This is a genomic window from Streptomyces sp. NPDC031064 (assembly GCF_055570965.1).
Genome location: NZ_JBVIGF010000003.1, coordinates 1 through 448,216, shown reverse-complemented (window position 1 = coordinate 448,216; position 448,216 = coordinate 1). Strand labels below are relative to the sequence as shown.

At 72.4% G+C, this 448,216-nt stretch carries 415 protein-coding genes, 6 tRNA genes, 1 other RNA gene and 2 pseudogenes (1 of these 424 cut by a window edge); 203 read left to right on the top strand and 221 right to left on the bottom strand.

Annotated elements, in window-relative coordinates; genetic code table 11:
- The 4 genes from ACZ46W_RS13090 to ACZ46W_RS13075 all read left to right on the top strand — a co-directional run.
- Positions 1-614, top strand: partial view of a bifunctional adenosylcobinamide kinase/adenosylcobinamide-phosphate guanylyltransferase gene (locus tag ACZ46W_RS13090; protein WP_468335846.1) — the 3' portion only. 586 nt of this gene lie to the left of the window's left edge; only the last 614 of its 1,200 coding nucleotides appear in the window; its start codon lies off the left edge, out of view; the stop codon is at positions 612-614.
- A 50-nt stretch (positions 615-664) separates the two neighbouring features.
- A complete protein-coding gene (cobT, locus tag ACZ46W_RS13085; RefSeq protein ID WP_468335844.1) occupies positions 665-1,723 on the top strand; it encodes a nicotinate-nucleotide--dimethylbenzimidazole phosphoribosyltransferase in 1,059 nt (352 codons plus the stop codon).
- Between the two features lie 90 nt (positions 1,724-1,813).
- Positions 1,814-3,589, top strand: coding sequence for a phosphatidylglycerol lysyltransferase domain-containing protein (locus tag ACZ46W_RS13080; protein WP_468335841.1), 1,776 nt, complete (start codon positions 1,814-1,816; stop codon positions 3,587-3,589).
- Positions 3,586-4,341, top strand: coding sequence for a hypothetical protein (locus ACZ46W_RS13075; RefSeq protein WP_468335839.1), 756 nt, complete (start codon positions 3,586-3,588; stop codon positions 4,339-4,341). The genes ACZ46W_RS13080 and ACZ46W_RS13075 overlap by 4 nt, the downstream gene beginning before the upstream one ends.
- On the opposite strand, the pseudogene ACZ46W_RS13070 reads toward ACZ46W_RS13075, so the two are convergent.
- Positions 4,278-5,045, bottom strand: a pseudogene (locus ACZ46W_RS13070) (hypothetical protein); the annotation flags it as partial. The gene ACZ46W_RS13075 and the pseudogene ACZ46W_RS13070 overlap by 64 nt on opposite strands.
- A 37-nt stretch (positions 5,046-5,082) precedes the next feature.
- Here ACZ46W_RS13070 and ACZ46W_RS13065 point away from each other — a divergent pair.
- Both ACZ46W_RS13065 and ACZ46W_RS13060 read left to right on the top strand, forming a co-directional pair.
- Positions 5,083-5,901, top strand: a complete 819-nt coding sequence (locus ACZ46W_RS13065) for an adenosylcobinamide-GDP ribazoletransferase (protein ID WP_468336982.1) — start codon at positions 5,083-5,085, stop codon at positions 5,899-5,901.
- Between the two features lie 63 nt (positions 5,902-5,964).
- Positions 5,965-6,168, top strand: coding sequence for a cold-shock protein (locus tag ACZ46W_RS13060; protein WP_468335836.1), 204 nt, complete (start codon positions 5,965-5,967; stop codon positions 6,166-6,168).
- Between the two features lie 7 nt (positions 6,169-6,175).
- On the opposite strand, the gene ACZ46W_RS13055 is transcribed toward ACZ46W_RS13060, so the two are convergent.
- Genes ACZ46W_RS13055 through ACZ46W_RS13035 form a run of 5 tightly spaced genes read right to left on the bottom strand, consistent with a single transcriptional unit; the run spans position 6,176 to position 12,724 of the window.
- Complete coding sequence (locus ACZ46W_RS13055) at positions 6,176-6,964, bottom strand: endo alpha-1,4 polygalactosaminidase (RefSeq protein ID WP_468335834.1); 789 nt, start codon at positions 6,962-6,964, stop codon at positions 6,176-6,178.
- Positions 6,961-7,569, bottom strand: a complete 609-nt coding sequence (locus ACZ46W_RS13050) for a spherulation-specific family 4 protein (protein WP_468335832.1) — start codon at positions 7,567-7,569, stop codon at positions 6,961-6,963. Before ACZ46W_RS13050 ends, ACZ46W_RS13055 begins: the two co-directional genes overlap by 4 nt.
- Before the next feature lie 34 nt (positions 7,570-7,603).
- On the bottom strand, positions 7,604-9,100 hold the full coding sequence (locus tag ACZ46W_RS13045) for a hypothetical protein (RefSeq protein WP_468335829.1): 1,497 nt from the start codon (positions 9,098-9,100) through the stop codon (positions 7,604-7,606).
- Positions 9,100-10,638: a GT4 family glycosyltransferase PelF gene (gene pelF, locus ACZ46W_RS13040; RefSeq protein WP_468335827.1), complete on the bottom strand. Its 1,539-nt coding sequence runs from the start codon at positions 10,636-10,638 to the stop codon at positions 9,100-9,102. Before pelF ends, ACZ46W_RS13045 begins: the two co-directional genes overlap by 1 nt.
- A 31-nt stretch (positions 10,639-10,669) precedes the next feature.
- The gene (locus tag ACZ46W_RS13035) at positions 10,670-12,724 is read right to left on the bottom strand and encodes a hypothetical protein (protein ID WP_468335824.1); all 2,055 of its coding nucleotides are present in this window, start codon (positions 12,722-12,724) and stop codon (positions 10,670-10,672) included.
- A gap of 305 nt (positions 12,725-13,029) precedes the next feature.
- On the opposite strand from ACZ46W_RS13035, the gene ACZ46W_RS13030 reads away from it, so the two are divergent.
- The 6 genes from ACZ46W_RS13030 (at position 13,030) to ACZ46W_RS13005 (ending at position 22,900) form a co-directional block, all read left to right on the top strand.
- Positions 13,030-14,550, top strand: a complete 1,521-nt coding sequence (locus ACZ46W_RS13030; RefSeq protein ID WP_468335822.1) for a leucyl aminopeptidase — start codon at positions 13,030-13,032, stop codon at positions 14,548-14,550.
- Between the two features lie 310 nt (positions 14,551-14,860).
- Complete coding sequence (lpdA, locus tag ACZ46W_RS13025) at positions 14,861-16,249, top strand: dihydrolipoyl dehydrogenase (RefSeq protein WP_366129209.1); 1,389 nt, start codon at positions 14,861-14,863, stop codon at positions 16,247-16,249.
- 59 nt (positions 16,250-16,308) lie between these two features.
- Positions 16,309-18,105: a 2-oxoglutarate dehydrogenase, E2 component, dihydrolipoamide succinyltransferase gene (gene sucB, locus ACZ46W_RS13020; RefSeq protein ID WP_468335819.1), complete on the top strand. Its 1,797-nt coding sequence runs from the start codon at positions 16,309-16,311 to the stop codon at positions 18,103-18,105.
- A 172-nt stretch (positions 18,106-18,277) separates the two neighbouring features.
- Positions 18,278-18,901, top strand: a complete 624-nt coding sequence (locus ACZ46W_RS13015) for a GntR family transcriptional regulator (protein ID WP_073752070.1) — start codon at positions 18,278-18,280, stop codon at positions 18,899-18,901.
- A gap of 277 nt (positions 18,902-19,178) precedes the next feature.
- Positions 19,179-21,869 (top strand): pyruvate dehydrogenase (acetyl-transferring), homodimeric type, encoded by a 2,691-nt coding sequence (aceE, locus tag ACZ46W_RS13010; RefSeq protein ID WP_468335817.1) that lies wholly within the window; start codon positions 19,179-19,181, stop codon positions 21,867-21,869.
- A gap of 65 nt (positions 21,870-21,934) precedes the next feature.
- Positions 21,935-22,900, top strand: coding sequence for a helix-turn-helix transcriptional regulator (locus ACZ46W_RS13005; RefSeq protein ID WP_468335814.1), 966 nt, complete (start codon positions 21,935-21,937; stop codon positions 22,898-22,900).
- On the opposite strand, the gene ACZ46W_RS13000 is transcribed toward ACZ46W_RS13005, so the two are convergent.
- Complete coding sequence (locus ACZ46W_RS13000) at positions 22,891-23,823, bottom strand: SDR family oxidoreductase (protein WP_468335811.1); 933 nt, start codon at positions 23,821-23,823, stop codon at positions 22,891-22,893. The two genes, ACZ46W_RS13005 and ACZ46W_RS13000, sit on opposite strands and share 10 nt — an antisense overlap.
- A 98-nt stretch (positions 23,824-23,921) precedes the next feature.
- Between ACZ46W_RS13000 and ACZ46W_RS12995 the strand changes: the two genes are divergently transcribed.
- Positions 23,922-24,440, top strand: coding sequence for a DUF4240 domain-containing protein (locus tag ACZ46W_RS12995; protein WP_366129584.1), 519 nt, complete (start codon positions 23,922-23,924; stop codon positions 24,438-24,440).
- Here ACZ46W_RS12995 and ACZ46W_RS12990 read toward each other — a convergent pair whose 3' ends face one another.
- Positions 24,441-24,938 (bottom strand): GNAT family N-acetyltransferase, encoded by a 498-nt coding sequence (locus ACZ46W_RS12990; RefSeq protein WP_468335808.1) that lies wholly within the window; start codon positions 24,936-24,938, stop codon positions 24,441-24,443.
- Between the two features lie 33 nt (positions 24,939-24,971).
- Here ACZ46W_RS12990 and ACZ46W_RS12985 point away from each other — a divergent pair, with 33 nt between their 5' ends.
- Positions 24,972-25,877, top strand: a complete 906-nt coding sequence (locus tag ACZ46W_RS12985) for a TIGR01777 family oxidoreductase (RefSeq protein WP_468335806.1) — start codon at positions 24,972-24,974, stop codon at positions 25,875-25,877.
- Between the two features lie 332 nt (positions 25,878-26,209).
- Positions 26,210-27,478: an NAD(P)/FAD-dependent oxidoreductase gene (locus tag ACZ46W_RS12980; protein WP_468335803.1), complete on the top strand. Its 1,269-nt coding sequence runs from the start codon at positions 26,210-26,212 to the stop codon at positions 27,476-27,478.
- A 7-nt stretch (positions 27,479-27,485) separates the two neighbouring features.
- Here ACZ46W_RS12980 and ACZ46W_RS12975 read toward each other — a convergent pair whose 3' ends face one another.
- The gene (locus tag ACZ46W_RS12975; protein WP_468335800.1) at positions 27,486-28,937 is read right to left on the bottom strand and encodes a regulator; all 1,452 of its coding nucleotides are present in this window, start codon (positions 28,935-28,937) and stop codon (positions 27,486-27,488) included.
- A 279-nt stretch (positions 28,938-29,216) separates the two neighbouring features.
- Here ACZ46W_RS12975 and lipB point away from each other — a divergent pair, with 279 nt between their 5' ends.
- The 4 genes from lipB (at position 29,217) to ACZ46W_RS12955 (ending at position 32,369) form a co-directional block, all read left to right on the top strand.
- The gene (gene lipB / locus ACZ46W_RS12970; RefSeq protein WP_468335798.1) at positions 29,217-30,047 is read left to right on the top strand and encodes a lipoyl(octanoyl) transferase LipB; all 831 of its coding nucleotides are present in this window, start codon (positions 29,217-29,219) and stop codon (positions 30,045-30,047) included.
- Between the two features lie 136 nt (positions 30,048-30,183).
- A complete protein-coding gene (gene lipA / locus ACZ46W_RS12965; protein WP_468335795.1) occupies positions 30,184-31,137 on the top strand; it encodes a lipoyl synthase in 954 nt (317 codons plus the stop codon).
- A gap of 247 nt (positions 31,138-31,384) precedes the next feature.
- Entirely contained in the window at positions 31,385-31,654 is a 270-nt protein-coding gene (locus ACZ46W_RS12960; protein WP_468335792.1) for an SCO2195 family GlnR-regulated protein, read from the top strand.
- Positions 31,655-31,664: 10 nt separating this feature from the next.
- Complete coding sequence (locus ACZ46W_RS12955; RefSeq protein WP_366129220.1) at positions 31,665-32,369, top strand: DUF4191 domain-containing protein; 705 nt, start codon at positions 31,665-31,667, stop codon at positions 32,367-32,369.
- Positions 32,370-32,433: 64 nt separating this feature from the next.
- Here the strand turns inward: ACZ46W_RS12955 and ACZ46W_RS12950 are convergent, their stop codons facing one another.
- Positions 32,434-32,901 carry an RDD family protein gene (locus ACZ46W_RS12950; RefSeq protein ID WP_468335789.1) on the bottom strand — a complete coding sequence of 156 codons (468 nt, stop codon included), beginning with the start codon at positions 32,899-32,901 and terminating at the stop codon, positions 32,434-32,436.
- A gap of 209 nt (positions 32,902-33,110) precedes the next feature.
- On the opposite strand from ACZ46W_RS12950, the gene glnA reads away from it, so the two are divergent.
- Positions 33,111-34,520, top strand: coding sequence for a type I glutamate--ammonia ligase (gene glnA, locus ACZ46W_RS12945; protein ID WP_468335786.1), 1,410 nt, complete (start codon positions 33,111-33,113; stop codon positions 34,518-34,520).
- A gap of 170 nt (positions 34,521-34,690) precedes the next feature.
- The gene (locus tag ACZ46W_RS12940; RefSeq protein ID WP_468335784.1) at positions 34,691-35,134 is read left to right on the top strand and encodes a hypothetical protein; all 444 of its coding nucleotides are present in this window, start codon (positions 34,691-34,693) and stop codon (positions 35,132-35,134) included.
- Positions 35,135-35,177: 43 nt separating this feature from the next.
- Here the strand turns inward: ACZ46W_RS12940 and ACZ46W_RS12935 are convergent, their stop codons facing one another.
- The gene (locus tag ACZ46W_RS12935) at positions 35,178-36,359 is read right to left on the bottom strand and encodes a winged helix DNA-binding domain-containing protein (RefSeq protein ID WP_468335782.1); all 1,182 of its coding nucleotides are present in this window, start codon (positions 36,357-36,359) and stop codon (positions 35,178-35,180) included.
- A gap of 16 nt (positions 36,360-36,375) precedes the next feature.
- On the opposite strand from ACZ46W_RS12935, the gene ACZ46W_RS12930 reads away from it, so the two are divergent.
- On the top strand, positions 36,376-38,004 hold the full coding sequence (locus ACZ46W_RS12930; protein ID WP_468335779.1) for an alpha/beta fold hydrolase: 1,629 nt from the start codon (positions 36,376-36,378) through the stop codon (positions 38,002-38,004).
- A gap of 68 nt (positions 38,005-38,072) precedes the next feature.
- Here the strand turns inward: ACZ46W_RS12930 and ACZ46W_RS12925 are convergent, their stop codons facing one another.
- Complete coding sequence (locus tag ACZ46W_RS12925; RefSeq protein WP_468335776.1) at positions 38,073-38,348, bottom strand: hypothetical protein; 276 nt, start codon at positions 38,346-38,348, stop codon at positions 38,073-38,075.
- A gap of 134 nt (positions 38,349-38,482) precedes the next feature.
- Between ACZ46W_RS12925 and ACZ46W_RS12920 the strand changes: the two genes are divergently transcribed.
- A complete protein-coding gene (locus tag ACZ46W_RS12920; protein ID WP_468335773.1) occupies positions 38,483-38,845 on the top strand; it encodes an arsenate reductase family protein in 363 nt (120 codons plus the stop codon).
- Between the two features lie 143 nt (positions 38,846-38,988).
- Positions 38,989-39,738: an RlpA-like double-psi beta-barrel domain-containing protein gene (locus tag ACZ46W_RS12915; protein WP_468335770.1), complete on the top strand. Its 750-nt coding sequence runs from the start codon at positions 38,989-38,991 to the stop codon at positions 39,736-39,738.
- 37 nt (positions 39,739-39,775) lie between these two features.
- Here the strand turns inward: ACZ46W_RS12915 and ACZ46W_RS12910 are convergent, their stop codons facing one another.
- Positions 39,776-40,711, bottom strand: coding sequence for a Gfo/Idh/MocA family protein (locus ACZ46W_RS12910; RefSeq protein ID WP_468335767.1), 936 nt, complete (start codon positions 40,709-40,711; stop codon positions 39,776-39,778).
- 216 nt (positions 40,712-40,927) lie between these two features.
- Between ACZ46W_RS12910 and glnII the strand changes: the two genes are divergently transcribed.
- On the top strand, positions 40,928-41,965 hold the full coding sequence (glnII, locus tag ACZ46W_RS12905; protein ID WP_468335764.1) for a glutamine synthetase: 1,038 nt from the start codon (positions 40,928-40,930) through the stop codon (positions 41,963-41,965).
- 290 nt (positions 41,966-42,255) lie between these two features.
- A complete protein-coding gene (locus ACZ46W_RS12900; RefSeq protein WP_468335761.1) occupies positions 42,256-42,783 on the top strand; it encodes a winged helix-turn-helix domain-containing protein in 528 nt (175 codons plus the stop codon).
- Positions 42,784-42,787: 4 nt separating this feature from the next.
- Here the strand turns inward: ACZ46W_RS12900 and ACZ46W_RS12895 are convergent, their stop codons facing one another.
- Both ACZ46W_RS12895 and ACZ46W_RS12890 read right to left on the bottom strand, forming a co-directional pair.
- Positions 42,788-44,230: a PepSY-associated TM helix domain-containing protein gene (locus tag ACZ46W_RS12895; protein WP_468335758.1), complete on the bottom strand. Its 1,443-nt coding sequence runs from the start codon at positions 44,228-44,230 to the stop codon at positions 42,788-42,790.
- A 54-nt stretch (positions 44,231-44,284) separates the two neighbouring features.
- Positions 44,285-44,803 (bottom strand): hypothetical protein, encoded by a 519-nt coding sequence (locus ACZ46W_RS12890; protein ID WP_468335755.1) that lies wholly within the window; start codon positions 44,801-44,803, stop codon positions 44,285-44,287.
- Positions 44,804-45,009: 206 nt separating this feature from the next.
- On the opposite strand from ACZ46W_RS12890, the gene ACZ46W_RS12885 reads away from it, so the two are divergent.
- Positions 45,010-45,996: an NAD-dependent epimerase/dehydratase family protein gene (locus ACZ46W_RS12885; protein WP_468335752.1), complete on the top strand. Its 987-nt coding sequence runs from the start codon at positions 45,010-45,012 to the stop codon at positions 45,994-45,996.
- Positions 45,997-46,195: 199 nt separating this feature from the next.
- Positions 46,196-47,755: a DUF1996 domain-containing protein gene (locus ACZ46W_RS12880; RefSeq protein ID WP_468335749.1), complete on the top strand. Its 1,560-nt coding sequence runs from the start codon at positions 46,196-46,198 to the stop codon at positions 47,753-47,755.
- Between the two features lie 71 nt (positions 47,756-47,826).
- Here ACZ46W_RS12880 and ACZ46W_RS12875 read toward each other — a convergent pair whose 3' ends face one another.
- A complete protein-coding gene (locus ACZ46W_RS12875) occupies positions 47,827-48,279 on the bottom strand; it encodes a hypothetical protein (RefSeq protein ID WP_468335746.1) in 453 nt (150 codons plus the stop codon).
- A gap of 122 nt (positions 48,280-48,401) precedes the next feature.
- Here ACZ46W_RS12875 and ACZ46W_RS12870 point away from each other — a divergent pair, with 122 nt between their 5' ends.
- From ACZ46W_RS12870 to ACZ46W_RS12855, 4 genes are all read left to right on the top strand, one after another.
- Entirely contained in the window at positions 48,402-51,509 is a 3,108-nt protein-coding gene (locus ACZ46W_RS12870; protein ID WP_468335743.1) for an alpha-N-acetylglucosaminidase, read from the top strand.
- Positions 51,510-51,539: 30 nt separating this feature from the next.
- Positions 51,540-53,462: a hypothetical protein gene (locus ACZ46W_RS12865; RefSeq protein ID WP_468335740.1), complete on the top strand. Its 1,923-nt coding sequence runs from the start codon at positions 51,540-51,542 to the stop codon at positions 53,460-53,462.
- A 69-nt stretch (positions 53,463-53,531) separates the two neighbouring features.
- The gene (locus ACZ46W_RS12860) at positions 53,532-54,416 is read left to right on the top strand and encodes a metal-dependent hydrolase (protein WP_468335738.1); all 885 of its coding nucleotides are present in this window, start codon (positions 53,532-53,534) and stop codon (positions 54,414-54,416) included.
- Positions 54,417-54,419: 3 nt separating this feature from the next.
- Complete coding sequence (locus tag ACZ46W_RS12855) at positions 54,420-55,469, top strand: PDR/VanB family oxidoreductase (RefSeq protein ID WP_468335735.1); 1,050 nt, start codon at positions 54,420-54,422, stop codon at positions 55,467-55,469.
- A gap of 13 nt (positions 55,470-55,482) precedes the next feature.
- Here ACZ46W_RS12855 and ACZ46W_RS12850 read toward each other — a convergent pair whose 3' ends face one another.
- Positions 55,483-55,776 (bottom strand): hypothetical protein, encoded by a 294-nt coding sequence (locus ACZ46W_RS12850; protein WP_366129241.1) that lies wholly within the window; start codon positions 55,774-55,776, stop codon positions 55,483-55,485.
- A gap of 73 nt (positions 55,777-55,849) precedes the next feature.
- Between ACZ46W_RS12850 and ACZ46W_RS12845 the strand changes: the two genes are divergently transcribed.
- Positions 55,850-56,572: a TetR/AcrR family transcriptional regulator gene (locus tag ACZ46W_RS12845; RefSeq protein ID WP_468335731.1), complete on the top strand. Its 723-nt coding sequence runs from the start codon at positions 55,850-55,852 to the stop codon at positions 56,570-56,572.
- On the opposite strand, the gene ACZ46W_RS12840 is transcribed toward ACZ46W_RS12845, so the two are convergent.
- The gene (locus tag ACZ46W_RS12840) at positions 56,557-57,141 is read right to left on the bottom strand and encodes a TetR/AcrR family transcriptional regulator (protein WP_468335729.1); all 585 of its coding nucleotides are present in this window, start codon (positions 57,139-57,141) and stop codon (positions 56,557-56,559) included. The two genes, ACZ46W_RS12845 and ACZ46W_RS12840, sit on opposite strands and share 16 nt — an antisense overlap.
- Before the next feature lie 69 nt (positions 57,142-57,210).
- Between ACZ46W_RS12840 and ACZ46W_RS12835 the strand changes: the two genes are divergently transcribed.
- Positions 57,211-58,320 carry an agmatine deiminase family protein gene (locus tag ACZ46W_RS12835; protein ID WP_468335727.1) on the top strand — a complete coding sequence of 370 codons (1,110 nt, stop codon included), beginning with the start codon at positions 57,211-57,213 and terminating at the stop codon, positions 58,318-58,320.
- Here ACZ46W_RS12835 and ACZ46W_RS12830 read toward each other — a convergent pair whose 3' ends face one another.
- From ACZ46W_RS12830 to ACZ46W_RS12795, 8 genes are all read right to left on the bottom strand, one after another.
- Positions 58,321-58,671 (bottom strand): 5-carboxymethyl-2-hydroxymuconate Delta-isomerase, encoded by a 351-nt coding sequence (locus ACZ46W_RS12830; protein ID WP_468335725.1) that lies wholly within the window; start codon positions 58,669-58,671, stop codon positions 58,321-58,323.
- 96 nt (positions 58,672-58,767) lie between these two features.
- Positions 58,768-64,146 (bottom strand): pullulanase-type alpha-1,6-glucosidase, encoded by a 5,379-nt coding sequence (gene pulA / locus ACZ46W_RS12825; protein WP_468335722.1) that lies wholly within the window; start codon positions 64,144-64,146, stop codon positions 58,768-58,770.
- Between the two features lie 91 nt (positions 64,147-64,237).
- Positions 64,238-65,932 carry a carbohydrate-binding module family 20 domain-containing protein gene (locus ACZ46W_RS12820; RefSeq protein WP_468335719.1) on the bottom strand — a complete coding sequence of 565 codons (1,695 nt, stop codon included), beginning with the start codon at positions 65,930-65,932 and terminating at the stop codon, positions 64,238-64,240.
- 466 nt (positions 65,933-66,398) lie between these two features.
- Positions 66,399-67,511 carry a LacI family DNA-binding transcriptional regulator gene (locus tag ACZ46W_RS12815; protein ID WP_468335716.1) on the bottom strand — a complete coding sequence of 371 codons (1,113 nt, stop codon included), beginning with the start codon at positions 67,509-67,511 and terminating at the stop codon, positions 66,399-66,401.
- The gene (locus ACZ46W_RS12810) at positions 67,499-69,160 is read right to left on the bottom strand and encodes a glycoside hydrolase family 13 protein (RefSeq protein WP_468335713.1); all 1,662 of its coding nucleotides are present in this window, start codon (positions 69,158-69,160) and stop codon (positions 67,499-67,501) included. The genes ACZ46W_RS12815 and ACZ46W_RS12810 overlap by 13 nt, the downstream gene beginning before the upstream one ends.
- A 94-nt stretch (positions 69,161-69,254) precedes the next feature.
- Positions 69,255-70,142 (bottom strand): sugar ABC transporter permease, encoded by an 888-nt coding sequence (locus ACZ46W_RS12805; RefSeq protein WP_468335711.1) that lies wholly within the window; start codon positions 70,140-70,142, stop codon positions 69,255-69,257.
- Positions 70,139-71,164 (bottom strand): carbohydrate ABC transporter permease, encoded by a 1,026-nt coding sequence (locus ACZ46W_RS12800; RefSeq protein WP_468335708.1) that lies wholly within the window; start codon positions 71,162-71,164, stop codon positions 70,139-70,141. Before ACZ46W_RS12800 ends, ACZ46W_RS12805 begins: the two co-directional genes overlap by 4 nt.
- Before the next feature lie 24 nt (positions 71,165-71,188).
- Complete coding sequence (locus ACZ46W_RS12795; RefSeq protein ID WP_468335705.1) at positions 71,189-72,463, bottom strand: extracellular solute-binding protein; 1,275 nt, start codon at positions 72,461-72,463, stop codon at positions 71,189-71,191.
- A gap of 348 nt (positions 72,464-72,811) precedes the next feature.
- Between ACZ46W_RS12795 and ACZ46W_RS12790 the strand changes: the two genes are divergently transcribed.
- From ACZ46W_RS12790 to ACZ46W_RS12780, 3 genes are read left to right on the top strand one after another with little or no spacing between them, the layout of a single operon-like run.
- Entirely contained in the window at positions 72,812-74,698 is a 1,887-nt protein-coding gene (locus ACZ46W_RS12790; RefSeq protein WP_468335702.1) for a glycoside hydrolase family 13 protein, read from the top strand.
- Positions 74,699-74,723: 25 nt separating this feature from the next.
- Entirely contained in the window at positions 74,724-75,839 is a 1,116-nt protein-coding gene (locus tag ACZ46W_RS12785) for a LacI family DNA-binding transcriptional regulator (protein WP_468335699.1), read from the top strand.
- A 36-nt stretch (positions 75,840-75,875) separates the two neighbouring features.
- Positions 75,876-76,793 carry a phosphatase PAP2 family protein gene (locus tag ACZ46W_RS12780; RefSeq protein WP_468335696.1) on the top strand — a complete coding sequence of 306 codons (918 nt, stop codon included), beginning with the start codon at positions 75,876-75,878 and terminating at the stop codon, positions 76,791-76,793.
- Here ACZ46W_RS12780 and ACZ46W_RS12775 read toward each other — a convergent pair.
- Entirely contained in the window at positions 76,781-79,765 is a 2,985-nt protein-coding gene (locus ACZ46W_RS12775) for a bifunctional [glutamine synthetase] adenylyltransferase/[glutamine synthetase]-adenylyl-L-tyrosine phosphorylase (protein ID WP_468335693.1), read from the bottom strand. The two genes, ACZ46W_RS12780 and ACZ46W_RS12775, sit on opposite strands and share 13 nt — an antisense overlap.
- A 327-nt stretch (positions 79,766-80,092) precedes the next feature.
- On the opposite strand from ACZ46W_RS12775, the gene ACZ46W_RS12770 reads away from it, so the two are divergent.
- Together ACZ46W_RS12770 and ACZ46W_RS12765 are read left to right on the top strand one after the other, a co-directional pair.
- Positions 80,093-82,102: a PIG-L family deacetylase gene (locus ACZ46W_RS12770; protein WP_468335690.1), complete on the top strand. Its 2,010-nt coding sequence runs from the start codon at positions 80,093-80,095 to the stop codon at positions 82,100-82,102.
- 59 nt (positions 82,103-82,161) lie between these two features.
- Positions 82,162-82,593, top strand: coding sequence for a VOC family protein (locus ACZ46W_RS12765; protein ID WP_468335687.1), 432 nt, complete (start codon positions 82,162-82,164; stop codon positions 82,591-82,593).
- A gap of 3 nt (positions 82,594-82,596) precedes the next feature.
- Here ACZ46W_RS12765 and ACZ46W_RS12760 read toward each other — a convergent pair whose 3' ends face one another.
- The 4 genes from ACZ46W_RS12760 to ACZ46W_RS12745 form a co-directional block, all read right to left on the bottom strand.
- Complete coding sequence (locus ACZ46W_RS12760; protein ID WP_468335684.1) at positions 82,597-83,109, bottom strand: DinB family protein; 513 nt, start codon at positions 83,107-83,109, stop codon at positions 82,597-82,599.
- Positions 83,093-84,610: an MFS transporter gene (locus ACZ46W_RS12755; RefSeq protein WP_468335681.1), complete on the bottom strand. Its 1,518-nt coding sequence runs from the start codon at positions 84,608-84,610 to the stop codon at positions 83,093-83,095. The genes ACZ46W_RS12760 and ACZ46W_RS12755 overlap by 17 nt, the downstream gene beginning before the upstream one ends.
- A gap of 128 nt (positions 84,611-84,738) precedes the next feature.
- On the bottom strand, positions 84,739-85,068 hold the full coding sequence (locus ACZ46W_RS12750; protein ID WP_468335678.1) for a 4a-hydroxytetrahydrobiopterin dehydratase: 330 nt from the start codon (positions 85,066-85,068) through the stop codon (positions 84,739-84,741).
- Position 85,069: 1 nt separating this feature from the next.
- Positions 85,070-86,314: a Twin-arginine translocation pathway signal gene (locus tag ACZ46W_RS12745; protein ID WP_468335675.1), complete on the bottom strand. Its 1,245-nt coding sequence runs from the start codon at positions 86,312-86,314 to the stop codon at positions 85,070-85,072.
- 327 nt (positions 86,315-86,641) lie between these two features.
- Here ACZ46W_RS12745 and ACZ46W_RS12740 point away from each other — a divergent pair, with 327 nt between their 5' ends.
- From ACZ46W_RS12740 to ACZ46W_RS12725, 4 genes are read left to right on the top strand one after another with little or no spacing between them, the layout of a single operon-like run.
- A complete protein-coding gene (locus ACZ46W_RS12740; RefSeq protein WP_468335672.1) occupies positions 86,642-86,818 on the top strand; it encodes a hypothetical protein in 177 nt (58 codons plus the stop codon).
- 39 nt (positions 86,819-86,857) lie between these two features.
- Positions 86,858-86,983 carry a hypothetical protein gene (locus tag ACZ46W_RS12735; protein WP_468335669.1) on the top strand — a complete coding sequence of 42 codons (126 nt, stop codon included), beginning with the start codon at positions 86,858-86,860 and terminating at the stop codon, positions 86,981-86,983.
- Between the two features lies 1 nt (position 86,984).
- Positions 86,985-88,139: a methyltransferase domain-containing protein gene (locus ACZ46W_RS12730; RefSeq protein WP_468335666.1), complete on the top strand. Its 1,155-nt coding sequence runs from the start codon at positions 86,985-86,987 to the stop codon at positions 88,137-88,139.
- Between the two features lie 20 nt (positions 88,140-88,159).
- Positions 88,160-88,561 carry a DUF4234 domain-containing protein gene (locus ACZ46W_RS12725; protein ID WP_468335663.1) on the top strand — a complete coding sequence of 134 codons (402 nt, stop codon included), beginning with the start codon at positions 88,160-88,162 and terminating at the stop codon, positions 88,559-88,561.
- Between the two features lie 13 nt (positions 88,562-88,574).
- On the opposite strand, the gene ACZ46W_RS12720 is transcribed toward ACZ46W_RS12725, so the two are convergent.
- From ACZ46W_RS12720 to ACZ46W_RS12710, 3 genes are all read right to left on the bottom strand, one after another.
- Positions 88,575-88,895, bottom strand: a complete 321-nt coding sequence (locus ACZ46W_RS12720; protein WP_468335660.1) for a hypothetical protein — start codon at positions 88,893-88,895, stop codon at positions 88,575-88,577.
- A gap of 49 nt (positions 88,896-88,944) precedes the next feature.
- Complete coding sequence (locus ACZ46W_RS12715) at positions 88,945-89,127, bottom strand: hypothetical protein (protein ID WP_468335657.1); 183 nt, start codon at positions 89,125-89,127, stop codon at positions 88,945-88,947.
- 153 nt (positions 89,128-89,280) lie between these two features.
- Complete coding sequence (locus ACZ46W_RS12710) at positions 89,281-90,642, bottom strand: glutamine synthetase family protein (protein WP_126883080.1); 1,362 nt, start codon at positions 90,640-90,642, stop codon at positions 89,281-89,283.
- A 119-nt stretch (positions 90,643-90,761) separates the two neighbouring features.
- Between ACZ46W_RS12710 and ACZ46W_RS12705 the strand changes: the two genes are divergently transcribed.
- The 5 genes from ACZ46W_RS12705 to ACZ46W_RS12685 all read left to right on the top strand — a co-directional run bounded on the left by ACZ46W_RS12705 (position 90,762) and on the right by ACZ46W_RS12685 (position 94,187).
- Positions 90,762-91,841 (top strand): PP2C family protein-serine/threonine phosphatase, encoded by a 1,080-nt coding sequence (locus tag ACZ46W_RS12705; protein ID WP_468335654.1) that lies wholly within the window; start codon positions 90,762-90,764, stop codon positions 91,839-91,841.
- Positions 91,842-91,907: 66 nt separating this feature from the next.
- Positions 91,908-92,255 carry a hypothetical protein gene (locus tag ACZ46W_RS12700; protein ID WP_468335651.1) on the top strand — a complete coding sequence of 116 codons (348 nt, stop codon included), beginning with the start codon at positions 91,908-91,910 and terminating at the stop codon, positions 92,253-92,255.
- A gap of 63 nt (positions 92,256-92,318) precedes the next feature.
- Entirely contained in the window at positions 92,319-92,969 is a 651-nt protein-coding gene (locus ACZ46W_RS12695; RefSeq protein WP_468335648.1) for a DUF3105 domain-containing protein, read from the top strand.
- On the top strand, positions 92,966-93,610 hold the full coding sequence (locus tag ACZ46W_RS12690) for a DUF305 domain-containing protein (RefSeq protein WP_468335645.1): 645 nt from the start codon (positions 92,966-92,968) through the stop codon (positions 93,608-93,610). The genes ACZ46W_RS12695 and ACZ46W_RS12690 overlap by 4 nt, the downstream gene beginning before the upstream one ends.
- 157 nt (positions 93,611-93,767) lie before the next feature.
- On the top strand, positions 93,768-94,187 hold the full coding sequence (locus ACZ46W_RS12685; protein ID WP_366129264.1) for a CBS domain-containing protein: 420 nt from the start codon (positions 93,768-93,770) through the stop codon (positions 94,185-94,187).
- 198 nt (positions 94,188-94,385) lie between these two features.
- Here ACZ46W_RS12685 and ACZ46W_RS12680 read toward each other — a convergent pair.
- Positions 94,386-95,204 (bottom strand): annotated as a pseudogene (locus tag ACZ46W_RS12680) (alpha/beta fold hydrolase); the annotation flags it as partial.
- Positions 95,205-95,322: 118 nt separating this feature from the next.
- On the opposite strand from ACZ46W_RS12680, the gene ACZ46W_RS12675 reads away from it, so the two are divergent.
- Positions 95,323-97,083 carry an NAD+ synthase gene (locus ACZ46W_RS12675; RefSeq protein WP_468335642.1) on the top strand — a complete coding sequence of 587 codons (1,761 nt, stop codon included), beginning with the start codon at positions 95,323-95,325 and terminating at the stop codon, positions 97,081-97,083.
- 70 nt (positions 97,084-97,153) lie between these two features.
- Here the strand turns inward: ACZ46W_RS12675 and ACZ46W_RS12670 are convergent, their stop codons facing one another.
- Positions 97,154-98,101: an endonuclease/exonuclease/phosphatase family protein gene (locus ACZ46W_RS12670; protein ID WP_468336978.1), complete on the bottom strand. Its 948-nt coding sequence runs from the start codon at positions 98,099-98,101 to the stop codon at positions 97,154-97,156.
- A gap of 371 nt (positions 98,102-98,472) precedes the next feature.
- Here ACZ46W_RS12670 and panB point away from each other — a divergent pair, with 371 nt between their 5' ends.
- From panB to ACZ46W_RS12650, 4 genes are all read left to right on the top strand, one after another.
- The gene (gene panB, locus ACZ46W_RS12665; protein ID WP_468335639.1) at positions 98,473-99,336 is read left to right on the top strand and encodes a 3-methyl-2-oxobutanoate hydroxymethyltransferase; all 864 of its coding nucleotides are present in this window, start codon (positions 98,473-98,475) and stop codon (positions 99,334-99,336) included.
- Between the two features lie 124 nt (positions 99,337-99,460).
- Positions 99,461-99,838, top strand: a complete 378-nt coding sequence (locus ACZ46W_RS12660) for a cupin domain-containing protein (protein ID WP_468335636.1) — start codon at positions 99,461-99,463, stop codon at positions 99,836-99,838.
- 116 nt (positions 99,839-99,954) lie between these two features.
- Entirely contained in the window at positions 99,955-100,953 is a 999-nt protein-coding gene (locus ACZ46W_RS12655) for an ATP-binding cassette domain-containing protein (RefSeq protein WP_468335633.1), read from the top strand.
- Positions 100,950-101,774, top strand: coding sequence for an ABC transporter permease (locus ACZ46W_RS12650; protein ID WP_468335630.1), 825 nt, complete (start codon positions 100,950-100,952; stop codon positions 101,772-101,774). Before ACZ46W_RS12655 ends, ACZ46W_RS12650 begins: the two co-directional genes overlap by 4 nt.
- Before the next feature lie 6 nt (positions 101,775-101,780).
- Here the strand turns inward: ACZ46W_RS12650 and ACZ46W_RS12645 are convergent, their stop codons facing one another.
- Positions 101,781-105,308 carry an AfsR/SARP family transcriptional regulator gene (locus ACZ46W_RS12645; RefSeq protein ID WP_468335628.1) on the bottom strand — a complete coding sequence of 1,176 codons (3,528 nt, stop codon included), beginning with the start codon at positions 105,306-105,308 and terminating at the stop codon, positions 101,781-101,783.
- Between the two features lie 92 nt (positions 105,309-105,400).
- Between ACZ46W_RS12645 and ACZ46W_RS12640 the strand changes: the two genes are divergently transcribed.
- Positions 105,401-106,207 carry a site-2 protease family protein gene (locus ACZ46W_RS12640; protein WP_468335625.1) on the top strand — a complete coding sequence of 269 codons (807 nt, stop codon included), beginning with the start codon at positions 105,401-105,403 and terminating at the stop codon, positions 106,205-106,207.
- On the opposite strand, the gene ACZ46W_RS12635 is transcribed toward ACZ46W_RS12640, so the two are convergent.
- Positions 106,197-106,367: a hypothetical protein gene (locus ACZ46W_RS12635; RefSeq protein ID WP_468335623.1), complete on the bottom strand. Its 171-nt coding sequence runs from the start codon at positions 106,365-106,367 to the stop codon at positions 106,197-106,199. The genes ACZ46W_RS12640 and ACZ46W_RS12635 overlap by 11 nt on opposite strands.
- Before the next feature lie 80 nt (positions 106,368-106,447).
- Positions 106,448-107,122 (bottom strand): NADPH-dependent F420 reductase, encoded by a 675-nt coding sequence (gene npdG / locus ACZ46W_RS12630; RefSeq protein ID WP_468335620.1) that lies wholly within the window; start codon positions 107,120-107,122, stop codon positions 106,448-106,450.
- Between the two features lie 90 nt (positions 107,123-107,212).
- Between npdG and ACZ46W_RS12625 the strand changes: the two genes are divergently transcribed.
- Positions 107,213-107,818, top strand: a complete 606-nt coding sequence (locus ACZ46W_RS12625) for a hypothetical protein (RefSeq protein WP_468335617.1) — start codon at positions 107,213-107,215, stop codon at positions 107,816-107,818.
- 93 nt (positions 107,819-107,911) lie between these two features.
- Here the strand turns inward: ACZ46W_RS12625 and ACZ46W_RS12620 are convergent, their stop codons facing one another.
- Complete coding sequence (locus tag ACZ46W_RS12620) at positions 107,912-108,142, bottom strand: hypothetical protein (protein ID WP_468335615.1); 231 nt, start codon at positions 108,140-108,142, stop codon at positions 107,912-107,914.
- A 57-nt stretch (positions 108,143-108,199) separates the two neighbouring features.
- On the opposite strand from ACZ46W_RS12620, the gene map reads away from it, so the two are divergent.
- Both map and ACZ46W_RS12610 read left to right on the top strand, forming a co-directional pair.
- Positions 108,200-109,057, top strand: coding sequence for a type I methionyl aminopeptidase (map, locus tag ACZ46W_RS12615; protein WP_468335612.1), 858 nt, complete (start codon positions 108,200-108,202; stop codon positions 109,055-109,057).
- 135 nt (positions 109,058-109,192) lie between these two features.
- Entirely contained in the window at positions 109,193-109,858 is a 666-nt protein-coding gene (locus ACZ46W_RS12610; protein ID WP_468335609.1) for a biliverdin-producing heme oxygenase, read from the top strand.
- Here the strand turns inward: ACZ46W_RS12610 and ACZ46W_RS12605 are convergent.
- From ACZ46W_RS12605 to ACZ46W_RS12595, 3 genes are read right to left on the bottom strand one after another with little or no spacing between them, the layout of a single operon-like run.
- Positions 109,848-110,498 carry a PhzF family phenazine biosynthesis protein gene (locus tag ACZ46W_RS12605; RefSeq protein ID WP_468335606.1) on the bottom strand — a complete coding sequence of 217 codons (651 nt, stop codon included), beginning with the start codon at positions 110,496-110,498 and terminating at the stop codon, positions 109,848-109,850. The genes ACZ46W_RS12610 and ACZ46W_RS12605 overlap by 11 nt on opposite strands.
- A 31-nt stretch (positions 110,499-110,529) precedes the next feature.
- Entirely contained in the window at positions 110,530-112,071 is a 1,542-nt protein-coding gene (locus ACZ46W_RS12600) for an HtaA domain-containing protein (protein WP_468335603.1), read from the bottom strand.
- Positions 112,072-112,108: 37 nt separating this feature from the next.
- Entirely contained in the window at positions 112,109-113,494 is a 1,386-nt protein-coding gene (locus tag ACZ46W_RS12595; protein WP_468335600.1) for an HtaA domain-containing protein, read from the bottom strand.
- 93 nt (positions 113,495-113,587) lie between these two features.
- On the opposite strand from ACZ46W_RS12595, the gene ACZ46W_RS12590 reads away from it, so the two are divergent.
- The 4 genes from ACZ46W_RS12590 to ACZ46W_RS12575 all read left to right on the top strand — a co-directional run bounded on the left by ACZ46W_RS12590 (position 113,588) and on the right by ACZ46W_RS12575 (position 117,578).
- Complete coding sequence (locus ACZ46W_RS12590) at positions 113,588-114,610, top strand: heme/hemin ABC transporter substrate-binding protein (RefSeq protein ID WP_468335597.1); 1,023 nt, start codon at positions 113,588-113,590, stop codon at positions 114,608-114,610.
- The gene (locus tag ACZ46W_RS12585) at positions 114,607-115,674 is read left to right on the top strand and encodes a FecCD family ABC transporter permease (protein WP_468335594.1); all 1,068 of its coding nucleotides are present in this window, start codon (positions 114,607-114,609) and stop codon (positions 115,672-115,674) included. Before ACZ46W_RS12590 ends, ACZ46W_RS12585 begins: the two co-directional genes overlap by 4 nt.
- Entirely contained in the window at positions 115,665-116,507 is an 843-nt protein-coding gene (locus ACZ46W_RS12580) for a heme ABC transporter ATP-binding protein (RefSeq protein WP_468335591.1), read from the top strand. Before ACZ46W_RS12585 ends, ACZ46W_RS12580 begins: the two co-directional genes overlap by 10 nt.
- A gap of 75 nt (positions 116,508-116,582) precedes the next feature.
- Complete coding sequence (locus tag ACZ46W_RS12575) at positions 116,583-117,578, top strand: SCO2278 family lipoprotein (protein ID WP_468335588.1); 996 nt, start codon at positions 116,583-116,585, stop codon at positions 117,576-117,578.
- A 60-nt stretch (positions 117,579-117,638) separates the two neighbouring features.
- Here the strand turns inward: ACZ46W_RS12575 and ACZ46W_RS12570 are convergent, their stop codons facing one another.
- Both ACZ46W_RS12570 and ACZ46W_RS12565 read right to left on the bottom strand, forming a co-directional pair.
- Positions 117,639-118,376, bottom strand: a complete 738-nt coding sequence (locus tag ACZ46W_RS12570) for a bifunctional DNA primase/polymerase (RefSeq protein WP_468335586.1) — start codon at positions 118,374-118,376, stop codon at positions 117,639-117,641.
- Positions 118,377-118,578: 202 nt separating this feature from the next.
- Positions 118,579-119,196 carry a TetR/AcrR family transcriptional regulator gene (locus ACZ46W_RS12565; protein ID WP_468335584.1) on the bottom strand — a complete coding sequence of 206 codons (618 nt, stop codon included), beginning with the start codon at positions 119,194-119,196 and terminating at the stop codon, positions 118,579-118,581.
- A gap of 121 nt (positions 119,197-119,317) precedes the next feature.
- On the opposite strand from ACZ46W_RS12565, the gene ACZ46W_RS12560 reads away from it, so the two are divergent.
- Positions 119,318-119,497: a DUF6243 family protein gene (locus ACZ46W_RS12560; RefSeq protein WP_366129289.1), complete on the top strand. Its 180-nt coding sequence runs from the start codon at positions 119,318-119,320 to the stop codon at positions 119,495-119,497.
- Positions 119,498-119,554: 57 nt separating this feature from the next.
- The gene (ddaH, locus tag ACZ46W_RS12555) at positions 119,555-120,418 is read left to right on the top strand and encodes a dimethylargininase (RefSeq protein ID WP_468335580.1); all 864 of its coding nucleotides are present in this window, start codon (positions 119,555-119,557) and stop codon (positions 120,416-120,418) included.
- 59 nt (positions 120,419-120,477) lie between these two features.
- Here the strand turns inward: ddaH and ACZ46W_RS12550 are convergent, their stop codons facing one another.
- The gene (locus tag ACZ46W_RS12550) at positions 120,478-121,014 is read right to left on the bottom strand and encodes a hypothetical protein (RefSeq protein WP_468335577.1); all 537 of its coding nucleotides are present in this window, start codon (positions 121,012-121,014) and stop codon (positions 120,478-120,480) included.
- A 112-nt stretch (positions 121,015-121,126) separates the two neighbouring features.
- Positions 121,127-122,116, bottom strand: a complete 990-nt coding sequence (locus ACZ46W_RS12545) for a small ribosomal subunit Rsm22 family protein (protein WP_468335574.1) — start codon at positions 122,114-122,116, stop codon at positions 121,127-121,129.
- Between the two features lie 131 nt (positions 122,117-122,247).
- Here ACZ46W_RS12545 and ACZ46W_RS12540 point away from each other — a divergent pair, with 131 nt between their 5' ends.
- Entirely contained in the window at positions 122,248-123,564 is a 1,317-nt protein-coding gene (locus ACZ46W_RS12540) for a hypothetical protein (protein WP_468335572.1), read from the top strand.
- Between the two features lie 241 nt (positions 123,565-123,805).
- On the opposite strand, the gene ACZ46W_RS12535 is transcribed toward ACZ46W_RS12540, so the two are convergent.
- Both ACZ46W_RS12535 and ACZ46W_RS12530 read right to left on the bottom strand, forming a co-directional pair.
- Positions 123,806-125,152: a multidrug effflux MFS transporter gene (locus ACZ46W_RS12535; protein WP_468335569.1), complete on the bottom strand. Its 1,347-nt coding sequence runs from the start codon at positions 125,150-125,152 to the stop codon at positions 123,806-123,808.
- Positions 125,153-125,219: 67 nt separating this feature from the next.
- Positions 125,220-126,869 carry an alkaline phosphatase D family protein gene (locus tag ACZ46W_RS12530; RefSeq protein WP_468335566.1) on the bottom strand — a complete coding sequence of 550 codons (1,650 nt, stop codon included), beginning with the start codon at positions 126,867-126,869 and terminating at the stop codon, positions 125,220-125,222.
- Positions 126,870-126,990: 121 nt separating this feature from the next.
- Here ACZ46W_RS12530 and ACZ46W_RS12525 point away from each other — a divergent pair, with 121 nt between their 5' ends.
- Positions 126,991-127,746: an SDR family oxidoreductase gene (locus tag ACZ46W_RS12525; protein WP_468335563.1), complete on the top strand. Its 756-nt coding sequence runs from the start codon at positions 126,991-126,993 to the stop codon at positions 127,744-127,746.
- Between the two features lie 23 nt (positions 127,747-127,769).
- On the opposite strand, the gene ACZ46W_RS12520 is transcribed toward ACZ46W_RS12525, so the two are convergent.
- Positions 127,770-128,093 carry a nuclear transport factor 2 family protein gene (locus tag ACZ46W_RS12520; RefSeq protein ID WP_468335560.1) on the bottom strand — a complete coding sequence of 108 codons (324 nt, stop codon included), beginning with the start codon at positions 128,091-128,093 and terminating at the stop codon, positions 127,770-127,772.
- 222 nt (positions 128,094-128,315) lie between these two features.
- On the opposite strand from ACZ46W_RS12520, the gene ACZ46W_RS12515 reads away from it, so the two are divergent.
- The gene (locus ACZ46W_RS12515; protein WP_468335557.1) at positions 128,316-128,693 is read left to right on the top strand and encodes a DUF1304 domain-containing protein; all 378 of its coding nucleotides are present in this window, start codon (positions 128,316-128,318) and stop codon (positions 128,691-128,693) included.
- Here the strand turns inward: ACZ46W_RS12515 and ACZ46W_RS12510 are convergent.
- Positions 128,690-129,172 carry an SRPBCC family protein gene (locus ACZ46W_RS12510; RefSeq protein WP_468335555.1) on the bottom strand — a complete coding sequence of 161 codons (483 nt, stop codon included), beginning with the start codon at positions 129,170-129,172 and terminating at the stop codon, positions 128,690-128,692. The two genes, ACZ46W_RS12515 and ACZ46W_RS12510, sit on opposite strands and share 4 nt — an antisense overlap.
- A 224-nt stretch (positions 129,173-129,396) precedes the next feature.
- Between ACZ46W_RS12510 and lanKC the strand changes: the two genes are divergently transcribed.
- From lanKC to ACZ46W_RS12490, 4 genes are read left to right on the top strand one after another with little or no spacing between them, the layout of a single operon-like run.
- Positions 129,397-132,174, top strand: coding sequence for a class III lanthionine synthetase LanKC (gene lanKC / locus ACZ46W_RS12505; protein WP_468336975.1), 2,778 nt, complete (start codon positions 129,397-129,399; stop codon positions 132,172-132,174).
- A gap of 26 nt (positions 132,175-132,200) precedes the next feature.
- Complete coding sequence (locus ACZ46W_RS12500) at positions 132,201-132,311, top strand: hypothetical protein (protein ID WP_468335552.1); 111 nt, start codon at positions 132,201-132,203, stop codon at positions 132,309-132,311.
- Between the two features lie 59 nt (positions 132,312-132,370).
- Complete coding sequence (locus tag ACZ46W_RS12495) at positions 132,371-134,119, top strand: ABC transporter ATP-binding protein (protein ID WP_468335549.1); 1,749 nt, start codon at positions 132,371-132,373, stop codon at positions 134,117-134,119.
- Entirely contained in the window at positions 134,116-135,984 is a 1,869-nt protein-coding gene (locus tag ACZ46W_RS12490) for an ATP-binding cassette domain-containing protein (protein WP_468335546.1), read from the top strand. Before ACZ46W_RS12495 ends, ACZ46W_RS12490 begins: the two co-directional genes overlap by 4 nt.
- On the opposite strand, the gene ACZ46W_RS12485 is transcribed toward ACZ46W_RS12490, so the two are convergent.
- Both ACZ46W_RS12485 and rnpB read right to left on the bottom strand, forming a co-directional pair.
- Positions 135,914-136,519, bottom strand: a complete 606-nt coding sequence (locus tag ACZ46W_RS12485) for a response regulator transcription factor (RefSeq protein WP_468335543.1) — start codon at positions 136,517-136,519, stop codon at positions 135,914-135,916. The genes ACZ46W_RS12490 and ACZ46W_RS12485 overlap by 71 nt on opposite strands.
- 106 nt (positions 136,520-136,625) lie before the next feature.
- An RNA gene (gene rnpB / locus ACZ46W_RS12480) (RNase P RNA component class A) lies at positions 136,626-137,025 on the bottom strand.
- A gap of 77 nt (positions 137,026-137,102) precedes the next feature.
- Here rnpB and ACZ46W_RS12475 point away from each other — a divergent pair.
- The gene (locus tag ACZ46W_RS12475; protein WP_468335540.1) at positions 137,103-137,882 is read left to right on the top strand and encodes a MerR family transcriptional regulator; all 780 of its coding nucleotides are present in this window, start codon (positions 137,103-137,105) and stop codon (positions 137,880-137,882) included.
- Positions 137,879-138,709 carry a hypothetical protein gene (locus ACZ46W_RS12470; protein WP_468335537.1) on the top strand — a complete coding sequence of 277 codons (831 nt, stop codon included), beginning with the start codon at positions 137,879-137,881 and terminating at the stop codon, positions 138,707-138,709. The genes ACZ46W_RS12475 and ACZ46W_RS12470 overlap by 4 nt, the downstream gene beginning before the upstream one ends.
- Here ACZ46W_RS12470 and ACZ46W_RS12465 read toward each other — a convergent pair.
- The gene (locus ACZ46W_RS12465) at positions 138,660-140,102 is read right to left on the bottom strand and encodes an RNB domain-containing ribonuclease (RefSeq protein ID WP_468335534.1); all 1,443 of its coding nucleotides are present in this window, start codon (positions 140,100-140,102) and stop codon (positions 138,660-138,662) included. The genes ACZ46W_RS12470 and ACZ46W_RS12465 overlap by 50 nt on opposite strands.
- 184 nt (positions 140,103-140,286) lie before the next feature.
- On the opposite strand from ACZ46W_RS12465, the gene yaaA reads away from it, so the two are divergent.
- Both yaaA and eda read left to right on the top strand, forming a co-directional pair.
- Positions 140,287-141,051 (top strand): peroxide stress protein YaaA, encoded by a 765-nt coding sequence (gene yaaA, locus ACZ46W_RS12460; RefSeq protein WP_468335531.1) that lies wholly within the window; start codon positions 140,287-140,289, stop codon positions 141,049-141,051.
- 57 nt (positions 141,052-141,108) lie between these two features.
- Positions 141,109-141,735: a bifunctional 4-hydroxy-2-oxoglutarate aldolase/2-dehydro-3-deoxy-phosphogluconate aldolase gene (eda, locus tag ACZ46W_RS12455; RefSeq protein ID WP_468335528.1), complete on the top strand. Its 627-nt coding sequence runs from the start codon at positions 141,109-141,111 to the stop codon at positions 141,733-141,735.
- A 7-nt stretch (positions 141,736-141,742) separates the two neighbouring features.
- Here the strand turns inward: eda and ACZ46W_RS12450 are convergent, their stop codons facing one another.
- From ACZ46W_RS12450 to ACZ46W_RS12425, 6 genes are all read right to left on the bottom strand, one after another.
- Positions 141,743-141,919: a hypothetical protein gene (locus ACZ46W_RS12450; RefSeq protein ID WP_468335525.1), complete on the bottom strand. Its 177-nt coding sequence runs from the start codon at positions 141,917-141,919 to the stop codon at positions 141,743-141,745.
- A gap of 1 nt (position 141,920) precedes the next feature.
- The gene (locus tag ACZ46W_RS12445) at positions 141,921-142,772 is read right to left on the bottom strand and encodes a GNAT family N-acetyltransferase (protein ID WP_468335522.1); all 852 of its coding nucleotides are present in this window, start codon (positions 142,770-142,772) and stop codon (positions 141,921-141,923) included.
- Positions 142,769-144,181 carry a bifunctional RNase H/acid phosphatase gene (locus tag ACZ46W_RS12440; RefSeq protein ID WP_468336972.1) on the bottom strand — a complete coding sequence of 471 codons (1,413 nt, stop codon included), beginning with the start codon at positions 144,179-144,181 and terminating at the stop codon, positions 142,769-142,771. The genes ACZ46W_RS12445 and ACZ46W_RS12440 overlap by 4 nt, the downstream gene beginning before the upstream one ends.
- Before the next feature lie 17 nt (positions 144,182-144,198).
- A complete protein-coding gene (locus tag ACZ46W_RS12435) occupies positions 144,199-144,942 on the bottom strand; it encodes a zinc ribbon domain-containing protein (RefSeq protein ID WP_468336969.1) in 744 nt (247 codons plus the stop codon).
- Positions 144,939-145,754 carry a Nif3-like dinuclear metal center hexameric protein gene (locus ACZ46W_RS12430; protein ID WP_366129310.1) on the bottom strand — a complete coding sequence of 272 codons (816 nt, stop codon included), beginning with the start codon at positions 145,752-145,754 and terminating at the stop codon, positions 144,939-144,941. The genes ACZ46W_RS12435 and ACZ46W_RS12430 overlap by 4 nt, the downstream gene beginning before the upstream one ends.
- A 370-nt stretch (positions 145,755-146,124) precedes the next feature.
- Complete coding sequence (locus ACZ46W_RS12425; RefSeq protein ID WP_468336966.1) at positions 146,125-147,159, bottom strand: ABC transporter substrate-binding protein; 1,035 nt, start codon at positions 147,157-147,159, stop codon at positions 146,125-146,127.
- 212 nt (positions 147,160-147,371) lie between these two features.
- On the opposite strand from ACZ46W_RS12425, the gene ACZ46W_RS12420 reads away from it, so the two are divergent.
- Positions 147,372-148,550 carry a hypothetical protein gene (locus ACZ46W_RS12420; protein WP_468335519.1) on the top strand — a complete coding sequence of 393 codons (1,179 nt, stop codon included), beginning with the start codon at positions 147,372-147,374 and terminating at the stop codon, positions 148,548-148,550.
- A 50-nt stretch (positions 148,551-148,600) separates the two neighbouring features.
- Positions 148,601-148,753 carry a hypothetical protein gene (locus ACZ46W_RS12415; RefSeq protein WP_366129312.1) on the top strand — a complete coding sequence of 51 codons (153 nt, stop codon included), beginning with the start codon at positions 148,601-148,603 and terminating at the stop codon, positions 148,751-148,753.
- Positions 148,754-148,823: 70 nt separating this feature from the next.
- Here ACZ46W_RS12415 and ACZ46W_RS12410 read toward each other — a convergent pair whose 3' ends face one another.
- From ACZ46W_RS12410 to ACZ46W_RS12390, 5 genes are all read right to left on the bottom strand, one after another.
- Positions 148,824-149,744: a 3-oxoacyl-ACP reductase gene (locus ACZ46W_RS12410; RefSeq protein WP_468335516.1), complete on the bottom strand. Its 921-nt coding sequence runs from the start codon at positions 149,742-149,744 to the stop codon at positions 148,824-148,826.
- A gap of 9 nt (positions 149,745-149,753) precedes the next feature.
- Positions 149,754-150,830 carry a Zn-dependent alcohol dehydrogenase gene (locus ACZ46W_RS12405; protein ID WP_468335514.1) on the bottom strand — a complete coding sequence of 359 codons (1,077 nt, stop codon included), beginning with the start codon at positions 150,828-150,830 and terminating at the stop codon, positions 149,754-149,756.
- Positions 150,831-150,887: 57 nt separating this feature from the next.
- Positions 150,888-151,748 (bottom strand): MaoC/PaaZ C-terminal domain-containing protein, encoded by an 861-nt coding sequence (locus tag ACZ46W_RS12400; RefSeq protein ID WP_468335511.1) that lies wholly within the window; start codon positions 151,746-151,748, stop codon positions 150,888-150,890.
- A gap of 197 nt (positions 151,749-151,945) precedes the next feature.
- Positions 151,946-152,167 carry a hypothetical protein gene (locus ACZ46W_RS12395; RefSeq protein WP_468335508.1) on the bottom strand — a complete coding sequence of 74 codons (222 nt, stop codon included), beginning with the start codon at positions 152,165-152,167 and terminating at the stop codon, positions 151,946-151,948.
- Positions 152,168-152,246: 79 nt separating this feature from the next.
- Positions 152,247-153,701, bottom strand: coding sequence for an MFS transporter (locus ACZ46W_RS12390; protein ID WP_468335505.1), 1,455 nt, complete (start codon positions 153,699-153,701; stop codon positions 152,247-152,249).
- Positions 153,702-153,818: 117 nt separating this feature from the next.
- Here ACZ46W_RS12390 and ACZ46W_RS12385 point away from each other — a divergent pair, with 117 nt between their 5' ends.
- The 5 genes from ACZ46W_RS12385 to ACZ46W_RS12365 all read left to right on the top strand — a co-directional run bounded on the left by ACZ46W_RS12385 (position 153,819) and on the right by ACZ46W_RS12365 (position 157,880).
- Complete coding sequence (locus tag ACZ46W_RS12385) at positions 153,819-154,475, top strand: class I SAM-dependent methyltransferase (RefSeq protein WP_468335503.1); 657 nt, start codon at positions 153,819-153,821, stop codon at positions 154,473-154,475.
- A 153-nt stretch (positions 154,476-154,628) separates the two neighbouring features.
- Positions 154,629-155,462, top strand: a complete 834-nt coding sequence (locus tag ACZ46W_RS12380; protein ID WP_468336963.1) for an N-acetylmuramoyl-L-alanine amidase — start codon at positions 154,629-154,631, stop codon at positions 155,460-155,462.
- Positions 155,463-155,591: 129 nt separating this feature from the next.
- Positions 155,592-156,446: a hypothetical protein gene (locus ACZ46W_RS12375; protein WP_468335500.1), complete on the top strand. Its 855-nt coding sequence runs from the start codon at positions 155,592-155,594 to the stop codon at positions 156,444-156,446.
- 100 nt (positions 156,447-156,546) lie between these two features.
- Positions 156,547-157,551 carry an LLM class F420-dependent oxidoreductase gene (locus ACZ46W_RS12370; protein WP_468335497.1) on the top strand — a complete coding sequence of 335 codons (1,005 nt, stop codon included), beginning with the start codon at positions 156,547-156,549 and terminating at the stop codon, positions 157,549-157,551.
- A gap of 35 nt (positions 157,552-157,586) precedes the next feature.
- Positions 157,587-157,880, top strand: a complete 294-nt coding sequence (locus ACZ46W_RS12365) for a hypothetical protein (protein WP_468335494.1) — start codon at positions 157,587-157,589, stop codon at positions 157,878-157,880.
- 71 nt (positions 157,881-157,951) lie between these two features.
- Here ACZ46W_RS12365 and ACZ46W_RS12360 read toward each other — a convergent pair whose 3' ends face one another.
- From ACZ46W_RS12360 to ACZ46W_RS12345, 4 genes are all read right to left on the bottom strand, one after another.
- A complete protein-coding gene (locus ACZ46W_RS12360; RefSeq protein ID WP_468335491.1) occupies positions 157,952-158,539 on the bottom strand; it encodes an AMIN-like domain-containing (lipo)protein in 588 nt (195 codons plus the stop codon).
- A 156-nt stretch (positions 158,540-158,695) separates the two neighbouring features.
- Positions 158,696-159,769, bottom strand: coding sequence for a prenyltransferase/squalene oxidase repeat-containing protein (locus tag ACZ46W_RS12355; protein ID WP_468335488.1), 1,074 nt, complete (start codon positions 159,767-159,769; stop codon positions 158,696-158,698).
- Positions 159,766-160,500 (bottom strand): class I SAM-dependent methyltransferase, encoded by a 735-nt coding sequence (locus ACZ46W_RS12350; RefSeq protein WP_366129324.1) that lies wholly within the window; start codon positions 160,498-160,500, stop codon positions 159,766-159,768. The genes ACZ46W_RS12355 and ACZ46W_RS12350 overlap by 4 nt, the downstream gene beginning before the upstream one ends.
- A 49-nt stretch (positions 160,501-160,549) precedes the next feature.
- Positions 160,550-161,878, bottom strand: coding sequence for a glycosyltransferase family 4 protein (locus ACZ46W_RS12345; protein WP_468335483.1), 1,329 nt, complete (start codon positions 161,876-161,878; stop codon positions 160,550-160,552).
- A 195-nt stretch (positions 161,879-162,073) separates the two neighbouring features.
- On the opposite strand from ACZ46W_RS12345, the gene ACZ46W_RS12340 reads away from it, so the two are divergent.
- Positions 162,074-162,718: a TetR family transcriptional regulator gene (locus ACZ46W_RS12340; RefSeq protein ID WP_468335480.1), complete on the top strand. Its 645-nt coding sequence runs from the start codon at positions 162,074-162,076 to the stop codon at positions 162,716-162,718.
- Positions 162,719-162,938: 220 nt separating this feature from the next.
- Here the strand turns inward: ACZ46W_RS12340 and ACZ46W_RS12335 are convergent, their stop codons facing one another.
- The 3 genes from ACZ46W_RS12335 to ACZ46W_RS12325 form a co-directional block, all read right to left on the bottom strand.
- On the bottom strand, positions 162,939-163,490 hold the full coding sequence (locus ACZ46W_RS12335; RefSeq protein ID WP_468335477.1) for a hypothetical protein: 552 nt from the start codon (positions 163,488-163,490) through the stop codon (positions 162,939-162,941).
- Positions 163,491-163,592: 102 nt separating this feature from the next.
- Complete coding sequence (locus ACZ46W_RS12330) at positions 163,593-163,829, bottom strand: ferredoxin (RefSeq protein WP_468335474.1); 237 nt, start codon at positions 163,827-163,829, stop codon at positions 163,593-163,595.
- Entirely contained in the window at positions 163,829-165,289 is a 1,461-nt protein-coding gene (locus ACZ46W_RS12325; RefSeq protein WP_468335471.1) for an aldehyde dehydrogenase, read from the bottom strand. The genes ACZ46W_RS12330 and ACZ46W_RS12325 overlap by 1 nt, the downstream gene beginning before the upstream one ends.
- Before the next feature lie 97 nt (positions 165,290-165,386).
- Here ACZ46W_RS12325 and ACZ46W_RS12320 point away from each other — a divergent pair, with 97 nt between their 5' ends.
- From ACZ46W_RS12320 to ACZ46W_RS12290, 7 genes are all read left to right on the top strand, one after another.
- Complete coding sequence (locus ACZ46W_RS12320; RefSeq protein ID WP_468335467.1) at positions 165,387-166,421, top strand: MBL fold metallo-hydrolase; 1,035 nt, start codon at positions 165,387-165,389, stop codon at positions 166,419-166,421.
- A gap of 258 nt (positions 166,422-166,679) precedes the next feature.
- Positions 166,680-167,963, top strand: a complete 1,284-nt coding sequence (locus ACZ46W_RS12315) for a prenyltransferase/squalene oxidase repeat-containing protein (protein ID WP_468335464.1) — start codon at positions 166,680-166,682, stop codon at positions 167,961-167,963.
- The gene (locus ACZ46W_RS12310; RefSeq protein WP_468335461.1) at positions 167,960-168,631 is read left to right on the top strand and encodes an SCO2322 family protein; all 672 of its coding nucleotides are present in this window, start codon (positions 167,960-167,962) and stop codon (positions 168,629-168,631) included. Before ACZ46W_RS12315 ends, ACZ46W_RS12310 begins: the two co-directional genes overlap by 4 nt.
- A complete protein-coding gene (locus ACZ46W_RS12305; protein ID WP_468335458.1) occupies positions 168,628-169,758 on the top strand; it encodes an energy-coupling factor transporter transmembrane component T in 1,131 nt (376 codons plus the stop codon). Before ACZ46W_RS12310 ends, ACZ46W_RS12305 begins: the two co-directional genes overlap by 4 nt.
- Positions 169,755-171,449, top strand: a complete 1,695-nt coding sequence (locus ACZ46W_RS12300) for an ABC transporter ATP-binding protein (protein ID WP_468335455.1) — start codon at positions 169,755-169,757, stop codon at positions 171,447-171,449. Before ACZ46W_RS12305 ends, ACZ46W_RS12300 begins: the two co-directional genes overlap by 4 nt.
- On the top strand, positions 171,446-172,300 hold the full coding sequence (locus ACZ46W_RS12295) for an ECF transporter S component (protein WP_468335452.1): 855 nt from the start codon (positions 171,446-171,448) through the stop codon (positions 172,298-172,300). The genes ACZ46W_RS12300 and ACZ46W_RS12295 overlap by 4 nt, the downstream gene beginning before the upstream one ends.
- Before the next feature lie 324 nt (positions 172,301-172,624).
- On the top strand, positions 172,625-173,026 hold the full coding sequence (locus ACZ46W_RS12290) for an aggregation-promoting factor C-terminal-like domain-containing protein (RefSeq protein ID WP_468335448.1): 402 nt from the start codon (positions 172,625-172,627) through the stop codon (positions 173,024-173,026).
- Between the two features lie 56 nt (positions 173,027-173,082).
- On the opposite strand, the gene ACZ46W_RS12285 is transcribed toward ACZ46W_RS12290, so the two are convergent.
- Positions 173,083-174,252, bottom strand: coding sequence for a steroid 3-ketoacyl-CoA thiolase (locus tag ACZ46W_RS12285; RefSeq protein ID WP_468335445.1), 1,170 nt, complete (start codon positions 174,250-174,252; stop codon positions 173,083-173,085).
- Positions 174,253-174,503: 251 nt separating this feature from the next.
- Here ACZ46W_RS12285 and ACZ46W_RS12280 point away from each other — a divergent pair, with 251 nt between their 5' ends.
- The 3 genes from ACZ46W_RS12280 (at position 174,504) to ACZ46W_RS12270 (ending at position 177,220) form a co-directional block, all read left to right on the top strand.
- Positions 174,504-175,769, top strand: coding sequence for a cytochrome P450 (locus tag ACZ46W_RS12280; RefSeq protein ID WP_468335442.1), 1,266 nt, complete (start codon positions 174,504-174,506; stop codon positions 175,767-175,769).
- Between the two features lie 64 nt (positions 175,770-175,833).
- Positions 175,834-176,511, top strand: a complete 678-nt coding sequence (locus ACZ46W_RS12275; RefSeq protein ID WP_468335439.1) for a pyridoxamine 5'-phosphate oxidase family protein — start codon at positions 175,834-175,836, stop codon at positions 176,509-176,511.
- Positions 176,512-176,551: 40 nt separating this feature from the next.
- Positions 176,552-177,220: an O-methyltransferase gene (locus ACZ46W_RS12270; RefSeq protein WP_468335436.1), complete on the top strand. Its 669-nt coding sequence runs from the start codon at positions 176,552-176,554 to the stop codon at positions 177,218-177,220.
- Positions 177,221-177,238: 18 nt separating this feature from the next.
- Here the strand turns inward: ACZ46W_RS12270 and ACZ46W_RS12265 are convergent, their stop codons facing one another.
- Both ACZ46W_RS12265 and ACZ46W_RS12260 read right to left on the bottom strand, forming a co-directional pair.
- On the bottom strand, positions 177,239-177,628 hold the full coding sequence (locus ACZ46W_RS12265; protein WP_468335433.1) for a hypothetical protein: 390 nt from the start codon (positions 177,626-177,628) through the stop codon (positions 177,239-177,241).
- A complete protein-coding gene (locus ACZ46W_RS12260) occupies positions 177,628-178,269 on the bottom strand; it encodes a hypothetical protein (RefSeq protein ID WP_468335429.1) in 642 nt (213 codons plus the stop codon). The genes ACZ46W_RS12265 and ACZ46W_RS12260 overlap by 1 nt, the downstream gene beginning before the upstream one ends.
- Before the next feature lie 109 nt (positions 178,270-178,378).
- Between ACZ46W_RS12260 and ACZ46W_RS12255 the strand changes: the two genes are divergently transcribed.
- Positions 178,379-178,891: a GNAT family N-acetyltransferase gene (locus ACZ46W_RS12255; RefSeq protein ID WP_468335427.1), complete on the top strand. Its 513-nt coding sequence runs from the start codon at positions 178,379-178,381 to the stop codon at positions 178,889-178,891.
- Here the strand turns inward: ACZ46W_RS12255 and ACZ46W_RS12250 are convergent.
- Complete coding sequence (locus ACZ46W_RS12250; RefSeq protein ID WP_468335424.1) at positions 178,888-180,936, bottom strand: MFS transporter; 2,049 nt, start codon at positions 180,934-180,936, stop codon at positions 178,888-178,890. The two genes, ACZ46W_RS12255 and ACZ46W_RS12250, sit on opposite strands and share 4 nt — an antisense overlap.
- Positions 180,937-181,250: 314 nt before the next feature.
- Between ACZ46W_RS12250 and ACZ46W_RS12245 the strand changes: the two genes are divergently transcribed.
- Positions 181,251-182,117 carry a peptidoglycan-binding domain-containing protein gene (locus ACZ46W_RS12245; RefSeq protein ID WP_468335421.1) on the top strand — a complete coding sequence of 289 codons (867 nt, stop codon included), beginning with the start codon at positions 181,251-181,253 and terminating at the stop codon, positions 182,115-182,117.
- 279 nt (positions 182,118-182,396) lie between these two features.
- Positions 182,397-183,014 carry an HAD-IA family hydrolase gene (locus ACZ46W_RS12240; protein WP_468336960.1) on the top strand — a complete coding sequence of 206 codons (618 nt, stop codon included), beginning with the start codon at positions 182,397-182,399 and terminating at the stop codon, positions 183,012-183,014.
- Between the two features lie 15 nt (positions 183,015-183,029).
- Here the strand turns inward: ACZ46W_RS12240 and ACZ46W_RS12235 are convergent, their stop codons facing one another.
- Both ACZ46W_RS12235 and ACZ46W_RS12230 read right to left on the bottom strand, forming a co-directional pair.
- On the bottom strand, positions 183,030-183,614 hold the full coding sequence (locus ACZ46W_RS12235; RefSeq protein ID WP_468335418.1) for a TMEM165/GDT1 family protein: 585 nt from the start codon (positions 183,612-183,614) through the stop codon (positions 183,030-183,032).
- Positions 183,615-184,103: 489 nt separating this feature from the next.
- On the bottom strand, positions 184,104-184,847 hold the full coding sequence (locus ACZ46W_RS12230; RefSeq protein ID WP_468335415.1) for an ABC transporter permease: 744 nt from the start codon (positions 184,845-184,847) through the stop codon (positions 184,104-184,106).
- A gap of 222 nt (positions 184,848-185,069) precedes the next feature.
- Here ACZ46W_RS12230 and ACZ46W_RS12225 point away from each other — a divergent pair, with 222 nt between their 5' ends.
- From ACZ46W_RS12225 to ACZ46W_RS12205, 5 genes are all read left to right on the top strand, one after another.
- A complete protein-coding gene (locus ACZ46W_RS12225) occupies positions 185,070-185,714 on the top strand; it encodes an HNH endonuclease family protein (RefSeq protein WP_468335412.1) in 645 nt (214 codons plus the stop codon).
- A 448-nt stretch (positions 185,715-186,162) separates the two neighbouring features.
- A complete protein-coding gene (locus tag ACZ46W_RS12220; RefSeq protein ID WP_468335408.1) occupies positions 186,163-187,830 on the top strand; it encodes an alkaline phosphatase D family protein in 1,668 nt (555 codons plus the stop codon).
- 333 nt (positions 187,831-188,163) lie between these two features.
- Positions 188,164-190,044: an FAD/NAD(P)-binding protein gene (locus tag ACZ46W_RS12215; protein WP_468335405.1), complete on the top strand. Its 1,881-nt coding sequence runs from the start codon at positions 188,164-188,166 to the stop codon at positions 190,042-190,044.
- A 52-nt stretch (positions 190,045-190,096) separates the two neighbouring features.
- Positions 190,097-190,543: a DoxX family protein gene (locus tag ACZ46W_RS12210; protein WP_468335402.1), complete on the top strand. Its 447-nt coding sequence runs from the start codon at positions 190,097-190,099 to the stop codon at positions 190,541-190,543.
- Between the two features lie 237 nt (positions 190,544-190,780).
- Positions 190,781-191,728 carry a DedA family protein gene (locus ACZ46W_RS12205; protein WP_468335399.1) on the top strand — a complete coding sequence of 316 codons (948 nt, stop codon included), beginning with the start codon at positions 190,781-190,783 and terminating at the stop codon, positions 191,726-191,728.
- Here ACZ46W_RS12205 and ACZ46W_RS12200 read toward each other — a convergent pair.
- Positions 191,649-191,945: a DUF2277 domain-containing protein gene (locus tag ACZ46W_RS12200; RefSeq protein WP_468335396.1), complete on the bottom strand. Its 297-nt coding sequence runs from the start codon at positions 191,943-191,945 to the stop codon at positions 191,649-191,651. The genes ACZ46W_RS12205 and ACZ46W_RS12200 overlap by 80 nt on opposite strands.
- A 38-nt stretch (positions 191,946-191,983) precedes the next feature.
- Positions 191,984-192,160 carry a hypothetical protein gene (locus ACZ46W_RS12195; protein WP_468335393.1) on the bottom strand — a complete coding sequence of 59 codons (177 nt, stop codon included), beginning with the start codon at positions 192,158-192,160 and terminating at the stop codon, positions 191,984-191,986.
- Positions 192,161-192,339: 179 nt separating this feature from the next.
- Between ACZ46W_RS12195 and ACZ46W_RS12190 the strand changes: the two genes are divergently transcribed.
- A complete protein-coding gene (locus tag ACZ46W_RS12190) occupies positions 192,340-192,414 on the top strand; it encodes a 50S ribosomal protein bL37 (protein ID WP_373297613.1) in 75 nt (24 codons plus the stop codon).
- Here the strand turns inward: ACZ46W_RS12190 and ACZ46W_RS12185 are convergent.
- Positions 192,404-193,099 carry a hypothetical protein gene (locus ACZ46W_RS12185; RefSeq protein ID WP_468335390.1) on the bottom strand — a complete coding sequence of 232 codons (696 nt, stop codon included), beginning with the start codon at positions 193,097-193,099 and terminating at the stop codon, positions 192,404-192,406. The two genes, ACZ46W_RS12190 and ACZ46W_RS12185, sit on opposite strands and share 11 nt — an antisense overlap.
- A 29-nt stretch (positions 193,100-193,128) precedes the next feature.
- The gene (locus ACZ46W_RS12180) at positions 193,129-194,283 is read right to left on the bottom strand and encodes an SUKH-4 family immunity protein (protein WP_468335387.1); all 1,155 of its coding nucleotides are present in this window, start codon (positions 194,281-194,283) and stop codon (positions 193,129-193,131) included.
- Positions 194,284-194,438: 155 nt separating this feature from the next.
- Here ACZ46W_RS12180 and ACZ46W_RS12175 point away from each other — a divergent pair, with 155 nt between their 5' ends.
- Positions 194,439-195,260, top strand: coding sequence for an SAM-dependent methyltransferase (locus tag ACZ46W_RS12175; RefSeq protein ID WP_468336956.1), 822 nt, complete (start codon positions 194,439-194,441; stop codon positions 195,258-195,260).
- On the opposite strand, the gene ACZ46W_RS12170 is transcribed toward ACZ46W_RS12175, so the two are convergent.
- Positions 195,261-195,821, bottom strand: coding sequence for a carboxymuconolactone decarboxylase family protein (locus ACZ46W_RS12170; RefSeq protein ID WP_468335384.1), 561 nt, complete (start codon positions 195,819-195,821; stop codon positions 195,261-195,263).
- A gap of 127 nt (positions 195,822-195,948) precedes the next feature.
- Here ACZ46W_RS12170 and ACZ46W_RS12165 point away from each other — a divergent pair, with 127 nt between their 5' ends.
- Positions 195,949-196,245 (top strand): winged helix-turn-helix transcriptional regulator, encoded by a 297-nt coding sequence (locus tag ACZ46W_RS12165; protein WP_468336953.1) that lies wholly within the window; start codon positions 195,949-195,951, stop codon positions 196,243-196,245.
- A 1,373-nt stretch (positions 196,246-197,618) separates the two neighbouring features.
- On the opposite strand, the gene ACZ46W_RS12160 is transcribed toward ACZ46W_RS12165, so the two are convergent.
- Positions 197,619-198,311 (bottom strand): DUF4145 domain-containing protein, encoded by a 693-nt coding sequence (locus tag ACZ46W_RS12160; RefSeq protein ID WP_468335381.1) that lies wholly within the window; start codon positions 198,309-198,311, stop codon positions 197,619-197,621.
- 1,110 nt (positions 198,312-199,421) lie between these two features.
- On the opposite strand from ACZ46W_RS12160, the gene ACZ46W_RS12155 reads away from it, so the two are divergent.
- Positions 199,422-200,276, top strand: coding sequence for a nuclease-related domain-containing protein (locus ACZ46W_RS12155; RefSeq protein WP_468335378.1), 855 nt, complete (start codon positions 199,422-199,424; stop codon positions 200,274-200,276).
- A gap of 39 nt (positions 200,277-200,315) precedes the next feature.
- Here the strand turns inward: ACZ46W_RS12155 and ACZ46W_RS12150 are convergent, their stop codons facing one another.
- The 3 genes from ACZ46W_RS12150 to ACZ46W_RS12140 form a co-directional block, all read right to left on the bottom strand.
- Positions 200,316-200,801, bottom strand: coding sequence for an NUDIX domain-containing protein (locus ACZ46W_RS12150; protein WP_468335375.1), 486 nt, complete (start codon positions 200,799-200,801; stop codon positions 200,316-200,318).
- A 19-nt stretch (positions 200,802-200,820) separates the two neighbouring features.
- Positions 200,821-202,035, bottom strand: a complete 1,215-nt coding sequence (locus tag ACZ46W_RS12145) for a helix-turn-helix domain-containing protein (RefSeq protein ID WP_468335373.1) — start codon at positions 202,033-202,035, stop codon at positions 200,821-200,823.
- A 234-nt stretch (positions 202,036-202,269) separates the two neighbouring features.
- Positions 202,270-202,638, bottom strand: coding sequence for a GntR family transcriptional regulator (locus ACZ46W_RS12140; protein ID WP_468335370.1), 369 nt, complete (start codon positions 202,636-202,638; stop codon positions 202,270-202,272).
- Between the two features lie 147 nt (positions 202,639-202,785).
- On the opposite strand from ACZ46W_RS12140, the gene ACZ46W_RS12135 reads away from it, so the two are divergent.
- The 11 genes from ACZ46W_RS12135 to ACZ46W_RS12085 all read left to right on the top strand — a co-directional run bounded on the left by ACZ46W_RS12135 (position 202,786) and on the right by ACZ46W_RS12085 (position 209,186).
- On the top strand, positions 202,786-203,142 hold the full coding sequence (locus ACZ46W_RS12135; RefSeq protein ID WP_468335367.1) for an SCO3933 family regulatory protein: 357 nt from the start codon (positions 202,786-202,788) through the stop codon (positions 203,140-203,142).
- 2 nt (positions 203,143-203,144) lie between these two features.
- A complete protein-coding gene (locus ACZ46W_RS12130; protein WP_468335364.1) occupies positions 203,145-204,500 on the top strand; it encodes an FtsK/SpoIIIE domain-containing protein in 1,356 nt (451 codons plus the stop codon).
- A gap of 81 nt (positions 204,501-204,581) precedes the next feature.
- Positions 204,582-204,782 (top strand): hypothetical protein, encoded by a 201-nt coding sequence (locus ACZ46W_RS12125; protein WP_468335361.1) that lies wholly within the window; start codon positions 204,582-204,584, stop codon positions 204,780-204,782.
- A 5-nt stretch (positions 204,783-204,787) separates the two neighbouring features.
- Positions 204,788-205,450, top strand: coding sequence for a DUF2637 domain-containing protein (locus ACZ46W_RS12120; protein ID WP_468335358.1), 663 nt, complete (start codon positions 204,788-204,790; stop codon positions 205,448-205,450).
- A 20-nt stretch (positions 205,451-205,470) separates the two neighbouring features.
- Entirely contained in the window at positions 205,471-205,662 is a 192-nt protein-coding gene (locus tag ACZ46W_RS12115) for a mobile element transfer protein (protein ID WP_344355376.1), read from the top strand.
- A gap of 11 nt (positions 205,663-205,673) precedes the next feature.
- On the top strand, positions 205,674-205,829 hold the full coding sequence (locus ACZ46W_RS12110) for a hypothetical protein (RefSeq protein ID WP_344355378.1): 156 nt from the start codon (positions 205,674-205,676) through the stop codon (positions 205,827-205,829).
- A 23-nt stretch (positions 205,830-205,852) separates the two neighbouring features.
- Positions 205,853-206,170, top strand: coding sequence for a SpdD-like protein (locus ACZ46W_RS12105; protein ID WP_468335355.1), 318 nt, complete (start codon positions 205,853-205,855; stop codon positions 206,168-206,170).
- Positions 206,171-206,261: 91 nt separating this feature from the next.
- A complete protein-coding gene (locus tag ACZ46W_RS12100; protein WP_468335353.1) occupies positions 206,262-206,450 on the top strand; it encodes a hypothetical protein in 189 nt (62 codons plus the stop codon).
- Positions 206,447-207,847, top strand: a complete 1,401-nt coding sequence (gene repSA / locus ACZ46W_RS12095) for a replication initiator protein RepSA (RefSeq protein WP_468335350.1) — start codon at positions 206,447-206,449, stop codon at positions 207,845-207,847. The genes ACZ46W_RS12100 and repSA overlap by 4 nt, the downstream gene beginning before the upstream one ends.
- Positions 207,844-208,032, top strand: coding sequence for a helix-turn-helix domain-containing protein (locus ACZ46W_RS12090; protein WP_468335347.1), 189 nt, complete (start codon positions 207,844-207,846; stop codon positions 208,030-208,032). The genes repSA and ACZ46W_RS12090 overlap by 4 nt, the downstream gene beginning before the upstream one ends.
- Entirely contained in the window at positions 208,032-209,186 is a 1,155-nt protein-coding gene (locus ACZ46W_RS12085) for a tyrosine-type recombinase/integrase (RefSeq protein WP_468335344.1), read from the top strand. Before ACZ46W_RS12090 ends, ACZ46W_RS12085 begins: the two co-directional genes overlap by 1 nt.
- 68 nt (positions 209,187-209,254) lie before the next feature.
- Here the strand turns inward: ACZ46W_RS12085 and ACZ46W_RS12080 are convergent.
- Positions 209,255-209,329, bottom strand: a tRNA-Val gene (locus tag ACZ46W_RS12080).
- Positions 209,330-209,591: 262 nt separating this feature from the next.
- Between ACZ46W_RS12080 and ACZ46W_RS12075 the strand changes: the two genes are divergently transcribed.
- The 4 genes from ACZ46W_RS12075 to ACZ46W_RS12060 all read left to right on the top strand — a co-directional run bounded on the left by ACZ46W_RS12075 (position 209,592) and on the right by ACZ46W_RS12060 (position 212,778).
- Positions 209,592-210,272: a DUF4097 family beta strand repeat-containing protein gene (locus ACZ46W_RS12075; RefSeq protein WP_468335341.1), complete on the top strand. Its 681-nt coding sequence runs from the start codon at positions 209,592-209,594 to the stop codon at positions 210,270-210,272.
- A 74-nt stretch (positions 210,273-210,346) separates the two neighbouring features.
- Positions 210,347-211,702, top strand: a complete 1,356-nt coding sequence (locus ACZ46W_RS12070; RefSeq protein ID WP_468335338.1) for a hypothetical protein — start codon at positions 210,347-210,349, stop codon at positions 211,700-211,702.
- 9 nt (positions 211,703-211,711) lie between these two features.
- Complete coding sequence (locus ACZ46W_RS12065) at positions 211,712-211,927, top strand: FmdB family zinc ribbon protein (protein WP_468335335.1); 216 nt, start codon at positions 211,712-211,714, stop codon at positions 211,925-211,927.
- Between the two features lie 239 nt (positions 211,928-212,166).
- Positions 212,167-212,778: a DedA family protein gene (locus tag ACZ46W_RS12060; RefSeq protein ID WP_468335332.1), complete on the top strand. Its 612-nt coding sequence runs from the start codon at positions 212,167-212,169 to the stop codon at positions 212,776-212,778.
- Here the strand turns inward: ACZ46W_RS12060 and ACZ46W_RS12055 are convergent.
- The 3 genes from ACZ46W_RS12055 to ACZ46W_RS12045 are packed head-to-tail and all read right to left on the bottom strand — an operon-like array spanning position 212,747 to position 217,349.
- Positions 212,747-213,574 (bottom strand): HAD family hydrolase, encoded by an 828-nt coding sequence (locus tag ACZ46W_RS12055; RefSeq protein ID WP_468335329.1) that lies wholly within the window; start codon positions 213,572-213,574, stop codon positions 212,747-212,749. The genes ACZ46W_RS12060 and ACZ46W_RS12055 overlap by 32 nt on opposite strands.
- Positions 213,571-216,180: a phosphoribosyltransferase gene (locus ACZ46W_RS12050; RefSeq protein ID WP_468335326.1), complete on the bottom strand. Its 2,610-nt coding sequence runs from the start codon at positions 216,178-216,180 to the stop codon at positions 213,571-213,573. Before ACZ46W_RS12050 ends, ACZ46W_RS12055 begins: the two co-directional genes overlap by 4 nt.
- 5 nt (positions 216,181-216,185) lie before the next feature.
- Positions 216,186-217,349 (bottom strand): HpcH/HpaI aldolase/citrate lyase family protein, encoded by a 1,164-nt coding sequence (locus ACZ46W_RS12045; RefSeq protein WP_468335323.1) that lies wholly within the window; start codon positions 217,347-217,349, stop codon positions 216,186-216,188.
- A gap of 175 nt (positions 217,350-217,524) precedes the next feature.
- On the opposite strand from ACZ46W_RS12045, the gene ACZ46W_RS12040 reads away from it, so the two are divergent.
- Positions 217,525-218,511: a TerD family protein gene (locus ACZ46W_RS12040; RefSeq protein ID WP_468335320.1), complete on the top strand. Its 987-nt coding sequence runs from the start codon at positions 217,525-217,527 to the stop codon at positions 218,509-218,511.
- A gap of 41 nt (positions 218,512-218,552) precedes the next feature.
- On the opposite strand, the gene ACZ46W_RS12035 is transcribed toward ACZ46W_RS12040, so the two are convergent.
- The 6 genes from ACZ46W_RS12035 to ACZ46W_RS12010 form a co-directional block, all read right to left on the bottom strand.
- The gene (locus tag ACZ46W_RS12035; protein ID WP_468335316.1) at positions 218,553-219,293 is read right to left on the bottom strand and encodes a TerD family protein; all 741 of its coding nucleotides are present in this window, start codon (positions 219,291-219,293) and stop codon (positions 218,553-218,555) included.
- A 137-nt stretch (positions 219,294-219,430) separates the two neighbouring features.
- Positions 219,431-220,555 (bottom strand): DUF475 domain-containing protein, encoded by a 1,125-nt coding sequence (locus ACZ46W_RS12030; protein WP_468335313.1) that lies wholly within the window; start codon positions 220,553-220,555, stop codon positions 219,431-219,433.
- 83 nt (positions 220,556-220,638) lie between these two features.
- Positions 220,639-221,214, bottom strand: a complete 576-nt coding sequence (locus ACZ46W_RS12025; protein ID WP_468335310.1) for a TerD family protein — start codon at positions 221,212-221,214, stop codon at positions 220,639-220,641.
- Between the two features lie 635 nt (positions 221,215-221,849).
- Positions 221,850-222,425, bottom strand: coding sequence for a TerD family protein (locus ACZ46W_RS12020; RefSeq protein ID WP_468335307.1), 576 nt, complete (start codon positions 222,423-222,425; stop codon positions 221,850-221,852).
- A 113-nt stretch (positions 222,426-222,538) separates the two neighbouring features.
- Positions 222,539-223,024, bottom strand: coding sequence for a peroxiredoxin (locus ACZ46W_RS12015; RefSeq protein ID WP_468335304.1), 486 nt, complete (start codon positions 223,022-223,024; stop codon positions 222,539-222,541).
- A 147-nt stretch (positions 223,025-223,171) separates the two neighbouring features.
- Positions 223,172-223,612, bottom strand: a complete 441-nt coding sequence (locus ACZ46W_RS12010; protein WP_468335301.1) for a DUF3052 domain-containing protein — start codon at positions 223,610-223,612, stop codon at positions 223,172-223,174.
- Positions 223,613-224,051: 439 nt separating this feature from the next.
- Between ACZ46W_RS12010 and aceE (ACZ46W_RS12005) the strand changes: the two genes are divergently transcribed.
- Complete coding sequence (gene aceE / locus ACZ46W_RS12005; protein ID WP_468335298.1) at positions 224,052-226,799, top strand: pyruvate dehydrogenase (acetyl-transferring), homodimeric type; 2,748 nt, start codon at positions 224,052-224,054, stop codon at positions 226,797-226,799.
- A 150-nt stretch (positions 226,800-226,949) separates the two neighbouring features.
- Positions 226,950-227,765, top strand: a complete 816-nt coding sequence (locus ACZ46W_RS12000) for a potassium channel family protein (protein WP_468335295.1) — start codon at positions 226,950-226,952, stop codon at positions 227,763-227,765.
- A gap of 119 nt (positions 227,766-227,884) precedes the next feature.
- Here the strand turns inward: ACZ46W_RS12000 and ACZ46W_RS11995 are convergent, their stop codons facing one another.
- From ACZ46W_RS11995 to ACZ46W_RS11985, 3 genes are all read right to left on the bottom strand, one after another.
- Positions 227,885-228,193 (bottom strand): small hydrophobic protein, encoded by a 309-nt coding sequence (locus tag ACZ46W_RS11995; protein ID WP_468335292.1) that lies wholly within the window; start codon positions 228,191-228,193, stop codon positions 227,885-227,887.
- Between the two features lie 19 nt (positions 228,194-228,212).
- Positions 228,213-228,566, bottom strand: a complete 354-nt coding sequence (locus ACZ46W_RS11990; RefSeq protein ID WP_468336950.1) for a peptidase inhibitor family I36 protein — start codon at positions 228,564-228,566, stop codon at positions 228,213-228,215.
- A gap of 383 nt (positions 228,567-228,949) precedes the next feature.
- Positions 228,950-230,560 (bottom strand): MFS transporter, encoded by a 1,611-nt coding sequence (locus ACZ46W_RS11985; protein WP_468335289.1) that lies wholly within the window; start codon positions 230,558-230,560, stop codon positions 228,950-228,952.
- Between the two features lie 115 nt (positions 230,561-230,675).
- Here ACZ46W_RS11985 and ACZ46W_RS11980 point away from each other — a divergent pair, with 115 nt between their 5' ends.
- The 7 genes from ACZ46W_RS11980 (at position 230,676) to ACZ46W_RS11950 (ending at position 238,286) form a co-directional block, all read left to right on the top strand.
- On the top strand, positions 230,676-231,350 hold the full coding sequence (locus ACZ46W_RS11980) for a TetR/AcrR family transcriptional regulator (protein WP_468335286.1): 675 nt from the start codon (positions 230,676-230,678) through the stop codon (positions 231,348-231,350).
- A 269-nt stretch (positions 231,351-231,619) separates the two neighbouring features.
- Positions 231,620-232,831 (top strand): alpha/beta hydrolase, encoded by a 1,212-nt coding sequence (locus ACZ46W_RS11975; RefSeq protein WP_468335283.1) that lies wholly within the window; start codon positions 231,620-231,622, stop codon positions 232,829-232,831.
- An 86-nt stretch (positions 232,832-232,917) separates the two neighbouring features.
- Positions 232,918-233,784, top strand: coding sequence for a DUF4429 domain-containing protein (locus tag ACZ46W_RS11970; protein WP_468335279.1), 867 nt, complete (start codon positions 232,918-232,920; stop codon positions 233,782-233,784).
- Positions 233,785-233,911: 127 nt separating this feature from the next.
- Positions 233,912-235,228: a sensor histidine kinase gene (locus ACZ46W_RS11965; RefSeq protein ID WP_468335276.1), complete on the top strand. Its 1,317-nt coding sequence runs from the start codon at positions 233,912-233,914 to the stop codon at positions 235,226-235,228.
- Positions 235,225-235,905 carry a response regulator gene (locus ACZ46W_RS11960; RefSeq protein ID WP_468335273.1) on the top strand — a complete coding sequence of 227 codons (681 nt, stop codon included), beginning with the start codon at positions 235,225-235,227 and terminating at the stop codon, positions 235,903-235,905. Before ACZ46W_RS11965 ends, ACZ46W_RS11960 begins: the two co-directional genes overlap by 4 nt.
- 129 nt (positions 235,906-236,034) lie before the next feature.
- Positions 236,035-237,105: an alpha/beta hydrolase gene (locus tag ACZ46W_RS11955; protein WP_468335270.1), complete on the top strand. Its 1,071-nt coding sequence runs from the start codon at positions 236,035-236,037 to the stop codon at positions 237,103-237,105.
- Complete coding sequence (locus tag ACZ46W_RS11950; RefSeq protein WP_468335267.1) at positions 237,102-238,286, top strand: acyltransferase family protein; 1,185 nt, start codon at positions 237,102-237,104, stop codon at positions 238,284-238,286. Before ACZ46W_RS11955 ends, ACZ46W_RS11950 begins: the two co-directional genes overlap by 4 nt.
- On the opposite strand, the gene ACZ46W_RS11945 is transcribed toward ACZ46W_RS11950, so the two are convergent.
- Together ACZ46W_RS11945 and ACZ46W_RS11940 are read right to left on the bottom strand one after the other, a co-directional pair.
- A complete protein-coding gene (locus tag ACZ46W_RS11945) occupies positions 238,271-239,308 on the bottom strand; it encodes an aldo/keto reductase (protein WP_468335264.1) in 1,038 nt (345 codons plus the stop codon). The two genes, ACZ46W_RS11950 and ACZ46W_RS11945, sit on opposite strands and share 16 nt — an antisense overlap.
- Positions 239,305-239,772 (bottom strand): MerR family transcriptional regulator, encoded by a 468-nt coding sequence (locus ACZ46W_RS11940; protein ID WP_468335261.1) that lies wholly within the window; start codon positions 239,770-239,772, stop codon positions 239,305-239,307. Before ACZ46W_RS11940 ends, ACZ46W_RS11945 begins: the two co-directional genes overlap by 4 nt.
- 87 nt (positions 239,773-239,859) lie before the next feature.
- Here ACZ46W_RS11940 and ACZ46W_RS11935 point away from each other — a divergent pair, with 87 nt between their 5' ends.
- The 6 genes from ACZ46W_RS11935 to ACZ46W_RS11910 all read left to right on the top strand — a co-directional run bounded on the left by ACZ46W_RS11935 (position 239,860) and on the right by ACZ46W_RS11910 (position 244,268).
- On the top strand, positions 239,860-240,681 hold the full coding sequence (locus ACZ46W_RS11935) for a serine hydrolase domain-containing protein (protein ID WP_468335258.1): 822 nt from the start codon (positions 239,860-239,862) through the stop codon (positions 240,679-240,681).
- 61 nt (positions 240,682-240,742) lie between these two features.
- Positions 240,743-241,069: a MerR family transcriptional regulator gene (locus ACZ46W_RS11930; protein ID WP_468335255.1), complete on the top strand. Its 327-nt coding sequence runs from the start codon at positions 240,743-240,745 to the stop codon at positions 241,067-241,069.
- A gap of 269 nt (positions 241,070-241,338) precedes the next feature.
- The gene (locus ACZ46W_RS11925; protein ID WP_064071132.1) at positions 241,339-241,542 is read left to right on the top strand and encodes a cold-shock protein; all 204 of its coding nucleotides are present in this window, start codon (positions 241,339-241,341) and stop codon (positions 241,540-241,542) included.
- Positions 241,543-241,888: 346 nt separating this feature from the next.
- Complete coding sequence (locus tag ACZ46W_RS11920) at positions 241,889-243,379, top strand: DEAD/DEAH box helicase (RefSeq protein WP_468335252.1); 1,491 nt, start codon at positions 241,889-241,891, stop codon at positions 243,377-243,379.
- Between the two features lie 28 nt (positions 243,380-243,407).
- Entirely contained in the window at positions 243,408-243,851 is a 444-nt protein-coding gene (locus ACZ46W_RS11915; protein WP_468335249.1) for a CBS domain-containing protein, read from the top strand.
- Between the two features lie 45 nt (positions 243,852-243,896).
- Positions 243,897-244,268 (top strand): hypothetical protein, encoded by a 372-nt coding sequence (locus ACZ46W_RS11910; protein ID WP_468335246.1) that lies wholly within the window; start codon positions 243,897-243,899, stop codon positions 244,266-244,268.
- A gap of 18 nt (positions 244,269-244,286) precedes the next feature.
- Here ACZ46W_RS11910 and ACZ46W_RS11905 read toward each other — a convergent pair whose 3' ends face one another.
- Positions 244,287-244,946 carry a pirin family protein gene (locus ACZ46W_RS11905; RefSeq protein WP_468336947.1) on the bottom strand — a complete coding sequence of 220 codons (660 nt, stop codon included), beginning with the start codon at positions 244,944-244,946 and terminating at the stop codon, positions 244,287-244,289.
- Positions 244,947-245,045: 99 nt separating this feature from the next.
- Here ACZ46W_RS11905 and ACZ46W_RS11900 point away from each other — a divergent pair, with 99 nt between their 5' ends.
- The 5 genes from ACZ46W_RS11900 (at position 245,046) to fabF (ending at position 249,940) form a co-directional block, all read left to right on the top strand.
- The gene (locus tag ACZ46W_RS11900) at positions 245,046-246,248 is read left to right on the top strand and encodes a PucR family transcriptional regulator (RefSeq protein WP_468335243.1); all 1,203 of its coding nucleotides are present in this window, start codon (positions 245,046-245,048) and stop codon (positions 246,246-246,248) included.
- Between the two features lie 90 nt (positions 246,249-246,338).
- The gene (locus tag ACZ46W_RS11895; protein WP_468335240.1) at positions 246,339-247,262 is read left to right on the top strand and encodes an ACP S-malonyltransferase; all 924 of its coding nucleotides are present in this window, start codon (positions 246,339-246,341) and stop codon (positions 247,260-247,262) included.
- Between the two features lie 16 nt (positions 247,263-247,278).
- Positions 247,279-248,280, top strand: a complete 1,002-nt coding sequence (locus ACZ46W_RS11890) for a ketoacyl-ACP synthase III (RefSeq protein ID WP_366129395.1) — start codon at positions 247,279-247,281, stop codon at positions 248,278-248,280.
- Positions 248,281-248,361: 81 nt separating this feature from the next.
- A complete protein-coding gene (locus ACZ46W_RS11885; RefSeq protein WP_018486956.1) occupies positions 248,362-248,610 on the top strand; it encodes an acyl carrier protein in 249 nt (82 codons plus the stop codon).
- A gap of 67 nt (positions 248,611-248,677) precedes the next feature.
- Entirely contained in the window at positions 248,678-249,940 is a 1,263-nt protein-coding gene (gene fabF, locus ACZ46W_RS11880) for a beta-ketoacyl-ACP synthase II (protein WP_468335237.1), read from the top strand.
- A 130-nt stretch (positions 249,941-250,070) separates the two neighbouring features.
- Here the strand turns inward: fabF and ACZ46W_RS11875 are convergent, their stop codons facing one another.
- The gene (locus ACZ46W_RS11875; RefSeq protein WP_366129397.1) at positions 250,071-250,565 is read right to left on the bottom strand and encodes a DUF3145 domain-containing protein; all 495 of its coding nucleotides are present in this window, start codon (positions 250,563-250,565) and stop codon (positions 250,071-250,073) included.
- Between the two features lie 249 nt (positions 250,566-250,814).
- On the opposite strand from ACZ46W_RS11875, the gene ACZ46W_RS11870 reads away from it, so the two are divergent.
- Both ACZ46W_RS11870 and ACZ46W_RS11865 read left to right on the top strand, forming a co-directional pair.
- Positions 250,815-251,720 (top strand): GDSL-type esterase/lipase family protein, encoded by a 906-nt coding sequence (locus tag ACZ46W_RS11870; RefSeq protein ID WP_468335235.1) that lies wholly within the window; start codon positions 250,815-250,817, stop codon positions 251,718-251,720.
- Entirely contained in the window at positions 251,717-252,652 is a 936-nt protein-coding gene (locus ACZ46W_RS11865; protein ID WP_468335232.1) for an aldose epimerase family protein, read from the top strand. Before ACZ46W_RS11870 ends, ACZ46W_RS11865 begins: the two co-directional genes overlap by 4 nt.
- Here the strand turns inward: ACZ46W_RS11865 and ACZ46W_RS11860 are convergent.
- A complete protein-coding gene (locus ACZ46W_RS11860) occupies positions 252,649-255,096 on the bottom strand; it encodes a beta-glucosidase (RefSeq protein ID WP_468335229.1) in 2,448 nt (815 codons plus the stop codon). The two genes, ACZ46W_RS11865 and ACZ46W_RS11860, sit on opposite strands and share 4 nt — an antisense overlap.
- Before the next feature lie 108 nt (positions 255,097-255,204).
- Here ACZ46W_RS11860 and ACZ46W_RS11855 point away from each other — a divergent pair, with 108 nt between their 5' ends.
- On the top strand, positions 255,205-255,774 hold the full coding sequence (locus ACZ46W_RS11855; RefSeq protein ID WP_468335226.1) for a TetR/AcrR family transcriptional regulator: 570 nt from the start codon (positions 255,205-255,207) through the stop codon (positions 255,772-255,774).
- Between the two features lie 65 nt (positions 255,775-255,839).
- Positions 255,840-257,021: a pyroglutamyl peptidase gene (locus tag ACZ46W_RS11850; RefSeq protein WP_468336944.1), complete on the top strand. Its 1,182-nt coding sequence runs from the start codon at positions 255,840-255,842 to the stop codon at positions 257,019-257,021.
- Position 257,022: 1 nt separating this feature from the next.
- Here ACZ46W_RS11850 and ACZ46W_RS11845 read toward each other — a convergent pair whose 3' ends face one another.
- The 7 genes from ACZ46W_RS11845 to ACZ46W_RS11815 form a co-directional block, all read right to left on the bottom strand.
- Positions 257,023-257,781, bottom strand: coding sequence for a class I SAM-dependent methyltransferase (locus ACZ46W_RS11845; protein ID WP_468335222.1), 759 nt, complete (start codon positions 257,779-257,781; stop codon positions 257,023-257,025).
- Positions 257,782-257,829: 48 nt separating this feature from the next.
- Positions 257,830-259,032, bottom strand: a complete 1,203-nt coding sequence (locus ACZ46W_RS11840; RefSeq protein ID WP_468335219.1) for an aminotransferase class V-fold PLP-dependent enzyme — start codon at positions 259,030-259,032, stop codon at positions 257,830-257,832.
- A 1-nt stretch (position 259,033) separates the two neighbouring features.
- The gene (locus tag ACZ46W_RS11835) at positions 259,034-260,353 is read right to left on the bottom strand and encodes a pyridoxal-phosphate dependent enzyme (protein WP_468335216.1); all 1,320 of its coding nucleotides are present in this window, start codon (positions 260,351-260,353) and stop codon (positions 259,034-259,036) included.
- The gene (locus ACZ46W_RS11830) at positions 260,350-261,834 is read right to left on the bottom strand and encodes a Y4yA family PLP-dependent enzyme (RefSeq protein WP_468335213.1); all 1,485 of its coding nucleotides are present in this window, start codon (positions 261,832-261,834) and stop codon (positions 260,350-260,352) included. The genes ACZ46W_RS11835 and ACZ46W_RS11830 overlap by 4 nt, the downstream gene beginning before the upstream one ends.
- Before the next feature lie 287 nt (positions 261,835-262,121).
- The gene (locus ACZ46W_RS11825) at positions 262,122-262,925 is read right to left on the bottom strand and encodes an EI24 domain-containing protein (protein ID WP_468335210.1); all 804 of its coding nucleotides are present in this window, start codon (positions 262,923-262,925) and stop codon (positions 262,122-262,124) included.
- Positions 262,926-263,045: 120 nt separating this feature from the next.
- Positions 263,046-263,471: an organic hydroperoxide resistance protein gene (locus tag ACZ46W_RS11820; RefSeq protein WP_366129408.1), complete on the bottom strand. Its 426-nt coding sequence runs from the start codon at positions 263,469-263,471 to the stop codon at positions 263,046-263,048.
- Positions 263,472-263,537: 66 nt separating this feature from the next.
- Positions 263,538-264,557 carry an NADP-dependent oxidoreductase gene (locus ACZ46W_RS11815; RefSeq protein ID WP_468335207.1) on the bottom strand — a complete coding sequence of 340 codons (1,020 nt, stop codon included), beginning with the start codon at positions 264,555-264,557 and terminating at the stop codon, positions 263,538-263,540.
- A 102-nt stretch (positions 264,558-264,659) separates the two neighbouring features.
- Here ACZ46W_RS11815 and ACZ46W_RS11810 point away from each other — a divergent pair, with 102 nt between their 5' ends.
- Entirely contained in the window at positions 264,660-265,100 is a 441-nt protein-coding gene (locus ACZ46W_RS11810; RefSeq protein ID WP_468335205.1) for a MarR family winged helix-turn-helix transcriptional regulator, read from the top strand.
- Between the two features lie 262 nt (positions 265,101-265,362).
- Here ACZ46W_RS11810 and ACZ46W_RS11805 read toward each other — a convergent pair whose 3' ends face one another.
- A complete protein-coding gene (locus ACZ46W_RS11805) occupies positions 265,363-266,181 on the bottom strand; it encodes an SCO2400 family protein (protein ID WP_468335202.1) in 819 nt (272 codons plus the stop codon).
- Between the two features lie 121 nt (positions 266,182-266,302).
- On the opposite strand from ACZ46W_RS11805, the gene ACZ46W_RS11800 reads away from it, so the two are divergent.
- From ACZ46W_RS11800 to ACZ46W_RS11780, 5 genes are all read left to right on the top strand, one after another.
- Positions 266,303-266,890, top strand: a complete 588-nt coding sequence (locus tag ACZ46W_RS11800) for a hypothetical protein (protein ID WP_468335199.1) — start codon at positions 266,303-266,305, stop codon at positions 266,888-266,890.
- A gap of 104 nt (positions 266,891-266,994) precedes the next feature.
- Complete coding sequence (mreB, locus tag ACZ46W_RS11795; RefSeq protein WP_468335196.1) at positions 266,995-268,038, top strand: rod shape-determining protein MreB; 1,044 nt, start codon at positions 266,995-266,997, stop codon at positions 268,036-268,038.
- Between the two features lie 56 nt (positions 268,039-268,094).
- A complete protein-coding gene (locus ACZ46W_RS11790) occupies positions 268,095-269,540 on the top strand; it encodes a sensor histidine kinase (protein WP_468335192.1) in 1,446 nt (481 codons plus the stop codon).
- 439 nt (positions 269,541-269,979) lie between these two features.
- Positions 269,980-271,428, top strand: coding sequence for an acyl-CoA synthetase (locus tag ACZ46W_RS11785; protein ID WP_468335189.1), 1,449 nt, complete (start codon positions 269,980-269,982; stop codon positions 271,426-271,428).
- A complete protein-coding gene (locus ACZ46W_RS11780) occupies positions 271,421-272,767 on the top strand; it encodes a carboxyl transferase domain-containing protein (protein WP_468335186.1) in 1,347 nt (448 codons plus the stop codon). Before ACZ46W_RS11785 ends, ACZ46W_RS11780 begins: the two co-directional genes overlap by 8 nt.
- A gap of 15 nt (positions 272,768-272,782) precedes the next feature.
- Here ACZ46W_RS11780 and ACZ46W_RS11775 read toward each other — a convergent pair whose 3' ends face one another.
- Positions 272,783-273,277, bottom strand: a complete 495-nt coding sequence (locus tag ACZ46W_RS11775) for a MarR family winged helix-turn-helix transcriptional regulator (RefSeq protein WP_468335183.1) — start codon at positions 273,275-273,277, stop codon at positions 272,783-272,785.
- Positions 273,278-273,381: 104 nt separating this feature from the next.
- Between ACZ46W_RS11775 and ACZ46W_RS11770 the strand changes: the two genes are divergently transcribed.
- A complete protein-coding gene (locus ACZ46W_RS11770; RefSeq protein WP_468335180.1) occupies positions 273,382-273,795 on the top strand; it encodes an organic hydroperoxide resistance protein in 414 nt (137 codons plus the stop codon).
- Here the strand turns inward: ACZ46W_RS11770 and istB are convergent.
- The gene (istB, locus tag ACZ46W_RS11765) at positions 273,785-274,978 is read right to left on the bottom strand and encodes an IS21-like element helper ATPase IstB (RefSeq protein ID WP_468335178.1); all 1,194 of its coding nucleotides are present in this window, start codon (positions 274,976-274,978) and stop codon (positions 273,785-273,787) included. The genes ACZ46W_RS11770 and istB overlap by 11 nt on opposite strands.
- A gap of 451 nt (positions 274,979-275,429) precedes the next feature.
- Between istB and ACZ46W_RS11760 the strand changes: the two genes are divergently transcribed.
- The 4 genes from ACZ46W_RS11760 (at position 275,430) to ACZ46W_RS11745 (ending at position 279,850) form a co-directional block, all read left to right on the top strand.
- Positions 275,430-277,061 carry a septum formation family protein gene (locus ACZ46W_RS11760; RefSeq protein WP_468335174.1) on the top strand — a complete coding sequence of 544 codons (1,632 nt, stop codon included), beginning with the start codon at positions 275,430-275,432 and terminating at the stop codon, positions 277,059-277,061.
- A 26-nt stretch (positions 277,062-277,087) separates the two neighbouring features.
- On the top strand, positions 277,088-278,713 hold the full coding sequence (locus ACZ46W_RS11755) for a hypothetical protein (protein ID WP_468335171.1): 1,626 nt from the start codon (positions 277,088-277,090) through the stop codon (positions 278,711-278,713).
- Complete coding sequence (locus tag ACZ46W_RS11750; protein WP_468335168.1) at positions 278,664-279,104, top strand: hypothetical protein; 441 nt, start codon at positions 278,664-278,666, stop codon at positions 279,102-279,104. The genes ACZ46W_RS11755 and ACZ46W_RS11750 overlap by 50 nt, the downstream gene beginning before the upstream one ends.
- A gap of 188 nt (positions 279,105-279,292) precedes the next feature.
- Complete coding sequence (locus ACZ46W_RS11745; RefSeq protein WP_468335165.1) at positions 279,293-279,850, top strand: VanZ family protein; 558 nt, start codon at positions 279,293-279,295, stop codon at positions 279,848-279,850.
- 254 nt (positions 279,851-280,104) lie between these two features.
- Here ACZ46W_RS11745 and ACZ46W_RS11740 read toward each other — a convergent pair.
- From ACZ46W_RS11740 to ACZ46W_RS11730, 3 genes are all read right to left on the bottom strand, one after another.
- A tRNA-Ile gene (locus ACZ46W_RS11740) sits at positions 280,105-280,181 on the bottom strand.
- Between the two features lie 187 nt (positions 280,182-280,368).
- A tRNA-Asn gene (locus ACZ46W_RS11735) sits at positions 280,369-280,441 on the bottom strand.
- Between the two features lie 5 nt (positions 280,442-280,446).
- Positions 280,447-280,519, bottom strand: a tRNA-Asn gene (locus ACZ46W_RS11730).
- Positions 280,520-280,690: 171 nt separating this feature from the next.
- On the opposite strand from ACZ46W_RS11730, the gene ACZ46W_RS11725 reads away from it, so the two are divergent.
- The 4 genes from ACZ46W_RS11725 to ACZ46W_RS11710 all read left to right on the top strand — a co-directional run bounded on the left by ACZ46W_RS11725 (position 280,691) and on the right by ACZ46W_RS11710 (position 286,197).
- Positions 280,691-280,993 (top strand): YtxH domain-containing protein, encoded by a 303-nt coding sequence (locus tag ACZ46W_RS11725; RefSeq protein WP_468335162.1) that lies wholly within the window; start codon positions 280,691-280,693, stop codon positions 280,991-280,993.
- Between the two features lie 21 nt (positions 280,994-281,014).
- Positions 281,015-282,457, top strand: a complete 1,443-nt coding sequence (locus tag ACZ46W_RS11720) for an FGGY family carbohydrate kinase (protein WP_468335159.1) — start codon at positions 281,015-281,017, stop codon at positions 282,455-282,457.
- A gap of 66 nt (positions 282,458-282,523) precedes the next feature.
- Complete coding sequence (locus ACZ46W_RS11715; RefSeq protein ID WP_468335156.1) at positions 282,524-284,257, top strand: ABC transporter ATP-binding protein; 1,734 nt, start codon at positions 282,524-282,526, stop codon at positions 284,255-284,257.
- The gene (locus ACZ46W_RS11710; RefSeq protein ID WP_468335153.1) at positions 284,257-286,197 is read left to right on the top strand and encodes an ABC transporter ATP-binding protein; all 1,941 of its coding nucleotides are present in this window, start codon (positions 284,257-284,259) and stop codon (positions 286,195-286,197) included. The genes ACZ46W_RS11715 and ACZ46W_RS11710 overlap by 1 nt, the downstream gene beginning before the upstream one ends.
- 9 nt (positions 286,198-286,206) lie before the next feature.
- Here ACZ46W_RS11710 and ACZ46W_RS11705 read toward each other — a convergent pair whose 3' ends face one another.
- From ACZ46W_RS11705 to ACZ46W_RS11680, 6 genes are all read right to left on the bottom strand, one after another.
- On the bottom strand, positions 286,207-287,400 hold the full coding sequence (locus ACZ46W_RS11705) for an RNA polymerase sigma factor (RefSeq protein ID WP_468335150.1): 1,194 nt from the start codon (positions 287,398-287,400) through the stop codon (positions 286,207-286,209).
- A gap of 187 nt (positions 287,401-287,587) precedes the next feature.
- Positions 287,588-289,486, bottom strand: a complete 1,899-nt coding sequence (gene dnaG, locus ACZ46W_RS11700; protein WP_468335147.1) for a DNA primase — start codon at positions 289,484-289,486, stop codon at positions 287,588-287,590.
- 9 nt (positions 289,487-289,495) lie between these two features.
- Positions 289,496-290,764: an NAD(P)/FAD-dependent oxidoreductase gene (locus ACZ46W_RS11695; RefSeq protein ID WP_468335144.1), complete on the bottom strand. Its 1,269-nt coding sequence runs from the start codon at positions 290,762-290,764 to the stop codon at positions 289,496-289,498.
- Positions 290,765-290,872: 108 nt separating this feature from the next.
- Complete coding sequence (locus ACZ46W_RS11690) at positions 290,873-292,195, bottom strand: deoxyguanosinetriphosphate triphosphohydrolase (RefSeq protein ID WP_468336941.1); 1,323 nt, start codon at positions 292,193-292,195, stop codon at positions 290,873-290,875.
- Positions 292,196-292,250: 55 nt separating this feature from the next.
- The gene (locus ACZ46W_RS11685; protein ID WP_468335140.1) at positions 292,251-293,189 is read right to left on the bottom strand and encodes a sirohydrochlorin chelatase; all 939 of its coding nucleotides are present in this window, start codon (positions 293,187-293,189) and stop codon (positions 292,251-292,253) included.
- Between the two features lie 80 nt (positions 293,190-293,269).
- Entirely contained in the window at positions 293,270-293,977 is a 708-nt protein-coding gene (locus ACZ46W_RS11680; RefSeq protein ID WP_468335137.1) for a hypothetical protein, read from the bottom strand.
- 105 nt (positions 293,978-294,082) lie between these two features.
- On the opposite strand from ACZ46W_RS11680, the gene ACZ46W_RS11675 reads away from it, so the two are divergent.
- The 3 genes from ACZ46W_RS11675 (at position 294,083) to ACZ46W_RS11665 (ending at position 297,831) form a co-directional block, all read left to right on the top strand.
- Positions 294,083-294,796 (top strand): aquaporin, encoded by a 714-nt coding sequence (locus ACZ46W_RS11675; RefSeq protein WP_468335134.1) that lies wholly within the window; start codon positions 294,083-294,085, stop codon positions 294,794-294,796.
- A gap of 145 nt (positions 294,797-294,941) precedes the next feature.
- On the top strand, positions 294,942-295,610 hold the full coding sequence (locus ACZ46W_RS11670) for a SanA/YdcF family protein (RefSeq protein ID WP_468336938.1): 669 nt from the start codon (positions 294,942-294,944) through the stop codon (positions 295,608-295,610).
- Positions 295,611-295,740: 130 nt separating this feature from the next.
- Positions 295,741-297,831 carry a molybdopterin oxidoreductase family protein gene (locus tag ACZ46W_RS11665; protein WP_468335131.1) on the top strand — a complete coding sequence of 697 codons (2,091 nt, stop codon included), beginning with the start codon at positions 295,741-295,743 and terminating at the stop codon, positions 297,829-297,831.
- Here the strand turns inward: ACZ46W_RS11665 and ACZ46W_RS11660 are convergent.
- The 5 genes from ACZ46W_RS11660 to ACZ46W_RS11640 are packed head-to-tail and all read right to left on the bottom strand — an operon-like array spanning position 297,776 to position 302,728.
- Entirely contained in the window at positions 297,776-298,204 is a 429-nt protein-coding gene (locus ACZ46W_RS11660; RefSeq protein WP_468335128.1) for a gamma-glutamylcyclotransferase family protein, read from the bottom strand. The genes ACZ46W_RS11665 and ACZ46W_RS11660 overlap by 56 nt on opposite strands.
- Entirely contained in the window at positions 298,201-298,524 is a 324-nt protein-coding gene (cutA, locus tag ACZ46W_RS11655; RefSeq protein WP_468335125.1) for a divalent-cation tolerance protein CutA, read from the bottom strand. The genes ACZ46W_RS11660 and cutA overlap by 4 nt, the downstream gene beginning before the upstream one ends.
- Positions 298,525-298,541: 17 nt before the next feature.
- On the bottom strand, positions 298,542-300,395 hold the full coding sequence (locus ACZ46W_RS11650) for an ABC transporter ATP-binding protein (RefSeq protein WP_468335122.1): 1,854 nt from the start codon (positions 300,393-300,395) through the stop codon (positions 298,542-298,544).
- The gene (locus ACZ46W_RS11645) at positions 300,392-302,125 is read right to left on the bottom strand and encodes an ABC transporter ATP-binding protein (protein WP_468335119.1); all 1,734 of its coding nucleotides are present in this window, start codon (positions 302,123-302,125) and stop codon (positions 300,392-300,394) included. Before ACZ46W_RS11645 ends, ACZ46W_RS11650 begins: the two co-directional genes overlap by 4 nt.
- Positions 302,126-302,128: 3 nt before the next feature.
- Positions 302,129-302,728, bottom strand: a complete 600-nt coding sequence (locus ACZ46W_RS11640) for an NADPH-dependent FMN reductase (RefSeq protein ID WP_468335116.1) — start codon at positions 302,726-302,728, stop codon at positions 302,129-302,131.
- 53 nt (positions 302,729-302,781) lie between these two features.
- Here ACZ46W_RS11640 and soxR point away from each other — a divergent pair, with 53 nt between their 5' ends.
- The 3 genes from soxR to ACZ46W_RS11625 all read left to right on the top strand — a co-directional run bounded on the left by soxR (position 302,782) and on the right by ACZ46W_RS11625 (position 304,961).
- Positions 302,782-303,237 (top strand): redox-sensitive transcriptional activator SoxR, encoded by a 456-nt coding sequence (gene soxR, locus ACZ46W_RS11635; RefSeq protein WP_468335113.1) that lies wholly within the window; start codon positions 302,782-302,784, stop codon positions 303,235-303,237.
- Between the two features lie 341 nt (positions 303,238-303,578).
- Positions 303,579-304,178, top strand: coding sequence for a hypothetical protein (locus ACZ46W_RS11630; protein ID WP_468335110.1), 600 nt, complete (start codon positions 303,579-303,581; stop codon positions 304,176-304,178).
- A gap of 102 nt (positions 304,179-304,280) precedes the next feature.
- Positions 304,281-304,961 carry a class F sortase gene (locus tag ACZ46W_RS11625; RefSeq protein ID WP_468335107.1) on the top strand — a complete coding sequence of 227 codons (681 nt, stop codon included), beginning with the start codon at positions 304,281-304,283 and terminating at the stop codon, positions 304,959-304,961.
- On the opposite strand, the gene ACZ46W_RS11620 is transcribed toward ACZ46W_RS11625, so the two are convergent.
- The 4 genes from ACZ46W_RS11620 to ACZ46W_RS11605 are packed head-to-tail and all read right to left on the bottom strand — an operon-like array spanning position 304,958 to position 308,052.
- Positions 304,958-305,734 (bottom strand): sulfite exporter TauE/SafE family protein, encoded by a 777-nt coding sequence (locus tag ACZ46W_RS11620; protein ID WP_468335104.1) that lies wholly within the window; start codon positions 305,732-305,734, stop codon positions 304,958-304,960. The genes ACZ46W_RS11625 and ACZ46W_RS11620 overlap by 4 nt on opposite strands.
- Positions 305,735-305,759: 25 nt before the next feature.
- Positions 305,760-306,410: a LuxR C-terminal-related transcriptional regulator gene (locus ACZ46W_RS11615; protein WP_468335101.1), complete on the bottom strand. Its 651-nt coding sequence runs from the start codon at positions 306,408-306,410 to the stop codon at positions 305,760-305,762.
- 13 nt (positions 306,411-306,423) lie between these two features.
- Complete coding sequence (locus ACZ46W_RS11610) at positions 306,424-307,617, bottom strand: sensor histidine kinase (RefSeq protein WP_468335098.1); 1,194 nt, start codon at positions 307,615-307,617, stop codon at positions 306,424-306,426.
- Positions 307,618-307,626: 9 nt separating this feature from the next.
- Positions 307,627-308,052, bottom strand: coding sequence for a hypothetical protein (locus ACZ46W_RS11605; RefSeq protein ID WP_468335094.1), 426 nt, complete (start codon positions 308,050-308,052; stop codon positions 307,627-307,629).
- 194 nt (positions 308,053-308,246) lie between these two features.
- On the opposite strand from ACZ46W_RS11605, the gene ACZ46W_RS11600 reads away from it, so the two are divergent.
- The 5 genes from ACZ46W_RS11600 (at position 308,247) to ACZ46W_RS11580 (ending at position 313,812) form a co-directional block, all read left to right on the top strand.
- Positions 308,247-309,428, top strand: a complete 1,182-nt coding sequence (locus ACZ46W_RS11600; protein ID WP_468335091.1) for an NAD(P)/FAD-dependent oxidoreductase — start codon at positions 308,247-308,249, stop codon at positions 309,426-309,428.
- Position 309,429: 1 nt separating this feature from the next.
- A complete protein-coding gene (gene nirB / locus ACZ46W_RS11595; protein WP_468335088.1) occupies positions 309,430-311,967 on the top strand; it encodes a nitrite reductase large subunit NirB in 2,538 nt (845 codons plus the stop codon).
- The gene (gene nirD / locus ACZ46W_RS11590) at positions 311,964-312,305 is read left to right on the top strand and encodes a nitrite reductase small subunit NirD (protein ID WP_468335085.1); all 342 of its coding nucleotides are present in this window, start codon (positions 311,964-311,966) and stop codon (positions 312,303-312,305) included. Before nirB ends, nirD begins: the two co-directional genes overlap by 4 nt.
- A 33-nt stretch (positions 312,306-312,338) precedes the next feature.
- Positions 312,339-312,923: a TetR/AcrR family transcriptional regulator gene (locus ACZ46W_RS11585; protein ID WP_468335082.1), complete on the top strand. Its 585-nt coding sequence runs from the start codon at positions 312,339-312,341 to the stop codon at positions 312,921-312,923.
- Positions 312,924-313,053: 130 nt separating this feature from the next.
- Positions 313,054-313,812 (top strand): SDR family NAD(P)-dependent oxidoreductase, encoded by a 759-nt coding sequence (locus tag ACZ46W_RS11580; protein WP_468335079.1) that lies wholly within the window; start codon positions 313,054-313,056, stop codon positions 313,810-313,812.
- A 19-nt stretch (positions 313,813-313,831) separates the two neighbouring features.
- Here the strand turns inward: ACZ46W_RS11580 and ACZ46W_RS11575 are convergent, their stop codons facing one another.
- A complete protein-coding gene (locus ACZ46W_RS11575) occupies positions 313,832-314,242 on the bottom strand; it encodes a VOC family protein (protein WP_468335076.1) in 411 nt (136 codons plus the stop codon).
- 187 nt (positions 314,243-314,429) lie between these two features.
- Between ACZ46W_RS11575 and ACZ46W_RS11570 the strand changes: the two genes are divergently transcribed.
- Both ACZ46W_RS11570 and ACZ46W_RS11565 read left to right on the top strand, forming a co-directional pair.
- Entirely contained in the window at positions 314,430-314,990 is a 561-nt protein-coding gene (locus tag ACZ46W_RS11570; protein WP_468335073.1) for a hypothetical protein, read from the top strand.
- A gap of 153 nt (positions 314,991-315,143) precedes the next feature.
- Positions 315,144-316,304 carry an alkaline phosphatase PhoX gene (locus ACZ46W_RS11565; protein ID WP_468335071.1) on the top strand — a complete coding sequence of 387 codons (1,161 nt, stop codon included), beginning with the start codon at positions 315,144-315,146 and terminating at the stop codon, positions 316,302-316,304.
- On the opposite strand, the gene ACZ46W_RS11560 is transcribed toward ACZ46W_RS11565, so the two are convergent.
- The 3 genes from ACZ46W_RS11560 to dusB form a co-directional block, all read right to left on the bottom strand.
- Positions 316,274-317,311: an ArsR/SmtB family transcription factor gene (locus ACZ46W_RS11560; RefSeq protein WP_468335068.1), complete on the bottom strand. Its 1,038-nt coding sequence runs from the start codon at positions 317,309-317,311 to the stop codon at positions 316,274-316,276. The two genes, ACZ46W_RS11565 and ACZ46W_RS11560, sit on opposite strands and share 31 nt — an antisense overlap.
- A 722-nt stretch (positions 317,312-318,033) precedes the next feature.
- Entirely contained in the window at positions 318,034-320,745 is a 2,712-nt protein-coding gene (gene ppdK, locus ACZ46W_RS11555; RefSeq protein WP_468335065.1) for a pyruvate, phosphate dikinase, read from the bottom strand.
- 444 nt (positions 320,746-321,189) lie between these two features.
- On the bottom strand, positions 321,190-322,326 hold the full coding sequence (gene dusB, locus ACZ46W_RS11550) for a tRNA dihydrouridine synthase DusB (protein ID WP_468335062.1): 1,137 nt from the start codon (positions 322,324-322,326) through the stop codon (positions 321,190-321,192).
- 57 nt (positions 322,327-322,383) lie between these two features.
- Here dusB and ACZ46W_RS11545 point away from each other — a divergent pair, with 57 nt between their 5' ends.
- The gene (locus tag ACZ46W_RS11545) at positions 322,384-323,799 is read left to right on the top strand and encodes an MFS transporter (protein ID WP_468335059.1); all 1,416 of its coding nucleotides are present in this window, start codon (positions 322,384-322,386) and stop codon (positions 323,797-323,799) included.
- Positions 323,800-323,965: 166 nt separating this feature from the next.
- Here the strand turns inward: ACZ46W_RS11545 and ACZ46W_RS11540 are convergent, their stop codons facing one another.
- The gene (locus tag ACZ46W_RS11540; RefSeq protein ID WP_366129475.1) at positions 323,966-324,175 is read right to left on the bottom strand and encodes a DUF6243 family protein; all 210 of its coding nucleotides are present in this window, start codon (positions 324,173-324,175) and stop codon (positions 323,966-323,968) included.
- Between the two features lie 236 nt (positions 324,176-324,411).
- Here ACZ46W_RS11540 and ACZ46W_RS11535 point away from each other — a divergent pair, with 236 nt between their 5' ends.
- A complete protein-coding gene (locus ACZ46W_RS11535) occupies positions 324,412-325,434 on the top strand; it encodes an aldo/keto reductase (RefSeq protein WP_468335055.1) in 1,023 nt (340 codons plus the stop codon).
- A gap of 32 nt (positions 325,435-325,466) precedes the next feature.
- Complete coding sequence (locus ACZ46W_RS11530; RefSeq protein WP_468335052.1) at positions 325,467-326,063, top strand: TetR/AcrR family transcriptional regulator; 597 nt, start codon at positions 325,467-325,469, stop codon at positions 326,061-326,063.
- Between the two features lie 186 nt (positions 326,064-326,249).
- Here the strand turns inward: ACZ46W_RS11530 and ACZ46W_RS11525 are convergent, their stop codons facing one another.
- A complete protein-coding gene (locus ACZ46W_RS11525; protein ID WP_366129478.1) occupies positions 326,250-327,632 on the bottom strand; it encodes a glycine--tRNA ligase in 1,383 nt (460 codons plus the stop codon).
- A 144-nt stretch (positions 327,633-327,776) separates the two neighbouring features.
- On the opposite strand from ACZ46W_RS11525, the gene ACZ46W_RS11520 reads away from it, so the two are divergent.
- The 4 genes from ACZ46W_RS11520 to ACZ46W_RS11505 all read left to right on the top strand — a co-directional run bounded on the left by ACZ46W_RS11520 (position 327,777) and on the right by ACZ46W_RS11505 (position 330,953).
- Complete coding sequence (locus tag ACZ46W_RS11520) at positions 327,777-328,763, top strand: metal ABC transporter substrate-binding protein (protein WP_468335048.1); 987 nt, start codon at positions 327,777-327,779, stop codon at positions 328,761-328,763.
- A gap of 23 nt (positions 328,764-328,786) precedes the next feature.
- Positions 328,787-329,569: a metal ABC transporter ATP-binding protein gene (locus tag ACZ46W_RS11515; protein ID WP_468335045.1), complete on the top strand. Its 783-nt coding sequence runs from the start codon at positions 328,787-328,789 to the stop codon at positions 329,567-329,569.
- A gap of 1 nt (position 329,570) precedes the next feature.
- Positions 329,571-330,467 (top strand): metal ABC transporter permease, encoded by an 897-nt coding sequence (locus ACZ46W_RS11510; protein ID WP_468335042.1) that lies wholly within the window; start codon positions 329,571-329,573, stop codon positions 330,465-330,467.
- Positions 330,468-330,545: 78 nt separating this feature from the next.
- Positions 330,546-330,953: a Fur family transcriptional regulator gene (locus tag ACZ46W_RS11505; protein WP_366129482.1), complete on the top strand. Its 408-nt coding sequence runs from the start codon at positions 330,546-330,548 to the stop codon at positions 330,951-330,953.
- A gap of 60 nt (positions 330,954-331,013) precedes the next feature.
- Here the strand turns inward: ACZ46W_RS11505 and ACZ46W_RS11500 are convergent, their stop codons facing one another.
- Genes ACZ46W_RS11500 through recO form a run of 3 tightly spaced genes read right to left on the bottom strand, consistent with a single transcriptional unit; the run spans position 331,014 to position 333,231 of the window.
- A complete protein-coding gene (locus ACZ46W_RS11500; RefSeq protein WP_468335039.1) occupies positions 331,014-331,559 on the bottom strand; it encodes a YcxB family protein in 546 nt (181 codons plus the stop codon).
- Positions 331,560-331,605: 46 nt separating this feature from the next.
- The gene (locus tag ACZ46W_RS11495; RefSeq protein WP_468335036.1) at positions 331,606-332,457 is read right to left on the bottom strand and encodes an isoprenyl transferase; all 852 of its coding nucleotides are present in this window, start codon (positions 332,455-332,457) and stop codon (positions 331,606-331,608) included.
- A 27-nt stretch (positions 332,458-332,484) separates the two neighbouring features.
- Positions 332,485-333,231 carry a DNA repair protein RecO gene (recO, locus tag ACZ46W_RS11490; protein WP_468335033.1) on the bottom strand — a complete coding sequence of 249 codons (747 nt, stop codon included), beginning with the start codon at positions 333,229-333,231 and terminating at the stop codon, positions 332,485-332,487.
- 291 nt (positions 333,232-333,522) lie between these two features.
- On the opposite strand from recO, the gene ACZ46W_RS11485 reads away from it, so the two are divergent.
- Positions 333,523-333,873 carry a hypothetical protein gene (locus tag ACZ46W_RS11485; RefSeq protein WP_468336935.1) on the top strand — a complete coding sequence of 117 codons (351 nt, stop codon included), beginning with the start codon at positions 333,523-333,525 and terminating at the stop codon, positions 333,871-333,873.
- 74 nt (positions 333,874-333,947) lie between these two features.
- Entirely contained in the window at positions 333,948-334,130 is a 183-nt protein-coding gene (locus ACZ46W_RS11480; RefSeq protein WP_468335030.1) for a hypothetical protein, read from the top strand.
- 2 nt (positions 334,131-334,132) lie between these two features.
- Here the strand turns inward: ACZ46W_RS11480 and ACZ46W_RS11475 are convergent, their stop codons facing one another.
- Positions 334,133-334,348, bottom strand: a complete 216-nt coding sequence (locus ACZ46W_RS11475; protein ID WP_468335027.1) for a hypothetical protein — start codon at positions 334,346-334,348, stop codon at positions 334,133-334,135.
- Positions 334,348-334,578 carry a hypothetical protein gene (locus tag ACZ46W_RS11470; RefSeq protein WP_468335024.1) on the bottom strand — a complete coding sequence of 77 codons (231 nt, stop codon included), beginning with the start codon at positions 334,576-334,578 and terminating at the stop codon, positions 334,348-334,350. Before ACZ46W_RS11470 ends, ACZ46W_RS11475 begins: the two co-directional genes overlap by 1 nt.
- Before the next feature lie 93 nt (positions 334,579-334,671).
- Between ACZ46W_RS11470 and ACZ46W_RS11465 the strand changes: the two genes are divergently transcribed.
- The 4 genes from ACZ46W_RS11465 (at position 334,672) to ACZ46W_RS11450 (ending at position 337,333) form a co-directional block, all read left to right on the top strand.
- The gene (locus tag ACZ46W_RS11465) at positions 334,672-335,511 is read left to right on the top strand and encodes a helix-turn-helix domain-containing protein (protein WP_468335021.1); all 840 of its coding nucleotides are present in this window, start codon (positions 334,672-334,674) and stop codon (positions 335,509-335,511) included.
- Positions 335,493-335,780 (top strand): DUF397 domain-containing protein, encoded by a 288-nt coding sequence (locus tag ACZ46W_RS11460; protein ID WP_468335018.1) that lies wholly within the window; start codon positions 335,493-335,495, stop codon positions 335,778-335,780. The genes ACZ46W_RS11465 and ACZ46W_RS11460 overlap by 19 nt, the downstream gene beginning before the upstream one ends.
- Positions 335,781-335,984: 204 nt before the next feature.
- The gene (locus tag ACZ46W_RS11455; protein WP_468335015.1) at positions 335,985-337,061 is read left to right on the top strand and encodes an outer membrane protein assembly factor BamB family protein; all 1,077 of its coding nucleotides are present in this window, start codon (positions 335,985-335,987) and stop codon (positions 337,059-337,061) included.
- Positions 336,998-337,333, top strand: a complete 336-nt coding sequence (locus tag ACZ46W_RS11450) for a hypothetical protein (RefSeq protein ID WP_468335011.1) — start codon at positions 336,998-337,000, stop codon at positions 337,331-337,333. The genes ACZ46W_RS11455 and ACZ46W_RS11450 overlap by 64 nt, the downstream gene beginning before the upstream one ends.
- 13 nt (positions 337,334-337,346) lie before the next feature.
- Here the strand turns inward: ACZ46W_RS11450 and ACZ46W_RS11445 are convergent, their stop codons facing one another.
- Positions 337,347-338,099: a hypothetical protein gene (locus ACZ46W_RS11445; protein WP_468335009.1), complete on the bottom strand. Its 753-nt coding sequence runs from the start codon at positions 338,097-338,099 to the stop codon at positions 337,347-337,349.
- 160 nt (positions 338,100-338,259) lie between these two features.
- Here ACZ46W_RS11445 and ACZ46W_RS11440 point away from each other — a divergent pair, with 160 nt between their 5' ends.
- A complete protein-coding gene (locus ACZ46W_RS11440) occupies positions 338,260-339,624 on the top strand; it encodes an FAD-dependent oxidoreductase (RefSeq protein WP_468335005.1) in 1,365 nt (454 codons plus the stop codon).
- Positions 339,625-339,676: 52 nt separating this feature from the next.
- Here the strand turns inward: ACZ46W_RS11440 and ACZ46W_RS11435 are convergent, their stop codons facing one another.
- The 4 genes from ACZ46W_RS11435 to leuA all read right to left on the bottom strand — a co-directional run bounded on the left by ACZ46W_RS11435 (position 339,677) and on the right by leuA (position 344,385).
- Positions 339,677-340,513 (bottom strand): nitroreductase/quinone reductase family protein, encoded by an 837-nt coding sequence (locus ACZ46W_RS11435; protein WP_468335002.1) that lies wholly within the window; start codon positions 340,511-340,513, stop codon positions 339,677-339,679.
- Positions 340,514-340,715: 202 nt separating this feature from the next.
- Entirely contained in the window at positions 340,716-341,705 is a 990-nt protein-coding gene (locus ACZ46W_RS11430; RefSeq protein WP_468334997.1) for an ornithine cyclodeaminase family protein, read from the bottom strand.
- A 68-nt stretch (positions 341,706-341,773) separates the two neighbouring features.
- On the bottom strand, positions 341,774-342,469 hold the full coding sequence (locus ACZ46W_RS11425; protein WP_366129498.1) for a TerB family tellurite resistance protein: 696 nt from the start codon (positions 342,467-342,469) through the stop codon (positions 341,774-341,776).
- 158 nt (positions 342,470-342,627) lie between these two features.
- The gene (gene leuA, locus ACZ46W_RS11420) at positions 342,628-344,385 is read right to left on the bottom strand and encodes a 2-isopropylmalate synthase (protein ID WP_468334994.1); all 1,758 of its coding nucleotides are present in this window, start codon (positions 344,383-344,385) and stop codon (positions 342,628-342,630) included.
- A 294-nt stretch (positions 344,386-344,679) separates the two neighbouring features.
- Between leuA and ACZ46W_RS11415 the strand changes: the two genes are divergently transcribed.
- Positions 344,680-345,744 carry a M4 family metallopeptidase gene (locus tag ACZ46W_RS11415; RefSeq protein WP_468334991.1) on the top strand — a complete coding sequence of 355 codons (1,065 nt, stop codon included), beginning with the start codon at positions 344,680-344,682 and terminating at the stop codon, positions 345,742-345,744.
- Positions 345,745-345,753: 9 nt separating this feature from the next.
- Complete coding sequence (locus tag ACZ46W_RS11410; protein WP_468334988.1) at positions 345,754-346,020, top strand: protealysin inhibitor emfourin; 267 nt, start codon at positions 345,754-345,756, stop codon at positions 346,018-346,020.
- Between the two features lie 107 nt (positions 346,021-346,127).
- On the opposite strand, the gene era is transcribed toward ACZ46W_RS11410, so the two are convergent.
- The 10 genes from era to ACZ46W_RS11360 all read right to left on the bottom strand — a co-directional run bounded on the left by era (position 346,128) and on the right by ACZ46W_RS11360 (position 354,278).
- The gene (era, locus tag ACZ46W_RS11405; RefSeq protein WP_468334984.1) at positions 346,128-347,078 is read right to left on the bottom strand and encodes a GTPase Era; all 951 of its coding nucleotides are present in this window, start codon (positions 347,076-347,078) and stop codon (positions 346,128-346,130) included.
- Positions 347,056-347,484 (bottom strand): hypothetical protein, encoded by a 429-nt coding sequence (locus ACZ46W_RS11400; RefSeq protein ID WP_468334981.1) that lies wholly within the window; start codon positions 347,482-347,484, stop codon positions 347,056-347,058. Before ACZ46W_RS11400 ends, era begins: the two co-directional genes overlap by 23 nt.
- On the bottom strand, positions 347,484-347,837 hold the full coding sequence (locus tag ACZ46W_RS11395; RefSeq protein WP_468334978.1) for a cytidine deaminase: 354 nt from the start codon (positions 347,835-347,837) through the stop codon (positions 347,484-347,486). The genes ACZ46W_RS11400 and ACZ46W_RS11395 overlap by 1 nt, the downstream gene beginning before the upstream one ends.
- A 27-nt stretch (positions 347,838-347,864) precedes the next feature.
- Complete coding sequence (locus ACZ46W_RS11390; RefSeq protein WP_468334975.1) at positions 347,865-348,578, bottom strand: hypothetical protein; 714 nt, start codon at positions 348,576-348,578, stop codon at positions 347,865-347,867.
- A 121-nt stretch (positions 348,579-348,699) separates the two neighbouring features.
- Positions 348,700-349,521, bottom strand: a complete 822-nt coding sequence (locus ACZ46W_RS11385) for a helix-turn-helix transcriptional regulator (RefSeq protein WP_468336931.1) — start codon at positions 349,519-349,521, stop codon at positions 348,700-348,702.
- 392 nt (positions 349,522-349,913) lie between these two features.
- Entirely contained in the window at positions 349,914-350,267 is a 354-nt protein-coding gene (locus ACZ46W_RS11380; RefSeq protein ID WP_366129507.1) for an MmcQ/YjbR family DNA-binding protein, read from the bottom strand.
- Positions 350,264-351,535, bottom strand: coding sequence for a hemolysin family protein (locus tag ACZ46W_RS11375; RefSeq protein ID WP_468334971.1), 1,272 nt, complete (start codon positions 351,533-351,535; stop codon positions 350,264-350,266). The genes ACZ46W_RS11380 and ACZ46W_RS11375 overlap by 4 nt, the downstream gene beginning before the upstream one ends.
- Positions 351,532-352,029: an rRNA maturation RNase YbeY gene (gene ybeY / locus ACZ46W_RS11370; RefSeq protein ID WP_468334968.1), complete on the bottom strand. Its 498-nt coding sequence runs from the start codon at positions 352,027-352,029 to the stop codon at positions 351,532-351,534. Before ybeY ends, ACZ46W_RS11375 begins: the two co-directional genes overlap by 4 nt.
- A gap of 12 nt (positions 352,030-352,041) precedes the next feature.
- Positions 352,042-353,037 carry a PhoH family protein gene (locus ACZ46W_RS11365; RefSeq protein ID WP_468334965.1) on the bottom strand — a complete coding sequence of 332 codons (996 nt, stop codon included), beginning with the start codon at positions 353,035-353,037 and terminating at the stop codon, positions 352,042-352,044.
- A gap of 122 nt (positions 353,038-353,159) precedes the next feature.
- A complete protein-coding gene (locus ACZ46W_RS11360) occupies positions 353,160-354,278 on the bottom strand; it encodes a carbohydrate kinase family protein (protein WP_468334962.1) in 1,119 nt (372 codons plus the stop codon).
- Positions 354,279-354,545: 267 nt separating this feature from the next.
- Between ACZ46W_RS11360 and ACZ46W_RS11355 the strand changes: the two genes are divergently transcribed.
- Entirely contained in the window at positions 354,546-355,871 is a 1,326-nt protein-coding gene (locus tag ACZ46W_RS11355) for an MFS transporter (protein ID WP_468334960.1), read from the top strand.
- A gap of 12 nt (positions 355,872-355,883) precedes the next feature.
- Here ACZ46W_RS11355 and ACZ46W_RS11350 read toward each other — a convergent pair whose 3' ends face one another.
- Genes ACZ46W_RS11350 through ACZ46W_RS11330 form a run of 5 tightly spaced genes read right to left on the bottom strand, consistent with a single transcriptional unit; the run spans position 355,884 to position 360,626 of the window.
- Complete coding sequence (locus tag ACZ46W_RS11350) at positions 355,884-356,888, bottom strand: adenosine deaminase (RefSeq protein WP_468334957.1); 1,005 nt, start codon at positions 356,886-356,888, stop codon at positions 355,884-355,886.
- Between the two features lie 30 nt (positions 356,889-356,918).
- Complete coding sequence (locus ACZ46W_RS11345; RefSeq protein WP_468334954.1) at positions 356,919-357,827, bottom strand: ribonuclease Z; 909 nt, start codon at positions 357,825-357,827, stop codon at positions 356,919-356,921.
- A gap of 9 nt (positions 357,828-357,836) precedes the next feature.
- A complete protein-coding gene (locus ACZ46W_RS11340; protein ID WP_468334951.1) occupies positions 357,837-358,196 on the bottom strand; it encodes a histidine triad nucleotide-binding protein in 360 nt (119 codons plus the stop codon).
- A 49-nt stretch (positions 358,197-358,245) separates the two neighbouring features.
- The gene (locus ACZ46W_RS11335; RefSeq protein WP_468334948.1) at positions 358,246-359,376 is read right to left on the bottom strand and encodes a tetratricopeptide repeat protein; all 1,131 of its coding nucleotides are present in this window, start codon (positions 359,374-359,376) and stop codon (positions 358,246-358,248) included.
- Positions 359,373-360,626, bottom strand: coding sequence for an ATP-binding protein (locus tag ACZ46W_RS11330; protein WP_468334945.1), 1,254 nt, complete (start codon positions 360,624-360,626; stop codon positions 359,373-359,375). The genes ACZ46W_RS11335 and ACZ46W_RS11330 overlap by 4 nt, the downstream gene beginning before the upstream one ends.
- Positions 360,627-360,685: 59 nt before the next feature.
- Between ACZ46W_RS11330 and ACZ46W_RS11325 the strand changes: the two genes are divergently transcribed.
- Positions 360,686-361,039, top strand: a complete 354-nt coding sequence (locus tag ACZ46W_RS11325) for a hypothetical protein (protein ID WP_468334942.1) — start codon at positions 360,686-360,688, stop codon at positions 361,037-361,039.
- A gap of 178 nt (positions 361,040-361,217) precedes the next feature.
- On the opposite strand, the gene ACZ46W_RS11320 is transcribed toward ACZ46W_RS11325, so the two are convergent.
- The 4 genes from ACZ46W_RS11320 to hrcA all read right to left on the bottom strand — a co-directional run bounded on the left by ACZ46W_RS11320 (position 361,218) and on the right by hrcA (position 365,266).
- The gene (locus ACZ46W_RS11320; protein ID WP_468334939.1) at positions 361,218-361,955 is read right to left on the bottom strand and encodes a 16S rRNA (uracil(1498)-N(3))-methyltransferase; all 738 of its coding nucleotides are present in this window, start codon (positions 361,953-361,955) and stop codon (positions 361,218-361,220) included.
- The gene (locus ACZ46W_RS11315) at positions 361,952-363,028 is read right to left on the bottom strand and encodes a nitronate monooxygenase (RefSeq protein WP_468334936.1); all 1,077 of its coding nucleotides are present in this window, start codon (positions 363,026-363,028) and stop codon (positions 361,952-361,954) included. The genes ACZ46W_RS11320 and ACZ46W_RS11315 overlap by 4 nt, the downstream gene beginning before the upstream one ends.
- An 81-nt stretch (positions 363,029-363,109) precedes the next feature.
- On the bottom strand, positions 363,110-364,249 hold the full coding sequence (dnaJ, locus tag ACZ46W_RS11310; protein WP_468334933.1) for a molecular chaperone DnaJ: 1,140 nt from the start codon (positions 364,247-364,249) through the stop codon (positions 363,110-363,112).
- Positions 364,250-365,266 carry a heat-inducible transcriptional repressor HrcA gene (hrcA, locus tag ACZ46W_RS11305; RefSeq protein WP_366129521.1) on the bottom strand — a complete coding sequence of 339 codons (1,017 nt, stop codon included), beginning with the start codon at positions 365,264-365,266 and terminating at the stop codon, positions 364,250-364,252.
- Between the two features lie 166 nt (positions 365,267-365,432).
- On the opposite strand from hrcA, the gene ACZ46W_RS11300 reads away from it, so the two are divergent.
- Together ACZ46W_RS11300 and ACZ46W_RS11295 are read left to right on the top strand one after the other, a co-directional pair.
- Positions 365,433-366,155, top strand: coding sequence for an MBL fold metallo-hydrolase (locus tag ACZ46W_RS11300; protein ID WP_468334930.1), 723 nt, complete (start codon positions 365,433-365,435; stop codon positions 366,153-366,155).
- Positions 366,156-366,165: 10 nt separating this feature from the next.
- Positions 366,166-366,963, top strand: coding sequence for a DUF3097 domain-containing protein (locus ACZ46W_RS11295; protein WP_468334927.1), 798 nt, complete (start codon positions 366,166-366,168; stop codon positions 366,961-366,963).
- Positions 366,964-366,994: 31 nt separating this feature from the next.
- Here ACZ46W_RS11295 and hemW read toward each other — a convergent pair whose 3' ends face one another.
- From hemW to lepA, 4 genes are all read right to left on the bottom strand, one after another.
- The gene (gene hemW, locus ACZ46W_RS11290) at positions 366,995-368,227 is read right to left on the bottom strand and encodes a radical SAM family heme chaperone HemW (protein ID WP_468334924.1); all 1,233 of its coding nucleotides are present in this window, start codon (positions 368,225-368,227) and stop codon (positions 366,995-366,997) included.
- A gap of 27 nt (positions 368,228-368,254) precedes the next feature.
- Positions 368,255-370,507, bottom strand: coding sequence for a SpoIIE family protein phosphatase (locus ACZ46W_RS11285; RefSeq protein ID WP_468334921.1), 2,253 nt, complete (start codon positions 370,505-370,507; stop codon positions 368,255-368,257).
- Between the two features lie 159 nt (positions 370,508-370,666).
- On the bottom strand, positions 370,667-372,556 hold the full coding sequence (locus ACZ46W_RS11280; protein WP_468334917.1) for an AMP-dependent synthetase/ligase: 1,890 nt from the start codon (positions 372,554-372,556) through the stop codon (positions 370,667-370,669).
- 424 nt (positions 372,557-372,980) lie between these two features.
- A complete protein-coding gene (lepA, locus tag ACZ46W_RS11275; RefSeq protein WP_468334914.1) occupies positions 372,981-374,852 on the bottom strand; it encodes a translation elongation factor 4 in 1,872 nt (623 codons plus the stop codon).
- A gap of 206 nt (positions 374,853-375,058) precedes the next feature.
- Between lepA and rpsT the strand changes: the two genes are divergently transcribed.
- Positions 375,059-375,325 (top strand): 30S ribosomal protein S20, encoded by a 267-nt coding sequence (rpsT, locus tag ACZ46W_RS11270; RefSeq protein WP_366129529.1) that lies wholly within the window; start codon positions 375,059-375,061, stop codon positions 375,323-375,325.
- A gap of 485 nt (positions 375,326-375,810) precedes the next feature.
- Here the strand turns inward: rpsT and holA are convergent, their stop codons facing one another.
- The 7 genes from holA to leuS all read right to left on the bottom strand — a co-directional run bounded on the left by holA (position 375,811) and on the right by leuS (position 385,731).
- The gene (gene holA, locus ACZ46W_RS11265; RefSeq protein WP_468334911.1) at positions 375,811-376,797 is read right to left on the bottom strand and encodes a DNA polymerase III subunit delta; all 987 of its coding nucleotides are present in this window, start codon (positions 376,795-376,797) and stop codon (positions 375,811-375,813) included.
- A gap of 79 nt (positions 376,798-376,876) precedes the next feature.
- The gene (locus tag ACZ46W_RS11260; protein ID WP_366129531.1) at positions 376,877-377,122 is read right to left on the bottom strand and encodes a hypothetical protein; all 246 of its coding nucleotides are present in this window, start codon (positions 377,120-377,122) and stop codon (positions 376,877-376,879) included.
- 23 nt (positions 377,123-377,145) lie between these two features.
- Complete coding sequence (locus ACZ46W_RS11255; protein WP_468334908.1) at positions 377,146-379,635, bottom strand: ComEC/Rec2 family competence protein; 2,490 nt, start codon at positions 379,633-379,635, stop codon at positions 377,146-377,148.
- The gene (locus tag ACZ46W_RS11250) at positions 379,632-380,627 is read right to left on the bottom strand and encodes a ComEA family DNA-binding protein (RefSeq protein ID WP_468334904.1); all 996 of its coding nucleotides are present in this window, start codon (positions 380,625-380,627) and stop codon (positions 379,632-379,634) included. The genes ACZ46W_RS11255 and ACZ46W_RS11250 overlap by 4 nt, the downstream gene beginning before the upstream one ends.
- 381 nt (positions 380,628-381,008) lie before the next feature.
- Complete coding sequence (locus ACZ46W_RS11245) at positions 381,009-381,854, bottom strand: DegV family protein (RefSeq protein WP_468334900.1); 846 nt, start codon at positions 381,852-381,854, stop codon at positions 381,009-381,011.
- Positions 381,855-381,920: 66 nt separating this feature from the next.
- Entirely contained in the window at positions 381,921-382,715 is a 795-nt protein-coding gene (locus ACZ46W_RS11240; RefSeq protein WP_468334897.1) for a hypothetical protein, read from the bottom strand.
- Positions 382,716-382,860: 145 nt separating this feature from the next.
- On the bottom strand, positions 382,861-385,731 hold the full coding sequence (gene leuS / locus ACZ46W_RS11235) for a leucine--tRNA ligase (RefSeq protein WP_468334894.1): 2,871 nt from the start codon (positions 385,729-385,731) through the stop codon (positions 382,861-382,863).
- Positions 385,732-386,181: 450 nt separating this feature from the next.
- Here leuS and ACZ46W_RS11230 point away from each other — a divergent pair, with 450 nt between their 5' ends.
- Together ACZ46W_RS11230 and ACZ46W_RS11225 are read left to right on the top strand one after the other, a co-directional pair.
- Positions 386,182-387,540 (top strand): hypothetical protein, encoded by a 1,359-nt coding sequence (locus tag ACZ46W_RS11230; RefSeq protein WP_468334891.1) that lies wholly within the window; start codon positions 386,182-386,184, stop codon positions 387,538-387,540.
- Positions 387,537-389,120 carry an NADH-ubiquinone oxidoreductase-F iron-sulfur binding region domain-containing protein gene (locus ACZ46W_RS11225; RefSeq protein WP_468334888.1) on the top strand — a complete coding sequence of 528 codons (1,584 nt, stop codon included), beginning with the start codon at positions 387,537-387,539 and terminating at the stop codon, positions 389,118-389,120. Before ACZ46W_RS11230 ends, ACZ46W_RS11225 begins: the two co-directional genes overlap by 4 nt.
- A 52-nt stretch (positions 389,121-389,172) precedes the next feature.
- Here ACZ46W_RS11225 and ACZ46W_RS11220 read toward each other — a convergent pair.
- A tRNA-Ala gene (locus tag ACZ46W_RS11220) sits at positions 389,173-389,245 on the bottom strand.
- Positions 389,246-389,429: 184 nt separating this feature from the next.
- Between ACZ46W_RS11220 and ACZ46W_RS11215 the strand changes: the two genes are divergently transcribed.
- Positions 389,430-390,629, top strand: coding sequence for a glycosyltransferase 87 family protein (locus ACZ46W_RS11215; protein ID WP_468336928.1), 1,200 nt, complete (start codon positions 389,430-389,432; stop codon positions 390,627-390,629).
- Here ACZ46W_RS11215 and ACZ46W_RS11210 read toward each other — a convergent pair.
- Positions 390,598-390,831 (bottom strand): hypothetical protein, encoded by a 234-nt coding sequence (locus tag ACZ46W_RS11210; protein ID WP_030494108.1) that lies wholly within the window; start codon positions 390,829-390,831, stop codon positions 390,598-390,600. The genes ACZ46W_RS11215 and ACZ46W_RS11210 overlap by 32 nt on opposite strands.
- A gap of 239 nt (positions 390,832-391,070) precedes the next feature.
- Complete coding sequence (locus ACZ46W_RS11205; RefSeq protein WP_468334885.1) at positions 391,071-392,507, bottom strand: MFS transporter; 1,437 nt, start codon at positions 392,505-392,507, stop codon at positions 391,071-391,073.
- 102 nt (positions 392,508-392,609) lie between these two features.
- Between ACZ46W_RS11205 and ACZ46W_RS11200 the strand changes: the two genes are divergently transcribed.
- Entirely contained in the window at positions 392,610-393,527 is a 918-nt protein-coding gene (locus tag ACZ46W_RS11200) for a helix-turn-helix transcriptional regulator (protein WP_468334882.1), read from the top strand.
- A gap of 206 nt (positions 393,528-393,733) precedes the next feature.
- Here the strand turns inward: ACZ46W_RS11200 and ACZ46W_RS11195 are convergent.
- From ACZ46W_RS11195 to ACZ46W_RS11165, 7 genes are all read right to left on the bottom strand, one after another.
- Positions 393,734-393,806 (bottom strand) — tRNA-Ala (locus ACZ46W_RS11195).
- A 73-nt stretch (positions 393,807-393,879) separates the two neighbouring features.
- Positions 393,880-394,533: a histidine phosphatase family protein gene (locus ACZ46W_RS11190; RefSeq protein ID WP_468336925.1), complete on the bottom strand. Its 654-nt coding sequence runs from the start codon at positions 394,531-394,533 to the stop codon at positions 393,880-393,882.
- On the bottom strand, positions 394,530-394,967 hold the full coding sequence (rsfS, locus tag ACZ46W_RS11185; RefSeq protein WP_366129541.1) for a ribosome silencing factor: 438 nt from the start codon (positions 394,965-394,967) through the stop codon (positions 394,530-394,532). Before rsfS ends, ACZ46W_RS11190 begins: the two co-directional genes overlap by 4 nt.
- A 143-nt stretch (positions 394,968-395,110) precedes the next feature.
- A complete protein-coding gene (locus ACZ46W_RS11180; RefSeq protein ID WP_468334879.1) occupies positions 395,111-396,826 on the bottom strand; it encodes an LCP family protein in 1,716 nt (571 codons plus the stop codon).
- Positions 396,827-396,845: 19 nt separating this feature from the next.
- Positions 396,846-397,466 carry a nicotinate-nucleotide adenylyltransferase gene (nadD, locus tag ACZ46W_RS11175; protein WP_084895025.1) on the bottom strand — a complete coding sequence of 207 codons (621 nt, stop codon included), beginning with the start codon at positions 397,464-397,466 and terminating at the stop codon, positions 396,846-396,848.
- 52 nt (positions 397,467-397,518) lie between these two features.
- On the bottom strand, positions 397,519-397,680 hold the full coding sequence (locus tag ACZ46W_RS11170) for a hypothetical protein (RefSeq protein ID WP_179166370.1): 162 nt from the start codon (positions 397,678-397,680) through the stop codon (positions 397,519-397,521).
- 83 nt (positions 397,681-397,763) lie between these two features.
- The gene (locus ACZ46W_RS11165; RefSeq protein WP_468334875.1) at positions 397,764-397,916 is read right to left on the bottom strand and encodes a hypothetical protein; all 153 of its coding nucleotides are present in this window, start codon (positions 397,914-397,916) and stop codon (positions 397,764-397,766) included.
- Between the two features lie 216 nt (positions 397,917-398,132).
- On the opposite strand from ACZ46W_RS11165, the gene ACZ46W_RS11160 reads away from it, so the two are divergent.
- The gene (locus ACZ46W_RS11160) at positions 398,133-399,206 is read left to right on the top strand and encodes a M48 family metallopeptidase (protein ID WP_468334872.1); all 1,074 of its coding nucleotides are present in this window, start codon (positions 398,133-398,135) and stop codon (positions 399,204-399,206) included.
- A gap of 55 nt (positions 399,207-399,261) precedes the next feature.
- Here ACZ46W_RS11160 and ACZ46W_RS11155 read toward each other — a convergent pair whose 3' ends face one another.
- The 13 genes from ACZ46W_RS11155 to rplU form a co-directional block, all read right to left on the bottom strand.
- Complete coding sequence (locus ACZ46W_RS11155; RefSeq protein WP_468334870.1) at positions 399,262-400,368, bottom strand: SCO2583 family membrane protein; 1,107 nt, start codon at positions 400,366-400,368, stop codon at positions 399,262-399,264.
- A gap of 64 nt (positions 400,369-400,432) precedes the next feature.
- The gene (locus tag ACZ46W_RS11150) at positions 400,433-401,020 is read right to left on the bottom strand and encodes an SCO2584 family spore wall biosynthesis protein (protein ID WP_468334868.1); all 588 of its coding nucleotides are present in this window, start codon (positions 401,018-401,020) and stop codon (positions 400,433-400,435) included.
- 69 nt (positions 401,021-401,089) lie between these two features.
- Positions 401,090-402,418, bottom strand: coding sequence for a glutamate-5-semialdehyde dehydrogenase (locus ACZ46W_RS11145; protein WP_468334865.1), 1,329 nt, complete (start codon positions 402,416-402,418; stop codon positions 401,090-401,092).
- Between the two features lie 85 nt (positions 402,419-402,503).
- Entirely contained in the window at positions 402,504-403,004 is a 501-nt protein-coding gene (locus tag ACZ46W_RS11140) for a hypothetical protein (protein ID WP_366129548.1), read from the bottom strand.
- Between the two features lie 142 nt (positions 403,005-403,146).
- The gene (gene proB, locus ACZ46W_RS11135; protein WP_468334861.1) at positions 403,147-404,274 is read right to left on the bottom strand and encodes a glutamate 5-kinase; all 1,128 of its coding nucleotides are present in this window, start codon (positions 404,272-404,274) and stop codon (positions 403,147-403,149) included.
- A 78-nt stretch (positions 404,275-404,352) separates the two neighbouring features.
- Complete coding sequence (locus ACZ46W_RS11130) at positions 404,353-405,537, bottom strand: glycosyltransferase family 2 protein (RefSeq protein ID WP_468334858.1); 1,185 nt, start codon at positions 405,535-405,537, stop codon at positions 404,353-404,355.
- Positions 405,538-405,821: 284 nt separating this feature from the next.
- A complete protein-coding gene (locus ACZ46W_RS11125) occupies positions 405,822-407,900 on the bottom strand; it encodes a hypothetical protein (protein ID WP_468334856.1) in 2,079 nt (692 codons plus the stop codon).
- A 263-nt stretch (positions 407,901-408,163) separates the two neighbouring features.
- On the bottom strand, positions 408,164-409,663 hold the full coding sequence (locus ACZ46W_RS11120; protein WP_468334853.1) for an SDR family NAD(P)-dependent oxidoreductase: 1,500 nt from the start codon (positions 409,661-409,663) through the stop codon (positions 408,164-408,166).
- Positions 409,664-409,828: 165 nt separating this feature from the next.
- Positions 409,829-411,859, bottom strand: coding sequence for a glycosyltransferase family 4 protein (locus tag ACZ46W_RS11115; protein ID WP_468334850.1), 2,031 nt, complete (start codon positions 411,857-411,859; stop codon positions 409,829-409,831).
- A 135-nt stretch (positions 411,860-411,994) separates the two neighbouring features.
- Positions 411,995-412,705, bottom strand: coding sequence for an NPCBM/NEW2 domain-containing protein (locus tag ACZ46W_RS11110; protein WP_468334847.1), 711 nt, complete (start codon positions 412,703-412,705; stop codon positions 411,995-411,997).
- A gap of 249 nt (positions 412,706-412,954) precedes the next feature.
- On the bottom strand, positions 412,955-414,391 hold the full coding sequence (gene obgE / locus ACZ46W_RS11105) for a GTPase ObgE (RefSeq protein WP_468334844.1): 1,437 nt from the start codon (positions 414,389-414,391) through the stop codon (positions 412,955-412,957).
- Between the two features lie 107 nt (positions 414,392-414,498).
- Positions 414,499-414,756, bottom strand: coding sequence for a 50S ribosomal protein L27 (gene rpmA, locus ACZ46W_RS11100; protein WP_156694431.1), 258 nt, complete (start codon positions 414,754-414,756; stop codon positions 414,499-414,501).
- A gap of 14 nt (positions 414,757-414,770) precedes the next feature.
- A complete protein-coding gene (rplU, locus tag ACZ46W_RS11095) occupies positions 414,771-415,091 on the bottom strand; it encodes a 50S ribosomal protein L21 (RefSeq protein ID WP_017944922.1) in 321 nt (106 codons plus the stop codon).
- A gap of 275 nt (positions 415,092-415,366) precedes the next feature.
- On the opposite strand from rplU, the gene ACZ46W_RS11090 reads away from it, so the two are divergent.
- A complete protein-coding gene (locus tag ACZ46W_RS11090; RefSeq protein ID WP_468334840.1) occupies positions 415,367-415,969 on the top strand; it encodes an acyltransferase in 603 nt (200 codons plus the stop codon).
- 84 nt (positions 415,970-416,053) lie between these two features.
- Here the strand turns inward: ACZ46W_RS11090 and ACZ46W_RS11085 are convergent, their stop codons facing one another.
- Positions 416,054-417,196 (bottom strand): PLL family lectin, encoded by a 1,143-nt coding sequence (locus ACZ46W_RS11085; protein ID WP_468334837.1) that lies wholly within the window; start codon positions 417,194-417,196, stop codon positions 416,054-416,056.
- Between the two features lie 142 nt (positions 417,197-417,338).
- Here ACZ46W_RS11085 and ACZ46W_RS11080 point away from each other — a divergent pair, with 142 nt between their 5' ends.
- The 4 genes from ACZ46W_RS11080 (at position 417,339) to ACZ46W_RS11065 (ending at position 422,660) form a co-directional block, all read left to right on the top strand.
- Positions 417,339-417,713: a PIN domain-containing protein gene (locus tag ACZ46W_RS11080; RefSeq protein WP_468334835.1), complete on the top strand. Its 375-nt coding sequence runs from the start codon at positions 417,339-417,341 to the stop codon at positions 417,711-417,713.
- Positions 417,714-417,938: 225 nt separating this feature from the next.
- A complete protein-coding gene (wecB, locus tag ACZ46W_RS11075) occupies positions 417,939-419,042 on the top strand; it encodes a non-hydrolyzing UDP-N-acetylglucosamine 2-epimerase (protein ID WP_468334832.1) in 1,104 nt (367 codons plus the stop codon).
- Positions 419,043-419,154: 112 nt separating this feature from the next.
- Positions 419,155-420,531, top strand: a complete 1,377-nt coding sequence (locus tag ACZ46W_RS11070) for a glycosyltransferase (protein WP_468336922.1) — start codon at positions 419,155-419,157, stop codon at positions 420,529-420,531.
- On the top strand, positions 420,528-422,660 hold the full coding sequence (locus ACZ46W_RS11065) for a glycosyltransferase family protein (RefSeq protein WP_468334829.1): 2,133 nt from the start codon (positions 420,528-420,530) through the stop codon (positions 422,658-422,660). The genes ACZ46W_RS11070 and ACZ46W_RS11065 overlap by 4 nt, the downstream gene beginning before the upstream one ends.
- Before the next feature lie 57 nt (positions 422,661-422,717).
- Here ACZ46W_RS11065 and galE read toward each other — a convergent pair whose 3' ends face one another.
- From galE to folC, 18 genes are all read right to left on the bottom strand, one after another.
- Entirely contained in the window at positions 422,718-423,686 is a 969-nt protein-coding gene (galE, locus tag ACZ46W_RS11060) for a UDP-glucose 4-epimerase GalE (RefSeq protein WP_468334826.1), read from the bottom strand.
- Positions 423,687-423,769: 83 nt separating this feature from the next.
- The gene (locus tag ACZ46W_RS11055) at positions 423,770-425,053 is read right to left on the bottom strand and encodes a nucleotide sugar dehydrogenase (protein WP_468334823.1); all 1,284 of its coding nucleotides are present in this window, start codon (positions 425,051-425,053) and stop codon (positions 423,770-423,772) included.
- Entirely contained in the window at positions 425,050-426,678 is a 1,629-nt protein-coding gene (locus ACZ46W_RS11050; protein WP_468334820.1) for a glycosyltransferase family 2 protein, read from the bottom strand. Before ACZ46W_RS11050 ends, ACZ46W_RS11055 begins: the two co-directional genes overlap by 4 nt.
- Positions 426,675-427,688, bottom strand: a complete 1,014-nt coding sequence (locus ACZ46W_RS11045; protein WP_468334817.1) for a Gfo/Idh/MocA family protein — start codon at positions 427,686-427,688, stop codon at positions 426,675-426,677. Before ACZ46W_RS11045 ends, ACZ46W_RS11050 begins: the two co-directional genes overlap by 4 nt.
- On the bottom strand, positions 427,685-428,812 hold the full coding sequence (locus ACZ46W_RS11040; protein ID WP_366129565.1) for a DegT/DnrJ/EryC1/StrS family aminotransferase: 1,128 nt from the start codon (positions 428,810-428,812) through the stop codon (positions 427,685-427,687). The genes ACZ46W_RS11045 and ACZ46W_RS11040 overlap by 4 nt, the downstream gene beginning before the upstream one ends.
- A gap of 392 nt (positions 428,813-429,204) precedes the next feature.
- Positions 429,205-433,329, bottom strand: coding sequence for an Rne/Rng family ribonuclease (locus tag ACZ46W_RS11035; protein ID WP_468334814.1), 4,125 nt, complete (start codon positions 433,327-433,329; stop codon positions 429,205-429,207).
- Between the two features lie 183 nt (positions 433,330-433,512).
- Positions 433,513-434,295: a TIGR03936 family radical SAM-associated protein gene (locus ACZ46W_RS11030; RefSeq protein ID WP_468334811.1), complete on the bottom strand. Its 783-nt coding sequence runs from the start codon at positions 434,293-434,295 to the stop codon at positions 433,513-433,515.
- Positions 434,296-434,419: 124 nt separating this feature from the next.
- Positions 434,420-435,478, bottom strand: a complete 1,059-nt coding sequence (locus ACZ46W_RS11025; protein ID WP_468334808.1) for a hypothetical protein — start codon at positions 435,476-435,478, stop codon at positions 434,420-434,422.
- Positions 435,479-435,559: 81 nt separating this feature from the next.
- Entirely contained in the window at positions 435,560-437,485 is a 1,926-nt protein-coding gene (locus ACZ46W_RS11020) for a TIGR03960 family B12-binding radical SAM protein (RefSeq protein WP_468334805.1), read from the bottom strand.
- Between the two features lie 59 nt (positions 437,486-437,544).
- Complete coding sequence (locus tag ACZ46W_RS11015; RefSeq protein WP_468334802.1) at positions 437,545-439,050, bottom strand: CYTH and CHAD domain-containing protein; 1,506 nt, start codon at positions 439,048-439,050, stop codon at positions 437,545-437,547.
- 32 nt (positions 439,051-439,082) lie between these two features.
- Positions 439,083-440,282: a rod shape-determining protein RodA gene (gene rodA / locus ACZ46W_RS11010; protein ID WP_468334799.1), complete on the bottom strand. Its 1,200-nt coding sequence runs from the start codon at positions 440,280-440,282 to the stop codon at positions 439,083-439,085.
- A gap of 6 nt (positions 440,283-440,288) precedes the next feature.
- Complete coding sequence (mrdA, locus tag ACZ46W_RS11005; RefSeq protein ID WP_468334796.1) at positions 440,289-442,478, bottom strand: penicillin-binding protein 2; 2,190 nt, start codon at positions 442,476-442,478, stop codon at positions 440,289-440,291.
- 19 nt (positions 442,479-442,497) lie between these two features.
- Positions 442,498-443,163, bottom strand: a complete 666-nt coding sequence (mreD, locus tag ACZ46W_RS11000; RefSeq protein ID WP_366129573.1) for a rod shape-determining protein MreD — start codon at positions 443,161-443,163, stop codon at positions 442,498-442,500.
- Between the two features lie 2 nt (positions 443,164-443,165).
- A complete protein-coding gene (mreC, locus tag ACZ46W_RS10995) occupies positions 443,166-444,116 on the bottom strand; it encodes a rod shape-determining protein MreC (protein WP_468334792.1) in 951 nt (316 codons plus the stop codon).
- A gap of 119 nt (positions 444,117-444,235) precedes the next feature.
- Complete coding sequence (locus ACZ46W_RS10990) at positions 444,236-445,255, bottom strand: rod shape-determining protein (RefSeq protein ID WP_073751217.1); 1,020 nt, start codon at positions 445,253-445,255, stop codon at positions 444,236-444,238.
- Positions 445,256-445,517: 262 nt separating this feature from the next.
- The gene (gene ndk / locus ACZ46W_RS10985) at positions 445,518-445,931 is read right to left on the bottom strand and encodes a nucleoside-diphosphate kinase (RefSeq protein WP_126884896.1); all 414 of its coding nucleotides are present in this window, start codon (positions 445,929-445,931) and stop codon (positions 445,518-445,520) included.
- A 253-nt stretch (positions 445,932-446,184) separates the two neighbouring features.
- Positions 446,185-446,517 carry a DUF4233 domain-containing protein gene (locus ACZ46W_RS10980; protein ID WP_468334787.1) on the bottom strand — a complete coding sequence of 111 codons (333 nt, stop codon included), beginning with the start codon at positions 446,515-446,517 and terminating at the stop codon, positions 446,185-446,187.
- Between the two features lie 9 nt (positions 446,518-446,526).
- The gene (gene folC, locus ACZ46W_RS10975; protein WP_468334784.1) at positions 446,527-448,044 is read right to left on the bottom strand and encodes a bifunctional tetrahydrofolate synthase/dihydrofolate synthase; all 1,518 of its coding nucleotides are present in this window, start codon (positions 448,042-448,044) and stop codon (positions 446,527-446,529) included.
- Positions 448,045-448,216: the final 172 nt, after the last annotated feature.

Sequence of the window (448,216 nt, the reverse complement as noted above, 5' to 3'; positions counted from 1 at the left end):
CGGCCGCCGGGGCGCGGGCCGTGCCGGACGGGTCGACGCTACTCGTGGGCGAGTACCACGAGGTGCCCGACGTCCCCCGGCGCACGCTGGTCACGGGCGGGGCGCGGTCGGGCAAGTCCCTGGAGGCCGAGCGGCGCCTGGAGGCGTTCCCCGACGTGGTGTACGTCGCGACGGGCGGCACGCGGGACGGCGACGCCGAGTGGGCGGCCCGGGTGACCGCCCACCGGGACCGGCGGCCCGGGTCGTGGCGTACGGAGGAGACGTGCGAGCTCGTGCCGCTGCTGAGGGAGGACGGGCCGCCGCTGCTGATCGACTGCCTGTCGCTGTGGCTGACCGACGCGATGGACCGGGTCGGCGCCTGGGACGACGACACCTGGGCCAAGACCGGTGAGCGCGAGCTGCGCGAGCGGGTGGCGGAGCTGGTCGCGGCGGTCCGGGCGACCACGCGGACGGTCGTCGCGGTGACGAACGAGGTGGGGGCGGGAATCGTGCCGGGCGACGCGGGCAGCAGGCGGTTCCGTGACGAGCTGGGGAGGCTGAACGCGGCGTTCGCCGACGAGTGCGAGCACGTGCTGTTGGTGGTCGCCGGACAGGCCCTCGTGCTGCGCGGGTGACGGCCCGGCACCCCGGCGAACACGGGGACGGCGCCTGTACTGTTCGTCGAATGAGCAGGCTGAATCTCGACGACTTCTCCGATCTGATCGAGCGCCCCGACAGCGGTACGCGGCGAGACGCCGAGGAACGCCGTGAGCGCCTCACCGTGCCGCCCGGGGCGCTGGGCCGTCTCGACGAGCTGGGCGAGTGGCTGGCGGCCGCCCAGGGGACCGTCCCGGTGCGGCCCATCGAGCAGCCGCGCGTGGTGCTGTTCGCCGGTGACCACGGGGTGGCCGGGCTGGACGTGTCGGGCCGGCCCGCCGGCGGCACGCACGAGCTGGTGCGTGCCGTGCTGGACGGGGCGAGCCCGGTCGCGGTGCTGGCGCGGCGGATGGGCGTTCCGGTCCGGGTCGTCGACGCCGGGGTGGACTGCGACCCGGAGCTGCTGCCCGCCGACGTGGTGCGCCACCGGGTGCGGCGCGGCAGCGGCCGTATCGACATCGAGGACGCCCTGACGGCGGAGGAGGCCGAGCAGGCGGTACGCCTGGGGATGGCCATCGCCGACGAGGAGGCCGACTCGGGCACCGACCTGGTCGTGCTCGGCGACCTGAGCGTGGGCGGCACCACGCCCGCCTCCGCGCTGATCGCCGCGCTGTGCGGCACGGACGCCTCGGTGGTGACCGGCAGGGGCGGCGCGGGCATCGACGACCTGGCGTGGATGCGCAAGTGCGCGGCGATCCGCGACGCGCTGCGCCGGGCCCGGCCGGTCCTGGGCGACCAACTGGAGCTGCTGGCGGCGGTCGGCGGGGCGGACCTGGCGGCGACGACCGGGTTCCTGTTGCAGAGCGCGGTGCGGCGCGTGCCGGTGATCCTGGACGGTGTGGTGTCGGCGGCGTGCGCGCTGGTGGCGCAGCGGGCCGCGTTCCGGGCGCCGGACTGGTGGCTGGCGGGTCAGGTGAGCGGCGAGCCGGCCCAGTCCAAGGCGCTGGACCGGATGGCGCTCAACCCGCTGCTCGACCACGGCGTCACCGTGGGGGAAGGAACCGGGGCATTGCTGGCGCTTCCCCTCGTACAGGCGGCCGCGGCGTTCGCGGCCGAGCTGCCGGAGAAGCAGCGGCAGGAGGGCTGAGGCGCGCCGGTACGGCCGCCGCCCCCGCCTGGCGGTGGCCGTACCCGCTGGACCGGCCATGTCATGCGATGCCCCATATGATCGCGTTTCATGGGAGATGTCCGGTTGTCCGCGTCCACCAAGAGCCCCGCCGAAACCGCCGCAGAAGCACCCGGAGGCACCACCCGCTCGCGGCGCGGCGCCGCGTTCGCCGTCTGGTACCTGCGGGCGGTCGCGTTCCTGAACTTCCTCGGTGCCGTGTGGGTCTCCTTCGGGCAGGACCTGCGGCGCCACAACACGGACGACTACTTCACGCCGTACCTGCTCACCGCCGGCTTCGCCTCCGGCGCGTTCGCGCTCTTCCTGGCGATCACCATGCGCCGCCGCAAGCGGGCCGCGTGGATCCTCAACCTCGTCCTGGCCGGGCTGTTCCTGCTGCTGTTCGCCGTCGCCATGGTCTTCCCCGAGATCCGGCAGCACGCGCAGAACTGGGTCTCCCTGTTCCTGACCGCCGGTTTCGTGCTGGCGCTGCTGCTCGGCCGCCGGGAGTTCTACGCGAAGGGCGACCGCTCCAACCCGGTGCTGGCCACGGCCGTGGCCGTCGGCGGGCTGCTGGTCACGTCACTGATCGCCGCCCTGCTCGTCACCGCGACCGACACCGCCCGCTCCACCTTCCCCGAGCGCTGGCGCTACGGCGTGCTGCGCCTGGTCACGCTCGCCACCGACACCTCCCCCCAGATCCGCACGCCCGGCTGGGTGGACGTCGTCATCAACATCATGTCGACGCTCCTGCTGATCGCCGTCCTGTACGCCGCGTTCCGCTCCCGCCGGGCCGTCGACCCGCTGAGCGAGCGGGACGAGGAGGAGCTGCGGGCGCTGCTGGACCGGCACGGTGATCGCGACTCGCTCGGCTACTTCGCGCTGCGCCGTGAGAAGAGCGTCGTCTGGTCGCCCAGCCGCAAGGCGGCGGTCGCCTACCGCGTCGTCGGCGGCGTCTCGCTCGCCTCCGGCGACCCGATCGGCGACCCCGAGGCGTGGCCGGGCGCGATCGAGCCGTGGCTGGCCCAGGCGCGCGAACACGGCTGGATCCCGGCCGTGATGGGCGCGAGCGAGGAGGCGGGCACCGTCTACGCCCGGCACGGCATGGACGCCCTGGAGCTGGGCGACGAGGCGATCGTGGACACCGGCGAGTTCACCCTCGACGGGCGGGCGATGCGCACCGTGCGCCAGGCGTACAACCGGGTCAAGCGCGCCGGGTACCAGGTGCGCATCCGCCGCCATGAGGACATTCCGCCCGACGAGATGGCCGAGCTGCTGCGGCTGGCCGACGACTGGCGCGACGGCGCCACCGAGCGGGGCTTCTCGATGGCGCTGGGGCGGCTGGGCGACCCGGCGGACGGGCGGTGCGTGATGCTGGAGTGCGCCGACGCCGACGGCGTACCACGCGCCCTGCTGTCGTTCGTGCCGTGGGGGCCCCGGGGCCTGTCGCTCGACCTGATGCGGCGCGACCGGAACTCCGAGAACGGCCTGGTGGAGTTCATGGTCATCGAGCTCCTCCAGCGCGCCGGAGAGATCGGGATCACTCAGGTCTCACTGAACTTCGCCATGTTCAGGTCGGTCTTCGAACGTGGCGCGAAGCTCGGGGCGGGTCCCGTGCTGCGACTGTGGCGCTCCCTGCTGAGCTTCTTCTCCCGCTGGTGGCAGATCGAGTCGCTGTACCGCGCCAACGCCAAGTACCGACCGATCTGGGAGCCGCGATTCATGCTCTTCGAGAAGAGTTCCGACCTGCTGCGCATCGGCCTGGCCGCGGGCCGCGCGGAAGGATTCCTGGAGGCGCCCGGCCTGCCCAAGTGGATGCACCGGCACCTGGAAGGCAGACGCCGTTGAGGCGGTTCGCGCGCCGCGAGTGGGGGACCCTGTACGCGGCGGTACGGACGGCTCTGGTGACCCGCAAGTGGCGTGCGATCGCCATGACGCTCGGCGCGGTATGCCTGACGGCGGTCTTCCAGGTCGTGCAGAACCAGCCCTGGGGGTACGGGCTGGTCCAGAGCATCGGCTCGGTGCGGGCCGAGGACCCACTGTGGCTGGCGCTGCTGCGCACGCCGCTGTCGCTGTTCGTCCCGGCGCTCGACCTGCCGGTGTGGGGCGCGCTGGCGCAGATCCTGCTGGTGTTCGGCATCGCGGAGATCTGCCTGGGCCGGCCGCTGACGCTGCTGGTCGCGTACGCGGCGACGCTGGCCGGGACCATGTACGCGCGGCTCGGCATCGCGCTCGGCCCGGACGCCCCCCTGGGGCTGGGGCTGCCCGCGTCCGACGCCCGGGTCGTGGACACCGGCCCGTCGGCGGCGGTCGTCGGGCTCGCGGTGTTCGTCTGCTGGCGCCACCGGGCGTGGGTGACGGGCGGTCTGGTGGTCGTGGCGATGGTGGTCGAGGTGCTGGTGAAGTGCAACCTCGCGGGCAAGGAGCACCTGGCGGCGATCGCTGCGGTGCTGGTGGTGTGCGCGGTGCTCTCGTGGCGTCAGCGCCGGTCGCCGGGCGGCCGGTCGTCGGGCGGCGGACGGTCATCGGGCGGGGAACGGTCCTCCGGTGGGTGGCGCAAGGGCAGTACGCGGTCGGGGGCGCCGGCGATGAAGTCCTGAAAGCGGCGCCTGACCCGGTCCCAGCGCCGGTCGTGGTGGAACGCCCGCAGCCCGGCCTTGGCGCGGGCCCTCGGCCGGTTGCGGTAGAAGCGGCGGGCCCACAGGGAGCCGGGCCGGGCCAGGCGCAGCGCCCCGACGAGCGCGACGGGCACCAGGAACAGGCCGAGGATCGCCATCCGGAACTTGCCCTTGAACAGCGCGATCAGCGCGACGACGAAGTTCACGGAGAGGCTGAGGATGAAACTGCCCCGGCCCTGCCGCTCCTCCGGGGTGACCTCGTCGACGCCGAGCGGCGAGAACCCGCCGAGGACCAGCAGGAGCAGCGCGGTGGTGAGGACCACGACCTCCACGCTCTTGCGGCCCTGCTCGGTCCAGTACACGTCGTCGAGGTGGAGGATCAGCGCGAACTCGTCGAGCACCAGCCCCGCGCCCATCCCGAGGAGCACCGCGCAGACGATGGCCCCGGTCTCGTGCCGTCCCACCGCGACCCCGCCGAAACCACCGATCAGGGTGAGGACGACGCCGGGCACCACATGGTGGATGTGCAGCCCGCCGGGCCGGACGTTGCGGAAGGGCCCCTTGCCCGCCCGGATCAGCCGGGTGACCGTGCGGGTGACCAGGAAGGTCAGCACGAAGGAGGCGAGGGCGACGAGCAGCGGGAGCTTCCCCGGCTCGACGATGTTGCGGTAGAACCAGTGCCCCATGCCACCCGCTCCAGGATCGTGCGTCCTACCGACTACCCTGCGCGCGGTGACCATTTCCCGCACCCGTACCGCCGCCCGTACGAGCGTCGACGGCATACGTTTCGCCTTCGGCACCCTCACCGTGCTGCCCGTGCGGGTGACCCGCTGGGACCGCGGGGCGGCCCGCGCCGGCATGCTCTCGGCGCCGCTCGCCGGCCTGGTGGTGGGCCTCGCCGCGGCGGCCGCCGGCGGCCTCGCCTGGCTGCTCGGCGCCGGGCCGCTGCTCGCCGCCGTGGCCTCGGCCGCCGTGCCCGCCGTACTGACCCGGGGCCTGCACCTGGACGGCCTCGCGGACACCGCGGACGGGCTGGGCAGCGGCAAGCCCGCCGAGGACGCGCTGCGGATCATGAAGCAGTCGGACATCGGACCCTTCGGGGTCATCACGCTGCTGTTCGTGCTCCTCGCCCAGGTGGCGGCGCTCCACGAGCTGTACGCGGTCCACGGCTGGGCGTACGGGGCGGCCGGCGCCGCCCTCGCCGGCACGGTCGCCCGCCTGGCGCTCACCCTGGCCTCCCGCACCGCCGTCCCGGCGGCCCGGCGCGAGGGGCTGGGCGCGGTGGTGGCGGGCACGGTCCCGGTGCGGTGGGCGCTGGCGGTGACCGTACTGGTCCTGCTGGGCGCGGCCGGGGCGGGCGGCGCGCTGGACGGCCCGTACGGGGCGCTGCGTCACGTCCTGGCGGCGGTGGTGGCCCTCGGGGCGGCGCAGTGGCTGCTGGGCCGCTGCGTGCGCCGTTTCGGCGGGGTGACCGGCGACGTCTTCGGGGCGGTGGCGGAGACGGCGGCAACGGCGGCGCTCGTCGTGCCGGCCTTCGGCTGATCGGCGTTTGAGGAGCCCGGGGCCCGGTAGTCGGCGGGTGAAGGAAGAAGGAGATCGATCAGCATGGCTACTGGCACTGTGAAGTGGTTCAACCCGGAAAAGGGCTTTGGTTTCATCGAGCAGGACGGGGGCGGCCCCGACGTGTTCGTCCACTACTCGGCCATCAACTCCACCGGATACCGCGAGCTGCACGAAGGACAGAAGGTTCAGTTCGACGTGACGCAGGGGCCGAAGGGCCCTCAGGCGGAGAACGTGAGCCCCGCCTAGGGAGACATCAGCAGGGGGCGCGCCAGGCCCCCAGCTCGTACCGCTTCAGTATCGAGCTCATCCGGAGCCGTTCCGTCTCCGGGCAGAACTCGCGCGTCCCGAGCTCGTACTCCACGTGGAAGACCGCCTTGCCCGCGTCGATGAACGGGCGCAGGGCGGCGCACTCGTCGTGCTCGGCGCACTGTTCGTTGACCGCGAAGTCGAAGTCGTCCAGCAACTGCGGGATCTGGTCCAGGTCGTTCTTGAGGCCGACGGCCAGGCCCCGCTCGTGCGCCAGGCGGGCGATGAGGCGGTTGTAGCGGAGCTGGTCGGCCGCGGTCAGCGGGAAGCCGGTGCGGTTGGCGTAGCCGTCCATGTTGTCGGGCTCCACCGCGTCGAAGCCCTTCTTGCGGCACATGTCGAGGCGGGCGGCCATCAGCGGTCCGAGGACGTCCGTGCGCCGGATGTCGAGCCACCGCTCGCCCTTCCAGCCGTTGCCGTTCCCGAGCACGGATCGGGGGAACTTCCCGGCGTCCGGACGCCAGTCCTCCCACGCCCCGGTGGACAGGTAGCAGATCACCTTCCGGCCGCGCCGGTGCAGGTCGGCCACCGTCGACGCCGGGTGGTCGAAGCCGTCGATGTCGTACACCGGCACGTCCACGGTCAGGTCGAGCCGCCCGCTGAGCTGCCACTGCCACGCCTGGCCGGGCGTCGGCTGCCAGCGGCCCCGCTTCGGCCCGCGGTCGTCGGACGGGCTCGTGCAGCCCGCCAGGAGCAGCACCAGGGCGGCGAGGAGGAGCGGTACGCGGCGGGTCACCGGCACTCCAGCGCGTGCGGCAGGGTGCCCCAGGGGTGCGCCCCGGCGCCGGGGACCGCGCACCGGACGCGGGTGGTGACCCGGGCGTCGGGCGGCGCCGCGTAGACGAGGTGGCAGTAGTGGTCGGCGACCGGGAGCTCCATGTCGCGGTACGTGTCCCAGGGCCCCTCGAAGGTGACCAGCAGCTCGGCCAGTTCGGCGTACGAGGGGTGGGGCTGGGCCCCGTGGTTGAGGACGACGGTGGCCGCACCGGCCGCGCGGGCGGCGACGCCGAGGCGCCGGTAGTGCTCGACGGCCTCGCGCTGGGTGGGCACCTGGTCGAGGAACGCGCCGTCGGCGCCGTACCAGTCGCGGTGGCGGACCAGGTCGGTGAGGACGTCGGCGTGCGGGCGGCGGCCGTAGTCGGTGTCGGTGTAGCCGAGGACGCACACCCCGGCCGCCCGCAGCCGGTCCGCCACGGTCACGAACGCCGGGTCGGGCGCGCGGCCGGCGCCGCTCGCGGGGTTGAGCACGACCCCGTACAGCAGCGGCGCGGAGGCGATGATCGCGTCCCACTCGTCGGGACGTTCGGCGGGGTGCTCGTAGTAGGGCACCAGCAGGTCCACGTGCGCTTCCTCCGTGTGTCTGACGTACGTGTCCTCACGTACGGTGCGCGGTCGCCCGCCCGAGCAGCACGCCGCCCAGCACGGCCAGCACCACTGCGGCCGCCCCGGCGACGCCCGCGCCCATCAGCCGCGGGTCGCCCGCCCCCGTCGCCAGTGCCACCGTCTGCGCCCCGGCCGCCGCCCCGCACACCACCGCAGCGCTGAGCACCGCCCCGAACGACTGCAACAGCAGGGCCGCCCACAGCACCGTACCGATCAGGAGCAGTGCCGCGAGCCGGATTCCGCCGATGTCCGGCGCCCCCGGCCACAGCAGCGTGCCGGTCACCGCGAGGGCCAGCAGCACCGCCAGGTAGACGGTGAGGCACAGCGCCAGGGTGGTGGCCGTGGCGCGGCGGAAGGCGCGGGAGCTGGTGGAGGCCCGCAGGCCCGCGAGGCTCTCGCTGCGGAACCGGTGCAGCAGCCACTCGGCGGGCCCCATGGACAGGGTGAGCGCCACCGCGGTCGGCCCGGCCACCGAGGCCCCCGCCACCGAGGCCCCGGCGCGCGCGCCCTCGGCCACGACGTCGCCGATCGCGGCGTACAGGACGAGCCCGCCGGTGCCGAGCCCGAACAGCCCGTACGGCACGGACGCGGCGAGCCGGGGCGCGGCCTTCCCCCGCTCACCGGCCCTCCCCCGCTCGCCGGGCGGCTCCGTCCGGCCGGGCAGCAGCTCGCGCCCCGCCAGCGCGACCGCCAGCGCCAGGGAGGTGCCGAGCAGCGCCGCCCGCGCGGGGTCGGGCAGGCCGAGCCAGAAGGCGGCGGGCGTGCCGGCGACCAGCGGGGCCAGGGCGCCCAGCAGCGCCTTCTCCCGGTCCAGGACCAGCAGCACCGTCGCGGCCGCCAGGTACACCGCCTGGCCCGCCGCGAACACCGCGCCGCCCCACTCCCCCGGCCCGCCCGCCCAGACCGCCACCACCGCGCCGAGCAGGGCGCCCGCCGGAGCACCGCGCAGCAGGGTGCGGGTGGCGGCCCGGCGGTCGCCGAGGCCCAGCCACGAGTAGGCGCGGTGGGACAGGGCCTGGTTCCACACCCAGCCGGTGACCGCGCCGGCGAGCAGCGGGACGGTGCCGGCGGGCAGGCCGAGCCTGCCGGGCGGTCCGGCCAGGAGCGGGGCGCCGAGCACGTAGGCGAGCCCCGGCAGGGCGAAGACCAGGCCGCGCAGCAGGCAGCCGCCGATGCCGGTGTGCCAGGGATCGGTGGGCGGGCCGTCCGGTTCGGGGAAGGACCGCTCCACGCGCGCGTAGAGGTCCTCGGCGAGGGCGAAGGAGTTCTCCCGGCCGTAGGTGAGGCGTATGTGGTCGTCCGTCATGCCGTCGGATTCGAGGATGGCGGCTATCTCGTCGGGGTGGACGGCGGCCGCTATCACGCCCTCCAGCCGGGTGGCCAGTTCGTCGATGGGGTCGGGGGCGGCCCAGCTCGGTCGCGGACGGGGGATCGCGGGCAGCGTGTCGCGGCCGGCCGAGTCCGCCGTCAGCCACAGGGAGCCGCTCATCAGGCCGCCTCCCCGCTGACGAGGTCGTCGTCGGTGAGGAGGGGGCGCCAGGGATCGGCGACGCGGAGCTGGAGGGTCCAGTCGCGGGTCTCCTCGACTTCCGGCTCCGGCTGCGGGTGTCCGGCCAGCTCCAGGTAGATGCGGCGGAAGCCGTCCACGGAGCGGCGCAGGGTGAACTGGTCGACGACCCGCTGCCGGGCCCGGCGGCCCAGTTCGGCGCGGCGCGCGTCGTCGCGCAGCAGGGTCAGCACGGCCTCCGCCATGACGGCCGGTTCGCGCGGCGGCACCACCAGCCCCGTGTCGCCGACCGCTTCCCGCACCCCGCCGACGTCGGTGGAGACGGTGGCCCGGCCGCACGACATGGCCTCGATCAGCGAGAAGGGGAACCCTTCACTGATGGAGGAGAGCATCACCAGGTGGCCCGCCGCGTAGGCGCTCGCCACGTCGGAGATCCGCCCCTCGTAACCGATGCCGTCGGTGACGCCCAGGTCGGCGGCGAGCTTCTCCAGCTTGGTGCGGTAGTACTCGTTGCCGGCCGGGACGGGACCGAACAACCGCAGCCGCAGTTCCGGGACTTCGGCGCGGGCGATGGCGTACGCCCTGATGAGCGTCTCCAGGTCCTTGATGGGATCGATCCGGCCGCACCAGCTCAGGGTGGGCACGGTGGGTTCGGGTCCGGCGAGGGGGAAGGCGTGCGGGTCCACGCCGTTGTAGACGGTGCGGATGCGGTCGGCGGGGGCGCCGCCGCGCTCCTCCCAGCGCCGGTTGTACTGGTTGCAGGGGGTGATGAGGTCGGCCTTCTGGTAGCCGAGGGTGTTGAGTTCGCGGTAGAAGCCGAGCATCAGGGCCTTGACGGGCCAGCGCTGGGCGGCGCTGCGGTAGCCGAGGTAGCGCTCGCGCAGGTAGATGCCGTGTTCGGTGAGCAGGAACGGTACGCCGTCGAAGTGCTGGGCGACGAGCGCGGGAAGGGTGGCCAGTCCGCTGGAGACGGCGTGGGCGACGCAGTCGTCGGGTATGCGGGCGGCGAGCGGGCGCAGCGCGTGTTCCAGAAGGTCGGTCGCGGTCAGGGCGTCGTGGACGGTGGGGCGGGCGGCCGCCGTCTTCAGGTGCGGCATGGTCCATATCCACATCAGCGAGCGGAGGACGGACTCGGAGCGGAGGGCCGCCGAGAGCCTGCCGCGCCGGGCCAGTGCGGCCAGGTCGTACAGGCTCGTGGCGAAGTCGCAGCCGGCGGACGGGTCGAGGATCGACAGCAGGAAGCGCTCGTAGGTGTCGGTGAAGCGGCGCCGCTCCCGGCCGATGAGGGGCCGGGAGCGCCCCTGGGCCGGGCCCCACAGCGGGAACGAGGTGTGGCGGTAGAGGTTGGGCGGCAGCTCCCAGGTGACCGGCTCACGGCCGCTGCCGGTCAGCGCCAGGACCTGGAAGTCGACCTCGGGCATGCCCCGCACGAGCTGGTCGCACCAGGTGCTGACGCCCCCGTGGACGTGCGGATAGGTGCCTTCGGTGAGCATGGTGACATGGCGGCCACTGCTCGGCATCGGTGTCCCCCCGGAGTGATGTGGTCGGGCGTCAGGTGGTGGGCAGCGTGAGCGTGGTCGCGGACTGGAGCGTGTCGGGAGCCGTCCAGGCCGAGCGGGCACCGGCGTACGGGGTGCCGAAGGCCGTCGTACCGAGCACCTGCTGTTTGCGGGTCCCTTCGGGCGCGGTGACGGGGGCGGTCACTCCGGCCGGCGCCTTGACGGTGACGGTGTTCCCGATGCGGTACGCGGTGACCTTGCCGTCCGCGAGGGCCTTGTCCCAGGCGGCGCGGCGGGCCAGTTCCGTACCGGTGTCGCGGTGGCGGGGCGTGACGAGCGGGGTGTTGTCGGCGAACAGGGCGCGGTAGTCGGCGAGGAGCCTGTCCAGGACGGGGTACAGGAGGCGGTCCTCGGCGAGGTTGGACTGGTGGACGTAGTGCGGGCGCGGGTCGTTGCCCATGACGTGGCCCAGGGCGGTGCGGGCCTCCTGCGGCACGATGTGGGAGGCGTACCCGGTGTTCACGTCCAGCGGCTCGTCGAGGCAGGTGGAGGCGGGGTCGGTCTCGCAGACACCGCTGCCGCCGTCCTCCTTGGAGGTGTAGATCCAGTTGTACTCGTCGGTCATCTCCTGGGCCGTACCGACGTTGTAGTACACGTTCATCGGGTGGCGCGGGACGGTCCGCGCGGTGCCGACGGGGCGCTGCTGGGGCTCGCGCGAGTTGTCGCTGGCGATCCAGCGGACGCCGGTGTCGGCGAGGGCGCCCGCCAGGTTGGGGTTGTCGGTGGGCTGCTGCGGGAGGGTCTTGAGGCCGGAGTGCTCGCCCGTGACCAGCTCGGTGCGGTCGACGGCGACGCCCTTGTTCACGGCCCAGGTGTGGTTGTCGCGGATCTGGGCGGCGATCTCGGCGCGGCTCATCCAGCGGGTGTTGCCGTACGCGTCCTTGGCGCAGCTCCACGGGACGGTCGAGGTGTCCTGGACGCAGCCGAGGAACGGGTGCGTGTAGGTGTGGTTGATCCAGCGGTACTGGGCGCGGTCGGCGAGCAGCCGGGCGGTGAGCGGGTCGCTGCCGCCGTGCCCGGCCTTCCATTCCTCGCCGGAGCCCGCGTTGTAGACCATGTCGAGGGTGAAGCCGGCGGAGCGCTGCCACTGGGCGGCGTACTCGGCGTCGGCCGCCGTCATCCGGATCGGCACGGTCCCCTCACCGTCACCGCCCGGGCAGTCGAAGTCGCCGGGCGTGCAGTTGCGTTCGGTGTCCCAGCGGGCGTCGGGCGCGAAGACGTCGTCGACGTGGACGGAAAGGTAGTTGCGGCTCTGGCCGAGGTGGACGCCGCCCGTCAGCCATTCCACGATGCCCCGGGCCAGCGCCCGGAACTGCCGCTGGTGCCGGTTGTAGGCGAAGGTGACGACCAGTTCGCGCCGGCCGTCGTGGGCGTACTGCCCGACGAGGCTGGCGCGTCCGCCGTCGCCGGTGGGGACGTCGAGGTAGCTGGTGTAGCCCTCGCGGGGCCGGCCGGCGTACCCGTAACTCTCGGCGATCTCCGGGTCGTTGTCCTCGAAGGTGACCGGCCCGTCGAGGTACCGGAAGGGCCCGGCCTTCCCGGCGGCGGTCAGGTCGGTGCGGACCCCGTCCATGACGCCGGAGCGCCCGCCCTCGCTGGTGTGGTCGAGGCCCACGCCCGGGTGAGCCCAGGTGTACGCGTCGACCTGGGGGACGGCGTACCTCTGCTCGTACGCGGTGAGGGCGGCCCGCTCCGCCGCGGCCAGCCCTTGCGGCGCCTCGTCGGGCAGCACGACGCCCTGGTACTTGGCGCGCGGCCGCCCGTCGACCGTGTCGGCGAGGAACGCCGCGTCGATGACCGGACGTGCGGGGTCGGCGAGGCGCACGGTGCGGTAGGGGACGCCGGAACCTTTCAGTTCGGATGTGATCGCCCCGACCGCGCCGCCGCCGTCGTCCACGACCAGCACGGTCAGGTCGACGCGCGGCGCGAGTTCGGCCGCCGCCGCCGGGCCGGCCGGGACTGCCGTGGCGAGCAGGGCCGTGGCCAGCAGTGTCGCGGCGGGCAGCCCTCCGGCCGCTCTCGGGCCCCGGACTCCGAATGTGCGCATATGACTTCCCCCCTGGTGTGTCCTCCGCGCGCGTACGGGCACCGGAAGGATCTGTGGAGATGATGCAAAGGGGTACGTTGCTCCCTTGCAGGATTGCAGGGAGTGTGACGCAGCTCTCACCTGTTGACGCGGCGAACGTGGAGGAGACGCCACGGATGAGTGAATCGCCGCCGCCGTGAGCGGAACGGGGCGGCACGCGTAGGCTCGTTCCCGGCGTATCCCGGGCCCGACTTACGATGCGGCAGGACCCGGTCGTCCCACCCCTCGACCGCCTCAGAACTCAATGGAAGCGAGAATTCACCACCGTGACTGCTCTCACTCTCAGCACCGCCGGCGCGGCGACACTGCGCGCCGACGCTCTCGTCGTCGGCGTCGCCAAGAGCCCGAAGGGCGGCAAGGGACTCGTTGTCGCACCGGGCGCCGAGGCCGTGGACAAGGCGTTCGACGGAAAGCTCGCCACCGTCCTGGAGACGCTCGGCGCCTCGGGCTCCGAGGGTGAGGTGACCAAGCTTCCCTCGCCGTCCGGCCTGAAGGCCCCGGTCGTGCTCGCGGTGGGACTCGGCGCGGCTCCCGAGAAGGACGAGGCGTACGACGCCGAGGCGCTGCGCCGCGCCGCGGGCTGCGCCGCCCGGGCGCTGAGCGGCGTGAAGAAGGCCGCGTTCGCCCTGCCCATCGAGGCGGTCGAGGACGCCGAGGCGATCGCGGAGGGCGCGCTGCTGGGCGCGTACGCCTTCACCGCGTACCAGGAGAAGGGCAAGGACGCCAAGGGCCCGCTGGCCGAGGTGGCGCTGCTGGGCGCCAAGCCGCGCGACAAGGCGTACAAGGCCGCGGCCGAGCGCGCCGTCGCGCTGGCCGAGGAGATCAACCGCGCCCGCGACCTGATCAACACCCCGCCGAACGACCTCTACCCCGAGTCCTTCGCCGCCATCGCGACCGCGGCCGGCAAGGAGCACGGCATCAAGGTGCAGGTGCTGGACGAGAAGGCGCTCGTCAAGGGCGGCTACGGCGGCATCCTCGGCGTCGGCCAGGGCTCGGAGCACGCCCCGCGCCTGGTGAAGCTCAGCTACACGCACCCGAAGGCGGAGAAGACCCTCGCCCTGGTCGGCAAGGGCATCACCTACGACTCGGGCGGCATCTCCCTGAAGCCGGCGGGCCACAACGAGACGATGAAGTGCGACATGAGCGGCGCGGCCGCGGTGTTCGCCGCGGTCGTCACGGCCGCCCGCCTGGGCCTCGCGGTGAACGTCACCGGCTGGCTGGCGCTCGCCGAGAACATGCCGTCCGGTTCCGCCGTCCGCCCCGGTGACGTGCTGCGCATGTACAGCGGCAAGACCGTCGAGGTGCTGAACACCGACGCCGAGGGCCGCCTGGTCCTGGCCGACGCCCTGACCCGCGCCTCGGAGGAGAACCCGGACGCGATCGTCGACGTGGCGACGCTGACCGGCGCGATGGTGCTGGCGCTGGGCAACCGCACCTTCGGCATCATGGCGAACGACGACGCCTTCCGTACCTCGATCCACGAGATCGCGGAGGAGGTCGGCGAGCAGTCCTGGCCGATGCCGCTCCCGGCCGACCTGCGCAAGGGCATGGACTCGCCGACCGCCGACATCGCCAACATGGGCGAGCGGATGGGCGGCGGCCTGGTGGCCGGCCTGTTCCTGAAGGAGTTCGTCGGCGAGGGCATCACCTGGGCCCACCTGGACATCGCGGGCCCGGCCTACAACGAGGGCGGCCCCTTCGGCTACACCCCGAAGGGCGGCACCGGCTCGGCGGTCCGGACCCTGGTGAAGCTGGCGGAGCGCACGGCGGCGGGCGACCTCGGCTGACGCCTTCCCGTGTGACGTCGGTGTGATGTGTACGGCCCCGGACGGACGGTCCGGGGCCGTGTCCTTTCCCCGAAACCGCACGGGAACCACTACGGAATCCGTACCTTCGTACGCCTCGGGGGGCCGCCGGGACGGCCGATCGTCCGTCTCACACCCCGGCCCCGCGTCCCGCCTCCCGGCAACAAGTGCGAAGATGGGTTCTCGGCAGGACAGGGCCCCCACCACAGGGCCGAAGAATCAGCGGCCGAACACCAGCCGCCGCCCGGTCATCGAGGACCGGCGACCGGCGCACATGCATGGAGGACGTGACGTGGCGAACGACGCCAGCACCGTTTTCGACCTAGTGATCCTCGGCGGTGGCAGTGGCGGGTACGCCGCGGCCCTGCGGGGTGCTCAGCTTGGCCTGGACGTCGCACTGATCGAGAAGAACAAGCTCGGCGGCACCTGCCTGCACAACGGCTGCATTCCCACCAAGGCCCTGCTCCACGCCGGTGAGATCGCGGACCAGGCCCGTGAGGCGGACCAGTTCGGTGTGCTCGCCTCCTTCGAGGGCATCGACATCAAGGCCGTCCACAAGTACAAGGACGACGTGATCGCCGGCCTGTACAAGGGCCTCCAGGGTCTGGTCGCCTCCCGCAAGGTGACCTACATCGAGGGTGAGGGCCGGCTGTCCTCCCCCACCTCCGTCGACGTGAACGGCCAGCGGGTCGAGGGCCGCCACGTCCTCCTCGCCACCGGTTCCGTACCGAAGTCCCTCCCGGGCCTGGAGATCGACGGCAACCGCATCATCTCCTCGGACCACGCGCTGACCCTGGACCGGGTCCCGGAGTCCGCGATCATCCTGGGCGGCGGCGTCATCGGCGTCGAGTTCGCCTCCGCCTGGAAGTCCTTCGGCACGGACGTCACGATCATCGAGGGCCTGAAGCACCTCGTCCCGGTCGAGGACGAGAACAGCTCGAAGCTTCTTGAGCGCGCCTTCCGCAAGCGCGGCATCAAGTTCAACCTCGGTACGTTCTTCCAGAGCGCCGAGTACACCGACAACGGCGTCAAGGTCACCCTCGCGGACGGCAAGACCTTCGAGGCCGAGGTGCTGCTCGTCGCGATCGGCCGCGGCCCGGTCTCCGCCGGTCTCGGGTACGAGGAGCAGGGCGTCGCGATGGACCGCGGCTACGTGCTCGTCGACGAGTACATGCGCACGAACGTGCCGACCATCTCGGCCGTCGGTGACCTGGTCCCGACGCTCCAGCTCGCGCACGTCGGCTTCGCCGAGGGCATCCTGGTGGCAGAGCGTCTGGCCGGTCTGAAGACCGTTCCGATCGACTACGACGGCGTGCCCCGGGTGACGTACTGCCACCCCGAGGTCGCCTCCGTCGGCATCACCGAGGCCAAGGCCAAGGAGATCTACGGCGCGGACAAGGTCGTCGCCCTCAAGTACAACCTCGCGGGCAACGGCAAGAGCAAGATCCTCAAGACCGCGGGCGAGATCAAGCTCGTCCAGGTCAAGGACGGTGCCGTGGTCGGCGTCCACATGGTCGGTGACCGCATGGGCGAGCAGGTCGGCGAAGCGCAGCTCATCTACAACTGGGAGGCGCTGCCGGCCGAGGTCGCGCAGCTCATCCACGCCCACCCGACGCAGAACGAGGCGCTCGGCGAGGCCCACCTGGCGCTGGCCGGCAAGCCCCTCCACTCCCACGACTGACGCCCTCAGTCCCGGGCGCGACGACCACTTACCGCAATTCGTTAGGAGCAACTGAAACCATGTCGGTTTCCGTAACCCTGCCGGCGCTCGGCGAGAGCGTTACCGAGGGCACTGTCACCCGCTGGCTCAAGGCCGAGGGCGAGCGCGTCGAGGCCGACGAGCCGCTGCTGGAAGTGTCGACGGACAAGGTCGACACCGAGATCCCGGCCCCCGCCTCCGGTGTTCTCGCCTCCATCAAGGTCGCCGAGGACGAGACCGTCGAGGTCGGCGCCGAGCTGGCCGTCATCGACGACGGCACGGGCGCGCCCGCCGCCGCCCCGGCCCCGGCCGCCGCCGAGGCCCCCGCCCCGGCCCCCGCCGCCGAGGCCCCGGCGCAGGAGGCCCCGGCCCCCGCTCCGGCGCCCGCCCCCGAGGCCCCGGCTCCGGCCGCCGCCCCGGCCGGTGGTGCCCAGGGCACCGACGTCGTCCTGCCCGCGCTGGGCGAGTCGGTCACCGAGGGCACCGTCACCCGCTGGCTGAAGGAGGTCGGCGAGGAGGTCGCGGAGGACGAGCCGCTGCTCGAGGTCTCCACGGACAAGGTCGACACCGAGATCCCGGCCCCGGCTTCCGGTGTGCTGCTGGAGATCGTGGTCGGCGAGGACGAGACCGCCGAGGTCGGCGCCAAGCTGGCCGTCATCGGCGCCCCCGGCGCGGCCCCCGCCGCCGCCCCGGCCCCCGCCGCCCCGGCCCCCGCCGCCGCTCCGGCCCCCGCCGCTCCGGCTCCCGCCGCCGAGGCCCCGGCCCCGGCCGCCCCGGCGCCCGCTCCGGCCGCGCCCGCCGCTCCGGCGCCCGCCCCGGCGCAGCCCGCGCCCGCCGCTGCCGCCCCGGCCGCTGCGGCTCCCGTCACGCCCGCCCCCGCCCCCGCTGCCGCACAGCCCGCGGAGGACGGCGCGTACGTGACCCCGCTGGTCCGCAAGCTCGCCGCCGAGAACGGTGTCGACCTGGCGACCGTCAAGGGCACCGGCGTCGGTGGCCGTATCCGCAAGCAGGACGTCATCGCCGCCGCCGAGGCCGCGAAGGCCGCCGCCGCTGCCCCGGCTCCCGCCGCGGCCGCCCCGGCCGCCGCCAAGGCCCCGGCGCTGGAGGTGTCCCCGCTGCGCGGCCAGACGGTCAAGATGACCCGGATGCGCAAGGTCATCGGCGACAACATGATGAAGGCCCTGCACTCGCAGGCCCAGCTCACCTCGGTCGTCGAGGTCGACATCACCAAGCTGATGAAGCTGCGCGCCCGTGCGAAGGACGCGTTCGCCGCCCGCGAGGGCGTCAAGCTCTCCCCGATGCCGTTCTTCGTGAAGGCGGCGGCCCAGGCGCTGAAGGCCCACCCGGTCATCAACGCCCGGATCAACGAGGACGAGGGCACGATCACGTACTTCGACTCGGAGAACATCGGCATCGCCGTGGACTCCGAGAAGGGCCTGATGACCCCGGTCATCAAGAACGCGGGCGACCTCAACATCGCGGGCATCTCCAAGGCCACCGCGGAGCTGGCGGGCAAGGTCCGCGGCAACAAGATCACCCCGGACGAGCTGTCCGGCGCCACCTTCACGATCAGCAACACCGGCTCGCGCGGTGCGCTGTTCGACACGGTCATCGTGCCGCCGAACCAGGTCGCCATCCTGGGCATCGGCGCCACCGTCAAGCGCCCGGTGGTCATCAACCACCCGGACCTGGGCGAGACCATCGCGGTGCGCGACATGACCTACCTGTCGCTCTCCTACGACCACCGCCTGGTGGACGGTGCCGACGCGGCCCGCTACCTGACGGCCGTCAAGGCGATCCTGGAGGCGGGCGAGTTCGAGGTCGACCTCGGCCTGTAGTCCCCTCCCGCGTACGGCGCCCCCGGTCCGGAGTCCTCCGGCCGGGGGCGCCGTCGCTTGTCGCGCCGCCGCCCGTGACGAAGAGTGACAGGTGTCTCGCACAGGGGGCAGCCGTACGGGGTTACCGAGCGGAATAATGGCCAGCAACCGCCGCAGCAGCGAAGGAGCCCCCATGACCCCGCCCGTCGTCCACTCGCTGCGCGAGCAGATCCGCGAGCACATCGTGGAGGGCATCGTCAGCGGCCGCTGGAAGCCGGGTGAGCGGATCGTCGAGCGGCGCATCGCCACCGAGCTGGCGGTCAGCCAGACGCCCGTGCGCGAGGCGCTGCGGGAGCTGGAGAGCCTGCGGCTGATCGAGTCGGCGCCCAACAAGGGCGTACGGGTGCGCAACCTCACAGCGGCGGACCTGGAGGAGAGCTACCCGGTGCGGGCCGGCCTGGAGCAGATCGCCGCCGAGCTGGCGGCCGACCGGCTGGGCGAGGACTGCTCGGCCCTGGAGCCGCACGTGGCGGCCCTGTACGAGGCGGACGCGCGGGCCGACGGCACCGCGCAGGTGCGGCACACGGTGGGCTTCCACCGCGAGCTGGTGCGGGCCGCGCACAACAGCGTGCTGCTGCACACCTGGGAGGGGCTCGGCATCGAGGTCTTCACGGCACTGTCGATCCGCTGGCTCGGCACCGTACAGAAGTCGTACGCGGAGGAGCACGAGGAGCTCGTCCAGGCGTTCCGCCGCCGCGACCCCCGGATCGGGGTCCTGGTGAAGGAGCACGTCCTCGGGTGCGCCCCGCGCGCCTGATACGCGCCCCTCGCGCGCCGGTGGCGTACGCCTCGCGCTCATCGGGTGGCGCGGGCGCTCATTCGCTGCCCTCACCTGCGAAAACAAGGCACCGCGTGCCCATTTTTGTGGCACCGAATGCCGACTTTGGCTCTCAGGCGAAGATTTTTGCCTCAACACTTTGATCGATCATCGATCACGGTCGTACAGTCGTCGGCGGACTTCAACAGAGGTTCCCTCGCCCTGTCCTGCCAAGACCAAGGGCTCCACACCCCTTCGACTCCGGAAGGCGGCGACTATGACCGACCCCACCCGCATCCAGCCGAGCGAGCTCGACCAGTTGCCGGACCGCGACCCCGAGGAGACCGCCGAGTGGCAGGCGTCCCTCGACGCCGTCGCCAAGGCCGCCGGGCCGCACCGCGCCGCGTACCTGATGCGTCGCACCCTGGAGCGCGCCGAGGGCGCCGGTCTCGCGCTGCCCAAGCTGCTCGAAACCGACTACGTCAACACCATCCCCACCGCCGCCGAGGCCGGCTACGGCTTCGACGGCGACGAGGCGATGGAAGCGAAGATCACCGCCTGGAACCGCTGGAACGCGGCCGCCATGGTCTCCCGCGGCTCCAAGTACGGCGTCGGCGGCCACATCGCCACCTTCGCCTCCGCCGCGTGGCTGTACGAGACCGGCTTCAACCACTTCTTCCGGGGCAAGGAGCAGGACGGCTCCGGCGACCAGCTCTACATCCAGGGCCACGCCTCCCCCGGCATCTACGCCCGCGCCTTCCTCGACGGACGGCTCAGCGAGCAGCACCTGGACAACTTCCGCCAGGAGGCGGGTGGCAACGGTCTGCCGTCCTACCCGCACCCGCGCCGCCTGCCCTGGCTGTGGGAGTTCCCGACCGTGTCGATGGGCCTCGGCCCGCTCTCGGCGATCTACCAGGCGCGGTTCAACCGCTACCTGACCAACCGGGGCATCAAGGACGTCTCGAACTCCCACGTGTGGGCGTTCCTCGGCGACGGCGAGATGGACGAGCCCGAGTCGACGGCGGCCCTCGCGCTCGCCGCCCGTGAGGAGCTCGACAACCTCACCTTCGTCATCAACTGCAACCTCCAGCGCCTCGACGGCCCGGTCCGCGCCAACTTCAAGATCGTTCAGGAGCTGGAGGCCCAGTTCCGCGGCGCCGGCTGGAACGTCGTGAAGTCGCTGTGGGGCACCGCCTGGGACGAGCTGTTCCAGCTCGACACCACCGGCGCGCTCGTACGCCGGCTGCGCGAGGTACCGGACGCGCAGATCCAGACGTACCAGACCCGCGACGCGGCCTACATCCGCGAGGACTTCTTCGGCAAGGACCCGGCGCTCGTCGAGATGGGCAAGCTCCTCTCCGACGACAAGATCATCGAGTGCTTCCAGTACTCGCGCGGCGGCCACGAGCCGCGCAAGGTCTTCGCCGCGTACAAGGCCGCCCTCCAGCACAAGGGCGCGCCGACCGTGATCCTCGCCCAGACGGTCAAGGGCTTCACGCTCGGCAAGGGCTTCGAGTCCAAGAACGCCAACCACCAGATGAAGAAGCTGTCGGTGGAGGAGTTCAAGGACATGCGGGACCTGCTGGGCCTGCCGATCCCGGACTCCGCCTTCGTCGACGGCCAGGTGCCCTACGGCCACCCCGGCGCCGACTCCCCCGAGGTCCGCTACCTCCAGGAGCGCCGCGCCGCCCTCGGTGGCCCGGCCCCGGCGCGCCGCATGCACGCCCTGGACCCGCTGCCGGCCCCGGCCGACAAGACGTTCGCCGCGTTCGACAAGGGCTCCGGCCAGCAGTCGGTCGCGACGACCATGGCGTTCGTCCGGCTGATGAAGGACCTGATCCGCGACAAGCAGACCGGCAAGCGCTGGGTGCCGATCGTCCCGGACGAGGCCCGTACCTTCGGTATGGAGTCGCTGTTCCCGTCGCTCGGCATCTACTCGCCGAAGGGCCAGACGTACGAGCCGGTCGACCGCGACCAGCTCATGTACTACCGCGAGGCCAAGGACGGCCAGATCCTCAACGAGGGCATCACCGAGGCCGGCTCGATGGCCGACTTCATCGCCGCGTCGACCGCGTACTCGACGCACGGCGAGCAGATGATCCCCTTCTACATCTTCTACTCGATGTTCGGCTGGCAGCGGACGGCCGACCAGATGTGGCAGCTCGGCGACCAGCTCGGCCGTGGCTTCCTGGTCGGCGCCACCGCCGGCCGCACCACGCTGACCGGTGAGGGCCTCCAGCACGCCGACGGCCACTCCCCCGTCATCGCGGCGACGAACCCGGCGGCGCTGACGTACGACCCGGCGTTCGCGTACGAGGTCGCGGTGATCGTCAAGGACGGTCTGCGCCGGATGTACGGCGAGACGGCCCCGGGCGAGGACCCGAACGTCTTCTACTACCTGACCGTCTACAACGAGCCGATGCCTCAGCCGGCCAAGCCCGAGGGCGTGGACGAGGGCATCATCAAGGGCCTGTACCGGTTCAAGGAGGGCACGCCCGTCACGGCGGACGCCCCGCGCATCCAGCTCCTTTCCTCCGGTACGGCGATCCACTGGGCCCTGAAGGCCCAGGAGATGCTGGCCGCCGAGTGGGGCGTGACCGCCGACGTGTGGTCCGCGACCTCGTGGTCGGAGCTGCGGCGCGACGCCCTGGAGGCCGACGCGGCGCTGCTGCGCGGCGAGGAGCGGGTGCCGTACGTGCGGCAGGCGCTGGCCGACGCGCCGGGCCCGGTGCTGGCGGTCAGCGACTACATGCGCCAGGTCCCGGACCAGATCGCGCAGTGGGTCGAGCAGGACTACAGCTCGCTCGGCGCGGACGGCTTCGGCCTGTCGGACACGCGTGAGGCGGCCCGCCGCCACTTCGGCGTGGACGCCGAGTCGATCGTGGTCGCCGCCCTGGCCCAGCTCGCCAAGCGCGGTGAGGTCCCGGCCTCGCAGGTGAAGGACGCCCGCGAGCGCTACGGCCTGTAAGGACCGTCACAGGAGGCCCCCGCTTCGGCGGGGGCCTTCTCGCATGATGTGGGCATGATGTGGGCATGCGCGCTGCCCGGCTGATCAAGATGGTGCTCCTGCTCCAGTCCCGGCCCTCCATGACGGCCGCCGAGCTGGCCCGCGAGCTGGAGGTCTCCGAACGCACCATCACCCGCGACGCGCTGGCCCTCTCCGAGGCCGGGGTGCCCGTGTACGCGGACCGGGGCCGGGCGGGCGGCTACCGGCTGATCGGCGGCTACCGGACGCGGCTGACGGGCCTGGCGCGCAGCGAGGCGGAGGCCCTGTTCCTGTCCGGGGTGCCCGGCGCGCTGCGCGAGATGGGCCTGGACGACGCGGCGTCGGCGGCCCGCCTGAAAGTGTCGGCGGCGCTGATGCCGTCGCTGCGGGACGCGCCGTCGTCGGCGGCGCAGCGGTTCCACCTCGACGCCCCGGGCTGGTACCAGGAGCCGGAGACGCCGGAGCTGCTGCCGTTGATCGCGGAGGCGGTGTGGGACGACCGGATGGTCTCGGTCCGCTACCGGCGCGCGGACACCGAGGTGGACCGGGAGCTGGCTCCCTACGGGCTCGTCCTCAAGGCGGGCGTCTGGTACCTGTGCGCCCATGCCGGGACGTCGTTCCGTGTGTACCGGGTGGACCGGTTCACCGCCGCCGCGCTGGGCGACGAGCGTTTCGTACGGGACGAGGAGTTCGACCTGCCCGGCTTCTGGGAGGAGCGGGCGGCCGAGTTCGCCCGCTCCATCCTCCGTGCGGAGGCGGTGGTGCGGCTGACGGAGGCAGGCGCGCGGCGCCTGCCGTACGTGACGGACCGGGCCGCCGCCGAGGAGGCGCTTCAGGCGGCCGGTCCGCCGGACGAGCGGGGCCGGGTGACGGTGACCCTGCCGGTGGAGTCGGAGGAGGTCGCGTACGCCCAGCTCCTCGCCCTGGGGCCGGAGGCGGAGGTGCTGGAACCGGCCACGCTTCGGGCCCGGTTCGCGGAGGCGGCGGACCGGATGGCGCGCCGTTACCGGTAGTCGTCGGCGGTCGCGTTCTTCCCGCCGTGGACGACGTCGAGGAAGTACCCCCAGGCGTCCGGCCGCGACCCGTCGGCGTCGGTGAAGCCGTACACCTTGGCGAGCTGCCCGCTGGACAGCGACTGGCCGTTCCAGCGCGCCCTGCCGGGGTCGGCGGCGAGCGCGGCGACCGCCCGGCCGACGTAGACGGGTGACTCGGCGATGGCGAAGTGCGGGTCCTTCTTCGCCCCCTCGCGCCAGTTGTCCTCCCGTACGCCGAAGGCGTCGAGCATCTCCTCGGAGCGCAGGAAGCCCGGGGTGACCGCCACGGCCGTGCCGGCCACGTCCTTCAGGTCCTCGGAGAGGGCGAAGGCCATCCGGATCGGGGTGGTCTTGGCGAGGTCGTAGTAGAAGTTCTCCCGGAAGCGGGTGTTGTACTCGGCCGTCCCGTCCGTCATCTCGACGACCAGTCCGCCCGGGTGCCGGACCAGCAGCGGCAGCGCGCAACTGCTGGTGATGGCGTGGCTGCGGATGCCGAGGTCCAGCATGCGCAGCCCGGCGTCCAGCTCCGTGTCCCACATCTTGACGCCGAACTTCAACAGGTGGTCGCCGCCCCAGAGGCTGTTGACGAGGACGTCGAGCCGGCCCCGCTCCCGGTCGATCCGGGCGATCAGCTCGCGGACCTCGTCCGGTACGAGGTGGTCGACCCGCACGGCGATGCCCTCGCCGCCCGCCTCGGTGACCAGCTCGGCGGTCTGCTCGATGGTCTCGCCCGGCCGCCCGACCTCGCTGACATTGCCGCGGGTGGTGCGGCCGGTGACGTAGACGGTGGCTCCGGCGGCGCCGAGCTGTACGGCGACGGCCCGGCCGGCGCCGCGTGTCGCGCCCGCGACGAGGGCGATGGTTCCGGCGAGCGGCGTGCTGTCGGTCTGCTGTGTCGTCATGGGACGACTGTGGCAGTCATATACGACATCCTCTGTCCGGTTTCATTTTGGCCGCTCCGCGTGCACTGTCACCCCCGACCCAGGATGCTTGTCCCGTGATGGACGAGACGGAGTTCTGGGAGATCATCGACACGACCCGTGAGGCCGCCGAGGGCGACCCCGAGGACCACGCCGAGCTGCTCGTCGAGCGGCTCCTCCAGCTCGACCCCGACTCCGTGCTGGACTTCGCCCGGCACTTCGAGGCCCGCTACAACCGCGCCTACACCTGGGACCTGTGGGGCGCGGCCGCCGTACTGCTGGGCGGCGCCAGCGACGACGCGTTCGACTACTTCCGCTGCTGGCTGATCGGCCAGGGCCGGGAGGTGTTCGAGGGCGCGGTGCACGACCCGGACTCGCTCGCCGAGCTGCTGGAGGACTTCGACGAGGAGATCGACGGGGACGGCGAGGAGCTGGGGTACGCGGCGGACGAGGCGTACGAGCAACTGACCGGCGTCGTCGCGCCGGACCTCGGCATCCCGCCGCAGGCCCCGGAGCCGGAGGGCACACCGTTCGACTTCGACGACGACGCGGCGCTGGAGGAGCGTTTCCCCCGGCTCTGGGACCGTTTCGGGGTGTGATCAGCGCCTGGGGAGGCCGCGGCCCATGAAGACGTCGTCGACGTACCGGCCGTCCAGGTAGAACTCGCCCGGCAGTACGCCCTCGACGACGAACCCCTCCGACGCGTAGAGCGTGCGGGCGGGTTTGTTGTGGCCCAGCACGCGCAGCGTGATGCGGGTGGCGCCCTGGCGGACGGCCTCGTCGCACGCCGCGCGCAGCAGGGCGCGGGCGATGCCCCGGCCGCGTGCCCAGTCGGCGACGGCGAGGCCCTGGATCTGGCGCACGTGCTGGTTGCAGGCGAGCCGGGTGGGCGGCACGAGCCGGATGTATCCGGCGGGACGGCCGCCGTCCTCCGCCACGAGGAAGTCCTCTGGGCGGTGACCGGAGTCGAAGAACGGGTCGTACGGCGGCTGCGGCCTGGGAACCACGGCGTGCAGCGGCGACCAGGTGTCGCGGTCGATCCGCGCGAGGGCGTCGCCGTCCTCGGGGCGCGCCGGGCGTATGTGCGGGGCGGTCATGACCGACACTGTGCCACGGGGCAGGATGGGCCCATGACACGTTCTCGTATCGCTCGTATCGCGGTCACCGGCTCCACCGGTCTCATCGGTACGGCCCTGGTCCGCTCGCTCCGGGCCGACGGACACGAGGTGGTCCGGCTCGTCCGGCGCCCCGCGCGGGCCGGTGACGAGGTCGAGTGGGACCCCAAGCGGCAGTACGTGGACGTGGCCGGGCTGGTGGGCTGCGACGCCGTGGTCCACCTCGCGGGCGCGGGCGTCGGCGAACGGCGCTGGAACGAGGCGTACAAGCAGGAGATCCGGGACAGCCGGGTGCTCGGCACGGCGGCGATCGCGGAGGCCCTCGCCTCCCTGGACACCCCGCCGAAGGTCCTGCTGTGCGGGACGGCGCTCGGCTACTACGGCGACACCGGGATGCGGGCCGTGGACGAGACGGCCCCCGCCGGTGACGGCTTCCTGCCGTCGGTGTGCGTCGAGTGGGAGGAGGCCGCGGCGGCCGCCGAGGAGGCGGGCATCCGGGTCGCGTACGCCCGCACCGGGCTGGTCGTGGCCCGCGAGGGCGGCGCGTGGGGGCGGCTGTTCCCGCTGTTCCGGGCCGGCCTGGGCGGGCGCCTCGGCAGCGGGGAGCAGTACTGGAGCTTCATCTCCCTGCACGACGAGGTGGCCGCGCTGCGCCACATCCTCGACACCGGGTCCCTGGCCGGCCCGGTGAACCTCACGGCTCCCGAGCCGGTCACCAACCGGGAGGTCACCGCCGCGATGGGCCGCGTCCTGCGCCGCCCCGCCTTCCTGCACGTTCCGGCCCCGGCGCTGCGGATCGCGCTGGGCGACTTCGCGGCGGACGTCCTGGGCAGCCAGCGCGTCCTGCCCGCGCGCCTGCTGGAGTCCGGGTTCCGGTTCGCCTTCCCGACGATCGACGCGTCCATCGCCTCCGCGAGGTGACGCCCGCGGGCGCGGGTCGCCCCGGCACGGGGGCGTGCGGCCGGAGCCACGCGGGGGGCCTGGGGCAGGCGTGGCGCTCCGGGGGCGGGGGAAGGCGTGCCGCTCCGGGGCCTGGGGCAGGCGTGGCGCTCCGGGGGCGGGGGAAGGCGTGGCGCTCCGGGGGGCCTCGTTCGTGCGACCCCGTGCTTCGGTGACCCCCCACGCGCGCGTGTGACCGGGCCCACGGTTCGCTCATACGCTCGGAGCCCGAACTCGGGTATTCCAGCGCCCTGTTAAGGGCATGAGCCCCCCACGCACCCCCACGCACGAACCGCCACCCCGGGGAGGGACACGTGCTCAAGCACGCACGCCACGCGGACGTCGTCATCGTAGGAGCCGGAATCGCGGGCCTTGCCGCGGCTCACCAGTTGACCAGTGCGGGAGTGACCGTCAGCGTCCTGGAAGCCGCCCCTCACATCGGCGGCCGCATGGCCACCGAGCACATCGACGGGTTCCGGCTCGACCGGATCGGGCAGTTGCTCAGCACCTCGTACCCCGGCCTCGCCGGCGCCGACCTCCGGCTCTTCCAGCCGGGCGTCCTGGTGCACAGCGAGGGCCGGCTGCACCGCACGGGTGAGGTCACCAGGAGCGCCCGGTGGGCCAGGGCGCGGGCCCTGGCGAGCGCGCCGCGCCCGCTGGACCAGGCCCGGCTGGGCGCCGCGCTCGCCCGGCTCGCCGCGACCGGCGACGCCCGGCTGCTCGCCCGGCCCGAGCGCCCGGCGGTGGACGCGCTCGCGGGGCGCGGCCTGCCGGCGCGTACCGTCAGCGGGTTCGTCCGCCCGCTGCTGTCCGCCCTGCTGTGCGACCCGGACCTGACCACGTCCTCCCGCTGCGCCGACCTCGCGCTGCGGGACTTCGCACGCGGCCGGCTGTGCGTCCCGGCGGGCGGCGCGGCCACCCTCCCGGAGCGGCTCGCGGCGACGCTGCCGCCGGGCACGGTGAAGACCGGCGTCCACGTCAAGGACGCGTCCATCAACAAGGTCGTCACGGCCGAGCACGGCGAGCTGAACTGCCGTTCCCTGGTCGTGGCCACCGGCGCCCGCGCGGCCGCCGAGCTGCTGCCGGGCCTGCGCGTGCCGGGCTTCCACCCCGTCACGGTGGTGCACCACACCGCGCCCGCCACCCCGCTGCCGGACCCGGCGCTCGTCCTGGACGGCGACCGCACCGGCCCGGTGTCGCATTCGGCCGTGATGAGCGAGGTCGACCCGTCGCGCGCCCCGCAGGGCCGCGTGCTGATCAGCTCGACGGTGCTCGGCGCCCCGCCGGACCGGCTCGACCAGCGGGTCAGGAGGCAGTTGGCCGCCCTGTACGGGACGGCGACCCACGACTGGGAGCTGCTGGCCGTGCACCACGACCCGGAGGCGGTCCCGGCGATGCCGCCGCCGCACGACCCGCACCGGCCGGTCCGGCTGCTGGGCGGCCTGTACGTGTGCGGCGACCACCGCGACACGAGCACCGTCCGGGGTGCCTACCGCTCGGGCCGCCGCGCCGCCGAGGCGGTCCTCCGGGACCTCGGTGTCCCGGCCGCGTACAAGGCGCCGCCGCTGCGGGCGGCCGCCTAGGCTCCGGCTACCCGATGGCGCCCACCCGGTCGCGGTAGTTCCGTACCGCCGTCGCGTCCCGGTAGGGCTCCAGGCGGCGCTCGAAGTCCCGGACGTACTCCACGGCGCGCGCCGAGCGCATTTCCGAGGCCTGCTGGGCGGCCTCCGCGCCGAGCGCGCATGCCTGGTCCAGTTCACCGAGGCCGAGGCGGGCGGTGGCGAGCACGATCCGGCAGAACAGTCGGCTGCGCGCGAAGCCCGGCGCGCGCAGTTGGAGGGAGCGCTCCGCGTGCTGCACGGCGGCCCGGTACTGCTGGAGGTCGCGGTGGCAGTGGCCGAAGTCGTCGGCGAGCTGCGCCTCGTCGAAGAACCGTGCCCAGTACGGCACGTCGTCACCGGGCCGGGCGGCGTCCAGCGCCCGCTCGGCCCGTACGAGCGAGGAGGTGCACGCCCGCACCTCGCCGAGGACGGCGTGCCCGCGCGCCTCGACGGCGTGCAGCATCGCCTGGACGACGGGCGGCGCGGACGAGCCGACGCCCTGCTGGGCCACGCGCGCGAGCTGCACGGCCTCGCGCCCGTGCCCGAGGTAGACGGCCTGGCGGCTCATGGTGATCAGGACGTAGCTGCCGTAGGCGCGGTCCCCGGCGGCCTGGGAGAGCCGCAGCGCCTGGACGAAGTACCGCTGGGCGAGGCCGTGCGCGGCGATGTCGTACGAGGTCCAGCCGGCCAGCCGGGTCAGGTCCGCCGCGGCGGCGAACAGCCGGCGCCCGACGGTCTCGCCGTAGACGCCGCGCAGCATCGGCTCGGCCTCGTGCTCCAGGTACCGGACGAGTGCCTGGCGGGCGTGCCCGCCGCCGTACGCGTGGTCGAGGGTGCGGAACAGCTCGCCGACGGACCGGAGCGCGGCGATGTCGCCGCCGGTGACGCGCTGGCCGGGGGCGCGGTCGGTGGAGCGCTGGCGCGGTACGGAGGCGGTGGCGCGGCCCTGGGCGGGGACGCGGGGCTCGCCGGCGGGTGAGGGGTCGCCACGGCCGACGCGCTCGTCGGCGCGGCCGATCAGCCAGTCGCGGCTGGGGACGACGAGCCCCGCCGGGGTGAAGGCGATCTTGCGGAGTTCGGCATGGCTGCCGGAGTCCTTGCGCCACAGCCCGCTGACGATGTCGATCGCCTCCTCGGGCGTGGCGGCGAATTCGAGCCCGGCGTACACCGGTGCGCAGGCGTCCAGGCCCAGGTCCTGGGCGGAGAGCCGGCGCCCGAGGCGGCGGGTGAAGACCTCGGCGATCAGTGCGGGTGTGGTGCCGCGCGGCTGCTGCCCGCGCAGCCAGCGGGTCACGGACGTCTTGTCGTACCGCAGGTCGAGGCCGTGTTCGAGCCCGAGCTGGTCCACGCGTCTGGCCAGGCCGGCGTTGGAGAACCCGGCTTCGGCGATGAGGGCTGCGAGCTGGCGGTTGGGGGTGCGCTGCGGGGGGCGATCCGTCATCGGCTGTGCGGTCTCCTGCCTTGCCTTCTGGGCCGGGGTGCAGTCCCCCTTGGAACGGCGCGAATTTAACTGCCCCCGACGTCCGGACTGCCGCGTTCGACCCACATTCATCCGATCGTGTGAGGATTGTGGGCGCCGCTGACGTCGGGCAGCGGCGTCCGGCGGGAACGCACCTGCCCGCCGGTGGCCAGGGGCGCCGCCGTACAGTGGCGGGGGCGCGATGAATGCACGCTGCAAGAGCTGCGAGATTCGGGTGCAAGGTTCTAGGGAGGCGTTGCCGTGAGTGAGCTGCGATTCGTCCATGTGGGCTTCGGCGCGGACGCGGTCGAGTACCAGCGGGCGTGGGACCGGCAGCGCGAGGTCCACGCCGCCCGTTTCGCGGACGAGATCCCCGACACCTGCCTGCTGCTGGAGCACACGCCGGTGTATACGGCCGGGCGGCGCACGGAGGACAGCGAGCGGCCCCTGGACGGTACGCCGGTCATCGACGTGGACCGCGGCGGCAAGATCACCTGGCACGGCCCCGGCCAGCTCGTCGGCTACCCGATCATGAAGCTCCCGCGCCCGGTGGACGTGGTCGCGCACGTGCGCCGCCTGGAGGAGGCGCTGATCCGTACGGCGGCGGACTTCGGCCTGGAGACCACGCGGATCGAGGGCCGCAGCGGGGTGTGGGTGCTGGGCGACCCGGTGGAGCAGCGCCCGTCGCTGGGCGGGCTGTCGCTGGACTTCGACCCGCGCCTGCACGACGAGGAGTTCGACGCGCGGCTGAACGGCCCCGAGTACGCCCCGTCCAACGCCGGCCAGCGCCGCGAGGACCGCAAGCTGGCGGCGATCGGCATCCGGGTGGCCAAGGGCGTCACGATGCACGGCTTCTCGCTGAACGTGAACCCGGACAACACCTGGTTCGACCGGATCGTGCCGTGCGGCATCCGGGACGCGGGCGTGACGTCGCTGTCGGAGGAGGTCGGCCGGGAGGTGACGATCGCCGAGGTGCTGCCGGTGGTGGAACGGCACCTGCGGGACGTCCTGGAGAACGCGGAGCTCAAGCCGCGCGAGATCGAGCGCGACGACGAGCCCGCCGACCCCGCGCCGGCCGCCGCACCCGCCTAGGTCCGCGTCCGCACGCCGGGGAATGCACCCCCTGGGCCAGAGGTTGGCCAGGCGTAACGACGGCCGCCGAGAAGGCCACACTTTTATCGGGCGTACCCTGGTGTTCGCCGAGGAATCGAAGCCGTAGGAGCCAGCCGTGTCCGCAGTCGCACCCGACGGACGCAAGATGCTGCGCCTGGAGGTCCGGAACAGCCAGACCCCCATCGAGCGCAAGCCCGAGTGGATCAAGACCCGGGCGAAGATGGGCCCCGAGTACAACCAGCTCCAGAAGCTCGTCAAGAGCGAGGGACTGCACACGGTCTGCCAGGAGGCGGGCTGTCCGAACATCTTCGAGTGCTGGGAGGACCGCGAGGCGACCTTCCTCATCGGCGGTGACCAGTGCACCCGGCGCTGCGACTTCTGCCAGATCGACACGGGCAAGCCGCAGGCCCTGGACCGGGACGAGCCGCGCCGCGTGGGCGAGTCGGTCGTCACGATGGACCTGAACTACGCCACGATCACCGGCGTCGCGCGCGACGACCTGGAGGACGGCGGCGCCTGGCTGTACGCGGAGACCGTGCGCCAGATCCACGCGATGACGGCGGACCGCGAGGGCGGCCACACCAAGGTCGAGCTGCTGATCCCCGACTTCAACGCGGTGCCCGAGCAGCTCGCCGAGGTCTTCTCCGCCCGCCCCGAGGTGCTGGCCCACAACGTCGAGACCGTGCCGCGCATCTTCAAGCGCATCCGCCCCGGTTTCCGTTACGAGCGCTCGCTGGAGGTCATCACCAAGGCCCGCGAGGCCGGTCTGGTGACCAAGTCGAACCTGATCCTCGGCATGGGCGAGACCCGCGAGGAGGTCAGCGAGGCGCTCCAGCACCTGCACGACGCGGGCTGCGAGCTCATCACGATCACCCAGTACCTGCGCCCCTCGGTCCGCCACCACCCGGTGGAGCGCTGGGTGAAGCCGCAGGAGTTCGTGGAGCTGAAGGAGGAGGCCGACGAGATCGGTTTCTCCGGCGTGATGTCGGGCCCGCTGGTCCGCTCGTCGTACCGCGCCGGCCGCCTCTTCCAGCAGGCGATGGAGCGGCGGAGCCAGGCGACTGTGTGAATCGCCGCACAAGCGGTGCAGGAGCTCGTTCCGTGGCCCGTACATGCCCCCAGGTGAGGGGCGTGTACGGGCCGCGTCGGTATGCGCGGGCCCCGCATAAAGGTTTCATCGGCGTTTGACCGGTCGGTCACGCCCTGGTAACACCAATCAGTGACGATGCTTGTACGCCCCGCGCACACCGCCGCGCCCGGAGCGCCGTGCATCACCCCCACTCCCGCAGAATCCGATCCCAGGGAGGACCCCCGACATGCAGGCCGCGACCCAGCAGGTACGCAAGGCAGACCAAGCGCGCCGGAAGCGCTCCGTACGCGATGTCTCTGAGGTCCGGGCCAACGCCTTCCCGTCCGTCACCGACGCCCTGCGCGCCGTGGAGTCGCTCCTCCTCAGCGGCGGCCAGCGCACGGCCCGCCGCAACGCCTGGACGTCCGTCCTGGAGGACCGGCGCCGGGCCAGGGACCGGGTCGAGGCGCAGCACGTACTGGAGGCCGTGGCGGGCCGCACTTCCCGGGCCACGTAAACTTCACAGCATGGCGAGGAAGGCAAAATCAGACAGCGGTGACGCCGCTGCGAACCCCGGGCGACTGAAGCAGATCGCTCTGACGTACAAGATGACCCGAAAGGCCGATCCGAAGGTCGGTCTTGTCGTCGCTGGCGTGGGAATCGTCGTCTTCGGCGTCCTCCTCGCGATCGGCTTCCTTGTCGGGCATCCCATTTACCTGGGCATCCTGGGCTTCCTGCTGGCCTTCCTCGCGATGGCGATCGTCTTCGGGCGCCGCGCCGAGCGGGCGGCCTTCGGGCAGATGGAGGGCCAGCCCGGCGCGGCGGCCGCCGTCCTGCAGAACGTGGGGCGCGGCTGGACGACCACCCCGGCGGTGGCGATGAACCGCAACCAGGACGTGGTGCACCGCGCGGTCGGCAAGGCCGGCATCGTCCTGGTCGCCGAGGGCAACCCGAACCGGCTCAAGACGCTGCTGGCGGCCGAGAAGAAGAAGATGGCCCGCATCGTGGTCGACGTGCCGGTGCACGACATCATCGTCGGCAACGGCGAGGGCCAGGTGCCGCTGAAGAAGGTCCGTACGACCATGCTGAAGCTGCCGCGGGTGCTCTCCGGCCCGCAGGTGACGGCCGCCAACGACCGGCTGCGGGCGATGGGCGACCTGATGAGCAACATGCCGCTGCCGAAGGGTCCGATGCCGAAGGGCATGCGGATGCCGCGCGGCAAGATGCGCTAGGCGTACGAGTACGAGCAAAGGGGGCGCCCCACCGTCGCGGTGGGGCGCCCCTCTTGTCGTACCGCTAGCCGCGCACCTGAACGGCGCGCGAGAGCCGGTCGTGGAGACCGCGGCCGTCGCGGTCCCAGATCAGCGCCGGAATGGCGAGGCAGAGCAGCGCGCTGCGGATGACCACCCGCCCGAAACCGAGCCGCTCGCCCTCGACGGAGATGACCCGCAGGCCGAGCAGCCGCTTACCGGGCGTACTGCCGACCGTGCCGACGGTGAGCACGCTGAGCACGAAGAGAACGGCCACCGCCCAGTTGCCAGCCGCCGCCTGGTCACCCGGCGCGATCAGGCCGTATGCGATCACCATGCACAGCGTCCAGTCCAGGAACAGGGCACCGAAACGGCGTCCGAGGGGGGCGATGGAGCCCGGCCCCTCCTGCGGCAGGCCGAGCCGTTCGCCCCGGTAGCCGAAGTCGGCGCCCATCTCCTCGGCGGCCGCGCGCGGCCCGGAGAGCCACGATCCGATTGCTTGCCTGTTGTCCACCCGACCACCGTACTGTGCCCGCTTTCGATCACTTCGACCCGGGTCTGTTCGGGCGCGCGGGCGCGCGAGCCGGTTAACTTGGTCGAAACAAATGGGTCACGCTTGAGAAATCCCGCGTCCCTAGGGTCAGAACCAGCGTGTGCCACCGCACTGGCCGCACGACCGAGCTACAACCCCGCCCTCCCCCGGGTGGGAGTAGGAGGAGTTGGATGTTCCAGAACGCCGACGACGTCAAGAAGTACATCGCGGACAACGACGTCAAGATGATCGACGTCCGCTTCTGCGACCTTCCCGGCGTGATGCAGCACTTCACGATTCCGGCCACGGCGTTCGACCCGACCGAGGAGCTGGCCTTCGACGGCTCGTCGATCCGCGGCTTCCAGGCGATCCACGAGTCCGACATGGCGCTGCGCGCTGACCTGTCGACCGCGCGCCTGGACCCGTTCCGCCGCGACAAGACGCTGAACATCAACTTCTTCATCCACGACCCGATCACGGGCGAGCAGTACAGCCGCGACCCGCGCAACATCGCCAAGAAGGCCGAGGCCTACCTCGCCTCCACCGGCATCGCGGACACCGCGTACTTCGGCCCGGAGGCGGAGTTCTACGTCTTCGACTCGGTCCGCTTCAACACCTCGGCCAACGAGGGCTTCTACCACATCGACTCCGAGGCCGGCGCCTGGAACACCGGCGCCCTCGAGGACAACCGCGGTTACAAGGTCCGCTACAAGGGCGGCTACTTCCCGGCCCCGCCGGTCGACCACTTCGCCGACCTGCGGGCCGAGATCTCCCTGGAGCTGGAGGCGGCCGGCCTCCAGGTCGAGCGCCAGCACCACGAGGTCGGCACCGCCGGCCAGGCGGAGATCAACTACAAGTTCAACACGCTGCTCGCCGCGGCCGACGACCTGATGCTCTTCAAGTACATCGTGAAGAACGTCGCCTGGCGCAACGGCAAGACCGCGACCTTCATGCCCAAGCCGATCTTCGGTGACAACGGCTCCGGCATGCACGTCCACCAGTCGCTGTGGCAGAACGGCTCCCCGCTCTTCTACGACGAGCAGGGCTACGCCGGCCTCTCGGACACCGCCCGCTACTACATCGGCGGCATCCTCAAGCACGCCCCGTCGCTGCTGGCCTTCACCAACCCGACGGTGAACTCCTACCACCGCCTGGTCCCCGGCTTCGAGGCCCCGGTCAACCTGGTCTACTCGCAGCGCAACCGCTCCGCCGCGATGCGCATCCCGATCACGGGCTCCAACCCGAAGGCCAAGCGCGTCGAGTTCCGCGCCCCGGACCCGTCCTCCAACCCGTACCTGGCCTTCTCGGCGCTGCTCCTCGCTGGCCTCGACGGCGTCAAGAACAAGATCGAGCCGGCCGAGCCGATCGACAAGGACCTCTACGAGCTCGCCCCCGAGGAGCACGCGGGCGTCCCGCAGGTCCCGACCTCCCTCCCGGCCGTCCTCGACGCCCTGGAGGAGGACAACGAGTACCTCCAGGCCGGCGGTGTCTTCACGTCCGACCTGATCGAGACGTGGATCGACTACAAGCGCACCAACGAGATCGCGCCGATCCAGCTCCGCCCGCACCCGCACGAGTTCGAGCTGTACTTCGACATCTAAGATCGCCGCAGGTCAGAGCGGGCCTCCGCTCGCCTGGGCCGTCTGTGGGCCGTCGGCCGTGCTCTCCCCTCACCGGAAGGCACGGCCGACGGCCGTTTATGAGGTGTCATCACCGCCGCCAAGGGAGGCAACATCAGCGTGACCCAGCATCGTCCGGCCGGGAAAAGCAGTTGAGGCGGGCGCCCAGGTCGGTGTGGCTGGTCGGGGCACTCGTGCTGCTGCTCGGCGGCTGCGATGCCTTCTCCACCGACAAGACGCCTGAACGCACCAAGGACGGCACCGCCGAGCTCGAACTGACGGTGAAGGGGCGCCCCACCCCTGGCAGCCTCGCCACCGCCGAGCAGGTCCTTGCCCGCCTCAAGGCCCGCGACGCCGATGGCCTGTCCGAGCTGGCCGAGGAGGACAGCGGCACCAAGGACCAAGCGAAGCGGTGGGTGGCCCGCTGGGGTGACGCCGCCCAGGGCCCCGCCACGGCGGACTTCCACCTGGGCGAGAAGGAAGCCTTCGTCGATGTCCGTTTCGCCGGTGAACGCTCCACGCTCTCGCTTCTGCTCATGCCGAAGGACGAGGAGACCCCTTACGACGACAGGTTCGTGGTCGTCCTCCAGGGCTGATCACGGAGTCCGTCGGGTGGCGGCCCTCACGCGTGTGCCGGTGTCAGGCCGACAGCTCGCGTTCCAGGGGGGTGCGGAAGCGGGGGGTGATGCGGGTGGGGCCGAGCCAGGTGTGGAGGCGGGCGGCTTCGGATTCGATGGCGGCGAGGGCTTCGCGGCCCGGGTCGGGGTCCAGGAGGCGCCAGACGGGTTCGCCGTTGGGGCGTTGGGCCCAGCCGCCGACGATGCGGCCGTTCCACCAGACGGTGGGGCCGATGTTGCCGCTGCGGTCGAAGAGGGAGGCGCGGTGGGCGGGTGGGAGGTACCAGTCGCGCTGCTGCCAGCCCATGGGGGTGGGGTCGAGGCCCGGCAGGAAGGCCGCCCAGGGGGCCGGGGGGTCGGTCGGGGCCGTGTCGTCGGGCAGGACGTGGCCGGTGGTGCCGTCGTCGAGGTCGACGGGGACGGCGTGGACGTCCTGGAGGGCCTTGCGTACGTCGGTGACCTTCCAGCCCGTCCACCACTTCAGGTCCGCCTCGGTCACCGGGCCGTGGGAGGCGAGCCATGCGCGGGTGAGCGTGGCGCGGGCCTCGGCGGGCGGGAGGTCGGGGAGCTCGGGCGCGATCGCCCACCGGAACTGGCTGGAGGTCCAGGAGCCGAGCGGGCGGCCACGGACCACGCGCGCCTCGGTGCCGAGCAGGCGCAGCACCCGGGACGAGACGGTCTGGCGCTGCTCGTAGCTGGTGCCAGGGGCGTACGTGAACTGCTCGCGCAGCCGTGGCTCGTCCTGGGCCAGTTCGCCGGCGGTGGCCTCGCCGCGCCGTGCGAGGGCTTCGAGGGTCGATTTCTCGACATCCGCGAGCCAGGCCTCGTCCAGGGAGCTGCCCGCCTTCAACTGCTTGATGAACAGGGCCCGTTCGCGGGCCGCGACGTCGTGGGTGGTGGAGGACTGGACGACGGGTGCGAGGGCGGTCGGGAAGACGAACACGGTGTGGCGCATGCCGTGCATGCGGACCAGGGTGCGGTCCTCGTACAGGGCCCGTTCCATGGCGGCCACCGGGCCCGCCGGGTCGGCGAGCCGGGCCCCCACGGCGAGGTGGACCGTGGCGGGGTCGGTGCCGTGCAGGGCGGTGAGGGAGGCCGCGACCTGCTCGACCGTCGCCGCGCGGGCGGCCGGGGCCAAGTGGTGGCGTACGGCGATGCGGTTGCGGCGTTCTTCGTCGGTGACTCGGGGGCTGCGGCTGGGCATGGTCTAGAACTTATCCATGGACGCGGTGATGTGTGACGGGGAACGGATCGGTTTCGTGCTGCGGGAGCCCGGTGGCGCGGCGGGCGTGACCGTGGTGGTGCTCCACGGGGCGGGGAACGGCAGCGCCGAACGGCTCGTCCCGGTGCTGGACGAGTTCGCGGGGCGGGGCTGCCGGGTGCTCGCACCGGACTTCTCGGGGCATGGGCGCAGCAGCGGCGAGCTGGACGAGTTGAGCCTGGAGCGGCGGTTCATACAGGCGCGCGCGGTGATCGACCGGGTGGTGCCGGACGGGGACGAGCTGGTGCTGGTGGGCTTCAGCATGAGCGGGCAGACCGTCGCCGACCTCGTCGGCCACTATGGCGGCCGGGTGAGGGCGATCGGGCTGTGCGCTCCGGCCGTGTACGCGCGCGAGGCGTGGGGCGTCCGGTTCGGGCACGGGTTCACCGAGATCATCCGGCGCGAGGGCGGTTGGCGGGACTCGGCCGCGCTGGAGGCGCTGCGGGCGTACGAGGGTACGGCGGTGCTGGCCGTGCCGGGCGACGACGACGTGATCCCGCCGGCCGTCACCGAGGCCGTCGAGGACGCGCTCACGGCCCGCTCCCGCTACCGGCGCCTGGACATGGAGCGGGCGGGGCACCGGCTGGGGGTCTGGTTCGTGACCGAGGCGGAGGACCGGCGGCGGTTCGTCGCCGCGGTGCTGGCGCCGCCACGGACGCCGGCCTGGGTGGAGAAGTCACTGCCCGGTGAGGAGCGGGTGCGGTCGGCGCGGTGGCTGGCCGGCGGCTGGACCTCGCAGATGCGGCTCCTGCGCACGGAAGGGCCGGGCGGCGGGCGGGACGTGGTCCTGCGGTCGTTCGTCAAGCCGTTCTACCGGAAGCACGCGCCGGGGCTGCTGGCGCGGGAGGCGGACGTGCTGGGCCTGCTGGCCGGTCCGGCTGTCCCGGTGCCGGTGCCGGAGTGCCTGGCCGTGGACGCCGTGGGCGAGTTCTGCGACGCGCCCTCGCTGCTGATGACGCGGCTGCCCGGTGACGTACGGGTCGATGAGGCGGACCTGGACGCGCGCGTGGAGCTGCTGGCGCGGCAGTTGGTGCGCGTTCATGGCGTACGCGTGCCGGAGGGCGCCCGTCCGCGCCCGTACCAGGCGTGGACGTCGCCGGAGCGGGTGAGGGTGCCGGAGGACACGGCCCGGCCGGAGCTGTGGGCGCGGGCGGTGGAGGTGATCGGCCGGGAGGCACCGGCGTACGAGGGGACCTTCCTGCACCGGGACTTCCACCCGGGCAACGTCCTGTTCACGGGCGCCGGTTCGGAGCTGCGGCTGAGCGGTGTCGTCGACTGGGTGGAGACCTCCTGGGGGCCGGCGGACCTGGATGTGGCGCACTGTTCGACGGCGTTGGCGCTGCTGTACGGGGTGGCGTGCGGGCTGCGGTTCGCCGAGCGGTACGTGGCGCACGGCGGCGTCCTGTCCGGGGACGGGCAGGCGCGGCTGTATTGGCGGCTGCTGGACGCGCTGGCGTTCGCCCCGGACGCGGACAAGGTGGGGCGGCCCTGGCGGGAGCTGGGGCGTACGGACCTGACGCCTCAGGTGCTGGCGGCGCGGCTGGAGGCGTACCTGGACGCGCTGCTGGACGGGGCCGGGAGGCCGTAGGTGCCGTGCCTGCCGCCGCCCCCCGTGGTGGGCGGCGGCAGGCACGGGGTGTGCTCAGCGACCGGCTTTCAGCGGCTGTTGTGGATCAGCGCCCGGACCATCCGGCACGTGATGTCGGACGGCGGGTGAATGCCGATACGCTCCGCCGTGTCCCGTATCGTCTCGTTGTCGGCCTGCGACGGGTGGTACACGCCCGAGTCGAGCAGGGCGATGGCGAGCCGCATGGCCTTCAGACGGCGGTTGTGGGACACGTACCACTCGCGGGGCCGGCCCGCCGGCAGTGGCTTCTTCAGAAGGGGCTTGAAGGGTTCGAGGGGCAGTGTCGTGAGTGCGGCAACGGCCATCGGCGACCTCCTGGTACGCGGTGTGGGGACCCTCCCCCGGGCCCTCACGAACTACCTCGATTTTACCGGCCACCACTGACAATCGGCCCTGGCCAGCACCGCTTTGAGCCGCCGTGAGGGGTACGGTGACGGGCATGGAGATCTGGATCAATCCCGCGTGTTCCAAGTGCCGTGGCGCACTGAAGCTGCTCGACGAGGAAGGGGCCGACTACACCGTCCGCCGCTACCTGGAGGACGTGCCGTCCGCCGACGAGATCCGGGACGTACTGGCCCGCCTCGGCCTTGAACCGTGGGACATCACCCGCACCCAGGAGCCCGCCGCGAAGGAGCTGGGGCTGAAGGACTGGCCGCGCGAGGCCGGTTCGCGCGAGCGCTGGATCACGGCGCTGGTGGAGCACCCGAAGCTCATCCAGCGCCCCATCATCACCGCCGACGACGGCACGGCGGTGGTCGCCCGTACGGACGAGGCGGTACGGGACGCGCTCGGCCGGTCGTGAGGGGCGCGGGGAATTTATGCTCCCCTTAAGGAAGTTGTGGGCAGGCGGTTGAGCGGGCACCGGCTCGTTACCCGTACGTAGGGGCACACACGGAACCCATCCGGCCGCCGCTCCCCCGTGCGGCCGGGGACAGGAGCCCCCACGTGTCACGCAAGAAGACGCTCAGCGGTAAGAAGAAACTCGCCCTGCTCGTCGGCGCCGCCGCGATGGTCGGCGGCACGGCGATCGTGATGACCGGGACCAGCCAGGCGTCGGTGGCCTGCGACGGGCTGGCCACGGCGCTGAGCAACAACGAGAAGTTCATCGCCGGCCAACGGGCCAACCCGGACGCCCAGTCCGAGGCGCGGATCGCCAACCGGCAGGCCGTCATCGAGCAGATCAAGCGCCAGCAGGCCGCTGCCGGGTGCGAGGTCGGCCAGGGCAGCGCCCAGGGCGGTGCGGGCAACGCGCAAACCGGCGGCCAGGCACCGGGCGGCCAGGCACCGGGCGCCGGTGCGGGCCAGGAGGCCGGGAACGGCAACGGCCAAGGCGCCGGGAACGGCAACGGCAATGGCCAGGGCGCGGGCAACGGCCAGGGCGCCGGACAGGGCAACGGCCAAGGTGCCGGTCAGCAGGGCGGTGACCAGCAGGGCGGTGGCGCGGCCGGTGAGGTGGTCTGCGCCGGGTCGACCGTGACCCTCTCCGGAGAGGGCGGCGCCCCGGCCGCCTCCAGCAACCAGTTCCCGCTCGGGACCAAGCTCAAGGTGACCAACCTCGACAACAACAAGTCCACGACCGTCGAGGTCACCTCCGTCTCCGGAAGCTGCGCCCTGCTCAACAACGCGGCCTTCGAGCAGGTACGCGAGCCCGGCAAGTTCCTCATCCGCAAGGCCCGCATCGAGCGCGTCGGCTGACGCCCGCCGGGCCGGACCCGAGGACAGGAGGCGCGGTTCAGTCGGCGAGCCGCGCCTCCGCCTCTCCCGCAGCCTCCGCCCCTCCCGCAGCCGCAGCCTCCGCCTCCGCCAGGATCTCCGTCACGCGCAGCCCGAACCGTACGTCGCAGGCGTGCGCCTCCCCGCCCCGTACCGCCCCCAGCAGCGCGTCCACCGCCGCCCGGAACGCCCCGGCCGCGTCCGCCCACGCCGGCATCGCGGCCCGTCCGTGGTCGCCGAAGAGCACGATGCCCGCCTCCGAGGCCCGCACGGGGGCGCTCAGGCTGAGCGTCACCGTGCTGCCCGCGCCCGACGCATGCCGCAGCACCAGGTGCCGGGCGTCGCCCGGACCCGCGACGGCTGACGTGACCTCCGTCACGTCACCGAGCACGGGCAGGAGCACCGACAGCACGTGCGGGCCCACGTCCCACAGCCCGCCCTTCTCGCGGCGCCAGGGGGACGCGGCGTACGCGCTCGTCGACCCGCGCGAGAACAGCGCGCCCAGCCAGTGCGCCTGTCCCAGGTACCAGCCGCCCAGGGCCGCCTGCTCCTCGATCCAGGGGGCGGTGTCCGAGGCGAACCGGAGGGTGCAGAAGACGATGGAGGCGACACCCGCCCGGCCGGCGGCCTCCGCCACCTCCCGCGCGCCCGCCACGCTCGTCGCGACCGGTTTGTCGAGCAGCAGGTGGCACCCGGCCGCCGCGGCGCGGGCCGCGAGCGGAGCCTGTACGTCCGGCGGCAGGGCGAACGCCACCGCGTCGCTCGCCGCGAACAGCGCGTCCACGTCGTCGTACGCCCGCGTGCCATGGCCGGCGGCGAGGGCGGCCGCCGCCTCGGGGCGCCTGCCCCACACCCCGCTGAAGGTGACGCCGGGGTGCGCGGCGAGCGCGGGGGCGTGGGTGCGGTCGGCCCAGGGGCCGGTGCCGAGGAGTCCGATGCGCGGCTTGCTGTCCATGCCCGCCAGTCTGCCCCGCGTACGGCCCTCACACCGGACGTGCCTCTGCATACCTTCCGGCTCGCCCGGGCCCGCGCTCGCACAGCGGCCGGCGAAAGACAGGAACACACACAGGAAACCTGAGTAACACGGGGTTCACAAACGGGCAACGGTCGGGAAATCCCGTATTGCGAAGCTGCGCGACATACCGCTGCACCCGCAAAGGATGAGGCCCCCGTGACCACCATCAAGGCTGAGTACATCTGGATCGACGGCACCGAGCCGACCGCCAAGCTGCGCTCGAAGACGAAGATACTGGTCGGCTCCGCCGGCACCGGCGTCGCCGATCTGCCCATCTGGGGCTTCGACGGGTCCAGCACCAACCAGGCCGAGGGCCACGCCTCCGACCGCGTGCTGAAGCCGGTCTTCTCCTGCCCGGACCCCATCCGCGGTGGCGACAACGTCCTCGTCCTGTGCGAGGTGCTCAACACGGACATGACGCCGCACGTGTCCAACACGCGGGCCGCGCTGGCCGAGGTCGCGGAGAAGTTCGCCGCGCAGGAGCCGATCTTCGGCATCGAGCAGGAGTACACCTTCTTCGACGGCACGCGCCCGCTCGGCTTCCCGGCCGGCGGCTTCCCGGCCCCGCAGGGCGGCTACTACTGCGGTGTCGGCGCCGACGAGATCTTCGGCCGTGACGTCGTCGAGGCGCACCTCGACAACTGCCTCAAGGCGGGCCTGGGCATCTCCGGCATCAACGCCGAGGTCATGCCCGGCCAGTGGGAGTTCCAGGTGGGCCCGCTGGCGCCGCTGGAGGTCGCCGACCAGCTCTGGGTCGCGCGCTGGCTGCTCTACCGCACCGCCGAGGACTTCAACATCTCCGCCACCCTCGACCCCAAGCCGGTCAAGGGCGACTGGAACGGCGCGGGTGCGCACACCAACTTCTCCACCAAGGCGATGCGCGAGGGCTACGACGCGATCATCACCGCGTGCGAGGCGCTGGGCGAGGGCTCCAAGCCGATGGACCACGTCAAGAACTACGGCGCGGGCATCGACGACCGTCTGACCGGCCTGCACGAGACCGCCCCGTGGAACGAGTACAGCTACGGCGTCTCGGACCGCGGCGCCTCGGTCCGTATCCCGTGGCAGGTCGAGAAGGACGGCAAGGGCTACATCGAGGACCGCCGTCCGAACGCCAACGTCGACCCGTACACGGTGACCCGCCTGCTGGTGGACACCTGCTGCTCCGCGCTGGAGAAGGCCGGCCAGGTCTGATCCGTACGGACCCGACGGGAGGGCGTCCGCCACAACTGGCGGGCGCCCTCCCGCATGTGTGTCCGCTTCTGCTTGAATAGGGGCATGGCCAGCCTCCGGAACACCGCGACGGGTCGCAGCGACCTTCAGCCGTTCTGGCCGTCCCGTCAGCACCACGACTTCGACCGGGTGTGTTGCCGCGCGAGGAACGCGTCGGCCCTCTAAAGCCCCACGGCACTCATGTGTCCGGCCTTCGGCCGTCGCGCAACGACGTCTTCCCCGTCCCTTCGCGCGAAAGAGCTGACCTCCTCATGGCGAACACCCGTACCGTCCCCGCCTCCGCTCACCCCGTGACTCCCCCGGCCGGCCGGCACCGGCTGCGTGCCGTCAGCCGCGACGAGGCGGTGGACGTCGCCGAGTTCCTGCCGCCGGGCGCCACCTGGGTGCCCGCGCCGCCGCACACCGTCCCCTCGCTGCCGGGGCAGCCGCCCATGGTCGGCTACCTGGTGCTCGTACCGGCCGAGCAGAGCGCCGCCGGGCCGGTGGACGCCCCGGGCGAGGGTCCCGTGACGATCGACGGCGCCCGGCGGATCGCCCACGTGGCCGGGCGGCCGATGGACCTGACGTACCTGGAGTTCGAGCTGCTGGCGCACCTGGTGGCGCACCCCCACCGGGTGCACACCCGCGACCAGTTGGTGACGACCGTGTGGGGGTACGGCCACGTGGGCGACGGGCGGACCGTGGACGTCCACGTGGCCCGGCTGCGGCGCAAGCTGGGCGCCGAGCACCGCCACACGATCCAGACCGTGCGGCGGGTCGGCTACAAGTACGCGCCGTGAACCGCTAGGCGGCGCGACGGGTCCTCCGGGCCACCAGGCCCAGGGTCACGTCCACCGCGAGGAACGCCAGCAGGCTGATGCCGAGCAGCGGCACGAACCAGCCCACCAGCGCCGTCGCGGCGGCCAGCGGGAGGAGCAGTGTGACGGGCACCTTGCGCCAGGCCCCGCGCGGCGTGGGGCGGCCGGCGCCCAGCTTGCGCTCCTTCGTCGGCCTGCGCAGCCACCACATCCGGTAGCCCCAGAAGATGAGCAGGACGAGCGCCACCATGAGGGCGGCGAGCACGAGCTGGTTGGCGAGCCCGAAGAGGACGCCCATGTGGGCGTCGATGCCGAAGCGGGTGAGCTTGGCGAGCACGGGGTAGTCGGCGAACCGTAGTTCGTCGATGACCGCGCCGTCGGCCGGGTCGACCGCCACCGAGTCCAGGTGCACCGGGAACTGGGTGTCGGTCTCCTTGACGACGTACCCCTTGCCCTCGGCCGGGAGGGTGACGGCGATCTTCCCGGCCACCCCGGCCTCGCGGGCGGCCTCGACCGCCCGGTCGATGCCGACGTCCGGCCCCTTGGGGGCGGGGGTGGGGGCGGTGTGGTGGCCGGTGCCGTGGCCCTCGTGCCCGCTGCCGCCGCCGGCGGCCGCGCCGTCGAGGGTGGCGGAGACGGTGGGCGTGGCGCCGCCGAGCTGTGCCTGTACGGCGTCGATGTTCTCGCCCGCGTACCGGGACCAGGTCAGGCCGGTGGCGGAGAGGACGACCAGGCCGGTGACCGCCCACAGGCCGACCGAGCCGTGCCAGGACAGGGTGCGGCGGCGGGACCGGGGGCCGCGCTCGGGGAGGACCAGGGTCCGCTTGGCGGTGCGCTTGCGGCCGATCCACAGCGCCAGGCCGCCGAGTGCGACGACCCACATCCAGCTCGCGGCCGTCTCGCTGTAGATGCGGCCGGACTCGCCGAGCCGGAGGTTCGCGTGGAACTCGGAGAGCCACGCGCGCAGCGGGAGGGCGCCGGAGCTGCCGTAGCTGGGCAGGTCTCCCCGTACCTCGGCCGTGTAGGGGTCGACGAAGACGGCGATGGACTTGCCCTCCTCGACCGACGGGCTCGTCATCAGTACGCGGGTGGTGGCGCCCTCCTCCGAGGAGGGCCAGACGGCGGTCACGGTGCCGTCCGGGTGGGCCTCGCGGGCCGCGTCGACCTGCTGGGAGAGCGGCAGGACCCGGTCACCGGCGGGGACCTGGAGTTCGTGGCGGTAGAGGATCTTCTCGGCCTGGAAGGAGAGGGCGTACAGCAGGCCGCTGATCGCGGCGACCAGGAGGAGCGGGGCTATCAGGAGGCCCGCGTAGAAGTGGACGCGGAGGAAGAGGGGGCGCAGGGCGCTCCATGTCGATCCGGATGCGGTGGGAGTGCTTTCCGCGGCGCGTTCGGCTGTTTCGGCCGTCGGGCGGTCGTCAATGGCCATGACTGTCCTAGGAGTCGGCGTTGTGCGTGTCTGCATGGGGAAGCGGCCCCCAGGTCAGACGTGCGTCGCTCCGGGGACCGTGGTGCGGGGTACGAGGGCCGTGGGCGGGCCGCGCCGCGAGAGGGTGTGCGCGAGGACGACGCCGTGGTGGCGGCGGAGGTGACGTGTACGGGGGCGCGGCGGCCGGGGGGTGCCGGGCAGGCGTACGGCGGCGAGCAGCAGCCGCAGCGGGGTGAAGGCGAGGGCGCCGAGGGCTCTGGCGAGGCGGAAGAACGCGGCCTCGCCACGGGCGAGCCACAACGCGCAGACGGCGGCGGCGAGCAGGTGGACGGCGACCATGCCGGCCGAGGCGCCGCCGAACCCGTCCGCTTGCGCGGCGTGCCCGGGGTGGCCCTGGTGCCCCTGGTGGCCGCCGCCCCCCATGAACGTCAGGTGCAGTACGCCCTGCACGGCGAGGAGGCCCGCACCGATGAAGGGCGCCCGTCGGCGGCGGCCGGCCGCCAGCCAGGCGAGACCGCCGGTGACGGCGAACGCGACGAGCAGCGAGCCGGGCGGAACACCGTGCGCAGACATGGACGAATGCCCCATCGCCGCCAATGTCACGCACACCGCCGCGAAAAGTGCGGCACGCAAGGCGCGCATCGGCGACCGGGCATTCGTCATCGTCGGCACATGCTGCCATCCCCGCGGAGGGGACGGGAGACCGGCCGCTGCCGGCCGGGTTCTTCTGGCAGCAGAACCGCTGTTCGGGGACGTGTCCGGAGAGGCAGGGTCGGATCATGAGGCTTCTGATGCTGGGTGGTACGGAGTTCGCCGGACGCGCCGTTGTCGCGGCGGCGCTGGCCCGCGACTGGGACGTGACGGTCTTCCACCGGGGCACCCACGAGCCCCCGGCCGGGGTGGTGTCGCTGCTCGGCGACCGCACCGCGCCGGACGGGCTCGCGGCGCTCACCGACGGGCGGTGGGACGTGGTCGTCGACACCTGGTCGTGGGATCCCGTGGCGGTACGGGACGCGGCGCGGCTGCTCGCGGACCGGGCCGGCCGCTATGTGTACGTCTCCAGCCGCAGCGTCTACGCGTGGCCGCCGGCGGCTGGGTCGGCCGAGGACGGCCCGTTGGTGGAGGCGTCGCCGGACGCCACCGGGGTGCCGTACGCGGAAGCGAAGAGGGGTGGGGAGCTGGCGGCGCTCGGCGCGTTCGGCGGGGGGCGGGTGCTGCTGGGCCGTGCGGGGCTGATCATCGGCCCGTGGGAGAACGTGGGCCGCCTGCCCTGGTGGCTGAACCGGATCGCGGCCGGTGGTCCGGTGCTCGCCCCGGGCCCGCGTGACCTGCCCCTCCAGTACATCGACGTCCGCGACATGACCGAGTGGCTGCTGGACGCGGCCGAGGCCGGGCTGTCCGGCCCGTACAACCTGGTGAGTCCGCCGGGGCACACGACCATGGGCGAGCTGCTGGACGCCTGTGTCCGGGCGACCGGCTCGGACGCCGAGCTGCGGTGGACCGAGCCGGAGGCGGTCCTCGGGGCGGGCATCGAGCCCTGGTCGGGGCTGCCCATCTGGATTCCGCCCGGTGAGCTGTACGACGCGGTGCACCGTGCCGACGTGTCCCGGGCCCTGGCGGCGGGCCTGCGGTGCCGCCCGGTGGCCGAGACGGTCGCGGACACCTGGGCGTGGCTGCGCGGGCGGGACGGGGTGGCACCGCGGCGGGCGGACCGGCCGCCGCTGGGCGTCACTCCGGAGCAGGAGGCGAAGGCGCTCGGCCTGTAACGCCCAACCGCGGTGCGTCGGCGGGCGGTTGGCGTCGGGCGGGCACGGCGATGGCCGGCGTACCCGGGCCGGGGGCGAGGCGTAGTGGTTCGCCCGCTTTGGGGACGTAGATTTCTACGAAATCACGGGCGCCCTGAACGGCCCCCGAATCACACGCGTATGGAACGGAGCGGTTCACCCCGCCCAGGATTGGAGTTCCATGCGACGCACAAGAAAACGCTCGACACTGGCCAACCGGGCGATCGCCGCCTCGGCTGCCCTGATACTGGGCGGCGGCGGGTTGCTCGCGGCCAACTTCTACGCTTCCGCCGGTGAGGGCTGGTACGGCTCATGGCAGCAGGAGCAGCAGCAGGAGCAGGACCAGAAGCCTTTGAACGCCGGGCAGCAGATGTCGACCATCGACTGTCCCGAAGTCGCCAACGGTCTTCCCCAGGTGCCCGATCAGGCGCGCGCGGAAGTGGACCGGGAACTGGCGAATATGGATACCCAGATCACGGAGGCCTACCAGCGGTTCGCCGATCAGAAGGAGCAGATCCAGCAGGATCCGGCCTTTGCCCAGAACGCCATTCTCAATCCGCTGAAGGACAAACGGGTCGCCGCGATCGGCCGGATCGTGATCGCCATTGACCGGATCGCGCAGCGCCCGAGCGGTCTGGAAAGTCTGGCGCCGTGCTCCCTGCGCGCGGATGACGCCAACCAGGTGAAGGACCAGAACGGCGACTTCGGCCAGGGCGGCGACGGCCAGGACCAGGGCGGCCAGGACGAGGGACAGGATCAGGGACAGGACCAGGGCGGTCAGGACCAGGGGCAGAACCAGGGCCAGGACCAGGGCGGTCAGGGCCAGGGACAAGGGCAAGGTCAGGGCCAGGCGGGCAACGGTCCCGTGGCCGGCGACTTCGTCGACATCCAGAACGTCCAGCCCAACGTCCGCAACCCGCGCAAACTGAGCGGCGCCTCGCGCGGCAGCTTCGTCACCGATTGCGGGCGGAACGAGAACGGCAAGTTCAACCCGGACAACGTCATCGTCGCGCCGGGCGTGAGCAACGGCGCCCACCACATGCACGACTACGTGGGCAACCAGGCCAATGACGCCTTCGCCAGCGATGACGACCTGGCCCGCGGGCAGACCACCTGCCGCAACCAGGGCGACAAGTCGACTTATTTCTGGCCGGTACTGCGCCTTCAGAACGGGCAGAACGAGAACGACGCCAACGCGGACGGCGGCGGCAACGACCAGAATGTCGGCGAGATCCTCACGCCCAGCCAGGTCACCATGAATTTCGTCGGCAACCCGGTCTCCAAGGTCACGGCCATGCCGAAATTCCTGCGCATCATCACCGGTGACGCCAAGGCGTTCACCAATGGCGACGCGAACGCCAACGCCTCCTGGAGCTGCACCGGCTTCGAGGACCGGCAACTCAAGGACAAATACCCGATCTGCCCGCAGGGCAGCCAGGTCGTACGGACATTCAAATTCCAGAGCTGCTGGGACGGCCAGAACACCGACAGTGCCAATCACCGCACCCATGTCGCCTTCGCCGACCAGAACGGCCGCTGCCCCAACGGGTTCCGCGCCATTCCGCAGCTCGTCCAGCGCATTGTCTACGACGTTCCGCAGGGCACCGTTTTCGCCGTGGACTCGTTCCCCGAGCAGCTCCACAAGCCGATCACCGATCACGGGGACTTCATCAACGTCTTCAACAACCGGCTGATGCAGCAGATGGTGAACTGCATCAATGGCGGGCGGCGATGCGCCTGACCAGGGCCTGATCGACAACCGATGAGGGGCCGGACCACCGCCTGGTGGTCCGGCCCCTCACTCCTGCGCGGTCAGCTCCCGTGATGCCCCGAGTGGTCCCCCTCGCCGCCCGAGTGCCCCTTCTCGCCGCCCGAGTGGTGCGACGAGCCGGTCTCCACCGCGCCGCCGAGCCGGCCGCGCAGCGCCGTGACCACCTTCTCCTCGCCGACGGCCACCCACTTGCGGCCGACCAGGTACGTGCCGCCGTAGTCGTTCGCCTCGTTGATCCACTCGCGCTGGCCCCGGTCGGTGGCGAAGGTGGCCAGCACGTACGCGCCGTCGTCGGTCTCGCAGTTGGCCTGCCGGATTTCCTTCGCGTCCGTCTGTATGTTCGGCTCGCACGCGACCTTGGCCGCCAGTTGCTCCAGGGTCCCGGTCGCCGTCTTCGGTGTCTTCGGTGCGGCGCCGGGCTCGCCCCCGCCCGCGTCGCACGCCGTCGCGGCGGGCAGAGCCAGGGCCACCAGGGCGGCCGTCACCAACGCCATACGAGTTCGCTCCGTACGCATCTGGCCATCGTGCCGGTTCGCACCCCTGTTCCGGGGGCGAACGCCGAGTAACGTGCGACACGTCCATACCTGATGTTCCGTCAGCATCATGGAGGAGCGCCGTGGCCGACCTGTCGAGACGCACGCTGCTGGGGACCGCCGGCGCGATCGGCGCGGGCGCCACGCTCGCCGGAGCGGGCGCCACACGCGCCGGAGCGGTGCCACCGCCCGCCCTCTCCCAGGAGATCCCGAAGGAGAACCCCATGGGCCCGGCCCGCGCCGCCCTGAAGCGGCTCCTGCCCGGCCACGCGGACCAGTTCCGGCTCAGCCGCCTCCGGGGCGGGCCGGAACGGTTCCGCGTCACCGGGTCCACCGGCCGCGTCGAGGTCGCCGCCACCGGTCCCGCGACGGCGCTGACCGGCGTCCACTGGTACCTGAAGTACGTGTGCGGGGCGCACATCTCCTGGTCCGGCACCCAGCTCGACCTGCCGGCCCGCCTGCCCGCGCCCCGCGAGCCGCTCGCCCGCGAGGCCACCGTCCCGCACCGGTTCGCGTTCAACGACACGCACGACGGCTACACCGCCCCGTACGCCGACTGGGCGCGCTGGGAGCGGCTGATCGACGTCCTGGCCCTGCACGGCTGCAACGAGGTCCTCGTCACCGTGGGCCAGGAGGCCGTCTACCACAGGCTCCTGACGGACTTCGGGTACACGGACGACGAGGCCCGAGCCTGGCTGCCCGCCCCCTCCCACCAGCCCTGGTGGCTGCTCCAGAACATGAGCGGGTACGGCGGCCCGCTCAGCTCCGAGCTGATCGCCCGGCGCACCGCCCTCGCCCGCCGCATCGCCGACCGGCTGCGCGAGCTGGGCATGCACCCCGTCCTGCCCGGCTACTTCGGCACCGTCCCCGACGGCTTCGCGGCCCGCAACCCCGGCGCCCGGACCATCCCGCAGGGCGTCTGGGCGGGCCTGAGGCGCCCCGACTGGCTGGACCCGCGCACCGACGCCTTCGCGCGCGTGGCGGCGTCCTTCTACCGCCACCAGGCCGACCTCTTCGGCGACGTGGACCACTTCAAGATGGACCTGCTCCACGAGGGCGGCTCGGCCGGCGACGTACCCGTCCCCGAAGCGGCCCGCGCCGTCGAGGCCGCCCTCCGCACGGCACGCCCCGGCGCCACCTGGGTCATCCTCGGCTGGCAGGCCAACCCGCGCCGCGACCTGCTCGACGCCCTCGACAAGGCCGGGCTCCTCGTCGTCGACGGGCTGTCCGACCTGGAGACCGTCACCGACCGCGAGAAGGACTGGGGCGGCGCCCCGTACGCCTTCGGCACCATCCCCAACTTCGGCGGCCGCACCACCATTGGCGCCAAGACCCACATGTGGACCGAGCGCTTCCCGGCCTGGCGCGACAAGCCCGGCTCCGCCCTCGTCGGCACGGCCTACATGCCGGAGGCCGCCGAACGCGACCCGGCCGCCCTGGAGCTGTTCACCGAGCTGGCCTGGCGGCGCGAGCCCGTCGACCGGGCCCGCTGGTTCGAGCGGTACGCCGACCTGCGCTACGGCGGCCGGGACGCACGCGCGCGTGAGGCGTTCGCGGTGCTGCGCGACACCGCGTACCGGATCACCAGCCGCGACGGCCGCCCCCACGACTCGGTCTTCGCCGCCCGGCCGAGCCTCACCGCCAACTCCGGCGCCTACTACGCCACCCACACGCCCGCCTTCGACCCGGCCGACTTCGACAAGGCGTTCGCCGCGCTGCTCGGCGTACGGGAGCCGCTGCGCCGCTCCGACGCGTACCGCCACGACCTCACCGACCTGGGCCGCCAGGTCCTCGCCAACCGCTCCTGGCACCTGATCGGACAACTGAGAACCGCGTACACCGCCAAGGACCTGGACACCTTCCGCGCCCTGTCCCGGCTGTGGCTGAAGCTGATGCGGCTGAGCGACGACATGACCGGCTCGCACCACGCCTTCCTCCTCGGCCCGTGGCTCGCCGACGCCCGCCGCGAGGGCCTGGAGCGCACCGCCCGCGTCCTCGTCACCACCTGGGCCGACCGCCCCACCGCCGACGCGGGGCACCTCGCCAACTACGCCAACCGCGACTGGTCCGGCCTGATCGCCGACTTCCACCTCCCCCACTGGCAGGCGTACCTGGACGAACTGGAGGACGCCCTCGCGCAGAACCGCGCCCCCAAGGCGTTCGACTGGTACGCGATCGAGGAGCCCTGGACGCACGAGACGAAGAGCTACCCCCTCCGCCCGCGCCACGACCCGTACCGGACCGCCACGCGCGTGTACGAGACCCTCGCCCGCGCGCCCTTCCAGGGTGCCGTCACCGTCTCCAGCACCCCCGGGGCGCTCCCTCCGGGCGCCGCCGGCGAGGTCGTCGCCACCTTCCGGAACGTCAACGGGCTGCGGGCCACCGGCCCCGTGCGCTGCGCGCTCACCGGCCTTGGCCACCAGCCGCCCCTGGAACTGCCGCCCGTCCCGGCGGCCGGCTCCGGCACCGTCTCGTGGGGCATCACCGCCCCCGCCGGCCCCCTGGCCACCCCCGTCGAACCGCTCCCCTACGAGCTGTACGCCACCTACGGTCCGCGGGGCGAGGCCCCGGTCACCACCCTCCACCGGGGCGACCTGTACGTGGCCGGACCCCTGGACCGGGCGTGGCGTACGTACAGCGGCAACGGAGCCGTCTTCGGCCAGATCCAGGACCGGTACGCCATCAACGGCGGCGGCCAGGACCTGTGGAAGGCCGTCGCCGAGTTCGGCGCCCTCTACCAGGAGGGGGTTTTCGCGGACGGCAGGGTCCTGACCGTACGGGTGGACTCGCAGGACGTGACGGGCGCCTGGGCGCGCGCCGGGATCGTCGTACGGAACTCGCTGGCCACGCCCGGCGCGCCCGGGTTCGTCAACCTGGCGGTGACCCCCGCCAACGGCGTGGCCCTGTCCTACGACACGACCGGCGACGGCACCCTCGACGCCTACCGGCGGATCACCGGCGTCACGGCCCCGGTCCTGCTGCGGCTGTCCCGCGAGGGAGAGGAGGTCACGGGTGCCTGCTCGACGGACGGCGGCGCGTCGTGGCGTACGGTCGCCACGGTCCGGGTCGCGGGCGCGGCGGCGGCGCAGGACGCGGGGCTGTTCATGACGGCCACGAACGGTGGCGGCGGGGCTCGCGGGACGGTGGTGTTCAGCGGGGTGACGGGCTGGGCCGGGGCCGCCGCGAGGTGACCATCCACCCATTCGCTCGTTCTGCTGAATGTGAGCACCCAGGAACTCGCCACCCCCTCCCCCGTCGACGTCGAACAGGCCGAGGCGGCCCTTGTCGAGCACTACCCGAGGCTCGTCCGCATCGCCTATCTGGTGCTGCCGCCGTCCCTCGGCCGCAACCGCCGCGTGCTGACCGCGCACTCGGTGGTGCAGCGTTCGCTGCCGCGCCGCCGCACCTCGGGCGACGACGGCGGGATGCCGGGGCAGCGGCGGCCCGAGGACGCGGTCGACCCGGGGTACGCGTACGTGCGCGTCCGGGTGCTGCGCCAGGCCCTGGAGGCGGGGCTGCCGCTGAAGCGGAAGGCGTGGCCCAAGCGGTCGCAGTTGCCGCCGCTGCTGCCCCAGGTGTGGGGGCTGCGGCTGTTCCCGCGCGCGGGTGGCGCCGACGAGCTGGCCCTGGACCAGCGGCTGTCGGCCCTGTCCGGGCCGGCTCGCGCCGCCTATGTGCTGCGCGGGCTGGAGCGGCAGGGTGACGCCGAGGTGCGCCGGGTGCTCGCGGCCGCCGGGGTGGAGGACCCGAGGGCGGCGCTGGCCGAGGCGGACGCGGTGGAGACGGCGCACGCGCTGCTGGAGTCGCCCGAGTTCGACCCGTGTTCGTTGCAGGCGCGGCCGACGGACCTGATGCGCCGGCGCCAGCACGGCAGGGCGGCGCTGGCGGCGCTCGCGGCCGCCGTGGTGTGCGGTGCGCTGCTGGGGCTGCCGGGTGACGGCTGGGGCCCGGACGGGGCGGCCGCCCCGTCGTACGCCCGCAACCCGGTGTCGGAGGCGGCGCTGGACCCGGGCAATCTGCGGCGCGTCGCCCCGGCCGCGTGGCAGCGCTCGGCGCGTACGGACTTCTCGGTGTGGCCCGCGCGGGGCGGTCTGGTCGACGACCGGGCGCTGCTGCGGCGGGCGCTGGCGGTGTGGGCGCGGCCCGGCGCCACGGTGCAGGTCTCGGCGACGCCCGGCACCCCGCCGGGGCCGCCGATGGGCCCGCCGCAGCTCCTGTTCGCCGGGGAGGTGGACCAGGCGCGGGTGGTGCTGTTCCACGACGGGCTGCGGGCGGTGCGGTACGCGGAGCCGAAGGACGGTGCGGCCGGGGCGGCGCTGGACTTCGCGCGGACGGACGGCGCGGACACGGCGTCGGCGGGCGCCCTGGTGGTGGGGCGGACGCATGCCAATGTGCGGTACCTGACGGCGCCGTGGGTACGGGGCGTGTCGGCGCGCGACCTGCTCCAGCCGTTGGCCGGGGCGCGGCCGGTGGAGCGGGACCCGCACGGGGTGACAAGTGCGCTGCTCAGCCCGGTGGCGCCGAGCCAGTGCCGGGCGTGGGACGTGCTGGAGGTGCGTGACGGTACGACGACCCGGACGCTGACCGACCTCGGTGAGATCGCCCCGGCCCGGCTGACGTCGGGCCCGCCGTCGGCGCCCGCCGATCTGGCGGGTGCGGGCGTCACGGCGCGTGCGGAGTGGGCGCGGTCGGCGTGCCTGCTGCCCCTGGTGCGCTCCCAGGGCGTCCGGTCGGTGAACTCCTGGAGGTTCGCCGAGCAGGACCTTCCCGACGCCGGCGGGACCGCCGCCTGGCTGTGCACGCGCGCGGAGACCTGGCGCGGTACGGGGAGCACGGCGCTGGCGCAGTTCCAGGCGCCGCCCGCCCGGGCGGGTGCGGTCGTGGCGAAGTCGGCCGGGTCGCCGGCGTGCGGGCCGCGGGAGCCGCGGGTGCTGGCGGGTGCGCTGTGGCAGGCGCCGGGCGGGCAGTGGTACATGCTGGCGGCCGGGAGCGAGCAGGTGGCGTCGGTGTCGGTGACGGGCGGGGCGACGGCCGGTGTGGACGACGGCCGGCTGCTCGCGGCGAAGTTGCCGGGCAAGCCGGGCAAGCAGGTCGAACTGACCGGGCGGCTGGAGGACGGCACCAGGATCTCCTCGTTGCGCTGATCCCCTCCCGGTGAATATCCGGCTGCACGACCCTGTTGCCAAGCACGTACCCGTCAGTACATTGACGCCATGTCTAATACGCAGCCGGCGGCGACAGCGTCGGAGCGGATCGAGCTCAAGGCCCGCAAGGTCTCCTTCGACTGGGAGGAGACCCCGCTCCACTGGGTTCCCGGCGACCCGTTCACCACCCACACCATCAATGTGCTGCACCTGCTGCTCCCGGCCGGGGAGCGCTGGTTCATCCATGTGTACCGGCAGGTGCTGCCGTACATCCGGGACGACCGGCTGCGCGAGGACGTCATCGGGTTCATCGGCCAGGAGGCCGTGCACTCCCAGGCCCACGACGACGTGCTGCCGCACCTCAAGAAGCTGGGGCTGGACCCGACCCCGTACACCGCGCAGGTCGACTGGCTCTTCGAGAAGCTCCTCGGCGACCGGACACTGCCGCCCGGCAGGGCCCGGCGGTGGTGGCTGATGGAGCGGGTCGCCCTGATCGCGGCGATCGAGCACTACACGGCGTTCCTCGGCAACTGGGTGCTCAACGCCGAGGAGCTGGACCGGCGCGGCGCCGATCCGATGATGCTGGACCTGCTGCGCTGGCACGGCGCGGAGGAGGTGGAGCACCGGTCGGTGGCGTTCGAGCTGTTCATGCACGTCGACGGCGGCTACCGGCGTCGGGTGCGGACGTGGGCCACGGCGTTCTCGGCACTGGTGTTCCTCTGGCAGCGCGGCGCCCGGTTCTTCATGGAGAACGACCCGACGTTGCTGGACGGCAGGGCGACGGTGAAGGACCTCATATCGCGCGGGCGGCAGGGAGTGCTCCCGTCGACGCCGGACCTGCTGCGGTCCGTCCCCCGCTACCTGAGCCGCGCCTACCACCCCTCCCAGGAGGGCAGTACCGCCCAGGCGGTCGCCTACCTCGCCTCGTCCCCGGCCGCCAACGGAGGTCACTGACCCATGCCACGCGCGCGTACCGTCGTCCTCGCCGCCACAGCGGCCCTGCTCGTCAAGCGGGCCGTGCGCCGCCGCATCCAGGCGGCCCCGCTGTGGCCGCTGCCCGCGCTGGAGGAGCCGATATCGGGGCGGGGCCGCCGCTCGTCCACCGTCCGCCGCCACGTCCTGGTCACCGAGCGGACCACGCCCGCCGACGGGGTCGTCCAACTGCGGCTGGAGGGCACCGGGCTGCCGCCCTGGGAGCCGGGCGCCCATGTGGACCTGGTCCTGCCGTCGGGGCTGGTGCGGCAGTACTCGCTGTGCGGCGACCCCACCGAGACCGACACGTACACCGTGGCCACGCGGCTCGTCGAGGACGGCCGGGGCGGCTCGCGAGAGGTGCACGAACAGCTCCACGAGGGCACGGAGGTCGAGATCCGGGGGCCGCGCAACCGTTTCCCGCTCGTCGAGTCCCCCGCGTACGTCTTCGTCGCGGGCGGCATCGGGATCACGCCCGTCCTGCCGATGCTGCGCGCAGTGCGGGCGACGGGCGCGGACTGGCGGCTTGTGTACTGCGGGCGCAGCCGGGCGACGATGCCGTTCCTGGACGAGGTGGAGAAGCTGGGGAACGTCACGGTCGTGGCTGAGGACGAGGCGGGGCTGCCGGACCTCGCCTTCCTCAACGACGTACCGGCCGAGGCGGTGGTCTACTGCTGCGGCCCCGAGGGGCTGATGGACGCGGTGGCCGAGCGGCTGCCGGAAGGGCGCCGGTTGCACCTGGAGCGGTTCACACCCGCGGCCTCCGCCCCGGGCGGCGCCTTCGAGGTGGAGCTGCGCCGGTCCGGGCGTACGGTGACGGTGGCGGCGGACGAGTCGGTGCTGGCGGCCGTGCGCGCGGAGGTGCCGCACGTGTCGTACTCGTGCGAGCAGGGCTTCTGCGGGACGTGCCAACAGCGCGTCGTGGAGGGCGACATCGACCACCGGGACGAGCTGCTGACGGACGACGAGCGGCACGACACGATGCTGATCTGCGTCTCGCGCTGCCGCAGCGAACGGCTGGTGCTGGACCTGTGACGACGTCCGCCGGCTACGGCAGCAGCAGCCAGTCGGCGGCCAGGGCGGCGAGGAGGCCGGCGCCGAGGAGCCAGGTGCCCAGGCGGGTGCGGCCGTTGCGGCTGAGTTCGATGACGACGCCGCACAGGATCATCGCCAGTCCGTAGACGCCGACCACCAGCACGGAGGTGCGGCTGGCCAGCCGGAGCACCAGGACGACCGCCATCGACACCAGCAGGACGGATGCCACGGCGATCCGCAGGCGCCGGGCCTGGCGCGGCGTGAGGCCGGTGCGTGGTGCCGGGGTTTCTGGGTCGGAGATGCTCATGCCCGGCAGCGTAGCGAACTGTGTATCGGCCACTGTTCGAAGGGCAGTCGGTGGCGAACGTTAGGCTGTTCGCATGACGACCGGGGCGCGGCGCAGGATGGGCGTCGAGGAGCGCAGGCAGCAGCTCATCGGGGTGGCGTTGGAGCTGTTCAGCCACCGCTCCCCCGACGAGGTGTCGATCGACGAGATCGCCGCCGCCGCGGGGATATCCCGGCCGCTGGTCTACCACTACTTCCCGGGCAAGCAGAGCCTGTACGAGGCGGCGCTGCGGCGGGCGGCCGACGAGTTGGCCGGCCGGTTCGTGGAGCCGCGCCAAGGGCCGCTGGGGGCGCGGCTGCTGCGGGTGATGGGGCGGTTCTTCGATTTCGTGGAGGAGCACGGGCCGGGGTTCTCGGCGCTGATGCGCGGCGGCCCGGCGGTCGGCTCGTCGAGGACGAACGCGATGATCGACGAGGTGCGGCAGGCCGCGTACGAGCAGATCCTGGCCCACCTGGACGTCACGGAGCCGCCCGCCCGCCTGGAGCTGGTCGTCCGCTCGTGGGTGTCGCTCGCCGAGTCGACGGCGCTGCTGTGGCTGGACGGGCGCCGGATACCGCGCGCGGAGCTGGAGTTGCAGCTCGTGCACGACTTCGCGGCGCTGGCGGCGGTCAGCGCGGCGTACGACGAGGAGATGGCGGCGCTGTTGCTGCGGATGCTCGCGGACGAGCCGGCCGACGGGCCGTTCGGCGAGCTGGTCGGCCGGCTGGCGGCGCTGCTGCCGAAGGTACCGGCGGTGACGGCTCAGCCGGTGCTGTAAGGGCCCAATTCCACGACGACGGCGCCGCGCAGCAGGTCGCGGGCGCGGTCGAGAGTGAGGGAGCCGCTGAGCCAGCGTTTGCTCAGGCCCTCGACGAGCGCGGTGAGGCGTTCGGCCGCGTCGTCCGGGGACACCTCCGGGGGGACGGTGCCGTCCCGCTGGGCGCGCCGGATGAGGTCGCTCGCGTAGTCGGTCCAGCGGGCCGTGGTGGTGCGGAGCTGGTCGCGCAGCTCGGGCTGGAAGACCGCGGTGGAGCGCAGTTCGCCCCAGGCGGTGCTGTTCTCGACGACGGCCGGGGTGTCCTGGAGCTCCAGCAGCAGCATCTCCTCCAGGTGGCCGCGCGGGTCGGTGCCGGGGTCCGCCGTGGGGTCGGTGTAGCGCTCGGCGCGGGTGTTGACGAACTCCAGCGTGTGGGCCAGCACACCGGCCCGGTCCCGGAAGTGGTAGTAGAGCAGCGAGGTGGAGACGCCTGCTGCCTCGGCGAGTTCCTCCACGCGCAGGCCCCGGATGCCGCGCTGGGCGATGACGCGGGCGGCGGCTTCCAGGATGGCGGTACGGCGATCGGACATGCCCTCGATGCTACCGTGATTCCTGACTGAAATTTCAGTCAGGATTCTTCCGACGCTGAGAGGCGAGCCATGTACGGACCGAACCGCCGCACGCTGCTGAGGTCGGGGGCGGCGGTGGCACTGACGACGGTGGCGGCGACCGGCTGCGCGCCGGAGGAAGACGGTCCCGCCGCGCGGCGGCACATGCCGTCGGAGGCCCGGCGGCACGCCCGCACATTCATGGCCTGGCCGCCTGCGGACTCGGGGTGGGCGGACTGGGCGGAGGAGGTCCAGGGCGACATCGCCCGGGTCGCCCGCGCGATCGCCGGGTTCGAACCCGTGGTGCTGCTGGCCGCCCCCGAGGAGGTGAAGGCGGCCCGGCGGGCGTGCGGGGCAGGCGTGGAGGTCATCCCCGTCGCGGTGGACGACCTGTGGGTGCGGGACACGGGGCCCACCTTCGTCACCGGGGCGGACGGCGGCCCGGAGGGCGTCGACTTCCACTTCAACGGCTGGGGCGGCAAGCAGGACCACCGGCGCGACGCGAAGGTCGCCCGTACCGTCCTGGCCCGCGAGGGCGTCCGCCGCCTCGACGCGCCGATCACCGCCGAGGGCGGCTCGCTGGAGGTCGACGGCCACGGGACGCTGATGGTCACCGAAAGCTCGCTGGTCAACCCCAACCGCAACCCGGGCCGGTCACGCGACGAGCTCGAACAGGCCCTGAAGGAACTGCTCGGGGTCTCCGTCGTGATCTGGTTCAAGGGCGTACGGGGGCAGGACATCACCGACTGCCACGTCGACGCCTTGGCCCGGTTCGGCGAGGACGGCACCGTCCTGCTCAGCCGGCCGCACCCGGCGAACGGGCCGGATGTCTGGAGCCGCGTGTACGACCAGGCCCGCGGCGTGCTGGAGACGGCGACCGACGCCCGGGGCCGGACCCCGGAGATCGTCGACCTGCCCGAGCCCGACCCGGCCGCGCTCGGCCGCCGCGGCCCGGACTTCCTCGGCTCGTACGCCAACTACTACGTCGTCAACGACGCCGTGATCGTCCCGCGCTTCGGCGACCGGAAGGCCGACCGCAACGCGGTGTCGATCATCGGCGAGCTCCACCCCGGCCGGAAGGTGGTCCCGGTCGAGATCAACACCATCGCCGAGGGCGGCGGCGGCATCCACTGCGCCACCCAGCAGCAGCCGGAGGCCTGATCAGCTCGAACGGTAGGAGGGGTCGAGGTCGCGCACCTCGGCGGAGACGTGCAGGACACGACCCTCGGCGGGCTTGATGTGCTGCGGTACGAGCGCGACGACGGCCTCCGTCAGCCGTGCCTTGGCCTCGTCGCCGCGCCCGGCCAGCAGGTCGATCCCGACGTGGACCAGGGCGTCGTCGGCCGTGCCGTCGCCGATCACGGTGTCCTCCGCCCGGCGCGTGCGCGTCTTGCAGGCGGGGAGCCGGGCACCGACCGTCTCGACGACGAGGGGGTGCAGGGCGCGCGCGAAGCCCTGGCGGTCGAAGTCCTCGTCGAGGGAGGCGGAGTAGTCGACGGTGATCTGCGGCATGGGTATCGCTCCTGGTCGGGGACGTGTCCGGGCCACCATAGAGCGGGGCGCCACGGTCCGGTACAGGTGTCCGAACCGTGGCGCCCCCGAGGTCCGCTACCGCTGGGTGAACACCGCCACCGTGCGGGCCGGGACCGTGAAGGTGCCGGTGGCCGCCTCGTAGGAGGAGGCCTTGACCGTGGCGTCCGAGCCGTTCACCTGGACCGGGTGGAGGGCGTGGGCCGTGCCCGCCAGGGCGGTGACGGTCTGGGCCTGCTCCTTCGGCGTGGCGTTGAAGACCACGACCAGGTCACCGAGGCGCATGGTGATCACGCCCGGGGTCTCGTCCTTGCCGGAGAGCGGGAAGGACAGCGCGGCCTGCACCTCGTCGGCCGTCGACAGACTGAAGGCCTTCTCCGCCGTACGCAGCTTCAGCAGGTCCCGGTACGCGGCGGAGGCGCCGGTGATCTGCGGGCAGCCGACCGTCAGGGACGGGGACGCGAGGAGCGGCTTGCCGAAGGACCACTTGTCCTTGTTGTCGGCCGCCGGCGGCAGGCCCCGCCCGAAGCCGTTGCCGGCCCGGCAGTCCCAGTTGAGGACGTTGAACCAGTCGCCGCTGTCGTAGGAGTTGCGGTCCAGCGACTTGGAGCGCAGCAGGTCGCTGCCCGCCTGGGAGAGCGCCGGGCCCTGGGAGAGGGCGGCGGTCGCCATGGCGAGGACCTGCATCCTGGCCCGGTCGTCGGGGGGCGTGGCCGCCGGGAGCTTGAAGGCGAGCGCGTCGTACAGGGTCTCGTTGTCGTGGGCGTCCGCGTAGGCGAGGGCGTCGCCGGGGGCGGCGGCGTAGCCGGCGGGGGCGCCGTTGTAGTCGACCTCGGAGCCCTTGACCTTCCGTCCCGAGGTGTCGGTGAAGGTGTAGGAGGCGAGGTTGCCGGACAGGCCGACCTTGATCAGGTCCTGGTAGTGCAGGAGGCGGGCCTTCTGCTCGGCCGGGGTGCCGTTGGCCTTCGAGGTGTTGGGGTCGGTGAACAGGCCGGAGGCGAAGCCCTGGACGCCGGGGTCGGCGTCGAAGGGGCCGCCGCCGCGTACGGCGTCCCGGGCCCGGTCGGAGAAGGTCGCGATGCCGGTGCCGGCCATGTTCTTCTGGGTGGCCTGGACGAACCGGGCGTCGTCGGCGATCTCGCCGAAGTTCCAGCCCTCCCCGTACAGGATGATCTTCTTGCCGTCGACCCCGTCCTTCTCGACCGTGAGCGCGTCGAGCGCCTTCCTGACCGCGAGCATGTTGGCCTTGGGGTGGTGGCCCATGAGGTCGAAGCGGAAGCCGTCGACCTTGTACTCCTTCGCCCAGGTGACGACCGAGTCGACGACGAGCTTGCCCATCATCGTGTTCTCGGGGGCGGTGTTGGCGCAGCAGGTGGAGGTGGCCACGGTGCCGTCGGCCAGCAGCCGCTGGTAGTAGCCGGGCACGACCTTGTCCAGGACGGACTTGTCCGACTGCCCGCTCGCCACGGTGTGGTTGTAGACCACGTCCATGACCGTGCGCAGCCCGGCCTTGTTCAGGCCCTGCACCATCTGCCGGAACTCGACCGTGCGGCGCGTGCCGTCCGGGTCGGAGGCGTAGGAGCCCTCGGGGACGGTGTAGTGGAGCGGGTCGTAGCCCCAGTTGAAGGCGTCCTTGGCGGCGGCCTTGGACACGCACGCCTGCTGCTCGTCGGAGTCGGGGGCGTACGCCTTCAGGTCGCAGTCGGGGGTGGCCTGGTCGGACTTCTTCTCCGGGATGGTGCCGATGTCGAAGACGGGCAGCAGGTGCACGTACGAGGTCCCGCTGCCGGCGAGCTTCTTCAGGTGCTTCATGCCGTCCGACGTGGTGTCGGTGAAGGCGAGGTAGCCACCGGGGTGCTTGGAGGTGCGGTCCGCGATCGAGAAGTCGCGGACGTGCAGCTCCTGGATCTGGGCGTCGCGCAGCGGGGTGGCGGCCGGCTTCCTCAGCGTCGTCCAGCCCGCCGGGGCGAGCTTGGGGTCGGTGAGGTCGGTGACCAGGCTGCGGGCGGAGTCGGCGGTCAGGGCGGTGGAGTAGGGGTCGGTGACCTTGTTCGTGACGACCTTCTGGACGCTGGGCGCCCAGACCTTCACCTCGTACCGGTACGGCTTGTTCCGCCAGCTCCTGTTGCCGGTGACCGACCAGACGCCGGTGGTCTCGTCGCGCTTCATCGCCACGCGCCTGCCGTCGAGTTCCAGGGCGACGCTCTGGGCGGTCGGTGCCCAGACCGACAGGGTCGGCGTGCCCTTGCGGAAGACCGGGCCGAGCGCCGCGGCCTCTGCCTTGGTGCCGTACAGGTCGTCGAGGACGCCCGGGATCTGGACGCCGGTCGCGGCGAGCAGGGCGCCGTTGGCGGCGCGGTGGGTGGCGATGACCTGGCCGCGCAGGGCGCCGCGCACCCGGTCGCGGTCGCGCGGGTCGAGGGTGAAGGCCGGGTGGTCCTTGAGGTGCGGGTACTTCGCCTTCTGGGCGTCGGTGAGGCCCGCGGGGCGCAGCCGCAGCCAGCGGCCCTCGTCGGAGAGGGCGCCGCCGGGGGCGGTGATGGAGCCGTTCCGGTCGTACACGAGCTGCTGGCTGGTGCCGGGGGTGGCCTTCACCTTCCAGACGACGGTGCCGGCGTCGATCCACTGGGCCTCGGCCTTGGTGAGGTCGAGGGCGGGCGCGGCGCCCGTGGTGGGCAGCAGGTAGCCGGTGTCGCCGGTGAGCAGCCAGACCTCCTTGCCGTACGTGCCGAAGTCGAGGGACCGGTCGGCGGGGATGTCCTTCTGGTCGCCCTTGTGGACGATGTAGGACAGGGACGTGGCTCCGGCGGCGAGCGGCACTTCGAAGGTGAGGCCGAAGGCGTCCTTCTTCACCGGCTGGAGCGGCTTGGACCAGTCGGTGGGGGTGGCGGCGCCGGTCCAGGTGTGCAGGCCCCAGCCGTCGTAGTTCCCGTCGGGGCGGTGGTAGTGGATGACGGCCTTGCCCGGGTCCTGCGGCGGGTAGACGCCGTCGGGCGCCTTGTTCTGCTGGGCGTCGGAGCCCTGCGTGATCCACACCTCGCCGGTGGCCGAGAGGTCGAGGGTGCGCTGCGGCCCGTCGGCGGTGCCGTTCTTCTCGACGGTGTACGGGACGGACGTCGCGCCGTCCTCGACCTTGACCCAGGCGAAGGCGCCGTACGCGTCACGGCCGGTGAACGCGGCGGTGGTGGAGCCGGACCTGAGCTGCCAGCCGTCGTAGTCGCCGGCGGGGCGCCGGTAGTGGACGACGGCGTAGTCGCGGTCGACGGCGCTGGGCTTGCCGGGCTTGGGCGCCTGTCCGGCGGTGGTGGTGGCGAGGGCGCTCGCGGTGCGGCCGGTGCTGTCGACGACGACGGCCTTGTAGCGCAGGGCGGTCCCGGCGGGGGCGGTGACGGTGTGGGTGACCTTGTAGGGGGCGTGGTCGGCCGAGCCGAGGGTCTGCCACTTCCCGTTGCCGGTCTGGGCGGCGAAGACGACCCGGTTCAGGCCGCCGCCGTCGACGTCCGCGGTGATCTCGACGGTGCCGGTGGCTCCGGCGGCCGGGGCCTTGAGGTCGATGGTGGGCGCGGTGGCCGGGGCGGGGACGGGCCCCGCGGCCTTGAGGACCACGGAGGAGAGGGCGGGGACGGTCACCTTCAGCGTGTCGCCGCTGCTGGTGACGGTGCCCGTGCCGCCGTACAGGTGGGTGAAGGCCGTGCCCGGGGAGTCGGTGGTGATCTCCACGCTCTTCGCGGCGGTGGCGTTGTTGACGGCGACGACGTACTCGGTGCGCGTCTTCGCGTCCGTACCGGAGAAGCGGGAGAAGGCGTACACGCCCTGGCCGGTGTCGGCGTGGCGCTCGGTCTGGACGCCGTCGCGGAGGGCCGGGTGGGCCTTGGTGAGCCGGGACAGGGCGGCGATGGAGCGGTAGAGGGGGTGGCCGGTGTCGTACGCGTCGGTGGCGTGCGTGCGGTCGGTGCCGAGCTGGTCGTCGTCGAGGTAGTCGGCGGTCTTCGAGGCGAACAGCGTCTGGCGGGCGTCCTTGTCGCCTCCGGCGCCGGTGAAGCCCTGCTCGTCGCCGTAGTAGACGACGGGGTTGCCACGGCTGAGGAACATCAGCTCGTTGGCGAGCCGGTAGCGCTTGAGCAGTTCCTCGTCGCCGGCCCCGGTGTTGTCCTGCTTCAGGAAGGTTCCGAAGCGGCCCATGTCGTGGTTGCCGAGGAAGGGCACCGACTCGTAGGCGTTGGCCTTGTCGGTGGTGTAGCGGTAGTCCTGCGCGAACAGCTCGGAGAGCTTGGCGGCGGGGCCGCCCTGGGAGGCGTACCGGCGGGCGGCGTCCTGGAAGGGGAAGTCGAGGGTGGCGTCGAGCCGGCCCCGGGTGACGTAGGGGGCGGTGACGGCCGGGTCGGCGGAGTACACCTCGCCGAACATGAAGAAGTCGTCGCGGCCGTGCTTGGCGGCGTACGCGTCGAGGGCGGTGGCCCACTGGGTCCAGAACTCGGTGTTGACGTGCTTGACGGTGTCGATGCGGAAGCCGTCGATGTCGAAGTCGCGCACCCAGCGCTGGTAGATCTTCTCCATGCCCTCGACGACCTCGGGGCGCTCGGTCCACAGGTCGTCCAGGCCCACGAAGTCCCCGTGGCCGGAGGACTCACCGGCGAAGGTCGAATCGCCCCGGTTGTGGTACATCGTGGGGTCGTTGAGCCAGGCGGGGACCTTGAGGTCCTTCTTGGCGTCGGGGACGACCGGCGTGCGCGGGAAGGAGTCGCGGTCGGTCTTCGGGAACGGCTTGGTGCCGTCGGCGTAGTCGGCGTCGTCGAAGGGGACGCCGTCCTTCGTCAGGTAGGGGAAGGCGCCCTTGGAGAGGTAGGAGTAGGACTTCTCCTCGTAGTCGACGACGTCGGCGGTGTGGTTGGTGATGACGTCGAAGAAGACCTTCATGCCCTTGGCGTGGGCCTGGTCGATGAGCCGCTCCAGGTCGGCGTTGGTGCCGAAGTGCGGGTCGACCTGGGTGAAGTCGGTGATCCAGTAGCCGTGGTACCCGGCCGAGGCGTCCTTGCCCTCGCCCTGGACGGGCTGGTTCTTGAAGATGGGCGCCATCCAGATGGCGGTGGTGCCCAGGCCCTTGATGTAGTCGAGCTTCTCGGTCAGCCCCTTGAGGTCACCGCCCTGGTAGAACCCCTTGTCGGCGGGGTCGTAGCCGGTTTCCAGCCGGGAGCCGGTCAGCCCGCCGCGGTCGTTGGCCGGGTCGCCGTTGGCGAACCGGTCGGGCAGCACGAAGTAGAACTGCTCCCGGGTCAGGTCGTGGCGGGCGGGCGCGGCCGCGAGCCGGGCGTCGGACGGCGGGGCGGGTGGCTTGGGCGCGGCGGTCGCCGGCAGGGCCGGGACGAGTGCCGCGACCGTCGCCGCCGCGAGGGCCGCGGCGGCGGCCGCGGCTGTGCGCGGGGCGCGCGTGCGCGGCAGGGATCGGGGGCGTATCAAGGCCGGATCTCCTCGAAGAGGGTTACGGAGAGGGGGTTGCTGGCCGCCCCGCGCCCGGGAGGGGGCACGGGGCGGCGGGGGTACGCGCTCGTCAGGCGCGCCAGGTGTCGTTCAGGGCGACCTTCCCGGAGGCCGGGACCGTGGCCGTGCGGTTGACGCCGGACTCCCAGGTGACGTTCCCGGCGGCGTCCTTGCGGAGGTACTTGTACTCGAAGGCCGTTCCGGCGGGGAGCGTCACGTCGAGCTTCCAGACGGGGTAGGCGGCCGGGTCCAGCTTGGGCGCGGCGGCGGGGTTCCAGTTGCCGAGGGCGGACTGGTTGCCGGTGACGTAGATGTTCTCGCCGGGGACGGTGGTGGCGTTGACGGCGAAGGACGCGCCGGTGGTGACGGGTGTCGTGGTGCCGGAGCACGTCCGCGCCCCGGCGTGCAGCGCGACGGCCGTGCCCGCGCCGAGCGTCGCGGTGAACTGGCCGGAGCCGTTGACCGTGACCGGCCGGTTGTTCTGGACGTCGCAGTAGTCACCGGCGGGCAGTGACGTCTGGAACGTCCGGGTGAGGGCGGACGTCTCGTGGTTGATGGCCACGTACGCCTTGGTGCCGCGCCCGAAGGCGATGGCGTCGCCGCCGTTGTCCCACCAGTTCGTGACACCCTGACCGCGGGCCACGTTCCGGAAGGCGACCATGGAGGCGATCTCGCGCCAGGCGTGCTGGCACTTCCAGCCGTCGCTGTAGCAGGCGTTGACGCTCCCGCCGTTGGGCGGTCCGGCGTCCTTGTCGGTCCACTCGTAGCCGGAGTGGACGTCCGGGGAGCCGTACGGCCAGGCCAGCATGAAGACGTTGGCGAGCGTGTAGGCGGAGCCGTTCTTGTAGTTCAGCGTGTCGCCGCCGCGCTCGGTGTCGTGGTTGTCGACGAACACGCCGGACTTGCCGGACTCCATGTGGCCCCAGGCCTCGCCGAAGTTCTTCAGGTACGCGAGGTTCTCGCCGAGGAAGACGCGCTTGAGGTCGCGGGCGTAGCGGAACTCCTGGACGTCGCCGTTGCCGAGGTACTCGCTGGGCGAGACGGCCTCACCGGCGCCGTATATCGCCTCCTGCTTCCAGTAGACGCCCGGGTTGGTGAGCTTGGCCTTGATGGCGGCCAGGTCGGCGGCCGGCATGTGCTTGGCGGCGTCGATCCGGAAGCCGTCGACGCCGAGCGTCAGCAGGTCGTTCATATAGCCGGCGATCTTGGTGCGGACGTACTCCTCGCCGGTGTCGAGGTCGGCGAGCCCGACGAGCTCGCAGTTCTGGACGTTGCCCCGGTCCTGGTAGTTGGTGATCTGGGCGGTGCAGTCATCCATGTCGGGCGCGGAGTACAGGCCGGGGTAGCCGTACTTGGTGTACGACGAGCCGCCGGTGCCCGTGCCGTTGCCCGCCGCCATGTGGTTGATGACGGTGTCGGCGACGACCTTGACGCCCGCGGCGTGGCAGGTGTCGACCATGCTCTTGAAGGCGGCCCGGTCACCGAGGCGGCCGGCGATCCGGTAGCTGACGGGCTGGTACGAGGTCCACCACTGGGCGCCCTGGATGTGCTCCTGGGGCGGGGAGACCTGGACGTAGCCGTACCCGGCCGGGCCGAGGGTGCCGGTGCACGCCTTGGCCACCGAGGCGAAGGTCCACTCGAACATCACGGCGGTGACGTCCTTGTCGCCGGGCGGTACGGCCCCGGCGGGGGTGGGGGGCGCCGTGACGGCCACAGCGGCTCCCGCCACGAGGGCGAGTGCAGCGGCCACGGTCTTTCTGGCCATGGTTCCTCCTGGGGAATGGGAGGTGCGGAATGCGACGGTGCAGCCTCGTACGGCAACGCGCCATGCCCGCAAGGCCCTGGTGAAGCTTCTTGCTGCAAGACAGCAGCAACAGTTTTCGGTCGTGACCGTACGAGCCCCCAGGGATGGGGTCAACCCTTTGGACACATGCGGTTCACGTGACGGAAATCCACCAGGTCCATGGCTGCAAGTCCTTTCGCAAGGCCTTGCAGTGGTGCTACGTTCAACGACGACTCCGGTCCGGTCGGCCGAGGGTCCCCGTACCCCGGGGCTCCACGCGCCCGGCCGGCCGGGCCGGTCATCCCGACCCGGCCGGTCACACGAGCGGGCCGGTCACCCGAAGGCGGCCGGCCGTCGTCATGAGCCGGGAGGCCCGGGGCCGATGAAGACCCCGCCGCGCCCGATCACGGGCAGGCCCCGGGCCCCCTCACCCACAGCCACCCCGCGGCTACCTGCGCTGCGCGGTGGAACCCCGTACCACCAGCTCCGGCTGGAACACGAACTCGGTCCTCCCCCAGCCACCGCTGGAAGGTGCCCCCAGCACCGAGTTGCCGTCGATCTCCTCCAGCAGCGCGTCCACCGCCGCCGTCGCCATCGCCTGCACCGGCTGGCGCACCGTCGTCAGCGGCGGGTCCGTGAACGCGATCAGCGGCGAGTCGTCGAAGCCGACCACCGACACGTCCCGGGGCACGTCCAGGCCCCGCCCGCGCACCGCCCGTATGGCGCCGAGCGCCATCAGGTCGCTGGCGCACACGATCCCCGTGCAGCCCTGGTCCAGCAGCGTCCCGGCCGCGGCGTGCCCGCCCTCGACCCCGAACAGCGTCTGCTGGACGCGCGCTTCGGCCTCCTCGGCGCTCAGCCCCAGCAGGGCGCGCAGCGCCGCCGTGAACCCCTCGGCCTTCCGCCGCGACGGGACGTACCGGGTGGGGCCGATGGCCAGCCCGATCCGCTCGTGGCCCAGCTCGACGAGGTGTGCCACGGCCATCCGGGCGGCCGAGCGGTCGTCGGGCGAGACGAAGTGGGCGTCGATGTGCTCGTTGAAGCCGTTGATGAGGACGAACGGCACACCCCGGGCGGCGAGTTCGACGTACCGGGACGGGTCGGCGCTGGTGTCTGCGTGCAGCCCGGACAGGAACACGATGCCGGTGACGCCGCGCTCCTCCAACTGCTCGACCAGCTCGTCCTCGGTGGCGCCGCCCGGCATCTGGGTGCACAGCACGGGCGTGTAGCCGTGCCCGGCCAGCACCTGCTCGATGACCTGGGCGAACGCCGGGAAGATGGGGTTGGTGAGCTCGGGGATGACCAGGCCCACCAGGCCGGCGCTGCGCCGCTTGAGCCGTACGGGGCGTTCGTAGCCCAGCACGTCGAGCGCGGCCAGCACCCGGGTCCTGGTGGGCCCGGCGACGCCGGCCTTGCCGTTGAGGACCCGGCTGACCGTGGCCTCGCTGACCCCGGCCTGCGCCGCGATGTCCGCGAGCCGCGGGGCGCCCCCTCCTCCGTCGCCCCGCGGCTCAGCGGCCCGCGCGTCGCCGCGCGGCGTCAGGATCGTCACACCGCCCACCAGACGGTGGTGTCGGCGGGCAACTCGGCCGTGCCGTCCACGCTGGTGCGCACCTGCTCGCTGGCGAGCAGCATCCGCCCGGGCACCGCTATCCGCACCGGCCGCCCCGTGGTGTTGGCGTGGCACACGAAGGCGCCGCGCCGGAACGCCAGCACGCCCTCGGGCGCGTCCAGCCACTCGACCGCGTCGCCCGCGCCCAGCCCCGGCTGCTCGCGGCGCACGGCCAGCGCGCTGCGGTACAGCTCCAGGGTGGAGCCCGGGTCACCGGTCTGGGCCTCGACGCTCAAGGGCCCCCAGGAGGCCGGCTGGGGCAGCCAGCTCCCCCCGCTGCCGAACCCGTACGAGGAGCCCTCCACCGTCCACGGGATGGGCACCCGGCAGCCGTCGCGGAAGCCGTCCTGGCCGGTCGCCCGGAAGAACGACGGGTCCTGGCGCACCTCGTCGGGCAGGTCCGTGACGTCCGGCAGGCCGAGCTCCTCGCCCTGGTAGACGTACGCGGAGCCGGGCAGCGCCAGCATCAGCAGCGTGGCCGCGCGCGCCCGGCGCAGCCCCAGCTCCCGGTCGCCGGGCGTGCGGAGCTGGGTGCCGAGGCCGGGCGGGTTGGCGAACCGGGTGGCGTGCCGGGTGACGTCGTGGTTGGACAGCACCCAGGTGGTGGGGGCGCCGACGGGGCGCATCGCGGCGAGCGAGGCGTCGATGACCCGGCGCAGCTCGGTGGCGTCCCAGTAGGTGCCCAGGTACTGGAAGTTGAACGCCTGGTGCATCTCGTCGGGGCGCACGTAGTTGGCGGTGCGCTCGACGGTGGGGGTCCAGGCCTCGGCGACGAGGACGCGCTCCCCGTCGTACTCCTGGAGGACCTGGCGCCAGCTCCGGTAGATCTCGTGGACGCCGTCCTGGTCGAAGAAGGGCATGACATCGTTTCCGAGCAGCTTGAGCTGGTCGTGGGCGCCGATGTCGGGCAGCCCCTCCGCCTTGACCAGGCCGTGGGCGACGTCGACGCGGAAGCCGTCGACGCCCATGTCGAGCCAGAAGCGCAGGATGGAGCGGAACTCGTCCCGGACGGCGGGGTGTTCCCAGTTGAAGTCGGGCTGCTCGGGGGCGAACAGGTGCAGGTACCACTCGCCGTCCTCGACCCGCGTCCACGCCGGGCCGCCGAAGATGGACTCCCAGTCGTTGGGGGGCAGGGAGCCGTCCGGCCCCTTGCCGGGGCGGAAGTGGTAGCGCTCGCGCAGCGGCGATCCGGGGCCCTCGCGCAGCGCGCGCTGGAACCACTCGTGCTGGTCGGACGAGTGGTTGGGCACCAGGTCGACGATGATGCGCAGGCCCAGCTCGTGGGCCTCGCGGATCAGCGCGTCGGCGTCGAGGAGGCTGCCGAACATGGGGTCGATGGCGCGGTAGTCGGCGACGTCGTACCCGGCGTCGGCCTGCGGCGAGGCGTAGAAGGGGCTGAGCCAGACGGCGTCGACGCCCAGGTTCTTCAGGTACGGCAGCCGGCTGCGGATGCCTTCCAGGTCGCCCATGCCGTCGCCGTTGCCGTCGGCGAAGCTGCGCGGATAGACCTGGTAGATCACCGCGTCTCTCCACCAGCCCGTGTGCGTGCCGGTGGTGCCGGTTGCGGAAGGGGCGGGGGCAGCGAGGTGCTGGGTCATGTCTTCCCTGGGAATCAGAAGGATGGGAGCGGCGACCGGCCCGGTGACAGGCCCGGACCGGTCGCCGCAGACCGGGATGCGGGATCCGGACGGATCAGGACTTGGTGGCGCCGGCCGTCAGGCCGGAGACCAGGTGGCGCTGGACGAGGCCGAAGACGACGGCGGCGGGCGCCGCGATCAGCACGGCGGCGGCGGTCAGCGAACCCCAGTCGGCGGTGTACTGGTTGACGAAGGTCTGGAGGCCGCCCGCGAGGGTGAGGTTCTCCTCGCCGGTCATGAACGCGGAGGCGTAGGCGACCTCGCCCCAGCCGGTGATGAACGTGTAGAACGCGGTGACGGCCAGGCCCGGCTTGGCGAGCGGCATGATCAGCCGCCAGAACGTGCCGAACGGCGTCAGGCCGTCCACCCGTCCCGCCTCGTCGATCTCGGCCGGGATGCCGTCGAAGTAGCCCTTCATCATCCAGGCGCAGAACGGCACGGCGACCGTGAGGTACGTGATGACCAGGCCGACCGGCTGGTTCAGCATGCCGAGCGAGGCCAGCAGGTTGTACAGCGGGACGATCAGCACGGCGACCGGGAACATCTGGGTGATCAGCAGCAGCCACATCAGGGGCCTCAGGCCCGGGAAGCGGAAGCGGCTGACGGCGTAACCGGTGGTGGCGGAGATGAAGACGCCGATGACGGTGGTGATGCCGACGACGATCAGCGAGTTGCCGAGCCACGCCAGGAACTGGGTGTCGGCGAGGACGTGGCTGTAGTTGCCGAAGGTGAAGTTCTTGACGACCGAGGTGTCGAAGGCGTCGGTCTTCGGCTTGAACGAGGTGATCACCAGCCACAGCGGCGGGAACACCGCGACGAGCGTGGCCAGGAGGAGCGCCAGGTGCAGCCCCACGGAGGCGAGCGGCGAACGCTCGCCCCGGGCACGTACCTTGCGGGGCTCGCGGGCCTCGCGGGCCGGAGAAGTCTGCGTGTGGGTGCTCACCACATGTCTCCCTGCTTGCGGAGCGCACGGCGGTAGACCACCGCGAAGAGCGACAGGAGGATCAGGATCAGGACGCCCCAGGCGGCCGATCCCGCGAAGTCGCGCGGGCTGACGACGAAGGAGAGCCGGTAGGCGTACGTCACGAGGATCTCGGTGGCGTCGCCCGGCCCGCCCCGGGTGAGCAGGAAGATCACCGGGAACATGTTGAAGGTCCAGATGGCGCTGAGCAGGATCACCGTGCCGGAGACCGGCCGCAGCCCGGGCAGGGTGATGTGGCGGAACCGCTGCCAGGCGGTCGCGCCGTCCATCTCGGCGGCCTCGTACAGCTCGCCGGGGATGGACTGGAGGCCGCCCAGCATGGCGACGAGCATGAACGGCACGCCAAGCCAGACGTTGACGGCGATGACGGAGACCTTGGCCCAGGTGGGGTCGTTCAGCCAGGAGATCGCGTCGATGCCGCCGCCGGCGAGGAGCTTGTTGAACAGGCCGCTGCGCTCGTTGAACAGCAGCCGCCAGGTGAAGACGGAGACGAAGGCCGGGACGGCCCACGGCAGGATCAGGGCCATGCGGTAGAAGGTGCGGCCCTTGAGCTTGCGGTTGAGCATGTTGGCCAGGACGAGGCCGAGGGTGAAGGAGAGGGCGACACACGTGACCGTCCACACCACGGTCCAGCCGAGGCGGTCCCAGAAGACCTCGTCGGTGAGGACGGCCTTGTAGTTGTCGAGACCGACGAACTCGTACGTCGCGGGGATGTGGTTGACCCCGATCGTGCGCTCGACGTTGGCCTCGTTGGCGTCGGTGAGCGACAGGTAGATGCCGCGCGCCAGCGGGTAGCCGATGATCACGCCGATCACGGTCACCACCGGAGCGACCATGCTCCAGGCGTACCAGTGGGTGCTCAGCGCCCTGCGGAGCCTGCCCGGGCCCGGGGTTCCCGGGGTGTTGTCAGTGCGGCGGCCGCGGCCGCGGGCGCTGTTCGCGCCCGCGGCCTTCGCCACCGACTGGCTGGTCTCGACAGCCATTGGTCGGTCAGCCCTTCCCACTGCTTACTTGTAGTCCTTGAGCATCTTGCGGTAGGCGTCGCCCGTCTCCTGGGCGGCCTTCTCCGGAGTGGTCTTGCCGCCCAGGACGTTGGCCATCTGGAGGCGGATCGGCTCGAAGAGGGCGTTGCCCTGCGGGATCCACGGGCGCTCGACGGCCTTGTCGACGGCGGGCTTGAAGAACTGGACCATCTCGTTGCCGGACACGGTCGGCTGCGCGTACACCGAGAGGCGGGTGGGCAGCAGGCTGAGCTTCTCGGTGGTCTGCTGCTGCACCTTGGCCGAGCTCATGTACTTGGCGAACTCGTAGGACGCGTCGAGGTTCTTGGAACCGGCGTAGACGGAGAGGTTCCAGCCGCCCTGCGGGGAGCCCTGACCGGCGCTGCCGGCCGGCACGGGCGCGATGCCCAGGTTCTTCGGGTCCTTGAACTCGGCGCCCGCGCGGGAGTCGGCGATGGCCCACGGGCCGTTGAGCATCATCGCGACCTTGCCGGACTTGAAGGCGTTCTGCATGTTGTTCCAGCCGTCGGAGGCGTCGGTGATCGCCGCCTTCGAGTCGACCAGGTCCTTGATGGTCTTGTACGCCTTGACGCCGGACGCGTCGTCGATGGTGACCTTCTTGGCCTCGGCGTCGACCATGTCGCCGCCCTCGCCGTACAGGAAGGACAGGAACCAGTACGGGTCGTCACCGCGCAGGTAGAGGCCGGTCTTGCCGGGCCACTTCTTGCTGACCTTGGCGGACGCGTCCTTCAGCGCCTCCAGGGTCGTGGGGACCTCGGCGCCGGCCTCCTTGAGCATCTTCTTGTTGTAGAAGAGCGCCATGGTGTCGATGACCTGCGGGACCGCGTAGGTCTTGTCGTTGAACTTGGTGCTCGCGGCGGCCTGCGGCAGCCAGTCGCCCTGGTTCTCGATGGCGCGGGTGCCGTCCAGCGGGGCGAGGTAGCCCAGGCTGGCGAAGTCGGCCACCCAGGCGACCTCGGTGCGCATCACGTCGGGGGCGCCGGAGTTGCCGCCCGCGGCGTTCTTGAACTTGGCGTTGGCCTCGCCGAAGGGGACGTTGACGTACTTGACCTTCACCTTGGGGTGCAGCTTGGTGAAGCCCTCGGCCAGCGCCTGGTAGGTCGCCTTCTCGGCCTCGTTCGAGGTGTCCCAGAACGTGACGGTGCCGGACAGCTCGCCCGAGCTGTTGGTGCCGCCCTGGGTGCCGCTGTCGCCCCCGCACGCCGCCGTCGTCAGGCCGAGGGCCGCGACCAGCGCGGTGGCCGCTATGCCACGCCGCATGTGAACTCCTTCAACTGATCCCGGGAAGACGAAGGCGGATCACATCACCGGATCTCGTGCCTCCTGCAAACCGCTCCCTCGCGGCGCGCCGGGTTGCCAGGAACGTAACAGGGATGAAAACGAGCCGAAAGAGCTTGCGGCAAATTTCTGCAAGGCGGGCTGATCGTTACATCCGCGTGTCCCTACAGTTGCCGATGCATCGCTTGACACGGCGGCGGGGCGGGCTTGCGCGGCCCGGGAGGAAGCTGCAAGCCTTTTCGTAAGGCCTTGCAGGACCGTTTCATGACCGCTCCCACCTCGTTAGATGTACGTAGCCCCCATCCCGGCCCACCGAGAGGGACACCGCACATGGCCCACGAGCTGACCTCGCCCGTCCAGACGCCGGAGGACCTGCGCCGTGCAATCTCTTCCAGCGACCGCCCGGGATGGTGGCGGGAGGCCGTCATCTACCAGGTGTACGTGCGGTCCTTCGCGGACAGCGACGGCGACGGCGTCGGCGACCTGCGCGGGGCCCGCGAGCGCCTCCCCCACCTGGCCCGGCTGGGCGCGGACGCGGTGTGGCTGACCCCCTTCTACGCCTCGCCGCAGGCCGACGGCGGGTACGACGTGGCCGACTACCGCGCCGTCGACCCCGTCTTCGGGGACCTCGCGGACGCGGACGACCTGGTGCGCACGGCCCACGAGCTGGGCCTGCGGGTGATCGTCGACATCGTCCCGAACCACACCTCCGACCGGCACCCGTGGTTCCGCGAGGCGCTCGCCGGCGACCCGGCCTGCCGCGACCGCTACCTCTTCCGCCCCGGCAAGGGGCCGGACGGCTCCCTGCCCCCCAACGACTGGGAGTCCGTCTTCGGCGGCCCGGCCTGGACGCGGGTGGCGGACGGCGACTGGTACCTGCACCTGTTCGCCCCCCAGCAGCCGGACCTGAACTGGGAGAACGAGGATGTGCGGGCCGAGTTCGAGTCGGTGCTGCGGTTCTGGCTGGACCTCGGGGTGGACGGGTTCCGGATCGACGTCGCGCACGGCATGGTCAAGGCACCCGGCATGCCCGACATCGGGCACGGCGAGCAGGCCCGGCTCATCGGCACCCAGCAACTGCCGTTCTTCGACCAGGACGGCGTCCACGAGATCCACCGCGCGTGGCGGCGCCTCCTCGACACCTACGAGGGCGAGCGCATCGGCGTCGCCGAGGCGTGGGCGCCGTCGGCGGAGCGCCTCGCGCTGTACGTACGCCCCGACGAGCTGCACCAGGCGTTCAACTTCCAGTTCCTGAACTGCCCGTGGGACGCGGCCGCGCTGCGGCGGGTCATCGACGACTCGCTGCGGGCCACCACGTCGGTGGGCGCCCCGACGACCTGGGTGCTCTCCAACCACGACGTGGTGCGCCACACCACCCGGTACGGCGAGGGCGCCGCCGGGCTGCGGCGGGCGCGGGCGGCGGCGCTGCTGATGCTGGCGCTGCCCGGCTCGGCGTACATCTACCAGGGCGAGGAGCTGGGGCTGCCCGAGGTCACGGAGCTGCCCGACGAGGCCCGCCAGGACCCCGCCTTCCTGCGGGGCGAGGGCCAGGACGGGCTGCGGGACGGGTGCCGGGTGCCGATCCCGTGGACGGTGGACGGCCCGTCGTACGGCTTCGGCCCGGGCGGGAGCTGGCTCCCGCAGCCGCCGTCGTGGCGAGAGCTGTCGGTCGAGGCCCAGACCGGCGACCCGGACTCGACGCTGGAGCTGTACCGCAGCGCGCTCGCGATGCGCCGTGACCACCCGGCGCTCGGCGCGGGCGACGCGGTGGAGTGGCTGCCCGCGCCCGACGGCGTCCTGGCCTTCCGCCGCCGCGCGAAGGGCCCGGGCACCGGCCCCTGGCAGGGCGACCTGGTCTGCACGGTCAACCTCACCGACCGCCCGGTCGCCCTGCGCGCCCCGGGCACCCGGCTCCTCCTGACGAGCACGCCGGACCCGGCGTCCTCGGTCGCCCCGGAAGCCGTGGCACCGGCCGGCGGCGGTGCCGTATCCGCCGGCGGCGGTGCCGTATCCGCCGACGCCGGCGCCGTTCCGGCCGACGCCGCGCCTGCCGGCGGGACCGCGCCCGCCCCCGGCGGCGGCCCGTCGCGGGACATCGCGCCCCTCGGGGGCAAAGTGCCGTCGCCCGCGAGGGAGTTGGCGGCCGAGGCGGGGCACGGCGAGGGCGGGCGGACCGTCCTGCTCGCCGCCGAGTCCTGCGTTTGGTGGGCAAGCTGACGTGCGGCCGGTACAGTCCCATCACATGACCGCGCGGCTAGCCGACATCGCAGCCCAGGCGGGGGTCAGCGAAGCCACAGTCAGCCGCGTGCTCAACGGCAAGCCCGGTGTGGCCGCGGCCACCCGCCAGTCCGTGCTGGCCGCCCTCGACGTGCTCGGCTACGAGCGCCCCGTACGGCTGCGGCAGCGCAGCGCCGGTCTGGTCGGGCTGATAACCCCCGAGCTGGACAACCCCATCTTCCCGGCCCTGGCCCAGGTCATCGGCCAGGCCCTGACCCGCCAGGGCTACACCCCCGTCCTCGCCACCCAGACCCCGGGCGGCTCCACCGAGGACGAACTCACCGAAATGCTCGTCGAGCGGGGCGTCTCCGGCATCATCTTCGTCTCCGGACTGCACGCCGACACCACCGCCGACATGACGCGCTACGACCAGCTCCGCGGCAAGGGCGTCCCGTACGTCCTCATCAACGGCTTCTCGCCCAAGGTGAAGGCGCCGTTCGTCTCCCCCGACGACCGGGCCGCGATGCAGCTCGCCGTCACCCACCTCGCCTCGCTCGGGCACACCCGGATCGGCCTCGCGGTCGGCCCGAAGCGGTTCGTCCCCGTGCTGCGCAAGATCGAGGGCTTCCAGCTCGGCATGCAGGCGCGGCTGGGACTGGCGCCGGAGCAGTGCGAGGAGCTCATCCAGCACTCGCTGTACACCCTGGAGGGCGGCCAGGCCGCCGCGACCGCGCTGATCGACCGGGGCTGTACCGCCATCGTCTGCGCCAGCGACATGATGGCACTGGGTGCCATCCGGGCCGCGCGCCAGAAGGGCCTGCACGTCCCGAGGGACGTCTCCGTGGTCGGGTTCGACGACTCCCCGCTCATAGCCTTCACGGACCCGCCGCTGACCACCATCCGCCAGCCCGTCCAGGCGATGGGCCAGGCGTCGGTGCGTGCCCTGCTGGAGGAGATCGGCGGCACCCCCGCCCCGCACAGCGAGTTCGTCTTCATGCCCGAGTTGGTCGTTCGCGGTTCAACCGCCTCGGGGCCTCAGGGCCAGCGGTCCTCGGAAAGGCCGTCGTCCGACGGACCGTCCCCCGAAAGGCCATCGTCCGAAAGGCGTAGCGATGGCGTTGAGGACCCGACTGACGGATGATCGACCGAGTAGACCTATCTGGCAGACTCTTGGCCCATGGGTGACACGACTGTGAGGACACTGGAAGGCCGTGAGGCCCCGGCACCACCGGTGGATTCACCCATCGAACAGGGTCCGGCCCGCGTGGCGGACAGCCGGACCGTGTGGCAGCGGATGCGCGCGCCGCGCCGCCCCCGCATCTGGTTCGAGATCCTGCTGATCGCGGTGAGTTACTGGACGTACTCGCTGATCCGCAACGCCGTGCCCGAGCAGAAGGCCGAGGCACTGCGCAACGCCGACTGGATCTGGCGGGCCGAGCAGTCCCTCGGCATCGCCGTCGAGAAGACGGTCAACCACGCCGTGGACTCGGTGACGTGGCTGATCGTGGGCATGAACTACTACTACGCCACGCTCCACTTCATCGTCACGATCGGTGTCCTGGTGTGGCTGTACCGGTGGCATCCCGGCCGGTACGCCGCGACCCGGCTGGTGCTGTTCTCCACCACCGGCATCGCCCTGCTCGGCTACTACCTGTACCCGCTGGCGCCGCCGCGCCTGATGACCTCCGAGAAGTTCATCGACACCGTGCTGGTCCACCAGACCTGGGGCTCGATGGCGTCGGGCGACCTGAAGCACATGTCCAACCAGTACGCCGCGATGCCGTCCATGCACATCGGGTGGTCGCTGTGGTGCGGCCTGACCATATTCGCCCTGGCCAAGGCGCCCTGGGGCAAGATCCTCGGCCTGCTCTACCCGACCTTCACGCTCGTGGTCATCGTCGCCACCGCCAACCACTTCTGGCTGGACGCGGTGGGCGGCATGATCTGCCTGGCCTTCGGCTACACGCTGGCGTACGGCTGGTACGGCAGGATGCCGCACCGGCTGCCGCGGCACGTGGCACCGACACGGGTGCCCGCACCCACCCCGGCTCCGGAACCGGCGCCGGCCCCGGCGGCCCACGCTCACGCCCCGTAGAACAGCTCCTCCACCACGGCCCGCGCCCGGCGGGTCGTACGGCGGTAGTCCTCCACCATCTCGCCGACGTGCCCCGGCCCGTACCCCAGGTACCGGCCGACCGCGGCGAGCTCCCGCGCGTCGGACGGGAAGGTGTCCCCGGCCCGCCCGCGCACCAGCATCACGCCGTTGCGCACGCGCGTGGCCAGCACCCACGCCTCGTCCAGCGTCTGGGCGTCCCGCTCAGCGATCAGGCCCGCGTCGCGGGCGGCGGCCAGCGCCCGGCGGGTCCGCGTCGTGCGCAGCCCCGGTACCGCGTGCCCGTGCCGCATCTGGAGGAGCTGCACCGTCCACTCCACGTCCGACAGGCCGCCGCGCCCCAGCTTGGTGTGCAGGGCGGGGTCGGCGCCGCGCGGCAGCCGTTCCGTCTCCATCCGGGCCTTCAGCCGCCGGATCTCGCGTACGGCGGCGTCGTCCAGGCCCCGCTCGGGGTAGCGCAGCGGGTCGATCAGCGCGATGAAACGGCGGGCGAGGTCCTGGTCACCGGCCATCGGCTCGGCCCGCAGCAGCGCCTGGCTCTCCCAGCCGAGCGACCAGCGGCGGTAGTAGGCCTCGTACGACTTCAGGGTGCGCACCAGGGGGCCGCTCTTGCCCTCGGGGCGCAGATCCGCGTCGATGATCAGCGGCGGGTCGGCCGTCGGCAGTTGCAGCAGCCGCCGCATCTCGGCCACCACCGTGCCGGCCGACCGGGCGGCCTCCTGCTCGTCCACGCCGTCGCGGGGCTCGTGCACGAAGATCACGTCCGCGTCCGACCCGTAGCCCAGCTCGTGCCCGCCGAAGCGGCCCATGCCGATGACGGCGAACCGGGTCGGCAGGGTGTCGCCCCACTGCTCGCGCACGGCGGCCCGCAGCGCGCCCGCGATCGTCGCCGCGTTCAGGTCGGTGACCGCCTGGCCGACGCGGTCGACGAGCGCGCCGGGGTCGGCCTCGGCGGGGCTGTCCTCGGTGCCGTACGAGCCGATGATGTCGGCGGCGGCGGTACGGAACAGCTCCCGGCGCCGTACGCCACGGGCCACGGCGACCGCCAGCTCGGCGTCCTCCGCGCGGCCGACCGCGGCGAGGATCTCCGGCTCCAGGTGGTCGCGGCCGCGCGGCTGGAGGCCCTCGGGGGCGCCCAGGATGGCCACCGCCTCGGGGGCGCGCAGCAGCAGGTCCGGGGCCAGCCGCCCGGCGGACAGCACCCGCGCGAGGTTCTCCGCCGCCGCGCCCTCGTCCCGCAGCAGCCGCAGGTACCAGGGCGTCTTGCCCAGGGCGTCGGACACCTTCCGGAACGCCAGCAGGCCCGCGTCGGGGTCGGCCGAGTCCGCGAACCAGCCCAGCATCACCGGCAGCAGCGTCCGCTGGATCGCCGCCTTCCTGGTGACCCCGGACGACAGCGCCTCCAGGTGCCGCAGCGCGGCCACCGGGTCCGCGTACCCCAGCGCCTCCAGCCGCTGCCCGGCGGCCTTGGCGCTCAGCCGCGTCTCACCGGGCGCGAGCTGCGCGACCGCGTCGAGCAGCGGCCGGTAGAACAGCTTCTCGTGCAGCCGCCGCACCACCGCCGCGTGCCGCTTCCACTCCCGGTTCAGCTCCGCCACCGGGTCGGTCCGCAGCCCGAGTGACCGCCCCAGCCGCCGCAGATCGCCCTCGTTCTCCGGCACCAGGTGTGTCCGCCGAAGCCGGAACAACTGGATGCGGTGCTCCATCGCCCGCAGGAAGCGGTACGCCTCGTCGAGCTGCGCGGCGTCGGCCCGGCCCACGTAGCCCCCGGCCGCGAGCGCCTTCAACGCCTCCAGGGTGCTCCCGCTGTGCAGCGTGGCGTCACTGCGGCCGTGCACCAATTGCAGGAGCTGCACCGCGAATTCCACGTCCCTGAGCCCGCCGGGGCCGAGCTTCAGCTCACGGTCCACGTGCGCGACGGGGATGGTCTCCACCACCCTGCGCCGCATCTTCTGCACGTCGGAGACGAAGTTCTCCCGCTCGGCGGCCTGCCAGACCAGCGGTGACACGGCGTCGATGTACGCGGCGCCCAGCTCGTGGTCCCCGGCCACCGGCCGGGCCTTCAGCAGGGCCTGGAACTCCCACGTCTTGGCCCAGCGCTGGTAGTAGGCGAGGTGGCTCGACAGGGTCCGCACGAGCGGCCCGTTCCTGCCCTCGGGGCGCAGGTTGGCGTCCACGGGCCAGATGGTGCCCTCCACCGTCTGCTCCGAGCAGATGCGCATCAGATGCGAGGCCAGCCGGGTCGCCGCCTGCATCGCCTTGCCCTCGTCGGCCCCGTCGACGGGCTCGCCGACGAAGATGACGTCCACGTCCGAGACGTAGTTCAGCTCGTTGCCCCCGCACTTGCCCATCGCGATCACCGCGAGCCGGCACGCGGCGGCGTCGTCGGGCGCGGCCGCGCGCGCCATGTCGAGGGCCTTGCGGAGGGTGGCCGTGGCGAGGTCGGCCAGCTCGGCGGCGGTCTCGGCGACGTCGGTCGTCCCGCACACATCGCGCGCGGCTATGGCCAGCAGACACCGCCGGTAGGCCACCCGCAGCGAGACGGGGTCGCTCGCCCCGGCCAGCCCCCGCTCGAAGTCGGCGACGCCCGGGTGCAGGTCGGTCGACTCGTACGTGACGAGCGCCTCCCAGTCGCGCGGGTGCCGGGCCAGGTGGTCGCCCAGCGCCTCGGAGGCACCGAGCACGCCGAGCAACCGGTCGCGCAGCGGCTTGGCGCTCAGGACGGTGCCCAGCAACTGCCGGCCCTCATCGCCCTGCGCCTCGGCGAGCCGGACGAGCCCGCGCAGCGCCAGGTCGGGGTCGGCGGTGGCACCGAGCGCGTCGAGCAGCACCGGGTCGCCGTGCACGGCGGACAGCACGGGCAGCTCCAGGAGCCGCTCGGCGGCGGACGGGTCGGTGAAGCCGTGCCGCAGCAGTCGGGTGAAGGTACTGCTCCTGCGCCCCGGCCCGCTCATCCGCGCTCTCCCCTTTCCTTGGGGCTCGGTTCCCCTCCGGGGCGCCTGTCGCGTGCGTCGGCGGGCGATCGTGCTCGGCTGCTCGTCCCTCACAGCCTCCGCGCGTTCTCCCTTTCCACGCCCGCGTGCCCCTTCGGCTCACTCGCCTTCCACGCGTCCGAGCCTATCGGCCCCCGCCGATACCGCCCGGCGGGACCCGGCGCGTCCGGGGCGGCCGCCCACCGAGCCGGCGTGAGGCACCCCACACCGGGGCCTATGAACCGGATGGCGGCAAAGCCGGTCTTCCCTCCCGGTTCGCCCACCCCACCGCGTAACGGAAGCCCGCCCATGCCTCGCCCCGCCCTGTCCTCATTCCGCCGTGGCCTGTTCATGGCCGCGCCGATCGCCGTGCTCGTCGGCATCACGGGCGGGACGCTGGCGCTGACGGCCGGGGCGTCGGACGCGTCCGACGTGCCGAGCCGGGGCGTACCGGAGGCCCAGGCGGTCAAGCCGGTCCGCACCCAGGGCGAATCGGTGCTCCAGATCATGGCCCACCCGGACGACGACCTGTTCTTCATGAACCCGGACACCAGCCAGTCCATCGCCTCCGGCCACAGCCTCACGTCCCTCTACCTCACCGCCGGTGAGTCCGACGGCCGCAACGCCCGCCGCCAGGACCCGCGCCCGCCCGCCGACAAGGCGGCGTACGCGGAGGCCCGGCAGAACGGCATACGCGCCGCGTACGCCGAGATGGCCACCGGCAACCGCACCAGCCCCTGGGACCGCACCTCCATCGCCACGGCCGGCGGCGGCCGGGCCGAGCTGGACGTCCTGCGCGCCAAGCCGCAGATCAGCCTGGTGTGGCTCCAGCTCCGCGAGGCGGGCAGCATCTCCGACGAACGCCCGCACAGCCTGCACGGCCTGTGGGACGCGCGCGTGGAGACCCTGGAGTCGCAGCTCGCGGCCGGTTCCCCGGTGCGCGAGGACTTCTCGTACACCAAGAGCCAGACCATCGAGACGATCAGCGGCGTCCTGACCCGCTTCAAGCCCACCTTCGTCCGGCTCATGGACCCGACGCCGGGCCGCAACGACAAGACCGGGAAGCTCTCCGACCACCAGGACCACATGTACGGCGCCCGGTTCGCGCAGGCGGCGCTCGCCCGGTACGCCGGCTCCCCCGGCCGTCCGCCGTTCGCGGTGCAGAACTACCTCGGGTACTCGACCGGCGGCCTGCCGCACTCCCTCGACCCGAGGACGACCGAGGCGAAGCTGCGCACGCTGAAGACGTACGCGTGGTGGGACCACACGGACTACTGCGAGGACCCGGCCGGCTGCGGCGACCGCAAGGTGGCCGCCCGCCCCGCCGGACACGGCTGGGCGCAGTCGATCCGCTACGCCCGCGGCGGCTCGGCCTCCTGGGTGCGGGAGGGCGCTCGGAAGGGCGAGCTGTACGCGTTCTCGGTGCTGGACGGCCGCCTGGCGGTGTGGCGGAAGACCGGTGGCGCGCAGTGGACGGGCCCGGTTCTCCAGCCGGGCGCGGGGCTGGACGCCGGGGTGACGTCGGTGCGGCTCCCGGACGGCCGGATCGCGGTGTTCGGTACGCGTACCGAACTGGACGGGGAGTACCGCCGCGAGGTGGTGACGGCCGTGCAGTCCGCGCCGGGCGGGGCGTTCGGCGCGTGGCGGTCGCTGGGCACGCCCGAGCGGGACGACGAGTCCGCCACGTCCGACATCAGCCTGCCGGCGGTACTGGTGGACCGGGCGGGCCTGATGACGGTGTACGTGCGCGACGGCGGCCACACGATGCGGGTGAGCGCCCAGCGGGCGGACGGCGGCTGGGGGCCGTGGCGGCCGGCCGGCGGACGGGACCTGCGGGGCGACCCGGTGGCGGCGACGGACGCGACGGGGCGCGGTTATGTGTTCGCGGGGACGCCGACGACGGTTCTGGCGTGGGCCCAGGCGGCGCCGGGCGGGCCGGTGGCCGGTCCGGTGGCGACCGGGCTGCCGGCGACCACGGTGGCGCTCAGCGTGACGCCGGACGGCCCCGACGGCGTACGGCTCTGGTTCCGCAAGCCCGCCTCCGGTGACGTCCGCACGGCCCGATTCGCGGGCGGCGGCCACGCCTCGCCGGTGCGGGACGTGACGGGTGGCATCGCCGGGTACGGCGCGGTGGGCGCGTCGGGCGGCCGGCTGGCCGTGCGCGCGGGCACCGGAGCGGTCGCGACGGCGCCGGTGGGCGGGGCGGCCGGGTGGGAGACCGGGCGGTCACTGTTCGCCGGTGCCCCGGCGGCGACCGGGGCGGGCTTCGCGACGGTGGGCCTGGACGGCCGGCTGAACTGGTCCCCCTGGGAGCGATGAGGCGGCGCGGCGCGCCGAGTCCGGCTTTCATGGACGTACTCACCAGTGGAGGAGAGCTCATGAACTGGACGCTGGAAGTCGTCGTGGTCCCGGTGACCGATCTGGACCGGGCGAAGGACTTCTACGGCACGAAGTGCGGTTTCAAGGTCGACCTGGACACGGAGGTGGCCCCGGGGGTGCGCATCATCCAGCTCACGCCGCCCGGCTCGCGCTGCTCGATCGCCTTGCAGAGCGGCATGCCCCTGGCCCCGGGCGAGAAGTCCATGGCCCCGGGCTCGCTGCACGGCCTCCAGCTCTGCGTGACCGACATCGAGGCGGCGCGGGCGGAGCTGACGTCCCAGGGCGTGGAGGTGAGCCCCGTCCAGCACGTGGGCCCGGGCGGCTGGACGGAGGGCAAGGGCGAGACGTGGAACTCGTTCGTGTTCTTCAAGGACCCGGACGGCAACGGCTGGACGGTCCAGGAGGCGCCGTCCGAACTGTCGGAGCGCTGAGCGCTAGTAGTAGCCCTTCCGCCCGTCGAGCAGCTCCCGTATCGCGTCCAGGTGCCCGGCGTGCCGCGCGGTCTCCTCGACCATGTGGATCAGCATCCACCGCAAGGTGGCCTGGGCGGACCGGAAGTCGGGGTGGCGGCCGACCTCGTCGAACGAGTGGGCCGCGATGATCTCGTTCGACCTGTCGCACTGCCGCTCGTACTCCTCCAGGAGGCGCGCGAGCGGCACGCCGTCGACCTTCATGTCGAGGTCCTCGTCGCTCTCGTCGAACTGCGGGCCCTCGGCGGGACCGCCCAGGAACAGCACCTCGAACCAGCTCTGCTCCACCCACCGCAGGTGTGAGACGACGCCGGCGACGGTCATGTTCGGCGACTGCGGCAGGACCGCCCGGTGCGCGTCCTCCTCGGACAGCCCCTCGCACTTCCACCGGACGATCGAGCGCTGCATGTCGAGCCACCCGACGAGCTGGGTCCGTTCGTCCGCCACGAAAGGAGGGCGTTCACGATGAAGAGTCATGCGCGCGGACGCTAGCGCAGCCCGCCCCGGGCCGCACCGGCTTTTCCCCCGACCCGCCCGGCACGCGCGGGGGCCTCGGGCGCGATGCGGCGGCCACCGGGAGCAGCAGCAGGCCGCAGAGGGCGACCACGAGCCAGCCCGGCCGCGAGGCGTGCGCCAGACCTGCCGGGGCCGCGCCCGCGATCAGGCCGCCGGCGACGGCGATTCCGAGCGCGGCGCCGAACTGGCGGGCCGTGGACGTGATCGCTCCCGCCACGCCGGCCCGGGCGGGCGGCAGCCCGTTCACCGCGGTGTTGGTGATCGGAGCGTTGGCGAAGCCGAACCCGATGCCGATGAGCGCGTACGCCGCCAGGAGCAGGGGCACGCTCGTGTCCTGGTCCAGCCCGACCAGGCAGAGCCCGCCGGCGGCGATGAACCCGCCGGCCAGGAGGAGCGGCGTACGCGGCCCGGCACGACCGACGAGACGGCCGGACCAGGGCGCGCAGAGCATCGCGCCGACCGCCATGGGCAGTGTCGCCAGCCCGGCGGCCAGGGGCGTCCAGCCCCGGCCGTCCTGCAAGTACAGGGTGGTGAGCAGCAGCGTCATGTTGAGGGCGACGAACACCACCACCGCCCCCAGCACTGCCCCGGCGAAGGCCGGACGCCGGTAGAGCGCCAGGTCCATCAGCGGCTCGCGGCGGCGGGACTCCACCCGCACGAACGCGGCCGCCGCGACGGCGAGCAGGGCGTATGCGCCCAGTGCGAGGGGCGAGGTCCAGCCGATGCGCGGCCCCTCGATGAGTACGCCGACCGCCGTGCCGATGACCACGGTCAGGAGGGCCTGGCCGGGCAGGTCGAGGCGGCGCGGCCGCTCGGCGCGGGACTCGGGCACGAACACGGCGGTGAGGACGAGGGCGGCGGCGATGACCGGCGCGTTGATCCAGAACAGCGACCGCCAGCCGAGGCCCGCGACGAGGGCGCCGCCGGCGACGGGGCCGACGGCCATGCTGAGCCCGAAGACCGACGCCCACACGCCGATCGCCCTCGCCCGCTCCCTGGCGTCCGGCATGGCGTTCACCACGATCGCGAGCGCCACCGGACTGAGCATCGAGGCACCGGCGCCCTGAACGGCCCGAGCCGCGACGAGCACGCCCACCGAAGGCGCGACGGCACAGGCCAGCGAGGCCGCCCCGAAGACGGCCAGCCCGGCCTGGAACACCCGTCGGCGCCCGAACCGGTCCGCCAGCGCACCGGAGGAGATCAGCAGCCCGGCCAGGACGACGGTGTACGCGTCCACCGTCCATTCGAGCCCCCGGGTCCCGATGCCCAGGGCCCGCCCGATCTCCGGCAGACCGACATTGACGATGGTGGTGTCCAGCCCCACCAGGAACATGCTGAGACAGCAGACGGCCAGCACCGTCCACCGCCTCCGCACACTCAACACGGGCTGCGGCTCAGGAAGATGAAGCGCCACGGTCACGGATCTGCCCCTCGGGTCCGGGAAGGCTGCCGACCCGCCCATGCTGGGCGGACACGGGGGCAGCGGCCCAACGATGTTGCGGAAACCGCAACATGGCGTTCCCTGTCCCGAGGCAAGGCCTTGGCAGACCCCGATCAGCACCGTGATGCTGCGTCTTCGTGGTGCGATGGTCACTCAGCCAGCGGCTCGGCCTCGTGTGCGGCGGCGATCTTGTCGATGCGCTGCGCGAGGTCGAAGTCCGCGAACGTCAATTTGTGTCCGGCGTCGTGCGTAGTGACGGTGAATCGCACGTGATCCCAGCGCAGGTCGATGTCCGCATGGTGACTGATCAGCCGCTCGACGTCGGCGACATGCACGATCAACGCCACGCCGCCGTGGTACCTGATGCGATAGGCCGCTGTGATCGAATCGCCGACCCTTCGCCAGTTCGGGACGTTTTCCAGGTATGCCGCGATCTCCACCTCACCGAGTACTGCGGTAGTTGCCTCGGTCTCGGCCACGTCATCCCCTCTCAGCCACTGGCTCCAGGACGTCGGCAAGATCCCGGCCGACCGAGGCATCGTGCCATGGACGCATCGCTCGCTCCAGGGTGGCCAACTCACGCGCCATCCTCGCGGAGCGGGTCTCAGTGGCGATCTGGACCACCGTCCGGGCGATCTCCAGAGCCTGCTCGGGCTCACTCGCGCCGGCGGCCGCTGTGGCGTACCGCGCCATGTAGACGCCCCGATCCCGGCGGGCAGTCTCCGGGACCTTGGCGAGGACCTGTGGCCACAGGCTGACCGCCTCGCTGCCGAGGCCCAGTCGGCCGTAACAGGTCGCCCTCTGCACCTCCAGGTAGCCAGGGGTCCTCCTGCACGCGTTGCCCCACGGCAGGTCATCGTCGACACGGGAAACCAGGCCACCAGCTTGGTCGAGGAGCCGATCGACGGCCGTGCGGTCACCGGTGAGACTCGCACCATGGGCCTGCTGCTGCATGGCCATGATCCTCACCTTCGGGACCAGCCGGTCGGCGTCGTCGAGCGCGGCCTCGCAGAGGTCGATGACGGCGGCACCATCCCCCAGGTCAGTACGGACCTGGGCTTGGTTGACGAGGCTGTAACCGATCAAGTGCGGGTCACGCGACCGCATCGCGATCTCCTGGGTGATTCCACGCCAGAACGCGGCGCCGTCGAGATCGCCGGCGTCCTGGTACAGCCAGCCGACGAGAGCGGCGTAGGCAGCGCCAACACGCAACAGGCTCTGCCGGGTCTTTCCTTGAGCAGACCTGATGAGTTTGTCGATGAGCTGGTACTGGGCTGACACCGTTCCGATCAGGTCGTGTGGGCCGAGGAACATGTCGGCCCGGTAGTGCCCCTCCAACTGCTGCTGGAAGTAGTCGACGAGGGCAGGGTCGACATGCTGTCGGGCAGTGGGTCCGGGCACGAGTGCGGCTGCTGTGACGGAGACGAAGGTACGACGATTCACGTCGGTCTCCTCGTGGTGCTCCGGCCGGAGCCATCCGCGCGGCGTGGTGAATCCCAGATCTTCAGGCCATTGGCCGAGCGCGTCATGAAGCACGATCGCGGTCTCCTCCGGAGGCCATCCAGGCCGAGCCCCTTCCCAGCGCCGCCAGGTCCGCGGCGACACCGCGAAGTGTCGGTCTCCGAGCAACCGCTGACCGTGGTCCGTCAGCGCCATCGCGGCCTGCTCCATAGTCCGCCAGCCCTTTCGCAGCCGCGCGGCCCGCAGTGCGTCATTGCGTCCCATGCCGAGAGTCTGATGCGTCATCAAGTGACTTGTCCCCCATGGCCGCCAGGTGGCCGTCGATGGCCCTGCGATGGCCTGTCGCCCACTTCCTGTGCGGCTCATCATCGAGGTGTTGCTGACGGGGCGCACAACAGTTGGACGTGATGCCCCTCGATAGACGTAGATCGGGGAGCGGCCCGTGATGACGATCAAGGTGTATCGCGTGAACCAGGACGGCACCCAACGCACGATCCGTGAAAAGCGGGAAGTAACGCCCGCTGACCATATCCCGACCAGCACCGCGTATCCGGTGTGCACGTGCCCCCGCTGCCGTGCGGTGGCGCCTCGATGACAGAACGCTGCTCCGGATGCCAGTCCACCGACCAGCTACGAGTCGTCGCCGTCCGGGAGGGCAAGGACGTCCTCGCCTGCCCTGTGCACGCGGCGCTCCTGGCCGCACCCCTGGATGACGTCCTGTCCGCCCTGGCCTGGTACCAGAGCCGCCGCAAGGCGCAACCCTGTTGAGCCCCGCCACACCATGAAGCCCCTACCGAGGAGGTACGGATGAGCAGCACCATGGCCGACGGAGGCAAGCACGGCGGTGAGCCGTCCGACAAGCCCTGGACGCCGCCGCCCACTCCGCCCTCCCCCGACGGCTCCGGCCCCAGCAAGACCACCGACGGGAGCTGATGTGGCGACCGCCCAAGCGGACGGCGGGCACGCCGCGCTCGTAGAGACGCTCTACGAGCGCGGCCTGCTCGACAAGACATGGCGAGCCGTCTGGCACGCCGTCGCCCGCGAACCCTTCATCCCACGCCAGGCATGGCGCCAGACGCCCACCACGTGCGAGCCGCTGACCACCGAGGCCGACCGCCTCGCCCTCATCCACTCCGACGAACCGGTCGTCATCCAGCTCGACGACGGCAAGCCGGACGGTCCCGGCATCGCCACTTCCTCCAACAGCCAGCCGAGCATGGTCGCCAGGATGCTGCGGCTCCTGCTCGTCGAGGACGGCCACCGTGTACTGGAGATCGGCACCGCCTCCGGGTACGTCGCCGCGCTTCTCTGCCGTCGCCTCGGTGACCACCTCGTGTACAGCGTCGAGATCGACCCCGGCCTCGCCCACCACGCGGCCGCCGTCCTCCGCGCCGCCGGGTACGAACCGCACCTGCTGTGCACGGACGGCGAGTCGGGCTGGCCCGAACAGGCGCCGTTCGACCGCGTCATCGCCACCTGCGCGCTCCGGACGATCCCCCACCGGCTGGTGCGGCAGCTCACCCCAGGAGGCGTCCTCGTCGCCCCCTTGGACCGCGACTTCTGGAGCGGCGCCATCGTCCAGCTCACCGCCGACGGCAAGGGGGCTGCCTCAGGACGCTTCCAGAGCGGCGCCTCGTACATGCCCATGCGGTCCCACCGGCCACCCCAGCCCGCTCCGGTCGACGAAGAGACGTGTCGATCGGTGAAGGCTGCCGTCAACCCGCGTGACCTGCTCTCCCTCGGCTTCGCCCTGTACGCCGGCACACGCCTCCCCGGCGTACGCGTGGTCCACGCCGACCGGGACGGTGACGCCGCCCAAGTGTGGTTGCAGGACTACGACGGCTGCGCCGCCACCGTCGCCACCGGCGAGGACGCGTACGAGTACGGAGCCCGCAACCTGTGGCAGGAGGTCGAGCGCGTGCATCAGGAATACGTCGACCTCGGATCACCCGAGGCCAGGGACTTGGGGCTGACCGTGACCGCGCGCGGTCAGCAGGTGTGGCTGCGTGATCCGGATCGGGTCATCGACCCCGCGCCCCGCCTCCCTGACGCGCGCCATCGGTCCCGTGGTGCTGCACTGGAGGAGTAGGGACCACAGCGGAGGTGCTCATGACCGGCCGCGTCGGCAAGACCCGGAACATCTTCCTCGTGTGGCTCGTCTGGCCACTGATCACCCTCGGGATCTATCACCTGGTTTGGTACTACAAGGTGAACCGCGAGGCACGTGACTTCGACGAACGCATCGACGTCCGGCCGGGGATGGCGGTGGTGGCCATCGCGCTGGGCTGGATCCTGATCGTGCCGCCGTTCATCTCGGTGTTCAACACCGGTCAGCGCATCGCGCGCATGCAGCGGGCGGCCGGATTGCAGCCGACCTGCAATCCGTGGATCGGTCTGATCCTGATGTTCATCCTCAGCCTCTACCCGCTGTACTACCAGCACGAGACGAACCAGATCTGGGCCCACTACGGCCACGTGGAGGAAGGCGAACAGGTCCCCGTGGCCGCCTGAGGCACCATGAACGTCATGGCTGAGAGGAACGGATGGGAGGACGCCTGGCCCTCTCGTTGAGGCGCTTGGCGCGGTGAAGATCCAGCTCCTCAATCTCCTTCCGTAAAGCCTCTTTGTGGTCGAATGACAGATCGGGAGATGCGCGGATCTTCACCAGCTCCGCTCGGTACGTGTCGTACTGCTTCTTCTCTCTCCGATGGTCCAGGCTGTCCACGATATTGGCCACGATGGTGGGCACGAAGAGAATGGCGGCCGGTGCCGCCCAGATGAAAATGCGACCCGGCCATGTGGCGGGCCCCAAGGTCATGCCAATGGTGACCATCAGCATGGCCACACCGGCACTGGAGACCGAGTCCGTGCGCGTGTATTGAGGCTCCTCCTTCCTATTTGCCATTGGACCCTCCGCGCTGCCGGGCCTGGTCCTCGTCGGCAATGCGACGCCACTCGTTGATATTGGCGTTCAATTGCTTTTGCCTGTCCAGTGCACGCCGCGCCAGCTTCAACACAACCGGCACGGCGGCCACAGCCGACGAAACCGCTAATTGAATGACGGGAATTAAGTCCACGACCGCCACCTTACCCAGCAATTCACCGGCACACGCGTGCTTTGGCATACCGACCGCAGCCGGACGGGCCGGGAGCGGTGAGACGCCGCAGGGCCGACGGTCCGCGACCGTCGGCCCTGCCCGGCGCCCCAGCGAACGCCCTCGTGAACCCGCTTACAGCACCGGCAGGTTCTTCCGCAGCTCGAAGGCCGTGACCTCCGACCTGTACTCCTCCCACTCCTGCTTCTTGTTGCGGAGGAAGAAGTCGAAGACGTGCTCGCCCAGCGTCTCGGCGACGAGTTCGCTGCGTTCCATCAGGGAGATCGCCTCACCGAGGTTCTGCGGGAGCGGTTCGATGCCCATGGCGCGGCGTTCGGCGTCGGAGAGGGCCCAGACGTCGTCGTCGGCGCCGGCGGGGAGTTCGTAGCTCTCCTCGATGCCCTTGAGGCCGGCGGCGAGGAGGACGGCGTACGTCAGGTAGGGGTTGGCGCCCGAGTCGATGGAGCGGACCTCGACGCGGGCCGAGCCGGTCTTGCCGGGCTTGTACATGGGGACGCGGATCAGGGCGGAGCGGTTGTTGTGGCCCCAGCAGATGTAGGAGGGGGCCTCGCCGCCCGAGCCGGCGGTGCGGGCCGAGCCGCCCCAGATGCGCTTGTAGGAGTTGACCCACTGGTTGGTGACGGCCGAGATCTCCGCCGCATGGCGCAGCAGGCCCGCGATGAAGGAGCGGCCGACCTTGGAGAGCTGGTACTCGGCACCGGACTCGTAGAAGGCGTTGCGGTCGCCCTCGAAGAGGGAGAGGTGGGTGTGCATGCCCGAGCCGGGGTATTCCGAGAACGGCTTCGGCATGAACGTGGCCTGTACGCCCTGCTCCAGCGCGACCTGCTTCATGACCAGGCGGAACGTCATGATGTTGTCGGCGGTCGACAGGGCGTCGGCGTAGCGGAGGTCGATCTCCTGCTGGCCCGGCGCGCCCTCGTGGTGGCTGAACTCGACCGAGATGCCCATCGATTCCAGCATGGTGATGGCCTGGCGGCGGAAGTCCATGCCGACGTTCTGCGGGGTGTGGTCGAAGTAGCCGGAGTTGTCCGCCGGGACCGGCTTGGAGCCGTCCAGCGGCTTGTCCTTGAGCAGGAAGAACTCGATCTCGGGGTGGGTGTAGAAGGTGAACCCGAGGTCGGAGGTCTTGGCCAGGATCCGCTTCAGGACGTACCGGGGGTCGGCGAAGGACGGGGAGCCGTCGGGCATCAGGATGTCGCAGAACATCCTGGCCGTCCCCGGCGCCTCGGCCCGCCACGGCAGGATCTGGAAGGTGCCCGGATCGGGCTTGGCGATCATGTCCGACTCGTACACCCGGGCGAAGCCCTCGATCGCCGAGCCGTCGAAGCCGATGCCCTCGTCGAAGGCCTGCTCGAGCTCGGCGGGGGCCACGGCGACGGACTTCAGGAAGCCGAGCACGTCCGTGAACCACAGACGCACGAAGCGGATGTCGCGCTCCTCGAGCGTACGGAGTACGAATTCCTGCTGCTTGTCCATTTCCACACCCATCCTCGCTGATCAGGCCAGCATGCCACCACACGGTTTCGTGCACGTTGCGAACCCATAGTGCATGGAGCTCTGTGGCGTAGGTAACGGAGGCCTCGCAGACTGGTCCCATGGACCGTGGCACACGGGAGCTGCCCGGCGCCGGCACGCCGCCGGCCTGGCTGCGCCTGCTGCCGTGGCTGACGATGGTCCTTCTGGTGGTCGTCCAGCTCACCACGCCCAAGAGCGTGCAGCTCGGTTTCGCGTTCGCCGTCGTGCCGCCGCTGACGTCGCTGCTGTACGGGATGCTCGGCACCGCCCTGGTGGCGGCCGCGATGTTCGGGCTGCTGCTGTTCCCGGTCATCCGGGCCGACGACGTGACGCACGGCGACCTGCTGGCTTTCGGGCTGATCGGTGTGGTCAGCGTGGTGCTGGCGTGGGTGCGGGCGCGCCGGGACGCGCAGCTCGTATCGGTTCGCACGGTCGCGGAGGCGGCCCAGCTCGCGGTGCTGCCGCCGATGCCGGAGTGGGTGGGTCCGGTGCGCTGCGGTGCGCTGTACCGGGCGGCGGAGCGGGGGACGCTGGTGGGCGGCGACCTGTACGACGTGCAGCCGGGGCCGTACGGGGTGCGGGCGATCGTCGCCGATGTGCAGGGGCACGGGCTGGCGGCGGTCGGCACGGTGGCGGCGCTGCTGGGCACGTTCCGGGAGGCGGTGCTCGACGAGCCGGAGCTGGCGGGGGTGGCGGCGCGGCTGGACCGGCGGCTGGTGGTGGACGCGGCGGGGCGCGGGGACACGGAGGTGTTCGCGACGGCGGTGCTGATCGAGTTCCCGCCGGACGGCGCGGCGGTGCGGGTGCTGAGCTGCGGCCATCCGGCGCCGCTGCTGGTGGACGGCGGCGGGGCGCGGGAGGTGGAGCTGTCGCCGGGCGCGCCGCTGGGGCTGGGACTGGCGGAGTTCCGGGCGCCGGAGCCGGTGACGGTGCCGATGCGGCCCACGGACGTACTGCTCGCGCACACGGACGGGGTGACGGACGCGCGGGACGAGACGGGCGCGTTCTACCCGCTGGCGGCGCGGTTGGGGGCGGGGACGAGGCCCGCCTCGCCGGTGGAGTTGGTGCGGGCGGTGTGGCGCGATCTGTCGTCGTACGCGGGTGAGGTCGCCGACGACGTGGCCCTGCTCGCGCTCAGTACACCGGACGGCCATGGCTGACCGGGCGGCCGCCCATTAACATCAGCGCCCATGGGGGGCCAGCGGCTCATACGCATCGTGCGTCCCATGGCGACCATCGGCGCCGTGGCGACGCTCCTCGCCGCGCTCTTCGTCTGCCTCGCGCCGCACGGCGGTGCGGAGCACGGCCGGGACCGGGACCACGGGCGGGGGATGACGCTCGCCGCGGCCGTGGAGCACACCGTCTCGGAGTACACCTGTCCGTACGACCGGGGTGACTGCCGGCTCTTCCCGTACCTCACCCCCGCCGTCCTCACCGCCCCTCCCCTCGACCCGCCCCCGCACGCGGACGGCCTCGTGCGGGTCGCGCTGTCCCCCTCCGCCGGCCGGCCCGCCGCCCACGAGGCGCGGCCGCGCGCGCCGGACCTCCATGTCCTCCAGGTTCTGCGGACCTAGGCGGCCCGCCGCAGTTCCGGACGCAACCACCACCTCCCACCCCCACGAGAAGGAACCACCACCATGGCTGCCAACCGATCCTCGACCGCCGACCGCCGCGCCCGGATAGAGGAGATGCGCCGCGCCGAGAAGGCCCGCGAGCGGCGCAACCGCATCATCACCATCTCCATCAGCACGCTCGTGGTCGCCGGCCTCGTCGGCTTCGGCGGATACGTGCTGAACAAGGAGAACAAGGAGCAGGAGCAGCGGGAGGCCGCCGCCAAGGCGCCGATCGCGGACGAGAAGTCCTGGGACGCCAAGAAGCTGGGCCGCAACCACGTCACCAAGGCCGTCACGTACCCGATGAAGCCCCCGGTCGGCGGTGACCACGACCAGGTGTGGATGAACTGCGACCGGGACGTCTACAAGAAGCCGATCCCCGAGCGCAACGCCGTGCACTCGCTGGAGCACGGCGCGGTGTGGGTGACGTACAACGACAAGGCGCCGGCGGCGGACGTGAAGAAGCTGGAGGAGAAGGTCGGGAAGACCTCGTACTCCTTCATGAGCCCGGTCAAGGACCAGGCCGGCGCGATCATGCTCAGCGCCTGGGGCAAGCAGGTGACGGTCGACGGCGCCGACGACCCGCGGGTGGACGCCTTCTTCACCAAGTACGTGCAGGGCCCGCAGACGCCCGAGCCGGGCGCGGCGTGCACCAACGGGCTGGGCGAGCAGTGACGCGTACGCAGTGGGCTTCGGTCACCGCGGTGGTGCTGGCGCTGCTCTTCGCCGGGGCGGCGACGGTCGCCTCGGCGGGCCCGGAGCCCTCCGCCCAGGCGGCCCCGGCGGCGGATTCGGCGGACGCCGGGTTCGCGCGGGACATGTCGGTGCACCACCAGCAGGCGGTGGAGATGTCGTTCATCGTGCGGGACCGCACGAAGGACGAGGAGGTGCGCCGGCTGGCGTACGACATCGCCAACACGCAGGCCAACCAGCGGGGCATGATGCTCGGCTGGCTGGACATGTGGGGGCTGCCGAAGGTCGCGCCGGGAGTTGAGCCGATGGCCTGGATGGGCATGCCGTCCCACGGGTCCTCGCACTCCGGCGGCGGGTCCTCGCACTCCGGCGGGCTCATGCCGGGGATGGCCACGGCGGCCCGGATGGACCAACTGCGGGCGGCGAGCGGCCGGCAGGCGGAGGTCCTGTACCTGCGGCTGATGACCGAGCACCACAAGGGCGGGGTGCACATGGCGCGGGGCTGCGTCGACAAGTGCCGGCCCGGTGTGGAGCGGGACCTGGCCCAGGGGATGGTCGACGCCCAGGAGTCGGAGATCCTGCTGATGGCCGACCTGCTGAAGAAGCGGGGCGCGAAGCCGTAGGCGGCTCCCGCTGTCCGTGTGTGCGGCCGCTCCGGGTGTGTCCCGGGGCGGCCGTACGGCGGTGCAGCGGTCGCGGGGCGGTGGGGGCGCGGCGAGAATGGAGGCGCTCGGGGACCGACGTACGGCGCTCTATGGCGTTACCGGAGGAAAGAACCCCATGACCACCGCCAAGGACATCATGCACCCCGGAGCCCACTGGCTCCCCGCCCACGAGACCCTCGACCGTGCCGCGCAGATGATGCGCGACCTCAATGTCGGCGCCCTGCCCATCGCCGACGAGAACGAACGGCTCTGCGGCATCCTCACCGACCGTGACATCGTCGTCGGCTGTGTGGCCATGGGCCACGACCCGGCCCAGGTCAAGGCGGGCGACATGGCGAAGGGCACCCCGCGCTGGATCGACGCCAACGCGGACGTGGAGGAGGTCCTCCGCGAGATGAAGGGCCACCAGATCCGCCGGCTCCCGGTGATCGAGAACAAGCGGCTGGTCGGCATGATCAGCGAGGCCGACCTCGCCCGTCACCTGTCGGACTCCCAGGTCGCCAACTGGGCGGAGAAGGTCTACGAGCAGGGATGACCGCCCATCCACCGGGGGCGTGACGCGCGTGCCGTGTCACGCCCCCGGTGCGTGCGCCGGGGGCGGCGCCGTGTCGTCGGCCGGCCCGGCGTGGCCCGGCCCGCCGGCCCCGGTCACCCGGGGCTGCCGGCTCCCGGGGTGTCCCTCGTCCCCCCGCGCGCCCTGCGCCTCCCGCGCCCCCTGTACCCCCCGTGCCCCCTGGCCCAGCACCGCGTCGGCCAGGGCCTGCGGCCGGTCCAGCATCATCAGGTGGCCCGTGCCCGGCACGGCCTCGAAGCGGGCACCGAGCAGGTCCGCGAGGGCACGCTGGCGGCCGGTCCAGCGGGTGGACGCGGGCGCGGCGAGCACGGTGACGGGGACGCCCGGCGGGAGCGGGTGGCGCTCGCGCAGGGCGAGGAGCTCGGCGGCGACGGCCCGGTAGTGGGTGTTCTCCAGGAGGGCGCCGTTCAGCACCCGTGAGGTGGCGTAGCAGCGGCGTATCAGCGCGGCGGGGGCCGGGTCCGGGGCGTGGCCGGGGCGGGAGAGGCGGACCACGGCACGGCGGGTGAGCGGACCGAGCGCGGCGGGCGCCCCGGCGGCGGACAGCACGGTGGCGACGGCACGCGCGAGCGCGGTACGCACGCCGGGGGCGGCGGGCACGCGCGCGTGCTCCTCGACGGACGCGTCGACGAGGACGACGCCGGCGGTGCGGTCCGGGTGCAGCCGGGCGAACGCCTCCGCGTGGAACCCGGCGATGGAGTGCCCGACGACGGTGGCCGGCCCGTCGAGCCCCAGGGCGTCGAGGACGCCCGCGATCCGGTGGGCCTCACCGGCCGCGGACGGCGCCACGGCGGGCGGGCCGCTCAGGCCGTGGCCGGGTCGGTCGAAGCGGACGACGGTGCGGTGCGGGGCCAGCAGCGGGACGAGCGGGTCCCAGTCGAACCAGCTCATCGCCAGCCCGGCACTCAGCACGCAGACCGGGCCGCCGCCCTCGACGACCACGTGGTGGGGCACGCCCCCGACCCGTACGAAACTCATCCGTTCCCCCTCGTCACCGCGTGCGCCCGGATGGACGCCAGCCTGCCATGCCCGGTGTGACGCGGACCTCCGGGACACCTCCGGGACATCGTGTCGCTCTGACGATTACACTGGCCGCGTGCCTCAACTACGCCTCGCCCTGAATCAGATCGACTCGACCGTCGGCGATCTCGCCGCGAACGCCGAGGCGATCGTGCACTGGACCCGGCACTCCGCCGAGCAGGGAGCGCACCTGGTCGCCTTCCCCGAGATGGTGCTGACCGGTTACCCCGTCGAGGACCTGGCCCTCCGGTCGTCCTTCGTCGAGGCGTCCCGCAGCGCGTTGCGCGCGCTCGCCGCGCGCCTCGCCGCCGAGGGCTTCGGGGACCTGCCGGTCGTCGTCGGCTACCTGGACCGCTCCGAGAAGGCCCAGCCCCGGTACGGCCAGCCCGCCGGGGCGCCGCAGAACGCCGCCGCCGTGCTGTACGGCGGCGAGGTGGCGCTCACGTTCGCCAAGCACCACCTGCCGAACTACGGGGTCTTCGACGAGTTCCGGTACTTCGTGCCCGGCGACACCATGCCGGTGATCCGGGTCCGCGGGGTCGACGTGGCGCTCGCCATCTGCGAGGACCTGTGGCAGGACGGCGGCCGCGTCCCGGCCACCCGCAGCGCGGGCGCCGGGCTGCTGGTGTCCATCAACGCCTCGCCGTACGAGCAGAACAAGGACGACGTCCGACTGGACCTGGTGCGCAAGCGCGCCCAGGAGGCCGGCTGCACCCTGGCGTACCTGGCGATGATCGGCGGCCAGGACGAGCTGGTCTTCGACGGCGACTCGATCGTCGTGGACAAGGACGGCGAGGTCGTCGCGCGGGCGCCGCAGTTCGCCGAGGGCAGCGTGGTCCTGGACCTCGACCTGCCCGCCGCGTCCGCCGACGCGCCCACGGGCGTGGTGGACGACGGCCTGACGATCGAGCGCGTGGTGCTGTCGGAGGAGCCGGTGCCCGCCTACGAGCCGGAGCTGACCGGCGGGTACGCGGAGCGGCTGGACGACGACGAGGAGGTGTACACCGCGCTGGTGGTGGGCCTCCGCGCGTACGCCGCGAAGAACGGTTTCCGTTCCGTGCTGATCGGCCTGTCCGGCGGCATCGACTCGGCGCTGGTCGCCGCGATCGCCTGCGACGCGCTGGGCGCGCAGAACGTGTACGGCGTGTCGATGCCGTCCAAGTACAGCTCGGACCACTCCAAGGGCGACGCGGCCGAGCTGGCCCGCCGCACGGGGCTGAACTTCCGCACCGTACCGATCGAGCCGATGTTCGACGCGTACATGGGCTCGCTGGGCCTGACGGGGCTGGCGGAGGAGAACCTCCAGTCGCGGCTGCGCGGCACCATGCTGATGGCGATCTCCAACCAGGAGGGCCACATCGTGCTCGCGCCGGGCAACAAGTCCGAGCTGGCGGTCGGCTACTCGACGCTGTACGGCGACTCGGTCGGCGCGTACGGGCCGATCAAGGACGTGTACAAGACGTCGGTCTTCCGCCTCGCGCGGTGGCGCAACCGGGCGGCCGAGGAGCGCGGGCAGACCCCGCCGATCCCGGAGGCGTCCATCACCAAGCCGCCCAGCGCCGAGCTGCGCCCCGGCCAGGTCGACACCGACTCGCTGCCGGACTACGACGTCCTGGACCGGATCCTGGAGCTGTACGTCGACCGGGACCAGGGCAAGGAGGCGATCGTCGGCGCCGGCTACGACGAGGAGCTGGTGACGCGGACGCTGCGCCTGGTGGACACGGCGGAGTACAAGCGGCGCCAGTACCCGCCGGGCACCAAGATCTCGGCCAAGGGCTTCGGCAAGGACCGGCGCCTGCCGATCACCAACCGCTGGCGCGAGACGACGACGGGCTGACCGGCCGGTCCTGAACAGCGAAGGGGCCTCCCGCGACGAGCGGGAGGCCCCTTCGGCGTACCCCAGCCGGTCAGAGCGTCACACGTGCCGCGATCGGCAGGTGGTCGCTGTCCGTGGCCGGCAGCGTCCAGGAGGCGACCGGCTCGACGCCCTTCACCATGATCTGGTCGATCCGCGCCATCGGAAACGCGGCCGGCCAACTGAAGCCCATGCCGTCGCCGGCCGCGCCCTGCGTGGAGCGCATCTGTGACGTGACGGCGTTCAGCGACCGGTCGTTCATGGTGCCGTTCAGGTCGCCGAGCAGGATCACCTTGCCCAGGTCCTCGCGGACGATGGCCTCGCCGAGCGCGTCCGCGCTGTCGTCGCGCTGGTTGGCCGTGAACCCCGCGTTCAGCTTGACCCGCACGGACGGCAGGTGGGCGACGTAGACGGCGACCTCGCCCTTGGGCGCGGTCACGGTGGCGCGCATCGCCCGCGTCCAGCCCATCCGGATGTCGACCGGCCGGCTGTCGCTCATCGGGTACTTGCTCCACAGGCCGACCGTGCCCTGGACGGAGTGGTACGGGTAGGTGTCGGCGAGCGCCTGCTCGTAGACCGGGACCATGCCCGGCTTGAGCTCCTCCAGGGCCACCACGTCCGCCCCGGAGCCGGAGATCTGGCGGGCGGTGCCCTCGGGGTCGGGGTTGTCGGCGTTGACGTTGTGCGTGACGACCATGAGGTCGCCGCCGGCGCCGGACTTGTCGGTGACAAGCCCGCCGAAGAGGTTGAGCCAGATCACACCCGGCAGCAGGGCGGCGATCAGCGCGGTGGCCGAGCGGCGCAGCAGGGCGGCGACCAGGATCACCGGGACGAAGACGCCCAGCCACGGCAGGAACGTCTCGGTCAGGCTGCCCAGGTTGCCGATCTTGTTGGGGATCTGGGCGTGGAAGACCATCAGGAGGGCCACCAGCACCGCGCACCCGGCCAGCAGGCCGCCACGCCGCCAGATGCCCGGATCACGGCGCCAGCGGTCGACCACCGACCGGACCCGGGACCCGGTGCGCCGCGGCCCCTGCGCGCTGCCGTTCCCCGTCTCCGTCACGTCCACCCGCGCCATGCCGCCGTCCTCACTGCCTTGCTCGTCGTGCTCTGTCGTACGCCCCGCCCCGGACCCGACCCTAGGGGATGGGGAGACGGCCGTACTGCCACGAGGACGATGAGGCGGCGCGCCGGGTTCCGGGGGTTGCGGCCCCGGCGGCGGCTGTGACAGAACGCGCACAAACGGACCCGGGGACGCGGCGGCGGAGATGGCCGTGGGCCCACTTCCCCCCACGCGGCACGAAGTGCCACCATGGACGTGGTCCGGGGACGCCGTAAGGGCGCCTCGAGATGACGAAGGAGCCGTTTCACATGACGCTTCAGGCTGCCCGGAAGCAGCCCGCCGACAGCAGCAAGGCGCTGTACGGCGGCAAGGGCACTCGCCGCATCACCGTCCACGACATCGCCGCCGCCAAGGAGCGTGGCGAGAAGTGGCCCATGCTGACCGCCTACGACGCGATGACCGCCTCCGTGTTCGACGAGGCGGGAATCCCGGTCATGCTCGTCGGCGACTCGATGGGCAACTGCCACCTCGGCTACGAGTCCACCGTCCCCGTCACCCTCGACGAGGTCGCCATCCTGTCCGCCGCCGTCGTACGGGGCACCAAGCGGGCCCTCGTCGTGGGCGACCTGCCCTTCGGCTCGTACCAGGAAGGCCCCGTGCAGGCGCTGCGGTCCGCCACCCGGCTGGTCAAGGAGGCGGGCGTCGGCGCGGTCAAGCTGGAGGGCGGCGAGCGGTCGCTGCCCCAGACCGAGATGCTGGTCCAGGCCGGCATCCCCGTGATGTCGCACCTGGGCCTGACCCCGCAGTCCGTCAACACCATGGGCTACCGGGTGCAGGGCCGCGGCGACGAGGCCGCGCACCGGCTGCTGCGCGACGCCAAGGCCGCGCAGGACGCGGGCGCCTTCGCGGTGGTCCTGGAGCTGGTCCCGGCCGAGCTGGCCGCCGAGGTCACCCGGTCCCTGCACATCCCGACCATCGGCATCGGCGCCGGACCCGACACCGACGCGCAGGTCCTCGTCTGGACCGACATGGCGGGCCTGACCGGCGGCAAGGTGCCGCGCTTCACCAAGCAGTACGCCGACCTCCGCCGCACGCTCGGTGACGCGGCGCGGGCGTTCGCCGACGACGTGGTCGGCGGAACGTTCCCGCAGGAGGAGCACACCTTCCACTAGCCACTCCCGGTACAGACGACGGCCCGCCGACTTCCCCCATCGGCGGGCTGTCGGCATCTGGGGCCGGGCGTAGCCTGGAAGAGGACTCGGGGGACGTCTCGCACCCGCCCGGGAGGCGGTACACATGCCCGGAATCGTGCGCAAGAACTTCGACTCGGCAGACGAGACCCGCCCGTTCGAGGACGGCAAGGGCAAGCTCGATCTGATCAACACCGACAAGGGTCCGGTCGGCCGGGCCGTCTTCGAGCCGGGCTGGCAGTGGTCCAAGCACGTCAAGCCCATCGCGGGCACCGAGAGCTGCCAGGCCGCGCATGCCTGCTACGTGGTCAGCGGCCGGATGAAGGTGGTCATGAACGACGGCACCGAGGGCGAGGTCGGCCCCGGTGACTTCACGGCCATCGAACCGGGTCACGACGCCTGGGTCCTCGGCGACGAGCCGTGCGTCCTGGTCGACTGGGTCGGCTTCGGCCAGTACGCCGTGCCCGCGGGGTCCACCTCCTGACCCGTGGACGACCCTTCGGCGGTCTGTCGGCGGTGTGTCGGTGATCCGTCGGTGACGTGTCCTCGCTGTCGGTGGGATGTCGGTGGGATGTCGGTGGCCGCTGTTCCCATGGGGGCATGACACGATCCGACACCAACGCCGTCGAGGTACGGGGCCTCGTCAAGCACTACGGCGCCACCAAGGCGCTGGACGGGGTGGACCTCGACGTCCGCGAAGGCACCGTCCTCGGGGTCCTCGGCCCCAATGGCGCCGGCAAGACCACCCTCGTCCGCTGCCTGTCCACCCTGGTCGTCCCGGACTCCGGGACGGCCACCGTCGCCGGGTACGACGTCGTACGCCAGCCACGGCAGCTCCGCCGCACCATCGGGCTGACCGGCCAGTACGCGTCGGTCGACGAGAAGCTGTCCGGCCGGGAGAACCTGTACATGATCGGGCGGCTGCTCGACCTGTCCCGCAAGGACGCCCGCCGGCGCGCCGACGAGATGCTGGAGCGGTTCTCGCTGACGGAGGCCGCGGGGCGCCCGGCCACGCAGTACTCCGGCGGTATGCGGCGCCGCCTCGACCTGGCCGCGTCCATGATCGGCCGGCCGTCCGTCCTCTACCTGGACGAGCCGACGACGGGCCTCGACCCCCGTACCCGCAACGAGGTGTGGGACGAGGTCCAGCGGATGGTCGCCGAGGGCGCGACCGTGCTGCTCACCACCCAGTACATGGAGGAGGCCGAGCAGCTCGCGCACGAGCTGACCGTCATCGACCGGGGGCGCGTCATCGCGCACGGCGGGGTCGACGAGCTGAAGGCCAAGGTCGGCGGCCGCACCCTCCAGGTACGGCCCGTGGACCCCGCCCAGCTGCCCGCGATGGCCCGGGCGCTGGGCGACAGCGGACTGGCCGGCGTCGCGGGGGCGACGGTCGTCCCCGACGAGGGCCTGCTGTACGTGCCGATCCTCAGCGACCAGCAACTCACCGCGGTGGTCGGGCTGCTGGGTACGCACGGCTTCGGCATCGCGCACATCGGCACCCATCTGCCCAGCCTGGACGAGGTGTTCCTGGCCATCACCGGCGAGAAGACGTCATCCGCGGCGTCCGACACGATCCCCGAGGAGGTCGCCGCATGAGTACGGTGACGACGGCGAATCCCGCGAAGACGGCGCCCGCCGAGGGGCGCATCGGCGCGCGGGCCAACGCCCGCCACATCGGCGCCCTGGTGCGCCGCAACGCCCTCCAGATCAAGCAGGACCCGGAGTCGATGTTCGACGCCGTCCTGATGCCGGTCATCTTCATCCTGCTGTTCGTGTACGTCTTCGGCGGCGCGATCGCGGGCAAGGGCAACCAGCAGGACTACGTCAACTACGTCACCCCCGGCCTGATGGCGATGATGGGCATCAACATCGCCATGGCCGTCGGCACCGGGGTCAACGACGACTTCAAGAAGGGGGTGATGGACCGGTTCCGGACGATGCCGATCGCCCGGTCGTCCGTCCTCCTCGCGAAGATCGTCGTCGAGGTGGGCCGGATGCTGATCGCCACCACGATCCTGCTCGGCATGGGCTTCCTGCTGGGCATGGAGATCAAGACGTCGGTGCTCGATCTGCTGGCGGCGGTGGGGCTGTCGATGGTGTTCGGCGCCTCGCTGATGTGGATCTTCATCCTGCTGGGGCTCAGCATGCCCACGACGCAGGCGGTGCAGGGGGTGGCCATGCTCGTGCTGATGCCGCTTCAGTTCGGCTCGTCGATCTTCGCTCCGCCGACGTCGATGCCCGACTGGCTGAAGGCGTTCACCGACTACAACCCGCTGTCGAACCTGGCCGACGCCGCGCGCAACCTCATCAACGGCGGGCCGGTCGCCCACTCGGTGTGGATGACGCTCGCCTGGGCGGCGGGCATCACGCTCGTCACGGCCCCCCTCGCGGTCGCCAGGTTCCGCAAGCGGACCTGAGCGTCGTCACGTGGCGTCCGTGGCGCCCATGGCGTCCAGCAGGGCGGCGGCCTCCTCGGCGGTGAGGCCGCCGCCCTCGGCGTGGGCGGCGTCGAAGGCGGCGTCGTCCCCGAGGGCGGCGCGGGCCTCCGACGTGGCCGTGGCCAGGCTCTCGCGCTCCATCGGGGTGGCCACGTGCCCGTCCGGGAGGAGCCCGGCGTGCGTCCCGAGCAGCACGGCCGCCGTGCGGGCCCGGTCGCGCCCGCCCAGTCCGGCGAGCGCCCACGCGGCGGTGACCAGGTGAATGGCCGGCATGTGCGGCGCGACCATCATCGACAGCGGTTTCAGGGCGTGGGCCAGGGCGCGGACGGCATGGCCGACGGCGTCGGCGTACCGGCCGTCGAGGTTGTCGAGCCAGGCGAGCACGCCGAGCGTGAAGCCCTCGAAGAGCGACAGCGAATCGTAGGCGAACTCCTGCCTGACCAGGCGCAGTTGCTCCCGGGCCTCACCGGTGCGGCCGGTGCGGCCCAGCCACAGCGCCAGGTACAGCCGGGCGGCCGGTACGGCCTCGTGCCCCGCGCTGCGGCCCCGGGCCAGGACCTCGCACAGGATCGCCTCGCCCTCGGCGCCCCGCCCGACCTCGTTGAGCGTCCCGGCGTACCGGACGCGCAGCAGCGCCGTCTGGGCCTGCGCGCCGAGCCGTTCGGCGTGGCCGACGGCGGCCGCGTAGTCCTCGGCGGCGCCCTCGAACTCGCCCCGCCGCTCACGGGCCTCGCCGCGCGCCGCCAGGGCCTCGGCCGCGCCCCAGGAGTCGCCGAGCCGCTCGAAGATCTTCAGGCTCTCGTCGGCGTCCCGGCCGGCGTCACCGGCCCAGTCGCTCCGGTTGGCGAGCACGTTGGCGCGCATCTGGAGGATGTGGGCCAGCTCCCACTCGTAGCCGAACTCCCGGCACGCGTCGACGGTGGCGTCGAGCAGCCCGCGCAGCTCGCGGGGGTCGCCGGTGAGCAGCACGGCGTACCACCAGAGCATGCCGGGCATGCGGCAGGTCTGCGGCAGGCCCGGCCGGTACGCGCTGCGCATGCGGCGGAGCTGCTCCAGGCCCTCCGGGCTGGTCCAGGTGGACGTCTGGTGGTCCATGTTGACCAACTGGATCAGGCGGACGCCCCGGCGCGCCTCTTGGAGCTGTTCGCCGTCCATCGGCGGCGGGGCGTCGGTGCAGCGCTCGACCAGGGGCGGGGCGGGGGCGATGGGCGGGGCGTACGGGTCGGGGCCGAGCGCGGCGGCGGACTCCGCCCAGTGCAGGGCGTCGGCGCGCAGGTCGCGCATCTGCCAGTACCAGACGAGGGACAGCACCAGGCAGAGCGCCTCCTGCTCGTCGCGGGCGGCGACGGCGCGGCGCAGCGCGGTGCGGAGGTTCTCGTACTCCGTCTGGAGCCGGGCGAGGGCGGCGCGCTGGCCCGGGCCGCGCAGCTCGGCGTCGGCGGTGCGGGCGAGCTCCCGGTAGTGGACGAGGTGGCGGTGCTCGGCGGCGGCGCGGTCACCGGCCTCGTCGAGGCGTTCGGCGGCGTACTCGGCGACGGTCTCCAGGAGCCGGTAGCGCATGTCGCCGCCGTCGGGGGCGGGTTCGGCGACGACGAGCGACTTGTCGACGAGGGAACCGAGCAGGTCCAGCGTGTCGGGCGCGTCCGGGCCGCCGCACACCGCCTCGGCGGCGTCCAGGTCGCAGCCGCCCGAGAACACCGACAGCCGCCGCAGCACGGCCCGCTCCGGCTCGTCGAGCAGGTCCCAGGACCAGTCGACCACCGCGCGCAGCGTCTGCTGGCGCGGCAGGACGGTGCGGCTGCGGCTGCGGCTGCCGCTGGTGAGCAGCCGGAAACGGTCGTCGAGCCGGTCGGCGATCCGGCGCGGGGTGAGCATGCGCAGACGGGCGGCGGCCAGTTCGATGGCCAGGGGCAGCCCGTCGAGGCGGCGGCAGATCTCGGCGCACGCGTCTGGGTCGTCGGCCACGTCGAACCCGGGCCGGGCGGCCGCCCCGCGCTCGGCGAGCAGCCGCAGCGCCATCGGGTCGGGCAGCGGGTCGACGGGGCGTACGGTCTCGCCGGGTACGCCGAGGGGTTCGCGGCTGGTGGCGAGGACGGTGAGCCCCGGGCACTCCTCCAGGAGCCGCTCGGCGAGCGCGGCGGCGGCGGCCACGACGTGCTCGCAGTTGTCGAGCAGGATCAGCATGCGGCGCCGGGAGCAGTGCTCGGCGAGCCGTACGAGGGCGTCACCGGCGTCGCCGTGGCGCTCGGCCGCGCGCAGCTCCTCCGCCCCGGCGCCGCGCAGCACCGTCTCGCGCGCCCCGAGCGCGGTGAGCACCGCCTCGGGCACGGCGTCGGGGTCCTCGACCGGCGCGAGTTCGGCCAGCCACACCCCGTCGGGCCACGCCCGCGCGCCCCGCTCGGCGGCCTCCTGCGACAGCCGCGTCTTCCCGGCGCCGCCGGGCCCGAGCAGCGTCACGAGCCGTGCCCGCGCGAGGTCGTCGAGGACGGCCCCGATGTCCTCCTCCCGCCCCACGAAACTGGTCAGCCGCGCCCGCAGGTTGCCGGGCCGGTGCGCCCCCGCTGCCCCCGCCCGGCCGGAGTCGTCCCCGTCCCGGTACGCGGGGAAGCCCCCGGGCGGGGCACCGGCGTCCGGGCCGGCCGGACGGCGTCCGCCGGACGCGGCGGGGGCGGGAGCACCGGCGGGGCGGCCGTCCGCGTGCCCGTGCACGTGGCCGTGCGGGTGCCCGTCCGCGGCGCCATGCGCGTGCCCGTGCAGGTGGCCGTGCGCGTCCGCGTGGCCGTGCGCGTCCGCGTCGGGGCGGAGGAGTTCGGCGTGGAGGGCGCGCAGTTCGGGGCCCGGGTCGGTGCCCAGGCGGGTGGCGAGGTCCTGGCGTACCGCCTCGTACGCGGCCAGGGCCTCCGCCGGGCGGCCCGCGGCGCGCAGGGCCCGGACGCGCAGCGCCTGGAGCGGTTCGTCGAGCGGGAACTCGCCGCACAGGGCGGCCAGTTCGGGCAGCGTCTCCTGGGGGCGGCCCAGGGCGAGCAGCGCCTGGAGCCTGGCCCGGCGGGCCTGGAGGCGGCGCGCCTCCCAGCGGGCCGCCTCCGCCGCCCGGTCGGGCAGGTCCGCGAGCGGCCCGCCGCGCCACAGGGCGAGCGCGTCGTCCAGGGCGGTCACCGCGTCGGCCGGCCGGCCCGCCTCCAGGGCGCGCACACCCTCGCCCGTGAGCCGTTCGAAGCGGTGCAGGTCCACGTCGTCGGGGTCGGCGCCGAGCCGGTACCCGCCCGCCGCCGAGACCACCGCGTCCGGCCCGAGGGCCCGCCGCGCCCGCCCCACCAGGGCCTGGAGCGCGCCGGGCGCGTCGGCGGGCGGCTCACCGGCCCACACCTCGTCGATCAGGAGCCCGGCCGGGACGGTCCGCCCGGCGCGCAGCGCCAGTACCGTCAGCAGCGCGCGCAGCCGCGCCCCGCCCAGCGGGACGGCGGAGCCGTCGGCGTGGTGGGCCTGCGTGGGACCGAGAACGGAGATGCGCACCGCCCCATTCTCCTTCCCTCCGCCCCGCGCGCCCCGTCCGGTACGGTCGACCGGTCCGTACCTCACCCGCCCGACCTCCAGGAGCGCCGCCCATGGCCACCGCCACCTCCCGCCACAGCGACCGGAGGATCAGCCCCGTCTTCCTCGGGATCGCCGCCATCATGGCGGTCACCGGATGGGCGGTGTGGACGGGCTTCTCGGCCAACCTCGGCCTCGCCGTCTTCCTCTTCGTGACGTCCGGGTGGGTCGTCTCGCTCTGCCTCCACGAGTACGCGCACGCCCGCACGGCCCTGCACGGCGGCGACCTCACCATCGGCGCGAAGGGCTACCTGACGCTCAACCCGCTGAAGTACACGCACGCGCTGCTCAGCATCGTGCTGCCGGTGGTCTTCGTCATCATGGGCGGCATCGGCCTGCCCGGTGGGGCCGTGTTCATCGAGCGCCACCGCATCCAGGGGCGGTGGAAGCACAGCCTGATCTCCGCGGCGGGCCCGCTGACGAACGTGCTGTTCGCCGTCGTGTGCACCGCGCCGTTCTGGCTGGGCGCCCTGGACGGCGTGCCGTTCGGCTTCCGCTTCGCGCTGGCGTTCCTGGCACTGCTCCAGGTGACGGCCGCGATCCTGAACTTCCTGCCGGTGCCGGGTCTGGACGGTTACGGCGTGATCGAGCCGTGGCTGTCGTACAGGATCCGCCGCCAGGTGGAGCCGTTCGCGCCCTTCGGGCTGCTCGCCGTCTTCGCGCTGCTCTTCGTCCCGGAGATCAACCACGCCTTCTTCGGGCTGGTCGACACGGTCCTCCAGGCGCTGGGCGTCCAGGACGCCGAGACGTACTGCGGGCAGGACCTGTACCGGTTCTGGCAGGAGCAGAACGCGCTCTGCCAGGAGGCCGTCAGCCGGTGACGTTCTTCGCGCGGCGGTGGTAGTACCACGCCATGTTCGAGGAGACGCCGGCCAGCAGCACCCACACGATGCCGAGCCAGGTGCCCTGGACGAAGGAGACCACCGCCGCGGCGACGGCGAGGACGCAGACGGCGAGGGCGTACAGAGCGAGGCGGGGCATGGGGGTCGGCTCCTGTCCGGGTACGGCGTGAAACGTGCCCGTCCAGTGTCCCCCATGCCCCGCCCCGCCCCCGCTGCCGGTCAGATGTCGGTGACGCGCAGGCCCGCGTGGGCCTTGTAGCGGCGGTTGACCGAGATCAGGTTGGCGACCAGGGCCTCCACCTGGTGGGCGCCCCGCAGCCGGCCCGCGAAGACGCCCCGCATGCCGGGGATGCGGGCGGCGAGGGCCTGCACGATGTCGGTGTCGGCGCGCTTCTCGCCCAGCACCATCACGTCCGTGTCGATCTCCTCGACCGTCTCGTCCTGGAGCAGGACGGCGGACAGGTGGTGGAAGGCGGCCGTCACGCGCGAGTCGGGCAGCAGGGCGGCGGCCTGCTCGGCGGCGCTGCCCTCCTCGGGCTTGAGCGCGTAGGCGCCCTTCTTGTCGAAGCCGAGGGGGTTGACGCAGTCGACGACGAGCTTGCCGCGCAGTTCCTCGCGCAGCGCCTGGAGCGTCGCGGCGTGGCCGTCCCACGGCACGGCGACGATCACGATGTCGCTGCGCCGCGCGCACTCGGCGTTGTCGGCGCCCTCGACGCCGAGGCCCAGCTCGGCGGCGGCGGCCTCGGCGCGCTCGGCGGCCCGCGAGCCGATGATCACCTTCTGGCCGGCGCGGGCGAGGCGGTAGGCGAGGCCGCGGCCCTGGTCGCCGGTGCCGCCGAGGACACCGACGACGAGCCCGGAGACGTCGGGGAGGTCGTACGGATCAGTAGTCATGGTCCCGACAGTACGCGGCGCGCCCCCGTCCGGGTGACGCGCCGCCGAACGCCCGCGCGAGCGGCGGTGGCAGGGGCACGATACGACGCCATGGATGCCGTACGTGTCGCACTGCTGCGTGAGGTCCTGGCCGGTACGGAGTGGCCCGCGGCGACCCGCCGGTTCGCCGCGGCGCTGCGGTCCTCGGTGGTGCCGCAGGGCGGCGGGCTGCTGCTGGTGGGCACGGCCCGGTACGAGCCGTGGCACCTGGCCGCGCACCTGGTGGACGAGGCGGCCTGGTCGGGCCGGCCGGAGCTGGCGCCCACGCTGGTGCGGCACCGGGTGCGGCCCGCCGACCCGGCGCACCTGGCGGTGGGCCTCGGGCGGCTGGAGGCGGCCGGGCGGGGCGCGACGCTGCTGGTGGTGGCGCCGGAGCGGCCGGACGGCGCCCTGCTGGAACGGGTGCACGACGCGCGGCGGGCGGGCGCGACGGTGCTGTCGCTGGACGGCGGCGACCGGGAGGTGCACGGGCTGGCGCACGAGGCGCTGTCGGTGGCGGAGGCGGACGACGTGGACCTCGACATCGTCCAGCACCTGGTGAGCGCGGCTGCGGGCGAGAACACCCTGCCGGCCGCCCGGCACGGGCGTCGCCGCTTCCACGACCGCCTGGCGCGCCTGGCGGACCACCTGACCTCGCCACCGCCGCCGCGCTGGTAGCGCCTTCGAAGATCCGCCGCGCCGCCGCGGCCGGCCCTGACCGGAGACGGGCCGGGCCGGGCGGGGCGACGGCCCGCAGCGGGGCCCGGGGCCCTAGGGGGTGTCGTTCTCGCCGCGGGGGGCGTCGTGCCATTTGGGGTCGGTCTCCCACTCCAGGTTGCGCTCCCGGGCGGTTTCCATCGCGTGGGAGGCCTCCTCGCGCGTGGCGTACGGGCCGAAGCGGTCCGCCGCGCGGCATTCCGGGCCTTCCTCGACCCTCCGGTGCTTCAGGCAGTAGTACCACTCGCCCGGTTTTCCGACGGTGCGCCTCTTGAACAGGGCCATCTCGGCTCCTTCCTCTGTCGCAATGGTGCCCCGCGAGGCCTGGTTAGACTCGCTGGCATGTCTGGCCAGTCGCTGCTCGTACCAGGGGAGCTCTCCCCCATCCGTTCCGTTCCCGGATCCATCCGCCGCCCCGAGTACGTGGGCAAGCCCGCCCCGACGCCGTACACCGGCCCGGAGGTGCAGGACTCCGACACCATCGAGCGCATGCGCATCGCGGGCCGCATCGCCGCGCAGGCGATGGAGGAGGCCGCCAAGCACATCGCGCCCGGCGTGACGACGGACGAGCTGGACCGGGTCGCGCACGAGTACATGTGCGACCACGGCGCCTACCCGTCGACGCTCGGCTACCGGGGCTTCCCGAAGTCCCTGTGCGCCTCGATCAACGAGGTCATCTGCCACGGCATCCCCGACTCGACCGTCCTGCGCGACGGCGACATCGTGAACCTCGACGTCACGGCGTACATCAACGGCGTCCACGGCGACAACAACGCCACCTACCTGTGCGGCGACGTCGACGAGGAGTCGCGGCTGCTCGTCGAGCGGACCCGCGAGTCGCTCAACCGCGCCATCAAGGCGGTCAAGCCGGGCCGCCAGATCAACGTCATCGGCCGCGTCATCGAGTCGTACGCCAAGCGCTTCGGCTACGGGGTGGTGCGGGACTTCACCGGGCACGGCATCAACTCCTCGTTCCACTCCGGCCTGATCATCCCGCACTACGACTCCCCGCACGCCACCACGGTGATCCAGCCCGGCATGACGTTCACGATCGAGCCGATGCTGACGCTCGGCACGCACGAGTACGACATGTGGGACGACGGCTGGACGGTGGTGACGAAGGACCGCAAGCGGACCGCGCAGTTCGAGCACACGCTCGTCGTCACGGACACGGGTGCCGAGATCCTGACGTTGCCCTGACGCCCCCGGCGGGTACCGTTTTACCGACAGACCGTCGGGAACCAGTTGACTTAGGTAAGCCTAAGTAGGAAGATCGGCGGTAGTGGCGGTCACGGCTGCCACGTTCCCGTCCCCTCGGTCCCCCGGAGGCCCGCCTTGGACGCAAGCGGCACCGCCACCCCGTTCTCCACGCTCATCCGCACCGCCTCGCACCAGCAGCACACGGAAGCGGAGAACTCGACCTTCATGAGCGACCTGCTCGGCGGGCGGCTCGGCGTGGACGCCTACGCCCGCTACACCGAGCAGCTCTGGTTCGTGTACCGGGCGCTGGAAGGAGCCGCCGACGCGCTGCGGGACGACCCGGTCGCGGGGCCGTTCATCCAGCCGGAGCTGTTCCGCACCGCCGAGCTGGAGCGGGACCTGGCCCACCTGCGCGGGCCGGGGTGGCGGGAGACGGCCACCCCGCTCCCCGCCACCACCGCGTACGCCGCCCGCGTCGAGGAGTGCGCCCGCACCTGGCCCGCCGGGTACGTGGCGCACCACTACACGCGCTACCTGGGCGACCTGTCCGGCGGCCAGATCATCCGCGACAAGGCCGAGCGGACGTGGGGCTTCGCCCGCAAGGGCGACGGCGTCCGGTTCTACGTCTTCGAGGGCATCCCCAACCCGGCCGCGTTCAAGCGCGGTTACCGGGAGCTGCTGGACCGGGTGAACGCCGACGACCTGGAGAAGCAGCGGATCATCGACGAGTGCAAGCGCGCCTTCGACTTCAACGGCGCCGTCTTCCGCGAGCTGGGCGCGGAGTTCCCGCTCAGCGCCTGATCTCCCTCACGCGGCCGCCGAGTTCGATCGTTCCGTCGGGGCCGGGGGCCGTCAGCAACTGCGACCCCCGGCCCTGCGTGATGTTCAGCGCCCGGCCGAGCCGGGCCGTGAGCAGCAGGGCGGCGGCGCCCGTCGCCTCGTCCTCCTCGATCCCGTCGCCCCGCCCCGGGAAGGCGCGCGCCCGCACCCGGCCGGCCGCCTCGTCCTCCCACGCCCAGGCGTAGACCCACTCGCCGGGCGGCGGCACCTCCAGCGCGTCGACCTCGCCGGCCGACCCGTACTGGCGCAGCGTCCGCGCCGGCGCCCATTCCGCCCGGGCGGTGATCCACGTGAACTCGCCGTCCTGCCGCGCCCACACCTCGCCCGCCGGCGGGTTCACCACCTCCAGGTCCAGCAGCCAGGCGGTGCCGACGAGCGGGTGCCCGGCGAACGGCAGCCGCACGCCGGGCGTGTAGATGTCGACGACCCCGCGCTCGGGGTCGTCGACGAACACCGTCTCGCTGAAGCCGAGCTGCTTGGCGAACGCCTGCCGGGACGCCTCGTCGGGGTGGAGCCGTCCGTCGCGTACGACTCCGAGGAGGTTGCCGTGGCGGCCGTCACCTCCGCAGAAGACGGCGAGCACCTCGTATGCACTGTTCACCCCGGCATTGAAGCACGCGGCCCGTAACCGGTCAGGCGGTACGGCGGCGGCGTACCGCGAACACCATGGCGGCGCCCGCCACGACCGTCGCCGCGGCGGCGGCCGGCACGGAAGCGGCGGGAAGACCGGCGCCGGTCGTGGCCAGGGAGCCGGACGCGCCGCCGACGGCGCTTCCGCCCACCGTGCCGCCGCCCACGGTGCTTCCGCCCACGGTGCCGCCGCCGGACGTCGCCCCGCCCGTCGCGGGCGGCAGGGTGGCCGCCTCGTCGAGCGAGAGCACCACCGTCACGGGGTCGATCGCGGTACCCGGCTTGTAGAACGCCTCGCCGCCCGGCCCGGCGAACTGCGCCGCGCCGTCGGCGGTGAGGGTGGCCGGGACGTCCCGGAGGGACACGACACCGTTCGCCGCCGCGTAGTCGGCCTCGGCCAGATCGAGGTCGGCGAACTTCACGTCGTTCTTGGTGCCCTTGGCGGTGGTGACGTCCGCGAGCAGCGTGCCGCGGCCGCCGGACGCCTGGATCCGCACGTCCCCGATGGTCCAGTCGATGGTGTGCGCGGCGCACGCGAAGCGCAGGCTGCCCTCGAACGCGGCGTCGACGGTACGGGCCTTCGCGTCCACGTCGGCCCGGCCGAAGCGGAAGTCGTACGCGGTGCCGTTCGCGGCGGCGCCCCCGGCGGGCGTGACCGTACCGCCGCAGGTCTCGGTGACGTACGTACGCCAGGACTGCTTGACGCCCCAGGTCAGCCTGCCGCCGACGACGTGGGAGGCGGGCGCGGCGGGTGACGAGGTGGGCCTGGGCGCGGTGGTCGGTGTCGCCGTCACGGTCGGTGCGGCCGTCGCCGTCGCGGTCGGCGTGGGGGTGGGCTTGGGCGTCGGGGTGGGGGTGGGGGTGGGGGTGGGGGTCGGCGTGGCGGCCTGGCGCACCGTCAGGGTCGCCGGGTCCAGTCGGTCGCCCTCCTTGTAGTAACCGGCGAACGCCTCCGCGCCGCCCTTGGTCAGCTTGGCGGGGATGTCCTTGAAGACCATGGCACCGCCCTGCCCCTGGCCCGGCCGTATGCCCGTCATGTCGAGCGCCGCGATGGCGACGTCCTGCTTCGTCTCGACGACACCGTCCTTGTTCTTGGCCACGACGTCAGCGGTGATCTCGCCGGTCGGCGCGGCCGAGCCCTTGGTGGAGAGCCTCAGGTCGGAGAGCTTGATGTCGAGGACGCCCTGGTGTGCCTCGAAGCGGACGCTGCCCCGGAAGGTGTTGCTGGTGGCGTGCGTGCCCGGGTCGTACGTTCCGGTGCCGTCGACGAATGTGAAGGGCCCGTTGTCCGGGGCCTGTTCGGCGCCGTCCTCGACGGTGATGCGGCCGTGCGCGAAGGGCGAGGCGAGGTACTTTCGGAAGGACTCCTTGAAGCCCCAGTCCAGTGTGCCGTCCTTGAGTTCCCGTGCGGGTGCGGCCGCCGCGGGTGCGGCCGCGGCGGGGTCGGTCGCGGCGGGACCGGCCGCCGCCACGGGCATCGCGAGGGCGATCGGGCCGAGCACGGCCGCCGTGGCGACGGCGGTGGCAAGGGCTGTGGAGCGCATGGTCGTTGGTCTCCTCGGGGGGTGGCCGAAAGGGGGGTCAGTGGGCGCGCGTACGGCGTCGGCGTACGACGGCGTACGCGGTGAGCGCGGCGAGCACGGCGACGAGCAGCACGACGGCGGCAAGGGCGAGGTGGGTGCCCTCTTCGGACTCCGTGCCGGCACGGGGGGCGGCGGTGGGCGGCGGGGTGTCGCTGCCCAGGTCCGGCAGGGCGGGCACGCGGGCCGTCGCGCCGACGGCGACGGCGAGCGAGACGGGGTCCATCGCGGTGCCGACCCGGTACATGCCGCCGAACGCCTCCGCCCCTCGTGCGGTGAGGGTCGCGGGCGCCTCCGTGACGGCCGCGAGGCCGTTGGCCGGGGCGAGGCGCCCGGCCGCGAAGGTGACCAGCGGGACCGCCTTTTCGGTCCGGCCGGCGCTGGTGACGTCGGCGCTCAGCGTGCCGCGGCCGCCCCTCACGTGGACGGTGACCGCCGTGAGGGTCAGGTCCAGGTCGCTGCCGGTGAAGCGGACGCCGCCCGCGAAGTCGGCGTCCAGGGTGCCGTCACGCGGGTCGTACGTGCCCGTGCCGCGCGGGAAGCGGAACAGTGCGCCGCCGTCCTGGGCGCCCCCGCTCAGGGTCCAGCGGCCCTTGGCGACGGGACCGGTGACGTACTCGCGGAAGGTGCGGCGTACGCCCCAGTCGACGGCCGCGTCCCGGAAGGCGCCCGGGGAGGGCTGCGTGGTCGCGGACGGAGCAGGGGGCGGAGCGGACGGGGATGGGGACGGGGACGGGGACACCGACGGGGTGGGCGTGGGCCGGGGAGGTGCCTGGACGTCCACCGACAGGCTCACCGGGTCCAGTGGCGTGCCCGCCGCGTAGTACCCGGCGAAGGCCCGCGCGCCCTCGGCGGTGAGCGTGGCCGCAACGGAGTCGAGGACGATCGGTGAGCCGCCGCCCCGCATGTCGATGCCGGACAGGTCGAGGGAGGCGAACGGGACGGTCTGCCCGCCCACGTCAGCGTACAGGGTGCCCTTGCCGTTCTCGGCACGGACACGGGGGCGGCCGACGGTGAGGTCGAGTCGGTGCGTCCCGTCCGGCTCGCGGTGGCCGAGGAAGTGCACTCCGCCGGAGAAGGCGGCCTCGAAGGCACCGCTGTCCGGGTCGTACGAGCCCTGGGCGGAGTGGAACCGGAACCGGCTGCCGCCGGTCGTCGCGGCACCGCCCGTCAGGCTCCAACTCCCTTGGGCGATGGGCCCGGTGACGTAGCTCTGAAAGGAGGACTTGATGCCCCAGTCGAGCCGTCCGCCCCGCACCGTGCGGTCCGCCGCGTGTGCCGTGCCGGCCGGGAGCAGCACGGCGGCGAGGACCGCGACCAGGGTGGCGGCGAGTGCGCGGACCGACACGCGCGCGTGGATGCGGGCCGGTCTGGACGACGGCGGCATGGATCCCCCTCCTAGGGCTGGCCACTGAGGTAAGGCTAACCTAAGCTACGTCCGCGCGACGGAAACAACAAGAGACGACAGGACGGTGCTTCGGTGCGCAGATCCCGCCTGACCGGCGCCCTCATATCGGCCGTATCGGCGCTCGCCCTCACCCTCACCGGCTGCGGCGGAAGCGGCGGCGACAGCGGCGGTACGGACCTGAGGGCCGGGTCCGCCGCCGCGCCCGACCGCGTCGAACCGCTCACCACGCCCGCCGCACCGCGCCGACTGCCCGTCACCGTCCCCTCGGCCGACGGCAGGCGGGTCACCATCACCTCCGCCGACCGGATCGTGCCGCTCACCGGCTCGCTCAACGAGATCGTCTTCACGCTCGGGCTCGGTGAGCACGTCGTGGCCCGCGACATCACCGCCACCTTCGAACAGGCCGCCTCACTCCCCGTGGTGACGCGCGGTCATGACGTCTCCGCCGAGAGCGTCCTGTCCCTGAAACCGACCGTCGTCCTCGCCGACACCACCACGGGCCCCGCCGAAGCCCTCTCCCAGATCCGGGACGCGGGCGTCCCGCTCGTCGTCGTGAAGCCCGCCAAGACCCTGGCCGACATCGGCCCGCGCATCGACGCCGTCGCGGCGGCGCTCGGCGTCCCCGCCGCCGGCACCGCGCTGAAGTCCCGCACGCAGGCGCGCGTCGGCGCCGTACGGAAGAAGATCCCGGCGCGCGGGCATGACAAGCCGCGAGTGGCGTTCCTCTATCTCCGTGGCTCGGCCTCCGTCTATCTGCTGGGCGGCCGCGAGTCGGGGGCGAGCTCTCTGCTGGAGGCGGCCGGAGCGGTCGACGCCGGCAAGGAGTCCGGCCTGACCAAGGACTTCACCGCGATCACCAGCGAGGCGCTGGCCAAAGCAGCGCCCGACGCGCTGCTGGTGATGCGCAAGGGCCTCGACTCGGTGGGCGGCGTCGACGGGCTGCTCAAGGTGCCGGGCGTCGCCGAGACCCCGGCCGGCATGGACCGCCGGATCGTCGCCATCGACGACGGCGTCCTGCTCAACTACGGGCCGAGGACGGACCAGGTGCTGGAGTCGCTGGTGGAGCAGCTCCACGGCGGGGACGGCGTGAAGTGACCACCCGCGCCACCGCCCCCACCGCCGTCCGCGCCACCGCCCGCACGACCTGGCTCCTCACCGTCGCGATGCTCGCCGCCCTGCTGCTGCTCGCCCTGCTGTCGGCGGGGCTCGGGGCGTACGACATCCCGCTCGGCGACGTCCTCGCCTCCGTACGGAACCGCGTCGGCATCGGCGGTCACGCGCTGGAGCGGTCCGCCGAGAGCGTCCTGTGGAACATCCGCCTCCCCCGCGTGGTGCTGGCGCTGCTCGTCGGCGCCTCGCTGGGCTGCGCGGGCGCGCTGACGCAGGGCGTGTTCGGCAACCCGCTCGCCGAGCCGGGCGTCATCGGCATCTCGGCGGGGGCGGCGGTGGGCGCGGTCGGGTCCATCGCGCTGGGCTGGAGCTTCCTCGGTACGTGGACGGTCTCGGCGTGCGCGTTCGCGGCCGGACTCGCCACCGTGCTGCTGGTGTACGCGATGTCGCGCGAGGGCGGCCGTACGGAGGTGGTGACCCTGATCCTCACCGGGATCGCGGTGAACGCGTTCGCGGGCGCGCTCATCGGGCTGTTCGTGTTCTTCGCCGACAACGCGCAGCTCACCCAGATCACCTTCTGGCAGCTCGGCTCGCTGGCGCAGGCGACTTGGCCCAAGGTGCTGGCGGTGCTGCCGTGCGCGCTGGTGGGCCTGGCGCTCGCACCGCCGTACGCCCGGCGACTGGACCTGCTGGCGCTCGGCGAACGCCCGGCCCGGCACCTGGGCGTGGACGTGGAGCGGCTGCGTGTGGTGCTGATCCTGGTGGTGGCGCTGCTGACGGCGGCCGCGGTCGCCGTGGCGGGCGTCATCACGTTCGTGGGCCTGGTGGTGCCGCACCTGCTGCGGATGGCGGCGGGGCCGGGTCACCGGTTCCTGGTGCCGGGCAGCGCGCTGGGCGGGGCGGTGGTGCTGGTGGCGGCGGACCTGGCGGCGCGCACGGTCGCGGCCCCGGCGGAGCTGCCGCTGGGCGTGCTGACCGCGCTGCTCGGCAGCCCGTTCTTCTTCTGGCTGCTGCGCAGGACGCGGCGGAGGCAGGGTGGTTGGGCGTGAGGTTCCCACGACGGAGGCGCGAACTGCCGGAGCCCGTCTCCCCCGGCACGGTGGTGGCCGAGGCACGTGCGGTACGGGTACGGCTCGGGGCCCGGGACGTCCTGGGCGGGGTGGACGCCGCCGTACGGGCCGGTGAGGTGCTGGCGCTGGTGGGGCCCAACGGGGCGGGGAAGTCGTCCCTGTTGGGCGCGCTGGCCGGGGACCTGGTGTGCGCGGCGGGCGAGGTGCGGATCGGGGGGCGTGCCGTCGGCGAGTGGGGCGCGGCGGAACTGGCGCTGCGGCGGGCGGTGTTGCCCCAGGCGGCCACGCTGGCGTTCCCGTTCCCGGTCGCGGAGGTGGTCCGCATGGGCCGGGCGCCGTGGGCGGGGACGGGGTGCGAGGAGCAGGACGAGGAGGCCGTCGCCGCGGCGATGGCCGCCACCGAGGTCGACGCCCTGGCCGGGCGGCCGTTCCCGGCGCTGTCCGGGGGCGAGCGGGCGCGGGTCGCGCTGGCCCGGGTGCTGGCCCAGCGGGCGCCGCTGTTGCTGCTGGACGAGCCGACGGCGGCCCTGGACCTGCGCCACCAGGAGCTGGTGCTGCGGCTGTGCCGGGAGCGGGCGGCCGCCGGGGACGCGGTGGTGGTCGTCCTGCACGACCTGGGCCTGGCCGCCGCGTACGCGGACCGGGTGGTCGTCCTCGACGGCGGGCGGATCGTGGCGGACGGGCCACCGGGCGAGGTGCTGCGCGGCGAACTGCTCAGCGCGGTCTACCGGCAGCCGGTCGAGGTGCTGCCGCACCCGCGCGGCGGTGCGCCGCTCGTCGTCCCGGTACGGGACCGGGCGGAGGGAAGCTGAACCCGGCGCTCCGTCCGCTCCGGACCCCGGTAGGGTTCGGACGGTCATGTGGGGGTCGAGGAGCAGAGGCAACCGATGAGAAGGCGGGTCCCAGGGCGGGTGGCGGCGGCGCTCGCGGCGACGGCGGTGCTGGCGCTGACGGCGAGCGGGTGCGTGACGGTGCACGGCGAGCTGGAGGTCGTGCCGACGGCGACGAAGGACGAGGCCGCGCAGGCGCTGAAGGATTTCACCGAGGCGTACAACAAGGCGGACAAGGCCTACGACCCCGCCCTCGACGCGGGCCGGGTCACCGGCGCGCTGGGGGCCATCAACCAGGCCGGGCTGAAGGCCCGCAGCATCACCAGCCCGGGCGGCAACCCCGGCCACCGGCCGCTGGAGCTCACCGACGCCCGGTACGCCATACCGAAGAAGGCGGGCTGGCCCCGCTGGTTCGTCGCGGACACCGACTCCAACCGGGACGCCGACCAGGGCGCCGACGACACCCGCTGGGTGCTGGTCTTCGTCCGCAACGGCCCCGACCAGTTGTGGGAGGTCGCGTACTTGCAGATCCTGCCCGCCGGCGGGGTGCCGCGGTTCAGGACGGACCAGGACGGCTGGGCCCAGCCCGCCGAACCGGACTCGGCCGCCCTCGCGGTGGCGCCGAAGAACCTGAGCGAGGAGTACTCCACGTACCTCCAGACCGGGAAGCCCGCCCACTTCGCCGCCGGGCCGCACACCTCGATGTGGCGCGACGAGCGGGCGAGCCTCGCCAAGCGGCCCGGGCTGGCCACCCAGTACGTGGACCAGCCGCTGGACACCGGTGACTACGCCCCGCTCGGGCTGACCACCGAGGACGGCGGCGCGCTGGTCTTCTTCGCGACGCGGTTCTACGACCGTCAGGTGGCGGCCAAGGGCTACCGGCCGAAGGTGAACCCGGACGTGCGGGCGCTGATGACCGGCGAGGTCAAGAGCACCCTCACCAAGGAGTGGGTCTCCAGCCAGGCGGTGCTGGTGAAGCCGGCCGGTGCGCAGTCGGACCAGGTGACCGTCGTGAGCCGGCTCCAGGGCGTGACGTCGGCGACGGGTTCGTAGCGCTCGGACGCGTTCGTAGCGCTCCGGGCGCCGAAACTCCCGGCCCCGCGCTCCGGTGACCTACCGGCTGAGCGGCCAGGCCACCGAGTGGTGGTCGTCGTGCTCGTCGTACTGGTCGGCGTGGCGCGCGCACGCGTCGGTGAGCGCCTCCAGCAGGGTCAGCGGGTCCGGCAGCGGGTGCTCCGGGCCGCGTACCCAGGCGACGCCCAGCTCACCGGGAAGGCGGGCGGGCGGTACGAGGACGTAGGAGCCGCGGCAGTGCCAGCGCAGTCCCGGGTGCTCGTCCATCGTCTCGGGGTGGCAGTCCAGTTCGCACGGCCACCACTCGTCCTCGTCCTCGGGGGTGCCGCGGGTGGCGGTGAAGAACAGCATCCGGCCGTCGCCGGACTCGGCGACCGGGCCGACGTCGACGCCCTCGCCGAGCAGCCGCTCCAACGCGGCGCGACCGGCCTCCAGCGGAACGTCGAGGACGTCGTGGACCATGCCGGTCGCGGTGATGAAGTTGGCCTGCGGCTGGCCCTGGGCCCACCGCTCGATCTGGGCGCGGTCGGTGGTGGACTGGGTCTGCCAGGCGAAGGAGAGGGGATGGCGGGCCGGCGTGGGACAGCCGATGCGCTCGCACGAACACCGGTAGCCGACGGGGTGGGCGGCGGGGGCGAGCGGCAGGCCTGCGGCGGCGGTGGCCCGGAGCAGATCTTCGCGGCTCGGGGCCTCGGCGGCGGTCTTCCTCGGGCGCCGGCGCAGCCACTGCGCGAGTTTGTTCTCCGTGCCGCGGTAGCGGCCGATACCGTCGCCCATCTATCCCCTCACACCTCTGCCAGGCCCTGCGGTCCCTGCCATGGTCCCACCATCCGGCGCCTCCGGTGACCGGAGTCCCCAACCGGGGGAGGGTGACCGGTGCCGGGACGCCGCCGAACCGGTCGCATTGCTCGCTTATGAGGTGATTCGTACCCCGCCGCGGACCGCCGAGCGTGAGGAGCTCCACGACCGGGGGCCGGGCTCACCGGGGGGCGAGGCCGTACAGGGCGTACTCGACGAGCTTGTCCGCGTAGGCGTGGGTGAGCGGCTCGGTGCGCAGCAGCCAGCGGTGGGCGAGCGGGCCGACGAAGAGCTCCAGGGCGATGCGCGGGTCGATCTCGGGGCGGACGTGGCCCGCCTCCCGGGCGGCGGTCAGCCGCTTGACGTAGAGCTGGAGCTGCGGTTCCAGCAGTTGCTCGACGAACCGGGCGCCCAGCTCGGGGTCGACCACGCCCTCGGCGGCGAGCGCCCGGGAGGGGGCGTCGTAGGTGGGGTCGTTCATCTCGTCGACCGTGGCGCGCAGTACGTACTTGAGGTCGGCTTCGAGGTCACCGGTGTCCGGGATGCCGCTGTTCTCGTCGCCGCCGAGCGCCTCGTTGGCCTGGACGCCGAGGTCGACGAAGGCCTCCAGGAGGACGGCCGCCTTGGAGGGCCACCAGCGGTAGATGGTCTGCTTGCCGACCCCGGCGCGGGCCGCGATGCCCTCGATGGTGGTCCTGGCGTAGCCGACCTCGCCGACGAGGGCGAGGGCGGCGTCGTAGATCGCGCGACGGGAGCGCTCGCTGCGGCGCGTGGAGTCGGGTGCCTTGGTCTCAGCCATGCGTCTCAATCTAGCAGGAGGGCGAGGCGAGACGTATCGTCTCTTGACAAGACGATACGTCTCGTCCACTCTTGAGTACGTCAGCGAGACGGACGAACGCACGACGGAAGGGAGCCCACCCATGCCCCGTGGTGGAGCAGGAAACATGCTCGGTGTCGGCGGTACCCGCAAGAAGCTGTCCCGCCGGGCGCTGCGCGGCGGCGAAGGCGGCGGCATCGGCCGCGGCATCGACCCGGCCGCCCAGAAGCGGGAGTTGCTGCGGAAGCTGAAGGAAGGACGTACGACACCCGACGCCTCGTGAGCGCTCGGGTGAACTCACCCGTACGGACCACTGCGCGAAGGCTCCTCACGGCGCACCATGGCATCCACGCACACACCGTGCGCCGCCGTCCGTGAGGAGCCTTCTTTGCCTCGTGACGCCACACCCCGCCGCTACCTGATGTGCCCACCCGCGCACTTCAAGGTGACGTACTCCATCAACCCCTGGATGGACCCGGCGAAACCGGTCGACCTGCCGCTCGCCCTGACCCAATGGGAAGACCTGCGGGACCGGTACGTGTCCCTCGGCCACACCGTCGAGCTGCTGGAACCCCGGATCGACCTGCCCGACATGGTGTTCGCCGCCAATGGCGCCACCGTCATCGACGGACGGGTGCTCGGCGCCCGGTTCGCCTTCGCCGAGCGCGCCGCCGAGGCCGCGGTGCACCGGGAGTGGTTCCGGGCGCACGGCTTCACCGACGTCCACGAACCCGACCACGTCAACGAGGGCGAGGGCGACTTCGCCGTCACCGCCTCCTACATCCTGGCCGGGCGCGGCTTCCGTTCCAGTCCCCTGTCGCACGACGAGGCACAGGAGTTCTTCGGGCGGCCGGTGATCGGGCTGGACCTGGTGGACCCCCGGTACTACCACCTCGACACGGCGCTGTGTGTCCTGGACGACGCCGCCGACGAGATCATGTACTACCCCGGCGCGTTCTCCCCCGGAAGCCGTTCGGTGCTGCGCCGGCTCTTCCCCGACGCGCTGATCGCCGAGGAGGAGGACGCGGCGGCGCTCGGGCTGAACGCGGTGAGCGACGGCAGACACGTGCTGCTGCCGCAGGCCGCGGTGGGGCTGTTCGGGCCGCTGCGCGAACGCGGCTTCGAGCCGATCGGCATGGACCTGGGCGAGCTGCTCAAGGGCGGCGGCAGCGTGAAGTGCTGTACGCAGGAGCTGCGCGCCTGACCGGTGGCCCCACGGCAGGGGGCCGGACCCGCCGGGTCCGGCCCCTTCGCCGTACGGGCTCAGTCGTCGAGCAGGAGGCGGAAGCGGGCGAGGCCGCCGTCGAAGAAGGTGATCTCCGCCTGGCCCTCGGCGTCGACGTACTTCCCGGTGCCGCCGGTGATCGCCGAGCGCCCGCCGTGCGGATGGCGGCCGACGCGGTCGATGCTGTCGCTCAGGCTGATGCTGCCGTCGTCGGTGCGCAGCACCCGGTGGCACAGGGCGACGTGGCCGTGGCGCCTGAGGTCGACGACGCTGCAGTGCGCCGAGGCCTCGCCGATCTTCTTGCCGGGCCTGCCCTTCCGGTTGGTGTAGAGGTGCGAGTGCACGGTCCAGTCCGCGCCGACGCGCAGCCGCTCCGGCTTGCTGTCGGACTGCTTGACCGCGAGCCAGTCGAGCACCTTCACCGAGTCCTTCGTGTCCTTCGGGGTCGGCTTGGGGGCCGCCTCGGCGGTGAAGGTCAGGGCGGTGGTGGCGAGCATCGCGGTGGCGGCGGCCAGCACGCCGCCGGTGAGAAGCCGGGCGCGGGAGCGGGTGCCCGGCATGGGACCTCGCAGCATGGAACCTCCAGGGAGTGAGGAGCGCGAACGAGCCCACCTCAACTCCGCGACGGCCCCCTGGGCAATTGCCAGCGGCACGACATCACCCGCGTGGTCCCGCGCTGTCACCCCGTCAGCGGGGCGGCCACTCGTCCCCCCAGGCGGCGTCGCGGGCCGCCTTGTAGAGGGTGCCGTGCCGCTTGGTCACCGTGTCACGGCGCAGCCCGTCCGCCTCGGTGCACAGCTCCAGCAGGACCTGCCCCTTGCGGATCTGGGGCTTGCGGGTGACCCGGGCCGGCGCGGGGACGACCGGGAACCGGGTGGCCACGACGTAGGAGAACTTCTCGTCCTCGTACGCCAGGGAGCCGCCCTTGACCTGGCGGTGCAGGGAGGAGCGGCTGACGCGGGCGGCGAAGTGACACCAGTCGGTGCCCGGTTCGATGGGGCACGCACCGCTGTGGGGGCAGGGCGCGGCGATGGTCATCCCGGCGGCGATCAGCAGGTCGCGGGCGGCGATGATCCGGGCGTAGCCGTCGGGGGTGCCCGGTTCGACGATCACGACGGCACGGGCGGCCCGGGCGGCCTCGGTGACGAGGGCGGTGCGGTCGGGCTCGGTGAGCTCGTTGAGGACGTACGACACGGTGACAAGGTCGGTGCTCTCCACGCGCAGCGCCGCGCCGATCCGGGCGCGCTGCCACGTGGCGCCGGCCAGGGACGGGATGCCCGACGCGGCCGCCAGCTCACGGCCCAGCACCAGGGCCGGCTCGGCCCAGTCCAGCACGGTGGTGCGCGCCGCGGCGTCCCACGCTTCGGCGACCGCCCAGCTCGCCGCGCCCGTCCCGCCGCCGATGTCGGTGTGCGTGCCCGGCACCCACTCCGGGGCGGCCTCCCGCAGCGCGTCCAGCGCGGCCCGTACGGCCTCGAAGGTCGCGGGCATCCGGTACGCGGCGTAGGCGGCGACGTCGGAGCGGTCGCGCAGCACCGGCGCGTCGGTCGGGACGTGGCCCCGGTAGTGGGCGATCAGCCGGTCCACGGCCTGCGCCGCCTGCGTCGGCGGGAGCCCGTCGAGCAGCCCGGCGAGGGCGCTGCGCAGGGCTTCCGCGGTGGAGAGGTGGGCGTTCACCGATACATGGTAGGCGGGCGGGCCGGGCCCTCCGGAACGGCCGGAAACGGCCCCGGCCCCGTGTGCCGCGAACTGCTCGGCGGCGTGCGGCAGTTGCTACGCTGGCCGCCCGTCGGACCGGGTGGGGGACCATGAGACAGAGGATCGTGCGCATGGCCCTGGTGGCCGGTACGGCCGTCCTGGCCCTGCTGGTCCTCCTCGCCACCTGCGGTACGGACGGGAAGCCCACCGCCCCGCCGTCCGGGGCCGGGGCCTCGCGCAAGGCCGCCACGGCCCCCGTCACCCGGCTCACCGTCCCCGGCGCGTACGACACCTCCCGGGGCTGGGAGGTCACGGGGCCGTCCCCCGAGTACGTCGTCGCCCGCGCCACCGGGGTGATCGCGTACCTGGAGCGCGTCAACGGCACCCAGTACCGCCTCCGCACGCTCGACGCCCGGACCGGGCGCCACGGCTGGACGGGCAGGCCCTGGCGGCCGCTCGGCGACCCGGAGGCCGTTCCCGGGCTGCTGGCCGTGGGCAAGGAGGACCGGCAGTACTTCGTGACCTGGTCGTACGGCCGGACCGGCGACGACCCGCTGACCACGGCCGGCAGCTTCGTGTCGCTCGACGTGTACGACGCGGCCGGCGGCTCCCGCCGGCGCGTGGAGGTGCCCTGGGCCGACGTACCGATAGTGACCGGCACCGGCCCGGGCGTGCTGATCAGCGACGGCCGGGCGAGGAGCGCCGTCGTCGCCCCCGACACCGGCGAGGTGAGCGTCGTCCCGCCGCGGCGCCTGGGCCACCCCAAGGGCTGCGCCGAGTGCCGGCGGCTGACCGCCGTGCGCGGGGTGACGGCCAAGGGCCTGCTGGTGAGCGGTGCGCGGGGCTTCTGGGTGCCGGGCGGCTGGTTCAGCCGCGACCGGGCTCCGGCGGGCGCGGACCCCGCGAGCGGGGTGCCCGCCTCGGTGACGTCCGGGCACGTACTGGCCCGGTGGCAGGGCGGGAAGGGCGCGGCGCGGGCGGCCACGCACGACATCTGGGCGGTCCATGAGGCGCGCACGGGCCGGCCGCTGGTGAAGGCCGAGTGCCGCAGGCCGGCGATCGAACCGGGTGAGTACCCGCAGGCGGTGGTGTCGCCGGGCGGGCGGTACCTGATCGCCGGGAGCCTCGCCTTCGACCTGGACGCGCGGACCGGCCGGTGCTTCGAGGAGGCGGACGGTTCCAAGCCGCTCACGCTGACCACCGTCACGGACGGCGGCGTGGCGTACGGCGCGAGCGGTGCCCGCAGCGCGGCGGACGCCCTGGCCGGCGGGGGCACCCCGGTCGCCGTGAACCTGGCGACCGGGGTACCCGAAGCGCTCGCGCCGAGCGTGCGGCTCCCGGCGGCGGAGGTGGCGGGCGTGGGCGTCTTCCGCTGGACGGACGCGCGCGACCGCGTCCACCTGACCGGCTACCCGCGTCGCGGCTGAGGGTCCAGCGGACCTGCCGCCCCCGTGGGGCCGCCGGTGCGCGTGCGGCCGCGCGCTTCCGGTGCGCCTGCGACCGCGCGGCGCGGCGCGGCTCACGATCACGCGGCGGCTGCGGCCGGGGCCCGGAGGCGCGCGGCACGGCTCACAATCACACGGCGGCTGTGTCCCCGGGCCCCGCGCGGCGTGGGCAGCCGTCCTGCCGCCCCCTGGGGCGTGCGTCGTCCCTCGGCCCAGGGTGCCCTTAGGGCGCCGGGTGCTCCTGGGGGTCCTTGCGCCATGGGCGGCACAGGCCCAGGAAGCAGGCGACGGCGGCCAGTGCGCACGTGAGCTGGACCAGGGCCATCGGGACCGCCGTCGCCTCGCCCGCGATGCCGACGAGCGGGGAGGCCACCGCGCCGACCAGGAACGAGGACGTACCCAGCAGCGCGGAGGCGGAACCGGCCGCGTGCGGGGTGCGCATCAGGGCCTGGGCATTGGTGTTGGGCAGCGCCAGGCCCATGGCCGACATCAGGACGAACAGCCCGGCCGCGACGGGCACCAGGCCGACGGGGCCGAAGACCCCGCTGGTCATCAGCAGCAGCGCACCGGCGGCCACGGCGATCACCGCGAGGCCGAAGCCCAGCACCTTGTCCAAGCTGACCCGGCCCACCAGCAGTTTGCCGTTGATCTGGCCGACCGCGACGAGCCCGACCGAGTTGACCCCGAACAGCAGGCTGAAGGTCTGGGGCGAAGCCCCGTAGATCTCCTGGACGACGAACGGGCTGGCCGAGATGTAGGCGAACAGCGCGGCGAAGGCCAGGCCGCCGGCGAGCATGTAGCCGGAGAAGACCCGGTCGGCGAGCAGTCCGCGCATGGTGCGCAGCGCCTCGCCGACCCCGCCGCCGTGCCGCCGGGCGGGCGGGAGGGTCTCGCCGAGCCACTTCCAGACGACGAACGTGAGCAGGACGCCGACGAGGGTGAGGGCGTGGAAGACCCCGCGCCAGTCGGTGACCCGGAGGATCTGGCCGCCGATCAGCGGGGCGACGATCGGGGCGGCCCCGGAGATCAGCATGAGGGTGGAGAAGAACCGGGCCATCTCGACGCCGTCGTACAGATCACGGACCACGGCCCGGGCGATCACGATGCCGGCCGCTCCGGCGAGGCCCTGGAGCAGCCGGAAGGCGATGAGCAGCTCGGGGGTCGGCGCCAGGGCGCAGACGGCGGTGGCGGCGATGTAGACGAGCATGCCGACGAGCAGCGGGCGGCGGCGCCCCCACTTGTCGCTCATCGGCCCGACGACGAGCTGGCCGGCCGCCATGCCGGCGAGGCAGGCGGTGAGGGTGAGCTGGATGGTGGCGGCGGGGGCGTGCAGGGCCCGGGTGACCTCCGGCAGGGCCGGGAGGTACATGTCCATGGACAGCGGCGGCAGTGCGGTGAGCCCGCCGAGGACCAGCGTCACGAGCAGCCCCGCCCGCCGGGCGGCGGCGGGCGGGGCGGCGGGCGGCGCCCCGGCGCCAGGGGGGCCGCTGGGCGCGCCGGGGGCCGGTGTGGCGGCCTGCGGGCGTTCGGTCGGTATGTGTCCTGGCGTGCTCGGGCCGCTCTCCGGCATCTCATCTCCTGTTGTGGGGTCCGGCCCTATGCTCTCAGCTCCACGCCAGTCGTTGAAACCTCAAACTTCACACCGGCTTGAGGCCCGGCTCGCCCGCCTCGGTGACGAACGAGGCGGCCGTGGTGACCGGCGCGCCCGGCGTCGTCACGGCGGAGACGGTCCGGTAGTCGGCCCGGGCGCGCTCGCCGGTCAGGGTGACGGTCAGGTAGCCGCGCCGCCCGTTGTAGAACTTCAGGTGCGGGTTGGCCCGGGTGAGGTTGTCCCAGTTGGCGGGTCGGTCGGCGCCGTCCTTGCCGCTGGCGATGGACGTGGCGACGAACTCGGTGCCGACGGTCCGCGAGGCCGGGTCGTCGAAGTCGGCCTTGAGGTCGAAGGCGTACCCCACGTGGACGTCGCCGGTCAGGACGACGAGGTTCTCGATCCCGGCCGCCGCCGCGCCGTCCAGGACGCGCCTCCGGGAGGCGGGGTAGCCGTCCCAGGCGTCCATGGAGAGCTTGAAGTCGGGGGTGGGGACGTTGCGCCGCCGGGCGAAGGTGACCTGCTGGGGGACGACGTTCCACACCGCGTCGGACTGCTGCCAGCCGTCGAGCAACCAGCGTTCCTGCTCGGCGCCGGTCATGGTGCGCGAGGGGTCCTCGGACTCGGGGCCGGGGGTCTGCCAGCCGTCGCCGTAGGCCTGGTTGGAGCGGTACTGGCGGGTGTCGAGGATGTCGAACTGGGCGAGGCGCCCGAACCTCAGCCGCCGGTACAGCCGCATGTCGGGACCGGCCGGCCGCTGGGGGGTGCGCAGCGGCTGGTTCTCCCAGTAGGCGCGGTACGCGGCGGCCCGGCGCAGCAGGAACTCCTCGGGCGGTACGTCGTTCTCCGGGGTGCCGCCCGCGTAGTTGTTCTCGGTCTCGTGGTCGTCCCAGGTGACGACGAAGGGGTGCGCGGCGTGCGCGGCCTTCAGGTCGGGGTCGGACTTGTACAGGCCGTAGCGCAGCCGGTAGTCCTCCAGCGTGATGGTCTCGCGGTTGAAGTGGGCGGGGAGCCGGCGGTCGGTGTAGGCGCGGGCGCCGCCGGTGGCGTTGACGGCGTACTCGTACAGGTAGTCACCGAGGTGGAAGACGGCGTCGAGGTCCTCGTCGGCGAGGTGGCGGTACGCGGTGAAGTAGCCGTCGTGGTAGGCCTGGCAGGAGACGGCGGCCAGTCTCAGCTCGCCGGGGCGGGCGCCGGGGCGGGGCGCCGTGCGGGTGCGGCCGGCGGGGCTGATCCAGGTGCCGGCGCGGAAGCGGTAGTGGTAGACGCGGTCCGGGTCGAGGCCGGACACCTCGGCGTGGACGCTGTGGTCGAGCTCGGGGTGGGCGGTGGCGTGGCCGCGTCTGACGATCCGGGTGAACCGCTCGTCGTGGGCCAGTTCCCAGCGGACCTGGACGCGGGCCCGGGGCATGCCGCTGCCGGGCTCGTAGGGGCGGGGCGCGAGGCGCGTCCACAGCAGGACGGAGCCGGGCAGCGGGTCGCCGGAGGCCACGCCGAGCGTGAACGGGTCCTCCGTGATCCGCCGGGGGTCGGCCTCGGCGGCGTGGGCGCTGCCCGGGAGGTTCACCGAGAAGGCGAGCGCGGCGGCGGCCCCGGTGACGGTGAGGAAGCCGCGGCGGCCGACGTGGCGGGCGGCTGCGCGGAGTTCGGGTGCGTGCTCGGCTTCCCGCCGGGCGCCGGAACGGTGTGCGGGTGTCATGGGCCCCTCCCCTGATGGTGTGTGTCAGGGGCATCTCAGTAGCACTGCTTGTCGGGTACACAACATCCACATGTCGGCCACATGAGTTCCGCGTGCCGGACTCTCCCGTACGCTGCGGCCCATGAGCGCTGTACGGAGGATCGCGGTGGTGACGGGGGCCGGCTCGGGCATCGGCCGGAGCGTAGCGCTGGCGCTGGCCGAGGACGGCTGGGACCTGGCACTGGCGGGCCGCCGGGCGGAGCCCCTTCGGGAGACGGCGTCGCTCGCCGGCGCGGACGACGCCCTGTGCGTCCCGACCGACGTGACGTCGCCCGACGCGGTGACGGCCCTGTTCGCGGCCGTCCGGGACCGGTTCGGCCGCGTGGACCTGCTCTTCAACAACGCGGGCACCTTCGCCGGGGGCGGCACGCCGGTCGAGGACCTGGACCACGAGACGTGGCGTGCGGTCGTCGACGTCAACCTGACGGGCGCGTTCCTGTGCGCGCAGGCGGCGTACCGCCAGATGAAGGAGCAGTCGCCGCAGGGCGGCCGGATCATCAACAACGGCTCGATCTCGGCGCACGTCCCCCGGCCGCACTCGATCGCGTACACCGCGACCAAGCACGCCATGACCGGCCTGACGAAGTCGCTGTCCCTGGACGGCCGCCCCTACCGCATCGCGTGCGGCCAGATCGACATCGGCAACGCGGCGACGGACATGACCCGGCGCATGGAGACCGGCATCCTCCAGGCGAACGGCGAACTGGCGGTCGAGCCGGTCATGGACGCGGCGGACGTGGCCCGCACGGTGGCCCACATGGCGGCCCTGCCGCTGGAGGCCAACGTCCAGTTCGCGACGGTGATGGCCACGACGATGCCCTACATCGGCCGCGGCTGACCCCGCCGGGCATCACCGGGGCGTTACGCCTGGCCCGTCTCGAAACGGCTCACCTTCCCGCCCTCGACCAGGAACCGCCAGGCCGTCCGCATCTCGCCCCAGGTGTCGTTGCGGTAGCGGGCGACGAGGGCGCGGCCGCCGGCCTCCTCGGACTCGACGTCCATGCGTCCGTTGGAGGTGAAGATCTCCCGCTCGGCCCACTCCCGGAGGTCCCGGTCGGAGCCGTCGTCGGACATGGTGGCGCCGGGCGTGAGCGCGTCGTAGAACGCCTGCTGGTCCTGGGCGTTGACCGCCGCGACGAAGGCGCGCACGGCGGGGTCGGTGAGCTGCTCGGCGGGGATGGTCATGGATCTCCTTGTGTGTGAGCGGGTACGTGGTGCCTCACCCGTACACCCCCGTACCCCGCTCCCCGTGGACCTTGCGCCACCCGTGGCGCGTCCGCCCTTCCCTCCGGGCGTCCGGAGAGGCCCGCCGCCCCGCCCGCCTCGGGCGGCCCGCCCGCTACCCGGACGGGTGACCAGGCCGTGTCCTGGCCGGCCGGAGCCGTGCCCGGGGCGGACCATCGCCGCATGAATGCCGTCAGCCAGGTCTTCGCGCTGATCGCCGCGGCGGTCCACGTCTTCGTCTGGCCGCTGGAGAGCTTCCTCTACGGTCGCCCGTGGGTGCGCGTCTTCCTCACCGGCAGCACCGCGGACGCGCCCGAGGTCCGGCTGTGGCGGTTCAACGTCGGCTTCTACAACCTGTTCCTGGCGCTCGGGCTGATCGCCGGGTTCGTCGCGCTGCGGCTCGGGCACCAGGCCACCGGCCGCTCCCTGATCGTCTACGTCTCCGCCTTCATGATCGGTGGCGGGATCATGCTCTTCGTCTCCGACCCCGGGCTGTGGCGCGGCTCCCTGGGGCAGGCGGTGCCGCCCCTCGTCGTCCTCCTCGCCGACCTCGTCGGCTAGGCCGCGCCCGGGCGCCGCTCGACCGCCCGCGCCACGTCCGCCAGGTCGCGCTCGACCGCCTTGGCGACGGCCCGGCGGCCGAGGCCGCCGAGGAGCCGGGCGAGCAGGCCGCCGAGGCCACCGGGCGGGCGGGCCGAGAACGAGGTGCGCACCAGCGTCTCCCCCGGCGCGGTCTCGCGGACCGTGAACTCGGAGACGTAGTGCGTGCCGCGCGACTCGGCCTCCACCACATAGCGGGACGGCGCCTGACAGGCCGTCACGTACAGCTCCTCGGTGGCCTCCTTGCCGAACATCCGGCGCGTCTCCCGCCAGCGCGTGCCCGCCTGGAAGGGGCCCTCGGTGAGCACCTCCACCCGCGTGACCCCGCTCAGCGTGCCGGGCATGCCGTGCAGGTCGGTGAGCGCCTCCCAGACGCGGTCGCGCGGGGCGGCGATGCGCCGTTCGACCGTGACGGCGGTGACCTGTGGTGTGTGGTCCATGTCCGGATTGTCACCGAACCGGCCCCGTACCCGCCCGGTGACGCGCGAACCGCGGCCGCACGGGCCGTGGACTGGGCGTTTCTCCCACCCCACGAGTGACTTCGCCCACCGCACGCGTGAGAAACAGTGGTGTTCTCGCGGCGGTCGGCTCTGCAATCCTCGCTAGTGATCCCGGGCGGAAGCGGGCACCGAGCCCGAGCCCATGAGTGGAGACTCCCGTGGATATGCGTTACGAGGCGTACTGCCTCACAGACCCACTCTTCTACGACACGCCCTTCCGTGTCCGGCCGACGGACGGTGAGGATCCGTTCGCTGCCGGCGAGAGCGACGGCGCGGACGGCCCGGACCACAGCGCGGAGGGCACGGACAGCGCGGAGGGCACGGACGGCGGGGACGGCGACTTCCGGCAGGCCCGGTGCCCGGTGCCCGACACGTGGACGCGGTCCGAGCTCGACAACTGGGTGGTCTACCACCCCGACGGCGCCGATCTGCCCGCGCAGGGCTGGAAGATCCACGTTTCGGCGTGCCTCGACAACGCGCAGGAGATCCTCGACGCGGTGTGGGACTACTGCGTCCCCCGGCGGATCGCCTTCAAGTTCCTCCACGGCATGGACGCGCTGTTCAACGCCAACATCAAGTACGCGTGGCGGGGCGCGAGCGGCAAGTTCGTGACGATCTACCCGGTGGACGAGGCCGCCCTGGAGCGGGTGCTCAACGGCCTGGACGGCGTCCTGCACGGCCGGCCGGGCCCGTACATCCTCAGCGACCTGCGCTGGGCGTCCGGACCGCTGTACGTCAGGTACGGGGGCTTCGCCCAGCGGTACTGCGTCTCGCCGACGACGGGCGACACCGTGCTGGCGATCGAGGACGCCTCGGGCCGGCTCGTGCCGGACCTGCGGGCGCCGGTGTTCCAGGTGCCCGACTGGGTGACGCTGCCCGCGTTCCTGGAACCCCACCTCGCCGAGCGGGCCAGGACGACCGTCGCCGACCTGCCGTACCGGATCGAGAAGGCCCTGCACTTCTCCAACGGCGGCGGCCTGTACGCCGGACAGGACACCCGCACCGGAGAACGGGTCGTCCTCAAGGAGGCCCGGCCGTACGCGGGGCTCACGCTGGACGGCGCGGACGCGGTCGGCAGGCTGCACCGCGAGCGGGAGGCCCTGGAACGGCTGCGCGGCCTCGACGGCGTACCCGCGCTGCGCGACCACTTCGTCCTGGGCGACCACCACTTCCTGGTCGAGGAGTTCATCGACGGGCAGCCGCTCACCGACGTCTTCCGCGAGCGGTACCCGCTGGCCCCGTCGGACGGCGACGACACGGCGGCCGTCGCCTACACCTCGTGGGCGGTCGACCTGGTGGACCGGGTGGAGCGGGCGGTCGCCGCGGTGCACGACCGGGGCCTGGTCCTCGGTGACGTCCACCCGTCCAACATCCTGGTCCGGCCCGACGGCCGGGTGGTGCTGATCGACTTCGAGAGCGCGGCGGACGCGGCGGAGCAGCGCCCGCAGTCCCTCGCCGCGCCCGGGTTCATGGCGCCGGAAGGCGTGACCGGCTTCGGCCTCGACCGCTACGCGCTGGCCTGCCTGCGCCTGCACATGTTCATGCCGCTGACCCCACTGATCGCCCTGGACGAGGCCAAGGCCGGGCAACTGGCGCGAGAGGCCCGCCGGACGTTCCCGGTACCCCCCGCCTTCCTGGAGGAGGCGGTGCGGGTCATCACCGAGGCACGGGACGGGGATGTGGACGGGGACGGGGACGGGGACGGCAGCGGGATCGGCGGTGTCACGGGCCCGGGCGCCGACGGCGTGCCGCGCCTGGAGGCGGACCGCGGCAGTTGGCCGCGCGCCCGGGAATCCATGGCCGCCGCCGTCCTGGCCGCCGCCACCCCGGACCGCGACGACCGGCTCTTCCCGGGCGACATCGAGCAGTTCAGGGCGCCGGGCGGCGGCCTGGGCGTCGCGTACGGCGCCGCCGGAGTGCTGTACGCGCTGGACATGACCGGCGCCGGGCGCCACCCGGAGTACGAGGAGTGGCTCGTACGGCAGGCCCTCGGCCCCGAGCCGGGAACCCGCCTCGGCTTCTACGACGGCCTGCACGGCGTCGCGTACGTACTCGACCACCTCGGTCACCGCGACGAGGCCCTGAAGGTCATCGACCTGTGCATGGGCGACGACCAGTGGCGGGAGCTGGGCCTCGACCTGCACGGCGGCCTGGCCGGCATCGGCCTGAACCTCCGGCACTTCGCCGCCGTCACCGGCGACCCCGCGTTCCACGACGCCGCCGTGAGCGTCGCCGGGATCGTGGCCGGCCGGCTCGGCCCGGCCGACGGCGTACCGGAGACCAGCGGTGGCAAACACCCGTACGCCGGACTGATGCGCGGCTCCTCCGGGCCCGCCCTGCTGTTCGTCCGGCTGTACGAGGACACCGGCGACCCGGCCTTCCTGGAGCAGGCCGCCACCGCGCTGGACCAGGACCTGCGCCGCTGCGTCGTCCGCAAGAACGGGGGGATGCACGTCGACGAGGGCTGGCGGACCGTGCCGTACCTGGCCGAGGGCAGCGCGGGCATCGGCCTCGTCCTGGACCACTACCTCGTCCACCGCCGGGAGGACCGGTTCGTGACGGCGGTCGCCGAGATCCGCAGGGCGGCATCGGCGCAGTTCTCCGCCGAGTCGGGGCTCTTCCGCGGCACGGCCGGGATGATCGTCCACCTCAGCCGCGCCCATCCGCCGGGCACGGCCGCCGAGAGGGACCCCGAGGTCGCCGGCCATGTGCGCCACCTCTCGCGGCAGGCCCTCACCCACCAGGGCCACCTGGTCTTCCCCGGCGAGCAGCTCCTGCGGCTGTCGATGGACCTGGCCACCGGCAGCGCCGGCGTGCTGCTGGCCCTGGGCGCCGCGTTCCACGACTCCCCCGTACACCTGCCGTTCCTTCCGCCGACCGGCGGAACGGCACGCACAGCCCAACCATCCGTCCTCGCGAAGAAGGGAGGTGACATCGAATGACGCTCCTCGATCTGCAGGGTCTGGACATGCCGGACTCAGAACTCGGCCACGGCGGCTCCGGCTCGAACTCGTCGGGTATCTGCCTCCGGGTGAGGATCAAGCTCGGCAAGAAACTGAGGGTCAAGGTCACGCTGTGACCACAGAGGCGGGGGCGTCTCGGAGCGTCCCCGCCGCACCCATCGGGCAGGAGGCCCCCGTGAACCGACGCGCTGCGAATCGCCTGCTGCTGGCGGCGTTCCGGCGTGGTGGCCCCTGGGTGGGCGTCATGGTGGTCACGGCACTGCTGATCAGCGGTGCCGGTGTCGTGCTGCCCGCCGTCATGGGGCGGACCCTCGACGCCGTGCTCGGCGGCCAGGACGCGGCACGGTGGCTGGCCCTCACCGCCGGGTTGATCTTCGTCCTGGTGGTCTGCGAAGCACTGGACGACTTCGTGAGCGACGTGGCCGAGGCCCGCGCCACCGCGTGGCTGCGCCACACGCTGCTGAAGCACATCCTCGCGCTGGGCACCCGCGCCACCCGCCGGTTCGAGGGGGGCGACCTGGTCACCCGCCTCGTGGGCAACGCCTCCGAGACCGGGCAGGTGGCGGCCGGCCTCATCTGGGTCTTCATGAACCTCGTGCCACCGGTCGGCGCCGTCGTCGCCCTGGCGCTCATCGACCCCTGGCTGTGCCTGACCTTCCTCATCGGACTGCCCGTCCTGGCGCCCTTGATCCGTGCCTTCATCCGCGACATCTCCGACCTCACCGACCGCTACCTCGCCACCCAGGGCACGATCGCGGCACGGCTCACCGACGCCCTGACCGGGAGCCGGACGATCGCCGCGGCGCGGACGGTGGACCGCGAGGCGCGCCGCGTGCTCGCCCCCCTGCCGGAGCTGCACCGGCACGGCGTGGGGATGTGGCGGTCCATGGCCCGGATGTCGGCCCGCGAAGCGCTCGTCGTCCCCCTGCTGATGGTCGCCGTGCTCGCCGTGGCGGGCCTGGAACTGTCGTACGGCCGCATCACGCCCGGGGACGTGCTGGCGGCCAGTCAGTACGTGGTCATGGCCACCGGCATGAGCTCGGTGGTGGGCACCCTGAACCAGCTCGTGCAGGCGCGTTCGGCGGCCGGGCGGCTCTCCGAGGTGCTCGCCGAACCGCCCGTGGAGTACGGCTCCGAGCGCCTCCCCGGGCCCCTGGACGGCGGCGGGCGGCTGGAGTTCCGGGGCGTCACCGTGCGCGCGGGGGACGACACCGTCCTCCGTGGCCTCGACCTGACCGTGCCCGGAGGCGCCCTGGTCGCCGTCGTGGGGCGCTCCGGGGCCGGAAAGTCACTGCTGGCGGCGCTGGCCGGCCGGCTCGTCGACCCCGACGAGGGCGAGGTGCTGCTGGACGGCGTGCCGCTGCGCCGGGTGGACCGGGAGGAGCTGCGGCGGGCGGTGGGGTACGGGTTCGAGCGGCCCGCGCTGCTCGGGGAGACCTTCGCCGACGCGATCGGCTTCGGGCCGCGCACCCCGTCCAGGGACGAACTGGTGGCCCATGCCACGGCGGCACGGGCGGACGCGTTCATCCGTCACATGCCCGACGGCTACGGCACCCGGCTGGCCGACGCCCCGATGTCGGGCGGGGAGGTGCAACGCGTGGGGCTCGCACGGGCGTTCACGCAGGCCGAGCGGGTGCTCGTGCTCGACGACGTCGCCGCCAGCCTCGACACCGTGACGGAACACCACATCAGCCAGGTGCTCACCGGCGCCCTGGCCGACCGCACCCGGCTCATCGTCACGCACCGCGCCTCCACCGCCGCCCGGGCGGACCTCGTCGTCTGGCTCGCCGACGGTGGCGTCCGCGCGCGGGGGCGGCACCGGGACCTGTGGACGGACCCCGGCTACCGCGCCGCGTTCCAGCCGGACCCCCCTCCCGCACGGGAGCTGCCGGAGGACGTCGTGGTGGCCGGAGGCAAGCGGTGAACGGGCGGCCCGGCGCGATCCTCCGCTCCGCACTGCGCCGGCGGAGCCGGGAGCACCTGCGGCTCACGGGCTGGTCCCTGGTGCAGGCGGTGCCGGCCTTCCTGTCCGGGCTGGCCGTCGCCCGCGCCGTCGACCAGGGCTTCCTCGCCGGCCGGCCCGCCGTCGGCTTCACCTGGCTGGGCGTGCTGGCGGTCGTCTTCGTCATCGGGGCGTGGGCGACCCGGCACGCCGTCCTGGGACTGGCCGCGCTGGTCGAGCCGTTCCGGGACGAGATGGTCACCCTCGTGACCACCGGCACGCTGCACCGCTCCACCGAGCTGGGGCGGCCCGCCGACACCGCCGGCGTGGCGCGCCTGACCGAGCACGTGGAGATCGCCCGGGAGGCGTACGGCGCGGTCGTCATGTTCGTCCAGGGCTTCGCCGTCACGGTGGTGACCGTGACGCTCGGGCTGGCCACGCTGGACCCCGCCTTCCTCGTCCTGGTCCTGCCGCCGCTGCTCATCGGGCTCGGGCTGTTCCTCGCGGCCCTGCGGGCGCTGGCGGCCAGGCAGCGGGCGGTCATCCTGGCCAACGAGGGCATCTCCGAGACCGCGAGCACGGTGACCGGCGGGCTGCGGGACGTGGTCGCGTGCGGTGCCGAGGAGCGCGTCCGCGCCCGGACCGGCGCCGAGGTGGACGCCGCCGCCCGGGCCACCCGGGCCCTGGCTCGGCTCACCGCGCTGCGCACGGCCGCCCTGGGGATCGGCGGCCGGGTGCCGCTCGTCCTCATCCTGGCCGGCGCGCCCTGGCTGGTGCGCAACGGCGTGACGGCGGGCGCGGTCCTGGGAGCGCTCACCTATGTGTCGCAGAGCCTGAACCCGGCGCTTCAGAACTTCATCGAGGAGCTCGGCAGCAGCGGGCTGTGGCTGCTGGTCGCCACGGGCCGGATCGCGGAGGTGGCGCCCGAGCCGTCCGCAGCCGCCGGCGCCCCCGAGGCGGGCACCCTCGCGGACACTCCCCCGGCCGCCGAGACGCCGCCCGGGCCGTCCCCGCGCTCGTCGCCGCACTCGTCCCCGCACCCCCGCCCGCGCGACTCGCGCGTCGAGCTCCGGGGCGTCACCTTCGGCTACGCCCGGTCCGCCGCTCCGGTGGTCCAGGACCTCGACCTCGTCCTGTCCCCCGGCGAACACCTCGCCGTGGTGGGCCCGAGCGGCGCGGGGAAGTCGACCCTCGCCGCGCTGACCGCCGGGGTCCTCGCACCGCAGGCCGGTCTGGTGCGCCTGGGCGGCGTACCGGTGGCCGCCCTGGACGGCGACGACCTGGCCCGGCACCGGGTGCTGATCCCCCAGGAGGCGTACGTCTTCGCCGGCACGCTCCGGGAGAACCTCACGTACCTGGCGCCCGGCGCCGCGCCGGCGGAGGTGGAGGCGGCAGTCCGGGCGGTCGGCGCGGCACCGCTCGTGGAGCGCCTGGGCGGCTACGACGTGCCGCTGGACCCCAAGAAGCTGTCGGCCGGCGAGCGCCAGCTCGTCGCCCTGGCGCGGGCCCTACTCCCCGCCCCGCGCCTGACGCTGCTGGACGAGGCCACCTGCCACCTCGACCCGGCCGCCGAGGCGGTCGCCGAGGAGGCATTCGCCCGTGTCCCCGGCACCCTGGTCGTCGTGGCCCACCGCATCAGTTCGGCGCTGCGGGCCGGCCGGGTCCTGGTCATGGACGGTACGCGGGTCCGCGTCGGCACCCACGAGGAGCTGATGGCCGGCTCCGCGCTCTACCGCGACCTCGTCGGCCACTGGGACGGAACGGCCCCGTCCCCGGTCACACCCAGCCCGACCCCCGCGCTATCCGGATCGCGTCGATCCGGTTCCGCGCCCCGGCTTTCTTCGTGATCGCCGCCAGGTGGTTGCGTACCGTGGCCACGGACAGCGACAGCCTTTCGGCGATCTCCGTCGTGGGCATCCCGTCCGCGGTCAGGCGCAGGACCTCCCTCTCCCGAGGGGTCAGCGGATTGTCGCCCGCCTCCAGCGCGGCCAGCGCGAACTCGGGGTCGATGAACCGCTGGCCCCTGACCAGCTTGCGCACGCCATGGACCAGACGGTCGGCGGGGGCGTTCATGCTGATGACCCCTGCGGCGTGCACGTCGAGCATGCGGCGGAGGCGGTCGGGGGTGGGCGAGGCCATCATCAGCAGCATCCGGCAGTCCGGCAGCCGGGCCGTCAGCTCGCCCTTCGCGGCGATCTCCTCGCCTTCCTCGCAGTCCACGTCGATCACGGCCACATCGGGCCGGCACAGCATCGCCCTCGCGACGAGCTCCCCGTTCCCCTCGGCCTCGGCGACGACGTCGATGTCCTCCTCCCGGGCGAGCAGAGCGGCCAGCGCCCCCCGCACCAGGCGGGTCTTCCCCACGAGAAGAACGCGGATCAATGTCTCTCCCTGCGGCCCCGGTGAGACCTGTCCCCGAACGTCATTATCCCCGCCCATACCGGGAATTTCAGTCGTAGCAGCTCAAGGGGGCCGAAGTGGAGTGAGGCAGACGAGTCGGGCTGTACGCCGGGTTCTGTGCCCCGGGACCTCGCGGTCGTCGGGGTGACGGCCATCCATCTAGGACCGGTGTTGCCACCGGCCTCGTGCGGTCTACCCGCGGACTCGGGCGGGCAGCCCTCGAACGTCCGCGCAGAAACACCGGGGTGTTTCCTCTTGACCTTGCTCCGGGTGGGGTTTACCTAGCCGCCTGAGTCACCCCAGGCGCTGGTGGTCTCTTACACCACCGTTTCACCCTTACCGAGGACCGAGGTCCCCGGCGGTCTGCTTTCTGTGGCACTGTCCCGCGGGTCACCCCGGGTGGCCGTTAGCCACCACCCTGCCCTGTGGAGCCCGGACGTTCCTCGGGGAGCCCCGAAGGGTCTCCACGCGGCCGTCCGCCCGGCTCGTCTGCCGTGTCGACCATGGTACCGGTCGGCCGGCGCGCGCTTGACCCTGTCGCAACGTCAACGTTTCTACTGAGGTCATGCGGATCGGAGAGATCGCCGGCCTCGTCGGCATCACATCGCGGGCGGTACGCCACTACCACCACCTCGGGCTGCTGCCCGAGCCCCGGCGGCTGGCCAACGGCTACCGGGACTACACGCTGCGCGACGCCGTGCTGCTCGCGCGGATCAGGCGGCTGACCGAGCTGGGGCTCGGCCTGGACGAGGTGCGGGACGTGCTGGCGGACGACGCCGGCAGGGAGCTGGTCGAGGTGCTCCAGGAGCTGGACGCCGATCTGGCGCGGCAGCAGGAGGAGATCGGGTCGCGGCGGGAGCGGCTGGGGGTGCTGCTGGAGCAGGCCAGGGCGGGTCGGCTGCCCGCCGAGGGGCCGGTGTCGGCGGGGCTGGCGGAGCTGTTCGGGGACATGGCGAGGGCGTCGGCGGAGCTGCCGGGGCCCGAGCCGGCGATGGCCGCGCGGGACCGGGAGATGCTCGCCCTGCTGGACACGGTGATGCCGGAGGAGGAGGGGGCCCGGCTGCTGGGGGCGATGCGGCGGATGACGGAGGAGCCGGGCGCGATGGAGCGGGCGTACGAGGTGTACGCGCGGCTCGACGCGCTCGCGGACGCGGCGCCCGACGACGTACGGGTGGAGGAGGCCGCGCGGGCGCTGGCGGCGCTGGTGCCGGACGAGGTGGTGCCGGACGACGTGGGCGACCTGGAGAACGGGGCGTTCCCCGGGGCGTTCTTCGCCGACTTCTCGGCCGCGCAGGCCGAGGCGGTCCGGCGGGCGCTGCGGATCGCCGGGGAGCGTGCGCGGTGAGGCGGGTCCTGCGGGGCGTCGCGTACGCGGTGCTGCCCGCCGAGGTGGTGCTGGCGGTCTGCCTGGTGGCGGGGGTACGGATACCCCACGCGGTGCTCATGGCGGCGGAGGTGGCGGTCCTGGCGCTGCTGGGCGCGGAAGCCTGGGTGTTCGTGCGGCTCCGGCGGCGCGGGCTGTCCCGGCGGGAGGCGGTGTACGAGCTGGCGCCGCGGCCGGTGGTGCGGTTGATCGGGCATGAGCTGCGGCTGATGGTGAGCCTGGTGCGGTGGGTGGCGCGGCGGCCGCCGCACGGGACGGGGCCGGGGCTGCGGGCGTTCGGGCACGCGCGGGACCAGGCCGCGTACATGTACGGCTTCGCCTTCGTGTGCCTGGTGGAGACGGTCGGCATGTCGTACCTGCTGGCATCCCTCCCGGTCGTCCACGCCGTGGTCCTGGTGCTGGACGTGTACACCGTGCTGTTCGTGGTGGGGCTGCACGCCGCGTCCGTGACCCGGCCGCACATGCTGGGCGGGGGTGTGCTGCGGGTGCGGCAGGGCGGACATGTCGATGTGTCGATACCGCTGGAGCGGATCGCCGCCGTACGGCACGAGCTGCTGTTCTCGCACGAGAAGGAGGAGGGGGTGCTCAATGTGACGGTCGCCTCGCAGACGTCCGTCACCATCGAGCTCGCCGAGCCGGTCACGGCCGTGCGGTTGCTGGGCGAGCGGTATCCCGTACGCCTGGTGCGCTGCCACGCCGATGACGCGCGGGCCCTGGCGGACGCGCTCGGGCGGGCGCTCACGCCGGGGCGAACAGCGCCTTCGCCCGTCCCGGGTCCGCCTGGGTGAGCCGTACGCGCAGCCGCTCCCCCAGTGGCAGCGGGTGCGTGCCGCCCTCGACGCGGGCCACGACCGCCGGGTCCTCCAGGTGGACGGTTCCGACCGCCGGGTCGCGGTCGTGGACGTCGATGACGTACGCGTCGAACACCTCGCCCACCCGGTCCCTGAGCAGGGCGGCCTCCACGATGTCGACGCACTCGCGCTCGACGGTGCCCGCGCGGCGTGAGCCCTCCGCCATCCGCTGCGGGAGGCCGGGCAGGGCGGCGCGCACCCACTCCGGTGCCTCCTCACCCGCCACGGCGGCCACGCACAACTCGCCGGCGTACCGGTCGACGAGGCGGCGCAGCGGGGCGGTGCAGTGCGTGTACTCGTCGGCGACGGCGGCGTGGACGCCGGGTACCGGCGCCTTGCCGTCGGTGAACACGGTGTAGCCGGCGCCGCGCAGGAGGGTGGTGCAGTCCTGGAGGAAGGCGGCGTGGCGGGTGTCGCGCGGGTCGAGGGAGCGGACGAGGGCGGCGTACGAGACGTGGTGCGGCCAGTCGATGCCGAGGGCCTTCGCGGAGTGCCGGAGCCGGGCGACGGCTCCGGAGGGGGCGGTGGGGAGGGTGCGGAGGACGCCGGTGCCGGCGGCGGTCATCAGGTCGGCGGCGGCCATGCCGGTCAGCAGGGAGATCTGGGCGTTCCAGGCGTCGGCGGGGCGTGGCGCGCGGTACTCCAGGAAGTAGGCGTCGTCGCGTTCGACGATCTCCTGCTCGGGGACGTTGAGGGAGATCCCGCCGCGCTCGATCTCCAGTCGCTCGCGCAGCGTGCCGATCGCGCGGAGGAGGGCGAGCGGCTCCTCGGCGGTGCCCGCGTCGAGCTGCCGCTGGACGCCCGCGTAGTCGAGCCGGGCGCGGCTGCGGACGAGGGCGCGGTGGACGTCGGTGGCGACGCGGCGGCCGTCCGCGTCGAGGTCGATGCGCCACAGGAGGGCGGGGACGGTCTGGCCCGGGAGGAGGCTGGCGGCGCCCTCGGAGATGACGGCGGGGTGGAGGGGGATGCGGCCGTCGGGGAAGTAGAGCGTCTGGACGCGGCGGCGGGCCTCGGCGTCGACCGCGCCGCCGGGGGTGACGAAGGCGGCGACGTCGGCGATGGCGTAGTGGACGCGGTAGCCGCCGTCGGCGCGGCGCGCGAGGTGCATGGCCTGGTCGAGGTCGGTGGAGCCGGGCGGGTCGATGGTGAAGAAGGGGATGTCGGTGGCGTCCCGCCCCGGGAGGCTCGGGGACTTGGCGGCCGCCTCCGCCTCGGCGAGAACGGCCGCCGGGAAGGCGTCGGGGACGTCGAGCTGGGTACGCAGCGCGCGCAGGGCCGCCCGCAGGGGCGCCTCGGCCGCGCCGGTCACTCGCATCTGGCGGCGGGGCATGGGTCGAGCCTATGGCGCGGCGGGCGGGGCGGCACGTTGTGCGACGCGGGCGCTTGGGGTGCTGCGGTGCTTTGGGGGTCCGGTGCTGCTGGGGTTGCACGAGGTGGCGCTTTGGACCTCGTGGAGCTTTGTACGCTGGCGCGGGGCCGCACCCCCGTTTCGTACGTACTGAAGGAGAACCACCGTGCTCGTGCTGTTGCCGCCCTCGGAAGGAAAGGCCGCATCGGGGAGCGGCGCGCCGCTGGAGCCGGAGTCCCTGTCGCTGCCGGGGCTCGCGGCAGCGCGGGCGGCCGTGCTGGAGGAGCTGGTGGAGCTGTGCGCCGCCGACGAGGACAAGGCGCGGGAGGTTCTCGGGCTGAGCGAGGGGCTGCGCGGCGAGGTGGCGAAGAACGCCGGGCTGCGGACGGCGGGTGCCCGGCCGGCCGGGGAGATCTACACGGGCGTGCTGTACGACGCGCTGGGGCTGGCCACGCTGGACGCGGCGGCGCGGGAGCGGGCGCGGAAGTCGCTGCTGGTCTTCTCGGGGCTGTGGGGCGCGGTACGGGTGGACGACCGGATCCCGTCGTACCGCTGCTCGATGGGCGTGAAACTGCCGGGGCTGGGGGCGCTCGGGGCGTACTGGCGTACGCCGATGGCGGCCGTGCTTCCGGAGGCGGCCGGGGACGGGCTGGTGCTGGACCTGCGGTCGGCGGCGTACGCGACGGCGTGGAAGCCGAAGGGCGAGGTCGCTGCGCGGACGGTGACGGTGCGGGTGCTGCACGCGCCGACGCGGAAGGTGGTCAGCCACTTCAACAAGGCGACGAAGGGCCGGATCGTGCGGAGCCTGCTGGAGGCGGGCGCGGTACCGGGGTCCCCGGCCGAACTGATGGAGGCGCTGGGGGACCTGGGGTACGTGGTGGAGACCCCGGCGGCGGGAAAGCTGGACGTGCTGGTGGACGAGATCCACTGATTGCACATCCTGCAACGGCCGTTGCGGGCTGTGGTGCCGCCCGGCAGGATGGGGCGCATGTCTGCCGCCCCGTCCGTGCTGGACCATGCCCCCGTCGTGCCGGTCGTCGTCATCGAGGACGTCGCCGACGCCGTGCCGCTGGCCCGTGCGCTGGTCGCGGGCGGGCTGCCGGCGATCGAGGTGACGCTGCGGACACCGGCCGCGCTCGACGCCGTCCGGGCGATCGCCGCCGAGGTGCCGGACGCCGTGGTCGGCGCGGGCACGGTCGTCTCGGCGCGGGGCGTGGCCGACGCGGTGGGCGCGGGGGCACGGTTCCTCGTCAGCCCGGGCTGGACCGCCGGGCTACTGGACGCGATGGAGGCGTCGGGCGTGCCGTTCCTGCCGGGCGTCTCGACGGCCTCGGAGGTCGTGGCGCTGCTGGAGCGCGGGGTGAGCGAGATGAAGTTCTTCCCGGCGGAGGCGGCGGGCGGCACCGCGTACCTGAAGTCGCTGGCCGGCCCACTGCCGCAGGCCCGCTTCTGCCCGACGGGCGGCATCTCCCCCGCGTCGGCGCCGTCCTACCTGGCCCTGCCCAATGTGCGCTGCGTCGGCGGCACCTGGATGCTGCCGGACGACGCCCTCGCGGCGCGGGACTGGGCACGGGTGGAATCACTGGCGCGGGAGGCGTCGGCGCTGCGGGTGTGACGGCGGCTCAGGGCGTGAGGGCCTCGGTCAGCCACGCGAAGGCGGCGATGCTCGCGATGGCGGCCACGATGAACGCGACGGCGAGGGCGACGACCGGCAGGGCGAGGGCCAGCAGGGCGCAGGAGCGGCCGCGCGCCGCCTCTGCGGCCGTCCCGGCCTCGTACGCGGAGTCGTCGGTGTCCACGTCAGGCGAACGCCACGTCGACGTGGTCGGCGACCGGACGGTAGCCGAGGCGCTGGTAGAGCGCCGTGCTGGTCGGGTTGGCCACGTCGGCGAACAGCAGCACCTGCCGGGCGCCCGCGTCCAGGGCGGCGCGGCTGACGGTGGCGGTGACGGCCCCGGCGTAACCGCGACCGCGCAGCTCGGGTGGCGTGTAGACGGGCGCGACGCGGGACTGCCCGGCGACGAGCGGCGAGTGGGCGGCCATGGAGACGGGCCGGCCGCCGGTCTCCCAGACGTACAGTCCGCCGTACGCGACCCGCCGCTCGGCGTTCGCCGTGTGGTCGGTGGTCGGACCCACGCCGATCTCGGCGGCGAAGGCGCTCATCCAGGTGGCGGCGAGCGGTACGTCGGCGGCGGTGGCCCGCCGTGCGGCGCCCGGCGGCGCGGGCCGGGGCGGTACGAGCTCGCCGAGCCGGAACAGCCGGCTGCGCCGGGTGACCGACCAGGGCTCCCCCGGCACCGTCCATGCCGCCGCGAAGGCCCGCGCTGGCCCGTCGCCGCCCTTCACGCCCTCGACGCGCGTCCCGCGCAGGGCCTCGACGAGCTGCCGGGCAGCCGCCTCCGGCATGGGTCCCAGCAGTGGAGCCCTCGGCGGGGTCTGGACGAACACCGCCTCGACGGGCCCGCCGGCGGCACGACGCCAGTAACCGAACCGGGCGTCCTCGGTCCCGAGGGCCCGGGGGCCATGGCGCCGCACCGTCTCCGCGACGGTGAGCGGCACGGTGTTGCCGGCCGGGTCGGTCACGAGGTACGGCTCCGCCTCGCGCCGGAACTCCTCCACATCGTGGGTGACGCGCCAGCCGCCGGCGCTCACCGCAGGTGGGACGTGTCGTTCAGGAGGCGCACCGAGGCGTTGCCGTCCTTGTAGTACGCCACCGCCGACAGCGAGGCCGCCGACAGCTCCATGCGGAACAGGGACTCCGGCGGGGCGCCCAGCGCCAGGCGGACCAGCGTCTTGATGGGTGTGACGTGCGTGACCAGCAGGACCGTGCGGCCCGCGTGACGGGCGGTCAGTTGGTCGCGGGTCGCCGCGACGCGACGCGCGACGGCCGCGAAGGACTCACCGCCCGTGGGGGCGGCCTTCGGGGAGGCGAGCCAGGCGTTCAGGTCGTCCGGGTACCGCTCCCGTACCTCCGCGAACGTCAGGCCCTCCCACGCGCCGAAGTCCGTCTCCCGCAGCCCGTCCTCGATCCGGACGTCCAGGCCGAGGCGGGCCGCGATCGTCGCGGCGGTCTGACGGCACCGGGCCAGCGGCGACGAGACGATCTCCTGGATCGTGCCGCGCGCCGCGAGCACGGCCGCGACCGCGTCGGCCTGCCGCCGGCCGACCGGGGACAGGTCGGGGTCACTGCCGCCGCTCCCCGAGAAACGCTTCTCCGGGGTGAGCGCGGTCTCGCCGTGCCGCAGCAGCACGAACGTGGCCGGTGCCCCCAGGTCCGCCGTGGCCGCCCAGCCGACGGGCGGGGTGCCTGCGGCGGTCGCCGTACGGCTCGCGGCTGCGGCGGCGGATACGGATGATGCGGGCGCGGGCGCGGGCGCCGAGGTGGATGCGGACGGGGACGCGGTGTCCGGTGCTACGGCGAGCGGATCCTGCCCGGCCGCCGACTCGCCGCTGAGGGGCTCGGGCGCGGGCGCGGACGCGGTGCCGGGTGCGGGCTCGGGGGGCGTCGCTCCCGCGAGCGCCGCGCGTGCCTTCGCGGCGCCCGCCGCCGCGTCGCCGACCACGCGGGCCGCACCCGCGTCGAGGGTGCCGGAGCCCGGGCGGGCGCCCGTGTCCAGCGCCGCCGTCGAGGTGGACGGCTGCCACTGCTTGCCGCGCCGGCCCGCGTCCATCGCCTCGTTGGCGAGCCGGTCCGCGTGCTTGTTCAGCTCGCGCGGGATCCACTCGTACGTCACCTGCGAAGGCGGGAAGATCCGGGCCGCCTCCGCCGCCAGCGGCTTCATGTCCGGGTGCTTGATCTTCCAGCGCCCCGACATCTGCTCCACGACCAGCTTGGAGTCCATCCGGACCCTGATCGTCGCGTCCGGCGCCAGCTCGCGGGCGGCCTTCAGCCCGGCCACCAGGCCCTTGTACTCGGCGACGTTGTTCGTGGCGACGCCGATGTACTCGGCCGCCTCCACCAGCGGCTCACCGGACACCGGGTCCAGGACCACCGCCCCGTACCCCGCCGGGCCCGGGTTCCCCCGGGAGCCGCCGTCGGCCTCGACGATCAGTTCCCGCACGGCCCGCACCGCAGTCATTACAGGCCCGACTCCGCCGTGCGCACCAGGATGCGGCGGCAGTTCTCGCACCGCACGACCGTGTCGGGCGCCGCCGCCCGTACGTCGTTGATCTCGGTGATGTTCAGCTCGATGTGGCAGCCCTCGCAACGGCGCTGGTAGAGGCGTGCCGCGCCGACCCCGCCCTGCTGCTCGCGGATCTTCTCGTACAGCTTCATCAGGTCGGCGGGGACGGAACCGGCCACCAGCTCGCGCTCCTTGGCGACGGACGCGGCCTCGCTGTCCAGCTCCTGCGTCGCGGCGTCGCGGCGGGCCACGGCATCGTCGACCTTGGCCTGGACGGAGGAGACCCGCTCGGTCAGCTCGGCGACCCGCTCCTGCGCGGACTCGCGGCGCTCCATGACCTCCAGGACGACGTCCTCCAGGTCACCCTGGCGCTTGGCCAGCGAGACGATCTCCTTCTGGAGGTTCTCCAGGTCCTTGGGGGACGTGATCGCCCCGGAGTCCAGCCGCTGCTGGTCGCGGACGGCGCGCTGGCGCACCTGGTCGACGTCCTGCTCCGCCTTGGTCTGCTCGCGGGCGCAGTCGCTCTCCTCGGTCTGCGCGGCGACGAGCAGGTCGCGGAGCTGGGTGAGGTCCTTGTTCAGCGACTCGATCTCGGCGTGCTCGGGCAGCGACTTGCGCTTGTGGGCGAGCTGCGACAGGCGTACGTCGAGGGACTGGACGTCGAGGAGTCGGATCTGGTCGGCGGGCGCGGCGTTCAGTTGGGGGCTCCAGAAGAAGAGTGGTGGGACCACGGGTCGGTGACCGTCCTCGAGACGTGGACGCGCAAGTCCCAGCCGTGGCGGTCGGAAATCTCGTCGAGCTGGGCGGCGGCCAGCTCGCACCAGGGCCACTCGGTGGCCCAGTGGGCGGCGTCGACCAGCCCCAGCGGTGAGTGTTGGGTGGCCTCGGAGGCCGGGTGGTGGCGCAGGTCGGCGGTGAGGAACGCGTCCACGCCCGCCGCGCGTACGGCGTCGAAGAGACTGTCGCCGGAGCCGCCGCTGACGGCGACGGTACGGACGGTGGCGTCGGGGTCGCCCGCGACGCGGATGCCCTGCGCGGTGGCGGGCAGCCGCTTGGCGGCGCGGGCGGCGAACTCGCGCAGCGTCTCGGGCGGGTCGACCTCACAGATCCGGCCGAGGCCGTTCTCGGGTACGAGGGGCCCGGTGACGCGCAGGTCGAGCGCGCCGGCGAGGGCGTCGGAGACGCCGGGGTCGGCGGTGTCGGCGTTGGTGTGCGCGACGTGCAGCGCGATGTCGTTCTTGATCAGCGTGTGGACGACGCGGCCCTTGAAGTGCCCGGCCGCGACCGTCGTCGTGCCGCGCAGGTAGAGCGGGTGGTGGGTGACGATCAGGTCGGCGCCGAGCGCGATGGCCTCGTCGGCGATCTCCTGTACGGGGTCGACGGCGAACAGTACGCGCGTGACCTCGGCGTCGGGGTCGCCGCAGACGGTGCCGACGGCGTCCCACTGTTCGGCCCGCTCGGGCGGCCAGAGGGCGTCGAGCTCGGCGATGACTTCAGACAGACGGGGCACGGAGGAAAGGCTACCTGCCCGCGTTCCCAGCCTGCACCGACGCCGCCGCCCTGACCGGCCCGGTGAGCAGCCCGGGCCCCGGCGGAGGTGGTGCCTGTTCCCGGTGACCCCGGGTGCGGTGCGGCTCGGTGGGCGGTGCCACGGCCGGTGGGTGGGGGCGGGGCCCCTCCGGGCTCACCTCCTCGAGGCCGGCGGCCTTGGGTGGCGGGCTTGGGAGCCCACCCCTCGCCGCCAACCTCTGCGGGGGCGACCCTGCACGGCCCCGCCCGGCCGGATGCCGGGTGCGGGCCGGTGGGTGGCGGGCACGGCCCCGCCCGGCCGGATGCCGGGTGCGGGCCGGTGGGTGGGCGGGACGGCCCCGCCCGGCCGGTTACTTGACGAGGTCCGCGCGGAGGTCGTCGAGGACCTCGTTCGCGGCGGTGACGCCGAGGCCCAGGTACCAGGTCTCGTCCGGGACGTCCTTGGCCTGGCCGGACTTGACGGCCTTGAGGTTCTTCCAGAGCGGGTTGGCCTGGGTGGTGTCCCGCTTGGTCTTCTTCGGGTCGCCGTACACGCCCGTGAAGATCCAGTCCGCATCCGCGGCGTCGATCTTCTCCGGGCCGACCTCCGTGGCGAGGTCGTTGATCTGCTGGTTCTTCGGGCGCGGCAGGCCGACGTCCTCGAGGATGGTGCCGATGAAGGAGGCCTTGGCGTACAGGCGGATGCGGTCCGGGAGGTAGCGGACCATGGAGACGGTCGGCTTGTTCGGGCCGATGTCCGTGCCGAGCTTCTTCGCCTTCGTCTCGTACGCGGCGAGCTTCGCCTTCGCCTCGGCGGTCTTGTCCAGGGCCGCGGCGTTGAGGAGGTAGTTCTCCTTCCAGGTGAAGCCGGGGCGGATGGAGAAGACCGTCGGAGCGATCTGGGACAGCTCCTTGTACTTGTCGGCGGCGCGCAGTTGGCTGCCGATGATGAGGTCGGGCTCCAGGTTGAGGATCGCCTCGAGGTTGAGGTTGTTGATGGTGCCGACGCTCTTGGGGCTGCCCGCGTCCTTGGCGAGGTACGACGGGATGCCGTCGTCGCCCTCGCTCGGCGCGTAGCCGACGGGCTTGATGCCGAGCGAGACGACGTTGTCGAGCTCGCCGACGTCGAGCACGACGACCCGCTTGGGCGCGGCCTTCAGTTCGGTCTTGCCCATGGCGTGCGTGATGGTGCGCGGGAACTGACCGGCCTTGGCGTCCGTGCCCATCGCGGCGGTCTTCGCCGCGGCGTCGCCGAAGTCCTTGCCGCCCTGAGCGACGGACTTCTTGCCGCCGTCGTCGCTCTTCGCCTTGTCGGCGGAGCCGCCGTCACCACCTCCGCAGGCCGCGAGGGAGAGCGCGGCGGCGAGGGCTATGACGGCCGCGGTACCGCGGCGGCGTACGGACACGGACATGTGTGCTCCTGGGGATCACCGCGAAACATCACGCGGGGCTTACTTAGGTGGCCCTAACCCTAAGCACGGCAAGCCCCGGCAGCACAACCGCACCCCCTTTCTCAGGCGAACCAGGACATCGCCACCCTTATAGGTGAAGCGCGGAAGCTCTCGTTGTTCGGCTGGAAGTGCGAAAACTAGCTTCGGTCGCCGGAGGTGACGAGTCGATGACAGCCTGTGCCATCGAGACCACCGCGGAGGACGACGGCGCGGTGTCGCGTGCGGGTTTCACGATCGCGGCGAACGGCGCCTACGCGGCGCGGCTGGCGGGTGACGGCGAGGCGCTCTTCCCGGAGCGGTGGACGCTCGACGGGCCGGAACCGTACGCGGTGCCGCTTCCGGCCGCGCAGCCCGAGGAGCGGCACGCGCAGCTCCTTCCGCTGGTGGACGGGCGGGTGCTGATCGGGCGCCGGACGGGCGGGCGGTACGTCTTCTGGCTGCTGTACCCGACGGGGCCGCGGACCGGTGAACTGCTGCTGGGCGCGGTGGAGTCGGCGTCCCTGCGGCTGCTCCCGCCGTCGCCGGACGGGGTGGGGGTGTACGCGCTGACGGCCCGGGAGCACTCGACGGGCGTCTGGCGGGTGACGGGCGGTACGGGCGGTGGGCCCGAGCACGTCGCGGAGGTCGCGGGGCGCTGCACGGGCGGGGCGTGGCTGGACCGTACGGGCCGGATGCTGGCGCTGGACCGGCGGCCGGCCGGCGGCGGGCCGGTGAAGGCGGTCGCGGTCGATCTGGAGCGGGGCGGCGAGGTGACCCCGCTGCTCCAGATCACGGACGGCAGCGACGACCGGGTGCTGCTGGCGGACCCGGACAGCGGGCTGCTGCTGATCCGGTCCGACGCGCCGTCACCGGGCCACCACCGGCTGGGCTGGGGGGTGTTGGGCAGCACGCTGCCGGTGCGTTTCCCGGAGTGCCTGCGGCTGCCCGACGCGGCGGTGACGCCGTTCGCGATACAGCCGGGGCAGATGCTGACGCCGGAGACGTGCGCCGTGGCGCTGCGGATCGACGCGGCGGCGGGGAGCTGGGTGGGGGTGTGGCGCCCGGCGGGGCGGCGCCTGCACCAACTGGCGGCGCCGGAGGGCTGGCTGGCGGGGGCGGGGCTGTGGACCCCGGACGGGGTGCTGCGGCTGCCGTACGCGACGCGGGCGGTGCCGTGCGGCCTGGCGCGGGTGGAGGCGGCGACGGCCATGGCGGTGCCGGAGGAGGGCCTACCGCATCCGGCCACACAATCGGCACAATCGGAAGGCGCCGGCGGGGAACCGTCCGGGCGCGCGGTGACTCCTGGTGTGTGCAAGCCGGTGCCGTTGCAGCAGGCACCGCTCACCGGCCGCACAGCCCGTGGATAGACTCTCGGGCCGCAACATCGTCAGCGATCACTACGGGGTGAACTTCCCACATGTCTGAAGCCAGCACCGACACGACCCACGGGCGACCGCAGGGGGACGCCGGCGGCTCCGGAAAGCACCGAGGGGGCGCGGCGTCGACCGAGGACGTGTCGACGCAGCCGCACGGCCGTCACCGCAAGGACCCGCACAACAGCGCGGCCTGACGGCACGACAGCCTGACGAGGGGCCGCTCCGGGGAGATCCCCCGGGGCGGCCCCTTCGCCGTACGCGGCTTCAGTCCTTCGCCAGGGACAGGACCTCGGCGGCGGCGAACGTCTCGCCGGGCGGACGGGCGGCGTAGTGGGGCGAGAGCAGGGCGTCCAGTTCCTCGTACGAGAACGCTTCCTTGGCCGTGTCGAACTTCGCCGCCACCCTGGGTGCTGCCATGACGGCCACCATCCCGCCGTGGACGACGAGCAGTTGGCCGTTGACGCCGGCGGCGGCGGGTGAGGCGAGGTAGCCGACGAGGGGCGCGACGTGGTCGGGGGACAGCGGGTCGAGCTCCTGGCCGCCGGTGGGTTCCTTGAAGCCGGCGAAGACGTCCCGGGTCATCCGGGTGCGGGCGCGGGGGCAGATGGCGTTGCACGTGACGCCGTACTTGGCGAGCGCGAGCGCCGTGGAGGTGGTCAGCCCGACGATGCCGCCCTTGGCGGCCGCGTAGTTGGGCTGGCCCGCCGAGCCGGCGAGGTACGCCTCGGAGGAGGTGTTGACGATCCGGCCGTGGACCGGGGCCCCGGCCGCCTTGGCGCGCTCCCGCCAGTGGACGGACGCGAAGTGCGTGGTGTTGAAGTGGCCCTTGAGGTGGACGCGGATCACCGCGTCCCACTCGGCCTCGCTCATCGAGAAGACCATCCGGTCACGCAGGATGCCCGCGTTGTTGACCAGGACGTCCAGTTGCCCGTACGTCGTCACGGCGAGGTCCACCAGGGCGCCGGCCGTCGCGTGGTCGGCGACGTCCCCGATGTGGGCCACCGCACGCCCGCCCGCCGCCCGGATCTCGGTGACCACCTCGTCGGCGGCGTCCGCCGAACCCTCCCCGTAGTCGTTGACGACGACGGCCGCCCCGAGCCGGGCCAGTTCGAGGGCCTCCGCGCGGCCGAGGCCCCGCCCGGCGCCGGTGACGATCGCGCAGAGATCCCGCAAAGGCGTGGACATGAACCCTCCTCAGATCTCGACGCAGGTACGGAGCGCCTCGCCGGTCCGCATCTGCTCCAGCGCGTCGTTGATGCCGGCCAGCGGCACCCGGTGGGTGATCAGGCCCGCGAGGTCGATGCGGCCGGCCCGCCACAGGGCGATGGCCCTCTCGTACGAGCGGAGCACGTCGCCGCCCCCGTACATCGAGGGCAGGATCCGCTTCTCGTCGAAGAACAGCTCGAACATGTTGAGCTGGAGGAAGTCGTCCATGGCGCCCGCGCCGACGATGCAGAGCGTGCCGCCGCGCCGGGTGGCCTCGTAGGCGGTGCGGGCCGTCGTCGAGCGGCCGACGACCTCGAAGACGTAGTCGAAGCCCTCGCCGGCGGTGATCCGCTGCTTGGCGTCGGGCAGTTCGTCCGGCGCCACCGCCTCGGTGGCGCCGAAGCGCAGCGCCGCCTCCCGGCGAGAGGCCACCGGGTCGACGGCCACGATCTGTGCCGCGCCCCGCAGCTTGGCGCCCTGGATCGCGGAGACGCCGACGCCTCCGCAGCCGATGACGGCGACCGAGGAACCGGCCTCCACGCGCGCGGTGTTGATGGCCGCGCCGAGCCCGGTCGTCACCCCGCAGCCGATCAGCGCGGCGACGTCGAAGGGGACGTCGTCCGGTATGGGCACCGCGCAGCCGGCGTCCACGACGACCTCCTCGGCGAAGGTGCCGGTGCCGGCGAAGCCGAAGACGTCGCCGCCGGGGCGCTTGAAGTTGGGCGTGCCCGCGTTGAGGAAACCGGCGAGGCAGAGCTGGGTCTGGCCGCGCTTGCAGGACGGGCAGGCGCCGCACGCGGGCAGCCAGCACAGCAGCACCCGGTCGCCCGGCTTGAGGGCCGTCACCCCGTCGCCGACGGCCAGGATCTCGCCGGCGCCCTCGTGGCCGGGGACGAAGGGCGCGGGCTGCGGCAGGACGCCGCTCATCGCGGAGACGTCCGAGTGGCACAGCCCGGTCGCCCTGACCCGGATGCGCACCTTGCCGGGGCCGAAGCCCACCGCCTCGACGTCGTCGAGGACTTCGAGTTTGTCCTGTCCGGTCTCGTGCAGTACGGCTGCGCGCATGGTGCGGCTCCTTCACACGGGTTCTACGAGGACGCGGTTTCTCAAGGGCGCGGTTGATTACGTGGACGCGGTTTCCACGAGGGTGTCGGCGAGGACCGGGGCGTCGTCGCGGCCGGCGGCCGTCACCACGGCCTGGACGCGGCCGGGGAGCTCCCACATCCGGATGCGGAGGGTCTCGCCGGGGTACGCGACGCCGGCGAAGCGGGTGCGGTACGCGCGGACCCGGGTGACGTCGCCGTCGAGCAGGGTGTCGACGACGGCCTTCAGGGTCATGCCGTACGTGCACAGGCCGTGCAGGATCGGCCGGTCGAAGCCGGCGAGCTTGGCGAACTCGGGGTCGGCGTGGAGCGGGTTCCAGTCGCCGGAGAGCCGGTAGAGCAGGGCCTGCTCCTCGCGGACGTGCCGTTCGACGGTCCGGTCGGGGGCGCGGTCCGGGGCCGGGAGCCGGTGGGAGGGTCCCCGCTCGCCGCCGAAGCCGCCCTCGCCGCGTACGAAGATCTCGGCGTCGCTCGTCCACAGCGGCCCGTCGTCGTCGGCCGCCTCGGAGCGGAGCACCAGGACGGCCGCCTTGCCCTTGTCGTACACGGCGGCGACGCGGGCGGAGGTGACGGCCCGGCCCTCGACGGGGATCGGGCGGTGCAGCTCGATGCGCTGCCCGCCGTGCAGGACGGCGGCGAGGTCGACGTCGATGCCGGGTGCCGCGAGGCCGCCCATCATGCCCATGCCGGCGCCCGCGACGGTGGCGAAGCTGGGCAGGACGTGGAGCCGCGACTCCAGGGTGTAGCGCAGCTCGTCGGGGTCGGTGGCGGGCGTGCCGGCGCCGAGGCCGAGGTGGTAGAGCTGGACGTCCTTGTGGTCCCAGGTGATCTCGGCGGAGCGGGGCTCGGCCGAGATCGCCTGGTTCGCGTCGATGGGCATGGGGCTCCTTGGACGGCGGACCGACGGAAGACCTCGGCACGGCCGTCCGCACCGTCGACCGCGCCGAGGCCGTGAAAGGGCCGGTTCTAGAACGCGTTCTAGGGCCGGTGGTCCTCCTGTATAGCGCGAGCCCCTGGGGTTGGGAAGAGTCCTGACGATGTGTCAGGTATTGCTGTCGCAGGTCGACGGGTGGGCGGTCAGAGCTTGTCCATGCCCTTGAACGGGCTGACGACGCGGGTCTGCTGGGACCCGAAGTCGACGAGCGTGGCGATCTGGCCCTCGACGGCGATGACCCGCCCGAGGCCGTGCCGGTCGTGGGAGACCCGGTCCCCCACCGCGAAGTGCTTCACGGGGGCGGTGACGGGGGCGTTGAAGGGACTGGTGGGCAGGTGGCGCCGGGGCGCGGATCGGTTCGTCATTGCCGCCAGTATGGGGCACCGCGCCGGGAGGGGGCAGGGGGCCGGCGTGACCGGGGGGCGGGACGGGCTCCGGGGCGGCCTAGGCCTCGGCCCGGCGCGGCAGCCACAGCAGCATCAGCACCGCGCCCGCCAGCAGGACGCCCGAGCCGGTGCGGAACGCCAGCGCGTACCCGGCCGTGAGCGCCTCGGGGCCCGTTCCGCCCGCCGTCCGGGACGCGGCGACCGTCGACAGGACGGCCAGGCCCAGGGCGCCGCCCATGGTGCGGGAGGTGTTGACCAGGCCCGAGACGAGGCCCGCGTCACCGGGGGCGGCGCCCGAGGTGGCGAGGGAGGCGAGCGGGGTGATGGTCAGGCCGATGCCCAGCATCATCAGGACGCCGGGGCCGAGGATCGTCGTCGCGTACGTACCGTGCGCGCCCATCAGGGACTGCCAGCCGAATCCGGTGGCGGCGATCAGCGTGCCGATCACCGCGAGGTTGCGCGCCCCGGTGGTCACCATCAGCTTCGGCGCCAGCTTGGAGCCGACGATGACGCTGACCGAGCTGGGCACGAGCGCGAGACCGGCCGCCAGTGGCGTGTAGCCGAGCACGTTCTGGGCGTACACGGTCATGAAGAACCACATGGCGAACGAGGCCGAGCCGTTCACCAGCATCGCCACGTTGGCCGCCGACACGGCCCTGGACCGGAACACCTTCAGCGGCATGAGCGGGGCGTCCGCCCGGGCCTCCACCGCCACGAACGCCACCAGCAGCGCCGCCCCGCCCAGCAGCGGCAGCAGCGTCGCCGCGTCGCCCCAGCCGGCCTGCTCGGTCTGGACGATGCCGTACGCGACCGCCGCCAGGCCGGCGGTGACCAGCACGGCCCCGGGCAGGTCGAGCCGCCGGCCGCCGTCCGTCCGGCTCTCGCGGATCCACAGCGCGGCGCCGACGAGCACCAGCACGCCGACCGGAACGTTGATCAGCAGCACCCAGCGCCAGGAGAGCAGGTCGGTCAGGACGCCGCCGACCAGGCCGCCCGCCGCGCCGCCGCCCGCGCCCACCGCCGACCAGGTGCCGATCGCCCGCGTCCGCGCGCGCCCCGGCGGCACGGCGGCGGTCACGATGGTGAGCGTGGCGGGCGCGAGGACCGCCGCGCCGAGCCCCTGCACGGCGCGGGCGGCGAGCAGTTGCCAGCCCTCCACGGCGAGCCCGCCGGCCACGGACGCGGCGGTGAACAGCCCGAGCCCGACCAGGAACATCCGCTTGCGCCCGAAGAGGTCGGCGGCCCGCCCGCCGAGCAGCATGAACCCGGCGAAGGCGATCGCGTACGCGTTGAGCACCCACTGGAGCCCGGCCGCCGACAGTCCGAGGTCGGCCCGCATCGACGGGAGCGCCACGTTCACGACGGACACGTCGAGGACGACCAGGAACTGACCGGCGCAGGCGGCGAGGAGCACCGCCCAGGTACGGGCGGCGAGGCGAGTGGGGCCGGTGGGGCCGGTGGTTATGGGGAGTTGGGCGGCGGTCTCGGTACGCGGCTCGGACATGACTGTCATGGTCGCAGGTGCGGTGCGGTCCGTACATCCGGATATGGACGTACGTCGGAAGTCCCGGGCGCGCCGCGCCGCCTACGATGTGACCGCCCAGTAGCAACGTCCCACCAGGAGGAACCCATGGCCGTGCCCGCCGCGCCCGCACCCGCGCCGGAGACGCTCGCCGCCTTCGAGGCCGCCAAGGGGTTCATGCCCGTACGCGAGGGCCTGGCGCTCCACGCGGCGGCCACCGAGGCCGGGCGGCTCGGGCTGCCGCTGCTGGAGGTCGGCACGTACTGCGGGCGCTCCACGATCCTGCTCGCCGACGCGGCGCGGGCGGCCGGCACGGTGGCCGTCACCGTCGACCACCACCGGGGCAGCGAGGAGCAGCAGCCCGGCTGGGAGTACCACGACCCGACAGTGGTGGACCCGGAGGTGGGGCTGATGGACACGCTGCCCACCTTCCGCCGCACCCTGCACGGCGCGGGTCTGGAGGAGCACGTCGTCGCGGTCGTCGGCCGCTCGCCGCAGGTCGCGCGGGTGTGGGCGGGCGAGGTCGGCCTGGTCTTCATCGACGGCGGCCACACCGACGAGCACGCCACCGCCGACTACGAGGGCTGGGCACCGCGCGTGGCCGACGGCGGGCTGCTGGTCATCCACGACGTCTTCCCCGACCCGGCCGACGGCGGCCAGGCCCCGTACCGCGTCTACCTGCGGGCCCTGGAGTCCGGCGCCTTCACCGAGGTGTCGGTGACGGACTCACTGCGCGTCCTGCGCCGCACGGGCCCGGGCATCTGACGGCGCCGCCGTACGGACCGCGTCGTCCGGGGCCCGACGAGGGGAAAGCGGGCGTGGCTCGGGGTGAGCCGGGCCGTGCCGTGGGGCGGCAGCGCATAGCATCGGCCCGTGCACGACGACGACAGCCCCGCCACCCCCCGCCGCACGAAGCTCATGGTCACGCTCGCCGCCACGGCGTCGCTGGTCGCCGCGGCGGCCGGCTGGCTGGTGTGGGACACGAACGGCGGCGCGGCCGGCCCGGCGCCCCGGGCGCTGGGTCCCGGGCCGGTGACTCCCGGCCCGGCGCGGAGCACGCCGACCCCCGCCGCCCCGCTCTCGCTCGCCGGCAAGACGGTCGTGATCGACCCGGGTCACAATCCGGGAAACTTCGATCACCCCCGGGAGATCAACCGGCTCGTGGACATCGGAACGAACCGCAAGGAATGCGACACCACCGGTACCTCCACGAACTCCGGTTACACGGAGGCCGAATTCACCCTGGATGTTTCACACCGTCTTCGCACGCTGCTCCAGCGGCAGGGCGCCACGGTGACCCTCACCCAGGACGCCGACCGGCCCTTCGGGCCGTGCATCGACGAGCGCGCCCGCATCGGGAACGCCGCGGAGGCCGACGCCGTGGTCTCGCTCCACGCGGACGGCTCGGGCACCGGGAACCGGGGCTTCCACGTGATTCTTCCCGCCCTGGTCAAGGACGGCGCGGCCGACACGACCCGGATCGTGGCGCCGTCGCGCGCCCTCGGGCAGCGCGTCGCCCGGGAGTTCGCGCTGGCGACCGGAAGCGCTCCGGCCAACTACGTGGGCGGAGGTACTGGTTTGGACGTACGCAAGGATCTCGGCGGACTGAATCTCTCAACCGTGCCCAAAGTCTTCATCGAATGCGGCAATATGCGTGACCCGAAGGACGCCGCATTGCTGACAGACGCGGCATGGCGACAGAAAGCGGCCCAGGGAATCGCGGCCGGCGTGAGCACCTACCTGCGGGGCTAGGCCCGGCGGACGGTAGCCTGCCGGGGGCCCGGGGTCGCCCCGGGCCGGTACCGCATCCGTACCATGGGGCCGGCCACCCCCGTGCTTCGCGCCACCCCGACGAGACGAACCGACGAAGGACTCTTACACGTGAACATCCGCTCCCTCACTCGAGGCGATGGCGTGGTGATCGGAGCAGCGGTGGTGCTGTTCATCGCCTCGTTCCTCGACCTCACCAGTTTCGACTGCCCCAGTGGGGTCGACTGCTCGGACTTCGACAGCCGCAACGCCTGGGACGGCCTCGGCCTCCTGATGAGCATGTTCCTCTCCGGTGTCATCGGGGCCGCGCTGATCGTGGTCGGGCGCGCGATGCCCGGCCGCAAGGTCGCGGGGATCGACCTCGGCCAGTTCGGTGTGGCCTTCAGCATCTTCTCGCTGTGGACGGCGTTCTGGACCATCATCGACATGGACGCCGACGCCGGCGCGGGCATGATCCTGGGCCTGCTGGCGACCATCGCGCTCGCCGCGGCCGCGATCGCCTCCCCGCTCGTTCCGGCGCTCAAGGCGCCGCTCGTGGGCGCGCCGCGGCCGCAGGCGCCGCAGCCGTACGGCGGCCAGCCGCCGGCCGGTTACGGCTACCCCGGCGCCCAGCAGCCGCCGTACGGCGGTCAGCCGGAGGGTGGTTACGGCTACCCGGGCGCCACGCAGGGCGGCCAGCCGGGCCAGTCGCAGCCGTCGCAGGCCGGCCAGCCGGCCCCGCAGGGCCAGCCCGGTCCGGCGCAGCAGCCCGCGCCCGCCGCGGCCTCGGACTTCTCGCCGTTCTGGTTCGCCGTCCCGGTGGCCCGTCCGCTGTACGCGGAGGACGGCTCGCCGACGCCGATCGCGGAACTGGCGCCGGGCACCTGGTACCTGGCGGTCGAGCAGCGCGGCCAGGGCCTGGTGGCCCAGACGCAGGACGGCCGCCGTGGCGTGCTCCAGGACACGACGGGCATCCAGCGCGGGTGACCCGGCCACGGTCACGGTGCGGCCCCTCGCCCTTCCGGGCGGGGGGCCGTTCCCGTACAGTCGGGCCCCGGAACTGACGTACCGTCAGAGAAGAGGCGGCATGCGGCTCGGACTGGCACTCGGCTACTGGGGGCGCGGCCCGCACCCCGGCCACCTCGACCTGGCCCGCGAGGCCGAGCGCCTCGGCTACGACTCCGTCTGGACCGCCGAGGCGTGGGGCTCCGACGCGTTCACCCCGCTCACCTGGATCGCGGCGCACACCAGCCGCATCCGGCTCGGCACGGCGATCGCGCAGATGGCCGCGCGGACGCCGACGGCCACCGCCATGCACGCGCTCACCCTCGACCACCTCTCGGGCGGCCGGATGATGCTCGGGCTCGGCCTGTCGGGGCCGCAGGTCGTCGAGGGCTGGTACGGGCGCCCCTTCCCCGCCTCGCCGCTCACCGCGACCCGCGAGTACGTGGACGTCGTCCGCCAGGTCCTGCGCCGCGAGCGGCCGGTGACGCTCGACGGGCGCTTCCACACCCACCCGTACGCCGGCGAGGACGGCACCGGCCTCGGCAAGCCCCTCAAGCCGATCACCCACCCCCTCCGCCCGGACCTGCCCGTGCTGCTGGGCGCCGAGGGCCCGCGGAACATCGCCCAGACGACGAGGATCGCCGACGGCTGGCTGCCGCTGTACTGGTCGCCGCTGCGCCCCGACGTGTACGGCGTGAAGGACCTGCCCGCCGGCTTCATGGTGGCGCCCATGGCCCGCGCCCAGGTGTGCGACGACGTCGCCGGGGGACTGCTCCCGGTCAAGGCGATGCTCGGCTTCTACATCGGCGGCATGGGCCACACCACCCGTAACTTCCACGCCGACCTAATGGCGAGGATGGGCTACGAGGCCGAGGCCCGCCGCGTCCAGGAGCTGTTCGCCCAGGGGCGCCGCGACGAGGCGGTGCTGGCCGTCCCGGACGCCTTCGCCGACGAGATCTCACTGATCGGCCCCCGCGCCCGGATCGCCGAGCGCCTGGCGCTGTGGCGCGAGGGCCCGGTGACGGACCTTCTGGTGACGGCACCGGACCCGGCGACCCTGCGGGTACTCGCGGACCTCAACGCCTAGCGTTTGACGGGGCGGTGAGCGGCAACCCGTCGAGCATGTCTCCCCGTCATCGGAACGGAAGCGCGCAGGCGGCGACCGCGGTCGCGGTGGTCGCCGATGTCATGGCCGCGATCATCGGCCTGTGGATCCTGATGTACCTGTTCGACGCCAACCGGGCCAACGACCTGGTCCAGTTCGTCCAGGAAGCGGCCCGCTGGCTGGCCGGCTGGTCGCACGACCTGTTCACTTTCGACGCGGCGTGGCTGCGGGTCGTGGCCGGCTACGGCCTGGCCGCGATCGTCTACCTCTTCCTCGGCCACGCCCTCGCCGGCCGCCTGCGCCGGTACTGATCGGTCGGCGACACCTTGCCGGCCGGCGTCCGAGCCCGGGGGCTCGGGGCGCCGGCCGGCGGTTTCGTGGGTCAGCGGGCGGTGCCCCAGGTGTGGGCCACGTCCACGACGAGGCGGTCGGGGAGCTGGAGGACCCGGAACGGCAGCCGGGCGCGGACGCCGAGGCCGATCTGGGTGTCACCCTCGAAGCTGCCCGCGAACCGGGCGTCCTTGAAGGTGCGGTACCCGGTGAGGTTCACACCGGGCAGCGGCTTGCCCACCTTTCCCTGGTAGGTGGCCTTGCCCGTATCGGTGTCGTAGCTGGGAGCGGCCACGCGCACTTCCAGTACGGCTCCGCCGGCCACCGGTATGTGGTTCCCGGAGCCGTCCTGGTAGAGCCGGGACACGTATCCGACGCGGTAGCCGATCTTGCTGCTGCCGACGCCGGGGACGTGGAAGACCATGCGGTCGAAGCAGTCGTGGCGGCCCGTCCTGATGTCCACCAGGGAGGCGGTCGCGGCGCTGGTACCGGTCTTCAGGGTGCTGCCCCAGCCGGTGGGGCACACCGCGGTCGTCTGCGTGGGCGCTGCGGGGGCGGCCGCCTCGGCCGGCACCGTCAGCATCCCGAGTCCGGCGCCCGTGAGCAGGAGCGTCACCAGTGCCGTGGCGCGTCGTTTCATCGTTTTCCCCCTGACGCTGGGTTCCTTGTTGTGTTGTGTGTGACGACCGGGACAGCCGAATGGTTGCGGACGAATCGCCCGGAAGCCGTCCCGATCGGTGAACTCGGGTACCCCGTCAGAAGGCTGGCGAATCCGGGCACCGGTGGGTCAAGCGTCTCACCGGCAGCAGTCCGGCGCCAGGCCCTGCGGCAGCCGGTCCCCGCCGAAGACCGCCGTGGTCGCCTCGTCGCCCCCCAGGGCGGCCACCGCCAGCAGCAGGGAGCCCGCCGTCCAGGTGGTGAGCTCCTCCGGCCACACGGCACGGTTGCCCTCGAAGACGTACCCCGTCCAGTACATGCCGCCCGGGGCGCGCAGGTGGCCGATGGACTGGAGGATCTCCAGCGCCCGGTCGGACTCGCCCATGGCCCAGAGGGTCAGGGCCAGTTCGCAGCTCTCGCCGCCGGTGACCCAGGGGTTCGGCAGCACGCAGCGCACGCCGAGGCCGGGGACCACGAAGTCGTCCCAGGCGCCCTCGATGCGCTCCTTGGCCGCCGCGCCGGTCACGGCGCCGCCGAGGACCGGGTAGTACCAGTCCATCGAGTACCGGTTCTTGTCGAGGAACCGCTCCGGGTGGTGGCGGATGGCGTGGGCCAGCGCGCCGACCGCCAGCTCCCAGTCGGGCTGGGGCTCCTCGCGCTCCTCGGCGATCGCCAGGGCGCAGCGCAGCGCCTGGTGGATCGACGACGAGCCGGTGAGCAGCGCGTCGGTGACGGGCGTGCCGTCGGGCTCGCGCTTCCAGCCGATCTGGCCGCCCGGCTGCTGGAGCCGCAGCACGAATTCGACGGCCGCGTAGACGACGGGCCACATCCGGTCGAGGAAGGTGTCGTCGCCGGTGGCGAGGTAGTGGTGCCAGACGCCGACCGCCACGTAGGCGCAGAAGTTGGTCTCCCGGCCCCGGTCGGTGACCTGGGTGTGGTCGCCGTCGTGGTAGGCGGCGTACCAGGAGCCGTCCTCGTTCTGGTGGCGGGCGAGCCACTCGTAGGCGCGGGCGGCCGCGTCGTGCTCGCCGGCCGTGTCCAGGGCCATGGCCGCCTCGGTGTGGTCCCACGGGTCGAGGTGGTGGCCCCGGAACCACGGTATGGCGCCGTCCTCGCGCTGCACGGCGAGGATGCCGGCGACGGTCTCGGCGGCCTGCTCGGCGGTGAGGACGCCGGGCAGGACGAGGTGCTCGGTGCGCTCCGGGGAGGTCACTTGGCGGCGTCCACCGGCAGGTGCGGCTTGGTCGCGTACGCCACGAAGCTCTTGCCCATGATCGGGTTGAGGGCCTGCTCGGCGAGACGGGTGGCCAGGGGCTTCTTCATGATGTCCCAGACCAGCAGCTTGTGGTACGCGCGCACCGGCAGCGCCTTGTCGTTGTCGACGCCGAACGCGCACTTGAGCCACCAGTACGGCGAGTGCAGCGCGTGCGCGTGGTGGGTGCCGTACGGCTTGAGCCCGGCCTCGCGGATCTTGGCGAGGAGTTCGTCGGCCTTGTAGATGCGGATGTGGCCGCCCTCGACCTCGTGGTACGCGTCGGAGAGCGCCCAGCAGACCTTCTCGGGGCCGTAGCGGGGGACGGTGACGGCGATACGGCCGCCGGGCTTGAGCACCCGGACCATCTCGGCGAGGACGCCCTTGTCGTCGGGGATGTGCTCCATCACCTCGGAGATGATCACGACGTCGAACGACTCGTCGGGGAAGGGCAGGTTGAGGGCGTCGCCCTCCATGGCGGTGGCGCTGGCCCCGGCGGGCGCCTCACCGGCCTCCTTCATGGCGGCGAACCACTTGGCGACCTCGCGGATCTCCTCGCCGTTCTGGTCGAGGGCGACGACCTGGGCTCCGCGCCGGTAGCACTCGAAGGCGTGCCGCCCGGCACCGCAGCCCAGGTCGAGGACGCGGTCGCCGGGGGCGAGCGGGAAGCGGGTGAAGTCGACGGTCAGCACGAGGGCGGCCTGCTTTCACGGTCCGGGGTGGTGTGTGCGGTGGGGGAGGTCATCGGCGTGCTCCGCGCGTGCCCGCGCCGCGCGCGGCGATCGCCTCGCGGTACAGCTCCGCCGTGCCCTGGGCCGCGCGGGCCCAGGTGAACCGGTCCAGCACCCGGGCGCGGCCCGCCGCACCGAGCCGGGTGCGCAGCCCGGCGTCGCCGAGCAGCCGGCCGAGCGCCGCCGCGAGGGCACCCGCGTCGCCGGGCGGGACGGCCAGGCAGGTCTCGCCGTCCGGGCCGGCGACCTCGGGGATGGCGCCGCCCGTGGTGGCGACCAGGGGCGTCCCGGTGGCCATCGCCTCGGCGGCGGGCAGCGAGAACCCCTCGTACAGCGAGGGCACGCACGCCACTTGGGCGCCCCGGTAGAGGTCCACCAGCTCGGCGTCGGTGATGCCCTTGACGAACCGGACGGCGCCGTCGAGCCCGTACCGCTCGATCGCCTGGGCGACCGGTCCGTCCTCGGCGCGCTTGCCGACGACGACGAGGTGCGCGTCCGGGTTCTCGGTACGCAGCTTGGCGAGCGCCTCGACGAGGTGGACGAGGCCCTTGAGCGGGACGTCCGCGCTGGAGGTGGTGACGATCCGCCCGGGGACCTCGGGCACGGCCGGGTCGGGCGACCACAGGTCGGTGTCGGCGCCGATGTGGACGACGCGGATGCGGTCCTGGCGTACGCCGAGGTGCTCGACGATCTCGTCCTTCGACGAGCCGGAGACGGTCAGCACGGAGGGCAGGCGGCGGGCGACGCGCTTCTGCATGCGCGTGAAGGCGTACCAGCGGCGGACGGAGGCGCGGCGCTTCCAGTCGGCGGCGGCGTCCAGTTCGAGCTGCCGGTCCACCGTGATGGGGTGGTGGATGGTGGTGACGAGCGGGGCGCCGATGGCGCGGGGGCCACCGAGGAGGCCGTAGCCGAGGGTCTGGTTGTCGTGGACGACGTCGAAGTCGCCGCGCCGGGCGGCCAGGTGGCGGCGGGCGCGCAGCGAGAAGGTGAGCGGTTCGGGGAAGCCGCCGGTCCACATGGTGGCGACTTCGAGGGCGTCGATCCAGTCCCGATACTCGTCGCGCCCCGGCGTGCGGAAGGGGTCGGGCTGCCGGTACAGGTCGAGGCTGGCGAGCTCGGTCAGCGGCACGCCCTCGTCGAGTACGGGGTAGGGCTGGGAGCCGATCACCTCGACGCGGTGGCCGAGGCGGGCGAGTTCGCGTGACAGGTGGCGCACGTAGACGCCCTGGCCGCCGCAGAACGGGTTCCCCTTGTACGTGAGGAGCGCGATGCGCAGGGGGGCGTCGTCGCCCCCGGTGACACCGCCGCGGGGGCCTGCGTCTATGGCCTCAGCGGTCACTCGCGGCCCCCTTCTTGCCTGCGTTTCGCCGGAGCGTAACCGGTCGCGCTAATCTAGAACAAGTTTCAGACTTGATGGTTCAAGGAGCTCCGAATCTACCGGCAGGTAGCGCCGCTGTGAGGGCCGGAACAGGTGATTCACGCCACGGCGGACGCCCGCCATACTGTCGGGCACCACCAGCACGGAACGGGACACATGACAGCGGAAGACAGACCGGCGTCGCCGCCGCTCACCGAGCGCCAGGAGGCGCGCCGCCGCCGGATCCTCCACGCCAGCGCGCAGTTGGCCGGCCGGGGCGGTTTCGACGCGGTCCAGATGCGCGAGGTCGCGGAGGCCGCGGGGGTCGCGCTGGGCACGCTGTACCGATACTTCCCGTCCAAGATCCACCTGCTGGTCGCCACCATGCAGGACCAGCTCGACCACATGCACACGACGCTGCGCAAGCGGCCGCCGGCCGGGGAGTCGGCCTCGGAGCGGGTGGCCGAGACGCTGATGCGCGCCTTCAGGGCGCTCCAGCGCGAGCCGCACCTCGCGGACGCGATGGTGCGGGCGCTGACGTTCGCGGACCGCAGCGTGAGCCCGGAGGTGGACACCGTCTCCCGGCAGACGACGGCGATCATCCTGGACGCGATGGGTCTGGAGCGCCCGACGCCCCAGCAGCTCTCCGCGGTGCGGGTGATCGAGCACACCTGGCACTCGGCGCTGATCACCTGGCTCTCGGGCCGGGCCTCGATCGCCCAGGTCAAGATCGACATCGAGACGGTCTGCCGCCTCATCGACCTCACGGCCCCCGACTCCCCGGGCCCCGGCCCGTCCGGAACCACCGCCACGCCGGTCTGACGCGCGGTGCCCCCTGGGGCGGTGCCTGTTCCCGGTGCCCCGGGTGCGGGCCCGGTGGGGCGGGCGGCCATCCCCGGTGGGTGGGGGGCGGGGCCCCTCCGGGCTCGCCTCCTCGAGGCCGGCGGCCTTGGGTTACGGGCTTGGGAGCCCACCCTTCGCCGCAAACCTCTGCGGGGGCGACCCTGCACGGCCCCGCCCGGGCCGCAGGGCGGGCGGGGCGCTACTGCTTGGTCTTGCTCTTCTGGAGGTCCTCCTGGAAGAGCTTCTCGCACACCGGCCCGTTGTCCGTGGCGATGAAGGAGACCATCAGGAAGCCGCCCTGCCCGTGGTGGCTGGCCTTCAGGGTCCAGCCCGCCTTGTCCAGGGACTTGATGACCGAGCCCTTCTGGTCGACGTTCTGGGATTCCTGCCAGCCGCCCTTGGCGAGGGCCGCGACCGTGTCGTCGTAGGACTTCCTGGAGTCGGTGACCTTCTTGTCGTCGGCCTGCCAGGAGACCATGCACGGCTTGAGGGGCGCCGGGATGTCGTCGGAGGAGGGCTCCTCGGTGAAGCCCGCCGCCGTCGCCGCCGCCGAGATCTCCTTGGTCACCGCGGCGGCGTCCAGGCTGCCGCCCGTGTCCGCCTCGGCACCCGCGCCCGCCGGGGCCGAGGAGCCGGACGAGGGCGCGGCGACGCCCGTGCCCTTGTCCGAACCGCCGCCGCAGCCGGCGACCAGCAGCACCACACCGGCGGCCGCGGCCGCCCTCCCCCAAGCTCCCATCGCCTTGCGCACGAATCTCCCAATCCTGTGTGCACGCGGGCCCCGTGCCCCCGTGATCAAGGAAGCAGTTTCGCACGCGAGTACGCGCCGGGCCGTGCAGCGACCCGCGCCCGCTCACTCCTCGTCGGGCGGGAACACCGGCTCGCCGCCGTCCGCCAGGGTGATCGCGATGGCCTCCACCGGGCAGCCCTCCGCCGCCGCGAGGACGCGCTCGTCGGCGTCCGTCTCGGCGGCCGTCGGGCGCGACTGCCGTGCCGCGTCCAGGGCGAAGCCGTCCGGGGCGTGGTTCACGCACATGCCGGAGCCGATGCACACGCCCCGGTCGACCTCCACGTGCCAGCGGTCGCCCATCACGGCACCTCGTGGCCGGCCGGGAGGTGGATCATCTTGTACTCCAGGTACGCGTCGTAGCCCTCCGGCCCGAACTCCCGCCCCAGCCCCGAGTTCTTGTAGCCGCCGAACGGGCCCAGCATGTCCAGGCTGAAGGTGTTGACGTTGAAGGTGCCCGTGCGCACCCGGCGGGCGAAGTCGACGCCCCGGTCGACGTCGGCGGTCCACACGCTGCCGCTGAGGCCGTAGTCGGAGTCGTTCGCGATCGCCAGCGCCTCGGCCTCGTCCTCGTACGGCAGCAGGCAGATGACGGGGCCGAAGATCTCCTCTCGGGCGACCCGCATCCGGTTGTCGACGTCCCCGAAGAGGGTCGGCTCCACGTACCAGCCGCGCTCCAGGCCGGCCGGGCGGCCGCCGCCCGCGAGGACCTTGGCGCCCTCCTCCTGGCCGATGCGGATGTAGTCGAGGGACCGCTCCCGCTGGCGGCGGGCGACCAGCGGGCCGACCTGGGTCGCCGGGTCGAGCGGGTCGCCGACCACCAGGGCGCCGGCCGCCGCCGCGAACGCCTCGGCGAACTCGTCGTAGCGGGAGCGCGGCGCGAGGATGCGGGTCTGGGCCACGCACGCCTGGCCGTTGTTCATCCAGGCGGCGGGGGCGATCTGGGCGACGGCCGTCTCCAGGTCGGCGTCCGGCAGCACGACGGCGGCGGACTTGCCGCCCAGTTCGAGGGTGACGCGCGTGAGGTTGCGGGAGGCGACCTCCATGACGCGCTTGCCGGCCGCCACCGAGCCGGTGAAGGACACCTTGTCGACGCCCGGGTGACCGACCAGGTACTCGCTGACCTCCCGGTCGGCGGGCAGGATCGACAGCACGCCCTCCGGCAGCCCGGCCTCCGCGGCGATGCCGGCCAGGATGTACGCGTCGAGCGGCGACTCCGGCGACGGCTTGAGCACCACCGTGCACCCGGCCAGCAGCGCCGGGCCCAGCTTCGCGGCGGCCGTGAACTGCGGGACGTTCCACGGCACCACCGCCGCGACCACCCCGACCGGCTCGCGCCGCACCATGATCGGCCCGAGGACCCCCGCCCGCTGCACTTCGTAGGGGTGGTCGCGCGCGACCGTGATCGCCGCGTCCCACACCATCATGGCGCCGAGCGCCTGTGCGAGGACGCTCCAGGAGTACGGGGAGCCGTTCTGCGCGCTGACCGTCCGGGCGATCTCCTCGTGCCGTACGGCGATCGCGTCCTTGATGCGGGTGACGACGGCGATCCGCTCGTCCAGGGACATCCGCGGCCAGGGCCCCTCGTCGAAGGCCCGGCGGGCCGCCGCGACCGCGCGGTCGACGTCCGCCTCGGAGGCGTGCGGCACCCGGCCGATGACCTGCTCGGTGTGCGGCGAGATCACCTCGATGACGCCATCGCCCAGGGGATCGGTCAACTCCCCGCCGATGAACAGCTTTCCGTGCTCGACCAGCTCGGTCATGGCGGCGCCTCCCGCGCAATCTGACGGTGTTTCAGAACTGATACCAGTTCTCGTTATACTGGGCAATGGCCGTACTGCCGTGGGGAGATGAGGTCTCATGCCACCAGCACCGCAGGTGTACGACCACGGCGGCGGCGTATGGAGCATCGCCGTCACCATCCCGGACAACCCCCTCGGCCACACCCTGGTCCACGTCGTCGACACCGGCCGGGGCCCCGTCCTCGTGGACACCGGCTGGGACGACCCGGGCTCGTGGGCCGAGCTGTGCGGCGGGCTCACCGCGCTCGGCACCTCCGTCCACGACGTCCACGGCGTGCTGGTCACCCACCACCACCCCGACCACCACGGCCTGTCCGGCCGCGTCCGCGAGGCGTCCGGCGCCTGGATCGCCATGCACGCCGCCGACATCGCCGTCGTACGCCGCACCCGCGACGCCGAGCCGGGAGCCTGGCGTACCTACCTGGTGGCGAAGCTGGAGGCCGCGGGCGCCCCCGAGGCGCACACGGCGCCCTTGCGGGCGGCCCGCATCGGCGACCTGCCCCTGCCGCGGCCCGTCCTGCCCGATCGGGAGATCGCGCCCGGCGAGCTGCTCGACCTCCCGGGGCGCCGGCTGCGGGCCGTCTGGACGCCCGGCCACACGCCCGGCCACGTCTGCCTGCACCTGGAGGAGGCCCATCCCGCGAACCTGGCCGGACACGGCCGCCTCTTCTCCGGCGACCACCTGCTGCCCGGCATCAGCCCGCACATCGGGCTGTACGAGGACCCCGAGGAAAACACTGTGACCGATCCCCTCGGCGACTACCTCGGCTCGCTGGAGCGGGTGGGCCGCCTGGGCGCCGCCGAGGTCCTCCCCGCCCACCAGCACGCCTTCACCGGCGCCGCCGAGCGGGTGACGGAGCTGCTCGCCCACCACGAGGAGCGGCTCACCGGCCTGCTCGCGCTCCTGACCACCCCGCTCACCCCCTGGCAGCTCGCCGAGCGCATGGAGTGGAACCGCCCCTGGGCGCGGATCCCGTACGGCTCGCGCACCATCGCCGTCTCCGAGGCGGAGGCCCATCTGCGGCGCCTGGTGAAACTGGGGCGCGCCGAGCCGGTGCCGGGCAGCGACCCCGTGGCGTACCTGGCCGTATGACCGCCGGTAGCCCGCCGGTAGAGTGAGCGGGTCGTCATCATGCCCGTACGGGGGGAAGCCGGTGCGAATCCGGCGCTGACCCGCAACCGTGTACCGCCGTCCCACGGCGGTGAGCCGGATTGCCCCGCACGAGTACGTGTTCGGCTCGCGTCACCGGGACGGACCGCCCGGTGACCGGCACCGTCGAGGAATACGGAGCCGGAGCCTGGTGCCCCCGCGTGCCGGTGTCCGGTTCCCGCAGGAGAGGCCACCCCAGCCATGACCACCGTTCGCGTCCGCCACGGCGTCGCAGCGCTCGCCGCCACCGCCGTGCTGCTGTCCGGCGGTTCCCCGGCCGCCCACGCGGCGCCGTCGCCGGCCCCCTCCCCCACGATCCCGGCCGGCCTGTATGGCACGAAGGACCCGACGTACGACGGGGTGTGGCGGCAGTCGCTCGCCTTCATGGCCCAGCAGGTGGCCGGCGTGGAGCCGAACCGGACGGCCGTGGACTGGCTGCTGAAGCAGCAGTGCGACAGCGGCGGCTTCGCCTCCTACCGCCCCGACCCCGCCACGACCTGCACCCCGGCGACGCCGCTGGACACCAACGCCACCGCCGTCGCCGTGCAGGCGCTGTCCGGTGTCGACAAGCCCGAGCCAGCCGAGCCGGGGACCGACCCGGTCAGCAAGGCCATGGGCGCGGGCGCGGCCTGGCTGAAGGGCGTCCAGAACAAGGACGGCGGCTGGGGCTACAACCCCGGCGCGCCCAGCGACGCCAACTCCACCTCGATCGTCGTCAGCGCGCTCGCCGCGACCGGCCACCGGCCCGGTGAAATCCGGTCGAGCGGCGGGAAGACGCCGTACGACGCCCTGCTCGGCCTCGCGATCCCGTGCGACGCCAAGACGGGCGGGGGCGCGTTCGCCTACCAGCCCGACCCGAAGACCGGCGCGCTCGTCGCGAACGGTGACGCCACCGCCGCCGCCGTGCTGGCCGGGCTCGGCAAGGACCTCCAGACCCGGGGCGCCAAGCCGGAGCAGAAGCCGACCTGCGAGACCCCCGCCGCGCCGTCGGCCGAGCGCGCCGCCCGCAACGGCGCCGCCTACCTGGCCGGCGCCCTGGCCAAGAGCGGCCACCTCGATCTGCCGCCCATGCCGGGCGCCGCCACCACCGCGCCCCAGCCCGACTTCGGCAACACCGCCGACGCCGTCATAGCCCTCGGCGCGGCGGGCCACATCGACGGGGCGGCGCCCGCCGTGGCCTGGCTGGAGAAGAACTCCGCCGCCTGGGCCGAGGAGAGCGGCCCCGCCGCCTGGGCGCAGTTGATCCTCGCCGCCCACACCGTGGGCGCCGACGTCCGTGACTTCGGCGGCGTGGACCTCCTGCGGAAGCTGAACGCGACCGGTCCGGCGCCGGAGTCGGTTCCCGCGGAGAAGAAGGAGAAGGAGAAGAAGGCCGAGGAGGAGGAGCCGGGCTTCAACGTCTGGCTGGCCGTCGCCATCTTCCTGATCGCCGGCATGGGCATCGGGTTCCTGCTCAGCGGCCGTGGCCGTAAGGGGAAGCGGTGACCCGCGCCGGGTTCCTCGGCCCGCTGCTCGCGGCCTGTGCGCTGCTGCTCGGCTTCGCCGCGCCCGCCGAGGCGGCCGGTTACCGCTACTGGTCGTTCTGGGAGGGCAGGGGCGGCGACTGGACGTACGCCACGCAGGGCCCGGCCACCGCCCGGCCCGCCGACGGCGACGTCAACGGCTACCGGTTCGCCGTGAGCGCCGACTCGGCGGACGCCCAGCGGCCGCGCCGTGCGCCCGACTTCGCCGCGGTCTGCGGGACGACGCCCGCCAAGGAGGGCACCAAGCGGGTCGGGGTCGTCATCGACTTCGGTACGGCGGCAGACGCGCCCGAGGGCTCCGGGCAGCCGCCCGCGCCCCGTGTGGCGTGCGCGCGGGTGCCTGACGGCGCGACGAGCGCGGAGGCGCTGGCGGCGGTCGCGAAGCCGCTGCGGTACAGCAACCAGGCGCTGCTGTGCGCGATCGCGGGGTATCCGAGGACGGGGTGCGGGGAGCAGGTGTCCTCCACCCCCGGCGGGCCGAGCCCGTCCGGGTCGGCGTCCCCGTCGCCGGAGCCCCGCCCCGTCATGGACCTCGAACCCGGCCCCTCCGTCGGGCTCGTCGCCGGTGTGGCCGCGGTCGCCGTCCTGGGCGCCGCCACCGGGTGGCAGGTCCGCCGCCGGCGCCGATGAGCCTGCGCGCGCCCGAGGCGAACCGCTCCAACGCCCTGCACGCGGGCGCGTGGTGGCTGTGGGCCCTGGGCCTGGCCGTCGCCGCGTCCCGCACGACGAACCCGCTGCTGCTGGGCCTGCTGGTGGGCGTGGCCGGGTACGTGGTGGCGGCCCGCCGTACCGACGCGCCGTGGGCCCGCTCGTACGGGGCGTTCGTGAAGCTGGGGCTGGCGGTCCTCGTCGTGCGGCTGGGCTTCTCCGTCGTCCTGGGCTCGCCCATCCCCGGTACGCACGTGCTGGTCACGCTGCCCGAGGTGCCGCTGCCCGACTGGGCGCGGGGGGTGCGGATCGGCGGCCGGGTGACGGCCGAGCAGCTCCTGTTCGCGCTGTACGACGGGGCCAGGCTGGCCACGCTGCTGATCTGTGTGGGCGCCGCGAACGCGCTCGCGAACCCGGCGCGGCTGCTGAAGTCGCTGCCGGGCGCGCTGTACGAGGTGGGGGTCGCCGTGGTCGTCGCGATGACGTTCGCGCCGAACATGGTGGCCGACGTGATGCGGCTGCGGACGGCGCGGCGGTTGCGCGGACGGCCGGCCGGCGGGGCGAAGGCGGTGCTCCAGGTGGGGCTGCCGGTACTGGAGGGCGCGCTGGAGCGGTCGGTGGCGGTCGCCGCGTCGATGGACGCGCGCGGCTACGGGCGGACGGCGCCGGTGCCGCGCGGGGTGCGGCACGCCACGACGGTCCTGACGCTGGGCGGGCTGCTCGCGGTGTGCGTCGGCGCGTACGGCCTGCTGGCGGCCTCGGGGGAGGCGTACGCCGTGCCGTCCGCCGGGGCGGGGGTGGTGATGGTGCTGGCGGGGCTGCGGCTGGGCGGCCGCCGTTCGCTGCGCACCCGCTACCGGCCCGACCGGTGGGGCGCGCGGGCCTGGCTGGTGGCCGGGTCGGGGGCGGTGGCCGCGGCCCTGGTGGTCGCCTCCGACTCGGCGGCGCTGCACCCCGGTGTCGTCCCGCTCGCCGCGCCGGAGCTGCCGGTGTGGCCGGCGCTGTCCGTCCTGGTGGGCCTGCTGCCCGCGTTCGTGGCACCGGTGCCGGGACCGCCGGCACCGGTCCCGGCCTCGTCGCCGACCTCGTTTCCGAAGGAGTCCGTGTGATCCGGTTCGAGAACGTGACGGTGACGTACGCCGACGCCGCCGCGCCCGCGCTGGACGGTGTCGACCTGACCGTCCCGGAGGGCGAGCTGGTGCTGCTGGTGGGCCCTTCCGGGGTGGGCAAGTCGACGCTGCTGAACGCGGTGTCGGGCCTGGTCCCGCACTTCACGGGCGGCACCCTGCGCGGCCGGGTGACGGTCGACGGCCGTGACACCCGCACCCACAAGCCGCGTGAGCTGGCGGACGTCGTGGGCACCGTGGGCCAGGACCCGCTCGCGCACTTCGTCACCGACACGGTGGAGGACGAGCTGGCGTACGGCATGGAGTCGCTGGGCCTGGCGCCGTCGGTGATGCGGCGCCGGGTGGAGGAGACCCTGGACCTGCTGGGCCTGGCGCCGCTGCGGGACCGCCCGATCGCCACGCTGTCGGGCGGCCAGCAGCAGCGGGTCGCGATCGGTTCCGTGCTGACCCCGCACCCGAAGGTCCTGGTGCTGGACGAGCCGACGTCGGCGCTGGACCCGGCGGCGGCGGAGGAGGTCCTCGCGGTCCTCCAGCGCCTGGTCCACGACCTGGGCACCACGGTCCTGATGGCCGAGCACCGTCTGGAACGGGTGGTCCAGTACGCCGACCGGGTCGCCCTGCTGTCCGCCCCCGGCGCCCCCGTGGTCCTCGGCCCGCCCGCCGACGTGATGGCCGTCTCGCCGGTCCACCCCCCGGTCGTCGCCCTCGGCCGCCTGGCGGGCTGGGACCCGCTCCCCCTGTCGGTCCGCGACGCCCGTCGCCGGGCGGGCGACCTGCGCGACCGGCTGGAGGGCCGCGCCCCGGCGCCCGGCCGCTGCGAAACACCCCCTGCCCGTGGCGGCGCCCCGGCGGCGCCGTCGCGCGTGCGGGGAGCGCTGGGCCGTCTGCTGCGCGGCGGGGCGGCCGCCCCGGCCGGGGACGCCGGACCCGTCGCCCAGGCCCGTGGCCTCGCGGTGCGGCGCGGCCGGGTCGAGGCGTTGCGGGGCGTCGGGCTGGACGTGCGCGCCGGGGAGACCGTGGCGCTCATGGGGCGCAACGGCGCCGGCAAGTCGACGCTGCTCGGGGCGCTGGTGGGGATGGCCGAGCCGGCGGGCGGCAGTGTCCTCGTGGGCGGCCGGGTTCCGCACCGTACGCCGCCGCGCGAGCTGATCCGGCACGTGGGGCTCGTCCCGCAGGAGCCGCGCGACCTGCTGTACGCCGACACCGTGGCCGCCGAGTGCGCGGCCGCCGACGCGGACGCGGGCGCCGAGCCGGGTGCCTGCCGGGCCCTGGTGTCGGAGCTGCTGCCGGGCGTGGCCGACGGCACCCATCCCCGGGACCTGTCCGAGGGGCAGCGGCTCGCCCTGGCCCTCGCCGTGGTGCTGACCGCCCGGCCCCCGCTGCTGCTGCTCGACGAGCCGACCCGGGGGCTGGACTACGCGGCGAAGGCCCGGCTGGCCGGGGTGCTCAAGGGACTGGCCGCCGACGGGCACGCGATCGTCATGGCGACCCATGACGTGGAGCTGGCCGCCGAGCTGGCGCACCGCGTGATCGTCCTGGCGGAGGGGGAGGTCGTCGCGGACGGGCCGACCCATGAGGTCGTCGTCTCCTCCCCCGCGTTCGCCCCGCAGGTGGCGAAGGTCCTCGCGCCGCAGCCGTGGCTGACCGTCTCGCAGGTGGAGGCGGCCCTGTGAGCGGCCGGAGCCCGGTGAGCGCCCCGGTGCGGCCCGGGAACGCCCGTCCGGTGCGGCTCGGGCCGCGCTCGGTCGCCGCCCTCGTACTGATCAGCGCCATCGGGGTGGTCGCCTTCGGGTGGCCGCTGCTCGCGGACGGCACGTCCGCACTGGCGGGCCGTTCCCAGGACGCGCCCTGGCTGCTGGCGGTGCTCCTGCCGCTGCTGGTGGCCGTGGTGGTGGCGACGATCGCCGACTGCGGCATGGACGCCAAGGCGGTGGCGATGCTGGGCGTGCTGGCGGCGGTGGGCGCGGCGCTGCGCCCGCTGGGCGCGGGTACGGCGGGCCTGGAGCCGATGTTCTTCCTGATGGTGCTGAGCGGCCGGGTCCTGGGGCCCGGGTTCGGTTTCGTACTGGGAGCGGTGACGATGTTCGCGTCGGCGCTGCTGACCGGCGGGGTGGGTCCGTGGATGCCGTTCCAGATGCTGTCGATGGGCTGGTTCACGATGGGCGCCGGGCTGCTGCCGGGTGCGGCCCGGCTGCGGGGCCGGGGCGAGGTGCTGATGCTGGCGCTGTACGGGGCGGTGGCGGCGTTCGCGTACGGGACGGTCATGAACCTCCAGGGCTGGGTGACCCTCCAGGGCATGGGCAGCGGGATCTCGTTCCAGCCGGGTGACCCGGTGCACGAGAACCTGGTCCGGTTCCTGGCGTACTGCGCGGCGACGTCGCTCGGCTGGGACCTGGGACGGGCGGTGCTCACCGTGGTGCTGACGCTGACCATCGGATCGACGGTTCTGAAGGCGCTCCGCCGTGCGACTCGGCGGGCCGCGTTCGAGGCGCAGGTCACATTCGAAGGCACCGAAAAGGCCTGAAAGGGCCCTGTGGGGGTGAGGCGCCCCACAGGACGTAGGTCACATACGAGGGGAGATAGTGGCCCGGAACGGGGATCCGTCGGTCCCACGTCTGCCCGTGGCGACGTGCACTGATCGGCCGGGGCACCCGTGAGGACCCCCGCCCCCGAGTCCGGCTCCGCCTAGTAACAGGGGTCCTTGCAGCGGCGGAACCGCCCTGTTTCTCTGGTGATGTCGCCGGGCGCGGTCCGCATCGAAGCGCCCCTGGCAGCCTCTCTCCCCCACCCCTGGTGTGGTTCCGGCATGCCGCGCGACGCCCCATGTCCCCGACGTTAGGTCGCTTACGTGTTCCGCTCGCTCGTCAGCCGTTTCTCCGCCCGTCCCAAGTCCGTCGCCGCCGGCGCCGCCGTGCTGCTGGGCGCCACCGGTGCCGTGCTGGGCACCACCGGCCCGGCTTCGGCCGCCTCCGCGCAGGACATCGCGAAGAAGATGGTCCCGGCGGGTCAGTACCAGTGCTTCAGCAAGATCGTTGAGCACGAGTCCGGCTGGAACCCGACCGCCACGAACGCCTCGTCCGGCGCCTACGGCCTGGTGCAGGCCCTGCCGGCCTCGAAGATGTCGTCGGCCGGCTCGGACTGGAAGACCAACCCGGCCACTCAGATCGAGTGGGGCCTGGACTACATGAACGACCGCTACGGCAGCCCGTGCGGTGCGTGGAACTTCTGGCAGGCCAACGGCTGGTACTGAGCCGACCGCATGGAGCAGGCCCCGGTGAACGGCGTTCACCGGGGTCTTCCCGTGCGTCAGAGCCGCTGGATGATCGTGCCGGTCGCCAGTCCTCCGCCCGCGCACATCGCGACGAGCGCGAACTCCTTGTCGGCGCGTTCCAGTTCGTGCAGCGCGGTGGTGATGAGCCGGGCGCCCGTCGCCCCCACGGGGTGACCGAGCGCGATGGCCCCGCCGTTCACGTTGACCTTCTCCAGGTCCTGGTCGAAGACCCGCGCCCAGCTCAGCACCACGGAGGCGAAGGCCTCGTTGATCTCGACGAGGTCGATGTCCTTCAGCGACATCCCGGCCTTGCCGAGGACCGCGCGGGTCGCGTCGATGGGCCCGTCGAGGTGGAAGTGCGGGTCGGCGCCGACGAGCGCCTGGGCGACGATCCGGGCGCGGGGCTTGAGCTTCAGGGCGCGGGCCATGCGCTTGGACGCCCACATGAGGGCGGCGGCGCCGTCGGATATCTGCGAGGAGTTGCCGGCGGTGTGGACGGCGGTCGGCATGATGGGCTTGAGCCGGGCGAGGGCCTCCATGCTGGTGTCGCGCAGCCCTTCGTCGCGGTCGACGAGCCGCCACATGCCCTGCCCCTCGCGCTGCTCGTCCTCCGTGGTCGGCACCTGGACGGCGAACGTCTCGCGCTTGAAGCGCTCCTCGGCCCACGCGGTGGCGGCCCGGGCCTGCGAGAGCAGCCCGAGCGAGTCGACGCGCTCGCGCGTCAGGCCCCGGTGGCGGGCGATGCGTTCGGCGGCCTCGAACTGGTTGGGCAGGTCGACGTTCCACTCGTCGGGGAAGGGTTTGCCCGGCCCGTGCTTGGAGCCGCTGCCGAGCGGTACGCGGGACATGGCCTCGACGCCGCAACTGATGCCGACGTCGATGACCCCGCAGGCGATCATGTTGGCGATCATGTGGGAGGCCTGCTGCGAGGAGCCGCACTGGCAGTCGACGGTGGTGGCGGCGGTCTCGTAGGGCAGGCCCATGGCGAGCCAGGCGGTGCGGGCGGGGTTCATGGACTGTTCGCCGGCGTGGGTGACCGTACCGCTGACGATCTGTTCGACGCAGTCGGCGTGGATGCCGGTGCGGGCGAGGAGTTCGCGGTACGTCTCGCCCAGCAGGTAGGCGGGGTGGAGGTTGGCGAGTGCGCCTCCGCGCTTTCCGATGGGGGTGCGTACGGCTTCGACGATGACGGGTTCCGCGGCCATGAGCTCGTCCTCTCCTCGCACGCCCGCGAGGCGTCCCGGCGCCGCCACGGACGAACTGGTACGCGAACTGGATGCGTGAACTGGTACGCGTTCTAGTTGTCCGGCCAGTCTGCTGAGGCTTACCCCCGGTACGCAAGGGTCGTGCACGCGCCGGGTGGGGTAACGGAACCTCCCGCGCCCCTTGCCACTTGTAGAACCCGTTACTACCTTGCGGGCAGCTTCTGATGGGCCATCAGATACGGAGGTCGCCGATGACCTGCCCCCATCTCCCCTCGCTGCCCCAGGGGTTCGACCTCACCGACCCCGACCTGCTCCAGGCCCGGGTGCCGCTCCCGGAGTTCGCCGCCCTCCGGAAGACCGCCCCGGTCTGGTGGTGCGCCCAGCGACGCGGCATCTCCGGCTTCGACGACGAGGGGTACTGGGCGGTGTCCCGGCACGCCGACGTCAAGTACGTCTCCACGCACCCGGAGTTGTTCTCGTCGAACACCAACACCGCGATCATCCGGTTCAACGAGACGATCAGCCGCGACCAGATCGACGTCCAGAAGCTGATCATGATCAATATGGACCCGCCCGAGCACACCCGGGTCCGCCAGATCGTCCAGCGCGGCTTCACGCCCCGCGCGATCCGGTCCCTGGAAAAGGCCCTGCGCGACCGCGCCCGCTCCATCGTGGAGACGGCGATCGCGAACGCGGGGGACGACGGCTCCTTCGACTTCGTCACCAACATCGCCGTCGAACTGCCGCTCCAGGCCATCGCCGAGCTCATCGGCGTACCGCAGCGGGACCGCACCAAGATCTTCGACTGGTCCAACAAGATGGCGGCGTACGACGACCCCGAGTACGCCATCACGGAGGACGTGGGCACCGAGGCGGCCATGGAGATCGTCTCGTACGCGATGAACCTCGCCGCCGCCCGCAAGGAGTGCCCGGCCAAGGACATCGTGTCCCAGCTCGTCGCGGCGGAGGACGAGGGCAACCTCGCGGGCGACGAGTTCGGCTTCTTCGTGATCCTGCTCGCGGTGGCGGGCAACGAGACCACCCGCAACGCCATCAGCCACGGCATGCACGCCTTCCTCACCCATCCCGAGCAGTGGGAGCTCTACAAGCGGGAGCGCCCCCGGACGGCGGCCGAGGAGATCGTCCGCTGGGCCACCCCCGTCGTCTCCTTCCAGCGCACCGCCACCCGTGACGTGGAGCTGGGCGGCCAGAAGATCAAGGCGGGCGACCGGGTCGGCCTCTTCTACTCCTCCGCCAACTACGATCCCGAGGTCTTCCACCGGCCGGAACACTTCGACATCACCCGCGACCCCAACCCCCACCTCGGCTTCGGCGGCGGAGGCCCGCACTTCTGCCTCGGCAAGTCCCTCGCCGTGCTGGAGATCGACCTGATCTTCAACGCCATCGCCGACGGCCTGCCCGGCCTCCGCCTCGCCGGCGACCCGCGACGGTTGCGCGCCGCCTGGCTGAACGGCATCAAGGAGCTCCAGGTCAGCGTCGGGACCCGCACCCCTTGAACCCTCCCCACTGCCACTGAAAAGGTGAGTGCGACCAGCACGTCACAACCGGATCGGTGGATTCATGGGCGAGGAACAACCGAATCAGTATCTCCGTGTCACGGAGCGTACCCGGCACCGGCGGCTGCGGGAGAAGGGCAGCACCCTGCGCTCCGATCTCGACGACGTCCTGCGTGCCGGGTTCGTCTGCCACCTCGCGGTGGTCGTCGACGGAGCGCCCCTGGCCGTACCGACCGTCTACGGCGTGGACTTCGAGGCCCGGGTGCTCTACCTGCACGGTTCCGTCGCCAGCCGCAGCCTGGTCCAGTCGCCCGGTGCGCCCGTGTGCGTCACCGTCACCCACGTCGACGGACTCGTGCTCGCCCGGTCCGTCTTCGAGCACGGCGTCAACTACCGCTGCGCCATGGTCCACGGCACCCCGCGCCGGGTCACCGACCGCGAGGAGCTGCTGCACGGGCTGCGCGTCCTGACCGAGCAGTGCGCACCGGGGCAGTGGGAGTACGCGCGCACCCCCAGCCGGAAGGAACTGGCCGCCACCTCACTGCTCGCGCTGCCGCTCGACGAGGCGTCGGTGAAGGTCTCGGCCGGCCCGCCGGACGACGGGGACGGGCCGGACGCCGCGCTGGGACTGTGGGCCGGCGTCGTCCCGTACCGGCCGGTCTTCGGCGCGCCCGAGCCGGACCCGCTGCTGCCCGCCGGTCTGCCGGTGCCCGCGCACATCGCGGCCCTCGTGGCGCGTTGATGCCTCCCCGGACGTGGAGGGGTGACGTACGTTCGGCGGTATGAGCCAAGAGCGATGGACCGCCGTGGACGACTACCTCACCGACATGCTGGCCCCCGCCGACGAGGCACTGGCCGCCGCGCTCGCCGACAGCGGCGCGGCGGGCCTGCCGGCGATCGCCGTGACACCGCCCCAGGGCAAGTTCCTGCACCTGCTGGCCCGTGTGCAGGGCGCCCGCACCATCCTGGAGATCGGCACGCTCGGCGGCTACAGCACCATCTGGCTGGCCCGCGCGCTGCCGGAGGACGGCAGGCTGATCTCGCTGGAGTACAACCCGGAGTACGCCGGGGTCGCCCGGGCCAACCTCGCCAGGGCGGGGCTGGACAAGGTGGCCGAGGTGCGCACGGGCGCGGCCCTGGAGACCCTGCCGCGACTGGCGGAGGAGGGCGTGGGCCCGTTCGACCTCGTCTTCATCGACGCCGACAAGCCCAACAACCCCCGGTACGTGGAGTGGGCACTGCGGCTGACCCGGCCGGGCAGTCTGGTCGTCGTCGACAACGTCGTACGCGGCGGCGCGATCGCCGACGAGTCCACGACGGACCCGTCGGTGATCGCGACGCGCGAGACGTTCGACCTGGTCGCGCGCGACCCGCGGCTGGACGCCACGGCGCTCCAGACGGTCGGCGGCAAGGGCTACGACGGCATGCTGCTGGCCCGCGTGGCGGCCTGACCGGCCGTCATACGCGCGTCAGACGCGCAGCAGGCGCTCCGCCATCTTGCGGTACGCCTGGAGCGTCACCCGCAGCCGCTCGGTGTCCGGCGGCGTACGGTCGCCGCCTTCCGCGTCCCAGTCGGCGCGGAGCACATGGCGGTGGTCGTCCAGCGCGGCCGTGAGCCGCTCGGCGGCCGCGTCCAGGACGGCCGCGGCCTCCTTCACGGAACGCTGCGGGCTGTCGACGAACTCGGCGAGTGCCTGCCGCAGCCGCTCACCGAGCTCCTCCCGCGCGGTCCGCGGCACCAACGGCTCGGACACGCCTGTGGTCGGGACGGAGGTGGACGGGACGGACGTCGACGGGACGGGTGTCGTCGGGACGGATGTCGACGGGACGGACGTCGTCGGGTCGTCGTTGGGGGACATCAGGCGCCACTCCCCTTCGGCCACGGGGCGTGGAACCGGTGGGCCCGGCCGGACGGGCGGTTGCGGGGAGCGTGACGGGCGTGGTCCTCGGGGTGCTCGGCGACGAGCTCCTCGAAGAGCCGCCGCGCCTCGACCATCGCGGCACGCAGCTCCTCTGTGCCGGTGCCGGTGGCGGTGTCCGCGCGGGCGGTGCGGTGCACGTGGCGGTAGCCGTCGACGTGGTGGGCGTGGTGCACGGACAGCGCGGCGACCTGCTCCTCGTACGCGGAGGCCGCCGGGAAGCCGCGGTCCTCGGCCAGCCGGGCCAGCAGCCGGTCCGCCTCCGCGACGGCCTGGCGCGGCGCGTCGACGAACTGCTCCTGGAGGCCCGCCCACAGGGCCACGTACTGTTCGCGCGCCTCGCGTGACAGCGGCCGGGCCCGGAGGTCGCCATGGCGCTCGACGCGCTCGGCGAGTTCACGTTCGGCGGCCTTGGTGTCGCCGTCGTGCCGGGCGACCGTCCGCTCGTACTCGGGGCCGAACCGTCGCTTCAGCCCGCGGCCGCGCCGGCCGGCGGCCCGGCCGGGACCCGCGTACAGGACCGCGGCGACCACGGCGGCGAAGACGACGACCAGAGCGACGACGATCAGGACAGTGGACATGACTGTCTTCCCTCGATCCAGGGGTCGGGGTTTCTTCGTGTCTGTTCGACGGCCCGTGTTGCCGCAAATACGTTGGCCAAACGGTGGGCGCCTCGGATAGGGACGCACCATGACGACCACCGTGACGAGCACCAACTGGACCATCCGCCCCGAGCGTTACGACAGTCCCGACGCCACCGCGCTGCGCCGCGACTACTACGACGACGTCGCGAGCCGCTACTGGCACCGGCCCGCGACGGCGGCGGAGGTCGACGAAGGGCTCACCAACGACGGCGTGGAGCGGCTGACCCCGCCGACCGGCCAGTTCCTGGTCGGCCGGGCGGACGGCGAGCCCGCCGCCTGCGGCGGGGTGCTCCTGCTGGACGAGGAGCGGGCGGAGCTCACCCGCGTGTTCATCCGCCACGCCTTCCGCGGCACCGGCGGCGCGGCGCTCCTGATGGACGCCCTGGAGGAGGCCGCGCTCGGGCTGGGCGCCCGGCGCATGGTGCTCAACACCCGCCTGGACCTGGTCGAGGCGCGCGCCTTGTACACCCGCTGCGGCTACCGCGAGATCCCGGCGTACTGCGAGGGCCCTTACATGGAGATCTGGTACGGCAAGGAGCTCCGGGCTGCCGTTCGTTAAAGGGCGTGGTTGCGGCGGGGTTCGGTAGTCCGGGGCCGCTCCCTGGTGGAGCCGCACAGCTCGGCCGTCAGCTCCTCGACCAACTGGACCAGGTCGGTCGGCCGCTCCGGTCCCCACCAGTCGCCGAGCAGCTCCGCGAGGGACTCCTCACGGGCGTGCGCCAGCCGGGCGGCCACGTCCACGCCCTGGTCGGTCAGCAGGAGCTGGAGGCCCTCCCGGCGCACCAGGTGCCGCTCCTCCAACTGCCGGGCGGCCTCGGTGATGGCCCGGATCGGTACGGGCGTGGTGTCGGCGAGCCGCCCGGGCTCCACCGTGCCGTGGCGGCGCACGCGCAGCAGCAGCCAGCTCGCGGCGGGCAGCAGGTCGAGCCCGGCGCGCGCGGTGATCTTCTCGTAGATCTCCTTGCGGCCCTCGCGCGAGCCGAGCACCGACAGGGCGCGGGCGCACTCCTCGTACGAGGAGCGTTCGACGGGGTTGGAGGCGACGGTCTGGCTGGGGTCGGGGGCGGTGACGGCGCCGCGCAGCCGGTCCTCCCGCAGCAGCAGGGCGATGACGAAGGCAACGGCGACGACGGGCGCCGCGTACAGGAAGACGTCGGTGATGGACGTCGCGTAGGCGTGCAGCACACCGGGGCGCAGGTCGGGCGGCAGTCCGGCGATGGCACGCGGGTCGGCGGCCAGTTGGTCGGGTCCGGCGCCGGGGGGCACCTCTCGGCCGGCGAGGGCGTCGGTGAGTTTGCCGGTGAGCCGGTTGGTGAAGACGGTGCCGAAGACGGCGACGCCGAAGGACGCGCCGATGGAGCGGAAGAAGGTGGCGCCGGAGGTGGCGACGCCGAGGTCCTCGTACGGGACGGCGTTCTGCACCACCAGCACCAGGACCTGCATGACGAGGCCCAGACCGGCGCCGAAGACGAAGAAGTACAGGCTCAGTTCCGCGTCGGAGCTGGCCTCCTTCATCCGGTGCAGCAGGACGAGCCCGAGCGCGGTGATGGCGGTGCCGAGGACGGGGAACACCTTCCAGCGGCCGGTCCGGCTGACGATCTGGCCGGAGCCGGTGGAGGTGAGCAGCATGCCGAGCACCATCGGGAGCATGTGCACCCCGGACATGGTCGGCGTCACGCCCCGGACGACCTGGAGGAACGTGGGCAGGTAGGTCATCGCGCCGAACATCGCGAAGCCGACGACGAAGCTGATGACGGAGACCAGCGTGAAGGTGCGGATGCGGAACAGCTTCAGCGGCAGTACGGGTTCGGCGGCGCGCCGTTCGACGGACACAAACCACACGAGGAGCACGGCGCCGAGCACGGCGAGGCCGATGATCTGCGGCGAGCCCCATTCCCAGGTGGTGCCGCCGAGGGAGGCCACGAGGACCAGGCAGGTGGCGACGGAGGCGATGAGGAAGGTGCCGAGGTAGTCGATGGTGTGACGGGTGGCGCGCACCGGGATGTGGAGCACGGCGGCGATGACGAAGAGCGCGACGACACCGATGGGCAGGTTGATGTAGAACACCCAGCGCCAGGAGAGGTGCTCGGTGAACAGGCCGCCCAGAAGCGGGCCGAGGATGCTGGTGGCGCCGAAGACGGCCCCGAACAGGCCCTGGTACCTGCCGCGCTCGCGCGGCGGGACGAGGTCGCCGACGATCGCCATGGACAGCACCATGAGGCCGCCGCCGCCCAGGCCCTGGACCGCTCGGAAGGCGATGAGCTGCGGCATGTTCTGCGCGATGCCGCACAGGGCCGAGCCGATGAGGAAGATGACGATGGCGGTCTGGAAGAGCCTCTTGCGGCCGTACTGGTCGCCGAGCTTGCCCCAGAGGGGGGTGCCGGCGGTGGAGGCGAGCATGTAGGCGGTGACGACCCAGGACAGGTGCTCCATGCCGCCGAGTTCGCTGACGATGGTCGGCAGGGCGGTGGAGACGATGGTCTGGTCGAGCGCCGCCAGCAGCATGCCGAGCAGCAGGGCGCCGATGGCGACCAGGACGGTACGCCGGGGATGGCCGTGGCCCGGGGCGGGGCTGGTGGCCGGGGTGCTCACTTCCTGCGCCATCGCTTCTCCTCGTCGTCTCGCGGGCGGTCGGTCTCACGGGCGGTCGGTCTCACGGGCCGTCATCGCGCGGGTGGGCGGCGGGCCGGACGCGTACCCCTTGTTTCCCTCTCCCATCCTGGGCGCTTCGTCCCGATACGGCCCGCCGAGCGGGGGCGGGGGTGCGGAGGGTGGTCCTCCGGTGCGCCCGGCGGGCTGCATAATCGCTCGCAGTTCAAGGGGAGGGGCCCACATTGACGGGACAGGTCTGTCCTGAGTGCGGTGACGACGAGTGCCGCTGCGCGTCCGTGGAGGACACGCTGGGGATACGTCCGTACGTGAACCTTCGGGCGGCGGAGCCGGGCGGTGCGCTGCCCGTGCCGCCGCCCACCGTGCCGCCGCCGCCCGTGCCGCCGTCCACGATGCCGCTGTACGTGCCGCTGGAGCCGGAGCTCGTGCCGCTGGAGGGGATGGGCCCGCCGCACGGCGCACGCGCCGGGGGCAGGGCGCGGGCGCGGGCCGAGGCGCGGTCCCGGAGCCGCGCACGCCGCCCCTACGCGGTGTTCGGTGCCGCGGCGGCGGTGGTCGTCGTGGTGGGCGTGGCGGGGTTCGCGGGCGGGCTGTTCGGCCGGGGCGGCGAGGCCGACCGGACGCTGCCCGACCTGGGCCCGAGCACGCCCGCGTGGCCGAGCGGGGCGCCGGAGGGGCCGTCCTCGGAGGCGTCCGGGCCGACGTCGCCGTCGGGGCGGGCGTCCTCGTCCCCGTCCGCCTCGGTGTCCCCCTCCACGTCCACGTCCGCGTCCGGGTCGGCGTCCCCGTCCGCCACCGCGTCCGCGGCCGCCTCCGCGTCCCTGGCCGTCGCCGTGCCGGGTACGGAGTCGACGGCCCCTTCGGACGGCGCCCCGCCCCGGCCGGGCGCCGGGCCCCCGTCGTCGCCCGGCAGCAGCCGGGTGCCCACCGAGGAGCCGTCGGAGGACGAGCCGGTGACGCTGCGGCGCGGTGACCGGGGGCCGGAGGTCACGGAGCTCCAGTACCGGCTGCGGGAGGCGGGGCTGTACGACGGGCCGATGAACGGCCGCTACAACCAGGACGTGGAGGAGGGGGTGGCCCGCTACCAGTACGCCCGGAACCTGGAGAGCGACGGGTGGGGCGTGTACGGGCCGGAGACCCGCCGGTGGCTGGAGTCGGAGACGACGGGGCGCTGAGGGGCGTCCCGGGGGCGGGCTGGCGTCGGACGGATCGGTTTTGTATCGTGGAGGAACAAAGTGGTCCCGCCCGTATACCCTGACCGGCGGGCGGGCCACTTCGTACTCATTTCTCCCCCTTCTCCCGTGGAGACGCCGATGCCGGCCACCGCTTCCACCCCTCCCGCCGCTGCCGTTTCCTCCCCTTCTTCCGTCGAGACGCCGACGCCGGCCACCGCTTCCGCCACTCCCGCCCCTCCCGCCGCTGCCGTCCTGACCGCCCGGGCCCTCCTCCTCGACATGGACGGCACCCTCGTCAACTCGGACGCCGTGGTGGAACGCTGCTGGCGCCGCTGGGCGATACGGCACGGGCTCGACCCGGAGGAGGCCCTCAAGGTCGTCCACGGCCGCCAGGGGTACGCCACCATGGCCGTCCTCCTCCCGGACCGCCCGATGGAGGAGAACCACGCCGACAACCGCGCGATGCTCGCCGAGGAGACCGCCGACCTGGACGGGGTCGTGCCGGTGGGCGGCGCGCCCGCCTTCATGGCCGCCATCGCGGCTCTCCCGCACGCCCTGGTCACCTCGGCCGACGAACCGCTCGCCCGGGCCCGCATGGGCGCGGCCGCGCTGCCGATGCCGGAGGTCCGGGTGACCGCCGAGTGCGTCGGCGCCAGCAAGCCGGACCCGGAGGGGTTCCTGAAGGGCGCGGCCGAGCTGGGCTTCGCCCCGGCCGACTGCGTGGTGTTCGAGGACTCCGAGGCGGGCATCCTGGCCGGGCGCGCCGCCGGGATGCGGGTGGTGGGCGTCGGACCGCGCGCGGGCGCGTTCGCACCGGACGTGCACGTACCGGACCTCACGCACGTGCGCGTGGAGGCGGACGGCGCCGACGGCACGATCCGCCTCCACGTGGGGTGACCACCAGGGTGACCGTCAGGGCGCGAGCGCCTCGTACAGGCTGAAGCCCGCCAGCGCCAGCATCAGGCAGGCGGCGACCCTGGTGATCAGCCGCAGCGGTACGTACTTCATGAGCGTCCGCCCGCCCAGGATGCCGATCCCGGCGACCGCCCACAGGGCGAGCACGGCCCCGAGGCCGACGGAGAGCGCGTTGTCGTAGCGGGCGGCGAGGTTCGCGGTCATGATCTGCGTCAGGTCGCCGAACTCCGCGACCAGGATCAGCATGAAGCCCGCCCCGGAGACCTTCCAGAAGGACTGGTCGGCCGGGGCCTTGATGTGCTCCTCGTCCCCGTCGCCCTTCTTCAGCAGCAGCACCGCCGCCCCGCACAGGAACAGCACGCCGACCAGCGCCTGCACCAGCCGGTGCGGGAGCAGGGTCAGCACGCTGCCGGCGGCGACGGCCAGGACGACGTGCACGGCGAACGCGGCCGCGACACCGGCGAAGACGTACGACGCCCGGTAGCGGGTGCCCAGCATGAGGCCGGCGAGGGCGGTCTTGTCGGGGAGCTCGGCGAGGAAGACGACGCCGAAGGTGATCGCCATGATCGTGAGGCTGAGCACGGGATGGGGTTCCTCAATCGGTCGGGCACCGCCGTACCGAGAAGAGACGTCTCAGGGGTCGCTTCGGCAAGGCGGCGCCATGGATGCGGGCATGGCACTGCTGTCGCCGAAGGTCTCGCTGGCGGGCACGCGGACTACCGCGCGGCCGCCTCCGGGCGCCGGCCGGGCACGAGGCCCAGCAGTATGTCGACGGTCCGGCGAAGAGCTACTCCCCTTCTGCTCCGTCCAGGGTACGCGATACCGGCAGGGACGGGTCGGGGGGCTTGGACGCGGGAGCGGGCGCGGGTGCTCCCGGCCGATGCCCCCGCCCCGTGCCCCTGTCCCGCAGCCGTGCCCCTGTCCCGTCCCCGTGCCCCTGCTCCGCAGCCGTGCCCCTATCCCGCGCCCGTGCCCCTGTCCCACAGCCGTACAGTCGACCGCACCGGTAGCCGACCGCAGCGGCAGCCCACCGCACCGGCAGCCGACCGAACCGGCAGCCGACCGCAGCGGTCACCCGTCTTCCGCCCGGTGCAGTTTCCCGCGCGCCACCAGCTCCAGGACCGCCGCCACCGCCACGCCCTGCACGGCCATCAGGCCGACCAGGACGAACAACTGCACCGCGCCCGCCAGCAGCGGTGACGCCCCGCCCAGCAGCATCCCGACGAACGCGCCCGGCAGGGTGACCAGGCCCACCGTCCTGGTCTGGTCAAGCCCCGGCAGCAGCGCGTCCGACGCCGCCTCCCGCGCCACCTCCAGCCGCGCGTCCCGGTCCAGCAGCCCGAGCGCCAGCCCCGCCTCCACCTCGCCGTGCCGCGTCCCCAGCTCGTCCAGGGCGCGCCGGCCGCCCAGCACCGTCGCGGTGAGCGCCCCGCCGATGAGGATGCCGGTCACGGGGATCAGGGCGATGCCCTTGACCGGAACGAGCCCGGTCAGCACCAGCGCGCCAACGACCGGAACGACCCCGGCGGCGATGGGCACGGCCGCCCACCACCAGGTGCCGTTGGGGGTGATGCGGCGCCCGGCGGTGCGGACGGCGACGGCGTACATCAGCAGCAGGAAGCCGAGCAGCAGCGGTACGGCGTGGACGACCCACCCGATGACCAGCGACACGGCGGCGAGCTGCACCGCGGCCCGCACCCCCGCGGTGACGATCTCGCGCGGCGCCCGCAGGTGGGCGAGCGCCGTGACGGTGGCGGCGACGGCGAGCAGAACGGCGAGAACGGCCGCGAACGTGGCGTTGACGGGCAGCAGCACGGGACAACCCTAGAGAGGCCCACCCTCGAAGAGCACCAACCGCAAAGCCGGACAAGCCAGGTGCCGGAACGTCAGAAACCGGGCACACCCCTTGATGTGACGTGCACATGTCGCCACTCTGTAACCCGGCGCATCCCCCGGGGAAACCTGGCGCCACCACGATGACCGAGCCGCCCGAACGGGCGATCCGGCCAACACCCCCACATCTCAAGGGAGTCACCCATGTCCGGTGTCTACGCGCGTCGAATAGCCGTGCTCGCCGCGTCCGCCGCCCTCACCGCCACCGGCGTCCTGGCCACCGCCCCGGCTGCCCAGGCCGCCCCGCCCACCCCGATCAGCGCCGCCACCGCCCGCACCTACCTGAGCCAGCTCACGGTGAAGGCGGAAGGTTCCTCCACCGGTTACAGCCGCGACCTGTTCCCGCACTGGATCACCCAGTCGGGAAGCTGCAACACCCGCGAGGTCGTCCTCAAGCGCGACGGCGTGAACGTCGTCCAGGACTCCAGTTGCGCCGCGATCAGCGGGAGTTGGTACTCCGAGTACGACGGCGCCACCTGGCGCGCGGCCTCGGACCTCGACATCGACCACGTCGTGGCCCTCGCCGAGGCCTGGCGCTCCGGTGCGAACGCCTGGACCACGTCACAGCGCCAGGCCTTCGCCAACGACCTGACCCGTCCGCAGCTCATCGCGGTCACCGACGACGTCAACCAGGCCAAGAGCGACCTCGACCCCGCCGAGTGGCTGCCGCCGCGCACCGCGTACCGCTGCACCTACGCCCGGATGTGGGTGCACGTGAAGCACCACTGGAACCTGAGCGTGGACTCGGCCGAGAAAAGCGCGCTCCAGTCGGTGCTCAACGGCTGCTGAGCCGCCCACCCCTCGGGGCGACCGCCGGGTGACCGCCGGCCGTTAGCGGCGGGGAACGCCGCCGGGGGCCGCCGCCGGGGGCCGCCGACGGGGGCGCCCTCGTCGGGTGCTGCTGACGGGGGACGCCCGCCGCCGGGTGGCCGACGGGTGTTACCTACAGGGGACGCCCGCCGGGCGCTGCCGTTGTCGGGCGCTGCCGTCGGTCGTTAGCTGCGGGCGCTGCCGCGGGTCGCTGCCGTCGGTCATTACCGCCGGGTGGCCGACGGGTGTTACCGACGGGGGACGCCCGCCGGGCGCTGCCGACGGTCGTTTGCGGCGGGTGACCGCCGGGCGTTACCGGCGGGGGCGGCCGACGGGCGCTGCCGTCGGTCGTTACCGCCGGGCGCTCCCCGCCGCCTCCGTCGTTCCGTACCGTTGGAGTACGGGCGGGCGACGGAGGAGGCCGGAGATGGCAGCCGGACTGCGCTTGGGACCGGTCCTGCGGTACGTCGACTGGGAGCGCGGCGACCGGGCGACCGTCTGGGTCGAGGCGGACCGGCCCTGCACGGCCGAGGTCCGGTGCGCCGACGGCGGCGGGGGCGGGGAGACGCGCACCTTCCAGGTGGCCGGGCACCACTACGCCCTCGTCCCCGTCACCGGCCTGACGCCCGGGTCGACGACCCCGTACGAGGTGCTGCTCGGCGGCCGCCCGGTGTGGCCGCCCGCCGAGGCCCGGTACCCGGCGAGCACCATCACCATGCCCGGCCCCGGCGCTTCCGGACTCCGGATCACCTTCGGCTCCTGCCGCTGGTCCGCGCCGCCCGGTGACGGCAAGGACCCGGTGGGCCCGGACGCGCTGGACAAGCTCGCCGCCCGGCTGGCCGCCGACCCCACGGCCGTACGCCCGGACGTCCTGCTCCTGCTCGGCGACCAGGTGTACGCCGACGAGACCTCCGAGGCGACCCGCCGCTGGCTCTCCGCGCGCCGCGACCTGCGCGAGCCGCCCGGCGCCCAGGTGGCGGACTACGAGGAGTACACCCACCTCTACTACGAGTCCTGGCTGGACCCGAGCGTGCGGTGGCTGCTCTCCACCGTCCCCAGTTGCATGATCTTCGACGACCACGACGTCGTCGACGACTGGAACACCAGCGCCGCCTGGGTCGCGGACATGCGCCGTACGGAGTGGTGGCAGGAGCGGATCCTCAGCGGGCTGATGTCGTACTGGGTCCACCAGCACCTGGGCAACCTCTCACCCGACGAGCTGGACGCCGACCCCCTGTACGCGGCGGTGCGCGCGGTGCCGGACGGGACGGAGGTGCTGCGGCGGTTCGCGGCGGAGGCGGACGCGGACCCGGCCCGGGTGCGCTGGAGCTACCGGCGGGACTTCGGGCGGACCCGGCTGGTGATGATGGACACCCGGGCGGGCCGGGTGCTGGACGAGGCCGGCCGGGCCATGCACGACGAGGCCGAGGAGCGGTGGCTGCGCGAGGAGGTGCTGGCCGGCCGGGCGGACTGCGACCACCTCCTCATCGGCTCCTCCCTGCCGTGGCTGCTGCCGCCGCTCATGCACGACGCCGAGGTGTGGAACGCCGCGCTGTGCCGGGGCGTGCGCGGCACGCGCTGGGCGCGGCTCTCGGAGGCCGTGCGCCGCAAGGCGGACCTGGAGCACTGGTCGGCGTTCCCGGAGTCGTTCGACCGGCTGGCGCGGCTGGTGGCCGAGGCGGGCAGCGGGGCGGACGCCCCGGCGACGGTGTGCGTGCTGTCGGGCGACGTGCACCACGCGTACGTCGCCGAGCCGGCCTGGCACGAGGTGACCCCGCGGGCGCGGGTGGTGCAGCTCACCTGCTCACCGGTGCACAACCGCATCCCGCGCGTACTGCGCTGGGCGTTCCGGATCGGCTGGGGCCCGGCCGGGCGGTGGCTCGGGGGCGTGCTGCGGCGGCACGGGCGGACCCGGCGGCCGGTCGTCGACTGGCGCCGCACGGGCGGGCCGTGGTTCGGCAACCAGCTCATGACGCTGACGCTGAACGGCCGGTCGGCCCGGCTGCGGCTGGAGCACGCGGCGGCGCGGGGGCGCGGCCGGAGCGACGCCGAGCTGACGACCGTGCACGAGCGGACGCTGACGGACCGACGCTGACGGACCGACGTTGACGGACCGACGTTGACGGACGGACGTTGACGGACGGACGTTGACGGACGGACGTTGACGGACGGGCGTTGAGGTCACTGGGCCCCGCCTCGGCCTCCGGACCCGGCTCGCGTGAAGGGAGTCCGACGCCCAGGCTGTGAACGTCCGGTGAACGTCCGGTTCAGGGCTCCCCCAATCCCGCCCATAGCGGATGGTGATCCTCCGGCCAGGGGTTCGGTGAGGGGCGCGGCAACGGCATGATGAGCTTTCGCCTGCCGCCCTTCGGCATCGCCGGCACCACCAGCAACGCCAGCACCGCCCCCTGCCCCGGGAGTCCGAGTCTTGTCGCCCGAAGTCCCTCACGCCATAGCCCTGGTCGGTGCAGGTCCCCGTGGCACGTCCGTACTCGAACGAATCTGCGCCTCCGTCCCGGAACTGGCCGCGGGCACCCCGCTGACCGTCCACGTCGTCGACCCGGCCCCGCCGGGAGCGGGCCGCGTCTGGCGCACCGACCAGCCGGCCGAGCTGCTGATGAACACGGTGGCGTGCCAGGTGACGGTCTTCACCGACGAGAGCGTGCGCTGCGAGGGCCCGATACGCCGGGGGCCGAGCCTGTACGAGTGGGCCGCCTCCCGCGCGTACCGGCTCGGCCCCGACGACTACCCCACGCGCGCGTGCTACGGCGCCTACCTGGAGTGGGCGTTCGCCCGCGCGGTGGCCGAGGCGCCGCCGGAGGTGACTGTCCGCGTGCACCGGGCGCGGGCCGTACGCCTGGACGGCGTCGGCCCCGTCCATACGCTCACGCTCGACGACGGCACGGTCCTCGCCGGCCTCGACGCGGTCGTCCTGGCCCAGGGCCACCTTCCGGCGGCCGATCCGTCGTCGGAGCGCCTGGGCGGGTACGCGGTGCGCCACGGGCTGCGGCACTTCCCGCCCGCCAACCCGGCGGACCTCGACCTCACGCCGATCGCGCCCGACGAGCCGGTGCTGCTCCGGGGCCTGGGCCTGAACTTCTTCGACCACATGGCGTTGCTCACCGAGGGCCGGGGCGGGGCCTTCGTACGGGAGGGCGGCGCGCTCCGGTACGCCCCCTCGGGCCGTGAGCCCCGGCTGTACGCCGGTTCGCGGCGCGGCGTCCCGTACCAGGCGCGCGGCGACAACGAGAAGGGCGCGTCCGCGCGGCACGAGCCCCTGCTGCTGACACCGGACGTCATCGAGACGTTCCGCAAGCGGGCGGAGGCGGGCGACCCGCCGGACTTCCTGGACGAGATATGGCCCCTGGTCGCCAGGGAGGTCGAGACGACGTACTACGAGGCGCTGCTGCGGCAGTCGAGGGGAGCCGGGGGACGGAGGGGTGCCGAGGGGCCAAGAGGCTTCCGCACCCGGTTCCTGGCCGCCCCGGAGGCCACCCTCGACGCGTACGCGGTGCCGCCGCGCGACCGGTGGTCGTGGGAGCGGGTCGCGCGCCCGTACGCGGGCGAAACGTTCCGGTCGCCGGGGGACTTCCGCGCCTGGCTGCTGACGCACCTGCGCCGGGACGCGGCCGAGGCGGCGCTCGGCAACGTGGCCGGCCCGGCGAAGGCCGCGCTGGACGTGCTGCGGGACATCCGCAACGAGCTGCGGCTGATCGTCGACCACGCGGGGCTTTCGGGCGCCTCGCGCCGCGACCACCTGGACCGCTGGTACACGCCGCTGAACGCCTTCCTGTCGATCGGCCCGCCGCGCCGCCGCATCGAGGAGATGGCGGCCCTGATCGAGGCGGGGGTGCTGGAGGCGATCGGCCCGCGTATGCAGGTTCGCCCCGAGAACGGCGTATTCATCGCGGAATCCCCCGATGTGCCGGGCTCCGCCGTGACGGCGACCACCCTGATCGAGGCCCGGCTGCCGGAACCCGACTTGAGGCGCACCGGAGACCCGCTCCTCGCCGGGATGCTCCGCTCCGGCCAGTGCCGTACCCATGTCGTCGACGGCTACGACACCGGAGGGCTGGACGTCACGCCGTCCCCGTACCGCCTGATGGACCGCCAAGGCCGCGCCCACCAAGCCGTTTTCGCCCTGGGCGTCCCCACCGAGGGGGTGCACTGGGTGACGGCGGCGGGCGCCCGGCCCGGTGTCGACTCGGTGACCCTCTCGGACACGGACGCGGTGGCTCGAGCCGCCCTCAGGGCATGCTCCGGCGCGGAAGCGGAACGGCCGAATGTTGAACTTGCAAGTATCGATTAGGACTGCCTAACCTGTGGGCTCGTCGGTTCCGTCCCCAACCGAAGGACCCCCCATGTCCAACATCACCGCGCGCCTCGATCAGGCCCGTCCCTACGTGCTCGGCCTGTTCCGGATAGTCGTCGGACTCCTCTTCCTCTGCCACGGTGCCGCCTCGCTCTTCGGCGTCCTGGGCGGAGCGGGCGGCACCGGGGGCACCGTCCCGGCCGGCACCTGGCCCGGCTGGTACGCGGCCGTCATCGAGCTCGTCGGCGGCGCCCTGGTCCTGGTGGGCCTGGGCACCCGCGTCGTCGCGTTCATCGCCTCGGGCGCGATGGCCTACGCGTACTTCAAGGTCCACCAGCCGATGGGCCTGTTCCCGCTGAAGAACGGCGGCGAACTGGCGGCCATGTACTGCTGGTCGCTGCTCCTGCTGGTCTTCACGGGCCCGGGCGCCCTCTCCCTGGACAGCCTCTTCACCTCCTCGCAGCCGAACGAGAAGCGCGAGCCGGTCACCGCGTAGCGGCGCACGGGGGGGCTCCCCACCGCCGGGGAGCCCCCGGGTCGCACCCTCCCCGCCCGTCTCCGCGCCGCCCCCGGTCGCGGGGACGGCGCGGGGACGACGACCTCACACAGTCACACCCGGTCCCCCGCCCGGGTGATCGCCCGGGTCGCCTTCCGGCGTACGCTTTGCGCCTGTCCGGCCGCCCGCTCCACGGGACCGGCTTCACGGGACCGGGGAGTGAAGGTGCTCGAAAGCGTGGCCGCCGGCCCATGGATCTACACGGCTGTCGCCGTCTCCGTCCTCCTGGACGTGTTCCTGCCGGTACTGCCGAGCGGCATCCTCGTGATCACGGCCGCGACGGTCGCCGCGACCGGGAGCGGCTCCCTCCTCGCGCTGACGCTGTGCGCGGCCACGGCCTCCCTGCTGGGTGACCTCGTCGCGTACCGCCTCGCGTGGCGCGGGCGGTCCCGCCTGCACCGGGCGATCGCCCGCTCGCGGCGGCTGACCACCGCGCAGGAACGTCTCGGCGCGGCGCTGGCACGCGGCGGCGGCGTCCTCGTCATCATCGCCCGGTTCGCCCCGGCGGGCCGCTCGGTGGTGTCGCTCGGCGCGGGCGCGGCCCGGCGCAAGGCCAGCCAGTTCCTGCCCTGGTCCGCCCTGGCGGGCGTGGCCTGGGCCTCGTACAGCGTGAGCCTGGGGTACTTCGGCGGCCAGTGGCTGGGCGCGACCTGGACCGGCGTGGCGGTCTCGGTACTCGCCCTTTTCCTGGCAGGCGCCCTCGCGGTCTACGTCATACGCCGCCCACCCACCCCACCCCGGGCTACGGCTACGGCACGGGGGGTTACGGCACCGGCTACGGCTACGGCTACGGCACCGTCTCCCTTGCCGGCCACGACACGGACGCCCGCACCGGCCACGGCTGCGGCACGGACTCCCGCACCGGTTACGGCACCGGCTGCGGCACGGACTCCCGCACCGGCTACGGCTACGGCACCGGCTCCCATACCGGCTGCGGCACAGGCCACGGCACCGGATCCGGTCCCGGCCACGGCACGGACGCCCGCACCGGCCACGGCTGCGGTACGGGCCACGACGCCGGACCCGGTACCGGCCACGGCCCGCGCTACGGCACCGGCTCCCGTACCGGCGCAGTCACCGATTCCCTCCCCGGTCCAGTCACCGATGCAGTCGCCGGCTTCCTAGCGGCGGCGGCGCCCCGCACCTCAAGGCCGTCGAGCAGCCGCCGGGTCGCCTCGGCGACCTCGTCCACAGCCCGCTCGAACACCTCCCGGTTGTGCGCGGCCGGCGCCCGGAACCCGGACACCTTGCGTACGTACTGCAAAGCTGCGGCGCGGATGTCCTCCTCGGTGGCCTCGGTGGGGAGCACGGGCGGGCGAAGGGTCTTGATACTGCGGCACATGGCTCCAGTGTGCGCCTGCCGCCCGCCCGAGCCCACCGTCACCGCGTGCGTCGCTTCCGTTCCCGTTCGCGCTCCTTCTCCCGCTCCCTGTCGATCGTGTAGGTCGCCCAGTCCCCGCGGTGCAGGTTGCACCGCGAGGCGCCCACCATGGCGAGCCGTCGGCAGCAGCCGCCGTGCTTGGTGCGCGCTCCGCACTTGGACTGTGTACGGGCCATGTCGCCTCCTGATCTCGGCCGGTTCCCCGCTGGTCCCCCGGAGGCAGAGTCCCGCCGGCCCGCCGCGGTGAGGCAGGGCGCACGGCGGTCCCACGAAGGTGCGCTCCGTCGCACGCGCGGTTCGGCACGCGATGCGCGACGCATGGGCGGAACCTAAACTGGCGGCGGAGGTACGCACCATGTCCAAGCGAGGAAACAAGCGCCGCGCCCGCAAGAAGAAGGGCGCCAACCACGGCAAGCGGCCTAACGCCTGACCCGGTCCTCCGCTGCCCGCAACAGCCGCCGCTCCAGCACCGCCACGTGCTCGGGGTGGCGCGCGCGGGCGTGCCGCAGCAACATGTCACGGGCCGTGGCGCCGACGCGGCGCTTCTTCGGGTGGCGCCCGGTGAAGTGGTCGCTCGCGAAGAACTGCACGGCGCCGTCCAGCCCGGCCGTGTCGCTCTCCCGCACCGCCCACGCCAGCGCGTCCGTCGCCGCCGCGCCCAGCACGGCCAGGGGCGCCAGCCGGACGATCAGCCGCGCGGCACCACCCTCGCCGCCGGCCCCGCCGAGCCAGGCGAACACCAGGCTCAACGGCGTCGCGGCCACCGTCCCGGGAGCGGGCGGCTCACCACGCGCCCACCCCTCGGCGTACCGCCGCAGCGGCTCCGGCGCGGCCGCGGCCCAGGCCGCACGGTGTCGCCCCGGTATGGAGCGCGGGTCCACCGGGTCGAGCAGCGGCAGCGGACCGTGCCGGTCGGCTGCACGGACGCGCTCACCGGCGGCGTCGTACAGCGTGAACCGGAACTCACCCAGGCACATGCATGCGAAGCCGTCCCCCTGCCCCTCCCACAGGTCTGCCAGCGCACCCATCACCTCCCCGACCTCCCCCACCTCCGTGACCTCGTACGTCTCCGGATGACCGGTCAGGACGGCGGCGTTCCGACGGTCCGTCACCACGATCCGCACCGTCCTCCCCGACCGGCCGGTCACAGCACCGCCCCCGCCTCGTCGTGGAACACCTCGGGCCAGTAGCGGTAGTCGTCCGGACCGGTCGCGGGGAGGCAGGCGACCGGGTCCACCGAGGCGAGGACGGCGACCATGGTGTCGGCGAGCTGGTGGTAGAAGTCGCCGGTCAGGCCGTGCTCCTTGTCCAGTTGCTGCTCACGGCTGTGCATCCACACCGTGAAGGCGAGGGTCGAGATGTCGGCGTTCACCGGCACCGCCGTATCGGCACCGCATTCGAGGTAGTGGACCGCGCCGGTACGGCCGTCGATCACGATGTCGAAGTCGTGCATCAGCCCGCCCAGGACGAGCAGCCGGCCGGTGTCGGCGGGCAGCGTGTCACCGGCGGGCAAGTGGCGCAGCCGTGGGTCCCGGCGGAGCCGTTCACGCTCCTCGATCACCGTCTCCAGCAGCGTGTCCTCGTCGCCCAGCCAGAACATCAAGCCGTCCTTCGGCAGCCCCACCTCGGTGAGGAACCGCCGGGTCGGCCCGTGCTCCAGCCCGGCGGGCATGTCCGCCGCAGCCACCCGCACGATCTCCTCCGCCCCGAACTCCTCCTCCATGATTCCCACCGGCAGATCGAGCCGCAGCCCCCTGCCGGGGTGGGCGATCAGGGCCATGGGCCGTATCAGCGCGGCGATCCGCCAGAACACGGGGATCTGCTCCTCCCAGCCCGCCCCCTCCTCGGCGAATGCAGAAAGCAGCCGCTCCGTCGCCGTCTCGACCACCTCGGCCCCACTGCGCCCGGCCAAGTCGGCGAACCGCCCGCTCAGCGTGGCGAGTTCATCAACCGCCGCCAGAAGGCGGGCGAGCACCTCCAGAGACGGGGCGAGCGGAAGGATCCGGGCGTACCGCGGCGAGTACATATGCAGGCTGAAGACCCGCCCCGTCTCGCCGTCGACAACGACGTCCTGCGCGTCGAGCCCGTCGACAGGCAGGTGCCCCACGGCGACCAATCCCGCGATGTACGGGTGGAGTTCGGCAGGGTCGTACTCCTCGTCGACGAGGTGCGACGCCGTCACCGCCCTCCCCTCCACCAGCCGTGTGAACCGCACCAGCTCGTGCGACTCCGGCAGCCCGCTCTCGGCGAGCCATCGCCGCGTCGGCCCGTGGGTGATCGACGGATGGATGACGTTCATGGTGTGCCCCCCGTAGCACTCTGAGAGTGATCTCCCAGACACCACCATAGGAGCGACCACTGACAACGGCCCGCGAGCCCCAAACCCGCACGCCCACCCCGCCGTTCGATTAGTTTGGAGGCCCGTTGACGACCACTGTGCCCCAGGAGGCCCCTGTGCCGGACCGCGACCCCGCGCCCGTCTCTGCCGCGGAGATCCACTCCCGGATCGACACCAGCAAGCCGCACTCGGCCCGCTTCTGGAACTACTTCGTGGGCGGCAAGGACTACTACGAGGTGGACCGCGAGCTCGGCGACCAGATCAAGGCGATCTTCCCCGGCCTGGTCGACGTGGCCCGCACGAGCCGGCACTTCCTCGGCCGCGCGGTCCGGCACCTTGCCGGCGAGCAGGGCGTCCGCCAGTTCCTCGACATCGGCACCGGCCTCCCGACCGGCGACAACACCCACGAGGTCGCCCAGCAGGTCGCCCCCGAGACCCGGATCGTCTACGTCGACAACGACCCCCTGGTCCTGGCCCACGCCCGCGCGCTCCTCACCAGCACCCCCGAGGGCCGCACCGCGTACGTGGACGCCGACATGTACGACCCCGACACCATCCTCGAAGCCGCCTCGGCCACCCTGGACCTGTCCCGGCCCGTCGCCCTGATGATCCTCAACACCCTGGGCCACGTCGCCGAATACGACACCGCCCGCTCCCTGATCACCCGCCTCATGGCGGGTCTCCCCTCGGGCAGCTACCTCACCATCTGCGACGGCACGTCCACCAGCGAAGGCATGATCGCCGCCTCCGAGGCCTACAACAAGAGCGACGCCATCCCCTACTACGTACGCAGCGTCGAGGACATCACCGGCTTCTTCGACGGCCTCGACCTCGTCGCCCCCGGCATCGTCCCCGTCACCGACTGGCGCCCCGACCCGACCACCCCGAAGCCCTCCACCCCGGTCGACGCCTACGGCGGCATCGGCCGCAAGCCGTAATCACCGCGCGGGGAACGGGGTCGCCCAGGGCTCCTCGTCCAGGAGGAGCCCGTTGGCGACATAGCTGATGGTTCGATACCAGCCGGCCAGCACGAGCAACTCGAGGAGCTGGGCGTCCTCGTAGTGCTCACGCAAGGCGTTCCGGGCGGGCTGCGAGAGGCGGTCGGTGTCGTGCAGCTCGTCAACAGCCCCGAGCAGTGCCGCATGGCGGGGCGACCACGAGGCGTTGGCCGTGGGGGCGGGTTCCGTGGTCGCCCGAAGCTGTTCCGGGCCGAGCCCGACCCGCTGGGCGAAAGCGGCGGCGTGTACGCCCCATTCGTAGGCGCAGCCAGCGCGTGCGGTCACCCGGGCGATGACAATCTCCCGGTCGATGGCGGGCAGCAACCCGTGCCCCAACAACCCGGCCCCGAGAGGCAACATGCGCGACGCCAACTCCGGGTTGCGGTGCAACGCCCGGAACAGAGCAAGCGGCTCACGCGCCACCCCCGGGGGCATCCAGCGCCGGAGCGCCTGCCCAATGGGCGCCGGATACGGCAGGGCGAGCGGTTCGATGCGCGGCATGTCACACCTCCTGCTTCGGTTTTCGCATCACTATGATGCTTCTATAACCGAAGCGCAAGGAGCAGACATGGCCGCAGCACCCCGACCAGGCGTCCCCGTACGAGGCTCCACGTCCGGCCGTCCGGTCATGGCGGCCCTGGACCTGCTCGGCCGCCGCTGGACCATGCGCATCCTCTGGGAACTGAGCCAGGCCCCGGCCGGCTTCCGCGAACTCCAGCGCCGCTGCGAGCGCATGTCCTCCAGCGTCCTCAACACCCGCCTCGCCGACCTCACCGCCGCCCGCCTCCTCACCCTGCACGACGACGGCTACCACCTCACCCCCCTCGGCGAGGACCTCGTCGAAGCCCTCCGCCCCCTGAACACCTGGAGCCAACGCTGGGCCGACGAAACCCTCCCCGACACGGCCACACCCCCCGAAGCCTGACCCCCCGCCGATGCGCTGCACCCGGGCCGTGAGTGACCATGGCCGTTGACTCCAGGTACGGATGTCAAAGACCCCCAGCCATGACCGGCTGGGGGTCTTCGTTACCGGTGGGCGCGGACGGTTTCGAACCGCCGACATCTGCTTTGTAAGTTCGCTCGGGTCCCCCATCCAAGGCTTGCAACACCACGTTGTTGTGCGGCCGACGTCCACCCGCCACCGCCCGCGTCCGCACTCGTTGATGTCACCTATTGATGTCACGAGGCTGCATTGCAGCTCATGTACGGCCCGTCGGGGGCTTGGGATCCGCCCTGCTCGGGTGGCCATCGCCTGGCCAGCAGTGTCAACTATTCGTTGACGATTCCCGGATGCTTGGTGAAACCTGCCGGGGCGTTCACCTGCGGCTCTTTGGCCCGGCGATCCTCCGTAGGCCAAGATAATATTTTGCTGATCGGCAAGCCCATAGCCAGGCGACGTCACTATTGATGCATCGGTAGACGGTGACGACAAACGAGGGGAAAGTGTTGCCGATGTCCAAGGCTCGATTTAGGCAGGTCATTCGTTTCACACGTGCCTTCAACGCAAGAATGATCGCCCAGCTCGGCCTGCTCGTGACCTGTTCGCAACTCGTCGGTCCCGAACAGATGACAGCGATAGCGGGAATCCTCCTGCTGATGCATCAAACCTCTACCGGAAGGGAGGAGTCTAGGGCCCATCCTCAGGATCCGACGAAATCTCGTCCGGAAGATGTGAATCAAGCTGAACCCAGCGGAAAGCCAGATTTAGGTTCATGAGATGCTCTTCATGCCTATCCTGAGCATCTACGACATACCCAAAACGGTCCCGGCGACGACGGTTCATGTGGGCCTGCTCTACCTCACCTTTGCCCCCCACAAGGCGTAAGAACCGCTGTTCCGCAGATTGCCTGCTCCGCATGGCCATAGCCTCGGCTATCTGCTGAAACGTGATTCCTCGACGTCGAGCCTCTCGAAGTAGTCGTTCCTCTGAATGCTCCACGAGTACACGCATCTCGGCCACGAGGGTTAGTGCATCCAGCACATCTTGACTGGTCCTACGCATACCACGCGGCGGGTGAGAAATGATGGAGATGAATGCGGCGACATCGATCATGAAGTGCCGTGCCTCTTGAAACTTCTCGGCATGCCGCTTGGACAATCGGATGCACGCACGCACTGCCCGATGAGGCAGCCAAGTGTACCTGTCCGACCCTTTTTGATCGCGGGGATGCATGCTGCAACTCTAGATCTCAACGGGGTCGCACGGATGGGTTTCGTGAAGGTGGGCGGAGCTGCCAAGGGGCGAGAGATCATGGTCTCGTGGCTTCCAGCGCGAAATGGGAGCGACGGCGGGCCGTCCTACGAAGATGGGGCGGACGGGTCAGACTGGCTTGCCCCACGCTGCTTCGCTCCTTCGCGCTCCTGCCGCTTCTGTTTGCGCTCCGCTACTCGCGCGGGAGACTGAAATACCTCCTCAAGGATTTCGTCCATGAGGCCAAGGATTTCTTCGACGTCAGCAACAGGAAGGGGGACCTCCACTAGATCGCCATGAGCAGCTTCGTTCCCACTGAACCGGACTTCATGGGCGGCATCCCGAACATGCTCACGAATCAGCCCTTCTCGAAACATCCTTTCGATCTTTTTATCGAGATTTCCGGTATCGATTCCTTTGGCCTTGGCGGTTGACTCGACGACTGATCGAGCAATCATGACCGCTCCCCGCAGATACCCTTCAGCAAGACAGCCGTGCGCTTCGTTAGCCGCAGCAGCGATCAACTCGGGCACGTGGTCGTAGTCCTTCATGGGTTTAGCCCTGGGGAACCACAGTGCGATTTCATCGTCGGTAAGCGTCCGGCTCTCCAGATCACGCTCGTTGACCTCGCCAGCCGCGACGTTGATCCCCCCGCAGTAGTCACACGCACAAGCCTGCTGCACGGCTACCTGCGACCAGCCGTAGCCGGACCGAACGGTGCCTAGTTGCGCGGCCTTGGAAATCGGCTTCATGTTCGCGTGACGACCACACCAACCGCACCTCGTGCTCATCTGCGCCATGCCTATGAGAGTAGCCGCAACGCCGCTGCTTCTGCTCACGCTTCTGGCCCCGCACCGGACAGCGGCGGGGGCCGGTGAGGCCTGCTCGGCTGGTCGCCCAGTCACCCGAAGTCGGTGACAGCCGGATGCGGTCTTGGCGGTTGCTGTACGTGTGCTGGCGTTCTGCCTCATGCGGAGTTGGGGGAGCGCCATACTCGACCGACGGTCTATCGCGAGGCGGGAGACGCCGGTGTCGCTAGCAGATGTCAGTGGATTCATCATCCTTGCCGGGGCCATAGCGGTGGGTATAGGCACGGCGCAGCGAGGCAGAGCACGGGTGCGGAACCAACCCACCGTGTACCGCACAATCACTTTGGACGGCCCAGCGGAGAACTTCGACCCAATCAAGCTTCCTGCTCCGGACCGGGTTGCTGCACGAGGTGAAGCACTCGTTCCTTTGCTCACCCGTAAGCACATGGCAGGCCCCGGCACGGCGTGGTTCGAGCCTGGCAGTCCTCTCGTGTTCCAGCTCGACGTGGGTGCTATCCACGTCATCCCGCGCCGCCTGATCACAGCCGTGGAGCCGTACGAGGGTGATGGGCCGCACCAGTCGGAGGAACGGATTCTGAGGATCGACCTACGCCCTGGGGCAGGACTCTCTGGCGTCATCGTCTTTACCGATATGGCGACCTTGGACGAGTGGTGCAGGCTGCCGGCGACCGCGAGATGAGGTCGGTGGAGCGGCTTTGGGCGGGAGCTGCCATGGGGCGAGAGATCATGGCCCCGTAAGCTTCCGGCGCGTCGGGCAGTCTGTGGACCTGCCCGCTAAAGCACGACGTTGGGGCCATGATCTTGGAGGCTCGCCCCATGGTGGCTGCCTAAAGCCGTGGAGCCGACCGCCCCAGCCACAGCGGGTTTTCCGCCCTTCGCCCGTAGCACGCGGCGCGCCGCCTGGCGCGGCCAGGCCGGGCGAAGACAGTGGCCGGGCCGCGCCGTCGAGGCGGCGCGCCCCGCGCCGTGCGCGGGCCTTGATGAAGTAGAGAAAGTCTTACCGCGCTTGCGGTCTTGTGGTCGTACTGCCCTTGCTGCTGCGATGACGGAACCGTCATTCAGGCTGGTCAAGGGGTGGTCATGGCAAAGCTCAAGGTCGTGCGCTGGAACCGCTACGGGCATGATCGTCTGTACGCGAACCTGCCGGATGGCACAGCCGTCGCCTGGGCTGACTGCAGAACAGGCAAGATCACGATCTTGCGCAATGACTATCGAGATGCCGCGCTGACGGTGCTGGCCCAGCACTTACGGCAGATCTCGCCAACTCTGCCGGCCACCCCAGCGCTGGTCCGGGCAACCGCGTCACTGCCTCCCTTGACGCCCCGCGACGACCTAGCCTCGAACACCCCTGGCAAGGCCGTGCGCGCCAAGCTCGACGAGGTGGGGCCCGGTCCGCTGGAGCGGTTCGTTGCCTGGGTGCTTCGGCGGCCGACTGACGGCGACTCATGGCGTACAGGGTTCGTCGGTGAACGGCGTGTAGGCGCCGAGTTGGGCCGCCTGGAGCGTCAAGGGTGGAGAGTCCTGCACGCCATCCCCCTCTCCGGAGGAGGGGACATCGATCACTTATTAATCGGCACTGGCGGGGTGTTCAGCGTCAACACCAAGCACCATCCGAACAAGGCAGTGTGGGTAGGCGACGACGTCGCAAGGATCAACCGCGGCAAGCCCCGACCGTACCCCCGCAAGAGCCGCGCGGAGGCTGAGCGCGTGCGAAGGGTGCTGGAGCGCTACTGCGACTTTCCCGTGCCCGTGGAGCCGGTTCTCGTCTTCGTAGGGGCTACCGACGTGAAAGTCGCGGCCACCCAGCTCACCGTGCGCGTCTACCGTGAACGGGAGGTTTCTGCCCTGGCGCCCCTCCCGCCGGTACTCACTCCCATGCAGGCTGACCAGGTCTACAACGTCGCCCGTCACCGAGAGGCGTGGCTCACGGCATGAGGCTGTGTGTAGCGCACGTCGAGGCTGCTGGACGACGCGTCATGCAGCTTCGGTGCCGGGCTTCTGCCCATGCTCTAGGTATACCGGCGCAGCCTCGTTACGAGCCTGGGCCGCCGCAAGGATGCGCCGGGCCAGTCTGGGGATGGTGCGCTCTCCTACCTCGTCCAGGGAAACGAACGCGAACGCCTTCAGCTCGTCCTGCTGCAAGGTGATCTTTGACAGGTCCTCTGAGCTGAGGTTGCCACCGTCGAAGAGGTACAGCACCTTGTCGCCTTCCGCCTCACTGGGTGCCCAGTCGACGGCGAGCAAGCGGCCCAGCACGGGCGTAATCCCGAGCTCCTCTCGGACCTCTCGGGCAGCAGCGTGCAAGGGGGATTCACCGGTCTCGACGTATCCGCCGGGGATCTCCCAGTAGCTCTTGTAAGTCGGCTCAACCATGAGGACGCGCCCCGTGGCATCGAAGAACAGCGCACCCGCAGCCATACGCGGATGCGCCATCTTTGCTTCATGTGCGTTCGCTGCCATGGAGCCGAGCGTACCCAGCTCAGACCACATGGAGCCGGTCGGCCAGGGCCGTGAGAGTACGGCTGGGCCGGCCGCGCTGGTTCCGGACCCAGGTGAGTACCAGCTCGCGCGCGAGGTAGTGGCTCCGGACCTGCTCAGGCGCCCAAGTCTCGGCTTCGAGGATCTTGGCCATGGCGTCGTCCGTCCGGTTGTGGGCGCTGAGCGCTCGGGCCACTTCGAGGTTGTGCCGGGTCCGGCGCTCAGTCGGCAGCCCGCTCGTATCGATCTGCGGTCCGAGATCCACTGCTACCTGCATGTCGCCCAGCTCGGCGGCCGTGGCTACTCGGTGGATGGCGACGTTCGTCGGGCCGAAAGCGGTCCATACGTGATTGGCGTCGTGCCCGAGTTGGCGCGCTGCCCGGTCGGCCTCTCCCAGGAAGTCCCGCGTGGTGCCCCGGTCGTCTGCGCGAGCCGCTGCCATCGATCCCGCGAGGAAGAGCGTCCCGTAGATCGAGAGGAACTCGGGCGTGGCATCCTCCAGGCCGGGGCGGAGGTACTCGCCCGCATCACCGACAAGCTGCACGGCGGCATCGAACCGACCGTTGGACAGCAAACAGTGGGCCACCGAGCGGAACAGTGAGCCGGTCACGACGCTGTTTCCCGACTGCTGTGCCGCCGCCAGGCCCCGGTCCGCAGCGATCCAGGCAAGGTCCGTCTCACCGAGCTTGGTCAGAACCATGGCGGCGCCTTGGTAGGTCATGGCCGTCAGTTCATGCGCCTGCTCGCGCTCCCGCCCTTCGTATGCCTGCCCAGCAATGAGTGCGTCGGCAAGAAGGAGCGGCAGGCGCCTGGTGGCAAATCCATACCGTGAGTCCTGGTACGCGTCCCAGACTTCCGCCACGTTGCTTCGGAGCTCGTCGAGCGGGGTCGGCTCGCCCTCCGTGGTGACTCCCAACAGTGGGGTGAGCTGGCGGTAGTTCATCAGCGCTGAGCGGAGCGCCGGCACTGTCCGGGTACCGCTGTCGGCTGTCCACTCCAAGAGAGTGGGCTCGGCAATCAGGTCACCGAGGCTCACGTCCAGGGCATCGGCGAGCGACTTGATCACCGAGAGCCTGTCCAGCTCCAGCCGATTGTTCTCGGCCTTGCTCAGCCAGTCCCCCGTGCGGCCGACAAGTCCGGCCAGGACCTCTTGAGACATCCCCCGCCTGCGGCGGTACCAGGCGACTCGTTCGCCGATCGTCAGGTTCGTCGTCATTCCTCGCATGGGAAGAGCGTCCCCCCGTCTCCAGCTACGACCCCGGAGAGATTTTCCGGGGTAGCGCGGTGGTCCGGTCCTAGCGTTGCTGACAACCCGATGGGTTGTCAGGTCGAACGTGCGACGGAGGGGACACGATGGCGCTGACCCCCGCTGAAGTGATGGAACTGATCAGCGAGGTAAGGAAACTTGCTCAGGAGGTCGCAGACCTTGCGAGTCGTGCTGATGCGATGGTCAACCGGCCTGCGACTGCTTCCGAACCAGTTCCTCGATCTGGTCCATCCGCTCAGCAAGCCGGCGCACGTCCTGGCGGACCTCCGCCAGGTACTCGGTGATCTGCTCGAACTCCGGGCTGCGCCTCGTCGGCCGCGCCTCTCCAGGAAGGGTGACGAAGCTGCCCTTCCCCTGGTGAGAGATGGCGTACCCGTCCTCGCGGAGCCGGGCGATCGCTTGGCGGGCGACGGTACGGGAGACCTCGTGCGCGGTCATCAGCTCCGTCTCAGAAGGCAACTTCTCGCCCGGGGGTAGCTCCCCGTCACGGATTCGCCGCTTGAAATCGTCGGCGATCTCCAGGTACTTCGCACGCCCGGTGAAGTCGGCCATGGCCCCTCTCAGTGGTTGTCGCACTAAGTCCAGCACATCGCACCGACAAGAGTCGAGAAGTACTTGACATACTAAGTGCGTTAGGTGCAGTCTCGATAGCAGGTGACGTACTAAGTACGTCAAGTTGTCCGATCAAGGAGCGCACTCATGCGTCAGATCCCCGTCGACACCTCCGCCGCCTCCGTGATGGTGGCCAAGCCCCCGCAGCCGAAGATCAAGGACCGCCGTTCCGGTGAGGTCGCGACCGATGCCCAGACCGGCGCCACGCTGATGACCGTGGACGTGATGTTCGCGGCCAACGACGAGGTCGAGATCCTGTCGGTCACTGTCCCGGAGACCGGTATCTCCGGTGACCTGGTGATGGGCACCCCGGTCGCGCTGACCGGCCTGATCGCCCGGCCGTGGGAGAACGAGTTCAACGGCCAGCGCCGACACGGGATCGCTTTCCGCGCGGTCGCGGTCACCTCCCTGACCGCCGGCGCCTTGTCCTCGAAGGCTGCCTGATCATGTCGTGGACCTGGCTCTTACTGCTGCTGGTCGTCGCCACTGCGGGTCTCCTGCGGTGGCGGCGCCCCGCCTGGTACTGGCTGACCTTCGGGGTCACCCTCTCCGCGCTGCGCGTCCTTGTCCGCTACGCCTCCGTCATGGACGCCTGCGGGTTGACCGTTCCGCCCTCCCGCTGGCGCCTGGCCCTCGCCCGGATGACCAACCGGCCGGTCCCCGAGTCGCGACCGCCCCGCATCCTGCGCCTTCGGCCGACCCGGACCGGGCTGGTGCTGCGGCTCAAGCTCCGTCCCGGGCAGGACGCCTTCGACGTCTCGGCCGCCTGTGACCGGCTGCGGCACTCGTTCGCGATGTTCGGCGTGACCTCCCGCGAGCTGCGTTCCGGCGTGGTCGAGCTGCGCATGACCGGCTACGACGTGCTGAAGCGGGTGCAGATGCCCGCCAAGGTCGAGCGTGAGCCGATGCGGGTGCCGGTTGCTCTGCGCGAGGACGGTGCCGTGCACTACCGCGACTACCGCACCGTGCCGCACGCCCTCACGCTCGGCGCCACCAAGTCCGGCAAGTCCGTCTACCAGCGCAACCTGGTCACCGAACTCGCCCGGCAGGATGTCGCCCTGGTCGGCATCGACTGCAAACAGGGCGTCGAGCTGTTCCCGCTCGCCCAACGCTTCTCCGCGCTTGCCGACAACCCCGACACCGCCGCCGAACTCCTCGATGCCCTCGTCGACCATATGGAGGGCGTCTACCAACTGATCCGCACCGAGCAGCGCATCACCGCCGACGTACCGGACGCGGAGATCGCCGCCGACATCTTCGATCTGCCGGACGACCTGCGCCCAGTCCCGATCGTCATCCTGGTCGACGAGGTCGCCGAACTGGCCCTGTTCGCCACCAAGGAAGAAGAGAAGCGCCGGGACCGGATCATCACCGCCCTGGCCCGCCTCGCCCAGCTCGGCCGCGCTGCCGGCATATATCTGGAGATCTGCGGACAGCGCTTCGGCTCCGAACTCGGCAAGGGCATCACCATGCTCCGCGCCCAGCTCACCGGCCGCACCGCCCACCGCGTCAACGACGAATCCTCAGCCAACATGGCCTTCGGCGACATCGCCCCAGACGCCGTGCTCGCCGCCATCCAGATCCCCACCGACACCCCCGGCATCGCCGTCACCGGCGACTCCTCCGGCGGCTGGGCCCGCATCCGCACCCCGCACACCACGCTGCGCCAGGCCGTGAACGTCTGCAACCGGCACGCCGACCGCACCCCGGACCTGCCCGTCCTGGCGCCCTTCCGTCCCACGCTGCCGAACCTGACCAAGGTTCCGGCCCCGGCGGTCGAGCCCGCACCCGCCACGGCCTGACCATCCCCGCTTGACCGGTCGGCGCGACTGCATCGCGCCAGGTCCCTACCCCCTCCATGCCTGAAACAGGAGGCGACACCCATGGACCCGTACGAGGACTACGACCGCACAGTCAGCCTGCTCGGCTCCCTCACCCTGTACGCCCACCAGACCTGTGCCGACCACCACTTCGTGGCCCTGGTCGGCCCGGCACTGGCCGCATCCCTCCCGCCCGGCGTGGTCCCTCCGCTCCCGCCCGGCTACGACCCCAACGACGGCCCCGACTACCCCGGCTGCGGGTGACGACCATGACCCGCTCGATCCGACTCGATGCCGTGCTCGTCCAGGCCGTGATTGCCGGTGCCCTGTCCTTCGCCCACCTGCACGACCTTGCGGCGGCTGCCGGACAGGACGGCTGGAAAGCCTGGGCCTACCCGATCAGCGTCGACCTGCTCCTGGTCGCTGCCTGGCGACGACTTCGCAGCGACGGGCCGTCCCGGCTGGCCTGGTGCTGGTTCCTGATCGCCCTGTTCGCATCCCTTGGCGCCAACGTCGCCACCGCCGGATTCCTGGACCTGACCGACCCCCCGGCCTGGCTCCGCTTCGGGGTGGCCGGATGGCCCGCCCTCGCCTTCCTCGGCGGCACCCTTCTCGCCCACTCCCCCACCCAGGCACCACCCGATCCAACGGCTGAGCCTGAGCCCGGACTTGTGGAGACAGCGCCGGCCGACTCCGCCCCGGCTCCCGAACCCGCGTCTGTCGAGCCCTCGGCGCCTGCCCCCGCACTGCCCGTGGCTGAACCAACGCCCGCTCCCGCCACGCCGGTCCCGGCCGCGCTGGTCGAGCACGCCCGCAAGGTCGCCGACGACCACCAGGCCCGCACCGGCACCCCGATCGACACCAATACCCTGCGCGCCCGCCTCGGTGTCCCCGCGCCGATGGCCGACGCGATCGCCGCCCAGCTCGCCTGACCAGACGAGGAGACGACGCCATGCCCGCCCGCGACCACTTCCACTCCGTGATGCGGATCGGTCCCGTACAGATCGGCACCCACCGCGACCGCCACGGCCGCACCAAGCACGCCGCCGTGTGCACCGCCGACCGCTGCGGCTGGTCCGCCGACTACTCCACCTCATCGGCCGCCCAGCTCGCCGCCCGCACTCACCGCTGCAAGGCCCGCTAAGGAGACCCGTCATGGACGTCCCGCTCTGGCTCGCCCTGATCGTCATCGGCTGGCTCGGCATCAAGCTCATTCGCCCGCCCTGGTGGCTCGTCGTCGTCCTGCTCCTCGGCGGCTACCTCCTCGCCGACAGCCTGCTCGCCCCCGTCGTCGACACCGCCGTCAAGTAACCGCCCGAGAAGGGAGAACCGCCATGTTCCGTCCCAAGGTCCCGACCAACCCGCTGCCGACCGGCATAGTCACCCCGCCCGCCGTCATCGAGCCGACCACCGTCATCCAGCACACCCCGGGCCCCGCCCCTGCCCCGGTCGCTCCGGCGCCGACCCGGCCCACGGTCCAGCTCACCCCCGGCGCCCTGCTCACCGTCATCGGCTGCGGCACCGCCGTGGTCCTGGTCGTCGGCGCCGTCCTGGTCTCGATGCTCCTCGCGGTCGCCATCACCGCCGCGTCCGTCGCGATCTGCGCGCTCGTCGCCCGCTCGCTAATCACCGCTGAGGCCAAGCGCCGCTGACCGGCCCCCGGGGCGGCCTCTACCGCCAAGTGTCGTCCGCCCCGGGAGCCGTGCCCCTGTCCGAACCACTGATCCGGAAGGAACCCTCATCATGACCGACCACGCCCACCCCGCACCGCGTATCTGCCCGGTCTGCGACGGCTTCGCTTCCGCCGCCGTGACTCTCGGCGGCCGCGACCGGCACGGACACCTGCGCATCATCACCGTCCACTGCCCGGCCTGCCACGGCGCCGGCACCCGACCCGCCCGCGCCGGTGCCCTCGCTGGGGGCCGCGCATGACCAACACCGCGACCGTCGCGGGCTTGGACCCGGTCACCCTCGGCGATCTGCTGCGGGTGGCCGGGTCACCGGGCTTCGACCGCTGGCAGGACCAAGTGCGCCGTACCGGGGGCTGCGCCGACCCGATCCACCTGACCGGCTGGACGGTCGCCAAGGACAAGGTCACCGGCGAGGTCCTGCACCGCTACTCGACCGAGGACGAGCCCGGTGGGCGCCTGCGCCTGGCTTGCGGCAACCGCCGCGCCTCCCGGTGCCCCGCCTGCGCCTGGATGTACGCGGCCGACACCTACCACCTGATCCGTGCCGGACTCGCGGGCGACCAGGACAAGGACGTCCCCGCCACCGTCCGCGACCATCCCCGCGTCTTCGCCACCCTCACCGCCCCCAGCTTCGGCCCGGTCCACAACCGCCCCGACTCCGGCCGCTGCCGCTGCGGCACCCGCCACCAGGCTGACGACGACTCCCTCGGCACCCCGCTCAACCCCGACACGTACGACTACGCCGCCGCCGTCCTGTTCAACAACCACGCGGGCGCCCTGTGGATGCGCTTCACCAACCGGCTCCGCCGTGAGATCGCCGCCCGCGCCGGACTGACCCAGCGCGAGCTGAAGGCAGCCGCCCGCGTCTCCTATGGCAAGGTCGCCGAGTTCCAGAAGCGCGGCGCCGTCCACTTCCACGCCGTCATCCGCCTCGACGGACCCGAAGGCCCAGAAGACCCGCCGCCCTCCTGGGCCACCGTGCAGCTCCTCACCGACGCCATCCGCGCTGCCGTCGCCCACCCCTACACGACCGTCACCGTCCCGGCCGCCGCCGACCAACCCACCCGCACCCTGCGCTGGGGCAACCAGCTCGACATCCGGCCCATCCGCGCCTTCGAGGCCGGCACCGACATCACCGAACAAGCCGTCGCCTCCTACGTCGCCAAGTACGCCACCAAAGCCGCCGAGACGACCGGCACCCTAGACCGCCGCATCGGCGAACTGTCCGAACTCGACCGCCACCAGGTTCCGGAGCACGCCCAGCGCCTCATCCGGGCCTGCAAGGCGCTCGACCCCATCTACCCCGACCGCCGTCTGTGGGCCTGGGCTCACATGCTCGGCTTCCGCGGCCACTTCTCCACCAAGTCCCGCCGCTACTCCACCACCCTCGGCGCCCTCCGCCAGACCCGCGCCGACTACCGCGCCGCCCAGCAACGCGATGCCCTCGGCCTGCCCGACCTCGAGCACGACCAGGACGACACCGTCCTCGTCCTCGCCGACTGGCAGTACGCCGGACACGGCCACACCCCCGGCGAATCCGTCCTCGCGGCCTCCATCGCCCGGGACCTCCAGCTCAACCGCGAAACCGCCCGCGAAGCCCTGCACGACCAACTCGCCCTGGAAGGAGCCGCCGCATGACGACCGCTACCGCCGAGCTGCTGACCGTCCCGGAGGTCATGGCGCGGCTCAAGCTGGGACGCTCCAAGGTCTACGACCTGATCCGGTCGCGTCGCCTGACCTCCATCAAGATCGACGGCTGCCGCCGCGTTCCCGCTGCCGCGGTTCGGGACTTCATCCTCGGCCAGATCGAGGAGGCCGCCTGATGGCCGTACAGCGCAAGCGCAACCCGAACGGCGCGGGCACCATAACCAAGCGCAAGGACGGCCGCTATCAGGCCGCCGTCTACGTCCTCCAGCCGGACGGCACCCGCGCCCGGAAGTTCGCGTACGGCAAGACCTGGGCCGAGTGCGACGCCAAACGCCGTGAACTCCTCGACAAGGTCGACAGCGGCATCCCCGTGCCGACCCGCTCGGCCAAGCTCGCCGACTGGCTGCCGTACTGGCTGGAGAACGTCATCAAGCCCCGCCGGAAACGGACGACTTACGCCAAGTACGAGACGCACGTCCGGCTGTACCTGGTGCCCATGCTCGGCACCAAGCGCCTGGAGTCCCTGAGCGTCGCCGACGTCCGGCGGTTCCTCGTCCAGATGGAGCGCAAGGCCACCGCCGCCACTGCCAAGGAGTCGCACCGTGTACTGCGGACGGCTCTGACGGCGGCCTGCCGCGAGGAGCTGGTCATGCGTAACGTCGCGACGCTCGTCGAACCACCCTCGGTGGAAGCTCGGGATCTGTCGCCCTGGTCGCTGGACGAGACGCTCGACTTCCTCGCGGCCGCCCGGACCGACCCGCTGTACGCGGCCTTCGTCATCGCCATCGCCCTCGGCTTCCGGCGCGGCGAGATCGTCGGCCTCCGCTGGGAAAACGTCGACCTGGACCGGCGCGAGATCCGCGTCCGCACTCAGCGGCAGCGAGTCGGCGGAGAGACGTACGAGGACGATCCCAAGGGGCGCCGCCGGAAGCAGACGCTTCCCCTGCCCGCGATCTGCATTGCTCCGCTGCGGTGGCAGCGTCTCCGCCAGGCAGCCATGCGCGAAAAGGCCGGCACTGCCTGGGAGGAGACCGGCTACGTCTTCACCACGAGGACCGGGCGGCCGATCGAGCCCCGGAACCTGTACCGGTCGTTCACCCGCGTCGCCCGGTCCGCTGGCCTCCGGGTGATCCGGCTGCACGATGCCCGGCACGGCTGCGCCACGCTGCTCACCGCCGCCGGGGTCGCTCCCCGCGTCGTGATGGAGATCCTTGGGCACAGCCAGATCGCGGTGACCATGAACGTGTACACGCACGTCGTCCAGGACACGCAGCGTGAGGCGGTCAGCCATATGGACCGGCTGCTCAGGAGGCGTCCCGGCCGCCAGTGACTACGGCCGTTGATGTCAGGTACGGATGTCAAAGACCCCCAGCCATGTTCGGCTGGGGGTCTTCGTACTGGTGGGCGCGGACGGTTTCGAACCGCCGACATCTGCTTTGTAAGAGCAGCGCTCTACCCCTGAGCTACGCACCCGTGGATTGAGTGAACAGCGTACATGGCCTCCCGGTGGATCCTGCAAACCCGGGGCTGGCGGGTGGGCGGGGCGGGGGGTAGCCCTACCTGCGGGAGGGTGGGTTGCCGGATCGTGGCGGGGTGGGGTGGACACGTAGCGTGAGGGGCGACATAGAGACCTAGTGGGGGAGTCATCGTGGGTGCACGCCGGATCCGGACGTCGGTGGCCGTCGGCGGGGTGGTGCTGGGAGCGCTTGGCCTCGCGGGGTGTGGGGGTGCCGATGTGGACGCGGCACCGATGGAGCGCAAGACGTTCGGGTTCCGGGGCGAGACGCTGGTCGTGGACGCGGAGGATTCCGAGCTCGTGCTGGTGCCGGCGGATGTGAAGGACGTGGAGGTGACCCGGCAGGTCGACGGGTGGGTGGTGATGGGAGACGGGCCCGCGCCGGTGTGGAAGCTGGAGGGCGGCCGGCTGACGTTGCGGGTGGAGTGTGACGCGCTGGTGAGTAATTGCCAGGCCCGGCATGAGGTGCGGGTGCCGCGGGGGGTGGCGGTGACGGTGGAGGACGACAACGGGGATGTGACCGCCGAGGGGTTCCGGACGGCACTCAAGGTGACCTCGGGCAACGGGACGGTGACCGTGCGGGACGCGGGTGGGCCGCTGGAGTTGCGGAGTGAGAACGGAGACGTTCAGGTGGAGGGCGCGACCTCGAAGAACGTCGTGGCGCGGTCGGAGAACGGGGAGATACGGCTGTCCCTCGGGGCGGTGCCGGACCGGGTCGAGGCGGTGAACGCCAACGGCGACATCGCGGTCGAACTGCCGGGCGGTGACACCCGGTACGCGGTGGAGGCGGGGAGCGCCAACGGGGAGGTGAGGGTGGACGTGCCGACCGACGCGGACAGCGGCCACGGGGTGAAGGCACGGAGCGAGAACGGCGAAGTCACTGTGCGAAGCGCGAACTGACGGGCTCGTGTGTTCGTCCTTACCTGGTGGGAGAATGAACCGGTCAGGGGCGGACAGACGGCACGGGAGCGAATGTGACGGCGACACACGCGCGGCGGTACGTGAAAGATGTGCTCGCGCTGATGTTGTTGCCGGTGCCGCTGGTGGTCGCCGTGCTGCCCGGGGCGTTCGCCGGGGGCGGGACGCGGCGCTGGTTCGGGGGGCGCGGGGAGAGTCAGCGGGCGGAGGCGCAGGCGGCGAGGGACGCGGCTGCGGCGGCGTTCTACGAGCTGGACACGGCTCAGCGGGACCTGCGGATCTCGATCGAGACGATCACGGCGGTGGACGCGTCGCCGGGGGCTCGCCGGGCGGTGGACGACTTCGCCGCGCTGGGGCGCCGGATCGACGAGGTGAGCCATGCGTACATCACCGCGGTCGACGCGTACGACCTGGACCGGGACGACCTGGACTCCTCCGTCGCCTCCCGGGCGCGGGGCGAGCTGAACCGGGCCAAGGACGACCTCGTCCGTGTGAAGGGGGAGCTGGACAGGTTCGAGCAGGGACTGGGGCCGCTGCTGGCCACGGCGGAGACGCAGCTCGCGCGGCTCGCGCCCGCCGTCGAGCGGGCGCGAGCGGCGCTTCTTGCGGCGAGCAACGCCCTGGATGCGGTGCGCGGCTCCGGTCTGCGGGCCGACGATCTCGCGGCGCGGCTCGCAGCCCTCGGCCCCGAGCTGACCAAGCTCAACCAGGGCGCGGGGCAGCACGGCGTCCCGGAGACGTTGCAGCGGGCGGACCGGGTCCTCCGGGACGCGGAGGCCGTGCGGACGGAGGCGGAGCGGCTGCCGGAGCGGGCTGCCGAGATCGACAAGCGGCTGGTGTCGCTGCGGACCCGCGCACAGGCGCTCGCCAACCGTGCCGCTTCCGTCGAGCCGGTCCTCAGTGAGCTGCGCCGGCGCTTCAGTGCCGCCTGCTGGCAGGACCTCCAGCCCGTTCCCGAGCAGGCGGCCCGGAATGTCCGCCAGGCTGAGGAGAAGCTCCACGAGGCGGCCAAGGCCCGCGAGGAGCAGAGCTGGGCGGACGCGACGGCGTTGCTCTCGACGGTGCGGGCGCTGCTGAACAGCGCGGACGAGGCGGTGTCGGCCGCCGGTGACCGGCTCAACCGGTTGAACGCGGTCTCCAAGGACCCGCAGGCCGAGATCGAGCGCACCCGTTTCGCGATCCGTGACGCCCAGCGGCTCGCCATGGCCGGCCGCCACACCCCCGATCCCCGTCACGCCCGGCCGCTGGACGATTCGGTGGCCCGTCTCGAGCGGGCGATCGCGGGGTTGGAGGGCCGGCACCCCGACTACTGGCACTTCCTGATGGAGACGGAAGCGGTGCGGGCCTCGGTGGCACGGGTGGTCGAGATGATTCGGGAAGAGCGGGGCGGCGGGCACGGACCGCGCGGTTAATCTGGGGCCATGCCTCGCTACGAGTACCGCTGCCGCACCTGCGGAGACACCTTCGAACTGAACCGTCCCATGGCCGAGTCGTCCGCCCCCGCTGCCTGCCCCGACGGGCACGACGACACCGTCAAGCTGCTGTCCGCCGTCGCGGTGGGCGGTACGGCGAAGGGCGCGCCCGCGCCGTCCCAGGGCGGGGGCGGCGGCTGCTGCGGTGGCGGCTGCTGCGGCTGACCCGCGTCCGGGGTCTCGGCCGGAGAGGCACTGACTGCCACGCCGCCGCCTCAGGGCCTGATCAGCGCCCGCCGACCCTCCTCGTACGCCTGGTGCTGGAGTTCGGCAGCGCGCTCGGGGTCACGGTGGCGCCGGGTGCGGACACGGACGCGCCCGTCCCACGCACTGGGGAAAACCGCAGGACAAAGTCGGGGGCGGCCTTCAGTGTGCTTTCAGCTTGCGTTTTCTAGCGTTGAGTCATGGAACGCTGGATCAACAGCCTCATGGACACGCTCGGTGCGCCCGGGGCCGGGCTCGCGATAGCCCTTGAGAATCTCTTCCCGCCGCTGCCGAGCGAGGTGATCCTTCCGCTGGCGGGGTTCGCCTCCGCGAGCGGCCGGATCGACCTGATCGCCGCGCTGCTGTGGACGACGGCCGGCTCGGTCCTGGGGGCGCTCGCGCTGTACGGGGTCGGGGCGCTGCTCGGCCGGGAACGGACGATCGCCGTCGCGAGCAGGCTGCCGTTGGTCAAGGTCGCCGACATCGAGCGTACGGAGGCGTGGTTCGGGCGGCACGGCACCAAGGCCGTGTTCTTCGGGCGGATGGTCCCCGTCTTCCGCAGCCTGATATCCGTGCCGGCCGGTGTCGAGCGCATGCCGTTGCCGGTGTTCCTCGGCCTGACGACGCTCGGCAGCGCGATATGGAACACCGTGTTCGTCCTCGCCGGTTACGCGCTGGGCGACAACTGGGAGCAGGTCACCCGGTACGTGTCGCTGTACTCGAAGGTGGTGCTGGTGGTGGCGGCAGGCGCGGTGATGGCGTTCGTCGGCGTCCGGATCCTCAGGCCGGGGACGGGCGTACGGCGGAGCTGAACTGGCGCAGGATCTCCTCGCCCGCCAGCACGCCTCGCTCATCCAGCGCGTCGATGTGGTCGGCGTTCCAGCCGGTCTCGGCGAGCTCTCCGTGGCCGGGCCGCCAGCCCTGGTCGGCGGCGAGCAGCAGATCGGCGTCGAGCAGGGAGTCCCCGGCCGCCAGGACACGGTCCGCCCCGGCGCGGCGGGCCACCTCCCGGACGGCGGCGCTTTTGGTGAGCGGCTGTGGGACGGCGTACACCTTACGGCCCTGGAGGGAGACGGCCCAGCCGCGAGGGGCGGCCCAGGCGGCGAGCTCCTTCATCCAGCCGTCGGGCAGCAGGGCGCGCTCGACGACGAGGTACGCGAAGAGGTCCTCGGCGACCCGTTCCTTCAGCAGCCAGGCCGGGTCGGCGACGGTGAGCAGGTGGGCGCGGACCTCGTCGAGCGGGGCGCACTCGTCGGCGAGGCGGGTGGCGACGTCACGCCGCCAGTCGGGGTCGGAGACGCCGTCGACCAGCAGGTGTCCGCCGTTGGCGCAGATCGCGTACTTCGGCGGCGGTCCGGGGAGCCGGATGCGGTGGTACTGCTCGCGGGTGCGGGTGGTGGTGGGTACGAAGACGCAGTGGCGCGGCAGTTCGGTCAGGAGGCCGGCGGCGGTCTCGGTCATGTACGACAGCGGCTTGTGGCCGTACGTCTCGACGCACAGCAGGCGCGGCGCCTCGGCGTCCGGCATGGTCAGGCCGAGGGCGGCGGAGGAGTAGATGAGGGTGCGGTCCAGGTCGCTGGCGACGAGGGAGGTGACGGTCGCGGTCATCGGCCGGTCACCGCCTTGCCGTCGGCGCCCGTGGCACCGCGGGTGTACTTCGGGTGGATCAGCCCGACGCACGTGTAGTGCAAGTGGTCGACCTCCTCGACGGGTACGCCGCGCTGCTCGGCCAGGAGCCGTACGTGGTCGAGGTCGGCGCCCGCGCCGCGCTGGGCGAGGATCTTCCACGGGACGCGGCGCAGCAGGACGCGGGTGGTCTCGCCGACGCCGGGCTTGACCAGGTTGACGTCGTGGATGCCGTACTCCTCGCTGATCCGCTCGACGGCGGCCCAGCCCTCCCAGGTGGGGGTGCGGTCGGCGGCGAGGAGTTCCTTGACGTCGGCGTCGACGGCGGTCGCGACCTCGTCGAAGTGGGAGGTGATGGTGGTCAGGAAGGTGTTGGACACGTCGGCACCGGCGAGTTCGCGGTAGAACTTCGCGCCGTGGAAGTCGTTCGGCCCGACGAGGTCGGCGCGCAGCACCGTGCGGGATATCAGGCCGGAGACGGTGGAGTTGAGGCAGGCGGACGGGATGAGGAAGTCCTCGCGGGTGCCGTAGGTGCGGACGCATGAGCCGGGGTCGGCGAGGACGGCGATCTCGGGGTCGAAGCCGGGGAAGTCGGCGAGCGCGGCGGCCAGTTCGCGGGTGATGGCGCCCTTGCCGGTCCAGCCGTCGACGAACACGACGTCGGCGGGGTCGTGGTGGGCGGCGAGCCAGCGCAGCGCGTTGGCGTCGATGCCCCGGCCGCGCACGATGGACACGGCGTAGTGCGGGAGGTCGAGGCCGTGGCGGTGGAGCGCCCAGCGGCGCATGAGTACGCCGACGGGGGTGCCGGCGCGGGCCAGCGACACGAGCACGGGGCGCGGGGACCGCTCGGCGAGGACCGTCTCGGTGACGGTGCCGACGGCGCGGGCGATGCGGGCGGCGGAGGCGTCCAGGGCGGCGTGGAACAGGGCCTGGTAGCGGTCGCTGGGCTGGTACTCGACGGGCAGCGACTCGGCGTAGTGGGCGCCGCCGCTCTGGATGGCCTCCTCGCGCTCCTCGGTCGGGGCCTCCAGCTCGACGTCCGAGAGGTCCTGGAGGAGCCAGCCGACCTCGTCGGGGGCGTAGGAGGAGAAGGCCGGGCCGCGGAGGGGCTCGGGCAGCATGGTGGCCCTTTCGGGGACGTAGGACGGTATGACGGCGAGCAGCACGCGCGGTATGTGCGCGGCGAGCTGGGCCAGGAGGCCGTCCGGGGCGTGCAGGGCGGGGGTGTCGGCGGCCGAGTCGACGACGGCGACGACCGCGTCGAAGCCGGCGCCCGCGACGTTGTAGGCGTACCGGTCGCCGGGGCCGTCGGCGGGCGCGTCGTGGGCGGGGAAGACGAGCCGGGTCCGGATCGCGTAGCCGGGGTCGTCGACGGCGAGGACGGGCGAGCGGGTGGTGGTCGAGAACCGCACCTCGGCGCCGCCGCGCTCCTCCAGCGCGACGCCCAGCGCGAGCGGCGCGTACATCAGCTCCTCGTTCCCGAGGACCAGTACGCGGGGCAGGGCACGCTCCCCGTCCGGTGCACCCGCGTTGCCGGGGGCGCGGCTCTCCGGGGCACCCGCTCCGTCCACCGCGGCCACGCCGTCCGGGGCGCCGTCACCGCCTCGGGCACCCCGGCCACCCGGCGCGCCCGCCGTCCCCACGGCGCCGTCGCCGCCCGTGCGGCCATCCGCTGGCGCGGGTGCGAGTCCCAGGGCGGTGGCGAGGCGGGCGGCCATGGTGGGGAGCGCGGCGGTGAGGCGGGCTCGGTGGGCCGGGGTGAAGCCGTGGCGGCCGCCGTCCGGGACGCCGTCGGGCCAGCCGAGGTCGAGCCGTCGCACGGACGCGGCGCCGTGCGGGGAGGGACCGGCGGGCGGGGCCGGGGTCTCGTGCCGGGCCACGAGGGCCTGGCCGCGTTCCAGGACGTCGTCCGGGAGGCGGACCGTCCCGGCGGCCAGGGTGACCAGGTCCACCTGGGCGCCGATCTCCGTGGCGAAGGCCGCGAGCCGGTCGCGGTCGGCGGCCGAGCGCATGTCGACGAGCGCGACGATCACGTACCGCTCGCGCGGGTAGCGGGCGTGGAGGGCCCGGACGGTGTTGAGCACCGTGTTGCCGGTGGAGAACTCGTCGTCGACCAGCACCAGCGGCCCAGGTCCCGCCAGGAGCGCCGGGTCCTCGGGGAGCAGGAGGTGCGAGGTGGCGTGCGAGTGGGCCTCCTCGAAGCCGCCCGCCCGCTCGACGCCGGGCACCGGGCGGCGCGTGGAGTGCAGGTACGGGGCCGTGCCCAGGCCGTCGGCGACCGAGTGGCCGAGGCCGGTCGCCGTCTCCGCGTATCCGAGCACCACCGCCCGGCCCGCATCGGCGGGGCCGAGCAGCTCCCGTACCCGTACGCCCAGCTCGTAACCCGACCGCCACACCACGCCCGGGCTCTGCGGGACGTGCTTGCCGAGCACGTTGGAGACGAGCAGGTGCGCCCGCTTCGGGTTGCGCCGCAGCGCCAGGCCCAGCAGCTCAGGCAGCCGCTTGTCGCCGGCCAGCTCGATCCCGAGCCGCTCCGACACCCACGTACCCGACCAGACCGTCACGTTCTCGTTCTCCTTCATGGACATCGGCTTCACTTGACCAGCCCCGCGGCCAGCAGCTCCACGAAGCCGACGTCCTCCTTCGCGACGCCGAAGACCTCCGCCCGCTGGAGGGTCCGCTCGGCCCACGCGCGGTGGGGCTTCACTTCATTCATCTTGTTCGTGTACGCGCTGCGCAGCACCCCGCCGCCGCCCCGTTCCGGCCGCAGGATGTCCTGGGCGTCGCTGAACTCCTCGTGGCTGACGACGGACAGCGCGTGCACCGGCAGCACGTGCGAGGGGTGGATGCACGTCTTGCCGAGCAGGCCGTTGGCCCGGTCGAGTTCGATCTCGCGCAGCAGCCCGTCCAGGTCGTGCTCGATCAGCGCGGTGCGCAGCTCGTCGGCGCGCTGCTCCATGAAGGGGCTGCGGCGTAGCTGTGGCTTGAAAATGCGCTCCTGGAGGCGGAAGTACTCCCACACCGGGCCGGTGATGGTGAAGCCGGTGCCGTCGGACCGGCCCAGTACGTTGACGACGTCCGCGATGACACCGGCGACGATCTGGACGTCGTACGCCGTCATGTCGGGCGAGCGGCGCAGCCCGTACGCGGAGCAGAAGTCGGTGACGCCCAGCCGCAGGGCCAGGACGCGGTCCCGGTACTTGTCGACGATCCGGCCGATGCCGGCGAGCGTCTCGCGCCTGGTCTCCAGGTGGAGCAGCTCGGGCGACTCCAGCACGGGCATGGCGAACAGCCGCCGTCCGCACATGTTCTCGGCCATGGTGAGGGCCTCCATGAACGGCCCGCCGCGCTCCTCGGTGAACTTGGGCAGGACGAATCCGGACAGCAGCCGTGCGGCCGGGCCGAGGCGCCGGACCAGGTCGGCCATCTGTCCCGCTTCCCGGACGCGGATGAAGAGCAGGGGCGGCTCGCCGTCCCGCTCGTGGAGGTCGGCGAACTGCCGTACGAGGTTCTCCTCCGCCCCGGCGACCTCGCCGTCGTCGATGGAATCCTCCAGGCACAGCACCATCGACACGACGCCGCGCCCCACCTGCTTCATGACGTCGTCGGCGAGCCGGGGCCGGGTGGCGGGGCTGTAGAGCGTGGCGCCGAGGGCGGCGGCGAGGACCCGGGCCGGGGAGTCGGCGCTGAACTCGCACGGCTCCCGGTGGAAGAGGCCCGCCCGGGCAGTGGCCGGGATGTGCCCGAAATGACGCATGAGTATCCCCCGTACTGCCGTGATGGCCCGATGACATGTGGCCGGTAATAGTACGTAGGGACCGGTGTCGGGGGTTCCCCGCGGGCATGAACTTCAGGTAACTCGTCCGCTTCTCGCCCCTGCCGCGCGGCCCCCGCGTTGTCCGCGGCGTGGGCGGCCAGGCAGGATGTCGGACATGACGCACGCCATGCTCAAGGGCTCGAACGTCCCGCTCGACGCCGCGGCCGTACGGGCCGTACTGTGCTGGACCCCCGGTCCCGGGGTGCCGGACGTGGACGCTTCCGCCCTGCTGCTCGGCGGCGACGGGCGGGTGCGTTCGGACGAGGACTTCGTCTTCTACAACCAGCCGCGCCACCCGTCGGGTCTGGTGCGGCGGCTGCCGAAGAAGCGGGTGCCGGAGGGGCTGACCGACACGGTCGAGGCGGACCTGGCGGCGCTGGACGCGTCGGTGGACCAGGTGGTGGTGGCGGCGTCGTCGGACGGGGACACCTTCGATCGCGTACGGGATCTGCGGATCCTGCTGTACGACGCCGGCTCGGGCGCCACGGAGCCGCTCGCCGTCTTCGAGGTGAAGCCCGAGACGGGCGAGGAGACGGCCATCATCTGCGGCGAGCTGTACCGGCGCGGGGAGGGCTGGAAGTTCCGCGCGGTGGGTCAGGGGTATCCGACGGGGCTGATCGGCCTGGCCACGGCGTTCGGTATCTCGGTGGACGAGGCGGAGGAGACGGCGGAGTCCACGGAGACCGAGGGGGCCGAGGGGACGGGGCAGGCCGGTGGGCATGCTGCGGCCGGGTCCGCGGACCGTCAGTCGGCCCCGGACCCCATGACTGCGGGGACTGCGGGGAGTGCGGGCAGTGCGGGGACTGCGTCGGCCACGGCCGCGGAAGCGCCCACCACCGCGGTGCCCGCGCCCCCGGCTCCCTCCATGCCCCCGGCGCCCCCGCTACCGGCGGCTCCCCCGGCGCCCGCGCCGGCGTACGGCTACCCGCAGACCGGTTCGCCTTCGCCGCAGCCCGGCTCGGCCCAGCCCGCCTACGGTTACCCGCAGCCCGGCTCGGCCCAGCCCGCGTACGGGTATCCGCAGCCCGCCGCGGCCGCCGCGCCCGCTCCGGACCCGAACTTCCGACTGCCGCCGATGGGCCCGCAGTTCGTACGGAACTGAGGGCGGGCGGGTCGGAGCGGGTCAGCGCGGGTCAGCGCGGGTCAGACCTTGCCGGCCTTGAAGCCCCGCCCCCATTGCAGGCCCCACCCGTACAGCCGGTCCAGTTCCGCCTGGAAGCCGTACACGAACCGCACCTCCCGCCGCACCACCAGCTCGTCCTTGACGTTCTCCAGCATGAAGACCGCGCACGAACGGGCTTGTGGCGCGCGTTCGTCGAGCTCTATCTCGATGCGCGGGCCGTTGCTCGGGTAGAGGGTCATGGTGGCGTGCGTACGGTCGAACGCCGGTGTCTGGTCGTAGATGTAGACGAAGAACAGCAGACGCTTGATCGCGTCCCGGTGGTCGAGGTTGACGAAGATCGTCTCGCCGGAGGGCGCGCCGAACCGGTCGTCGCCGCTGAGCTTCACGTACGGCGGTGAGTTGAGGTCCCCGAAGAAGCTGCCGAGCGGCTGGACCACGCCCTTGGTGCCGTCCTTCATCTCGTAGAGACAGCCGATGTCCAGGTCCACATTGACCACACCCTGGGTGTGTGCCTGGACCACATCGGGCTTGAAGAGCTTCAGGGGGTGCCGCAGCAACCGGCCGCTGTGCTTGGACCGGCCCTCGATGTCGGAGGTGCGCATCCGCCAGGAGAGGTTGACGCGCAGGTTACCGGTCGCCGCGCCCTGTTTGGTGAGAGAGACGGACGGGCGGCGCTTGGTCAGGTCGATGGCGTTCGTCGAGGCGCTGCCCGAGTCGAACTGCGCCGCGTTGTTCCGCCACAGGTTGTCCCAGAAGGCCATGCGCCCACCCCCAGTCGTCCGGTTCCTCATGGATACGCGCGGATACGCGGCGGGGCGGCCGGGAGCACCCGGCCGCCCCGCAACGGAAGCGTTCCTCAATGCCGGGGCCGCCACACCATCGCGGACCCCGGCGAATGTCACACGGCGACGTGCGTCTTGTCGTCCTCGCCGGCCGCCGCCAGCGCCTTGTTGCGGCGCACGGAGGACAGGAAGGACGCGGCGATCAGGAAGACACCGATGGTGCCGGTGATGAGCTCGCTGATCTCGTGCTGGATGGTGATGAGCAGGATGACGGCGAGCGCGCCGATCGCGTAGTGCGCGCCGTGCTCCAGGTAGACGTAGTCGTCCAGCGTGCCCTGGCGGACCAGGTAGACGGTGAGCGACCGGACGTACATCGCGCCGATGCCGAGACCCAGCGCCATCCAGAAGATGTGGTTGGTGATGGCGAAGGCGCCGATGACGCCGTCGAAGGAGAAGGAGGCGTCGAGGACCTCGAGGTACAGGAAGAGGAAGAACGCCGCCTTGCCGGCGAGGCCGACCGCGGAGACGGGCTTGCCCTCCTTCTTGGCCTTCTCCTCCTCCTCGTGCTCGCGTTCCTCTTCTTCCTCCAGCTTGTCCTCGAAGTACCCGGACAGGCCGCCGACGACGAGGTACGTGATCAGACCCGCCACACCGGACAGCAGCACGGTGGCCGACTTGTCGGCGTGCCCGGTGCTGGTGTGCGCCTGGGTGGCGAAGGTGACCGCGGTGAGGAGCAGGACGATCAGGGCGATGCAGACCGACAGCATGTCGACCTTGCCGAGCTTGGCCGCCGGACGCTCCAGCCACCGGAGCCACTTGTGCTCACGGTCCTCGAACATGAAGTCCAGGAAGATCATCAGCAGGAACATGCCACCGAACGACGCGATGGCCGCGTGCGCGTCGGTGACGAGGTCCTCGTACCGCCCGGGGTTGTCCAGGGCGAGCTGGACGGCCTCGATCGGGCCGACCTTGGCGCTGATGGCGACGATCACGACGGGGAAGACCAGCCGCATGCCGAAGACCGCGATCAGAATGCCGATCGTCAGGAAGATCTTCTGCCAGAAGGCGTTCATCTTCTTGAGGATTCCGGCGTTGACGACCGCGTTGTCGAACGACAGCGAGATCTCGAGGATCGACAGGATCAGTACGATCCCGAACGCCTCCCAGCCCCACTGCCAGGCGGCGAAAGCGAGGCCGAGCGCCGTGACGGCGAACGACCAGCCGAAGGTTTTCAGAACCACTGGCTACCCAATCGTGTTAAGTACGGGTACGGGTCTCCCCCGCGCCGTGCGCGCCGGGCTTTGAACGAACCCGGAGACGTGCTTTAGGAAACATTGACCCCGAAGTCTAGAGCGATGCCCCTCAGGCCCGATGCGTACCCCTGCCCTACCGCCCGGAACTTCCACTCGCCGCCGTACCGGTAGAGCTCGCCGAAGATCATCGCGGTCTCGGTCGAGGCGTCCTCGCTGAGGTCGTAGCGCGCCAGCTCCTGGCCGTCGGCCTGGTTCACGACGCGGATGAACGCGTTGCTGACCTGGCCGAAGGTCTGGCCCCGGTTGTCCGCCTCGTGGATGGAGACCGGAAAAATGATCTTGTCGCAGTGGGCCGGGACCCTGGGGAGGTCGACGATCAGCGACTCGTCGTCGCCGTCGCCCTCGCCGGTGAGGTTGTCGCCGGTGTGCTCGACGGAGCCGTCGGGGCTGGTGAGGTTGTTGTAGAAGACGAACCATTCATCGCCGAGCACCCTGCCGTTCTGGCACAGCAGTGCGCTGGCGTCGAGGTCGAAGGGCGCTCCGGTGGTGGAGCGCGCGTCCCAGCCGAGTCCGACGAGCACCTGGGTGAGGTTGGGTGCGGCCTTGGAGAGGGAGACGTTGCCTCCCTTGGCGAGCGTGACGCCCATGACGTGGATCCTCCCCTGAGATCTGCTGCTGCGTTGTCCCGGGGACGACCCCCGGATCCCCGGCCCGCGCACGGGCCGGTCGGTGTGCCCACGTGCCCGTGGGCGGGCGGTAAGGCACGTCCGGCGCCGCACGAGAACGTGCGGCGCCGGACGAAACTGAACGGCGTCCAAGCCCGGGGCGGTGCCCCGGACCCCGGTGCGGCCGCCCCGCGCGGTACGTACGCCCAACCCGGCCCGCGCCCGGCAGGCGCGGACCGCCTGGCCCGCGCCCCGCCCCGCCCGCCGCGACGCCAAGCCCCGCGCCGGGCACCGCACCGCGCCGCGAAACCCCGAGCCGGGCCACGCCGCGCGGCACCGTCACGCACCACGTGCCGAGCCGCACCACGTGCCGAGCCGTACCGCGACACGCGCCGCGCCGCGACGCGCGCCGAGCCGCACCGCCACGCAACACGGGAGCCGAGCCGAGCCGCCCCGGACGAACGGCACCGCCCCGCAATACGTGCCGTGCCGAGCCGAGCCGTACCGCACCGCACCGCACCGCACCGCGCGCCGAGCCGTACCCCACGCGCGGGCGATCCGGGCCGCTGCCCGGGCCAGTACCGCTGCCGGCGCCGTTACCGCTGGCGGGCGGTGGGTCAGACGTTGACGCCGAAGTCCTGCGCGATGCCGCGCAGGCCCGAGGCGTAGCCCTGGCCCACCGCGCGGAACTTCCACTCCGTGCCGTGGCGGTACAGCTCGCCGAAGACCATGGCGGTCTCCGTCGAGGCGTCCTCGCTCAGGTCGTAGCGGGCGATCTCGGCACCGCCGGCCTGGTTCACGACGCGGATGAACGCGTTGCGGACCTGGCCGAAGGACTGCTGGCGGGTCTCGGCGTCGTAGATCGACACCGGGAAGACGATCTTGGCGACATCGGCCGGGACGTTGGCCAGGTCGACCTTGACCTGCTCGTCGTCGCCCTCGCCCTCACCGGTGAGGTTGTCACCGGTGTGCTCGACCGAGCCGTCCGCGCTCTTCAGGTTGTTGAAGAACACGAAGTCCTGGTCGTTGCGGACCTTGCCCTCGGCGTTGACCAGAATGGCACTGGCGTCGAGGTCGAAGTCCGTCCCGGTGGTGGTGCGGACGTCCCAGCCCAGACCGACGGTGACTGCCGTCAGGCCCGGGGCCTCCTTGGTCAGCGAGACGTTGCCGCCCTTGCTGAGGCTGACTCCCACGAGTCCCTCCATTGGTTTCCAGGGGCAGCGCCCCCGTCGTGCGTTGGCATCGGATCAACGACTGGATCCTAGTAACCGGTTCCCGTCGCGAGCAGGCACTTGCGCCGAAGATGTCAGAGGGTGTCGAGCGCGGCCACGTACTCGTTGAGGTCGCGGGCGTCCGGCAGGCCGTTGACGACCGTCCAGCGGACGACGCCCTCCTTGTCGATGATGAATGTGCCGCGCACCGCGCAGCCCTTCTCCTCGTCGAAGACGCCGTACGCGCGCGAGACCTCGCCGTGCGGCCAGAAGTCCGACAGCAGCGGGTACTCCAGGCCCTCCTGCTCGGCGAAGACGCGCAGCGTGTGGATCGAGTCGTTGGAGACGGCGAGGAGCTGGGTGTCGTCGTTGACGAACTTCGGCAGCTCGTCGCGGAGCGCGCACAGCTCGCCGGTGCACACGCCGGTGAAGGCGAAGGGGTAGAAGAGGAGCACGACGTTCTTCTCGCCCCGGAAGTCGGCGAGCGACACGGTGCGTCCGTGGTTGTCCTTCAGCTCGAAGTCGGGGGCCTTGGTGCCGACCTGGACAGGCGTGGCCGTCTCGATCGTCTCGATCGCCATGACAGAAAGCGTCCCTTCGCTGGTGTCCACTGGGTGCCCACTGGGTGTCGTGGGATCCCACCCTACGCACAGGGCCCCCGCCGACAGATGTCGGTGGGGGCCCCGGGGGCTGGGGAGGCCGGCTCGGGCCGGCCGGGGAACCGCGGCTCAGCGCTTGCCGGTCTTGGCCGCCTTCGGCGTGACCAGGCGGCTGCCGGTCCAGTCCTTGCCCGCGTTGATGCTCCGGGTCTGCGAGAGGCCCGCGGTCTGGGCGGCCTCGTTGATGTCGCTGGGCTCGATGTAACCGTCACGGCCGGTCTTGGGCGTCAGGAGCCAGATCTCCCCGCCCTCGTCGACCAGACCGATGGCATCCACCAGCGCGTCCGTGAGGTCGCCGTCGTCATCGCGGAACCACAGCAGCACGACGTCGGCGACGTCGTCGTAGTCCTCGTCGAAGAGCTCCTGGCCGGTGACGGCCTCGATTGCCTCACGGAGCTCCTGCTCGACGTCGTCGTCGTAGCCGATCTCCTGGACCACCTGTCCGGGCTCGAACCCCAGCTTCGCCGCCGGGTTGGTCCGCTCCTCCGCGTGGTCCGCGGTCGCGCTCACGGCTTGCCTCCTGATCGTGTTTGGAAAGTGCTTCGGCCGCGCGCGTACGCGTGGCATTGGGCGTAGTCCACACGTGCGGGGCGGATCGCGCAAGTACCCGGCGATCGAGACCGCCGAAACGGTGACTTTTGGGGCCGTCTCGCCGCAACTCCAGGCACCTTCCCGCCCGCGCCCGTGATACACGCCACGGCTCTTGACCCACTTTATTCGCTTCTACTCCTTCCGTGCGCCCGTGGGGGGCGAACGGCTGAACGGAACACATGGCCGGGTTGGGCGTAAGGTTGCGATTTGGCGGGCTCCCAGCGCCGTTACGACGACCCGTGGGGGTTACCCCTCGGTAAAGATGACGTTTACCTTCCCCGGGGTACACGATGGTGGCGGCGCGACCGTACTGCTGACGCTCCACTCCCCGTAGGCTCCACCGACCAGAAGGAACAGCGTGGCTTCCGGATCCGATCGCAACCCGATCATCATTGGCGGCCTTCCCAGCCAGGTCCCGGATTTCGATCCCGAAGAGACCCAGGAATGGCTCGACTCCCTCGACGCCGCCGTGGACGAGCGCGGCCGGGAGCGGGCCCGTTACCTGATGCTCCGCCTGATCGAGCGGGCCCGCGAGAAGCGCGTGGCCGTGCCCGAGATGCGCAGCACGGACTACGTGAACACCATCGCCACCAAGGACGAGCCGTTCTTCCCCGGCAACGAGGAGATCGAGCGCAAGGTCCTCAACGCCACGCGCTGGAACGCGGCCGTGATGGTGTCACGCGCGCAGCGTCCCGGTATCGGTGTCGGCGGTCACATCGCCACGTTCGCCTCCTCCGCTTCCCTCTACGACGTGGGCTTCAACCACTTCTTCCGTGGCAAGGACGAGGGCGACGGCGGCGACCAGATCTTCTTCCAGGGCCACGCATCGCCCGGTGTCTACGCGCGCGCGTTCCTCCTGGACCGGCTGAGCGAGGCGCAGCTCGACGCCTTCCGCCAGGAGAAGTCGAAGTTCCCCAACGGCCTGTCGTCGTACCCGCACCCGCGCCTGATGCCGGACTTCTGGGAGTTCCCGACCGTCTCGATGGGCCTCGGCCCGATCGGCGCGATCTACCAGGCGCGCATGAACCGCTACATGGAGGCACGCGGCATCGCGGACACCTCCAAGTCGCACGTGTGGGCGTTCCTCGGCGACGGCGAGATGGACGAGCCGGAGTCGCTCGGCCAGCTCTCGATCGCGGCGCGAGAAGGCCTCGACAACCTGACGTTCGTCGTCAACTGCAACCTTCAGCGGCTCGACGGCCCGGTGCGGGGCAACGGCAAGGTCATCCAGGAGCTGGAGTCGCAGTTCCGCGGCGCCGGCTGGAACGTGATCAAGCTGGTGTGGGACCGCTCCTGGGACCCGCTGCTGGCCCAGGACCGCGACGGCATCCTGGTCAACAAGCTGAACACCACGCCCGACGGGCAGTTCCAGACGTACGCGACGGAGACCGGCGCCTACATCCGTCAGCACTTCTTCGGCGACGACCACCGGCTGCGCGCCATGGTCGAGGGCATGACCGACGACCAGATCCTGCACCTGGGCCGTGGCGGTCACGACCACAAGAAGATCTTCGCGGCGTACAAGGCAGCGGTCGAGCACAAGGGCCAGCCGACCGTGATCCTGGCCCAGACGGTCAAGGGCTGGACGCTCGGCCCGAACTTCGAGGGCCGCAACGCGACGCACCAGATGAAGAAGCTGACGGTCGACGACCTGAAGCGCTTCCGCGACCGGCTGCACCTGCCGATCTCCGACAAGCAGCTCGAGGACGGCCTGCCGCCGTACTACCACCCGGGCCGCGACTCGGAGGAGATCCAGTACATGCACGACCGCCGCAAGGCGCTGGGCGGGTACGTCCCGACCCGCGTCGTGCGGGCGAAGCCCCTCGCGCTGCCGGACGACAAGACGTACGCGGCGGTCAAGAAGGGCTCGGGGCAGCAGTCGATCGCCACGACGATGGCGTTCGTGCGGCTGCTGAAGGACCTGATGCGGGACAAGGAGATCGGCAAGCGGTTCGTGCTGATCGCGCCGGACGAGTACCGCACCTTCGGTATGGACTCCTTCTTCCCGAGCGCCAAGATCTACAACCCGCTCGGCCAGCAGTACGAGGCCGTGGACCGGGAGCTGCTGCTCGCCTACAAGGAGTCGCCCACCGGGCAGATGCTGCACGACGGCATCTCGGAGGCGGGCTGCACCGCGTCGCTGATCGCGGCCGGTTCGGCGTACGCGACGCACGGCGAGCCGCTGATCCCGGTGTACGTCTTCTACTCGATGTTCGGTTTCCAGCGGACCGGTGACCAGTTCTGGCAGATGGCCGACCAACTGTCGCGCGGCTTCGTGCTGGGTGCGACCGCCGGCCGTACGACGCTGACGGGTGAGGGTCTCCAGCACGCGGACGGCCACTCGCAGCTCCTCGCCTCCACGAACCCGGCGTGCGTCGCGTACGACCCGGCGTTCGGCTTCGAGATCGCGCACATCGTCAAGGACGGTCTGCGCCGGATGTACGGCGAGAGCGCCGACGGCAAGCCCGGCGAGGACGTCTTCTACTACCTGACCGTCTACAACGAGCCGATCCAGCACCCGGCCGAGCCGGCGGACGTCGACGTGGACGGCATCCTCAAGGGCCTGTACCGCTTCAGCACCGGCCAGGCCGGGGCGGTCCCCGCGCAGATCATGGCGTCCGGCGTGGCCGTGCCGTGGGCGCTGGAGGCGCAGCGGATCCTCGCCGATGAGTGGAACGTGCGCGCCGACGTGTGGTCGGCGACGTCCTGGAACGAGCTGCGCCGCGAGGCCGTGGCGGTGGACGAGCACAACCTGCTCCACCCGGAGGAGGACCAGCAGGTCCCGTACGTCACGCGGAAGCTGTCCGGTGCGGAGGGGCCGTTCGTGGCCGTCTCCGACTGGATGCGGTCGGTTCCGGACCAGATCGCGCGCTGGGTACCGGGGACGTACACCTCGCTGGGCGCGGACGGCTTCGGCTTCGCGGACACGCGGGGCGCGGCGCGGCGGTACTTCCACATCGACGCCCAGTCGATCGTGCTGGCCGTGCTGACCGAGCTGGCCAAGGAGGGCAAGGTGGACCGCTCGGTGCTGAAGCAGGCCGTGGACCGGTACCAGCTTCTGGACGTGTCGGCGGCCGACCCGGGCGCGGCGGGCGGCGACGCGTGACGCACGGCGCGGCGTCCAGCGCACCGGGCGCGTAGCCCCTCGGGCGCGTGGCCCATCGGGTACTCGGCCCATCGGGTACGTGGCCCATCGGGTACGCGACCCATCGGGCGGTGGGGACTCGGGTCTCCACCGCCCCCTAACATTTCGGGCATGAACGAACGCTGGGAGGCGCGCACCCAGGCGCCGCTGCTGGGGCTCGCCGTCGCGTTCGGCGTGGCCTACGCGATACCGATAGTGGCGCCCGACGCCGCCCCGTGGGTCCACCGTGCCTGTCTGACGGTGGAGTGGGTGGTGTGGGGCGCCTTCGCCGTGGACTACGTCGTACGACTGGTGCTGGCGCCGGAGCGATGGGCCTTCGTACGCCGCCACCCACTGGACCTGGCGGCGGTGTTGCTGCCGCTGATCCAGCCGCTGCGACTGCTGCGGGTCGTCTCCACCCTGCTGCTGATGGGGCGGCGGGCCCGGATGGCACCGCAGATAACGCTCACCACCTATGTCGCCGGGTCCGTGCTGGGCCTGCTCATGTTCGGCTCGCTGGCCGTGCTGCACGTGGAGCGCGACGCGCCGGACGGGAACATCAAGACGCTGGGTGACGCGGTGTGGTGGTCGTTCACCACGATGACGACCGTCGGGTACGGCGACCACGCGCCGACGACGGGGCTCGGGCGGGTCCTGGCGGTCGGGCTGATGCTCTCCGGCATCGCGCTGCTGGGTGTCGTCACCGCCAACATCGCGGCCTGGTTCATCTCCCGCTTCGAGCGGGACGACGCGGTGGAGCGACGCCAGACGGCGCTCCTGGAGGCCCTCACGCGAGAGGTCCAGGACCTACGGGCGGAGGTCGCCCGGCTGTCGGGCAACACCGGAACGGGAGCCACCGGCCCCGCCGCGCCCGGCGCACCCCTCACGCCTGCCGGGCCCGCCGGCCCCGCTGTTCCGGCGCAGACCACCACGGAGGGGGCCGGCTGACCACCGGCCGGGCGCCGTCCCTTGGCACGGAGGCGCCCGCGACGCGGCGGTGCGGACGGTGAGCGGTCAGAGCTGACCAGTGGGCGGTGGGGTGCATACGCCTGGGCGTGGCGGTACGCCTAGAACGTGCCGTTGCCCGGGGTGCCGGCACCGGCCAGCCAGACGAGGGCCAGCACGGTGTCGATCGCCCCGAGAACGAACGCGACCAGCGCCGGGATGTGATCGCTCGCCCAGCGCCGGCCCATGCCGAGCCAGCCGCAGACGATCGCCACCGGGCCGAGGATGATGCCCAGTACGAAGAATCCGGCGATCGCGCAGACCAGCCCGACGATCCCGAGTGTCGCGCGATCCGGCCCGGTCCGCGACCACATCCGGCCGCGTGAGCGGGGGCTCCTGCGCGAACGTGAGGTGTACCCGAAACCGTCCATGGCCCCCGGGTGCCCGGGTTCAGCTCTCCCACACCTTGAAGGCCCTTACCTGGTAAGGCGATTGAGGGACCCAGGTGCCGCCGCCCGGATACGTCTCGAACTCGCCCGTCTCCGCGCACTCGGCGGACTGGTAGGTGGTGACGGGCCGTCCGGTGCGATTGGCGAGGGCGGCCGCGGTGGTCCCGGCCGGCAGCGGGACGCACGCCTCGATGTCGACGCCGGTCAGCTCGTGGGTGTGCCGGGTACCTCTGAACCCTTCCTTGGCCCACAGGCACAACTGCCCGGTGTCACAGGGTCCGAGCCGGGGCGGCGGCGCCGCGGCCACCGGGACGGCGGCGCCCCCGAGCACGGTGACGGCGAGCGCCACGGCCATGAGCACCCCGGCGGTGCGGGCGGCGGTGCCGGCCGTGGTCCGAGCAACGGTCCGCCCGGCGGTCCGCCCGGCGGTGCGACCGGCGGTCCGACCGGCGGTCCGACCGGCGGTCCTGACGGCGGCGAAACCAGTGGTGCGAGCGGTGGTGCGGACGGTCGCGAGGACGGTCGCGAAGGCGGCCTTGAGGACGGTCGTGGAACGCATGGAAACCCCCGTGTCTGCGCATCGGCGTGACGATCACGCCCACCCATCGTGACGCAGAGTGACGACATGGGGAAGGGTTTCCCGGTCGATCACCCGCACGGGTGACAGAGCGCAACAACGCGGGCCCCGCAGCCGATGCCGCGGGGCCCTGAGTCGTTCGCCGGAGCTGGCGCGGCGGGTCAGATGTGGGCGCCGCCCGCGCCCGCCTCGGCGTTCTGGCCGCGCTTGGTGAGCGTGGCCACCAGCGCCGCGACGACCGCCACGACGCCCGCGACCGTGAAGGCCAGGCCCATGCCGGACAGGAAGGTGTCGTGGATGACGCCACCGATCTTCGACAGGAGGTCCGGGGTCATGCCGGGCGCCTTCGCCAGCTCGGCCGGGACCCTGCCGAACTCCGCCGCCTGCTCCAGCCGCGGGTCGGCCGGGACCGGGATCCCGGCGTCCTTCCAGTTGGCCGCGAACTCGGAGCTCACGCGGGAGGACATGACCGCGCCCAGCACCGCCGTACCGAGCGCGCCGCCGACCTGCATCGCGGCCTGCTGGAGGCCGCCGGCCACACCCGAGAGCTCCAGCGGGGCGTTGCCGACGATGACCTCGGTGGCGCCGACCATGACGGGCGCGAGGCCGAGGCCCAGCAGGGCGAACCAGAGGGACATCGCCAGCGTGCCGGTGTCCGCCGTCAGGGTGATCATGCCGAACATCGCGGCCGCGGTGCAGACCATGCCGCCCACCAGCGGGACACGAGGCCCGAACTTGGTGATGAGCGCGCCCGCCAGCGGCGAGGAGACGATCATCATCGCCGTCAGCGGCAGCAGGTGCAGGCCGCTGTCGACCGGGCTGAGTCCCTTGACGCCCTGGAGGAAGAACGTCACGAAGAACAGGCCGCCCATGAAGGCGAAGGCCATCAGCACCATGAGCACGGTGCCGGCCGACAGGGGTACGGAGCGGAACATGCCCAGCGGGATGAGCGGTTCCCGGACCTTCGTCTCCCAGACGGCGAACACGGCAAACAGGACGAGCGCGCCGCCCAGGAAGCCCCAGGTGTTGCGGCTGCCCCAGCCCCAGCTTTCGCCGGCCTTGATGATGCCCCAGATCAGGGACGCCATCGCGGCCGACAGCAGCACTATGCCGAGCACGTCGAACGAGCGCGGCGCGTTCTCCGCGCGGTGGTCCTTGAGGATCACCAGGCCCATCGCGAGCGCGACGACACCGACCGGCACGTTGATGAAGAACACCGACTGCCAGCTCACGTGCTCCACGAGCACGCCGCCGAGGATCGGCCCGCCCGCGGTGGAGGCGCCGATGACCATGCCCCAGATGCCGATCGCCATGTTCAGCTTCTCGGCCGGGAAGGTGGCGCGCAGCAGGCCCAGCGCGGCCGGCATGAGCAGCGCGCCGAACAGGCCCTGGAGCACCCGGAAGGCGATCACGAGGGTGATCGAGTCGGACAGGCCGATCGCGCCGGACGCGGCGGCGAAGCCGGCGATACCGATGAGGAACGTCTGGCGGTGGCCGAAGCGGTCACCGAGCTTGCCGGCGGTGATCAGCGCGACGGCAAGGGCGAGCAGATAGCCGTTGGTGATCCATTGGACGTCGGCCATGGAGGCGCCGAGGTCCACCTGGATGGCCGGGTTGGCGATCGCGACGATCGTGCCGTCCAGCGCGACCATCATCACGCCGACCGCCACGGCGAACAGTGTCAGCCAGGGGTGGCCGCGCAGCCCCTTGGCCGGTGCGGGCAAGGGTTCCGAGCCCTGCGGCAGTTGCTCGATGGTGGTCTGACTAGTCATACCGCGAGGCTAATGTCAGTCACTGACAATTGACAAAGCATTTCATACGCCGGTAACTGTCGCGTAGCTCACAGGTAGCCTGAGCAGCCAGAAATGGCGGAAAGAGGACCATGAAGTGACGGTCGAGCAGCCGACCAGCCCAGGGACGCCGGCCCCCGCCGGGCTGCGCGAGCGCAAGAAGCGGCGCACCCGCGACGCGCTCCTGCGCGCCGCGCTGGAGCTCTTCACGACCCAGGGGTACGAGCGGACGACGGTGGACGAGATCGTCGACGCCGTCGACGTCTCCCAGCGCACCTTCTTCCGCTACTTCACCAGCAAGGAAGAAGTCGCCTTCGCCGTCCAGCAGATGGTCGAGCGGCATTTCGTGGCCGCCCTGCGCGAACGCCCCGCCCACGAGGCTCCGCTGGAGGCGATGCGCAACGCCGTGCTGTCCGCCTGGGACACCATCGGTGAGGCGATCATGGAGGTCGTCCCCGTCGAGCTGTACCTCCGCACCTTCCAGGTGATCGAGTCGACGCCCGCGCTGCTGGCCGTACACCTCCGGCGCTCCATCGAGATGGAGGAGAACATCGCCCGGCTGATCGCCGAGCGGGAGGGCCTCGACGTGGACGCCGACCCGCGCCCCCGGGTGGCCGTCGCCGCGTTCAGCGGGGTCATGCGGGTCACCGGACAGTTGTGGGGCCGGGGCGAGGACCCCTCCCTGGAGGCGATCCGGGCTCTCACCGAGGCCTACCTGGACCACCTCGGCCCCGCCCTCGCCGCCGACTGGCGCGGCGGCACACCGGCGTAACGCCACGGGTCACGCCCCCTCCCGCACGCCGGCCGTGCACCCCGTACACCCTCAACACCCGCACGCGCGCGCGTGCACCGCGCCCACCCCCGCACGCGCGCGCGTGGCCACGGCTCCGCGCCGGGGAGTCCGGACGCGTGCGGGCGCGCCGGGGCGTGTGCCCGGCGCGCACGGAGAGTGATCACGCTTCCCCCGACCGGCCACTCTCACGCGTGATGTACGTCACCCTCTTCGCGGCGCCCCGCACGTGTCTCCTAGGGTGTCCCGCAGTGACTTCCTTCGACTCCTCCCCCACGCTCCAGGTGTGGCGCGCGCTGCTCGCCCTCGCCGTGGTCTTCGTCCTCCTGATGACCACCGGCTGGACGGCCGTCCGGCATCACCGCGGGCCAGGAGAGCCGCGCGAGGCCGCACTCGCCGCGTGGCGGGACGGCCGGATAGGCACGCGGGACCTTCCCGATCCCGCCTCGCCGCCGACCGTACTCGCCGCGTTCTTCCACTCCCTGACCGAGCGTCAGCGCGACCGGCTGGCCGCCGAGTACCCGCTCGTCGTCGGCAACCTCGACGGCGCGCCCGTGACCCTCCGCTACCGCGCCAACCGGATCGCGCTGCGCGCCGCGCACGACGCCGAGCGCAAGCGGGTGGAGGACCAGCGGCTGTCGCCCGACGGCCACCAGGAGGCCGTCCGCCGCACGCACCGGTTCGCCTCCCTGATGCGCGAGGGCCGGCAGATCCTCGCCTTCGACCCGTCCGGCAAGGGCCGCGTCGCCGAGGTGTTCGGCGACCTCGACCGGGCGCAGCGGGTCTCGGTGGTCGTCCCGGGCGTCGACACCAACCTGCTGACGTTCCAGAAGACGGCGCGGAAGTACACGGCACCGGTGGGAATGGCCGAATCGCTGTACGCCGCCGAACGCGCCGCCGCGCCCGCCACCCGTACCGCCGTCATCGCCTGGGCCGACTACACCGCGCCCGTCGGCGTCGGCATGGACGCGGCCATCGGGCGGCTCGCCGAGACCGGGGCTGCCCGGCTGGTCTCGCTCACCTCCGCGCTGCCCGGCGACTCCCGCGTCGCCCTGTTCTGCCACAGCTACGGCTCCGTGGTGTGCGGCGTCGCCGCGCGCGAGCTGCCCGCCCGGGTGGCGGACGTCGCGGTGGCCGGGAGCCCCGGGATGCGGGCCGAGAACGCCGCCGGGCTGCGCACCCGCGCCCGGGTGTGGGCCATGCGCGACGCCGACGACTGGATCGCCGACGTGCCGTACCTGGACGTCGGCGGACTGGGCCACGGCGCCGATCCGGTGGCTCCCGAGTTCGGGGCGCGGGTGCTGTCGGCGGCGGGCGCCGTCGGGCACGCCGGATACTTCGAACCGGGCACCGAGAGCCTCCGCAACTTCGCCGAGATAGGTGTCGGCTCGTATCGCACCCTGCGCTGCGCGGGCGGCCAGGACGCCTGCCGCAGCGGAATCTCCGGCACGGGTGCGCTCTGACGCGCGTAGAGGCGCGTGGAGCGCCGCCGAAGCTCACAAGTCTTCTGGGGGCGACGCGCGGGCGCACGCCGCATACGATGAGGCGCATGGGTGATGTGCTGGCCGGAATTCATGCCACCTGGGAGTTCGAACCCGACGCCGTGCTCATCCGCTTCGAACGGGGGATCCGCGCACCGAAGCTCTACCAGGCGCTGCGCGAGCGACGCATCCCCCACGAGGCGTTGGCGTCGGTGACCCTCTCCCCTGGCAGACGCGGCACGGTGGTGCTGCACGCGGTGCCGAGAGCGGGCGCCGATCCGCTGATGGAGGCGGCCGCGGGTCAGCTCAAGGACTCCGGCGACCCCTACCGGCTGGTGCTGCCCGCCGAGCGGGAGACGCTCGCCGAGTACTACGCCGACGAGCTGCGCGCCGCGCTCGGTCCGGAGGCCGGGGAGCCGGCCGGGCGGTTCCTGGTGGCCGCCCCCGAGGCGCCGCTCCAGTTCAAGGCGTACGACGGGAAGGCGTCCTTCGACGGCGCCCAGGTGGCGTTCCGCTGGTTCTGGACCGGTGCGTCGTCCGCCAAGTGGAAGGCCGGCGACCAGACCTTCCCCGTGCGGGAGCTGAGCGGCGTCGAGTGGCGCTCGCCCGACGTCTTCGACGGTTACCTGCGGCTGCTGCGGCGCGGGCACGCGGGCGACGCCCAGCCGGCGCAGGCGGACCAGGACCCGGCGGCGGTCGTCTTCGGGCTCGGGTACGGCCCGGTGCACGAGTCGCTGCCGTTCGCGGCCGCGGTCCTCGCGGCGGTACGGGAGGCGGGCTCCGGGCCCGTACCGGTGCCCGCGGCCGTGACGGCCGGCCGGGACCCGGCGGTCATCGCGGAGCGGATACGGCACCTGGGCGAGCTGTACCAGGCGGGTCTGGTGACGGACGAGGAGTTCGCGGCCAAGAAGGCCCAGTTGCTGGCGGAGCTGTAGCGCGGGCGGACCGGAAGGAGACCGGGCCGGGTACGGGACCCCGTCCCCTCATACCGCGGTACGACGCCGGGCCCGGGACCCTGGTATGACGCCGGGCCGGCCGTCCGCTGCCTAGGCTGGCGGGACCATGCGTACCCCCCTCCCGTCGCCCCGCGTGCGCGCCTCGTTGCGCGCGCTGGGGCTCGCCCTCGCCACGCCCACCCGGCCCGGTGAGCCGCTGCTCGCCCAGGTGTCGTCGCCGTGGCTGCGCAGGCTCCCGTACGCCGTCGCCTTCGCGTTCGTCGCCTCGCTGCTGCCGGTCACCGTGACCGTGCTCGTCAACGACTACGAGGTGAACGGCGCCCTCGCGGGGGCGCTGGCGACCGGGCAGACCGCGCCGCTGCTGCTCGCCGTGGCCCGGCCGCTCCAGGCGTGGTGGGTCATCCTTTCCGCCGATGCGCTGGGCGCGCTGGTCCTGCTGGGCGCGGACGGCGTGGCCGGCCGGTCGTGGCCGTGGACGCCGATGATCGTGGTCGGCTACCTGGCGCTGATGGTGGCCGTGGGGCTGCGCGAGCCGCGCCGGACGCTGGTGGGCGTGTGGCTGGCGACCGGCGCGGCGGGGTTCGCCTTCGAGCTGGTCTCGCAGACCCGCAGCGACGGCATCCACCTGCTGCTGTTCATCCTCAGCGGGTCCGTGCTGCTGCTGACCGCGTCCCTCCGGGAGCGTGGGGACGCGCAGCGGCGGCTGGTCGAGCAGGAGACGATCAGCGAGGCCGAGCGCGCCCGGCGCACGCTGCTGGAGGAACGGGCGCGGATCGCCCGCGAGTTGCACGACGTGGTGGCCCACCACATGTCGGTGATCACGGTGCAGGCGGATTCGGCGCCGTACCGGATCGAGGGGCTGCCGGAGGCGGCGCGCGAGGAGTTCTCGACGATCGCCGCGTCCGCGCGCGAGTCCCTCACCGAGATGCGGCGGCTGCTGGCGGTGCTGCGCAGCGACGGTACGGAGGGCGAACGCGCCCCGCAGCCGGGCCTGGAGCGGGTTCAGCAGTTGGTGGAGGCGACGGTACGGGCGGGGGTGCCGGCCGAGCTGTCGATGCCGGCCGAGCTGGGGTGCGTACCGCAGGCGGTGGACCTGTCCGCGTACCGGATCGTGCAGGAGGCGCTCGCCAACGTGGTGCGGCACGCACCGGGCGCGCCGACGCGCGTGTCGGTGACGTCGGCGGACGGCCAACTGACCGTGCTGGTCGTCAACGGGCCCTCCGAGGCGGCCGGTTCGCCCCTGGAGACGTCCGGTACCGGGCACGGGCTGGTCGGGATGCGGGAGCGCGTACGGTTGACCGGCGGCACGCTGGACACCGGGCCGCTGCCGGACGGGGGCTTCCGGGTCGCGGCCCGCCTGCCCCTCGCCCTCGACACGGAGGAACTCGGCACGGAGGAACCCGACACGGAGGAACCCGCGTGACCATCCGCGTGATCATCGTCGACGACCAGGCCATGGTGCGCGCGGGGTTCGCCGCGCTGCTGTCGGCGCAGCCGGACATCGACGTGGTGGGCGAGGCGCCGGACGGCCGTGCGGGGGTCGCCGTTGCCCGCTCCACGCACCCCGACGTCGTTCTCATGGACGTCCGCATGCCGGAGATGGACGGCCTGGCGGCGGCCCGCGAGATCCTGTCGCCACCACCGGGCGTGGACGTCCACCGGCCGAAGGTGCTGATGCTCACCACCTTCGACGTGGACGACTACGTGTACGAGGCGCTGCGCGCCGGCGCGTCCGGGTTCCTGCTGAAGGACGCCCCGCCCGCCGACCTGATCGGCGCGGTGCGGGTGGTGGCGGCCGGCGAGGCGCTGCTGGCCCCCTCCGTGACGCGGCGCCTGATCGCCGACTTCGCCGCCGCCCGCCCGGCCCCGCGCCGGGACCGCTCGCTGCGCCTCAACGGCCTGACGCCCCGTGAGACGGAGGTGCTGGAGCTGATCGCCCGGGGCCTGTCGAACCAGGAGATCGCCGACCACCTGGTGCTGGCCGAGCAGACGGTGAAGACCCACATCGGCCGGGTCCTGTCGAAGCTGGACCTCCGCGACCGGGCGCAGGCCGTGATCTTCGCGTACGAGTCCGGGCTGGTGACCCCGGGCGACGCGTAGGCGTCCGGGGTCGCCCACCCCCTACCCCGGTATCACGCCGCGGTTGGCTCCGCGGGGTGACGCCCCCTCAGCGGCCGTCCTCCTACCTTCCTCTCGCCGCACAGGACGAAGGAAGCAGAGGGGGGCGTCATGCGCCGCTGGGAGAACCGCTGGAAGAACCGCTGGAAGAGGACCCTGACCGCCGCGGCACTCGCGACCGCGGTCGTCACCGGGACCGCCGGGTGGGCCGCCGGGAGCGGGCAGCGGGCGGTGACCGGGCCACCGCCCGGGAGCGCGGCCTGGCGGGCCGACGGCTCGCTGGGGCGGGCGCTGCCCGATCCCGCGAGCGCGACGCCCCGGGAGGTCGCCGCCTTCTTCCGCACCCTGCCGGACGACCGGCAGCGGGACCTCGCCCGCCGGCACCCGTCCGTCGTCGGCAACCTCGACGGAGCGCCGGTGGCCCTCCGCTACGAGGCGAACGCCACCGCGCTGCGCCGCGACGCCCGGTACGCGCACCTGGCGGAGCCCGGGCGGCAGATCCTCGCGTTCGACCCGCGTGGCCGGGGCCAGGTCGCGGAGGTGTACGGGGACCTGGCGGGCAGCCGTCACGTCGCGGTCGTCGTGCCCGGGTCGGACATCGACGCCGGGACGTACGACCGGTCCTCCGACCCGTACGGCACGCCCGCCGGGATGGCGAGGCAGTTGCGGGCCGCCGCACAGGACGGCGCCCACGACACCGCCGTGATCGCCTGGGCCGGTTACACCACGCCCGTCGGCGTGGGCGTCGACGCCGCCACCGGGGACCTCGCCGAGGCCGGCGCGGCGCGGCTGGCCCGGCTGACCGACGGACTGGCCGCCCTCGGTGCCCCGGCGCCCGCCGTCTTCTGCCACAGCTACGGCTCCGTCGTCTGCGGACTGGCCGCACCGCACCTGAAGGTCCGGGACCTCGTCGTCCTCGGCTCCCCCGGCATGCGCGCCGGCAGCGTCGCCGACCTGCGCACGACCGCCCGGGTGTGGGCCGCCAAGGACCCGTCCGACTGGATCTCCAAGGTGCCGAACGTCCAGTTCCTCGGCCTCGGCCACGGCACGGACCCGGCCGACCCCGAGTTCGGCGCACGCCCCGTGCCCGCCGCCGACGCCCACGGCCACACCGGCTACTTCGCGCCGGGCACCGAGTCCCTCCGTACCTTCGCCGCCATCGCCCGAGGAGAGGCCCGATGAGTTTCGCCGAGCGCGTCGAGGCGCGCACCCCCGCCCACCGCGACCGCGCCATCGACGGGCTGCGCGCCCTCGCGCTGCTCGCCGTCCCCACCGGCCACTGGCTCCTGGGCGGCTTCACCCTCGACGGCGACGGGGCGATCCACAACGCCAGCCCCCTCACCACCTTCGGGTTCTTCGCACCCGTGAGCTGGGTGCTCCAGATGCTGGGGATCTTCTTCCTGGTCGGCGGGTACGCGTCCGTCCTGTCGTACAACAAGCGCCGGGGCTCCACGCGCGCGTGGCTCATGGGGCGGATCGCCCGGCTCGGCCGTCCGGTCCTCGGCGTGACCGCCGTGTGGGCGGTCCTGGTGCCCCTCCTGTACGTCCTGGGCGTCCCGAACGACACCTTGCGCACCGGATCGACGCTGGTCGTCCAGCCGCTGTGGTTCGTCGGGGTGTACACGGCCGTCACGGCGCTCACCCCGTACTGCGTACGCGCCGCCCGCAGGCTCGGCGCCTGGGCGGCCGCCCCGCTCCTCGGCTCGGTCGCCGTGGTCGACTTCCTCCGTTACGGCCCGTACGCCGATGCCGTGCCGTCCTGGCTGAGCGTGCTGAACGTGCTGCCCGGCTGGCTCTTCGCGTACCAACTCGGCGTCTCCTGGGGCGAGAAGCGCATCCGCGCCAGGCAGGCGTGGGCGCTGCTGGCCGGCGGCGCGGTCCTGTTCGCCACGCTCCTGCTGGCCTTCCACTACCCCGCCTCGATGGTCGGCGTCCCCGGCGAGGCGCGGACCAACTCGCACCCGCCGTCGCTGCTGGTCCTCGCGCTCGCCGCCGCGCAGAGCGGCGCGGCGATCCTGCTGCGCGACCGGCTGGGCCGGCTGCTGCGGCGTCCCGCCCTGTGGGCGCCGGTGGTGGTGATCAACCTGTCGGCGATGACCATCCTGTGCTGGCACCAGACGGCGATGCTGGCCGCCGCCGTCCCGGCGTCGTTCCTCGGCCCGGTGGCGGGGCTGACGACCGCGCCCGACACGCTCGGCTGGATCGTGGCGAGGCTGGCGTGGATGCCGCTGTTCGCGGGGATGTTGCTGCTGATCGGGCGGTACGCGCGCGGGTTCGAGACCCCGTGGACGCGGGCGACCGTGGCCCGCCGCTCGGCAGCGGGGCTGCTGGCGGCGGGCTTCGCGGTCTACGCGCTGGGCTGAGCGGCCTCGACGTCCCGGGAGGCCGACGTGAACGTCATGTCCGGGTACCGGTCGCCGGCCACCTGGGCGGCGACCGGCTCCAGCAGGGCCAGTTCGTCCCCGTCCAGGCGGATACGGGTCGCGGCGGCGTTCTCCAGCAGGCGGGCCCGCTTGCGGGTGCCGGGGATCGGCACGACGGCCAGGCCGTGCACCTCCGCCCGCTGCTGCACCCAGGCGAGGGCCACCTGCGCGGGCGTCACGCCGTGGGCCTCCGCGACCTTGCGCACCGGCTCCAGCAGAGCGGCGTTGCGCCGGGCGTTCTCGCCGGAGAAGCGGGGCTGGTTCTTGCGGAAGTCGTTGCTCGCCAGGTCCTTGGCCGCGTCGACGAACGCCCCGGTGAGGAACCCGCGCCCGAGCGGCGAGTACGGCACGAACGCCACGCCCAGCTCGGCCGCCGCGCCCACCGCGCTGCGCTCGACGTCCCGGGAGAACAGCGACCACTCGGACTGGAGGGCCGCGATGGGGTGCACGGCGTGCGCCTCGCGCAGTTCGGGGCCGGTGACCTCGCTCAGGCCGAGGTGCTTGACCTTGCCCTCCTGGACCAGTTCCGCCATGGCGCCGACGGTCTCGGCGAGCGGTACGGCCGGGTCGCGGCGGTGCATGTAGTAGAGGTCGATGACGTCGACGCCCAGGCGGCGCAGGCTGCCCTCGACGCAGGACCTGATGTAGGCGCGGTCGTTGCGGATGCCCCGGTAGGCGGGGTCGTCGGTGCGGACGATGCCGAACTTGGTGGCGAGCGTGATCTCGTCACGGTGCCGGGCGACGAACGGCGCGAGGAACTCCTCGTTGGCGCCGCGCCCGTAGATGTCGGCGGTGTCGATCAGCGTGACGCCCGCCTCCAGCGCGGCGTCCAGGGTGTCCCGGGCGGCGGCCTCGTCGGTGTCGCCGTAGAACTCGCTGATGCCCATGGCGCCGAAGCCCTGGACGCCCACGAGAGGGCCCTCGGTGCCGAGGCGTACCGTCGCGATCTTCTCGATGCTCATGTGGTCCTCTCCGGGGCCCGGCGGGCACCAGCGTAGAAGTCGATCTTGTAGTCGAGTACGGCGAGCGTGTCCTGGAGCTCCGCGATCCGGGCGCGCACGTCCCGCCGCGTGGACTCCAGCAGCTCCTGCCGCTCCTCGAAGGTGTGCTCGCCCGCCCGCACCAGCTCGGCGTAGCGCACCATGTCCGCCACCGGCATGCCGGTCAGCCGCAGCTTCCCCACGAGGACGAGCCAGTCCAGGTCCCGGTTGGTGAACCGGCGCTGACCGGTGTGCGACCGGTCGACGTGCGGCATCAGCCCGATCCGCTCGTACCAGCGCAGCGTGTGCGCGGTGAGTCCGGTCCAGGCCGACACCTCGCTGATCGTGTAGCGGTCCTGTCCGTCGGGGCGCGGGTGGGCGGGTGGCGCGGAGGCGCAGATGTCGGGGCGCTCGGTCCGTACGGGAGTGCTCTCGATCACCGTCATGGCCTCCACGCTAGGACCTTGGAGTGCACTCCAAGCAAGCCCGGGCCCGGAGAGGTTCCGGCGGGGCGCGGCGATACGCTCGTACGCATGCGAAGCGTGGCGTTGATCGAGAACTGGCCTGTCCGGACCGCGGCGGCGGCCGTCGTACGGGCGGACGGGACCGTCGTCGGGGCGCACGGCCCCACGGACCGGCCGTTCCCGCTGGCCTCGGTGACCAAGCCGCTCGCCGCGTACGCCGTGCTCGTGGCGTACGAGGAGGGCGCGGTCGAGCTCGACGAGCCGGCCGGCCCGGAGGGGTCCACCGTGCGGCACCTGCTGGCCCACACCTCGGGGCTGGCGTTCGACGAGCACCGGGTCATGGCCGCGCCGGGCACCCGGCGGATCTACTCCAACGCCGGGTTCGAGGTGCTGGGCGACCACATCGCGAAGGCCACCGACATCCCGTTCGCCGAGTACCTGCGCCAGGCGGTGCTGGAGCCGCTGGGCATGACGGCCACGACGCTGGACGGCTCGCCCGCGAAGGACGGCGTCTCGACGGTCGACGACCTGGCGCGGTTCGCCGCCGAGGTGCAGGCACCGCGCCTGCTGGACCCGCGCACCGTGCTGGAGGCCATGTCGGTCGTCCACCCCGGGCTGACCGGCATCCTGCCGGGGTACGGGCACCAGAAGCCGAACGACTGGGGCCTCGGGTTCGAGATCCGCGACGCCAAGTCCCCGCACTGGACGGGGTCTTCGTCCTCCCCGCGCACCTTCGGGCACTTCGGCCAGTCGGGCACGTTCCTGTGGGTCGACCCGGACGCGCGAGCCGCTTGCGTCGCCCTGACCGACCGGGCCTTCGGGCCGTGGGCGATCGAGGCGTGGCCGCCCTTCACGGACGCGGTGCTGGCGGAGCTGCGCGCGACGCGCTGAGGTACGGGCGGGAGCGGCCCCGCGACCGCGGAAGCTCCTCCGGCGACGATAGATTCGTGCCATGCCCCCTGAGAAGCCCACCGCCGTCGACCACCTCGATGACGACGACTACCCCGCCTACACGATGGGGCGGGCGGCCGCCATGCTGGGCACGACGCCCGCTTTCCTCCGGGCTCTCGGGGAGGCCCGGCTCATCACCCCGCTGCGGTCCGAGGGCGGCCACCGCCGCTACTCCCGCTACCAGCTCCGCCTCGCCGCCCGGGCCCGGGAGCTCGTCGACCAGGGCACTCCGGTCGAGGCCGCCTGCCGGATCATCATCCTGGAGGACCAGCTCGAGGAGGCGCTGCGCCTCAACGAGGAGATGCGCCGCCGCGCCGGGGGCTCCTGAGCCGATGCGAGTGGCGGATAACGAATATCTCTCGTCGCCGCTGTAGAAATTCAGGAAATGCGCGATGAGATTTTTGGCCGCGCCGACCCGGACGGAAAAACGTACCGCACCTTTGCGCTCGCCCCGTGCTACGGTTGCATCAGTTGCAGTTGTGGTTCCCAGAGGCTTTCAACAGTTCATTTCCGGTGTTTTCCGGAGGGGAAATCATCCCAGCGACTCCGGGTGCGCAAGGTGTGCACTCCGGGCACTGCCCCAAAGGGAGATTCAATATGGCATCTGGCACCGTGAAGTGGTTCAACGCGGAAAAGGGCTTCGGCTTCATCGAGCAGGACGGCGGCGGCGCTGACGTGTTCGCCCACTACTCGAACATCGCCTCCTCGGGCTTCCGCGAGCTTCAGGAAGGCCAGAAGGTGAACTTCGACGTCACGCAGGGCCAGAAGGGCCCGCAGGCCGAGAACATCGTTCCCGCCTGACGCTGACGCGTTACGACGCAGCCGGGGCCCGCACCATGGGTGCGGGCCCCGGCTCGTTTCGGCTGCCCGGCCCGTCCCGCACGACGGGTCCCGTGGCCGGCGGCTCCGCCCGCCGGGCCACCGCGTCCGCCGGACGGGGAATCCCGTCACGGCCCTCGCGCCCGAATGACGAACGCCGCTCTGCTCGGCTCGTACTCCGGCGCCTTTCGACGAACCGGTCACGCCTTTCGGCCGGCATCGGTTCCGTCTTTTTCTCCGGTCCGTTCTTGCGAAATCCTCGTGCTCGCGCGACCCCATGCCGCCGGGAGGAATTTTTCGACACGTGCCGCATCGAGGAAGGTTCCGCATGAACCGCACTGCTCGCACGAACGACGGCTCCTCCCGCTCCCGTGGCTCCGCCGGCCGCGGAAACCACGGCCGCCCGCAGGCTCGCCACACCGCCGCGCCCCGTCCGCCGGGCACCGGGCGACCCGGTGGCGACCGGCGACGCCGCCCCACGGCGCTCGGCGGGGAGTTCGCCCTGCCCGTCAGCAGCACCCCGTCGCTGCCGCCCGTCGAGACGTTCACCGAGCTCGACCTGCCCCACCGCCTGCTGGCCGCGCTCCGCTCCGAAGGCATGACCGTGCCGTTCCCCATCCAGGCGGCAACCCTGCCGAACTCGCTGGCCGGCCGGGACGTCCTGGGCCGGGGGCGCACGGGCTCGGGCAAGACGCTCGCCTTCGGCCTCGCCCTGCTGGCCCGTACCGCCGGGAAGCGGGCCGAGCCCCGGCAGCCGCTGGCCCTCGTCCTCGTACCCACCCGGGAACTGGCCCAGCAGGTCACCGACGCGCTGACCCCCTACGCCCGCTCGCTGCACCTGCGGCTGACCACGGTCGTCGGCGGTATGCCGATCGGCCGCCAGGCGGGCGCGCTGCGCGGCGGAAGCGAGGTCGTCGTCGCGACACCCGGCCGCCTCAAGGACCTCGTCGACCGGGGCGACTGCCGGCTGGACCAGGTGGCCGTCACCGTCCTGGACGAGGCCGACCAGATGACCGACATGGGCTTCATGCCGCAGGTGACCCACCTGCTCGACCAGGTGCGGCCCGGCGGGCAGCGCCTGCTCTTCTCGGCCACCTTGGACCGCAACGTCGACCTCCTGGTCCGCCGGTACCTGACCGACCCGGTCGTCCACTCCGTCGACCCCTCCGCCGGGGCGGTCACCACGATGGAGCACCACGTGCTCCACGTGCAGGGCGCCGACAAGCACGCCACCACCACGGAGATCGCCGCCCGCGACGGGCGGGTGATCATGTTCCTGGACACCAAGCACGCGGTGGACCGGCTGACCAAGGACCTCCTGGCCGTCGGGGTGCGTGCCTCCGCGCTGCACGGCGGCAAGACCCAGCCGCAGCGCACCCGCACCCTGGACCGGTTCAAGAGCGGTCACGTGACGGTCCTGGTGGCCACCAACGTCGCCGCGCGTGGCATCCACGTCGACGACCTCGACCTCGTCGTCAACGTCGACCCGCCCACCGACCACAAGGACTACCTGCACCGAGGCGGCCGCACCGCCCGCGCCGGCGAGTCCGGCACCGTCGTGACCCTGGTACTGCCCGGCCAACGGCGCGGCATGGAGCGGCTGATGGTCGACGCCGGCATCACGGCCCGGGTGACCCGGGTCCGCTCGGGCGAGGCCGAACTGAGCCGCATCACCGGCGCCAAGGCGCCCTCGGGCGTCCCCGTCACCATCACGGCTCCGGCCTCCGAGCGGCCCAAGAGCCCCGGCGCCTCCACCCGCGGCCGTCGCCGCCGCCCCTCCCGCTGGGGCCGCCAGGCCTCCTCCGGCACCGCCGCCTAGCCACCGCCCCGCCGAAGAGGAGAAGTCCTTGACACCGTTTCAGACTCTGGTCCGGGAAGCGAACGGCACGGGCCTGACCGCCCGTGACGCCATGGACGCGCCCGGGCCCCAGGTCGACGACCACATGATGGTCGACGTGGCGCTGTCCGTACTCATCAGCGCGCGCGTCGACCACCTGCTCCTCCAGGACGAGGCGGGCCGCTGCTCGGGCCTGGTCACCCGGGCCGAACTGGCCGCCCACCGGGGCGGCTCCTGGTATGCCGACCGCACCCGGCTGCGCGACATCCCCCTCGACCGGGGGCCGTTCACCGACTCGGCGGCGCACCTCGACGACGCGGAGTCCGCCATGCGGGTCCGTGCGCTGGACGTGTCCCCCCTGGTCGACGAACACGGCTACACCCTGGGCATCCTGGCCCTCCCCCCGCTCCGGACGGCGGCGGCGCCGCTGGGCGCCACGGCGGCCCGCGGATGACCTCGGGGGCACGGAAGGGCGAGCCGGATTCTAGAATCAACACCCATGTCGCATCCTGACGAACTGCTCGTCGACATCGCCGCCACGGTGGAGTCGGAGCACACCACTCAGATGTCCCTCACCGTCGTGGTCCACGGAGCCGTCATCACGGGCCGGCTGGCGCCCGAGTCCGTATGGCGGCAGCGGGTGGCCGAGGTCCTGAGGGACTCGGACCGGCTCGGTCCGTTCGCCGGCACCTTCGCGCCGCCCGGGGGCGCCGGGTCCCGGCCGGCCGGGGCGCCCACGCATCTGCACTTCCACGTCGCCAGAATCCTCCAGGGTCCGGTGGGCATCCCGGAGACGGGCGGGATGTACCGGATCGCCATCAAGGACGTGAGCGCCTGGACGGTGGGGGACTTCAGCTACTCCGACCAGTGAGCGGCCGGCGCCGCCGTATCAGGCGCTCATCTCCCACACCAGCACCTCGGCCGGCCCGAGCGCGACCAGTTCCAGGCCCGCCGCGCCGGTGATCCGGGCCGCGTCGCCGGGGCCCAGCTCGTCGTCGGCGAGCCGGACCGCGCCACGGACGACGTGGACGTACACGAAGGCGGCGTCCGGGACGGCGATCCGCTCGCCGGCACCCGCCGGGCGGCGGACGTGGAACATCGCGCCCGCGGCCGGCAGGGCGTACGGTGTCGCGTCCGCGATGCCCCGGACGACCTCGTAGGACGGGTCGCCGCCGGGCTCCTTGGGGGCCAGCCACATCTGGACGAAGACCAGCGGGGCGTCGCCGTCGTTGCGTTCCTCGTGCCGGACGCCGGCGGCGGCGCTGAGGTGTTGTACGTCACCCGGGCCGATCCGTGAGGTGTGCCCGGCGGAGTCGCGGTGCGTGAGCTCGCCCTCGACGACCCAGGTGACGATCTCGGTGTGGCTGTGCGGGTGCTCGTCGAACCCCGAGCCGGGGGCGAGCCGCTCCTCGTTGCAGGCCAGGATGGCGCCGAACCGGAGGTTGTCGGGGTCGTAGAAGCGGCCGAAGGAGAAGGCGTGCAGGGTCTCGATCCCGGCCGTCGCCTCACCGCCGCGGTAGCGCTCGGCGGCCCGTCGCACGGACCACACCGGGCCGCCCGTCGTGGGTCGCGGGGCGGCCGCCGCCCCGTCTGGATGCCATGAACTCACGGGACCACCGTAGACCCGGCGCCGCACCCGGCCGCCGCGATGAGGCAGTCTTGTCCCGTGCCTGAACCCGCAGCGAACGACGCCCACCCCCATGCCGCGACCCTGAAGCGCCTGGAGCAGTCCTCCGGACGGCTCGCGGCGAGCGCCATTGCCCGCATGGACGAGACGCTGCCCTGGTACCGGGCGATGCCGCCGGAGAACCGGTCGTGGATCGGTCTGGTCGCCCAGGCCGGTATCGCCGCGTTCACCGAGTGGTTCCGGCATCCGGAGACCCCGCAGGCGATCTCGACCGACGTCTTCGGGACGGCTCCGCGCGAGCTGACCCGGGCGATCACGCTGCGCCAGACCGTGGAGATGGTCCGCACGACGATCGAGGTCATGGAGTCGGCGATCGAGGAGGTCGCCGCCCCCGGCGACGAGTCGGTGCTGCGCGAGGCGCTGCTGGTGTACGCGCGGGAGATCGCCTTCGCGACGGCCCAGGTGTACGCGCAGGCCGCCGAGGCGCGCGGTGCCTGGGACGCCCGGCTGGAGTCGCTGGTGGTGAACGCGGTGCTGTCCGGCGAGGCCGACGAGGGCGCCGTCTCGCGGGCCGCCGCACTCGGCTGGAATTCGCCGGAGCACGTGTGCGTGATCCTGGGCACGGCCCCGGACGGCGACAGCGAGCTGACGGTGGAGGCGATCCGGCGGGCGGCCCGGCACGCCAAGCTCCAGGTCCTGACCGGGGTGCTGGGCGACCGGCTGGTCGTGATCGCGGGCGGCAGCGACAACCCGCTGCACGTCGCCAAGGCGCTGATCGGCCCGTACGCGGCCGGGCCGGTCGTCGCGGGGCCGATCGTGCCGGACCTGCTGGCGGCGACCCGGTCCGCGCAGGCCGCGGCGGCGGGCCTGAAGGCCTGCTCGGCCTGGCAGGACGCGCCGCGCCCGGTACTGGCGGACGATCTCCTGCCGGAGCGCGCGATCGCCGGTGACCCGTCGGCGCGCGAGCAGTTGGTGGAGGAGATCTACAGACCGCTGGAGGAGGCGGGCTCGGCGCTGCTGGAGACGCTGAGCGTCTACCTGGAGCAGGCGAGCAGTCTGGAGGGCGCGGCCCGGATGCTCTTCGTGCATCCCAACACCGTGCGCTACCGGCTCCGACGTGTGACCGACGTCACCGGATGGTCACCCTCCGATGTTCGTTCCGCGTTCACGCTGCGGATCGCGCTGATCCTGGGGCGTCTGGCCGACGGAGATCCCCAGTCCTAGACTTTTTGTCGAACGTCAACAATTCCCCTGACGGTTCTTCGTCCCTGTCCCCACGGGCGGTGGGAGCCGTCCACAAGAGAGAGTGTGAGGGTGCTCGTACTCGTCGCTCCCGGCCAAGGCGCTCAGACGCCCGGCTTCCTGACTCCCTGGCTCGACCTCCCCGGCGCCTCCGACCGCGTCGCCGCGTGGTCCGACGCCATCGGGCTCGACCTCGTCCACTACGGCACCAAGGCCGACGAGGACGCGATCCGCGACACGGCGGTGGCCCAGCCGCTGCTGGTCGCGGCCGGCCTGCTGTCCGCGTCGGCGCTCGGCGATGTGACCCCCGGCGCCGTCGCCGGCCACAGCGTCGGTGAGATCACGGCGGCCGCGTTCGCCGGTGTCCTCGACGACACGGCCGCGCTCGGCTTCGTACGGACGCGCGGCCTGGCGATGGCCGAGGCCGCCGCCGTCACCGAGACCGGCATGTCGGCGCTGCTCGGCGGCGAGCCGGAGGTCACCGTCCCGCACCTGGAGCAACTGGGCCTGACCCCGGCGAACGTGAACGGCGCCGGCCAGATCGTCGCCGCCGGCACCATGGAGCAGTTGGCCGCCCTGGCGGAGGACAAGCCCGAGGGCGTGCGCCGCGTGGTGCCGCTCAAGGTCGCCGGCGCGTTCCACACGCACCACATGGCGCCCGCGGTCGCCACGCTCCAGAAGGCCGCCGACGGCCTGACGGTCGCCGACCCCACCGTGACGTACGTCTCCAACAAGGACGGCGAGACCGTCGCCACGGGCGCCGACGTCGTCGCCCGCCTGGTGGGGCAGGTCGCCAACCCCGTCCGCTGGGACCTGTGCATGGAAACGTTCCAGCGGCTCGGCGCCACCGCCCTGGTCGAGGTGTGCCCCGGCGGCACGCTCACCGGCATCGCCAAGCGCGCCCTGAAGGGTGTCAAGACGCTCGCGCTGAAGACGCCGGACGACCTCGACGCGGCCCGCGCGCTCATCGCCGAGCACGCGGCGCCCGCCGCCTGACAAGGAGCCATAGAGCATGGCGAAGATCAAGCCCAGCCAGGGCGCCCCGTACGCGCGGATCATGGGTGTGGGCGGCTACCGGCCCACCCGTGTCGTGCCCAACGAGGTGATCCTGGAGACGATCGACTCGTCCGACGAGTGGATCCGCTCGCGCTCCGGCATCGCCACCCGCCACTGGGCCTCCCCCGAGGAGACCGTGACCGCGATGTCGGTCGAGGCGGCCGGCAAGGCCATCGCGGACGCCGGGATCACGCCCGAGCAGATCGGCGGTGTGATCGTGTCCACCGTCTCGCACTTCAAGCAGACCCCGGCCGTCGCCACCGAGATCGCGGACAAGATCGGCGCGAACAAGCCGGCCGCGTTCGACATCTCGGCGGGCTGCGCCGGCTTCGGTTACGGCCTGACGCTCGCCAAGGGCATGGTGGTCGAGGGTTCGGCAGAGCACGTCCTCGTCATCGGCGTGGAGCGGCTCAGCGACCTGACCGACCTGGAGGACCGCGCGACGGCCTTCCTCTTCGGTGACGGCGCGGGCGCCGTCGTCGTCGGCCCCGCGAAGGAGCCGGCGATCGGCCCGACCGTGTGGGGCTCCGAGGGCGACAAGTCCGAGACCATCAAGCAGACCGTCGCCTGGACCGACTACCGCGACGGCACGGTCGAGAAGTTCCCCGCCATCACGCAGGAGGGCCAGGCGGTGTTCCGCTGGGCCGTCTTCGAGATGGCGAAGGTCGCCCAGCAGGCCCTGGACGCGGCCGGCATCACGGCGGCCGACCTGGACGTCTTCATCCCGCACCAGGCCAACATGCGGATCATCGACTCGATGGTGAAGACTCTGAAGCTGCCGGAGCACGTCACGGTCGCCCGTGACGTCGAGACGACCGGCAACACCTCGGCCGCCTCGATTCCGCTCGCGATGGAGCGGCTCCTGGCGACCGGTCAGGCGAAGAGCGGTGACACCGCGCTCGTCATCGGCTTCGGGGCGGGTCTCGTGTACGCCGCGACGGTCGTTACCCTCCCCTAGGCACCGTTCGGGTCTTCCCGGACGACCAGCCTCAAAACCCTCTGAGAAACACCTCTGAGATACACACCGAAGGAGCGCCACATGGCCGCCACTCAGGAAGAGATCGTCGCCGGTCTCGCCGAAATCGTGAACGAGATCGCCGGCATCCCGGTCGAGGACGTCCAGTTGGACAAGTCCTTCACCGACGACCTGGACGTCGACTCGCTCTCCATGGTCGAGGTCGTCGTCGCCGCCGAAGAGCGCTTCGACGTCAAGATCCCGGACGAGGACGTCAAGAACCTCAAGACGGTCGGCGACGCTGCCGACTACATCCTGAAGCACCAGGGCTGATCGGATCGCCACCCGGCGGTGGCGCCGCATTCCCCGCATACCTCATAGACGTGGAGAAAGAATTCCTGTGAACTCGACCAATCGCACCGTGGTCGTCACCGGTATCGGCGCAACCACACCGCTGGGTGGCGACTCCGCCGCGACCTGGGAAGGTCTGCTGGCGGGACGCTCCGGCGTCAAGCCCCTCGACGGCGACCGCTACGCCGACATGCCCGTCCGCATCGCGGCCCCCGTGGCCGTCGACCCGGCCGAGATCCTGCCGCGCCCGCTGGCCCGCCGCCTGGACCGCTCGGCGCAGTTCGCCGTGATCGCGGCCCGTGAGGCGTGGGCGGACGCGGGCTTCACCGCGCCGGCGGGCGAGGACGCGGCGATCGACCCCGACCGGCTCGGCACCGTCATCGCCTCCGGCATCGGCGGCGTGACGACCCTGCTCGACCAGTACGACGTGCTGAAGGAGAAGGGCGTACGCCGCGTCTCCCCGCACACCGTGCCGATGCTGATGCCCAACAGCCCCTCCGCCAACGTCGGCCTGGAGGTGAACGCCCGGGCGGGCGTCCACACCCCGGTCTCGGCGTGCGCGTCGGGCGCCGAGGCGATCGGCTACGCCATCGAGATGATCCGCACCGGCCGCGCCGACGTGGTCGTCGCGGGCGGCACCGAGGCGGCGATCCACCCGCTGCCGGTCGCCGCGTTCGCCAACATGATGGCGATGTCCAAGAACAACGACGAGCCGGAGAAGGCCTCGCGCCCGTACGACAAGGGCCGTGACGGCTTCGTCCTCGGCGAGGGCGCCGGTGTCGTCATCCTGGAGTCCGCCGAGCACGCCGCCGCGCGTGGCGCGAAGGTCTACTGCGAGGCGCTCGGCCAGGGGCTGTCGGCCGACAGCCACCACATCGCCCAGCCGGAGCCGACGGGCCGCGGCATCGCCGCCGCCCTCCAGAACCTGCTGGACACCACCGACCTGAAGCCGGCCGAGGTCGTGCACCTCAACGCCCACGCCACGTCCACCCCACAGGGTGACGTCGCCGAGGTCAAGGCGCTGCGCAAGGTGCTCGGCGACGAGCTGGACCACGTGGCGATCTCGGCCACCAAGTCCATGACCGGCCACCTGCTGGGCGGCGCGGGCGGCATCGAGACCGTCGCCACGGTCCTGGCCCTGCACCACCGCACGGCCCCGCCGACGATCAACGTCGACGAGCTGGACGAGGAGGTCGACGCCGACATCGTCCGCGACGAGCCCCGCGCGCTGCCCGAGGGCACGATCGCCGCGATCAACAACTCGTTCGGCTTCGGCGGCCACAACGTGGTGCTGGCGTTCCGCACGGTGTGACCTCGCGGTCGGCGACCGTGAACGTGAGGCTGGGCCCGCCCCTCGGAGGGGTGGGCCCAGTCCCATGTTCGGGCACTCCGAAGCCTGTGAGGCCCCCTGGGGCCGAGCAGTGCGAGGGGCGCGTGAAGGATCAGACCACCTGGTGGAGCCAGCGGACCGGGGCGCCTTCGCCGGCGTAGCGGAAGGGTTCGAGTTCGTCGTCCCAGGGCTTGCCGAGGAGGCGGGCGATCTCGGCTTCGAGCTGGGTCTCGCCCTGGGCCGAGCGGGCGAGGGCCGCGCGGAGGCGGTCCTCGGGGATCAGGATGTCGCCGTGGATGCCGGTGACCGCGTGGAAGATGCCCAGCTCGGGCGTGGCGCTGTAGCGCTCGCCCTCGGCCGTGGAGCACGGCTCGGCGGTGACCTCGAAGCGGAGCATCTGCCAGCCGCGCAGCGCGGAGGCCAGTTGGGAGGCGGTGCCCGGTTCGCCCTGCCAGGAGAACTCCGCTCTCCACGTGCCCGGGGAGGCCGGCTGCCTGATCCAGTCGAGCTGGACCCGCGCACCGAGCACTCCCGCCACCGCCCATTCGACGTGCGGGCACAGCGCGCGCGGTGCGGAGTGTACGTACAGGACTCCACGTGTCGTCACCGGGACCTCCAGTGTGGGACGAGGTTCGCCTTTCCCAGCGGCCTCAGTAAACAGCATCGGGAGTGAAACTCCGCAAAAGGGACAGCATGTGACGTGATGTAATTTACCGGAGCCGGTTGGCGAAGGCGCCTGACGGTTCGACGGGGAAAAGCTACCGTGCGCCGGGGCGCTTGGGATGACGTACGGTCTGCCCGGGGGACGTTGACACCAAGCTTTCACTCGCCAGGACGCCGACGAAAGGGCTACCGAATGGCTGCCGGCCGACGAGGCCGTATACGAACTCTCGCCGTGTGGACGGCGGCCGCCGCCCTGGTGTCGGGCGCGGCGCTGTCCGGGTGCGAGGCAGCACCGGGGGGCGGGCCGGGCGTGGCGTCGCGCCCCTCCGCGAGCCCCTCCCCCACCCCCAGGCCCAGCCCCGCGTGGGACCCGCGCCCCGCGTCGGTCGCGGCCGTCGGGGACTCCATCACACGCGGGTTCGACGCGTGCGGCGTGCTGGCCGACTGCCCGGAGGTGTCCTGGGCGACCGGCAGCGACGCGCGGGTGAACAGCCTCGCGCGGCGGCTCCTGGGCGCGTCGGCGCTGCCGGCCCGCACCTGGAACCTGGCCCGGTCAGGGGCTCGGATGGCGGAGCTGCCGGGCCAGATGGCGGCGGCGGCCGCGAAGAAGCCGGGCCTGGTGACGGTGCTGGTGGGCGCGAACGACGCCTGCCGCAGCAGCGCCGGGCTGATGACGCCGGTGTCCGCCTTCCGCGCCTCGTTCGAGGAGGCGATGCGCGAGCTGCGCGCGGTGTCGCCGAAGAGCCAGGTGTACGTGTCGAGCGTGCCGGACCTGAAACGGCTCTGGTCGACGGGGCAGGGCAGCGCGCTCGGCAAGCAGGTGTGGCGACTGGGCGTTTGCGCGTCGATGCTGGGTGACGCCGACGACGTGGGCGCGGCGGCCGAGGAGCGGCGCGAGGAGGTGTACGAGCGGGTGGTGGCGTACAACGAGGTGCTCCGGGACGTGTGTGCGAAGGACCGGCTGTGCCGGTACGACGACGGGGCCGTGTTCGACTACCGGTTCACAAGGGCGCAGCTCTCCCCGTGGGACTGGTTCCATCCGAGTACGAACGGCCAGGGACGGCTGGCGGAGATCGCCTACAGGATCATCACCTCATGAGAACTCCATGTGAACCGTGCGGCCGGCTGGCCGACGGGACGGCCGTCCACCGGTGGGTCCTGGAACGGGCCGGGGTACGCGTACGTGTCCTGACGTACGGCGGCATCGTGCAGTCGGTGGAGGTGCCCGACCGGGACGGCGCGGTCGCGAACGTGGTGCTGGGGTACGCCTCGCCGTCCGGGTACGAGGCCGATCCGGGGCCGTACTTCGGGGCGCTGGTGGGGCGGTACGCGAACCGGATAGCGGGCGGGGTGTTCACCCTGGACGGGCGGACCCACCGACTCGCCCGCAACGGCGGCCCGAACAGCCTGCACGGCGGCGAGCGCGGGTTCGACAAGCGGGTGTGGGACGCCGAGGCGGTTGACGGCGGGGTGCGGCTGTCGCGGGTGAGCCCGGACGGCGAGGAGGGCTTCCCCGGGCGGCTGGAGGTCTCCGCCACGTACACGCTGGACGCGTCGGGCGCGCTGCGGATCGCGTACGAGGCGGTGACGGACGCGCCGACGGTGGTGGCCCTGACCAACCACACGTACTGGAACCTGGGCGGCGCGCACGAGATGCGGCTCGCGGCCGGGCACTTCACGCCGCTGGACGAGGCCGCGATCCCGACGGGTGAGATCGCGGAGGTGGACGGCACCCGGCTCGACTTCCGGACGTCGCGCCCCGTCGGCACGGGCCTGGACCACAACTTCGTGCTGGACGCCGGCACCGACGGCCCGGCGGCGGAGCTGTACTCGCCGGTCACCGGGCGGCTGCTGACGGTCCGTACGACCGAACCGGGGCTCCAGGTGTACGCGCCGGACCACCTGGACGGCGTGGCCCTGGAGACCCAGGCGTTCCCCGACTCCCCGAACCGGCCGCAGTTCCCGAGTACGGTCCTGCGGCCGGGCGAGGTGTACGCGTCACAGACCGTGTACGCGTTCGGGGTTCGCTAATCCGTTCCACCGACGGTCAGGGTGGCGCGCAGGCGGGTGTCGGTGAGCGAACGTCCGGCTCGGACCTCGTACCGACCGGGGATCGCCGTCCACGCGCCGGTCTCCTCGTCCCAAATCTCGAAGGCCCTTGCCCGCAGCCCGATCTCGGCCTCCACCGTCTCCCCGGGCCCGGCCTCCACGCTCGCGAAGCCGGCCAGCCAGCGGGCCGGGCGCTCGACGGGGTCGGCCACGGGTGCCACGTAGAGCTGGATGACCTCGCGGCCGGGGCGGGGGCCGGTGTTGCGGACGCGGACGGTGGCGCTCTCCGGGGACAGCTCCAGGGTCTCGTACTCCCAGGTGGTGTAGCCGAGGCCGTGTCCGAAGGGGTACGCGGGGGCGGTGCCGGCCCGGTCCCAGGCGCGGTAGCCGGTGAAGAGCCCCTCGCGGTAGGGGAGTTCGCCGTCCGTAGGGGTGACCTCGGTGACCGGCGCGTCGGCGAGGCGGGCCGGCCAGGTGGTGGGCAGGCGGCCGCCGGGCTCCTCGGCGCCGAGCAGGACGTCGGCGAGGGCGGCGCCGCCCTCCTGGCCGGGGAACCAGCTCAGCAGCACGGCCGCCACGTCCTCGCGCCAGGGCATCTCGACGGGGGAGCCCGCGTTGACGACGACGACGGTGTTCGGGTTGGCGGCGGCGACGGCCCGGACGAGGTCGTCCTGGCGGCCGGGCAGCTTCAGATCGGTGCGGTCGAAGCCCTCGGACTCGACGCGTTCGGTGGTGGCGACCACGACGATCGCGGTGTCGGCGGCGCGGGCGGCCTCGGCGGCCTCGGCGATCAGCTCGTCGGGGTCGCGGCGCGGCCCGAGGTGGACCAGGGAGAACATCACGCCCGGCAGCGGCGCCGCGTGCTCCTGGTCGAGCGGGTGGAGGAGGGACACCTCGACGGGGACGCCCTCGGTGAGGTCGACCTTGCCGCGCTCGGTCGGGGCGCCGAAGAACGCCTCGAAGGGATCGGCCTCGTCGCCCATCTCCTGGACGCCGTCGTAGAGGGTCTCGCCCGCGACGGTCAGGGTGAAGGCGCCCAGGCCGCGCGTGCCGAAGGCGTGCTCGCCGCTCTCGCGGGGCGTGAAGGTGCCAGTGACCTCGACGCTGTGCAGTCGGTCGTAGGTGACGCCCTCGGGCAGGTCGTCGCCGATCCACTGGACCTGGCCGCTGGGCAGGGAGCCCTCGCCGAGGACGGTGCCGTCGGCGTCACGGCAGACGGCGCGCAGCGCGAAGCCCTGGCCGGCGGGGACGAGTTCGTCGCTGGGGTCGGCGCCGATGGCGTACGTCAGCGCGCCGGAGGGGAGCGCGGCGGTGAGGCCGTCGAGCGGGGAGACGGTGTGGTCGGGGAAGACCTGGGCGGAGCCGCCGCCGAGGACGCGGGCGTCGCGGGCGGCGGCGCCGAGCAGGGCGACGGTCCGGCCGGGCGCGAGGGGCAGGGCGTCCTGCTCGTTGCGTACGAGGACGAAGCCGCGGCGGGCGATCTCGCGGGCGAGTGCCTCGCCGTCGACGGGCTCGGGGAGGCTGGTGACGGCCGGCCCGGCGCCGTCGAGGGCGCCGACGCGGGCGGCGAGGTGCAGCACGTTGCGTACGGCTCCGTCGACGGCCGCCTCGTCGACGTGGCCCGAGCGGACGGCGGCGGCGAGGGCCTCGCCGTAGACGGTGCGCGGTCCGGGCATGGCGAGGTCGAGGCCGCCTTCGATGGCGCCCCGGGTGTCGCGGGCGGCCATCCAGTCGGAGACGTTGATGCCGTCGAAGCCCCATTCGCCGCGCAGGACCTCGTTGACCAGGTGGTGGTGCTCGGTCATGGTGCGGCCGTTGACCTGGTTGTAGGCGGTCATGATGCCCCAGGGGCGGGCGTTGTCGACGATCGCCTCGAAGGGGGCGAGGTAGAGCTCGCGCAGCGGCCGAGCGCCGATCGTGTTGTTCACGGTGAAGCGGTCGGTCTCGGCGTCGTTGGCGACGAAGTGCTTGACGGTGGTGCCGACGCCGCCGTCCTGGACGCCCAGGACGTATCCGGTGCCGATCTCGCCGGTGAGGTACGGGTCCTCGCTGTACGCCTCGAAGTGGCGCCCGCCCAGCGGCGAGCGGTGGAGGTTGACGGTGGGGGCGAGGAGGACGTGGACGCCCTTGCGGCGGGCCTCCTGGGCGAGCAGCCGGCCGGCGCGGCGGGCGAGGGCCGGGTCCCAGGTGGCGGCGAGCGCGGTGGGGGACGGCAGGGCGATGGACGGGTCGTCGGCGGTCCAGCGGACGCCGCGTACGCCGATCGGGCCGTCGGACATGACCAGCGACGTCAGGCCGATCTCGGGGAAGGCGGGCAGCGACCACATGTCCTGGCCGGCCAGCAGGCGGGTCTTGGCGTCCAGGTCGAGCTTGCGGAGTGCCGCGTCGACGACCTGCTCGTACCGGGTGTCGGTCGGGTCTGTCACTGTCGTACCTCCGTGTCGGCGTGCGGGGTGTCCATGGTGACGGCACTACCTGTAGACCGGTAGGGTTCGTTATGTTTTCGTGATTTTCACCGATCGGAGTGGGTGAGGATGGCAGCGGCCAGGGCCAGGAGTGAGGAACGACGCGCCGAGATCGTGCGCGCCGCCCTCGAAGTGATCGCCGAGCGCGGCTACCGGGGCGCGTCGCTCGGGGCGGTCGCCGAGCGGGTCGGCCTGACCCAGCAGGGGCTCCTGCACTACTTCCCCACCAAGGAGGCGCTGCTCGTCGCGGTGCTGGAGGAGCGCGACCAGTGGGACACGGGCGGCAGCGGAGCGCGTGAGGGCTGGCGGCTCGACCTGCTGGACTCGCTCGTCGAGTACAACGCGATGCGGCCGGGCATCGTGCAGACCTTCTCGGCGCTGCTCGGCGAGAGCGTGACGGAGGGTCACCCGGCGCGGGAGTTCTTCACCCGCCGCTACGCCCAGGTGCGGGCCGAAATGGCGAACGTCCTGCGGGCCGAGTACGGGGACCGGCTGCCCGGCGGGCTGACGCCCGATGAGGCGGCGCCGCTGATGACGGCCGTGATGGACGGGCTCCAGTACCAGTGGCTGCTCGACCCGGACGCGGTGGACATGCCGGCCGCCTTCCGGGACTTTCTGCGGCTGTTGGGGGCGCGGTAGCGTTCCGGGACCCTACGGAAGGACTGCCGCTCGTGTCCCGGATACGGTTGCGTACGACCCTCGTTGTGGCACTCGCCGCGCTGACGTTGTCCACGGTCCCCGCCCAGGCGGCGCCCACCGTCGAGGAGGCCCGCCTCGACAGAGCCGTACCGCAGGAGCTCCTCCGCCGCAGCGGATTCGACACGGTGGCACCCGAGTTCGCCGCCGCGCTGGAGGGCGCCGGGTCCTACGCGGCGGCCGAGCGGGCCGTCCGGCGGCACGCGTCGCGGCTGTGGCAGCGGGCGGTGGACCGGGCGCAGGGGCGGGGGCCGGCGCGGGGCGACCTCGCCCGGGACGACGACCGGCCGCTGTACTGGGCACGGCTGGCCATGACCCGTGAACTGCGCGCCTGGGAGCCCGACTTCACCCTGTCGCCGGAGGCGCGGGCCCGGCTGCTGGACCGGCTGGAGACCTCCTCGCGCGGCCAGGACGCCATCCGCTACCCGGTCGGCAAGGGCGTCAAGCGGGTGCTGATGACCGGGTTCGACCCGTTCACCCTCGACCGGGACGTCCGGATCAGCAACCCGTCGGGCGCGGCGGCCCTGGCGCTGGACGGGACGCTGATCCGCACGGCGGACGGGCACCTCGCCCGGGTGGAGACGGCGGTGTTCCCGGTGCGCTGGGCGGACTTCGCGGACGGCGAGGTGGAGCGCACCCTGGCGCCGCACCTGCCGCGCGTGGACGCCTTCACAACGGTGAGCCAGGGCCGGGTCGGCCGCTTCGACATCGAGCGCTTCAACGGGGCCTGGCGCGGCGGGTTCGGCGACAACGAGAACGTCTCCGAGAAGGGCCTCGTACCGGTCGCCGACCCGGCGACGCAGCCGCAGTGGACGGCGACGTCCCTGCCGTACGCGAAGATCGTGGCGGCGGACACTGGCCGGTTCCCGGTCTACGACAACACGTCGGTGACCGAGGTCCCGGCGGGCGGCACGGCCCCGGTGGTCCGCCCCGACGGCCCGACGCCCGGCTCGGCGGCCCGCGCGGGCGGCGGCGGGGACTACCTGTCCAACGAGATCGCCTACCGCGCCACGCTGCTGCGCGACCGGCTCGGCCTGCCGGACCTGCCGGGCGGGCATGTGCACACGCCGGTGCTCCAGTTCGGCGCGGGCAACACGGACGCGGTGACCGACCCGGACTTCCTCCGCAACCGGGCGGACATCACGTCCCAGGTCAGGGCCGTCATCGCGGTGGCGGCCGCGGGCCGGTAGCTCAGCGCACGGCGGCCAGGATGTGGCTGTGGCCGTACTGCCACACCACGCCGACGTGCTCGAACCCGGCCTCCCGCAGCAGGTCCGCGTGGCTGGTGATGGTCAGGTCGTTGCCCTCGCAGCGCGGGTGCCGGTGGCTCCCGCGCTGTGCGAGGAAGCGTGCCAGCTCCGGGTCGGACGCCGCGCCCGACCACCAGGACTCCCAGTCGTCGTGGCTGAGCGTCTTGTGCCGTTCGGCGTGCCGGCGCCCGATGTCCTGGGCCAGCTCGGAGACCTTCGCCGAGTCCGGGCTGATGTGGTCGCCGTTGACCAGCACGCCTCCGGGGCGCAGCCGTTCGGCCAGCTCCCGGTACACCCGGGTGAGGGTGTGGCGGTCCAGGTAGTGCAGGGCCGTCGTGGACACCGCCGCGTCCACCGGGCGGTCCAGGGCGAGCGCGTCGAGCCAGCCCGGCTCGCCGATCATCGCCTCGACGTGGCGCAGCGACGCCGAGCCGTAGTACGCGCTGCCCAGCTCCAGCAGGAGCGGGTCGCCGTCGACGGCCAGCACCTCGGCGTCCGGGAGGCGGCCGGCCAGCCGCGCCGCCAGGGAGCCCGGCCCGCTCCCGAGGTCCAGGACGAGCGGCGCCGCCTGGCCGCGCGTCACGTGCTCGACCACGTCCGCGATGACGGTGAAGCTCTCCTCGCGGTCGACCGCGTACCGCTGCTGCTGGTCCTCCCAGCGCTCCACCCATCGCGCGGCCGTCACCGCGTTCACACCCATGGCCGCTCGTGTCCTCCGCACCTCACGACTCACTGCTGCTATTGAAAATCATTGCAGACTGGCGAGCGCGGCGAGCAGCCTTTCCATCTCTTCGGGGGTGTTGTGCACATGGAGGCTGACGCGCACGGAGCCGTCCTTGTCCCCCGTCCCGGCCTGGCAGTGGCCGTCGGACCGCACCATGAACCCGTGGCTGTAGAGGATGAAGCCCAGGTCGTGGGCGTCGATGCCCCGGTGCCGGAAGGTCACCAGGCTCCGCCGGCGCTGCACCGGGGAGCCGGCGGCGAGGCTGGTGCGGCAGCCGAGGACCTCGTATGTGCCCTCCATCCGGCTCAGCCCGTCGGTCAGCAGGGACGTCAGCGCGACCGTCCAGCGTTCGATCCGGTCGGTCCCGGCCGCGTCCAGCCAGTCGAGCGCGGCCACCAGGGAGGCGATCCCGACCGTGTTCGGGGTGCCCTGCCAGCCGCCGGGCCGGAAGCCGGGGCCGCGCCGGCACCGGGCCCACACCGCGCCCGTACCGGGCAGGGCGAGCGCCTTGTGGCCGGAGAAGACCACGAAGTCCACGTCCAGGTCCGCCACGGACACCGGCAGGTGCCCGACGCTCTGCGCGGCGTCCAGGCAGATGGGGACGTCCGGCCCGACGACCCGGCGGACACGGTGCACGTTCATGTCGGCGCCGTACACGTGGTGCACGTGCGTGGCCGCCACGAACCGGGTGCGCGGGCCGGTGATCCGGGCGAGCGCCTCGGGGTCGTAGTCGCCGGAGCCCGCCTGGTACGGCAGCTCCCGGACCCGGATGCCGACCCCCTGGCGGGCCAGCAGTTCCTGGGCCTCCAGCCACGGTGACAGGTTCGCCCGGTGGTCGTGGAACGGGACGACGATCTCGTCCCCGTCGCTGAGCAGCCCGGGCAGCCAGTCCCGCGCGACCGTGCGCAGCCCCTCCGTGGTCCCGCCGGTGAAGTGCACGTCCGACCCGTCCGGGTCCGGATCGCCCAGGAACCGCTTGACCCGGTCGCGGGCGCCCTCCACCAGCGCGGTGGTGGCGTTGGCCCACGGGTAGGAGCCGCGCCCCGCGTTGGCGTTGGAGGTGGTGAGGTAGCGCCGCACGGCGTCCAGGACGGGCTGCGGCTTCTGCGTGGTGGCCGCGCTGTCCAGGTACGCCAGATCCGGGTGGCCGGTGACGATCGGGAACTGGGCGCGCAACTCCCGCTGCCAGGACCGCAGTTCCTCGATCTCCGTGCGGTACGTGGACACCTCAGTCACGCACCAGCGGCGCGCCCGCGTCCCGCCAGGCGACGATCCCGCCGGCCAGGCTGCGCACGTCGGGGTGGCCCATGCGGGTGAGCAGGGCGGCGTACCGGGCGGACTTCTCGCCCACCGGACAGGCCAGGAGCACCGGCTGCCGCTTGCCGAAGGGCAGGCCGCCGCGCAGCAGCTCGTCGAACAGCTCGTCGACGATGTTCACCGAGCCGTCGATGTGCAGCGCGGCGTACGCGAACGGGCCGCGCAGGTCGATCACCAGCGGCCGCTGCTCCGCGATCCACTTCTGGGCCTCGGCGACGTCGATGACGGTGGCCGTGCGGGCCTCCGTGTCGGTCAGCGTGGCCACCGAGTTCTTCACCGGCGGCCGCCCCAGCAGCTCGGGCCGCCGCTGCCGTACGTACCCCAGGTAGCTCTCCACCCGGTCGCAGACGATGAAGACGGCCGTCCGCCGGTCCGTCAGCTCTCCGTCCAGCGGCCTGAGGTGGCGTACGGCCCCGTAGTAGGCGGCCCCGCCGGTCGGTCCGGCGAGCAGTCCGCAGCGGCGCAGCAGGCTGACCATGCCGTCGATGGCCTCGTCGGCGCTGACCGTCTCGATCGTGTCGTACGTGGCCGGGTCGAACAGCCCGACCTCCTGCACCTCGTCGGCGTTGCGGATGCCGGGGATGAAGTCCGTCTTCTCCCCGACGAGGCCGACGACGTTCACCGCCGGGTCGTGGGCGCGCAGGGCGCGGGCCACGCCGGTGGACGAGCCGGCGGTGCCCACACAGGCGATGAACCAGTCCGGGGCCCGGCCGTCCAGGTCCGCGATGATCTCCGGGCCGGTGCCGGCGGCGTGGGCCTCGGTGTTGCGGGCGTTGAAGTACTGGTCGGTGTGGAAGTGGGCGCTGCCGGGCCGGTTCAGCCGCTGGTGGAAGAGGGTCAGCGGGTCGTCGGTGTCGGTCGGGTCGAGGCACTCGGACTGACCGGGCAGCTCCTCGATCTCGGCGCCCAGCAGCAGGAGCAGGTCCTTGATCTCGGGGATGCGCATCCTGTTGGTGACGCTCTTGAACGGCAGGCCGTGCAGGCCCGCGATGAGGGCCAGGGCCTTGGCGGTGTTGCCGCTGGACAGCTCGACGACCGTCTCGCCGCGCTCCTTGGCGGCGGCCAGTCCCCGGCGGGCCATGTTCCAGGCGGCGCGGTCCTTCAGGGAGCCGAAGGGATTGAGCATTTCGAGCTTGGCGTACAGGTCGATGTTGCGCAGCCCGTGGACGTCCGGGTCGATGCGCACCAGCGGGGTGCCGCCGATGGCGTCGGTGATGCTGTCGTACCTCATGTGCGCTCTCCCCCCGGTCGTGTGATCGGCCAGTACTGCTCGTCGAGGCACCAGTGCCAGGAGCCCTCCTCGTGGAAGACGGCGACTTTGCGGGCGAGGGGCTGCCGCTGGGCGTGGGTGGCGCCGAAGTCCATGACGTACCCGGCGGTGTTGGGGAAGGCCAGGAGGTCGCCGGGGCGCGGCAGTCGCGGCAGGTGGACGGCGCGGCGGGTGATCAGGTCGGCCTCCAGGCAGAGGTTGCCCATGAGGTACACGGCCGCGGGCCCGCCCTCCGCCGGGGTGCCGTCGCGGGGCAGGAGGACCGGGTCCATCAGCACGCCGTGGTCCTCCAGGCTGACGTCGCCAGCGTTCATCGCCAGCGTCACCAGGTGCTCCCCGGTCTCCGTGGGCCGTACGTCCAGGATCTTGCCGAGGGTGAGCCCGCACTGGTCCACGAGGGCCCGGCCGGGCTCGACGTACAGCTCGTGGAGGCTCTCCAGCAGCAGGGTGCCGAGCGCCCGGCCGCCCAGGGCCGGGGCGGGGCGCGAGAGCAGGTCGTCCAGGTAGTCGGCGCCGGCGACGGGGCGGTGGGCCGGGTAGAGGCCCAGGGAGCCCTTGACGGTGCCGTTCTCCATGCGCAGCCCGTAGCCGTGGCCGCCCCAGGTCATGGGCGGGCGCCTGCCCATGACCGCGCGGGTGAGCTCGGTGGTGTACGCCGCCCACTCCTCGGCGTGGGCGAGGTAGTTGACGCCGAAGCCGCCTCCCACGTCGACGGCGCGCGGGGTGAAGCCGTGCGCGTACAGCTCCTCCATGGCCGTCAGGCACCCTTCGAGGGCCGCCGCCTTCTCGTCCGGGCTCGTGGTGTCGAGGTGGTAGCCGACGCCGATCGGCTCCAGCGCGTCCCGGTGGCGGTCGACCGTGCCGAGCAGGTCCTTGAGGGACTTCGCCGGGGAGCCGAAGCGGCTGCGGCGGGACAGCAGGGTGGTGCCGGTCGCCCCGAACTCGGACAGGCGCAGCACGACCCGGAGGCGGGGCAGGCCGTACGCCCGTACGAGACGGGCGGCCCGTTCCACCTCGCCCGGCCCGTCGGCGTTGACGATCGCCCCGGTACGGGCGGCCAGCCACAGGAACTCGGGGTCCTTGGGACCGGTCGTCATGATCCGGTCCCCCGTCCACCCGGAGGCGAGGGCGTGCCGTAACTCACCGAGCGACGCCGCGTCGAGGGCGGCGTCCGTGGTGACGAGGTGGCGGACGAGCGCGCTGGACCGGTTCGCCTTGTGCGCGAAGAAGATGCGGCCGGTGAGCCGGTGGCGGCGGAAGACGGCGCGGAAGCGCTCCACGTTCTCGGCGATCTGGTCCGGCAGCACGACGTTGAGGGGCGAGCCGAGCGCGTCGACGAGCGCGCGGAGGAAGGGCCCGCCCGATTCCAGCAGCTCGGCGGGGCGCCGGTCCAGGCGCGCGCGCAAGTACAACGGCTCGGTGCCCGTCCCCGCTGTGTTCATCCGAGCTGGCCCTCCCGCGAGGCATGCCGACCGGCGCCGTCGTCGTCCCGCTCTTTATGCCCAACTTTCCCCGACGGGATGGCCGTGCGGAAGGAGACGGCCGGATTCAGTTGCCGACGGGGTCGTGGCGGGGGTTGTGGCGGGGTTCGTCGCGCGCCTTGTCGCGGGGGTGCGGCGGGGTTCGCCGCGGGGGGTGCGGCGGGGTTCGCCGCGGGGGGTGCGGCCGGGTTCGCCGCGGGGGGTGCGGCCGGGTTCGCCGCGGGGGTGCGGCGGGGTTCGCCGCGGGCTCAGGCGGGCGGGGTGGTCCCGACGGGCCTGCCGTCCACGTGGCCGTCCAGGTCGGCGGGCGCGTCCTGCGGCGCCTCCAGGTCGCGGACCAGCAGCGTCGCGCCCGCCACGACGCCCGGCATCAGGAACACCGCGACGAACGGCACCAGGAAGGCGACGGTCAGCGGGACGCCGAAGCCCAGGGTGAGCATCCGGCGGCCGCGCAGCATCGCGAGCCGCTCCTTCAGCTCGACGCCACGCCGCTGGAGCGCCACCGCCGTGAGCTCCTCCGCCAGGAAGAAGCCGGAGACGCAGAAGCCGAGCACGGGGACGAGGGTCTGGCCGACGACGGGGATGAACCCGAGCGCGAAGAGGACGACGCCGTACAGCGCGACGCGCACGAGGACGCGCAGGCTGTCGCGGGCGGAGATCCACAGCTCGCGCCAGAGCGGCAGCCCCGACTCCGGCACGTCGCCGCCCTCGGTGCGGTCGACCTCCTCGGAGAGCGACTCGTAGAAGGGTTGGCCGACGAGGAGGGTGACGGCGGTGAAGGTGACGACGGCCAGGAACAGGCCGAAGGCGAAGAGCAGCGCGGTCAGGAAGCCGCGGAAGACGCCCTGCCAGGGCGAGGACCAGTCGTCCGCGAAGGGCGTCGCCCACGCGGTCAGGTCGTCCGCGCCGTACGCCAGACCGGCCAGCGCGGCCGCGTACAGCACCAAGGTGACCAGGCCGGGCAGCAGCCCGAACCCGAACCACCGGCCGTGCCGGCCGACCCAGCGCTGACCCTTCATCACGTAGCCGAAGCCCACCCCGAGATCACGCATGGGTGCACCCTATCGGGACGGCCGGCCCTGCCCGACGGGCGGAGGGCCGCACCCGGTGGGTGCGGCCCTCCGGCGCGTACGCGCACGTGGCAGCGCGCCGAGGCGCGTCGGGGCGCGTGATCAGGCGACGTCGAGGTCGACCGTGATGTTGCCGCGGGTGGCCTTGGAGTACGGGCAGACCTGGTGGGCCTTCTCGACGAGCTCCTTGGCGGTGGCGGCGCTCACGTTCGGGATCTTCGCGGAGATCTTGACGATGATCCCGAAGCCCTCGGCGTTCTTGCCGATGCCGACCTCGGCGGTGACCGTCGAGCCGGAGATGTCGGCGCCCTCCTGGCGGGCGACGACACCGAGCGCACCCTGGAAGCAGGCGCTGTAACCGGCGGCGAAGAGCTGCTCGGGGTTGGTGCCCTCGCCGGACCCGCCCATCTCCTTGGGCGGGTTCACGACGACGTCGAGCTTGCCGTCGTTGGTGGCGACGCGGCCGTCACGCCCGTTCTCGGCGGTGGCGACGGCGGTGTACAGGACGTCGGACTGCTGGATCGACATGTAAGAGGTTTCCTCCTGTGATGCGCCGCGACTCGCGCCCACGATCGCGGCGGACTGGAGGTGAGCCTATCGGGTGAGCGAGACGATCATCTTTCCGGTGTTCTCACCGCGCAGCATGCCGAGGAACGCCTCGACGCCGTTCTCCATGCCCTCGACGACGGTCTCCCGGTACTTCAGCTCACCGGAGGCCAGCCAGCCGGCGACCTCCTTGACGAACTGCGGCTGGAGCTCGCGGTGGTCGTTGACGAGCATGCCCTGGAGGCGCAGCCGCTTGCCGATGACCAGCGCGAGGTTGCGCGGCGCGGGGGTCGGCTCGGTGCTGTTGTACTGGGCGATCATGCCGCAGATGGTGGCGCGGCCGTGCACGTTGAAGGAGGAGATCGCGGCCTCCAGGTGCTCCCCGCCGACGTTGTCGAAGTAGACGTCGATGCCGTTGGGGGCGGCTTCCTTGAGCTGGGCCGCGACGGGGCCGTTCTTGTAGTTGAAGGCGGCGTCGAAGCCGTACTCCTTGGTGAGGAGCTCGACCTTCTCGTCGGAGCCGGCCGAGCCGATGACCCGGGAGGCGCCCCGGAGCTTCGCCATCTGGCCGACCTGGCTGCCGACGGCACCGGCCGCGCCGGAGACGAAGACCACGTCGCCCTCCTTGAAGGAGGCCACGTCGAAGAGGCCGGCGTAGGCGGTGAGGCCGGTCATGCCGAGGACGCCGAGGTAGGCGGAGAGGGGGGCGAGCGAGGCGTCGACCTTGGTGGCGTGCTTGGCGTTCACCTCGGCGTACTCGCGCCAGCCGAGGCCGTGCAGGACGTGGTCGCCGACCGCGAAGCCCTCGGCGCCGGATGCGATGACCTCACCGACGGCGCCGCCGTCCATGGGCTGGTCGAGCTGGAACGGCGGCACGTACGACTTCACGTCGTTCATGCGGCCGCGCATGTACGGGTCGACCGAGAAGTGCAGGTTGCGCACGAGGATCCGGCCCTCGGCCGGCTCGGCGACGGGCGCCTCACGGAGGGCGAAGTCCTCGGGCTTGGGCCAGCCGTGCGGGCGGGCGACGAGGTGCCATTCGCGGCCGGACGCGGGAAGAGCGGACATGCTGCGGTGCCTCCTGGATTGCTTCAGGTGTTATTTCATTACCTGAAACAACCATGCGCCTGGATATTTCAGGTTGTCAAGTAAGTGGGTATCCTGGTGTGCATGTCCAGCAGACGCACAGACCCGCTCACCCTCGAAGTGGTCGAGCTCATCGGCACGGTGGTGACCCGCTACCACGAGGAGTACGAGCAGGCCGCCGGGCAGCACGCGCTGACCGGCGCACAGGCGCGCGTCCTGGGCCTGCTCGCCCTGGAGCCCACGCCGATGCGGCGCATCGCGCAGTCGCTGCGGTGCGAGCCGTCGAACGTGACGGGCATCGTGGACCGGCTGGAGGCGCGCGGCCTGGTGGAGCGCCGCCCCGACCCGGCGGACCGCCGGGTGAAGATCGCCGCCGCGACGGACGAGGGCCGAGCGACGGCCCGCCGCCTGCGGGACGCCCTCGACTTCGCCCGCGAACCCCTCGCCGCCCTCTCGGAGGAGGAGCGGACCGCCCTGCGCGACCTGCTGCGGCGGATGGTGGGGGCGGGCGGGGAGGGGGCGTAGGGGGCGGGCTGCCGGGCGCCCTGGGGCGGTGGTTGCGGTCCGTGGGCGGGGGCGGGGCCCCTCCGGGCTCGACTCCTCGCGGTCGGCGGGGCGCCCGACCGGTCCTCTGGCCGTACGTCGCCGCCGATCCGCTGCGGGGACGACCCTCCACGGCCCCTCGCCGCCGACCGGCAGCGGCAGCGGCCGGAGGGCACCTGTCGGCCCGGCCCGGCAGTCGCGGGGGCGGCCCAGCGGCGGGGCGGGAGCTACGGGCGGCGGGGCGCTAGACGCACCACCACAGGAACCAGTCGCACGACTCGGTCGGCGTCGGGTCGGGGGTGGGTTCCGACGGGGGCGGGTCGTCGGGGGCCGGGTCGTCCGGGGCCGGCTCGTCAGGGTTGCCGGGCTCGTCCGGGTCGCCCGGGTCGCCGGGGTTGTTCGGGGGCGGGTCCGCCGGGGCGGGGTCGTCCGGCGCCGGGGCGTCGGGGGCGCCCGGCTCGTCGGGGTCGCCCGACGGCTGCGGGGCCGACGGGCCGGTGCCCGGCTCGCCGGAGCGCCCCGGGGCGGACGCGCCGGGCGCGCGCGACGGGGCGCCGGACGCCTCGCCATCGGCGCCGGAGCCGTCCTCGGGGTCGTCCGGCCCGGAGGATCCCGACACCGGTTCGTTCACCGGGCTCGGGGCGTCCGGCGCCTGGGAGCCCTCCGGCTGCGCGGGCAGCGGCTCCGGTACGGCCGGGTCCTCCTGCCGTACGGCGGTGGCCGCGCCCTCCTCGCCGGGGTGCTCGATCGCCAGCTCGGCCAGGCTCAGCAGACCGGCCGCCAGGATCAGGGAGAACACGCCGATCAGCACCTTGCGCCCACGCCGCTTGCGGGCCCGGCGCCCCGCCGAGCGGGACCGCCGGGCGGGCTGGGCGCGGCGCGCCTGGCCGCGGGCACGACGAGGCCCCGCAGGCGGATGCTCCTCGTCCCGGTCCAGCTCGTAGACGTGCTCCGCCGCGGGTACGTGCGGTTCGTCGCGCCGAAGCTCCTCGACGGGCGTACCGCACCCGGCACAGGCCAGGGCGCCGTTGAGGTGCCGCTGACACTGGTGGCAGTAATCCATGGCGCCCGCAGATTATGCGGCGCCCGTACACCGGAGATACCCGCGTCTGTGAGGATCCTGTGTGGAAACGGCCAACCCCCGGCGCGCCGCTCGATTCATGAGGAACGGGCAGGATGTCGGCATGACGCCCTCCGGCACTCCCTCCGCCCCATTCGGCCCGCTCGACTTCCAGCTCGTCCTGCTGCGGCGGATGGCCGACCACCAGCCCGGCCTGGTCGAGGACGCCCGCCGCGAGCTGGGCGTGTCGATCGCGGACATGCGGGAGGCCAACCGCCGCTGGCAGGCCATGACCCGCTCCGCCAGGTCCCGTGGCGCGCTCGCCCGCTACCGCTCCGTGCTCGGCGAGCCCGAGTCCCGTACCCGCCGCGCCATCGGCGACCTGGAGTGCGACGCGCTGCTGTGGCCCGTGCCGCTCTGGCCGGACCTCCGCTTCGAGGTGCTGGTCGCGCCCGGCGGCGGTGCGGTGTGGAACGAGTGGCTGGTCCGGGCCCCGGGGGCGGCCGGCCCCGAGCTGCGTACGCTCGCCGACCTGCGTCCCTGGAGCTGCACCGTCGACGAGGTGGCCCGCGCCTTCTCCCCCGCCCGCCCGCTGGAGGGCAGCGCGCCGACGCGGTGGCGGCTGGCGTTCACGCCGCCGGACGGGGAGCCGTGCGTGGCGGAGTTCACCTGGGGGCTGCTGCAACGGCTCGTCCGGCCCCCGCGCGGGTAGCTCCTTCGGCCCTTGTCTGTCACCCCGTCAGCTCCCCCGGCGCGCGCCGCACGCCCCGTGATCGCACGATGCGAGGACGTACCGCTCCTGGGAGGATCCGCACCGTGACCGTCAGTCTCGAGCAGTTGCGCCGCTGCCATGTCGCCGTCGACCTGGGGGCCGCCAGGACCCGGGTCTTCGTCAAGGGTGTCGGGCTCGTCGTCGACGAGCCGAGCGTCGCCGCCGTCAACACCCGTACCGGGGCGCTGATCGCCGTCGGCGAGTTCGCGGAGAAGATGACCGGCCGCACCCCCGATTACATCCGCGTCGTCCGCCCCGTATCCGGCGGCAGCGTCGTCGACATCGAGATGGCCCAGCGGATGCTGCGCCACCTCCTCGGTGAGAAGCTCCGCCGCCAACTGCGCCGCAAGCCGATGCTGCGCGCCGCCGCCTGCACCCCGCACGACAGCGACCCGCTCGCCCAGCGCGCCACGATCGAGACGCTCGTCGGGCTCGGCGCCCGCCGCGTCGAGCTGGTCGACACGCTGATCGCGGCGGCCGTCGGCTGCGGCCTGCCGGTGGAGCAGCCGACCGCCACCATGATCCTGGTGTGCGGGGCGGCCACCACGCAGGTCGCCGTGCTGTCGCTCGGCGCGATCGTCACCGCCGAGCGCATCCCGGTCGGCGGCAACGCCATCGACCACGCCGTCATCCAGTACCTGCGCCACCAGCACGAACTGATGCTGCCCAGCCAGTCCGTACGCCCGCTCCAGCTCGCCCTGCACGGCAACGGCCTCACTCCGGGCGGCCCGGCGTCCACGGAGATCCACGGGCGGGACGTGGCGACCGGACTGGCCCGTTCCGTGCTCGTCGACACCGCCGCCGTGCGCCAGGCGCTGCACACCCCGCTGACGGCCGTGCTGGACGGCATCGGGAAGGTGCTGCGCGACTGCCCGCCCGACCTGGTCGCCGACCTCGTCGACCGCGGCATCATGATGGTCGGCGGCAGCGCCCTGCTGCCCGGCCTCGACCAGATGCTGCGCAACGCGACGGGGATGCCCGTGCGGATCGCGGAACGGCCCGACATCTGCGCCGTACTGGGGCTCGGGGCCATGCTGGAGGGCCGCATCGAGCCCCTCACTCTGGACCCGCTCGCCGAGGCCGAGTGACGGACGGGTGACGCGAGTGACGCGAGTGACGGACGGGTGACGCGAGTGGCGGTCGAGTGACGGCGGGCGGGCTCCCGGCGCTGCTCGAAGCGGTACTGAACGTCGGTACCGACCTGGAGCTGCGCACCACCCTCCAGCGCATCGTCGAGTCCGCCGCCGAACTGACGGACGCGCGGACCGGCACCCTCACCGTCGTCGACCCCGACCCCGACCCCGACCGCGGCCGGCCGGCCGACGTGTACAGGGCCGGCACGAGCGGGGCGGACCCGCCTCCCCACGGGCCGGACGACCTGACCGTACCGATCCGCGTCCACACCGAGGTGTTCGGGCACCTGCACCTCACCGGCAAGCGCGGCGGGCCGTTCACCGCCGAGGACCTGGCGATGCTGCGGGTCCTGGCCTCGCAGGCGGGCATCGCCATCGGCAACGCCCGGCTGTACGAGACGGCCCGGCAGCGGGAGCGGTGGATCGAGGGCGCGGCGGCCGTGACGACGGCGCTGCTGACCGGTGAGGCGGCCGCCGACGCGCTGACCACCGTCGCCGAGCGGGCCCGGCTGCTCGCCGGCGCGGCGGCGGGGGTGGTCCTCCAGCCCACCGCCGAGGGCGGGATGGAGATCGTCGCCGCCTCCACGCCGCACGACCCGGGCGACCTCGTCGGCACGACGATCGAGCCGGGTTCGCCCGTCCTGGTCCCACTGCTGGGCGGCGAGCCGGTCTTCGTCGAGGACTCGGCCACCGACCCCCGTATGACGACCCACGTCCGCACCCGGTTCGGGCCGTCGATGATGCTGCCGTTGCAGAGCGGCGGGCAGCTCATCGGCACCCTCGCCCTGCCGCGCCGGCGCGGCGGCCCCCCGTACACGGCGGTGGAGCGGCTGCTGGCCTCGCAGTTCGCCTCCCAGGCCGCGCTCGCGCTGGTCCTCGCGGACGCGCAGGCCGACCGGGAGCGGCTCGCCGTGTACGAGGACCGCGACCGGATCGCCCGGGACCTGCACGACCTGGTGGTGCAGCGGCTGTTCGCCACGGAGATGATGCTGGAGTCCACGCGGCGGCGGGCGGCCCCGGAGACGGCGGAGCTGCTGGGCCGCGCGGTGGACGAGCTGGACTCCACCATCCAGGAGGTCCGCACCGCGATCTTCGCGCTCCAGCAGCCCCCGGCTGAGGCGCCCCGATCCTTCCGGGGCCGGGTGCTGCGCGAGACTGGCGGCGCGGCGGTGCCGCTGGGCTTCCAGCCGTCGGTGCGGTTCACCGGCCCGGTGGACGCCCTGGTCACCGGCCCGGTGGCCGACGGGCTCCTCGCCGCCCTGCGCGGCGCCCTGGCGGCGGCCCACCGCCGCGAGGGCCTGACGTCGGTGGACGTCCAGGTCGACGCCACGGCCACCCTCCCGGACGGCCGCCCCGGCGTCCGCCTCACGGTCACGGACGACGGCACCCGGGACGACGGCACCCGGGGGACGACGGTCACCTGGCAGTCCCCGCGGGACGGGGTGGAGCCGGGCTGAGCGGCGCACGGCCGGACCAGGCCCGCCGCCGACCGGCCGGCTACGCCGTCCGGCCCAGCTCCACGCGCCGTCTCCCCATGCCCCGCCTTGACTCGTGCCGTGGACACCGCCGCCCGGCCCGCCACCGGCACCTCCCCCGCCCAGGGGACTCGTCATGGCGGCGGGCCTCGGCACCGCGAGCGGCACCGCGGGCGCGGATGGGCAGCGCCACCGGCGTCGTCGGCGCGAGTGGGGGCCTGGGCGGATTCGTGCCGCCGCTGGTCGGCCTCCGACTTCCTGGAGACGCGTTCGAGCCCGGGCCTTACCCGGGATGAGCGGCGCTCGAACTGCGGCGAAGAGCACAGGTGGCATCGCTTCCCGCCGGGCGTCGGCGGGGAGAATGGTGGGGCCCGTGACCACGGGGGAACAGGCTTGTGCAGCGATGCGAGGAGGACGACGAGTGAGTTCGCTCTTTCCGGCCCTGGACGCCGGCTCCGGACGGCCCGCGCTGCGGTTCGGGGACCGCTCGCTGACGTACGGCGAACTGCGCGCCGCCGCGAGCTCGTTGGCCGCCCGGCTCGACGGGGCGCAACGCGTCGCCGTATGGGCCACGCCCACGCTGGAGACCGCCGTCGCGGTGGTCGCCGCGCTGCTCGCCGGCGTGCCGGCCGTACCGCTCAACCCGAAGACGGGTGAGCGGGAGCTGACGCACATCGTCACCGACAGCCGGCCCGCACTGGTCCTGGCCGCGCCGGGCGACGAACTGCCGGGCGTGTTCGGCGACCTGGCCCGGGTCGACGTCACCCCGGACGTGGCCGGAGACGGGCCCCTGCCCCCCGGGCCGGCCGACCCGGAGGCCGCCGCGCTCGTCGTCTACACCTCCGGCACCACCGGCCCGCCCAAGGGCGCCGTCCTGCCCCGCCGCGCCATCGCCACCACGCTCGACGCCCTGGAGGACGCCTGGGCGTGGACGTCCGGCGACGTCCTCGTGCACGCCCTGCCCCTCTTCCACGTCCACGGGCTGATCCTGGGCGTCCTGGGCCCGCTGCGGCGCGGCGGGTCGGTGCGCCACCTGGGCAGGTTCACCACCGGCGGCGTGGCGCGGGAGCTGGCGGCGGGCGGGACGATGCTGTTCGGCGTCCCGACGATGTACCACCGCATCGCCGAAGCCCTGGACGACGACCCGCAGTTGGCGAAGGCGCTCGCGGGCGCGCGGCTGTTGGTCTCGGGCTCGGCGGCGCTGCCCCTCCACGACCACGAGCGGATCGCCGCGCTGACGGGGCGGCGGGTGATCGAGCGGTACGGGATGACGGAGACGCTCATGAACACCAGCGTCCGGGCGGACGACGTGGAGCCGCGCACCGGCTCGGTCGGCGTCCCGCTGCGCGGGGTCGAGCTGCGGCTGGTGGACGAGGAGGACGGCGCGGAGATCACCGCGTACGACGGGGAGACGGTCGGCGAGATCCAGGTGCGCGGCCCGAACCTGTTCACCGGCTACCTGAACCGGCCCGACGCCACGGCCGCCGCCTTCGACGGGGCCTGGTTCCGCACCGGCGACATGGCGGTCCGGGACGCGGACGGGTCGGTACGGATCGTGGGGCGCAAGGCGACCGACCTGATCAAGAGCGGCGGGTACAAGATCGGCGCGGGGGAGATCGAGAACGCCCTCCTCGACCACCCGGCCGTGCGGGAGGCGGCCGTGACCGGCGAACCGGATCCCGACCTGGGCGAGCGGATCGTGGCGTGGGTGGTGCCCGCCGACCCCTCGCGGCCCCCGTCCGAGGAGGAGCTGGCCGGCCATGTGGCGGCGCAGCTCGCCCCGCACAAGCGGCCCCGCACGGTCCGCTACCTCGACGTCCTGCCCCGCAACGACATGGGCAAGATCATGAAGCGGGCGCTTCATGCCTGAGGGTCCGGCCGCGCGCCCGGCCGAGCGCCGCTCCGCCCGCGAGGCCATCGCACTCGTCACGGACGCGTTCACCGAGCACACGCCGCCCGGCCGCCCCTGCGCGCCCGATGGGCCGCTGGGCTGGGAGGGGTACGGCACCTCGCGGGCCCGCGCGGCCGACCGCACGGGCGAGGCCGAGTCGGTCGTGTACGGCACGGCGAGCGCCGGTGGCCGGCGCTGCGTCACGCTCGCCTTCGAGTTCGGGTTCCTCGGCGGCTCCCTGGGCGAGCGGGCCGGTGACCGGCTGGAGGCCGCGTACCGGCTGGCGCGCGAGGAGCGCGTCCCGCTGGTCTCGCTGGTCGCGACCGGGGGCAGCCGGATGCAGGAGGGCATGGTCGCGCTCACCCAGCTCCAGCGGGTGGCCCGCGAGTCGGTGCTGCTGCGGGAGGCGGGCGTGCCGCACATCGCCGTGCTGCGCGACCCGGCGACCGGCGGCGGCTGGGCGACGGTGGGCGCGGGCGCGGACGTGATCCTGGCGCTGCCCGGGGCGCAGATCGGGTTCGCCGGGTCGCGGGTGCGGCCGCCGGACGCCGATCCGGCCGCGTACACGGCCGAGGGGCAGTTCGCGGCGGGGCACGTCGACGCGGTCGTACGGCCAAAGGAGCTGCGCGGGGTGGTCGCGGCGTGGGTGGCGGCGCTCACCGGGCCCGCCCCGGAGGTCCCGCCGCCCGCCGCGCTGTCGGACACGCCCCTCCCGGGCAGCGGCTGGGAGGCGGTGCTCCGCGCCCGTGATCCGGAGCGGCCCAGGGCGGAGGCGTACCTGGACGCGTACTTCACCAACCGGCTGCCGCTCACCGGCGACCGCTGCGGCGGCAGGGACCCGGGGCTGCTGTGCGGTGTGGGGCTGCGCCCCGGGGGCGGGGCGGTGGCGTACGTGGCGCAGTGCGGCACGGCGACCCGGCCGGCCGGGTACCGCACGGCCGCCCGGGTGATCCGGTTCGCGGACCGGCTCGGCGTCCCGGTGCTGACCCTCGTCGACACGCCGGGCGCCGCGAACGACGCGGAGGCGGAGCGGGCGGGCGCGGGGGCGGCCATCGCGGAGGCGTTCGCGGCCGTCGCGGGGGCGCGGGTGCCGGTGACGACGCTGCTGATCGGCGAGGGCGGCTCGGGCGGTGCGCTGGCGCTGGCCGCGCCGGGCAACACGTGGGCCACGCCGGACAGTTACTTCTCGGTGATCGCCCCGGAGCTGGCGGCGGCGATACTCAAGCGGCCGCCGGACCAGGCCCCGCGCACGGCGGAGCAGCTCCGCCTGCGCCCCCAGGACCTGGTGGAACTGGGCATCGTCCGCGGCATCGTGTGACCGGGCCCGTCCCCCTCACTCCTCCGTGACGCAGTCCTCGGCCAGGATTCCCGCCCCGGCGACGTCGAGGGCGGCGGTCAGCGCGTCGAGGCGGGCGCGCAGCTCGCGGACCTCCGCCAGCGGCATCCCGGTGGCGGCGGCGATCCGGCGCGGCACGCCGAGGGCCCGCTCGCGCAGCTCGGTCCCGGCGGGGGTGGGCCGGGCGGTGACGGACCGCTCGTCCTCGGCGCTGCGCCGCCGCTCGACGTACCCGGCCGCCTCCAGCCGCTTGAGCAGCGGCGACAGGGTGCCGGAGTCGAGGCGGAGGTGCTCGCCGATCTGCTTGACGGGCAGCTCGCCGTGCTCCCAGAGGACCAGCATCACCAGGTACTGGGGGTAGGTCAGGCCGAGGTCCTTGAGGACGGTGCGGTAGACGCCGTTGAAGGCGCGCGTGGCGGCGTGCAGCGAGAAGCAGATCTGGTGGTCGAGGCGGAGGAAGTCTTCGTCCCGCACGGTGCCGAGCGTGTCCATGACCCCAGGGTAACGCGAACACGATTCAGTTGTGCACAACTGAATCGTGCGCTACAAATAATGCTGCACACTCCACCGAGTCCCACCCCGAGAGGACACCCCTCATGGACGCGCTCTACACCGCCGTCGCCACCGCCAACGGCCGCGAAGGCCGTGCCGTCAGCTCCGACGGCCGGATCGACCTCCCGCTCGGCTTCCCCCAGGCACTGGGTGGCGACGGCCAGGGCACCAACCCCGAGCAGCTCTTCGCCGCCGGGTACGCGGCGTGCTTCGCGAGCGCGATGGGGGCGATAGGCCGCCAGGAGAAGATCGACGTCAAGGACGCCTCCGTGACCGCCGAGGTCAGCATCGGCAAGGACACCGACGGGGGCTTCGGCCTCGCCGTCGTGATGCGCGTCGAGCTGCCGGACCACCTCCAGGGCGAGGCCGGCCGCGACCTGCTGGAGAAGACGCACGCGTACTGCCCCTACTCCAAGGCCACGCGCGGCAACATCCCCGTCCAGCTCGTCATCGAGTGACGGTCAGGTCCAGCCGGCGCGTGCGGTAGCTGTCGCCGTCGAGCGTGATGACCTCCGCGTGGTGGGCCAGCCGGTCCACCGTCGCGGAGGCCGTCGTACCGTCGCCGAACACCTCGTCCCAGCGGCCGAGCGGCCGGTTGCTGGTGACGATCAGCGAGGCCCGCTCGTAGCGGTGCGAGACGAGCTGGAAGAAGAGGTGCGCCACCTCGGGCTCGAAGGGCACGTAGCCGACCTCGTCCACGACGAGCACCGGGTACGCGTCCAGCCGGGCCAGCTCCTTGCGCAACCGCCCGGCGGCCTTGGCGTCCGCGAGCCGGGCGCCCCACTCGGCGGCGGTGCCGAACAGCACCTGGTGGCCGGCCTCACAGGCCCGTACGCCCAGCGCGATGGCCAGGTGCGTCTTGCCGGTGCCGGGACCGCCGAGCAGTACCACGTTCGCCTTCCGCTCGACGAAGTCCACCTTCCCCAGCCGGGCGATCACCTGCGGCCCGGGGGCCCGCAGGTGCCCGTCGTCGAACATCTCCAGCACCTTCCGGGCCGGGAACCCGGCGGCCTCGATCCGCGCCTCCACCCCGGCCTCCGGCTCCTCCCCCCGCTTGTCCCGCTGCGCGGGGATGACCACCGCCGACGGCACGTCCTTCGGGGTGTGCACCTTCGCCTCGTGCGCGGCCATGGGCCCGGACATGTACGCGAGGATCGCGGCGGAGGCGATGAACGCCATGTGGATGACCGTCCCCCAGAGCAGGTCGTGCCGGGGCGTGTGGTGGACGTCGACGAACATCTGGAGCAGGTGCACCGACGAGATGCCGACGATGGCGGTCGCCAGCTTGACCTTCAGCACGTTGGAGTTGACGTGCGACAGCCACTCGGGCTGGTCGCGGTGCCCCTGGAGCCCGATCCGGGAGACGAAGGTCTCGTACCCGCCGACGATCACCATGATCAGCAGATTGGCGATCATCACCACATCGACCAGCTTGAGCACCGCCAGCATCACGTGCGTCTCGTCCGCGTGTCCGCTGATGACATGGTGGATGAGGTGCCACAACTCGTTGAAGAACTTGTAGACGTACACGCCCTGCGCGGCCACCAGCCCGAAGTACAGCGGCGCTTGAAGCCACCGGGTGGCGAACAGGGCGCACCCCAGGGTGGTCATGTTCGGCGGGGACGAGGCGGGACGGGACACGAGACCTCCAACGGCCGGGAGGCTCGTCATTCTTGTGCGTGGCCGCCGACAATCTGAATTCGAGCCACTCGTTGGGGTTAATAGAATTCCAGTAGGACGGGTCCTCCTCTCCGGCCATCGACTCCTCCCGTCCCGGATCACCACCAGCCGGGCGGGGCTGCCTCCGATCGACGACATCGACGCCCCGCGATGTCCTCGGCCGCTACGGCCGTGGTGTGCGTTGCCCCGCCTCGTGAACGGCGTGCGGTGTACCGTCGATTCAAGCCGCCAACAGCGCGCCGAGACGGGCAAGTTGGTGCCTCGCGGACGGTTGGTTCGTACGGGGAGGGGGGCCGGGATGAGCGAGCGGCAGTTGATCGGTGGGCGATACCGACTGCTCCGGCAGGCTGGACGAGGGCCGTCGGGCGGGGTTCAGTGGCTCGCACAGGACGAGGACCTCGGGACCGAGGTCATGCTCACGGAGTTGCCACCGGCGCCCAGTGCGGACGAGGACGAGGCAGCGCGGTTACGGCGGGCGCGGGAGCGGGCCGAGCAGGCGTGGCTTCTGCGCTCCCACGCGAACGTGGTCGACCTCCACGATGTCGTCGAGCACGAAGGGAACCCGTGGGTCGTCGGCGCGTACCATCCGGACGCCGTCGATCTGGCGTCCCGGGTACGGGCGGGCGGGCGCGTCCCGGTTGGGGAGCTGGCCAGGATCGGGCTGGCCCTCGTCGACGCATTGAGCGCGGGGCACTTCCTGGGCGTACCGCACGGGCGGGTTTCGCCGTCCGCGGTCCTGCTGATGCCGGACGGTGGGACGCCCGAACGGGTGCTGCTGGCCGGATACGGGTTGGGTGGCGCCCCGCCCTCGGGGGACGCGGTCGGGTTCCTCGCCCCCGAACAGGCGCGGCAGCCGAACCGGGCCGCCACTCCGGCCGCGGACGTCTTCTCGCTGGGCGCGACGCTGTACGCGGCGGCCGAGGGACATGCGCCCCCGCCGCGCCCGGAAGCTCCCCAGCACGCGGGCGAGTTGGCCGAAATCGTGCAGGAAATGCTGGCCAGGTCCCCGGAGGGCCGGCCGTCCACCGCAAGGGTGCGGGCGGCGCTGGAGCGGGTGGCCGATGCGGCCGATGCCGCCGATGCGGCCGATGCCGGCGCCGGCGGCTCGAAGAAGGGGGACGGCGGCGAGGTACCGGCCGGGGACAAGCGGTGGCGGTTGCCGTTACCCACCAAGGTATCGCGGCGTTCCGTGCTGATGGGGGTAGGAGCGGTGCTGGTCGTGGCCGCCGTCACCACGCTGGCGCTGATCCGGGCCGGTGCTGATCAGGGGGACCAGGAGGAGAACGGGAGTCCACCGCCCTCCGCGCCCGGAAGTGCCACGGCAGCATTCCCGTACGGACAGCCGGTCGGGCTGACGGCACCGCTCGTCACGGGCGACTGCGTCCGGGCGATCTGGGCAGGGGATCCCCTGGAATCGCAGCCGAGCCTGGGTGTGGTCGACTGCGGCGAGGAGAACAACGCCCAGGTCGTCGCGATGATGGACTTCCCCGACGAAAAGGGGGCACGCGCCGAGGCCTCCCGACTGTGTGCTCGGCAGGCCGATGATGTGGTCGGGCGGCTGCCCGACGCCGGGTCCTACGCGGTGGTGCCGACAGCAGAGGGGTTCGTGGCGGCGGGAAAGCGGGCAGCCTGTCTGGTCGTCTCCCGGCACGTCCCCTTCCACGGCGAGGTGGGCCCCTTCCGCGATCAGGGAATCGCCCTGAACCTCCAGCAGATGGCGGTGGGGGACTGCTTCATGTACGAGGAGAAGGACTTCCAGAAGCTGCTGGTGTCGTCGTGCACCGAGTCGCACACCGATCAGGTGGTGGGGTTCGTCGAGGCCCCCGAGGGCATGACTGCCGACAAGGCGGCCGACAGCGCCGGCGACCTGTGCGGCAACCGCTTCGGTGCGGACTGGTCGCCCGGTGAGGACCGTGCCATGGCCGCCTTTGCCCCTAATGACCTGAGCTGGGACGACGCCTTCCGGCAGATCGTCTGCACGGTGGGGCCGGCCGATGGGACGGCGACGACGGTGGAATACGAGTCGTCGGCCGATAACCCGTGACACACCGTGGGAGCGAGGGGCAGAGCATGGGTGAGGCCGCGACGAACCCCGTGGGGCAGGAGGCGACGCGATTACTGTGCGTCGGGGCGTACGTCGATCCCCGGTACCGCGCACGGATCATCGAGGAGCTGGTTGAGCACGAGGAGCGGCCGGTGGCCGTGTCGCTCGGCTGCGATGTTCTGCCGGTCCTGGCGCATGCGCTGCGCGCCCGGCGCTGGGAGGCGGGCACCGGCCTCGCTGTGCTCCTGGCGTGGGCAGTCTTCGCGGCGGTGGGCGGACGGGAAGCGGTGGTCTTTGCCGCACTGTGGGTGCTGTTGTGGGGCCTGCGTCTCGTGTGGCGGCAGGCCGTCGCGGGGCTCGCGCCAGGCCGGGAGGCAGAAGCACCCAAGGTGCCGTTGGCGACCCTCCTGATGGGTGCCGTGTTCCTCCTTGGCGGGCTCGTCTCGGCGAGCCAGTTCGTCCCACAGTGGACCCTGACGGACATGCCGGTTTGGCACGCGGTGGCCTTTCCGCTGCTGGTGGCAGTGCCGGTGTGGGCACACCGGGTCCGGACAGTGATGTTGATGCGCCAGGAGCTGAGCCGGGAGCGGTTCTCCGCGCGTCCCCGGCTGGAGCTTCCGAAGACCCGCCGCTACCGGCGCATCGGCACGGCCATCGAACGCGAACAGTTCTCCCCTCTCTGCGCCTACGCCCCGGCCCGGCCGCTCATCGGCTTCGGAGTCACCTACGACGCCTGGTCGTTCGCTCTGGAGCTCCAGCCCCGGGGCCGGTCAGCGGCGGACCGAGCCGAGGGGCAGCCACGTCCGGGCGGCCTCACCAACCGCGACGTCCTCGACCTGATCCGGCCACAGGTCGCGTCGCTTCGGCTGGCCGGCCCGGCCACCGCCCGAGACCGGCTCCAGCACCTGAAGGTCGACGAATGCGTCTGTCTGCCGGTGTACGAGCAGCGCCAGGACATGCCGTACGACACCGACCGGCTGAGGGAGTGCCTGCGGGAAGCGGTGAACGACGACGGCGAGGGCCGTCGGCACTTCCTGCGGGTGCGGATCACCGCTTGGGAGGGGCAGTTGGTGGTCAGCGTGCTGGTGCGCGTGCACACGCAGGGCGGAATGCTGGTGCTCGAAGTGGCCCCGCACGTCCTGGCACCGGTGCGGGACGATTTCGCAGCGGCTGCCGACACGGCCTCCGACCACGACCGGCTACTGCTGCGCAACACCGTGCAGGCGCTGATCTCCAGCCCGGCGGCCTCCACCACAGCCGTCTTCGCACTCCTGCGGACGGTCCTCGCCGTGACCCGCACGTGGCTGCGCGGCCCTTCCCGGGCCAGGCCCGGCGGGCCCCGCGTGTCGATCCGGGAACTGGGCGCCCGCGAACAGGTGACGCTCTTCCAGGAGATGGACATCAGCCGGTACGTGAAAACCGTGCAGGACCGCATCAGGAACGGCGTACTCCAGGCCCTGCGGTCCAAGGGGTACGACACCAACGAGTTCGAGCAGCAGACCGTGAACGTCGACCGGGGCGCGATCTACATCGGCGCGATGAGCGGCGGCGTCGCCGCTACCGGTGCGCGTACGAAAGTCCACTACACAGCGGGAGACCGTCATGTGCCCACCCACGGCCAACGATCCACACAGTCCTCACCCCGGCGATGACACGGGCTCATCCAACGTCGCCCGGCTGCCCGAGGACGCGCCGGCAGGCTCGATCATCATCGGCAACTCCGTCTACGGCGGCGTGCTCAGCACGGGCGCGGGCACCAGCATCACCGTCGGCGCGCCGGAGCCCCCGCTACTACCAGCCCTCAGGGAGCTGCGCGCGGAGCTGTCCGCCGCCGAGCACGCCGGTCACACGAACGAAGAGCCGGACTACGCCGCCCTCGACACCGAACTGGCCGCCGCGCAGCAAGAGCTCGAGCGCTCCAGGACGCTCGACCCCGGTCGCCGGCAAGTACTGCGGGAACGGCTCGAAATTCTCGCCGTCGCAAGTGCGGGAACCGCGTCGCTGACCACGTTGGCCCAGACGGTCGTCGGACTGCTGAGCTGAGCCCCTCCCCCTTCGCGGTTCCGGCTCTGCTTCAACAGAGCGGCGCGCTGTCCATCTGTAACGGCCCGCGATCAGCTCCCCGCGATCCACGCCTGCCCTCACTGTGCGACACGTGACGATTTCACGCGGTGAGCGAGGGTAAGCGAGCTCGCACGATGAACACCGGACGGTGGAGCGGGAGTTTTCTCATGGCACGGACAGTCCTGCATGGAAAGGCTGAGGAGAGGACACCGGAGCGGACCTGGGGCGAACCGTTGCTGTCGCCCGGGGGCCGAGCCGTGGCAATGCTGCTTGCCTTTGCGGGGACGGTCGCGTTCGCAGTGCTGCTGGCCCGGCTGACGTTGGAGCCGTCGGCCGCGTCGGAGTCGTTGACCCACAGCAATCTCCGTCCCGGAGACTCCATCCGCGACTATCTCGAACAGCGCACCTTCCCCGACGCCATCAAGCAGATCGGCGGCAACATCGTTCTCGGTGTGCCGTTCGGGCTGCTGCTGCCGGTCCTGGTTCCCCGAGCCCGAGGCCTCGTACGCGTGGCGGTGTGCACCGCTCTGGTGATGCTGCTCGTCGAACTGGTCCAGGGCGCCCTGATCACCGGGCGGGCCTTCGACATCGACGACGTCCTCCTCAACACCACGGGAGCCCTCCTCGGCTACCTGCTGCTGGGCCGCCGGCTGGGACGTGCCGTGCACCCTCGGCGCCGTCACTGGTGGCACCGCTTCACCAAGCCCCGCACGGCCACGGACTGAGCCACGATTGCGGCGCTGGAGCAGCTCTTGCGGTCCGCCGCCTCCGGTGCGGCGCCGGGTGAGGATGCTCGCCGGGCGCCAACCGGGCGGCCGGAAGGCGGCGTGAGGGCGCTTCCGTCCGCCGGGACGGCCCCGTGTCCCCTGCGTGTCCCCTGGATTTTGGCCTGAACGGATGAACGGGGGCCGCCACCCTGGAGTGGCGGCCCCCGTTCTCGCGTCTCCGCAGGTAGGAACGTTTCTGCGGGGCCACCGCGTGGTGGGGCGGGTGGGACTCGAACCCACGGCCGACGGATTATGAGTCCGCTGCTCTAACCGGCTGAGCTACCGCCCCTTACGGCGCGTCGCGCACATTTGTGCGCGCCGTCTGCCGCAGCATAGCCGCTCATACGATCTCCTGCTCCGGATGGTCGGCAACGCACGACCATGAGGACTGCCCTGCGGCCCGCGCGGTTCCATCCGGAGCGGTATCCGGGCGGAAAATGCGGAAGAGGGCCCCGAAGGACCCTCTTCCGGCACCGCTCCCCCGGCTGGACTCGAACCAGCAACCCTCCGGTTAACAGCCGAATGCTCTGCCAATTGAGCTACAGGGGATCGCGCTCCCCCGACTGGACTCGAACCAGTAACCTGCCGGTTAACAGCCGGCTGCTCTGCCAATTGAGCTACAGGGGATTGCTGCGTTGCACCGAACGTACCCACCTGGGGTCTCCCGGGCGGCGCTCGCTCGCTGCGACACATACATTAGCGCAAGCAGGGGGGTGCTCCGCCAATCGGTTCCCCGGGGTGATCTCCGGCCCTTACGGGTAGGCGGCCAGCACCGACGCCTACGGAAGGGTGGCAGCCATGCGGTACAAGCTCACGTTCGTCGTTGGACTGGCCATCGGTTACGTCCTCGGCACACGGGCCGGGCGGGAGAAGTACGAGCAGTTGCGCAAGTCGGCGCGCCAGCTCTCGCAGAACCCGGCCGTGCGCAACGCCGCCGAGTCCGCCGCGCAGACCGGGCGGGAGGTGGCCGGCAAGGCGCTGCACACCGTCAGCGACAAGGTCGGCGACCGGATGCCCGAGTCGGTCGCCGAGCGGGTGCGCTCCCTCAGGGAGCGCGGCCAGGGCGGCGGCGAGGACGAGTGGGGAACCAGTAACACCTAGCGTGCGGCAGAATCTGTCCCCATGGGGATAGTCGCCGGGTTGGACAGTTCGTCGGGTTTCACGCGCATCGTCGTCTGTGACACGGAAACGGGTGCGGTGCTGCGGCAGGGCTACGCTCCGCATCCCGTCGAGCCGAAGGCCACCGAGGTGGACCCGCAGGCGTGGCTGCTCTCCCTCGGGGAGGCCGCCTCGGGCGGGCTGCTGGAGGGCGTGCAGGCCATCGGGGTCTCCGCGCAGCAGCACGGGCTGGTGCCGCTGGACCGGCAGGGCTCGCTGGTGCGGCCCGCGCTGGTGGGCAACGACAAGCGCGCCCAGGTGGCGGCCGCGGACCTGGTCGAGGCGTTCGGGGGGCGTCAGGCCTGGGCCGAGGCCGTCGGGGCCGTACCCCAGTCGGCCATGGCCGTGTCGAAGCTGCGGTGGCTCGCGCGTACCGAGCCGGAGGCGGCGGCGCGCGTGGCGATGGTGCTCCAGCCGCACGACTGGCTGGTGTGGCAGTTGCTGGGGCGGCCGGTGCGGCGGACGACGGACCGGGGGGCCGCGTCGGGGACGGGGTACTGGTCGGCGGGTACGGGTGCGTACCGGCCGGACCTGGTGGAGCTGGCGCTGGGGCACCAGGCCGCGCTGCCGGAGGTGCTGGGGCCCGCCGAGGCCGCCGGGATGACGCCGGAGGGCCTGCTGATCTCGGCCGGTACGGGCGAGACCATGGCGGCCGCGCTCGGGCTGGGGCTCGGGATCGGGGACGCCGTCGTGTCGCTCGGGGCGTCCGGTTCCGTGATGGCGGTGCACCACGAGGCGCTGGCCGATCCGCGCGGGATGATCACGGCGTTCGCGGACGCGGCGGGGATGCACCTGCCCGTCGTGTACACGTCGAACGCAGTACGGGCGCTGCGCGGGACCGCCGAGATGCTGGGCCTGGAAGGGGGCCTGGAGGAGCTGTCGGCCCTGGCGCTCAAGTCGACGCCGGGCGCCTCCGGGCTCGTCCTGCTGCCGTACCTGGAGGGTGAGCGCACCCCGCAGCTCCCGCACACGGCCGGGACGCTGAGCGGGCTGCGGCGCGAGTCGATGAAGCCCGAGCACCTGGCGCGGGCGGCGTTCGAGGGCATGCTGTGCTCGCTGGCGGACGCGATGGACGTGCTGCGCGGCCGGGGCGTGGAGGTGCGGCGGGTGTTCCTGCTGGGCGCGGCGGCGGAGCTGCACGCGGTGCAGGCGGCCGCGCCGGCGATCTTCGGCGCACAGGTGGTCGTCCCCCAGCCGGCCGATTACGCGGCGCTGGGTGCGGCGCGGCAGGCGGCGTGGGCGCTGGGGGTCTCGCAGGGCGTGCTGTCGCCGCAGGCGCCGCCGGCCTGGCAGGGCGCCGCGGCGCAGGTCTTCGAGCCGGGCGAGGAGCTCGCGGTGGGCCAGGCGGTGCGTCAGCAGTACGGCGCGACGCGCGAGCAGTTGCACCCCGGAGCCTTCTCCTCGTAGCGGAGTGCGGCAAAGGCCCGGGAAACCGAGTCGTCACCGGGGGCGCGTCCGGCGATAGTTGAACCCGTGCTCAGACAACTTCTCCGGATCCATCTGCGGCCGTACAAGCGGCCCATAGCCCTGTTGGTGGCACTTCAGCTCTTGCAGACGTGCGCCACCCTCTACCTGCCCACGCTCAACGCGGACATCATTGACAACGGTGTCGTACGCGGCGACACCGGTTACATCCTCACCTTCGGCGCGCTGATGATCGCCGTCTCGGTGGTGCAGGTCGTCTGCAACGTCGGCGCGGTCTACTACGGGGCGCGCACCGCCGCGGCGCTCGGACGGGACGTGCGGGCGGCGGTCTTCGACCGGGTGCAGTCGTTCTCGGCGCGGGAGGTGGGGCACTTCGGGGCACCGTCGCTGATCACGCGGACGACCAACGACGTCCAGCAGGTGCAGATGCTGGTGCTGATGGCGTTCACGCTGATGGTGTCGGCGCCGATCATGTGCGTGGGCGGCATCGTCATGGCGCTCGGGCAGGACGTGCCGCTGTCCGGGGTGCTGCTGGCGGTGGTGCCGGTACTGGGCGTCTCCGTCTCGCTGATCGTGAAGAGGATGCGGCCGCTGTTCCGGACGATGCAGGAGCGGCTGGACACGGTGAACCGGGTGCTGCGCGAGCAGATCACCGGCAACCGGGTGATCCGCGCCTTCGTGAAGGACGCCTACGAACGGGAGCGGTTCGAGCGCGCCAACGCCGACCTGACCGACGTGTCGATGTCGACCGGCAGGCTGATGGCGCTGATGTTCCCCACCGTGATGACGGTCGTGAACGTCTCCAGCGTCGCCGTGGTCTGGTTCGGTGCGCACCGCATCGACAGCGGCGGGATGGAGATCGGCGCGCTGACGGCGTTCCTGGCCTACCTGATGCAGATCGTGATGGCCGTGATGATGGCCACGTTCATGTTCATGATGGTGCCGCGTGCCGAGGTGTGCGCCGAGCGCATCGAGGAAGTGCTGCGTACGGAGTCGAGCGTGATCCCTCCGGTGGCCCCGGTGCGGGAGCTGCGGCGGCGCGGGCACCTGGAGGTGCGGGGCGCGGACTTCCGCTACCCGGGCGCCGAGGAGCCGGTGCTGCGCGGGGTCGACCTGGTGGCCCGGCCGGGCGAGACGACGGCGATCATCGGGTCGACCGGCAGCGGCAAGTCGACGCTGCTGGGGCTGGTGCCCCGGCTGTTCGACGTCACGGGCGGCGAGGTGCTGGTCGACGGCGTGGACGTACGCGAGCTGGACCCGGCGCTGATGGCGCGGACGGTCGGTCTGGTGCCGCAGAGGCCGTACCTGTTCTCGGGGACCGTGGCGACGAACCTCCGGTACGGGAACCCCGACGCGTCCGACGAGGAGCTGTGGCACGCGCTGGAGGTGGCCCAGGCCGCCGACTTCGTCCGGGAGCTGGAGCACGGCCTGGACGCGCCCATCGCGCAGGGCGGGACGAACGTGTCGGGCGGGCAGCGGCAGCGCCTGGCGATCGCGCGGACGCTGGTGCAGCGGCCGGAGATCTACCTGTTCGACGACTCCTTCTCGGCGCTGGACTACACGACGGACGCGCTGTTGCGGGCGGCGCTGGCGGCGGAGACCGCCGAGGCCACGGTGGTGATCGTCGCCCAGCGCGTGTCGACGATCCGTGACGCCGACCGGATCGTGGTCCTCGACGAGGGCCGGGTCGTGGGGACGGGCCGCCACCACGAGCTGATGGCGGACAACGAAACGTACCGGGAGATCGTGCTCTCCCAGTTGACCGAGGCGGAGGCTGCCTGATGGCGGGGCCGGCGGCAGGACGGATGATGGCGGCGGCCGGTGCGGGCCCCGATCAGCGGTCGATGGACTTCAAGGGGTCGGGCAGGCGGCTGCTGCGGCAGCTCCGGCCGGAGAAGGCCACCCTGTGGGCGATGCTGGCGGCCGGGGTGCTGAGCGTGGCGCTGACGGTGGTCGGGCCGATGATCCTGGGGCGGGCCACCGACCTCGTCTTCGCGGGGGTGGTCGGGCGGGACATGCCGGACGGGCTCACCAAGGAGCAGGCCGTGGCGGGGCTGCGGGCCGACGGGGACGACGGGCTCGCGGACATGCTGTCGGGGGTGGACTTCCACCCTGGGCAGGGCATCGACTTCACCGCCGTCGGCGGCGTACTCATGGCGGTCCTGATCGTGTACGTGGCCGCCGGGCTGCTGATGCTGGTGTCGACGCGGATGTCGATCCGGGTGATCAACCGGACCGTGTACCGGCTGCGGGAGGACGTGCAGGCCAAGCTGGAGCGGCTGCCGCTTGCGTACTTCGACCGGGCCAAGCGCGGCGAGGTGCTGAGCCGGGCGACGAACGACATCGACAACATCTCGCAGACCATGCAGCAGACGATGGGCCAGCTCATCAACTCGGCGCTGACCATCGTCGGGGTGCTGGTGATGATGTTCTGGATCTCGCCGCTGCTGGCGCTGGTCGCGCTGGTGACGGTGCCGCTGTCGGTGTTCGTGGCGACGAGGGTGGGCAAGCGGTCGCAGCCGCACTTCGTGCAGCAGTGGAAGTCGACGGGCAGGCTCAACGCCCACATCGAGGAGATGTACTCCGGGCACGCCCTGGTGAAGGTCTTCGGCCGGCAGGGCGAGGCGGCGGCCGACTTCCGGGAGCAGAACGAGGCGCTGTACGAGGCCGGGTTCCGGGCGCAGTTCAACAGCGGGATCATGCAGCCGCTGATGTTCTTCGTCTCGAACCTGAACTACGTCCTGGTGGCGGTGGTGGGCGGGCTGCGCGTCGCGTCCGGCACGCTGTCCATCGGCGACGTCCAGGCGTTCATCCAGTACTCGCGGCAGTTCTCGATGCCGCTGACGCAGGTGGCGTCGATGGCCAACCTGGTGCAGTCCGGGGTCGCCTCGGCGGAGCGGATCTTCGAGCTGCTGGACGCGGAGGAGCAGGAGCCGGACACCGCTCCGGTGCCGGGCGGCGTCTGGGAGCCCGCCGGGCGGGTCACGCTGGAGAAGGTGTCGTTCCGCTACGAGCCGGACCGGCCGCTCATCGAGGACCTGTCCCTGTCGGTGGAGCCGGGCCAGACGGTCGCGATCGTCGGCCCGACGGGCGCCGGCAAGACCACGCTGGTCAATCTGCTGATGCGGTTCTACGAGGTGACGGGCGGCCGCATCCTGCTGGACGGGGTGGACGTCACGGAGATGACGCGGGACGAGCTGCGCTCGGGCATCGGCATGGTGCTCCAGGACACCTGGCTGTTCGGCGGCACGATCGCCGACAACATCGCCTACGGCGCCTCGCGTCCGGTGACGCGGGAGGAGATCGAGGCGGCGGCCCGGGCCGCGCACGCCGACCGGTTCATCCGCACCCTGCCTGACGGGTACGACACCGTCATCGACGAGGAGGGGGCGGGCGTCAGCGCGGGCGAGAAGCAGCTCGTCACCATCGCGCGGGCGTTCCTGTCCGACCCGGTGATCCTGGTCCTGGACGAGGCGACCAGCTCCGTCGACACCCGTACGGAGGTGCTCATCCAGAAGGCGATGGCCCGCCTCGCCCACGGGCGGACAAGCTTCGTCATCGCGCACCGGCTGTCGACCATCCGCGACGCGGACGTGATCCTGGTGATGGAGAACGGCGCGATCGTCGAGCAGGGCTCGCACGAGGAGCTGCTGGCGGCGGAGGGCGCCTACGCCCGCCTGTACGCGGCGCAGTTCGCGCAGGCGGTGGCGGAGGTCGACTGACGGGGCGGTTCAGTCCAGGTAGCCGCGCAGTTGGTCCGCGAAGGCGTGGTCCCGCAGCTTGTTGAGGGTCTTGGACTCGATCTGGCGGATGCGTTCGCGCGTCACGCCGAAGATCCGTCCGATCTCCTCCAGGGTGCGGGGCCGGCCGTCGACCAGGCCGTAGCGGAGCTGGACGACCTTGCGTTCGCGCTCGCCGAGCGTGGACAGGACGGCCTCCAGGTGCTCGCGCAGCAGGAGGAACGCCGCGGACTCGACGGGGGACGCGGCGTCGCCGTCCTCTATGAGGTCGCCGAGCGCGACGTCGTCCTCCTCCCCCACCGGGGCGTGCAGGGAGACCGGCTCCTGCGCGAGGCGCAGCACCTCGCCGACCCGCTCGGGCGCCAGGTCGAGGTGGGCGGCGACCTCGTCGTGGGTGGGTTCACAGCCGCGCTCCTGGAGCATCCGGCGCTGGACCCGTACGACCCGGTTGATCAGCTCGACGACGTGGACCGGGACGCGGATGGTGCGCGCCTGGTCGGCGAGGGCGCGGGACATGGCCTGGCGGATCCACCAGGTCGCGTACGTCGAGAACTTGAAGCCGCGCGCGTAGTCGAACTTCTCGACCGCCCTGATCAGGCCGAGGTTGCCCTCCTGGACGAGGTCGAGCATGGTCAGGCCGCGGCCGACGTACCGCTTGGCGACGGAGACCACGAGCCGCAGGTTCGCCTCGATCAGGCGGCGCTTGGCCATCCGGCCCATGACGACCAGCCGGTCGAGGTCCAGGGCGAGCTGGGAGTCCAGGTCGGGGGTGCCGGCGAGCTTCTCCTCGGCGAACAGGCCGGCCTCGACGCGGCGGGCCAGCTCGACCTCTTCGGCGGCGGTCAGCAGCGGGATGCGGCCGATCTCGCGGAGGTACTGGCGGAAGAGGTCGGAGGAGGCGCTTCCGCCGCCCGACTCGGCGGCGGCGCGGCTGCGGCTGGGGAGCGGCACGTGCTCGGGTTCGTCCGGATCGGTCACGGCGTCGGGCAGGGCTTCCGGGTGGCGCGGCCGAATGCCCTGTACGGGCACGGCGGTGGCAGTGGCCGTGGCCGCGGCCGCGTCGATGTCGGTCAGGGTCCGGGGCTGCACGAGGGCGACCTCCATGGTGATCGCTGCCGGGTCGGGGGCGTGCGGCAGCGGGACGGCGGCGGCCGTGCCCACCGCCCCCAGTGTGGGGTACGACACATCACCGCCAGTAGGGGCGTGCGACCACTTTTTGCGATCGGCCGGTGACGGGGAGCTGACGGCGGACGCCGTGGACGTCGGGCGCCCACGAAGGGGACGGCCACCACGGCCCTGCCGGGGGGCCGGGGGCCGCCCCCCGGGAGATGCGGCGCGACCGGTCGACGGCGTGGGGTGCCGGTGCCGGAGGCTAGAGGGCCGCCGCTCCCTGATTGCGGAGGGACTGGGCGTACTGCTGGAGGACCCAGAGCTCGTTCTGGACGGCGGCGAGGTGGTCGGGGTCGCCGTGGGAGCCGAGGCGGGCGAGGGTGCCCTGGACGTCGCGGACGCGGCGGTCGACCGCGCGGAGGCGGACGGAGACCAACTGCGTGCCCGCGTACGTCTCGTCGACCACGCGTGCGTGGATGGCCTCGACGGCCAGCTCGGTGACCAGCGCGCGCACCGTGTCGTTGGGGGCGGCGTCGCGGACCCGGGCGAGGTAGTCGGCGGCGTCGGCCACGCCCTGCTCGGCGCCGCCCGCGTCCGCGACGGCCTGCCGCACGGCGGCGTAGGGCGGGGCGGTGAACTCGTCGATGCCGTACGCGTCGAAGGCGGGCGAGACGAGGGCCGGGTACTGGAGGGCGAGCTTGAGCAGTTCGCGCTCGGTGCGGTGGGCGGGGCTGCGGAGGTTGAGCGCGGGGCCGGAGGGGGCGGTCGGGGCCTGCACCACGGGCGCGGGGCGGCTGGGTGCCGGCGCCGGGCCCCGGCCGCCGCGGTCGCGGGCCCAGCGGGCGAGCTGGGCGACGCGCTTGACGACGAACTGGGTGTCGAGGATGCCGAGCATGCCCGCGAGCTGCACGGCGACCTCGTGCTGCGAGGCGACGTTCTTGATGCGGGCGACGATCGGCGCGGCCTCGTCGAGGGCGGCGGCCCGGCCGGCCGGGGTCTCCAGGTCGTACCGGTTCACGATCTGCCGCAGCGCGAACTCGAAGAGCGGGGTGCGCGGCTCGACGAGGTCGGCGACCGCCTCGTCGCCCTTGGCGAGGCGCAGCTCGCAGGGGTCCATGCCGTCCGGGGCGATGGCGATGTACGTCTCGGCGGCGAACTTCTGGTCGTCCTCGAAGGCGCGCAGCGCGGCCTTCTGTCCGGCGGCGTCGCCGTCGAAGGTGAAGATGACGCGGGCCGAGCCGTTGTCCATCAGCAGCCGGCGGAGGATCTTGATGTGGTCGCCGCCGAAGGCGGTGCCGCAGGTGGCGATGGCGGTGGTGACCCCGGCGAGGTGGCAGGCCATGACGTCGGTGTAGCCCTCGACGACGACGGCCCGGCTGGACTTGGCGATGTCCTTCTTGGCCAGGTCGATGCCGTACAGCACCTGGGACTTCTTGTAGATGGGCGTCTCGGGCGTGTTGAGGTACTTGGGCCCGTTGTCGTCGTCGCGCAGCTTGCGCGCGCCGAAGCCGACGACGTCGCCGCCGACGTCCCGGATCGGCCACATCAGGCGGCCGCGGAAGCGGTCGATGGGGTTGCGGCGCGACTCCTGGGCGAGCCCGGAGACGAGCAGCTCCTTGTCGGTGAAGCCCTTACCGCGCAGGTAACGGGTGAGGTGGTCCCAGCCGGCCGGGCTGTAGCCGACGCCGAAGTGCTGGGCGGCGGCCTGGTCGAAGCCGCGCTCGGCGAGGAACTTGCGCCCGATCTCGGCCTCGGCGCTGTCCAACTGCTCGACGTAGAACTGGGCGGCCGCCTTGTGGGCCTCGATCAGCCGGATCCGCTCCCCGCGCTGGTGGCCGGGGTTGTACCCGCCCTCCTCGTAGCGCAGGGTGATGCCCGCCTTGGCGGCGAGGCGCTCGACCGTCTCCGAGAAGGAGAGGTGGTCGATCTTCATCACGAAGGCGATGGTGTCCCCGCCCTCCTGGCAGCCGAAGCAGTGGAAGAGGCCCTTGCTGGGGCTGACCTGGAAGGAGGGGGACTTCTCGTCGTGGAAGGGGCACAGACCCTTGAGGTTGCCGCCGCCGGCGCTGCGGAGCTGGAGGTACTCGGACACGACGGCGTCGATCGGGACCGCGTCCCGTACCGCCTTCACGTCGTCATCGTTGATCCTGCCGCCTGCCACGCACGAATTCTACGGGTGGGGCAGGACTTCACCGAGCGGTGTGGCGGGGTCGGCGAGGGCCTCGGGGTCCACGGGCGTACGGGAACGGACGAGGTCCTGGATGCCGGGTGTGACGTCCCACACATTCACGTTCATCCCGGCCAGCACGCGGCGCTCCTTCAGCCAGAAGGCGATGAACTCCCGCTTGCCCACGTCGCCGCGGAGCACGACCTGGTCGTAGGAGCCGGGCGGTGCCCAGCCGCTGTACTCCATGCCGAGGTCGTACTGGTCGGAGTAGAAGTAAGGGACCCGGTCGTAGGAGACGTCCTGGCCGAGCATGGCGCGGGCGGCGGCGGGGCCGCCGTTGAGGGCGTTGGCCCAGTGTTCGACGCGCAGCCGGGTGTGCAGGAGGGGGTGCTCGGCGGCGGCCACGTCACCGGCGGCGTGGATGTCCGGGTCGGAGGTGCGCAGCGAGGCGTCGACGGCGATGCCGCCGCCGTGGGCGCGGTCGACCAGGGCGAGCCCGGCGTTCTCGGCGAGGGCGGTGCAGGGGGCGGCGCCGACCGCGACCAGCACGGCGTGGGCGGGGTGTTCCTCGCCGTCCTCGGTGCGGGCGGCCAGCACCATGCCGTCCTGGCCCACGATCTCGGTGAGGCGGGTGCCGAAGCGGAAGCGGACCCCGCGCTCGGCGTGCAGGTCGGTGAAGAGCTGGCCCAGCTCGGGGCCGATGACCCGGTACAGGGGGGTGGGGTCCGGTTCGACGACGGTGACCTCGGCGCCGTATCCGCGTGCGGCGGCGGCGACCTCCAGGCCGATCCAGCCGGCCCCGGCGATCACCAGGTGGCCGTTGTCGCGGCCGAGCGCGGCGAGGGTGCCCTGGAGCCGGTCGGCGCCCGGCAGGCGGCGCAGGTGGTGGACGCCGGCGAGGTCGGTGCCGGGGATGTCGAGCCGGCGCGGCTCGGCGCCGGTGGCCAGCAGGAGCTTGTCGTAGCCGATGGTGGTGCCGTCGCCGAGGCGTACCGTCCGGGCGGTGCGGTCGACGGCGGTGACGGGCTGGCCGAGGTGCAGCTCGATGTCCTTCTCCGCGTACCAGCCGGACTCGTGGACGAAGGCCTTGTCGCGCGGTTCCTTGCCGGTGAGGTAGCCCTTGGACAGGGGCGGGCGTTCGTAGGGCGGGTCGACCTCGTCACCGATGAGGATCACGCGGCCGGTGAAACCTTCGGAGCGGAGTGTCTCCGCCGCCTTGGCCCCGGCCAGTCCCCCGCCGACGATGACGAAGGTCTGATCTGCGTCGACCACTTGTTGCCTCCTGGTGGTTCCGGGATTGCCACGCTACGCCGCCGTCCACCAGCAGCGTCCCGTACGGAGCGTGATGTCGGAAGAGGACGAAGGGAACGGGCGCCTCGTTCAGCGGCGGCTGGTCAGGCGGGCGTGCAGGGTGCGGGCGGAGGCGTCGGTGAGCGAGGCGATCTGGTCGACGATCACCCGCTTGCGGGCCCGGTCGTCGGGTGCCGCGTCGAACAGGGCGCGGAACTGGGGGTCCAGGCCCTCGGGCGCGCGGGCGGTCAGCGCCTCGGCCAGTTCGGCGAGTACGACGCGCTGGTCGGCCCGCAGCGCCTCCTGCTCGGCGCGCTGCATGACGTACCGGTCGGCGACCGCCTTGAGCACCGCGCACTCGTTGCGGGTCTCGCGCGGTACGACGAGCTCGGCGGCGTAGCGGGTGAGGCGGCCGGTGCCGTGGGCCCGGCGGGTGGCGGCCTCGGCGGCGAGGCAGAAGCGGCCGATGAGCTGGCTGGTGGCGTCCTTCAGGCGGGCCTGGGCGATGGCGGTGCCGTCGTAGCCGTGCGGCCACCACTCCTGCTCCATGAGCCGGTCGAGGGCGTCGGCGAGCTCCTGCGGGTCGGTGCCGGCGGGGACGTACCGCCCGATGGCGACGCGCCAGATGTCGGCGCGCTCGGGTTCGGCGAGCAGCAGGTTGGGGTCGATGTGCCCGGCGTGCAGGCCGTCCTCGAAGTCGTGCACCGAGTAGGCGACGTCGTCGGACCAGTCCATGACCTGGGCCTCGAAGCACTGGCGGTGTCCGGGGGCGCCCTGCCGCACCCAGGCGAAGACGGGGAGGTCGTCCTCGTACACCCCGAACTTGGGCGAGTCGGGGTCGGTGGGGTGGGCGCCGCGTGGCCAGGGGTACTTGGTGGCGGCGTCGAGGGCGGCACGGGTGAGGTTGAGTCCGACGCTGACGAGCTCGCCGGTCGCCTCGTCGGGGATGAACCGCTTGGGTTCGATGCGGGTGAGCAGGCGCAGTGACTGGGCGTTGCCCTCGAAGCCGCCGCAGTCCTTGGCGAAGTCGTTCAGGGCCTGTTCGCCGTTGTGCCCGAAGGGCGGGTGGCCCATGTCGTGCGAGAGGCAGGCGGCCTCGACGAGGTCGGGGTCGCAGCCGAGGGCGGCGCCGAGCTCGCGGCCGACCTGGGCGCACTCCAGGGAGTGGGTGAGCCGGGTGCGGGGGCTGGGGTCCCAGGCATGGCTGCGGGAGCCGGGAGTGACGACCTGGGTCTTGCCGGCCAGGCGGCGCAGCGCGCTGGAGTGCAGCACCCGTGCGCGGTCCCGCTGGAACGCGGTGCGGCCCGGCCGCTTGTCGGGCTCGGTGGCCCAGCGCGCGGTGGCCGTCGCGTCGTAAGTACCGCTCGTACCGCTTGTGCTGTTCGTGCTGTTCGTGCCGTCGATACCGTCCATGCCGTCCATGCCGTTCATGCACTGAAGGTAACCGCAGGGACTGACGGTGAACCGGTCAGACGGAGACCAGTTGGGAGGAAGGGGGGACGCACGGGCGAGTGAGGGCCTGGTCGTAGCGGTGGAGGACGAGCCGGGCGAGGGCGGGGTGCGGGCCGAGGGGTGCGGCGGCGATCCAGGGCGCGGCGGCGGCGCTGCGGGTGGCGAACAGGCCGGGGGCGGTGAAGTAGGACGCGACGGCTATCCGGTGGCGGCCCCTGGCGGCGAGGGCGCGGACGGCCTCGGGGACGGTGGGCGAGGCGGCGGAGGCGTACGCGGGGAGGACGGGTACGCCGCCGAGGCGCTCGCCGAGCAGCGCGGCGGTGCGGCGGGTGTCGGCGGCGGAGTCGGGGTCGCGGGACCCGGCGGCGGCGAGCACGACGCCGGAGCCGTGGATGCCGGAGCGGCGGCCGGTGCCGTGCGCGGTGGGCCAGCCCGCCTCGGTGAGCCGGTCGTGGAGCGCCTCGACGAGCAGGGGGTGGGGGCCGAGCGGGGCGGCGACGCGCACGCGCAGGTGGGGTGCGGTGGCGGCGGCGCCGGGCAGGTCGTGCTTGACGTGGTAGCCGCGACTGAGGAGGAGGGGTACGAGAACGGCGTCGCCGCCGTCGAGGCCGGCCAGGGTGTCGGTGAGGAGGGGGGCGTTCAGTTCGATGTGGCCGAGCCGTACCGGGAGCCCGGGCCGCAGTTCGCGGACCTGGTCGAGCAGGGCGTTCACGGTGGTCAGGGCGCGGGGGTCACGGCTGCCGTGGGCGACGGCGACGAGGGTGGGCAGGTGGGGTGTGCTCATGGGCCTGCGCGTTCCGTTGAGGTGGAGATGGGTGAGCTGGGTGCCGAGCTGCGCGGTGATGCGGGTGAGCATCTGGGCGGTGGTGCCGAGGGGCTGGGGCTCGTGGGGATCGGTCTCGGGGGGCTGGGGCTCGTGGGGCTTGGGCTCGTGGGGATCGGCCGGCTCCGTCATGCACCGATGGTGGCGGGCGGGTGTTGCCGTGTCGTTGCGCGGGGGTGACGGGTGTTTTCCACCGGCTCACGCGGGTGGGCTCAGATGTGGGAGACCCAGACGCGGAGGGTGCCGGACGCGGTGAAGCCGTGGTGGAGGGCGGCGGTCAGGTCGTCGCCGTGCTCGTAGCCGACGGCCGGGGCGCCGGGCCACAGGCGGGTGACTGCGGCGAGGCAGCCGGGCCAGGGGTCGGCGCCGTAGACGTTGGACAGGCCCACGACGCCGGAGCCGGGGCTGTGGCTGACGACCGCCCCGGCGACGATGCGGCCGTCCGGGGCGCGGCCCGCGAGGACGGTGGTGGCCGGATCGGCCAGGAGGGCGGGGCGGAACAGGTCCATGGGCGCCCCGCCGCTCCAGGCAGCCTCCCAGGCGGCGAGGCCGGCGGCGGTGCGGACGGGCTCCCAGGGGGCGGCGCCCCCGAGCGGCGGGGCGGGCGCGCCGGCGGGACGGTGGATCCACCGGGCGTCGAAGAGCGGCTCGAAGCCGTGCCCGGTCAGGTCAAGGGTGGCGAAGCTGTCCTTGACCGAACAGCCGGGCACGCTCCGGTCGATGCCGTCGAGCAGCTCGTGCGGCGCGGCGTCCGGGGCGAGGGTGACGGCGTCCGGGTAGTACGGCGGCGTTCGGCGCGGGTGCGTCCAGGCGCGGTCGCCGAAGGTGCCGGCACCCAGGCCGTGGGCGCGGCACAGGGCGTCGCACCACTCGGCGTTGTTGCGGGCGGCAGCGCGGACCCAGGTGCCCGGTGTGGTCATGCGGGTCATCGTGCCAGGGCGTACCGCAGAGAACGATCTTTTTTACCCGCTATCTTCTTTTCGAAACGCGGAATCAGTTTTCCGCAGAAAGGAAGTGGGGGTTTCATGGGTGGTACGCAGAGGGAGCTGCCACGCCGCGCCTGCGCGGAACTCGTCGGTACCGGGGCGCTGGTGGCCGTCATCATCGGTTCGGGCATCCAGGCCACCGGTCTCAGTCACGACGTCGGGGTGCAGCTCCTGGCCAACTCCCTGGCCTCGGCGATCGGCCTCGGCCTGCTCATCGCGCTGTTCGCGCCGGTCTCCGGTGCCCACCTCAACCCGGTCGTCACCCTCTCCGTGTGGTGGACCGGACGCGGCCGCCGCGACGGCCTGACCGGCCGGGAGGTCGTCCTCTACATCACCGCCCAGTTGGCCGGCGCGGTCGCGGGCGCCCTGCTCGCCGGGGCCATGTTCGGGCGGGCGCCCGGCAGTTGGTCCACGCAGCTCCGCTCCGACGCCCATCTGCTGCTCGGCGAGACCGTGGCCACCGCCGGTCTGGTGCTCCTCGTCCAGGGCCTGGACCGCATCGGGCGCGCCCAGCTCGCCCCGCTGGCGGTCGCCGCGTACATCGCGGCCGCGATCTGGTTCACCTCGTCCGGTTCCTTCGCGAACCCGGCCGCGACGGTGGGGCGCTCGCTGACCGACTCGTTCACCGGCATCGCGCCCGCCTCGATGCCGGGCTTCATCGCCGCCCAACTGCTCGGCGGCCTGCTGGGGGCGGGGCTCGCCGCGCTCCTGTACGGCGGGCGGCCGCCGTCGAGATCACACCTGGCCCAGTGAACCGGGCGGGCCGTTCCGGCGTCGGAAGAGGCGGAGGTGGGGCGTGGGATTCCGACAGAGGGTCCGGTCGGCGGGGGTTCGGCCGGCGGAGGTTCGGCCGGCGGGGGTTCGGCCGGCGGAGGTTCGGCCGGCGGGGGTTCGGTCCATACGGTCGAGGCTGAGGTGGCCGGTGAGCCGGCGCGGGCAGCGGCGGCTGGCGCAGGGCGTCATGCTGGGGTGCGTCCTGGCGCTGGCGCCCGCCACCTGGATGCACGCCGTCGCCGACGGCCGGCTGCGCACGACGGCGGACGTGCCCGCGCAGGACGTGGCCGTCGTCTTCGGGGCCGGCCTGTGGAAGGGGCGCCCGACGCCGTACCTGGCGCACCGGCTCGACACCGCCGCCGCCCTGTACCGGGACGGCAAGGTGAAGGTCCTCCTCGTCACCGGGGACAACGGCCGCGTCGAGTACGACGAGCCGGACGCCATGCGCGCCTACCTGCGGGAGCGGGGCGTGCCGGACGGGCGGATCGTCAGCGACTACGCGGGCTTCGACACCTGGGACTCGTGCGTCCGCGCCAAGAAGATCTTCGGCGTCGACCGGGCCGTCCTGGTGACCCAGGGCTTCCACATCCGCCGGGCGGTCGCGCTCTGCCGGGAGGCGGGCATCGACACCTACGGCGTCGGCGTCGACGAGCCCCGGGACTCGGTCTGGTACTACGGGGCGGTCCGCGAACTGGTCGCGGCGGGAAAGGCGGCCCTGGACGCGGCGGTGGAACCGGACCCGACGTTCCTGGGCCGCGAGGAAACGGGCGTGGCCGAGGCGCTGGGGCGCTGACCGGGCGTGGCGAAGGCGCCGGAGCACCCGTACGCCTCACCGGTCCGGCGGGCACGGACGGAGCCGGCCGTACCGGGCATGTAATGCGGCGTGTCGGTGGGCGTAACACGCGCGTCGCATGCTCGGGGGCATGCTCACCGCCACCACCCCCACGCACTGCCCGTACTGCGCCCTTCAGTGCGGGATGAACCTCAGGCCCGCCGACAACGGCGTCGAGGTGGTGGAGCGCACGGACTTCCCCGTGAACCGGGGTGCCCTGTGCGGTAAGGGACGTACCGCACCCGCAGTGCTCTCCTCCCGGGTCAGGCTGGACGGGCCCCTGGTCCGACGCCCCGCCACAGGCGAGCTCGAACCCGCCTCCTGGGAGGAGGCCCTGCGTGCCGTCGCCGACGGGCTGCGCGGCACCAGGAACAGGCACGGGGCCGACGCCGTCGGCGTGTTCGGGGGCGGCGGGCTGACCAACGAGAAGGCGTACACGCTCGGCAAGTTCGCCCGGCTGGTCCTGGGGACCTCGCAGATCGACTACAACGGCCGGTTCTGCATGTCGTCCGCCGCCGCCGCGCACCAGCGGGCCTTCGGCCTCGACAGGGGCCTGCCCTTCCCGCTGGAGGACATCCCCCGCACCGGCTGCGTGATCCTCGTCGGGTCGAACCTGGCCGAGACCATGCCCCCGGCCCTCCGCTATCTCACCGAGCTGAAGGAGAACGGCGGCAGGCTCATCGTCGTCGACCCCCGCCGCACCCGGACCGCCGAGCAGGCCGACCTCCACCTCGCACCCCGCCCCGGCACCGACCTGGCGCTCGCCCTCGGGCTGCTGCACCTGGTCGTGGCGGAGGGACGGACCGACGAGGAGTTCATCGCGAGCCGTACGACGGGCTGGGCCGACGCCCGGGCCGCCGCCATGTCCCACTGGCCCACGCTCGTCGAGCGGATCACCGGCGTACCTGTACCGCAGCTCCGGGAGGCCGTGGCGATGTTCTGCGACGCGCCCGAGTCGATGGTGCTGACCGCTCGCGGGCCCGAGCAGCAGTCCAAGGGCACCGACACGGTCGGCGCCTGGATCAACCTGTGCCTGGCCACCGGCCGCGCCGGCCGGCCCCTGTCCGGGTACGGCTGCCTGACCGGGCAGGGCAACGGGCAGGGCGGCCGCGAGCACGGCCAGAAGGCCGATCAGCTCCCCGGCTACCGCAAGCTCGACGACCCCGCCGCCCGCGCCCACGTCGCCGGCGTGTGGGGCGTCGACCCCGACACGCTCCCCGGGCCGGGGCGCAGCGCCTACGAGCTGCTCGACGCGCTGGGCACCGACATCAAGGCGCTGCTGCTCATGGGGTCCAACCCGGTCGTGTCGGCGCCGCGCGCGGCGCACATCCAGGAGCGGATCGAATCCCTGGAGTTCCTGGCCGTGGCGGACGTCGTCCTGTCCGAGACCGCCGCGCTCGCCGACGTCGTCCTGCCCGTCACCCAGTGGGCGGAGGAGACCGGCACCCTCACCAACCTCGAAGGCCGCGTCCTGCTGCGCCGCCGGGCCGTCGACCCGCCCGAGAACGTACGCAACGACCTTGAGGTGATGCACGCGCTCGCCGGGCTGCTCGGGTGGGAGAAGGGCTTCCCCACCGACCCGGAGGAGGTCTTCGACGAGCTGCGCCGCGCCTCGGCCGGCGGGCCCGCCGACTACGCGGGCATCAGCTACCGCCGCATCGCGGAGGAGGACGGCGTCTTCTGGCCGTGCCCCGAGCCGGACCACCCCGGCACGCCCCGGCTGTTCCTGGACCGGTTCGCGACGCCGGACGGGCGGGCGCGGTTCGTGCCCGTGACGCACCGGGCGGCGGGCGAGGAGACGGACGACGCCTACCCGGTGGTGCTGACGACCGGGCGCGTCGTGTCCCAGTACCAGTCGGGCGCCCAGACCCGGCGCGTCGCGGAGCTGAACGCCGCCGCGCCCGGGCCGTTCGTGGAGCTGCACCCACGGCTGGCCGAGCGGCTGGGCGTCGCCGAGGGCGAGCCGGTCGCGGTGGTGTCGCGGCGCGGGCGGGCCGTGGCACCGGCGCGGATCACCACGGGCATCCGGCCGGACACGGTGTTCATGCCGTTCCACTGGGCGGGGGAGGGCCGGGCGAACACGCTGACCAACCCGGCGCTCGACCCGACGTCCCGGATGCCCGAGTTCAAGGTGTGCGCGGTGCGCCTGGAAGCGGTGCGTCCCGAAGCGGCCGGCGACTGAGCCAGTCCCCGCCCGCTATCGGCTCACCGAGCCGCACGGTGGACGCCGCGACGTACACCCACGCCCGGACGCTCGCCCCGTCCCGGGTGCGCACCACCTCGCACACCTGCCGCTCGTACCCGTGTTCCAGGCGGTCCAGTACGGCCACGAGCGCCTCGTACCGGCCGGGCGCCGCGCTGATCAGCTCACCCGCCACCTGGCCCGCGCCCCGGACCAGGTAGGGGTACCCGGGCCCGTCGTACAGCAGGGCGCCCGCCAGCCGCGCCGGTTCCTCCGCCGCCGTACGGCCGCGGAGGAACCGGTCGTGGTTGTACTCGCCCGGGCGCAGCGTCCCGTACACGAAGAAGGGCAGCTCCGCGGTCGTCCCGGTCATCGCGCCGACGTCTCCCGCTGCATCCACGCCAGGTAGTCCGCGCTGCCCCGCACCACCGGCAGGGCGAGGATCTCGGGCGTGTCGTAGTCGTGCTTCGCGGCGATGTACTCCGCCAGCGTGTCGTAGCAGGCCTCCGTCGTCTTGAAGAACACCTGCCACTCCTGGCTCGTCTCGATGGCGTTCTGCCAGTGGTAGACGGAGGTGACCGGGCCGGAGACCTGCGCGCAGGCGGCGAGCCGCGCCTCCACCGCGCCACGGGCCAGCTCCTGGGCCTTGTCGGCGCTGTCGGTCGTGGTCAGGACGGTCAGGGCCAGGGTCACGGTCTCTCCTTCACCTGCTAGGCCACGGCGGCGAACTGCGCCGCGTACAACCGAGCGTACGCACCTCCGGCCGCCAGCAGCTCGTCGTGCGTGCCCTGCTCGACGATCCGGCCCGCCTCCATCACCAGGATGACGTCCGCGTCCCGGATGGTGGAGAGCCGGTGCGCGATCACGAAGCTGGTCCGCCCTTCCCTGAGGGACGACATGGCCCGCTGGATCAGCACCTCGGTGCGGGTGTCGACGGAGCTGGTGGCCTCGTCGAGGACGAGGATCGACGGTTCGGTGAGGAACGCGCGGGCGATGGTGAGGAGTTGCTTCTCACCGGCGCTGAGCCCCTCCCCGCCGTCCTCGACCAGCGTGTCGTAGCCGTCGGGGAGCGTACGGATGAACCGGTCGGCGTGGGTGGCCATGGCCGCCTCGACGATCCGCTCGCGCGGCACCTCGCCCGGCACTCCGTACGCGATGTTGTCGGCGATCGTGCCGCCGAAGAGCCAGGTGTCCTGGAGGACCATGCCGATCCCGGAGCGCAGTTCGTCCCTCGACATCGCGGCCACGTCGACGCCGTCGAGCACGATGCGGCCGCCGGTCGTCTCGTAGAACCGCATCAGCAGGTTGACCAGCGTGGTCTTGCCGGCGCCGGTCGGGCCGACGATGGCGACCGTCTGGCCGGGCTCGACCGTCAGCGTCAGGTCCTCGATCAGGGGCTTGGCGGGCTCGTAGCGGAAGGCGACGTTCTCGAAGGAGACCCGGCCCTCCCGCTTCCGTACCCGGACCGGGCCGGCCGTGCCCTGGCTCTCCTCCTCCGCGTCCAGCAGGTCGAAGACCCGCTCGGCGGAGGCGACGCCCGACTGGAGGAGGTTGGCCATGGCGGCGACCTGGTTGACCGGGCCGTTGAACTCGTACGAGTACTGGACGAAGGCCTGGACGTCGCCGATCGACAGCGTCCCGGACGCCACGCGCAGCCCGCCGACCACGGCGATGAGTACGTAGCCGAGGTTGCCGACGAAGGTCATCGCGGGCTGGATGAGTCCGGAGACGACCTGGGCGCGGAAGCCCGCCGCGTACAGCCGCTCCCCCAGCTCGTCGAAGGCGTCCACCGCCTGCTGCTTGCGGCCGAAGACCAGCACCTCGGCGTGGCCGCTGTACATCTCCTCGACGTGGGCGTTGAGCTTGCCGGTGACGGACCACTGCTCGACGAACTGCGGCTGGGCGCGCTTGCCGATGAGGGTGGCAACGAGGACCGAGAGGGGGACGGTCGCGAGGGCGATCAGCGCGAGCAGCGGCGATATCCAGAACATCATCGCCAGGACGCCCACGATGGTGAGCAGCGCCCGCACCATCTGGCCGAAGGCCTGCTGCATGGTCTGGGTGATGTTGTCGATGTCGTTGGTGGCGCGGCTGAGGATCTCACCGCGCGGCTGCTTGTCGAAGTACGCGAGGGGCAGTCTCGCCAGTTTCGCCTGGGCCCGCTCGCGCAGCCGGTGCCCGGCGCGCTGGACGACGGTCATCGCGAGCCGCAGTTGCACCCAGGTGAGGGCGGCGGCGGCCGCGACCACGCCGAGGGCGAGGGCGAGTGCCTGGGCGACGGCCCGGAAGTCGACGCCGGCGGGGCTCGCCGCGCCGGTGACGACGAGGTCGGTGGCGTGGCCGAGGATCTTGGGCGAGGTGACGGCCAGGGCGACGGAGGCGGTGGCGGCGGCGAGGACGCCGAGGATCCGGTGGCGGTCGGGGGCGAGGGTGCCGAGGAGGCGGAGGGCGGAGCGGCGGAAGTCCAGGGAACGTTCGAGGGACGGGGTGGCCGGGCCGGGGCCTCTTTGGTGGACGGCGGGTCCACGGCGCTCGGGGGCGCGTCGGCTCTCCGGCGTGCTCATGCGGCTTCCTCCTCGGTGAGCTGGGAGAGGACGATCTCCCGGTAGGTGTGGTTGTCCCGCATGAGTTCCTCGTGGGTGCCGGTGCCGACGACCCGGCCCTGGTCGAGGACGACGATCCGGTCGGCGTCGCGGATGGTGGAGACGCGCTGGGCGACGATGACGACGGTCGCGCCCGCGGTCTCCTCGGCGAGGGCGGCCCGCAGCCGGGCGTCCGTGGCGTAGTCGAGTGCGGAGAAGGAGTCGTCGAACAGGTAGATGTCGGGCCGGGCGGCGAGCACGCGGGCGATGGCGAGGCGCTGGCGCTGCCCGCCGGAGAGGTTGGTGCCGCCCTGGGAGACCGGGGAGTCCAGGCCGTCCTCCAGTCCGCGTACGAAGTCGGCGGCCTGGGCGACCTCCAGCGCGTGCCACAGTTCGTCGTCGGTCGCGTCGGCCTTCCCGTACCGCAGGTTCGTCGCGACGGTCCCGGAGAAGAGGTACGGCTTCTGCGGTACGAGTCCGACGGTGCGGGCCAGCAGGCCGGGCTCCAGGTCGCGAACGTCGGTGCCGCCGACGCGGACCTCGCCGCCCGTCGCGTCGAACAGCCGGGGCACCAGGTTCAGCAGGGTGGTCTTGCCGCTGCCGGTGGAGCCGATGACGGCGGTGGTGCGGCCGGGGCGGGCGGTGAGGTCGACGGCGCGGAGGACGGGTTCCTCGGCTCCGGGGTAGCGGAAGTCGGCGGCGCGGATGTCGAGGTGGCCGGGGCCGCGCAGTACCCGTACCGGTGCCGGGGGCGGGGCGACGGACGGTTCGGTGTCGAGCACTTCCCGGATGCGTTCGGCGCTGACCTCGGCACGCGGCGTCTGCATCATCAGGAACATCGTCATCATCACGGCCATCAGGATCTGCATCAGGTAGCTGAGGAACGCGATCAGCGAACCGGCCTGGAGCGAGCCTGAGTCCAGCCGGAGCCCGCCGAACCAGATGATCGCGACGGTGGCGCCCTCCCAGACGAGCAGGACGGTCGGGAACATCAGCGCCATCAGGCGGCCGGAGCGCAGCGCGACGGTCAGCAGCTCGGCGTTGGCGCCGGCGAACCGGTACTGCTCGTGGCGGTCGCGGACGAAGGCGCGGACGACGCGGATGCCGGTGATCTGCTCCCGCACGATCCGGTTGACCTCGTCGACGCGCTCCTGCATCCCCCGGAACAGCGGGGGCAGGCGGCGCATGATGAGGCCGACGGCCCCGGCGAGGAGCGGGACGAACACGAGGATCAGCAGCGCCAGCGGCACGTCCTGCCCGACGGCCATGACGATGCCGCCGAGGCACATCAGCGGCGCGGCGACCAGCATGGTCAGGGCGAGGAGCGCGAGGGTCTGCACCTGGGTCACGTCGTTGGTGGTGCGGGTGATCAGGGAGGCGGCGCCGAAGCGGCCCATCTCCCGTACGGAGAAGTCCTGTACGCGGCGGAAGACGGCGGCGCGCAGGTCACGGCCGATGCCCATGGCGACGCGGGCGCTGAAGTACACGGCGGTGGCGGCGGCGAGGACCTGGAGCAGGGTGACGGCGAGCATCAGGCCACCGGTGGACAGGATGTGGCCGGTGTCGCCGCGCAGCACGCCGTTGTTGACGATGTCGGCGTTGAGGGTGGGCAGGTAGAGGGTGGCGAGGGACTGGACGAGCTGGAGCAGGACGATCAGCGCGATCGTCCGCCGGTAAGGGCGCAGGTGGGCGCGGAGCAGGCGCAGCAGCATGGTTCATCCGCCGTACGGCTGGAGGGACTTGGCGTTCCGCAGGGCATGGCCCCACCAGGCGAGCTGGTCGAGCATCGTCTTGGCGGCGGCGTCGGGGGCGGTGGGGTCCTTGTGGCGGCCCTCGTCGTCGAAGTGGCCGCGGGCGTTGTGGAAGGAGACGGTGTCGCGGACGGTCACGGCGTGCATCTCGGCGAAGACCTGGCGCAGTTGCTCGACGGCGCGCAGGCCGCCGGACATGCCGCCGTAGGAGACGAAGCCGACGGGCTTGGCCTGCCATTCGGTGTAGTGCCAGTCGATGAGGTTCTTGATGGAGGCGGGGAAGGAGTGGTTGTACTCGGGGGTGAGGACGACGAAGGCGTCGGCGGCGGCCAGCCTGGGGCTGAGGCCGGCGAGCTTGTCGCGCACGGCGGGCGCGGGGTCGTAGGACAGGGTGGTGGGCAGGTCGTTGGCGGGGTCGGCGAGGTCGATGACGTCGACGGTGAAGTCGGTGCGCTGGGTGGCGTTGGCCAGGAACCAGTCGGCGATGACGGGGCCGAAGCGGCCTTCGCGGTTGCTTCCGACGATGACGGCGAGCGAGAGCGGCGAACTCTTGGTGATCTCCATGAGGAAGACCTTGGTACCTCAACCAAACTTGAGGTCAAGCTACTCTTGCGCACATGACGCAACTCGCCTGGAACGCCAAGGAAGCAACCATCGGTGAGCTGGCCCAACGCAGTGGTGTCGCCCCCTCCGCGCTGCGGTTCTACGAACGCGAGGGGCTGATCAAGAGCCGCCGCACGTCCGGCAACCAGCGCCGCTACAGCCGTGACACGCTCCGCCGTGTCGCCTTCATCCGCACCTCGCAGCGACTGGGCATCCCGCTGGCCACGATCCGTGACGTGCTGGGGCTGCTGCCGGAGGACCGCACGCCGACGCCCGAGGACTGGGCGCGCATCTCCGAGTGCTGGCGCGAGGACCTGGACGAGCGGATCAGGACCCTGGAGCGGCTGCGCGACAACCTGACGGAGTGCATCGGCTGCGGCTGCCTGTCGCTGAGCCGCTGCGTGCTGTCCAACCCGGGCGACGAGCTCGCCTCCCACGGCCCGGGACCGCGCCGCCTGATCGAGAGCTGAGCCCCCGTGCCGGGCGCGGCCGGGGGCGGTGGCGGTGGCGCTCGCGGAGGCGGGGGCGATGGGCCGGGGCGGGGGGCGTCGCCGGGGGCGGGGGCGGGGGCGTGGCCGGGAGCGGGGGGCGCGGCCGGGGGGCGGGGGCGTCACCCGTTCGGGGCGGCGCGCCGGGCGGGCCGGGGGCACCCGCGCTGACCTGCGGTGATGCGGGACGTCCAGGGCGGCACGCCGACCCGGACGGCGCAATCTGATGGGGTATCAGCAGGCGGGCGGGGCGGGTGGGGCCTTACCTCGGAGACAGGACAACCGTCTGTCACACGCCGCCCCCCGGCGGCCCGGAGGACCCCATGCACACCACTGCCCGCCTGCTGACCGGTACCGCGCTGGCGGTCGTCTCGCTCGGCGCCCTCGCCTCGCCGGCCGCGTACGCCGCCCACGCCGGTGACTTCGGGAAGCTGGAGGTGTACCCGTCGCCCGCCGAGCCGGGCGAGACCGTCACGGTCAACACCACCGCCTGCGGCAAGAAGGGCCACGGCATCGGTGACGCGGAGTCCCTCGGCGCGGGCGAGTTCGAGCTGTCGCCGGGCACCCACAAGGAGGTCGTGGTGGGGCAGTTCCGGGTCCCCGCCCACACCAAGCCGGGTACCTACGCCATCTCCGTGGCCTGCGACAACGGCAAGACGGCCACCGGCGACCTGGTCGTCAAGCACGGCGGCGGCCACAGCTCGGGCGGGCACGACTCGGGCGGGCACAGCTCCGGCGGGCACGACCAGGGCAGGCACGACCAGGGCGGCCACGTCCCCAGCGGCCACGTGAAGACCGGGGTGGGCGGCAGCGTCGGCCCCGACACCACCCAGATCGCGGCGGGAGCGGCAGTGCTGGCCGCGTCCGCCGCAGGCGGGGTGTGGCTCCTGCGCCGCCGGGCGAGCGGCGCGCAGGACGGCTGACGGGGTCCGTCCCCGTCCCCCGCCCCCGCTCCCCGCCCCCGCCGCGTGTGTCCCCGAGGCCGCGGCGCGGGCGGGGAGCCCCATACCCCCGCGAGGGCAGCCATGACCGACGACGACACCACGAGGAAGGGCGAAGGTGAGGGGCAGGAGACGGGCAGGGAGCAGGGCAAGGAGAAGGGCAAGGGCTGGGGCATAGCGATCGCCGCCTGCATCGGCCTCTGGCTGATCCAGAACGGCTCCAGTGACCTGACCCCGCCCGCCCCCACCGCCGCCGAGGCCTTCGCCGCCGGACCGCACCAGCACACCGACGCGGCCGCCGACCCGCTGCCCGCGTCCGCCCCGGTCCGCGTCCGCATCCCCGAGATCGGCGTCGACGCCCCGGTGATGCGCCTGGGCCTCGCCCCGGACGGCAGCCTGGAGGTCCCGCCCGCCGGGAACCCCAACATCGCCGGCTGGTACAAGGACGGCACCCCGCCGGGCGCCAGGGGCACCGCCATCGTCGCCGGACACGTCGACAACGAGGACGGCCCCGCCGTCTTCTACGCGCTCGGCGCCCTCAAGAAGGGCCACCGCATCGAGGTCACCCGCCGCGACGGCCGCACCGCCGTCTTCACGATCGACGCCATCGAGGTGTACGAGAACGAGGACTTCCCCGACCGGAAGGTCTACGGGCCCGCCGACCGCGCCGAGCTACGGGTGATCACCTGCGGCGGACCGTTCGACGAGAAGACCGGCTACCAGGGCAACGTCGTCGCGTACGCCCACCTCATCGGGGTCCGCTAGGCCCACTGGTCGAACGCGAGCTTCGCCACCAGTGAGAAGACCACCACCAGCAGCACGCCCCGGACGAACTCCGCCCCCTTGCGCAGCGCCATCCGTGCCCCGAACATCCCGCCCGCCAGGTTGAACACCGCCATCAGCGCCGCGAGCTGCCACAGCACCGTTCCCTGGTACGCGAACATCGCGAGCGCCCCCGCGTTGGTGCACACGTTCACGATCTTGGCCGTGGCGGACGCGGTCACCAGGTCCAGGTGGAGCACGGCGGTCAGCGCCAGCACGAGGAACGTGCCGGTGCCGGGGCCGAACAGCCCGTCGTAGAAGCCGATCCCGCCACCGACGAGGACGATCGCCGTGACGACCCGCGCCCGGGTCGCCGGTCCCTTGCCCTCCGCCGTACCGAAGGACGGCCGCAGCATCACGAACGCCGCCACGCCCAGCAGCACCACCATGATGACCGGCCGCAGCACGTCACTGCTGATGCCCGCCGCGAAGAACGCCCCGCCCATCGACCCGGCGAGCGCGGCGAGCCCGATCCGCACCGCCGTCCCCACCCGCACCGGCGCCTTGCGTACGTACGTCACGGCGGCGCCCGTCGTCCCCACGATGGCCACCGCCTTGTTGGTGCCGAGGATGTGGGCGGCCGGGACGTGCGGGAGGCCCAGCAGCAGCGCGGGCAGGAGCAGCAGCCCGCCGCCGCCCACCACGGCATCGATCCAGCCCGCCACGAGGGCGGCCGCACAGAGGAGGACCAGGGTGGTCAGCGATATGTCGGGCATGAAGGCGAGCCTATGCGGCGACCGTTCACGCGTGGGCGTCCAGATAGCGCAGCACCGCCAGGACCCGGCGGTGGCCGCCCTCCCCCGCGGGCAGGTCCAGCTTGGTGAAGATGTTGGCGACGTGTTTCTCGACCGCCCGCTCCGTGACCGTGAACCGCTCGGCGATCGACTGGTTGGTGCGCCCCTCCGCCATCAGCGCCAGCACCTCACGCTCACGCGGCGTCAGCCCGTCCAGGGCCGAGGCGCGGCGGGCCGCCCCGAAGAGCTGGGCGACGACCTCGGGGTCGAGGGCGGTGCCACCGGCCGCGACCCGCTCCAGGGCCGCCACGAACTCACCGATGTCGACGACCCGTTCCTTCAGCAGGTAGCCCACGCCCGCGCCGCCCTCCCCCAGGAGCTGGGCGGCGTACCTGGTCTCCACGTACTGCGAGAAGATCAGCACGCCCGGCGCGGGCGCCGTACCGCGCAGGGCGACCGCGGCGCGCAACCCCTCGTCCGTCTGCGTCGGCGGCAGCCGGATGTCGACGACCGCGACGTCCGGCCGGTGTTCCGCCACCGCCGCGAGCAGCGCGTCGGCGTCACCGACGGCCGCGCACACCTCCACGCCTCGCAGCTCCAGCAACTGCACCATGCCTTCGCGCAGGATGGCGGAGTCCTCGGCGATGACGACCCTCACTATGGGACTCCGATCAGTACGGGATGGCGATGGTCACCAACGTAGGGCCTCCCGGCGGGCTGTCGCACGTCAGCGCCCCGTCAACGGTGCGCACCCGCCCCAGCAGGCCCGTCAGCCCGCTGCCCGCCCCCGGCACCGCGCCGCCCCGGCCGTCGTCGGACACGGCCAGCGACAGCTCCCCGCCCGTGCCCCGCACGTCCACGGTGACGGCGCTCGCCCCGCTGTGCTTGACCGCGTTGGCGAGGAGCTCGGCGGCGCAGAAGTACACCAGGGACTCCAGCGCCGGTGACGGCCGCCGCGCCAGGTCCACCGTGACGGCGACCGGCAGCGGCGCGTCGGCGGCGAGCGTGGCCAGCGCCGCGTCCAGGCCCTGGTCCAGCACGGGCGGATGGATGCCCTTGACGACGGCACGCAGCTCGGCGACGGCCTGTGTGGCGTTGCCCCGCGCGGTGTCGACGACTCCGAGGAGCCGTTCCTCGTCGGCGCCCGCGGTGATCAGCTCCCGGATCAGCGTGAGGTGCATGCCGAGGCCCACCAGCCGCGCCTGGGTGCCGTCGTGCAGGTCGCGCTCGATGCGCCGCAGGGTGGCCGCCGCGTCCTCGACGGCCTGCGCCCGGGTCTCCTCCAGCGCCCGGATGCGCCGGGCCGCCGGGTCCTCGGCGAGCAGGGCGACGAGCAGCGCCGAGTGCGGCGCCAGGGACCGCCGGACGAGCCAGGGCGCTACGGCCAGCAGCGCGAGCCCGCCCAGCACGGTCACCACCCGCGCCTCGCCCGCGCCGACGAGGGGGCCCAGCACGAACAGCGCCCCGTACACATAGCCCACCAGGACCGCCACCAGCGGCAGCGCGGCCGTCAGCGGCGCGGCCAGGGCGCACCCGATGGCCCGCCACCCGGCCCGGTCGCCGAGCACGGCTCGCCGCCACCCGAAGGCCCCGGACTCCGGCCCGGGGCGCCACGCGGGCGCCTCGACGCGCACGTCCAGCAGCACCCGCGCGAGGCGCCGCTGCACCGCGCCCAGCCCGAGGGCACCGCGCACGGTCAGGGCGAGGACCCACGGGCCGAGCGCGGTCACCGACAGGACACCGCCCAGCAGCAGTCCGGCGAGGACGAGGACGAAGCCGGTCACCGCGAGCGGGAAGCCGACGATCGCGTGGACGAGCGCGAACACGGACGCGTGCACGGACGCGTGCACAGAGGGGCGCACCATGGCCCGAACCTAGAGCAGCCGTGCCGCGAGCCGCCCCTGGAGCCCGGTGAGCCCCCGGCCTATCCACGGCATCAGCAGCAGGAAGCCCACCCCGCCCACCACGGCGTGGAACGCCCACGCCCCGGCGAAGGTCGGCCCGCCCCACGCCTGGGCCGGGTCGCCGGCGCGCAGCGGCCAGCCCAGGTTCATGGGCACCAGCGACCAGCCGTAGACGGTGACGACCACGGCGGCCAGATTCAGCGGCGTGGCCAGCAGCGCGTGGAGGACGAGCCGCCACGGGGCCGGGCGGCGGCCGAGGTCCACTCCGAGCAGCCGCGCGGCGGCGAGGTGCGGTACGCACAGCAGCCCGGCGGGCAGGGCCAGCAGCAGGTAAGCCACCCGCTTCCAGGTGGCCGCGCGGAACGGTTCGGTGAGCACGAGAGTGACGGCTTCCATGGCTCAAGGCTCCCGAACACCCGCGCGCCGGGCCATGGTGCCGGCACGAAGATCCGGGGTTCGGTTTCCCCCACCCCCGCACGGGGGACGCCGGGAGCCCTCACGGGGCACGGCGCCGTCCGCTGAGGTCAGCTTTCCGTGCGCGAAACAAACGGGATGCTGCCGGGTAACACCGCCGACGCACGCTGACGGGCATGAGTTCACGGATCGTGGTGGTAGGCGGAGGCACGGCGGGCGCACGCCTCGCCGAGCGGCTGCCGGTCACCCTGCTCGGCGAGGAGCCGCACGCCCCGTACAACCGGGTGCTGCTCGCGGACGTCCTCGCCGGGCGGTACGCGCCCGAGGTCATCGCCCTGCCGACGCCCCGCGACGGCACGACGCGCCACGGCGTGCGCGTGACCGGTGTCGACCGCGCCGCCCGGGTGGTGCACTGCGCGGACGGCGAGGCCTTCGCATACGACCGGCTGGTTCTGGCCACCGGCTCGAACCCGGTGCTGCCACCGCTGCGCGGCCTCGGTGGCGGGCGGCTGCCGGCCGGGGTGCACGCCTTCCGGACGCTCGACGACTGCCTGGCGCTGGACGCGCTGGTGGCGCCCGGGGTGCGGGCGGTGGTGATCGGCGGCGGCCTGCTGGGCGTGTCGGCGGCCCGCGCGCTGGCGGCCCGGGGCGCGGAGGTGGTGCTGGCCCAGCAGGGCGAGCACCTGATGGAGCGCCAGCTCGACGCCGAGGCGGCGCGCCTGCTGCGCCGCCACCTGGAGGCGGACCTTGGCGTGGAGGTCCACACCGAGTGCCGCGTCCGGGGGCTGCGGTGCGTGGACGACACGGTCGAGGCGGTGGAACTCGCCGACGGCTTCGTCCTGGACGCGGACGTCGTCGTCATCGCGTGCGGGGTCCGGCCGCGTGTGGGCCTCGCCCTGGAGGCGGGCCTGGACGTGCGGCGCGGGATCGTCGTGGACGACCAGCTCCGCACCTCCGACCCGTACATCCACGCCATCGGCGACTGCGCCGAGCACGACGGCCGCCTCTACGGGCTGGCCGGCGCCGCCCTGGAGCAGGCCGACGCCCTCGCGGACGTCCTGCTGCACGGCACCGGCGCCTACCGGGGCACGCGCGCGTTGACCCGGCTCAGCATGGACGCCCTCGAACTGGCGGCGTTCGGCGAGGCGACGCCGCTGCCCGGTGACGACACCGTGCGGCTGGCGGACGCGACGAGCGGCGCGTACCGCAAGGTCGTCGTCCGCGGCGACCGTCTCGTCGGCGGCGTGCTGCTCGGCGATCTCGGCGCGGTCGGGGCGCTCGCCCGGGCCTGGGAGGGCGACGAGGCCCTGCCGGAAGCGCCCCTGCTCCACCTGCTCACCCATGACGGAGGCTCCTGAAATGGCCCACATGCCCACAATCGTCCTCGTCGGCCACGGCATGGTCGGCCAGCGCTTCCTGGAGGCCCTCGCCGAGCGGGGCGTCACGGAGCGGGCGCGGATCGTCGTGCTCTGCGAGGAGCCCCGCGCGGCGTACGACCGCGTGCGGCTGACCTCGTACTTCGACGGCAGGACGCCCGACGAGCTGTCCATGGTCGAGGACGGCTTCATGGCCCGGCACGGCATCGAGCTGCACCTGGACGACCCGGCCGAGACGATCGACCGCGAGGCGAGGACGGTCACCTCGCGCGCCGGCCGCGTGATCGCGTACGACACCCTCGTGCTGGCGACCGGCTCGTACCCCTTCGTCCCTCCCGTACCCGGCAAGGACGCGACGGGCTGCTTCGTCTACCGCACGATCGAGGACCTGCTCGCCATCGAGCAGTACGCGAAGACGGCGAAGACCGGCGCGGTGGTCGGCGGCGGGCTGCTCGGTCTGGAGGCGGCGGGCGCGCTCAAGGGCCTGGGCCTGGAGACGCACATCGTGGAGTTCGCGCCGCGCCTGATGCCGGTGCAGGTGGACGAGGGCGGCGGCGCCGCGCTGCTGCGCACCATCGAGAACATGGGCCTCATCGTCCACACCGGTACCGGCACGCAGGAGGTGCTCACCGAGAACGGCTCGGTGACGGGCATGGCCCTGTCGGACGGTTCCACGGTCACCACCGACATGGTGGTCTTCTCGGCGGGCGTACGGCCCCGGGACCAGCTCGCGCGCGACTGCGGCCTGACGGTGGGCGAGCGCGGCGGTATCGCGGTGGACGAGCGGTGCCGTACGTCGGACCCGGCCGTGTACGCGATCGGCGAGTGCGCCCTGGCGGCGGACGGCCGGGTCTACGGGCTGGTGGCGCCCGGCTACGAGATGGCGCTGACGGCGGCCGCGACGATCGCCGAGGAGGAGGCGGACGGCTTCACCGGCGCCGACACCTCCACCAAGCTGAAGCTGCTCGGCGTGGACGTGGCGTCCTTCGGCGACGCACACGGCACCACGGAGAACTGCCTGGACGTCGTCTACTCCGACTCGCGCGCCGGCGTCTACAAGAAGCTCGTCGTGGACGAGGACGGCGTGCTGCTGGGCGGCGTCCTCGTCGGTGACGCCGAGTCGTACGGGATGCTGCGGCCGATGACCGGTACCAAGCCGCCCGTCGCGCCCGAGCAGTTGGTGCTGCCGGCCGGTGCGGGCGCGCCGGTCGCCCTCGGCCCCTCCGCCCTCCCCGACGACGCGATCATCTGCTCCTGCCACAACGTCACCAAGGGCGCTATTTGCGCCTGTTCGTCGTTGCCCGAGGTCAAGAAGTGCACCAAGGCGGGCACCGGCTGCGGCAGTTGCGTCAAGGTGATCCAGCAGCTCCTGCCCAAGCCCGCCGACAGCGGGATGTGCGGCTGCTTCTCGTACACCCGCAGCGAGCTGTACGAGATCGTCCGCACGATGCGCTTCACGTCGTACGCCGAGCTGCTCGACTCGCACGGGCGGGAGGAGGCGCGCGGCGGCGAGGGCTGCGAGATCTGCAAGCCGGCCGTGGCGTCGATCCTGGCGAGCCTGACCAACGAGTACATCCTCGACGGCGAGCGGGCCGCGCTCCAGGACACCAACGACCACTTCCTGGCGAACATGCAGCGCAACGGCTCGTACTCGATCGTTCCGCGCATCCCCGGCGGGGAGATCACCCCGGAGAAGCTGATCGTGATCGGTGAGGTGGCCCGGGACTTCGGCCTCTACACCAAGATCACGGGCGGTCAGCGGATCGACCTGTTCGGCGCGCGCGTGGACCAACTGCCGCGGATCTGGGCGCGGCTGGTGGACGCGGGCTTCGAGTCGGGGCACGCGTACGGCAAGTCGCTGCGGACGGTGAAGTCCTGCGTGGGCCAGACCTGGTGCCGGTACGGCGTGCAGGACTCGGTGAAGATGGCGATCGACCTGGAGCTGCGCTACCGGGGCCTGCGCGCCCCGCACAAGCTCAAGTCGGCCGTGTCGGGCTGCGCCCGCGAGTGCGCGGAGGCCCAGTCCAAGGACTTCGGCGTGATCGCCACGGCCAACGGCTGGAACCTGTACGTCGGCGGCAACGGCGGCGCCACGCCGCGCCACGCGGACCTGCTCGCCCAGGACCTGTCGGACGCGGAGCTGATCCGGCTGATCGACCGGTTCCTGATGTTCTACATCCGCACCGCCGACCGGCTGGAGCGCACCGCGACCTGGCTGGAGCGGCTGGAGGGCGGCCTGGACCACCTGCGCGACGTGATCGTGCACGACAAACTCGGGCTCTGCGACGAGCTGGAGTCGCTGATGGCCGCGCACGTGGCGACGTACCGGGACGAGTGGGCCGAGACGCTGAACGACCCCGAGCGGCTGCGCCGGTTCGTCTCCTTCGTGAACGCCCCGGACGCACCGGACCCGTCGGTGAAGTTCGTCCCGGAGCGCGGCCAGATCAAGCCGGACCTGACGATCCTGACGCTGGAACCCCTGACGTCCACGGACTCCCTGGAAGGAGCTTCCGCCCGATGATGCTCGAACTCTCCCACGGTGACGAGTGGTTGCCGATCTGCGACGACTCGGTGCTGACGCCGGGACGCGGCATGGCGGCGCTGCTGCCGGACGGGCGGCAGGTGGCGCTCTTCCGGGACCGGGCGGGCCGGTGGTACGCGATCGACAACCGGGACCCGTTCACGGGCGCCCAGGTGCTGTCGCGCGGCCTGATCGGGTCGGCGGGCGGGCGGCCGTTCGTGGCGTCGCCGCTGCTGAAGCAGCGCTTCGACCTGGAGACGGGGCGGTGTCTGGACGACGAGGAGGTCTCGGTGACGGTCTTCGAGGTCCGGGCGCGCGAACTCGCCACGGTTTCTTGACCGTTCGTTCCAGATGGTCATAGAGTCATCTCCGTGGCCAGGACCAAGGAATTCGACCCGGACGCCGCGCTCCAGGCAGCCCTTGAGCTGTTCTGGGAGCGCGGCTACGAGGCGACGTCGATGGCGGACCTCACCGACCGCCTCGGCATCGGCCGCGCCAGCATCTACGCCACCTTCGGCAACAAGCACGAGCTGTACCTGAAGGCCATGGACCGGTACGCGGAGACCCGCGAGCCCGGCCTGATGGACGAGCTGTCCCGGCCCGGCCCGGCACTGCCGGCCGTGCGGGCGGTGGTGCGGCGGTTCGCCGCCGAGGCGTCCTCCGACGCGGAGCGGCTGACCGGCTGCTTCTTCACCAACACGGCGGCCGAACTGGCCCCGCACGACCGGGCCGCGGCCCGCCGGGTGGAGATCGGCTGGGAGCACATCGAGACCCTGCTGCACTCCGCGCTGGCGCGGGCGCGGGCCCAGGGCGAACTGCCCGCGCACCGCGACCCGCGGGCGCTGGCGCGGATGCTGCTGGTGCTGATGCAGGGGCTGCGGGTCGTGGGCAAGGCGTCCGGCGACCCCGCGCGGGTGCGGGACGCGGCCGAGCAGGCGCTGACGCTGCTGGACTGACCGCACGGCCTGACCGCAAAGCCGTGACACAGGGGTGCCCGAGGCACGGGCACCCTTCTTTTCCGCCCTCATATTTGACTGATCAGTCAAGAATTCCCATAGACGATTCCCATAAACGAAGGGGGACGACATGTCCGCACGCTTCACCGGCACCACCGCTCTCGTCACCGGCGCCGGATCCGGACTCGGCCGGGCCATCGCGCTCGCCCTCGCCGCCGAGGGCGCCGCCGTGGCCGTCGCCGGGCGCACCGCCGCCACCCTGGACGAGACCGTCGCCCTGGTCGAGAAGGAGGGCGGCACGGCGGCCGCGTTCACCGCCGACGTGAGCCGGGCCGGCGACATGCGTGCCCTGGTGGACCGGATCGTCGCCCGCTTCGGCGGCCTGGACGTGGCCGTCAACAACGCCGCCGTGCTGCGCGGCGCGGGGAGTGCGGTCGCCGACCTCGGGCCGGCCGACTGGCAGGCCATGCTGGACGCCAACGTCACCGGGATGCTGTACGCACTCCAGGCCGAGATCGCCCACATGCGGGCGAACGGCGGTGGGGCGATCGTCAACGTCGGCTCGACCCTGGGCGCCCACGTCCGCCTGCCCGGCATGGGCGGGTACGCGGCCGGCAAGGCGGCGGTCGCCGCGCTGACCCGGGCCGCCGCCCTGGACCACGTCCGGGACGGCATCCGGATCAACCTGGTCAGCCCCGGCGCCTCCGACGCCCCGATGTCGCTGCTGCCGGGCGAGACCCCCGAGGAGCGCGCGGCCAGGTTCACCACGCCGCTCGGCCGGCTGACCTCCGCCGAGGAGGTCGCCGCCGCCGTGCTCTACCTGGCCTCACCGGACGCGGGATCGACGGTGGGAACCGACCTGGTCGTGGACGGCGGCGTGGCGGCCTGATCAGAGCCTTGCCGGGAGCTCAGGCCTGACCCTCGACGACCGCCGGGTCCATCCACATGACCTCCCACAGGTGGTGGTCCGGGTCCTGGAAGGAACGGCCGTACATCGTGCCGTAGTCCTGCGGGTCATTGGCGGCCGAGCCGCCGGACGCCAGCGCGGCGTCGCACAACTGGTCGACCCGCTCCCGGCTGTCGGCGCTCAGCGCGAAGATCGCCTCCGTCGTCCGCGCCGCGTCCGCGATCTCCTTCTTCGTGAAGTCCTTGAAGCGCGGCTCGGTCAGCAGCATCACGAAGATGGTGTCGCTGATCACCAGACAGGCGGTCTTGTCGTCGCTGAACTGCTCGTTGAAGGAGTAGCCCAGCTTGCTCCAGAAGGTCTTCGACGTCTGGAGGTCCTTCACCGGCAGGTTCACGAAGATCATCTGGGGCATGTCGTCATCTCTTCTCTCATGTGGGTGTGTCGCTTTCGAGGGGGTAGACCACGGGGGCAGCCGGAACTCATCGCTCACCCGGAAGTTCCCTGAAAAAAAATTTCGCCCCACTCGGCGCCACCCGCCACCGCGGGCACACGGGACGCATGCGTTGCGGGGTACCCGGCGCCGACCTAGCCTCGGCGCCATGAGCCCGCCGAGCCGGAGGATCACCGAGAAGCTGTCGGGCGACGCCCTGTCCGCCGCCACCGGAAAGGACTGGGCGGCCTGGTTCGCCGTGCTCGACGCGTGGGGCGCCGCCACCCGCACCCACACCGAGATCGCCCGCCACCTCGTCGAGACGCACGGCGTGCCCGGCTGGCACGCCCAGTCGATCACGGTCGGGTACGAGCAGGAGCGCGGCCTGCGCGAGGTGGGCCAGTCGAGCGGGGGCGACTGGCAGGTCTCCGTCAGCAGGACGGTGAACGCCCCGCCCGATCGGGTGACCGAGGCCTTCACCGACCCGGACGTACGCCGGCGCTGGCTGCCGGAGGGCGGGTTCACCCTCCGCACGCACCGGCCCGGCACGTCCGTCACGGCGGACTGGGAGGGCGGTGGCCGGATCGCCGTTTACCTGACCCCCAAGGGTGGACCGAAGACCCGGATCGGGCTGGGCCACACCAAATTGCCGGACGCGGACGCGGTCGAGGCGTACAAGGTCTTCTGGAAGGAGCGCCTCACGGAACTCAAGGAGCTGCTGGAGGGCTGAACAAGCCGCGGCCCGGCACCGACCGGCCCCCGATGCTTCCCCTTCACTGATTGTTGATGCACCGTCAATCCAGGGCTTCTAGGTTCCCGAAGCGCTCGACCCCGCCGCCCGGCCCGGTGCGGCAGGGCTGGTCACGATCCCCTGGAGTGACAAGTGGAACGTCGCAGTTTCCTGCGTGGAGCGGTCATCGGCGGCTCCGCCGCCGCCTTCGGTTTCACCCTCATGCGCGGCGCGGCCTACGCGGCCCCGGCGCAGCCGGGCGCGGGCCCGTACGGGGCGCTCGGCGCGGCGGACGCCAACGGCATCCAGTTGCCCAGCGGCTTCACCAGCCGGGTGATCGCCCGTTCCGGCCAGAAGGTCGGCTCGACCTCCTACACCTGGCACAACGCGCCCGACGGCGGCGCCTGTTTCGCCGACGGCACCGGCTGGATCTACGTCTCCAACTCGGAGATCTCCTCCACCGGCGGTGCGAGCGCGATCAAGTTCTCCTCGACCGGCGCGATCACCGGCGCCTACCGGATCCTGTCCAACACCAACCGCAACTGCGCGGGCGGCGCGACCCCGTGGAACACCTGGCTGTCCTGCGAGGAGGTCGACACGGGGTACGTGTACGAGACCGACCCGTGGGGCGTCAACGCCGCGGTGCGCCGCGCCGCCATGGGCCGCTTCAACCACGAGGCCGCGGCCGCCGACCCGGTCCGCAAGGTCATCTACCTGACCGAGGACAAGTCCGACGGCTGCCTCTACCGGTTCGTCCCCGGCACCTGGGGCAACCTGTCCTCCGGCACGCTCCAGGTCCTGGTGGCGGGGACGGCCACCTCGGGCTCCTTCACCTGGCAGAACGTGCCGGACCCGGACGGCTCCCCCACCGCGACCCGGTACCAGGTGTCGGGGGCGAAGAAGTTCAACGGCGGCGAGGGCTGCCACTACGCGAGCGACACCGTCTGGTTCACCACCAAGGGCGACAACCGCCTGTGGCAGTTGAACCTCACCAGCAACACCTACGAGCTGGCCTACGACGACTCCCTGGTGACCTCCGGAACCGCCCCGCTGACCGGCGTGGACAACGTCACCGGCTCGTCCTCCGGCGACCTGTACATCGCGGAGGACGGCGGCAACATGGAGATCTGCGTCATCACGCCGGACGACGTGGTGGCACCCTTCCTGCGGATCAACGGCCAGTCGGGCTCCGAGATCTGCGGCCCGGCCTTCTCGCCTGACGGCAAGCGGCTGTACTTCTCCAGCCAGCGCGGCACGACGGGCAGTTCGTCGGGCGGCATCACCTACGAGGTGACGGGCCCCTTCCGCGCGTAGGGCCGTGGCTGCTGCTGCCTGGGCTGGGCGCCGCCTCCGTGCAGGAGGGCGGCGCCCAGTGGCGTCAGGGTGTGCAGCACGGAGCTGCCCTGGCGGAGCGTGTAGACGAGGCCCGCGTCCCGCAGCACGCCCGCGTGCTGGCTGGCGGAGGCGAGGGAGACGCCCGCGCGGCGGGCCAGCTCGCTCGTCGTACCGCCGTGGCCTATGGCCCTGAGCACGGCGCACCGGGTGTGCCCGACGAGCCGCCCCAGCGGGGACGTCCCGGTCTCGCACGGGGCCGCCACCGGGGCGTCGGTGTGCGTGACGGGGTAGACCAGGACGGGCGGCAGGTCCGGGTCGCGGAGGACGACCGGGGTGCCCCGGCAGAAGTACGAGGGCTGGAGGAGCAGGCCCCGCCCGTCCAGGTGCAGTTCGCGCTCGACGGGATAGTCGGCCTCCAGCACGGGCGCCTTCCAGCGCAGTACGGGCGGCAGGGTGGCCAGCAGTTCGTCGGCCCCGCCGTCGAGGAGGGCCCGGCCGCGCACGGCGCGGTCGGCCTCCACGCGGGCCTCGATGTGCGACCAGTACGGCTCGATGGCCGCCCGGTGGTAGCCGCGCAGCGCGCCGATGAGCCGGCCGAACGGCTCCTGCCGCCCCTCGGCGAGGTCGCGCGCCCACCCGGGCAGCGGTCCCCCGCCGGGCCGGGAGGAGGCCAGCAGGGCCAGCTCCGTGTGGACCCGGGCGGGCGGGGTCGCCCGTACGGCCTGGAGGCCCGCGTCGAGGCCGTCGAGGCCCTGGGGCGGGGTCAGGAAATCGGGGAAATAGCCCCGCGTCGGGACGAGAGCGCCGAGCAGTCGCGTTTCGCCGTTCAGCCGCGTCCGGGATTCCGAGCGCCATGCTCCGTAGACCATCGCGCCGCGCCGGTCCCGCAACCTGTGAAAGCTGAGAATCGTTTCCCACAACGCATCCGGCCGGGCAGCCATCCGGACCCCGGCGAGGTCCTCCCCGGTGAAATGAATACGTAGCACTGAACCCCCACCTGTTGCATCCGCAATCACCCCCCGCCAATGAGTATGCACGCCATCACAGGACGTCACCACGGCATTTCAGCCACAGTTGAAACGCATCGCGGAGACCGGGGGTGAACCGAAAAGCTGTACGCCGTCGGGCAGGAAACCTTCAGGACCGAGGTGACGTGGTGAAGACCGTGGGGGGCTTCGCACGTCCGGCGGCGGACCTGAAAGGTTGCGGCTCTCCCGCCCGGCAGGGGTAATGGGGCGCGGTCGGCGGGTGGGGATCCGGTGGCCGCGCTCCGCCCGTTCTTTGCGGGATGAATCGGCGCCATTTGCCCGGACGTAGCCGGAGCGTAAAAGTCCGGCCTTCAACAGCCCAGAATTCAACCGGCCGCAATGCAACAGGAACCTACATTTCCCCCCGCGGGCCCACTCCCCCGGACCGGGCCACGCCCCACAGCCCCGGGCGGCCCCACGGCCGGGCCACACCCCGCTCCCCCACGGGGCCGCCCGCGGCCCCGCCAACGGGCCGGCGAATCAGCGCCCCCGGCGCCCCCGAGAACCGCGTGCGGACCCGCGTCCGGGCAGCGCGACGGGGCGGGCACCTCCGCACAAGGTGTCCGCCCCGTCTCTTTTGCGTACCGGAGCCGCCGCCGATCGGTGAGGGTCGGGGACCAACGGCGGCTCCGGGGCTCATCGCCGGACCGTCCGGGGCAACGGACGGTCCGGAGCCGGGCTCAGCGGCTGTCGCTCCCGCTGGACTGCGCGGCCGCGCGGCCCGCCTCCAGGCGCGCCACCGGGATCCGGAACGGCGAGCAGGAGACGTAGTCCAGGCCCACCTCGTGGAAGAAGTGCACCGACTCCGGGTCACCGCCGTGCTCGCCGCACACGCCGAGCTTGATGTCCGGGCGGGTGACCCGGCCGGCCTCGACGGCGCTCCGCACGAGCGCGCCGACACCGTCCTTGTCGATCGTCTCGAACGGCGACACCCCGAAGATGCCCTTCTCCAGGTACGCGGTGAAGAAGCTCGCCTCCACGTCGTCGCGGGAGAAGCCCCACACCGTCTGGGTGAGGTCGTTCGTGCCGAAGGAGAAGAACTCGGCGCACTCGGCGATCTGACCGGCCGTCACGGCGGCGCGCGGCAGCTCGATCATCGTGCCGAGCGCGAGCTTCAGCTCGACGCCGGTCTGCGCCTGGACCTCGGCGATGACCTGCTCGGCCTCGTCGCGGACCAGCTCCAGCTCCTGGACGGTGCCCACGAGCGGGATCATGATCTCGGCGCGCGGGTCGCCCTTGGCCTCGATGCGCTGGGCGGCGGCCTCGGCGATGGCGCGGACCTGCATGGTGAACAGGCCGGGGATGACCAGGCCGAGGCGTACGCCGCGCAGACCCAGCATCGGGTTCTGCTCGTGCAGCCGGTGCACGGCCTGGAGGAGCCGCAGCTCGTTCTCGTGGGGCTCCTTGCGGGCCTCCGCGAGGGCGACGCGCACCGACAGCTCGGTGATGTCGGGCAGGAACTCGTGCAGCGGCGGGTCCAGCAGGCGCACCGTCACCGGCAGGCCGTCCATCGCCTCGAACAGCTCGACGAAGTCGTCCTTCTGGAGCGGCAGCAGCGCCTTGAGGGCCTCGTCGCGCTCGGCGTCCGTGTCGGCGAGGATCAGCCGCTCGACGTACTGGCGGCGGTCGCCGAGGAACATGTGCTCGGTGCGGCACAGGCCGATGCCCTGCGCGCCGAAGCGCCGCGCCCGCAGCGCGTCCTCGGCGTTGTCGGCGTTGGCCCGCACACGCAGCCGGCGCACCCGGTCCGCGTACGCCATGATCCGGTGCACGGCCTGGACCAGCTCGTCGGCGTCGTCGGCGCCCGCGTGCATCCGGCCCTCGAAGTACTCGACGACCGGCGACGGTACGACGGGTACCTCACCGAGGTACACCTTGCCGGTGGAGCCGTCGATGGAGACGACGTCGCCCTCCTCGACGACGTGCCCGCCGGGCACGGTCATCCGGCGGCGCTTGGTGTCGACCTCCAGCTCCTCCGCGCCGCAGACACAGGTCTTGCCCATGCCGCGCGCGACCACGGCCGCGTGGGAGGTCTTGCCGCCGCGCGAGGTCAGGATGCCCTCGGCGGCGATCATGCCGTCCAGGTCGTCGGGGTTGGTCTCACGGCGGATCAGGATGACCTTCTCGCCGGACCGGGACCACTTGACGGCGGTGTACGAGTCGAAGACGGCCTTGCCGACCGCCGCGCCCGGCGAGGCGGCGATGCCGCGCCCGATCTGCTCGACGTCCGCCTTCTCGTCGAAGCGCGGGAACATGAGCTGCGCGAGCTGGGCGCCGTTGACGCGCTGGAGCGCCTCGGCCTCGTCGATCAGGCCCTGGTCGACGAGCTGCGTCGCGATCCGGAAGGCGGCACCGGCGGTGCGCTTGCCGACCCGGGTCTGGAGCATCCAGAGCTGGCCGCGCTCGATGGTGAACTCGATGTCGCAGAGATCCTTGTAGTGGTTCTCCAGCGTCTCCATGATCTGCATGAGCTGGTCGTACGACTTCTTGTCGATCGACTCGAGGTCGGCCAGCGGCACGGTGTTGCGGATGCCGGCGACGACGTCCTCGCCCTGCGCGTTCTGGAGGTAGTCGCCGTACACGCCCTGGTGGCCGCTGGCGGGGTCGCGGGTGAAGGCGACGCCCGTGCCGGAGTCGGGACCGAGGTTGCCGAAGACCATGGAGCAGACGTTGACGGCGGTGCCCAGGTCGTGCGGGATGCGCTCCTGGCGGCGGTACAGCTTGGCGCGCTCGCCGTTCCAGGAGTCGAAGACGGCCTTGATGGCCAGGTCCATCTGCTCGCGCGGGTCCTGCGGGAAGTCGCGGCCGGCCTCGGCCTTGACGATCTTCTTGAAGTGCTTGACGAGCTTCTTCAGGTCGCCCGCGTCGAGGTCGGTGTCGACGGTGACCTTCTTGGCGGCCTTGGCCTCGTCGAGGGCCTCCTCGAACAGCTCGCCGTCCACGCCGAGGACCGTCTTGCCGAACATCTGGATCAGGCGCCGGTACGAGTCCCAGGCGAACCGCTCGTCCCCGGCCTGCTTGGCCAGGCCCTCGACGGACTTGTCGGAGAGTCCGATGTTGAGGACGGTGTCCATCATTCCGGGCATCGAGAACTTGGCGCCGGAACGGACGGAGACCAGGAGCGGGTTGTCGGCCTGGCCGAGCTTCTTGCCCATCTTCTTCTCGAGGGCGTCCAGGTGCGCGGTGACCTCGTCGCGCAGCTCGACGGGCTCGTCGCCGCTCTCGAGGTAGACCTTGCAGGCCTCGGTGGTGATGGTGAAGCCGGGGGGAACGGGGAGACCCAGGTTGGTCATCTCGGCGAGGTTGGCACCTTTACCGCCGAGCAGGTCCTTGAGGTCCTTGTTGCCCTCGGTGAAGTCGTACACGAACTTCTGATCTTTGTTTTCCGACACGGGTCTCGACTCCTCGAGGACTCGGTGGCTGCCCTGACGGCGAGGAACATACCCAGATCGAAGGCTTCTGGGTACGTACGCCTACCCGTCATACGGCCTTAACCACCCGTCCGCCAGCAGATCGAAAGTGACTGAGCGGTAGGTTTTCGCGTCCGGCCCCTTCAGCCTCCGAATGACGCTTGACTCAAAGCTGGCGGTAATCGCTCATCTGAGCGCTCCGCAAGGCACGTGAGTTCAACTCTTGAACACAAAAAGGGTGGCACTGAGTGCCACCCTTTGAGAAGTGCAGCCGCCCTCGCGGCGCTCATTTGAGCGCAACCCCTATCAGGGGTGGCGAGAATCACGCCCCGCCGGAGCCCGGAATTCCACGATCCGGACGGCTCCCGCACCGCATCCGGACAGCCAAGCCGCCCCCTCGCCGAAGCCCCGGGGCACGGGCCCCGGTCAGCCGCCGGACGTGTCCAGCTCCGCGTCAGCGCTGACCGCGGAGCAGTCGTACGGGTCCTTCAGCCACCCGTCCGGCAGCACCACCCGGTTGTTTCCGGACGTCCGCCCACGCGGGCCGTCGGCGCCCACCGGCCACGCCTGGTCCAGGTCCAGCTCGCTCAACTGAGCGCGCAGCTCGTCCAGGGAGGACGTCACCGCCAGTTTCTTGCGCATCTCCGAACCGACCGCGAAGCCCTTCAGGTACCAGGCCACGTGCTTACGGAAGTCGATGACGCCCCGCGACTCGTCGCCGATCCACTCCCCCAGCAGTTTCGCGTGCCGCACCATCACGTCCGCGACCTCCCGGAGGGTGGGCGTCGCCGCCTTCCCCGTGCCCTCGAAGGCCGCCACCAGGTCGCCGAAGAGCCACGGCCGGCCCAGGCAGCCGCGCCCGACGACGACGCCGTCGCAGCCGGTCTCGCGCATCATCCGCAGCGCGTCGTCCGCCGACCAGATGTCGCCGTTGCCGAGCACCGGGATCTCCGGGACGTGCTCCTTGAGCCGGGCGATGGCGTCCCAGTCCGCCGTGCCGCCGTAGTGCTGGGCCGCCGTGCGCCCGTGCAGCGCGATCGCCGTCACGCCCTCCTCGACCGCGATGCGCCCGGCGTCCAGGAAGGTGATGTGGTCGTCGTCGATGCCCTTGCGCATCTTCATCGTGACCGGCAGGTCGCCGGCGTTGGACACCGCCTCGTTGAGGATCGCCCGCAGCAGCGGCCGCTTGTACGGCAGGGCGGAGCCGCCGCCCTTGCGCGTCACCTTGGGCACCGGGCAGCCGAAGTTCAGGTCGATGTGGTCGGCCAGGTCCTCGTCGACGATCATCCGGACCGCCTTGCCGACGGTCACCGGGTCGACCCCGTAGAGCTGGATCGAGCGGGGCGTCTCGGTCTCGTCGAAGTGGATGAGCTGCATGGTCTTCTCGTTGCGCTCGACCAGCGCCCGCGTCGTGATCATCTCGCTCACGAACAGCCCCTTCCCGCCGCTGAACTCACGGCACAGGGTGCGGAACGGGGCGTTGGTGATGCCGGCCATCGGCGCGAGCACCACCGGCGGCCGCACGGTGTGCGGTCCGATGGCAAGGGGACTGAACGCGGTCATGCACCCCATTGTCACCTACATCCTGAGCCGGTCGTTAGTTAGCCGTACTTTGGATATATGCCCGAGCTCACCCCCCGGCGGCGACTGCTGGTGCTGGCGATCTGCTGCATGAGCCTGCTGATCGTCAGCCTGGACAACACCGTTCTGAACGTCGCCCTGCCCTCCATGCGCCGGGAACTGCACGCGGACGTCGCGGGCATGCAGTGGACCATCGACGCCTACACGCTCGTCCTCGCGTCGCTGCTGATGCTCGCCGGCTCCACCGCCGACCGGATCGGCCGCCGCAAGGTCTTCATGGCCGGACTGGTCCTCTTCACCCTCGGCTCGGTGCTCTGCTCCCTCGCCCCGAACCTCGCGGCGCTCATTGCCTTCCGCATGGTCCAGGCCGTGGGCGGCTCGATGCTCAACCCGGTCGCCATGTCGATCATCACCAACACCTTCACCGAGCCACGCGCGCGTGCCCGGGCCATCGGCGCCTGGGGCGGGGTCGTGGGCATCTCCATGGCGGCGGGCCCACTGGTCGGCGGCGTGCTCACCGACTCGGTCGGCTGGCGCTCGATCTTCTGGCTCAACCTGCCGGTCGGGCTCCTCGCGCTGTTCCTCACCTTCCGGTACGTCCCCGAGTCCCGCGCCCCCAGGCCCCGCCGGGTGGACCCGGTCGGCCAGCTCCTCGTCATGGTGCTCCTCGGGTCACTGACGTACGCGATCATCGAGACGGACCCGGTCCTCGCCGCCGTGGCCGGGGCCGCCCTCGTCGCACTGCTGCTGTACGAGCCGAGGCGCGCCGAGCCGCTGATCGACCTGCGCTTCTTCCGCAGCGCCCCGTTCAGCGGGGCCACGGTCATCGCGGTGTGCGCGTTCGCGGCCCTGGGCGGCTTCCTGTTCGTCAACACCCTGTACCTCCAGGACGTGCGCGGGCTGTCCGCCCTGCACGCCGGGCTCTACATGCTGCCGATGGCCGCGCTCACCTTCGTCTGCGCGCCCCTGTCCGGGCGGCTGGTCGGCAGCCGCGGCCCACGCCTGCCGCTGCTGATCGCGGGCCTGACGATGACGACGAGTGGCGTGTTGTTCGCCGCCTTCGAGGCCGAGACGTCCACACCGCTGCTGTTCACCGGGTACGTCCTGTTCGGCCTGGGCTTCGGCATGGTGAACGCGCCCATCACCAACACGGCCGTCTCCGGCATGCCACGCGCCCAGGCGGGCGTCGCCGCCGCCGTCGCCTCCACGAGCCGGCAGATCGGCCAGACGCTGGGCGTCGCGGTCATCGGAGCCGTCCTGGCCTCCGGGGTCCCACCCGCCTCCCACACGGTCGGTTTCGTCGCCGCGAGCCGCCCGGCTTGGTGGGTCATCGCCGGCTGCGGCCTGGTCGTCCTGCTGGTCGGCGCGGCCACCAGCGGCCCTTGGGCCCGCGCGACAGCCGACCGCACGGCCCGCCGCCTGGCGGACCCGGAGACGCCGCGCGCCACCCGCTGAGCCCGGCGCACCGGTTCGCCACCGAGGAGGAGGGGCCCCGCCCCACCCACCGCCCGCTGCCGCCGGCAAGACGAAGGCCCGGGCCACCCGTCGAGGGGTGGCCCGGGCCTGCGCGTGCGCCGTGCGACATATCGCCGTGCGCAGTCCGAAAGAACCGGCGCGCGGGTCAGCTCTGCTGCTCGCCGCCCTGGTCGCTCTGCTCGCTCGGCGACGCGCCCTGCGCGCGCTCGCGCATCTTGCGCAGCAGCTCCTGCTTCTGGTCGGCGGCGGCGCGGCGGTCGGCGGCGCGGGCGGGGGCGGAGCCTTGCTGATCCGCGCGGGACAGCTTCTTGCGCTGTCCGCCTACGCCCAGAAGGTTGTTACGGCTTTTGGCCACGGGATCTCCATCGTGGTGAGAAGTGGTTCGGCATGCGGCGCGTGGGGGGCGGGTGGTCGGGCCCGCCGCACTCTCACTCGTAGATCGGAAGGAATGCCATGCGGTGACCGTACCCCGCTCCGGAGGGCTCGGCATCCACTTTTCCGAACCGATGACTGCTGACAGATATTGAAATCTGTCAGCAGTCATGTCACTGTGAGGGAGGTACTCCCCCACACCCCTCTCAAGGAGCCCCCATGACCTCCGCCACCCCGCTGCCCACCCGCCCCCTCGGCACCACCGGGCCCCAGGTGTCCGCCCTCGGCCTCGGCTGCATGGGCATGTCCGCCCTCTACGGCCAGGCCGACCGCGCCGAGTCGATCGCCACCATCCACGCCGCCCTCGACGCGGGCGTCACGCTGCTGGACACCGGCGACTTCTACGGCATGGGCCACAACGAGCTGCTGATCAACGAGGCCCTCCGCACGGCCCCGGCCACCGCCCGCGAACGGGCCCTCACCAGCGTCAAGTTCGGCGCGCTGCGCACCGTCGAGGGCGGTTTCACGGGCTACGACGGGCGCCCGGCGGCCGTGAAGAACTTCGCCGCGTACTCGCTCCAGCGCCTCGGCACCGACCACATCGACATCTACCGGATCGCCCGCGTCGACCCCGACGTCCCCGTCGAGGAGACCGTCGGCGCCATCGCCGAGCTGGTCGAGGCCGGGCACGTACGCCACATCGGCCTGTCCGAGGTCGGCGCCGAGACCCTGCGCCGGGCCGCCGCCGTCGCGCCGATCGCGGACCTCCAGATCGAGTACTCGCTGGTCTCGCGCGGGATCGAGGACGAGATCCTGCCGACCGCGCGCGAGCTGGGCATCGGCATCACGGCGTACGGGGTGCTCTCCCGTGGCCTGATCAGCGGCCACTTCTCCCGCGACCGCGCGCTCGCGCCCGGCGACTTCCGCAGCATGAGCCCGCGCTTCCAGGGCGACAACCTGCACCGCAACCTCGACCTGGTGGACCGGCTCCGCAAGGTCGCCGAGGACAAGGGCGTCAGCGTCGCCCAGACCGCCATCGCCTGGGTGCTCGCCCAGGGCGACGACATCGTGCCGCTCATCGGCGCCCGCCGCCGCGACCGGCTGGCCGAGGCGCTCGGCGCCCTGGACGTCACCCTCGACGCCGAGGACCTCGCCGCAGTCGAGGCGGCCGTCCCGGCGGGGGCGGCGGCCGGCGAGCGCTACCCGGCGGCCCAGATGGCGCACCTGGACAGCGAACGCTGACCCCCCGCCCGGCCGGGGTACCTTCACTGTTCATGAGCACCGACGCCCTGACCCCGGACCGCATCCTCGAAGCCACCGAGGAGGTGCTGCGCCGCTACGGCCCGGCCAAGGCGACGGTGGTCGACGTGGCACGGGCCCTCGGTGTCAGCCACGGCAGCGTCTACCGCCACTTCCGCACCAAGGCGGCGCTGCGCGAGGCGGTCACCGAGCGGTGGCTGGAGCGGGCGGTGACCGAGCTGGCCCCCTTCGCGGAAGGGCCGGGCCCCGCCGCCCGGCGGCTCACGGACTGGCTGTCGACGCTGTTCGCGGCCAAGCGCCGCAAGGCGGGCGGCGACCCGGAGCTGTTCGCCACGTACGAGGTGCTGATCGGCGAGAGCAGCACCGTGGTGGCCCAGCACGTGGACCACCTGGTCGGGCAGCTCGCCCGGATCATCGAGGACGGGCACCGGCAGGGCGAGTTCGCCGCGCCGGAGAGCCTCGGGGGCGACTACACCACCACCGCCCGCGCGGTGTTCGACGCCACGGACCGCTTCCACGACCCGGTGCACGCCGCCGACTGGACGGACCCCGGCATCGACGCGGCCTTCGACGCCGTGGTCGCGCTTCTCCTCCGGGGCCTGCGCGCCTGAACAGGCTCCGGCCCCGCCCCCGAGCAGTGCCCGAGCCCGCGCCCGGAGCGGCCCCCCGAGCCCCGCGCCCGAGCAGGCCCCCAGCCCACGCGCCGGCGAGAGTCCGCCCCCCGAGCAGTGCCCGAGCACGGGAAAGCCCCCGGTCCCTCACCAGGAACCGGGGGCTTCGCGCGTCCGCGTCGGACGTCAGCAGCCGAGCAGGCGGCTGCCGAGGTAGCCCTGGATCTGGTCCAGGGAGACGCGCTCCTGCTTCATGGTGTCGCGCTCGCGCACGGTCACCGCGTTGTCGTCGAGCGTGTCGAAGTCGACCGTGACGCAGAACGGCGTACCGATCTCGTCCTGGCGGCGGTAGCGGCGGCCGATGGCGCCCGCGTCGTCGAACTCGATGTTCCAGTTCTTGCGCAGGTCTGCGGCGAGGCCCTTGGCCTTCGGCGAGAGCTGCGGGTTGCGGGACAGCGGCAGGACGGCGACCTTGACCGGGGCCAGGCGCGGGTCGAGGCGCATCACGGTGCGCTTCTCCATCACGCCCTTGGCGTTGGGCGCCTCGTCCTCGTTGTACGCGTCGAGCAGGAACGCCAGCATCGTGCGGCCGACACCGGCGGCCGGCTCGATGACGTACGGCGTCCAGCGCTCGCCGGCCTCCTGGTCGAAGTACGACAGGTCCGTGCCGGAGGCCTTGGAGTGCGCCGACAGGTCGTAGTCGGTGCGGTTGGCGACACCCTCCAGCTCGCCCCACTCACTGCCGCCGAACTGGAAGCGGTACTCGATGTCGGCGGTGCGCTTGGAGTAGTGGGAGAGCTTCTCCTTGGGGTGCTCGTACCAGCGCATGTTCTCCTCACGGAGACCAAGGTCGCGGTACCAGTTCCAGCGCTGCTCCATCCAGTATTCCTGCCACTGCTCGTCCTCGCCCGGCTTGACGAAGAACTCCATCTCCATCTGCTCGAACTCGCGGGTGCGGAAGATGAAGTTGCCCGGAGTGATCTCGTTCCGGAAGGACTTGCCCATCTGCGCGATGCCGAACGGCGGCTTCTTGCGCGAGGACTGCTGCACCTGCGCGAAGTTGGTGAAGATGCCCTGGGCGGTCTCGGGGCGCAGGTAGGCGACGGAGCCGGAGTCCTGGGTCGGGCCGAGGTGGGTGGAGAGCAGGCCGGAGAACTGCTTGGGCTCGGTGAAGGTGCCCTTGTTGCCGCAGTTGGGGCAGCTCAGGTCCTTGAGGCCGTTCTCGGGGAGGCGGCCGTGCTTCTCCTCGTACGCCTCCTCCAGGTGGTCCGCGCGGAAGCGCTTGTGGCAGGAGGTGCACTCGGTGAGCGGGTCGGTGAAGGTGGCGACGTGACCGGAGGCCTCCCAGACCTCCGGCGCCAGGATCACCGAAGAGTCGATACCGACGACGTCCTCGCGCGAGGTGACCATGTAGCGCCACCACTGGCGCTTGATGTTCTCCTTGAGCTCGACACCCAGCGGCCCGTAGTCCCAGGCGGCCCGCTGACCGCCGTAGATCTCGCTGCACGGGTAGACGAAGCCACGGCGCTTGCTCAGGTTGACGATCGTGTCGATCTTGTCGGCGGCCACTGTGCTCTCTTCATAACGACGATGGCGAACGGCGAATGCTTCAGGTTACCGGCGCGCGCACCCCCGGGATCAAATCGGTGGGTGGCCGGAGCCACTCACCGGCTTTGTTGACAATCGTTTCCACTTTTGTTGAAAATGAATCCCATGAACGTGCGACGCCTCATACCCACCACCGCCCTCGCCGGAGCCGTGACCCTCGGCCTGGTCACGCTCTCCGCCTGCGGCGGTTCCTCCGGCTCCGCCGCGGCATCGGACGACGGCAAGCTGAACGTGGTGGCGTCGTTCTACCCCATGCAGTTCCTGGCCGAGCAGATCGGCGGCGACAACGTCTCGGTCACCACCCTCACCAAGCCGGGCGTCGAACCGCACGACCTGGAGCTCAAGCCGAAGCAGATCGGCGAGCTCGGCGAAGCGGACTACATCCTCTACCTCAAGGGCATCCAGCCCGCCGTCGACGACGCGATCAAGCAGGCGGGCGTCAAGAACACCGTCGACGCCGGCACGCTCACCACGCTGGAGGAGCACGGCACCGAGGTCGGCCACGACCACGGCCACGAGGAGCCGGGCCACGAGGAGCCGGGCCACGAGGAGCACGGCGAGGAAGAGGCCGGGGCCGACCCGCACATCTGGCTCGACCCGGTGAAGTACGCGGAGGTCGCCAAGGGCGTCGGCGCCTCCCTGGAGAAGGCCGACCCGGACCACGCGGCCGACTACAAGAAGAACACCGCCGAGCTGGTGAAGAAGCTCGACGCCCTCCACGCCCGGTTCGACACGGGCCTGAAGAACACCACCACCCGGACCTTCATCACCACGCACTCCGCCTTCGGCTACCTCGCCGAGCGGTACAAGCTGGAGCAGGAGGGCATCTCCGGTATGGACCCCGAGTCCGAGCCGAGCCCCGCCCGGATCAAGGAGCTCCAGGACATCGCGAAGAAGGACAAGGTCACCACCGTCTTCTTCGAGACCCTCGCCAGCGACAAGACCGCGAAGACCCTCGCCAAGGACACCGGCCTCAAGACCGACGTCCTGGACCCGCTGGAGGGAATCACGGACAAGTCCAAGGGCGCTGACTACATCGAGGTCATGGAGTCCAACCTCGCCGCGCTGAAGAAGGCACTCGGCGCCAAGTGACACCCAGTGATGGAGGCAGCGACGTGAGCAGCACCGAGCCCGCCATATCCGCGCCGGTCATATCCGTCCGCTCGGCCACCGCCACGCTCGGCGCCCGCCCCGTGCTGCGCGGGGTCGACCTCACCGTGCACCACGGTGAGGTCGTCGCGCTGCTCGGCGCGAACGGCTCGGGCAAGTCCACCGCCGTACGGTCGGTGATCGGCCAGGTCCCGCTCACCGGCGGGTCCGTCTCCCTGTTCGGTACGGAGCTGAGGCGGTTCCGCGACTGGGCGCGCGTCGGCTACGTACCGCAGCGCACCACCGCCGCCAGCGGGGTGCCCGCCACGGTCCGCGAGGTCGTCTCCTCGGGGCGCCTGTCCCGTACGAAGCTGAGGTGGCCCTCCAAGGCGGACAGGGCGGCCGTGCAGCGGGCCATCGAGCTGGTCGGGCTCGCCGACCGCGCCAAGGACTCCGTGAGCGCCCTGTCCGGCGGCCAGCACCAGCGGGTGCTGATCGCCCGGGCCCTCGCCGCCGACCCCGAGCTGCTGATCATGGACGAGCCGATGGCGGGCGTCGACCTGGCCAGCCAGGAGATCCTCGCCGCCACCCTGCGCGCGAAGGTCGCGGACGGGGCGACCGTGCTGCTGGTGCTGCACGAGCTGGGCCCGCTGGAGCCGCTGATCGACCGCGCGGTGGTGCTGCGCGACGGCTGCGTCGTCCACGACGGGCCGCCGCCCCGGGCCGTCGGCCAGCACGCGCTGCCCGGCCACGACCACGTACATCCGCACGCGGCCGACGAGCCGCTCCGCACGGGACTGCTGACCTGACATGGAAATCCTCCAGCTCGCCTTCATGCAGCGCGCGCTGCTCGCGGCCGTCCTGGTCGGCATCACGGCTCCGGCCGTCGGCATCTACCTGGTCCAGCGCCGGCAGGCCCTGATGGGCGACGGCATCGGGCACGTCGCCATGACCGGCGTCGGTCTCGGCTTCCTGATGTCCACCAACCCGGTGTGGATGGCCGCGGCCGTCTCCATCCTGGGCGCGATCACCATGGAGCTGATCCGGGCGTACGGGCGCACGCGCGGCGACATCGCGCTCGCGCTGCTCTTCTACGGCGGCATGGCCGGCGGCGTCATGCTGATCAACCTGTCGCCGACCGGGTCGAACGCGAACCTCAACTCGTACCTCTTCGGTTCCCTGTCGACGGTGTCCGAGGAGGACGTCACCGCCATCTGCGTGCTGGCGGCTTTCGTGATCCTCGTCACGCTGGGCCTGCGGCGGCAGTTGTTCGCGGTCAGCCAGGACGAGGAGTTCGCGCGGGTCACCGGGCTGCCCGTGCGGGCGCTGAACCTGCTGATCGCGGTCACCGCCGCCGTGACCGTCACGGTCGCCATGCGGGTCGTCGGCCTGCTGCTGGTCAGCGCGCTGATGGTGGTGCCGGTCGCGGCGGCGCAGCAGTTGTCGCGGAGCTTCCGGATGACGTTCGCTCTCGCGGTGCTGATCGGTACGGGCGTGACGCTGGCCGGTACGGCGACCTCCTACTACCAGGACGTGCCGCCGGGCGCGACGATTGTGCTGCTGGCCATCGCGGTGTTCGTGGTGCTGACCGCCCTGGCCACACCCCTGGCCCGGCGCCGCGCCCGGGACACCGGGCCCGCCACCGTGGACGGCTGCGACGTGGCCGTCACGGACACCGGTGGCCGGGCGGACGACGTGAAGGTCTGACGGGCCCGCCACGGCGGCCTGGCAGAATGGCCCGACGTATGTGTGAGCGGGCCGAGTGTTGAGGAGGCACCTGTGGCGATGGCTGGAACCCCCGGCGTGCGCGGCCGGTCGACCCGGCAGCGAGCTGCCGTGTCGGCGGCGCTGAACGAGGTGGACGAGTTCCGCAGCGCGCAGGAGCTGCACGACATGCTCAAGCACCGCGGCGACTCGGTGGGCCTGACGACGGTCTACCGCACCCTTCAGTCCCTCGCCGACGCGGGCGAGGTCGACGTGCTGCGCACCAGTGACGGCGAGGCGGTCTACCGCCGCTGCTCGTCCGGTGAGCACCACCACCACCTGGTGTGCCGGGTCTGCGGCAAGGCCGTCGAGGTCGAGGGCCCGGCGGTGGAGCAGTGGGCCGAGACGATCGCGGCCGAGCACGGATTCGTGAACGTGGCGCACACGGTGGAGATCTTCGGTACGTGCGCGGAGTGCGCCGCCAAGTGAGGTGATGTGCGGGGGCCCGCACCGGCTGTGTCCGGTGCGGGCCCCTTCACGTGCGTGCGCTCATATGCGGGTGATGTTGCGGTCCAGGATCGCCCGCAGCCGGTCGACGCCCTCCGGGTCGGATACGCCCCGCTTGGGGAGGAAGAGGATGCCCACCCCGTGCCGGTCGCCCGAGAGCAGCACGAACAGCTCGGGGGTCTCGGTGTACCGGGGCATCGCGGGCCAGCGGTACGTCATGTCCAGGTCCCGCGAGCACTGCCGTACGCCGGTGCCGTCCACGACGACCCGGAACTCCGGCTGCGTGGCGTACAGCCGGTGCACCTGCTGCCCCTGGAGCCCGGGCATCAGGAAGTACATGCCGAGGATGAAGAGCAGGACCGTCAGGCAGAGCACCGTCCCGCCGACGGTCGGCCCCTTCGGGCCGGTGAAGTTCAGGGCGAGCGCGCCCAGCATGAACAGCGCGGTCGCCAGCAGCACCCCGTTCTGCAGCCGTCCCGCCGGGGTGCGCTTGGCGCGGGCGCGGATCGCCCCCACCGCGTCGGCGAGGGCGGGCTCATAGGCCAGCTCCACGGCTTCCTGTGCCGTCTCGGGCACTGCTTCGGTCACGGGCCCTCCAGTCGTAGTGGGACGGCCCGTGATCGTAGCGGCCGGGTCAGACAGCCGGAGGGTCGCCCTCCGGGCGGCCCTGCATGGCGAGCAGTTCCTCGTTGGGGATCGCCCCGCCGAAGCGGCGGTCGCGCTGGGCGAACTCCAGGCACGCCCGCCACAGGTCGCGGCGGTCGAAGTCGGGCCACAGCACGTCCTGGAAGACCATCTCGGCGTACGCGCTCTGCCAGATCAGGTAGTTGGAGGTGCGCTGCTCGCCGCTGGGCCGCAGGAACAGGTCGACGTCCGGCATGTCCGGGTAGTACAGGTACTTCTGGATGGTCTTCTCGCCGACCTTCGACGGGTCGAGCTTGCCCGCCTTCACGTCTTGGGCGATCGCCTGCATGGCGTCCGCGAGCTCCGCGCGCCCGCCGTAGTTCATGCAGAAGTACAGGGTGAGCCGGTCGTTGTCCTTGGTCTGCTCCTGGGCGATCTGGAGCTCCTTGGCCACCGACTTCCACAGCTTGGGCATCCGGCCCACCCAGCGCACCCGGATGCCCAGCTCGTCGAGCTGGTCGCGGGTCTTGCGGATGAAGTCGCGGTTGAAGTTCATCAGGAAGCGCACCTCGTCGGGCGAGCGCTTCCAGTTCTCGGTGGAGAAGGCGTACAGGGAGATGGCCCCGACGCCCATCTCGATCCCGCCCTGGAGGACGTCCAGCACGCGCTCGGCGCCGACCTTGTGCCCCTCGGTACGCGGCAGCCCGCGGTCCTTGGCCCAGCGGCCGTTGCCGTCCATGACGATCGCCACGTGGTTCGGCACCAGCTCGCCCGGGATCTTCGGGGGTCGCGCGCCGGACGGGTGCGGCTCGACGTCCTTGTAGTCGCGGCGGGACCGGCCCAGGAATCCGCGTCGTGCCATGCGGCTCACACTCTCCTCAATCTGCTGCTACTTCTCGACGTACCGAAGGGAGCGCAGCCCCCGCTCCAGGTGCCAGTGCAGATACGCGGACACCAGTCCGCTCCCCTCCCTGACGTGGCGCGGCTCGCACGCGTCCGCCGTCTCCCAGTCGCCGGTCAGCAGTGCGCTGAGCAGACCGACGGCCTCCGCAGAGGGTACGACGCTCCCGGGCACCCGGCAGTCGCCGCATATGACCCCGCCCGCCGCGACCGAGAAGAACCGGTTCGGCCCGTGCATCCCGCACCGGGCGCAGTCCTCGAACGAGGGCGCGTAGCCGTTCACGGCCAGGGACCGCAGCAGGAAGGCGTCCAGGATCAGGTTCGGGGCGTGCTCCCCGCGCGAGAGGGTCCGCAAGCCCCCGATGAGCAGCAGGTACTGCTGGACGGCCGGCTCGCCCTCATGATCGGTGAACCGCTCGGCGGTCTCCAGCATGGCCGTCCCGGCGGTGTACCGGGCGTAGTCGGTGACGATCCCGCTGCCGTACGCCGCGATCGTCTCACTCTGGGTGCACAGCGGCAGCCCGCGCCCCACCAGCTCGGAGCCCCGCGCGAAGAACTGCACGTCCACGTGGCTGAACGGCTCCAGCCGCGCCCCGAACTTCGACTTGGTGCGCCGCACGCCCCGCGCGACGGCCCGCACGCGCCCGTGCCCGCGCGTCAGGATCGTGATGATGCGGTCCGCCTCACCCAGCTTCTGGGTGCGCAGCACGATGCCGTCGTCGCGGAACAGGGTCATGGGGCCATTGTCCCGTACGGGGGCGGGACGCGTGGCCCGGGCCCGGAAGCCGGTTCGGTCACTCGTGCCGGTGAAGCACCGCGGTTTGCAGCGTCCGGTCCGGGGGCGAACGGTGACGCTCTGCTTATGAGCTATCTGACGAGAGCGGCGAAGAACCTCTTGCTGATGGAAGAGTATTTCGCGCGCCGGGAGGCCCCGGCTCAGCTGACGCCGGAGAAGCGCGAGGGGCCCTCGGGTCCGTATGACCGGGTAGCGTACGAATCCTCGGACACACCCGTACCGGAGGTCCCTGTGAGTGCCCAGCTCGACGGCCCCTACGGCCCGCTGATCCCCATGCCCGAACTGACCCCCGACGGCCTGCGGGCAGCCGTGGCCCGTATCGCCCCCAGCCGCATCCCCGCGCTCACCCAGCACCTGTTCGAGGCGACCACCAATGCCCAGCAGACGCAGAGCCTCGCGCCGCTCCAGGCCTTTGTGCACTCGTGGGCCGTGTTCGTGGCGATCGAGCGTTACCCGGAGCGGGCCGCGCGACTGCGGGAACTGGAGTTGATCGTCCAGGCGGCGGGTAAGCAGGACGCCGCCGAGCTCATCGCCGAGATCCGCCGCATTCGGGACACGGCAGAGGCCGAGGCCGGGCTTTGACCGACTGGACGTAGGACTACAACCCGAGCTACGAGTACCTCACCGACGGCCTGCCGCCCGGCGTGGTGGCGGAGGTGGAACGTCTGGCCACGGAGCTCGCCGCGCTCGGGGACGAGGCGACCAAGGTCGGTCGCCCAATCGATCGCGATGGCGGCCTGCGGGAATTCGACATCCTCAGCGGACGCGGTTTCATCAGCTTCCTGGCCGTCCCCCGGCACGCGTGCGTCTACGTATGCAACGTCACCTGGTACGGGTGACGTCACGGCACCTCCCCCCGGCTCCGCGCGTTCACGTACGACGTCGCCGCGCTGATCCGCTCCGCGTCCGTCGCCGGCCGCACCCCCTCCGGTGGGCAGTCCCACTCCCGGCCTCCTCCGACCGGTCTGAGCTGGAGGTACGGCCCCACGTGCCCCATGACACGCCCCACGCGTCCGCTCCGCACATCGACGGCGTACGACCCGACGGGCAGGCTCATCAGCGGCCACCTTCCTCCGGCAGGGCGGCGGCCAGCCGGCGCGCCGTCTCCACCGTGCAACGTCCCAATTCCACGAGCGGCCGAGGCGGCTCGGCAGCGCACGTGACGGGGTCCAACCCCAGGGAGGGCAGCGTGATTCCCGCCCTTTCGAGTGCCGCGCGCAATTCCGCCACCGCCTTCTTCGCGTCCTGAATCTCTTCCTTCACCAACGCCGTCCTTCCCGAATCCATTTCCCGCTTACTGCCCCCAGGATGGCCCCGCGCCCCTAGCATTGGCAGTTGCGACCGCGCTACAACTGCGCGGCAGGACTGGGGTGTTAAGCCATGGCCAACGCAGGCTCGTCCAGGCAGGCCGCCTGGGAGTTCTACGGCACGGAGCTGAAGAACCGGCGCGAAGCCGCGAAAATGACGCAGCAGGAACTGGGGCGGAAGGTCTTCGTATCGGGCGGGTACATCGGCCAATTCGAACAGGCGATTCGGAAGCCCCAGTTGGACGTGGCGGCGAGGATCGACGAGGTCCTACAAACCGATGGTTTTTTCGAGCGGATGTGCCGCCAGCTCATCAACAAGTCGCCGTATGCCGAGTATTTCCGGGCTGTTGCGGAGCTGGAGAAGCTGGCGACGGGACTGTGCGAGTTCGCCTCCACGCTCGTGCCAGGCCTGCTCCAGACCCCCTCCTACGCGCGGGCCGTCACGTTGGCCAGCAACCCCTTCGCGCTCGACAGCTTCATTGATGAGAAGGTCGGCGCCCGGATGGACCGCGCGGACATCCTGCAAGGCCCCACGCGTCCGGCGTTCTGGGTGATCCTGCACGAGAACGTGCTGCGCACCCCGGTCGGCGGCCCGGATGCCATGGCAGACCAGCTTGAGTACATCCTGGCCGCCGCATCGCAGCGGAAGGCGCTGGTGCAGGTCATCCCATACTCGGCAGGGGCCTACCCCGAGATGGCCGGAATGCTGAAGCTCATGGAGTTCAAGGACGCGCCGCCAACCGCCTATACAGAGGGCTGGTATTCCGGCAACTTGCTGGACGATCCAGCGGTGGTGAAGCGGGCGAGCGCCTCCTACGATCTGCTCAGGGCCGCCGCGCTGTCGCCGGAGGCGTCCCGAGCCCTGATCGAATCGGCGGCGGAGGACCACAGACGATGCGCGCGTACGACCTGAGCACCGCCCAGTGGCGCAAGAGCACCTACAGCGACGGCCACGGCGGTGACTGCGTGGAAGTGGCGTACGACTTCCCCGGCGCCGCCCCATGGCGCAAGAGCAGCTACAGCGACGACAACGGTGGAAGCTGCGTCGAAGTCCTCGACAACGCCCCCGGCGGCGTCGTTCCCGTCCGGGACAGCAAGAACCCCACCGGTCCCGTCCTCGTCGTCACCGCCGCCGCCTGGCGGGCGTTCGTCGGCGGGCTGGGTGTCAGTGCCGGTGGCTAACGTGATCACGTGAGTTCTTCCCTCCCGAGGTGGTGGACGCCGTGATGGACGTCATCGGCCGGCTGCGCCACGCGGAGGCGCGTCCCGGTCTCGGGGTCGTCGGCTTCGTCCCCTGAGGGGTGTCCCGTCATGTGACCGCCCCGGGCCGGCAGCCCTGGCTTACCCTGATCGTCTTTCGCGGATACACACGAGGGGGGCCACGTGATGTCGGGGAGAACGCTCGCGAAAGCACTGACCACGACCGCCGTCATTCTGACGGTGGTCGGGTCCATCGCGGCCTGGATGCTGTCGTACCAGGGCTACTTGCCCGGTGACGCCATGGTGCGGACCTGGACGGCGGCCAAGGACAGGCCCACGGACGACACACGGGCCAACGACACCTGGGTCGTCGGTGACGTCGCCGTCCGCAGCCGGTTCGACGCGGTGACCGGGTTCGGCATCGCGGAGGGGCAGGACGGCAAGAAACTCTGGGAGTACGTGCCACCCGGCCGTACCCGGATATGCGGGAGCGCGGAGCACGCGGACGCGTCGGTCCTGCTCGTCGCGTACGGGGAGGAGGGCGGCGACTCCATGGAGCCGGCACCGCGCGGCAAGGGCTGCGTCACCGTCGTCGCACTCGACGTGAAGGACGGCCGCGCGCTGTGGACCACCCAGCGGAAGGTCGCCACCGGCCGGTTCGACGAGGGCCCGCAGTTCATGGACGCGGGCGGCGACATCGCCGTCGTCGCCCATGACCACCGGGACGCACTGCGGGCACGGACCAAGGACGACCACACCTCCTTGCGCGCCGTGGACCTGCGCACCGGCAAGCCCCGCTGGACGGCCGCCATGCCTGACAAGTGCGGCACGTACAAGGTCGCCGTCGGCAACGAGCAGGTCTTCGCCGTCCTGGAGTGCGGCGGCGAAGAGGCCGACACCATCGGCATCGGCAGCACCGACGGCGCCGAGCTGAACGTGGCCGCCTTCGACCGCGCGACGGGCGCGCTGAACTGGAAGATCCCGATGGACGCACGCCTCCCGTGGATATGCGCGCCATGGTCTCCATCGAATCCACCGACCCGCTGGTGCTCGCCGTCGGGCGGGACGGGAGCCTCGACAAGGGCACGTACCTCTCCTTCGGCCAGGACGGACGGCCGCGCCCCCGCATCGAGTTCGACGGCGACCACGGCACGATCGAGGCGGCCGACCCGACACAGACGGCGATCGTCGGCGAGCGGATGTACGCGCTGGCGGGCTGGTGGCAAAAGGGCGAGCACCACAATCTCGTCGCACTCGACCTGAAGACCGGCGAGACGGTGTGGAAGGAGGCTCTGGACGAGCCCGGCGCCGCGCTGCTCGCGCGGGGTGACCGGATCACCGTGCTCGGCGAGTGGTCCACCCAGGCCAGCGACATCACCGACCTGTTCGTGTTCGACGCCGGCAATGGCGAGGAGCTCGACGAGCGGCATTTCCGCGAAGAGGTGCCCGGCTCCCGCTTCTACGAGCACGAGGGGCGGCTCATCGCCGCCGGAGCGGGCGGCGGCCTGACGTTCACCGCCTTCGAGCGCTGGTGAGCGGCCGGGGCCCCTACGGCTCCCGGCCTTCCTCCTTGGCCACGACCACCTCCGTGCGGAGCGCACGGGCCAGGACGACGCCCACGACAATGAGGGCGACGGCGAACCACCTGGGGGCGGCGTTGAAGACCAGGACGAGGACGCCCATGGGGATGAGCAGGCCGACGAACGGCATGAGCAGGCTCCGCACCGGTGGCCTCGGCACGGCCGGGTACCACTCGGTGAAGCGCATCGCGGTGACGAGCGCGGACGCCTGGATCAGCCAGGCCGTCCAGAGGTTGTCCGGGTTGCGCAGCACCAGGTCGCCGATCAGGCCGGCGAGGGCGGCCGCCAGGAAGGCGAGGCCCCAGACGTAGGTGATCAGCACGTTGGCGCGGAGGAACTCCGGGGTGTGCCAGAACTCGCGGGGCACCTTCTTGCGGGCGTACGGGGTCGTCAGCGGCGCCCGTGCCGCGACGGAGAGGCCCGCGAGGGCGGCGATGGTCAGGTTGGAGAGCTCCCCCGCGTACGTATCCAGCCAGCGCAGCGTGTCCGCCGGGGCGATCATGCCGATGACGGTGAGGACGCCGAAGAAGACCAGCCCGGCGACTTCCAGGAAGACCGGCCGCTGCCGTACGAGCACGAGGACGACCGCCACCGCGAGGGAGAGCGCGGCGGCGAGTTCGTAGCGGCTGGGGCCGACCAGCAGGGAGAACAGGACCCAGGGGGCCATCCCGGTGATCGAACTGTTCATCAGCCTGGCGCCCCAGCCCGTGGCGCCGTTCATGGTTCCAGCGTGGCGCGGTTCATGCGTGGAGGCGAGAGAGGCCATAAGGCCCGCTTATGGGGCCATAGGCCGGGGGCGGGTACCAAGTGAGGGCAGCCTTACTTAGGGTGCATATGATCACTCAAGTGACCGCCTGCTCCTCGCTCGAAGGGAATCCCTCATGCCCCGCCCCCTGCGGGTCGCGATCGTCGGTGCCGGCCCCGCCGGAATCTACGCCGCCGACGCGCTGCTGAAGTCCGAGGCCGCCGCCGACCCCGGCGTATCGATCGACCTCTTCGAGCGCATGCCCGCGCCGTTCGGCCTGATCCGGTACGGCGTGGCCCCCGACCACCCGCGTATCAAGGGCATCATCACCGCGCTGCACCAGGTGCTGGACAAGCCGCAGATTCGGCTGTTCGGCAACGTGGACTACGGCACCGACATCTCGCTGGACGACCTGCGGGCGTTCTATGACGCGGTGATCTTCTCGACGGGCGCGACGGCGGACCGGGCGCTGGACATACCCGGCATCGACCTGGACGGTTCGTACGGCGCCGCCGACTTCGTGTCCTGGTACGACGGCCACCCGGACGTGCCGCGCACCTGGCCCCTGGAGGCCGAGAAGGTCGCGGTGCTGGGCGTGGGCAACGTGGCGCTGGACGTCGCCCGCATCCTCGCCAAGACGGCGGACGAGCTGCTGCCGACCGAGATCCCGCCGAACGTGTACGAGGGCCTGAAGGCGAACAAGGCGCTGGAGATCCACGTCTTCGGGCGGCGCGGTCCGGCCCAGGCGAAGTTCAGCCCGATGGAGCTTCGCGAGCTGGACCACTCGCCGAACATCGAGGTCATCGTCAACCCCGAGGACATCGACTACGACGCCGGGTCCATCGAGCAGCGGCGCTCCAACAAGCAGGTCGACATGGTCGCCAAGACCCTGGAGAACTGGGCCATCCGCGACGTCGGCGACCGGCCGCACAAGCTGTTCCTGCACTTCTTCGAGTCGCCCGCCGAGGTCGTCGGTGAGGACGGCAAGGTCGTCGGGCTGCGCACCGAGCGCACGGAGCTGGACGGCACGGGCAACGTGAAGGGCACGGGCGAGTTCACGACCTGGGACGTCCAGGCCGTGTACCGCGCGGTGGGCTACCTCTCCGACGAGCTGCCCAAGCTGCCCTGGGACCTCGCCGGCGGCACCGTCCCGGACGAGGGCGGCCGGGTGATCGAGGGCGGCGAGCACATGGCGTCCACGTACGTCACGGGCTGGATCCGGCGCGGCCCGGTCGGCCTGATCGGCCACACCAAGGGCGACGCCAACGAGACGGTGGCCAACCTGCTGGAGGACCACCGCGAGGGCCGGCTCCTCACGCCGACCGCCCCGGAGGAGGACGCCGTCGTGGCGTACCTGCGGGACAAGGGCGTGGAGTACACGACGTGGGAGGGCTGGTACCGGCTGGACGCCGCCGAGCGTGCGCTGGGCGAGGCCGAGGGCCGCGAGCGCGTGAAGATCGTCGAGCGTGAGGGCATGCTGCGCGCGAGCGCCGAGCAGTAGTCGCACGCCGGTGGGCCGCCCCTGGGTTCTCCGGGGGCGGCCCACCGTCTTCTTATGCGTCGAGCAGGGGGATGAGCTGTTCCTCCTCGTACACGAGGTGGGCCTCCAGCTCGTCCGTGAGCCGTTCGACTTCGGCGAGTACGTGTCCCGGTTCCGCTTCCGCATCGGACACCACCTTCTTCAGGGCGGCGAGGAGGGCGGCGATCTGGTCGTGCTCCTGCTTCAGCCGGTCCATCACCGGGGCGAGCTCGGGGTGGCGGTCGCCGAGCATCGGGAAGAGCATCGTGTCCTCCCCGGTGTGGTGGTTGTGCAGCCCCTGGCACACGGCCAGGCAGTTGACGCGGAGCTGGGTGCCGAGACCGCCGGCGGTGCCGGTTTCGGCTATCTCCTTGCGGATGAGGGCCAGTTCGTGCCGGAAGGCGTCGTGGACGACCTTGAGGTACTCGCCCATGGACGTGGCTTTGACGTTGGGCGGGCCGGGCACTTCGGCCAGGGCGACCACGGGGATGACGCGGCTGGTCTTGGCCTGGTACTCGGCCCACCCGGGGTCGCCCTCGACCGCGCGGGCGAAGGCGCGGTCGCGTTCCTCGCCCTCCAGGACGGTGGCGTCGGCCTCGTAGGTGAAGGGGCCCGCCTCGACCGTCACACGGGGGTTGGCCAGCAGGTTGTGGTACCAGGCCGGGTGCTGGGGCGCTCCGCCGGCGGACGCGATGACGAGGACGCGGCCGTCACCGTCGGGGAGGTAGCCGACGGGGGTGGTGTGGGGTTTCCCGGACCGGGCGCCGGTGGTGGTCAGCAACAGGAGGCGGGCTCCCTCGAACCACCCGCCCACGCGGCCGTTGTTGGCCCGGAACTCTTCGATGATGGGCTGATTGAAATCGTTCGGCAATTCTCTGCTTTCTGCTCCAGGGTGAAGGACTGCTGTACGCGGAGGAGAAAACAGAAAAGGCGGGGCTCTGGCCCGCCCCGGCGTCACGCCGAGGCCGGGTGCCCTACTCGTGTGTGGCCCATGGCCGACCCGGCAGTCACGGCGTCAACGTACCGATGACGAACGATCATGCGCAACGGCGAAAACCGGCCAACAACCGCCTTCAGTCCAGGCGGACTTCGTCACCGACCGACCGCTCCCGCGCGGCGTTGATGACGAGGGCGGCGGCCGCCGCGTCCTGGACGGCCACGCCGACCGACTTGTAGAGGGTGATCTGGTCCGCGGAGCTTCGGCCCGGCTTGCTGCCGTTGATGAGCTCACCGAGTTCGGCGTGGATGTGGTCGGCGGTGATCACGCCGTCGCGGAGGGGGAAGATCAGGTCGTTGCTGCCGGCGGGGAACGGTGCGAGGGCGGCCCGGCGCGATTCGACGCACACCAGGGCGTCGGCCACGGTCGCGTCGTCGACCTCGCGCCCGCCCCGGTTGAAGCCGACCGAGGCGATGTGGGCGCCGGGGGTCAGCCATGCACGGCGTACGACCGGGTCGACGGCGTGGGTGGCGGCGGCGACGACGTCGGCCCCGTCGAGCGCCTCGGCGTACGTGGGGGCGGCGTCGACCCGGACGTTCAGCGTGGCCGCCAGCTCGTCGGCGAGCACGGCCGCCCGGACGGGGTCGCGGCCGGCCACCCGGATGTGCCGGACGGGCCGCACCCGGCACATGGCGTGGGCGTGCGTGCGGGCCTGGACGCCGGTGCCGAGGACGGCGAGGACGGACGCGTCGGGGCGGGCGAGGAGCCGTGCCGACAGGGCCGAGGCGGCGGCGGTGCGGGCGGCGGTGATGGCGGTGCCGTCCAGGAGGGCCTGGGGGGCGCCCGTCTCGGGGTCGAACACGGCGATGAGCGCCTGGTGGGTCGGCAGGGGCGTCCCGGCGTTGTGCGGGAAGAGCGAGACCAGCTTGGTCATGAGCACCCCGGCGGACGGCACGAACCCCGGCATGGCCGCCAGGAACCCGTCCTGCTCGGGCACCACGGCGGCGACCCGGTCGGGCACGGAGGCCCGGCCCTCGCTGAGGTCCACCATCGCGGGGCTGAGGGCGTCGATCAGCGCGTCCATGTCGAGCAGCGCCTCGACCTGTGAGCGTCCCAGTACCAGCATTCGACCAGCCTCTGCCACGAGCCCTCGTGGTGGCCATGGCGACACGCCCTAAGGAGCCCCGGAGGAGGTCAGAACGGCGTCCTCGCCGCCTCCATCAGCCGGGCCGTGTCGTCCGCGCGGAGGTGCAGTGCGTTGCCGACAGTGGTGAGGACGTCTCGTTCGGCGGTGGTGTAGGCGCCGTCGGCGAGGGCGATGCGGGCGCCCTGGAGGAGGATCGACTCACGGCCGGCGGGTGCGAGGTGCGGGGTGAGCGGCTCCAGGGCCTCGTGCAGCTCGATGGCGAGGGCGGCGCCGCACGGGGCGCCGGCGTCGGCGACGAAGCGGCCGGTGTCGGCCTCCAGGGCCTCGATGAGGGCGGTGAGGCTGTCGGCGGTGCAGTCCTCGTACCCGGCGGCACGGACGGCGCAGACGGCGGTCTCCAGGACCGGGCGCGAGGAGACGCCGCCGGCGGCCAGGACGGCGAGGGCGACGGTGTGCACGGCGTCGCGCAGCATGGCGGAGAAGCGGGCCGTGGTGGGGTGGTCCAGGGTGTCGGTGCCGAAGTGGGTGTGGCAGGCCGCGCATTCGACGACCGGCCCGGCGAGGCCGCGGGGCAGCAGCGGCAGCCCGAGGAGGGTGAGGCGCCGACGGCCGGTGCGGCGCCGGTAATTGCGGTCCCCGCCGCATCCGGGGCAGAAGAACTGGCCGTCGCCGACGGTGTTCCATGAGGTGGAAATGGAGCAGATACGCACTTTTCGCCCGCGTGAGCCTCGTGCTGGCAGCACGTCGCACCTCCAGAACGCCTCGGCCGCCTTGCCGCGTTGGCGTGATGTTAGCCACATCGGTGATGTCACGTCAGCACCCCGGCGTGAGATCGCCACGGACATGGCTGAACCCCGCCCTCCGGAAAGCCTCCGAAAGGGCGGGGTCCAGGTGTGCCGGGTCAGCGCGCGGCGCGGTTCACGGCGGAGATGACCGCCTTCAGCGAGGCGCGGGTGGTGTTGGCGTCGATGCCGATGCCCCACAGCACCTTGCCGTCAATGGCGCATTCGATGTACGAGGCGGCCTGCGCGGACGCGCCCTCGCTCATCGTGTGCTCCTGGTAGTCCAGCAGGCGGACGTCGATGCCGATGGCCTGGAGCGCGGCGAAGAAGGCCGAGATCGGGCCGTTGCCGGAGCCGGTCAGGACCGTCTCGGTGCCGTCGACGACCGCCTCGACGGTCAGCGTGTCCGTGCCGTCCTTGTCGGTCGTGGTCTGGCCGGAACGGAGCTGGATGCGGCCCCACGGGTTGTCCGGGTTGGGCAGGTACTCGTCCTGGAAGACGGACCAGATGTCCTTCGGCGTGACCTCGCCGCCCTCGGCGTCGGTCTTGGCCTGGATGATCTTCGAGAACTCGATCTGCATCCGGCGCGGCAGGTCCAGCTTGTGGTCGTTCTTCAGGACGTACGCGATGCCGCCCTTGCCGGACTGCGAGTTGACGCGGATGACCGCCTCGTAGGACCGGCCGACGTCCTTGGGGTCGATCGGCAGGTACGGCACGGCCCACTCGATGTCGTCGACGGTCTTGCCGGCGGCGGCCGCGGTGGCCTCCATGGCGTCGAAGCCCTTCTTGATGGCGTCCTGGTGGGAGCCGGAGAAGGCGGTGTAGACCAGGTCGCCCGCGTAGGGGTGGCGCGGGTGGACCTCCATCTGGTTGCAGTACTCGGAAGTGCGGCGGATCTCGTCGATCTGCGAGAAGTCGATCTGCGGGTCCACGCCCTGGGAGAACAGGTTCATGCCCAGCGTCACCAGGTCGACGTTGCCGGTGCGCTCGCCCTGCCCGAACAGGCAGCCCTCGATGCGGTCGGCGCCGGCCATGATCGCCAGCTCGGCCGCCGCCACCGCCGTACCGCGGTCGTTGTGCGGGTGGACGGACAGGCAGACGTACTCGCGGCGGGACAGGTTGCGGGACATCCACTCGAACCGGTCCGCGTGCGTGGAGGGCGTCGAGCGCTCCACGGTGGCGGGCAGGTTCAGGATGATCTCGCGGCCCTCCTCGGGCTGCCAGACGTCCATGACGCCCTCGCAGACCTCCAGGGCGAAGTCCAGCTCGGTGTCGGTGAAGATCTCCGGGCTGTACTGGTAGCCGAAGACCGTCTCGTCGCCCAGGATCTTGTCGGCGTACTCCATCACCAGACGGGTGCCGTCGACCGCGATCTGCTTGATGTCGTCCTTGGAGCCGCGGAAGACGACGCGGCGGAAGACGGGCGCGGTGGCGTTGTACATGTGCACGGTGGCCCGGTGGGCGCCGCGCAGGGACTCCACGGTCCGCTCGATCAGGTCCTCGCGGGCCTGGGTCAGGACGGAGATCGTCACGTCCTCGGGGATGGCGCCCTCTTCGATGATGGAGCGCACGAAGTTGAAGTCGGTCTCACCGGAGGACGGGAACCCGACCTCGATCTCCTTGTAGCCCATGCGTACGAGCAGGTCGAACATCTCGCGCTTACGGGCGGGGCTCATGGGGTCGATCAGCGCCTGGTTGCCGTCCCGCAGGTCGGTGGACAGCCAGCGCGGCGCCTTGGTGATGCGCTTGTCCGGCCAGGTGCGGTCGGGGATGTCGACGGCCTCGTACTGGCCGTACTTGTGGATCGGCATCCCGGACGGCTTCTGGGTGTGCGTCGCGTTGGTGATGGGCGTAGGGCGGCCAACGGGCTGGGACATTGCGTAGGGCTCCTCGGTTGTCCTTCAAGGGACGGCCGACTGGGTCGAAGCAGCACCAGACTCCGCGGGGAGGGGGTCGGCCTACGACTACAGGCCCTCGCCGCGGCAGCTAAGGAGAAGCAGCCCGAAACGCATGATGCGAAGAAGCCTAGCCGAGCAACACCGTGAGTGGAGGTGCCGTTTCAGTATGCGGGATTCGGCGCGGTAACCGTCAAACAGTGACGTATCACTCCTTTTCGGGAATCCTCGTCGCAGCTCGTGACACCACGGTGACAGGCTGCCACATTGCGGGACATGACTGCCTCCCCCTCCGTGTTCTGCACGATCGTCCCGCCGCACCTGCTCGACCGGCTCTCCCGCGCCGCCGACCCGGTCATCGCCGCCGCCGCCCGCCGCACCCTCGTCGCGGACGCCGCCAACCGCACCGCCCGCCGGCTGACCACGGTCGTCGGCGCCACCCCCGTCCCCGTCGCGGCGGACGCGCCCGCCGACAAGCCGAAGCGGACCGTCTACGACGCCGGACACAAGACCGCGCTGCCCGGCAAGAAGGTGCGCGGCGAGGGCGAGAAGCCGACCGGTGACGCGACCGTCAACCGCGCGTACGCCGGTCTCGGCGCGACCTTCGAGCTGTTCCGCGACGCGTACGGGCGCGATTCGATCGACGGGTCGGGGCTGCCGCTGGACGCGACCGTCCACTACGACCGGGACTACAACAACGCCTTCTGGAACGGCGACCAGATGGTGTTCGGCGACGGGGACGGCAAGATCTTCCTCGACTTCACCATCGCGGTGGACGTCATCGGCCACGAACTGGCCCACGGCGTCACCCAGTACACCGCGAACCTGGCGTACTTCGGCCAGCCCGGGGCGCTGAACGAGTCGATGTCGGACGTCTTCGGCGCACTGGTCAAGCAGAAGGCGCTGGGGCAGACCGCCGAGCAGGCCGACTGGCTGATCGGCGCCGGTCTGCTGGCACCGGAGGTGCAGGGCGTGGCGCTGCGCTCGATGAAGGCCCCGGGAACGGCGTACGACGACGACGTCCTGGGCAAGGACCCGCAGCCCGCGAAGATGGAGGACTACGTGCACACGGGCGCCGACAACGGCGGCGTGCACATCAACTCGGGCATCCCGAACCACGCCTTCTACCTCTTCGCCAAGGAGCTGGGCGGTCATGCCTGGGAGAAGGCGGGGAAGGTCTGGTACGACGTGCTGACGGGCGGCCGGCTGGCGGTGGACGCGCAGTTCGAGGACTTCTCCCGGCTGACGGTGACGGCGACGCGGGAGCGGTTCGGGGCGGGCGGCGCGGAGGACGACGCGGTGGTGAAGGCCTGGTCGACGGTGGGGCTGCCGACGGAGTAGACAGGGCCCATGCGTATTCGGGTCATCCGCACGGGCGGGTTCGCGGGTATCGAGCGGCGGGCCGAGGTGGACACCTCGGGGCTGCGGGATGCCCGCGACTGGCACGCCCTGGCCGAGGCGGCGCTGGCCGGCGGGCGGGGCGAGCGGCCGGTGGGCGTGCCGGACGGGTTCGGTTACGAGATCACGGTGGACGGCCGGACGGTGTACTGCGCCGACCCGGGGCTGACCGAGGCGCAGCGGGAGCTGGTGGCGCGGGTGCTCAGGGAAGGCGCGTGAGCCCGGTGGCGACGGAGCTCGCCGCCGCCTCCGGCTGTCGGTGACCCGTCACCCCTGGGCTACCGCGCCTGGGCGCGCGCCGCGGGCGGGGCGCCGGCCCGGCAGGTTCAGAACCCGAGCTTGCGGAGCTGCTTCGGGTCGCGCTGCCAGTCCTTGGCGACCTTCACATGCAGGTCGAGGAAGACGGGCGTACCCAGCAGCGCCTCGATGTGCTTGCGGGACTTCATGCCGACTTCCTTCAGGCGCTGGCCCTTGGGGCCGATGATGATGCCCTTCTGGCTGGGGCGCTCGATGTAGACGTTGGCGTGGATGTCCAGCAGCGGCTTGTCCGCCGGGCGGTTCTCGCGCGGAAGCATCTCCTCGACGACCACCGCGATCGAGTGCGGCAGCTCGTCCCGTACGCCTTCCAGCGCGGCCTCGCGGATCAGCTCGGCCACCATGACCTGCTCCGGCTCGTCCGTGAGGTCGCCCTCCGGGTAGAGCGCCGGGCCCTCGGGGAGGAGGGGGATCAGCAGGTCGGCCACGAGCTGCACCTGCTTGCCGCCCACCGCCGAGACGGGGACGATCTCCTGCCACTCCATGCCCAGCTCCTTGCCGAGCTGGTCGATCGCGATGAGCTGCTCGGCGAGGGTCTTGGAGTCCACCAGGTCCGTCTTGGTGACGATCGCGACCTTCGGGGTCTTCTTGATCTCCGCCAGCTCCTTGGCGATGAACCGGTCGCCGGGCCCCAGCTTCTCGTTCGCGGGCAGGCAGAAGCCGATCACGTCGACCTCGGCCCACGTGGTGCGCACGACGTCGTTGAGCCGCTCGCCCAGCAGGGTGCGCGGCTTGTGGAGGCCCGGGGTGTCGACCAGGATGAGCTGCGCGTCCGGGCGGTGCACGATGCCGCGCACGGTGTGCCGGGTGGTCTGCGGCCGGTTGGAGGTGATCGCCACCTTCTGGCCGACCAGAGCGTTCGTGAGGGTGGACTTGCCCGCGTTGGGGCGGCCGACGAAGCAGGCGAAACCGGCCCTGTGGGTGGTTTCGGTGTCAGGGTTACGAGCGCTCATGGGGGCCATTCTCCCCGATGCGCGCACTGCTCACGTACCGCTGCCCCCGCCGCACGGCCACGGCGGTCACCGCCACGGCCGCGTAGAGGACGACCAGGACGCCCAGGACGAGGGCCGGCCAGTCGACCGGTTCGCCTCGTACGAGCGCGGTCGCGGCCGGGACGCCGGCGGCCAGTCCCGCCGCGACCAGCAGCACGCCGGCGGCGGCCCGCACCGCCCGCGCGGCGGCCGGGCGGGGCGCCTTCAGCAGGTCGCCCGCCGCCCACAGCACGAGCAGCAGCGGGAACGCGTGGTACGGCTGCGGCGCGCCCTCGACGAACCAGTCGACGACGTTGACGACCACCCCCAAGGCGCCGACCGCCAGGACGAGCCGGGGGTAGGTCAGGTCCCCGGCCTTCTTCCCCGCAGCGGCCATCAGCCGGCGGTGACCGTGGCGCGCAGCTCGCCGTCGGGACCCGCCACCAGCACCGGGGTGGCCGGGCCGCCCAGGTCGCGGACGGCGGCGCGGTCCGCGTCCGAGGCGGCACCGGCCTCGGTGACGACGGCCGCGGCCTCCAGCGACTTGGCGCCGCTGGCCACGGCCATCGCGACCGCCGTCTGGAGCGCGCTGAGGTTCAGCGACGGAAGGGCGACGGTCCCGGCGACGTACGTACGCCCCGTCTCGTCCCGCACCGCCGCGCCCTCGGGCACGCCGTTACGGGCACGGGCGCTGCGCGCCAGCGTGATGATCTTGCGGTCCTCGGGGCCGATGTCGGTGCTCTGTGTCATGCCCCGAGGATAAGTCCGCGATCAGCGTCAGCTCTGGGCGGCCTTGACGAACTTGTCGCCGGCGCGCTTGGCGAGGTCGTCGTAGTCCTTGGCGGCGGCCGGGGTGCCGGGCACGAGCACGACACGGGACACACCGCTGCCCTGGCGGGAGACGGCCATGTGGAGCGCGAACTCCATCGCACCGCCGAGGTCCATGCTCACGCGGACGCCGTGGGCCTCCTCGCCGGTCTTCGGCGCCTGGAGCTTCTCCACCTTGAGGTTGGCGGGCACGCCCTCCATGGTCGTCTTGAAGCCGGTGCACTTCTCGGCGGCGGTGCCGATGGACGCGACGAAGTCCGTGGCCCCCGTGCCGGGGAAGGTCAGGATCTGGTGGGAGAACTGGTTCGCGCCGTTGCCACCGGTGAAGTCCTGGTTCGCACCCATCGTGGCGCCGTCGATGTTGTTCTGGAGCAGCGTCGCGATCGGCTGGCACTCGGGCTTGTCCGCCTTGTAGGAGGCGGCGTCGACCGGGTTCTTGGTGGCGGTCCAGCCCTTGGGCATGTCCGCGACCGTGAGGACACCCGCCTTCATCTGCTCGGCGGTCAGCGGCGCGGCCGCCGCCGGCTTCTCGGCGGCCTTGTCGCCCTTCGGCTTGTCCGCCTTGTCGCCGCCCTTGTCTGCGGAGCCACCGCACGCGGCGGTGAGGGCGAGCGCGGAAACGGTGAGCGCGACGGCAGCGCCGCGACGTATACGAGTACGCATGAAGAAGTGTTCTCCCTAGGGATGTGCTGTTCCTGGGGAGCTGTGGTTCCCCCCTCCCCGCCGTAAAACGGCCGCGCTGAGAATACACACAAGGGACGCCCGAGCTCCGCCCTTTAACTGCTCAGCCCGCCAGCGGGTACGTCGCCCCGCGCCGTCCCTCCGGGCCCGCCAGCCACTCCAGTTTCGCCGCCGTGTCCGCCTCCGGAAGCGGGGTGTGCAGCACGATCGTCAGGTCCGGGCGGGCAGGGACGCGCAGTTGGGTCGACTCCACGTGCAGCGTGCCGACCACCGGGTGCTCCAGCTCCTTGTGCACCTGGCCCGCCGGGGCGATGTCGCGGCGCTCCCACAGCTCGGTGAACTCCGCGCTGGCGGCCTTGGCCTCCTCCACCACCGCGCGGAAGCCCTCGTCGTCCGGGCACTCCGAGCAGGCCGCCCGGAACTGGGCGACGAGCTGCGGGGCGTTGCGCGCCCAGCTCTTGGCCCGCGACCGGTAGAGGGGGTCGGTGAAGAACGCGATGACGCCGTTCTGCGGCATACCGGGGCGCATACCGAGAACGGTCGACGCCGAGTCGTTGTACATGACCGTGTTGCAGTACCGGTCCATGATGTGCGCGGGGTACGGCATCCACGCGTCGATGAGCCGTCGCAGCCCGGCGCACATGTCCCGCTGGTCCGGATCGACCTCGGGCGGGGGCGGGTTGAGCCCGGCCAGCACGTAGAGGTGGCGGCGCTCGGCGGGGCTGAGGCGCAGCACGCGGGCCACCGAGTCGAGCACCTGCGGCGAGACGGTGATGTCCCGGCCCTGCTCCAGCCACTGGTACCAGGAGACCCCGACGCCCGCGAGGACGGCGACCTCCTCGCGGCGGAGGCCGGGGGTACGGCGCCGGGCGCCGCCGGCGGGGAGCCCCGCCTCGGCGGGTGTGACGCGGGCCCGACGGCTCATCAGGAACGCCCGGAGTTCGGCGAGCCGGTGGGCCTTGGAGCTCGCGCCTTCGGTCACGGTCACCGGTCGTCCTCCCCCTGCCTGGTGGTGCGGCCAACAGGATAAGTTGCCGCTCCCCGGGGCCGCTTCGGCGACCGGAGGGTGAGGGACATGATCATCGACACACCTGCGCGGGACCGTTCCACGGCGCCCGCGCCCTCGCCCTCGCCCTCGCCCTCTTCGGAGCCGCGGGGTCCGCACGGTCCTGGCGGCGGACGCCGCGATCGTCCTGGTCACCGCCCTCCTGGTGGCCCTCGGCCTCCGCACGCGCCGCCCGGCCGCCTCCACGTGAAGCCCCCGGCACCGGCCTCGGAACCGGCACCGGCATGGGCACCGGCACCGGGCTGGCCGGGCTAGGGGCGGTCCAGGCGCAGCCGGGTCGCCTTCGGGAGGCCCGCGACGACCAGGTCGTAGGAGTCCTCGATCAGTTCGCGGACCAGGCGGTCCGGGAGCCCGGAGACGGTGACCGTGTTCCAGTGGCGCTTGTTCATGTGCCAGCCGGGCACGATCGCCGGGTGCTCGGCGCGCAGTTGGAGCGCGATCTCGGGGTCGCACTTGAGGTTGACGCTGAGCGGCCGGGCGTCCAGGGCGGAAAGGGCGAACATCTTGCCCGCGACCTTGAAGACCGACGTCTCCGGGCCGAAGGGGAAGTCCTCCACCGCGTCGTTGAAGGCGAGGCAGAACGTCCGGAGCTGCTCCGGGGTCATGCGACCGGCTCCGCGACCACCGTGACGATCTTGTTGCGGCGGCCGGCCGGGGACTCGGCCGTCAGCCGCAGCGACCGCCCGTCGGGGAGGTCGACCACGGCGGAGGCACCCGCGATGGGGACGCGGCCGAGGGCCTTGGCGAGCAGTCCGCCGACCGTCTCGACGTCCTCGTCGTCGTACTCGTCGAGGCCGAACAGCTCGCCCAGGTCGCCGATGTCGAGCCGCGCGGTCACCCGGAAGCGGCCCTCGCCCAGTTCCTCCACGGGCGGCAGCTCCCGGTCGTACTCGTCGGTGATCTCACCGACGATCTCCTCCAGGATGTCCTCGATGGTGACGATCCCGGCCGTGCCGCCGTACTCGTCGATGACCACGGCGCAGTGGTTGCGCTCCTGCTGCATCTCCCGCAGCAGGTCGCCCGCGTTCTTGGTGTCGGGGACGAACGTCGCGGGCCGCATGACCGTGGAGACCAGGTCGTTCTCGGCGTCCCGGTTGATGTGGGTGCGCCGGACCAGGTCCTTCAGGTAGACGATGCCGACGACGTCGTCCTCGTTGTCGCCGGTCACCGGGATGCGGGAGAAGCCGGAGCGCAGCGCCAGGGTCAGGGCCTGGCGGATGGTCTTGTACCGCTCGATGGAGACCAGGTCCGTGCGCGGGACCATCACCTCGCGTACGAGGGTGTCGCCGAGCTCGAAAACGGAGTGGACCATGCGCCGCTCGTCGTCCTCGATCAGGGACTCCTGCTCGGCGAGGTCGACCATGGCGCGCAGCTCGGCCTCGGAGGCGAAGGGGCCCTTGCGGAAGCCCTTGCCGGGGGTGAGCGCGTTGCCGATGAGGATCAGGAGCTGCGGCACCGGGCCCATCACGCGGGCCAGCGGCAGCAGGACGTACGCGGCGGCGGTCGCCGTGTTCAGCGGGTGCTGGCGGCCGATGGTGCGGGGCGAGACGCCGACGGCGACGTACGACACCAGCACCATCACGCCTATCGCGACCAGCAGGGCCGACCACGTCTCGTCGAACTCGTTGAGGCAGACGTACGTGACCATGACCCCGGCGGCCATCTCGCACGCGACCCGGATCAGCAGGGCCAGGTTCAGGTACCGGGTGGGGTCGGAGGCGACCTGGACCAGCTTGGCGGCGCCGCGCCGGCCGACCCGTACCGCCTCGGCGGCGCGGAAGCCGGAGACCCGGGCCAGGCCCGCTTCGGCGCACGCCGCGAGCCACGCGACCACGACCAGCGCGACCGCGCCGAGGATGAGCTGGGCGGTCATGAGACGGTCGGCGCCGGGGAGGGACCCGTCAGGCCCTTCTCCGCGCGCCAGCCGTCGATGATCGCCGCCTGAAGCCCGAACATCTCGGCCTTCTCGTCCGGCTCCTCATGGTCGTACCCGAGCAGGTGCAGCACCCCGTGGACGGTGAGGAGCTGGAGCTCCTCGTCCATGGAGTGCTGCGTGGGGGCCTCCTGGCCCTGCTTGGCGGCGACCTCCGGGCAGAGCACGATGTCGCCGAGGAGCCCCTGCGGGGGCTCCTCGTCGTCCTTGGCGGGCGGGCGCAGCTCGTCCATCGGGAAGGACATGACGTCCGTCGGTCCCGGCAGGTCCATCCACTGGATGTGCAGTTGTTCCATCGCCTCGGCGTCCACCACGATCACCGACAGCTCGGAGAGGGGGTGGATACGCATGCGCGTGAGCGCGTACCGAGCGACGTCGAGGATCGCCTGTTCGTCGACCTCGGTGCCGGACTCGTTGTTGACGTCGATCGACATGGTGCTCGTGTGCTACTTCCCGTTTTGGTTGTCGTACTTCTCGTACGCGTCGACGATACGGCCGACGAGCTTGTGCCGTACGACATCGTTCGACGTGAGCATCGAGAAGTGGACGTCCTCGACCCCGTCCAGGATCTCCCGGACCTGGCGCAGACCGCTCTTGGTGCCGCCCGGAAGGTCGATCTGGGTGATGTCACCGGTGATGACGATCTTGGAGTCGAACCCGAGCCGGGTCAGGAACATCTTCATCTGCTCGGGGTTCGTGTTCTGCGCCTCGTCAAGGATGATGAAGGCGTCGTTCAGCGTCCGGCCGCGCATGTACGCCAGCGGAGCGACCTCGATGGTGCCCGCCGCCATCAGGCGCGGGATCGAGTCGGGGTCGAGCATGTCGTGCAGCGCGTCGTACAGCGGCCGCAGGTACGGGTCGATCTTCTCGTAGAGCGTGCCGGGCAGGAAGCCGAGCCGCTCGCCCGCCTCGACGGCCGGCCGGGTCAGGATGATCCGGGTGACCTGCTTGGACTGGAGGGCCTGGACCGCCTTGGCCATCGCCAGGTACGTCTTGCCGGTACCGGCGGGGCCGATGCCGAACACGACCGTGTGCTTGTCGATCGCGTCGACGTACCGCTTCTGGTTGAGCGTCTTGGGGCGGATGGTGCGGCCGCGGCTGGAGAGGATGTTCTGGGTGAGGACCTCCGAGGGGGTCTCGACGGCCTTGCCGCCCGTCTCCTCCTTGAGCATCGCGATGGACCGCTCCACTGCGTCCTCCGTCATCGGCTGCCCGGTGCGGAGCACCAGCATCATCTCGTCGAACAGGCGCTGGATCAGGGCGACTTCCGTGGCGTCGCCGACCGCGCTGATCTCATTGCCGCGCACATGGATGTCCGCCGCCGGGAACGCCTCTTCGATCACGCGCAGCAGGGCGTCGCCCGAGCCGAGCACAGTCACCATGGGGTGCTTCGCGGGGACCGTGAAATGGGCTCGTACCTGGTCTGTGGGTGTCTGCGTCATGGGCCGGCTCTCAGGCCTGCACATACCTCCGTTGCAGGGTTCTCGCTGCTCGACAACCTCTGGACATCCAGCCTACGTCGTGGCGCTGACAACCCCGAAGGCTTTTCCCGCCGTCGCCTCTGTCAGGCGGACCGCCCGAAGCCGATGGTGGGCACGGCCCGCCGCAGCGGCCAGGGCCTGATCGGGGCGGGCAGCAGCGACTCCAGGAACGCGTACCGGCGCAGGGCCGCCGGGTCCTGGTCGGAGCAGCCCTGGACGTAGTTCCACCAGGCGGCGACCTCCACCCACCCCGGCGCGGACAGCGAGCCGCCGAACTCCTGCACCGACAGGGCGGCGGTCAGCCCGGCGAAGGCGAGCCGGTCCGCGAGCGGCCAGCCGGCGAGGGTGCCGGTGACGAACCCGGCGACGAAGACGTCCCCGGCGCCGGTCGGGTCGAGGGCGGCGACCTCGATGGCCGGGACCTCGGCGGTCTCGCCGGTCCCGCCGTCCACGGCGTAGGCGCCCTCCGAACCGAGCGTGACCACGGCGAGCGGCACCTTGTCGGCGAGCGCTCGGGCGGCGGCGCGGGGGCAGGAGGTGCGGGTGTAGCGCATCGCCTCCTCGGCGTTGGGCAGGAACGCCTCGCAGTGGTCCAGGTCCGGCAGGGCGGCCAGGTCCCAGCGGCCGGTCTCGTCCCAGCCGACGTCGGCGAAGACGCGGGTGGCCTGGCGGGCCGCGTCGGTGACCCACTCCTCGGGGCGGCCGGGCGCGAGGGACGCGACGGCGGCACGCGCGCGTGGCGGGCACGCCGGGAGGGAGCCGTCCAGGGGCGGCGCCTCGTGGCCGTGGGACACCATGGTGCGTTCGCCCTCGTACGCCATGGAGACGGTCACCGGCGAGTGCCAGCCGGGCACGGTGCGCGACCGGGACAGGTCGATGCCCTCGCCCTGCTCCAGGGCGTCCCAGCAGTACTCGCCGTAGTGGTCGTCGCCGAAGGCGGCCGCCAGGGAGGTGCGCAGCCCGAGCCGGGCGAGGGCGGTGGCCATGTTGGCGACGCCGCCGGGGCTGGAGCCCATGCCCCGCGCCCAGGTCTCGGTGCCGCGCACGGGGGCGCTGTCCAGGCCGGTGAAGATGATGTCGAGGAAGACGGTGCCGGTGAGGAACACGTCGTACTCGGGGTCGGCGGGCGTGCGCAGCGCGTCCAAGGGGTCGATTCCGGCCGTGTGTTGCCGCTGCTGCTGCTCTCCTCTGGATGTGGTCACGGCGGGCTCCCCGGTCGCGGTACGGATCAGGACAGTGTGCCCGATTCCCGCCGTTCGCGAAGGGCGTCGGCGTGCGGGAAACAGGTGCGCTTACCCGACCTCTCACCAGACAAACACTTCGTGACTCAGATCACATGCCGAGGGGGCCTTCTCGCCTTCTCGCGTGCCCGGCCCGCTTGATACAAATTGGCCCGCGTTCCCGTGCACGTTCCCGTACGACACCGGGCGCTCCACCCCTTCCCCCCTTCGCCCTGTTCGGGAACGCCCATGCCCTCGCGCCAGCGCGCCCTGTGGCCGCTCGTCGCCGTGTTCACGGCCGGTTACCTCGCCGCGTACCTCCTGCCGACCGTCGTCGGCCGTCTCTCCGCCGGTCTCGGACTGACCCCGGCCCAGGCCGGTCTCGTCGGCTCCGGCCTCCTCCTGGGCTCCGCCGCCGCGGGCTTCACGCTCGCCTCCCGCGTGGACCGGTACGGGCCGCGCCGACTGGCCCGGGCGGGCCTGCTGCTGGCCGTGGCCGGCTACGGCTGCGCGGCCCTCGCCACGGCCGTCCCGCCGGTCGTGGCGGGCGCGGTGGCCGGCGGCTTCGGCTCCGGTACGGCGACGGCGGTCGCCGCGGCCGGGATCGCGGGGCGGCGCGATCCGCACCGTGCCTCGACGCTGGGCCTGCTGTCGGTGTCGGCCACGGCGGGCGCCCTGTACCTGACGCTGCCGCACCTGGGCGGCGGGCACTCCCTGCCGTTCGCGTCGCTGGCGCTGGTCGCGGCGGCCGTGTGGCCGGCGACGGGGCGGCTGGAGACGGGCCACGACACGGGCGAGGTCCGGGAGGCGGCGGCGCCGCTGCCCAGGCCGCGCGCGGGCCTGGTGCTGGCGGGCGCGATGGTGTGCTGGTCCATGGCGCAGAACGCCCTGTGGGGCGTCAGCGGCCGGATCGGGCTCACCCAGGCGGGCCTGACCGAGGTGACCGTCGGGGCGGTGTTCGCGGCGGCGCTCGGCGCGGGGCTGCTGGGCGTCACGGCGGCCGGCGCGCTGGGCGCCCGGCTCGGGCGGGCGGTGCCGATCGGCCTCGGTACGGTGCTGATCGCCGGCTGCATCGTGCTGACGTCCGCCGCCGAGGGCCTGGCGTCCTTCGCGGCCGGCGAGATCCTGTGGAACGCCTGCTACCCGGTCGTCCTGTCGTACCTGATCGGCCTGGCCGCCTCCCTCGACCCGCGCGGCCGCTGGGCGGTGCTGGCGGGCTCGGCGTCCTCGCTGGGCGTGGCCTGCGGGCCGGTCACCGGCAGCGTCCTGTCGGACCTGGCCGGCTACCCGGGCATGGGCCTGGTGCTGGGCGCCCTCCTGCTGCTGCTCGCCGTCCCGCTGACCGCCGTGGCCCTGCACACCTCGGGCCGCCCGCTCGTGCCGGGCGCCGTCCGCCGCCGGGGCGGTGCCCCCGCCGCGGTCGTCGCGGGCACCACGGGCGCGGCGACGGGCCTGGCCGCACCGCAGATCGGCGCGCCCGAGCAGCCGGTCACCGAGTTCCCGGTCCGCTCCCAGGCCCCGCTGCTCGTCCGCCGCCGCGCCTACCGCCCGGCGGGCCCGTCGGGTCCGCGCTAGCCGGGGGCCGCGTCAGTCGAACTCGTACGCCTCGACCTCGGCGAGGTAGCGGGAGCGGCGCTCCTCGTCGTGGTCCAGGAACGCGGCCAGGAACGAGTTGCGGGCCAGCTCGCGCAATTGCTCCTCGCCCAGCCCCAGCGCCTCGTGGACCGCGTGGAAGGTGTCGCCGACGTATCCGCCGAAGTAGGCCGGGTCGTCGGAGTTGACGGTCACCAGCAGGCCCGCCGCCATCATGGCGGGCAGCGGGTGGTCCTCCAGGACGTCGATGGCGCGCAGCCGGACGTTCGACAGCGGGCACAGCGTCAGCGGCACCCGTTCCCGCGCCAGGCGCTGGACCAGGTCCTGGTCCTCCACCGCCCGCAGCCCGTGGTCGATCCGCTCGACGCCCAGGACGTCCAGGGCCTCGCGGATGTACGCGGGCGGGCCTTCCTCGCCCGCGTGCGCGACCTTCCGCAGCCCGAGCGCTCCGGCTGCCTCGTACACGTCGGCGAACTTCGACGGCGGGTGGCCCACCTCGGCCGAGTCCAGGCCGACGCCCACGATGTGGCGCAGGTACGGCTTCGCGGCCTGGAGGGTCTCCATCGCCGACTCGGCCGGCCGGTCGCGCAGGAAGCACATGATGAGCTGCGTGGAGATGCCGTGCCGTTCCTCGCCGCGCTCCAGCGCCCGGGCCAGGCCCTCGATCACCGTGCCGATCGGCACGCCGCGCTCGGTGTGCGCCTGCGGGTCGAAGAAGATCTCGGCGTGCCGTACGCCCTGGCGCGCGGCCCGCTCCAGGTAGGCGTCGGCGAGGTCGGTGAAGTCGTCGGCCGTGTGCAGCACGGCCATCAGCCCGTAGTACAGGTCCAGGAAGGACTGGAGGTCGCTGAAGAGGTACGCCTTGCGCAGCGCCTCGGTGTCGGCGTACGGCAGCTCGACCCCGTTGCGTGCGGCGAGCGCGAAGGCGAGCTCGGGTTCGAGGGTGCCCTCGATGTGGAGGTGCAGTTCTGCCTTGGGGATCGCTTCGGGGAGGTGCATGGGATGCCTGGGCCTTACTGGCGCGTGGCCTTACGGGTGGCGTTTGGGGAGGGGGACGCGGATCAGGTCGTGGGCGACGGTCAGCTCACCGTCGAAACCGGCCGCCCGCGCCTGCTGTTCGAACAGGTCGGGGTCGCCGTAGCGCTGCGAGAAGTGGGTGAGGACCAGGTGGCGTACGCCCGCCTGCTGGGCGACCACGGCCGCCTGTCCGGCCGTCAGGTGGCCGTGGTCCTCGGCGAGCAGGACGTCCTCGTCGAGGAACGTCGACTCGATGACCAGCATGTCGCAGCCCTCGGCGAGCGCGTGGACGCCGTCGCACAGCCGGGTGTCCATGACGAACGCGAAGCGCTGCCCGCGCCGTACCTCGCTGACGTCCTCCAGGCGCACCCCGCCCAGCGCGCCCTCGCGCTGGATGCGGCCCACGTCCGGGCCCTCGATGCCGTGCGCGGCGAGCCTCTCGGGCAGCATGCGGCGCCCGTCGGGCTCGGTCAGCCGGTAGCCGAACGACTCGACGGGGTGCGACAGCCGCACCGCGTCGAGCGTGTACGCGCGGCTCTCGGCGAGCACCCCGTCGGCGGCGACCGGCGCCTCGACGAGCTTGACCGTCTCGCGGTAGGCCGTCGCGTACCGCAGCCGGTCGAAGAAGCGCTGCCCGCTCGCCGGGTAGTGCGCGGTGACCGGGTGCGGCACCTGGTCGAGGTTGATGCGCTGGATCACCCCGGCGAGGCCCAGGGAGTGGTCGCCGTGGAAGTGGGTGACGCAGATGCGGTCGATGTCGTGCGCGGCGACCCCGGCGCGCAGCATCTGGCGCTGGGTGCCCTCGCCCGGGTCGAAGAGGATGCCCTCGCCGTCCCAGCGCAGCAGGTAGCCGTTGTGGTTGCGGTGTCGGGTGGGCACCTGGCTGGCGGTGCCCAGCACGACGAGTTCGCGTACGGACATGACGGGTGACTATCCGGGGGGCCAGTTCAGGCCGCGGCCGCCGAGCACATGGGCGTGCGCGTGCCAGACGGTCTGCCCGGCGCCGGTGCCGGTGTTGAAGACGATGCGGTAGCCGGTGCCGTCGACCTTCTCGTCCTCCGCGACGTGCCCGGCCTCGCGCAGCACGTCCGCCGCGAGCTCGGGCGCCCCGGCGGCCAGCGCGGCGGCGTCCGGGTAGTGCGCCTTGGGGATGACCAGGACGTGCGTCGGCGCCTGCGGGTTGATGTCGCGGAAGGCGACGGTCGTCTCCGACTCGCGGACGATCGTGGCCGGGACCTCCCCCGCCACGATCTTGCAGAACAGGCAGTCGCTCTGCGGCTCTCCGGCCATTCCTGGTCCCTTCCACTTCGCGTATGTGATGGGGCGTTACAAGGGCACTCTATCGGCGGCCGGGCGCGCGTCTCCTGAGCGCCGACCTGCTGACCCAGTACGTGATGACCACGGCCCAGAACAGCGGCGCGCCGAGCCCGGCGACCACGCCCGCGGTCAGCGTGGGCAGCGCCAGGGTGACCAGCGAGTGCAGGCCGAGCAGTCCGACCGCGCCGGCCATCCACAGCACCGGTGGGCACCGGCGGGATATCAGCAGCATCGGGCGCCGCAGCCGGGGCGGCACGCGCCGCCGCAGCCACAGGGCCCAGCCGGCCCACAGCGCCACGTACACGGCGACGCCGACGAACTCGGCCACCATGGCGCCCGTTCCGGTGCGGCCGGTGCGGAGCTGGGCCGATCCGATGGTCGCGGCCATGAAACCGCCCAGGGCGACCCAGCGGGCGCCGGCCGCCGTGCCCCAGGCCATGGTCTCCAGGTTGAAACGGGCCTCGCGGTCGTCCAGGTCGAGCGCGGCGGAGTCGACGAACCCTTCGGCGGCCCTGGTCCACGCCCCGCGCCGGTACCAGCGGCGGCGCAGGTGCAGCAGCGACAGGTTGTTGTGCGCCTCGCTGCTCTCCGGGTTGAGCCGCAGGGCGTTCTCGTAGGCCTTCTCGGCGGTGCGGTAGTCCTTGAGCTGGTACGCGGTCAGGCCGAGCAGGAAGTGGGTGGCGTCCTCCTCGGGGCCCAGCTCGACCGAGCGGAGGGCGAGCGCGTACGCCTCGCGGCGCCGCGCCGGGTGGTCGGAGCGGGCGAGGATCGTGCCGAGCACGTGGTAGCCGCTCCAGTGGTGCGGTACGAGGGCGAGGCCGCGCCGGGCGGAGTCCTCGGCGGCCGCCCACTGGGGCCCGCCGGCCGGCCCGTGGGCGAGCAGGTCGGCGCGGAGGAACCACGCCGACGGCAGCTCGGGGTCGGCGCGCAGCGCCTCGTCGGCCAGGCGCAGCGCCTCCGTGCGGTCGCCGAGGTGACGGCGGCAGCGGGCGAGCAGGGCGAGCGCGTGGGCGTCGTCCGGGTGCTGGGCGAGGTGCTGCGCGGTGAGGGCGGCGGCCTGCTCGTACCGCTCCAGGTCGTACAGCGCCTCGGCCCGCTCCAGCGTCATCGGTCGCGAGGCGGGCGGGGTGGGCGGGTCGGCCGGGGTGGTCACAGCTTGCGCTTCCTCTTCAGGTACGCGAGGAGGTCGTCGTACATGCCGCCGTCGTTGGCGAAGGTCGCGACATTGCGGGCGGCCGAGAACCAGGGCTCGGTGGACGGCCGGATCTGCCTGGCCGCGCCCATCAGGTCCTTCATGTTGATCATCCGTACGGTGCCGGTGCGGGCAGAGTCGAGCAGCGCGGCCTCGGCGGCGCTCTCGCAGACGTGGGCGAGGTCGGCGCCGGAGAAGTCCTCGGTGGCCTTGACGAGCTTGCCGAGGTCGACCGACTCGATGGGGCGGTCGCGCAGGTGGTAGCGGAGGATCGCGTCCCGCGCGGCGGCGTCGGGCGGCAGGACGAGCAGGGTGCGGTCGAGGCGGCCGGGGCGGCGCAGCGCGATGTCCACGTCCCAGGGGACGTTGGTGGCGGCGAGGACGAACACGCCCTCGTTGCTGTCGGCGGCGATGCCGTCCAGTTCGGTCAGGAGCTGGTTGACGACGTTGCGCAGTCCGCTGTGGTGGCTGCGGCTGCGCTTGGCGCCCAGCGCGTCGAGTTCGTCGAGGAAGACGACGCAGGGGGCTTGGGCACGGGCGGTCTCGAAGATGTCGTGGACGTTCTTCTCGGAGGCGCCGATGTACATGTCGAGGATGTCGCTGAGCGAGATCGACAGGAAGCTCGCGCCGAGTTCACCGGCGACCGCGCGGGCGATGAACGTCTTGCCGCAGCCGGGCGGCCCGTACAGCAGCAGGCCGCCGCGCAGGCTCTTGCCGTACAGCTTGCGCAGCTCCGGGTTGCGCATGGGCGCCAGGAACGCGGCCTCCAGCCGGTCCTTGACCTCCTGCATGCCGCCGACGTCCGCGAGCCGGACGGCGCCGGGCGCGTCCACCTCCCAGGCGTCGGCGCCGCCGGGGTCGTCGCCGTGGCCGTCGACGGTGAGGGGCGCCTCGGTGCCCTCGACGAACCGGGGCGGCACGATGTCGCCGACCTCCTGCTCGGCGGCGGCCCAGTCGAAGTCCGCCGGGGACGGCGGGGCTTGCGGTGCCGGCCGGGGTGCTTCGGGGAGCCCCATGGCACGCGTCATCAGGGCGCGGGCGTCGGCGTCGCCGGGCGCGTGCTGGAGGGCGACGGCCGCCTCGGTCACGGCTTCGTCGTTGCGCCCCGCCTGGAGCAGGAGTTCGGCGAGGTGCAGCCGCAGGGGTACGTCGTCGGGCGCGGCGGCGACGGCGGCGCGCAGGCTGCGGAGGAGAGGAGACTCGTCGGACATGCCGCCACCCTACGAATTGGGTACGACAATCGGCCCGGTGGCCCCCTACTGTGGGCGCGATGAGACGAGATCGCGTCCCGCGCCGGCTGGTCGTGGACGGCACGACCTGGCTGTGGTCGGTGGGGCACCAACACCCCCCGTGCCGCGAACTGCTGACGCTGCGCCGCGCCGACGCGCGCCACGCCCAACTGCGGCTGGTCTTCCGCGAGGGGCCGGGACGCGTGACCCCGGGCGGCTACTGGCCCTCGGGTGCGGTGGGCGACACCCACGGCCACGGCCTCAACCTGCACGAGCCGGGCGTCGTCCGCCGCCTCCTCGACGAGGCCACGGCACGCGGCCTGCTACCGACCGCACACGGCGTCCACGAGGCGGACGGCTGGCCGCTGTTCGACGCCCTGGCCGCCGACGCCTGACCGGGCGCGGTGGCCCCGGACCGGGGCGGCCACCCCACGGGCCGGGCACCTGCCCACCGCCGGGCGGGGGCGCCTGACGGGGGCGGGGGTGCCAAAACCGGCGCGCGAGGTCTGGCACGGGCGCACGGCCGGGTGCCGGGCGCCGGACGAGGGCGGGCGCGCAGCCGGGGCGGGGCGGTTACGACCAGCGGCCGGTGCGGCCAAGGAGCAGGGCTGTGGCGGCCGTTCCGGCGGTCGAGGTGCGCAGGACGCTGCGGCCGAGGCGGTAGGGCTTCGCGCCGGCCTCGGCGAAGGCCGCCAGTTCGTCGGGGGCGACGCCGCCCTCGGGGCCCACGACGAGCACGATGTCACCGGTGGCGGGCAGTTCGGCGGTCGCCAGCGGTTCGGCGCCCTCCTCGTGGAGGACGGCCGCGAAGTCGGCGGCGGCGAGCAGCTCGGCGACGCGCTTGGTCGACGCCGCGTCCGCGACGTCCGGGAAGCGGAGGCGGCGCGACTGCTTGCCCGCCTCCCGCGCGGTGGCCCGCCACTTGCCGAGCGCCTTCAGGCCGCGGTCGCCCTTCCACTGCGTGATGCAGCGGGACGCCGCCCACGGCACGATCGCGTCGACACCCGTCTCCGTCATGGTCTCCACCGCCAGCTCGCCCCGGTCGCCCTTGGGCAGGGCCTGGACGACGGTGATACGGGGGCTGGGCGCCGGCTCCGTACGTACCTCCGTCACCGCCACGTCGAGGCGGTCCTTGCCCTCGACGGCCGCGACCGTGCCGTACGCGCCGGTGCCGGCGCCGTCCGTCAGGACGATCTCCTCGCCGACGCGCAGCCGCCGTACCGAGACGGCGTGCCGCCCCTCGGGCCCGTCGAGCGTGACGGTCCCGGCCGTGCCCGGCACGTGGTCGACCAGGAAGACGGGGGCGGTCATGACGCCACGCCCCGCAGCGCGAGGGCGGCCACCGCCGCGTCCAGCTCGGCGCCCAGGACCTCCACCAGCCGCCCGGCGGGCAGGTCGCGCGCCATCCGGTGGCCCTGCCCGGCCCACAGCGCCATGCCCTGCGGGTCGCCCGCCTTGGCGGCGGCCTTGCGCAGCCCGCTCGTCAGGTGGTGCACCTCGGGGTACGCGGCCGGGGCGTACGGGCCGTGCTCGTGCATGAACCGGTTGACCAGGCCCCGCGCGGGGCGCCCCGAGAACGCCCGCGTCAGCTCGGTGCGGACGAACAGCGGGTTGGTCATGGCCTGCTTGTGCAGGGCGTGAGCGCCCGACTCGGGGCACACCAGGAACGCCGTGCCGAGCTGCGCGGCCTCGGCGCCCGCCGCGAGGACGGCGGCGATCTGGCTGCCGCGCATCAGGCCGCCCGCGGCGACGATCGGCAGCGGCACGGCCTCCCGCACCAGCGGGATCAGCGACAGCAGCCCCGTGCCGGTCCCGCCGGCCTCCGGGTCGTCGCGGTGCGTGCCCTGGTGCCCGCCGGCCTCGATGCCCTGGACGCACAGGGCGTCGGCGCCCGCGTACTGCGCGGCCTGGGCCTCCTCGACCGACGTGACCGTCACGACGGTGATCGTCCCGGCCCGCCTGAACGCGGCCACCGTCTGGCGGCTCGGGCACCCGAAGGTGAACGACACCACCGGCACCGGGTCGTCCAGCAGGACGGCCAGCTTGGCCTCGTACCCGTCGTCCCGCCCGGCGTCGGGGTCGCCGAGGGGCGTGTCGTACCAGTTGGCCTCACCGGCGAGCTGGTGCCGGTACACGTCCACGGCGGCGGGGTCGGCCTGCCCGGGCTGCGGCATGAACAGGTTCACGCCGAAGGGCCGCGAGGTCAGGCCGCGCAACTGCTTGATCTCCTGGTACATGCTGTTGGCGGTCTTGTACCCGGCGGCCAGGAAACCCAGGCCGCCGGCGTCGGACACGGCCGCGACGAGCTGCGGACAGGAGGCGCCACCCGCCATGGGGGCCTGCACGATCGGGTACCGGCAGAGATCGGTCAGTGCGGAGGACATGCACGCATGGTGTCACGCCCCCGCGCCCGTACCGAATCCCGGGCCCGCGCGGCCCCGGCACCCGCCCCGTGCGGCCTCGGCCTAGCGACCGTTGAACGCGTCCTTGAGGCGGGAGAACAGGCCCTGCTGCCCCGGCTGGAACTGCCCCGTGGGCCGCTCCTCGCCCCGCAGCTTGGCCAGCTCCCGCAGCAGCCGCTCCTGCTCCGGGTCCAGCTTCGACGGCGTCTGGACCTCGACGTGCACGATGAGGTCACCGCGCCCGCCGCCCCGCAGGTGAGTGACACCGCGCCCGTGCAGCGGGATCGACTGGCCCGACTGCGTACCGGGCCGGATGTCGACCTCCTCCAGCCCGTCCAGCGTCTCCAGCGGGCACTTCGTGCCCAGCGCGGCCGCCGTCATCGGGATGGTCACCGTGCAGTGCAGGTCGTCGCCGCGCCGCTGGAAGACCGGGTGCGGCAGCTCGTGGATCTCGACGTACAGGTCGCCCGCGGGGCCACCGCCCGGGCCGACCTCGCCCTCGCCGGCGAGCTGGATGCGGGTGCCGTTGTCCACACCGGCCGGGATCTTGACCGTGAGCGTACGGCGGGAGCGGACCCGGCCGTCGCCCGCGCACTCCGGGCACGGGGTGGGGACCACGGTGCCGAAGCCCTGGCACTGGGGGCAGGGGCGGGACGTCATGACCTGGCCCAGGAAGGACCGGGTGACCTGGGAGACCTCGCCACGGCCACGGCACATGTCGCACGTCTGGGCCGACGTACCGGGCGCCGCGCCCTCGCCGGAACAGGTCGTACAGACGACGGCCGTGTCGACCTGGATGTCCTTGGTCGTGCCGAAGGCCGCCTCCTGGAGCTCGACCTCCAGGCGGATCATGGCGTCCTGGCCGCGCCGGGTGCGCGACCGGGGGCCGCGCTGGGACGCCGTACCGAAGAAGGCGTCCATGATGTCGGAGAAGTTGCCGAAGCCGCCCGCGCCGAAGCCACCCGCGCCCGCGCCGCCGCCGGAGGCGGACAGCGGGTCACCGCCGAGGTCGTAGACCTGCTTCTTCTGCGGGTCCGACAACACCTCGTAGGCGGCGTTGATCTCCTTGAACCGCTCCTGCGTCTTCGGATCGGGGTTGACGTCCGGGTGCAGCTCGCGGGCGAGCCTCCGGAACGCCTTCTTGATCTCGTCCTGGGACGCGTCGCGGCGCACGCCGAGTACGGCGTAATAGTCCGTGGCCACTTACGACTCCGCCAGGATCTGTCCGACGTAACGTGCCACTGCGCGTACCGCTCCCATCGTTCCGGGGTAGTCCATGCGGGTCGGTCCGACCACGCCGAGTTTGGCGACTGCCTCGTCGCCCGAACCGTAGCCGACCGCGACGACGGACGTGGAGTTGAGCCCCTCATGGGCGTTCTCGTGCCCGATACGTACGGTCATGGCCGAGTCCTTGGCCTCGCCGAGCAGCTTCAGGAGCACCACCTGCTCCTCCAGCGCCTCCAGCACCGGCCGGATCGTCAGCGGGAAGTCGTGCCCGAAGCGGGTGAGATTGGCGGTGCCGCCGATCATCAGCCGCTCCTCGGTCTCTTCCACGAGCGTCTCCAGCAGCGTGGCCAGCACCGTGGAGACCGTGCCCCGGTCCTCCGCCTCGAAGGACTCGGGAAGGTCCTGCACCAACTGCGGCACGTCCGTGAAGCGGCGTCCCACGACGCGGCTGTTCAGCCGCGCCCGCAGGTCGGCGACGGACGTCTCGCCGAACGGCGCGGGGCAGTCGACCATGCGCTGCTCCACGCGCCCGGTGTCGGTGATCAGGACGAGCATCAGCCGGGCGGGGGCCAGCGACAGCAGTTCCACGTGGCGCACGGTGGAGCGCGTCAGGGACGGGTACTGCACGACCGCGACCTGCCGGGTGAGCTGCGCGAGCAGCCGTACCGTGCGGCCGACGACGTCATCGAGGTCGACGGCTCCGTCCAGGAAGTTCTGGATGGCACGCCGCTCCGGCGTCGACAGCGGCTTGACGCCGGCGAGCTTGTCGACGAAGAGGCGGTAGCCCTTGTCGGTGGGGATGCGTCCCGCGCTGGTGTGGGGCTGGGCGATGAAGCCCTCCTCCTCCAGCACCGCCATGTCGTTGCGCACGGTGGCGGGCGAGACGCCGAGGTTGTGGCGCTCCGTGAGGGCCTTGGACCCCACGGGCTCCTCGGTGCCGACGTAGTCCTGGACGATGGCGCGCAGCACCTCGAGTCTGCGTTCGCTGAGCATCGCGCGCACCTCCGTCTGGCTGTGGTTCCTTCTGCTTGGCTGGCACTCGCGATGTCCGAGTGCCAGTTGTCCCCGGCCAGTGTACGGCGCCGGGGTACGCCCCCGGCAAGGGCGGCGGGCCACGCTACCGCGAGACGGCGCTGGTGGTTGCCGATAGCGTCGCGGTATGGACGTCAGTTGGGAAGACTTCGGATGGGAGCGTCTCGCCGACGGGATCGGCCGCAGGAGGCTGCCGGTGTGGGACGCGACCACGGCGTTGGTGGTCGGCGAGGACCGGGCCCTGCTGTTCGACACGGGCGCCACGCTCCGTGAGGGCGCCGAGATCCGGGCGCAGGCGCAGGCGCTGATGGGTGGCCGGAGAGTGACGCACATCGCACTGAGTCACCCCCATTTCGATCATGTGCTCGGCACGGCGGCGTTCGCGGGGGCGGAGGTGTTCGGGGCGGTCGGCGTGGACACCGTACTGACCAAGGACCGGGAGGGGCTGCGCCGCGACGCCGTGCGGCACGGGGTCGCCGAGGCGGACGCCGTCGAGGCGACGGACGTGCTGGTGGCCCCGCACCACCTGGTGTGCGGCGAGTGGACGCTGGAGCTGGGCGGGCGGCAGGTGCTGCTGGCCAACGTGGGCCCGGGCCACAGCGGCCACGACCTGGCCGTGCTCGTACCGGGCTCCCAGGAGGTGGTCCTGTGCGGCGACCTGGTGGAGGAGTCGGGCGACCCGCAGGCCGGGCCGGACGCCATCCCGTCGCGCTGGCCGGCCGCCCTGGACCGGCTGCTGGACCTGGGCGGCGAGGACGCCGTGTACGTCCCGGGGCACGGGGCCGCCGTCGACGCCGCCTTCGTACGCGCCCAACGCGATGAACTGGCCCGCCGGTTCGGGGTGTCGTAGCGTCTGCCGAATGCGCGCTTACGACCCTGACCTGACGCCGCCGTGGAAGAAGTCCGCGCCCGTTCCCGAGGTGCCCGCCGACCCCGACCTGGTGGTCGAGGAGGTGAGCACCGGCTTCTGCGGGGCGGTGATCGGCTGCGAGGCGGGCACGGTGACCCTGGAGGACCGGTTCGGCAAGCACCGGGTGTTCCCGCTGGCGCCCAGGGGCTTCCTCCTGGAGGGGCGTACGGTGACGCTCGTGCGCCCTTCGGCGGGACCTTCCCGTCCGTCGCGCACCGCCTCGGGCTCCATCGCCGTCCCGGGCGCACGCGCGCGTGTCGCCCGTGCGGGGCGCATCTACGTGGAGGGCCGCCACGACGCGGAACTGGTCGAGCGGGTGTGGGGCGACGACCTGCGCGTCGAGGGCGTGGTCGTCGAGTACCTGGAGGGCGTCGACGACCTCCCGGCCATCGTCCGGGACTTCGGCCCGGGCCCGGACGCCCGCCTCGGCGTCCTGGTCGACCACCTGGTGCCCGGCTCCAAGGAGTCCCGCATCGCGGCCTCCGTCACCGACGCCCACACCCTGGTCGTGGGCCACCCGTACATCGACATCTGGCAGGCCGTGAAGCCCTCCTCGGTCGGCATCCCGGCGTGGCCCTCCGTCCCCCACGGCCAGGACTGGAAAACGGGTGTGTGCCGCGCCCTGGGCTGGCCCCCGAACACGGGCGCGGCCTGGCAGCACATCCTGTCGCGGGTCACCTCGTACAAGGACCTGGAGCCGGCGCTGCTGGGGAGGGTGGAGGAGCTGATCGACTTCGTGACGGCATGACCCCGTCGGGGGCGGCCCCGAGCCGGCAGGATCAGTCGACCAGGTCCCGCACCACCGCGTCCGCCAGCAGCCGCCCCCGCAGCGTCAGCACGGCCCGCCCGTCGGCGTAAGGACCGGGGTCCAGGAGCCCGTCCCTTACCGCGCGCTCGGCGGCGGCCAGGCCCGCGGGCCTGAGCAGCGACAGCTCGCAGCCCTCGCGCAGCCGCAGTTCCAGGAGAACCCGCTCCACCCGCCGGTCCTCCTCCGACAGCACCTCGCGCCCCGCCCCCGGCGAGCGCCCCTCCGCCAGCGCGGCGGCGTACGCGCCCGGGTGCTTCACGTTCCACCACCGCACGCCCCCCACGTGGCTGTGCGCGCCGGGCCCCGCGCCCCACCAGTCGGCGCCGCGCCAGTACAGCTCGTTGTGCAGGCACCGCCCCGCCTCCGAGGTGGCCCAGTTGGACACCTCGTACCAGGAGAACCCGGCCCCGGACAGCACGTCCTCCGCGATCAGGTACCGGTCCGCGTGGACGTCGTCGTCCGTCATCGGCACCTCGCCGCGCCGGATGCGCCGCGCGAGCTGGGTGCCCTCCTCCACGATCAGGGCGTACGCGCTGACATGGTCGGGTCCCGCGCCGATCGCCGCGTCGAGCGAGGCCCGCCAGTCGTCGTCGCTCTCCCCCGGCGTGCCGTAGATCAGGTCCAGGTTGACGTGCTCGAAGCCCGCCTCGCGCGCCTCCGCGACGCAACGCTCCGGCCGCCCGGGCGTATGCGTACGGTCGAGCACCTTCAGGACGTGCTGCCGGGCGCTCTGCATGCCGAAGGAGATCCGGTTGAAGCCGCCCTCGCGCAGCTCGGCGAGGTACGCGGGGTCCACGGACTCCGGGTTCGCCTCGGTGGTGATCTCGGCGTCGTCCGCGAGCCCGAACTCGTCCCGGATGGCCCCGAGCATCGCCACGAGGTCGGCGGCGGCGAGCAGCGTGGGCGTGCCGCCGCCGACGAAGACCGTCCGCACCGGCCGGGGATTGTCCCCGAGGACCTTCCGCGCCAGGCGTACCTCCTCCGTCAGGGTCGCGGCGTAGTTGTCGCGGGAGGCGAGCACGCCGCCGGAGCCGCGCAGCTCGGTGGCGGTGTAGGTGTTGAAGTCGCAGTAGCCGCAGCGGGTCGCGCAGTACGGCACGTGCAGATAGAACCCGAGCGGCCGCTCACCGGCCCCGAGCAGGGCGGACGCGGGCAGCGCGCCGTCCTCGGGCATGGGCTCACCATCGGGCAGTACGGAAGGCATACCCCCCATTGTCCGTTACCGCGCCGCCTACCGGGTCTGGAGCACCAGCAGGGCGAGGTCGTCGCGTACGGGCGTCTCGCCGAAGGTGTGGACCGCCCGCCGGATCCGGTCGGCGACCTCCCTCGCGGGCAGCCCGGCGCAGCCCGCGAGGGCCTCGGCCAGGCCGTCCCCGTCGTCGAACATCCGCCCCGTGCGGGAGCGGCGCTCGGTGACGCCGTCGGTGACGCACAGGAGGGTGTCGCCGGGCGCGAGGTGGAAGGTGTGGCTCTCGTACCCGACGTCGTCCACGACGCCGAGGAGCACCTGGGGCGTCGCCGCGGGGGTCACGGTGCCGTCCGGGCGCAGCAGCAGCGGCAGGGGGTGGCCGGCGCAGGCGAGGGTGCAGCGGGCGCCGCCGCCCTCCTCGGGGGCGAGCGGCACCAGCTCGCCGTACAGGAGGGACAGGAACCGCGACTGGGGCTGCTGCGGGACCTGCTGGGCGCCGGGCAGGTCGCCGGGGAGGTCACCGGCGGCGGCGACCATGGAGGCGGCGGCCTCGGCGGCCTCGGTGGCGTCGTCGAGGAGGAGCCGGTTCAGCCGGTCGAGGACGTGGCCGACCTTGTGGTCCTCGCGGGCGAGCAGCCGCAGCCAGGGGCGGGCGAGGCCGGTGACGACGGCGGCCTCGGGGCCGCTGCCCTGGACGTCGCCGAGCATGAAGCACCAGCGCCGCGCTCCCGGCCCGGCCTGGAACACGTCGTAGAAGTCGCCGCCCGCGAGGCCGTCGTCGCTGGGCTCGTACACGACACAGCTCTCGACGCCCGGGATCTGCGCCACCTGGCTGGGGAGCAGTCCGCGCTGGAGGACCCGGCTGATGGTGACCTGGCGGGTGTAGCGGCGCGCGGCGCCGATGGCGAGGGCGACGCGGCGTGCGAAGTCCTCGACGAGGGTGGTGACGGCGTCGGGGATACGCCCCCGCCCGCGCCGCCCGAGCATCAGCGTGCCGAGCGCGTGGCCGCCCACAACGAGCCGGTACGCGAGCGCGGTGCCACCTGTGGCGGTGCCGGGCGCGGTGCCACCTGTGACGGCGCCCGGCGGGGTGCCACCTGTGACGGCGCCGGGCGCGGTGGCCCCCGTGGCGGTGCCCGGCGCGGTGGCACCTGTGACGGCGCCCGACGCGGTGCCACCTGGGGCGGCGCCCGGCGCGGTGGCCCCCGTGGCGGCGCCCGACGCGGTGGCCCCCGGCAGGGTGGCCTCCTCAGCGTCGCCGCCCTCCGCGGGGTCTTCCGGCGACGGCCAGGGGATCGGCACCGGGCCGGGGCGGGCCGGCTCCGGCATGTGGGGCGGTTCCTTCTCCAGGACCGCGCGCAGCGTCTCCAGCGCCGACTCGTCGGCGTGCCACACCCGGGCGAGGCGCGGCCCGCCGCCGTCCGCGCCGTCGCCCTCCAGCCAGAAGGCGCACCAGTCGGCCAGGCGCGGCACCAGGAGCTGGCCGGCGAGCGCGGCGACGAGGTCCTCGTCCAACTGGCCGGCGAGCAGGTCGGACGCCTCGGCGAGGAACGACAGCGCCCCGCGGCCGGCCCACTCGTGGTCGTCGCGCACCACCCGGCGCGGCGCCGGGGCGAGGATCTCGGCGGCGCGCAGCCCGCGCTGGATCGTCGGCTCGGCGCCGGGTACGGGGCAGGTGTCCCAGCCGTCGAGGGGGAGCCGCGCCCACACGGTCTTCAGGCCGGGGCGGTAGGTGATGCCCCAGCATTCGGCGAGGGCGGCGACGAGTTGGAGCCCGCGACCGTACTCGTCCAGGCCGTCGTCGTCCTCCCGGTGGTGGTGCTCGTGGCGGAGGGTACGGGTGGGGTGGTGGTCGGAGACTTCGAGGACGAGGGCGGCGGGCCGGCCGTCGGCGGGGTCCTCCAGCCGGAAGAGGAGCTCGACGGTGGTGCCGGCGTGGACGACGGCGTTGGTGACGAGTTCGCCGACCACCAGGACGGCGTCGTCGGCGACCCGGTCGGTGATCGTCGCGGCGGCGGGCAGGGCGAGGCCGGTCCAGTCCGCGAGCGCGGCGCGCACGAAGCGGCGGGCGGCGGACGGTGCGAGCGGGTTGCCCGGCAGGCTGGTGCGCGTGACGGTCTGGCTCGGGGGCGGTTGGTGGGGCGGCAGCAGCAATTCACCGGTGGTCGCGCGCTGTGTCGGGAAGGACCCTGTCGGAAAGGACCCCACGTGCGGCTCCTCGTCGGCTCCTGGTCGGCTCGTGGTGCGGACACCGACAGGGTGACAGATCGAGCACGCCCATAAGCGCCGAGTCATCGAACTCGCCCACCGGAACCCGCCCGCGCGCCCTCGCCGCACGCGAACTCGCGCACGCGAACTCGCGCACCGAACGAAGCCGTACGTATACGAACCAGGGCCCTACGCATGCGAACGGGGCCGCGCGCCGTGGCGCGGCCCCGTTCGCCGTACGTCGGCTCAGGCCTCCCTGGTCCCCGCGTACATCTCGTCGATGAGGTGCTTGTACTCGCGCTCGACGACGGGGCGCTTCAGCTTGAGGCTCGGCGTCAGCTCACCGTGCTCGATGTCGAGGTCGCGCGGCAGCAGCCGGAACTTCTTGATGGTCTGCCAGCGCTGGAGCCCCTCGTTGAGCCGGTCCACATAGCCCTGGACGAGCTGGTTGGCCTCCGGCGTGGCGACGACCTCGGCGTACGACTTGCCGCTCAGGCCGTGCTCCTCGGCCCACCCGAGGATGGCGGGCTCGTCGAGTGCGATGAGCGCGGTGCAGAAGTTCCGGTCGGCGCCGTGGACGAGGATGTTGGAGACGAACGGGCAGACCGCCTTGAACTGTCCCTCGACCTCCGCCGGCGCGATGTACTTGCCGCCGGACGTCTTGATCAGGTCCTTCTTGCGGTCGGTGATACGGAGGTAGCCGTCGGCGGACAGCTCGCCGATGTCGCCGGTGTGGAACCAGCCGTCCGGCTCCAGGACCTCGGCGGTCTTCTCGGGCAGCCCGTGGTAGCCCTCCATGATGCCGGGGCCGCGCAGCAGGATCTCGCCGTCGTCCGCGATCCGTACCTCGGTGCCGGGGAACGGCTTGCCGACGGTGCCGGTGCGGGGAGCCTCGCCCGGGTTGAGGAAGGAGGCGGCGCTGGATTCGGTGAGGCCGTACCCCTCCAGGATGGGAATGCCGGCGCCGGAGAAGAAGTAGCCGATGTCGGGCGCGAGGGCCGCCGATCCGGACACGGCGGCGCGCAGCCGGCCGCCGAAGGCGTCCCGGAGCTTGGCGTAGACGAGGGCGTCGGCGACCTTGTGCTTGACGCTCAGGCCGAAGGGCACGCTCGCGTTGCCGGTGCGGCGGAGGTTGTCCTGGCTGGTCCGGGCGTACTGGCGGGCGACCTCGGCGGCCCACTGGAAGATCTTGTACTTGGCGCCGCCTCCGGCCCGTGCCTTTGCCGCGACTCCGTTGTAAACCTTCTCGAAGATGCGCGGTACGGCGGCCATGTACGTCGGCTGGACGACCGGCAGGTTCTCAATGATCTTGTCGACGCGGCCGTCGACGGCGGTGACGTGCCCAATCTCGATCTGGCCGGAGGTCAGCACCTTGCCGAAGACGTGGGCGAGCGGCAGCCACAGGTACTGCACATCCTCGGCGGAGACCAGGCCGATGGCGGCGATGGCCTTGGCCATGTACGACCAGTTGTCGTGCGGCAGCCGTACGCCCTTGGGGCGGCCCGTGGTGCCGGAGGTGTAGATCAGGGTGGCGAGCTGATCGGCGGTGATGGCGGCCACGCGGTCCTTGACGGCGTCCGGGTGCTTCTCCAGGTACGCGCGGCCGCGCTCCTCCAGTTCGGCGAGCGAGACGACCCAGCCCTCGGGGTCGCCGGCGTCCGCTTCGACGCCCGCCGGGTCGATGACGACGACGTGGGCGAGCTTCGGCAGGTCGGCGCGGCGCTCGCGGGCCTTGGCGAGCTGGGAGGCGTCCTCGGCGATCAGGACGCGGCTGTCGGAGTCGGCGAGGATGTACGCCGACTCCTCGGCGTTGGTCTGGGGGTAGACGGTGGTGGTCGCGGCGCCGGCGCACATCACGCCGAAGTCGGCCAGGATCCACTCGACCCGGGTGGCGGAGGCGAGGGCGACCCGCTCCTCGGGCTGTACGCCGAGGTCGATGAGGCCGGCGGCGATGGCGTAGACGCGCTCGGCCGCCTGCGTCCAGCTCAGGGACTTCCAGTCGTCGGGGCCCTGGCCGGAGGCGTTGGGTACCGGGTAGCGGTACGCCTCGGCGTCGGGGGTTTTGGCCACGCGCTCCAGGAAGAGGGCCGCCACGGAGGGCGGTCGGTTCTCGATCAGGGTCTGTGTGTCGCTCACGACGTCCTCCGGGCGGCTTGCGGCAGGGCTGCACGACGGGATGATTGTTTAACTGGCGAGTAACCCTCGGGCGGCATCAGGTTAGAGCGCCATGGTCCGCCACGTAAGGGGCTGTGGCCCGGCGGTTCATACCCGCTTCATAACGACTACGCCGCCCGACGTCACCCCCCGACCACGCAAAAGCGCCCGTCCATGAACCGAACGGGCGCTTTGGCGGTGTTCTGCGGCTGGGGCCGGGCGGAGCCGGGGGCCGGGCGGGGCCGGGGAGCCCGGACCATGGGCCCCGGCGCGGGGGCCCGTCACGCGGCCCCGCTTCGACCGCGTACCGCATGACGGGCCCTGGCCGCGGGCGGCGGGCCCCAGGCGGCGGCCCGGGCCGGGACCCGAGACGGAACCCGAGCCGCCGGACACGGAACCCGCGCGGCTACTTCTTGGTCTTGCCGCCCGCCGAGTCGTCGCTGGACAGCACCGCGATGAAGGCCTCCTGCGGAACCTCCACGGAACCGACCATCTTCATCCGCTTCTTGCCTTCCTTCTGCTTCTCCAGCAGCTTCCGCTTACGGGAGATGTCACCGCCGTAGCACTTGGCGAGGACGTCCTTGCGGATGGCGCGGATGGTCTCGCGGGCGATGACGCGCGAGCCGATGGCCGCCTGGACGGGCACCTCGAAGGCCTGCCTCGGGATGAGTTCCTTGAGCTTGGCCACGAGCCGCACGCCGTACGCGTACGCCTGGTCCTTGTGCGTGATGGCGGAGAAGGCGTCGACCTTGTCGCCGTGCAGCAGGATGTCGACCTTGACGAGGCTGGACGCCTGCTCGCCGGTGGGCTCGTAGTCGAGGGAGGCGTAACCACGCGTCTTGGACTTCAACTGGTCGAAGAAGTCGAAGACGATCTCCGCGAGCGGGAGGGTGTAGCGGATCTCGACCCGGTCCTCGGAGAGATAGTCCATACCGAGGAGCGTGCCGCGACGGGTCTGGCACAGCTCCATGATCGAGCCGATGAACTCGCTGGGCGCGAGGATCGTGGCGCGTACGACCGGCTCGTACACCTCGCTGATCTTGCCCTCGGGGAACTCGCTCGGGTTGGTGACGGTGTGCTCGCTGCCGTCCTCCATGAGCACGCGGTAGACCACGTTGGGGGCGGTGGCGATCAGGTCCAGCCCGAACTCGCGCTCGAGCCGCTCGCGGATCACGTCGAGGTGGAGCAGCCCCAGGAAGCCGACGCGGAAACCGAAGCCGAGCGCGGCGGAGGTCTCCGGCTCGTAGACGAGCGCGGCGTCGTTGAGCTGGAGCTTGTCCAGGGCGTCGCGCAGCTCTGGGTAGTCGGAGCCGTCCAGCGGATACAGACCCGAGAAGACCATGGGCTTGGGGTCCTTGTAGCCGCCGAGGGCCTCGGTGGCTCCCTTGTGCAGGGTGGTGATGGTGTCACCGACCTTGGACTGCCGGACGTCCTTCACACCGGTGATCAGGTAGCCGACCTCGCCGACGCCCAGCCCGTCGGCCGGGAGCATCTCGGGCGAGTTCGTCCCGATCTCCAGCAGCTCGTGGGTGGCGCCGGTGGACATCATGCGGATGCGCTCACGCTTGTTGAGCTGGCCGTCGATGACACGGACGTACGTCACGACACCCCGGTAGGAGTCGTAGACCGAGTCGAAGATCATCGCGCGGGCCGGGGCGTCGGCCACGCCGACCGGCGCCGGGACGTCCTTGACCACGCGGTCGAGCAGCGCCTCGACGCCGAGACCGGTCTTGGCCGAGACGCGGAGCACGTCGTCCGGCTCGCAGCCGACCAGGTTCGCCAGCTCCTCGGCGAACTTCTCCGGCTGGGCGGCCGGCAGGTCGATCTTGTTGAGCACGGGGACGATGGTGAGGTCGTTCTCCATCGCCAGGTAGAGGTTGGCGAGGGTCTGCGCCTCGATGCCCTGGGCGGCGTCGACGAGCAGGATGGTGCCCTCGCAGGCCGCGAGGGACCGCGACACCTCGTAGGTGAAGTCGACGTGACCAGGGGTGTCGATCATGTTGAGGATGTGAGTGCTGCCCTGGCCGGGCCCCTCGGTGGGGGCCCACGGCAGACGCACCGCCTGGGACTTGATCGTGATGCCACGCTCGCGCTCGATGTCCATGCGGTCGAGGTACTGAGCGCGCATCTGCCGCTGCTCGACCACACCGGTGAGCTGGAGCATCCGGTCGGCAAGGGTGGACTTGCCGTGGTCGATGTGCGCGATGATGCAGAAATTGCGGATCAGTGCCGGGTCGGTACGGCTCGGCTCGGGCACGTGGATAGGGGTCGCGGGCACGCAGGGTCCTGATTCTCGAGACGCCGGGCGTCTCTGCTCGGGTCGACGTCGGATCGATACGTAGGTTCCATGGTCCCACGGACGGGGACGGGCGCTCGGTTTGGGCCGCTCGGAGGGCGACTGGTAGCCTGGGTAGCTGTGTCTCGTAGCCCTCTCAGCGATGAGGCACGCATCAGAAATCCTTACGAACCTGAAAAGGCTCTTTCGTGGCGAACATCAAGTCCCAGATCAAGCGGAACAAGACCAACGAGAAGGCGCGCCTGCGTAACAAGGCCGTCAAGTCGTCGCTCAAGACCGCGATCCGCAAGGCCCGTGAGGCGACCGCCGCGGGTGACGTCGAGAAGGCCACCGTGGCCGTCCGCGAGGCGTCCCGCAAGCTGGACAAGGCCGTCTCGAAGGGTGTCATCCACAAGAACGCCGCCGCCAACAAGAAGTCGGCGCTGGCGTCCAAGGTTGCCTCCCTCCAGGGCTGAGCTTTCTTGATTTGATCGCCGGAACGGACCAAGCGGGCCCTCTCATCCGCTCCTGACCGGCACCCCGAGCCCGTACGCGGCCTGCGTTCGCCACGCGGGTACGAGCTCACCAACGCACCACCCGAAGGCCCCGTCGCCCGTCCTTCCCCAGGACCGTCGCCGGGGCCTTCGCCATGCCCTGGCCCCTCCGCCGCACCCACCGATGGCAAGCAGGGCCCACAAAAGACCCACGCCCGATTTCCCCCACCGGCCCACCGGCCCGCGGCCGCCGACGGCGAGGCACCCCCACAGGAAAGCCCGCCCCCGAAGACCCTGCCGCACGGGCCGCACGGATGGTGCGGGTGGGACCCCCGCCCGGCCGGAGACCGGACGCACCCCACCGGCCCACAGCCGGCCACGCGCCTGCGCCACCCACCCCATGACCCGCCCGTGTCGCAACGGCGCCGCGCCGCGCGGGGTCAGCGGCGTGAGCGCGCCACGCGGGGTCAGCGGCGTGAGCGCGCCGCGCGGGCGATGGTCACGACCGCCTTCTCCAGCGCGTACTCGGGGTCGTCGCCCCCGCCCTTGACCCCCGCGTCCGCCTCCGCGATCGCCCGCAGCGCGACGGCCACCCCGTCCGGCGTCCAGCCGCGCATCTGCTGGCGCACCCGGTCGATCTTCCACGGCGGCATGCCGAGCTCGCGCGCGAGATCGGCGGGCCGCCCGCCCCGCGCGGACGACAGCTTGCCGATCGCCCGCACACCCTGCGCCAGCGCGCTCGTGATCAGCACGGGGGCGACCCCGGTCGACAACGACCACCGCAGCGCCTCCAGGGCCTCGGCCGCCCGCCCCTCCACCGCCCGGTCGGCGACGTTGAAGCTGGAGGCCTCCGCGCGGCCCGTGTAGTACCGCCCGACGACCGCCTCGTCGATGGTGCCCTCGACGTCCGCGGTGAGCTGCGACACCGCGGACGCGAGCTCCCGCAGGTCACTGCCCACCGCGTCGACCAGCGCCTGGCACGCCTCCGGCGTCGCCGACCGACCCAGCGCGCGGAACTCACCACGTACGAACGTCAGACGCTCCGCCGGCTTGGTCGTCTTGGGACACGCGACCTCGCGCGCACCCGCCTTGCGGGCCGCGTCCAGCAGGCCCTTGCCCTTGGCGCCGCCCGCGTGGAGCAGGACGAGGCTGATGTCCTCCACGGGCGAGCCGAAGTACGCCTTGATGTCCTTGATCGTGTCGGCGGAGAGGTCCTGTGCGTTCCGCACGACCAGCACCTTGCGCTCGGCGAAGAGCGAGGGGCTCGTCAGCTCGGCGAGGGCGCCGGGCTGGAGCTGGTCGGGCGTCAGGTCGCGGACGTCCGTGTCGGCGTCGGCCGCACGGGCGGCCGCCACAACCTGCTGCACCGCGCGGTCGAGGAGCAGGTCCTCCTGCCCCACGGCGAGGGTGACGGGCGCGAGGACGTCGTCGGTCGAATTCTTTCTGGTGGCCATCGCGAACCAGCATCGCACGGCCCACCGACAACGCGGGTCCGCCCGTGCGCCCCCTCCCTGCCGCTGCCCTACGGCCTCCCTACGGTTCTTCCCGCCAGCCGTCCCACTGCGCCGCGAACTCGTCCAGTTCGGTGGCCGCGAGCCGCCCGTCCGGGTCCTCGACGACCACCAGCCACTGGGCGTCCTCGGCGTCGTCCTCACCGGCCAGGGCGTCCCGTACGAGCTGGGGCTCCTCCGTGATCCCGAAACGCTCCCCGAGCTCCTCGGCGGCTTCCTCGGCCGCGTCCCGGTCGGGCAGCACCAGCACATGTCTCACATCACTCACGACACACATTGTTCCTGGCGTCGCTACGGCTCCGGCCCCGGCCCCGCCCCGAGGGCCGTGGTGGCACGCAGCCCCCTCCCCCTTCCCGTCACGGCGATCGCGCCGTGCCTGTCGGTGCTCAGCACCACCGCTCCCCCTGCCCGCAGGGCGCTCACCGTTCGCGGCGACGGATGCCCGTACGGGTTGTCCCGGCCGGCCGAGACCAGGGCCAGCCGCGGCCGTGCCCTGCTCAGCAGACGCGGGTCCTGGTGGGCCGAGCCGTGATGGGCCACCTTCAGGACGTCCACCGGCGGCAGGTCCGGGTGGGCCCGCAGCAGGCCCTGCTGGGCGGGCGGCTCCAGATCGCCGAGGAGCAGCAGGGTCATGCCGCCGACGCGGACCAGGAGCGTGACGCTGGCGTCGTTCGGCCCCTCCGGCCCGGGGCCGGCCCGGGCGGCACCCGGCCACAGCACCCGCCAGTCCAGGGGCCCGAGCCGCCGACGCTCACCGGCACCGGCCCGTACCACGGGCACGCCGGCCGCGGCGGCCGTCCTCCGCACGAACGCCGCCTGGTCCTCCGGGTCCTGGAGGTCCGTCGTCTGGATCGCCCCGACGGCCCGGCCCCGCAGGACGCCCGGTAGTCCCGCGACATGATCGGCGTGGAAGTGCGTAAGCACCACGAGCGGCACGCGGCTGACGCCCAGGTCGCGCAGGCACCGGTCGACGGGCTCCGGGTCGGGCCCGGCGTCCACCACCACGGCCGTGTCCCGGCCCGCCGCGAGGACCGTCGCATCGCCCTGGCCGACGTCGCACATCGCGAACACCCAGCCGGGCGGTGGCCACCCCGTGAGCAGCCTGGTGAGCGGCGGGGGCCGCACCACGGCGAGCAACAGCAGCACCGCGCACGCGCCGGCCAGCCATGCCCGGTGCCTCACCCGCCGTACGCACACCACCGCCAGCCCTGTGACGGCGGCGAGCAGCAGCCCTCCGCTCCACCCTCCCGGCCACTGGACCTCCGCCCCGGGCAGCGCGGCTCCCGCACGGGCGACGGAGGCGATCCAGCCGGCCGGCCACCCCGCGCACTGGGCGAGCGCCCCGGCCAGCGGCATCGCGACCGGTGCGGTGGCGAGCGCGGCGAACCCGAGCACGGTCGCCGGGGCGACCGCGAGTTCGGCGAGCAGGTTGCACGGGATCGCCACCAGGCCGACCCGGGCGGCGAAGACCGCCACCACCGGGGCGCACACGGCCTGGGCCGCCGCGGTCGCGGCCAGCGCCTCCGCGATCCGGGGCGGCACCCGGCGCCTTCGCAGCGAGGCGCTCCAGCGCGGGGCGACGGTCAGGAGCGCCCCGGTGGCCAGCACGGACAGCAGGAAGCCGTAACTGCGCGCCAGCCACGGGTCGTAGAGCACCAGCAGCAGCACGGCGGCGGCGAGCGCGGGAATCAGTGACCGGCGGCGCCCGGTGCCGATGGCGAGCAGGGTGATCAGCCCGCAGGCAGCGGCGCGCAGCACGCTCGGGTCGGGTCGGCAGACCAGGACGAAGGCGAGGGTCAGCGCGCCGCCGAGCAGGGCGGTCGCGCGCAGCGGGATGCCCAACCGTGGCGCCAGCCCTCCGCGTTCGGCCTTCAGCGCGCTGCCGGGCGGGCCGATGAGCAGCAACAGCACGATGGTGAGGTTGCTCCCGGAGACGGCCAACAGGTGGGTGAGGTCGGTCGCCCGGAAGGCGTCGTGCAGGTCGGGCGGGATGCGGGACGTGTCCCCGACGACCAGCCCCGGCAACAGGGCGCGTGCGTCCGGGGGCAGCCCGTCGGCCGCCGCCCGCAGCCCTGCCCGCAGCTCCCCGGCCGTGCGCTGGAGCGCGGTCGGCGGGCCGGTGACGCGGGGCGGCCCCGCGTCCACCCGCAGAACGGCGGCGAACGGATCGCCGTCGCGCTGCGGCGGCGCCAGCCGCCCCGTCAGCCGCAGCCGGGTCGACGGCAGCAGCAGCCGCCAGTCGGCTCCGCCGGGCGACACGACCACCAGCACGGGCGTGCGGACCCTGGTGTCCACCCCGTCGGGCGTCGTCACCCGCGTCACATCGGCGTTCATGACGACCGAGACCGGCACCGCCCGCGGACCGCGCACCTTCGCGTGCGTGAGCCGTGGGTCGGAGGTGACCGTCGCCTCGGCGGTGACCCGCGCGTACCGGTCCGCCAGCCCCGGCAGCGGCCCCCGCCGCAGGTCGGCGCCGTGCAGTCCGGCGGACGCCGCGCCGGCCGCCGCGCAGAGCAACACCGCAGCGCACGCCGTGCCGTTGGCCCGCCACCGGGCCACCACGCCCCACGCGCCACGCCCGAGCAGCAGCACCACACCGCCGACGGCGCAGAGCGCCACGCCCACCACCGTCCACCGGCCCGGTGCGCCCACCGCGAGCGCCGCAGCGCCCCACACCGCCAGCGCGGGCCCCACGAGCCGCAGGTCGGCCGGGCCTTCCCGGCTGGGGTCGCCAACGCCCGGCGGCGTACCCGACGCGGCGCGAACCCCTGGGCGCCTCATGGCCGTACGAGGGACTGGAGGTCCGCGAACCGGCGCTCACCGATCCCGTTGACCTCGCGAAGCTCGTCGACCGACCGGAAACCTCCGTGGCTCGTGCGGTAGTCGACGATGTGCTGGGCCAGCACGGGGCCGACACCGGGCAGCGTGTCGAGCTGTTCCACCGTGGCGGTGTTGAGGCTGACCGGCCCTCCGGTGCCGCCACCGGGCCCGGACGCCCCGGAGGTCGCCGGTCCGGCAGGTCCCGCCGGTCCCGGCGGGGCGCCCACCACGACCTGCTCGCCGTCCATGAGCACCCGCGCCCGGTTCAGACCGGTGAGGTCGGTGCCGGGCCTGACGCCGCCCGCCGCGCGCAAGGCGTCGGCGACCCGCGATCCGGCGGGCAGCCGCAGCACTCCCGGCCGCCGTACCTTCCCGCTCACGTCGACGACGACGGGCGGCGCCCCCGCCGGGACCCCGGGCGTGGCCGCTCCGGTCGCGGCCGCCGCCGGGGGCGCCGCCTCCGTCACCACGTCGGGTGCACGCACCGGCTCCGGTCTGCCCACCCAGAAGTACCGCCCGGCGAGGACGGCGGCCACGACCAGGACCACGGCGAGCGCCGCAACGGTCCGGGGCTCCATCCCGCACCGCGCCTGCACCCACAGCGGCAACCGGTCCCGCGCTCCGAGCCGCCACCGCTCCCGCCGCCCGGGTGCCTCCTCAGCCGCGTCCTCGGCTCCCTCGGCATCCACCGCAGCCGCCGGCGAAGGCCTGCTCGCCACATGCCCGGCGACCGCCACGCCACGCCCCTGGCGCACGCCGTCCGCCGACGGCCGGCGGCCAGCCACAGCCCGGCCGCCAGCCACCGGCGAACCACCGGCACCACCCGGGCCCACGTCACCGACCGCCACCGGCGAACCACCCGCCGGACGCTCGTCGGCCGCCGGACGCTCGTCGGCCGCCGGACGCTCGTCGGCCGCCGGACGCTCGTCGGCCACCGGGCTCGCGTCTGCCACCGGGCGCGGAGGACCACCGGGCGCCCCCGGCACCGGCTCGGCGGCCGGGGGCGGGTGGGTCGCGTGTGTGCCGGCTTCTTCGAAGAGGGCGTCCGCGCGGCGGCGAGCCGTCACCGTCGCGCGGACAGCGGCTGTGCCCCGCCCGCGCACCCGGTGCCGTGCGGAGGGGCCGCGTCCGCGCGTGCGGCCGTCGGATCCGGCCGCACGGCCGGGGCCACTCGCCGCACGAACGACGCGCGATGTGGGTGTCACGGAGTGTGTTCGCGTTGCCATGCCGAGCACGGTAGGCGCAATCGCCCGAACCCGCCGAGCAGCGTCAAATCCAGTGGATAACCCACCAGTTGTGGAAAACCCGGCCACCCATAAGGGTGAGGCCGGCGGTCACCGTGCCGAGACGACGACGGCCAGCAGCCCCGGACCGGTGTGGGCGCCGATGACCGCGCCGACTTCGCTGACGTGCAGTTCGGCCAGGCCCGGAACACGGGCGCGCAGCCTGTCAGCGAGGGCGGCCGCCCGATCGGGTGCCGCGAGGTGGTGCACCGCGACGTCCACCTGGCTCGCGCCCGCCCGCTCGGCGGCGATCTCCTCCAGCCGGGCGATGGCCTTCGACGCCGTGCGCACCTTCTCCCGCAGCTCGATCCGCCCGCCCTCCAGCTCCAGCAGCGGCTTCACGGCGAGCGCGGAGCCCAACAGGGCCTGGGCGGCGCCGATGCGGCCGCCCCGGCGCAGGTACTCGAGTGTGTCGACGTAGAAGTACGCGGAGGTCCCGGCGGCCCGCTTCTCCGCGGCGGCGACCACCTCGTCCAGGGTGCCGCCCGCCTCCGCCGCCTCGGCGGCCGCGAGCGCGCAGAAGCCCAGCGCCATGGCGACCATCCCGGTGTCGACCACCCGCACGGGCACCGCCGCGTCCCTGGCGGCCAGCACCGCGGCGTCGTACGTCCCGGAGAACTCGGCCGACAGGTGCAGCGACACGATGCTCGTGGCGCCCTTCTCGGCCACCGCGCGGTAGGCGGCCGCGAACACCTCGGGGCTCGGCCGGGACGTGGTCACGGAGCGCCGCTTCTGGAGTGCGAGGGCCAGCGAGCGCGCCGAGATCTCGGTGCCCTCCTCCAGGGCCTGGTCGCCCAGGACGACGGTCAGCGGCACCGCGGTGATACCGTGCCGCTCCATCGTCTGCGGCGGCAGGTAGGCCGTTGAATCGGTGACGATCGCGACATGGCGGGACATGACCGGGAGGGTACCCCGGAGGGGGGTCCGTAGGGCAGCCCGCCCCCGACTCGTGATCGGAACGGGTCAGTTCGTGGTCTCGGGGCGCGTCGACTTCTGCCAGGAGTAGAAGGGCTGTTGCCGGGGATCCCGCGCGGTGATCGCCCTCGGCTCGTCCTCCTCCGAGGCGCCACGGCCCCCGGCCGCCGCCGTACCCGGCCGCCCGTCCGTCCCGGACCGGGCCGCCGTACCGGACTGCGCGTCGGCGTCCGCCGGCCTGACCTGCTCCGTCGCCTGCCCCGCTGCCGGCTCCGGCCAGGAGAGGTCGTCCTGCTCGCGCCCCGCCCAGTGCCGCAGGGCCCCGGCCTCCACGTCGATCTGCGCGCTCAGCGACGCCAGGTCGTCGTCCGCGAACTTTCGCGCCCGGTCCCGGGCCGCCCACCTCAGCGACTCGGCCGAGTGGGTGATCCGCTCCGTGCGCTCGCGCAGCTCGCCGAGCTGCGCGGCCACCCCGGTCCGGTCCGGGTCCCGCTCCAGCCGCTTGAGGTCCGCGTCCAGTTCGTGCCCGTGCGCGCTGAGCCGCCGGAACAGCTCCAGGGACTCCTTGAGCGAGGCGTCCTCCGCCACGCCGGCCTCCAGCGCGTCCTGGGTGGCCCGCATCGACGTCCGCAACGACAGCCGCAGTTGCGCCAGCTCGGCCGTCACGCCGCCGGGCCCGTAGCTCTTGGCCCGCAGCGTGGTGTCCTCGACGGTGCGGCGCGCCTGGGTGATCGTGCGGTCGACCCCGCGCTTCGCGGCCTTGACCGCCTTGACGGTCGCGTAGACCCCCAGGGCGACGAAGGCGAGGAAGAGCACCGCCAGGATCAGGATCGCCTCTGTCATGAAGTCCCCTCGGGGTCACTCGGTGCGGTGTCGGAAACGGCCGGGCTGTGTTTCCTCCACGGTAAACGGAACGGGCAGGCCGAGGGTTCCATCGGAACCCCCAACCTGCCCGTAGGGGAAACCACCCAGGTGAAGAGCGGGCCCGTTACGCCGGGACGATGTTCACCAGCTTCGGCGCCCGCACGATCACCTTGCGGATGCCCGCGCCGCCCAGCGCCGCGACGACACCCTCGTCGGCCAGGGCCAGCGCCTCCAGGTCCGCGTCCGTGATGGACGGGGAGACCTCCAGGCGGGCCTTGACCTTGCCCTTGATCTGGACGACGCAGGTCACCGTCTCGTCGACGACGTACGCCGGGTCGGCGACCGGGAAGTCCTGGTGGACGACGGAGTCGGTGTGGCCCAGCTTGCGCCACAGCTCCTCGGCGATGTGCGGGGCCAGCGGGGCGACCAGCAGCACCAGCCGCTCGGCGACCGACCGCGACACGGGGGCACCGGTCTTGGTCAGGTAGTTGTTCAGCTCGGTGACCTTGGCGATCGCCGTGTTGAACCGCATGGCGGCCATGTCCTGGCCGACGCCGTCGATGGCCTTGTGCAGGGCGCGCAGCGTGTCCTCGTCGGGCTCGGTGTCGACGACGGTCGCCTCACCGGTCGACTCGTCGACGATGTTGCGCCACAGCCGCTGCAGCAGGCGGTACTGGCCCACCACCGCGCGCGTGTCCCAGGGGCGGGAGACGTCCAGCGGGCCCATGGCCATCTCGTACAGGCGCAGCGTGTCGGCCCCGTACTCGGCGCAGATCTCGTCCGGAGTGACGGCGTTCTTCAGGGACTTGCCCATCTTGCCCAGGACGCGGCTGACCTTCTCGCCCTGGTACCAGAAGGCGCCGTCGCGCTCCTCGACCTCGGCGGCCGGGACGGCGATGCCGCGCGAGTCCCGGTAGACGAAGGCCTGGATCATGCCCTGGTTGTACAGCTTGTGGAAGGGCTCGGCCGAGGAGACGTGCCCCAGGTCGTACAGGACCTTGGACCAGAAGCGCGCGTACAGCAGGTGCAGTACGGCGTGCTCGGCGCCGCCCACGTACAGGTCGACGCCGCCGTGCGGCTGACCCTCGCGCGGCCCCATCCAGTACTGCTCGATCGCCGGGTCGACCAGCGCCGAGTCGTTGTGCGGGTCCAGGTAGCGCAGCTCGTACCAGCAGGAACCGGCCCAGTTGGGCATGGTGTTGGTCTCGCGCCGGTACTTCTTGGGGCCGTCGCCCAGGTCCAGGGTGACGTTGACCCAGTCCTCGTTGCGCGACAGCGGCGTCTCGGGCTGGGTGTCCGCGTCGTCGGGGTCGAAGGTGCGCGGCGAGTAGTCGTCGACCTCGGGCAGTTCCAGCGGCAGCATCGACTCGGGCAGCGCGTGTGCGACGCCGTCCTCGTCGTAGACGATCGGGAAGGGCTCGCCCCAGTACCGCTGGCGGCTGAACAGCCAGTCGCGCAGCCGGAAGTTGACGGTGCCCTCGCCGATGCCCTTGGCGACCAGCCAGTCGGTGATCTTCGCCTTGGCCTCGACGACGCCCAGGCCGTCCAGGGAGATCTCGTCGTTCGCCGAGTTGAGGATCTTCGCCTCGTAGGAGTCGAAGGCGTCGTCCCAGGCCGAAGGGTCGGTGCCACGGTCGTCCGAGGGCTCGACGACACAGCGCATCGGCAGCTCGAAGGCGCGCGCGAAGGCGAAGTCACGGGTGTCGTGCGCCGGAACGGCCATGATCGCGCCGGTGCCGTAGCCCATCAGGACGTAGTCGGCGATGAAGACCGGGACGCGGTCGCCGCTGACCGGGTTGATGGCGTACGCGCCGGTGAAGACGCCGGTCTTGTCCTTGGCCTCGGCCTGGCGCTCGACGTCGGACTTGGACGCGGCCTGCTTGCGGTACGCGTCGACGGCCTCGGCCGGGGTGGCGTGCCCGCCCGTCCAGACCTCGTGGGTGCCCTCGGGCCAGGCGGCCGGGACGATCTTCTCGACCAGCTCGTGCTCGGGCGCCAGCACCATGTAGGTGGCGCCGAACAGGGTGTCCTGGCGGGTGGTGAAGACGGTGATGGCGTCGTCGCCGACGGCGAAGTCGACGCGGGCGCCCTCGGAGCGGCCGATCCAGTTGCGCTGCTGGAGCTTGATGGCCTCGGGCCAGTCCAGCGCGTCCAGGTCGTCCAGCAGCCGGTCCGCGTAGGCGGTGATGCGCATGTTCCACTGGCGCAGCTTGGCCTTGAAGACGGGGTAGTTGCCGCGCTCGGAGCGGCCGTCGGCGGTGACCTCTTCGTTGGCCAGGACGGTGCCCAGGCCGGGGCACCAGTTGACGGGCGCGTCCGAGGCGTACGCCAGTCGGTACTCGCCCAGGACGTCGGCGCGCTCGGCGGCGGTCAGTTCGCTCCACGCGCGCGTGGAGCCGGGTACGGAACGCACACCGCTCTCGAACTGGGCGATCAGGTCGGCGATGGGCCGGGCCTTCTGGGCCTCGTCGTCGTACCAGGAGTTGAAGATCTGGAGGAAGATCCACTGGGTCCACTTGTAGTAGTCTGGGTCGATCGTGGCGAACGACCGGCGCTTGTCGTGGCCCAGGCCCAGCCGGCGGAGCTGGACCTTCATGTTCTCGATGTTCGCCTCGGTCGACACGCGCGGGTGCGTGCCGGTCTGGACGGCGTACTGCTCGGCCGGCAGGCCGAAGGCGTCGAAGCCCAGCGTGTGCAGGACGTTGTGCCCGGTCATGCGCTGGTGGCGGGCGTAGACGTCGGTGGCGATGTAGCCCAGCGGGTGGCCGACGTGCAGGCCCGCACCCGAGGGGTAGGGGAACATGTCCATGATGAACTTCTTGGGGCGGGCGACGACGGCCGGGTCGCCGGCCAGGTCACCGCTCGGGTTGGGCGCCTCGTAGGTGCCCTCGGCGTCCCAGAAGTCCTGCCAGCGTGCCTCGATGTCGGCGGCCATGGCCGCCGTGTAACGATGCGGGGCTGCTGCCTCGGCAGCAGCCGAATTCATCTCGCTCATGATCCTTAAAGCTCCATCGATCGTCTCTGCCGGCTGCCGCTGTGTCGCGCGGCGAAATGAAAAAACCCCTCGCACAGGAGGGGACGCCGCGCCGATTCCGGCCGGACCTTTCATCCGCCGGTACTGATCAGCGCGGCTCGCTAAGCAGAAGGCGTACGGCACGCATGGCGTCAGGGTACCGCAGGGCCCGTACGAGCCGCATCGAGGTCCACGGGCCGGTCACCCCGGCGGAGGTCACCACGGGGCTCCGGTTACTCCGCGTATCGACCCTATCCGGGGCAACGCCAGAGTCAGTTGTCGGCCGTTCCGAACCTTAAACGCTCAAAGCTCGTACCGGTTGGTATGCGTCGACTTAGCATGCGGCCACGGGACCTCTTTTCCGCACCACTGGAGTCGCTCCCCATGAACCCTCATCGCAAGATCCGCTCATCGCCCGCCTTGCAGGCCGGTATGAGCAAGCCGGTACAGGGCGGGCTTTCCGCGGCTGCACTGGTACTCATACCCGTGCTCGCGATCGGCGGGAGCGACAGCTTCCGGGCCGCGCTGGACTTCACCACGGGTGTCCTCTCCCTCGTGTCGCTCACCGCGTCCGTGGCCTGGGGCCTGATCGCGACGGACCGGCTCCTCCTCTCCGCCCGCCACCGTCTCCTCGCCCAGGCCATCCACCGCACCACAGCGGTGGCCTCCCTCGGTTTCCTCCTCCTCCACGCCACGGTCAAGGTCTCCCTCGGGCACGTGGCACTCATCGGGGCCCTCATCCCCTTCGGCCTGGGAGTCACCGGCACGGCCGGCCTGATCGGCTTCGGGTCGCTCGCCGGCCTGCTGATGGTGATCGCCGCGTCCACCGGCGCCGCCCGCAGCGCGCTGGCGGGCCGTGGCAGCATCGCGGCACGCTGGCGGCCGCTGCACATGCTGGCGTATCCGGCCTGGTGCTGCGCGCTTGTGCACGGGCTCTACGCGGGTCGCCCGGCGGCCACGTGGGTGACCACCATGTACTGCCTCGCGCTCACCGGGGTCGCCGCCGCCGTATCGATACGGCTGCTGCCCCGCCCCGTCCAGCAGCGCCTCGCCGAGCGCGTCCTGGCCCTGATCGGCCCGGGCACCGACAGGCCGGAACGCGGCCGCCGGCGGCGAAACCCCTCCGTGTCGCCGCTGCCGGGCGCGTCGGACATCACCCCGCCCCGCCCGTACGAGACACCCTTCGAGCAGGAGCTGCGGCGCGAGCCGGTCACCCGCCCGGAGCCGTCGGCCGTCTCCCCCGAGCGCCCGATCGGCCGCCCCCGCGAGCAGCCCAGGACCCTGACCCCGCCTTCCCCGCCGCTGTACGAGCCCACCTTCCCCCCGGCCTCCCCCACCCCCACGAGGGCCGCCTCCGCCACCACGGGGGCCGGCATGTCCGCCGCCTACCGGGCCGTGTCCCTGGGCAACACCGGCTCCCTCGGCAACACCTCTCCCCTGGGCAACACCGGCTCCCTGGGCAACACCTCTCCCTTGGGCGACACCACTTCCCTCGGCAACACCGCCTCTCCGGGGAGCACCGCCGCCGGCGGCACCGGCCAGGACATCCCGTACGCCGAGCGCGTCCCCATGACCGAGGAGCTGCCGGTCGTACCCGACGAACCGGCGACCCGTCCCGGCTACTGGCCGACCCCCTCCCCGCCGCCGCCCACCCCGTCCCCCGCCCCGCCCTCGTACACCACCTCCCCGCCCCCCTACAGCCCCGCAGACCCCTCTGAGCCCGCACCGGGCCCCTTCCAGCAGCCGCCCGCGGGCGAGCCCTGGACCGCACCCGCAGGAGACCGCACGTGAACGCCCCGCTCCCCGACGTCCCCGAAGTCCGCGTCGTCGGCCTCCCCCAGCTCACCCAGGGCTTCGACCTGGTCGAGCGGCTCGACCTCCAGATGCACCTGAAGGTCCACGGGCCGCTCGAACCCATACCCGGCGAGCGGCTGGCGCAGTTGGCCGAGGAGATCTCGCTGCGCGGCCGGGGCGGCGCCGGCTTCCCCTTCGGCAAGAAGCTGCGCGCGGTCGCCAAGGCCGCGATCCGGCGCGGCGTCCGCCCCGTCGTCGTGGTCAACGGCAGCGAGGGCGAGCCCGCCTGCCGCAAGGACACCGTCCTTCTGAACCGTGCCCCGCACCTCATCCTGGACGGCGCCCTGCTGGCCGCCGAGGCCCTCGGCGCCCGCACCCTAATCGTCGCGGTGACCCGGAACTCCACCGAGATCTCCATCCGGGCCGCGCTCGCCGAGCGGGGCCTGTCCGACCGGCGCGGACAGCAGCTACGCGCGCGTGTCGTCCGCACTCCGGAGCGCATGGTCTCCGGTGAGGCGTCCTCCGTGATCCGCGCGGCGAACGGCGGCCCCGCGATCCCGCCGGGCCGCCGCGAGCGCGCCGCCGAGTCGGGGGTGGGCAACGCGCCCACGCTGCTGTCCAACGCGGAGACGTTCGCGCAGCTCGCCATCGCGGCCCGGACCGGCGCCGGCCGCTACGGCCAGCACGGCCTGGACAGCGAGCCGGGCACCGTGATGCTGACGATCTCCGGGCAGGTCGCCCGGCCCATGGTGGTGGAGGTGCCGACGGGCGTGCCCATGCGGTACGTCCTTCAGCTCGCCGGTGCCCCGCCGGTGCCCCAGGGCGTGCTGACCGGCGGCTACCACGGCAACTGGATCGACTCCATGGCCGTGGACAACTGCGTCATCTCGCGCGAGTCCATGGCGGCCGTGGGGGGCGCCCTGGGAGCCGGCGCGATCCTCCCGATCGGTCCCGAGACCTGTCCGCTGGGCGAGGCGCAGCGCGTGGCGAACTGGCTGGCGGCCGAGACCGCCGGTCAGTGCGGCCCGTGCCGCCTGGGCCTGCCCGCCGCGGCCGGGGGCCTGTCGGACGTGCTGAACGGCGGCGGACCCGCCGCCCTGGAGGCGCTGCGTGAGGTCACCCAGGCGGTGAAGGGCCGGGGTGTGTGCAAGCACCCGGACGGCTCCGCCCGGTTCTTCAGCTCGACGCTCTCGGCCTTCACGGACGACCTGGCCGCGCACGTCCTGCACGGCGGCTGCGGGCGGCCGACGATCGGCGTGCTGCCGCTGCCCGAGCCGGGCTACCAGGAGGCCGTGGAGTCCATCCCGAGCGGCGAGAAGCTGGCGGTGGACTGGACGCTGTGCAAGGGCCACGGGCTGTGCGCGGACATCGTCCCCGAGCTGATCCGCATGGGCCGCGACGGCTACCCGGTGCTCGCGGACGCGTCCGTGCCGGTCCACCTGCGTGATCGCGCGCAGCTCGCGGTCCGGCGCTGCCCGGAGCTGGCGCTGCGCCTGGAGCAGGGGGCCGAGGAGCGTCCCTCCCGTCCCGCGTTGCCCAGCTCCGACCGCAAGGCCCTTGGCAGCGGCCGGGGTTGACGGAAACGGAAAGGCGGGCCATCCGATCGGATGGCCCGCCTTCCACGTTCTGTGGAGCTAAGGAGAATTGAACTCCTGACCTCCTGCATGCCATGCAGGCGCTCTACCAACTGAGCTATAGCCCCTTGCGGTGTGCCGCCCCCTGGAGTTTCCTCCGGCGGGTCTCCCTTGCGAGCTTCCCTCGCGGCGACACAGAGAACATTACACGGTCCCCCCGGTGGTTCACCAAATCGTTTACGGCCGGCAGGCTCCGGCCGGTGGCGCCGCCCTCCGCGGCGGCGGGTAGCGTCGCCCTTCGTGACCGTGACCATGACCCTCCGGGCGCGCCTCAGGGAGCTGCCCCTCGCCGCCGCCGCGACGGCCTGCCTGCTGTCCTTCGCGGCCTTCTGGGTGGCCCAGCGCGCCGCGAACGTCACCATGCTGGACCTCTCCGTCTACCGAGCGGAGGGCGAGACGGTCCTGGCCGGGGGTGACCTGTATGCGATGCGCGCCACATCGGCGAACCTGCCGACGACGTACCCGCCGTTCGCCGCGCTGCTGTTCACACCGCTGACGCTGCTCGGCGTCCCGGAGATGCGCACGCTGGCCACCGCGGGGAACCTGCTCCTGCTGCTGGCGCTGGTGCACCTGTCGCTGCGCCTGGTGGGCAGGGACCGGCCGGGTACGGCGCTGTGGGTGGCGGCGGTCCTCGTCTGGCTGGAGCCGGTGTGGACGACGCTGCGGTACGGGCAGATCAACCTGCTGATCGCGGTGGCGGTGCTGTGGGACCTGACGCGGCGGGAGAACAACCGGTGGGCCGGAGTGGGCATCGGTCTGGCCACGGCGGTGAAGCTGACGCCGGGGCTGTTCGTGGTCCTGCTGCTGGTGGTGGGGGTGGCACGCGCGCGTGCGCACGGATGGGAGCGGGGCTGGAACCCGTGGCTGCGGCAGGCGGCGACCGCGACCGGGGTGTTCATCGGTGTGACCGTGGCGTCCGCCGTCGTCCTGCCGTACGACTCCCGCCGCTTCTGGACACAGATGATCTTCGAGACGAGCCGGGTGGGACGCAAGGAGGAGACCGCCAACCAGTCCCTGAACGGCGTGCTGGCCAGGCTGCTGCACACCACCGATCCGGGGGTGTGGTGGCTGATCGCGGCCGCTGTCGTGGGTGTGGCGGGGCTCACCGTCGCGGTACTGGCGGCGCTGCGGGACGACCGGCCGGTGGCGGTGGTGGCGTGCGCGACGACGGCGCTGCTGGTGAGTCCGATCTCCTGGTCGCACCACTGGGTGTGGTGCGTGCCGATGCTGATCCTGCTGGCCACCCGGGTGCGGCCGGCCTGGACGGCCGGTACTGCTCTGGTGTTCGCGTCGTTCGCCCTGTGGTGGGTGCCGCACGCGCCCGCTCCGGTCCGTCTCGAACTGCACCAGAACGGCTGGCAGATGCTGCTGTCCGGGCTTTACACCCTGGTCGGGCTGAGCCTGTTGGCGGCGTTCGGGGTCAGGCGGTGGCGAACGAGTAGAACCGCTTGAGCGTGCAGTGCTCGTCGAGCAGGCGCCCGTAGATGGGCTCCCCTTCGAGTTCCCGGTAGGTCTCGATGGGGTCGCCTTTTATGATCAGCGCCCGCGCGCACTCCTCGCACCAGTACTGGTAGTCGGGGTTGACCGGGTCCATGTCCCGGACGATCGGCGTACCACTGCCGCACCAGTCGCATTTCCGCCTGTGCGCACCCATCAATCAGCTCCAGCAGTGGCCGCAGGACGTGCACACATAGGACACTCCGCCATTGTCACCGAGTACTTGGGCGACGTGGGACGAACCGCACGAGGGACAGTTGAGTCGGGGGCGCGCCCGTGCCGCGGTGAGCGGCTCGGAAGCCTCCTCGGAACCGCTGGCCGACATCGCGCACTCCCTCCCGTCCGGATCGTCGTCCCCCTCCGGCCGTCCGATTCTGCCATGGCCCGGGACGAGGGTCAGCGGGGTCGGCCTCGCACCAGCCCCGCCGACGCCCCCATGATCGACGCGGCGGCCAGCGCCAAGGCACATACCCACAGCGCGTCGGCCGACACATGCGCCCCCGGCGCGTTCAGGCGGCCGAGGAAGAGTGTGCCAAAGGTCGCGACACCGAGGAGCTGCCCGAGTTGGCTGACGGTCGCCAGCAGGCCGCTGGCGTCGGCGGCGTCCTCCTGGCGTACGGTCGCCAGGGCGCCGGTCAGGACGGGGCTGAAAGCGAGCGAGAGTCCTCCGCCCAGGGCGAGGAACGCCACGTACATCACCGGGCCGCCGGCCTGCCCGTCGCGCAGCACCCAGCCGGCCGTCAGGGCGGACGTGGCACTGATCAGGAAACCGCCCGGCACGAGCGCGCGCCGCCAGGCCACCGGCCAGCGCCGCCACGTCAGGCCGACCACGCCGAAGACGACGGCCGTCGGGGCGAACGTCAGCCCGGCGCGCAGCGCGCCGTACCCGAGACCGCCCTGGAAGTGCAGGGTCATGGCGAACAGGAAACCGGCGTTGACGCCCATCACGACGGCGATCCGCACCACCGCCAGGCCCATGCCGGGGACGCGCAGCACACGCGGTGCGATGAGCGGGGCGCCGCCGCGCCGCGCGAGACGGGACTCGTACGCGCAGAACGCCACGAACAGGACCGCCGAGGCAGCCAGCGACGCCCAGGTCCAGGCGGGCCAGTCCCGTTCCTGGCCGAGCACCAGCGGCACGGTGAACAGCGAGACGGCGGCGGCCAGGAGCACCAGGCCCGGCAGGTCGAGGCGCCGGGCGCGCTCGGGCGCCTCCCGCCGGTCACGCGGCAGCACGCGTACGCCCAGCACCAGCAGGACCAGTCCGATCGGCACGTTGACCAGGAAGACGGGGCGCCAGCCCGTGCCGAACAGGTCCGCGCCGACCAGGACTCCGCCCACGACCTGCCCGGCCGCCGCTCCGGTGGCGAGCACCGCCGCGTAGGCACCGAGCGCCCGTACCCGCCCCTCGCCGGTGAAGTGCCGCTGGATGAGGCTGAGGACCTGCGGGATCAGCAGGGCCGCGCCGGCCCCTTGGGCCAGCCGGAAGGCGATGAGCTGACCGGCCCCCGAGGCGAGCCCGCAGGCGAGCGAGGCGACGGTGAACAGCGCGAGCCCGCCGAGGTACATCCGGCGGTGCCCGAGCAGGTCCCCGAGGCGCGCGCCGGTGATCAGCAGGACCGCGTACGCGATGGTGTAGCCGGCGACCACGAGCTGCAACGCCGCCCCGGACGCGTCGAGTTCGGTACGGATGGTGGGAACGGCGACATTGACGATGAAGGTGTCGAGCAGCGCCATGAACTGGGCGGCGAGCACCACGCCGAGCAGCAGCGGCGGCCGGTTGTCAGTGCCACCGTCTTTACTGATTGCGGGACTTGTCGCGGTCGTTGTCATGGCGTCGAGCCTGCCGACGATCCGATACGGGTAACGAGAGCCCGCTGATGCTGGTACTGGCAGCACCTGGCAAGGGCGGGGCGGTCCATCGACCATGGGGGTGTGACGACGATGGCGACACAACGGGAGCGGACGGAACGGGCGGAGCGGGCGGAGCGGGGGGCGGAGCGGGCGGGGCATCAGCGTCGGCGGCACGAGCTGGCCGCCTTCCTGCGAAGCCGCCGGGCCCGGGTGACACCGGCTGACGTCGGACTGCCGCCGGGGCTGCGCCGCCGCACGCCCGGGCTGCGCCGCGAGGAGGTCGCCCAGCTCTCGGGGGTCGGTGTGACCTGGTACACGTGGCTGGAGCAGGGCCGCCCGATCAACGCCTCGGCCCAGGTCCTGGACGCGGTGGCGCGCACCCTGCGGCTCGACCGGCCGGAACGGGAGCACCTCTACCACCTGGCCGAGGTGCCGTACGCGCCGGACCGCGCGGCGTCCGTGGCGGAGATCAGCCCCGAGATCCAGGGCATCCTCGACGCGCTCGACCCGCGGCCGAGCGTGGTCTACAACACGCGGTACGACATCCTCGCCACCAACCGGGCGTACCGGCTGCTGTTCGATCGCGCCGGTACCGCCGCGGACGAGATGCGCAACGCGCTGTGGACGCTCTTCACCGTGCCGGAGCCGGTGTGCCCGCTCGTGGACAAGCAGGCCGAGCTGCCACTGATGGTGGCGCAACTGCGCGGGGCGTACGGGCGGCATGTCGGCGAGCCGGCGTGGGAGTCGTTCATCGCCCGGCTCTCCTCGGCCAGCGCGTACTTCGCCGAGCTGTGGGAGAGCGGGGACGTCGTGCCGCCGGGCCCCCGGGTGAAGACCTTCCGGCACCACGCCGTGGGCGAGATACGGATGACGTCGGTATCGCTGTCGATCAACGGGATGCCGGAGTGCCGGATCGTGGCGTACACAGCGAACGACGAGGAGAGCCTGCTGGCGATGGAGAAACTGTGCGCCCGGGCCGCCGACGCCGTGGGGGCCTGACGCGGCCCCGACAGCTCCCGCCCGGTCCGCGACCGCCGAACCGGCCCGACCGCCCGAGCCGGTCCCACGGCACCGAGCCGGACCAACCGCCCGAGCCGGTCCGACCGCCTGAGCTGGCTGAGCCGGCCCGAGCCGGGGCATCGGGCGACCGGCAGGGGCGGAAAACAGGAATCCCGCCCCCTGGTGGGGACGGGATCCGGTGATTGTGGAGCTAAGGAGAATTGAACTCCTGACCTCCTGCATGCCATGCAGGCGCTCTACCAACTGAGCTATAGCCCCTCGTGTTCTTCGCGCTCCGCGCTGCGAACAAGAAGAACTTTAGCCTGTGACCTGCCGGAAAGTGAAATCCGGGTCAGTCGTCGTCGCCGAGGACCGGTTCCGGGAGCGTTCCGGCGTTGTGTTCCAGCAGGCGCCAGCCGCGCGCGCCCTCGCCCAGCACCGACCAGCAGCAGTTCGAGAGCCCGCCCAGGCCCTCCCAGTGGTGCGCCTCCAGGCCGAGGAGCCGGCCGATGGTGGTGCGGATCGTGCCGCCGTGGCTGACCACGACGAGCGTGCCGTCCTCGGGCAGCTTCTCGGCGTGCGCCAGCACCACGGGGGCGGCCCGGTCGGCCACCTCCGTCTCGAGCTCGCCACCGCCGCGCCGCACCGGCTCGCCGCGCTTCCACGCGGCGTACTGCTCGCCGTGGCGCGCCAGGATCTCCTCGTGGGTCAGGCCCTGCCACTCACCCGCGTACGTCTCGCGCAGCGCGGAGTCGTGGTTGACCTCGTGGCCGGTGATGGCGGCCAGCTCGGCGGCCGTGGCCGCCGCCCGCTTGAGGTCGGAGGCGATGATCGCGTCCGGCTTGAGCGCCGCGAGCAGCCGCGCGGCACGGCGCGCCTGTGCGATGCCCGTGTCGGTCAGTTCGATGTCCGTGGAGCCCTGGAAGCGGCGCTCCAGGTTCCACGACGTCTGGCCGTGCCGCCAGAGGACGATCCGGCGGCCCCTGCCGCCCTTGGTGCCGTTCAGCTCAGCTCACCGTCCGAGCCGTCGGCGCCGCTGAGCCGGGCGTACTCTTCCGCCTTCCCGCGGGTCTTGAGGGCGTCCTCGGGCAGGGGCAGCTCGGGGCAGTCCTTCCAGAGCCGCTCCAGGGCGTAGAAGACCCGCTCCTCGCTGTGCTGGACGTGGACGACGATGTCGACGTAGTCCAGCAGGATCCAGCGGGCGTCGCGGTCGCCCTCGCGGCGGACCGGCTTGGCGCCGAGCTCCTTGTTCAGCCGCTCCTCGATCTCGTCGACGATCGACTTGACCTGGCGGTCGTTGGGCGCGGAGGCGAGCAGGAAGGCGTCGGTGATCGACAGCACGTCGCTGACGTCGTAGGCGATGATGTCGTGCGCGAGCCGGTCGGCAGCCGCCTGGGCGGCGGCGGTCACGAGCTCGATGGAGCGGTCAGTGGCGGTCACATGCAGGCTTTCGTCGGCGGTCCAGAACCCTTCCAGGGTCTCACGTACCGCCGACAGCCCGGCAAACCATTACCCGGCACCCTCGTACGGGGCCCGCATACGGGCCCCTGGTCCGGCTTCGTACCGGGCCTCCGCCCGCCCTCCTACCCGGCCTCGTAGTCCTGGCCCAGGACGACCGTGACGTCCGCATTGGCCGTGGCCGTGCCCTTCTCGACGGCGCCGGCGGGCAGACCCAGGGTCTTGGCGACCTCCTCGGCCTTCCCCTTCTGTGCCGCGTCACCATAGATGACCTGCGACGACGTCTCCGTGTCGGCCTTGCCGCCATCGATGACGGCGTAACCGCCGTTGACGAGCAGGATCCGGGCGTCCTCCGTGGCGTCCTCGTTGCCGGAGGCGTTCCTGATGCCGACCCGTACGGCCGCGCCCTGCTCCGGTGCGCTGACCGAGCCGCCCAGGATGTCCTTCACCACACTGTTCGTGGCCTGCTCACTGAGCGTGCCGTCCTCCCGCACGGGCAGCAGCGCGGTCTTGTAGTCGCCCACCTTGGCGTGCTCGGCGAGCTTGGCGAGGGAGGCGCCCAGGTCCTTCTCGGGCAGCGACGGGTCCAGGATCTGCGCCAGCGTCTGGATCGTGACCGTCGCGGACTGCGGGTCGTCCGACATCTTGCGCAGCACACCGCGGATGACCTGCCCGAAACGCTCCAACTGCTTGGCCTCGGCCTCGCCCTCACCACGGTGGGTGGCGTACGCGACGGCCATCCGCCCGTTCAGGGTCTGGTTCTCGCCCTTGGTCACCAGGGGCGCCTCACCCTTCTTCGCCCCGGGGACCTCGGTGTCGGTGCTGACCTCGATGCCGCCGACCAGCTCGACCAGGTTCTCCAGGTACGGGGTGTCGAGCCGCCACGTTCCGGTGATCTTGGTGCCGAGCAGGGCGCCGATCGCCTCGCGGGTGCCGGTGGAGCCGTCGTCGTCGACGGACTTGGCGAGCGTGGTGGTGGTGCCGTCGTCGTTGGCCACGGAGAGGGAGTTGGGCAGCAGGACGGTGGTGCCCTGCTTGGTGGTGGCGTTGTTGACGAGCAGCGCCGTGGAGGTCTCCTTGTTCCGGGTGTTGTGCAGGTGCAGGACGATCACGTCGCGCTTCTGCGGGCCGGTCGCGGTGCCGCCCTGCGGGGTCTTCTGGTCGGAAAGGCCGGGGAGCTTGCCCGCGTACCAGAGGTAGCCGACGCCGCCGATGAGGGCGACGGCCAGGACGACGACGAGCGCGACGACCCGGTTGCGGCCGCGCCGCCGGGCCTCCTCGCGGCGCTCGGAGCGGCTCTCGGTGAACTTGAGCCAGTCGATGACGTCCTCGGAGTCCTCGTCCGGTTCCTCGACGAAGGAGAACTGCTCGGTGCGGTACTCGCGCTCCGCGTCGGGACGCTCGCCTTCCGGCCGTTGCGGCCCGGGCGCCGGACGGCGCTGCCCGGGCACGGCGGCGCCGGGGGCGGGCTGGGCCTGCGGGTGCCGGGACTGCTGCGGCTGCGGCTGGGACTGGGGCTGGGGCTGCTCGCGGACGGGCTGTGGGGCCGGCTGCTGCTGGGCGGTGTCGTACCCGGGCGCGGCGGCGTAGCCCTCGTACCCGTACCCCTGCTGCGCGTACGACGTGTCGTAGCGCTGGTCGTAGCCGTAGGACTGCTGGGGCTGCTGGGGCTGCGCGTACGGGTCGTACTGCTGAGCCGACTCGTACTGCTGCTGGTCGTGCTGCTGCTGGTCGTACTGGTGCTGAGCCTGCTGGTACACCGGCTGCCCGTAGGCGTCGTAGCCGACGATCTGCGGCTGCGGCGCGTAGTACGGGTCGTACGGGTTCTGCTGGTCGTTCACCGGTGCCCCTCTCCGTGGCTCATTCGCCCCGGTACAACTGGCGCTTGTCGATGTAGCGCACCACGCCGTCCGGCACCAGATACCAGACGGGGTCGCCCGCGGCGACCCGCGCCCGGCAGTCCGAGGACGAGATGGCCAGCGCCGGCACCTCGACCAGGGAGACGCCTCCCTCGGGCAGCCCGTCGTCCGACAGGTCGTGACCCGGCCGGGTCACCCCGATGAAGTGGGCGAGCGAGAAGAGCTCCTCGGCGTTGCGCCAGCCCGGCATGATCTGGGACAGCGCGTCCGCGCCGGTGATGAAGAACAGATCCGTGTCCTCGTTGAGGTCACGCAGTTCCCGCAGGGTGTCGATGGTGTACGTCGGCCCGCCGCGGTCGATGTCGATGCGGCTGACCGAGAACTGCGGGTTCGACGCCGTGGCGATGACCGTCATCAGGTAACGGTCCTCGGCCGGGGAGACATTCTTGTGGCTCTTCTGCCACGGCTGCCCGGTCGGTACGAACACCACCTCGTCGAGGTGGAACAGGGCGGCCACCTCGCTGGCGGCCACCAGGTGTCCGTGGTGGATCGGGTCGAATGTCCCGCCCATCACGCCAAGTCGGCGTTTGCCGGAACTGGTAGGCACTTGCTGGTCTCCCATGCGTGCAGAGCCTACTGGCACGGCGCCGCGGGCGGTCCCGGCGGGCGCGGGCTCAGCGGTCGCGGTTGAAGCGCGTGGTGATCCACAGCAGCAGGAGCAGCACCACGAGGGCACCGCCACCGGTGATGTAGGGGTTCAGGCTGGCGTGGTTGCCACCGTGCTCGCCGCCCTGGGCGAGCGTGACGAGGCTGGCGGCGGTGGTGGGGAGGCTCATCTTCGGCAGGACCTATCCATCGGAGTCGGAGCGGAGACTTCGCGCACATCGTATGCGGGCCGTCCGGGCACGCTCACGCCGACTCAGTCGTTGTCGTTCCCGTTGCGGTATCCGCGCAGCAGGAACCAGGCGAGCAGGGCCGCTCCGAGCATCGAGACGACGAGCACGATCCGGAGCGTGTCGCCGGGACCCTGCTGCCCGGAGGCGGCGGCCAGCAGTGCGGCGGTCTCCGGCATGGCGGTGCGCTCCTCGGGGTTCGTCGGCGTTCGTCGGCGTTCAACCGTGATCGGCGGCGGTCAGCGGTGATCGCCGGCGTTCAGCCGGGACCAGCGGTGATCGCCGGCACCGGTGATCATCGGTTATCCACAGGCTCGCTCCCACCGTAACTCCAGCGCCTACGCTGGGGGCCGTCAGGGGGACGAGGCAGGTCTCGTACGAAGAGGGGGCATTCCATGACCGACAGCACCGACAGCACGGACAGCGCCGGCAGCAGTCACGAGAACGTGCCGAGCAGGCAGCGCAGGCGGTTCCCGGGGATTTCGTCCCGGGCCTACGAACACCCGGCGGACCGCTCCGCGCTCGTCGCCCTGCGCAAGCTCAGCGGCTTCGACACCGTCTTCAAGGCGCTGAGCGGGCTGCTGCCGGAGCGCAGCCTGCGGCTGCTCTTCCTGTCCGACTCGGTGCGGGTGAGCGACGCCCAGTTCGCGCACCTCAACACCATGCTGCGGGACGCCTGTTACATCCTGGACCTGGACAAGGTCCCGGTGATGTACGTCACCCAGGACCCCAAGCCCAACGCCATGTGCATCGGCCTGGACGAGCCGATCATCGTGGTCACCACCGGCCTGGTGGAGCTGCTGGACGAGGAGGAGATGCGGGCCGTCGTCGGGCACGAGGTGGGCCACGCGCTGTCGGGCCACGCCGTGTACCGCACGGTGCTGCTGTTCCTCACCAACCTGGCGATGAAGGTCGCCTGGATCCCACTCGGGAACGTCGCGATCATGGCGATCGTGACGGCGCTGCGCGAGTGGTTCCGCAAGTCGGAGCTGTCTGCGGACCGGGCGGGGCTGCTGGTGGGCCAGGACCTGAAGGCGTCGATGCGCGGGCTGATGAAGATCGCGGGCGGCAACCACCTGCACGAGATGAACGTGGACGCCTTCCTGGAGCAGGCGGAGGAGTACGAGGCCGGGGGCGACCTCCGCGACTCGGTGCTCAAGATCCTGAACGTGCTGCCCCGCTCCCACCCGTTCACCACGGTCCGGGCGGCCGAGCTGAAGAAGTGGGCCGAGAGCCGCGACTACCAGCGGATCATGGACGGCCACTACCCGCGCCGCTCGGAGGACAAGGACACCTCGGTCACGGATTCCTTCCGCGAGTCGGCGTCCCACTACGCCGACTCGGTGCGCAGCAGCAAGGACCCCCTGATGAAGCTGGTCGGCGACATAGCCGGTGGCGCGGGAGACCTGGGCGGCAAGCTGCGCGACAGGTTCGCGGGCGGCAACGGGAACGGCCGGGCCACGGACTGAGGCGGCTCCCTTTCGCGGGGCGGTGACAGGCGGCGCCGAGCGGCCGCCCGTCGGGTCACCAGCGTGCGGGAAGTGAGGGCTGGGCGGCCGGGGCGAGGGTGCCGCAGAGGGCGGGGGTGGTGCGGGTGCCGGTGGCGTAGGGGTCGGTGACCGCGGGGCCCGAGGGGGTGGCGCGGTGGCCGGCGGGCAGGGGGTGCAGGGAGCCGGACGGGTCGGCCGCGCACGACTGGGGGCCGGCCTGCACGCGGCTGGTCAGCAGCTCCGCCCGGTGCATCCGCAGGTCCTCGCGGTCGAAGCGGAAGGCCAGCTCGCGGCGGACGGTGAACAGCGACGAGGCGGCGTCGGCGTCCGCTCCGGCGGGGCGTACCGCGTAGACGAACGTGTGGTCGGAGGTGACCTCCAGGACGTCGGGCGCCACCTCGGTCACCCGCATCGTGCCCCGGACGCGCGCGGCGGTGGGGTCCGCCAGGGCCACCTCGGCCGTGTCGAAGCGCACCAGCCAGGCCGTCGCGGCGTGCCGCCCGTCGTCGGCCGGGGACTCCACGCTCCGGTCGAACTGCTCGAGCTGGTCGGGATCGAGCAGCAGCCGCACCTGCCGCACGGCGGTCCCGGTCAGGACGTCCGGGTCGAGCGAGGACTGCACCAGGTAGTCCTTCACGGTGCTCAGCGCGGCCACCACCTGGCTCTCGGAGAAGTGGGCGGTGCGCTTCGCGGCGGGGAGGGGGATGCCGGCGGCGCCCGAGCGGAACTGGGCGGCGGGGCTGTGGGCGTACAGGGCGTCGGGCTCGCCGCCCGGGACGGTGCCCTGCGGGGCCAGTGGGACGACCGTGCTCCGCAGCGGCTCGGCGCGCCGGTCGGTCAGCGGCTGGTAGGTGTTGCGGGCGCTGAGGTACACCACGGCGGCGAAGGCGACCGCGAGGACCAGTACGAACACCAGTGCGCCGTGCCGGGGGCCGGGGCGGGGTCCCCTGGACGTACGGGTCCACAGGGGGCGGCTGCGCACGGCCTGGGTGTGCTCGCCCATGCGCTCTCGCGCGGAGTACTCCTGGAGGCGGGCAGCGCGGACGAACGACTCGTCGAAGACGACGGATCGGTACTCGTCCTCACCACCGCCGGGAAGCCCCTCGGGCGTCCCCTCAGGCGGGTCGCCACGCCCTGCCATACCTTCAGGGTAGGTCGGCGGGAGCCCCGGTAAACGCGCCGCGCGTGGTGACTCGAGGGCACGCTCAGGGCGTTCGCGGCACCGCCGGCACGGGTGGGCCGCTGTACTGGGCGGAGGCGGACGGAGCGGTCGTGGCGGGCGTCGGGGGTGGCGTGTCGATGCCGCTGGTCGCCGGTGCCGGCACCGGCCCGCCACGGCCGCCGGAGGCGCCCCGGTAGACGGCCGTGAAGGCGAGGGCGACCATGCCGACGCCCATCACCACCGCCAGGACCCAGGCCACCGGGCGGTACCAGCGGGAGCTGGGCCGGTACGGGCGCAGCGTGCCGCCGTGCGCCCCGTAGGGGTCCCCGGCGTCGTCGCGGCCGGGCCCACCGCCGTACCCGCCGTACCCGTACCCGCCCCCGTACGGCTCGTCGTCGTACAGCTCGTCGTCGGCCGCTCCGCCGCCCGTGCCGGAGCGGGCGGCCTCGGCGTCCGCGCGCGCCTGGGCGGCGGCCAACAGCCGCTCCACGGCGGTGGGTTCATGGAACGTGGCGGCCCGTACGAAGTCCTCGTCGAACACCACGGAGGCGAAGTCCTCGTCCGCGCCTCCGCGGTCGTCGTCGGGCTCCCAGCCGTCCGGGAACGGCTTGCCCCCCACGTCGTCCGGCACGCCTTCAGAGTAGACCTGGGAGGTGGGTTTCGGCAGGGAGAGGACGAACTCGCCCCCCGGGAAGGGTCCCTACCGGGTGTGACCGTCGCCCGTGACGATGTACTTGGTCGACGTCAGCTCCGGCAGCCCCATCGGACCCCGGGCGTGGAGCTTCTGCGTCGAGATGCCGATCTCGGCGCCGAAGCCGAACTGGCCGCCGTCGGTGAACCGCGTGGAGGCGTTGACCGCGACGGTCGTGGAGTCGACGAGCTGGGTGAAGCGGCGGGCGGCCGCCTGGGAGGTGGTGACGATCGCCTCGGTGTGGCCCGAGGTCCACAGCCGGATGTGCGCCACGGCGGCGTCCAGCGAGTCGACGACGGCGGCGGCGATGTCGTACGAGAGGTACTCGGTCTCCCAGTCCTCGGCCGTGGCCGCCACGACGGTGGCCTTGGAGCCGTCCGCGTACGCCTGCACCCGCTCGTCGCCGTGGACGGTGACGCCCGCCTCGGCGAGGGCGTCCAGGGCGCGCGGCAGGAAGGCGTCGGCGATGTCCTGGTGGACGAGGAGCGTCTCGGCGGCGTTGCAGACGCTGGGCCGCTGCGCCTTGGAGTTGATCAGGATGTCGACGGCCATGTCGAGGTCGGCCTGGGCGTCGACGTACACGTGGCAGTTGCCGGTGCCGGTCTCGATGACCGGGACGGTGGACTCCTCGACGACCGTGCGGATCAGGGAGGCGCCGCCGCGCGGGATCAGGACGTCGACCAGGCCGCGGGCGCGCATCAGCTCGCGCACCGAGTCGCGGGACTCGCCGGGCACGAGCTGGACGGCGTCCGCCGGCAGGCCCGCGCCGCCGACCGCGTCGCGCAGGACGCGCACGAGGGCGGTGTTGGAGGAGTAGGCGGAGGAGGAGCCGCGCAGCAGCACGGCGTTGCCGGACTTCAGGCACAGGGCGGCGGCGTCGACCGTCACATTGGGCCGGGCCTCGTAGATGATCCCGACGACACCGAGCGGGACGCGGACCTGCCGCAGGTCGATGCCGTTGGGGAGGGTGGAGCCGCGGACGACCTCGCCGACCGGGTCGGGCAGCGCGGCCACGTCCCGGACGTCGGCGGCGATGGCCCGCACCCGCTCGGGGGTGAGCGTCAGCCGGTCGATGATCGACTCGCTGGTGCCGGCCTCCCTGGCCCGGGCGACGTCCTCGGCGTTGGCCTCGACGATCTCGCTCGTACGGACCTCCAGCGCGTCCGCGATCGCCAGCAGCGCGTCGTCCTTGGCCGAGCGCGGGAGTGGCGCGATTTCGGCGGCGGCGGCGCGTGCCCGGTAGGCGGCGCGGACGACCGGGGTCATGTCGTCGTACGGCGTGACGGACGGCGAGCCCGACGGGGTACCGGCGGAAGCGGGGGAATGCGACGAGGTCATACTCGCAGCGTAATGCGCTCCGGACGGGCATCCATCACATATCCCGCTCTGCGAGACGCTCAGGGGTCGCCCCGCGCCCGGTACGTCAGTACGGGTGCACGCCCACGGGGGCGGCGGGCGGCGGGCCGTACCCCTCCGCGATCCGCAGGTGGTACGTCTCGCGGTCGATGACCTCCAGGCCGACGATCTCCCAGGGCGGCAGCCCCGCGCTCTGCCGGTGCTCGCCCCACAGGCGGAGCGCCACGGCGGCGGCGTCGTGCAGGTCGCGGGCCTCTTCCCAGTACCGGATCTCGGCGTGATTATTGGCGTACCGACTGGTCAGCAGGAACGGGTGGTCGTGCGCGAGCTGCTCCAGGGCCCGTCTGACGTCCTTCAGCGGGGCCTCCTGGCCCGAGACGCTGAGGGTGATGTGCCACAGCTTGGACACCGGGCGGTCCGGGGTGCGCCGCTCCGGCTGGCTTCCCGACTGCCGGCCCGTGGCGCCGTCGTCGAGGACGGTTTCGTCGAAGTCGGCCCCGGCCTCGACACTCGTCAAGGCGCGTTCGGCCGTCCCTCGGGGCAGAGCCCCTGGGCGCGCTCGTCTCACCGGCGGCCTCCTGTTAGTGCGTCGTGGTGCTGTCACCCCGCTTACCCCTGAGACAAAGTTGACCAGTCCTGCGCGGAACGTGGGGCGGTTTTGGTGAAGGTCTCTGGCGGATGGCGGGACTTTCAGCCGTTCTGGGACGGGTCTAGGGCTGGAGGACGACGAGATCGTCCCTGTGTACGACCTCCCTCTCGTATGCCGGACCCAGCTCCTTCGCCAGCTCCCTGGTGGACCGCCCCAGGAGCTGGGGAATCTCCTTGGAGTCGAAGTTGACCAGCCCCCGTGCGACGGCCCGGCCGGAGGCGTCGCGCAGCTCGACGGGGTCACCGGCGCCGAACTCGCCCTCCACGGCCGCGATGCCCGCCGGCAGCAGGGATTTCTTGCCCGCGACGACCGCCCGCACCGCGCCGTCGTCCAGGATCAGGGCGCCCTGCGGGGTGGAGGCGTGGGCGAGCCACAGCAGCCGGTCGGCGGAGCGGCGGCCGGTGCGGCGGAAGTACGTGCCGGTGTCCCGGCCCGCGAGGGCGTCGGCGGCGCGGCTGGCCGAGGTCAGGACGACCGGGACGCCGGCGGCCGCGGCGATGCGGGCCGCCTCGACCTTGGTGACCATGCCCCCGGTGCCGACGCCGGCCTTGCCCGCCGAGCCGATCTCGACGCCCTCCAAGTCGGCCGGACCGCGCACCTCCGCGATGCGCGAGGTGCCGGGCTTGGACGGGTCGCCGTCGTACAGCCCGTCCACGTCGGAGAGGAGCACCAGCAGGTCGGCCCGCACCAGGTGGGCCACGAGCGCGGCGAGCCGGTCGTTGTCGCCGAACCGGATCTCGTCCGTGGCGACCGTGTCGTTCTCGTTGACGACCGGTACGGCGCCCATGGCGAGGAGCTGGTCGAGCGTCCGGTAGGCGTTGCGGTAGTGGGCGCGGCGGCTGGTGTCGTCGGTGGTGAGGAGCACCTGGCCGACGCGTACGCCGTAGCGGGCGAAGGAGGCGGTGTAGCGGGCGACGAGCAGGCCCTGTCCGACGCTGGCGGCGGCCTGCTGGCGGGCGAGGTCCTTGGGGCGGCGGGCGAGGCCGAGCGGCGCGAGCCCGGCGGCGATGGCGCCGGAGGAGACCAGGACGATCTCCTTCTCGCCACCGCTGCGGACCTTGGCGAGTACGTCGACGAGCGCGTCGACGCGGTCGGCGTCGAGGCCGCCCGAGGCGGTGGTGAGGGACGAGGAGCCCACCTTGACGACGATCCTGCGGGCTTCCGTTACGTACTGCCTTGCCACTGTCACGTGGGAAATCTATGCCAGGAGCGGTGTTCGGCGCGCGCGCATTCCAGCCGATGGACATGCGGCTGGACACCCCCGGGATCAGTCCCCGGCCCGCCGCATCCGCCGCGGCACCAGTCCCGCCGCAAGCGCCGCCAGGCGCCGCGCCCGGCGCCGGGTGACGGTGAACGGGCCGGGTGCGCCACGCACCTCGTAGGCGGTGTCCGGCAGGCCCACCGCCGGGTCCCGGAAGTGCGGGTACGCCAGGTACTCGCGGCCCCGCCGGCGTACCCGCTCCGGCTGCTCGCCCGCCTGGAGGAAGGTCACGACGTCCACCAGCGCGTCGGGCCGGTCCATCGCCACGCACGTCAGGCGCAGCCGGTCCTCGGTCTTCAGGCGGCCCGCCACGCCGGGCGTCCAGTACGCGGCCATCAGCGGGGCGGCCAGTCGCATCTTGGCGAGCAGGATGTCGCGGGGCTGCCGGAGGACGACGGGGCCGAACTGGGGCAGCAGCGTGACCGTGAACGGCCTCATCATCAGCAGGTCGCGCCGCTCCCCCGGCGGTACGTGCGCGGCGATGAGTTCCATCAGGGCCTTGGCCGAGTCGAAGCGGGGCACGTAACCACCGGTCTTCGTCAGGTGTTTGCCGTCCTCGCGGCCCACCAGGTAGTAGCAGGTGTGGTCGGCGACCACGGAGACCCCGCTCCCGCGCAGGTACGCCTCCAGCGTGAACAGCGCGTCCTCACCGGTCGTCAGCGACTCGTCGAACCGCATGCCGTGCCGGACGAGCAGTTCGCGCCGGAACAGCTTCTGGGCGCTGAGCGTGTACTTGACGTTGGAGCGGTAGATGTCGGCGCGTTCGACGGTCCGCTTCCACATCGACTTGGCGGCGTTGCGGTTGACGCCGACGGTCTTGCCGAGCACCACGTCCGTACCGGCCTTGTCGGCCATGGCGACGAGACGTTCCAGTGCCTCCTCGCCGAAGTAGTCGTCGGCGTCGAGGAAGAAGACGAACCGGCCGCGGGCGAGGGCGAGCCCGGTGTTGCGCGGGGCGCTGGGGCCACCGGAGTTGGCCTGCCGCACCACGCGCGTGGGGACCTTGGAGCGGGCGGCGAACTCCTCCAGGTACTCCCCGGTGCCGTCGGTCGAACCGTCGTCCACGGCGACGATCTCGATGCGGTCGGCGCCGATCGTCTGCGCCTCGACCGATTCCAGGCACTTCACCAGGTACGGCATCGCGTCGTAGGCCCCGATGATCACGCTGACGTCGGGAGTGTTCTCAGTCATCGGCACCCACTGGATTCCTTACCTGGCGGTAAGCGGCAAACGGACGAAGTTCGCCCGTCATGGTGCCCTTCGGGCGTTTCGGTGGTGTGACGGCACGCACAGCGGCCCGTAAGTCCGCCTCGTACGAGGGACTTACGGGCCGCGGTGTGTACGTCCGGCTTTACGCCGGGGCGGCTTGACGCGGGGGCCGTCTACCAAGAGCCGTCTGCCGGGGGCCGTCTGCCGGGGTGCTGTACGCGGGGCGCTTGACGCCGGCGTGCTCTGCCCGGTGGCACCGGAAGCGGTCAGTGCGCGACCGTGGCCTCCTCGGCGCCGTTCTCCGCCACCGTGTCGACAGCGGCGCCCACCGGCTCGGCGCCGGCGCCGTCGGCCTCCTGGTCGAGCTCGCCGATGCGCTGGCCGGCCAGCCGCTGGGCGACGCCGTTGTTGCGGGCCTCGGCCTTGGCGGTCAGCGCCCGCACGGCGGCGTTGAACTGCTCGATGGACGTGGGCTCGTCGGGGCCCAGCAGGTACCGCTTGAGCGACTTGCGCTCGTCCGCGAGCCGGTCGGCGGCCGGGTCGGCCACGGCGGCGAGCAGCTCGTCCAGCTCGGTGGCGCTGTTGGAGAGGATCACCGCGGCGCGGACGGCGGTGTTCTGGCGCTTGAACTCGTCGACGCCGAGCTCCGCGGAGTCCGTCACCGCGTACGGCTTGCCGCTCGCGATGAAGTCGGACACGACGCTGGAGATGTCGGAGACCATGCCATCGGCCTCGTTGAAGCAGTCGTACAGCTTGGGCTCGGGGCCGGTGACGACCGCGTGCTCCCACCAGCCGAAGGAGCGCCAGTAGGCGTCGTTCCACTCGGCCCGCAGCCGCTTGATCTCGGCGAGGCGCTGCGGGTCGGCGAGCGAGACGCGCGACTCCTCGGACTCGTCGCCGCCCTTGCGGCCGGGGCGGGTGAGCTCGGCGAGCCGGGCCTCGATCCGGGCCAGCTCGGCGCGCGCCGCGGCCTGGGACGCCTGGGCGGCGGCGGTCTCCTTCGCCCAGCGCGGGTCGGCGGCACGCTCGGCGTTGGCCGCGGCGACCATCTTCTGGATGCGCTCGTCGACGGCCTTGGCCTTCTTGTTGACGAGTCCGGTGAAGGGGTGCGGCTTGTAGATCACCCGGACCGGCCGGGGGGCGTTCAGCAGCCGCTTCATGATGTTCTCGCCGGCCAGCAGCAGGGAGGTGTTGCCGGGGTTGTTGTCCCAGCCCTCCCAGGTGGGGGCGTAGAGGACGGTGGGGATGGCGTTCTTCGGCGTGCCCGTCCAGGTCTGGATCGGCGCGAGCTGCGGGCGGCCCACCTCGACGATGTCGTCGTCGCGGACGCCCACGTCGGCGAGCGCGTAGCGGTCGCGGCCGGCCTGGCCGGCGGTCCACACCTCGTCGTACACCTTGGAGAACGGGTTGACGCTGGCGAGCTTGTCGCTGTCGCCGTGCCCGATGAAGACGTGCTTCATGGTCGGCACGCGCAGCATGTGGATGTTCTTGCCGACGTTGGCGGGGTACAGCGTGACGCGGATCGAGGACAGGTCCATGGCCATCAGGTGCTGGCCGCCGGGGACGCACAGGATCGGCACGGACGTCGGGTTGAGCTTCTTGACCAGGTTCCGCTCACGCATGATGATCAGCGGCCGGCCGTCGACCTGCTCCATCGTCTCCAGCCACATGTTGACCTGGTACGCGGAGTCGTCGGAGCCCGAGAAGTACAGCGCGACCGTCGGCTGGTACTCGCGCAGCCAGGTGGCGACGGCCTTGAGGGCGGCGCCCGCGGCCGGCGCGCGGCGCTTGCGGCGCAGGTAGGGCACGAGGGCCGCGGTGTAGAGCAGGCCCAGCCCGAGGGTCGCCGCGACACCCGCGTACCCGAGGACGTTCCGGCCGGTGGCGACCGCGGCGATCACGCCCGCCATGGCGGGGATGTCGAGGTGCAGCATCTTCTCGGCGGAACGGCTGAGCAGCGCCCGCGGCGGGGCGTCGGGGATGCGTACGGCGTTGAGGTCGATGTTGCGGGTGACCACCGGCATGGTGCGCCGCAGCCGGATCAGGGTCGCGAGGGCGCCCTGGGGGGCCTGGAGGCCGAAGAAGAGCAGGAAGCAGGCGACCGCCGCGTAGAACACGGGCTGCTCGGCGAGGCCTTCGCGGGCGAGCAGCATGATCAGCAGGAGCTGGCGCAGCAGGAAGCGGATCGGCAGCCCGGCCCTGACCTTGCTCAGCCGGTTGATCAGGTAACTGTTCTTCTGGTGCAGATACCAGTCGGCGACGTAGGTCACGGCACCGGCGGCCGCGAAGAACCAGAGGTTCGGGATGAGGGCGGCGAGCATGACGCACGGATATCCCAGTCCCATGAGGACTGCCGCGGCGAGCTCTGACGCACTGCCCACACGTGCCAGGCGAATGGCGGTCGAAATCACGAAGAACCTGCTCCAGAGGGGGTGCCGGTTTTTTCACATGGACAAAACTCTTGTGAAGGCGAGCACTTCACGGACCGACTTCACGAACTGACTTTATGGTCTGCTTTACGAGACTCTCACGAATCGAGTCTTACGAACTCGGGCCTCTGCATTCGCACAAAGCGACACAGAGGCCCGAAGAGCACATCTGGTGAGTATTACACATCTTCCTGTCGGTCCAGCACGGAGGCCAGGGCCTGCTCGAAGCCCGACGCCTCGCTCGCCCCACGGGTGGGGTCCTGCTGCCGTACGTCGATGACATGGCCGGTGAGCTCGGAGAGCAGCACGTCCAGCGAGGTCCGGGCCACGGCCTCGGAGGACAGCAGCGATCCGGCGGGCTCCTGGCCGAATGCCTTCGTACGCATCGGTGTGGCGGTGCGCTCGGGGTTGACGCAATTCACCCTGATTCCGTCGCCGGCCCATTCGTCGGCGAGGGCCTGGGTGAGATTCACCATGGCGGCCTTGGTGGACGAGTAAAGGCTGTACTCGGCGCGGCCGCGGGTGTAGCTGGAGGAGGTGTAGAGCAGGAGCTGGCCCTTGGTTTCGACCAGGTATTTGTATGCGGCCCGGGCGATCTGCACGGGCGCCAGGTAATTGACGTTCAGCGCTTCCTGAATGGTCGCGTTGTCGGTCTCGGCGAGCTTGCCGATGCGCAGCACGCCCGCCGTGTTGATGACGTAGTCGATACGGCCGCTCTCCGCGTACGCCTTGGCGAGGGCCTCCTCGACGTGCTCGGGGTTCTCGACGTGCGTTCCGGTGGTGGAGCGGCCCAGCGCGTACACCGTGGCCCCGTACCGCTCGGCGAGGGCGGCGATGTCGGCGCCGATGCCGTACGAGCCGCCGAAGACGACGAGGGTCTTGCCGGACAGCAGCTCGCGGTAGGCGGCCTCGTCGGCCTGGCGCGGGGCGGCGGTGGAGGCGAGCTGGAACAGCTTGTCGGCGATGAAGACGTCGACGGGCTGGGTGACCTTCATGTTGTACTCGTCGCCCGCGACGACGTAGATCGGCACGTCGGGCAGGTACTTCAGGACCACGCTGCAGTCGTCGGTGGCCTGGAAGTTGGGGTCGCCGGCCGCGATCTCGTACGCCCGCTTGATCGTGGACAGCTTGAACGCCTGCGGGGTCTGGCCGCGGCGCAGCCGGGAGCGGTCGGGGACGTCGGTGATGAACTCGCCGTCCTCGCCGTGGGTGCGGGTCACGATGATCGTGTCCGCGGAGGGGATGGCGACGTCGACGGCCTGGTAGCGGTCGAGGGCGTCGACACAGTCCTTGATCACGCGCTGTGACAGAAGCGGACGCACCGCGTCATGGAAGAGGACGTTGAGGTCCTCCCCCTCGCCGAGGCCCTCGCCGAGCGCCTGGATGGCGCGCTCGGTGGTCTCGTTGCGGGTGGCGCCGCCCTCGATGACGCGGGTGACCTTGGTGAGCCCCGCCTTGGCGATGATCTTCTCGACGTCGGGCACGAAACCCGGCGCCATCAGCACGATCACGTCGTCGACGCACTCCGCCTGTTCGAAGATCGTCAGCGTGTGCTCGATGACCGCCTTGCCCGCGATCTTCAGCAGTTGCTTCGGGATCGCGAGTCCCACGCGCTGGCCGGTACCGCCGGCGAGCACGACTGCTGTGGTGCGGGGCTTGGCTTCATGCGGCGCTGACACAGAACGACCTACCTTGCGACGACTGGGGGACGGGCTGATGGTCGCACTCTCCGTGACCGTCTCGCAAGGCGGACATCGGGCCCCCCACACCCCCGGGACACCTCGTGTTCACCGTGTGGCCAGGGAGAGCGGACGAGTGCCGTGACGGCGCTCCGGTGACCGACATCACGCGGTCGGCTTGTCGACGACATTGAGGACGAGCTCGTTGGCGGCGCTGTAGAAAACCTTGATCACGACCCGTTCCCGCGGCTTGCCCGCCAGCTTCCGGAGGACGGCCCGCGCCAGCCCGAGGGGCTGCTTCTTGCGCAGTTCGACCGGGGGGTAGGGGAAGAGGGAGCCCTTCTCCACGACGTCGTCGAGGATGCGCGCGAGCCGGACCGGCTCGGCCGCCGGGGCGGGCCGGAGCCACAGGTCCCACACATCGTGTGGGTCCTGCTGGCGGGCGGCGGGGGCGGTGCAGGAGAAGGTGAACCGGAAACCGTCGGTGCCGTGCCCGGTCCCCGGGAAGGCCAGCTCCAGCGGTGCCTTCCCGCGCCGCCGCAGCAGGAGCTCCGGTTCGCCCCCTGCCTCGGCCGCGCCGTACCACCGCGCGGACAAGGTGATCGTCCCGCCCTCGATCCGGACGTCGCCGACCTCGGCGTGCACGGGGCGCACCCAGGAGCGGAGGTGCAGAGCACCGCACCTTGTATACGGAACGAGCTGCCGGACCGGTTCGCCGGCGCGCTGCCGCCCGGCCGCGCGCATCGCCCCGCGCTGGTCGATCGCGCGGGTGGCGAGCGGTACGCGCCCGCCGTCGCCGGGCAGTTCCACGTGGACGGGGTGGACGCCCTCGGCGAACGGCGTGCCGGCGGGGACCGTCGCGGTGCCGTGCCCGTCGAAGGGGAAGCCCTGCTCGCCGTCGTGCGCGCCGACCACCAGGCGGGCGCCCTTGCGCGGGGTGAGCAGCGTCACGGTCAGGGTGCCGTCGTCGGCCGCGACGCAGTCCGCGACGGTGTCCGTCACCGGGGCGGGGGCGGGCTCGTGGTGGTGACCGGCGCGGTGGGTGGCGGCCGCGCCGAGCTCGGCGAACAGCTCCTCGTACTGCTTGGCCACCGGGCCCGGGTCGAAGCGCCGGCCGTTGACGAGGGCGGCGGCGCCCATGCGGCGGCGCAGCTCCGGGTCGTCGATGAGCCGGAGCAGCGCGGCGGCGACGGCGTCGGCGTCACCGACGGGTACGAGGAGGCCGTCCTCGCCGTCCTTGATGATCTCGCGGGGGCCGTAGTCGCAGTCGGTGGACACCACGGGCAGGCCGCAGCGCATCGCCTCGACGAGGGTCATGCCGAAGGACTCGTGGCGGGACGTCGACACGGCTATCGCGCCCTTGACCCACTCGGGCTCGATGGGGGAACGCGGGCCCATGAGGTGGACGCTGTTGTAGAGGCCGAGTTGGTCGATCTTCTTGCGGAGCCGGTCCTTCTGGTTGCCCCAGCCGCAGATGCGCAGCGTCCACTCGGGGCGCTGGGCGACGACCTTGGCGAACGCCTCGATGAGCACGTGGTACTGCTTCTCGGAGGCCAGCCGCCCGGCCGCCATGATCGTGGTGCCCGAGGTGTCGGAGGGCGCCACCACCGGCTCGGGCACGCTGTTGGGGATGGCCAGCACGCGGGTGTCCGGCAGCGGCATCCGCGCCCGCCAGGAGGCGGCGTCGCCTTCGGAGACGGTGACGAACGCGTCGAGCTTCGTCAGGAACCCGGCCATCTCGGCCCGCAGATCGGGCTTGTGGTGGTTGTGCGTCATGTGCTCCTGGCCGATGAGCACGGCGCCCTCGGGCGCGAACGCGGCGACGTACGCGACGAGTCCGGGCCGGGTGCCTATGACGACGTCGGCGTCGGAGCCGGCCCCGGCGTAGTGGGCGCGGACGCGCTCGTCGGTGAGGCGGCTGTACTCCTTGTACCGCGCCTCGTTCTTCGGGAAGTGCTCGGCGGGCTGGAGGTGCCGCTCGTGCTTCTTCTCGTTGGCCGGGGAGGAGGGGCGGGTGTCGACGAGCGGTACGACGGTGATGCGGGGGTCGATCGCGAAGAGCGGCTCGTCCCGGTGCCGGAACACGGAGACGATCTCCACCTCATGCCGTCCGGCGAGCTCTTCCGCGAGGTTCAGCGTGGTGCGGATGGTGCCGCCGATGCCGTAGATGGTGTGGATGAGGAAGGAGACCTTCATCAACGCTCCGTTCAAGTCAGCCGGGGCACCTGCGGCCCCGCCCCCGCAAACAAGACGGTGATCCCTGGCCACAGGTTGTCCGCCTGGAGCGACGTAAACGGGATTTCATGCGCTTTTTTCGACGCGCTCCCGGCATCAGGAGCGGAGGGTGGCGTCCGCGAGCGCGAGGACGACTCCGTCGCTTTCGCAGTTGCCGGCGGTGATCTTGAGCCTGGCGGCGCCCGTCACGTCGACGGTGACGGTCGTCGGCCGGTTGATCTCGGCACCGACGGTCTTCCGTACCGTGCCGTCCGTGGCGACCGTCACCTCGACCACGTCGGCCGTGCCGTTGTCGTCGAGTCCGACGGTGAGGGTGAGCGACCGGTAGCGCTCGTTGATGCTGTACTCCACGGAGCTCACCTGGCACGAGTACGTCAGGACCATGGCCTGCTCGTGCGTCTTCCCGCCCATGGTGACCGAGCGGAGGTCGAACGCGTCGCCGCCGGACAGTGGCGAGAGGTCGGTCAGCGGCACGACCCCCGAGGGCAGCGGCGCGGGGCTCGGCGGTCCGGCCGTGCCGGACGCGCCGGGGGCGGGTGCGGGTGCGGTCACCGTGGCCGTGACGGTGGCGGTGACCGTCGCGGTCACCGTGGAGGTGACGTTGCGCGCCGTGGGCGAGTTGACCACGGTCGGCAGGCCGAGGAAGCCCAGGAGCAGACCCGCCACGGCGGCCAGGGCCGAGATCAGCGCCGCGATCTCCCCCAGCCTGCGCTCGCGGCGCTCCTCCGGCGCCGGTGGCTCCCCGGGCGGTGCCCCCGGCCCGTCCACCGGCGGCTCCCCGGCCGCGGGCGGCGGGGCGGGAGGCATGGGCGGTAAGGCACTCGGCGGCGTCGGCGTCGGGTCACTCACGGCTGCCCCCTTCAGACGTGTCGAGTACACATCATCGAGCCCGTTCGCACCCCGCGGCAACAGGCCCCGCGCCCACCGCTCCCCCGGGGCGCCCCGGCCGGCGCCGTCCCCCACACGACGGCGCCCCCGCCCGGGCTCCAGGAGCACGGGGCGGGGGCGCGGGGGCGCGGGGGCGCGGGGGCGCCGGCCGGCGCAAGCCGGTCAGTGTCAGAAGGGCTCGAAGCCCTCGAACTCGCGCTGCGCCTCGTCCCGCTCCGCCTGGCGGTCCTTGCGGCGCTGCGCGGCCGGGCGCGGGGCCTCCATGCGGTGGTCCTCGCCACGACGGCCGAGCATCTCCGCGCCCGCCATCATCGTGGGCTCCCAGTCGAAGACGACCGCGTCCTCCTCGGGGCCGATGGCCACGCCGTCGCCCGCGCGGGCTCCGGCCTTCATCAGCTCCTCCTCGACGCCGAGGCGGTTGAGGCGGTCCGCCAGGTAGCCGACGGCCTCGTCGTTGTTGAAGTCCGTCTGGCGCACCCAGCGCTCCGGCTTCTCGCCGCGCACGCGGAAGAGGCCGTCCTCCTCCTGCGTGACCGTGAAGCCCGCGTCGTCGACCGCCTTCGGGCGGATGACGATCCGGGTCGCCTCCTCCTTGGGCTTGGCCGCGCGCGCCTTGGCGACGATCTCGGCCAGCGCGAAGGACAGCTCCTTCAGGCCCAGGTGGGCGACGGCGGAGACCTCGAAGACGCGGTAGCCGCGCGCCTCCAGGTCGGGGCGGATCATGTCCGCGAGGTCCTTGCCGTCCGGGATGTCGATCTTGTTGAGGACGACGATGCGGGGCCGGTCGTCGAGGCCGCCGTACTGCTTCAGCTCCTCCTCGATGACGTCCAGGTCGGTCACCGGGTCACGGTCGGACTCCAGCGTCGCCGTGTCCAGCACGTGCACCAGCACCGAGCAGCGCTCGACGTGGCGGAGGAACTCCAGGCCCAGGCCGCGGCCCTGGCTGGCGCCGGGGATCAGGCCGGGGACGTCGGCGATGGTGTAGACGGTCGACCCGGCGGTGACCACGCCCAGGTTCGGCACGAGCGTGGTGAACGGGTAGTCCGCGATCTTCGGCTTGGCGGCGGACAGTACCGAGATCAGCGAGGACTTGCCCGCGCTGGGGTAGCCCACCAGGGCCACGTCCGCGACCGTCTTCAGCTCCAGGACGATGTCGCCGGACCGCCCCGGCTCGCCCAGCAGCGCGAAGCCGGGCGCCTTGCGGCGGGCCGAGGCCAGCGCCGCGTTGCCGAGCCCGCCCCGGCCGCCCTCGGCGGCGACGTACGACGTGCCGTGCCCGACCAGGTCGGCCAGCACGTTGCCCTTCTTGTCCAGCACGACCGTGCCGTCCGGCACCGGCAGGATCAGGTCCTGGCCGTCCTTGCCGGAGCGGTTGCCGCCCTCGCCGGGCTTGCCGTTCGTGGCCTTGCGGTGCGGCGAGTGGTGGTAGTCCAGCAGCGTGGTGATCGACTGGTCCACGACCAGGATCACATCGCCGCCCCGGCCGCCGTTGCCCCCGTCGGGGCCGCCGAGCGGCTTGAACTTCTCACGGTGGACGGAGGCACAGCCGTGGCCTCCGTTACCCGCGGCGACATGCAGCTCGACGCGGTCCACGAAGGTGGTCATGTTCTGTGCCTCCAGTTACGTACGGAAATGTCTACGTGGTAACACGCGAAAGGCGGACCCGCTTCCCGATACGTACGGGAAGTGAGGTCCGCCTCCGCGAAAGTGGATCAGGCAGCGGTCGGAACGATGTTCACGACCTTGCGGCCACGGAACGTGCCGAACTGCACCGCACCGGCCTGAAGCGCGAACAGCGTGTCGTCGCCGCCACGGCCGACGCCCGAGCCGGGGTGGAAGTGCGTGCCACGCTGGCGGACCAGGATCTCACCGGCGTTGACGACCTGACCGCCGAAGCGCTTCACGCCGAGCCGCTGAGCGTTGGAGTCGCGACCGTTCCGGGTGGACGATGCGCCCTTCTTGTGTGCCATGTCTCCTCAGTCCCTTACTTCGCAGCCGTGGGGATCGCAGTGACCTTGATCGCCGTGTACTGCTGGCGGTGGCCCTGACGACGGCGGTAGCCGGTCTTGTTCTTGTAGCGCAGGATGTCGATCTTGGCGCCCTTGTGGTGGTCCACGACCTCGGCCTGGACCTTGATGCCGGCCAGCACCCACGGGTCGCTGGTCACAGCGTCGCCGTCGACAACGAGCAGGGTCGAGAGCTCGACCGTGTCGCCAACCTTGGCAGTGGAAATCTTGTCAACCTCAACGATGTCGCCGACAGCAACCTTGTGCTGGCGACCACCGCTGCGCACGATGGCGTACACGCGGATCTCTCTCTCGCTCGGAACGGAAACCCCTGATGCCAGCCGCTCGCACGGACCGGCGGGTCCGTGACTGTCCGGGTGGGATGAGCGGCCTCTCCGGATCATCGACCGGAGGGAGGTGCTCAGGAGTTGGCGCGCATGGAAACACGCCGACGGTCAAGGTTACGGTCCGCGCTCCCACGGGTCAAACCGGCCCGTCCGGACCCCGTCGGGCCCGCCGCCCGTATGCTCACCGGGCAAGCCGCGGGAAGCCGCACACCGGAAGGCAGAGCACAGTGAACTACAGGGTCCAGCCCACCGCCCAGGTCGCCGACAGCGCCGAGATCGGCGCGGGCAGCAGCGTCTGGGAGCTCGCGCAGATCCGCGAGGACGCGAAGCTCGGCGAGGGCTGCGTGATCGGCCGCGGTGCGTACGTCGGCACGGGCGTGCGCATGGGCGACAACTGCAAGCTCCAGAACTACGCCCTGGTCTACGAGCCGGCCGAGCTCGGCGACGGCGTCTTCATCGGCCCCGCCGTCGTCCTCACCAACGACCACAACCCGCGCTCCGTCGACCCGGACTTCAAGCAGAAGCGCGGCGGCGACTGGGAGGCCGTGGGCGTGAAGATCGCCGACGGCGCCTCGATCGGCGCGCGCTCGGTGTGCGTGGCCCCGCTGGAGATCGGCCGCTGGGCGATGGTGGCCGCCGGCGCGGTCGTCACCAAGGACGTCCCGGACTTCGCGCTGGTCGTGGGCGTCCCGGCACGGCAGATCGGCTGGGTCGGCCGGGAGGGCGTGCGGCTGGTGGAGCGGGACGGCGAGCCCGGCGTGTGGGAGTGCCCGAAGAGCGGCGCGCTGTACGAGGAGAAGGACGGCACGCTCACCGAGCGCGCCGCCTGACGTCCGCGCAGCGGACGACGAAGGGCCCCGGGGATCCCCCGGGGCCCTTCGCGCTGCCGCGCCCGCACCCGGGCGCGCCACGCCTCACACCCGCGTCCACGCCCCCAGCGCGAGCCCCGGCTCCGGCTTCTGGCGGGCGACGCGCAGCGTGCCGTCCGTACCGAAGGCGGCCATGACGACACGTCCCCGGCCGTCGACGCCGAGTGCCGGGGCGCCCACGCAGGGGTCGCCGGTGAGCGTCCAGGTGGCGCCGAGGGCCTCGTCCTCGGTGGGGTAGGCGGCGAGGGCCGGGCGGCCGGTGGCGGCGTCCCGGCGGGCCATGACCGTGCAGTCGTGGCCGTCCACGGCGGTGCGCAGCAGGGCGACCGGACCGGTGCCCGCGCCGGTGCCGAGCGCGGACGGGGCCTTGTCGGAGGGGCGCCAGGCCCGGACCGTACCGTCGTCGGCGTCGTGCCAGAAGTGGGTGAGGCGGCCGGGGCCGGTGCGCTCCGTGGACAGGGAGCCCGCCTGGGCCCTGGCCGCGATGTCCTCCGCCCGCTGGAACTTCACGCCCTTGGTCTCCTGCGTCCAGCGCAGGATGTGGTCCTCCGTCGGCGCGACGAGCTCCATCAGCCCGTCGGAGGTGATCGACGCCGAGATCGCGCCGGTGATCCCGCTGCCCTTCAGGTCGGCCCACTTGTTCCACTTGCCCGACGGCACCGAGGCGCGCCCGCAGATCCCGCCGCCCACGTTGCGCACGAAGACGTGCAGCGATCCCTCGGAGTCGATGAGGCCCGTGGGCAGCCCGATCCGCGCGGCGAGCGCCGGGTCGTTCGGGTACGGGTTGCCGACCACGGCCCAGTCGCGCACGGCCAGGCCGGACTGGTACTGGAGCGCGAAGACCACGTCGGTGGCGGGCGTGCCGTCCGCGAGGCGCGTGCGGCGCAGCGACACCAGGTGGACGTAGCCGTCGGAGCCCTGGGCTATGGAGAGGTACGGCACGATGTCCGGCGCCGGGAACGACTCGGGGCCGGTCCACTCGGGGCCGCCCGGGTGCTTCTCGGTCCAGCGCAGCACGGCTCCCTCGACCGGGGCGTACGCCGTGAGGCGGCCGTCCTTGCCGCGCACCAGCCAGTCGGTGGTCGCCGGGAGGGAGGCGTCGGGGAGCGGGACGCCGGGGGCGGCGGCGCTACGGCGCGACGGGACGTCCGCCGGCCGCTTGGACTTCCGCGCGGACCACACCGCCATGGCTCACCGCCGACCTTCCCCTGAACAGTTCAAACAGTTCACGCACAGTTCCCCCAAGCTTGCGCGACCATAGCATTTTGGCGCGTGTTCCCCAGTCCCCCGGAAGGCCCAACCGGGTGCGTCCGCGTGGGACCCTCGTGGCGTGCTGACTCTCCTCGTCGTCGACGCCGCGAACGTCGTCGGTTCCGTGCCCGACGGTTGGTGGCGGGACCGCCGCGGAGCCGCCGAGCGGCTGCGTGACCGGCTCGTCCCCTACGCCTCGGGCGGGGTCGCCGGGCATCCGGGCCCGCTGGACGTGGTCCTCGTCGTCGAGGGGCGGGCCCGGGGCGTGGGGCCGGTGCCGGGCGTGCGGGTCGACGAGGCGCCGGGCAGCGGCGACGACCGGATCGTGGAGCTGGCGGCCGAGGCGGCCGCGGCGGGGCGCGGGTGCGTGGTGGTGACGGCCGACCGGGAGCTGCGGCGGCGCGTGGCGGCGCACGGCGCGGAATGCCTGGGCCCCCGCTCGGTACGGCCCTGACCTCACCGGAAAAGCGGCGCGAAACCTCGTCGTCAACTGTTCATGGAATCGTTATCCCAGCCGTTCACCGGTGCGCACGCGGCTTCTGACCATGTCTGACCACCGCCGTCGGACCCGGGCGTTCCGGCCAGTGCTCCGGCCGCGGGCCTGGTCATCCCGGCCATTGCCTACGATGGCACGGCACGCCTCCCTCATTGACCTGTCCCAGTAGAAGAAGAGTGCTCAGTGAAAGTCATCAGCATCGTCGGCGCACGTCCCCAATTGGTGAAGCTCGCTCCCATCGCGGCGGCGTTCGCCGAGACGGAGCACGAGCACTTCATCGTGCACACCGGGCAGCACTACGACGCCGACCTCTCCGACGTCTTCTTCGACGGCCTCGGCATCCCTGACCCGGACGTCCACCTGGGCGTCGGTTCCGGCAGCCACGGCGTCCAGACCGGTGCGGTGCTCTCCGCGCTCGACCCGGTCCTGGAGCGCGAGAAGCCGGACTGGGTCCTGGTCTACGGCGACACCAACTCCACCATCGCCGGTGCCCTTTCGGCCGTGAAGATGCACCTGCCGGTCGCCCACCTGGAGGCGGGCCTGCGCTCCTTCAACCGGCGCATGCCGGAGGAGCACAACCGCGTCCTGACCGACCACTGCGCCGACGTCCTGCTCGCCCCGACCGAGGAGGCCATGCGCCACCTCGCCGACGAGGGCCTCAAGGACCGTGCCGTGCTGGCCGGCGACGTGATGGTCGACATCTGCCTGAAGATCCGGGACGACGTGCTGGCCGGGAAGCACCCCGCGCCCGTGCTGCCCGAGGGCATCGACCCTTCGAAGCCGTTCCTGCTGGCCACACTGCACCGGCCGGACAACACCGACGACCCGGAGCGGCTGCGCGCCATCATCGACTCGCTGGCCGGCCTCCCGGTCCCGGTCGCGCTGCTCGCCCACCCGCGCCTGGTCGCGCGTGCCGAGGAGCACGGCATCGAGCTGAACACCGGTTCCGTGCACGTCGGCCGTCCGCTGCCGTACGCCGGTCTGGTCGCCGCCGTGCTCGCCTCCGCCGGTGTGGTCACCGACTCGGGCGGTCTGCAGAAGGAGGCGTTCCTGCTGGAGCGCATCACCACCACCATCCGTCCCGAGACGGAGTGGGTGGAAACCGTGGACACGGGCTGGAACGTCCTTGTTCCCGACCCGCACACGCTGTCCGCCGACGAGTGGGCCGCGACCGTGACCCGCGCGGTGCCCACGGCGGACCCGGGCACCCCGTACGGCGACGGGCGGGCCGCCCAGAACGTTGTCCGGATCATGGAAGAGTGGAAGGGAGGCAGCCGGCACGCGTGACCGGACAGGTCCTCTCAAGAGGCACTTTTCCGTACATGTCACCGTGCTAGCGTCACCGGTTATGTCAGCGTCTCCCAGGTCCGGGCTGCCCGCGGCAGGCAAGCGGCCCCATGTGATCTACCTCGCCATCGGCTTCCCGCCCGCGGCCAAGAGCTGCGCGTACCGCATGCGCGAGACCGCGAACCAGTTCATCAACCAGGGCTGGGACGTCACCGTCGTCACCATCGCGCAGGAGTCGTGGGAAAGGGACTCCGGCGTCGACCTCACCCTCCTGGAGCAGGTCGATCCGAAGATCAAGGTCGTCGAACTCCCGCTGGTGCGTGAGGACCTGGAGACGGACATCCGTCTGTACAGCGAGGAGCGCGCACTCAACCCGAACGGGTGGGTGACGCGGCTGCGCCGTCGCCAGATGGAGCCTTTCCCCGAGCCCAACTTCGGTGAGTGGCGCGAGGATCTGGAGCAGGCCGTGCTCCGCATCCACGGCGAGCACCCGGCCGACCTGCTGCTCGCGAGCTGCGTCCCCTACGTCAACCTCGCCGCGGCGTGGAAGCTGTGGGAGGAGGCGAAGGTCCCGTACGCGGTGGACTTCCGCGACGGCTGGTCCATCGACGTCATCGACGGCGTCGAGGCATTCTCCCGCGACTCCGCCGAGGGTCGCTGGGAGCAGAAGATCCTCGACAACGCGCTGTCCCTGTGGGTCGTCAACGACCCGATCGCGGAGCACTACCGCACCCGCTACCCCGACTTCGCCGACCGCGTCCACGTCGTGCGCAACGGCTACGACGCCGACAGCTCGCCCGGCAAGGCGCACCGCGCCAACCCCGAGGCGGGCCTGGCGTTCGGCTACCTCGGCACCGTCAACTTCACGGTCCCGCACCTGGAGACCGTGCTCAACGCCTGGCGCGCGGCCCGCGAGAAGGAGCCGCTGCTGGCCAACGCCACCTTCGAGGTGCGCGGCCACATCGGCAACGGCTCCGGCCGCGAGGCCAACCGGCACGCCGAGGTCCTCAAGCAGGCCGAGGTCGACGGCGTACGCTTCGGCGGCCCCGCCGCCAAGGCCGAGGTGGCGTCCATCTACGCCCGCTGGGACGCGATGGTCCTCATCCTCATCGGCGGCCGTTACGTCACCTCCGGCAAGGTGTACGAGTACATGGCGACCGGTCTGCCGATCGTCTCGGCGCACGTCGTCGAGCACGACGCCTCCAACGTGCTGCGCGGCCACCCGCTGTGGACGGGCGCCGTCGGCATCGACGAGGAGGGGCTGACCGAATCGTTCATCAAGGCCGCGCACATGGCGGTCGAGACGAGCGACGAGGTGCACGCCGAAGCCATGGCGCACGCCGACCAGTTCACCCGCGAGGCGCTGATGACCGCCGCCGTGAAGCAACTGATCGACGACTACACCGCCCTCACGGCGGAGCGGGCGGACACCGCGGACGCGGCCTCCCCCGCCGAGAACCAGATCGTCGCCGGAGGACCGTCCCTGTGACCAACGTCCTGTTCATCGCCAGCGTCCGCCCCCAGGTGGGCGTGTTCGCCGACTCGGTGCGCAAGTTCCGCGCCGCGGGCGCGAAGACGTACCTCGCCGGTACCTTCCACCTGGAGCCGGTCGCCGAGGAACTCGCCGCCATGGAGCTGGACGGCACCCTCCAGCTCCCGCGCAACCTCAACTTCCGCAGCACGGCGCTGCGCCGCAAGGCCCGTACGGCGCCCGGCGGCATGAAGGTGTGGATGCAGTGCCAGCGCGACGGCAAACTGCGCCAGCTCGCCCGCAAGGCCGACGTCCTGGTGGCGCTCGACGCGGGCGCCGTCTACACGGTGTGGCGCCTGGCGCAGTACTACCGCGTCGAGGAGGCCCACTTCGGCCTGGCGCCGGCCCTGAAGGCCGTCGAGCGGGTCAAGGCCAAGGGCTCCGCCGCCGGCCGTGGCGTCCTGCCGCCGCTGGACGTCGTCAAGCAGAACGTGCGCCGCTCCATGGACGGGCTGCCCGCCACCGTCATGCGGCACGCCACCGCCCGCCCGGTGATGCGCTCCACCGTGGGCGCCCGGATGTGGCGCACGGCCGTCACCGCGCCCGGCGTGCCGGCCAAGGTGCGCATCGCGACCTCCCGTTACGTGGCCGAGGGCATGCAGTGGGCGGGCCGCACCAGCGGCGCCGCCCTGGCGCTCGCCGCCGCCGCGTCGAAGATCCCCGACCTGGGGCTCAAGGCGCAGTTGCTGGACGAGGCCGTGATGAAGGAGCTGGGCAAGGGGCTCAACCCGCGTGACCTGGGCAAGGCGGTCGCCGCTCAGCTCGCGCACGCCGACGCCCAGTTCGCCCAGGGCGACTACGAGAAGGCGTCCTTCGCACTCGACCGGGCGCTGTTCCTGGCCTTCCACCGGGTGCTGCACATCGACCAGCTCTCCTCCCCGCTGGCCAAGGACGCCGAGGGCTTCGTCGCCCCGCTGTACCGCTCCAAGGCCATGCAGACCCTCGCCCGCCCGCAGGGCAGGCGGACGCCCGCCGCGCCGGCCCCCAAGGACCGCCCGCTGCGGCTGCTGGTCACCACCAGCGCCAACGACAACTTCCTGCACCACATCCTGGACCGGTACGGCAACCACCAGGGCGTGGAGCTGCGGTACCTGGACCTCGCGGCGCAGAAGGCCCTCAAGCGGATCGCGTGGGCGGGCCGCCGGGTGCTGGAGGACCGCATGGCCGGCGGTACCAGCACCTACCAGGAGGAAGTCGAGCGGCTGATGCGGCCGTACCTGGACTGGGCGGACACCGTCTTCCTGGACTGGTCGGTCGGCCCGGCGGCGATGCTGACGACGATCGACCCGGGCGACACCCGGATCGTCGTCCGGCTGCACAGCTACGAGGCGTTCACCCGCTGGCCGCACATGACGGACTTCTCGCGGATCGACGACTTGGTCTACGTCGCCCCGCACGTGAAGGACCTCGTCGAGTCGCTGGTGCCGATGCTGCGCGGCGACGACGCGCCCCGGGCGCACCTCATCGACAACGCCATGGACCTGTCGGGCTTCGCCCGCCCCAAGTCCGCCGACGCCCGCTTCAACCTGGGCCTGGTGGGCATCAGCCAGGTCGCCAAGGACCCGATGTGGGCCGTGGACGTGCTGCGGCGGGTGCGGGAGCACGACGAGCGCTACCGGCTGCTGCTGGTGGGCGGCGACATGAACCCGAAGACCAGCCGGGCCACCCGCGACTACCGGCGCCAGTTCGACAAGGAGATCGCCCCGCTCATCGAGGAAGGCGTCGTGCTGAAGCTCGGCCCGACCGACGACGTGCCGTCGGCGCTCACCGACATCGGCGTGATCCTGTCCTCCTCGGTGCGTGAGGGCTGCCACGTGGGCCTGATGGAGGGCGCGGCGAGCGCCGCCGTCCCCGTCTCCCGCGACTGGCCGTTCTACGCGGGCAAGCCCAACAGCGCCCGCACGCTGTACCCGGAGGGCTGGGTCGTCGGCTCCACGGAGGAGGCCGCCCAGCGGATCCTGGAGACGACGGCGACCGAGGAGGCGTGGCAGAACGCCGGGAAGCTGGCCTCGGAGTACGCGCTGTCGACGTGGGACTGGCCGGTCGTGAGCAAGGTCTTCGACAAGCTCTTCCTCGGCGAGGAGTAGGCCGTACGCGAAAGGGCCCCGGGAGCGATCCCGGGGCCCTTCGCCGTGTGCGGTTGCTTACGGGTGGCGGAGCTGCCAGCCCGCCCACGCGGACTCGACCATCTCGCGCACCCCGTACCGCGCGCTCCAGCCCAGCTCCTCGGCGATGCGGGCGGCGGAGGCCACCACGCGGGCCGGGTCGCCGGGGCGGCGCTCGGTGACGAGCGGCTTGATGTCGGTGCGGCCGGTGACGTCCTGGATGATCCCGACCATCTCCGTGACGGAGACGCCCTCGCCACGGCCGATGTTCATGATCAGTGAGGCTTCCGGGTCGGCCGCGAGCCGGCGGGCTGCGGCGACGTGCGCGGAGGCGATGTCCTCGACGTGGATGTAGTCGCGGATGCAGGTGCCGTCGGGCGTCGGGTAGTCGTCGCCGAAGACCCGGGGCTGCTCACCGGCGGTGAGCCGTTCGAAGACCATCGGTACGAGGTTGAAGACGCCGTCGTCGCCCAGCTCGGGCGTGGCGGCGCCCGCCACGTTGAAGTACCGCAGTGACGCGGTCGCCATGCCGTACGTTCTGCCGGTCGCCGTGACCAGCCACTCGCCGGCCAGCTTGGTCTCGCCGTACGGGTTGATGGGCGCACACGGCGTGTCCTCGGTGACCAGGTCCACGTCGGGCATGCCGTACACGGCGGCCGAGGACGAGAACAGGAACCGGGACACACCGGCCTCGACGGCGCCCTCCAGGAGCGTACGGAGGCCCTCGACGTTCTCGTGGTAGTAGTACAGCGGCTTGGCGACCGACTCGGCGACCTGCTTCTTGCCCGCGATGTGCACGATGCCGGTGACGGCGTGCTCGCGCAGTACGCGGTCGACGACGGCACGGTCCAGGACGGTGCCGACCTCCAGGGGGACGCCCTCGGGGAGCCGCTCGGCGCGGCCCGTGCTCATATCGTCCAGGACGACGATCCGCTCGCCGCCCTCGGCCATCGCCTTCACCACGTGGGAGCCGATGAATCCGGCGCCGCCGGTGATCAACCAGGTCATGGGTAAACCTTCTGCGCGTCGGCCCCGCCCCGCGTGTGTGCGGGGCAGGGCCACGGTGGGTCGTGCGGTGTTGCGGGGGGGGGTCAGCCGCCGATGACGACGCGGCGGACGCCCTCCCAGCGGGCCGGGTCCGTGGTGCGGCGGCCGTCGACCAGGACGGTGACGTCCGGCAGGTCGGAGGCGGCCAGCTCCTTGTACTCGGCGTGGTCGGCCTGGAGGATCGCGGCGGTGACCTTCTCGCCCTGGTGCGGGGTCAGGCCGTGCGCGGCGAGCTCCTCGGCCGTGTACATCGGGTCCGAGACGTACGGGACGGCGCCCCGGGCCTTGAGGGCCTCGACGGTGCCGAAGACGCCGGAGAACGCGGTCTCCTTGACGCCACCGCGGTAGGCGGCGCCCAGCACGAGCACGTTGACGTCCTTCAGGTCGCCGTACGCGGCGGCCAGCAGGTCGACGGCGTACTCGGGCATCGCGGCGTTGGCCTCACGGGCCGAGCGCACGACGGTGGCCTCCGGGTCGTTCCACAGGTACATCCGCGGGTAGATCGGGATGCAGTGGCCGCCGACGGCGATGCCCGGCTGGTGGATGTGGCTGTAGGGCTGGCTGTTGCAGGCCTCGATGACCTTCAGGACGTCGATGCCCTGCTTGTCGGCGAACCGGGCGAACTGGTTGGCCAGGCCGATGTTGACGTCGCGGTAGGTGGTCTCGGCGAGCTTGGCGAGCTCGGAGGCCTCCGCGCTGCCCAGGTCCCACACGCCGTTGGCGCGCGGCAGGTCGTCGCGCTCGTCGAAGTCGAGGACCTGCTCGTAGAACTCGACGCCGTGCTTGGCCGACGCGTCGTCGATGCCGCCGACGAGCTTGGGGTAGCGGCGCAGGTCGGCGAAGACGCGGCCGGTGAGGACGCGCTCCGGGGAGAAGACCAGGTGGAAGTCCTCGCCCGCCTTCAGGCCGGAGCCCTCCTCCAGCATCGGCGCCCAGCGGGTGCGGGTGGTGCCGACCGGCAGGGTCGTCTCGTAGGAGACGAGGGTGCCGGGCTTCAGGCCCTTGGCGATGGCCTTGGTGGCGGCGTCCATCCAGCCGAAGTCGGGGGTGCCCTCGGCGTCCACGAACAGCGGGACGACGACCACGACGGCCTCGGACTGGGCGACGGCGGCCGCCGTGTCGGTGGTCGCGGACAGCAGACCGGCGTCGACGGTCTGCTTCAGCAGCCGGTCGAGGTCGTGCTCGCCGGGGAAGGGCTCGGTGCCGGCGTTGACCAGCTCGACGACCTTCTCGTTGACGTCGGCGCCGATGACCTTGTGGCCCTTGGCGGCGAACTGCACGGCGAGCGGCAGGCCGATCTTGCCGAGCGCGACTACACAGATATTCATCGGGTCAGTTTCCTCTTCACACGGGACATCAGTTGACGCAGTCGCTTGCCCACGCCGAGCGAGGGCTCCCAGAGCGGGGCCGTGGTGATCACCAGCCGCCCCTTGGCGTTGGCGTTGGCGGAGATCCGGTAGGGGATCCGCTCCCGCCAGCGCCGGGCCAGGGGCAGTGGCCGGCCACGGACCGGCACGGGAATCTCGTACGTCGAGCCTGCCACGTCGGCGTACACACGCACACCGAGCTTGGCGCTCTTGGCTTTGACCGGGATGCGGGCGGACAGCAGGGTGCCCTCGCCGTCCTCGGTCGGCTTTCGGGTGAACTCCCCCACCGGCGCGGGCAGTTCGTGTCCTACGGGGAGCCTGCGGGCGCCGGGCTTGTCGGCGCTCTTGGGCATGGCCTTGGTGGCGAGCCTCACGACGGCGGAGCCGGTCTCGCCGGTCAGCCCGAGCCGTACCGTCAGGTCGACGGCCATGTCGTCGCCGTGCTGGTCCCACTCGGCCGCGACCAGCGACGTGACGTCGGCCAGCCGCCCGGGGACGGCCTCGCCGATCACCTCGTACGCCCGGTCGGGCAGCCCGACGGCCGGGTCGCGGAAGCCCGGGTAGCGGACGAAGGCCCGCCCGTCCTCCAGCAGCAGCGGCGGCGAGCCGTGCTCGGCCTCGTCCTCGATGGCCCGTACGAGCTCCTCGACGGCGCCCCGCCGGGCCAGGCAGATCCGCAGCCGCCGCTTGACGTCCATCGAGTCGCGCAGCGCGTCGGTGAAGTACTCGTCCGCCAGTCGCGCGATGCCCGCGCAGATCTCGGTCCGCGTCACCGCGTCCAGCGCCGGGAAGTCGTCCTGGACCAGCTTGGCGAGCTCCCAGGTGAAGTGGCGCTTGAGGACCGCGTCGCGCTGCGGGCCCGCCTCGATCAGCGAGGCCGCGAAGTGCATGATCCGCTCGGTGCAGCGCAGCCGGGACAGGTGGTTCGCCCGGTAGGTGATGTTGCTGGCGTCACCGCGCTTGACCGCGTAGTAGTACGTGTAGTCCGCCAGGACCGAGATCTTGGCGGCCCGTACGCACGCCTCCAGGGTGAACGGCTGGTCGGAGCCGACCGGCAGGTCCTCGGGGAAGCGCAGCTCGTACTTCTCCACCAGCTCGCGGCGGAAGAGCTTGGTGTTGGCCAGCGTGAACGGCAGGGCCGAGTCGTACAGCGAGATGTCCGGGTCGCTCTTCTTGAACAGCGCCTGGTGGACGTAACGGCCGTTGGTGCCCACCATCTTGCCGACGACGACGTCGGAGCCGTGCTTGTCGGCACAGGCCACCATGCGCTCCAGGGCTTCCTTGCCCAGGTAGTCGTCGGAGCCGATGAAGTAGACGTAACGACCGGTGGCCAGCTCCAGGGCCCGGTTGCTGGGAGCAGCCGGGCCACCGGAGTTGGCCTGATGGATCACCTTGACAGTGTTCGGGTACTTCTCCGCGAAGCGGTCCAGTTCCCGGCCACTGTCGTCGGTCGAGCCGTCGTCGACGGCCACGACCTCGAGCCGGTCCAGCCCGATGCTCTGCCCCACCAGCGAGTTCAGGCACTCGGTGAGGTACGGCATCGTGTTGTACACGGCTACCACGACGGTGACATCGGGTGTGGTCAACTGGCCACGTCCTCCGGGGTGAGCCGCACGGTGACGCCGCGGTCGGCGGAGTCGATGACGGCCGCGGCCACCTCCACGGTACGCAGACCCTGGCGCAGCGTGCAGATGTCGTCGCCCTTGCCGAGGACCGCGTCGCGGAACAGCTCGTGCTCGACGAGGAGCGGCTCGCGCTTCGGGATGGCGTAGCGGATCATGTCGCCCTCGGAGACACCGCGGAACGCGCGCAGCGCCTCCCACTCGGTGGCGACGGCGGCGTTGGAGTAGAACGTGAGGTCGGCGGTGAGGGTGTCCGCGATGAAGCAGCCCTTCTCGCCGGTGACCGACGTGAAGCGTTCCTTCAGCGGGCTCAGCCAGTTGACCAGGTGGTTGACCATCGTGCCGTCCGAGAGCTGGCCGACGGCGGAGACCATGTCCTCGTGCGGGCGGCCCGACTTGGACACCGTGTGCGCGGCGATCGACGTGTACTGCTGGCCGGTGACCCAGCCCGTCAGGTCGATGTCGTGGGTGGCGAGGTCCTTGACCACGCCGACGTCCGCGATGCGGTGCGGGAAGGGGCCCTGGCGGCGGGTGACGACCTGGTACACGTCGCCCAGCTCGCCGGCCTCCAGACGGGCGCGCAGCGACCGCAGCGCCGGGTTGCAGCGCTCGATGTGGCCGACGCCGGCCACCAGGCTCCGCGACTCGAACGCCTCGACGAGGCGGCGGGCGCCCTCGACGGTGTCGGCGACCGGCTTCTCGATCAGCGCGTGCACCCCGGCGTCGGCCAGCTTCAGGCCGACCTCCTCGTGCAGCGCCGTCGGGCAGGCGACGACGGCGTAGTCGATGCCCAGCGAGATCAGTTCCTCGACGGTGGACAGGACGGGTGCGCCCTGGGCCCAGCCGTTCTTGTCGCCCATCGGGTCGACGACGCCGACGAGGGTGACGCCGTCCAGTCCGGCCAGTACGCGGGCGTGGTGGCGTCCCATGGAGCCGAGGCCGATCAGGCCGGCCCGCAGTCCAGCAGCAGTCACAGGTTCTCTCCCAGCGCGTTCACGGCGGTGACGATGCGCTCAAGGTCGTTCTGGGTCAGCGAGGGGTGGACGGGCAGCGAGACGACCTCGGCGGCGGCCTTCTCCGTCTCGGGCAGGTCCCAGTTCCGGCCGGCCTTCTGGTCCGGCTCCCAGTACGGCTTCAGCCGGTGGATCGGGGTCGGGTAGTACACGGCGTTGCCGACGCCCGCCTCGGTGAGCTTGGCCATCGCGGCGTCGCGGGCGCCTTCGCCGCCCCGCACGCGGATCGTGTACTGGTGGTAGATGTGCCGCGCGCCCTCGGCGACCACGGGGGTCACGATGTTCGGCGCGGTGATGTTCTCGGAGAGGTACGCGGCGTTGGCGATGCGCGTCTCGGTCCAGCCGTGCAGCTTGGAGAGCTGGACGCGGCCGACGGCGGCGGCGACGTCGGTCATGCGCATGTTGGCGCCGACGATCTCGTTGGCGTACCGCTGCTCCATGCCCTGGTTGCGCAGCAGGCGCAGGGTGCGGGCGATCCCGGCGTCGGCCGTGGAGATCATGCCGCCCTCAAGGCTGTGCATGTTCTTGGTCGGGTAGAAGCTGAACGTGCCGCCGGAGCCGAACGCGCCGACCGGGGTGCCGTTCAGGGCCGCGGCGTGGGCCTGGCAGGCGTCCTCGACGACCGCGAGCTTGTGCTTCTCGGCGATGGCCATGATCTTGTCCATGGCGGCCGGGTTGCCGTAGATGTGGACCGGCATGATCGCGGCGGTGCGCGGGGTGATGGCGGCCTCGACGGCGGCCGGGTCGATGTTGAAGCTGTCGGCCTCGATGTCGACGAAGACGACGTCGGCGCCGACGAGGCGGACCGCGTTGGCCGAGGCGGCGAACGAGAAGGACGGGACGATCACCTCGTCACCCGGACCGATGTTCAGCGCCATCAGAAGGAGGTGCAGCGCCGACGTACCGGAGTTGACGGCGACGCAGTGGCGGCCGTCGACCAGCTCCGAGAATCCCTCCTCGAAGGCGGCCACTTCGGGGCCCTGTACGACGCGGCCCGTGCGCAGTACGCGTACGGCGGCCTCGATCTCTTCTTCACCGATGACCGGGCGGGCAGCGGGGATGGGCTGCTCGTTGATGCTCGGCATGGACGTCCTCCTTGAACACCGCAAGAGCTCTTTGTGGCAGAGGTCTGAAGGGTGTTGCGGAGGCTAACAAGGCCGCGCTACCCCTCCGGCGCGATGCCGACGCCCTACCGAGGAATGCTGGGACCGGTCTGTCCCGGAACCGGGTCGGTCACCGGCCGTAGTCTTCGGGCGGGGCCCGCCGACGGCAGCGACCGGCGTCACATTATCAGGAATTTCCTAGTCAATTTCGGGGCCGTTAACCGTTGGAGGCATCGATTCCGAAACGAAATCGCGCTTCGGCCCCGGCTAATCCCGGGCGGAACGCGGAACGTTCAATCGACGCTCACCAACTGTTCGGCAGTCGGTTCCGTGACCACGGTCACGGAACCGACTGCCGGGCGAGCCCCCTGAGCCTACTGCTCGGCCGCGACGGTCTTCTTGGCGGCCGACTTGGCCGTCTTCGCCGTCTTCGCGGTCTTTGCCGCCGACTTCGTGGCCGCCTTCTTGGCGGTCGTCTTCTTCGCCGCGGTCGTCTTCTTGGCAGCCGTCTTCTTGGTGGCCGCCTTCTTCGCCGTGGCCTTCTTGGCGGTCTTGCGAGCCGCGGCCTTCTTGGCCGGCGCCTCGGTCTCCACCGCCTCCTCGGCCTCCACCGCCTCCTCGGCCTCTTCGGCCTTGGGCTCCGCCGTGGAACCGCTGCTCACGACGACGATCGCGGCTTCGGCGGCGCCCGCGGGGGAACCGGCCGGAGCGGTGACCTTGCGGACGACCCGGCGGCGCGGACGCGGCGGGGCGGCCACGGGGGCCTCCTCGGCGACCGGCTGGACGGGCTCCGGCGTGGGCTCGGCCTGGACCGGCTCGGGCGCCGGCTCCCGGACGGGCTCGGGGGCCTGCTCCTGGACGGGTGCCGGCTCCTGGACGGGCTCGGGCGCGGGCTCCTCCTCGGCCACCACCGGCTTCGGCGGGCCAGCCGGGGCGGTCGCCTTGCGGGTGGCCCGGCGCCGGGTGCGGCCCTGCGGGGCCTCGGCCGCCACGGGAGCGGGTGCCTCCTCGGCGGCGGTGGCGAGGGCCGGCGCGGCCTCCACCTTGATGGCCTCGGGGGCCACCTCGGCGACCGACGGCTGCGGCTCGGGCTCCACGGCCGGCTTCGGCGCACCGGCCGGGGCCGTCGCCTTGCGGGAGACCCGGCGGCGAGAACGGCCACGGCCCGCGGCCGCCTCCGCCTCCGCGACGCTGGAGTACAGCTCCTCGTCCGGACGGATCGGCTCCGCCACCGCCACCGGGGCGGCGACCTCCGCCGCGACCTCGGCCTCGGTCTCGACCTCGGGCTCCGCCTCGGCGCCCGCCGTCTCCAGCTCGGCCACCTCGGCCTCGGCCTCGGCGGCGCGGGCACGCTTCTTGGCGCGCTTGCCGCCGTTGCCGCCGCCACCCACGGTGGCCGGCTGCTCCATGTGCACGATCACGCCACGGCCGTTGCAGTGGACGCAGGTCTCGGAGAAGGACTCCAGCAGGCCCTGGCCCACCCGCTTGCGGGTCATCTGGACCAGGCCCAGCGAGGTGACCTCGGCGACCTGGTGCTTCGTCCGGTCCCGGCCCAGGCACTCCAGCAGGCGCCGCAGCACCAGGTCCCGGTTGGACTCCAGCACCATGTCGATGAAGTCGATGACGACGATGCCGCCCAGGTCGCGCAGCCGGAGCTGGCGCACGATCTCCTCGGCCGCCTCCAGGTTGTTCCTGGTGACGGTCTCCTCCAGGTTGCCGCCCTGGCCGGTGAACTTGCCGGTGTTGACGTCGACCACGACCATCGCCTCGGTCTTGTCGATCACCAGCGAACCGCCGGACGGCAGCCAGACCTTTCGGTCCAGCGCCTTCATGAGCTGCTCGTCGATCCGGTACGTCGCGAAGACGTCCGTCTCCGACGTCCAGCGCTGGAGCCGGTCCGCCAGGTCGGGCGCGACGTGCGACACGTACCCGTGGATGGTCTTCCACGCCTCGTCGCCGCTGACGATCACCTTCGAGAAGTCCTCGTTGAAGATGTCGCGGACGACCCGGACGGTCATGTCCGGCTCACCGTAGAGAAGGGTCGGGGCGTTGCCGTTCTTCGCCTTCTTCTGGATGTCCTCCCACTGCGCCTGGAGCCGCTCGACGTCACGGCGCAGTTCGTCCTCGCTCGCGCCCTCGGCGGCGGTGCGCACGATGACGCCCGCGTCCTCGGGGACGATCTTCTTGAGGATGGTCTTCAGCCGGGCGCGCTCGGTGTCGGGCAGCTTGCGGCTGATACCGGTCATCGAGCCCTCGGGCACGTACACCAGGTAGCGGCCGGGCAGCGAGACCTGGCTGGTCAGGCGGGCGCCCTTGTGGCCGATCGGGTCCTTGGTCACCTGGACGAGGACGGACTGGCCCGACTTGAGCGCGGTCTCGATGCGGCGCGGCCCGTTGGCCATGCCGAGCGCCTCGAAGTTGACCTCACCGGCGTACAGGACGGCGTTGCGGCCCTTGCCGATGTCGACGAACGCGGCCTCCATGGACGGCAGCACGTTCTGGACCTTGCCCAGGTAGACGTTGCCGACGTAGCTGGTGGCCTGCTCCTTGTTGACGTAGTGCTCGACGAGCACGTTGTCTTCCAGGACGCCGATCTGGGTGCGCTCGCCGCTCTGGCGGACGACCATCACACGCTCGACGGCCTCGCGGCGGGCGAGGAACTCCGCCTCGGTGATGATCGGGACGCGGCGGCGGCCCTGCTCGCGGCCCTCGCGGCGGCGCTGCTTCTTCGCCTCCAGACGGGTCGAGCCCTTGATGGACTGCACCTCGTCGGACGGCTCCGCACCCTTTTCCCGCAGGGACCGCGGCTCGCGGACCTTGACGACCGTGCGGACGCCGTCCTCCTCGGCCGTCGCCTCGGCCTCGACGCCCGTGTCACCGCTGCGGCGACGGCGGCGACGGCGGCGGCGCGAGCTGCTGGTGCCGGCGGCGGACGGGGTGCCCGCCTCCTCGTGCTCCTCGGCCTCTTCCCGCTCTTCCTCGGCCTCCTCCTCGGCGGCCTCCTCCTCGGCGCGGGCGGCCTCCTCGGCGGCCTCCTCCTCGGTGGCCTCACCACGGCGGCGACGGCGGCCACCACGGCGGCGGCGGCGCGAGGGACGGTCCTCGAACTCGTCGGTCTCCTCGCCGGCGGCCTCGGCCTCGGCCTCGGGCTCCTCCTCGGCCTCGGCGGCGGCCGGGGCCTCCGCCTCATGCTCGGGCTGCTCGACGACCCGCTCGGCCGCCTCGCCACGGCGGCGACGGCGGCGACGGCCACCGGTCTCGGGCTGCTCGGCGACCTCGGCGGCCGGCACGGCGGTCTCGGCGGCCTCCGCGGTCTCCTCCTGCTCGGCGGCCTCGGCGGCGGCCGCGGCGGCGGCGGTCTCCGGGGTCTGGAACATCGGCTCGGTGAAGACCGGGGCCTGGAAGACCGGCACGGCGGGCCGCGCGGCACGGCGGCCACGGGACTGCTCGGGCTTCTTCACCGGCTCGGCGGTGAACTGCGGGGCGGTGGCCCGGCGGCGCGTACGGCCACGGGAGGCGGCCTCCTCGGCGGCGGCGACCTCGGCTCCGGCCTCGTCGGAGGAGATCTGCGCCACGGTGTCGGCCGGCAGGCTCTCGCCCGCCTCGGCGGCCTCCTCCTCGGCCGGGGCCTCGGCCTGCGGCTGCGGTGCGCCGGCGGGCGCGGTCGCCTTGCGGGTGGCGCGGCGGCGGGTACGGCGCGGGGCGGCCTCGGCCTCCTCGGCGACCGGTGCCTCGGCGCCCTGCGGCTCCTCGGTGACCGGCGCCTCGGGCGCCTCGGGCGCCTCGACGGGGGCCTCGGCGGCCTTGGGGGCGCCCGCCGCGGCGGTGGCCTTACGGGTGGCGCGGCGGCGCGCGGGGGCCGGGGCGGCCTCGGGCTGCGCCTCGGGCTCCTCGGCGGCGGCCTCGGCGACCTGCGGGGCACCCGCCGGAGCGGTCGCCTTACGGGTGGCACGGCGACGCGGGCGCGCCGGAGCGGCCTCGGGCTCCTCGGCGACCGGCGCCTCGACGACCGGAGCCTCGGCGGCCTGCGGCTCCTCGGCGGCGGCCTCCGCGACCTGCGGGGCACCCGCCGGAGCGGTCGCCTTACGGGTGGCACGGCGACGCGGGCGCGCCGGAGCGGCCTCGGGCTCCTCGGCGACCGGCGCCTCGACGACCGGAGCCTCGGCGGCCTGCGGCTCCTCGGCGGCGGCCTCCGCGGCCTGCGGGGCACCCGCCGGGGCCGTGGCCTTACGGGTGGCACGGCGGCGCGTGCGGGCCGGGGCGGGCTCGGGGGCCTCGTTGGGCGCCTCGGCGAGGGAGGCCACGTCGGCCGGCTCGGCGGCGGACGTCTCGACGACGACCTCGCCGACCGGTGCGTCAGCGGCGCTCGCCGTGACCGGCGGGCCGGCGGGCCGCGACGCGGCGCGGCGACGGCGGCGCGGCGGCAGCGTGTCGCTGGGTGAGTTGTTCTCTTCGTCGTGGTTACCGGCGGTGTTGCCGGTGTCGTTCGGCTCGAGCATGCGGGCGGTTCTCCCGTCACGCTCCCGGGCGCCGCGTCTGGCGCGGCGCCGCACGGGAGCTGTTATGTCTGGCTCGCCGGTTCCGTACGCCTTGTGCGTACGGCCTGGCGAAAGTCTCCTGTGGGTGTACGCGGCCCGACCCAGGTGGCTCCCGAGTACCAGGGCCGCGCTACAACGACCGCCCTACGCGGAACCCGCACCTGTCGGCTCCGGGGCGGCGGCGAGTCCGGCGGCCTTGGGTGGGGCGGCCGTGACTGCCTCGCGGTCGGGCGCGAGCGGGTCGGTCACCGTGCCGGACTCCTCGTCGAAGAGCCCCTGCGCCAGCCTGGTCACCGCTGCGGGGACCGGCGGCGCCAGGTCGGCCACAGCTCGGAGACCGGACAGGACGTCGTCGGGTCGTACGGCAGGTGTCACGTGCCGAACAACCAGCCGCAGTATCGCACAGGGCCCCTGTCCGGGCCTATCGCCCGCGGCCGGAGCGGCCTCCAGGCCCGCCACGGCGGCCCGGGCGTCGAAGGTGCGCATGCCGTTCTTCGTCTTGCGCTGCACCTCGACGGCGTCGGCGGCGAGGAAGGCGGCGGCGGCGCGCTCGGCGTCCTCGACCGTCACCCCGTCGAGCCGCAGCTCCCAGACGGAGGCGGTCAGCCGGTCGGCGAGACCGGACGTCCGGGCCTCGACGGCGTCGGTGATGTCGAGCCCGTCCGGCAGCGACTCGTCGAGCAGCTCGCGCAGTTGCCGCGGGTCGCGGGGCTCGGTGAGCGCGATCTCCAGGTACTCGGCCTCGGAGCCCGTACCGGTGGGGGCGGCGTTGGCGTACGAGACCTTGGGGTGCGGGGTGAAGCCCGCCGAGTACGCCATGGGCACCTCGGCGCGCCGCAGCGCACGCTCGAACGCGCGCTGGAAGTCGCGGTGGCTGGTGAACCGGAGGCGGCCGCGCTTGGTGTAGCGCAGGCGGATGCGCTGCACTGCCGGTGCGGGCGGCGGGCCTTCGGGCTGTCGCTTGCCCAGTGGTTCTTCTCCTCGGTGCGGGGCGGGCGCGGTGGCGCTCCGCCCACGAAAATTCGGGCGGCTCCCGGGGGTCCCGCCCGGCTCACCCCCGCTTTCGCAGGGAGATCTCGGGTGCGGGCGCCACGCCGGGCGCGGTCGTTGTACTACCCAGACTACGCGCCGGAGCTCCGGCCGGTTCCCCAGGCCGTCCGTCCCGGGCTCCCCCGACCAGCGCCCGCCACGCGTCCCGGCGGGCCCGGCGCACCGTTTCCGCCGCGGAGGCGAGCGCGGCCCTGGTGGCGCGGCCCGCCTCGACGGCGGCGTTCCGTACCGGCCGCCACAGGTGGTCGCGCACGGCGTGGCCGACCGGTGTGCACACGCTGCGGTAGAACCAGGTCAGGGGGCGCCCGGCCAGCTGCCAGGCCAGCCACTTCAGCGCGCGCCCCACCGCCCGGGAGACGTATCCGGCGACGCGCCAGGCCACCACGACCGCGTCGCGTATCTCCCGCCCGACGACGACGAGCACCCGCCCGAGGGGTGTGAGCACCCAGCGGTACACGAACACGGCGGGCGCGACGATCAGCGCGTTCCCGAGCCATCGTGCGGCCGCCCACAGCCCGCGCCCGAGCGGGACCAGAGCGTGCGCGTACAGCCACACCAGGCCGTGCCCGACCGGGGTCATCACCCACCGGTACAGCGCGGTCCAGGGCCACACCAGCACGGCCCACAGGACCAGGCCCACGCCCCGTCCGAGCGGCCGCAGGACCGTGCGGAACAGCCAGAGCAGCGGCGTGACGAACAGGGTGGTGACCACCCACGCCACCCCGGCCGCGAGCATCCCGGCGAGCCGGGCGACACCGCGCCCGGCCGGCGCCAGCACCCAGCGGTGGAGCCACGCGCAGGGGACGACGAGGCCGTACCTGACCAGTCCCGCCACGAGCCACGCCACGGCGCGGCCGACGGGGACGACCAGGGTGTCCCACAGCCACCCCAGCGCCCGGCCGAGCGGGCGCAGCAGCACCCGGCCGAGCACCCGCCGGCCGACGGTGAGGGCGTCCCAGACGATGCGTACGGGCACGACGACGAGCAGCACCACGATCCGCACCGGAATCCGGATCGCCGCCGTCAGACACCCCTCGGGCTCACGCCTCTCCACATCCATGCCCGTGATGACGCGAACGGCCCGGCCTGGGGTTTCTCCCCGGGCCGGGCCGTTGCGCGGACGTTACGCGGCCGCGTGCGGCTACTTGACGACGGTCAGCGGCAGCAGTTTCTTGCCGGTCGGGCCGATCTGGATGTGGGTGTCCATCTGCGGGCAGACACCGCAGTCGAAGCACGGCGTCCAGCGGCAGTCCTCGACCTCGGTCTCGTCGAGCGCGTCCTGCCAGTCCTCCCAGAGCCAGTCCTTGTCCAGACCGGAGTCCAGGTGGTCCCAGGGCAGGACCTCCTCGTACGTACGCTCACGGGTGGTGTACCAGTCGACGTCCACGCCGTACTTCGGCAGCGTCTTCTCGGCACACGCCATCCAGCGGTCGTACGAGAAGTGCTCACGCCAGCCGTCGAAGCGGCCGCCGTCCTCGTAGACGGCGCGGATGACGTCGCCCACGCGGCGGTCGCCGCGCGAGAGCAGGCCCTCGACGATGCCGGGCTTGCCGTCGTGGTAGCGGAAGCCGATGGAGCGGCCGTACTTCTTGTCGCCGCGGATCTTGTCGCGGAGCTTCTCCAGCCGGGCGTCGGTCTCCTCGGCGGAGAGCTGCGGGGCCCACTGGAACGGCGTGTGCGGCTTGGGCACGAAGCCGCCGATGGAGACCGTGCAGCGGATGTCGTTCTGCCCGGAGACCTCACGGCCCTTCTGGATGACGTTCATCGCCATGTCGGCGATCTGGAGCACGTCCTCGTCGGTCTCGGTGGGCAGGCCGCACATGAAGTACAGCTTCACCTGGCGCCAGCCGTTGCCGTACGCGGTGGCGACGGTGCGGATCAGGTCCTCCTCCGAGACCATCTTGTTGATGACCTTGCGCATGCGCTCGGAGCCGCCCTCGGGGGCGAAGGTCAGGCCGGAGCGGCGGCCGTTCCTGGTCAGCTCGTTGGCGAGGTCGACGTTGAACGCGTCGACGCGGGTGGAGGGGAGCGACAGGCCGATCTTGTCGTCCTCGTACCGGTCGGCGAGGCCCTTGGCGATGTCACCGATCTCGGAGTGGTCGGCGGAGGAGAGGGAGAGGAGGCCGACCTCCTCGAAGCCCGTGGCCTTCAGGCCCTTGTCCACCATCTCGCCGATGCCGGTGATGCTTCGCTCCCGCACGGGGCGCGTGATCATGCCGGCCTGGCAGAAACGGCAGCCGCGGGTGCAGCCGCGGAAGATCTCCACGCTCATCCGCTCGTGGACGGTCTCGGCGAGCGGGACGAGCGGCTGCTTGGGGTAGGGCCACTCGTCGAGGTCCATGACGGTGTGCTTGGACACACGCCACGGGACGCCCGACCGGTTGGGCACGACACGGCCGATACGGCCGTCGGGGAGGTACTCGACGTCGTAGAACGCCGGGATGTAGACCGAGCCGGTCTTCGCGAGGCGGAAGAGGACCTCCTCGCGGCCGCCGGGGCGGCCCTCCGCCTTCCAGGCGCGGATGATCTCGGTCATGTCGAGCACGGCCTGCTCGCCGTCGCCGATGATCGCCGCGTCGATGAAGTCGGCGATCGGCTCGGGGTTGAACGCGGCGTGGCCGCCCGCGAGCACGATCGGGTCGTCGAGCGTGCGGTCCTTGGCCTCCAGCGGGATGCCCGCCAGGTCGAGGGCCGTGAGCATGTTGGTGTAGCCCAGCTCGGTGGAGAAGCTCAGCCCGAAGACGTCGAACGCCTTCACGGGCCGGTGGCTGTCCACGGTGAACTGCGGCACACGGTGCTCGCGCATCAGCGCTTCGAGGTCGGGCCAGACGCTGTACGTACGCTCCGCGAGGACGCCCTCACGCTCGTTCAGTACCTCGTAGAGGATCATGACGCCCTGGTTGGGCAGGCCCACCTCGTACGCGTCCGGGTACATGAGCGCCCAGCGGACGTCGCACTCGTCCCACGGCTTGACCGTGGAGTTGAGCTCACCGCCGACGTACTGGATCGGCTTCTGCACATGCGGAAGCAGAGCTTCGAGCTGAGGGAAGACGGACTCGGCAGGCATCTCGCGAACCTTCGTGAGCTGGCAGGGCGACTCTCAAGCGTACCCCGGTGCCCGGACAGTCAGAGCCGCCGCAGTTTCCCGGGCACCGCCCGCTCCCACACCTCCGGCAGTTCCCGCTCGCGCCGGGCCGCCCGGGCCTCCTCCTGGCCGTAGAGCAGGCCCCAGGTGAACGCCGTCTCCCCGGCCGCGTGCGCCTGGACGGCCAGGGCCCGGAGCGTGTCGCGGGCGACGACGCTGTCCTGGTGGTCGCCGAGGACCTTCTGGACGGCCTTCACCCGCTTGGCGAGCCGTTTCGCGGGCTTGCCGAGCGCGGGCGCGGCGGCCTCGGCGGCGTACCGGACGCGCTTGGCCGCCTTGCGGGCCTCGTGCATGGCGACGTCCCGGTCGTGGCCGGCGGGCAGGGCGAGGGCGCGCTCCATACGGGCGGCGAGCCGCTCGTAGTCCTTGAGGACCGCGCGGGGCAGCACCGCACCGGCGGGCTTCCCGGCGGCCGGGCGCAGCGGCGGGTCGGCGAGCAGGGCGTCGAGGGCGTCCAGCAGGGCGGTGTACCGCTCGCTGTCGAGGACGGCGAGGGTGCGGCCGCGCGATCCGGCCCGCCCGGCGCCGGCCCAGGCGCGGAGGCGTCCCCGGACCGGGCCGAGGAGCAGGGTGACGGGCAGGGCGTCGATGCGGGAGGTGAGCCGCTCGGTGAGGACCTCCTGGTCGCGGTCGACGCCGAGCTCCCCGGCCAGCCACTTCAGCTCGCTCGCGACGGGGTCGGTGGCGCGGCGGTCGAGGATCTTGCGGTACGTGCGGAAGGCGCTGCGCAGTTTGCGGGTGGCGACGCGCATCCGGTGCACGGAGTCGGGCAGGTCGCGGCGTACGGCGGCGTCGTAGGTGACCAGTTGGCCGGCCTGTTCGCGCAGGTGGGCGAGGACGCGGCCGCCGGCGGTGGAGTCCTCGTCGGGGGGCTCGGGGGGCCGCCATCCGGTGTGGGTGAGCGCCTTGGCGAGCTTGGACGCCGAACCGGCGGGCTTCAGCCCCTTCTTGGTGAGCCGCTTGTGCACGGCGTCGAGGAGCGCGGGGTCACCGCCGTCGGCGAGCTCGACCTCGATCTCGGTCCACTCGACGGTGCCGCCGTCCCCGCCCGCGAGCCGTTCGGCGCGGACCGTGTCGGTGGCGGCCTCGGCGAGCAGGGCGCCCTCGGCGTCGACGAGGTGGCGCACCTGGCGGTGGGAGCGGAGCCGTACCAGCGCAACGAGCGCGGCGCCCCGGGTGCGGGCGTGGACCAGCCCGGCCAGCGAGCGCGGCACGTCGTCCTCCAGCGGGGCGCGCAGCTCGTCCCGCACCCCGGGGGCGACCGGCAGCTTCAGGTGCCAGCCGGCGTCGTCGCCACCGGTGCGCCGGCGCAGCGTGATCGAGGCGGCGGCCAGGCGGAGGTCCTCGGTGTCGTAGTAGACGGCGTCCAGCTCGGCCGCGCCCTTGTCGACCACGGCGGCGACGTTCCGCACCCCGGTGAGGTCCGGCAGCCGGGTGTCGGGGGCCGCTTCGTACTTCCGCTCGATCTCGCGCTTCACGTCCGCCATCACTCGACAGCGGCTACCCGCGCACGCGTGGTCTATGCGGTCAGCGGCCGCTGCACCCTGATCGACTGGAGCAGTCCGATCGCCACCCACACCGCGAACATCGACGATCCTCCGTAGGACACGAACGGCAGTGGCAGGCCCGCGACCGGCATGATGCCGAGCGTCATGCCGATGTTCTCGAAGGACTGGAACGCGAACCAGGCGATGATCCCGGCGGCGACGATCGTGCCGTACAGCTCGCTCGTCTCGCGGGCGATGCGGCAGGCGCGCCACAGCACGACGCCGAGCAGCGCGATGATCGTGGCCCCGCCGATGAAGCCGAGTTCCTCGCCGGCGACGGTGAAGATGAAGTCGGTCTGCTGTTCGGGGACGAACTGGCCGGTGGTCTGGTGGCCGTTGAACAGCCCGGCCCCGTACAGCCCGCCGGAGCCGATGGCGATGCGCGCCTGGTTGGTGTTGTAACCGGCGCCCGCCGGGTCGAGTTCGGGGTTGGCGAACGCGGCGAAGCGGTTGATCTGGTACTCGTCGAGCACGCCGAGCGCGGCGACGGCCACCGCGCCGATGACGCCGGCGCCGATGAGCCCGAAGACCCACCGGTTGGAGGCGCCGGAGCCGAGCAGCACGCCCAGCACGATGACCACCATCACCATCACCGAGCCGAGGTCGGGCATCAGCATGACGATGGCCATCGGTACGACGGCGATGACGAGGGACTTGGCGACCGTGCGGTGGTCGGGGTGGACCTGGTCACCGGCGTCGACCTTGGCGGCCAGCAGCATCGCCATGCCCAGGATGATCGTGATCTTCACGAACTCGGAGGGCTGGAGCGAGAACCCGCCGCCGATCACGATCCACGCGTGCGCGCCGTTGATGGTCGCGCCGAGCGGGGTGAGGACGAGCAGGACGAGCACCACCGACAGTCCGTACAGCACCGGTACCGCGCCCCGCAGGGTGCGGTGGCCGAGCCAGATGGTGCCGACCATCAGGGCGATGCCGATACCGGTGTTGAGGACGTGGCGGAACAGGAAGTAGTACGGGTCGCCCTGGTTGAGCTCGGTGCGGTTGCGGGTGGCGGACCACACCAGGAGCGAGCCGATGAAGGACAGCGCGATCGCGGAGAACAGCAGCGGCCAGTCGAGCCGGCGCACCATCGAGTCGCGGGCGGTGAGCTTGCCCCAGGCGCCGCGGTCGGGCGCGTACCGCGAGACGGAGAACTTGTTGGTGCCGGTCATCGTGGGTCAGTCCCTCCAGACGGGGGGCGGGCCCGCGAGCGGCTGCTCTCCGTCGCCCTTCTTGGCCGGGTCGACCTTCTGGGCGTTGGGGTCGTACGGCTTGACCGGCGGCGCCTCGATGGTCCCGTCGGGCTGGATTTTGGGCAGCTCCGCCTGCGGCTTGGGCAGCAGGGCGCGCTTGAGGTCCTGGTTTCCGGCGTCGTCGAGTCCGTAGATGGCGTCGTAGATGTTGCGTACGGCGGGGCCGGAGGCACCGGAGCCCGTACCGCCCTGGGAGATCGTCATGACGATCGTGAAGTCGTCGGTGTAGGTGGCGAACCAGGAGGTGGTCTGCTTGCCGTAGACCTGGGCGGTGCCGGTCTTGGCCCGCATCGGGATCTTGTCCTGCGGCCAGCCGCCGAACCGCCAGGCGGCGGTGCCGCCGGGTTCGACGACGGAGCGCAGACCCTTGTCGAGGTCGCTGATGGTCTGGGCGTCGACCGGCAGCCTGCCGTGGGGCCGGGGCTTGATCTCCTCGACCTTCTTGCCGTCGGGGCTGACCACGGCCTTGCCGATGGTGGGCTTGTGGAGGGTGCCGCCGTTGCTGATGGCGGCGTAGGCGGTGGCGAGCTGGATGGGGGTGATGAGGACGTCGCCCTGGCCGATGGCGAAGTTGATGCTGTCGAAGGCCTTGAGCTGGTTTCCTTCGAGGCAGCTCTCATAGGCGATCTGCTCGACGTAGCTGCCGCCCTTCTTGCCCTGCTTGCACCACGCGTCCTTGTTGGCCTCCCAGAACGCCTGCTTCCAGTGCCGGTCGGGGATGCGGCCCTTGACCTCGTTGGGCAGGTCGATGCCGGTCTCGGAGCCGAAGCCGAAGTCGTGGGCGGTCCGGTAGAACCAGTCGTTGGCGTTCTTCTTCGGCTTGAGGCCGCCGTCGCGCTGCCACTCCTCGTGACCGAGGCGGTAGAAGACGGTGTTGCAGGAGAACTTGAGCGCGTCGCCGAGGGAGATGGGGCCGTGTCCCCTGGACTCGAAGTTGGCGAAGCTCCGGCCGCCGAGGCTGTAGGAGCTGGAGCAGTTGTAGCGGCCGTCGAAGGGGTTGCCGGCCCGCACCGCCGCGCTCGCCGAGACCACCTTGAAGACGGAGCCGGCGGGTGCCTGGCCCTGGATGGCCCGGTTGAGCAACGGGTAGTTGGAGCTCTTGCCGGTCATCCTGGCGTACTCCTTGGCGGAGATGCCGCCGACCCAGGCGTTGGGGTCGTAGTCGGGCTGGGACGCCATGGCGACGACACGGCCGGTCTTGGACTCCATGACGACGACGGCGCCCGCGTCCGCCTTGTACGGGCGGCCGGTGACCTTGTCGGTCTCCTTGCGCACGGCCTTCATCGCCGCGTTGAGCTCGTACTCGGCGACCGCCTGCACGCGCGCGTCGATGGACGTGACGACGTTGGCGCCGGGCCTGCCCGGGTCGCTCTCCGCCTCACCGAGGACCCGGCCCAGGTTGTCGACCTCGTAGCGGGTGACGCCGGCCTTGCCGCGCAGCGCCTTGTCGTACGTGCGTTCAAGTCCGGAGCGGCCGACCTGGTCGGAGCGGAGGAACGGCGAGTCGGAGTCCTTGGCCTCCTCGATCTCCTCGTCGGTGACGGGCGAGAGGTAGCCAAGGACCTGCGCGGCGCGGGCGCCGCCGGGCGCGGTGTAGCGGCGTACGGCGGTGGGTTCGGCGGTGATGCCGGGGAAGTCCTCGGCGCGCTCGCGGATCTGGAGTGCCTGCTGGGTGGTGGCCTCGTCGGTGACGGGGATCGGCTGGAAGGGCGAGCCGTTCCAGCAGGGCTGGGGGGTCTCGGAGTCGCAGAGGCGGATCTTGTCCATGACCTCCTTGGGCTTCATGCCCAGCACCCCGGCCAGCCGGGTGAGGACGCCCTTGCCGTCGTCCTTCATCTTCAGCAGCTCGGTGCGGGACGCGGAGACCACGAGGCGGGTCTCGTTGTCGGCGAGGGGGACACCGCGGGCGTCGAGGATGGAGCCGCGGACGGCCGGCTGGACGACCTGCTGGACGTGGTTGTTCCGTGCCTCGTCGGTGTACTCCTTGCCCTGCCGGATCTGGAGGTACCAGAGGCGGCCGCCGAGGGTGAGGAGCAGGGAGAAGACCAGGACCTGGATGACGATGAGGCGGATCTGGACCCTGGGGGTCCGCCCGGTCTCGGGGATGTTGCTCATGACGCGGTTGCCCCCTCGGTCACAGTCGCTTGACGCCCTTGATGCGGCCGGCCCGCGCCGCCCGGTTGCGGGCGGCCTTGATGCGCAGGACACCGCGCTGTTCGCCGATCCTCAGGCCGGTGCCGTTCGCCATGAAGCCGGAGGCGACGTCGGTGCCCGCGTTGGTGGTCTCGGCGAGGGGATCGTTCTCGGCGCGTCTGGCGAGGGCCATGATCAGCGGCACGGTGAAGGGCGCGAGCAGCAGGTCGTAGATCACGGCGGTGATCAGCAGCGAGACCAGGCCGACGTGGCGGGCGGCGGTGTCGCCGACGAGGGCGCCGACGCCCGCGTACAGCAGGGTCGAGGAGACGGCGGCGACGACGACCATGACCATGGGGCCGGTCGCGGAGCGCAGTTGGCCGTTCTCGGGCTTGGCGAGGCCGACGAGGTAGCCGATGACGCACAGGACCAGGGCGTACCGCCCGGCGGCGTGGTCGGCGGGCGGGGCGAGGTCGGCGAGAAGGCCGGCGCCGAAGCCGATGAGGGCGCCGCTGACGTGCCCGTACACCAGGGCGAGGCCGACGACGACGAGCAGCAGCAGGTCGGGGACGGCGCCGGGGAGCTGGAGGCGGGCCAGGATGGAGACCTGGAGGACGAGGGCGACGACGACGAGGGTCGTGGAGAGCAGGATCCGGTTGAAACGCACGGTCACTCCTCCTCCGGCTGCCCGCTCGGCGCGCCACTGGGCGTCCCGGCCGGGGACGGGGTCACCGTGACCGTGACGGTCGGCTCGGGCGTGGGCTTGGGCGGCAGGACGGTGTCGCGGGGGTCGGTGCGCGGGGCCTGGACGACGACGCCGACGATGTCGAGCTTGCTGAAGCCGACGTAGGGGCGTACGTAGATGTTCCGCGTGAGGTTTCCGGTGGAGGGGTCGACCCGGACCACCTCGCCGACCGGGACGCCGGGCACGAACGGCTTGTCGGCCTGCGAGCCGAAGGTGACCAGCCGGTCGCCCGCCTTGACCTTGGCCTTGCCGTTGAGGAGCTGCACGGACAGCGGGCGGTCGCCCTGGCCGGTGGCGAAGCCCAGCTCGTCGGACCTCTCCATGCGGGTGCCGACGGTGAAGTCCGGGTCGTTGGCGAGCAGGACCGTGGCGGTGCCGGGACCGACGGTGGTGACGCGGCCGACGAGGCCGTCCCCGTTGATGACGGTCATGTCCCGCTTGATGCCGTCGTTGGAGCCGGCGTCGATGGTGACCGTCCAGTTGAAGCCCTGGGCGGCTCCTATCGCGATGACCTCGGCCGCCTTGATGCCGTACTGGCCGGCGCCGGCCTTCTTGAGCAGGTTGTCGAGTTCGCGTACGCGGCTGCGGTTGCGGTCGTCGCTGCCGAGTTTCGCCTTGAGCGCGGCGTTCTCCCGCTCCAGCTCCGCGATGCGGTTGTGGCGATCACCCGAGTCCCGCACGGCCGCGATGGCGTTGCCGACCGGGTTGACGGCGGACGCGACGCTGTTCTCGACCGGGCCGAAGACAGTGGCGGCTGCCCGTCGGGCGCCGTCGACGGGTGACTCCTCGCCGCCGCGGATGTCCACCGTGATCAGTGCGAACGCGATGGCGACCAGCAGCACCAGGAGCAGCCGGCTCTCTCGTGTGTCCCTCACGTGGGGCGGCCGTGCCTTCCTCGTAGGAATGTTTGTGCCGTTATACCAACCGGGTCAACCGGATCAACGATCAGCCGTACGGGTCCGGCAGCACCCGTACGGCTGACGCGCGGGCCCCGCTATCTGCGCGGCTGGGCGTCCAGCACCTGCTGGAGCGCCTCGAACTCCTCGACGCACTTGCCGGAGCCCAGCGCCACCGAGTCCAGCGGGTCCTCGGCGATGTGGATCGGCATGCCGGTCTCCCGGCGCAGCCGCTCGTCGAGGCCGCGCAGCAGGGCGCCGCCGCCGGTGAGGACGATGCCCCGGTCCATGACGTCGCCGGACAGCTCCGGCGGGCACTTGTCGAGGGTGGTCTTGACGGCGTCGACGATGGCGTTGACCGGTTCCTCGATCGCCTTGCGCACCTCGGCGGCCGAGATGACGACCGTCTTCGGCAGTCCCGAGACCAGGTCCCGGCCGCGGATCTCGGTGTGCTCGTCGGTGTCGAGGTCGTACGCCGAGCCGATGGTGATCTTGATCTGTTCGGCGGTCCGCTCACCGAGGAGGAGGCTGTACTCCTTCTTGATGTGCTGGATGATCGCGTTGTCCAGCTCGTCGCCGGCCACCCGGATGGACTGTGCCGTGACGATTCCGCCGAGCGAGATGACGGCGACCTCGGTGGTGCCGCCACCGATGTCGACGACCATATTGCCGGTGGCCTCGTGGACCGGCAGGCCGGAGCCGATGGCGGCGGCCATGGGCTCCTCGATGATGTGCACCTGGCGGGCGCCCGCCTGGGTGGACGCCTCGATGACGGCGCGGCGCTCGACGCCGGTGATGCCGGAGGGCACACAGACGACGACGCGCGGGCGGGCGAGGTAGCGGCGCTTGTGGATCTTGAGGATGAAGTAGCGGAGCATACGCTCCGTGATCTCGAAGTCGGCGATCACGCCGTCCTTCAGCGGGCGGACCGCCACGATGTTGCCGGGCGTCCGGCCGATCATCTTCTTCGCTTCGGCGCCGACCGCCAGGATGCCGCCGGTGTTGGTGTTGATCGCGACGACGGACGGCTCGTTGAGGACGATGCCGCGACCCCTCACGTACACCAGCGTGTTGGCGGTCCCGAGGTCGACAGCCATGTCACGGCCGATGAACGACATTGAGTTCCCCTTGTTTCCCATGAGGATGCGTCGGGCCTTCCCAATTAGAGCGTTGACGGCTTCTCAGGTCGGCGAGGTGGGTGGTGTGGCGAGGAGTTTCACATCGTAGTCCCGCCTGCGCGGACACGGCGCGGTGGCCCGCCTCTGTATAGGTGACGAAGTGTCGGAGCGATGCGTTCCCGCTCGGGCCGTTCATATGCCGAAGGGCGACCGAAATTCCTTCGGTCGCCCCAGGTCCGAGCGCTGTATGGCTGACAGCGGGTCAGGAAATTCCGGGGAAGAAAATCTTGAGTTCCCGAATGGCGGACTCCTCCGAGTCCGAGGCGTGGATCAGGTTCTCCCGGACGATGGTGCCGAAATCGCCACGGATGGACCCGGGCGCGGCGGCGATCGGGTCCGTCGGCCCGGCGAGCTGGCGTACGCCCTCGATGACCCGCTCACCCTCGACGACCAGCGCGACGACCGGGCCGGACGACATGAAGGCGACCAGCGGCTCGTAGAACGGCTTGCCCTTGTGCTCGCCGTAGTGCTGCTCCAGCGTCTCCTGGTCCAGGTGGCGCAGCTCCAGCGCGGTGATGGCCCAGCCGGCCTTGCGCTCGATACGACCGATGATCTCGCCGATCAGGCCACGGCGGACGGCGTCGGGCTTGAGAAGGACGAGCGTGCGCTGGGTCATGTGTTACGGCTCCTTGCAGGCATACGTGTGCGGTGAGCAGAGGCTACAGGGACCACACGGCGCCACGGCACCGGGTACCGGGTCCCCGTGGCGACCCCCGCCGGCGCGGCCGCCCGTGCGAGGCGAGCCCGCCGGGGGCGGCCCGGCGAGGGGGCGTGCCGTTGGGGGCGGGCCCGGAGTGGGCGCCCTCCTGGGGTATGGGGGCGTCAGCCCCCCGTAAGGGGGCCCGGGGCGGGGCCCCCGGAAACGGGCCCTACGCCTGGGCCGCCCATTTGGCCTTGGCCTCGTCGACCTTCCGGCCGAAGTGGACCGAGGCCCACCACAGCCCCGCGAACACCGCGCCCAGGAAGAACATCACCGGCACGATGAAGCCGCTCACGATCAGCGCCACCTGGAGCGCCCAGCCGAGCTGTATCCCGCCCGGGCGGGTGATCATGCCGCACAGCAGGACGCTCAGGGCCATCAGGACACCGCACACCGTCCAGACCGTGCCCATGGTCAGGCTGTCGTCCTTCATGGCCACCAGCCCGGCGAAGCCGATCACGAAGAATTCGCCGATCAGTGTGGACGCGCAGAGCGTACGCATCGAGAAACCTCAGCCCTTCCCCAGCAGCAGCCGGGCCTCGCCGACCGTGATCACCGAACCCGTCACGAGGACGCCCGCGCCCGCGAACTCAGCCTCCTCCTCCGCCAGCGTGATCGCCGCCTCCAGCGCGTCGGGCAGGCGCGGCTCCACCACGACCCGCTCGTCGCCGAAGACCTCGACGGCGATGGCGGCCAGCTCGTCGGCGTCCATCGCGCGGTGGCTGGAGTTCTGCGTGACGACGACCTCCGCGAAGATCGGCTCGAACGCCTCCAGCAGGCCCCGCACGTCCTTGTCGCCGCTCGTGCCGACGACGCCCACCAGCCGGGAGAATCCGAACGCCTCGCTGATGCCCGCGGCCGTGGCCCGCGCGCCCGCCGGGTTGTGCGCGGCGTCCAGCACCACGGTCGGGCTGCGCCGCACGACCTCCAGGCGGCCCGGCGAGACCACCGAGGCGAACGCCTGGCGGATCCGGTCCAGGTCCAGCGTGCGCGCCTCCTGGGCGCCCACGCCGAAGAACGCCTCCACGGCCGCCAGCGCCACCGCCGCGTTGTGCGCCTGGTGCGCGCCGTACAGCGGCAGGAAGATCTCCTCGTACTCACCGCCGAGCCCGCGCAGCGTCAGCAGTTGGCCGCCGACCGCGACCTCGCGCGAGACGACGCCGAACTCCATGCCCTCGCGGGCCACCGTCGCGTCCACCTCGACGGCCTTCTTCAGCATCACCTGCGCCGCGTCCACCGGCTGCTGGGCCAGGATGACGGTGGCGCCCTGCTTGATGATCCCGGACTTCTCGCCCGCGATCTCGGCGGGCGTGGAGCCCAGCCGGTCCGTGTGGTCGAGGTCGATGGGGGTGACCACGGCGACATCGCCGTCGATCACGTTCGTCGCGTCCCAGCTACCGCCCATGCCGACCTCGACGACGGCCACGTCGACCGGCGCGTCGGCGAACGCCGCGTACGCCATACCGGTGAGGACCTCGAAGAAGGAGAGCCGGTAGTCCTGGGAGCCGTCGACCATCTCCACGTACGGCTTGATGTCCCGGTACGTCTCGATGAAGCGCTCGTGGCTGATCGGCGCGCCGTCCAGGCTGATCCGCTCGGTGATCGACTGCACGTGGGGCGAGGTGTACCGCCCGGTGCGCAGGTCGAAGGCGCCGAGCAGCGCCTCGATCATCCGGGCCGTGGACGTCTTGCCGTTGGTGCCCGTGATGTGGATCGAGGGGTACGCGCGCTGCGGCTCGCCCAGCACGTCCATCAGCGCCGCGATCCGCGTCACCGACGGCTCCAGCTTGGTCTCGCCCCAGCGGGTGGCGAGCTCCTGCTCGACCTCCCGCAGCGCCTTGTCCACCTCCGGGTCGGCGGGCCGCGCGGGCACGGCCTCGGCGGCCTGGGGCGGACCGGCCTGGGCGCGCAGCGTACGGCTGCCGGCCTCGATCACCGCCAGGTCGGGGTCTCGGTCGGTCTCGGCTTCCACGATCTCGTCGAAGTCGTCGAAGGCGTCGCTGTCGCTGGACGGGGGCTGCTCACTCACAGGGCCAGTCTACGGAGCACCACCGACAACACGGATGCGGCGGGGGGGGGGGGGGGGGGGGCCCCCCCCCCCCCCCCCCCCCCCCCCCCCCCCCACAAACGCCTAATCGTGTTTTCCCTCCTCTCCGCTCTCCTCTCCCCCTCCCCCCCCCACCCCCCTCCTCTCCCCCCCC

What these genes read in the sequence shown, in the direction of transcription:
- ACZ46W_RS11460 (WP_468335018.1), top strand. Translation starts at nt 335,493, where the DNA reads ATGCGCGCGTACGACCTGAGCACCGCCCAGTGGCGCAAGAGCACCTAC.
- ACZ46W_RS12060 (WP_468335332.1), top strand. Translation starts at nt 212,167, where the DNA reads ATGGAACGCTGGATCAACAGCCTCATGGACACGCTCGGTGCGCCCGGG.
- ACZ46W_RS12775 (WP_468335693.1), bottom strand. Translation starts at nt 79,765, where the DNA reads ATGAGCGGGCCGGGGCGCAGGAGCAGTACCTTCACCCGACTGCTGCGG.
- ACZ46W_RS11285 (WP_468334921.1), bottom strand. Translation starts at nt 370,507, where the DNA reads ATGACTCGGCGCTTATGGGCGTGCTCGATCTGTCACCCTGTCGGTGTC.
- ACZ46W_RS12765 (WP_468335687.1), top strand. Translation starts at nt 82,162, where the DNA reads ATGAACTGGACGCTGGAAGTCGTCGTGGTCCCGGTGACCGATCTGGAC.
- ACZ46W_RS11770 (WP_468335180.1), top strand. Translation starts at nt 273,382, where the DNA reads ATGGACGCGCTCTACACCGCCGTCGCCACCGCCAACGGCCGCGAAGGC.
- ACZ46W_RS11755 (WP_468335171.1), top strand. Translation starts at nt 277,088, where the DNA reads ATGGGTGAGGCCGCGACGAACCCCGTGGGGCAGGAGGCGACGCGATTA.
- ACZ46W_RS12740 (WP_468335672.1), top strand. Translation starts at nt 86,642, where the DNA reads ATGACAGAACGCTGCTCCGGATGCCAGTCCACCGACCAGCTACGAGTC.
- ACZ46W_RS11630 (WP_468335110.1), top strand. Translation starts at nt 303,579, where the DNA reads ATGCACACCACTGCCCGCCTGCTGACCGGTACCGCGCTGGCGGTCGTC.
- ACZ46W_RS12105 (WP_468335355.1), top strand. Translation starts at nt 205,853, where the DNA reads ATGTTCCGTCCCAAGGTCCCGACCAACCCGCTGCCGACCGGCATAGTC.
- ACZ46W_RS12040 (WP_468335320.1), top strand. Translation starts at nt 217,525, where the DNA reads ATGACGCACGCCATGCTCAAGGGCTCGAACGTCCCGCTCGACGCCGCG.
- ACZ46W_RS11760 (WP_468335174.1), top strand. Translation starts at nt 275,430, where the DNA reads ATGCTCACGGAGTTGCCACCGGCGCCCAGTGCGGACGAGGACGAGGCA.
- ACZ46W_RS12155 (WP_468335378.1), top strand. Translation starts at nt 199,422, where the DNA reads ATGGCAAAGCTCAAGGTCGTGCGCTGGAACCGCTACGGGCATGATCGT.
- ACZ46W_RS12840 (WP_468335729.1), bottom strand. Translation starts at nt 57,141, where the DNA reads ATGTCCGATCGCCGTACCGCCATCCTGGAAGCCGCCGCCCGCGTCATC.
- ACZ46W_RS11855 (WP_468335226.1), top strand. Translation starts at nt 255,205, where the DNA reads ATGGCAGCGGCCAGGGCCAGGAGTGAGGAACGACGCGCCGAGATCGTG.
- ACZ46W_RS11805 (WP_468335202.1), bottom strand. Translation starts at nt 266,181, where the DNA reads ATGGATTACTGCCACCAGTGTCAGCGGCACCTCAACGGCGCCCTGGCC.
- ACZ46W_RS12035 (WP_468335316.1), bottom strand. Translation starts at nt 219,293, where the DNA reads ATGGCCTTCTGGGACAACCTGTGGCGGAACAACGCGGCGCAGTTCGAC.
- ACZ46W_RS11910 (WP_468335246.1), top strand. Translation starts at nt 243,897, where the DNA reads ATGTCGCATCCTGACGAACTGCTCGTCGACATCGCCGCCACGGTGGAG.
- ACZ46W_RS12120 (WP_468335358.1), top strand. Translation starts at nt 204,788, where the DNA reads ATGACCCGCTCGATCCGACTCGATGCCGTGCTCGTCCAGGCCGTGATT.
- galE (WP_468334826.1), bottom strand. Translation starts at nt 423,686, where the DNA reads ATGACCTGGTTGATCACCGGCGGCGCCGGATTCATCGGCTCCCACGTG.
- ACZ46W_RS11130 (WP_468334858.1), bottom strand. Translation starts at nt 405,537, where the DNA reads ATGACTGAGAACACTCCCGACGTCAGCGTGATCATCGGGGCCTACGAC.
- ACZ46W_RS12895 (WP_468335758.1), bottom strand. Translation starts at nt 44,230, where the DNA reads ATGGCCATTGACGACCGCCCGACGGCCGAAACAGCCGAACGCGCCGCG.
- ACZ46W_RS12090 (WP_468335347.1), top strand. Translation starts at nt 207,844, where the DNA reads ATGACGACCGCTACCGCCGAGCTGCTGACCGTCCCGGAGGTCATGGCG.
- ACZ46W_RS11165 (WP_468334875.1), bottom strand. Translation starts at nt 397,916, where the DNA reads ATGCCGGAGACCGCCGCACTGCTGGCCGCCGCCTCCGGGCAGCAGGGT.
- ACZ46W_RS11965 (WP_468335276.1), top strand. Translation starts at nt 233,912, where the DNA reads ATGCGTACCCCCCTCCCGTCGCCCCGCGTGCGCGCCTCGTTGCGCGCG.
- ACZ46W_RS11570 (WP_468335073.1), top strand. Translation starts at nt 314,430, where the DNA reads ATGAGCCCGCCGAGCCGGAGGATCACCGAGAAGCTGTCGGGCGACGCC.
- ACZ46W_RS12370 (WP_468335497.1), top strand. Translation starts at nt 156,547, where the DNA reads ATGCGGCTCGGACTGGCACTCGGCTACTGGGGGCGCGGCCCGCACCCC.
- ACZ46W_RS12635 (WP_468335623.1), bottom strand. Translation starts at nt 106,367, where the DNA reads ATGCCCCGCCTCGCTCTGTACGCCCTCGCCGTCTGCGTCCTCGCCGTC.
- ACZ46W_RS12085 (WP_468335344.1), top strand. Translation starts at nt 208,032, where the DNA reads ATGGCCGTACAGCGCAAGCGCAACCCGAACGGCGCGGGCACCATAACC.
- era (WP_468334984.1), bottom strand. Translation starts at nt 347,078, where the DNA reads ATGGCCCCCATGAGCGCTCGTAACCCTGACACCGAAACCACCCACAGG.
- ACZ46W_RS12780 (WP_468335696.1), top strand. Translation starts at nt 75,876, where the DNA reads ATGGGTGACACGACTGTGAGGACACTGGAAGGCCGTGAGGCCCCGGCA.
- ACZ46W_RS13080 (WP_468335841.1), top strand. Translation starts at nt 1,814, where the DNA reads ATGGGAGATGTCCGGTTGTCCGCGTCCACCAAGAGCCCCGCCGAAACC.
- ACZ46W_RS11810 (WP_468335205.1), top strand. Translation starts at nt 264,660, where the DNA reads ATGTCCAGCAGACGCACAGACCCGCTCACCCTCGAAGTGGTCGAGCTC.
- ACZ46W_RS12860 (WP_468335738.1), top strand. Translation starts at nt 53,532, where the DNA reads ATGTCTAATACGCAGCCGGCGGCGACAGCGTCGGAGCGGATCGAGCTC.
- ACZ46W_RS11430 (WP_468334997.1), bottom strand. Translation starts at nt 341,705, where the DNA reads ATGCTGGTACTGGGACGCTCACAGGTCGAGGCGCTGCTCGACATGGAC.
- ACZ46W_RS12465 (WP_468335534.1), bottom strand. Translation starts at nt 140,102, where the DNA reads ATGCCCCGCCGCCAGATGCGAGTGACCGGCGCGGCCGAGGCGCCCCTG.
- holA (WP_468334911.1), bottom strand. Translation starts at nt 376,797, where the DNA reads ATGGCCACCAGAAAGAATTCGACCGACGACGTCCTCGCGCCCGTCACC.
- ACZ46W_RS11925 (WP_064071132.1), top strand. Translation starts at nt 241,339, where the DNA reads ATGGCATCTGGCACCGTGAAGTGGTTCAACGCGGAAAAGGGCTTCGGC.
- ACZ46W_RS12200 (WP_468335396.1), bottom strand. Translation starts at nt 191,945, where the DNA reads ATGTGCCGCAGTATCAAGACCCTTCGCCCGCCCGTGCTCCCCACCGAG.
- ACZ46W_RS12755 (WP_468335681.1), bottom strand. Translation starts at nt 84,610, where the DNA reads ATGGGCGGGTCGGCAGCCTTCCCGGACCCGAGGGGCAGATCCGTGACC.
- eda (WP_468335528.1), top strand. Translation starts at nt 141,109, where the DNA reads ATGTCTGCCGCCCCGTCCGTGCTGGACCATGCCCCCGTCGTGCCGGTC.
- ACZ46W_RS12265 (WP_468335433.1), bottom strand. Translation starts at nt 177,628, where the DNA reads ATGTCCCCCAACGACGACCCGACGACGTCCGTCCCGTCGACATCCGTC.
- ACZ46W_RS11640 (WP_468335116.1), bottom strand. Translation starts at nt 302,728, where the DNA reads ATGGAGATCACCAAGAGTTCGCCGCTCTCGCTCGCCGTCATCGTCGGA.
- ACZ46W_RS11845 (WP_468335222.1), bottom strand. Translation starts at nt 257,781, where the DNA reads ATGGGTGTGAACGCGGTGACGGCCGCGCGATGGGTGGAGCGCTGGGAG.
- ACZ46W_RS11450 (WP_468335011.1), top strand. Translation starts at nt 336,998, where the DNA reads ATGTACGCGCTGGCGGGCTGGTGGCAAAAGGGCGAGCACCACAATCTC.
- ACZ46W_RS11390 (WP_468334975.1), bottom strand. Translation starts at nt 348,578, where the DNA reads ATGCGTACTCGTATACGTCGCGGCGCTGCCGTCGCGCTCACCGTTTCC.
- ACZ46W_RS11920 (WP_468335252.1), top strand. Translation starts at nt 241,889, where the DNA reads ATGAACCGCACTGCTCGCACGAACGACGGCTCCTCCCGCTCCCGTGGC.
- ACZ46W_RS11385 (WP_468336931.1), bottom strand. Translation starts at nt 349,521, where the DNA reads ATGAGCCGTCGGGCCCGCGTCACACCCGCCGAGGCGGGGCTCCCCGCC.
- ACZ46W_RS11825 (WP_468335210.1), bottom strand. Translation starts at nt 262,925, where the DNA reads ATGCGTGATCTCGGGGTGGGCTTCGGCTACGTGATGAAGGGTCAGCGC.
- ACZ46W_RS11885 (WP_018486956.1), top strand. Translation starts at nt 248,362, where the DNA reads ATGGCCGCCACTCAGGAAGAGATCGTCGCCGGTCTCGCCGAAATCGTG.
- ACZ46W_RS12550 (WP_468335577.1), bottom strand. Translation starts at nt 121,014, where the DNA reads ATGCTGCGAGGTCCCATGCCGGGCACCCGCTCCCGCGCCCGGCTTCTC.
- ACZ46W_RS11455 (WP_468335015.1), top strand. Translation starts at nt 335,985, where the DNA reads ATGTCGGGGAGAACGCTCGCGAAAGCACTGACCACGACCGCCGTCATT.
- ACZ46W_RS11745 (WP_468335165.1), top strand. Translation starts at nt 279,293, where the DNA reads ATGGCACGGACAGTCCTGCATGGAAAGGCTGAGGAGAGGACACCGGAG.
- ACZ46W_RS12210 (WP_468335402.1), top strand. Translation starts at nt 190,097, where the DNA reads ATGTCCAACATCACCGCGCGCCTCGATCAGGCCCGTCCCTACGTGCTC.
- ACZ46W_RS11210 (WP_030494108.1), bottom strand. Translation starts at nt 390,831, where the DNA reads ATGGGTGCGCACAGGCGGAAATGCGACTGGTGCGGCAGTGGTACGCCG.
- ACZ46W_RS12875 (WP_468335746.1), bottom strand. Translation starts at nt 48,279, where the DNA reads ATGGCGTTGGTGACGGCCGCCCTGGTGGCCCTGGCTCTGCCCGCCGCG.
- ACZ46W_RS12000 (WP_468335295.1), top strand. Translation starts at nt 226,950, where the DNA reads ATGAACGAACGCTGGGAGGCGCGCACCCAGGCGCCGCTGCTGGGGCTC.
- ACZ46W_RS11900 (WP_468335243.1), top strand. Translation starts at nt 245,046, where the DNA reads ATGAGGCAGTCTTGTCCCGTGCCTGAACCCGCAGCGAACGACGCCCAC.
- ACZ46W_RS12410 (WP_468335516.1), bottom strand. Translation starts at nt 149,744, where the DNA reads ATGTCCACGCCTTTGCGGGATCTCTGCGCGATCGTCACCGGCGCCGGG.
- panB (WP_468335639.1), top strand. Translation starts at nt 98,473, where the DNA reads ATGACGCTTCAGGCTGCCCGGAAGCAGCCCGCCGACAGCAGCAAGGCG.
- ACZ46W_RS11610 (WP_468335098.1), bottom strand. Translation starts at nt 307,617, where the DNA reads ATGGTGCGCCCCTCTGTGCACGCGTCCGTGCACGCGTCCGTGTTCGCG.
- ACZ46W_RS11040 (WP_366129565.1), bottom strand. Translation starts at nt 428,812, where the DNA reads ATGCCGAGCATCAACGAGCAGCCCATCCCCGCTGCCCGCCCGGTCATC.
- ACZ46W_RS11725 (WP_468335162.1), top strand. Translation starts at nt 280,691, where the DNA reads ATGCGGTACAAGCTCACGTTCGTCGTTGGACTGGCCATCGGTTACGTC.
- ACZ46W_RS11835 (WP_468335216.1), bottom strand. Translation starts at nt 260,353, where the DNA reads ATGAGGTACGACAGCATCACCGACGCCATCGGCGGCACCCCGCTGGTG.
- ACZ46W_RS11295 (WP_468334927.1), top strand. Translation starts at nt 366,166, where the DNA reads ATGCGCGCTTACGACCCTGACCTGACGCCGCCGTGGAAGAAGTCCGCG.
- ACZ46W_RS11055 (WP_468334823.1), bottom strand. Translation starts at nt 425,053, where the DNA reads ATGAATATCTGTGTAGTCGCGCTCGGCAAGATCGGCCTGCCGCTCGCC.
- ACZ46W_RS12220 (WP_468335408.1), top strand. Translation starts at nt 186,163, where the DNA reads ATGGCAGCCGGACTGCGCTTGGGACCGGTCCTGCGGTACGTCGACTGG.
- ACZ46W_RS11620 (WP_468335104.1), bottom strand. Translation starts at nt 305,734, where the DNA reads ATGCCCGACATATCGCTGACCACCCTGGTCCTCCTCTGTGCGGCCGCC.
- ACZ46W_RS12760 (WP_468335684.1), bottom strand. Translation starts at nt 83,109, where the DNA reads ATGACTCTTCATCGTGAACGCCCTCCTTTCGTGGCGGACGAACGGACC.
- ACZ46W_RS11085 (WP_468334837.1), bottom strand. Translation starts at nt 417,196, where the DNA reads ATGGCGGTGTGGTCCGCGCGGAAGTCCAAGCGGCCGGCGGACGTCCCG.
- ACZ46W_RS12695 (WP_468335648.1), top strand. Translation starts at nt 92,319, where the DNA reads ATGGCTGCCAACCGATCCTCGACCGCCGACCGCCGCGCCCGGATAGAG.
- ACZ46W_RS12285 (WP_468335445.1), bottom strand. Translation starts at nt 174,252, where the DNA reads ATGGCCGCGGAACCCGTCATCGTCGAAGCCGTACGCACCCCCATCGGA.
- ACZ46W_RS13045 (WP_468335829.1), bottom strand. Translation starts at nt 9,100, where the DNA reads ATGAGCGGCTCCCTGTGGCTGACGGCGGACTCGGCCGGCCGCGACACG.
- ACZ46W_RS13015 (WP_073752070.1), top strand. Translation starts at nt 18,278, where the DNA reads ATGACCCCGCCCGTCGTCCACTCGCTGCGCGAGCAGATCCGCGAGCAC.
- ACZ46W_RS12910 (WP_468335767.1), bottom strand. Translation starts at nt 40,711, where the DNA reads ATGGACAGCAAGCCGCGCATCGGACTCCTCGGCACCGGCCCCTGGGCC.
- pelF (WP_468335827.1), bottom strand. Translation starts at nt 10,638, where the DNA reads ATGCCGAGCAGTGGCCGCCATGTCACCATGCTCACCGAAGGCACCTAT.
- ACZ46W_RS12810 (WP_468335713.1), bottom strand. Translation starts at nt 69,160, where the DNA reads ATGACCCAGCACCTCGCTGCCCCCGCCCCTTCCGCAACCGGCACCACC.
- ACZ46W_RS12660 (WP_468335636.1), top strand. Translation starts at nt 99,461, where the DNA reads ATGCCCGGAATCGTGCGCAAGAACTTCGACTCGGCAGACGAGACCCGC.
- ACZ46W_RS12055 (WP_468335329.1), bottom strand. Translation starts at nt 213,574, where the DNA reads ATGACCGCGACCGTCACCTCCCTCGTCGCCAGCGACCTGGACCGCACC.
- ACZ46W_RS12790 (WP_468335702.1), top strand. Translation starts at nt 72,812, where the DNA reads ATGGCCCACGAGCTGACCTCGCCCGTCCAGACGCCGGAGGACCTGCGC.
- ACZ46W_RS12280 (WP_468335442.1), top strand. Translation starts at nt 174,504, where the DNA reads ATGACCTGCCCCCATCTCCCCTCGCTGCCCCAGGGGTTCGACCTCACC.
- ACZ46W_RS12975 (WP_468335800.1), bottom strand. Translation starts at nt 28,937, where the DNA reads ATGACGGATCGCCCCCCGCAGCGCACCCCCAACCGCCAGCTCGCAGCC.
- ACZ46W_RS11710 (WP_468335153.1), top strand. Translation starts at nt 284,257, where the DNA reads ATGGCGGGGCCGGCGGCAGGACGGATGATGGCGGCGGCCGGTGCGGGC.
- nirD (WP_468335085.1), top strand. Translation starts at nt 311,964, where the DNA reads ATGATGCTCGAACTCTCCCACGGTGACGAGTGGTTGCCGATCTGCGAC.
- ACZ46W_RS11245 (WP_468334900.1), bottom strand. Translation starts at nt 381,854, where the DNA reads ATGTCCCGCCATGTCGCGATCGTCACCGATTCAACGGCCTACCTGCCG.
- ACZ46W_RS12565 (WP_468335584.1), bottom strand. Translation starts at nt 119,196, where the DNA reads ATGGCTGAGACCAAGGCACCCGACTCCACGCGCCGCAGCGAGCGCTCC.
- obgE (WP_468334844.1), bottom strand. Translation starts at nt 414,391, where the DNA reads ATGACCACCTTCGTGGACCGCGTCGAGCTGCATGTCGCCGCGGGTAAC.
- ACZ46W_RS11400 (WP_468334981.1), bottom strand. Translation starts at nt 347,484, where the DNA reads ATGGCCGCTGCGGGGAAGAAGGCCGGGGACCTGACCTACCCCCGGCTC.
- lanKC (WP_468336975.1), top strand. Translation starts at nt 129,397, where the DNA reads ATGCGTTACGAGGCGTACTGCCTCACAGACCCACTCTTCTACGACACG.
- ACZ46W_RS12985 (WP_468335806.1), top strand. Translation starts at nt 24,972, where the DNA reads ATGACACGTTCTCGTATCGCTCGTATCGCGGTCACCGGCTCCACCGGT.
- ACZ46W_RS12525 (WP_468335563.1), top strand. Translation starts at nt 126,991, where the DNA reads ATGAGCGCTGTACGGAGGATCGCGGTGGTGACGGGGGCCGGCTCGGGC.
- ACZ46W_RS12400 (WP_468335511.1), bottom strand. Translation starts at nt 151,748, where the DNA reads ATGCCCATCGACGCGAACCAGGCGATCTCGGCCGAGCCCCGCTCCGCC.
- ACZ46W_RS12360 (WP_468335491.1), bottom strand. Translation starts at nt 158,539, where the DNA reads ATGAAACGACGCGCCACGGCACTGGTGACGCTCCTGCTCACGGGCGCC.
- ACZ46W_RS11025 (WP_468334808.1), bottom strand. Translation starts at nt 435,478, where the DNA reads ATGGATGTGGAGAGGCGTGAGCCCGAGGGGTGTCTGACGGCGGCGATC.
- leuA (WP_468334994.1), bottom strand. Translation starts at nt 344,385, where the DNA reads ATGTCCCAGCCCGTTGGCCGCCCTACGCCCATCACCAACGCGACGCAC.
- repSA (WP_468335350.1), top strand. Translation starts at nt 206,447, where the DNA reads ATGACCAACACCGCGACCGTCGCGGGCTTGGACCCGGTCACCCTCGGC.
- ACZ46W_RS12845 (WP_468335731.1), top strand. Translation starts at nt 55,850, where the DNA reads ATGACGACCGGGGCGCGGCGCAGGATGGGCGTCGAGGAGCGCAGGCAG.
- ACZ46W_RS12340 (WP_468335480.1), top strand. Translation starts at nt 162,074, where the DNA reads ATGACAGCGGAAGACAGACCGGCGTCGCCGCCGCTCACCGAGCGCCAG.
- ACZ46W_RS11775 (WP_468335183.1), bottom strand. Translation starts at nt 273,277, where the DNA reads ATGGACACGCTCGGCACCGTGCGGGACGAAGACTTCCTCCGCCTCGAC.
- ndk (WP_126884896.1), bottom strand. Translation starts at nt 445,931, where the DNA reads ATGACCCAGCGCACGCTCGTCCTTCTCAAGCCCGACGCCGTCCGCCGT.
- ACZ46W_RS11255 (WP_468334908.1), bottom strand. Translation starts at nt 379,635, where the DNA reads ATGAGGCGCCCAGGGGTTCGCGCCGCGTCGGGTACGCCGCCGGGCGTT.
- ACZ46W_RS11475 (WP_468335027.1), bottom strand. Translation starts at nt 334,348, where the DNA reads ATGAGCCTGCCCGTCGGGTCGTACGCCGTCGATGTGCGGAGCGGACGC.
- ACZ46W_RS11325 (WP_468334942.1), top strand. Translation starts at nt 360,686, where the DNA reads ATGAGACGAGATCGCGTCCCGCGCCGGCTGGTCGTGGACGGCACGACC.
- ACZ46W_RS11170 (WP_179166370.1), bottom strand. Translation starts at nt 397,680, where the DNA reads ATGAGCCTCCCCACCACCGCCGCCAGCCTCGTCACGCTCGCCCAGGGC.
- ACZ46W_RS11650 (WP_468335122.1), bottom strand. Translation starts at nt 300,395, where the DNA reads ATGAGCACGCCGGAGAGCCGACGCGCCCCCGAGCGCCGTGGACCCGCC.
- ACZ46W_RS12015 (WP_468335304.1), bottom strand. Translation starts at nt 223,024, where the DNA reads ATGGCGATCGAGACGATCGAGACGGCCACGCCTGTCCAGGTCGGCACC.
- ACZ46W_RS12145 (WP_468335373.1), bottom strand. Translation starts at nt 202,035, where the DNA reads ATGACGACGAACCTGACGATCGGCGAACGAGTCGCCTGGTACCGCCGC.
- ACZ46W_RS11510 (WP_468335042.1), top strand. Translation starts at nt 329,571, where the DNA reads ATGGAAATCCTCCAGCTCGCCTTCATGCAGCGCGCGCTGCTCGCGGCC.
- ACZ46W_RS12405 (WP_468335514.1), bottom strand. Translation starts at nt 150,830, where the DNA reads ATGCGCGCAGCCGTACTGCACGAGACCGGACAGGACAAACTCGAAGTC.
- ACZ46W_RS11575 (WP_468335076.1), bottom strand. Translation starts at nt 314,242, where the DNA reads ATGCCCCAGATGATCTTCGTGAACCTGCCGGTGAAGGACCTCCAGACG.
- ACZ46W_RS11110 (WP_468334847.1), bottom strand. Translation starts at nt 412,705, where the DNA reads ATGCCTCCCGCCCCGCCGCCCGCGGCCGGGGAGCCGCCGGTGGACGGG.
- ACZ46W_RS11580 (WP_468335079.1), top strand. Translation starts at nt 313,054, where the DNA reads ATGTCCGCACGCTTCACCGGCACCACCGCTCTCGTCACCGGCGCCGGA.
- ACZ46W_RS12365 (WP_468335494.1), top strand. Translation starts at nt 157,587, where the DNA reads ATGTCTCCCCGTCATCGGAACGGAAGCGCGCAGGCGGCGACCGCGGTC.
- ACZ46W_RS11985 (WP_468335289.1), bottom strand. Translation starts at nt 230,560, where the DNA reads ATGACTAGTCAGACCACCATCGAGCAACTGCCGCAGGGCTCGGAACCC.
- ACZ46W_RS11330 (WP_468334945.1), bottom strand. Translation starts at nt 360,626, where the DNA reads ATGTCCGACGAGTCTCCTCTCCTCCGCAGCCTGCGCGCCGCCGTCGCC.
- ACZ46W_RS11870 (WP_468335235.1), top strand. Translation starts at nt 250,815, where the DNA reads ATGGCTGCCGGCCGACGAGGCCGTATACGAACTCTCGCCGTGTGGACG.
- ACZ46W_RS11365 (WP_468334965.1), bottom strand. Translation starts at nt 353,037, where the DNA reads ATGACGCAGACACCCACAGACCAGGTACGAGCCCATTTCACGGTCCCC.
- ACZ46W_RS11940 (WP_468335261.1), bottom strand. Translation starts at nt 239,772, where the DNA reads ATGACGGTGATCGAGAGCACTCCCGTACGGACCGAGCGCCCCGACATC.
- ACZ46W_RS10980 (WP_468334787.1), bottom strand. Translation starts at nt 446,517, where the DNA reads ATGCGTACGCTCTGCGCGTCCACACTGATCGGCGAATTCTTCGTGATC.
- ACZ46W_RS11445 (WP_468335009.1), bottom strand. Translation starts at nt 338,099, where the DNA reads ATGAACGGCGCCACGGGCTGGGGCGCCAGGCTGATGAACAGTTCGATC.
- ACZ46W_RS12475 (WP_468335540.1), top strand. Translation starts at nt 137,103, where the DNA reads ATGCGGATCGGAGAGATCGCCGGCCTCGTCGGCATCACATCGCGGGCG.
- ACZ46W_RS11935 (WP_468335258.1), top strand. Translation starts at nt 239,860, where the DNA reads ATGCGAAGCGTGGCGTTGATCGAGAACTGGCCTGTCCGGACCGCGGCG.
- ACZ46W_RS11995 (WP_468335292.1), bottom strand. Translation starts at nt 228,193, where the DNA reads ATGGACGGTTTCGGGTACACCTCACGTTCGCGCAGGAGCCCCCGCTCA.
- ACZ46W_RS12745 (WP_468335675.1), bottom strand. Translation starts at nt 86,314, where the DNA reads ATGGGACGCAATGACGCACTGCGGGCCGCGCGGCTGCGAAAGGGCTGG.
- ACZ46W_RS12270 (WP_468335436.1), top strand. Translation starts at nt 176,552, where the DNA reads ATGAGCCAAGAGCGATGGACCGCCGTGGACGACTACCTCACCGACATG.
- ACZ46W_RS12100 (WP_468335353.1), top strand. Translation starts at nt 206,262, where the DNA reads ATGACCGACCACGCCCACCCCGCACCGCGTATCTGCCCGGTCTGCGAC.
- ACZ46W_RS12785 (WP_468335699.1), top strand. Translation starts at nt 74,724, where the DNA reads ATGACCGCGCGGCTAGCCGACATCGCAGCCCAGGCGGGGGTCAGCGAA.
- ACZ46W_RS12960 (WP_468335792.1), top strand. Translation starts at nt 31,385, where the DNA reads ATGCAGGCCGCGACCCAGCAGGTACGCAAGGCAGACCAAGCGCGCCGG.
- ACZ46W_RS12065 (WP_468335335.1), top strand. Translation starts at nt 211,712, where the DNA reads ATGCCTCGCTACGAGTACCGCTGCCGCACCTGCGGAGACACCTTCGAA.
- ACZ46W_RS12240 (WP_468336960.1), top strand. Translation starts at nt 182,397, where the DNA reads ATGGACGGCACCCTCGTCAACTCGGACGCCGTGGTGGAACGCTGCTGG.
- ACZ46W_RS10990 (WP_073751217.1), bottom strand. Translation starts at nt 445,255, where the DNA reads ATGTCGTTCATCGGCCGTGACATGGCTGTCGACCTCGGGACCGCCAAC.
- ACZ46W_RS11820 (WP_366129408.1), bottom strand. Translation starts at nt 263,471, where the DNA reads ATGTCGATCCAGCAGTCCGACGTCCTGTACACCGCCGTCGCCACCGCC.
- ACZ46W_RS12325 (WP_468335471.1), bottom strand. Translation starts at nt 165,289, where the DNA reads ATGACCGAGCTGGTCGAGCACGGAAAGCTGTTCATCGGCGGGGAGTTG.
- ACZ46W_RS12930 (WP_468335779.1), top strand. Translation starts at nt 36,376, where the DNA reads ATGGACGCGGTGATGTGTGACGGGGAACGGATCGGTTTCGTGCTGCGG.
- ACZ46W_RS12275 (WP_468335439.1), top strand. Translation starts at nt 175,834, where the DNA reads ATGGGCGAGGAACAACCGAATCAGTATCTCCGTGTCACGGAGCGTACC.
- ACZ46W_RS12195 (WP_468335393.1), bottom strand. Translation starts at nt 192,160, where the DNA reads ATGGCCCGTACACAGTCCAAGTGCGGAGCGCGCACCAAGCACGGCGGC.
- ACZ46W_RS11415 (WP_468334991.1), top strand. Translation starts at nt 344,680, where the DNA reads ATGACTGCCTCCCCCTCCGTGTTCTGCACGATCGTCCCGCCGCACCTG.
- ACZ46W_RS12685 (WP_366129264.1), top strand. Translation starts at nt 93,768, where the DNA reads ATGACCACCGCCAAGGACATCATGCACCCCGGAGCCCACTGGCTCCCC.
- ACZ46W_RS11930 (WP_468335255.1), top strand. Translation starts at nt 240,743, where the DNA reads ATGCCCCCTGAGAAGCCCACCGCCGTCGACCACCTCGATGACGACGAC.
- ACZ46W_RS12770 (WP_468335690.1), top strand. Translation starts at nt 80,093, where the DNA reads ATGCCTCGCCCCGCCCTGTCCTCATTCCGCCGTGGCCTGTTCATGGCC.
- ACZ46W_RS12520 (WP_468335560.1), bottom strand. Translation starts at nt 128,093, where the DNA reads ATGACCATCCCCGCCGAGCAGCTCACCGACCCCGCCGTGCGCGCCTTC.
- soxR (WP_468335113.1), top strand. Translation starts at nt 302,782, where the DNA reads ATGACGCAACTCGCCTGGAACGCCAAGGAAGCAACCATCGGTGAGCTG.
- rpmA (WP_156694431.1), bottom strand. Translation starts at nt 414,756, where the DNA reads ATGGCACACAAGAAGGGCGCATCGTCCACCCGGAACGGTCGCGACTCC.
- ACZ46W_RS12140 (WP_468335370.1), bottom strand. Translation starts at nt 202,638, where the DNA reads ATGGCCGACTTCACCGGGCGTGCGAAGTACCTGGAGATCGCCGACGAT.
- leuS (WP_468334894.1), bottom strand. Translation starts at nt 385,731, where the DNA reads ATGAGCGAGATGAATTCGGCTGCTGCCGAGGCAGCAGCCCCGCATCGT.
- ACZ46W_RS12735 (WP_468335669.1), top strand. Translation starts at nt 86,858, where the DNA reads ATGAGCAGCACCATGGCCGACGGAGGCAAGCACGGCGGTGAGCCGTCC.
- ACZ46W_RS12330 (WP_468335474.1), bottom strand. Translation starts at nt 163,829, where the DNA reads ATGGGCGACCGCTGGCACGTGGAGGTCGACCGGGGCGTGTGCATCGGC.
- ACZ46W_RS11125 (WP_468334856.1), bottom strand. Translation starts at nt 407,900, where the DNA reads ATGGGACTGGGATATCCGTGCGTCATGCTCGCCGCCCTCATCCCGAAC.
- rodA (WP_468334799.1), bottom strand. Translation starts at nt 440,282, where the DNA reads ATGACCGGCACCAACAAGTTCTCCGTCTCGCGGTACGCGCCCGACCGC.
- sucB (WP_468335819.1), top strand. Translation starts at nt 16,309, where the DNA reads ATGTCGGTTTCCGTAACCCTGCCGGCGCTCGGCGAGAGCGTTACCGAG.
- ACZ46W_RS12250 (WP_468335424.1), bottom strand. Translation starts at nt 180,936, where the DNA reads ATGGCGCAGGAAGTGAGCACCCCGGCCACCAGCCCCGCCCCGGGCCAC.
- ACZ46W_RS11645 (WP_468335119.1), bottom strand. Translation starts at nt 302,125, where the DNA reads ATGCTGCTGCGCCTGCTCCGCGCCCACCTGCGCCCTTACCGGCGGACG.
- ACZ46W_RS12800 (WP_468335708.1), bottom strand. Translation starts at nt 71,164, where the DNA reads ATGGCTGTCGAGACCAGCCAGTCGGTGGCGAAGGCCGCGGGCGCGAAC.
- ACZ46W_RS12050 (WP_468335326.1), bottom strand. Translation starts at nt 216,180, where the DNA reads ATGTCCATGAAGGAGAACGAGAACGTGACGGTCTGGTCGGGTACGTGG.
- ACZ46W_RS12885 (WP_468335752.1), top strand. Translation starts at nt 45,010, where the DNA reads ATGAGGCTTCTGATGCTGGGTGGTACGGAGTTCGCCGGACGCGCCGTT.
- mrdA (WP_468334796.1), bottom strand. Translation starts at nt 442,478, where the DNA reads ATGAGCAACATCCCCGAGACCGGGCGGACCCCCAGGGTCCAGATCCGC.
- ACZ46W_RS12725 (WP_468335663.1), top strand. Translation starts at nt 88,160, where the DNA reads ATGACCGGCCGCGTCGGCAAGACCCGGAACATCTTCCTCGTGTGGCTC.
- ACZ46W_RS11465 (WP_468335021.1), top strand. Translation starts at nt 334,672, where the DNA reads ATGGCCAACGCAGGCTCGTCCAGGCAGGCCGCCTGGGAGTTCTACGGC.
- ACZ46W_RS12650 (WP_468335630.1), top strand. Translation starts at nt 100,950, where the DNA reads ATGAGTACGGTGACGACGGCGAATCCCGCGAAGACGGCGCCCGCCGAG.
- ACZ46W_RS12955 (WP_366129220.1), top strand. Translation starts at nt 31,665, where the DNA reads ATGGCGAGGAAGGCAAAATCAGACAGCGGTGACGCCGCTGCGAACCCC.
- ACZ46W_RS12850 (WP_366129241.1), bottom strand. Translation starts at nt 55,776, where the DNA reads ATGAGCATCTCCGACCCAGAAACCCCGGCACCACGCACCGGCCTCACG.
- ACZ46W_RS11470 (WP_468335024.1), bottom strand. Translation starts at nt 334,578, where the DNA reads ATGGATTCGGGAAGGACGGCGTTGGTGAAGGAAGAGATTCAGGACGCG.
- ACZ46W_RS11990 (WP_468336950.1), bottom strand. Translation starts at nt 228,566, where the DNA reads ATGGCCGTGGCGCTCGCCGTCACCGTGCTCGGGGGCGCCGCCGTCCCG.
- ACZ46W_RS11690 (WP_468336941.1), bottom strand. Translation starts at nt 292,195, where the DNA reads ATGGACGGTATCGACGGCACGAACAGCACGAACAGCACAAGCGGTACG.
- ACZ46W_RS11780 (WP_468335186.1), top strand. Translation starts at nt 271,421, where the DNA reads ATGCCTGAGGGTCCGGCCGCGCGCCCGGCCGAGCGCCGCTCCGCCCGC.
- ACZ46W_RS11680 (WP_468335137.1), bottom strand. Translation starts at nt 293,977, where the DNA reads ATGACCACACCGGGCACCTGGGTCCGCGCTGCCGCCCGCAACAACGCC.
- ACZ46W_RS11685 (WP_468335140.1), bottom strand. Translation starts at nt 293,189, where the DNA reads ATGACGGAGCCGGCCGATCCCCACGAGCCCAAGCCCCACGAGCCCCAG.
- ACZ46W_RS11240 (WP_468334897.1), bottom strand. Translation starts at nt 382,715, where the DNA reads ATGACAGAGGCGATCCTGATCCTGGCGGTGCTCTTCCTCGCCTTCGTC.
- ACZ46W_RS12890 (WP_468335755.1), bottom strand. Translation starts at nt 44,803, where the DNA reads ATGTCTGCGCACGGTGTTCCGCCCGGCTCGCTGCTCGTCGCGTTCGCC.
- ACZ46W_RS12700 (WP_468335651.1), top strand. Translation starts at nt 91,908, where the DNA reads ATGGCGACCATCGGCGCCGTGGCGACGCTCCTCGCCGCGCTCTTCGTC.
- ACZ46W_RS12255 (WP_468335427.1), top strand. Translation starts at nt 178,379, where the DNA reads ATGACGACCACCGTGACGAGCACCAACTGGACCATCCGCCCCGAGCGT.
- ACZ46W_RS12225 (WP_468335412.1), top strand. Translation starts at nt 185,070, where the DNA reads ATGTCCGGTGTCTACGCGCGTCGAATAGCCGTGCTCGCCGCGTCCGCC.
- ACZ46W_RS11865 (WP_468335232.1), top strand. Translation starts at nt 251,717, where the DNA reads ATGAGAACTCCATGTGAACCGTGCGGCCGGCTGGCCGACGGGACGGCC.
- ACZ46W_RS11355 (WP_468334960.1), top strand. Translation starts at nt 354,546, where the DNA reads ATGCCCTCGCGCCAGCGCGCCCTGTGGCCGCTCGTCGCCGTGTTCACG.
- ACZ46W_RS12390 (WP_468335505.1), bottom strand. Translation starts at nt 153,701, where the DNA reads ATGACAGTCATGTCCGAGCCGCGTACCGAGACCGCCGCCCAACTCCCC.
- ddaH (WP_468335580.1), top strand. Translation starts at nt 119,555, where the DNA reads ATGGCATCCACGCACACACCGTGCGCCGCCGTCCGTGAGGAGCCTTCT.
- ACZ46W_RS12710 (WP_126883080.1), bottom strand. Translation starts at nt 90,642, where the DNA reads ATGGACAAGCAGCAGGAATTCGTACTCCGTACGCTCGAGGAGCGCGAC.
- ACZ46W_RS11145 (WP_468334865.1), bottom strand. Translation starts at nt 402,418, where the DNA reads ATGACCTCGTCGCATTCCCCCGCTTCCGCCGGTACCCCGTCGGGCTCG.
- ACZ46W_RS11530 (WP_468335052.1), top strand. Translation starts at nt 325,467, where the DNA reads ATGAGCACCGACGCCCTGACCCCGGACCGCATCCTCGAAGCCACCGAG.
- ACZ46W_RS11955 (WP_468335270.1), top strand. Translation starts at nt 236,035, where the DNA reads ATGCGCCGCTGGGAGAACCGCTGGAAGAACCGCTGGAAGAGGACCCTG.
- ACZ46W_RS11950 (WP_468335267.1), top strand. Translation starts at nt 237,102, where the DNA reads ATGAGTTTCGCCGAGCGCGTCGAGGCGCGCACCCCCGCCCACCGCGAC.
- ACZ46W_RS12835 (WP_468335727.1), top strand. Translation starts at nt 57,211, where the DNA reads ATGTACGGACCGAACCGCCGCACGCTGCTGAGGTCGGGGGCGGCGGTG.
- ACZ46W_RS12150 (WP_468335375.1), bottom strand. Translation starts at nt 200,801, where the DNA reads ATGGCAGCGAACGCACATGAAGCAAAGATGGCGCATCCGCGTATGGCT.
- ACZ46W_RS12900 (WP_468335761.1), top strand. Translation starts at nt 42,256, where the DNA reads ATGGCGAACACCCGTACCGTCCCCGCCTCCGCTCACCCCGTGACTCCC.
- ACZ46W_RS11020 (WP_468334805.1), bottom strand. Translation starts at nt 437,485, where the DNA reads ATGCCTGCCGAGTCCGTCTTCCCTCAGCTCGAAGCTCTGCTTCCGCAT.
- ACZ46W_RS11605 (WP_468335094.1), bottom strand. Translation starts at nt 308,052, where the DNA reads ATGGAAGCCGTCACTCTCGTGCTCACCGAACCGTTCCGCGCGGCCACC.
- hrcA (WP_366129521.1), bottom strand. Translation starts at nt 365,266, where the DNA reads ATGCTCAGCGAACGCAGACTCGAGGTGCTGCGCGCCATCGTCCAGGAC.
- ACZ46W_RS12320 (WP_468335467.1), top strand. Translation starts at nt 165,387, where the DNA reads ATGCCACCAGCACCGCAGGTGTACGACCACGGCGGCGGCGTATGGAGC.
- ACZ46W_RS12180 (WP_468335387.1), bottom strand. Translation starts at nt 194,283, where the DNA reads ATGAACGTCATCCATCCGTCGATCACCCACGGGCCGACGCGGCGATGG.
- ACZ46W_RS11970 (WP_468335279.1), top strand. Translation starts at nt 232,918, where the DNA reads ATGGGTGATGTGCTGGCCGGAATTCATGCCACCTGGGAGTTCGAACCC.
- glnA (WP_468335786.1), top strand. Translation starts at nt 33,111, where the DNA reads ATGTTCCAGAACGCCGACGACGTCAAGAAGTACATCGCGGACAACGAC.
- map (WP_468335612.1), top strand. Translation starts at nt 108,200, where the DNA reads ATGTCTGGCCAGTCGCTGCTCGTACCAGGGGAGCTCTCCCCCATCCGT.
- ACZ46W_RS11345 (WP_468334954.1), bottom strand. Translation starts at nt 357,827, where the DNA reads ATGTCCGTACGCGAACTCGTCGTGCTGGGCACCGCCAGCCAGGTGCCC.
- ACZ46W_RS11215 (WP_468336928.1), top strand. Translation starts at nt 389,430, where the DNA reads ATGACCCTCCGGGCGCGCCTCAGGGAGCTGCCCCTCGCCGCCGCCGCG.
- ACZ46W_RS12305 (WP_468335458.1), top strand. Translation starts at nt 168,628, where the DNA reads ATGAGCCTGCGCGCGCCCGAGGCGAACCGCTCCAACGCCCTGCACGCG.
- ACZ46W_RS12640 (WP_468335625.1), top strand. Translation starts at nt 105,401, where the DNA reads ATGGCCACCGCCACCTCCCGCCACAGCGACCGGAGGATCAGCCCCGTC.
- ACZ46W_RS11720 (WP_468335159.1), top strand. Translation starts at nt 281,015, where the DNA reads ATGGGGATAGTCGCCGGGTTGGACAGTTCGTCGGGTTTCACGCGCATC.
- ACZ46W_RS11410 (WP_468334988.1), top strand. Translation starts at nt 345,754, where the DNA reads ATGCGTATTCGGGTCATCCGCACGGGCGGGTTCGCGGGTATCGAGCGG.
- ACZ46W_RS11035 (WP_468334814.1), bottom strand. Translation starts at nt 433,329, where the DNA reads ATGCTCGAGCCGAACGACACCGGCAACACCGCCGGTAACCACGACGAA.
- ACZ46W_RS11830 (WP_468335213.1), bottom strand. Translation starts at nt 261,834, where the DNA reads ATGAACACAGCGGGGACGGGCACCGAGCCGTTGTACTTGCGCGCGCGC.
- ACZ46W_RS12315 (WP_468335464.1), top strand. Translation starts at nt 166,680, where the DNA reads ATGACCACCGTTCGCGTCCGCCACGGCGTCGCAGCGCTCGCCGCCACC.
- ACZ46W_RS11495 (WP_468335036.1), bottom strand. Translation starts at nt 332,457, where the DNA reads ATGGCACGACGCGGATTCCTGGGCCGGTCCCGCCGCGACTACAAGGAC.
- ACZ46W_RS12380 (WP_468336963.1), top strand. Translation starts at nt 154,629, where the DNA reads ATGGTCACGCTCGCCGCCACGGCGTCGCTGGTCGCCGCGGCGGCCGGC.
- ACZ46W_RS12925 (WP_468335776.1), bottom strand. Translation starts at nt 38,348, where the DNA reads ATGGCCGTTGCCGCACTCACGACACTGCCCCTCGAACCCTTCAAGCCC.
- ACZ46W_RS13005 (WP_468335814.1), top strand. Translation starts at nt 21,935, where the DNA reads ATGCGCGCTGCCCGGCTGATCAAGATGGTGCTCCTGCTCCAGTCCCGG.
- ACZ46W_RS11115 (WP_468334850.1), bottom strand. Translation starts at nt 411,859, where the DNA reads ATGAAGGTCTCCTTCCTCATCCACACCATCTACGGCATCGGCGGCACC.
- recO (WP_468335033.1), bottom strand. Translation starts at nt 333,231, where the DNA reads ATGACCCTGTTCCGCGACGACGGCATCGTGCTGCGCACCCAGAAGCTG.
- ACZ46W_RS11545 (WP_468335059.1), top strand. Translation starts at nt 322,384, where the DNA reads ATGCCCGAGCTCACCCCCCGGCGGCGACTGCTGGTGCTGGCGATCTGC.
- ACZ46W_RS11230 (WP_468334891.1), top strand. Translation starts at nt 386,182, where the DNA reads ATGAGCAAGCCGGTACAGGGCGGGCTTTCCGCGGCTGCACTGGTACTC.
- ACZ46W_RS12420 (WP_468335519.1), top strand. Translation starts at nt 147,372, where the DNA reads ATGACAGCCTGTGCCATCGAGACCACCGCGGAGGACGACGGCGCGGTG.
- ACZ46W_RS12705 (WP_468335654.1), top strand. Translation starts at nt 90,762, where the DNA reads ATGGACCGTGGCACACGGGAGCTGCCCGGCGCCGGCACGCCGCCGGCC.
- ACZ46W_RS11675 (WP_468335134.1), top strand. Translation starts at nt 294,083, where the DNA reads ATGGGTGGTACGCAGAGGGAGCTGCCACGCCGCGCCTGCGCGGAACTC.
- ACZ46W_RS12625 (WP_468335617.1), top strand. Translation starts at nt 107,213, where the DNA reads ATGGATGCCGTACGTGTCGCACTGCTGCGTGAGGTCCTGGCCGGTACG.
- ACZ46W_RS11890 (WP_366129395.1), top strand. Translation starts at nt 247,279, where the DNA reads ATGGCGAAGATCAAGCCCAGCCAGGGCGCCCCGTACGCGCGGATCATG.
- ACZ46W_RS11315 (WP_468334936.1), bottom strand. Translation starts at nt 363,028, where the DNA reads ATGTCCTCCGCACTGACCGATCTCTGCCGGTACCCGATCGTGCAGGCC.
- dusB (WP_468335062.1), bottom strand. Translation starts at nt 322,326, where the DNA reads ATGACCGCGTTCAGTCCCCTTGCCATCGGACCGCACACCGTGCGGCCG.
- ACZ46W_RS12160 (WP_468335381.1), bottom strand. Translation starts at nt 198,311, where the DNA reads ATGGCGCAGATGAGCACGAGGTGCGGTTGGTGTGGTCGTCACGCGAAC.
- npdG (WP_468335620.1), bottom strand. Translation starts at nt 107,122, where the DNA reads ATGACTACTGATCCGTACGACCTCCCCGACGTCTCCGGGCTCGTCGTC.
- ACZ46W_RS12820 (WP_468335719.1), bottom strand. Translation starts at nt 65,932, where the DNA reads ATGGCCAGAAAGACCGTGGCCGCTGCACTCGCCCTCGTGGCGGGAGCC.
- ACZ46W_RS12385 (WP_468335503.1), top strand. Translation starts at nt 153,819, where the DNA reads ATGGCCGTGCCCGCCGCGCCCGCACCCGCGCCGGAGACGCTCGCCGCC.
- nirB (WP_468335088.1), top strand. Translation starts at nt 309,430, where the DNA reads ATGGCCCACATGCCCACAATCGTCCTCGTCGGCCACGGCATGGTCGGC.
- ACZ46W_RS12540 (WP_468335572.1), top strand. Translation starts at nt 122,248, where the DNA reads ATGAGACAGAGGATCGTGCGCATGGCCCTGGTGGCCGGTACGGCCGTC.
- ACZ46W_RS11535 (WP_468335055.1), top strand. Translation starts at nt 324,412, where the DNA reads ATGACCTCCGCCACCCCGCTGCCCACCCGCCCCCTCGGCACCACCGGG.
- ACZ46W_RS11625 (WP_468335107.1), top strand. Translation starts at nt 304,281, where the DNA reads ATGACCGACGACGACACCACGAGGAAGGGCGAAGGTGAGGGGCAGGAG.
- ACZ46W_RS11945 (WP_468335264.1), bottom strand. Translation starts at nt 239,308, where the DNA reads ATGAGCATCGAGAAGATCGCGACGGTACGCCTCGGCACCGAGGGCCCT.
- ACZ46W_RS12920 (WP_468335773.1), top strand. Translation starts at nt 38,483, where the DNA reads ATGGAGATCTGGATCAATCCCGCGTGTTCCAAGTGCCGTGGCGCACTG.
- ACZ46W_RS12415 (WP_366129312.1), top strand. Translation starts at nt 148,601, where the DNA reads ATGTCTGAAGCCAGCACCGACACGACCCACGGGCGACCGCAGGGGGAC.
- ACZ46W_RS11815 (WP_468335207.1), bottom strand. Translation starts at nt 264,557, where the DNA reads ATGTCCGCTCTTCCCGCGTCCGGCCGCGAATGGCACCTCGTCGCCCGC.
- ACZ46W_RS11155 (WP_468334870.1), bottom strand. Translation starts at nt 400,368, where the DNA reads ATGGCAGGGCGTGGCGACCCGCCTGAGGGGACGCCCGAGGGGCTTCCC.
- ACZ46W_RS11505 (WP_366129482.1), top strand. Translation starts at nt 330,546, where the DNA reads ATGGCTGGAACCCCCGGCGTGCGCGGCCGGTCGACCCGGCAGCGAGCT.
- ACZ46W_RS12170 (WP_468335384.1), bottom strand. Translation starts at nt 195,821, where the DNA reads ATGCCGCGCATCGAACCGCTCGCCCTGCCGTATCCGGCGCCCATTGGG.
- ACZ46W_RS11665 (WP_468335131.1), top strand. Translation starts at nt 295,741, where the DNA reads ATGCTCACCGCCACCACCCCCACGCACTGCCCGTACTGCGCCCTTCAG.
- ACZ46W_RS12045 (WP_468335323.1), bottom strand. Translation starts at nt 217,349, where the DNA reads ATGCGTCATTTCGGGCACATCCCGGCCACTGCCCGGGCGGGCCTCTTC.
- ACZ46W_RS12025 (WP_468335310.1), bottom strand. Translation starts at nt 221,214, where the DNA reads ATGGGCGTCACGCTCGCCAAGGGAGGCAACGTCTCCCTCTCCAAGGCC.
- ACZ46W_RS11600 (WP_468335091.1), top strand. Translation starts at nt 308,247, where the DNA reads ATGAGTTCACGGATCGTGGTGGTAGGCGGAGGCACGGCGGGCGCACGC.
- ACZ46W_RS11395 (WP_468334978.1), bottom strand. Translation starts at nt 347,837, where the DNA reads ATGACACAGAGCACCGACATCGGCCCCGAGGACCGCAAGATCATCACG.
- ACZ46W_RS12510 (WP_468335555.1), bottom strand. Translation starts at nt 129,172, where the DNA reads ATGGACCACACACCACAGGTCACCGCCGTCACGGTCGAACGGCGCATC.
- ACZ46W_RS12165 (WP_468336953.1), top strand. Translation starts at nt 195,949, where the DNA reads ATGGCGGCCCTGGACCTGCTCGGCCGCCGCTGGACCATGCGCATCCTC.
- ACZ46W_RS12535 (WP_468335569.1), bottom strand. Translation starts at nt 125,152, where the DNA reads ATGCCGGAGAGCGGCCCGAGCACGCCAGGACACATACCGACCGAACGC.
- ACZ46W_RS12515 (WP_468335557.1), top strand. Translation starts at nt 128,316, where the DNA reads ATGAATGCCGTCAGCCAGGTCTTCGCGCTGATCGCCGCGGCGGTCCAC.
- ACZ46W_RS12595 (WP_468335600.1), bottom strand. Translation starts at nt 113,494, where the DNA reads ATGCCGCCGTCGTCCAGACCGGCCCGCATCCACGCGCGCGTGTCGGTC.
- ACZ46W_RS12995 (WP_366129584.1), top strand. Translation starts at nt 23,922, where the DNA reads ATGGACGAGACGGAGTTCTGGGAGATCATCGACACGACCCGTGAGGCC.
- ACZ46W_RS12620 (WP_468335615.1), bottom strand. Translation starts at nt 108,142, where the DNA reads ATGGCCCTGTTCAAGAGGCGCACCGTCGGAAAACCGGGCGAGTGGTAC.
- ACZ46W_RS12655 (WP_468335633.1), top strand. Translation starts at nt 99,955, where the DNA reads ATGACACGATCCGACACCAACGCCGTCGAGGTACGGGGCCTCGTCAAG.
- ACZ46W_RS11300 (WP_468334930.1), top strand. Translation starts at nt 365,433, where the DNA reads ATGGACGTCAGTTGGGAAGACTTCGGATGGGAGCGTCTCGCCGACGGG.
- ACZ46W_RS12935 (WP_468335782.1), bottom strand. Translation starts at nt 36,359, where the DNA reads ATGCCCAGCCGCAGCCCCCGAGTCACCGACGAAGAACGCCGCAACCGC.
- ACZ46W_RS12855 (WP_468335735.1), top strand. Translation starts at nt 54,420, where the DNA reads ATGCCACGCGCGCGTACCGTCGTCCTCGCCGCCACAGCGGCCCTGCTC.
- ACZ46W_RS11800 (WP_468335199.1), top strand. Translation starts at nt 266,303, where the DNA reads ATGACGCCCTCCGGCACTCCCTCCGCCCCATTCGGCCCGCTCGACTTC.
- ACZ46W_RS12130 (WP_468335364.1), top strand. Translation starts at nt 203,145, where the DNA reads ATGTCGTGGACCTGGCTCTTACTGCTGCTGGTCGTCGCCACTGCGGGT.
- ACZ46W_RS13000 (WP_468335811.1), bottom strand. Translation starts at nt 23,823, where the DNA reads ATGACGACACAGCAGACCGACAGCACGCCGCTCGCCGGAACCATCGCC.
- ACZ46W_RS12830 (WP_468335725.1), bottom strand. Translation starts at nt 58,671, where the DNA reads ATGCCGCAGATCACCGTCGACTACTCCGCCTCCCTCGACGAGGACTTC.
- ACZ46W_RS11380 (WP_366129507.1), bottom strand. Translation starts at nt 350,267, where the DNA reads ATGACCCCGGAGCAGCTCCGGACGTTCTGCCTCGCCTTCAACGACGCG.
- ACZ46W_RS12570 (WP_468335586.1), bottom strand. Translation starts at nt 118,376, where the DNA reads ATGGGCGACGGTATCGGCCGCTACCGCGGCACGGAGAACAAACTCGCG.
- ACZ46W_RS12395 (WP_468335508.1), bottom strand. Translation starts at nt 152,167, where the DNA reads ATGACGAACCGATCCGCGCCCCGGCGCCACCTGCCCACCAGTCCCTTC.
- ACZ46W_RS12500 (WP_468335552.1), top strand. Translation starts at nt 132,201, where the DNA reads ATGCCGGACTCAGAACTCGGCCACGGCGGCTCCGGCTCGAACTCGTCG.
- ACZ46W_RS13035 (WP_468335824.1), bottom strand. Translation starts at nt 12,724, where the DNA reads ATGCGCACATTCGGAGTCCGGGGCCCGAGAGCGGCCGGAGGGCTGCCC.
- ACZ46W_RS11205 (WP_468334885.1), bottom strand. Translation starts at nt 392,507, where the DNA reads ATGACAACGACCGCGACAAGTCCCGCAATCAGTAAAGACGGTGGCACT.
- ACZ46W_RS11375 (WP_468334971.1), bottom strand. Translation starts at nt 351,535, where the DNA reads ATGACCGCCCAGCTCATCCTCGGCGCGGTCGCGCTGGTCGTGGTCGCG.
- ACZ46W_RS12530 (WP_468335566.1), bottom strand. Translation starts at nt 126,869, where the DNA reads ATGACACCCGCACACCGTTCCGGCGCCCGGCGGGAAGCCGAGCACGCA.
- ACZ46W_RS12135 (WP_468335367.1), top strand. Translation starts at nt 202,786, where the DNA reads ATGCGTCAGATCCCCGTCGACACCTCCGCCGCCTCCGTGATGGTGGCC.
- ACZ46W_RS13060 (WP_468335836.1), top strand. Translation starts at nt 5,965, where the DNA reads ATGGCTACTGGCACTGTGAAGTGGTTCAACCCGGAAAAGGGCTTTGGT.
- ACZ46W_RS11160 (WP_468334872.1), top strand. Translation starts at nt 398,133, where the DNA reads ATGACCGACAGCACCGACAGCACGGACAGCGCCGGCAGCAGTCACGAG.
- ACZ46W_RS12125 (WP_468335361.1), top strand. Translation starts at nt 204,582, where the DNA reads ATGGACCCGTACGAGGACTACGACCGCACAGTCAGCCTGCTCGGCTCC.
- ACZ46W_RS12110 (WP_344355378.1), top strand. Translation starts at nt 205,674, where the DNA reads ATGGACGTCCCGCTCTGGCTCGCCCTGATCGTCATCGGCTGGCTCGGC.
- ACZ46W_RS11660 (WP_468335128.1), bottom strand. Translation starts at nt 298,204, where the DNA reads ATGACCGGGACGACCGCGGAGCTGCCCTTCTTCGTGTACGGGACGCTG.
- ACZ46W_RS12575 (WP_468335588.1), top strand. Translation starts at nt 116,583, where the DNA reads ATGAGAAGGCGGGTCCCAGGGCGGGTGGCGGCGGCGCTCGCGGCGACG.
- ACZ46W_RS12115 (WP_344355376.1), top strand. Translation starts at nt 205,471, where the DNA reads ATGCCCGCCCGCGACCACTTCCACTCCGTGATGCGGATCGGTCCCGTA.
- aceE (WP_468335817.1), top strand. Translation starts at nt 19,179, where the DNA reads ATGACCGACCCCACCCGCATCCAGCCGAGCGAGCTCGACCAGTTGCCG.
- ACZ46W_RS11750 (WP_468335168.1), top strand. Translation starts at nt 278,664, where the DNA reads ATGTGCCCACCCACGGCCAACGATCCACACAGTCCTCACCCCGGCGAT.
- ACZ46W_RS12880 (WP_468335749.1), top strand. Translation starts at nt 46,196, where the DNA reads ATGCGACGCACAAGAAAACGCTCGACACTGGCCAACCGGGCGATCGCC.
- ACZ46W_RS12600 (WP_468335603.1), bottom strand. Translation starts at nt 112,071, where the DNA reads ATGCGCTCCACAGCCCTTGCCACCGCCGTCGCCACGGCGGCCGTGCTC.
- ACZ46W_RS11320 (WP_468334939.1), bottom strand. Translation starts at nt 361,955, where the DNA reads ATGACCGCCCCCGTCTTCCTGGTCGACCACGTGCCGGGCACGGCCGGG.
- ACZ46W_RS12795 (WP_468335705.1), bottom strand. Translation starts at nt 72,463, where the DNA reads ATGCGGCGTGGCATAGCGGCCACCGCGCTGGTCGCGGCCCTCGGCCTG.
- ybeY (WP_468334968.1), bottom strand. Translation starts at nt 352,029, where the DNA reads ATGTCGATCGACGTCAACAACGAGTCCGGCACCGAGGTCGACGAACAG.
- nadD (WP_084895025.1), bottom strand. Translation starts at nt 397,466, where the DNA reads ATGGGAGACCAGCAAGTGCCTACCAGTTCCGGCAAACGCCGACTTGGC.
- ACZ46W_RS11015 (WP_468334802.1), bottom strand. Translation starts at nt 439,050, where the DNA reads ATGGCGGACGTGAAGCGCGAGATCGAGCGGAAGTACGAAGCGGCCCCC.
- cobT (WP_468335844.1), top strand. Translation starts at nt 665, where the DNA reads ATGAGCAGGCTGAATCTCGACGACTTCTCCGATCTGATCGAGCGCCCC.
- ACZ46W_RS11520 (WP_468335048.1), top strand. Translation starts at nt 327,777, where the DNA reads ATGAACGTGCGACGCCTCATACCCACCACCGCCCTCGCCGGAGCCGTG.
- ACZ46W_RS11440 (WP_468335005.1), top strand. Translation starts at nt 338,260, where the DNA reads ATGCCCCGCCCCCTGCGGGTCGCGATCGTCGGTGCCGGCCCCGCCGGA.
- hemW (WP_468334924.1), bottom strand. Translation starts at nt 368,227, where the DNA reads ATGCCTTCCGTACTGCCCGATGGTGAGCCCATGCCCGAGGACGGCGCG.
- ACZ46W_RS12260 (WP_468335429.1), bottom strand. Translation starts at nt 178,269, where the DNA reads ATGTCCACTGTCCTGATCGTCGTCGCTCTGGTCGTCGTCTTCGCCGCC.
- ACZ46W_RS12990 (WP_468335808.1), bottom strand. Translation starts at nt 24,938, where the DNA reads ATGACCGCCCCGCACATACGCCCGGCGCGCCCCGAGGACGGCGACGCC.
- ACZ46W_RS11340 (WP_468334951.1), bottom strand. Translation starts at nt 358,196, where the DNA reads ATGGCCGGAGAGCCGCAGAGCGACTGCCTGTTCTGCAAGATCGTGGCG.
- ACZ46W_RS11350 (WP_468334957.1), bottom strand. Translation starts at nt 356,888, where the DNA reads ATGCACCTCCCCGAAGCGATCCCCAAGGCAGAACTGCACCTCCACATC.
- ACZ46W_RS12560 (WP_366129289.1), top strand. Translation starts at nt 119,318, where the DNA reads ATGCCCCGTGGTGGAGCAGGAAACATGCTCGGTGTCGGCGGTACCCGC.